Origin of the sequence: Pseudomonas sp. Root329, assembly GCF_001424925.1 — a bacterium.
Taxonomy (GTDB): Bacteria; Pseudomonadota; Gammaproteobacteria; order Pseudomonadales; family Pseudomonadaceae; genus Aquipseudomonas; species Aquipseudomonas arabinosi.
Genome location: NZ_LMCV01000001.1, coordinates 290,025 through 634,462, shown reverse-complemented (window position 1 = coordinate 634,462; position 344,438 = coordinate 290,025). Strand labels below are relative to the sequence as shown.

At 59.9% G+C, this 344,438-nt stretch carries 319 protein-coding genes, 1 other RNA gene, 2 pseudogenes and 1 riboswitch (1 of these 323 only partly in view); of the genes and pseudogenes, 148 read left to right on the top strand and 174 right to left on the bottom strand.

Going from position 1 to position 344,438, the window contains the following annotated elements:
• Positions 1 to 72 precede the first annotated feature (72 nt).
• Together ASC74_RS32515 and ASC74_RS02925 are read left to right on the top strand one after the other, a co-directional pair.
• Positions 73 to 375, top strand: a complete 303-nt coding sequence (locus ASC74_RS32515) for a transposase (RefSeq protein ID WP_056739092.1) — start codon at positions 73 to 75, stop codon at positions 373 to 375.
• A complete protein-coding gene (locus tag ASC74_RS02925; RefSeq protein ID WP_056739091.1) occupies positions 372 to 1,208 on the top strand; it encodes an IS3 family transposase in 837 nt (278 codons plus the stop codon). The genes ASC74_RS32515 and ASC74_RS02925 overlap by 4 nt, the downstream gene beginning before the upstream one ends.
• 230 nt (positions 1,209 to 1,438) lie before the next feature.
• Here ASC74_RS02925 and gbcB read toward each other — a convergent pair whose 3' ends face one another.
• Positions 1,439 to 2,539, bottom strand: coding sequence for a glycine-betaine demethylase subunit GbcB (gene gbcB / locus ASC74_RS02920; RefSeq protein WP_056739089.1), 1,101 nt, complete (start codon positions 2,537 to 2,539; stop codon positions 1,439 to 1,441).
• A gap of 286 nt (positions 2,540 to 2,825) precedes the next feature.
• Here gbcB and gbcA point away from each other — a divergent pair, with 286 nt between their 5' ends.
• On the top strand, positions 2,826 to 4,121 hold the full coding sequence (gbcA, locus tag ASC74_RS02915; RefSeq protein WP_056739087.1) for a glycine-betaine demethylase subunit GbcA: 1,296 nt from the start codon (positions 2,826 to 2,828) through the stop codon (positions 4,119 to 4,121).
• 681 nt (positions 4,122 to 4,802) lie between these two features.
• Here gbcA and ASC74_RS02910 read toward each other — a convergent pair.
• From ASC74_RS02910 to ASC74_RS02875, 8 genes are all read right to left on the bottom strand, one after another.
• Complete coding sequence (locus ASC74_RS02910; protein ID WP_056739085.1) at positions 4,803 to 6,002, bottom strand: retropepsin-like aspartic protease; 1,200 nt, start codon at positions 6,000 to 6,002, stop codon at positions 4,803 to 4,805.
• Positions 6,003 to 6,080: 78 nt separating this feature from the next.
• Positions 6,081 to 6,647: a GNAT family N-acetyltransferase gene (locus ASC74_RS02905; protein ID WP_056739083.1), complete on the bottom strand. Its 567-nt coding sequence runs from the start codon at positions 6,645 to 6,647 to the stop codon at positions 6,081 to 6,083.
• A 153-nt stretch (positions 6,648 to 6,800) separates the two neighbouring features.
• Entirely contained in the window at positions 6,801 to 7,571 is a 771-nt protein-coding gene (etfB, locus tag ASC74_RS02900; protein WP_056739081.1) for an electron transfer flavoprotein subunit beta, read from the bottom strand.
• Between the two features lie 15 nt (positions 7,572 to 7,586).
• Complete coding sequence (etfA, locus tag ASC74_RS02895) at positions 7,587 to 8,807, bottom strand: electron transfer flavoprotein subunit alpha (protein WP_056739079.1); 1,221 nt, start codon at positions 8,805 to 8,807, stop codon at positions 7,587 to 7,589.
• Positions 8,807 to 10,756: a dimethylglycine demethylation protein DgcB gene (dgcB, locus tag ASC74_RS02890; protein WP_056739078.1), complete on the bottom strand. Its 1,950-nt coding sequence runs from the start codon at positions 10,754 to 10,756 to the stop codon at positions 8,807 to 8,809. The genes etfA and dgcB overlap by 1 nt, the downstream gene beginning before the upstream one ends.
• A 171-nt stretch (positions 10,757 to 10,927) precedes the next feature.
• Positions 10,928 to 12,988, bottom strand: coding sequence for a dimethylglycine demethylation protein DgcA (dgcA, locus tag ASC74_RS02885; protein WP_046045305.1), 2,061 nt, complete (start codon positions 12,986 to 12,988; stop codon positions 10,928 to 10,930).
• A gap of 15 nt (positions 12,989 to 13,003) precedes the next feature.
• The gene (locus ASC74_RS02880; RefSeq protein ID WP_056739076.1) at positions 13,004 to 13,534 is read right to left on the bottom strand and encodes a DUF5943 domain-containing protein; all 531 of its coding nucleotides are present in this window, start codon (positions 13,532 to 13,534) and stop codon (positions 13,004 to 13,006) included.
• A 163-nt stretch (positions 13,535 to 13,697) separates the two neighbouring features.
• Entirely contained in the window at positions 13,698 to 14,675 is a 978-nt protein-coding gene (locus ASC74_RS02875; RefSeq protein ID WP_008033250.1) for a dipeptidase, read from the bottom strand.
• 236 nt (positions 14,676 to 14,911) lie between these two features.
• Between ASC74_RS02875 and ASC74_RS02870 the strand changes: the two genes are divergently transcribed.
• The 3 genes and pseudogenes from ASC74_RS02870 (at position 14,912) to ASC74_RS02860 (ending at position 16,003) form a co-directional block, all read left to right on the top strand.
• On the top strand, positions 14,912 to 15,313 hold the full coding sequence (locus ASC74_RS02870) for a lysozyme inhibitor LprI family protein (protein WP_056739074.1): 402 nt from the start codon (positions 14,912 to 14,914) through the stop codon (positions 15,311 to 15,313).
• A 10-nt stretch (positions 15,314 to 15,323) separates the two neighbouring features.
• Positions 15,324 to 15,554, top strand: a pseudogene (locus ASC74_RS02865) (helix-turn-helix domain-containing protein); the annotation flags it as partial.
• 32 nt (positions 15,555 to 15,586) lie between these two features.
• On the top strand, positions 15,587 to 16,003 hold the full coding sequence (locus ASC74_RS02860) for a DUF3010 family protein (protein ID WP_056739070.1): 417 nt from the start codon (positions 15,587 to 15,589) through the stop codon (positions 16,001 to 16,003).
• 124 nt (positions 16,004 to 16,127) lie between these two features.
• Here the strand turns inward: ASC74_RS02860 and ASC74_RS02855 are convergent, their stop codons facing one another.
• The gene (locus ASC74_RS02855; RefSeq protein ID WP_056739068.1) at positions 16,128 to 17,087 is read right to left on the bottom strand and encodes a GlxA family transcriptional regulator; all 960 of its coding nucleotides are present in this window, start codon (positions 17,085 to 17,087) and stop codon (positions 16,128 to 16,130) included.
• 208 nt (positions 17,088 to 17,295) lie between these two features.
• Here ASC74_RS02855 and choX point away from each other — a divergent pair, with 208 nt between their 5' ends.
• The 6 genes from choX (at position 17,296) to ASC74_RS02825 (ending at position 22,706) form a co-directional block, all read left to right on the top strand.
• Entirely contained in the window at positions 17,296 to 18,240 is a 945-nt protein-coding gene (choX, locus tag ASC74_RS02850; RefSeq protein WP_046045301.1) for a choline ABC transporter substrate-binding protein, read from the top strand.
• 88 nt (positions 18,241 to 18,328) lie between these two features.
• Positions 18,329 to 19,216, top strand: a complete 888-nt coding sequence (locus ASC74_RS02845; RefSeq protein WP_017341199.1) for a 3-keto-5-aminohexanoate cleavage protein — start codon at positions 18,329 to 18,331, stop codon at positions 19,214 to 19,216.
• 27 nt (positions 19,217 to 19,243) lie between these two features.
• The gene (locus ASC74_RS02840; RefSeq protein WP_056739066.1) at positions 19,244 to 20,209 is read left to right on the top strand and encodes an L-carnitine dehydrogenase; all 966 of its coding nucleotides are present in this window, start codon (positions 19,244 to 19,246) and stop codon (positions 20,207 to 20,209) included.
• A gap of 192 nt (positions 20,210 to 20,401) precedes the next feature.
• Entirely contained in the window at positions 20,402 to 20,878 is a 477-nt protein-coding gene (locus tag ASC74_RS02835) for a thioesterase family protein (RefSeq protein WP_046045298.1), read from the top strand.
• 14 nt (positions 20,879 to 20,892) lie between these two features.
• Entirely contained in the window at positions 20,893 to 22,056 is a 1,164-nt protein-coding gene (locus ASC74_RS02830) for a gamma-butyrobetaine dioxygenase (RefSeq protein ID WP_056739064.1), read from the top strand.
• Positions 22,057 to 22,442: 386 nt separating this feature from the next.
• Complete coding sequence (locus ASC74_RS02825; protein ID WP_008151923.1) at positions 22,443 to 22,706, top strand: hypothetical protein; 264 nt, start codon at positions 22,443 to 22,445, stop codon at positions 22,704 to 22,706.
• Between the two features lie 105 nt (positions 22,707 to 22,811).
• Here ASC74_RS02825 and ASC74_RS02820 read toward each other — a convergent pair whose 3' ends face one another.
• Both ASC74_RS02820 and ASC74_RS02815 read right to left on the bottom strand, forming a co-directional pair.
• Positions 22,812 to 23,915 carry a GlxA family transcriptional regulator gene (locus tag ASC74_RS02820; protein ID WP_046029844.1) on the bottom strand — a complete coding sequence of 368 codons (1,104 nt, stop codon included), beginning with the start codon at positions 23,913 to 23,915 and terminating at the stop codon, positions 22,812 to 22,814.
• Positions 23,916 to 24,427: 512 nt separating this feature from the next.
• On the bottom strand, positions 24,428 to 25,804 hold the full coding sequence (locus ASC74_RS02815) for an L-serine ammonia-lyase (protein ID WP_056739062.1): 1,377 nt from the start codon (positions 25,802 to 25,804) through the stop codon (positions 24,428 to 24,430).
• A gap of 435 nt (positions 25,805 to 26,239) precedes the next feature.
• Here ASC74_RS02815 and ASC74_RS02810 point away from each other — a divergent pair, with 435 nt between their 5' ends.
• From ASC74_RS02810 to choV, 3 genes are all read left to right on the top strand, one after another.
• The gene (locus ASC74_RS02810) at positions 26,240 to 27,187 is read left to right on the top strand and encodes a choline ABC transporter substrate-binding protein (protein WP_056739060.1); all 948 of its coding nucleotides are present in this window, start codon (positions 26,240 to 26,242) and stop codon (positions 27,185 to 27,187) included.
• Between the two features lie 66 nt (positions 27,188 to 27,253).
• Complete coding sequence (choW, locus tag ASC74_RS02805) at positions 27,254 to 28,099, top strand: choline ABC transporter permease subunit (RefSeq protein ID WP_046045293.1); 846 nt, start codon at positions 27,254 to 27,256, stop codon at positions 28,097 to 28,099.
• The gene (gene choV, locus ASC74_RS02800; RefSeq protein ID WP_056739058.1) at positions 28,096 to 29,274 is read left to right on the top strand and encodes a choline ABC transporter ATP-binding protein; all 1,179 of its coding nucleotides are present in this window, start codon (positions 28,096 to 28,098) and stop codon (positions 29,272 to 29,274) included. Before choW ends, choV begins: the two co-directional genes overlap by 4 nt.
• Positions 29,275 to 29,474: 200 nt before the next feature.
• On the opposite strand, the gene ASC74_RS02795 is transcribed toward choV, so the two are convergent.
• Positions 29,475 to 31,424: a BCCT family transporter gene (locus ASC74_RS02795; RefSeq protein ID WP_236713222.1), complete on the bottom strand. Its 1,950-nt coding sequence runs from the start codon at positions 31,422 to 31,424 to the stop codon at positions 29,475 to 29,477.
• A gap of 379 nt (positions 31,425 to 31,803) precedes the next feature.
• Here ASC74_RS02795 and betI point away from each other — a divergent pair, with 379 nt between their 5' ends.
• From betI to yccS, 9 genes are all read left to right on the top strand, one after another.
• Complete coding sequence (betI, locus tag ASC74_RS02790; protein WP_056739053.1) at positions 31,804 to 32,397, top strand: transcriptional regulator BetI; 594 nt, start codon at positions 31,804 to 31,806, stop codon at positions 32,395 to 32,397.
• Between the two features lie 108 nt (positions 32,398 to 32,505).
• On the top strand, positions 32,506 to 33,978 hold the full coding sequence (gene betB / locus ASC74_RS02785) for a betaine-aldehyde dehydrogenase (RefSeq protein WP_046045290.1): 1,473 nt from the start codon (positions 32,506 to 32,508) through the stop codon (positions 33,976 to 33,978).
• A 155-nt stretch (positions 33,979 to 34,133) separates the two neighbouring features.
• Positions 34,134 to 35,837 (top strand): choline dehydrogenase, encoded by a 1,704-nt coding sequence (betA, locus tag ASC74_RS02780; protein ID WP_056739051.1) that lies wholly within the window; start codon positions 34,134 to 34,136, stop codon positions 35,835 to 35,837.
• A gap of 285 nt (positions 35,838 to 36,122) precedes the next feature.
• Positions 36,123 to 37,565, top strand: coding sequence for a TldD/PmbA family protein (locus tag ASC74_RS02775; RefSeq protein ID WP_056739049.1), 1,443 nt, complete (start codon positions 36,123 to 36,125; stop codon positions 37,563 to 37,565).
• Positions 37,565 to 38,902 carry a TldD/PmbA family protein gene (locus ASC74_RS02770; protein ID WP_056739047.1) on the top strand — a complete coding sequence of 446 codons (1,338 nt, stop codon included), beginning with the start codon at positions 37,565 to 37,567 and terminating at the stop codon, positions 38,900 to 38,902. Before ASC74_RS02775 ends, ASC74_RS02770 begins: the two co-directional genes overlap by 1 nt.
• 189 nt (positions 38,903 to 39,091) lie before the next feature.
• Entirely contained in the window at positions 39,092 to 40,519 is a 1,428-nt protein-coding gene (gene mdtD / locus ASC74_RS02765) for a multidrug transporter subunit MdtD (protein ID WP_056739045.1), read from the top strand.
• Positions 40,520 to 40,749: 230 nt separating this feature from the next.
• Positions 40,750 to 42,087 carry an ATP-dependent RNA helicase DbpA gene (gene dbpA / locus ASC74_RS02760; RefSeq protein WP_236713221.1) on the top strand — a complete coding sequence of 446 codons (1,338 nt, stop codon included), beginning with the start codon at positions 40,750 to 40,752 and terminating at the stop codon, positions 42,085 to 42,087.
• A gap of 158 nt (positions 42,088 to 42,245) precedes the next feature.
• The gene (locus ASC74_RS02755; RefSeq protein ID WP_056739043.1) at positions 42,246 to 43,424 is read left to right on the top strand and encodes an NAD(P)/FAD-dependent oxidoreductase; all 1,179 of its coding nucleotides are present in this window, start codon (positions 42,246 to 42,248) and stop codon (positions 43,422 to 43,424) included.
• Positions 43,425 to 43,692: 268 nt separating this feature from the next.
• Entirely contained in the window at positions 43,693 to 45,876 is a 2,184-nt protein-coding gene (yccS, locus tag ASC74_RS02750) for a YccS family putative transporter (protein WP_056739042.1), read from the top strand.
• Positions 45,877 to 46,019: 143 nt separating this feature from the next.
• On the opposite strand, the gene ASC74_RS02745 is transcribed toward yccS, so the two are convergent.
• Positions 46,020 to 46,757, bottom strand: coding sequence for a substrate-binding periplasmic protein (locus ASC74_RS02745; RefSeq protein WP_056739040.1), 738 nt, complete (start codon positions 46,755 to 46,757; stop codon positions 46,020 to 46,022).
• Between the two features lie 257 nt (positions 46,758 to 47,014).
• Between ASC74_RS02745 and ASC74_RS02740 the strand changes: the two genes are divergently transcribed.
• On the top strand, positions 47,015 to 47,467 hold the full coding sequence (locus ASC74_RS02740; RefSeq protein WP_046045281.1) for a GNAT family N-acetyltransferase: 453 nt from the start codon (positions 47,015 to 47,017) through the stop codon (positions 47,465 to 47,467).
• Positions 47,468 to 47,575: 108 nt separating this feature from the next.
• Here ASC74_RS02740 and ASC74_RS02735 read toward each other — a convergent pair whose 3' ends face one another.
• From ASC74_RS02735 to ASC74_RS02725, 3 genes are read right to left on the bottom strand one after another with little or no spacing between them, the layout of a single operon-like run.
• Positions 47,576 to 47,872: a winged helix-turn-helix domain-containing protein gene (locus tag ASC74_RS02735; RefSeq protein WP_008151963.1), complete on the bottom strand. Its 297-nt coding sequence runs from the start codon at positions 47,870 to 47,872 to the stop codon at positions 47,576 to 47,578.
• A gap of 31 nt (positions 47,873 to 47,903) precedes the next feature.
• The gene (locus ASC74_RS02730) at positions 47,904 to 48,395 is read right to left on the bottom strand and encodes a M48 metallopeptidase family protein (protein ID WP_033060381.1); all 492 of its coding nucleotides are present in this window, start codon (positions 48,393 to 48,395) and stop codon (positions 47,904 to 47,906) included.
• 45 nt (positions 48,396 to 48,440) lie between these two features.
• Positions 48,441 to 50,564, bottom strand: coding sequence for a putative bifunctional diguanylate cyclase/phosphodiesterase (locus ASC74_RS02725; RefSeq protein WP_056739038.1), 2,124 nt, complete (start codon positions 50,562 to 50,564; stop codon positions 48,441 to 48,443).
• A gap of 323 nt (positions 50,565 to 50,887) precedes the next feature.
• On the opposite strand from ASC74_RS02725, the gene ASC74_RS02720 reads away from it, so the two are divergent.
• On the top strand, positions 50,888 to 51,556 hold the full coding sequence (locus ASC74_RS02720; RefSeq protein ID WP_056739033.1) for a polysaccharide lyase family 7 protein: 669 nt from the start codon (positions 50,888 to 50,890) through the stop codon (positions 51,554 to 51,556).
• Positions 51,557 to 52,056: 500 nt separating this feature from the next.
• Positions 52,057 to 52,350 (top strand): hypothetical protein, encoded by a 294-nt coding sequence (locus ASC74_RS02715; RefSeq protein WP_056739031.1) that lies wholly within the window; start codon positions 52,057 to 52,059, stop codon positions 52,348 to 52,350.
• A 166-nt stretch (positions 52,351 to 52,516) separates the two neighbouring features.
• Here the strand turns inward: ASC74_RS02715 and fba are convergent, their stop codons facing one another.
• From fba to tkt, 6 genes are all read right to left on the bottom strand, one after another.
• Positions 52,517 to 53,581: a class II fructose-bisphosphate aldolase gene (fba, locus tag ASC74_RS02710; RefSeq protein WP_046045276.1), complete on the bottom strand. Its 1,065-nt coding sequence runs from the start codon at positions 53,579 to 53,581 to the stop codon at positions 52,517 to 52,519.
• A 280-nt stretch (positions 53,582 to 53,861) separates the two neighbouring features.
• Entirely contained in the window at positions 53,862 to 54,194 is a 333-nt protein-coding gene (locus ASC74_RS02705; RefSeq protein WP_008151977.1) for an MliC family protein, read from the bottom strand.
• A gap of 56 nt (positions 54,195 to 54,250) precedes the next feature.
• Positions 54,251 to 54,472: a hypothetical protein gene (locus tag ASC74_RS02700; RefSeq protein WP_046045274.1), complete on the bottom strand. Its 222-nt coding sequence runs from the start codon at positions 54,470 to 54,472 to the stop codon at positions 54,251 to 54,253.
• A 34-nt stretch (positions 54,473 to 54,506) separates the two neighbouring features.
• Entirely contained in the window at positions 54,507 to 55,670 is a 1,164-nt protein-coding gene (locus ASC74_RS02695; protein WP_033060390.1) for a phosphoglycerate kinase, read from the bottom strand.
• A gap of 12 nt (positions 55,671 to 55,682) precedes the next feature.
• Positions 55,683 to 56,735, bottom strand: a complete 1,053-nt coding sequence (gene epd, locus ASC74_RS02690) for an erythrose-4-phosphate dehydrogenase (RefSeq protein WP_056739030.1) — start codon at positions 56,733 to 56,735, stop codon at positions 55,683 to 55,685.
• 165 nt (positions 56,736 to 56,900) lie between these two features.
• Positions 56,901 to 58,898, bottom strand: a complete 1,998-nt coding sequence (tkt, locus tag ASC74_RS02685) for a transketolase (protein WP_056739027.1) — start codon at positions 58,896 to 58,898, stop codon at positions 56,901 to 56,903.
• A 273-nt stretch (positions 58,899 to 59,171) separates the two neighbouring features.
• On the opposite strand from tkt, the gene ASC74_RS02680 reads away from it, so the two are divergent.
• From ASC74_RS02680 to ASC74_RS02665, 4 genes are all read left to right on the top strand, one after another.
• On the top strand, positions 59,172 to 60,167 hold the full coding sequence (locus ASC74_RS02680) for an ArsR/SmtB family transcription factor (protein WP_056739026.1): 996 nt from the start codon (positions 59,172 to 59,174) through the stop codon (positions 60,165 to 60,167).
• Positions 60,168 to 60,185: 18 nt separating this feature from the next.
• Entirely contained in the window at positions 60,186 to 61,376 is a 1,191-nt protein-coding gene (metK, locus tag ASC74_RS02675; protein ID WP_056739024.1) for a methionine adenosyltransferase, read from the top strand.
• Positions 61,377 to 61,535: 159 nt separating this feature from the next.
• On the top strand, positions 61,536 to 63,215 hold the full coding sequence (gene ligB, locus ASC74_RS02670) for an NAD-dependent DNA ligase LigB (protein ID WP_056739022.1): 1,680 nt from the start codon (positions 61,536 to 61,538) through the stop codon (positions 63,213 to 63,215).
• A 99-nt stretch (positions 63,216 to 63,314) separates the two neighbouring features.
• Complete coding sequence (locus tag ASC74_RS02665; RefSeq protein ID WP_008151994.1) at positions 63,315 to 63,710, top strand: DUF1090 domain-containing protein; 396 nt, start codon at positions 63,315 to 63,317, stop codon at positions 63,708 to 63,710.
• A 3-nt stretch (positions 63,711 to 63,713) separates the two neighbouring features.
• Here ASC74_RS02665 and ASC74_RS02660 read toward each other — a convergent pair whose 3' ends face one another.
• On the bottom strand, positions 63,714 to 64,163 hold the full coding sequence (locus tag ASC74_RS02660) for a c-type cytochrome (protein ID WP_056739021.1): 450 nt from the start codon (positions 64,161 to 64,163) through the stop codon (positions 63,714 to 63,716).
• Between the two features lie 128 nt (positions 64,164 to 64,291).
• Between ASC74_RS02660 and mltA the strand changes: the two genes are divergently transcribed.
• The gene (gene mltA / locus ASC74_RS02655) at positions 64,292 to 65,464 is read left to right on the top strand and encodes a murein transglycosylase A (protein WP_056739019.1); all 1,173 of its coding nucleotides are present in this window, start codon (positions 64,292 to 64,294) and stop codon (positions 65,462 to 65,464) included.
• A gap of 97 nt (positions 65,465 to 65,561) precedes the next feature.
• On the opposite strand, the gene ASC74_RS02650 is transcribed toward mltA, so the two are convergent.
• Positions 65,562 to 65,945 (bottom strand): MAPEG family protein, encoded by a 384-nt coding sequence (locus ASC74_RS02650; RefSeq protein ID WP_056739017.1) that lies wholly within the window; start codon positions 65,943 to 65,945, stop codon positions 65,562 to 65,564.
• 40 nt (positions 65,946 to 65,985) lie between these two features.
• On the bottom strand, positions 65,986 to 66,819 hold the full coding sequence (locus ASC74_RS02645) for an EamA family transporter (protein WP_056739015.1): 834 nt from the start codon (positions 66,817 to 66,819) through the stop codon (positions 65,986 to 65,988).
• Between the two features lie 236 nt (positions 66,820 to 67,055).
• Here ASC74_RS02645 and ASC74_RS02640 point away from each other — a divergent pair, with 236 nt between their 5' ends.
• Entirely contained in the window at positions 67,056 to 68,225 is a 1,170-nt protein-coding gene (locus ASC74_RS02640; protein WP_056739013.1) for an MFS transporter, read from the top strand.
• Between the two features lie 179 nt (positions 68,226 to 68,404).
• A complete protein-coding gene (locus tag ASC74_RS02635; protein WP_056739011.1) occupies positions 68,405 to 69,670 on the top strand; it encodes a cation:proton antiporter in 1,266 nt (421 codons plus the stop codon).
• Here ASC74_RS02635 and ASC74_RS02630 read toward each other — a convergent pair whose 3' ends face one another.
• The gene (locus ASC74_RS02630) at positions 69,671 to 70,558 is read right to left on the bottom strand and encodes a formate/nitrite transporter family protein (protein ID WP_046045262.1); all 888 of its coding nucleotides are present in this window, start codon (positions 70,556 to 70,558) and stop codon (positions 69,671 to 69,673) included.
• A gap of 205 nt (positions 70,559 to 70,763) precedes the next feature.
• Positions 70,764 to 71,168: an acyl-CoA thioesterase gene (locus tag ASC74_RS02625; RefSeq protein WP_033060418.1), complete on the bottom strand. Its 405-nt coding sequence runs from the start codon at positions 71,166 to 71,168 to the stop codon at positions 70,764 to 70,766.
• Positions 71,169 to 71,366: 198 nt separating this feature from the next.
• Positions 71,367 to 71,469, top strand: a riboswitch (S-adenosyl-L-homocysteine riboswitch).
• Positions 71,470 to 71,492: 23 nt separating this feature from the next.
• On the opposite strand from ASC74_RS02625, the gene ahcY reads away from it, so the two are divergent.
• From ahcY to ASC74_RS02605, 4 genes are all read left to right on the top strand, one after another.
• The gene (gene ahcY, locus ASC74_RS02620; protein ID WP_056739009.1) at positions 71,493 to 72,902 is read left to right on the top strand and encodes an adenosylhomocysteinase; all 1,410 of its coding nucleotides are present in this window, start codon (positions 71,493 to 71,495) and stop codon (positions 72,900 to 72,902) included.
• Positions 72,903 to 73,062: 160 nt separating this feature from the next.
• Positions 73,063 to 73,908 (top strand): methylenetetrahydrofolate reductase [NAD(P)H], encoded by an 846-nt coding sequence (gene metF / locus ASC74_RS02615; RefSeq protein WP_056739007.1) that lies wholly within the window; start codon positions 73,063 to 73,065, stop codon positions 73,906 to 73,908.
• 197 nt (positions 73,909 to 74,105) lie between these two features.
• Positions 74,106 to 74,921 carry a substrate-binding periplasmic protein gene (locus tag ASC74_RS02610; protein ID WP_056739005.1) on the top strand — a complete coding sequence of 272 codons (816 nt, stop codon included), beginning with the start codon at positions 74,106 to 74,108 and terminating at the stop codon, positions 74,919 to 74,921.
• A gap of 223 nt (positions 74,922 to 75,144) precedes the next feature.
• A complete protein-coding gene (locus ASC74_RS02605) occupies positions 75,145 to 77,028 on the top strand; it encodes a DEAD/DEAH box helicase (protein ID WP_056739003.1) in 1,884 nt (627 codons plus the stop codon).
• A gap of 162 nt (positions 77,029 to 77,190) precedes the next feature.
• On the opposite strand, the gene ASC74_RS02600 is transcribed toward ASC74_RS02605, so the two are convergent.
• From ASC74_RS02600 to ASC74_RS02590, 3 genes are all read right to left on the bottom strand, one after another.
• Positions 77,191 to 77,784 (bottom strand): YceI family protein, encoded by a 594-nt coding sequence (locus ASC74_RS02600; protein ID WP_033060424.1) that lies wholly within the window; start codon positions 77,782 to 77,784, stop codon positions 77,191 to 77,193.
• 32 nt (positions 77,785 to 77,816) lie between these two features.
• Positions 77,817 to 78,368, bottom strand: coding sequence for a cytochrome b (locus ASC74_RS02595; RefSeq protein WP_056739001.1), 552 nt, complete (start codon positions 78,366 to 78,368; stop codon positions 77,817 to 77,819).
• A gap of 262 nt (positions 78,369 to 78,630) precedes the next feature.
• Entirely contained in the window at positions 78,631 to 80,376 is a 1,746-nt protein-coding gene (locus ASC74_RS02590) for a flavin monoamine oxidase family protein (RefSeq protein WP_056738999.1), read from the bottom strand.
• A 221-nt stretch (positions 80,377 to 80,597) separates the two neighbouring features.
• On the opposite strand from ASC74_RS02590, the gene ASC74_RS02585 reads away from it, so the two are divergent.
• Positions 80,598 to 82,004, top strand: a complete 1,407-nt coding sequence (locus tag ASC74_RS02585) for an adenosylmethionine--8-amino-7-oxononanoate transaminase (RefSeq protein ID WP_046045254.1) — start codon at positions 80,598 to 80,600, stop codon at positions 82,002 to 82,004.
• A 146-nt stretch (positions 82,005 to 82,150) separates the two neighbouring features.
• Entirely contained in the window at positions 82,151 to 82,870 is a 720-nt protein-coding gene (locus tag ASC74_RS02580) for a 16S rRNA (uracil(1498)-N(3))-methyltransferase (RefSeq protein ID WP_056738997.1), read from the top strand.
• 119 nt (positions 82,871 to 82,989) lie between these two features.
• Here ASC74_RS02580 and ASC74_RS02575 read toward each other — a convergent pair whose 3' ends face one another.
• Genes ASC74_RS02575 through ASC74_RS02565 form a run of 3 tightly spaced genes read right to left on the bottom strand, consistent with a single transcriptional unit; the run spans position 82,990 to position 85,530 of the window.
• Entirely contained in the window at positions 82,990 to 83,892 is a 903-nt protein-coding gene (locus tag ASC74_RS02575) for a transporter substrate-binding domain-containing protein (RefSeq protein ID WP_046045252.1), read from the bottom strand.
• Positions 83,893 to 83,919: 27 nt separating this feature from the next.
• Positions 83,920 to 84,270, bottom strand: coding sequence for a RidA family protein (locus ASC74_RS02570; RefSeq protein WP_056738995.1), 351 nt, complete (start codon positions 84,268 to 84,270; stop codon positions 83,920 to 83,922).
• Between the two features lie 18 nt (positions 84,271 to 84,288).
• On the bottom strand, positions 84,289 to 85,530 hold the full coding sequence (locus ASC74_RS02565) for a D-amino acid dehydrogenase (protein WP_056738994.1): 1,242 nt from the start codon (positions 85,528 to 85,530) through the stop codon (positions 84,289 to 84,291).
• A gap of 107 nt (positions 85,531 to 85,637) precedes the next feature.
• Between ASC74_RS02565 and ASC74_RS02560 the strand changes: the two genes are divergently transcribed.
• Positions 85,638 to 86,546, top strand: coding sequence for a LysR family transcriptional regulator (locus tag ASC74_RS02560; RefSeq protein WP_056738992.1), 909 nt, complete (start codon positions 85,638 to 85,640; stop codon positions 86,544 to 86,546).
• 5 nt (positions 86,547 to 86,551) lie between these two features.
• On the opposite strand, the gene trhA is transcribed toward ASC74_RS02560, so the two are convergent.
• Positions 86,552 to 87,169 (bottom strand): PAQR family membrane homeostasis protein TrhA, encoded by a 618-nt coding sequence (gene trhA, locus ASC74_RS02555; RefSeq protein ID WP_046045249.1) that lies wholly within the window; start codon positions 87,167 to 87,169, stop codon positions 86,552 to 86,554.
• A 231-nt stretch (positions 87,170 to 87,400) separates the two neighbouring features.
• On the opposite strand from trhA, the gene ASC74_RS02550 reads away from it, so the two are divergent.
• Positions 87,401 to 88,315 carry a LysR family transcriptional regulator gene (locus tag ASC74_RS02550; protein ID WP_056738990.1) on the top strand — a complete coding sequence of 305 codons (915 nt, stop codon included), beginning with the start codon at positions 87,401 to 87,403 and terminating at the stop codon, positions 88,313 to 88,315.
• A 91-nt stretch (positions 88,316 to 88,406) separates the two neighbouring features.
• Here ASC74_RS02550 and madM read toward each other — a convergent pair whose 3' ends face one another.
• The 9 genes from madM to mdcA form a co-directional block, all read right to left on the bottom strand.
• Entirely contained in the window at positions 88,407 to 89,171 is a 765-nt protein-coding gene (madM, locus tag ASC74_RS02545; RefSeq protein WP_056738988.1) for a malonate transporter subunit MadM, read from the bottom strand.
• Position 89,172: 1 nt separating this feature from the next.
• Entirely contained in the window at positions 89,173 to 89,589 is a 417-nt protein-coding gene (gene madL, locus ASC74_RS02540) for a malonate transporter subunit MadL (protein ID WP_056738986.1), read from the bottom strand.
• A 65-nt stretch (positions 89,590 to 89,654) separates the two neighbouring features.
• On the bottom strand, positions 89,655 to 90,566 hold the full coding sequence (gene mdcH / locus ASC74_RS02535; protein ID WP_056738984.1) for a malonate decarboxylase subunit epsilon: 912 nt from the start codon (positions 90,564 to 90,566) through the stop codon (positions 89,655 to 89,657).
• On the bottom strand, positions 90,563 to 91,183 hold the full coding sequence (locus ASC74_RS02530) for a malonate decarboxylase holo-ACP synthase (protein ID WP_056738983.1): 621 nt from the start codon (positions 91,181 to 91,183) through the stop codon (positions 90,563 to 90,565). Before ASC74_RS02530 ends, mdcH begins: the two co-directional genes overlap by 4 nt.
• Entirely contained in the window at positions 91,177 to 91,980 is an 804-nt protein-coding gene (mdcE, locus tag ASC74_RS02525; RefSeq protein WP_056738981.1) for a biotin-independent malonate decarboxylase subunit gamma, read from the bottom strand. The genes ASC74_RS02530 and mdcE overlap by 7 nt, the downstream gene beginning before the upstream one ends.
• Positions 91,977 to 92,831: a biotin-independent malonate decarboxylase subunit beta gene (locus ASC74_RS02520; protein ID WP_056738979.1), complete on the bottom strand. Its 855-nt coding sequence runs from the start codon at positions 92,829 to 92,831 to the stop codon at positions 91,977 to 91,979. Before ASC74_RS02520 ends, mdcE begins: the two co-directional genes overlap by 4 nt.
• A complete protein-coding gene (locus tag ASC74_RS02515) occupies positions 92,824 to 93,123 on the bottom strand; it encodes a malonate decarboxylase subunit delta (RefSeq protein WP_008026217.1) in 300 nt (99 codons plus the stop codon). Before ASC74_RS02515 ends, ASC74_RS02520 begins: the two co-directional genes overlap by 8 nt.
• A complete protein-coding gene (locus ASC74_RS02510; RefSeq protein ID WP_056738977.1) occupies positions 93,123 to 93,998 on the bottom strand; it encodes a triphosphoribosyl-dephospho-CoA synthase in 876 nt (291 codons plus the stop codon). The genes ASC74_RS02515 and ASC74_RS02510 overlap by 1 nt, the downstream gene beginning before the upstream one ends.
• Entirely contained in the window at positions 93,998 to 95,668 is a 1,671-nt protein-coding gene (gene mdcA / locus ASC74_RS02505) for a malonate decarboxylase subunit alpha (RefSeq protein ID WP_056738976.1), read from the bottom strand. The genes ASC74_RS02510 and mdcA overlap by 1 nt, the downstream gene beginning before the upstream one ends.
• 780 nt (positions 95,669 to 96,448) lie before the next feature.
• On the opposite strand from mdcA, the gene ASC74_RS02500 reads away from it, so the two are divergent.
• Positions 96,449 to 96,823: a DUF6124 family protein gene (locus ASC74_RS02500; protein WP_056738974.1), complete on the top strand. Its 375-nt coding sequence runs from the start codon at positions 96,449 to 96,451 to the stop codon at positions 96,821 to 96,823.
• A gap of 114 nt (positions 96,824 to 96,937) precedes the next feature.
• Here the strand turns inward: ASC74_RS02500 and ASC74_RS02495 are convergent, their stop codons facing one another.
• The 6 genes from ASC74_RS02495 to pilG form a co-directional block, all read right to left on the bottom strand.
• Positions 96,938 to 97,393: a chemotaxis protein CheW gene (locus tag ASC74_RS02495; protein WP_056738972.1), complete on the bottom strand. Its 456-nt coding sequence runs from the start codon at positions 97,391 to 97,393 to the stop codon at positions 96,938 to 96,940.
• Positions 97,386 to 103,292, bottom strand: a complete 5,907-nt coding sequence (locus tag ASC74_RS02490; RefSeq protein WP_056738970.1) for an Hpt domain-containing protein — start codon at positions 103,290 to 103,292, stop codon at positions 97,386 to 97,388. The genes ASC74_RS02495 and ASC74_RS02490 overlap by 8 nt, the downstream gene beginning before the upstream one ends.
• A gap of 52 nt (positions 103,293 to 103,344) precedes the next feature.
• Positions 103,345 to 105,402, bottom strand: a complete 2,058-nt coding sequence (locus ASC74_RS02485; RefSeq protein WP_056738968.1) for a methyl-accepting chemotaxis protein — start codon at positions 105,400 to 105,402, stop codon at positions 103,345 to 103,347.
• Between the two features lie 155 nt (positions 105,403 to 105,557).
• Positions 105,558 to 106,091, bottom strand: coding sequence for a chemotaxis protein CheW (locus ASC74_RS02480; RefSeq protein ID WP_056738966.1), 534 nt, complete (start codon positions 106,089 to 106,091; stop codon positions 105,558 to 105,560).
• Positions 106,092 to 106,101: 10 nt separating this feature from the next.
• Positions 106,102 to 106,467, bottom strand: coding sequence for a twitching motility response regulator PilH (pilH, locus tag ASC74_RS02475; RefSeq protein ID WP_008068134.1), 366 nt, complete (start codon positions 106,465 to 106,467; stop codon positions 106,102 to 106,104).
• A 57-nt stretch (positions 106,468 to 106,524) separates the two neighbouring features.
• Positions 106,525 to 106,929 carry a twitching motility response regulator PilG gene (gene pilG, locus ASC74_RS02470; protein ID WP_008152601.1) on the bottom strand — a complete coding sequence of 135 codons (405 nt, stop codon included), beginning with the start codon at positions 106,927 to 106,929 and terminating at the stop codon, positions 106,525 to 106,527.
• 235 nt (positions 106,930 to 107,164) lie between these two features.
• Here pilG and gshB point away from each other — a divergent pair, with 235 nt between their 5' ends.
• From gshB to ASC74_RS02435, 7 genes are all read left to right on the top strand, one after another.
• A complete protein-coding gene (gene gshB, locus ASC74_RS02465; protein ID WP_056738965.1) occupies positions 107,165 to 108,118 on the top strand; it encodes a glutathione synthase in 954 nt (317 codons plus the stop codon).
• Between the two features lie 77 nt (positions 108,119 to 108,195).
• Complete coding sequence (locus ASC74_RS02460) at positions 108,196 to 109,092, top strand: energy transducer TonB (RefSeq protein WP_056738963.1); 897 nt, start codon at positions 108,196 to 108,198, stop codon at positions 109,090 to 109,092.
• Positions 109,093 to 109,272: 180 nt separating this feature from the next.
• Positions 109,273 to 109,845 (top strand): YqgE/AlgH family protein, encoded by a 573-nt coding sequence (locus ASC74_RS02455; protein WP_046045231.1) that lies wholly within the window; start codon positions 109,273 to 109,275, stop codon positions 109,843 to 109,845.
• Entirely contained in the window at positions 109,845 to 110,282 is a 438-nt protein-coding gene (gene ruvX, locus ASC74_RS02450; RefSeq protein WP_005792259.1) for a Holliday junction resolvase RuvX, read from the top strand. The genes ASC74_RS02455 and ruvX overlap by 1 nt, the downstream gene beginning before the upstream one ends.
• Before the next feature lie 84 nt (positions 110,283 to 110,366).
• Positions 110,367 to 110,870, top strand: a complete 504-nt coding sequence (pyrR, locus tag ASC74_RS02445; protein WP_008152613.1) for a bifunctional pyr operon transcriptional regulator/uracil phosphoribosyltransferase PyrR — start codon at positions 110,367 to 110,369, stop codon at positions 110,868 to 110,870.
• Positions 110,871 to 110,897: 27 nt separating this feature from the next.
• On the top strand, positions 110,898 to 111,902 hold the full coding sequence (locus tag ASC74_RS02440; protein WP_007897943.1) for an aspartate carbamoyltransferase catalytic subunit: 1,005 nt from the start codon (positions 110,898 to 110,900) through the stop codon (positions 111,900 to 111,902).
• Complete coding sequence (locus ASC74_RS02435; protein WP_056738961.1) at positions 111,899 to 113,170, top strand: dihydroorotase; 1,272 nt, start codon at positions 111,899 to 111,901, stop codon at positions 113,168 to 113,170. The genes ASC74_RS02440 and ASC74_RS02435 overlap by 4 nt, the downstream gene beginning before the upstream one ends.
• Positions 113,171 to 113,267: 97 nt before the next feature.
• Here ASC74_RS02435 and ASC74_RS02430 read toward each other — a convergent pair whose 3' ends face one another.
• On the bottom strand, positions 113,268 to 113,699 hold the full coding sequence (locus tag ASC74_RS02430; protein WP_056738959.1) for an NINE protein: 432 nt from the start codon (positions 113,697 to 113,699) through the stop codon (positions 113,268 to 113,270).
• A 250-nt stretch (positions 113,700 to 113,949) separates the two neighbouring features.
• Between ASC74_RS02430 and ASC74_RS02425 the strand changes: the two genes are divergently transcribed.
• Positions 113,950 to 114,570: a C40 family peptidase gene (locus tag ASC74_RS02425; RefSeq protein ID WP_056738956.1), complete on the top strand. Its 621-nt coding sequence runs from the start codon at positions 113,950 to 113,952 to the stop codon at positions 114,568 to 114,570.
• 103 nt (positions 114,571 to 114,673) lie between these two features.
• On the opposite strand, the gene ASC74_RS02420 is transcribed toward ASC74_RS02425, so the two are convergent.
• On the bottom strand, positions 114,674 to 115,708 hold the full coding sequence (locus ASC74_RS02420; protein ID WP_056738953.1) for a type IV pilus twitching motility protein PilT: 1,035 nt from the start codon (positions 115,706 to 115,708) through the stop codon (positions 114,674 to 114,676).
• 55 nt (positions 115,709 to 115,763) lie between these two features.
• On the opposite strand from ASC74_RS02420, the gene ASC74_RS02415 reads away from it, so the two are divergent.
• The 10 genes from ASC74_RS02415 (at position 115,764) to ASC74_RS02370 (ending at position 122,757) form a co-directional block, all read left to right on the top strand.
• The gene (locus ASC74_RS02415; RefSeq protein WP_056738952.1) at positions 115,764 to 116,450 is read left to right on the top strand and encodes a YggS family pyridoxal phosphate-dependent enzyme; all 687 of its coding nucleotides are present in this window, start codon (positions 115,764 to 115,766) and stop codon (positions 116,448 to 116,450) included.
• A 35-nt stretch (positions 116,451 to 116,485) separates the two neighbouring features.
• A complete protein-coding gene (gene proC / locus ASC74_RS02410) occupies positions 116,486 to 117,304 on the top strand; it encodes a pyrroline-5-carboxylate reductase (protein ID WP_056738949.1) in 819 nt (272 codons plus the stop codon).
• Positions 117,305 to 117,314: 10 nt separating this feature from the next.
• Entirely contained in the window at positions 117,315 to 117,905 is a 591-nt protein-coding gene (locus tag ASC74_RS02405) for a YggT family protein (protein ID WP_017341276.1), read from the top strand.
• A 4-nt stretch (positions 117,906 to 117,909) separates the two neighbouring features.
• Positions 117,910 to 118,206 carry a DUF167 domain-containing protein gene (locus tag ASC74_RS02400; RefSeq protein WP_008007416.1) on the top strand — a complete coding sequence of 99 codons (297 nt, stop codon included), beginning with the start codon at positions 117,910 to 117,912 and terminating at the stop codon, positions 118,204 to 118,206.
• 181 nt (positions 118,207 to 118,387) lie between these two features.
• Positions 118,388 to 119,527: a homoserine O-succinyltransferase MetX gene (metX, locus tag ASC74_RS02395; RefSeq protein ID WP_056738948.1), complete on the top strand. Its 1,140-nt coding sequence runs from the start codon at positions 118,388 to 118,390 to the stop codon at positions 119,525 to 119,527.
• Between the two features lie 7 nt (positions 119,528 to 119,534).
• Complete coding sequence (metW, locus tag ASC74_RS02390; protein ID WP_008152632.1) at positions 119,535 to 120,155, top strand: methionine biosynthesis protein MetW; 621 nt, start codon at positions 119,535 to 119,537, stop codon at positions 120,153 to 120,155.
• A gap of 26 nt (positions 120,156 to 120,181) precedes the next feature.
• Positions 120,182 to 120,616 carry a DUF4426 domain-containing protein gene (locus ASC74_RS02385; RefSeq protein ID WP_046045223.1) on the top strand — a complete coding sequence of 145 codons (435 nt, stop codon included), beginning with the start codon at positions 120,182 to 120,184 and terminating at the stop codon, positions 120,614 to 120,616.
• Positions 120,613 to 121,209, top strand: coding sequence for an RdgB/HAM1 family non-canonical purine NTP pyrophosphatase (gene rdgB, locus ASC74_RS02380; protein ID WP_056738946.1), 597 nt, complete (start codon positions 120,613 to 120,615; stop codon positions 121,207 to 121,209). Before ASC74_RS02385 ends, rdgB begins: the two co-directional genes overlap by 4 nt.
• Positions 121,206 to 122,411: a radical SAM family heme chaperone HemW gene (gene hemW / locus ASC74_RS02375; protein WP_056738944.1), complete on the top strand. Its 1,206-nt coding sequence runs from the start codon at positions 121,206 to 121,208 to the stop codon at positions 122,409 to 122,411. Before rdgB ends, hemW begins: the two co-directional genes overlap by 4 nt.
• A 22-nt stretch (positions 122,412 to 122,433) precedes the next feature.
• Positions 122,434 to 122,757 carry a DUF3392 domain-containing protein gene (locus ASC74_RS02370; protein ID WP_046045220.1) on the top strand — a complete coding sequence of 108 codons (324 nt, stop codon included), beginning with the start codon at positions 122,434 to 122,436 and terminating at the stop codon, positions 122,755 to 122,757.
• A 131-nt stretch (positions 122,758 to 122,888) separates the two neighbouring features.
• Here ASC74_RS02370 and trmB read toward each other — a convergent pair whose 3' ends face one another.
• The 4 genes from trmB to ASC74_RS02350 all read right to left on the bottom strand — a co-directional run bounded on the left by trmB (position 122,889) and on the right by ASC74_RS02350 (position 125,141).
• Positions 122,889 to 123,614, bottom strand: coding sequence for a tRNA (guanosine(46)-N7)-methyltransferase TrmB (trmB, locus tag ASC74_RS02365; protein WP_046045219.1), 726 nt, complete (start codon positions 123,612 to 123,614; stop codon positions 122,889 to 122,891).
• Positions 123,615 to 123,623: 9 nt separating this feature from the next.
• The gene (locus ASC74_RS02360; protein WP_008068101.1) at positions 123,624 to 124,418 is read right to left on the bottom strand and encodes a thiazole synthase; all 795 of its coding nucleotides are present in this window, start codon (positions 124,416 to 124,418) and stop codon (positions 123,624 to 123,626) included.
• Positions 124,419 to 124,478: 60 nt separating this feature from the next.
• Positions 124,479 to 124,679 (bottom strand): sulfur carrier protein ThiS, encoded by a 201-nt coding sequence (thiS, locus tag ASC74_RS02355; RefSeq protein WP_007897898.1) that lies wholly within the window; start codon positions 124,677 to 124,679, stop codon positions 124,479 to 124,481.
• A gap of 90 nt (positions 124,680 to 124,769) precedes the next feature.
• Entirely contained in the window at positions 124,770 to 125,141 is a 372-nt protein-coding gene (locus tag ASC74_RS02350) for a DUF423 domain-containing protein (protein ID WP_056738942.1), read from the bottom strand.
• A 74-nt stretch (positions 125,142 to 125,215) separates the two neighbouring features.
• Between ASC74_RS02350 and mtgA the strand changes: the two genes are divergently transcribed.
• Positions 125,216 to 125,938 (top strand): monofunctional biosynthetic peptidoglycan transglycosylase, encoded by a 723-nt coding sequence (mtgA, locus tag ASC74_RS02345; RefSeq protein ID WP_056738940.1) that lies wholly within the window; start codon positions 125,216 to 125,218, stop codon positions 125,936 to 125,938.
• A gap of 210 nt (positions 125,939 to 126,148) precedes the next feature.
• Here the strand turns inward: mtgA and rpoH are convergent, their stop codons facing one another.
• The 4 genes from rpoH to ftsY form a co-directional block, all read right to left on the bottom strand.
• Positions 126,149 to 127,003 carry an RNA polymerase sigma factor RpoH gene (gene rpoH, locus ASC74_RS02340; RefSeq protein WP_007897890.1) on the bottom strand — a complete coding sequence of 285 codons (855 nt, stop codon included), beginning with the start codon at positions 127,001 to 127,003 and terminating at the stop codon, positions 126,149 to 126,151.
• A 113-nt stretch (positions 127,004 to 127,116) separates the two neighbouring features.
• Positions 127,117 to 128,139 (bottom strand): permease-like cell division protein FtsX, encoded by a 1,023-nt coding sequence (ftsX, locus tag ASC74_RS02335; RefSeq protein WP_008152652.1) that lies wholly within the window; start codon positions 128,137 to 128,139, stop codon positions 127,117 to 127,119.
• A complete protein-coding gene (gene ftsE, locus ASC74_RS02330; RefSeq protein ID WP_056738938.1) occupies positions 128,136 to 128,807 on the bottom strand; it encodes a cell division ATP-binding protein FtsE in 672 nt (223 codons plus the stop codon). The genes ftsX and ftsE overlap by 4 nt, the downstream gene beginning before the upstream one ends.
• Positions 128,804 to 130,327 (bottom strand): signal recognition particle-docking protein FtsY, encoded by a 1,524-nt coding sequence (gene ftsY, locus ASC74_RS02325; protein WP_056738936.1) that lies wholly within the window; start codon positions 130,325 to 130,327, stop codon positions 128,804 to 128,806. The genes ftsE and ftsY overlap by 4 nt, the downstream gene beginning before the upstream one ends.
• Positions 130,328 to 130,671: 344 nt before the next feature.
• Here ftsY and ASC74_RS02320 point away from each other — a divergent pair, with 344 nt between their 5' ends.
• The 5 genes from ASC74_RS02320 (at position 130,672) to ASC74_RS02300 (ending at position 136,027) form a co-directional block, all read left to right on the top strand.
• Positions 130,672 to 132,027, top strand: a complete 1,356-nt coding sequence (locus tag ASC74_RS02320) for a M16 family metallopeptidase (protein ID WP_046045214.1) — start codon at positions 130,672 to 130,674, stop codon at positions 132,025 to 132,027.
• Complete coding sequence (locus ASC74_RS02315; RefSeq protein WP_056738935.1) at positions 132,020 to 133,510, top strand: M16 family metallopeptidase; 1,491 nt, start codon at positions 132,020 to 132,022, stop codon at positions 133,508 to 133,510. The genes ASC74_RS02320 and ASC74_RS02315 overlap by 8 nt, the downstream gene beginning before the upstream one ends.
• Positions 133,510 to 134,121 carry a 16S rRNA (guanine(966)-N(2))-methyltransferase RsmD gene (rsmD, locus tag ASC74_RS02310; protein WP_056738933.1) on the top strand — a complete coding sequence of 204 codons (612 nt, stop codon included), beginning with the start codon at positions 133,510 to 133,512 and terminating at the stop codon, positions 134,119 to 134,121. Before ASC74_RS02315 ends, rsmD begins: the two co-directional genes overlap by 1 nt.
• A gap of 63 nt (positions 134,122 to 134,184) precedes the next feature.
• Positions 134,185 to 135,183, top strand: coding sequence for a hydrolase (locus ASC74_RS02305; protein ID WP_056738931.1), 999 nt, complete (start codon positions 134,185 to 134,187; stop codon positions 135,181 to 135,183).
• 4 nt (positions 135,184 to 135,187) lie between these two features.
• Positions 135,188 to 136,027 carry an AraC family transcriptional regulator gene (locus ASC74_RS02300; RefSeq protein WP_056738929.1) on the top strand — a complete coding sequence of 280 codons (840 nt, stop codon included), beginning with the start codon at positions 135,188 to 135,190 and terminating at the stop codon, positions 136,025 to 136,027.
• Between the two features lie 135 nt (positions 136,028 to 136,162).
• On the opposite strand, the gene ASC74_RS02295 is transcribed toward ASC74_RS02300, so the two are convergent.
• Together ASC74_RS02295 and ASC74_RS02290 are read right to left on the bottom strand one after the other, a co-directional pair.
• A complete protein-coding gene (locus ASC74_RS02295; protein WP_056738927.1) occupies positions 136,163 to 137,017 on the bottom strand; it encodes a sulfurtransferase in 855 nt (284 codons plus the stop codon).
• A 33-nt stretch (positions 137,018 to 137,050) separates the two neighbouring features.
• Positions 137,051 to 137,722: a TetR/AcrR family transcriptional regulator gene (locus tag ASC74_RS02290; RefSeq protein ID WP_056738925.1), complete on the bottom strand. Its 672-nt coding sequence runs from the start codon at positions 137,720 to 137,722 to the stop codon at positions 137,051 to 137,053.
• Between the two features lie 146 nt (positions 137,723 to 137,868).
• Between ASC74_RS02290 and ASC74_RS02285 the strand changes: the two genes are divergently transcribed.
• The 5 genes from ASC74_RS02285 (at position 137,869) to ASC74_RS02265 (ending at position 142,553) form a co-directional block, all read left to right on the top strand.
• Positions 137,869 to 139,299 (top strand): coniferyl aldehyde dehydrogenase, encoded by a 1,431-nt coding sequence (locus ASC74_RS02285; protein ID WP_056738923.1) that lies wholly within the window; start codon positions 137,869 to 137,871, stop codon positions 139,297 to 139,299.
• A 28-nt stretch (positions 139,300 to 139,327) separates the two neighbouring features.
• Positions 139,328 to 139,873 carry a hypothetical protein gene (locus tag ASC74_RS02280; RefSeq protein ID WP_056738921.1) on the top strand — a complete coding sequence of 182 codons (546 nt, stop codon included), beginning with the start codon at positions 139,328 to 139,330 and terminating at the stop codon, positions 139,871 to 139,873.
• 135 nt (positions 139,874 to 140,008) lie between these two features.
• Entirely contained in the window at positions 140,009 to 141,604 is a 1,596-nt protein-coding gene (locus ASC74_RS02275) for a GMC family oxidoreductase (RefSeq protein WP_056738919.1), read from the top strand.
• Positions 141,605 to 141,719: 115 nt separating this feature from the next.
• Positions 141,720 to 142,199, top strand: a complete 480-nt coding sequence (gene coaD / locus ASC74_RS02270; RefSeq protein WP_008150570.1) for a pantetheine-phosphate adenylyltransferase — start codon at positions 141,720 to 141,722, stop codon at positions 142,197 to 142,199.
• 102 nt (positions 142,200 to 142,301) lie between these two features.
• Entirely contained in the window at positions 142,302 to 142,553 is a 252-nt protein-coding gene (locus ASC74_RS02265; RefSeq protein ID WP_056738918.1) for a YfhL family 4Fe-4S dicluster ferredoxin, read from the top strand.
• Positions 142,554 to 142,683: 130 nt separating this feature from the next.
• Here ASC74_RS02265 and ASC74_RS02260 read toward each other — a convergent pair whose 3' ends face one another.
• From ASC74_RS02260 to ASC74_RS02250, 3 genes are read right to left on the bottom strand one after another with little or no spacing between them, the layout of a single operon-like run.
• A complete protein-coding gene (locus ASC74_RS02260; protein ID WP_056738916.1) occupies positions 142,684 to 143,007 on the bottom strand; it encodes a hypothetical protein in 324 nt (107 codons plus the stop codon).
• 53 nt (positions 143,008 to 143,060) lie between these two features.
• Complete coding sequence (gene mutM / locus ASC74_RS02255) at positions 143,061 to 143,873, bottom strand: bifunctional DNA-formamidopyrimidine glycosylase/DNA-(apurinic or apyrimidinic site) lyase (protein WP_008150567.1); 813 nt, start codon at positions 143,871 to 143,873, stop codon at positions 143,061 to 143,063.
• Positions 143,874 to 143,901: 28 nt separating this feature from the next.
• Positions 143,902 to 144,717, bottom strand: a complete 816-nt coding sequence (locus ASC74_RS02250; protein WP_162247426.1) for an HDOD domain-containing protein — start codon at positions 144,715 to 144,717, stop codon at positions 143,902 to 143,904.
• 234 nt (positions 144,718 to 144,951) lie between these two features.
• Here ASC74_RS02250 and ASC74_RS02245 point away from each other — a divergent pair, with 234 nt between their 5' ends.
• The 5 genes from ASC74_RS02245 to ilvD all read left to right on the top strand — a co-directional run bounded on the left by ASC74_RS02245 (position 144,952) and on the right by ilvD (position 151,924).
• Positions 144,952 to 146,148 carry a class I SAM-dependent rRNA methyltransferase gene (locus tag ASC74_RS02245; protein WP_046045202.1) on the top strand — a complete coding sequence of 399 codons (1,197 nt, stop codon included), beginning with the start codon at positions 144,952 to 144,954 and terminating at the stop codon, positions 146,146 to 146,148.
• 424 nt (positions 146,149 to 146,572) lie between these two features.
• Entirely contained in the window at positions 146,573 to 147,652 is a 1,080-nt protein-coding gene (locus tag ASC74_RS02240; protein WP_056738912.1) for a SagB family peptide dehydrogenase, read from the top strand.
• Positions 147,649 to 148,626 (top strand): diiron oxygenase, encoded by a 978-nt coding sequence (locus tag ASC74_RS02235; RefSeq protein WP_056738910.1) that lies wholly within the window; start codon positions 147,649 to 147,651, stop codon positions 148,624 to 148,626. Before ASC74_RS02240 ends, ASC74_RS02235 begins: the two co-directional genes overlap by 4 nt.
• On the top strand, positions 148,619 to 149,824 hold the full coding sequence (locus tag ASC74_RS02230; protein WP_056738906.1) for a multidrug effflux MFS transporter: 1,206 nt from the start codon (positions 148,619 to 148,621) through the stop codon (positions 149,822 to 149,824). The genes ASC74_RS02235 and ASC74_RS02230 overlap by 8 nt, the downstream gene beginning before the upstream one ends.
• A 258-nt stretch (positions 149,825 to 150,082) precedes the next feature.
• Positions 150,083 to 151,924, top strand: a complete 1,842-nt coding sequence (gene ilvD / locus ASC74_RS02225; RefSeq protein ID WP_008150549.1) for a dihydroxy-acid dehydratase — start codon at positions 150,083 to 150,085, stop codon at positions 151,922 to 151,924.
• Positions 151,925 to 151,996: 72 nt separating this feature from the next.
• Here ilvD and ASC74_RS02220 read toward each other — a convergent pair whose 3' ends face one another.
• Both ASC74_RS02220 and ASC74_RS02215 read right to left on the bottom strand, forming a co-directional pair.
• Entirely contained in the window at positions 151,997 to 153,211 is a 1,215-nt protein-coding gene (locus ASC74_RS02220) for an SGNH/GDSL hydrolase family protein (RefSeq protein WP_056738904.1), read from the bottom strand.
• A 178-nt stretch (positions 153,212 to 153,389) separates the two neighbouring features.
• Positions 153,390 to 154,445, bottom strand: a complete 1,056-nt coding sequence (locus ASC74_RS02215; RefSeq protein ID WP_056738902.1) for a hypothetical protein — start codon at positions 154,443 to 154,445, stop codon at positions 153,390 to 153,392.
• 255 nt (positions 154,446 to 154,700) lie between these two features.
• On the opposite strand from ASC74_RS02215, the gene ASC74_RS02210 reads away from it, so the two are divergent.
• Complete coding sequence (locus ASC74_RS02210) at positions 154,701 to 156,092, top strand: L-cystine transporter (RefSeq protein WP_046045195.1); 1,392 nt, start codon at positions 154,701 to 154,703, stop codon at positions 156,090 to 156,092.
• 99 nt (positions 156,093 to 156,191) lie between these two features.
• On the opposite strand, the gene ASC74_RS02205 is transcribed toward ASC74_RS02210, so the two are convergent.
• Positions 156,192 to 156,704, bottom strand: coding sequence for a dihydrofolate reductase (locus ASC74_RS02205; protein ID WP_056738900.1), 513 nt, complete (start codon positions 156,702 to 156,704; stop codon positions 156,192 to 156,194).
• 85 nt (positions 156,705 to 156,789) lie between these two features.
• Between ASC74_RS02205 and ASC74_RS02200 the strand changes: the two genes are divergently transcribed.
• The gene (locus ASC74_RS02200; protein ID WP_056738898.1) at positions 156,790 to 158,169 is read left to right on the top strand and encodes a DUF2868 domain-containing protein; all 1,380 of its coding nucleotides are present in this window, start codon (positions 156,790 to 156,792) and stop codon (positions 158,167 to 158,169) included.
• Positions 158,162 to 159,538 carry a GTPase/DUF3482 domain-containing protein gene (locus tag ASC74_RS02195; RefSeq protein WP_056738896.1) on the top strand — a complete coding sequence of 459 codons (1,377 nt, stop codon included), beginning with the start codon at positions 158,162 to 158,164 and terminating at the stop codon, positions 159,536 to 159,538. Before ASC74_RS02200 ends, ASC74_RS02195 begins: the two co-directional genes overlap by 8 nt.
• 114 nt (positions 159,539 to 159,652) lie before the next feature.
• Here the strand turns inward: ASC74_RS02195 and ASC74_RS02190 are convergent, their stop codons facing one another.
• The 9 genes from ASC74_RS02190 to ASC74_RS02150 form a co-directional block, all read right to left on the bottom strand.
• Entirely contained in the window at positions 159,653 to 160,096 is a 444-nt protein-coding gene (locus tag ASC74_RS02190) for a hypothetical protein (protein ID WP_056738894.1), read from the bottom strand.
• A complete protein-coding gene (locus tag ASC74_RS02185; RefSeq protein WP_056738892.1) occupies positions 160,087 to 160,620 on the bottom strand; it encodes a hypothetical protein in 534 nt (177 codons plus the stop codon). Before ASC74_RS02185 ends, ASC74_RS02190 begins: the two co-directional genes overlap by 10 nt.
• A gap of 95 nt (positions 160,621 to 160,715) precedes the next feature.
• The gene (locus ASC74_RS02180) at positions 160,716 to 161,315 is read right to left on the bottom strand and encodes a phosphonate degradation HD-domain oxygenase (protein WP_056738890.1); all 600 of its coding nucleotides are present in this window, start codon (positions 161,313 to 161,315) and stop codon (positions 160,716 to 160,718) included.
• Positions 161,315 to 162,448, bottom strand: a complete 1,134-nt coding sequence (locus ASC74_RS02175; protein WP_056738888.1) for a TIGR03364 family FAD-dependent oxidoreductase — start codon at positions 162,446 to 162,448, stop codon at positions 161,315 to 161,317. The genes ASC74_RS02180 and ASC74_RS02175 overlap by 1 nt, the downstream gene beginning before the upstream one ends.
• Positions 162,449 to 162,580: 132 nt before the next feature.
• The gene (locus tag ASC74_RS02170; protein WP_056738886.1) at positions 162,581 to 163,606 is read right to left on the bottom strand and encodes a putative 2-aminoethylphosphonate ABC transporter substrate-binding protein; all 1,026 of its coding nucleotides are present in this window, start codon (positions 163,604 to 163,606) and stop codon (positions 162,581 to 162,583) included.
• A gap of 40 nt (positions 163,607 to 163,646) precedes the next feature.
• Positions 163,647 to 165,371 (bottom strand): putative 2-aminoethylphosphonate ABC transporter permease subunit, encoded by a 1,725-nt coding sequence (locus ASC74_RS02165; protein ID WP_056738884.1) that lies wholly within the window; start codon positions 165,369 to 165,371, stop codon positions 163,647 to 163,649.
• Complete coding sequence (locus tag ASC74_RS02160) at positions 165,371 to 166,447, bottom strand: putative 2-aminoethylphosphonate ABC transporter ATP-binding protein (protein ID WP_056738882.1); 1,077 nt, start codon at positions 166,445 to 166,447, stop codon at positions 165,371 to 165,373. The genes ASC74_RS02165 and ASC74_RS02160 overlap by 1 nt, the downstream gene beginning before the upstream one ends.
• Positions 166,448 to 166,676: 229 nt before the next feature.
• On the bottom strand, positions 166,677 to 167,540 hold the full coding sequence (locus ASC74_RS02155; protein WP_056738879.1) for a LysR family transcriptional regulator: 864 nt from the start codon (positions 167,538 to 167,540) through the stop codon (positions 166,677 to 166,679).
• Positions 167,541 to 167,556: 16 nt separating this feature from the next.
• Positions 167,557 to 169,848: a heavy metal translocating P-type ATPase gene (locus ASC74_RS02150; RefSeq protein ID WP_056738878.1), complete on the bottom strand. Its 2,292-nt coding sequence runs from the start codon at positions 169,846 to 169,848 to the stop codon at positions 167,557 to 167,559.
• Positions 169,849 to 169,933: 85 nt separating this feature from the next.
• On the opposite strand from ASC74_RS02150, the gene cadR reads away from it, so the two are divergent.
• The gene (gene cadR / locus ASC74_RS02145; protein WP_056738877.1) at positions 169,934 to 170,383 is read left to right on the top strand and encodes a Cd(II)/Pb(II)-responsive transcriptional regulator; all 450 of its coding nucleotides are present in this window, start codon (positions 169,934 to 169,936) and stop codon (positions 170,381 to 170,383) included.
• A gap of 125 nt (positions 170,384 to 170,508) precedes the next feature.
• Here cadR and ASC74_RS02140 read toward each other — a convergent pair whose 3' ends face one another.
• The 3 genes from ASC74_RS02140 to ASC74_RS02130 all read right to left on the bottom strand — a co-directional run bounded on the left by ASC74_RS02140 (position 170,509) and on the right by ASC74_RS02130 (position 173,199).
• Positions 170,509 to 171,480: a thymidylate synthase gene (locus tag ASC74_RS02140; protein ID WP_033060541.1), complete on the bottom strand. Its 972-nt coding sequence runs from the start codon at positions 171,478 to 171,480 to the stop codon at positions 170,509 to 170,511.
• Between the two features lie 48 nt (positions 171,481 to 171,528).
• Positions 171,529 to 172,335, bottom strand: a complete 807-nt coding sequence (lgt, locus tag ASC74_RS02135) for a prolipoprotein diacylglyceryl transferase (RefSeq protein ID WP_056738876.1) — start codon at positions 172,333 to 172,335, stop codon at positions 171,529 to 171,531.
• An 81-nt stretch (positions 172,336 to 172,416) separates the two neighbouring features.
• Positions 172,417 to 173,199 carry a sulfite exporter TauE/SafE family protein gene (locus ASC74_RS02130; protein WP_033060544.1) on the bottom strand — a complete coding sequence of 261 codons (783 nt, stop codon included), beginning with the start codon at positions 173,197 to 173,199 and terminating at the stop codon, positions 172,417 to 172,419.
• A 120-nt stretch (positions 173,200 to 173,319) separates the two neighbouring features.
• On the opposite strand from ASC74_RS02130, the gene ASC74_RS02125 reads away from it, so the two are divergent.
• Entirely contained in the window at positions 173,320 to 174,066 is a 747-nt protein-coding gene (locus tag ASC74_RS02125; RefSeq protein WP_056738875.1) for an NRDE family protein, read from the top strand.
• 123 nt (positions 174,067 to 174,189) lie between these two features.
• Here ASC74_RS02125 and ptsP read toward each other — a convergent pair whose 3' ends face one another.
• Positions 174,190 to 176,469, bottom strand: coding sequence for a phosphoenolpyruvate--protein phosphotransferase (gene ptsP, locus ASC74_RS02120; RefSeq protein WP_056738869.1), 2,280 nt, complete (start codon positions 176,467 to 176,469; stop codon positions 174,190 to 174,192).
• 22 nt (positions 176,470 to 176,491) lie between these two features.
• Positions 176,492 to 176,971 carry an RNA pyrophosphohydrolase gene (locus ASC74_RS02115; protein ID WP_008150514.1) on the bottom strand — a complete coding sequence of 160 codons (480 nt, stop codon included), beginning with the start codon at positions 176,969 to 176,971 and terminating at the stop codon, positions 176,492 to 176,494.
• Between the two features lie 143 nt (positions 176,972 to 177,114).
• Here ASC74_RS02115 and ASC74_RS02110 point away from each other — a divergent pair, with 143 nt between their 5' ends.
• A complete protein-coding gene (locus ASC74_RS02110; RefSeq protein ID WP_056738867.1) occupies positions 177,115 to 177,771 on the top strand; it encodes an HAD family hydrolase in 657 nt (218 codons plus the stop codon).
• A 122-nt stretch (positions 177,772 to 177,893) separates the two neighbouring features.
• Here the strand turns inward: ASC74_RS02110 and ASC74_RS02105 are convergent, their stop codons facing one another.
• A complete protein-coding gene (locus ASC74_RS02105) occupies positions 177,894 to 178,319 on the bottom strand; it encodes a DUF2269 domain-containing protein (RefSeq protein WP_056738865.1) in 426 nt (141 codons plus the stop codon).
• A 39-nt stretch (positions 178,320 to 178,358) separates the two neighbouring features.
• Entirely contained in the window at positions 178,359 to 179,873 is a 1,515-nt protein-coding gene (gene ilvA / locus ASC74_RS02100; RefSeq protein WP_056738863.1) for a threonine ammonia-lyase, biosynthetic, read from the bottom strand.
• Between the two features lie 147 nt (positions 179,874 to 180,020).
• Between ilvA and rpiA the strand changes: the two genes are divergently transcribed.
• A complete protein-coding gene (rpiA, locus tag ASC74_RS02095; protein WP_008150505.1) occupies positions 180,021 to 180,695 on the top strand; it encodes a ribose-5-phosphate isomerase RpiA in 675 nt (224 codons plus the stop codon).
• Positions 180,696 to 180,818: 123 nt separating this feature from the next.
• Here the strand turns inward: rpiA and ASC74_RS02090 are convergent, their stop codons facing one another.
• From ASC74_RS02090 to ASC74_RS02075, 4 genes are all read right to left on the bottom strand, one after another.
• Positions 180,819 to 181,736 (bottom strand): SdiA-regulated domain-containing protein, encoded by a 918-nt coding sequence (locus ASC74_RS02090; RefSeq protein WP_056738861.1) that lies wholly within the window; start codon positions 181,734 to 181,736, stop codon positions 180,819 to 180,821.
• Between the two features lie 7 nt (positions 181,737 to 181,743).
• Positions 181,744 to 182,673, bottom strand: coding sequence for an SdiA-regulated domain-containing protein (locus tag ASC74_RS02085; RefSeq protein WP_056738859.1), 930 nt, complete (start codon positions 182,671 to 182,673; stop codon positions 181,744 to 181,746).
• 287 nt (positions 182,674 to 182,960) lie between these two features.
• Positions 182,961 to 183,626, bottom strand: a complete 666-nt coding sequence (locus ASC74_RS02080) for a fumarylacetoacetate hydrolase family protein (protein WP_056738857.1) — start codon at positions 183,624 to 183,626, stop codon at positions 182,961 to 182,963.
• 37 nt (positions 183,627 to 183,663) lie between these two features.
• On the bottom strand, positions 183,664 to 185,058 hold the full coding sequence (locus ASC74_RS02075) for an FAD-binding oxidoreductase (RefSeq protein WP_056738855.1): 1,395 nt from the start codon (positions 185,056 to 185,058) through the stop codon (positions 183,664 to 183,666).
• A 204-nt stretch (positions 185,059 to 185,262) separates the two neighbouring features.
• Here ASC74_RS02075 and serA point away from each other — a divergent pair, with 204 nt between their 5' ends.
• On the top strand, positions 185,263 to 186,492 hold the full coding sequence (gene serA / locus ASC74_RS02070) for a phosphoglycerate dehydrogenase (protein WP_056738853.1): 1,230 nt from the start codon (positions 185,263 to 185,265) through the stop codon (positions 186,490 to 186,492).
• Positions 186,493 to 186,566: 74 nt separating this feature from the next.
• Here the strand turns inward: serA and ASC74_RS02065 are convergent, their stop codons facing one another.
• On the bottom strand, positions 186,567 to 186,992 hold the full coding sequence (locus ASC74_RS02065) for a DUF4399 domain-containing protein (protein ID WP_056738851.1): 426 nt from the start codon (positions 186,990 to 186,992) through the stop codon (positions 186,567 to 186,569).
• Positions 186,993 to 187,127: 135 nt separating this feature from the next.
• On the opposite strand from ASC74_RS02065, the gene ASC74_RS02060 reads away from it, so the two are divergent.
• Positions 187,128 to 187,712: a transporter substrate-binding domain-containing protein gene (locus ASC74_RS02060; RefSeq protein ID WP_056738849.1), complete on the top strand. Its 585-nt coding sequence runs from the start codon at positions 187,128 to 187,130 to the stop codon at positions 187,710 to 187,712.
• Between the two features lie 124 nt (positions 187,713 to 187,836).
• Here the strand turns inward: ASC74_RS02060 and ASC74_RS02055 are convergent, their stop codons facing one another.
• Positions 187,837 to 188,322: a DUF523 domain-containing protein gene (locus ASC74_RS02055; RefSeq protein ID WP_056738847.1), complete on the bottom strand. Its 486-nt coding sequence runs from the start codon at positions 188,320 to 188,322 to the stop codon at positions 187,837 to 187,839.
• A gap of 2 nt (positions 188,323 to 188,324) precedes the next feature.
• A complete protein-coding gene (locus ASC74_RS02050; RefSeq protein ID WP_056738845.1) occupies positions 188,325 to 188,957 on the bottom strand; it encodes a 2OG-Fe(II) oxygenase in 633 nt (210 codons plus the stop codon).
• Between the two features lie 108 nt (positions 188,958 to 189,065).
• Here ASC74_RS02050 and ASC74_RS02045 point away from each other — a divergent pair, with 108 nt between their 5' ends.
• Positions 189,066 to 189,818, top strand: coding sequence for a DUF2059 domain-containing protein (locus tag ASC74_RS02045; protein ID WP_056738844.1), 753 nt, complete (start codon positions 189,066 to 189,068; stop codon positions 189,816 to 189,818).
• 119 nt (positions 189,819 to 189,937) lie between these two features.
• Here the strand turns inward: ASC74_RS02045 and ASC74_RS02040 are convergent, their stop codons facing one another.
• A complete protein-coding gene (locus tag ASC74_RS02040) occupies positions 189,938 to 190,885 on the bottom strand; it encodes an alpha/beta hydrolase (protein ID WP_056738842.1) in 948 nt (315 codons plus the stop codon).
• A 97-nt stretch (positions 190,886 to 190,982) separates the two neighbouring features.
• On the opposite strand from ASC74_RS02040, the gene ASC74_RS02035 reads away from it, so the two are divergent.
• Together ASC74_RS02035 and ASC74_RS02030 are read left to right on the top strand one after the other, a co-directional pair.
• Positions 190,983 to 191,564, top strand: a complete 582-nt coding sequence (locus ASC74_RS02035; RefSeq protein WP_056738840.1) for a DUF6436 domain-containing protein — start codon at positions 190,983 to 190,985, stop codon at positions 191,562 to 191,564.
• A 108-nt stretch (positions 191,565 to 191,672) separates the two neighbouring features.
• Positions 191,673 to 194,084, top strand: a complete 2,412-nt coding sequence (locus ASC74_RS02030) for a penicillin acylase family protein (RefSeq protein WP_056738838.1) — start codon at positions 191,673 to 191,675, stop codon at positions 194,082 to 194,084.
• A 135-nt stretch (positions 194,085 to 194,219) separates the two neighbouring features.
• On the opposite strand, the gene ASC74_RS02025 is transcribed toward ASC74_RS02030, so the two are convergent.
• Entirely contained in the window at positions 194,220 to 195,185 is a 966-nt protein-coding gene (locus ASC74_RS02025) for a GlxA family transcriptional regulator (protein ID WP_056739111.1), read from the bottom strand.
• A gap of 215 nt (positions 195,186 to 195,400) precedes the next feature.
• Between ASC74_RS02025 and ASC74_RS02020 the strand changes: the two genes are divergently transcribed.
• On the top strand, positions 195,401 to 196,042 hold the full coding sequence (locus ASC74_RS02020; protein WP_046045159.1) for an HD domain-containing protein: 642 nt from the start codon (positions 195,401 to 195,403) through the stop codon (positions 196,040 to 196,042).
• A 140-nt stretch (positions 196,043 to 196,182) separates the two neighbouring features.
• Here ASC74_RS02020 and ASC74_RS02015 read toward each other — a convergent pair whose 3' ends face one another.
• From ASC74_RS02015 to ASC74_RS01980, 8 genes are all read right to left on the bottom strand, one after another.
• Entirely contained in the window at positions 196,183 to 197,073 is an 891-nt protein-coding gene (locus tag ASC74_RS02015) for an ABC transporter permease subunit (protein WP_046045158.1), read from the bottom strand.
• Positions 197,070 to 197,951, bottom strand: coding sequence for an ABC transporter permease subunit (locus ASC74_RS02010; protein ID WP_177338826.1), 882 nt, complete (start codon positions 197,949 to 197,951; stop codon positions 197,070 to 197,072). The genes ASC74_RS02015 and ASC74_RS02010 overlap by 4 nt, the downstream gene beginning before the upstream one ends.
• Positions 197,952 to 197,986: 35 nt before the next feature.
• Complete coding sequence (locus tag ASC74_RS02005) at positions 197,987 to 199,129, bottom strand: ABC transporter ATP-binding protein (RefSeq protein ID WP_046045156.1); 1,143 nt, start codon at positions 199,127 to 199,129, stop codon at positions 197,987 to 197,989.
• A gap of 73 nt (positions 199,130 to 199,202) precedes the next feature.
• Complete coding sequence (locus ASC74_RS02000; RefSeq protein ID WP_056738834.1) at positions 199,203 to 200,300, bottom strand: polyamine ABC transporter substrate-binding protein; 1,098 nt, start codon at positions 200,298 to 200,300, stop codon at positions 199,203 to 199,205.
• A 237-nt stretch (positions 200,301 to 200,537) separates the two neighbouring features.
• Positions 200,538 to 201,635: a polyamine ABC transporter substrate-binding protein gene (locus ASC74_RS01995; protein WP_046045154.1), complete on the bottom strand. Its 1,098-nt coding sequence runs from the start codon at positions 201,633 to 201,635 to the stop codon at positions 200,538 to 200,540.
• A 182-nt stretch (positions 201,636 to 201,817) separates the two neighbouring features.
• Positions 201,818 to 203,182: an aspartate aminotransferase family protein gene (locus ASC74_RS01990; protein ID WP_056738832.1), complete on the bottom strand. Its 1,365-nt coding sequence runs from the start codon at positions 203,180 to 203,182 to the stop codon at positions 201,818 to 201,820.
• Positions 203,183 to 203,240: 58 nt separating this feature from the next.
• A complete protein-coding gene (locus ASC74_RS01985; protein ID WP_056738830.1) occupies positions 203,241 to 204,599 on the bottom strand; it encodes a glutamine synthetase family protein in 1,359 nt (452 codons plus the stop codon).
• Between the two features lie 37 nt (positions 204,600 to 204,636).
• Positions 204,637 to 205,413, bottom strand: a complete 777-nt coding sequence (locus ASC74_RS01980; protein ID WP_046045151.1) for a gamma-glutamyl-gamma-aminobutyrate hydrolase family protein — start codon at positions 205,411 to 205,413, stop codon at positions 204,637 to 204,639.
• A gap of 278 nt (positions 205,414 to 205,691) precedes the next feature.
• On the opposite strand from ASC74_RS01980, the gene ASC74_RS01975 reads away from it, so the two are divergent.
• Positions 205,692 to 207,068, top strand: a complete 1,377-nt coding sequence (locus ASC74_RS01975) for a glutamine synthetase family protein (protein ID WP_008150449.1) — start codon at positions 205,692 to 205,694, stop codon at positions 207,066 to 207,068.
• Positions 207,069 to 207,309: 241 nt separating this feature from the next.
• Complete coding sequence (locus tag ASC74_RS01970; protein ID WP_056738828.1) at positions 207,310 to 207,948, top strand: TetR/AcrR family transcriptional regulator; 639 nt, start codon at positions 207,310 to 207,312, stop codon at positions 207,946 to 207,948.
• Between the two features lie 202 nt (positions 207,949 to 208,150).
• On the opposite strand, the gene ASC74_RS01965 is transcribed toward ASC74_RS01970, so the two are convergent.
• The 10 genes from ASC74_RS01965 to ASC74_RS01920 all read right to left on the bottom strand — a co-directional run bounded on the left by ASC74_RS01965 (position 208,151) and on the right by ASC74_RS01920 (position 218,990).
• Positions 208,151 to 208,366 (bottom strand): TOBE domain-containing protein, encoded by a 216-nt coding sequence (locus tag ASC74_RS01965; RefSeq protein WP_003229256.1) that lies wholly within the window; start codon positions 208,364 to 208,366, stop codon positions 208,151 to 208,153.
• A 33-nt stretch (positions 208,367 to 208,399) separates the two neighbouring features.
• Positions 208,400 to 209,206 (bottom strand): aliphatic sulfonates ABC transporter ATP-binding protein, encoded by an 807-nt coding sequence (gene ssuB, locus ASC74_RS01960; RefSeq protein ID WP_056738825.1) that lies wholly within the window; start codon positions 209,204 to 209,206, stop codon positions 208,400 to 208,402.
• A complete protein-coding gene (gene ssuC, locus ASC74_RS01955) occupies positions 209,203 to 209,985 on the bottom strand; it encodes an aliphatic sulfonate ABC transporter permease SsuC (RefSeq protein ID WP_056738824.1) in 783 nt (260 codons plus the stop codon). Before ssuC ends, ssuB begins: the two co-directional genes overlap by 4 nt.
• A gap of 8 nt (positions 209,986 to 209,993) precedes the next feature.
• Complete coding sequence (ssuD, locus tag ASC74_RS01950) at positions 209,994 to 211,142, bottom strand: FMNH2-dependent alkanesulfonate monooxygenase (protein ID WP_008026018.1); 1,149 nt, start codon at positions 211,140 to 211,142, stop codon at positions 209,994 to 209,996.
• A 25-nt stretch (positions 211,143 to 211,167) separates the two neighbouring features.
• Positions 211,168 to 212,133 carry a sulfonate ABC transporter substrate-binding protein gene (locus ASC74_RS01945; RefSeq protein ID WP_056738821.1) on the bottom strand — a complete coding sequence of 322 codons (966 nt, stop codon included), beginning with the start codon at positions 212,131 to 212,133 and terminating at the stop codon, positions 211,168 to 211,170.
• 89 nt (positions 212,134 to 212,222) lie between these two features.
• A complete protein-coding gene (gene ssuE, locus ASC74_RS01940) occupies positions 212,223 to 212,816 on the bottom strand; it encodes an NADPH-dependent FMN reductase (protein WP_008150435.1) in 594 nt (197 codons plus the stop codon).
• 237 nt (positions 212,817 to 213,053) lie between these two features.
• Complete coding sequence (gene ltrA / locus ASC74_RS01935) at positions 213,054 to 214,370, bottom strand: group II intron reverse transcriptase/maturase (RefSeq protein WP_201784082.1); 1,317 nt, start codon at positions 214,368 to 214,370, stop codon at positions 213,054 to 213,056.
• Positions 214,371 to 214,981: 611 nt separating this feature from the next.
• On the bottom strand, positions 214,982 to 215,620 hold the full coding sequence (locus tag ASC74_RS01930; protein WP_046053759.1) for a peroxiredoxin: 639 nt from the start codon (positions 215,618 to 215,620) through the stop codon (positions 214,982 to 214,984).
• A gap of 293 nt (positions 215,621 to 215,913) precedes the next feature.
• Complete coding sequence (locus tag ASC74_RS01925; protein ID WP_056738819.1) at positions 215,914 to 217,296, bottom strand: OprD family porin; 1,383 nt, start codon at positions 217,294 to 217,296, stop codon at positions 215,914 to 215,916.
• Positions 217,297 to 217,649: 353 nt separating this feature from the next.
• Entirely contained in the window at positions 217,650 to 218,990 is a 1,341-nt protein-coding gene (locus ASC74_RS01920; protein WP_056738817.1) for an OprD family outer membrane porin, read from the bottom strand.
• Between the two features lie 349 nt (positions 218,991 to 219,339).
• On the opposite strand from ASC74_RS01920, the gene tauA reads away from it, so the two are divergent.
• Positions 219,340 to 220,329 (top strand): taurine ABC transporter substrate-binding protein, encoded by a 990-nt coding sequence (gene tauA / locus ASC74_RS01915; RefSeq protein WP_056738816.1) that lies wholly within the window; start codon positions 219,340 to 219,342, stop codon positions 220,327 to 220,329.
• 115 nt (positions 220,330 to 220,444) lie between these two features.
• Here the strand turns inward: tauA and argA are convergent, their stop codons facing one another.
• Entirely contained in the window at positions 220,445 to 221,743 is a 1,299-nt protein-coding gene (gene argA, locus ASC74_RS01910) for an amino-acid N-acetyltransferase (RefSeq protein WP_046045140.1), read from the bottom strand.
• Positions 221,744 to 222,010: 267 nt separating this feature from the next.
• Positions 222,011 to 223,174, bottom strand: a complete 1,164-nt coding sequence (argE, locus tag ASC74_RS01905) for an acetylornithine deacetylase (RefSeq protein WP_056738814.1) — start codon at positions 223,172 to 223,174, stop codon at positions 222,011 to 222,013.
• A gap of 157 nt (positions 223,175 to 223,331) precedes the next feature.
• Here argE and ASC74_RS01900 point away from each other — a divergent pair, with 157 nt between their 5' ends.
• Positions 223,332 to 224,699 (top strand): CYTH domain-containing protein, encoded by a 1,368-nt coding sequence (locus tag ASC74_RS01900; RefSeq protein ID WP_056738811.1) that lies wholly within the window; start codon positions 223,332 to 223,334, stop codon positions 224,697 to 224,699.
• Positions 224,700 to 224,825: 126 nt separating this feature from the next.
• Here ASC74_RS01900 and ASC74_RS01895 read toward each other — a convergent pair whose 3' ends face one another.
• On the bottom strand, positions 224,826 to 225,290 hold the full coding sequence (locus ASC74_RS01895; protein ID WP_046045137.1) for an Lrp/AsnC family transcriptional regulator: 465 nt from the start codon (positions 225,288 to 225,290) through the stop codon (positions 224,826 to 224,828).
• A 126-nt stretch (positions 225,291 to 225,416) separates the two neighbouring features.
• On the opposite strand from ASC74_RS01895, the gene ASC74_RS01890 reads away from it, so the two are divergent.
• The 3 genes from ASC74_RS01890 to ASC74_RS01880 all read left to right on the top strand — a co-directional run bounded on the left by ASC74_RS01890 (position 225,417) and on the right by ASC74_RS01880 (position 228,021).
• A complete protein-coding gene (locus ASC74_RS01890) occupies positions 225,417 to 225,755 on the top strand; it encodes a hypothetical protein (RefSeq protein WP_056738809.1) in 339 nt (112 codons plus the stop codon).
• A gap of 90 nt (positions 225,756 to 225,845) precedes the next feature.
• Positions 225,846 to 227,630 carry a GspE/PulE family protein gene (locus tag ASC74_RS01885; protein WP_056738807.1) on the top strand — a complete coding sequence of 595 codons (1,785 nt, stop codon included), beginning with the start codon at positions 225,846 to 225,848 and terminating at the stop codon, positions 227,628 to 227,630.
• A 73-nt stretch (positions 227,631 to 227,703) separates the two neighbouring features.
• Positions 227,704 to 228,021, top strand: a complete 318-nt coding sequence (locus tag ASC74_RS01880) for a DUF2388 domain-containing protein (protein ID WP_010466645.1) — start codon at positions 227,704 to 227,706, stop codon at positions 228,019 to 228,021.
• 176 nt (positions 228,022 to 228,197) lie between these two features.
• Here the strand turns inward: ASC74_RS01880 and gcvP are convergent, their stop codons facing one another.
• A complete protein-coding gene (gene gcvP, locus ASC74_RS01875; protein WP_056738805.1) occupies positions 228,198 to 231,071 on the bottom strand; it encodes an aminomethyl-transferring glycine dehydrogenase in 2,874 nt (957 codons plus the stop codon).
• Between the two features lie 154 nt (positions 231,072 to 231,225).
• Between gcvP and ASC74_RS01870 the strand changes: the two genes are divergently transcribed.
• Complete coding sequence (locus ASC74_RS01870; RefSeq protein ID WP_056738803.1) at positions 231,226 to 232,365, top strand: DegT/DnrJ/EryC1/StrS family aminotransferase; 1,140 nt, start codon at positions 231,226 to 231,228, stop codon at positions 232,363 to 232,365.
• A 114-nt stretch (positions 232,366 to 232,479) separates the two neighbouring features.
• Here ASC74_RS01870 and gcvH read toward each other — a convergent pair whose 3' ends face one another.
• From gcvH to ASC74_RS01830, 8 genes are all read right to left on the bottom strand, one after another.
• Positions 232,480 to 232,863 carry a glycine cleavage system protein GcvH gene (gene gcvH / locus ASC74_RS01865; protein WP_033060614.1) on the bottom strand — a complete coding sequence of 128 codons (384 nt, stop codon included), beginning with the start codon at positions 232,861 to 232,863 and terminating at the stop codon, positions 232,480 to 232,482.
• Between the two features lie 50 nt (positions 232,864 to 232,913).
• Complete coding sequence (gene gcvT, locus ASC74_RS01860) at positions 232,914 to 233,996, bottom strand: glycine cleavage system aminomethyltransferase GcvT (RefSeq protein WP_056738801.1); 1,083 nt, start codon at positions 233,994 to 233,996, stop codon at positions 232,914 to 232,916.
• A 156-nt stretch (positions 233,997 to 234,152) separates the two neighbouring features.
• The gene (locus ASC74_RS01855; RefSeq protein WP_056738798.1) at positions 234,153 to 235,769 is read right to left on the bottom strand and encodes an ABC transporter permease; all 1,617 of its coding nucleotides are present in this window, start codon (positions 235,767 to 235,769) and stop codon (positions 234,153 to 234,155) included.
• Between the two features lie 143 nt (positions 235,770 to 235,912).
• Positions 235,913 to 236,917, bottom strand: a complete 1,005-nt coding sequence (locus tag ASC74_RS01850; RefSeq protein WP_046053772.1) for an extracellular solute-binding protein — start codon at positions 236,915 to 236,917, stop codon at positions 235,913 to 235,915.
• Between the two features lie 221 nt (positions 236,918 to 237,138).
• Positions 237,139 to 238,356 (bottom strand): 2-octaprenyl-3-methyl-6-methoxy-1,4-benzoquinol hydroxylase, encoded by a 1,218-nt coding sequence (locus ASC74_RS01845; protein WP_177338825.1) that lies wholly within the window; start codon positions 238,354 to 238,356, stop codon positions 237,139 to 237,141.
• Between the two features lie 66 nt (positions 238,357 to 238,422).
• Positions 238,423 to 239,610, bottom strand: a complete 1,188-nt coding sequence (ubiH, locus tag ASC74_RS01840) for a 2-octaprenyl-6-methoxyphenyl hydroxylase (protein WP_056738794.1) — start codon at positions 239,608 to 239,610, stop codon at positions 238,423 to 238,425.
• Entirely contained in the window at positions 239,607 to 240,941 is a 1,335-nt protein-coding gene (pepP, locus tag ASC74_RS01835; protein WP_056738792.1) for a Xaa-Pro aminopeptidase, read from the bottom strand. The genes ubiH and pepP overlap by 4 nt, the downstream gene beginning before the upstream one ends.
• A 27-nt stretch (positions 240,942 to 240,968) precedes the next feature.
• A complete protein-coding gene (locus ASC74_RS01830; RefSeq protein WP_056738790.1) occupies positions 240,969 to 241,529 on the bottom strand; it encodes a YecA/YgfB family protein in 561 nt (186 codons plus the stop codon).
• A gap of 141 nt (positions 241,530 to 241,670) precedes the next feature.
• Between ASC74_RS01830 and ASC74_RS01825 the strand changes: the two genes are divergently transcribed.
• The 4 genes from ASC74_RS01825 to ASC74_RS01815 all read left to right on the top strand — a co-directional run bounded on the left by ASC74_RS01825 (position 241,671) and on the right by ASC74_RS01815 (position 243,095).
• Positions 241,671 to 241,880 (top strand): TIGR02449 family protein, encoded by a 210-nt coding sequence (locus ASC74_RS01825; protein WP_007942437.1) that lies wholly within the window; start codon positions 241,671 to 241,673, stop codon positions 241,878 to 241,880.
• Positions 241,877 to 242,194: a cell division protein ZapA gene (locus ASC74_RS01820; RefSeq protein WP_007942435.1), complete on the top strand. Its 318-nt coding sequence runs from the start codon at positions 241,877 to 241,879 to the stop codon at positions 242,192 to 242,194. Before ASC74_RS01825 ends, ASC74_RS01820 begins: the two co-directional genes overlap by 4 nt.
• Positions 242,195 to 242,224: 30 nt before the next feature.
• A non-coding RNA gene (gene ssrS / locus ASC74_RS30700) (6S RNA) lies at positions 242,225 to 242,403 on the top strand.
• Between the two features lie 86 nt (positions 242,404 to 242,489).
• Positions 242,490 to 243,095 (top strand): 5-formyltetrahydrofolate cyclo-ligase, encoded by a 606-nt coding sequence (locus tag ASC74_RS01815; RefSeq protein ID WP_046045124.1) that lies wholly within the window; start codon positions 242,490 to 242,492, stop codon positions 243,093 to 243,095.
• A 34-nt stretch (positions 243,096 to 243,129) separates the two neighbouring features.
• Here the strand turns inward: ASC74_RS01815 and ASC74_RS31795 are convergent, their stop codons facing one another.
• Positions 243,130 to 243,282: a hypothetical protein gene (locus tag ASC74_RS31795; RefSeq protein WP_008024268.1), complete on the bottom strand. Its 153-nt coding sequence runs from the start codon at positions 243,280 to 243,282 to the stop codon at positions 243,130 to 243,132.
• Between the two features lie 201 nt (positions 243,283 to 243,483).
• Between ASC74_RS31795 and ASC74_RS01810 the strand changes: the two genes are divergently transcribed.
• Entirely contained in the window at positions 243,484 to 243,936 is a 453-nt protein-coding gene (locus ASC74_RS01810) for an EVE domain-containing protein (protein WP_056738788.1), read from the top strand.
• A 143-nt stretch (positions 243,937 to 244,079) separates the two neighbouring features.
• On the opposite strand, the gene ASC74_RS01805 is transcribed toward ASC74_RS01810, so the two are convergent.
• On the bottom strand, positions 244,080 to 244,487 hold the full coding sequence (locus ASC74_RS01805) for a flagellar basal body-associated protein FliL (protein WP_033053388.1): 408 nt from the start codon (positions 244,485 to 244,487) through the stop codon (positions 244,080 to 244,082).
• 150 nt (positions 244,488 to 244,637) lie between these two features.
• Between ASC74_RS01805 and ASC74_RS01800 the strand changes: the two genes are divergently transcribed.
• Together ASC74_RS01800 and glpT are read left to right on the top strand one after the other, a co-directional pair.
• On the top strand, positions 244,638 to 245,615 hold the full coding sequence (locus ASC74_RS01800; protein WP_007899393.1) for an NADPH:quinone oxidoreductase family protein: 978 nt from the start codon (positions 244,638 to 244,640) through the stop codon (positions 245,613 to 245,615).
• 220 nt (positions 245,616 to 245,835) lie between these two features.
• Positions 245,836 to 247,185 (top strand): glycerol-3-phosphate transporter, encoded by a 1,350-nt coding sequence (gene glpT, locus ASC74_RS01795; RefSeq protein ID WP_056738787.1) that lies wholly within the window; start codon positions 245,836 to 245,838, stop codon positions 247,183 to 247,185.
• Here the strand turns inward: glpT and ASC74_RS01790 are convergent.
• The 6 genes from ASC74_RS01790 to ASC74_RS01765 form a co-directional block, all read right to left on the bottom strand.
• Positions 247,161 to 247,829, bottom strand: a complete 669-nt coding sequence (locus tag ASC74_RS01790; protein WP_046045120.1) for a gamma-glutamylcyclotransferase — start codon at positions 247,827 to 247,829, stop codon at positions 247,161 to 247,163. The genes glpT and ASC74_RS01790 overlap by 25 nt on opposite strands.
• A gap of 208 nt (positions 247,830 to 248,037) precedes the next feature.
• Positions 248,038 to 249,006 (bottom strand): CDP-6-deoxy-delta-3,4-glucoseen reductase, encoded by a 969-nt coding sequence (locus ASC74_RS01785; RefSeq protein ID WP_056738785.1) that lies wholly within the window; start codon positions 249,004 to 249,006, stop codon positions 248,038 to 248,040.
• Positions 249,006 to 250,472 carry a 4-hydroxy-3-polyprenylbenzoate decarboxylase gene (gene ubiD, locus ASC74_RS01780; protein ID WP_056738783.1) on the bottom strand — a complete coding sequence of 489 codons (1,467 nt, stop codon included), beginning with the start codon at positions 250,470 to 250,472 and terminating at the stop codon, positions 249,006 to 249,008. Before ubiD ends, ASC74_RS01785 begins: the two co-directional genes overlap by 1 nt.
• A 142-nt stretch (positions 250,473 to 250,614) precedes the next feature.
• Positions 250,615 to 251,874, bottom strand: a complete 1,260-nt coding sequence (gene rho, locus ASC74_RS01775; RefSeq protein ID WP_007942421.1) for a transcription termination factor Rho — start codon at positions 251,872 to 251,874, stop codon at positions 250,615 to 250,617.
• Between the two features lie 248 nt (positions 251,875 to 252,122).
• Entirely contained in the window at positions 252,123 to 252,452 is a 330-nt protein-coding gene (gene trxA / locus ASC74_RS01770; protein ID WP_008150340.1) for a thioredoxin TrxA, read from the bottom strand.
• Between the two features lie 120 nt (positions 252,453 to 252,572).
• Positions 252,573 to 253,280: a FadR/GntR family transcriptional regulator gene (locus tag ASC74_RS01765; RefSeq protein WP_056738781.1), complete on the bottom strand. Its 708-nt coding sequence runs from the start codon at positions 253,278 to 253,280 to the stop codon at positions 252,573 to 252,575.
• A gap of 256 nt (positions 253,281 to 253,536) precedes the next feature.
• Here ASC74_RS01765 and ASC74_RS01760 point away from each other — a divergent pair, with 256 nt between their 5' ends.
• From ASC74_RS01760 to ppx, 5 genes are all read left to right on the top strand, one after another.
• Positions 253,537 to 254,322, top strand: a complete 786-nt coding sequence (locus ASC74_RS01760; protein WP_056738779.1) for a transporter substrate-binding domain-containing protein — start codon at positions 253,537 to 253,539, stop codon at positions 254,320 to 254,322.
• Between the two features lie 21 nt (positions 254,323 to 254,343).
• Positions 254,344 to 255,012 carry an amino acid ABC transporter permease gene (locus ASC74_RS01755; protein ID WP_056738777.1) on the top strand — a complete coding sequence of 223 codons (669 nt, stop codon included), beginning with the start codon at positions 254,344 to 254,346 and terminating at the stop codon, positions 255,010 to 255,012.
• A complete protein-coding gene (locus ASC74_RS01750) occupies positions 255,009 to 255,659 on the top strand; it encodes an amino acid ABC transporter permease (RefSeq protein ID WP_033060645.1) in 651 nt (216 codons plus the stop codon). The genes ASC74_RS01755 and ASC74_RS01750 overlap by 4 nt, the downstream gene beginning before the upstream one ends.
• A complete protein-coding gene (locus ASC74_RS01745) occupies positions 255,646 to 256,383 on the top strand; it encodes an amino acid ABC transporter ATP-binding protein (RefSeq protein WP_056738775.1) in 738 nt (245 codons plus the stop codon). Before ASC74_RS01750 ends, ASC74_RS01745 begins: the two co-directional genes overlap by 14 nt.
• Positions 256,384 to 256,616: 233 nt before the next feature.
• Entirely contained in the window at positions 256,617 to 258,119 is a 1,503-nt protein-coding gene (ppx, locus tag ASC74_RS01740) for an exopolyphosphatase (protein WP_056738773.1), read from the top strand.
• A 183-nt stretch (positions 258,120 to 258,302) separates the two neighbouring features.
• Here the strand turns inward: ppx and ppk1 are convergent, their stop codons facing one another.
• Complete coding sequence (gene ppk1, locus ASC74_RS01735; RefSeq protein ID WP_056738771.1) at positions 258,303 to 260,525, bottom strand: polyphosphate kinase 1; 2,223 nt, start codon at positions 260,523 to 260,525, stop codon at positions 258,303 to 258,305.
• Positions 260,526 to 260,543: 18 nt separating this feature from the next.
• A complete protein-coding gene (hemB, locus tag ASC74_RS01730) occupies positions 260,544 to 261,557 on the bottom strand; it encodes a porphobilinogen synthase (RefSeq protein ID WP_008150323.1) in 1,014 nt (337 codons plus the stop codon).
• 208 nt (positions 261,558 to 261,765) lie between these two features.
• On the opposite strand from hemB, the gene ASC74_RS01725 reads away from it, so the two are divergent.
• The gene (locus ASC74_RS01725) at positions 261,766 to 262,389 is read left to right on the top strand and encodes a DedA family protein (RefSeq protein WP_056738769.1); all 624 of its coding nucleotides are present in this window, start codon (positions 261,766 to 261,768) and stop codon (positions 262,387 to 262,389) included.
• On the opposite strand, the gene ASC74_RS01720 is transcribed toward ASC74_RS01725, so the two are convergent.
• Complete coding sequence (locus ASC74_RS01720) at positions 262,370 to 263,605, bottom strand: sterol desaturase family protein (RefSeq protein WP_056738767.1); 1,236 nt, start codon at positions 263,603 to 263,605, stop codon at positions 262,370 to 262,372. The two genes, ASC74_RS01725 and ASC74_RS01720, sit on opposite strands and share 20 nt — an antisense overlap.
• A 115-nt stretch (positions 263,606 to 263,720) precedes the next feature.
• Between ASC74_RS01720 and elbB the strand changes: the two genes are divergently transcribed.
• Entirely contained in the window at positions 263,721 to 264,389 is a 669-nt protein-coding gene (gene elbB / locus ASC74_RS01715) for an isoprenoid biosynthesis glyoxalase ElbB (protein WP_033060653.1), read from the top strand.
• A 132-nt stretch (positions 264,390 to 264,521) separates the two neighbouring features.
• Here the strand turns inward: elbB and ASC74_RS01710 are convergent, their stop codons facing one another.
• The 5 genes from ASC74_RS01710 to ASC74_RS01690 all read right to left on the bottom strand — a co-directional run bounded on the left by ASC74_RS01710 (position 264,522) and on the right by ASC74_RS01690 (position 270,411).
• On the bottom strand, positions 264,522 to 264,977 hold the full coding sequence (locus tag ASC74_RS01710) for a YaiI/YqxD family protein (protein WP_033060654.1): 456 nt from the start codon (positions 264,975 to 264,977) through the stop codon (positions 264,522 to 264,524).
• Between the two features lie 27 nt (positions 264,978 to 265,004).
• The gene (locus ASC74_RS01705; RefSeq protein ID WP_056738765.1) at positions 265,005 to 266,903 is read right to left on the bottom strand and encodes a cytochrome c/FTR1 family iron permease; all 1,899 of its coding nucleotides are present in this window, start codon (positions 266,901 to 266,903) and stop codon (positions 265,005 to 265,007) included.
• A 150-nt stretch (positions 266,904 to 267,053) separates the two neighbouring features.
• Complete coding sequence (locus ASC74_RS01700; protein WP_033060657.1) at positions 267,054 to 267,686, bottom strand: LysE family transporter; 633 nt, start codon at positions 267,684 to 267,686, stop codon at positions 267,054 to 267,056.
• A gap of 233 nt (positions 267,687 to 267,919) precedes the next feature.
• Positions 267,920 to 268,501 (bottom strand): mechanosensitive ion channel family protein, encoded by a 582-nt coding sequence (locus ASC74_RS01695; protein ID WP_056738763.1) that lies wholly within the window; start codon positions 268,499 to 268,501, stop codon positions 267,920 to 267,922.
• Positions 268,501 to 270,411 (bottom strand): ATP-binding cassette domain-containing protein, encoded by a 1,911-nt coding sequence (locus ASC74_RS01690; RefSeq protein WP_056738760.1) that lies wholly within the window; start codon positions 270,409 to 270,411, stop codon positions 268,501 to 268,503. The genes ASC74_RS01695 and ASC74_RS01690 overlap by 1 nt, the downstream gene beginning before the upstream one ends.
• A gap of 50 nt (positions 270,412 to 270,461) precedes the next feature.
• On the opposite strand from ASC74_RS01690, the gene ASC74_RS01685 reads away from it, so the two are divergent.
• Entirely contained in the window at positions 270,462 to 270,926 is a 465-nt protein-coding gene (locus ASC74_RS01685; protein WP_056738757.1) for a TIGR02444 family protein, read from the top strand.
• Here ASC74_RS01685 and ASC74_RS31910 read toward each other — a convergent pair.
• Entirely contained in the window at positions 270,923 to 272,035 is a 1,113-nt protein-coding gene (locus ASC74_RS31910; RefSeq protein WP_082555746.1) for an AlgP family protein, read from the bottom strand. The two genes, ASC74_RS01685 and ASC74_RS31910, sit on opposite strands and share 4 nt — an antisense overlap.
• A gap of 192 nt (positions 272,036 to 272,227) precedes the next feature.
• Here ASC74_RS31910 and ASC74_RS01670 point away from each other — a divergent pair, with 192 nt between their 5' ends.
• A complete protein-coding gene (locus ASC74_RS01670) occupies positions 272,228 to 272,893 on the top strand; it encodes an FKBP-type peptidyl-prolyl cis-trans isomerase (RefSeq protein WP_056738753.1) in 666 nt (221 codons plus the stop codon).
• A 63-nt stretch (positions 272,894 to 272,956) separates the two neighbouring features.
• On the opposite strand, the gene ASC74_RS01665 is transcribed toward ASC74_RS01670, so the two are convergent.
• The 8 genes and pseudogenes from ASC74_RS01665 to ASC74_RS32510 all read right to left on the bottom strand — a co-directional run.
• On the bottom strand, positions 272,957 to 273,415 hold the full coding sequence (locus ASC74_RS01665) for an Rsd/AlgQ family anti-sigma factor (protein ID WP_046045098.1): 459 nt from the start codon (positions 273,413 to 273,415) through the stop codon (positions 272,957 to 272,959).
• Between the two features lie 179 nt (positions 273,416 to 273,594).
• Complete coding sequence (locus ASC74_RS01660; protein ID WP_056738750.1) at positions 273,595 to 274,146, bottom strand: disulfide bond formation protein B; 552 nt, start codon at positions 274,144 to 274,146, stop codon at positions 273,595 to 273,597.
• 229 nt (positions 274,147 to 274,375) lie between these two features.
• On the bottom strand, positions 274,376 to 275,614 hold the full coding sequence (locus ASC74_RS01655; RefSeq protein WP_056738748.1) for a heme biosynthesis protein HemY: 1,239 nt from the start codon (positions 275,612 to 275,614) through the stop codon (positions 274,376 to 274,378).
• A complete protein-coding gene (locus ASC74_RS01650) occupies positions 275,611 to 276,765 on the bottom strand; it encodes a uroporphyrinogen-III C-methyltransferase (protein WP_056738745.1) in 1,155 nt (384 codons plus the stop codon). Before ASC74_RS01650 ends, ASC74_RS01655 begins: the two co-directional genes overlap by 4 nt.
• 16 nt (positions 276,766 to 276,781) lie before the next feature.
• Positions 276,782 to 277,549, bottom strand: coding sequence for a uroporphyrinogen-III synthase (locus ASC74_RS01645; protein ID WP_056738743.1), 768 nt, complete (start codon positions 277,547 to 277,549; stop codon positions 276,782 to 276,784).
• Positions 277,546 to 278,487 carry a hydroxymethylbilane synthase gene (gene hemC / locus ASC74_RS01640; protein ID WP_056738742.1) on the bottom strand — a complete coding sequence of 314 codons (942 nt, stop codon included), beginning with the start codon at positions 278,485 to 278,487 and terminating at the stop codon, positions 277,546 to 277,548. Before hemC ends, ASC74_RS01645 begins: the two co-directional genes overlap by 4 nt.
• A 137-nt stretch (positions 278,488 to 278,624) precedes the next feature.
• Positions 278,625 to 279,371 (bottom strand): LytR/AlgR family response regulator transcription factor, encoded by a 747-nt coding sequence (locus ASC74_RS01635; RefSeq protein WP_008150278.1) that lies wholly within the window; start codon positions 279,369 to 279,371, stop codon positions 278,625 to 278,627.
• A pseudogene (locus tag ASC74_RS32510) lies at positions 279,368 to 279,687 on the bottom strand (sensor histidine kinase); the annotation flags it as partial. The gene ASC74_RS01635 and the pseudogene ASC74_RS32510, both read right to left, overlap by 4 nt.
• 143 nt (positions 279,688 to 279,830) lie before the next feature.
• On the opposite strand from ASC74_RS32510, the gene argH reads away from it, so the two are divergent.
• Complete coding sequence (argH, locus tag ASC74_RS01630; RefSeq protein WP_046045092.1) at positions 279,831 to 281,225, top strand: argininosuccinate lyase; 1,395 nt, start codon at positions 279,831 to 279,833, stop codon at positions 281,223 to 281,225.
• Between the two features lie 102 nt (positions 281,226 to 281,327).
• Here the strand turns inward: argH and ASC74_RS01625 are convergent, their stop codons facing one another.
• Complete coding sequence (locus ASC74_RS01625) at positions 281,328 to 281,987, bottom strand: glutathione S-transferase family protein (protein ID WP_056738740.1); 660 nt, start codon at positions 281,985 to 281,987, stop codon at positions 281,328 to 281,330.
• Positions 281,988 to 282,111: 124 nt separating this feature from the next.
• Between ASC74_RS01625 and ASC74_RS01620 the strand changes: the two genes are divergently transcribed.
• The 3 genes from ASC74_RS01620 (at position 282,112) to ASC74_RS01610 (ending at position 285,910) form a co-directional block, all read left to right on the top strand.
• Entirely contained in the window at positions 282,112 to 282,408 is a 297-nt protein-coding gene (locus tag ASC74_RS01620) for a hypothetical protein (RefSeq protein ID WP_056738738.1), read from the top strand.
• Positions 282,409 to 282,623: 215 nt separating this feature from the next.
• The gene (locus tag ASC74_RS01615; RefSeq protein WP_008150272.1) at positions 282,624 to 282,869 is read left to right on the top strand and encodes a TIGR02647 family protein; all 246 of its coding nucleotides are present in this window, start codon (positions 282,624 to 282,626) and stop codon (positions 282,867 to 282,869) included.
• 194 nt (positions 282,870 to 283,063) lie between these two features.
• A complete protein-coding gene (locus tag ASC74_RS01610) occupies positions 283,064 to 285,910 on the top strand; it encodes a class I adenylate cyclase (protein ID WP_056738736.1) in 2,847 nt (948 codons plus the stop codon).
• A gap of 5 nt (positions 285,911 to 285,915) precedes the next feature.
• On the opposite strand, the gene rnk is transcribed toward ASC74_RS01610, so the two are convergent.
• From rnk to cyaY, 3 genes are all read right to left on the bottom strand, one after another.
• A complete protein-coding gene (gene rnk / locus ASC74_RS01605) occupies positions 285,916 to 286,326 on the bottom strand; it encodes a nucleoside diphosphate kinase regulator (RefSeq protein WP_046045088.1) in 411 nt (136 codons plus the stop codon).
• 126 nt (positions 286,327 to 286,452) lie between these two features.
• Positions 286,453 to 286,677, bottom strand: coding sequence for a DUF1289 domain-containing protein (locus ASC74_RS30690; protein WP_082555745.1), 225 nt, complete (start codon positions 286,675 to 286,677; stop codon positions 286,453 to 286,455).
• 4 nt (positions 286,678 to 286,681) lie between these two features.
• Entirely contained in the window at positions 286,682 to 287,014 is a 333-nt protein-coding gene (gene cyaY / locus ASC74_RS01600; RefSeq protein WP_046045086.1) for an iron donor protein CyaY, read from the bottom strand.
• Between the two features lie 344 nt (positions 287,015 to 287,358).
• Between cyaY and lptM the strand changes: the two genes are divergently transcribed.
• From lptM to ASC74_RS01570, 6 genes are read left to right on the top strand one after another with little or no spacing between them, the layout of a single operon-like run.
• Complete coding sequence (lptM, locus tag ASC74_RS01595; RefSeq protein WP_056738734.1) at positions 287,359 to 287,541, top strand: LPS translocon maturation chaperone LptM; 183 nt, start codon at positions 287,359 to 287,361, stop codon at positions 287,539 to 287,541.
• Between the two features lie 9 nt (positions 287,542 to 287,550).
• Complete coding sequence (gene lysA, locus ASC74_RS01590; protein ID WP_046045084.1) at positions 287,551 to 288,798, top strand: diaminopimelate decarboxylase; 1,248 nt, start codon at positions 287,551 to 287,553, stop codon at positions 288,796 to 288,798.
• Positions 288,799 to 288,802: 4 nt separating this feature from the next.
• Positions 288,803 to 289,633 carry a diaminopimelate epimerase gene (dapF, locus tag ASC74_RS01585; RefSeq protein ID WP_056738732.1) on the top strand — a complete coding sequence of 277 codons (831 nt, stop codon included), beginning with the start codon at positions 288,803 to 288,805 and terminating at the stop codon, positions 289,631 to 289,633.
• Between the two features lie 13 nt (positions 289,634 to 289,646).
• Positions 289,647 to 290,372, top strand: a complete 726-nt coding sequence (locus ASC74_RS01580) for a DUF484 family protein (RefSeq protein ID WP_046045082.1) — start codon at positions 289,647 to 289,649, stop codon at positions 290,370 to 290,372.
• Positions 290,373 to 290,374: 2 nt separating this feature from the next.
• Positions 290,375 to 291,274 (top strand): tyrosine recombinase XerC, encoded by a 900-nt coding sequence (gene xerC / locus ASC74_RS01575; protein WP_008150257.1) that lies wholly within the window; start codon positions 290,375 to 290,377, stop codon positions 291,272 to 291,274.
• Complete coding sequence (locus ASC74_RS01570; RefSeq protein WP_056738731.1) at positions 291,271 to 291,975, top strand: HAD family hydrolase; 705 nt, start codon at positions 291,271 to 291,273, stop codon at positions 291,973 to 291,975. The genes xerC and ASC74_RS01570 overlap by 4 nt, the downstream gene beginning before the upstream one ends.
• Positions 291,976 to 292,190: 215 nt before the next feature.
• Here the strand turns inward: ASC74_RS01570 and sutA are convergent, their stop codons facing one another.
• From sutA to glnK, 4 genes are all read right to left on the bottom strand, one after another.
• Positions 292,191 to 292,514, bottom strand: coding sequence for a transcriptional regulator SutA (gene sutA / locus ASC74_RS01565; RefSeq protein WP_046045079.1), 324 nt, complete (start codon positions 292,512 to 292,514; stop codon positions 292,191 to 292,193).
• A gap of 102 nt (positions 292,515 to 292,616) precedes the next feature.
• Entirely contained in the window at positions 292,617 to 293,042 is a 426-nt protein-coding gene (locus ASC74_RS01560; RefSeq protein WP_056738729.1) for a secondary thiamine-phosphate synthase enzyme YjbQ, read from the bottom strand.
• A 216-nt stretch (positions 293,043 to 293,258) separates the two neighbouring features.
• Positions 293,259 to 294,596 (bottom strand): ammonium transporter, encoded by a 1,338-nt coding sequence (locus ASC74_RS01555; RefSeq protein WP_056738728.1) that lies wholly within the window; start codon positions 294,594 to 294,596, stop codon positions 293,259 to 293,261.
• Positions 294,597 to 294,631: 35 nt separating this feature from the next.
• A complete protein-coding gene (gene glnK, locus ASC74_RS01550; RefSeq protein ID WP_002555808.1) occupies positions 294,632 to 294,970 on the bottom strand; it encodes a P-II family nitrogen regulator in 339 nt (112 codons plus the stop codon).
• A 418-nt stretch (positions 294,971 to 295,388) separates the two neighbouring features.
• Here glnK and ASC74_RS01545 point away from each other — a divergent pair, with 418 nt between their 5' ends.
• On the top strand, positions 295,389 to 295,649 hold the full coding sequence (locus ASC74_RS01545) for an accessory factor UbiK family protein (RefSeq protein WP_008007559.1): 261 nt from the start codon (positions 295,389 to 295,391) through the stop codon (positions 295,647 to 295,649).
• A gap of 431 nt (positions 295,650 to 296,080) precedes the next feature.
• Entirely contained in the window at positions 296,081 to 296,608 is a 528-nt protein-coding gene (locus ASC74_RS30685; RefSeq protein ID WP_082555744.1) for a BRO-N domain-containing protein, read from the top strand.
• 52 nt (positions 296,609 to 296,660) lie between these two features.
• Here ASC74_RS30685 and ASC74_RS01535 read toward each other — a convergent pair whose 3' ends face one another.
• Complete coding sequence (locus ASC74_RS01535) at positions 296,661 to 296,966, bottom strand: HigA family addiction module antitoxin (RefSeq protein ID WP_046045076.1); 306 nt, start codon at positions 296,964 to 296,966, stop codon at positions 296,661 to 296,663.
• An 8-nt stretch (positions 296,967 to 296,974) separates the two neighbouring features.
• Positions 296,975 to 297,253, bottom strand: coding sequence for a type II toxin-antitoxin system RelE/ParE family toxin (locus ASC74_RS30680; protein WP_080932510.1), 279 nt, complete (start codon positions 297,251 to 297,253; stop codon positions 296,975 to 296,977).
• Positions 297,254 to 297,502: 249 nt separating this feature from the next.
• Between ASC74_RS30680 and ASC74_RS01530 the strand changes: the two genes are divergently transcribed.
• Positions 297,503 to 297,697, top strand: coding sequence for a hypothetical protein (locus ASC74_RS01530; protein WP_046045075.1), 195 nt, complete (start codon positions 297,503 to 297,505; stop codon positions 297,695 to 297,697).
• A 150-nt stretch (positions 297,698 to 297,847) separates the two neighbouring features.
• Positions 297,848 to 299,341 (top strand): YifB family Mg chelatase-like AAA ATPase, encoded by a 1,494-nt coding sequence (locus ASC74_RS01525; RefSeq protein WP_046045074.1) that lies wholly within the window; start codon positions 297,848 to 297,850, stop codon positions 299,339 to 299,341.
• Positions 299,342 to 299,346: 5 nt separating this feature from the next.
• Here ASC74_RS01525 and ASC74_RS01520 read toward each other — a convergent pair whose 3' ends face one another.
• Positions 299,347 to 300,561: an aldose 1-epimerase family protein gene (locus ASC74_RS01520; RefSeq protein ID WP_056738724.1), complete on the bottom strand. Its 1,215-nt coding sequence runs from the start codon at positions 300,559 to 300,561 to the stop codon at positions 299,347 to 299,349.
• A gap of 266 nt (positions 300,562 to 300,827) precedes the next feature.
• Here ASC74_RS01520 and ASC74_RS01515 point away from each other — a divergent pair, with 266 nt between their 5' ends.
• The 11 genes from ASC74_RS01515 to ASC74_RS01465 are packed head-to-tail and all read left to right on the top strand — an operon-like array spanning position 300,828 to position 317,250.
• A complete protein-coding gene (locus ASC74_RS01515) occupies positions 300,828 to 302,213 on the top strand; it encodes an SrfA family protein (protein ID WP_056738722.1) in 1,386 nt (461 codons plus the stop codon).
• Between the two features lie 17 nt (positions 302,214 to 302,230).
• Positions 302,231 to 305,296: a virulence factor SrfB gene (locus ASC74_RS01510; protein ID WP_056738720.1), complete on the top strand. Its 3,066-nt coding sequence runs from the start codon at positions 302,231 to 302,233 to the stop codon at positions 305,294 to 305,296.
• Positions 305,293 to 308,004: a putative virulence factor gene (locus tag ASC74_RS01505; RefSeq protein WP_056738718.1), complete on the top strand. Its 2,712-nt coding sequence runs from the start codon at positions 305,293 to 305,295 to the stop codon at positions 308,002 to 308,004. Before ASC74_RS01510 ends, ASC74_RS01505 begins: the two co-directional genes overlap by 4 nt.
• A 3-nt stretch (positions 308,005 to 308,007) precedes the next feature.
• Positions 308,008 to 309,039, top strand: coding sequence for a hypothetical protein (locus ASC74_RS01500; protein ID WP_056738717.1), 1,032 nt, complete (start codon positions 308,008 to 308,010; stop codon positions 309,037 to 309,039).
• Positions 309,039 to 311,030 (top strand): vWA domain-containing protein, encoded by a 1,992-nt coding sequence (locus ASC74_RS01495; protein ID WP_082555743.1) that lies wholly within the window; start codon positions 309,039 to 309,041, stop codon positions 311,028 to 311,030. The genes ASC74_RS01500 and ASC74_RS01495 overlap by 1 nt, the downstream gene beginning before the upstream one ends.
• A 10-nt stretch (positions 311,031 to 311,040) precedes the next feature.
• A complete protein-coding gene (locus tag ASC74_RS01490) occupies positions 311,041 to 311,742 on the top strand; it encodes an ABC transporter ATP-binding protein (protein WP_056738715.1) in 702 nt (233 codons plus the stop codon).
• A complete protein-coding gene (locus ASC74_RS01485; RefSeq protein ID WP_056738713.1) occupies positions 311,726 to 312,949 on the top strand; it encodes an ABC transporter permease in 1,224 nt (407 codons plus the stop codon). The genes ASC74_RS01490 and ASC74_RS01485 overlap by 17 nt, the downstream gene beginning before the upstream one ends.
• Positions 312,939 to 314,483, top strand: a complete 1,545-nt coding sequence (locus ASC74_RS01480; RefSeq protein ID WP_056738711.1) for an SUMF1/EgtB/PvdO family nonheme iron enzyme — start codon at positions 312,939 to 312,941, stop codon at positions 314,481 to 314,483. Before ASC74_RS01485 ends, ASC74_RS01480 begins: the two co-directional genes overlap by 11 nt.
• A 34-nt stretch (positions 314,484 to 314,517) precedes the next feature.
• A complete protein-coding gene (locus ASC74_RS01475; protein ID WP_056738709.1) occupies positions 314,518 to 315,252 on the top strand; it encodes a hypothetical protein in 735 nt (244 codons plus the stop codon).
• 4 nt (positions 315,253 to 315,256) lie between these two features.
• Complete coding sequence (locus tag ASC74_RS01470) at positions 315,257 to 315,760, top strand: hypothetical protein (RefSeq protein WP_056738707.1); 504 nt, start codon at positions 315,257 to 315,259, stop codon at positions 315,758 to 315,760.
• 56 nt (positions 315,761 to 315,816) lie between these two features.
• On the top strand, positions 315,817 to 317,250 hold the full coding sequence (locus tag ASC74_RS01465) for a vWA domain-containing protein (protein WP_056738706.1): 1,434 nt from the start codon (positions 315,817 to 315,819) through the stop codon (positions 317,248 to 317,250).
• Between the two features lie 159 nt (positions 317,251 to 317,409).
• Here the strand turns inward: ASC74_RS01465 and ASC74_RS01460 are convergent, their stop codons facing one another.
• Together ASC74_RS01460 and ASC74_RS01455 are read right to left on the bottom strand one after the other, a co-directional pair.
• Entirely contained in the window at positions 317,410 to 319,386 is a 1,977-nt protein-coding gene (locus tag ASC74_RS01460) for a methyl-accepting chemotaxis protein (RefSeq protein WP_056738704.1), read from the bottom strand.
• A 180-nt stretch (positions 319,387 to 319,566) separates the two neighbouring features.
• Positions 319,567 to 320,487 (bottom strand): LysR substrate-binding domain-containing protein, encoded by a 921-nt coding sequence (locus tag ASC74_RS01455; protein ID WP_056738702.1) that lies wholly within the window; start codon positions 320,485 to 320,487, stop codon positions 319,567 to 319,569.
• Positions 320,488 to 320,664: 177 nt separating this feature from the next.
• On the opposite strand from ASC74_RS01455, the gene ASC74_RS01450 reads away from it, so the two are divergent.
• Complete coding sequence (locus tag ASC74_RS01450; RefSeq protein WP_056738700.1) at positions 320,665 to 322,062, top strand: NorM family multidrug efflux MATE transporter; 1,398 nt, start codon at positions 320,665 to 320,667, stop codon at positions 322,060 to 322,062.
• A 122-nt stretch (positions 322,063 to 322,184) separates the two neighbouring features.
• On the opposite strand, the gene ASC74_RS01445 is transcribed toward ASC74_RS01450, so the two are convergent.
• Positions 322,185 to 323,858, bottom strand: a complete 1,674-nt coding sequence (locus ASC74_RS01445) for a putative bifunctional diguanylate cyclase/phosphodiesterase (RefSeq protein ID WP_056738698.1) — start codon at positions 323,856 to 323,858, stop codon at positions 322,185 to 322,187.
• A 262-nt stretch (positions 323,859 to 324,120) separates the two neighbouring features.
• Here ASC74_RS01445 and rep point away from each other — a divergent pair, with 262 nt between their 5' ends.
• Both rep and ASC74_RS01435 read left to right on the top strand, forming a co-directional pair.
• A complete protein-coding gene (gene rep / locus ASC74_RS01440; RefSeq protein WP_056738697.1) occupies positions 324,121 to 326,130 on the top strand; it encodes a DNA helicase Rep in 2,010 nt (669 codons plus the stop codon).
• Between the two features lie 56 nt (positions 326,131 to 326,186).
• Complete coding sequence (locus ASC74_RS01435; protein ID WP_020799401.1) at positions 326,187 to 326,759, top strand: xanthine phosphoribosyltransferase; 573 nt, start codon at positions 326,187 to 326,189, stop codon at positions 326,757 to 326,759.
• Positions 326,760 to 326,886: 127 nt separating this feature from the next.
• Here the strand turns inward: ASC74_RS01435 and ASC74_RS01430 are convergent, their stop codons facing one another.
• From ASC74_RS01430 to dadA, 6 genes are all read right to left on the bottom strand, one after another.
• Positions 326,887 to 328,809 (bottom strand): acetyl-CoA hydrolase/transferase C-terminal domain-containing protein, encoded by a 1,923-nt coding sequence (locus ASC74_RS01430; RefSeq protein WP_056738694.1) that lies wholly within the window; start codon positions 328,807 to 328,809, stop codon positions 326,887 to 326,889.
• Positions 328,810 to 328,943: 134 nt separating this feature from the next.
• Entirely contained in the window at positions 328,944 to 329,360 is a 417-nt protein-coding gene (locus tag ASC74_RS01425) for a c-type cytochrome (protein WP_033053381.1), read from the bottom strand.
• A 181-nt stretch (positions 329,361 to 329,541) separates the two neighbouring features.
• Positions 329,542 to 330,090, bottom strand: coding sequence for a cupin domain-containing protein (locus tag ASC74_RS01420; protein ID WP_008150195.1), 549 nt, complete (start codon positions 330,088 to 330,090; stop codon positions 329,542 to 329,544).
• 127 nt (positions 330,091 to 330,217) lie between these two features.
• Positions 330,218 to 331,291, bottom strand: coding sequence for an alanine racemase (gene alr, locus ASC74_RS01415; protein ID WP_056738693.1), 1,074 nt, complete (start codon positions 331,289 to 331,291; stop codon positions 330,218 to 330,220).
• A 96-nt stretch (positions 331,292 to 331,387) separates the two neighbouring features.
• Positions 331,388 to 331,741, bottom strand: a complete 354-nt coding sequence (locus ASC74_RS01410) for a RidA family protein (RefSeq protein ID WP_008150191.1) — start codon at positions 331,739 to 331,741, stop codon at positions 331,388 to 331,390.
• Positions 331,713 to 333,017, bottom strand: coding sequence for a D-amino acid dehydrogenase (gene dadA / locus ASC74_RS01405; protein ID WP_046053837.1), 1,305 nt, complete (start codon positions 333,015 to 333,017; stop codon positions 331,713 to 331,715). The genes ASC74_RS01410 and dadA overlap by 29 nt, the downstream gene beginning before the upstream one ends.
• Before the next feature lie 157 nt (positions 333,018 to 333,174).
• On the opposite strand from dadA, the gene ASC74_RS01400 reads away from it, so the two are divergent.
• Positions 333,175 to 333,663, top strand: coding sequence for an Lrp/AsnC ligand binding domain-containing protein (locus tag ASC74_RS01400; RefSeq protein WP_003177284.1), 489 nt, complete (start codon positions 333,175 to 333,177; stop codon positions 333,661 to 333,663).
• 148 nt (positions 333,664 to 333,811) lie between these two features.
• Here ASC74_RS01400 and ASC74_RS01395 read toward each other — a convergent pair whose 3' ends face one another.
• Positions 333,812 to 334,165 carry a YkgJ family cysteine cluster protein gene (locus ASC74_RS01395; RefSeq protein ID WP_007894729.1) on the bottom strand — a complete coding sequence of 118 codons (354 nt, stop codon included), beginning with the start codon at positions 334,163 to 334,165 and terminating at the stop codon, positions 333,812 to 333,814.
• 147 nt (positions 334,166 to 334,312) lie between these two features.
• Here ASC74_RS01395 and ASC74_RS01390 point away from each other — a divergent pair, with 147 nt between their 5' ends.
• The gene (locus ASC74_RS01390) at positions 334,313 to 335,626 is read left to right on the top strand and encodes an NAD(P)/FAD-dependent oxidoreductase (protein ID WP_056738691.1); all 1,314 of its coding nucleotides are present in this window, start codon (positions 334,313 to 334,315) and stop codon (positions 335,624 to 335,626) included.
• Between the two features lie 159 nt (positions 335,627 to 335,785).
• On the opposite strand, the gene ASC74_RS01385 is transcribed toward ASC74_RS01390, so the two are convergent.
• Positions 335,786 to 336,031 carry a DUF1127 domain-containing protein gene (locus ASC74_RS01385; protein WP_056738689.1) on the bottom strand — a complete coding sequence of 82 codons (246 nt, stop codon included), beginning with the start codon at positions 336,029 to 336,031 and terminating at the stop codon, positions 335,786 to 335,788.
• Between the two features lie 179 nt (positions 336,032 to 336,210).
• On the opposite strand from ASC74_RS01385, the gene ASC74_RS01380 reads away from it, so the two are divergent.
• Together ASC74_RS01380 and ASC74_RS01375 are read left to right on the top strand one after the other, a co-directional pair.
• On the top strand, positions 336,211 to 337,632 hold the full coding sequence (locus ASC74_RS01380; protein WP_056738687.1) for an aminotransferase-like domain-containing protein: 1,422 nt from the start codon (positions 336,211 to 336,213) through the stop codon (positions 337,630 to 337,632).
• Positions 337,633 to 337,688: 56 nt separating this feature from the next.
• A complete protein-coding gene (locus ASC74_RS01375) occupies positions 337,689 to 339,269 on the top strand; it encodes a phospholipase D family protein (protein WP_056738685.1) in 1,581 nt (526 codons plus the stop codon).
• Between the two features lie 30 nt (positions 339,270 to 339,299).
• On the opposite strand, the gene ASC74_RS01370 is transcribed toward ASC74_RS01375, so the two are convergent.
• Together ASC74_RS01370 and ASC74_RS01365 are read right to left on the bottom strand one after the other, a co-directional pair.
• Entirely contained in the window at positions 339,300 to 340,442 is a 1,143-nt protein-coding gene (locus ASC74_RS01370) for an MFS transporter (RefSeq protein WP_056738683.1), read from the bottom strand.
• Positions 340,443 to 340,603: 161 nt separating this feature from the next.
• On the bottom strand, positions 340,604 to 342,097 hold the full coding sequence (locus tag ASC74_RS01365; RefSeq protein WP_008150178.1) for an aldehyde dehydrogenase: 1,494 nt from the start codon (positions 342,095 to 342,097) through the stop codon (positions 340,604 to 340,606).
• Between the two features lie 227 nt (positions 342,098 to 342,324).
• Here ASC74_RS01365 and ASC74_RS01360 point away from each other — a divergent pair, with 227 nt between their 5' ends.
• Complete coding sequence (locus tag ASC74_RS01360; protein WP_046045049.1) at positions 342,325 to 342,687, top strand: cupin domain-containing protein; 363 nt, start codon at positions 342,325 to 342,327, stop codon at positions 342,685 to 342,687.
• A 208-nt stretch (positions 342,688 to 342,895) separates the two neighbouring features.
• On the opposite strand, the gene rpmG is transcribed toward ASC74_RS01360, so the two are convergent.
• Both rpmG and rpmB read right to left on the bottom strand, forming a co-directional pair.
• The gene (gene rpmG, locus ASC74_RS01355) at positions 342,896 to 343,051 is read right to left on the bottom strand and encodes a 50S ribosomal protein L33 (protein WP_007894709.1); all 156 of its coding nucleotides are present in this window, start codon (positions 343,049 to 343,051) and stop codon (positions 342,896 to 342,898) included.
• A gap of 11 nt (positions 343,052 to 343,062) precedes the next feature.
• On the bottom strand, positions 343,063 to 343,296 hold the full coding sequence (rpmB, locus tag ASC74_RS01350; RefSeq protein WP_007894701.1) for a 50S ribosomal protein L28: 234 nt from the start codon (positions 343,294 to 343,296) through the stop codon (positions 343,063 to 343,065).
• A 446-nt stretch (positions 343,297 to 343,742) separates the two neighbouring features.
• On the opposite strand from rpmB, the gene ASC74_RS01345 reads away from it, so the two are divergent.
• Positions 343,743 to 344,438 carry the beginning of an ABC transporter substrate-binding protein gene (locus tag ASC74_RS01345; RefSeq protein ID WP_056738681.1) on the top strand. Its footprint extends 891 nt past the window's final position, so only the first 696 of its 1,587 coding nucleotides appear in the window; its start codon is at positions 343,743 to 343,745; the stop codon falls past the right edge of the window.

Here is a 344,438-nt window from a genome sequence, read left to right as displayed (position 1 = left end):
CTGAACTGGCCTAATGATTTTGGACACTTCAATCGGGCGCTATGATGGCGCCCAAATCTGAGGTGTCTGGATATGCGTAAATCTTATTCGAGTGAGTTCAAACTCAAGGCTGCCAGTATGGTGCTGGACGAGGGGCAGTCAGTTCCCGACGTCTGTGCCAGTCTGGATATTGGCCCTACCGCCTTGCGCCGTTGGGTCGATCAGGTTCGCAAAGAGCGCTTAGGTTCAACCCCGGAGGGGGCCAAGGCAATCACCGCCGATCAGCGAGAGATTCAGCAGCTCAAAGCGTTGCTCAGGCAAAAAGACCTGGACATTGAAATCTTAAAAAAGGCCAGTGCTCTCCTGCTTTTGGACTCCAAAGATCATTCTCGTTGATCAATGAGCTGGACGAGCAGTACGGCGTTAACAATTGCTGTCGGGCGTTTGGAGTCAACCGCAGCAGCTTTTACGCCTGGCGTCAGCGCCAAGGCAAGGTGAAGCCTGAGCGGGAGAAACTTAAAGCCGTGCTGGTCGAGCATCACAAGGAATCCAGAGCGTCTGCGGGGTCTCGCACCCTTTCCAAGGAGCTGCAAGCAAAGGGGCATCGTGTCGGGCGGCATATGGCTCGCAGTTTGATGCGCGAAGCCGGTGTTGCCAGTCATCAGCGGCAGCGGCACAAGTACAAATCTTCCGGCGTGGAAGCGTTGGTGGCGCCGCATGTGCTCAAGCGCAAGTTTGATGTCACGGCGATCAACCAGGTGTGGTGTGGCGATGTGACGTACATCAAGGTGGGCAAGCGCTGGATGTATTTCGCGGCGGTGCTGGATTTGTTTGCTCGCCGGATCGTGGGGTGGTCGTTTTCAATGATTTCCGATGCCACGCTGACCTGCGAAGCGTTGCGAATGGCGGTTCAATTGCGAGGTCGTCCAAAAGAGGTGCTGTTTCACTCTGATCAAGGTTGCCAATACACCAGCCACAAATTCAGGAATGAGATGCGTAAGCACGGACTCCTGCAAAGCATGAGTCGTAAAGGTGAGTGCTGGGACAACGCCCCGATGGAGCGTTTCTTTGGGAGCCTGAAATCAGAGTGGGTACCAGAAAACGGCTACAGCTCGGAGCATGAAGCACGCGTGGATGTGCAGCGTTATGTGATGCGTTACAACAACGTCAGACTCCATAGCTACAACGACTACCGGTCGCCGGTAGCCATGGAGAAATTGGCTGCGTGAACCTTAACTGGTGTCCAGAATTACTTGACCAGTTCANGTCAGACTCCATAGCTACAACGACTACCGGTCGCCGGTAGCCATGGAGAAATTGGCTGCGTGAACCTTAACTGGTGTCCAGAATTACTTGACCAGTTCAGCCTGCTCGCGAAAGCGCCGGATCAGTCAACATCAATGTTGAATGTCAGTACGTCTTCGCGAGCAGGCTCGCTCCCACAAGGGATTGGCGTTGCTTAAAACTCGATGCGCACATCCCCCTTCGGCACGCTGCAGCACGAAAGAATGAACCCTTCGGCTTCGTCTTCCTCGGTGATCCCGCCGTTGTGGTCCATCTCGACCTCCCCGCCCAGCTTCATCACCTTGCACGTCCCGCAGATCCCCATCCCACACGCCTTCGGAATCAACAGACCCAACTTGGCAGCGGCGGCGTGAACGGTTTCACCCGGCGCCACACGAATGCTTTTCCCGGACGCGGTGAATTCCACCTGGTGCAGGTCCGCCACGTCGATGTCCGGCGCGTCGGCGGCGATTTCGGCTTGTTCCACCGCATCAGCACGGGCTTCCGCTGGTGTAGCACCGAAGGATTCCTCGTGATAACGCGACATGTCGAAGCCGACCGCTTCCAACATGCGCTTGACCGCGTTCATATACGGCGTCGGGCCACAGCAGAAGACTTCGCGCTCCATGAAGTCCGGCGCCATCAGCTCCAGCATCTTGTGGTTCAGGTAACCGCGATAACCCGCCCACGGCTCGCCCAGACCATGCTTCTCGCAGATCAGGTGCAGGCTGAAGTTATCGATCCGCGACGCCATGTGTTCCAGTTCGCGGTGGTAAATGATGTCTTTGGGCGAACGGGCGCTGTGGATAAACACCATGTCGACGTTGCCGTTGGTGTCATAGAACCAGCGAGCCATCGACATGACCGGCGTGATGCCCACGCCGCCGCTGAGGTAAAGCACCTTCGGCGCGGTGAAGTCCATGGCGTTGAACAGCCCGACCGGCCCGTGCACCGCCAGCTCCTGGCCTTCGTGCAGGGTGTCGTGCAGCCAGTTGGAGACTTTGCCTCCCGGCACGCGCTTGATCGTCACCGAAAAGCTGTAAGGCACCGATGGCGAGCTGGAAATGGTGTAGGAGCGCATGATCGGCACCCCTTCGATTTCCAGCTCCAGGGTGACAAACTGCCCCGGCTTAAAGAAGAACAGGATCGGCTGGTCAGCCATAAAGCAGAAGGTGCGCACATCCCAGGTTTCCTGGATGACTTTGACGCAACGGACGATGTGTCGACCATTGGCCCAGGTCTGGGTGGTTACCGGATTCAGGAAGCTGTTGGACATGCTGTTCTCCACCGCCGATGGTCGGCCTTATGTTGGCGATTCTGCGTAACGTGCGAACCACCCATTTACCTATCTGCGACATTCACATACTTATCGCGACCAGCCCACATCTGCCGGGGGTTGCGCGTCGGGAACAGATTGGGCCATGTCGCCCATGGATAAGGTTCTGCCCAGCGCCGGCCCCACACTCGCTCCACACAAAGACGATTTCTTTACACCCTTGCGTAGCAAACCGTATCAGCCACTATTTCGCCGGCCACACAGAATGGCCTTGAGGATCAAATCGATGGACGTCACCGCAAAAATCAGCCTGGGCGATCCGCTGGAACCCGCACGCAAGGCCACCGCGCAAATGCTGCAAGAGCGCGAACGCACTTTCTCGCTGCCGCAGCCGTTTTACTCTGACGAGCGGCTGTTTGATATCGACATGCAGGAAATCTTTCAGAAAGAGTGGTTGATCGCCGGCATGACCTGCGAAATCCCGACCAAGGGCAACTACCTGACCCTGCAAGTCGGCAAGAACCCGATCATCGTGATTCGCGGCGCCGACGGCGTGGTCCATGCGTTCCACAACGTCTGCCGTCACCGCGGTTCGCGGCTGTGCACCAGTGAAAAAGGCAAAGTCGCCAAACTGGTCTGCCACTACCACCAGTGGACGTACGAACTGGACGGTCGCCTGCTGTTCGCCGGTACCGAAATGGGCGCCGACTTCGATATGAAGCAATACGGCCTCAAACCGGTGAACGTGAAGACCGCTGGCGGCTACATCTTCATCAGCCTGTCGGAAAATCCGCCAGCCATTGATGACTTCCTGTCGACGCTTAACCATTACATGGAACCGTACGACATGGAGAACACCAAGGTGGCGATCCAGACCACCTTGTTCGAAAAAGCCAACTGGAAACTGGTGCTGGAAAACAACCGCGAGTGCTACCACTGCAACGCGTCGCACCCGGAACTGCTGAAAACCCTGCTGGAATGGGACGACGTCACCGACCCGCGTGCCGACCAGGCCTTCAAGGACCACGTCGCCGACTCCGCCGCTGCCTGGGAAGCCGAGAAGATCCCTTACGCCCACGCCAGCTTCGGCCTGCGTAACCGCATCGTGCGCATGCCGCTGCTCAAGGGCACCGTGTCGATGACCCTGGACGGCAAACAGGGCTGCGCCAAACTCATGGGCCGGATCAAAAACCCCGAGCTGGGCTCGATGCGCATCCTGCACCTGCCGCACTCCTGGAACCACTGCATGGGCGACCACATCATCGTGTTCACCGTGTGGCCGATCAGCGCGCAGGAAACCATGGTCACCACCAAGTGGATCGTCCACAAGGACGCCGTCGAAGGCGTGGACTACGACGTGGAACGCATGCGCCAGGTCTGGGACGCGACCAACGACCAGGACCGTCGTCTGGCCGAAGAGAACCAGCGCGGCATCAACTCCACCGCTTACCAGCCAGGCCCTTACTCCAAGACCTATGAGTTTGGCGTGGTGAACTTCGTGGACTGGTACAGCGAGCGTTTGCTGAACAATCTGGGCGCGGAACCTGCGCCTTACCTCAAAGGGGTTCCGGTTCAAGGCTGACCGATCCCGCTGAAAAAAAAACCGCGAACATGTTTCGCGGTTTTTTATTGTTCAAATTTCGATCAATCGCTTTAGAGCTGCCGCTGGCATGGGGCTGCAGCGGTTCGCGAACAAGTTATCCACACCTCCACCCACAGCAAATGGGGACAACTCGGTTTACGGCGCAAAATTTCTCCACAGAAACTGAAGAAAATCCGTGACTTATCCAGAAGCAGGGTTTTGAGCAGCGATTGGTTGTTTTTTGATCGGAAGCTTGTAAGGCACGTTATACGTGGCTTGCAGAGGATGGCGAACACCTTATCCACAGAAGCGCCAACAGACTTTGGGGGCAACTTGGGCGGATCTGTGGAAAACCGTTGGAAGCCGCGATAAATCGGGGTTTGCGCGAGGTTTCTCGGTCTAAAACGACGATTTGATCGTTTTTTGATCACTCGCCTAATAAGCCCGGTTTATATGGTCTGTAGAGGACAGCGAACATCTTATCCACAGATGCGCTAACAGAGATTGGGGGCAAGTATTGGCTCGCTTCCAAAGTTATCCTCTGGAAAAAGCCCGAAAAAACCGCAAGTTAGGCTGGTTGTTTTTTGTACGAAGGGTTGTAGGGCTTGATTTGTATGGGGTGTAGCGATGGGCGAACACGTTATCCACAGAAGCGCTAACAGGGATTGTGGGTAACCTCGATCAGGTCCTGTTGAAACACGACCGGCCCGAGTCGATATCCAGATTCAACTCATAGTCATTGAATGCACCCCACCCAAGCAAAAGCGAAGGCACGTACTGACCCAGTAACAACGACGGAGGAATCGTAAAGTCCGGGTAGTAGTTGTAAGTGACCAGTTGGATATGTCCCGCCAGGCTCAATTCACCCTTGAAGGTTTGGGAACGCGGCTTATCGGTGACATGAATGGGTGAGTTGCCCGGCGAGGAGGACGTCAGGTAATCAACATTGCCGGTGTCAATAATCGCCGGCGTCGCCCGACGATCCAGGCGTGCGGCAATGGTCAGTCGTTGATTGATGTCGATGCGCGCATAGGTGATTGGCGAATCACATCGCGCGGGAGGTTCGGCGTTAAGCTCCAGGGTCTTTTGGGTGACCTTCAAACGCCCCAACTTACCGAGCAAATCAAGCCCCAACAGGTTTTCCCGGTCGCTGACAAACACCAGGACGTTTCTGAACTCGCTTGAGCCTATCTTTAAAGACTCAAAGATCCCGAGTCTGGCAGACAGGTCACGTTCACCATAAAACGTGCTGTAGCCATAGTGAGAGTCGCTTAATAACCTGACTCCCATCAGCTTCGCAGTGTCGAGGTTGACCCGGGTTTGCGGTGCGCCGGTGTCCAGAATGAAGCGCGACAAGACACCATTGGCCGCTTTGACATCGAGGTAGGGCAGCACCTCGTCAGTCACGTGACCGTCACTGGCGTAAGGATGAATCGCCAGCACCTCGTGCCGCTTCGCTCTTGTCACCGAGAAATCGCCGACCGCCCGCAAGGTCGCGAGGGATTCGCTGCCGAACATGGAAAACATTGCGTTGAGTTCAGGATCATTCGCGATTGCTTGAGCGTGACGACGCTTGATCGCCAGATAGTATTCGGGAATCTGGTTTGCGGTTTTGGCCTCGAACATTCGGGCGAGAACGGACACTGAACAATTCAGGTTTTTTTCAGCATCCAACACCTTGGCGCATTGCTGTTTCAGCTGCACCAAGGACGCTTTTTGTCCCTGTTCGGACTCTAACCATGTGTAGAAATCCGCAGCTGCCGGCAGGGTATCAGCCATCGAACTTGTTGCTGCACAGATAAAAAATGCAAACAGCACCAGAGACGACTTTGAATTCACGCCGCCGATCAGACATGTCTCACGCCGACTGACCGCCCTCATGTTCAACCCATTCTTGAAACGAGTTTTATGAACTAGCGCTGCGGCACCCCTGAGCAGCTCATAGAGAAATGTAGCTCATCAGGGCCGATACATCAGATAGGCCTCACCCGTGACCCGAATCATCGGATGGGGAGTGATTTGGCAGGTATCGACGATACGAAAGCCATGTCGCTCGTAAAACCGACGGGCGCCGGTGTTCACGGCGTAGTCGATCAGGCTCAAGCCATTGAGCCCCAGCTGGTTGGCACGGTCGTAAGCGTAGGCGAGGAATTGTTTGCCCAGGCCCTGGTTTCGCCAGCCTTCATGGAGCGCCAGGCTGGATATATAGAGGGTGTCGGGGATTTCCATCTTGGCGTACGGCGCCAGCACCGGATCGGTTACTGGAGGCGCCAGCGGATCGTGACGCATCACGTAGCTGTGCATCATGCCAATGACGTTTCCATCAACCTCGGCGATGAGGCAGTTCTGATAAGAAAAATCTACGTCGTCACGGGCGTAACGACTGGCGCCCACGTCCAGTAAATCCTGACCGGGCTGCGCCAGATGGCTCCAGATGTAATCCGCAGCACCTTCTGATGAAATCTGAAACAAACGAGCAATCTCCCGCGCATCCGCGCGCAGGGCCGAACGAAATTCAACGGTCATTGTTTTTCCTTGTGGGAGCGGGCTTGCTCCGGGCGGCGATCCGACGAAGGCGGACTCACATTCAACATTGATGTCGACTGAGCCACCGCTTTCGTCGGATCGCCGCCCGGAGCAAGCCCGCTCCCACATTTTTAGATCTGCGCTGGTGATCCGCTAGCGGACTACGCCTTCTTCGATCAGTAACTTGAGAATCGCCTCAGCCCCCGCCTCGGCGCTCAACCCTTTTAGCACCTGCCCGCCACCGCCACTGGCCTTGGCAGTCGCAGCTTTCATCCGGTCCGCGCCGCTCTTGGCCTTGATCACCTTCAAGCGTTTAGGCCGTGGCTTGGCCGGTTGCAGCGTGGCGACTGCCAGCAGTTCATCGTCGATCACTTCGACTTCATCCGCCTGCAACACGCCGCGTCGGGCCGGGCCGTAAGCGCTCTGCCGAGGCTTCGGCGCGGCGTTATCCACAGTCGCGAGAAACGGCAGCCGTACTTTCAGGCGACGGCGTTGACCACGCGGCAAAGCTTGCAGCACCAGTGCTGAATTACCATCGATGGATTCAACTTGAGCCAGCCCGACGACCAGCGGCCAGCCCAGGCTTTCGGCCAGCAAGAACGGCAACATGCCAGAGCCTTCGCCGGTTTCCGCCTGGCTACCGGTCAGCACGACCTGAGCGCCGGCGTCACGCAAATACGCGGTCAATGCCGGCAGTGCATCGGCGCCTTCCGGCTGCTCAAGCACGTGCAGCTGTTCCAGGCCCATGCCCAGATACGCACGTAGCGCAGGTTCTGCGACGTCGCCGGCATGCAGCACTTGCAGGTTATCCCCAGCCAGTTGCAGGCCCAGCTCGACCGCCCGCGCATCCTGCTCCGCGCGACGTGGCCGGCCGGAGGTCGGGTGGGCGCCGATGGACACCAGGCTGATGATTTTCGTGCTCATAACCCTTTCCTTTCCTTAAGCCGCATCGCGCTTGGCTTCATTGCGGTAAGCCTCTACCGCATCGATCAAGGCTTGAAGAATCTCTGCACTCTCGCCGATCACCGACAGGTCGGCCCGTTTGATCATGTCGCAGCCAGGGTCGAGGTTGATTGCCACTACCTTGTCGCAGGCACCGATGCCTTGCAGGTGCTGGATCGCCCCGGAAATCCCCACCGCCACGTAAACCCGTGCGGTGACCCAGGTGCCGGACGCACCAACCTGACGGTCGCGGGCCATAAAGCCATCGTCCACCGCCACGCGGGACGCGCCTTCGGTAGCGCCCAGCGCTTCGGCGGTCCTGTGGAAAAGTCCCCAGTCCTTGACCCCGTTGCCGCCGGAGAAGATGAACTCGGCTTCGGCCATCGGAATCGCCGCCGGATCGACCGCCACCGCGCCCAAATCCTCGATGCGCGAGAGACTGCGCGCCACCGCTGTGGATAACTCCACCGGCAAGGCTTCGTGACGGGTTTCGCTGACCGGTTCGGCGCATTCGACGGCAGCCAGGATCAAGCGCGCGACCGGCCGTGCAAGGTCCTGCAAACCGGCACCGGCGCGACCGATGCATTCCTGATCCTTGACCTGCCAGACCCGCGTGGCCGGGCGTTCGCCCAGTGCTGCGGCAAAGCGTCGACCCAGTTCACCACCGCCGCTGCGGCTGTCCGGCAGCAGCCAGTGACGCGGGCTGAACTGGTTATCCACAGCCCGCAGGCCCTGGACCCGTTGTTCCGGTGCATAACCGCTGAATTCGTCACCTTCCAGCACCAGCAAACGATCGACGCCCGCGGTGGCGAAGGCGCTTTCTTTGTGTTCGCCGAAGACCACGGCCAACACCGCGCCGTCCTTGCCGGCCAATTGGTGAGCCAGACCCAGCAAGTCGCGGTCGTGGCTGCTCAAGCGGCCGCCGACCATGTCTGGCACCACGCTGATGTAAAACGCAGGTGCAGGCACTTGATGCAGTGGCAACTGGACTTCAACCGCAGCCGAGCGTTTGCTCGCCCCGCCCTGTTGAGCGCCGCTGCGGTCAATCCGTTTGATGCCGTTGGGACCGATAAAACCGATGCCATGGGGATTCTTGCGAATGACGCCGTTAGGCCCCATCCAGCTGTGTTGCGCCGGTTGCATGGCCGCGTGCAGCGGGTGCAAACGGTTACGGGCGATCCATTCGGCGCGTGGGTCGCGGCGGATAATGTCGCTCATCAGTGGGCCTCCGCAGGTTCACGTTGGGCCGGTTTGGTCGGCTTGCTCGGGGCAGCGTCTTCGAGCAACGCGTCCGCCACCAGTTCGGCGATGTCCTTGATCAGCGGCCGCGGTTCGACCACGCCTTCGAGCATCGCGGTGCACTGTGGACAACCCACGGCCACCAGTTCGGCGCCGGTTTCGCGGATGTCTTCCATGCGCATGTCAGGGATCCGTTGCTTGCCCGGGATGTCGGTGATCGGCGCACCGCCGCCACCGCCGCAGCAGCGCGAGCGGAAACCGGAGCGTTGCATTTCCTTGATCTCGATACCCAGGGCGCGCAGCACTTCACGCGGCGCCTCGTATTCGCCGTTGTAGCGGCCGAGGTAGCACGGATCGTGATACGTCACGCTGCTGCCTTTGTGCTGGCCGAGGTTCAGGGCGCCAGCGCCGATGATTTCCGCCATGTAGGTGCTGTGGTGCTGCACGAGGTAGTTGCCGTCGAAGGGGCCGTACTCGTTTTTCAGCACGTGGAAGCTGTGCGGGTCGCAGGTGACGATGCGGTTGAAGCTGTACTTGGCCAGGGTCTGGATGTTGCGTTTGGCCAACAACTGGAAGGTGGCTTCGTCGCCCAGACGTCGGGCCACGTCACCGCTGTCACGCTCTTCGAGGCCCAGTACCGCGAAGTCGACCTTGGCCGCTTTCAGCACTTTGACGAAGGCGCGCAGGGTGCGCTGGTTGCGCATGTCGAAGGCACCGTCGCCGACCCAGAACAGCACGTCGACGGATTTCTTCTCGCTCATCAGATTGAGGTTCAAGTCCGCCGCCCAGTTCATCCGCCCACCCGGGGCGAAGCCGCCAGGGTTGTCGGTGGCGATCAGGTTTTCCAGGACTTCGGCGCCCTTGTTCGGGGTCGCGCCTTTTTCCAGGGTCAGGTGACGGCGCATGTCGACGATGGCGTCGACGTGCTCGATCATCATCGGGCACTCCTCGACGCAAGCGCGGCAAGTGGTGCAAGACCACAAGGTTTCAGCGTCCACCAGACCGTTGACGATTGGTTGATGCGGGTTACCGGCGTGCTCGCCGATCGCCTTGCCCGGATACGGGCTGCCGGCGAACTTGGCGTCGGTGCCACCGGCCAGGCCGACGACCATGTCTTGAATCAGTTTTTTCGGGTTCAACGGCTGGCCGGCGGCGAACGCCGGGCACGCAGCTTCGCATTTACCGCACTGCACGCAGGCGTCGAAGCCGAGCAGTTGGTTCCAGGTGAAATCCTTGGGTTTTTCCACGCCCAGTGGCGCGGTCGGGTCGTTCAGGTCCAGCGGTTTCAAACCGGTGGAACGGCCGCCATTAAAACGCTCGGCGCGACGGTGCCAGGCCAGGTGCAAAGCACCGGCGAAGGCGTGCTTCATCGGCCCGCCCCAGGTCATGCCGAAGAACAATTCCGATACGCCCCACAGCACACCGACGCCGAGGATCGCAGCCACCACCCAACCGCCGAAGTTTTCCGGGAGGATGCCGGCCACCGGCAGGGTCAACAGGAAGAAGCTTGCAGAGAACGCCAACAGGCTTTTCGGCAGACGCATCCATGGCCCTTTGGAAAGGCGAGCCGGTGGGTTGCGACGACGCAGGAACATGAAAATCGCACCGACGAACATCACCGCCGAGGCAACCAACAGGGCAACACCGAGAATGCGATTATGCAGGCCGAAACCGTGAACCAGGATCGCCAGCACAATCGACGCCACCGCACCGCCAGCCGTGGCGACGTGAGTGTTGGCGATGTACTTGTCCCGCGCGACCACATGGTGCAAATCGACCATGTAACGCTTGGGCATGGCGAACAGGCCGCCGATCAGGTCGACTTTCGAAGCCCGGCCTCGGCGCCACATAGCCACCCGTCGCAACACGCCGAGGACGGCAAGGCCCAGGGCAGCAAACAACAGGATTGGAAGAAGGGTGTTCAACATGGTGAAGCTCCCAAAGACCGCAGGGTCTTGCAGGCCAAACTACCTGGATGCCTTGCCCGATTCCTGTGGGAGCGGGCTTGCTCGCGAAAGCGGTGGGTCAGTCGACATCAATGTTGAATGTCAGTCCGCCTTCGCGAGCAAGCCCGCTCCCACAGGGTTATCCACAAGCTCTTAGAAATCCTTGCACAACCGCAACGCGTCGTAGATCGCCGCGTGGGTGTTGCGCTGCGCCACGCAGTCGCCGATGCGGAACAGCAAGTAGCCGTCGCCTGCCTGGCTCAACGAAGGTTGCGGCTTGATCGCGAACAGGGCTTCGATGTCCATCTGGCCTTTGTTGCGCGACGCTTCCTTCAGCGCGTAATAGATTTCTTCGTCCGGACGCACGCCGTTTTCGACGACGACCTGGTCCACCACCCGCTCCTCTTTGGCGCCGGTGTATTCGTTTTCCAGCACCGCCACCAGCTTGTCGCCTTCGCGGTAGACCTTCTCCAGCATCATGTCCCCGGTCATGATCACTTCTTTCGGGTACATGCTGCGGTAGTACGTCGGGAACGAGGTGCCGCCAATCGCAACGCCCGGTTTGATGTCGTCGGTGACGATCTCGACCTGGCTGCCCTTGTCGGCGAGGAAGTCGGCGGTCGACATCCCGGTGAACTCGCAAATGGTGTCGTAAACCAGCACGTTCTTGCCCGGTGCGACCTTGCCATCGAGGATGTCCCAGCTGCTGACGACCAGGCCTTCAGCCGCGCCCCAGTGCTCGTTCTGCTCCAGGAATGGATGACCGCCGACGGCGAGCACCACCACGTCCGGACGCAGGTCGAGAATGGTTGCCGCATCGGCCGCCACGCCCAGGCGCAGGTCAACTTTCAAACGAGCCAGTTCCAGCTGGAACCAGCGAGTGATACCGGCGATCTGGTCCCGTTGCGGAGCTTTCGACGCGGTAGTGATCTGCCCGCCGATGAATTCTTTTTTCTCGAACAGGGTCACGTCGTGGCCACGTTCGGCCGACACGCGAGCCGCTTCCATCCCGGCAGGACCGGCACCGACCACCACGACTTTGCGCTTCACACCGGTCGATTTCTCGATGATGTGCGGCACGCCCATGTATTCACGGGAGGTCGCGGCGTTCTGGATGCACAACACGTCCAGACCCTGGTACTGACGGTCGATGCAGTAGTTGGCGCCGACGCATTGTTTGATCTGGTCAACCTGACCCATTTTGATCTTGGCGATCAGGTGCGGGTCGGCGATGTGGGCGCGGGTCATGCCGACCATGTCGACGTAGCCGCCTTCCAGAATACGGGTCGCCTGGTTCGGGTCCTTGATGTTCTGCGCGTGCAAAACCGGGGCCTTCACCACTTCCTTGATACCGGCCGCCAAGTGCAGGAACGGCTCCGGTGGATAACTCATGTTCGGGATAACGTTGGCCAGGGTGTTGTGGGTGTCGCAACCCGACCCCACCACGCCAATGAAGTCGATCATGCCGGTGTCGTCGTAGTACTTGGCGATCTGCTTCATGTCCTCGTGGGACAAGCCGTCCGGGTGGAATTCATCACCGCACAGACGGATGCCGACGCAGAAATCCGGGCCGACTTCAGCCCGCACAGCCTTGATCACTTCCAGGCCGAAACGCATGCGGTTTTCGAAGCTGCCGCCCCATTCGTCGGTACGTTTGTTGACGCGCGGGCTCCAGAACTGGTCGATCATGTGCTGGTGCACGGCGGACAGCTCGACGCCGTCCAGGCCACCGGCCTTGGCCCGCGCGGCGGCGCTGGCGTAGTTGCCGATCACCCGCCAGATTTCTTCCGGCTCGATGGTTTTGCAGGTTGCACGGTGCACCGGCTCACGGATGCCCGAAGGCGACAGCAGGGTTGGCCAATGCTCGCCGTCCCAGCGGGAACGACGACCCATGTGAGTAATCTGGATCATGATCTTGGCGCCATGCTTGTGCATGGCATCGGCCAGGTTCTGGAAGTGCGGAATGATCCGGTCATCGGCCAGGTTGACCGACTTCCACCAGCCTTGCGGGCTGTCGATGGCCACACTGGAGGAACCGCCGCAAATCGCCAGGCCGATCCCGCCCTTGGCTTTCTCTTCGTAATACTTGACGTACCGGTCGGTGGTCATGCCGCCGTCGGTGGCATAGACCTCGGCGTGCGCGGTGCTGAGCACGCGGTTGCGGATGGTCAGTTTGCCGATCTGGATCGGCTGGAACATTGCTTCGAAAGCCATGGCGGGTTCCTCGACTTACAACGGCTTGACGGTGAACAGGCCGTCGTCGTGGCCTTCTTCGGAGCCACCGTAAACCTGTTCGGCAACGGTGCGGATCTTGCTGCCACGGGCTTGCAGAATCTGGTCCATGGCACCGGCAAACCAGCCAGTGAACATGTAGTCGACCTTGCGCCCGACCTTGCCGTACACGTAGACGAACGCCGAGTGTTCGAGCTTGACGCTGGCGGTGCCTTTGTCGAGGTCGATGTCCTGGACCTTGAACAGGCCCCAGCCGCGCTGCGACAGGCGCTTCATGTAGTGCTCAAACACCGCGACGCCTTCCAGGCCGTGGCATTCGGCTTCTTTTTCACACCAGTGCCAGGCGGATTTGTAGCCGGCCTTGTAGAGGATTTCGGCGTAGGCGTCGGCGCCCAGCACTTCCTCGATGCCCATGTGGTTGTTGACGAAGAAATGACGCGGCACATACAGCATCGGCAGGGCGTCGGAGGTCCAGACACCGGTTTCGCTGTCGACTTCGATTGGCAATTGCGGGGCGATCTTGGCCATGGAAACTTAACTCCAGAAAAATTCGTTGTGTGTTTTGCGTAGCAGCTGCCGAGGTACGAGGCTGCGTTGCGTGTCCGTAGGACCGCCCTCGGGGGCCGCTTCGCAGCCCGACGCAGCCTCGTACCTCGGCAGCTGCTACAAGGGATCGTTGTTCAAAGTGGGCTTATTCGCCCCAAACGTCTTTGAGGACGTTGACCCAGTTCTCGCCCATGATCTTGCGGACCACGCGCTCGGAATGGCCGCGCTTGAGCAGGGTTTCGGTCAGGTTCGGGAACTCGCCGACGGTGCGGATGCCCAGCGGGTTGATGATCTTGCCGAAGCTGGTCAGGCGGCGGGCGTAGCCCTTGTCATGGGTCAGGTATTCAAAGAAGTCCTGGCCATGGCCCTGGGTGAAGTCGGTGCCGATACCGATGGCGTCTTCGCCGACGATGTTCATGGTGTATTCGATGGCTTCGGCGTAATCGTCGATGGTCGAATCGATGCCCTTGGCCAGGAATGGCGCAAACATGGTCACGCCGACGAAACCGCCGTGATCGGCGATGAACTTCAGTTCTTCATCGGATTTGTTGCGCGGGTGAATCTTCAGACCCGACGGCAGGCAATGGGAGTAGCAGACCGGCTTCTTGGATTCGAGGATGACTTCTTCGGAGGTTTTCGAACCTACGTGGGACAGGTCGCACATGACGCCGACGCGGTTCATCTCGGCGACGATTTCGCGACCGAAACCCGACAGGCCGCCATCACGCTCGTAGCAACCGGTGCCGACCAGGTTCTGGGTGTTGTAGCACATCTGCACGATACCGACGCCCAGCTGCTTGAACACCTCGACGTAGCCGATCTGGTCTTCAAAGGCGTGAGCATTCTGGAAGCCGAACAGGATGCCGGTCTTGCCCTGCTCCTTGGCCTTGCGGATATCGGCGGTGGTGCGCACTGGAATCACCAGGTCGCTGTTTTCGCGGATCAGCTTCTGGCTGGCGGCGATATTGTTGACGGTGGCCTGGAAGCCCTCCCACACCGACACGGTGCAGTTGGCCGCGGTCAGACCGCCCTTGCGCATGTCTTCGAACAGCTCACGGTTCCACTTGGCAATAATCAGACCGTCGATAACGATGCTGTCGGCGTGCAATTCGGCTGGGCTCATCAGGCTGTCCCCTATTAGCGATTCATGCGCCGAATCGTGTGCCGGCGCTTTGGGGCCAGCATATGCCTGAGGGAGGGTGCAGCCGGGTGCAAAAACGACAGGGGGTTTGCCGAAAGCGTCAATCCGCGACAAAGGGTCGTCGCCGGACGTCATGAGCCACCTGTTCAAGGGCCTGCGCATGGGCCAGAATTCGCGCCATTACTGGATGCTTTACTGAAATAAGGGGCGGCGGCGCAATGAAATCGATCTTCCTGGCTTTGGCACTGATAGCGACCGGCGTACACGCGGCTGAAGAGGCCGACGATAACCCCTGCGACAAAGTCGAAAACGAAGTCCAGACCCTGGAATGCTCGACCTTTAGCAAAAACACCGCCGAACAGCTGCTAAAAGACAACTATCAGGGCCTGACCGAGCGCATGCAGACGCTCTACGGCAAGAACCCGGCGCAACTGACCGACATCACCGCCAAGCTCAAAGCCGCACAACAGCAGTGGCTGAAGACCCGGGATGCGGATTGCGCGGTTGAGGCGTTTCCGGCGACGACCGGTAGCAAGGCGTTCACGATTGCGCAGAATGATTGTGTCGCGCGGATGAGTGATGAGCGGTCGGAGTTTTTGGAGTCGATTGGGCAGGAGTAGAAACATACACATGGAGAATCATTTGATCCCACACGAAGTAGTCAGCCGCATCGTTGACGGTGCTCTACCCATCAGGGCCTGGCGCGAACATCTGAACCTTACACAGGATGAAGTGGCCAAACGCATGGGCATCTCCCAACCGGCCTTCGCCCAGCAGGAGACTGTTGCCAAGCCCCGCAAGGCGACTCGCGAAAAAATCGCCGCAGCTTTTGGCATCAAGCCCAATCAACTCGAGCTGTAAGCTGCACTCCACCAACAAAGAAAGGGATTTACATGAAAATCTGCGGCATCGAAATCAAAGGCAGCGAAGCGATCATCGCCGTGGCCTCCCTCGACGATCAGGTCCTGAGCCATGTCGCCCTGGCCACCAAGAAAATCGCCCTCGACGATGACGACGAAGCCGCCAACGTCAAAGTCTTCGCCGCTCAAGTCGCCTCGTTTGTGCGCGAGAACTCCATCGATCGGATCGCGATCAAGAAGCGCAGCAAGAAAGGCGAGTTCGCCGGTGGGCCGACCACGTTCAAGATCGAGGGTGTTTTCCAGTTGCTGGAAAATTGCGAGGTCACGCTGCTGTCGCCACAGACGATTAATGCGCAGAACAAGAAGTTTGACTTTGAGCTGCCGGGGACGCTGAACAAGTATCAGCATGAAGCGTTTAAAACGGCCTGCTCGGCGCTGATGAAGAAGTAAGGCCAAAGCAAAACGAAATGTGGGAGCGGGCTTGCTCGCGAAGACGGTCAGTCATTCAACATTGATGTTGGCTGACACACCGCTTTCGCGAGCAAGCCCGCTCCCACATTTGATTTGCTTTCGCTCAAACCAGCTCCCGACCATCCCCCATCCGCCGCCGATCTTCCCGCGGACACCGCTCAAACTTCGCCCGATAGCTGCGAGTGAAATACGACGGCGATTCAAACCCGCACGCAATGCTCACTTCCAACACGCTCATATCCGTCTGCCGCAACAACTGCCGGGCTTTCTCCAGCCGCAAGCGCAGATAGAAATTGCTTGGCGTGTCGTTCAAGTGCAGGCGAAACAGGCGCTCCAACTGCCGCCGCGTCACCTTGATCGATTCGGCTAACTCAAGCGTGCTCAGCGGCGGTTCGCTGTGCTGCTCCATCTCCCCAATCACCTGCACCAGTTTCTTGTTGCTGATGCCATAACGCGTGGCGACTTCCATGCGCTGGTGGTCTTTGCGCGGGCGGATGCGGCCGAGCACGAATTGTTCGCTGACCTGGATCGCCAGTTCCGGGCCGTGGGCCTGGCTGATGAGGTCGAGCATCAGGTCGATGGAAGCGGTGCCGCCGGCGGAGGTAATGCGCCGACGGTCGATCTCGAACAGCTCCTGGGTGACGCTGAGCTGTGGATAGGACTCCTTGAACGCGTCGATGGCTTCCCAGTGCAGGGTCAAGCGGTGGCCGTCGAGCAGGCCGGCCTCGGCGAGGATGAAGCTGCCGGTGTCGATGGCACCGAGGGTCACGCCTTCGTTGTCCAGGCGGCGCAGCCAGTGTTCCAGCGCCGGGGTGGCGAATTTCAGCGGTTCGAAGCCGGCGACCACCAATAGCGTTGCGCCTTTCTTCAGCGGTTCCAGCGCCGCATCGGCGTTGACCGACATGCCGTTGCTGGCCAATACCGCCCCGCCGTCCGCGCTGAGCACATGCCAGCGGTAGAGCTCGCCACGAAAGCGATTGGCGACCCGCAGCGGCTCGATGGCCGAGATGAAACCGATGGCCGAGAAACCCGGCATCAACATGAAGTAGAAATCCTGGGACATGGAGCGCACTCGATGGCAGGTAGCGAGAGGACGGGAAGCGTGTGGACGTTGATACGCCACTTGCCGGCGGCATTCAAGAGCGCAGGTCGCTGCAGTGCAAGAGCTGGTCGCCGCAGTGCGCTTTAGCGGGCCTTAAGCTGCGTAACTTGGCATCACCGGCGCACAAAGATGACCGGACCCACAATAACGAACTGCCGAGGAACCTGAGATGAAACGACTGATCAGCAGCTGTGTTCTTGCACTCAGCGGTACCGCTTTCCTGAGCGCCAGCGTCATGGCGGCCGAACCTGCTTCATGCCAGAACGTGCGCATGGGCGTTGTGAACTGGACCGACGTGATCGCCACCAGTGCCATGACCCAAGTCCTGCTTGATGGCCTCGGCTACAACACCAAACAAACCAGCGCTTCCCAGCAAATCATCTTCGCCGGGATCCGCGACCAGCGCCTGGACTTGTTCCTGGGCTACTGGAACCCGCTGATGACCCAGACCATCACGCCGTTCGTTTCGGCCAATCAGGTCAAGGTGCTTGAGGCGCCAAGCCTGAAAGATGCCCGCGCCACCCTCGCCGTACCGACTTACCTCGCCGACAAAGGCCTGAAAACCTTCGCCGACATCGCCAAGTTCGAGAAAGAATTGGGCGGCAAGATATACGGCATCGAGCCTGGCTCGGGCGCCAACACCCAGATCAAGGCGATGATTGCCAAGAACCAGTTTGGCCTCGGCAAGTTCCAGTTGGTCGAGTCCAGTGAGGCCGGCATGCTCGCGGCGGTGGATCGTGCCGTGCGACGCAAAGAGGCCGTGGTGTTCTTCGGCTGGGCGCCGCATCCGATGAACGTCAACGTGAAGATGACGTACCTCACCGGCAGCGACGACGCTCTGGGCCCGAACGAAGGCATGGCCACGGTCTGGACCGTCACCGCGCCGAAATACGCCGACCAATGCCCGAACATCGGTCGTTTGCTGAGCAACCTGACCTACACCGCCGAAGACGAGAGCCGGATGATGCAGCCGCTGCTGGATCACAAGGACGCTTTCGAGTCGGCCAAGCAATGGCTGAAAGATCACCCGCAAGACAAGCAACGCTGGCTCGAAGGCGTGACCACCTTCGATGGCAAACCGGCGGCTGAAAACCTGCAACTGACCACCAAATAAACCCGATTGAACCACCGACTCGCAGCCCGACCGGGCTGCGAATCGACTAATCACGCCCGCCATTCCCATAAAGAACAGGAACCGCCTCATGAACCACGACGTCATCATCACCTGCGCACTCACCGGTGCTGGCGACACGACCAGCAAAAGCCCACACGTGCCGGTCACCCCGAAACAAATCGCCGCGGCCGCCGTGGAAGCGGCCAAGGCCGGCGCCACTGTCGTTCACTGCCACGTTCGTAACCCCGAAACCGGCAAATTCAGCCGTGATGTCGCGCTGTATCGCGAAGTGATGGAGCGCATCCGCGAGGCGGACGTCGACATCATCGTCAACCTCACCGCCGGCATGGGCGGCGACCTGGAAATCGGCGCGGGCGAGAACCCGATGGAGTTCGGCCCGAACACTGACCTGGTCGGCCCGCTGACCCGTCTGGCTCACGTTGAAGAACTGCTGCCGGAAATCTGCACCCTCGATTGCGGCACCCTGAACTTCGGCGACGGCGACACCATTTACGTGTCCACCCCGGCCCAGCTACGCGCTGGCGCCAAACGCATTCAAGAGCTGGGCGTGAAGGCCGAGCTGGAAATCTTCGACACCGGTCACCTGTGGTTCGCCAAGCAGTTGATCAAGGAAGGCTTGCTCGACGACCCGCTGTTCCAACTCTGCCTGGGCATCCCGTGGGGCGCGCCGGCCGACACCACCACCATGAAAGCCATGGTCGACAACCTGCCTGCCAATGCGGTCTGGGCCGGTTTCGGCATCGGTCGCATGCAAATGCCGATGGCCGCGCAGGCTGTGCTGCTCGGCGGCAACGTGCGGGTCGGTCTGGAAGACAACATCTGGCTGGACAAGGGCGTACTGGCGACCAACGGCCAACTGGTCGAACGCGCCTCGGAAATCCTCAGCCGTCTCGGCGCCCGTGTTCTGACCCCGGCTGAAGGCCGGGCAAAAATGGGCCTGACCAAGCGCGGTTAATCGACCTTTTCAAATTCTGGAATTGCCATGACTTTTATCACTGAAATCAAAACCTTCGCAGCCCTGGGCAGCGGTGTCATCGGCAGCGGTTGGGTGTCCCGCGCCCTCGCCCACGGCCTCGACGTGGTGGCCTGGGACCCGGCGCCCGGTGCCGAAGCCGCGCTGCGCAAACGCGTCGCCAATGCCTGGGGCGCTTTGGAGAAACAGGGCCTGGCGCCGGGCGCATCGCAGGATCGGCTGCGCTTTGTCGCCACCATTGAAGAATGCGTTCGCGACGCGGACTTCATTCAGGAAAGCGCCCCTGAGCGTCTGGACCTGAAACTGGAACTGCACAGCAAAATCAGCGCGGCGGCCAAGCCCAATGCCTTGATCGGTTCCAGTACTTCCGGCCTGTTGCCGAGCGAGTTCTACGAGAGTTCGACGCACCCGGAACGTTGCGTCGTCGGGCACCCGTTCAACCCGGTTTATCTGCTGCCGTTGGTGGAAGTGGTTGGCGGAAAAAACACCGCCCCGGAAGCCGTTCAAGCAGCAATGAAAGTCTATGAATCCTTGGGCATGCGTCCGCTGCATGTGCGCAAGGAAGTACCCGGTTTTATCGCCGACCGCTTGCTCGAAGCGCTGTGGCGTGAGGCGCTGCACCTGGTCAACGACGGTGTGGCGACCACCGGTGAAATCGACGATGCGATTCGCTTTGGCGCGGGTCTGCGCTGGTCGTTCATGGGCACATTCTTGACCTACACCCTGGCGGGTGGCGATGCGGGCATGCGGCACTTCATGGCGCAATTCGGGCCGGCGTTGCAGTTGCCGTGGACGTATCTGCCGGCACCGGAGCTGACCGACAAGTTGATTGATGATGTGGTGGATGGCACCAGCGATCAGCTGGGCACGCACAGCATTTCGGCGCTGGAGCGCTATCGTGATGATTGCTTGCTGGCGGTGCTGGAGGCGGTGAAGACCACCAAGGCCAAACATGGCATGACGTTCAGCGAGTAACCCCATGCTGGGTCAGCAGGTCTGGCCCCTTCGCGAGCAAGTCGAATCGTCGCACCGCCGCTCCCACAGGGGATTTGCTGGGTGACATAGATTGTATTCACACCTCAAATCAACTGTGGGAGCGGCGGTGCGACGATTCGACTTGCTCGCGAAGACGGCAGTCCAGTCACCACTTATGTTGGAACCTACACCATGCCCACCCTCACCACCTACCAAACCAAAATCATCCCCGACTGGGTCGACTACAACGGCCACCTGCGCGATGCCTTCTACCTGCTCATCTTCAGCTACGCCACCGACGCGCTGATGGATCGTCTGGGCATGGACAGCAACAACCGCGAAGCCAGCGGCAACTCGCTGTTTACCCTCGAACTGCACCTCAATTACCTGCACGAAGTGAAGCTCGACGCCGACGTCGAAGTACACACCCAAATCATCGGTCACGACAGCAAACGCCTGCACCTCTATCACAGCCTGCATTGGGTAGGCGATGACAAGGAGCTGGCAGGCAACGAGCAAATGCTGCTGCACGTCGACCTCGCCGGGCCGCGCTCCGCACCCTTCAGCGAAGACACCTTGAGCAAGCTGCAAGCCATTGTCGCCGAGCAAACCGACCTTCCCGCCCCCGACTACATTGGCCGAGTGATCGCGTTACCCCCTAAAAAATAACAAGGAGATCGCCATTGAACACCGCCGCCGCTTTTGCCGACTTCCGTACCTACCCGTTGATCAGCGCGTTGACCGCCGTACACACCCTGGCGGACCGAATTCAAGTGAAGTGGGCCGATGACCGTGTCAGCCCTTTTCATCATCAGTGGCTGCGGGACAACTGCCCGTGCCCGCTATGCGTCTACACCGTCACCCGCGAGCAAGTGCTGGAAATCGTCGACGTCGCCGACAACCTGATGCCCTCGGACGTCAGCATTGATGCCGAAGGCTGCCTGCGTGTCGATTGGCAGGACGGCCATCTCAGCCGCTTCGATCCTGGCTGGTTACGGGCTCACGCCTACGATGACGAGTCCCGCGCCGAACGCCGGGCTGCCAAGCCAAAAAGCCAGCTCTGGAACAGCAACCTGAAGCTGCCGGTATTCGACTACCAGGCGTTGATGGACGACAACGACGCCCTGCTGCAATGGCTGCTGGCCGTGCGCGATGTCGGCCTGACTCAGGTCCGCGGTGTGCCCACCGAGCTGGGCTCGTTGAAGCTGATTGCCCAGCGGATTTCCTTCATCCGCGAGAGCAATTTTGGCGTGCTGTTCAACGTGCAATCCAAGGCCGATGCCGACAGCAATGCCTACACCGCTTTCAACCTGCCGCTGCACAGCGACCTGCCGACCCGGGAGTTACAACCGGGGCTGCAATTTCTGCATTGCCTGGTGAATGACGCCGAGGGTGGCGAGAGTATTTTCGTCGACGGTTTTGCCATTGCCGAAGCCTTGCGCGATGAAGATCCCGAGGCGTTCAAAAGCCTTTGCGAAATACCTGTGGAGTTCCGCAACAAAGACCGCCACAGCGACTACCGCCGTCTCGCGCCGATCATCGCGCTGGATGCCTTTGGGCAGGTTTCGGAAATCCGCATGGCGAACTTTCTGCGCGGTCCGTTCGATGCATCGGTCGAGCAGATGCCCGCTCTCTATCACGCCTACCGCCGCTTCATTGCGATGACCCGGGAAACGCGATTCCGCGTGATGACGCGGCTAAACCCCGGTGAAATGTGGTGTTTCGACAACCGCCGCACCCTCCACGCCCGCAACGCTTTCGACCCCGCCACCGGCGCCCGGCATTTTCAGGGTTGCTATGTCGACCGTGATGAATTGTTGTCGCGCATCCTTGTGTTGCAACGCTAAAACCGCGTAATCGTTCTTCGCGAGCAAGTCGAATCGTCGCACCGCCGCTCCCACAGAGGATCACATATCCCTGTGGGAGCGGGCTTGCTCGCGAAGGCGTCAGCCCAGACACCACCTCTATCCCTGATTCACAGGCAAAAAAAACCCCGATCAAGCCGTGACAGGATCGGGGCAGAGGTGGGTACTGTTGAGGAGCCGTTGCGCGAGGGTGACCAAACCTTCGTGAAGCCAGCTGATCCCAGTGTGCCCACTCTCCTTCTGCGCAAGTTAGCCGAAAACGACCTGTTCATAGGTATTGCGGCCATTGCGACAAATCGTCCTTGCCGCCACTCCGTACCCCTACGAGAATCGATCCACGACACCGTTCCCTGAAGAAGGATTGCGTCATGATGTACGCCGATTTGATTGACCAGGAAGACCTGTTGGGCCAGCTCAAGGCGTTAGGATTTGCGGTGCCCCCTGGTGCAACCGCTGAGCAGGCCTGCGAATGCGCGGTACGAGGTTTGAACAACGAACGGGCAACGGAACTGCGGACCATGGTCAAGCAGATGTACACCAGCAGCGCGACCATCCTGCCGGCTGTGCGCCAGGCCATCGACAAGCAATTGCTGCCCGCGCTGGCGGAGTATCAGCAGAGCCGTAGCGCCTGATAAACCGCCTTCGCGAGCAAGCCCGCTCCCACATTTGACCGTATTCCCCCTGAGAGACTCGGTCGAATGTGGGAGCGGGCTTGCTCGCGAAGGGAGCGCCTCGGTCTAGAGCCTTACGCTGGCAAACGTCGACTCGTTACGCGCCTGACTCAACGCCGACAACGGCCCGGACAACGGCGACAGCACCAGTGCTTGCGGCAGCGGCATCATCGCCACCTGTTGCGTGGTGTTGGAGCCTACGCGCTCGTCACGCGGTGGAATGCCGAAGTATTCGCGGTAGCACTTGGAGAAGTGCGGCGTAGACACGAAGCCACACACCGATGCCACTTCGATGATCGACATCGGCGTTTGCTTGAGCAGCTGCCGGGCGCGGATCAAGCGCAGTTTCAGGTAATAACGCGACGGCGAGCAGTGCAGGTATTTCTGGAACAGCCGCTCCAGCTGGCGACGCGACACGGCGACATACACCGCCAGTTCGTCGAGGTCGATCGGCTCTTCCAGGTTGGCCTCCATCAGCGCGACGATTTCCTGCAACTTCGGCTGGTTGGTGCCGAGCATGTGCTTGAGCGGCACACGCTGGTGATCCTGCTCGTTGCGAATACGTTCGTAGACAAACATCTCCGAAATCGCGGCCGACAGTTCACGGCCATGATCGCGGCTGATCAGGTGCAGCATCATGTCCAGCGGCGCGGTGCCACCGGAGCTGGTGAAACGGTTACGGTCGAGGGTGAACAGACGGGTACTCATGGCCACACGCGGGAAAGCTTCCTGCATCGAGGCCAGGCATTCCCAGTGCACGCTGCAATCGAAACCATCCAGCAGGCCGGCGCACGCCAGGGCCCAGCTGCCGGTGCAGACCGCACCGAGACGGCGCGACTGACGCGCCTGGCTTTGCAGCCACGAAACGTGTTCCCGGGTAACAGTGCGCTGGATGCCGATACCGCCACAGACAATGATGGTGTCCAGGGCGGGTGCTTTGTGCATGGAGCAGTCGGGAGTGATCTGCAGGCCATCACTGGCCCAGACCTGACCGCCATCGACTGTGATCGTGGTCCAGCGATACAGCTCACGACCGGACAACTGGTTGGCCATGCGCAGGGGTTCTACTGCGGAGGCCAGAGAAATAAGCGTGAAATTGTCCAGCAGCAAAAAGCCGATGGATTGAGGCGCACGGTTCTGGGGTTGGGCCCCGGAGTTGAACGTCGTCATCGCGGTATCTCCTCACACAAAGCGGGTGATGGCCTCAGGCGGAGGCTCTTGTTATTGCCATCGTTCTCGCGTGGGAGACGGGCTTTGTAATGACAGAGCAAATGCCATGCCTAAAGTTGAATGGCCGTTCAATAACTCCTGAAAACGACGTCGTGATGTGTCTAAATATGACTCGCAGAGACAGGAGGTTATAAGTGCCATTATCGGCGGGAGGCGCTCTGCCCCGTTGGGCGTGAGCAAATCGGTAGCACTTGTGGGAACAGGGCTACAGCGACCTGGTGAAGAGTGTCACCGCAAGCACAGGTGACAGGCGGTAATGGCCAACCTGGATCCGTGATCCAGGTGAAGCCGCTTGTCTGTAAGCGACGCGCCAAAACGTGGCGCGTTTTGAATCGAGTGTTCACTTTGCGCGCAGTTTTGACTGGTCTGACGCCTTCGCGAGCAAGCCCGCTCCCACAGTTGACCGCACTCCCTGTGGGAGCGAGCCTGCTCGCGAAGGGGGCGCTACGGTCTCAGCACTCAACCGCGCTAACCGCCAACCCACCGCGCGATGTCTCTTTATATTTGTCATGCATATCCGCGCCGGTATCACGCATCGTGCGGATCACCCGATCCAGCGAGATAAAGTGCTGACCGTCGCCACGCAGCGCCATCTGCGCCGCGTTGATCGCCTTCACCGCGGCAATCGCATTGCGCTCGATGCACGGCACTTGCACCAACCCGCCCACCGGGTCGCAGGTCAGGCCGAGGTTGTGCTCCAGACCGATTTCCGCCGCGTTACACAGCTGTTCCGGTGTCGCCCCCAGAATCTCCGCCAGCCCGGCCGCCGCCATGGCGCAAGCCGAACCGACTTCGCCCTGGCAACCGACTTCGGCACCGGAAATCGAAGCGTTCTTCTTGCACAGAATCCCTACCGCCGCCGCACTGAGGAAATAGTCGACCACGTTGGCGTCGGTCACCACTTCGCTGAACTTCATAAAGTAGTGCAACACCGCCGGAATGATCCCCGCCGCGCCATTGGTCGGTGCCGTGACCATGCGCCCGCCAGCGGCGTTTTCTTCGTTGACCGCCAGGGCGAACAGGTTGACCCACTCCATGGCGCTCAAGGTCGAGCCGATCACATTGGGCTTGTTCAGTTCTTGAAGGCTGCGGTGCAGTTTGGCCGCGCGACGACGCACATTCAGGCCGCCGGGCAAGATGCCTTCGTGCTTGAGGCCTTGCTCGACGCAATCCTGCATGGCGCGCCAAAGTGTCATCAGGCCGGCGCGGATGTCCTCTTCGCTGCGCCAGACCTTCTCGTTGGCCATCATCAACTCTGCAACGCGCAGGTTGTGCTGCTTGCAGAGGCTAAGCAGTTCGGCGGCGCTGGAGAAATCGTACGGCAGCACGGTGCGGTCCAGATCGACCACGCCGCTGGAAGCCTGCGCCTCATCAACGACAAAACCGCCGCCGATGGAATAGTAGGTGTCGCGATGCAGCTCGCCGTCATCACCTTCGACGATCAGCGTCATGGCGTTGGGGTGGAACGGCAGGTTCTCGTCGATCAGGCGCATGTCCCGGGCCCAGATGAACGGGACCGACAAGCGACCGTCGAGCAACAGCGTGTGGGTTTCGCGCAGGGTTTCGATACGGATGCCGATTTGCGACGGATCGATCGCGTCCGGCCACTCGCCCATCAGGCCCATGATCACGGCGTTGTCGCTGCCGTGACCGATGCCGGTGGCCGATAACGAACCATAAAGCTGAACTTCGACGCGCCGTACTTGTTCCAAAAGACCCCGCTCACGCAAACCTTGCACGAACAACGCCGCGGCGCGCATAGGCCCCACGGTGTGCGAACTGGAAGGGCCGATGCCGATTTTGAACAGGTCGAAAACACTGATAGCCATTACTGCCGAACTCCTGGATGTGCCAACTCCAGACGCAAAAGCGCCCAGTGACGGAGCTGCTACGCTCAAGCTGCAATCCGCCGAGATGGCCGCATCATCAGGCTTTTGTCATGTCGTTCGACGTCTCACACCGACGCACTCATGCTCACCAACGCCGCGGGGCGGCGACGCAATGTTTTCGCCGTTTTTTTGCGGATCAGAGGGGGAAAGAGGGCTGAAAAAAGCTGTAAACGACGTCACCGACACTGGATGCGACCATCCCTGTACTGGATACGACGCACCCTGTAGGCGTCAGATTTTCACTGGTACATGATCGTATCGACTCGATTGCAAGGCGCCGTGGTAGAGATGTCTCCAAAACGCCATCCAACCGCAACCTATAAGTGCGGTGGTCCAGTCGGAACACTGCCAAAAAAAACACCAAGGAGTCCATCCATGAAAGGTTCCCCGTCGTTGTTGTTGGCCGCCATGCTGAGTCTGCCGTTTCTGGCTCAAGCCGCAGAACCGGCTCAATGCAGCACCGTAAACTTCTCCGATGTCGGCTGGACCGACATCACCGCAACGACCGCCACCACCAGCGTCGTCCTCAACGCCCTCGGCTACAAGACCAAAACCACGATGATTTCCGTACCGGTGACCTACAAGTCCCTGGCCGACGGCAAGAACATGGACATATTCCTGGGCAACTGGATGCCGACCATGGAAAACGACATCAAGGCTTATCGCGATGCCGGCACCGTGGACGTCGTGCGCACCAACCTCACAGGCGCCAAGTACACCCTCGCCGTACCTCAAGCGCTGTATGACAAAGGTCTTCACGACTTCTCTGATATTCCGAAATTCAAGAAAGAACTCGACGGCAAGATCTACGGCATCGAACCGGGTAACGATGGCAACCGTCTGATTCAGAGTATGATCGACAAGAACGCCTTCGGCTTGAAAGACGCCGGATTCAAGATCGTCGAGTCCAGCGAAGCGGGCATGCTGTCGCAAGTCGACCGCGCCCAGAAACGCGACACCGCCGTGGTGTTCCTGGGCTGGGCGCCGCACCCGATGAACAAACGCTTCAAGATCCAATATCTCACGGGTGGTGACGATTTCTTCGGCCCAGACTTCGGTGCCGCCACCGTGGCGACCAACACCCGCAAGGGTTATGTCCAGGAATGCGGCAACGTCGGTCAGCTGCTGAAAAACCTGGAGTTCACCGTCGACATGGAAAGCTCGCTGATGGGCAACATCCTGGACGACAAAATGAAGCCTGACGCGGCCGCCAAGGCCTGGCTGAAAAAGAATCCACAGGTCCTCGATACCTGGCTCGCTGGCGTGACCACCATTGACGGTAAACCAGGCCTGGAGGCCGTGAAAGCCAAGCTCGCGCAGTAATCGCTTACGCCGGGCGAGTTCGCTCGCCCGGGCTGTTTATTTCCTTGCATGCGGACGTTCACTACCATGCTGATTGATCAGAAAATACCTTTAGGCCAGTACATCGCGGGCTTCGTTGAATGGTTGACGCAACACGGCGCCAGCACCTTCGACGCAATCGCCGTGTCACTGGAAACGATGATCCACGGTGTGACTTTTGCGCTGACCTGGTTCAACCCGCTGGCATTGATCGGCCTCATCGCGCTACTGGCACACTTCATTCAACGAAAATGGGGCCTGACCGTTTTTGTCATCGCCTCCTTCCTGCTGATCCTCAATCTGGGGTACTGGCAGGAAACCATGGAAACCCTCGCACAGGTGCTGTTTGCCACCTTCGTCTGCGTGATCATCGGCGTGCCGTTGGGCATCGTCGCCGCGCATAAACCGATGTTCTACACACTGATGCGTCCGGTGCTCGATCTGATGCAGACCGTACCGACCTTCGTGTACCTCATTCCTACCCTGACCCTCTTCGGTCTGGGTGTGGTCCCGGGTCTGATCTCTACGGTGGTGTTCGCGATTGCCGCGCCTATCCGCCTGACTTACCTGGGTATTCGCGATGTCCCGGAAGAATTGATGGACGCTGGCAAGGCCTTTGGCTGCTCGCGACGTCAGTTGCTCTCGCGAATCGAACTGCCCCACGCCATGCCAAGCATCGCGGCCGGTATCACCCAGTGCATCATGCTGTCGTTGTCGATGGTGGTGATCGCGGCACTGGTGGGCGCCGATGGCCTGGGCAAACCCGTGGTCAACGCACTGAACACTGCTGATATCGCCCTGGGCTTCGAAGCAGGCCTGGCGATCGTACTGCTGGCGATCATGCTCGACCGTATCTGCAAACAACCCGAAGCCAAAGTAGGGGGTGACGCATGAGCATTATTCGCTTCGAAAACGTCGACGTAATCTTCTCCAAGGATCCACGCGAGGCACTCAAGCTGCTGGATCAAGGCATGACCCGTAACGAGATCCTGAAAAAGACCGGGCAGATCGTTGGGGTCGAAAAGGCCAGCCTGGACGTCGAAAAAGGTGAAATCTGCGTACTGATGGGCCTGTCCGGCTCCGGCAAGTCCAGCCTGCTGCGCTGCATCAACGGCCTCAACACCGTCAGCCGCGGCAAACTGTTCGTCGAGCACGAAGGCAAGCAGATCGACATCGCTTCCTGCACCCCGGCGGAACTGAAAATGATGCGCACCAAGCGCATTGCGATGGTGTTCCAGAAGTTCGCCCTGATGCCTTGGTTGACGGTGCGCGAGAACATCAGTTTCGGTCTGGAAATGCAGGGTCGCCCTGAGAAAGAACGCCGCAAACTGGTGGATGACAAACTTGAGCTGGTGGGCCTGACCCAATGGCGCAACAAGAAACCCAACGAGCTGTCCGGTGGTATGCAACAACGCGTGGGCCTGGCCCGCGCGCTGGCGATGGACGCCGACATTCTGCTGATGGACGAACCGTTCTCGGCCCTTGATCCGCTGATCCGCCAAGGCCTGCAAGACGAACTGCTGGAACTGCAAAGCAAGCTGAACAAAACCATCGTGTTCGTGAGCCACGACCTCGATGAAGCCCTGAAGCTCGGCAGCCGTATCGCAATCATGAAAGACGGCCGCATTGTTCAGTACAGCGTGCCGGAAGAGATCGTGTTGAATCCTGCGGACGATTACGTGCGGACCTTCGTCGCCCACACCAATCCGCTGAACGTACTGTGCGGTCGCAGCCTGATGCGCACCCTGGACAACTGCAAACGCATCAACGGTTCGGTGTGCCTGGATCCGGGCGGCGATTCCTGGCTGGACCTGGCCGAAGGCAACACCATCAAAGGCGCACGCCAGAACGGCGCGAGCCTGGACCTGCAGAACTGGATTCCAGGGCAAGCGGTTGAAGGCTTGGGTCGTCGGCCAACACTGGTGGATTCGAACATCGGCATGCGCGATGCGCTGCAGATTCGATATCAGACGGGTAACAAGCTGGTGCTGCACGACAACAACAAGGTTGTCGGGATCCTCGGTGACAGTGAGCTGTATCACGCACTGCTCGGCAAGAACCTGGGGTAAGGCAACAGACACAAAAACGCCGCGAGAGGATCGCGGCGTTTTTGTTTATAGCGATATCGGGTCAAGCAGCTTTACGGCTGATGGCCTCTTCGCGAGCAAGCCCGCTCCCACAGGGGTATGCATTCCAATGTGGGAGCGAGCCTGCTCGCGAATGAAGGCGGCGCGGTGGTTCAGACTGAAACACCAAGCCTGTTCAACACTCAGCTATAGACACGGCCAAGGAGCTGCCGATGGCTTTCAAACTGATCGAGCACGTCACGGGTGATCTGATCCGAAGTGAAGCCCATCAAGTCGTAGTCCTGGCTGCCGTTGTGCAAGTACACCTCGGCGCGGTAGTAACGTGCACGCGGTTCATCAGCACTTTCAGCCGACACCATGTCGCTCGCCGCTGCCAGATAGCCGTCCAGGCTTACTTCGTAGACAAAAGGGTTGCCCTCTTCCATCTCGATCCGCAGGCCCATGCAACGCTTGGCCTTGCCCAGCAACGTTTGCACGTCCAGACCCTTGCCACGCAATTGCACCACAGCCTCTTCCAGCGCCGGGCTGACTTGCTTGTCCATGAAGCGTTGAACAATCGACTGGTTCGGCTGCAAGTCCAGCTGCGTCAAACGCTCGCTGAAACCACGACGACCACGCGCTGCGAGCTCCGCTTGCTCCTGTTCGATCTGCACGTCCTGGCGCATCGCCTTGTGCAGGCCAAACATGAAGAACACCAGCACCACCGAGAACGGCAGGCCGGCCAGCACCACCATGGTTTGCATGGCTTCGAAGTTACCGGCGAACAGCAGGCCGATGGTCACCAGGGTGATCACTGCCGACCAGAAGATCCGCAGCCAGTGCGGGGCATCTTCGTCGACGTTGCCGCCCTTGCAGGAAAGGTTGGCCATCATCACCGCGCCGGAATCCGCCGGGGTCAGGAACAGCACGAAACCGACAAAGATCGACACGCCGATCACGATTTTCGACGCCGGGTAGTGCTCAAGCAGTTGGTAGATCGCCATCGACGGCTGTTCCAGCGCCGTCTTCCCGAGCTCCACCGCCCCATGGTTCATCACCAGGTCGAGGGCCGAGTTACCGAAGATCGACAGCCACGCCAGGGTGAAGCCCAGCGGAATCAGCAGCACGCCGGCCACCAGTTCACGCACCGTGCGACCGCGGGAAATACGCGCGATGAACATACCCACGAATGGGGCCCAGGAAATCCACCAGGCCCAGTAGAACAGGGTCCACAGGCCCAACCAGCGGTCAGACTTCTCACTGTCGCCTTCGTACACATAGAGGTCGAAGGTCTTCAGCACCACGCCGTTCAGGTAGTCGCCGACGTTTTGCACGAAACCGTTGAGCAGGTGCAGGGTCGGGCCGAACAGCAGCACGAAAATCAGCAGGCCGCTGAACAGCACGATGTTCAGGTTGGACAGACGGCGAATGCCGTTTTCCACGCCGGACACGGCAGCGATGGTCGCCACGGTGCTCATCACGATGATCACGATCAGCAGGTTGGTGTTGCTGTGTTCCATGCCGAACAGGTTTTCCAGCCCCGACGACACTTGCAGCGAACCAATCCCCAGGTTCGTCACCAGACCCAGCAGGGTCACGAACATGCCGAAGCCGTCTACCGCATGACCGGCGGCGCCTTTGACCCAACGCTCGCCGACCAGCGGATACAGCGCCGAACGCAACGCCAGCGGCTGGTTATGACGGTAAGCAAAGTAAGCAACGGCCAGGCCGACCAATGCGTAGATTGCCCAGCCATGCAGGCCCCAGTGCAGGAACGTCAGCTGAACGGCCTGACGGGCGGCCATGTTGCTGGCAGCCACGCCTTCCGGCGGGTTGAAGTAGTGGTCCAGCGGCTCCGAAGCACCGAAGTACAGCAGCGAAATGCCGATACCCGACGAGAACAGCATCCCCGCCCAGGCGCCGTAGCTGAAGTCCGGGGTGTCGTCCTTGCTGCCCAGCTTGAGCTTGCCGTAGGACGAAAACGCCAGGCCGACCACGAACACCAGGTAAGCGGCAATCACCACCATGTAGTACCAGCCGAAGCTGCGGGACAACCAGGCCTGGGCAATACCGAGCAATCTGCCGGCCTCTTGCGGGGCGATGATCAGAATGGCGGTCAACAACAGGATCAACGCGGTAGAGGTGTAGAACACCCAACCGTTGACCGTCACCTTCTCGGGTGGGGTCTTTATTAGAGAGGCAGAACTCATGGCACAGATGCTCCAGGCAGTGCGAGAGAAGAACACAAGGCAACGCGTTACCCGACCAATCGCTTAGTTGGCAGCCGACCAGCGGGTGATATAAAGACAGCCCGAAAAAAGCCCGAAACCCGGGAGCGCCAATGCGCGTGGGTTTCGAGCGTTTTCGGATGTCGTTTTTCCGCCAACTACATGTAGGAAAAACCTGTAGGCAGCGACGAATTGTCGCAGATCTTATTCTTTGTTGATTGAACGTTCAATCAAAACAAAATAGACTGGCCTTCAATCCGATAGACGTTTCACGTCCGCCGGAAGGCCTAAGGAGATGTGCAAGATGCCCAAGGTCGGTATGCAACCCATCCGCCGCCAGCAGTTGATCGAAGCCACGTTGCAGGCGGTAGATCAGGTCGGCATGGGGGACGCCAGCATTGCGCTGATCGCCCGTTTGGCCGGTGTCTCGAATGGCATCATCAGTCACTACTTTCAGGACAAGAACGGCCTGATCGCCGCCACGGCGCAGTATCTGATGAGTGTCCTCAGCGAGAACGTCACCGCGCGCCGTCAGGCGCTGGAGGACAGCAGCCCGCGGGCGCACCTCCAGGTGATTATCGAAGGCAACTTCGACGCCAGCCAGGTCAATGGCCCGGCAATGAAAACCTGGTTGGCCTTCTGGGCCACCAGCATGCACCACCCGTCTTTGCACAGGTTGCAGCGGATCAACGATCACCGTCTGTATTCCAACCTGTGCTGCCAGTTCCGCCGTGTATTGCCGCTTGATCAAGCGCGCAGTGCAGCCCGCGGCCTGGCAGCCCTCATTGACGGTTTGTGGTTGCGCGGCGCGCTGTCGGGAGATGCTTTCGACACCGAGCAGGCGCACCAGATCGCTTACGAATACATGGATTTACAACTGGCCAAGCAGGTGAGTTAGAGCACACAGAACCGCTCAGCACCTGAACCGCCACTGACCAGCGTTGCCCAAGCTATAAGGCACGCCCAGTGGTTACCGCCAACCAACTTATGCTCTTGCGAGGACTATATGGCCCGTTTCGAACTGCAAAAACTCTACATCGATGGCGGCTACAGTGACGCCAGCAGCGACGCCACTTTCGAAGCCATCAACCCGGCTAACGGTGAAGTCCTCGCAACCGTACAACGTGCGACGAAGGAAGACGTTGAGCGCGCTGTCGTCAGCGCCGAAAAGGGCCAGAAAATCTGGGCCGCGATGACCGCCATGGAGCGTTCGCGCATCCTGCGTCGTGCTGTCGACATCCTGCGCGAGCGCAACGATGAACTGGCTGCCCTGGAAACCCTGGACACCGGCAAGTCGTTCTCCGAAACCAAGTACGTCGACATCGTCACCGGCGCTGACGTGCTGGAGTACTACGCAGGCCTGGTTCCGGCCATCGAAGGCGAGCAGATCCCGCTGCGCACCACTTCGTTCGTCTACACCCGTCGCGAGCCGCTGGGCGTCGTGGCCGGTATCGGCGCGTGGAACTACCCGATCCAGATCGCCCTGTGGAAATCCGCACCAGCCCTGGCGGCCGGTAACGCGATGATCTTCAAGCCAAGCGAAGTCACTTCCCTGACCACGCTGAAACTGGCCGAGATCTACACCGAAGCTGGCGTTCCGGCTGGCGTGTTCAACGTGCTGACCGGCAGCGGCCGTGAAGTCGGTACCTGGTTGACCGAGCACCCACGCATCGAAAAAATCTCCTTCACCGGCGGCACCGACACCGGCAAGAAGGTCATGGCCAGCGCTTCCGCTTCGTCGCTGAAAGACGTGACCATGGAACTGGGCGGCAAATCCCCGCTGATCATCTTCGACGACGCCGACCTCGATCGCGCCGCCGACACCGCGATGATGGCCAACTTCTACAGCTCCGGTCAGGTCTGCACCAACGGCACTCGTGTGTTCGTGCCAAGCCACCTGAAAGCCGCTTTCGAAGCCAAGATCGTTGAGCGCGTTGCGCGCATCCGCGTCGGCAACCCGGAAGACGAGAACACCAACTTCGGTCCTCTGGTCAGCTTCGCCCACATGGAAAGCGTGCTGGGTTACATCGCCAAAGGTAAGGAAGAAGGCGCTCGCGTGCTGTGCGGCGGCAGCCGTCTGACCGAAGGCGAATTCGCCAAAGGCGCGTTCGTGGCACCGACCGTGTTCACCGACTGCACCGACGAGATGACCATCGTTCGCGAAGAAATCTTCGGCCCGGTGATGAGCATCCTGACCTACGAAACCGAAGAAGAAGTGATCCGTCGCGCCAACGACACCGAGTTCGGTTTGGCGGCTGGTGTTGTCACCAAAGACCTGAACCGCGCTCACCGCGTGATTCATCAACTGGAAGCCGGTATCTGCTGGATCAACGCCTGGGGCGAATCCGACGCCAAGATGCCGGTTGGCGGCTACAAGCAGTCGGGCGTGGGTCGTGAGAACGGCATCAGCTCGCTGAACAACTTCACACGCATCAAATCGGTACAGGTCGAACTGGGCGATTACGCCTCGGTTTTCTAAGCCCCGGCTGAAAACCCTGTAGCAGCTGCCGAGGTACGAGGCTGCGTTGCGTGTCCGCAGGACCGCCCTCAGAGGGCCGCTGCGCGGCCCAACGCAGCCTCGTGCCTCGACAGCTGCTACAGGCGACCTGACCAACTTCAAAGAGGGTGCATTCAATGTCCCAAGAATTCGATTACATCATCATCGGTGCCGGCTCGGCCGGTAACACCCTGGCGACCCGTCTGACTGAAGACGAAGGCGTCACCGTCCTGCTGCTCGAAGCAGGCGGCCCGGACTACCGTATGGATTTCCGCACGCAAATGCCGGCTGCTTTGGCATTCCCGCTGCAAGGTCGTCGCTACAACTGGGCCTACGAAACCGATCCAGAGCCACACATGGACGGTCGCCGGATGGAATGCGGTCGCGGCAAGGGCCTGGGTGGTTCTTCGCTGATCAACGGCATGTGCTACATCCGCGGCAACGCGATGGACTACGACAACTGGGCCAAACTGCCAGGTCTTGAAGACTGGGACTACCTGAACTGCCTGCCGTATTTCCGCAAGGCTGAAACCCGCGACATCGGCCCGAACGACTACCACGGTGGCGACGGTCCGGTCAGCGTGACCACGCCGAAAGCCGGCAATAACCCGCTGTTCCACGCGATGGTTGAAGCAGGCGTGCAAGCCGGTTACCCGCGTACCGAAGACCTGAACGGTTACCAGCAGGAAGGTTTCGGTCCGATGGACCGTACCGTGACGCCGAACGGCCGTCGCGCCAGCACCGCTCGCGGTTACCTGGACATCGCCAAGAAGCGCTCGACCCTGACCATCGTCACCCACGCCCTGACCGACAAGATCCTGTTCGAAGGCAAGCGTGCGGTCGGCGTGCGTTACCTGATCGGCGCCGCTGAAGAGCGCGTTGAAGCCCGCGCCCGCAAAGAAGTGCTGCTGTGCTCCGGCGCCATCGCTTCGCCGCAGATCCTGCAACGTTCCGGCGTCGGTCCGGCCGAGCTGCTGAAAAAACTCGACATTCCGGTGGTCCACGACCTGCCAGGTGTGGGTGAAAACCTGCAGGATCACCTCGAGTTGTACCTGCAATACGCGTGCACCCAACCGGTCTCGCTGTACCCCTCGCTGCTGCTGCACAACCAGCCGGCCATCGGTGCCGAGTGGCTGTTCAAAGGCACCGGCATCGGCGCCAGCAACCAGTTCGAAGCCGGCGGTTTCATCCGCACCCGTCCGGAATTCGATTGGCCGAACATCCAGTACCACTTCCTGCCGGTCGCGATTAACTACAACGGCAGCAACGGTGTGAAAGAGCACGGTTTCCAAGCGCACATGGGTTCCATGCGTTCGCCGAGCCGCGGTCGCATCCAGGCCAAGTCCAAGGATCCGCGCGAATACCCGAGCATCCTGTTCAACTACATGGCCACCGAGCAGGACTGGCAGGAATTCCGCGACGGCATCCGCCTGACCCGTGAAATCATGCAACAGCCGGCACTGGACGCTTTCCGTGGCCGCGAAATCAGCCCGGGCATTGACGTGCAAAGCGATGAGCAGCTCGACACGTTCATCCGCGAACACGCCGAAACCGCGTTCCACCCGTCCTGCTCGTGCAAGATGGGCACCGACGAAATGGCGGTGGTTGACGCTGAAGGTCGTGTGCACGGCATGCAGAGCCTGCGTGTGGTCGATGCCTCGATCATGCCGATCATCACCACCGGCAACCTGAACGCGCCGACGATCATGATCGCCGAGAAAATCGCCGACAAGATCCGTGGTCGCAAGCCATTGCCGCGTAGCAAGGCTGCCTACTTCGTGGCCGGCGATGCGCCGGTGCGTGGCAAGCCGTTGCGGGATGTGAGCCTGACCGCGCAGTAAGACAGTTACACCGCGGTGCGCCCTTCGCGAGCAAGCCCGCTCCCACAGGGGATCTTCAGTGAACACAGATTCTGTGAACACCAAAGACCAAATGTGGGAGCGGGCTTGCTCGCGAAGGGGCCCGACTAAACAACAAACATACTCCTGACACTCCCCGGTAATCCCTTCCTACACCGCTCCGCGCTTGATCCTACCCCCCACGCAGGCCTAATCTAGCGCCACGCAAACGTTTCACCCCCCTCGCAACATCGATACACCGCCACTCCATACCAAGGAGGTTCCCGAATGTTCGATTTCCATCCCCAGCTCAAGCAGCGCTTCGCTGCCTTGCGCACGGGCGCTGAATTCTTTTCGCTGCGTTATGTGCGCGAGTCCGGCCAGTACCTGTCGGTGCGCAAGAATGTCGCCGAACCTCCGAGCCTGAGCCGTGACGAAGGCGCGATGCTGACCGTTCGGGTCAACGGCGTCGAAGCCTACGCCGCGACCAACGACCTGTCTCAGTCCGGCCTGCAAGCCGCGTTGGAGCGAGCCGAGCAGCAAGCCCGCCGACTCAAGCCCCACGCCCTGCTCGACCTGCGCGAGCAAGCCGTCTCCAGCGACCGCGCCGACTACTTTTCGCCGAACCTGGACCAGCCCTTCCCATCCCTGAGCGATTGCTACCAACTGCTCGGCGCCGAATCCGCGTCCGTCCCCAAGGACGAGCGACTGGTGAACTGGCAGGTGAGCATCGGCATCACTAACGTCGAGCAGATCTACCTCAACAGCGCCGGCGCCGAACTGCGCCAGGCCCAGCGTTTCGTCTACCCGAGCGTGGACGTCACCGCCTACGACGGCAATGACAGCCAGACCCGCACCCTGGGCCGCGAAAATTTCGGCCAACAAGGCGGCTTTGATGTGATCAGCCGTTGCGGCCTGGTCGGTGCTGGCCCGAAAATCGCCGATCAGGCGCTGCAATTGCTGCTGGCGCCGAACACCCCGAAAGGCCCGCGTGACCTGCTGTTGATGCCGGACCAGATGATGCTGCAGATCCACGAATCCATCGGCCATCCGCTGGAACTGGACCGCATCCTCGGTGATGAGCGCAATTACGCCGGCACCAGTTTCGTCAAGGCAGAAGACTTCGGCAGCCTGCAATACGGCTCCAAACTGCTCAACGTGACCTTCGACCCGGACATTCCCGAGCAGCTAGCCAGCTATGGCCATGACGACGACGGTACTGCCGCGAGCAAACAATTCCTGATTAAAGAAGGCTTGCTGCTGCGCCCATTGGGCGGTGCGCTATCGCAATTCCGTGCCGGCATGGATGGCGTCGCCAACAGCCGCGCCTGCAGCTGGAACCGTCCGCCGATCGATCGCATGGCCAACCTGAACATCGAGGCCGGCGATCAACCGCTGGAGCAGATGATCGGCAACATCGAGCACGGCATCTTGATGAGCACCAACCGCTCGTGGTCCATCGACGATGCCCGCAACAAGTTCCAGTTCGGCTGTGAGTGGGGCCAACTGATCGAAAACGGCGAACTCAAAGGCGTGGTCAAGAACCCGAACTACCGGGCAATTTCCGCGCAGTTCTGGAAAAGCCTCAGCGCCGTTGGCGATGCCAACTCCGTCAAGGTCCTGGGCACACCGAACTGCGGCAAGGGCGAACCTAATCAGGTGATCCGTGTCGGCCATGCGTCGCCGGCCTGTGTGTTCAGCAACGTTGATGTGTTTGGGGGAGATGCCTGATGAGTACTTCAAAAAGTCAGGCCGATGCGTTCAAGGCCTTGGTCAATTGGCTGCGCGACGCGATTCGCGAGCCGGAGCAATTCACTCTAAGTTACGCCGCCGAATCCTCGGCCTTCGTGCGCTTCAACCACGCCAAGGTTCGTCAGGCCGGACAGGTACAGCAGGCGAGCGTTGGTTTCAAACTGATCAACGAGGGGCGCCACGCCGACCTGAACCTCACGCTGTCGGGTGATGCCGCAGTCGATGTGCAGCGTCTGGCCGAAGGTCTGCAACAGTTGCGCGAAACCTTGCCGCTGCTGCCGCAGGATCCGTACCTGCTGCTCAACCACAACGGTTGGCAGAGCAAGAATGTTCAAGATCACCCGCTGCCGGACACCGAGCAGGTGGTCGCTGAAATCACCCAGGCCGCCGAAGGGCTGGACCTGGTCGGTTTCTACGCCGCCGGCCCGATCAGTCGTGGTTTCGCCAGCTCTTCGGGTGCGTTCGGCTGGCATCAGGCCAACAGCTTCAACTTTGATTTCAGTCTGGTCCATGAAAACGGCCAAGCGGTGAAAGCCAGTTACGCCGGGCACGACTGGAACAGCGAAGGGTTTGCCAAGCGCTTTGCGCAGGCACGCGAGCAGTTGGCGTTTCTCGGCAGACCGCAACACACCCTGGCGCCGGGTCAGTACCGCGCCTATCTGGCGCCGGCAGCCCTGGGAGAAATCATGGACATGCTGGGCTGGGGCGGTTTCTCGGCGCAGTCGATTGCCAGCAAAAACAGTCCGCTGCAGAAGCTTTACGCGGGCGACAGTGCGCTCAGCCCGTTGGTGTCGGTCGATGAAAAGGTCAGCGGTTCGTTGAGCCCGGCATTCTCCGGCGAAGGTTATCCGCGCAGCGATCTGGGGCTGATCGTCAACGGCAAGGCTGGCGCGCAGATGGTCAGTTCACGCAGTGCGGCCGAGTACGGCCTGACTGCCAACGGCGCCAGCGGTGGTGAAATGCCGAGCGCAGTGGACATGGCGGCCGGTACGTTGCCTGATGCAGAGATTCTCAAGCAACTGGGCACGGGCTTGTACATCAGCAACCTGTGGTACCTGAACTACTCCGATCAGCCGGCGGCACGCCTGACCGGCATGACGCGGTTTGCGACCTTCTGGGTCGAGAACGGCGAGATTCAGGCGCCGGTGAGTACGATGCGGTTTGATGACAGTGCGTACAGTTTGCTGGGTTCGCAGCTGGAAGCGTTGACCCAGGAGCGGGAGCTGATGTTGTCGGCCAGCACCTACAGCCAGCGGGCCACCGCTTCGGCATTGTTGCCGGGGGCGCTGGTCAGCAAACTCACGTTAACGCTGTAAACACTTTGTAGCAGCTGGCGAAGCCTGCGTTCGAGGACGCAGTCCTCGCCAAACCGGCAACCGAGTTACTTCTGTAGGAGCGCGTACGCTGAACTCGCGAGGACTTCGTCCTCGAACGCAGGCTTCGCCAGCTGCTACAGGATTTCATCGACTTGCGGACTGCTTCATCTCACACCCACAAGAGGTCCCATGCCCAACCGCCCGCCTCTCGACGCTGTCACCGCCCGCTGGGTGCCGTGGGTCGTCGCCATCGCGTTCTTCATGCAATCCCTCGACGGGACCATCCTCAACACCGCCCTGCCCGCCATGGCCCGTGACTTGGCCGAAGACCCGTTGCGCATGCAGGGCGTGATCATCGCCTACATGCTCACCGTCGCCTTGCTGATCCCTGCCTCGGGCTGGATCGCCGACCGTTTCGGTACCAAGAAAATCTTCTTCAGCGCGATCCTGCTGTTCAGCCTCGGCTCGTTGCTCTGCGCACTGTCGAGCACCCTGAGCCTGTTGATTGGCGCACGGGTGATTCAGGGCCTGGGCGGTGCGCTGATGTTGCCGGTCGGACGGTTGGTGGTGCTGCGCGCCTACCCTCGCTCGGATCTGGTGCGAATCATGGGCTTCATCACCATTCCCGGATTGCTCGGTCCGTTGATCGGCCCGACCATGGGCGGCTGGATGGTGGAATACCTGACCTGGCACTGGATCTTCCTGATCAACCTGCCGGTGGGCGCCGTCGGTTGTTACGCGGTGTGGAGATTTATCCCCGACCTGCGCGGCACCGAACGCACCCGCTTCGATAGCCTGGGGTTTTTACTGTTCGGCGCGGCGATGGTGCTGATCACCATCGCCATGGAAGGCCTCGGCGAACTGCACCTGCCGCACTTGCGCGTGATGCTGCTGCTGTTCGCCGGCATGGCCTGTCTGGCGGCGTACTGGTTGCGGGCCGGGCACATCGAAAATCCTCTGTTCGCACCATCGTTGTTCAAGACCCGGACGTTTGCCGTGGGCATCCTCGGCAACCTGTTCGCCCGACTGGGCAGCGGCGCCCTGCCATTCCTCGTGCCGTTGCTGTTGCAAGTGGCGCTGGGTTATTCGCCGTCCCAGGCCGGGATGAGCATGCTGCCGCTGGCGGCGGCAGCGATGGTCGCCAAGTCGGTGGCGCGACCGCTGATCGAACGTTTGGGCTATCGCATCGTGCTGACCGGCAATACCTTGGCGCTGGGGTTGATGTTGGCGAGCATGGGCCTGGTCAGCGAGCAAACGCCGTACTGGCTGCTGTTGGTGATGCTATCGATTCTGGGGGCGATCAACTCCTTGCAGTTCACCGCAATGAACACCGTAACCCTGATCGACCTCGACGATGCCAGCGCCAGCAGCGGCAACAGCTTGCTGTCGGTGGTCGCGCAATTGTCCCTGAGCCTTGGCGTTGCCTGTGCCGGCGCCTTGCTTGGCGGCTTCACGGCGGAGATCGGCAATGACGGCGTGGACACGGTTTTGGGCGCGTTCCAGCTGACCTTTGTAACGGTCGGAATCATGGCGATGCTGGCCGCAACGATCTTTTCTCAGCTTTCACCAAAGGATGGCCGACGGATGGTCAGCCGCGAGCACGATATAGAGCACTGATTTGTAGCAGCTGCCGAGGCACGAGGCTGCGTTGCGTGTCCGCAGGACCGCCCCCGGGGGCCGCTTCGCAGCCCAACGCAGCCTCGTGCCTCGACAGCTGCTACGACTATTCGTCCAGAATTTGCAGGTAGAGAGAGCGAGGCTGGTACACTGCGCGACATTTTGTTTTGCAGGCCAGTCCCGTGACCACCATCGCCACCGCTTTTAATACTTTGCCGCTGTCCGCCGCCATGCTGGCTAACCTCGACTCTTTGGGTTATGCCGAGATGACGCCGATCCAGGCGCAAAGCTTGCCGGTGATCCTCAAGGGGATGGACCTGATCGCCCAGGCCAAGACCGGCAGCGGCAAGACCGCCGCCTTCGGTATCGGCCTGCTGAACCCGATCAATCCGCGCTTCTTCGGTTGCCAGGCGCTGGTCATTTGCCCGACGCGTGAGCTGGCCGACCAGGTCGCCAAGGAACTCCGTCGTCTGGCCCGCGCCGAAGACAACATCAAGATTCTGACCTTGTGTGGCGGCGTGTCCTTCGGCCCGCAGATCGGCTCTCTGGAGCATGGCGCGCACATCATCGTCGGCACCCCGGGCCGCCTTCAGCAGCACCTGCGCAAGGGTTCGCTGATTCTCCATGGCCTGAACACGCTGATCCTCGACGAAGCCGACCGCATGCTCGACATGGGTTTCTACGATTCCATCGAAGAAATCATTGCCCAGTGCCCGGAGCGTCGCCAGACCCTGCTGTTCTCCGCCACGTACCCGACGGGCATCAAGCAGTTGGCTGCGAAGTTCATGCGCAACCCTCAGATCGTGAAGGCCGAGGCGTTCCACGACGACACGCAGATCGAGCAGCGCTTCTACGAGATTTCCCCGGAAGAGCGCATGGACGCCGTGGTCAAAGTCCTCGCGCATCATCGTCCGGCCTCCTGTGTCGCCTTCTGCTTCACCAAGCAGCAGGTTCAGGAAACCGTCGACCACCTGTCCTCCAAAGGCATCTCCGCCGTCGGCCTGCATGGCGATCTGGAACAGCGTGACCGTGATCAGGTACTGGCCATGTTCGCCAACCGCAGCACCTCGGTGCTGGTTGCTACCGACGTCGCCGCGCGTGGTCTGGACATCGATGCGCTGGACATGGTGATCAACGTCGAACTGGCCCGTGATTCGGAAATCCACATCCACCGTGTTGGCCGTACCGGTCGCGCCGGTGAGAAAGGGATTGCAATCAGCCTGGTCGCACCGTCCGAAGCGCACCGCGCCCAAGCCATCGAGCTACTGCAGAAGTCGCCGTTGAGCTGGGATCAGCTGGACAACCTCAAATCCCAGGGCGGCGCACCGCTGCTGCCGGTGATGAGTACGCTGGTCATCGGCGCTGGCCGTAAAGACAAGGTGCGTCCGGGCGACATTCTGGGCGCACTGACGGGCGATGCCGGTATTCCGGGCGCTCAGGTTGGCAAGATCGCGATTTTCGATTTCCAGGCTTATGTGGCTGTGGAACGCGGAATCGCCAAGCAAGCCTTGCAGCGCCTGAACGACGGCAAGATCAAAGGCCGTTCGTTGCGCGTGCGTATCCTGTAAGAGATCTTCTGGCTGACAGAGATCAAATGGGGAGCGGGCTTGCTCGCGAAGGCGGACTGACAGACAACATCCATGTTGAATGTGCTGGCCCCTTCGCGAGCAAGCCCGCTCCCACATTGGTTTGTCGGTGAATTTGAAATTTGTATGAGGACACCGTTTTGCGCTCTACCGAAGTCGTGATCATTGGCGCTGGCGCCGCAGGTTTGATGTGTGCGCTGACCGCCGCCGGGCGCGGGCGCAAGGTGATGTTGCTCGACCATGCGAACAAGGCCGGCAAGAAAATCCTGATGTCGGGCGGTGGCCGCTGTAATTTCACCAACATGTACACCGAACCGAGCAATTTCCTCTCGCAGAACGAACACTTCTGTAAATCCGCCCTGGCCCGCTACACCCAGTGGGATTTCATCGGCATGGTCGCCAAACACGGCGTGCCATACCACGAGAAAAAACTCGGCCAGTTGTTCTGCGATAACAAATCCAGCGACATCCTTGAAATGCTGCTCAACGAGTGCGATCAGGTCGGCGTCAGCCTGCACCTCGACACCTCGATCCAGCACATCGAGAAAATGGAGAGCGGCTACCTGCTGCAAACCACCCTCGATCAGATCACCTGCGAATCCCTGGTCATCGCCACTGGCGGCTTGTCGATCCCGACGCTGGGTGCGACCGGTTTCGGTTATCAGGTGGCCAAGCAGTTCGGCCACGACTTGCTGCCGACCCGCGCCGGGCTGGTGCCGTTCACCATCACCGATCAGCTCAAGGAGCTTTGTACCGAACTGTCCGGTACGTCGGTGGATTGCCTGGTGAGCTGCAACGACCAGAGTTTCCGCGAGAACATCCTGTTTACCCACCGAGGCCTCAGTGGTCCGGCGATTTTGCAGATTTCATCGTTCTGGGAATCCGGCGACACGGTTGAGATCAATCTGATGCCGGACCATGACGTACCGACCTGGCTGCAACAGCAGCAAGCCGAACGCCCGAACAGCGAGCTGAAAACCCTGCTGGGGGAAATCTTCACCAAGAAGATGGCCAACCTGCTGGCGGATAACTGGTTCGTCTCCAAACCGATGAAGCAGTACACCCACGCAGAAATTGCCGACATCGCCGAAAAACTGGCGAGCTGGAACGTGGTTCCGGCCGGCACTGAAGGCTATCGCACCGCTGAAGTGACATTGGGCGGCGTCGATACCAACGAGGTGTCGTCCAAGACCATGGAATCACTGAAAAGCCCCGGCCTGTATTTCATTGGTGAAGTGCTCGACGTGACCGGGCATCTGGGCGGTTTCAACTTCCAGTGGGCCTGGGCCTCCGGCTACGCCGCCGCGCAATACGTCTGACCAACACAAATCAAAATGTGGGAGCGGGCTTGCTCGCGAAGGCGGCTTTACAGTCAACATCAATGTTGAATGTGCCGGCCTCTTCGCGAGCAAGCCCGCTCCCACAGGTTTTTTGGCTGGCCACAAAGATGTGATCAGCACAGCCCCACATGGGTTACGTGTTGATCTTTAAGGAACAGATTTTGCTGTCAGATGTGATCGGCGCCATTGCGTCGGCGTCATTACTGGCTCAATTTAGCGTCATTGCCTCGGAAGGCCCTCGCACTTCATGTCATCGACCCCCTTTAGTCAGTCTCTGCGTCGCCTCTGGGCGCTGGATAAATTCAGCTACAGCGTGCGGGTATTCATCGCCCTGACCGGCAGCATGGTGCTGTGTTGGTACAAGGATGAAATGGGGCTGCTGATCCCGCTGTTCCTCGGGATCATCGCCAGCGCCCTGGCCGAGACCGACGACAGTTGGCAAGGCCGCCTTAACGCACTGGCCGTGACGCTGGTGTGCTTCAGCGTCGCCGCCCTTTCCGTCGAGTTGCTCTTCCCCTATCCCGTCGTCTTTGTCATCGCCCTGGCCCTGGCCAGTTTCGGCCTGACCATGCTCGGCGCCTTGGGTGAACGCTATGGCGCGATTGCCTCGGCGACGTTGATTCTGTCGGTCTACACCATGATCGGCGTGGACCAGCGCGGCGGTGCAGTCACCGATTTCTGGCACGAGCCGGTGCTGCTGGTGGCCGGTGCGGCCTGGTACGGTTTGCTCTCGGTGCTGTGGCAGGCGATGTTTTCCAATCAGCCGGTGCAGCAAAGCCTGGCGCGGTTGTTCCGAGAGCTGGGTTACTACCTGAAGCTGAAATCGTCGCTGTTCGAGCCGATCCGGCAGATGGACGTGGAAGCGCGTCGACTGGAACTGGCGCAGCAAAACGGTCGTGTCGTGGCGGCGCTGAACGCCGCCAAGGAAATCATCCTGCACCGGGTCGGCAATGGTCGACCGGGCTCGAAACTCAGCCGTTACCTGAAGCTGTACTTCCTCGCTCAGGACATCCACGAGCGCGCCAGTTCCTCGCACTACCCTTACAACGCCCTGGCAGATGCCTTCTTTCACAGCGATGTGATGTTCCGCTGCCAGCGCTTGCTGCGCCAGCAAGGCAAGGCCTGCCGGGCGCTGGCCGAGTCGATCCAGATGCGCCAGCCGTTCATCTATGACGCGAGCTTCGCCGAAGCCCTGAGCGACCTGCACGCCTCCCTCGAGCACCTGCGCATTCAGAGCAACCCGGCGTGGCGCGGACTGTTGCGTTCGTTGCGGGCACTGGCGGCCAACCTCGGCACGCTCGATCGTTTGCTCAGCGATGCCAGCAACCCCGATGCCTTGGCCGATGCCACCGACAGCAGCCTGCTCGACCGTTCGCCCCGTAGCCTCAAAGATGTGTGGATTCGGTTACGCACGCAGCTGACACCGACGTCATTACTGTTCCGTCACGCACTGCGTTTGCCCCTCGCCTTGAGCATCGGCTACGGGATGGTGCATTTGATCCACCCGTCTCAGGGTTACTGGATCATCCTCACCACACTGTTTGTCTGCCAGCCGAACTACGGCGCCACCCGGCGCAAACTCGGCCAGCGGATCATCGGCACCGCCATCGGCCTGACCGTGGCCTGGGCGCTGTTCGATCTGTTTCCGAATCCCTTGGTCCAGTCATGCTTTGCGATCGCTGCCGGGGTGGTGTTCTTTATCAACCGCACCACCCGCTACACCTTGGCGACGGCCGCGATCACCTTGATGGTGCTCTTCTGCTTCAACCAGGTCGGGGATGGTTACGGGCTGTTCCTGCCGCGGCTGTTCGATACCTTGCTCGGCAGCCTGATCGCCGGGCTGGCGGTGTTCCTGTTCCTGCCGGACTGGCAGGGCCGACGCCTGAACAAAGTGCTGGCCAACACCCTCACGTGCAACAGCATTTACCTGCGCCAGATCATGCAGCAATACGCCGCCGGCAAAAGCGACGACCTGGCGTATCGCCTGGCCCGACGCAATGCGCACAACGCCGACGCGGCACTGTCGACGACGCTCGCCAACATGCTGATGGAACCGGGGCATTTCCGTAAGGAAGCGGATGTCGGGTTCCGCTTCCTGGTGCTGTCGCACACCTTGCTCAGTTATTTGTCCGGACTGGGCGCACACCGGGAAACCCAGCTACCGCCCGACGTGCGCGAGCATTTGATCGACGGCGCCGGCGTGAAACTGGCTGCCAGCATCGATGAAATTGCCCAAGGCTTGTCGAGCAAACTGCCGATTGCGATTCAAAGCGATGAGGAAGAAGCATTGGCCAATACGCTTGAACAGATGCCGGACGAAATCGATGAAGGCCAACGGCTGGTGCAGACACAGTTGGCGTTGATCTGCCGTCAGCTTGGGCCATTGCGGACGTTGGCAGCGCATTTGATCAAAGATACGAGCGAGGATTGAGATCTGCGGTGGCTGGGCGGGCCTCTTCGCGAGCAAGCCCGCTCCCACATTAGATCTCTGTCGTACACAAAATTTGTACCCACTGCAGATCTACTGTGGGAGCGGGCTTGCTCGCGAAGGGGCCATCAGCCACACCACAAAACTCACAGTCCGTGCTGTTCCATCAACCGCTGATAACTCCCATCCACTTTCATTGCCGCGATCTCGCGGTCGAAACCGGCGACGATCTGTTCATGCCTGGGGTTCTTCAGGCTGACCAGGATGTGCAGGCTGTTCTCGCTCAATGCCTTGGGCAAAAACTCCACGGCATTGCGCACCTTGGATGATTCCCGAGCCAGGTAGTAACGCGCGACGTATTCGTCTTCCAGCGTCAACTTGACCCGGTCGGCGATGACCATGCGCACCGCCATGGAGAAGCTGTGCACCGGGACTTTCTGCAGTGACACGTCGTCATCGAACTCCGGCGAATAGGCGTAACCGCGCACCACCGCTATCGGGTAGGTATGCAGTTGTTGCAGGTTGTTGTATTCGATCGGTGTGTCTTTGCGCTTGAGAAAGCGCACCCGATTGAGCAGGTATTCGCCGGAAAACTGGCCAAGCTTCGTACGATCGTCGGTGTACCAGGCGTTGACCAACACGTCGTATCGACCCTCGCCAACCCCCAGCAAGGCGCGCGCCCAAGGCACTTGTTCAAAGTCACTGGCATAACCGGCCCGGGCCAGTGCTGTGCTGACGATGTCCGTGGCCAGCCCACCGTTGACCAGCGTGGAGTCGGTAAAGGGCGGCCAGGCATCGGCTACCAATCGCAGCTTTTCCGCTGTCGCGCTTTGAGTCAGCAACAGCAATCCAATCAAAGCAAAGGCTCGATGCAATCGCGGCATGCTAGAAAATCCTTAGCGGGCGGGACGCCCGACGTGTTTTCAGCCAAAACTCCAAGGCCCCCGTACTGCCAAACCCAGGTACTGACATTAGCTCATCGAAGCCACTGCACAGCGCTTCATCCCAGATTACACAAACAAGACAAGACCGCGCGAAATGAATGATGGCATTTTGGCCTTTGTCACAGATTTCTCTGCCATAAAGACATCTTTCGCCTGGGCGCTTAGTATCGGAGTGACGATGTTCAAGGAGTGTGAAGATGACAATCGATTGGGTCTGCAAACACCACAGCGATCTGGGCAAAGAACAGCTGTACGCCATTCTGCAGTTACGTGCAGAGGTGTTTGTCGTTGAGCAGAAATGCGTCTATCAGGACGTCGACGGCCAGGATCTGGAAGGTGACACCTGCCATTTAATGGCGTGGGACGGGGATCGGCTGGTGGCGTACCTGCGGTTGCTCGACCCGGAGTTACAGGGTGGCGACGTGGTCATCGGGCGGGTGATCATTGCCCCTCAAGCGCGCGGTACAGGGCTTGGGCATGAGTTGATGGCACAGGCGTTGAAACAGGCTGAAAAGCGCTGGCCTGAAGTACCGATCTATCTCTCGGCCCAGGCGCATTTGCAGGGGTATTACGGGCGGTACGGGTTTGTGGTGGCGGGCGAGGAATTTCTCGAGGATGACATTCCGCATATCGGGATGCGCCGTCCCTGAGGGCCCCTTCGCGAGCAAGCCCGCTCCCACATTTGATCCGCGGCGTATACAAATCCAATGTGGGAGCGGGCTTGCTCGCGAAGGCGTCAGCTGCCGCACCACAGGCGTTCAGGGATACTCAAGCACCGCTTTGATCTGCCGAAGATTGCGCTCGATCCACCCCCGGTCAATCGCCCCCCACTCGCGAATCCGATAGCGCCCGGCATGATTGCGCGCACCTTCTTCCTGCTGGAACTCGCAAACAATGTCCAGATCCGCCAACGCTGCGATGGTGTCCTGAGCCGTGCGCCGGGGCATGCCGGTCACTTCGGTCAGCGCCGGGACGCTACTGGCCAACCCGCTATCAATCAGGTACGCCACGTACAACCGACGATAGAAGCTGCTCTTGGTCTTGCTTACATCCATCTAAACACTCCCGGTTGCGATATTTTGATCTCTATTGCATATCCCGCCACGTCAGGTACACCCGCACATCGAACTCCACCTGGTGATACCCCGGCAACATGTGTTCGCAAAGCTTGTAGAACGCCTTGTTGTGATCCGACTCTTTGAAATGCGCCAGTTCATGCACCACGATCATTTTCAGAAACTCGGCTGGCGCCTCCTTGAACAATGAAGCAACACGAATTTCTTTCTTGGCCTTGAGCTTACCGCCCTGCACCCGGGATATCGCGGTGTGCAATCCGAGGGCGCGGTGGGTCAGGTCGAGGCGGTTGTCGAACAACACCTTATCGATGGCCGGGGCGTTACGCAGGTATTCCTGCTTGAGGTCCAGCGTATAGGTGTACAACGCCTTGTCGCTCTGCACCCGGTGTTTTTCCGGGTAACGCTGGCTCAGGTAGTCGCCCAGCCGACCGTCGGCGATCAGCTGGCGCACTTGGTCCTGCAGTGCTGCAGGATAGGCCTGGAGGTATTTCAACGCGGTCATTGGGGCGGCAACACGATTCACGAAAAGGTCGCCAGTGTAGCGAATTCAGCCGGTCAGCGTGTTCCAGTCAAACGGCTGCACAAAGTCGCCGACGTCCTCGGCCATCATCGGCCGTGCGACCAGAAACCCTTGCACGTACTCGCAACCATTGGCTTGCAGCCACCGATATTGCGCAACGGTTTCCACCCCCTCGGCAATCACCAGCATCCCGTACTCCTTGCACAGCTCGATCACATTGCGCACTAGCGCCGCATCGCGTGAGGACTCCAGTAGCCGGGCAATCAAATGCCGGTCGAACTTGAGCGTGTCCAACTCCAGATCCCGCAGATGAGACAGCGAACACGGCCCGCAACCAAAGTCATCCAGGGCCACTCGCACCCCCAGATTACGCAGCAGGCGCAGCTGTTTACGGGTTTCCTCGGGGTTTTGCATCAAGGCCTCTTCTGTGACCTCGACTTCCAGATGGCGCGCCTGCAAACCATGGCGCTCCAGCACCTGGCGCAACTCAGTGACCAGATTGGGCATGCCGAACTGCGTGCTGCTCAAACTGACGCCCAGCACCAAATCGTCGGCAAACACGGTTTCCCAGGCTTTTCGCTGGCTCGCCCCTTGTTGATAGATCCAGCTGCCCAGGTGACTGATCAACCGCGCCTCTTCCAGCAATGGCAAAAACAGCCCCGGTGGTACATCGCCGACGCTCGGGTGCTGCCAGCGGATCAGCGCTTCGAACCCGCGAATCTGCCCGCTGGCAATGGCCACCTGAGGTTGATACACCAAATTGAAATCACGGTTCTCGATCGCCGCGCGCACACTTTCTTCGAGCATCAACCGCGAGCGCGCCCGGCCGTTCATTTCGTGATCGTAGAAGCGATATTGCTGACGGCCGGCGCGCTTGGCTTCGTACATGGCGATGTCAGATGCGCGCAACAAACCGTCAAGATTGGAACCGCAATCCGGGTACGTCGCGATGCCGATGCTGGCGCCCAACGCGATATCCAGACCATCGATCTGCTGACAGATCGACACCCGCTCAATCAGCTTCTCGGCGATTTTTGCCGCTTGCTCGGGGAACTCCAGATCCAGCAACGCGGTGAACTCATCACCGCCCATGCGCGCCAGAATGTCGAAGGGCCGCAAACAGGCCTTCAACTGCTCGGACACCCAACGCAGCACCCGGTCGCCGGCATCGTGACCGAGGGAATCGTTGACCCGTTTGAAGCCATCGAGGTCCAGATACAGCAGCACCCAGGCGCTATCGGAGCGGTCGCCACGCAGCAGCAGGTTTTCCGCCGTCTGGTAAAAGCCGCGACGATTGAGCAGCCCGGTCAATGGGTCAGTGACGGCCTGAAACTCCAGTTGCTGATGCAGATGGCGCACCACCGACATGTCCAGCACCGTCACCACCATCGCATGTTGTTCGCTGGGCAACGGTGCGCAGGACAGCGCCACGGGCACCTGTTGACCGGGCGCCGTACGCAGCAATGCATCGTGCAGGCGCAGGGTTTCGCCGCGTTTGTAACCGGCTAACAGCTCGGAGTCAGCCCAGATCGGGATGTGCGGATTTTGCAGGAAATCCAGGAATTCTTTGCCTTGCAGGTCTTGCACCGTGGCATTGAGCAGCCGCGACATCGCCGGATTGGCAAAGCGGATCAGACCGTCCTCACCGACCACCAGGATGCCTTCGGCGGCATTGTCGAGCACCGAGGCATTAAACGCGCGCGCGACCTCCAGATCGTGGCTCAGGCGCTGTAACGCACGGCGATTGCGCTGATGCTCGAGCAGCGCCTGGACTTTGGGCTTGAGAATTTGCGGGTCGAACGGTTTGAACAGGTAATCCACCGCACCACTGGCATAGCCCTTGATCACGGCGTCCTGAGACTGTTCGTTGGCGGTAAGGAAAATGATCGGCGTGAGGCGGGTTCGCTGGCTTCCGCGCATCAGGCGTGCCACTTCAAAACCGTCCATGCCCGGCATCTGCACATCCAGCAGCACCAGGTCGACATCGTGTTCGAGTAACAGACTGAGCGCCTCGAAGCCCGAGGCGGCGGTCATGACCTGCCAGTCCTGGCGCTGCAACAACGCGCGCATGCTGATCAGGTTTTCAGGGTAATCATCAACGATTAAAAGAATTGAGTTGCCTTCAGCTGGCGTGGGTTGCGCGCATTCCATGCTGCTTCTCTTATGCGGGACGTCAGGCCGGTTTCTCGTGAAAACCGGACAAATACTAAGCCTTCACTCTAGACCGGGTTCCGCAAAAGCAGAAGCTATCAGTACGCCATCATTTAACCAAAGCGTCCATTTGCCGACTAACGGTCAGCGCCACAGCCCCCTAAAACCGGGAAAGATGGCCTTTTAACAGGATTTTGACGTCACCCGTTTGTCATTTACGCATTAACAAATTGAACTTCTGCGATTATAAGGATTGCCCCCAAGGCGCGTGCCAGAGCTTCTGGAACGTGCGTGCAGCAAAAAATCCGTGGAAGCTTTTGTCTATGATCGATCTCGCAACCTGGAACCTCAGCGTTCCCGTCGGCAATCCGCCGTACACCGTTGAAACGTCAAAACTGGTGGATGGCTTCAAGGATCAATACTTCCACTCCGACACCGGCACCTTGTTTTTCTGGGCCCCGGTCACCGGCTCCAAAACTGAAAACGCAAAGTATGCCCGCACCGAACTTCGCGAAACCTACAGCAATGGCACCCTGAAAAACTGGCTCTACCCGGACGCCGACAATACCCTGCGAGCCACCTTGGCGGTGAACCAGGTACCGAGCTCGGGCAAGATCGTCATCGGCCAGATCCACGCCTATGAAAGCCAGAAACCCATGGTGAAACTCGAGTATCAGTACTCGACCAGCACGCAGTCGGGCAACATCGTCGCCAAGGTTCGTATGCACCCTGATGACGATAGCGCGCGGATAATCACCATTGCTACCGGGGTGAAACTGGATCGGGAGTTTTCCTACCTCATCCACCTGAGCCCGCGCGGCGCGCTGGGCATCAGTGCGGCGGGCTACCAGTGGGACACCGACATCAGCAAGACCTGGAGCGTCAAACCGCTGTACTTCAAGGCCGGGGTGTATGTGCAGGACCACACCGGGTACACCAGCGAAGGCGGGAAAGTGACGTTCAGCAAGCTGGATATTGATCACGATAAATAACGTTCCGCGTCCCAACCCTCCCAAGAACAACTCGATCTCTGTAGCAGCTGCCGAGCCTGCGAGGCTGCGTCCGAGGACGAAGTCCTCGCAAGCCCGCAGAACCCGGTCTAACCGAATAAATGCGTTGTCTGATTTACGACTGCTACGCAGCCGAACGCAGCCTCGCAAGCTCGACAGCTGCTACAAACCCCAGCATCCGAAAACCTCGTAGGACCACTCCGACCGCGGCGAGGGAGCTTGCTCCCGCTGGACAGCGAAGCAGCCCCAAACCCTCCCCCCCAATTTCCTCAGACACACCGCAGTGCCCGGTTCTATTGCCGCTACGCCACCGAACGAGACCAAACAGTCTCGCCAGTTGACCGGGACGGCGCCCTACAGCCCGGTTGCGGTCACCCGAATCGCTGCCTAAAGTTGACCTGTCGCTGACATCGTTGGCGACAGGGTTTCGCAGCCCTTACGGTACGAGTAACTCTCCTTTTAGGTACAAGGAAGATTTACTTATGACAATGAACAATCCGCCCCGCCGCTTCACCCCCATGTCCCAATTCGCCACCGACTACCCCGTCCTGCTCATTGACAGCGACGCCCCGCTACGCGAACTCCACAACTGCGTCAGCGAACGCCTCAACGCCGTCCTCAAATATCTGAACCTCACGGCCTGCACCAGCCTGCCGGACTATGCCGAGAACGACATCAACACCGTCACCAACATCGCCCGGATCATGATTCAGGATGTGAGCGATGTGTTTCGGGTGATTGAGCAACGTGGGTTTGACGAGAAATCGAACCGCTAAAATAAGATGGATGTCACCCATATCGGACTTTTCTGCCTCGATCCTTAAAAATGTCCGTTATAGGTGACATTGATTCGCCGAGCATTAGCTGCGCCGCGTAAAAATCTCCGACCATAAAAAACCCGCCTCTCGGCGGGTTTTTTAATGCGATTCAAACACCAAAGGCTTAGTTAACCTTAGCGTTCAACTCACCCTTCAAATAACGCTGATACATCGCTTCCAACGAGATCGGCTTGATCTTCGAAGCATTACCCGCCGTACCAAACGCTTCATAACGTGCGATACACACATCACGCATCGCAGTCACGGTCGCGCCAAAGAATTTACGCGGATCAAACTCGCTCGGGTTGGTGGCCATCAGGCGACGCATCGCACCGGTGGACGCCAGGCGCAGGTCGGTGTCGATGTTGACCTTGCGCACGCCGTGCTTGATGCCTTCGACGATTTCTTCAACCGGTACGCCGTAGGTTTCTTTGATGTCGCCGCCGTACTGGTTGATGATCGCCAGCCAGTCTTGCGGAACCGAAGACGAACCGTGCATCACCAGGTGGGTGTTCGGGATGCGTTTGTGGATTTCTTTGATGCGGTCGATGGCCAGCACGTCGCCGGTAGGCGGCTTGGTGAACTTGTACGCGCCGTGGCTGGTGCCGATGGCGATGGCCAGGGCGTCGACCTGAGTGCGTTTGACGAAGTCAGCGGCTTCTTCCGGGTCGGTCAGCATTTGGCTGTGATCCAGAACGCCTTCGGCGCCGATACCGTCTTCTTCACCGGCCATGCCGGTTTCCAGCGAACCCAGGCAGCCCAGCTCGCCTTCTACCGATACGCCGCAGGCGTGAGCCAGGGCTACAGTTTGTTGGGTGACGCGGATGTTGTAGTCGTAGTCGGTCGGGGTCTTGCCGTCTTCGCCCAGGGAACCGTCCATCATCACCGAGCTGAAGCCCAGTTGGATGGAGCGCTGGCAGACGTCAGGGCTGGTGCCGTGGTCCTGGTGCATGCACACCGGGATGTGCGGGAATTCTTCGATTGCCGCCAGGATCAGGTGACGCAGGAACGGTGCGCCGGCGTATTTGCGAGCACCGGCCGAAGCCTGGACGATCACCGGGGAGTCAGTCTTGTCAGCGGCTTCCATGATGGCGCGCATCTGCTCAAGGTTGTTGACGTTGAAGGCTGGAACGCCGTAGCCGAACTCGGCTGCGTGGTCCAGCATCTGGCGCATGCTGATAAGTGCCATTGTGTGTGTATCTCCCGGTTGAGGGTCGTTAATCGTGCCAGCCTGCCGTAGCGGCGGCGGCTATTCAAGTTATTGCAGATCGGGGGTCAGCCCGGCCTGCCAATTCGGTGTTGCCTCAATCTGATGTACCTACACAGATCCACTGTGGGAGCGGGCTTGCTCGCGAATGCGGTTCAACATTCAGCACTGATGCAAGCTGACCCACCGCTTTCGCGAGCAAGCCCGCTCCCACATTTGGATCTGCTTCCACATTGGATCTGTGGTGTATCAATTTCGTGTCTTACTGCGCTTTACAACCGCGGCCGATCAAATCATTGGTGGCGACCCAGTACACCAGGCCTTCCTCACCTTTTATGTGAAACGCCAGCATGTCGTTGCTGTACAGCGAACCTTCGGCGCCCGGCTCATGCTTCAAGCGGTAGACCTGATCGGCACCGCCCAGGCGAACGTCGACTTCCTTGCGGCTTTCGTCGGTGTAGCGCCAGAGCACTTTGGCCTGACTGTCGCAGGTCCAGGTGGTCCAGCTGTCCGTCGATTCGGCAGGCTTGAACAGGTTCAAATTAGCGCAACCTGCCAGCAGAGCCAGCGCCGTAACGGCGATAAAACCTTTCATCCATGTTCCTCGACTGACGGCGCACGCCGCCAGCCCTGAGTAAAGTGTCAGACCTTTCAAGGGCAACCATGTTCCTTGGCCGGGGTCTGTGTCTCGTATTTGTCCAGGCCATCAGGCCCGGAACGCTTGTTGATCACCGGATTGGTTTCGGCCTGCCAGTCGGCCTGGTAGCAGCCTTTGTCCTGTTCAGGCGTCTCGGGTACCTTCGGAGCTTTCGGGTTACTCCCGCAAGCTGCCAGCGACCCCGCGATAATCAACAGCGCTAATGTTTTGACCATCTGAACACTCCTTTGCCTGGTCAAATGGGCGGCCTCAGGCCTTGGCCCGGCTTTCCAGGACTTCAACGGCCGGCAGCACCTTGCCTTCGACGAACTCGAGGAACGCGCCGCCACCGGTAGAAATGTAGGAGATCTGATCGGCAACGCCATATTTATCGATGGCGGCCAGGGTGTCGCCGCCGCCCGCGATGGAGAATGCCGAGCTTTCGGCGATGGCCTGGGCCAGCACTTTGGTGCCGTTACCGAACTGGTCGAATTCGAACACGCCCACCGGGCCGTTCCACAGGATGGTCTTGGACGACTTCAGCAGCTCGGCGAAATTCGCCGCGGTCTGTGGGCCGATGTCCAGAATCATGTCGTCTGCGGCCACATCAGCGATCAGCTTGACGGTAGCGGTGGCGCTTTCAGCGAATTCCTTGGCAACCACGACATCGACCGGCAGCGGCACGCTGACCTTGGCGGCGATGGCGCGAGCGGTGTCCAGCAGGTCCGGCTCGTACAGGGACTTGCCGACCGGGTGACCGGCAGCCGCCAGGAAGGTGTTGGCAATGCCGCCGCCGACGATCAGCTGGTTGCAGATCTGGCTCAGGCTGTTCAGCACGTCGAGTTTGGTCGAGACCTTGGAGCCGGCAACAATGGCAGCCATTGGCTGAGCCGGGGCGCCCAGGGCTTTGCCCAGTGCGTCCAGTTCGGCGGCCAGCAACGGGCCAGCGGCCGCGACTTTGGCGAACTTGGCCACGCCATGGGTCGAACCCTCGGCGCGGTGAGCGGTGCCGAAGGCGTCCATCACGAACACGTCGCACAGGGCGGCGTATTGCTGGGCCAGTTCGTCAGCGTTCTTTTTCTCGCCTTTGTTGAAGCGCACGTTTTCGAACAGCACGATGTCACCGGCCTTCACGTCAACGCCGCCCAGGTAATCGGCCACCAGCGGCACTTCACGCCCCAGAGCCTTGCTCAGGTAGTCAGCGACTGGCTTGAGGCTGTTCTCAGCCGAGAACTCGCCTTCGGTCGGACGGCCAAGGTGCGAGCAGACCATCACGGCCGCGCCTTTTTCCAGGGCCAGCTTGATGGTCGGCAGCGAGGCCAGGATTCGCGCATCGCTGGTGACAACACCGTCCTTGACTGGGACGTTGAGGTCTTCGCGGATCAGTACGCGCTTACCTTGCAGATCGAGGTCGGTCATCTTCAACACGGTCATGGGTCGCATTTCCTACTGTTTTGGAGAGGCAGCTGTTTGCAGATAGTGTTCTGCAACGTCCAGCATTCGATTGGCAAAACCCCATTCGTTGTCGAACCAGGCCAGGATGTTCACCAGCCGTGGGCCGGAAACTCGGGTCTGACTGGCATCGACGATGGCCGAATGTGGGTCATGGTTGAAATCACAACTGGCGTGAGGCAACTCGGTGTAGGCCAGAAGGCCTTTGAGCGGGCCAGCAGTGGCGGCCTCGCGCAAAATCCGGTTGACCTCGGTGGCGTCGGTATCGCTCACGGTCTGCATCGTAATGTCGAGGCAAGACACGTTAACCGTCGGCACCCGCACGGCTTTGGCCTGAATTCTCCCGGCAAGTTCCGGTAACAGGCGTTCGATGCCACGCGCCAGACCAGTGGACACCGGAATCACTGACTGAAACGCCGAACGGGTGCGGCGCAAGTCTTCGTGATGATAGGCGTCGATCACCGGCTGATCGTTCATCGCCGAGTGAATGGTGGTGATCGACACGTATTCCAGACCAATGGCCTGATCCAGCAGGCGCAACAGCGGCACGCCGCAGTTGGTGGTGCAGGACGCGTTGGACACCAGCAACTCATCACCGGTCAGGCAATCCTGGTTCACGCCGTAGACGATGGTGGCGTCGACATCCGCCTCGCTGGCCATCGGCTGGGAAAACAACACACGCGGCGCGCCGGCATCCAAGAAACGCTGGCCGTCTTCACGAGTGTGGTAAGCGCCGGAGCACTCCAGCACCAGATCGACGCCCAACGACGCCCAATCGATGCCTTCGGGGGTGGCACTGCGCAGGACCTTCACGCAGTCGCCATTAATATGCAGACAATCGCCGTCGACCTTCACTTCCCCGGGAAAACGCCCGTGAGTGGAGTCGAAGCGTGTCAGGTATTCGATGCTGGCCATGTCAGCCAGATCGTTGATCGCAACAATTTCAAACCCGGCCTTATCGCCTCGCTCAAACAACGCACGCAAGACGCAACGACCAATCCGGCCGTAGCCGTTGAGTGCAACTTTGTAAGGACGCGGTTGAGGCATGGGGTTCTCGATTACCGTGGTGAAACCGTTAGTGCAGTGTTGGTCGGACCGACGCCTTCGCGAGCAAGTCGAATCGTCGCACCGCCGCTCCCACAGGAGAATGCATTCCAATGTGGGAGCGGGCTTGCTCGCGAAAGCGGCAGTCCAGACAAAGCAACTTCTGGATCAGTCTTCCAGCAGCTCTTCAGCCTGACCCAGGATGTTTTCCAGGGTGAAGCCGAACTCTTCGAACAAGGCAGGCGCAGGCGCCGACTCGCCGTAGGTGGTCATGCCGATCACGCGGCCTTCCAGGCCCACGTACTTGTACCAATAGTCCGCATGAGCAGCTTCGATCGCGATACGGGCGCTGACTTGCAACGGCAGAACCGCTTGCTTGTAGCCGGCATCCTGAGCATCGAACACGCTGGTGCAAGGCATCGAAACTACACGCACCTTGCGACCCTGTTCGGTCAGCTTGTCGTAGGCCTGAACCGCCAGACCGACTTCGGAACCGGTAGAGATCAGGATCAGCTCAGGCTCGCCGTCGCAATCCTTCAACACGTAACCGCCACGGGCGATGTCGGCGATCTGGAACGCATTGCGGGTTTGGTGCTGCAGGTTCTGACGCGAGAAGATCAGCGCCGAAGGGCCGTCCTTGCGTTCCAGGGCCATTTTCCAGCACACCGCCGATTCAACGGCATCGGCTGGGCGCCAGGTGTCGAGGTTCGGCGTGCTGCGCAAGCTGGTCAGTTGCTCGATCGGCTGGTGAGTCGGACCGTCTTCGCCCAGACCGATGGAGTCGTGGGTGTAGACGAACACGACACGCTGCTTCATCAGCGAGGCCATGCGCACTGCGTTGCGGGCGTATTCCATGAACATCAGGAAGGTCGCGCCGTAAGGCACCAGACCGCCGTGCAGGGTCACGCCGTTCATGATCGCGCTCATGCCGAACTCGCGAACGCCGTAGTACATGTAGTTGCCGCTGGCGTCTTCAGCCGTAACACCTTTGCAACCTTTCCACAGGGTCAGGTTGGAACCGGCCAGGTCAGCGGAGCCGCCCAGCAGTTCAGGCAGCAGCGGGCCGTAGGCATTCAATGCGTTCTGGCTGGCTTTACGGCTGGCGATGGTTTCGCCTTTGGCGGCGACTTCAGCAATGTAAGCCGAGGCTTTTTCAGCGAAGTCTTCCGGCAGTTCGCCGCTCAGACGACGAATCAGCTCGTTGGCCAACTCAGGGAAGGCAGCAGAGTAAGCCGCGAAACGCTGATCCCATTCGGCTTCGGCCGCGCGACCGGTTTCCTTGGCGTCCCATTCGGCATAGATGTCGGCCGGGATTTCGAACGGACCGTGGTTCCATTTCAGCGCAGCACGGGTCAGAGCGATTTCCGCGTCACCCAGTGGGGCGCCGTGGCAGTCTTCCTTGCCTTGCTTGTTCGGCGAACCGAAACCGATGGTGGTCTTGCAGCAGATCAGGGTTGGCCGATCGCTTTTGCGCGCAGTTTCGATCGCGATCTTGATCTCTTCAGGATCGTGACCGTCGACGTTGCGGATCACCAGCCAGTTATAGGCTTCGAAACGCTTAGGCGTGTCGTCGGTGAACCAGCCTTCGACTTCGCCGTCGATGGAGATGCCGTTGTCGTCGTAGAAGGCGATCAGTTTGCTCAGGCCCAAAGTACCGGCCAGGGAGCCGACTTCGTGGGAAATGCCTTCCATCATGCAGCCATCACCCAAGAACACGTAGGTGTGGTGGTCGACAACATTGTGGCCCGGACGGTTGAACTGCGCCGCCAGGACTTTTTCTGCGAGGGCAAAACCAACGGCGTTGGCCAGGCCTTGGCCCAATGGACCGGTGGTGGTTTCAACGCCCGGGGTGTAGCCGAATTCCGGGTGACCCGGAGTGCGGCTGTGCAGCTGGCGGAAGTTCTTCAGGTCATCGATCGACAGATCGTAGCCGGTCAGGTGCAGCAGCGAGTAGATCAACATCGAGCCGTGACCGTTGGACAGCACGAAGCGGTCACGGTCGGCGAACGATGGATTGCTCGGGTTGTGCTTCAGGTAGTCACGCCAAAGTACTTCGGCGATATCCGCCATACCCATAGGGGCACCGGGATGGCCGCTGTTGGCTTTTTGCACGGCATCCATGCTGAGGGCACGAATGGCGTTGGCACGCTCACGACGGCTGGGCATCGCTGTTCTCCTGCGGATATTGAATCGAGAGTGAATAAAACGAAACGGAAAAAAGGCGAGCATTTTCCCTCACCCACCCGCCTCGGGGCAATGACAGATAGTCATCTGAAGGCGTTTTTCCGGTGGATAAAGTCGCATTCGCCTGGTGAAACCTTTCCGCTGACGATTTGTAGAGTGACCCTTTCCCCGAGAAGTGCCATCTATCGAGCAATATCAAAACTTTTTGATATTGCTCTTGCGGTGTTTTCTGACCGTCACTAGACTGCTGGCCTTATGAATTTACGTGTGCCTTCCATTCGACATGACGATTGCGATGAGCTGGCGGCCCTGTGCAAGGCCGGCGGTGATCCTCTGCGGCTGAATGTATTGCGCGCGCTGGCCAACGATTCGTTTGGCGTACTGGAGCTGGCGCAGATCTTTGGCATCGGCCAGTCCGGCATGAGTCATCACCTCAAGGTATTGGCCCAGGCGGACCTGGTGGCGACGCGCCGTGAAGGCAACGCGATTTTCTACCGTCGCGCCCTGCCCCACACCGACCTGCTGGGTGGCAAGCTGCATGCCGCGCTACTGGAAGAAGTGGACAACCTGACCCTGCCTGCCGAGGTGCAGTCGCGGATCGCTCAGGTCCATGGGCAACGAGCGGCGGCCAGCCAGGACTTTTTCTCACGGGTCGCGGAGAAGTTTCGCGCCCAGCAAGACTTGATCGCCGGCCTGCCGCAATACCGCGAAAGCGTGGTGGCATTGCTCGACAAGCTGAGTTTCAGCGAAGGCGCCACGGCCATCGAAGTCGGCCCCGGCGACGGCGCTTTTCTGCCGGAACTGGCGCGCCGCTTCACCCAGGTCACGGCGCTGGACAATAGCCCGGCGATGCTCGAACTGGCGCGTCAGGTTTGCGAACGTGAAACGCTGGCTAACGTCAGCCTGCAATTGGCCGATGCATTGAACGGTGTCCGCCTCAAGGCTGACTGCGTTGTACTGAACATGGTGCTGCACCATTTCGCCGCGCCGGCCGAAGCACTCAAGCACATGGCCGACTTGCTGCAACCGGGCGGTAGCCTGCTCGTGACAGAGTTATGTAGCCACAACCAGAGTTGGGCCAGGGAGGCCTGCGGTGATCTCTGGTTGGGGTTTGAACAGGACGATTTGGCCCGTTGGGCCACCGCTGCGGGACTCGTTCCCGGGGAAAGCCTCTATGTAGGCTTACGTAATGGTTTCCAGATCCAGGTCCGCCATTTTCAGCGACCGGCTGGCGACACTCACCATCGGTAAATTCAGGAAAAAATCGAGATGAGCGAATACTCCCTCTTCACCTCCGAGTCCGTGTCCGAAGGGCATCCGGACAAAATCGCCGACCAGATTTCCGATGCGGTGCTGGACGCCATCATTGCTGAAGACAAATTCGCCCGTGTAGCGGTCGAGACCCTGGTAAAAACCGGCGTGGCAATCATCGCAGGTGAAGTCACCACGTCGGCCTGGGTCGACCTGGAAGAGATCGTGCGTAACGTCATTCTGGACATCGGCTACAACAGCTCCGATGTCGGCTTCGACGGCGCCACTTGCGGCGTGATGAACATCATTGGCAAGCAGTCCCCTGACATCAACCAGGGTGTCGACCGTGCCAAGCCTGAAGATCAGGGTGCCGGCGACCAGGGCCTGATGTTCGGCTACGCCAGCAACGAAACCGACGTGCTGATGCCCGCACCGATCACCTTCTCGCACCAGCTGGTTCAGCGCCAGGCCGAAGCCCGTAAATCCGGCCTGCTGCCTTGGCTGCGCCCGGACGCCAAGTCGCAAGTGACTTGCCGTTACGAAGGCGGCAAGGTTGTCGGTATCGACGCCGTTGTACTGTCGACCCAGCACAACCCTGACGTGTCCTACAAAGACCTGCGCGAAGGCGTGATGGAGCTGATCGTCAAGCACGTACTGCCTGCCGAGCTGCTGTCCAAAGACACCCAGTTCCACATCAACCCGACTGGCCAGTTCATCATCGGTGGCCCGGTTGGCGACTGTGGCCTGACCGGTCGCAAGATCATCGTCGACAGCTACGGCGGCATGGCCCGTCACGGCGGCGGCGCGTTCTCCGGTAAAGATCCATCGAAGGTTGACCGTTCGGCGGCCTACGCGGGTCGCTACGTGGCGAAGAACATCGTGGCAGCCGGCCTGGCCGAGCGTTGCGAGATTCAGGTTTCCTACGCGATTGGTGTTGCTCAGCCGACTTCGATCTCGTTGAACACCTTCGGCACCGGCAAGATCAGCGACGACAAAATCGTCAAACTGGTTCGCGAAGTGTTCGACCTGCGTCCATACGCAATCACCACCATGCTTGACCTGCTGCACCCGATGTACCAGGAAACCGCTGCGTACGGCCACTTCGGTCGCACCCCGACTACCAAGACTGTGGGCGAAGACACTTTTACCACCTTCACCTGGGAAAAGACCGACCGCGCCGATTCCTTGCGCGCTGCTGCCGGCCTGTAAGACTTCCCCGGCGGTACCAAAAGCCCCGCACGGTTCGCCGTGCGGGGCTTTTTATTGTCCGTTTTCCAGAGGCTGACACACGCTGAAAAACAGCCGGACCTCTCATCCTGACAATCCGTCCTAGCCTTCAAGCATTCCACTTGAGCAAGGACGCTCACGATGCCGCTCGACCTGCGCGTGTTTTTCAGTTTTCTACTGATGATTTTCTGCCTGACCACCCACGCTACCAATTGCCCCGACTGGCCACCCGCACGCGCCCTGGACGAAATCACGTCACTGCAGAAACAAATCGACCTCTGGGACGACAGCTATCACCGGGGCGGCCGTTCATTGGTCGCCGATGAACTCTACGATCAGTCTCGTGCGCGATTGACCGAATGGCGCACTTGTTTCGACCTGGCCCCATCCGCGGAACCGTTGCGTACCGCGGGCGGCACGATGCCTCATCCCATCGCCCACACGGGTCTGGAAAAACTCCACGATGGTCGCGCCGTCGAAGCCTGGCTAAAAGGACGGAGCGATGTCTGGATTCAGCCCAAGATCGACGGCGTGGCGGTGACGCTGATCTACCGCAAAGGCCTGCTGACTCAGGCAATCAGCCGCGGTGACGGAACAAATGGCCAGGACTGGACGGCTTCGGCGCGCCAGATCGCCGCCATCCCCCAACAATTGCCAGAGCCGCTGGACCTGCTGCTGCAAGGTGAACTCTATTGGCGCCTGACCGACCACGTACAGGCCCGTGCGGGCAGCCTCAATGCACGCGCCACAGTGGCCGGCTTGATGGCTCGCAAAAAGTTAAGCACTGAGCAAGCCGCCGGGATCGGCCTGTTTGTCTGGGACTGGCCCCAAGGCCCGGCCAGTTTGCCCGCCCGCGTCGCAGCCCTGGATGAGTTGGGCTTTCCGAGCACCGCAGCTTACAGTCACTCGATCACGGTATTTGCCGACGCTGAACGCTGGCGCGATCACTGGTATCGCTCGCCCATGCCCTTCACCAGCGATGGCATCGTCCTGCGCCAGGATCAGCGTCCACCCGCCGAGCGCTGGCAGGCTAAACCGCCTTATTGGAGCGTCGCCTGGAAATACCCTTTTGCCCAGGCCCTGGCCGAGGTGCGCAAAGTCCATTTCAAGATTGGACGGACCGGACGAATCACCCCGGTACTGGAACTGACGCCGGTAATGCTCGATGACCGGCAGATCAAGCGAGTCAGTGTGAGCTCACTGCAACGCTGGGAAGCACTTGATATCCGGCCCGGAGATCAGGTCGCCATCAGCCTGGCAGGCCTGACCATTCCCAGGCTTGACGGCGTCATGCTGCGCAGTACCGAACGCGCTGAATTGAGCGTACCGCTGGCGGAGGACTTTCATCATTTGAGTTGCTGGCAGCCGACACCGGGGTGCGAAAGCCAATTCCTCGCCCGACTGACCTGGCTCAGCGGCAAGCAGGGACTGGCCCTGCCCCATGTCGGTCCCGGCACTTGGGAGAAACTTTTCGAAACAGGCCGCCTGAATGGCCTGCTGGATTGGTTGACCCTCGATGCTCAAGAGCTTGCTAACATTGACGGCTTCGGCGAACGCAGCAGCGCTCGTCTTTTGAACAGTTTCAACAGTGCCCGACAACGCCCTTTCGCTCGCTGGCTCAAAGCCCTGGGTTTACCGCCGACCGGCCAGGCGCGGCTCGCCGATTCATGGCAGGAACTGGCACAACGAAATATCGAACAATGGCAGGCAGAAGCCGGCATCGGCCCGGGACGCGCAGCGCAATTGAGCGCATTTTTCCGCGACCCGCAGGTCCTGGCCTTGAGTGAAACATTACGTGTTGCGGGGATTGACGGTTTTTAGCGGCCGGCGATGCTCGGGAACCCGGGAACCCAATGGTGCCGCCGGGCTCAAACACCCCATCGCCACATCGACCCGATCGCTTTTTCACATGGAGCTTTTATGAAACTTCTTTCACCGCTCGCCCTGTTGACCCTTTGCAGCGTGCTGGCCGCTCCACTGATGGCCGCCGAAGAAGCTCCAGGGCTGACCGGCTGCGCCGCAAAGAAGCAGGGCATCATCAATCAGATTGAACTGGCCAAGTCTCACGGTAACGCCGATCAGCAGGCAGGCCTTGAAACGGCACTGAGCGAAGTCACGGCTCATTGCACCGATGCCTCCCTGAAGAAAGAACGGGAAAACAAGGTGCTCGACGCCAAGCACGAAGTCAGCAAGCGTCAGGCTGATCTGGACAAGGCCATGAAGAAAGGCGACGCCGAGAAGATCAACAAGCGCAAAGACAAACTCGCCGAGTCCCGCAAGGAATTGCAGGACGCACTTGATGAGCTGGATAAGTAAGGATCAGTGATCCCGAAACTCTTTATGGCAGGCACTGCAGGCATCTTCGACCTTCTGCACCGCCGGCCCAAGGTTACTGGCCTTGTAAGGCTGAACCTTGCTGGCAATCACCAAGTCACCGGTGGCGGCTTCAAGGGTGCGAGCCATGTCCTGAAAGTGTTCCTGTTTCTGCCAGACATCGCTCTTGGCGCTGGTGTGATCTTCTTCGCGCACCTGCGGGAAATGTTTCCAGGGTTCACGGGACAACGCATCGAGCTTCACGGCACCGTCAGCGAATTTCGGACCGTCAAACGGGATGCGGCCACGCAACATGCCGCCCAGGTCTTCGCCGGTCTTGAGCATTTGCTTGAAGATCGCCTTGCGCTGGCCCAGCGGCGAGTTGGGATCGACACCACCGCAGGCAGACAACGTCAGGCAGGCCAGCAATACAACAGAAAGTCTTTTAAGAGTCATGGTGGCTTCAAGTCACGGGAAACGGCGGCCAGTATCCTCGCGTCATCGGCAAAGACCAATAGCCCTATTATCAATACGGGTTGTTTGAGCGCATGGAGCACTCAGGCAACCGACAAAGGAATTACTCCATGAACAGCCGTTTCAAGGCATGGCGTCACAACCTCGCCTGGACCCTTCCGATGGTGGCCGTGCTTGCGGGCTGCACCGGTGGCGACAACAACCAACCGAAAACCCACGCCCTGGCCACCTACTCCAGCGCCACGTGGGAAGCACTTCCGACGGTGTCCGACAACGACCTGGTCGCCGGCTTCGGTTCGTGGCGCAGCGCCTGCACCCGGCTCAAAGCCGACCCGGTGTGGGGCTCGACGTGTGCGGCTGCCGCCAACGTGCCGCAAACCGCCAGCGACATTCGTGGCTTCCTCAAGCAGAACCTCGACGTTTACGGCCTGCGCGCCGCCAATGACAATCCCAGCGGCTTGATCACCGGCTATTACGAGCCGGTCTACCCCGGCAGCCTGACCCAGACCGAAGTGGCGAACATCCCGGTGTACGGTGTGCCCGAGGACATGATCATCGTCTCTCTGGACAGCATTTATCCGGAACTCAAAGGCAAACGCCTGCGCGGACGACTCGAAGGTCGCGTGCTCAAGCCTTACGACGATGCGGCCACGATTGAAACCAAAGGGGTCAAGGCACCGGTTGTTGCCTGGCTGACCGACCCGATGAACCTGCAATTTCTGCAAATCCAGGGCTCGGGTCGTATCCAGCTCGATGATGGCCGCCAGTTGCGCATCGCGTATGCCGACCAGAACGGTCACCCGTATCGACCGATCGGCCGCTGGCTGGTGGACCAGGGCGAGCTGAAAAAAGAAGAAGTGACCATGGGCGCCATCAGCCATTGGGCCAAGGCCAATCCGACGCGCATTCCGGAACTGCTGGGCAGCAACCCCAGCTACGTATTCTTCACCCGCAACCCGGACAGCAACGAAGGACCTCGCGGCTCGCTGAACGTACCGCTGACCGCCGGCTACAGCGCGGCGGTGGATCGCAAAGTGATTCCGCTGGGCAGTCTGTTGTGGTTATCGACCACTAAACCGGACGGTACCGCACTGGTACGCCCGGTTGCCGCTCAGGACACCGGCGGCGCAATTGCCGGTGAAGTCCGTGCAGACCTGTTCTGGGGCACCGGCGAGGCGGCCGGGCAATTGGCTGGCGACATGAAACAACAAGGGCAGATCTGGATGCTCTGGCCTAAAGGCGCAGCCCTGCCTCAAGTGCCGCAGGTGACCGACAAGCTTTAAAGTCAAAAGATCGCTGGCGTCGCCTGCTCCTACAGAATCGTATTCACACCCGATCAAAGTAGGAGCTGCCGAAGGCTGCGATCTTTCGAGCTTGCTCTTAAACCGACACCACAAAGAAACTGACGATCAACCCCATCCCCACCAACCACATCAGCGACCGCAAAATCGCCCAGTCCGCCAAGTAGCAAATGATGTACAGCAGCCGACTGGTGATGAACAACACCGCCAGCACATTGATCGTCACCAGTTCGGCATTGCCGGCCAGGTGCGCAACGATCACCGCCGCCGCGAACGCGGGAATCACTTCAAGACTGTTCAAATGTGCCGTATACGCGCGTCGGCCCAAACCATTCAGTGACTCGAGAAAGTCACGGGGGTCATAGTTGTCTTTCAGTCTGAACCCGCCACAGGCCCTGGCGATGCCCGTGCAGATATAGGGCAGGAAAATCGCGATCAAAATGCACCACAGAGCAACCGTCATATCGCAATCCCTTCTTCAAGTTTCAAGAGTCGAGCTCCAGTCAAAACTTCATCACCAGCATGCCGATCAGTACCAACCCACAGGCTAAGAGCCGTGGCCTGCCGAAAGGTTCTTTCAGGTAACGCATGCCGAACAGCACCACCAGAATTACGCTGATTTCGCGCAATGCCGCCGCTTCGGCAATCGAGCCCAGCTGCATGGCCCACAGCACCAGAGCGTAGCTGAACAACACGCAAAACCCGACCGCCAACCCCAGTCGCCACTGTTCACGCCAGAACAACATGAAGGCCGGTCGCTTACGCACCAGCGCCAGTAACGGGAACGGCCAGGCGCTGAGCAACGTGACCCACACCAGGTAATCCAGCGGATGCGACCAGCGCCGCAACGCCTGGCCATCGATGAAGGTGTAGCAGCCGATGCACAGGCCGATCAACGCCACCACCGGCAGCATCGACCACGGCAATCGCGCTCCGCCGCCGCCCTGCCAGAGCAGGCAAAGCATGCCGAACGGGATCAGCAGAATCCCGAAGATCTGCTGGTTCGTCAGCACTTCCCCGGCAAAAATCAGCGTCAGTGCCAGCACTACCAGCGGCGACAAGCCACGCATCAGCGGATAGACCAGCCCGAGATCACCAACCCGATAGGCCTGGATCAGCAAATAGCGATAGAGCAATTCAAACGCCGCCGACGCCAGAATCCACGGCCAGATGTCCAGGGGTGGCAACGCCACGAACGGCAGCATCAGCGCGACAAACAGCATTGCAACGCTGTCCATGCAGGCCACCACCAGCAGCCGTTCCGCACTGAATTTGATCAGGGTATTCCACGCCGCGTGCAACAGCGCCGCTACTAACACCAGTGATGTTGCAAGCACGGCACACTCCTTTTGTTGACCGCCCCCCTCCCATGCTCCTTTCTACATGAAGCAGGGGGGAGATAATTGATTCGCCATATATCAGCAGCTGTTTATACTGCAAGCGACCACGCCGCACTCAGTTGCGCACAGACTAATTCCAATAAATTTTTGCCACCGCCCGCTCTCGTCGAGAACGGGCGTCGGCATGCGTATGCCTGATCAGAGCGTCAAGACTACCGACAGAGACCATGCGCATGCCACTCGCCTTGCTTGCCCTCGCTGTTGCCGCGTTCGGCATCGGCACCACTGAGTTCGTCATCATGGGCTTGCTGCCCGATGTCGCCCGCGACCTCGCCGTGAGCATTCCCCACGCGGGTCTGCTGATCACCGGCTACGCCTTGGGCGTGGTGTTCGGTGCGCCGATCCTCGCGGTCGGCACCGCCAACATGCCGCGTAAAGCCACGCTGCTGGGCATGACCCTGATGTTCATCCTCGGCAACATTCTTTGTGCATTGGCGCCGAACTACGCCACGCTGATGGCCGCGCGGGTGGTCACCGCGCTCTGCCATGGTGCGTTCTTCGGCATCGGTTCGGTGGTCGCCGCCGGTTTGGTGGCACCGAACAAACGCGCCCAGGCAATTGCGATGATGTTCACCGGCCTGACGCTAGCCAATGTGCTGGGCGTGCCATTGGGCACCGCGCTCGGGCAATACGCCGGCTGGCGCTCGACGTTCTGGGCGGTGTCGGTAATCGGCGTGATTGCTGCGATTGCGCAGTGGGTCTGGTTGCCGAAGGACATCGCCATGGACAAGGCCAACCTCGCCAGCGAGTTCAAAGTACTGGGCAAGGTCAACGTGTTGCTGGCGCTGGGCATGAGCGTGCTGGCTTCGACCAGCCTGTTCAGCGTCTTCACTTACATTGCCCCCATCCTGCAAGACATAACCGGCGTCAGCCCGCATGGCGTGACCATCATGCTGCTGCTATTCGGGGTCGGATTGACCGCGGGCAGCATCCTCGGCGGTCGCTTGGCTGACAGTCGATTGCTGCCGTCGCTGGTGGGCATGGCGTTGGCCGTGCTGGTTGTGCTGGCCGCCTTCACACAGACCAGTCACTCGGTGATCCCGGCAGCGATCACGCTGGTGTTGTGGGGCATCTTCGCGTTTGCCCTGTGCCCGATTTTGCAACTGCTGATCATCGATCAGGCCCATGAAGCGCCGAATCTGGGCTCAACGTTGAACCAGAGCGCGTTCAACCTCGGCAACGCGGCAGGTGCGTGGATTGGCGGATTGGTGGTCGCCAGTGGAGCGGATCTGGCGGACTTGCCGTGGACCGGCGCGCTGGTCAGTGGCTTGACGGTGCTGACGGCGCTTTTCTACATCTATCTGCAACGTCGCGGGGCTGCTGCGGTCAATGTGCCCGGCTGATTAACTGCATCGCCCATGACAATGCTTTCGCGAGCAAGCCCGCTCCCACAGTGGATCTCCAGTGAACACAGATATTGTGAGCTACCGAAATCCAATGTGGGAGCGGGCTTGCTCGCGAAGAAGCTGACGCGGTGCACCTGCCCAAACCTTTTCCTCCAACTCCCATCCAAGGACCCCGGATGCTTGAACTTGTCGCTGCATTTATCTGCCTCACCACGCTCCTCACCTACGTGAATTTCCGCTTCATCGGCCTGCCCCCGACCATCGGCGTCATGGTCACCGCGCTGATGTTTTCCCTGCTGCTGCAAGGCTTGAGTTTCATCGGCTACCCCGGTCTCGAAGATCGTGTGCAACAGCTGATCGGCCAGATCGACTTCGGCGATCTGCTGATGAACTGGATGCTGTCCTTCCTGCTGTTTGCCGGCGCCCTGCACGTCAACCTGAATGACCTGCGCAGCCATCGCTGGCCCATCGGTTTGTTGGCAACCTTCGGCGTGTTGATCGCCACCGCCGTGATCGGCAGCCTCGCCTATTACATTTTTGCCCTGTTCGGCTGGCACGTGAGTTTCCTTTATTGCCTGCTGTTCGGCGCGCTGATCTCCCCCACCGACCCGATCGCGGTCCTCGGCGTACTGCGGACCGCCAACGCCTCCAAGCCACTGAAAACCACCATCGTCGGCGAGTCGCTGTTCAACGATGGCACCGCCGTGGTGGTGTTCACCGTGTTGCTGGGCATCGCGCAACTCGGCGAAACCCCGACCGTCGGCGCCACGGCCATGCTGTTCGTCCACGAGGCGATTGGCGGCGTGCTGTTTGGTGGGCTGATCGGTTACCTGGTGTACCTGATGATCAAGAGCATCGAGCAGCATCAGATCGAGGTGATGTTGACCCTGGCGCTGGTGATCGGCGGCTCGGCCATGGCGTCGGAACTGCACGTCTCCGCTCCGATCGCGATGGTGGTCGCGGGCCTGATCATCGGCAACCTGGGCCGCAATCTGGCGATGAACGACATGACTCGCAAGTACCTGGACGGTTTCTGGGAATTGCTCGATGACATGCTCAACGCCCTGCTATTCGCACTGATCGGCATGGAGTTGTTGCTGCTGCCGTTCAACTGGTTGCACGTACTGGCGGCGAGTTTGCTGGCGCTGGCGATTCTGCTTTCGCGCCTGCTGACGGTGGCGCCGGCCATTGTGTTGTTGCGGCGCTGGCGCACAGTGCCGCGCGGGACGATCCGGATTCTGACCTGGGGTGGTTTGCGCGGGGGTGTTTCGGTGGCACTGGCCCTGGCCTTGCCGCTGGGTCCGGAGCGTGACTTGCTGCTGAGCATCACCTACATCGTGGTGCTGTCGTCGATCCTGTTGCAGGGTTTGAGCATTGGCAAACTGGTCAAGCACGTGACCAAGGATGAGCCTGCGCCAGCGGCACAGGCCGAACATCACTGACTACTTTTTGGTCTTCTGCGGGTCGGGCTCAGGGCCTTGATCCGTAGACTTCTTCGGCGGCCCGCTCTCGCTGCGAATCTGTGCATGGCTGATCAGCGCGAAGATGAAGCTGCCGCCGATGATGTTCCCCGCCAGCGTCGGCCCGGCGAACACCAGCCAGAAATCCTTCCACGGCAACTCACCGGCAAACACCAGATACGAGACCTCGGCCGAACCGACCACGATATGGGTGAAATCCCCCAGCGCCATGAGGTAGGTGATGAGGATGATGATCCACATCTTCGCGCTCTCCATGGACGGAATCATCCAGACCATGGTGGCGATCATCCAGCCCGACACAATGCCTTTGGCGAACATCTGGCTGGCGTCGTTCTCCATGATCTTGCGCCCGATATCGAGGAAGGCCAGGTCGGTCTTGCTGTCGAAAATCGGCAGATTCAGCATCACATACGCCACCAGCAACGTGCCGCAGAGGTTGCCCACCAGCACCACCGACCACAGGCGTAGCAACCGACCGAAATTGCTCAGTGTGGGTTTGGTCATGATCGGCAGCACCGCCGTCAGGGTGTTCTCGGTGAACAACTGCTGACGGGCGAGGATCACCGCGAGAAAGCCTGCGCAGTAACCGAAACTGGCGATCACCTTAAAGCCTTCGCCGTCCGGCAGACGGGAATTGAGCAGCCCCATGGCCATCAGCGACAGGCCCATGGTCAGGCCGGCGGCCAGCGCCGACCACCACAAGGCGGCGACACTGCGCTCGAGTTCCTGATCGCCCTGGGTGCGGATGATTTCGTGCAGCACCGCCGCCCGCGGTGGCTGGCTCTTTTCGACGTCGTGCTGCTCTTCAGGCGAGAGGTTCGGGGTCTTGCCGTCTTTTTGCGCGTCCATAAAGCTCCGGAACCAGTGGCGTGTCATGTAGGTACGACACGCAGGGTTCGGCGCTGTTCAGTGGTCAGCCAAATCATCGTTGACCGGTAGACCGCCTTCGCGAGCAAGCCCGCTCCCACAGTGGATCTCAGTCGTTAACAGCGTTTGTGTTCGCTGAAGATCAAATGTGGGAGCGGGCTTGCTCGCGAAGGGCGCACCGCCGATCTCACTCGCTGGCGACATCATCCTTGAACTGGTCTTTGACGTACGTGATCTCGGTCCGGCCGTGCGGCGCAGGCAAGCCGTCTTCGCCCAGATTGACGAAGACAATCTTCTCCACCGTCAGGATGCTTTTGCGAGTGATCTTGTTACGCACTTCGCACTTCAGGGTGATGGAGGTGCGACCGAACTCGGTGGCGGTGATGCCCAGTTCGATGATGTCGCCCTGGCGCGAGGCGCTGACGAAGTTGATCTCGGAAATGTACTTGGTGACCACTCGCTGATTGCCCAATTGGACGATGGCGTAAATCGCCGCTTCTTCGTCGAGCCAGCGCAACAGGCTGCCGCCGAACAGCGTGCCGTTGGGGTTGAGGTCTTCGGGTTTTACCCATTTGCGGGTGTGGAAATTCATATTCACTCCTGAGCGTCTTGCCGAATGATGGTAGGCATCATGGCAGAGCCCGACCTAGAGCTCTATCAAGCATCGGCTATGGCCTCGATTACCGTTCAGACATTGACCAACAGAAACGCTTTGGAAGTATCGCTCACACGGCTATAATCGCCACCGTTTCAAAACGGTAACGTTCCATTGATACCGTTTTCCCGCCACCTGTCCGAGGGGCGCTGCAGCAGGTTCGACCTGTCAGGCTCGGATGGGGCGTTGCTTGACCGTTATCGGTCAGACACTAAACGCACAACGGCGCCCATTCGCATACATTACGAATGGAGGCTCATCATGAGCGCTGTTATCACGCCTGCAGATTTTAACGATTACAAAGTTGCCGACATGTCCCTGGCTGCCTGGGGCCGTCGCGAAACCATCATCGCCGAATCCGAAATGCCAGCCCTGATGGGTCTGCGCCGCAAATACGCCGGTGAGCAGCCGCTCAAAGGCGCGAAGATCCTCGGCTGCATCCACATGACCATTCAGACTGCCGTGCTGATCGAAACCCTGGTTGCCCTGGGTGCCGAAGTACGCTGGTCGTCCTGCAACATTTTCTCGACTCAAGACCAGGCCGCTGCCGCTATCGCCGCTGCCGGTATCCCGGTTTTCGCCTGGAAAGGCGAAACTGAAGAAGAGTACGAGTGGTGCCTGGAGCAAACCATCCTCAAAGATGGCACGCCTTGGGATGCCAACATGATCCTCGACGACGGCGGCGACCTGACCGAGCTGCTGCACAAGAAATACCCGGCGATCCTGGACCGCGTCCACGGCGTCACCGAAGAAACCACCACTGGCGTTCACCGCCTGCTGGACATGCTGGCCAAGGGCGAGCTGAAAATCCCGGCCATCAACGTCAATGACTCGGTAACCAAGAGCAAGAACGACAACAAGTACGGCTGCCGTCACAGCCTGAACGATGCGATCAAGCGTGGTACCGACCACCTGTTGTCCGGCAAGCAAGCGCTGGTCATCGGTTACGGTGACGTGGGCAAGGGTTCGGCCCAGTCCCTGCGTCAGGAAGGCATGATCGTTAAAGTCTCCGAAGTCGACCCGATCTGCGCCATGCAAGCCTGCATGGACGGTTACGAGCTGGTTTCGCCGTTCATCGACGGTATCAACAACGGCACTGAAGCAAGCATCGACAAAGCGCTGCTGGGCAAGATCGACCTGATCGTGACCACCACCGGTAACGTCAACGTTTGCGACGCGAACATGCTCAAAGCCCTGAAGAAGCGCGCTGTTGTCTGCAACATCGGCCACTTCGACAACGAAATCGACACCGCTTTCATGCGCAAGAACTGGGCATGGGAAGAAGTGAAGCCACAGGTTCACAAGATCCACCGTACCGGCCCTGGCGCATTCGACGCTCAGAACGACGACTACCTGATCCTGCTGGCCGAAGGCCGTCTGGTTAACCTGGGTAACGCAACCGGCCACCCGAGCCGCATCATGGACGGTTCGTTCGCCAACCAGGTTCTGGCTCAGATCTTCCTGTTCGGCCAGAAGTACGCCGACCTGTCGCCAGCCCAGAAAGCCGAGCGCCTGACCGTTGAAGTACTGCCGAAGAAACTCGACGAAGAAGTGGCCCTGGAAATGGTTCGCGGTTTCGGCGGCGTTGTGACTCAACTGACCAAGACCCAGGCCGACTACATCGGCGTGACCGTTGAAGGTCCGTTCAAGCCGCACGCTTACCGCTACTGATTGGACCTGCTGCCTGCTCTCCCTTGTGGGAGCGGGCTTGCTCGCGAAGGCGGTTTATCATTCAACATTAATGTCGTCTGACCCACCGCATTCGCGAGCAAGCCCGCTCCCACATTGGGACGTGCAAGCCTCCGGCTTACGTGCTTCCAAGGATATGACCATGTCCCAAGAACGTCGCTACAGCTTCGAGTTCTTCCCTACGAAGACCGACGCTGGGCATGAAAAACTGATCGCTACTGCCCGTCATCTGGCGACCTACAACCCTGACTTCTTCTCCTGCACCTACGGCGCTGGTGGTTCGACCCGTGATCGCACCCTCAACACCGTGTTGCAGCTCGAAAGCGAAGTCAAAGTCCCTGCCGCACCGCATTTGTCCTGCGTTGGCGACAGCAAGGACGACTTGCGTGGCCTGCTGACCCAATACAAGGCGGCCGGCATCACCCGTATCGTTGCCCTGCGCGGTGACCTGCCTTCCGGCATGGGCATGGCCAGTGGTGAAATGCGCCACGCCAATGACCTGGTTGAATTCATTCGTGAAGAGACTGGCGATCATTTCCACATCGAAGTCGCTGCCTACCCGGAAATGCACCCGCAAGCGCGCAATTTCGAAGACGATCTGACCAACTTCGTGCGCAAGGCCAACGCTGGCGCCAACAGTGCGATCACCCAGTACTTCTTCAACGCCGACAGCTACTTCTACTTCGTCGAGCGTGTACGGGCGATGGGCGTGAACATCCCGATCGTTCCGGGGATCATGCCGATCACCAACTACAGCAAGCTGGCGCGCTTCTCCGATGCCTGCGGTGCGGAAATCCCGCGCTGGATCCGCAAGCAGCTGGAAGCCTACGGCGACGACACCCAAAGCATTCAAAGCTTTGGTGAGCAAGTCATCACCGAGATGTGCGAACGCCTGCTGCAGGGTGGCGCTCCAGGGCTGCACTTCTACACGCTGAACCAGGCCGAACCGAGCCTGGCGGTGTGGAACAATCTGAAGTTGCCGCGCTAAAAGCAAGACCAAAAGATCGCAACCTCGTTTCACTCGACAGCTCCTACAGGGCACGCAATCCCCTGTAGGCGCTGTCGAGTGAAACGAGGCTGCGATCTTTTGCTTTTAACGCCCTTTTATTGTGCAGCAACACTCTGAGTTAGAGCTTCTGGATCCCGTTTCTGGCTCTTTCCGGTTTCTCGTCGTAATCTCAAGCCATGCCTTTGATCGCGCAGTTACTGACCGTGTTTCTTTTTACTTGCCTGAGCTTCGCCGCTCAGGGCGAGAAGCTGCGCATTGTCACCGAACCCTGGGCGCCGTACGTGTATGAGGAAAACGGCAAATCCCTGGGACTGGACTACGAAACCACCGCCATCGTCTTCAAACGCCTGGGCATCGAAGTGGATTGGCAGTTCCTGCCGTGGAAACGCTGCCTGTCGATGCTCGAAACGGGCCAGGCAGACGGCGCGCTGGACATCTTCCACAGCGATGAGCGCGACGCCACCCTGCTCTACCCCGGCGAGCCGCTGTCAGAAGTGGAATTCGTGATGTTCTACGCCAATGAACGGCCCCACCCTTTCCGCACCCTGGCCGACCTGAAAGGGCTGACCATCGGCACTTCCCCAGGCTATCTGTACAGCCAGGACTTTCGCGAGTCGACCCTGTTCACTCGCGAGCCAGCGCCGACCCATGAAGCCAACTTCGGCAAACTGGTACGCGGACGGATCGACCTGCTGATCACTGATCGCAGGGTCGGTCAGCACCTGCTCGACGAATTGGGCATCCGCGACAAGATTACCGAGAACCCGACCGTCATCAGCCACCAGAGCCAGTTCCTGGCAGTACGCCGCAACGCCGGCATGGACTTGTTGGTGCAGCGCTTCGGCGCCGAACTCAAACGCTTCAAGCGCGAGCCTGCGTACGCTGAATTGAGCGCCCGTTATGGCGCCGATCCGGCTGCCGAGGTAAAAACCACCAGAACCACCGCCGCCAATGGAAAAACCGTTGAGCAGCAGGAAAGCGGCGCGCAGTGATTGCTCTGTTATACTCCGGCCTTCCCGCCAGGCTCACGCCCGGACGCTCGGACTTGTTCAAGGCATCTCGACCCCGCTACAGCGCAGCTTTTCAGCCCGCGCGAGCACTCCAGATGAGCCTTCTTGGCCCAGCAGGACCGGACGGGATTGCGTTCCTCTTAAACGCCATTCGCGCCAGGCAAGACTCCCATTGGGCCAAGCCCTAACTAAAACAGGATTACTCATGTCCTTTGCTTCCCTCGGTCTCTCCGAGGCTTTAGTCCGCGCCATCGAGGCAGCGGGCTATACCGAGCCTACTCCGGTGCAACAGCGGGCCATTCCCGCCGTGTTGCAAGGTCGCGACCTGATGGTCGCGGCTCAGACAGGTACTGGCAAAACCGGCGGCTTCGCCCTTCCGATTCTGGAGCGGTTGTTCCCCAACGGTCACCCGGACAAATCCCAGCGTCACGGCCCGCGCCAACCGCGCGTACTGGTCCTGACCCCTACCCGCGAACTCGCGGCTCAAGTACACGAGAGCTTCAAGGTCTATGCCCGTGACCTGAAGTTCGTCAGCGCCTGCATCTTCGGCGGCGTCGGCATGAACCCACAGGTTCAGGCCATGTCCCGCGGTGTTGACGTGCTGGTGGCCTGCCCTGGCCGCCTGCTCGACCTCGCCGGTCAAGGCAGCGTCGATTTGTCCCACGTGGAAATCCTCGTGCTGGACGAAGCCGACCGCATGCTCGACATGGGCTTCGTCCATGACGTGAAAAAGGTCCTCGCCCGTCTGCCGAGCAAACGCCAGAACCTGCTGTTCTCGGCGACTTTCTCCAAAGACATCACCGACCTCGCCGGCAAGCTGCTGCACAACCCGGAACGCATCGAAGTCACGCCGCCGAACACCACGGTCGAGCGTATCGAACAGCGCGTATTCCGTCTGCCAGCCAACCACAAGCGTTCGCTGCTGGCCCACCTGATCACCGCTGGCGCCTGGGAACAGGTGCTGGTGTTCACCCGCACCAAGCACGGCGCCAACCGTCTGGCCGAGTACCTGGACAAACACGGCCTCAGCGCCGTTGCGATCCACGGTAACAAGAGCCAGAACGCTCGCACCAAAGCCCTGGCCGACTTCAAGGCTGGTGAAGTGCGCATCCTGGTCGCCACCGACATCGCCGCTCGCGGCCTGGACATCGATCAGTTGCCACACGTGGTCAACTTCGAACTGCCAAACGTCGACGAAGACTACGTTCACCGTATCGGCCGTACTGGCCGTGCCGGTCGTTCGGGCGAAGCGATCTCGCTGGTTGCTCCGGACGAAGAAAAGCTGCTGAAAAGCATCGAGCGCATGACCAAGCAGAAGATTGCCGACGGCAACCTGATGGGCTTCGATTCCAGCGCTGTAGAAGCCGAGAAACCTGAAGTTCGCGAGCGTCCGGATGTGCGTAACCCGCGCAACCCACGTGGCCCGCGCGGCGACGGTCCGAACGGCACCGGCGGTGGCGGCGGTCGTAAAGACAAAGGCAAGGACAAGGGCGGCAAGGAAAAACCTGCAGCCACTGGCCGTGGTGATCGTCCGGCGCGTGAACACAAGCCACGTGAAGGCACTCCGGCTCGCGAGCAACAGCGTCCAGCGCCACGCGCTGCTGCTGCAGACCGAGCTCCGGACGAGTTCCTGGACGACGATATCGATAACTTCGGTAACCGCGTCGACTACGTTCCCCAAGCCAAACCGGCTCAGGGCCGTGGCCGCCGTCCGGGTGCTCCGGCACAAGGCACGACAGCTGGCGCAGGTGCTCCGCGCACCGGCGGCGCCAAGCCTCAGGGTCGTCAAAGCGGCCCACGCAGCAGCGATGGCGCCACCACCGGCACTCCGCCGGCCAAGCGCAGCGGCCCACGCAACGGTGCTCCACGTGACGGCCAGGCCCGTCGCGAAGAGTCCCGCAACCGCCGCCCGGCCCGCACCGACGACCAGCCGCGTTCGGAACCGGCCGTGCAAAACCCGCGCGGCCCGGCACCGAAGATCATTCACAAGGAGTCGAAAACCGATCGTTTCCCGACTCCTGAGCAACTTGATCAACTGCCAGGCCGTCCGCGCGGCGAGAAACCAGCGTTGCTGACCCGCAATCGCTGATTTAACGCAGTAACAAAAAATGCCCCTGATCTCACGATCCGGGGCATTTTTGTTTGTGCTGCGAACTGCTTCTGTAGGAGCTGGCGAAGGCTCGGGCCGCGTTCGGACGATCTTTATAAGATCAAAAGATCGCAGCCTGCGGCAGCTCCTACTGTCTCAGCATTACTTCGCTTTCACACCTTCAAACGTCACGTACAACTCGACCGCGTCGGACTGTGGGCCCAGGTCTTTCTGCTTGCCGAAATCGGAGCGCTTGAGGTTGGTGGTGCCTTCGAAGCCAGCACGGTAGCCGCCCCACGGATCCTTGCCTTCACCCAGGAAAGTGGCCTTGACCACGATCGGCTTGGTCACGCCCGCGATAGTCAAGTTACCGCTCACGTCAGCAGTGTCTTTGCCAGCGGCGTTTTTGCCGGTGGATTTGACGCTGGTGGAAACAAACGTGGCTTTAGCGAATTTGCTCGCGTTCAGGAAATCGCCGCTGGCGATGTGCTTGTCACGTTCGGCGTTGTTGGTGAACACGCTGGCGGTGTTCACATTGAACTCGATCTTGCTGTCTTCTGGCTTGGCAGCGTCGAAGCTGAACTTGCCGTCGATATCCTTGAAGGTACCGGTGATGAAGCTGTAGCCCAGGTGGCTGATCTTGAAGTCAACGAAGGCGTGCTGGCCTTCCTTGTCGACGACGTAGTCAGCCGCCATCACGTTGGCGGACAGCAGAGCAGAACCGATTGCCAGAGCGGCGAGAGTCTTTTTCAACATGCTTTCTATTCCTTGGGAGTCGAGGTTGAACGTCAGGCTTTGCGCCCCAGCATTCGAGAGAGGGTCGCATCACGATCGATAAAGTGGTGCTTCAGTGCTGCCAACGCATGGAGACCGGAAAAAATTACCAGCACCCACGCCAGGTACAGATGAATCACACCGGCGGTGTCTGCCTGATCCGGTAGTCCGGAAATCAATGCAGGGACTTCAAACAGGCCAAACACCGGAATCCCGACACCTTCTGCGGTGGAAATCAGGTAACCGGCAATCATCACAGCGAACAGACTGAGATACAGGAACGAATGGCCGAACTTGGCGCCAAGGCGCGTCATGCGGCTATAGCTTTCAAGTGCGGGTGGCGGCGGGCTGATAAAACGCCACAGGACCCGTAGGACCATGACGGCTAACAACACCAGGCCAATGCTCTTGTGCAAGTCGGGCGCGTCTTTGCGCCAGGTGCTGTAGTAGTCGAGACCGACCATCCACAAGCCCAACGCAAACAGACCGAAGACCGCCAGCGCCACGCCCCAGTGCATGAAGATGCTGACCCAACCGTAGCGCGAAGAAGAATTACGTAGCTGCATTGCCCAAATCCTGTGAGAACTGCGAACAAGACTATCGAGTTATCTATCGAGTTAAAGCGGAAAATTTCGCTTTGAAATATCGAGAAATACGATCAAGAGTCTGAAATAGGTGAGTTAAGGAAAGATTAAAGACCCATGTGTAATAAAAAATGACGTCCAACTAAAGAACACCTGCACCATAAGGTTTATTCGATTCTTGATTTTGGTTTTCTTCGGGCATAAAAAAACGCGGCATTTCTGCCGCGTTTTTTAGTCCCAAAGCTTACTGCGCTTTGGTATCCGTTGCCGGAGTCGCAGCAGGTTTGGCCGCTGGCTTCTTGGCCGGTTCAACTTTCTTCGCCGGGGCCTTTTTGGCCGCAGGTTTTTTCGCCGCAGCTTTGGCCGGGGCTTTTTTGGCGGGTTCGGCTTTCACCGGTTCCGCTGGTTTCGGTGCTTCGACCGGCGCTGGCGCTGGGGCCGGCGCAGGTGTTGGAGCCGGTGCCGGAGCAACCGGAGCCACTGGCTCTGGCGCTTTGACCGGTGCCGGTTTGTCGTCAGAACCAATGAACAGGTTGGTGAAGAAATTGCCTTTCTTCGCTGCCACCGCGCCGGCCGTCGCAGCGGTCGCTGCCGGAACAACTTTCGCGGGTTCAAACGACTTGCCGGCCGCCAGGTCTTCTACCTGACTGGCTGCCCGCTGACCGGTGCGCAATGCACCTTCCAGCGTGCCTGGGTACAAAGTGTCAGTGTGTTCGCCAGCAAAGGTTACACGCTGAATCGGACGCTCCCACAGACGCCAGTACTTGCTGATCTGGCCAGGACCGAACGCCAGGTAAGCGCCGCCCATCGATGGGTCGGTGCTGTAGCGGCGGATCTCATAGCCGGTGAACGAACCGCGCGCCTGTGGATAAAAAGCGTGCAGGCGAATCAACACCTGATCGGCCATCTGCTTGTCGCCGAAAGCCTGCATCACCCGGGCGTTGTCGCCGGAAATGTTGATCACCACGTTGGCGCCGCCCTTCAGCGCCGGCTCAACCCACAACATGCCCAGACCGGCGTTGCTGTAGATCTCGCCGGTCATGCGCGCCTTGCTTTCCCACACTGGCGTCTTGAACTTCAGCATGATCTGGTCGCGCCAGCCGTAGTTGGTGCCCTTGATCGCGCCCATGTGCTGGGCATCCAGCGACGGGGTCATCTGGATCTTGTTCAGTGCGCGCAATGGAACGGCCACGACGACGTAGTCAGCCTGATAGCCGACGCTGCCGACTTTGACGGTTACGCCATCCTTGTCCTGGGTGATCGTCGAGACCGGGGAGCTGGTCTTGATGGTTTTCAGTTGTTTGACAAAAGCCTGGGCCAGCACCGGACTGCCACCCACCAAGCGCGAGGCGCGCAAGTCACGGTCAGCAACGCCACGGTAAACGCGGCTTTGCTGTGCGAAGTACAACAGCGACAGGCGCGATGGTTCGTCATAACGGGTACGAATCTCCTGATTCACCAATTGACGAGCCGTGGCCGGCAGATTCAGACGGTCGAGCCAGTTGGCCACGTTGATCTGGTCCAGAGCGAACAGCGTGCTGTTGGCCGCCGGGTTCTGCGGGTCTTCGATCGAGCGCGCCAGATCGTCCAGGGTCTTTTCGTAGCGCTTGAGCGCATCGCTGGTAGCCGGTTGCTTGGTGGCCAGATCGGCAGCAGTGAAATACTCACCGTCAATCAGGTAGCCCGGGGTCCGCACGAACTCTGGGGCCGGCGTGGTGCTCAGCTTGAAGGTCGATACGTACTTGTTCAGAACCGGTTGGGTCTTGTCGTTGCCGATCCACTCACTGGTGGCCATGCCGGAGCGACCGCCCATGCTCGATTTGGCTTCCAGCAGGGTGACCTGCCAGCCCTTGTTTTGCAGTTCGTAAGCCGCGGTGAGACCAGACAGCCCTCCGCCGATCACGATCGCCGTTTTATCCTTGGCCAGCGCAGACACGCTGAACAGCCCCAACATCACCAGCGCACAGGCGCGCAGCCAACCAGCAGACATTCAGAGAACTCCGAAATACACGAGGAAAAAGCGGTTTTACGAGCCAGACGGCCCAAAGAACCGCGAAGAATACGTCAGCCATCAAAAGGCCGCCAGCGACGTCTATCCACCTATACAAAGTAGCTCAATCCACACAATGGGTTGTCCCCACGTCGCGCATTGCATAGGCTTGCGCGATTGTTTGCCCGCGCACGTCGCGAGCCGCCTCGAGGAGACTGAAAATGGGCCTGAATAATCAGTGGATGCAACGCGATCTCGCGGTGTTGTGGCATCCCTGCACCCAGATGAAAGACCACGAACAGCTGCCGCTGATCCCGATCAAACGCGGTGAAGGCGTTTGGCTGGAAGACTTCGAAGGCAAACGCTACCTCGACGCCGTCAGCTCCTGGTGGGTCAACGTGTTTGGCCACGCCAACCCGCGGATCAACCAGCGCATCAAGGACCAGGTTGATCAGCTGGAGCACGTAATCCTCGCCGGATTCAGCCATCAGCCAGTGATCGAATTGTCCGAGCGCCTGGTGAAAATGACGCCGGAAGGCCTGACCCGATGTTTCTACGCCGATAACGGTTCGTCCTGCATCGAAGTCGCGCTGAAAATGAGCTTTCACTATTGGCTCAACCGCGGCCAGCCGAACAAGAAGCGCTTCGTCACCCTGACCAACAGCTACCACGGCGAAACCATGGCGGCGATGTCGGTGGGCGACGTGCCGCTGTTCACCGAAACCTACAAGGCCCTGCTGCTGGACACCATCAAGGTGCCGAGCCCCGATTGCTACCTGCGTCCGGAAGGCATGAGCTGGGAGGAACATTCGCGCAACATGTTCGCCGCCATGGAACAGACCCTGGCCGAGAATCACGACACCGTCGCCGCAGTGATCGTCGAGCCGTTGATTCAGGGCGCCGGCGGCATGCGCATGTACCACCCGGTTTATCTGAAACTGCTGCGCGAAGCCTGCGACCGCTATGGCGTGCACCTGATCCACGACGAAATCGCCGTCGGCTTCGGCCGCACCGGGACGATGTTCGCCTGCGAACAGGCCGGCATCCGTCCGGACTTCCTCTGCCTGTCCAAGGCCCTGACCGGCGGTTACCTGCCGCTGGCGGCCTGCGTCACCACCGAAGATGTCTACAGCGCGTTCTACGACGACTACCCGACCCTGCGCGCCTTCCTGCACTCCCACAGCTACACCGGCAATCCCCTGGCGTGCGCGGCAGCCTTGGCGACGCTGGATATCTTCGAAGAAGACAACGTCATCGAGAACAACAAGGCCCTGTCTCAGCGCATGGCCAGCGCCACCGCGCACCTGGCCGATCACCCGAACGTTTCGGAAGTGCGCCAGACCGGCATGGTGCTGGCCATCGAGATGGTCAAGGACAAGGCCACCAAGGAAGCGTATCCGTGGCAGGAACGTCGCGGCTTGAAAGTGTTCCAGCATGCGTTGGAGCGTGGTGCTTTACTTCGTCCGTTGGGCAGCGTGGTGTACTTCCTGCCGCCGTACGTGATCACGCCTGAACAGATCGACTTTCTGGCCGAAGTGGCCAGCGAAGGCATCGACATTGCCACCCGTGACAGCGTCAGTGTTTCGGTGCCGAAAGACTTCCACCCGGGCTTCCGCGATCCGGGCTAAGTTATTTGGGATTCTGTGGTGTCCGGGCCGCCGCCTTCGCGAGCAAGCCCGCTCCCACAGTTGACCGCATTCCAATGTGGGAGCGGGCTTGCTCGCGAATGAAGTCGACACCGATTCAGATGATTAACACTTTCCAGAGACCCAAGATGAGACTGTCCCGCTTCTTTATCGACGCCCCCTTGAGCACCGGCGAACACGAGTTGCCCGAGGCCCAGGCCCATTACATCAGCCGCGTGCTGCGCATGGCCGAGGGTGATGCGCTGCAACTGTTCGACGGTTCGGGGCATGAGTTTCGCGCCACGCTGGTGGAGGTCGGCAAGAAGCGCGTCGTGGTGCAGATCGATGAAAGCTTCGCCGGGCAGGTCGAGTCGCCATTGTCGATCCATCTCGGCCAGGGCTTGTCCCGTGGCGAGCGGATGGATTGGGCGATTCAGAAAGCCACCGAACTGGGCGTCACTGAAATCACCCCGATCTTCAGCGACCGCTGTGAAGTCCGGCTGAAGGATGAACGCGCCGACAAACGCCTGATGCACTGGCGCCAGGTGGCAATCAGCGCTTGCGAGCAGTGCGGGCGTTCACGGGTGCCGGTGATTCATCCGCCGCTGCTGCTGGCCGATTGGCTGAAGCAGACGGAGGCCGAATTGAAATTGGTACTGCATCCGGTGGCCGAACCATTGGTGAGCCATGCGAAACCGGCGACGCTGGCGTTTTTGATCGGCCCGGAAGGCGGGTTGTCCGATGCTGAAGTCGATCAGGCTAAATCGGCGGGGTTCCATGCTGCCCGCCTCGGTCCTCGGGTGTTGCGCACCGAGACCGCGCCGGTGGTGGCGTTGGCTGTGGCCCAGCAGCTTTGGGGTGACTTCTAGGGCCTCTTCGCGAGCAAGCCCGCTCCCACACTTGATCTCTGAACGACACAGATCAAATGTGGGAGCGGGCTTGCTCGCGAAGGCCGGCGACGCGGTCTACAAGACATAAAAAACAGAAACTATTGCACCGGATCACTCACCGGTTTGGCGATGATTGCTTTCAGCTCGCTGGTCATCGGGAATTCCAGGTTCAGGCCTTTGGGCGGAATCGGTTGCTGGAACCAGCGCTGGTAGATGCCATTGATCTCACCCGAACTGTACAGATCGGCGAGTGTCGAGTTCACCAACGCAAGAAACTGCGGATCATCCTTGCGCACCATGCAGCTGTAGATTTCCCGCGACTGCTCCTCACCCACCACAACCCAGTTATGCGGATCGCGAGCCTTGGCACGCTCACCGTAAAGCAGCGCGTCATCCATATAGAACGCCGCCGCCCGACCTGACTGCAGCATCTGGAAGGCTTCGCCGTGGTCCTTGGCGCTGATCACGAACATATCGATCTTGTGATCGATGTTGTAGCTCTTCAGAAACCGCTCGTTGGTGGTGCCGGCGGTGGTCACGACGTTCTTGCCGCGCAGGTCGGCGAAGCTTTTGATGCCGCTGTCCTTCGCCGTGAGCAACTGCCCCTTCACATAGATAAACCCGTAGGAAAACGCCACTTGCTGCATGCGCTCGGCGGTCACGCCGGTGGAGCCGCACTCAAGGTCGACCGTGCCGTTCTGCACCAACGGAATGCGCGTTTGCGAGGTCACCAGGTTGTACTTCACCTGCAGATCCGGAAGCTCGAGTTTTTGCTTGATGCGCTCGACAATCTTGCTCGCCAGGTCCACCGAATAGCCCATCGGCTGCCCCGTGTGATCACCCACGTAGGAGAACGGCACCGACGCGTCGCGATAGCCCAGCGTGATGCTCTTGGCATTGGCAACCTTGTTCAGCGTGCCGGTCAGCGGCGCTTCGTTGGCCTGGACCTGGCTGGCGAGCAGCAGGCCGAGGGTGCAGCCGATCAACGTGATTTTTTGCATTGTTATTCTCCGTTGTGGGTAGAGCGATTAGCGGCGGGCGGCGATCACGGTGATTTCCACCAGAACCTCTGGACGGGCCAGTTGCGCTTGCAAGGTGGTGCGGGTCGGCGCGTTGCCCGGTGACAGCCACTGCGACCAGACCTCGTTCATGGCGGCAAAGTCGCGGCCAATGTCGTTCAGGTAAATGGTCGCGTTGAGCAGATGATCCTTGTCGCTGCCAGCTTCGGCCAACAACGCATCGATTTTCGCCAGCACCTCAGCGGTTTGGCTGGTGACGTCGGTGCTGTCACCCGGAACCTGTCCCGAGAGAAACACCAGATCGCCAAAGGTCACCGCGCCAGAGAGTCGGCTGTTGCTGTTGATACGGTTGATGCTCATCGGTTTTTCCTTTTCAAGTCAGGCGACGCGGGGGGCGAGGCCGTGCATTTCGATTGAAGGTGTGCGCCGGGCGATCAACTCGCTGAGCACTCGGGCGCTGCCACAGGCCAGGGTAAAACCCAGGGCGCCATGACCGAGGTTGAGCCAGAGATTGCGGTACGCCGTGGCGCCGATCAACGGCACGCCGCTGGGGGTGGCCGGGCGCATGCCGGCCCATTCGATGGCGGCGTCGTAATCACCGGCATTGGGCAAGGTTTCCTGTGCCTGGCGCTTGATCAGCGCCAGGCGTTTGGGGTCGACCGCCGGGTCGAAACCGACAATGTCGACCATCGCCGCCACGCGCAGTTGTTCACCGATGCGGGCGTAAACGATCTTGCGGTTGTAATCGGTGATGCTCAGCTCCGGCGCACGATGTTCGGCGCGGATCGGCAAGGTCAGGCTGTAGCCCTTGAGCGGATACAGCGGCAGGTTCATGCCCGGCAGCGCCAGCGCCGGACTGCGATGACCGGCGGCAATCACCAGCTGCTCGACCGGCAGCACTTGCGAACCCATTTCGACGGCCTGCACCGCGCCGTCCGCGTGGCGAATGCCGGTGACCTTGCGCCCGAGCAAAAACTCGCAACGCCCCGACGCCTGGAGTCGAGCCTGCAGTTGCTGGCAGAAAGCATGGCAATCGGCGACCTCTTCGTCAGGCGTATAAATCGCGCCCACAAACGGCGCCTCGGCCAGTGCAGGCTCCAACTGTGCGCATTCGGCCCTCGACAGCACATGCTGCTGTCGCGGATCGGCGAGGCCATGGCGAGCGTGTTCGAAACTCGCGGTTTCACGAAACGTCACCAGTTTGCCGTTGCGCCGCCAGTCGAAACCGTCGAGACGGTCTTCGTCGCGCCAGCCTTGCAGCGTGGACTGACTCAGCAACGCCAGACGCAGCAGGTGCGCGCCGTTGCGCTGATTCACCGAACGACGGCAGGCCGCCAGGAAGGACGCCATCCAGCGCCATTGCGCCGGGTCCAGGCGCGGACGCAGTTTCAACGGCGAGTCACCGCGCAGCATCCAGCCAAGCGCCTGCAATGGGACGCCGGCATCGGCCAGCGGCGCGACGTAACGGTAGGACAACTGGCCGCCGTTGGCGAAACTGGTCTCGCTGCCCAGCGAATCCCGGGCCTCGATCAGCGTCACGTCGATGCCGTCGCGAACCAGTGCGTAAGCTGTCGTCAGCCCGATGACGCCACCACCGATGATGCAAACCCGCTGAGCCATGTCTGTCCTTAACCGTTGTTGAAACAGGCTTCAGGTTAGGACCAGGTGACAGGCGTTGAACAATGCTTAAAGATGCCTGACCCATAAACAAAGGTTATGGACTTGCCATGCGACTGCGACACATCGAGATTTTCCAGGCCATTCGCCAGACCGGTTCGGTCAGTGGCGCCGCGCAGTTGCTGCACGTATCGCAGCCGGCGGTGAGCAAAGTGCTGCAACACGCCGAACAGCAACTGGGCTTTCCGTTGTTCCTGCGGGTGCGCGGTAAATTGCAGGCTACGCCCGAAGCGCTGGAGCTTGAGCGCGAGGTCGACAAGGTCACCGAAAGCCTGCAAGGCGTGCGACGTCTGGCCCAGAGCCTGCGGCGCGAGCCGGGTCACAGCGTACGGATCGGTGCGATCCCGGCGCTGGCCCTGTCGCTGCTGCCGCCGGCCATCAATGAGTGGACGCAACGTTACCCGGACATCGTCTGCGAACTGTCCAGCGCCCACAGCCGTGAGCTGATGCAGAATTTGTTGATGCGCGAAGTGGATGTCGCGCTGACCTTGCAACCGCCAGATCATCCAGGCTTGAAGGCGCAAGCCCTGGCCTGCGGGGTTTTGGTGGCGCTGGCGCCGTTGGGCTATTGGACCGACGACGCCTTGAGCCAACCGTTGCCATTGATCGAACTGGCCGGTGCGCCGCTGATCGGCCTGTCCAGCGCCGACCCGCTGGCGGCCAGACTCGACAGCTACCTTGAAGCGGTCGATCCGCCGCCACGGGTTCGCATCGCCGTACAGACCTATTCGCTGGCGCGGGCGATGGTTGAGTCCGGTGCCGGGCTGGCAGTGATCGATCCGTTTACCGCGCTCGGCGCATCCCCCGCCACCACGGCGATTCGACCTCTGGCGCCAGCACTACCGATCACGTTGTATGCGGTCACCCGCGCCGACGAACCACCGCCCCACACCCTGAGCGACTTGTTGCAGGTGTTCAGCCGACGGGCGCAGGCACAACTGGATCGCTTGATCTCATAGCAGCCTTAAAGGACATAAAACAAAATCGCCACGAAGTGCAGCAAACTCCCGGCGATCACGAACAGATGCCAGATCCCGTGGGCATGGCGCAGACGATGATCGAGGGCAAAAAAGATAATGCCCACGGTGTACAACACCCCGCCCGACGCCAACCAAGTAAAACCGACAGGGCCCAACGCCGCCAGTAACGGTTTGACCGCCACCAGTACGATCCAGCCCATCACCGCGTAGATCACGATCGACAGAATCCGCGCCTCCGAGCGCGGTTTGATCTCTTGCAGGATGCCGATCAACGCCAATCCCCAGACAATTCCGAACAACGTCCAGCCCCACGGCCCGCGTAGCGTCACGAGACAGAATGGCGTGTAGCTGCCGGCAATCAGCAGGTAGATCGAAAAGTGATCGACCTTCTGCATGATCGCTTTCTTGCGCCCACGCACGCTGTGGTAAACGGTCGACGCGCTGTAAAGCACCAGCAAGGTAAACCCGTAAATTGCCACGCTGACGATCTTCCAGGGGCTGCCATCCATGCCGGCGATCACCAGCATCCACACCACCCCGACCACCGCTGCCACCGCCCCGACCAGATGCGTCCAGGCGTTCAATCTTTCCCCGTGATACATGTGTTTCTCACCTCAAGATTCGTTGCAACCTCGCGTAAGGCTCACGCCTGAAGGTTAAAAGCGCAATGTTTCCGTATAGCGCAATCCCGTGTAGGAGCTGCCGAAGGCTGCGATCTTTTGATCTTGAAGGGCTGAAGGTCAAAAGATCGCAGCCTTCGGCAGCTCCTACAAAGGCCTGCGGGCCCCGGAGGAATTGGGCACAATCAGGCCATTCGAATAAGAGTCTGCATCATGCTGATCGATGAAGAGTTGACCCTGAAAAAACTCGAGGTGTTCCTGGCCTTCATGCGCACCGGCAACCTGGCCCGGGCTGCCGCCGAATTGCAGACCAGCAACGTCAGCGTGCACCGGGCGATCCACTCCCTGGAAAGCGCCCTGCGCTGCCCGCTGTTCAAGCACGAGGGCCGCAATCTCACGCCGTTGGAAAGCGCTTATGTGCTGGAAGAACGGGCGCAGAAGCTGATTCAGGACGTGGTCGAAACCGTGCGCCTGACCCGCGAAGCCGCCGGGTTCTCCGCCGAGCGCTTCAAGCTCGGTTCACTGTATTCGCTGACGGTGAAGACCGTGCCGCAGCTGATCATGGGCCTGAAGATCCGCCGCAGCGAACTCAATATCGACCTGATCCTCGGCTCGAACTTCGACCTGCTGTACAAGCTCAAGAACATGGAAGTCGACGCGATCCTGGTGTCGCTGGACGAGAGCGTCAACGACCCGGACTGCGAGCAGATTCAGCTGTTTTCCGACGACATCTTTCTCGCCACACCGGCTGATTCAAGGTTTGCCCAACGGACCGAAGTCGACCTTGCCGAAGTGCGCGATGAGACCTTCATTACACTGACCCAGGGCTTTGCCACGCACCAGGACGGTAATCGGGTGTTCAAGCAGGCGGGGTTCGAACCGAAGGTGGCGATGCAGGTCAACGACATCTTCACCCTGCTGAGCATGGTCAGCTCGGGCGTGGGTTATGCGTTGCTGCCGGGGCGGATTGCAGCGGTGTATGAGAACAGGGTGAAGCTGATTCCGTTGCAGGAAAAGTATCGGTTGCAGCAGCACATCGGGGTGGTGTTTTTGAAGGCCAAGGAGCGGGATCCGAATCTGTTGGCGTTGCTGGCTGAGTGTCGGATGTATGCGAATCGCCAGGTTTGAGACCAAGCCCGCTCCCACAGGGAAATGCATTCCAATGTGGGAGCGGGCTTGCTCGCGAAGGGGGCGGTAAATTCAACAAAGAACCAAAGCCCTACCCCACAATCCCGCGAACAATGAAGTACAGCAGCGAAGGCCCCAGCAAGCACCCAAGCCCGGTGTGGAACGTCGCCGTCAACGCGCCATAAGGCACCAACCGCCGATCCGTCGCCGCCAACCCGGCCGTCACACCGCTCACAGTCCCGGCCAACCCACCAAACACCATCGCCGAGCGCGGGTTATCCAGCCCCATCCAGCGTGCCGCCATCGGTGTGCCGACCATCACAAAAATCGCCTTGATCAACCCGGTGGCAATCGACAACGCCACCACATCCGAACTGGCACCAATCGCCGCCCCGGTCACCGGCCCGACGATGTAGGTCACCGCACCCGCGCCGATGGTGGTCATGCTGATCGCATCGCGATAACCGAACACCCAGGCCATGCTCGCCCCGACAATGAATGGCAGGATCGTGCCCAGCAGCAGCGCAATCACACCGATCAAACCCGCCTTTTTCGCTTCGGTAGCCTGCACTTCGAACGCCGTGGCGACGATCGCAAAGTCCCGCAGCATCGCGCCGCCCATCAGACCGATGCCGGAAAACAGCGTCAGGTCCGCCAAGCCTTTTTGCCCGCCAGTCATGGTGCCGCCGACCCAGGCCAGAACAAGCCCGATGACGATGGCAATCGCCGAACCGTGAATCCGTCCGAACGTCAGGCGCTTGGACAACACCACCGACACCCACATGATCACACCAACGAACGCGAACGCGGTGACCAGACTGTTAGTGGCCAGACCCTTCTCAATGAGTTCCCACATATCAGCGACCTCCTACTGGAGTGCCGACCGGCGTTATTTCCGCCGGTTCATCGGGCAACGGTTCGCCTTTGTGAGTCCGGCTGATCAGGGCAATGGTGCAGCCGCAGATCACCACCGAACCGATTGCCGCCAGCACCGCAACCGGGCCACCGTGCAGGGCGGTGACGACGTTCTGTTGCGCGGCCATCGCGACCACCACGGGAATGTACATGGCGCCCCAGAAACCGACGCCCATCTCGCAATCCTTGGTCATGCCGCCGCGTTTTTGCATCCATAACCGCGCACAGATCAACAGGATCATCGCGATCCCGACGCCGCCGACGTTTGATTTCACACCCAGCAACATGCCGAGCATGTCGCCTACGATTACCCCTGCCAGCGTACAAATCGCCAACAGCGCCACACCGTAAATAATCATTGTTGTTGTCCTCAAAGTGCATCGTCGAATGTTGTTTTTGTTGTTCGAAGGCCTGAGTCGGTGTTCTAGGGTTGGCGGCTTCCCTCCTCACGCAACAGCGCCTGCAAGGTATCGAGCCGCGCACCGTCGAAGGCAATCACAGTGCCCTGCTCGAACACCCGGCGCGCCAGCCCGGTCAGCACCGCACCGGGCGGCAGTTCGATCTGTAGACGTACGCCGCGCTCGTAAGCGCTTTGTACCGTGCCGCGCCAATCCACCACGCGGCACATGTTGAACGCCAGGTCGTCGCGCAAGGCTTCCGTGTTGATAACGGGCCGGGCGCGACTGCCGCTCAGGTAGCCCAGTGTCGGTGTTTTCAGCTGCACCTTGGCGAAGGCTTCGGCCAGGGTTTTCGCCGGTGTTTCCAGCAACGGGCAGTGGGACGGGACGCTGACGGCCAGACGTTTGGCCAGACCTGCACCGCGACCTTTCGCCAACTCGGCGACCGCTTTCATCGCGCCATCGCTGCCGGCAATGACCACCTGGTTATCGGCGTTGATGTTGGCCAGGTAAACCGGCGTGTCGTCGCTGTGAACCTGCGCCAGCAACTCTTCCACCGTGGCCAGATCCAGACCGATGATCGCGGTCATGCCGAAGCCTTGTGGATAAGCCTGCTGCATCAGCTCACCGCGCAGGCTGACCAGATGCAACGCATCGCTGAAACTCAAGGCGCCGGCGACCACCGCTGCCGGGTAGGCGCCGATGGACAATCCCGCCACGTAATCCGCCGTCATTAACAACTGGCGTGAAGCCGCGACGCCGGCGATCAGCAGGCAGAGCTGAACCGCTCTTGTCGACTTCAGCGCTTCGGCAGAATCCAGAAGAAAAGCGTCTTCCCCGAGGACTTCACTTGCCTCGATCACCGTTTCCACAGGCAAACGATGCAGCATGCCCGGCTGCTGCGCGCCCTGGCCGGGGAACACCAGCAAACTGCTCACGCTGCTTGCTCCTGCGGGTTCCAGGGATTGATTACCAGACAGGCTTCACTGGCGTTTTTTAGCAGCACCCGTTGCGAGGGACCGGCCCATTCACGCAGGGCGACAGCGCCGAAAGGTGTCTGCAATTGCATGTCCACCTTGCAGAAAGACGCATCAAACACCCTCAGCATTTCCTGTGCCTGAGAACGATCCAACGGCTGCGGTGTACGCAGGATCAAGTCGAGGTCGCTGCCCTCGTGCAATGCCTGAAAACCGCTGGCCAATTCAAACCCGGCGCTGCCGCTGACACCCCACACCCACTCACAGGAATCGAGCATCGGCCGCAGTTGATTGAGGGCGCGCACTGCCGGCAAGTCCCGATCAATCGAGACATGGCAAAGCGCTTCCGGCCGGACTTGACGCTGGATCGCATCGACCGACATCACCGTCGCATACCGCTGCTCACGCAAACGCCCACGCACCCCGACCGCGATGTGATCCGCCGCGCTCAACGCACGCCGAACCACCACCGGTTGACCCGCACTGATCGACTCGATCACCCACGAAGGTGCATCCGCAGGCAACTGCTCCGGGGTCATCCCCCAGAGCAGGTCGTGGGCCAGAAGCGTGTTCACCACTGCGCTCTCAGCAATTGGCGAACCTGGCTCGACGCTGCACGGTTGCTCGCGCCCAAGCGGCTGCTCAGGTCGCGGCCACTGGTGGCGACATCGCCAATTGCCTGGGTCAGGCATTCAGCCACCCGTATCAGATCCGCCGCCGTCGGCTGCTCGATCTGTTCCACCGACAAGGTTTCCCAGAGCAAACCAAGGCTCGCGTAGCTGTCGATGTCGTACGCCATCGGCGGCACGCTGGCGGCCAGTGCTTCGAGTTCTTCGACGCTGCGCAACGTCACCCGCGCCGCCGAAGCCTTGCCCATCGCGTGAACCATCACGCCGGGATCGCGCAGGGCGATCAGCCGATTGGCCTGATACCCATGAGCGAGAAACGCCCCGGACATCGCCTTGCCCACCAGCAAACCGATCACGGCATGGCCGGCCAGTCGGGCGCGGGCATAACTGTCTGCCGCACCGGCCAAGGCCTGATGAATGCCGAGCGCTTCTTCCCGCCGACCGTAGGCCTGGCTCGGCACATCGACGATGGCGATCAAGGCGCGCTTGTGCGGTTTATCCAGATCGGCTGCGATGACTTCATCCACGGCTTTGGCCAGTCCCCAACCTTCCAGCAAACCGACCTCGCCATTGCGGGCGCGGACGAAACGGTTGTCGGGATCAGCCACCACCGCGATAAAGCGAACGGGCTGGTCACCCAAGACACCGTCGGCAACCTTCAATGAAGCGGGCAAACCGTCCACCGGTTTCGCGCCCGCACTCAAGGCGTTGAACCAGTTCAAACCTCTCAGGGAATACGAACTCATGAGCGCTCTCCTTGATACAGATCGCGAACCGTATACGGCTCGATTTGCGGCTCGGCGTCCAGACGGGCCAGCCGTTGCAGGAACAGCTCGGCCTGACGGCTGCGTTGTTGTTCCGGCAACCCTTGCTTAAGCAATTCACTGACCTGCTGCTGAACCTGCGCCACGTCGTCAGCGACAAAACGATCCACCAATCCGCTGGCGAAGCGTTGCTCGCCACCAGTCAGGCTCCAGATGAAGGGACGATCACGGGAGTCGTATTCTTCAAGCCCGGCTTCCTGTTCGATCACTTGCGGACCGTTGAGGCCAAGCCGTGCTTCCTGAGTCACCAGCAAATAGCTGCACAACCCGGCCGCAATCGACATCCCACCAAAGCAGCCAACGCTGCCGGCCACCACACCAACCACTGGCTGGTATTGGCGCAGATCGACAATCGCCGCATGAATATCGGCAATCGCCGCCAGCCCAAGGTTGGCTTCCTGCAAACGCACGCCGCCGGTTTCCAGCAGCAACACGGCACGCGTGGGAATGCCATTGCGGTTGTCTTCGGCGGCGAGTTCCAGCGCACCGGCAATCTTCGCCCCGCCGACCTCACCGAGACTGCCACCCTGAAATGCACCTTCGATCGCGGCGATCACCACCGGCAAACCGCCGATGCTGCCCTTGGCGATCACCACGCCGTCATCGGCTTGCGGCACCACGCCCTGGCGCGACAGCCATGGCGACATGACGCGCTGAAACGGGTCGAGCAATTCGCGGAAGGTGCCAGCGTCGAGCAAGGCCTTGGCACGTTGCCGGGCACCGAGTTCGACGAAGCTGCGTCTTTGTAGGGAGGGCTGGAGGAGATCAGTCATGGCCGATCTCCTCAAAGCCTTGTTCCAGACGCAAGCGCACCACGCCCGGCGTCGCGCCGAAATCGTGGATATCGATCGCCATCGCCGGCGGTGTCTGACCGTCGAACATCCGCGCAAACAGATGCTGCCAGCGTTGTTCGGCGCCGTTGACCGAGGTCTGAACTTTGATTGTCAGCTTGCCGGCCTGGCCTGGTTCGATCAGCACTTCCAGATCGCCCGAGCCGACACAGCCCACCAGCGTCCGGCCGCGTGGCGGCTGCCCGGCGGGGAATTCAAAAGATAAGGTTTCCATCAGAAAGCTCCCTGGATGAGGCCGTCGCCAGACTCGATGCGGTCGATGAACAGGCAGGCTGCGAGCAAGTCGGCAGCACCGCCGGGCGAGGCATTCAACGCGATGAGTTGTTGGTCCAGCTCATGCAAACGGCGGCGGCCGGCGAGGCTGGCACTGCCGCCCGCGTCGAGCACGGCTTGGGCGCCGAGTTGCATGGTCTGCAGGCCTTGTTCGCCTGCGCGGTAGAGCACGCAGGTGTCGGCCAGATTCGTCATGATCGCCAGCAAGGCATCGAGCCGGGCGTTCTGTTCGCCGTGGCCTAGGGCGCGGCTGCGTTTGAGTTGTGGCAGCGCCCGTTGAATCACCGCCGGGAAGCCGAGCTGCGCTTCTTCACGGGCACCGCGTGCGCCGTAACGCTGGGCGACTTGCGCACCGTGGCTCAGAGGACGCGGCGCGTAACGGTCGTCGAGCAAGGCCAGACGTGCGGCATGCAACGTCACGGCGCTTGCCTTGGTATTCGTGGATTCCAGCGCGGCAGCAGCGACCAACAGGCCCAAGGCCCAGATGGCGCCGCGATGGGTATTCACGCCGCCCGTGGTGGCGAGCATCACTTCCTCGCCTTCACGACCGATCAGGCCAATGGCTTCACGCAGCGGCAAACCGACTTCGCCGAACTCGATGGCCGCTTCCGCCATTTCCTTGAACGCAGGCCACAGGGACAGCGCCGAAGCGTGCATCAGCCCAAGGTGCAAATCGGTGTGCGCGCCATTGCCACGGCGATCGACCAGCGCCGGTTTCGGCGACAGGTCAGCTTCGTCGATCAGCACATCGACGGCCAGGTCCGCCAACTGCTCAGCCAGGGACAGGGTTTTTGGTTGCAGGTTAAATGCGTGCATTACCAGCTCCTGAACTTGGCGGGCGGGTTGTAGAGACCACCGGACCACTCGACCAGATCGGCCACGCTTTTGGCGGCGAGCAATTCGCGGGTGGCGTCGGTGCGGCGGATGCCGAGGTCTTCGGGCAAGGCGATCAGGCCTTCGCGGCGCATGCGCGCGGTGTCTTTCGGGTTGTGGCGCAGACCGATAACGGTGACTCCGGCCACGGCCGCGATCATCGCCTGACGCTCTTCCAGCGAACGCGCCTTGTAGAGATAGGCGATGCCTTCTTCGGTCAGCAGGTGGGTGACGTCGTCGCCGTAGATCATGATCGGTGCCAGCGGCATGCCGCTTTTCTTCGCCACTTCCACGGCGTCGAGGGTTTCGACGAAGGTCGGTTTGCCGCCCTCTTGGAAGGTTTCGACCATTTGCACCACGAGTTTTTTGCCCCGTTCCAGCAGCGCTTCGGGCGCATCGTCATGGCGCATATCGAGCCAGGCTGGGGTGCCGTGACGACGGCCGCGCGGGTCATGGCCCATGTTCGGCGCACCGCCGAAACCGGCGAGTCTTCCGCGCGTCACGGTGGAGGAATGGCCGTCGCCGTCGACTTGCAGGGTGGCGCCGATGAACAGGTCCACCGCGTATTGCCCGGCCAGTTGGCAGAACATCCGGTTGGAACGCAGAGAGCCATCGCGTCCGGTAAAGAACACGTCGGGACGGGCGGCGATGTAGTTTTCCATGCCCAATTCGGTGCCGAAGCAATGCACGCTTTCGACCCAGCCGCTTTCGATGGCCGGGATCAAGGTTGGGTGCGGATTGAGCGTCCAGTTGCGGCAGATCTTGCCCTTCAGGCCGAGGGATTCGCCGTAGGTCGGCAGGATCAATTCGATGGCCGCGGTGTTGAAACCGATACCGTGGTTCAGGGACTGGACGTTGTGTTTTTCGTAGATTCCGCGGATCGCCATCATCGCCATCAACACGTGCACAGGCTTGATGTGGCGCGGATCGCGGGTGAACAGCGGTTCGATGTAGAACGGCTTGTCGGCCACCACCACGAAATCCACCCAGGACGCGGGAATGTCCACGCGAGGCAGGTCAGTGACATCGTCCACCAACTGATTGACCTGAACGATGACGATGCCGTCGCTGAAGGCGGCCGGTTCGATCAATGCCGGGGTGTCCTCGGTGCTTGGGCCGGTGTAGATGTTGCCGGCGCGGTCGGCCATGAAACCGGCCGAGAGCACGACGTTGGGAATCAAGTCGACCACCAGTCGCGCATAGAGCTCGATGTAGGTGTGAATTGCACCGATTTCCAGCAGGCCGTCTTCCAGCAACTGGCTGATACGCAGGCTTTGGGTGCCGGCGAAAGAGAAGTCGAGCTTGCGGGCGATGCCGCGTTCAAACAGGTCCAGATGCTCGGAGCGTCCGACGCTGGGCATGATCATGTGCAGATCATGCAACTTCGCGGGATCAGCCTTGGCCAGGGAGCGGGAGAGGAAATCCGCCTGCTTCTGGTTATTGCCCTCCAGCACCACACGGTCGCCGGGCAGAATCAACGCCTCCAGCGCCGCAACGATTTTGTCGGTGGGCAAGACCACACCGTCGGCGAGACCCCGTACCAGCTCGAGACGCCGCTGCTTTTCGCTGCGCCGCCGCGTCCATCGCGAGTCGGGGGATATTGTTGTTGTCATGACCACTCCACGGGTTCGCTGTCGTGGGAGTCACCTTAGGAGTGTTGGGTGGGGGCATCAATCAAGCAGAGTGGTGGATCGTTACGGCTAGGGTAATGATTTGAAATGTTGGGTGGCTGTTAGATCCACCCCTCACCCTAACCCTCTCCCCAGAGGGTAGAGGGGACTGACCGAGGTGTCTTACGCTATACATCGACCTGAAAAACCGAGTCGAACTCAGGTTACGAAAACCATGAAGATCTGCTCCCTTTCCCCCTCTCCCCCGTGGGGAGAGGGCTGGAGTGAGGGGTGGATTTCGAACACACCTAGTTTTTGTGTTGAAACATCTGTCCTCAGAACGCTCCACAGCAATCATCGACAAGTCCCAAAAAAGGACCGATCAGTCCCTTTTTGGGACTCTTCAACCTTCGCGAGCCGAATGGGGATTTGTGTTTAAAAGTTTCTCCGCAGGAACGGAGTGAGGCTACGCAGTCTGGCGTCGCTGCCTACAGCAATGCCGGAACCCGCTGACTGGTGCGTTTTTGCGTTGATCTTTATCGTTTGTGTGTCGCTGCCAATTCAGCGATCGGGTCTGGAAAACCCGAAGAACAGGATCAATGCACATGACATACTGCGGCGCTTTTTTTGCTCCGTAGTTCCAAGTTATGGCGGCTGTGCGTGGGAGACCTTCGGGTCTGCCGGGTTTGATCCTTACTCGGTTTTTCCAGTCCGCGTACAGCTGCCACCCTTTTCGTCTGGAAAACGAAAAATGGCAGCTCCATCACTACAAGGATCTTTGCCATGTTCAAACCAACTCCCAACCCGCCGGAAACCGACACCGGTTCCGAAGCATCCCTCGAAGCCGAAAAACTCAAGGAAGCCGCCGACCGCGTCTTTTCCTACTACTTCCCACCCCATGAAAAACCGGGCAAGCGCCGCAAACATCACCTCTTCAGCGTTTCCCCCGATATCGACACCGAAGCCCTCCTGACCAATGCCTCGGAAGACCTGCTGTCCATCAGCGCCATTGCTGCCGATCTGGCGGACGATGTGGAAGGCTCACGCCGTTCTGTAGCCTTGGCGCTCAGTCGCATGGCGGATGGGGTGCAGTTGTTGGTGGAGCGGGCGCTGGATCATCATGAGTCGTTACAGATGAAGGCTCGGGCCGGGGTTTAGCAGTGAGGTATTTGGTGAATTGACGGCCGCCATCGCGAGCAAGCCCGCTCCCACAGGGGATTTGTGTACGCCGCAAATCCAATGTGGGAGCGGGCTTGCTCGCGAAGGGGCCCGTCAGACCAACCCGGCATCCACAAGTAACTTCTCTAGCGCCAACAAATTCGGCACTTTGGCCACTTGCTCCCCGACCTGCACCGCCGCCTGTTCCAGCGGACACAACGGCACATCCACATAGCTCAACTGGCTATCAAGCTTGTAAGACCGCGGAATCCCCTGCACCAGCAACGCGATGAATTTCAAATCAGGCCGCCCACCAAGGGCATTGAGAATCACAATCCGCGCCCGCTCACCGATGACGATTTTCTGCCCACACGCCGACTCAAAACTCAGCAACGGAATCTGCCGGTTCCGCCACATGACCCGCCCGAGGTACCACGGCGGAGTGTCGAGGTCGAAGGCGCTGGGTTGGTAATCAATAAGCTCCGCAACTGCGACATTGGGCAGGATCAGGTTGCGGTCAGCCAAGGGCAACAGCAGCCCGGTGAGGTTGCTGGTGCGGTGCTCAAGCATGGGTTTTGCTCCACAGGGTGATGCTTTCGAGCAGCACCGATTCCTGATATGGCTTGCCGAGGTAGTCGTTGACGCCGATGGCCATGGCGCGGTCGCGGTGTTTCTGGCCGGTGCGGGAGGTGATCATGATGATCGGCAGGTGCTGCAGACGTTCGTCGGCGCGTACCTGGGTCGCGACTTCGAAGCCGTCCATGCGCGGCATTTCGATGTCCAGCAGCATCAGGTCAGGCATGTGTTCTTCGAGCAACAGCATGGCATCGACACCGTCCTTGGCGGTCAGCACGTTCATCCCGTGACGTTCCAGCAGACGGCTGGTGACTTTGCGCACCGTCACCGAATCGTCGACCACCAACACCAACAGTGGCTTGTGCGGCTCGACTTCCGCCTCCTGAGTCACTGGCTGTTGCGGCACTCGGGCCTGCATGGCACGGATCGGCGCCAGCAAATCGAGAATCAGCACCACTCGCCCATCGCCGAGAATCGTCGCCCCGGACAAACCCTGCACCGCCGCGAATTGCGGGCCGAGGCTTTTGACCACGATCTCGCGAGTGCCGGCCATGGAGTCGACTTGCACCGCGATGTACCGCTCGTTGCACTGCACCAGCAACACCGGCAGCGGCAGGCTCTGGCCCAGCAGTTTCGGGCGGTGACTGGTTTTCAGCAGTTCGCCGAGGTAGCACAGCTCATAGTGTTGCCCGGCGTATTTGTAAGTCGGCGGATCGAGCCGGTAATGCCCTTCAAGTTCGTTGGGCAGCACGCGAACGATGCCGTCGATGGTGTTCAGCGGGATCGCGTACTGATCATCAAAACACTGCACCATCAGCGCCCGGTTGACCGACACGGTGAACGGCAGGCGAATGCGGAAGTGCACGCCCTGCCCGGCCACAGAGTCGATGCTCATGCTGCCGCCAAGCTGCCGGACCTCTTCATGCACCACGTCCATGCCGACGCCGCGCCCGGAAATCTGGGTGATTTTCTCGGCGGTGGAGAACCCCGGTTGCAGGATGAATTGCAGCACGTCGCGGTCGCTGATGTCGCTGTCCGGCGCCAGCAACCCACGCTTGATCGCCTTGCTCCGCACCGCGTCCAGCGGCACGCCGGCACCGTCGTCGCGGATGTCGAAAATGATGTCGCCGCCCTCTCGCGACAGGTCGAGAGTGATTCGACCCTGAGCCGGTTTACCCGCCGCGATACGCACCTCGGCGGATTCCAGGCCATGATCCACGGCGTTGCGCAGCATGTGTTCCAACGGCGCGGCCATGCGCTCGAGGACGTTGCGGTCCATCTCGCCTTCGGCATTGCCGACGATGAATTCGACGTCCTTGCCCAACTCGCCGGAGACCTGACGGACGATCCGCTTCAAGCGCGGCAGCATCCGTTCGAACGGCACCATGCGCGTGCGCATCAGGCCTTCCTGCAATTCGGTGTTGATGCGGCCCTGCTGCTGCAGCAGGTTTTCCGCGTCCTGATTGCGTCGGTCGAGGGTTTCCTTGAGGTCGAGCAAGTCGGAGGCGGATTCGAACAGCGCGCGCGACAGTTGCTGCAACTGCGAGTGGCGGTCCATTTCCAGCGGATCGAATTCTTCGTAGCCCAGGCGTTCGGCTTCGACTTGCTGACGACTGAGAATCCGCCCCTGGGTTTCCGTATCGAGCCGGCGCAATTGGTCGCGCATGCGCTCGATGGTGGTTTCCATCTCGCTCAGGGTCACGCGCGCATCGTTGACCTGTTGTTCGATCCGGCCACGGAAGATCGACGTTTCGCCAGCCAGGTTGACCAGATCGTCGAGCAGCTCTGCCGAGACCTTGACCATGTCCGCGCCGGCATCGGGTTGTGGTGCGGGCGTCTCGACTTTCGGCGTTGCGCACGCCACGGCCGGTGCCGGTGTTTCGGGCACTGCCGGATGACTGAAGTTCTTGATCGCGTCGATCAGTTGATCGGCGGGCGGTAAAGGCTGTCCGGCACGGGTCGCGTCGAGCATCTGAGCCAGTCGGTCGTGACTGCTTTGCAACAAGCCGAACAACGCGGCGGTGGGTTGCAGCACGCCAGCCGACAGGCCTTCGTAGAGGAATTCCAGCTCATGGGCGAGGTCGCCAATCGGCGCGATTTCCACCATCCGCGCGCCACCCTTGAGGGTGTGCAGGTCACGCAGCAGGGTTTCCACTTCCTGACGATTCGACGGCTCGGCCTGCCAGCGCACCAGCGCCGCGCCGGAGTTTTCGATGATGTCGAAACCTTCCTCGAGGAAGATCTCCAGCAGCTCCGGATCATGCCCCGGCGAATCCTCGGTTCGTGCCGGTTCGACCGTTTCAACAGCGCTGGCGTTGCCCTGGCGAAACTCGCGAATGGACTCGATCAGCTCACCCGGATCGCCCAATGGCCGCTGGTTCTGCAACTGATCAAGCAGCTGCGCGAGCCGGTCATGACTGTGTTGCAGCAGGTGCGCCAAGGCTTCGCTGTAGGCGTAACGGCGGTCCACCAGCCCTTCGTAAAGGCTTTCCAGTTCATGGGCCAGATCGCCGACCGGCTCGACCTCGGCCATCCGCGCACCACCCTTGAGGGTGTGCAAATCTCGCTGCAACGACAACAGCGGTGCAGCGTTGTCCGGGTCACTCAGCCAGCGCTGCAGGGCCTGGCCGGCGCTCTCGAGGATATCCACCGCCTCTTCGAGGAAGATCGAAACGAGCTCATCGTCCAGCCCAACCTGGGTCGCGGTCTGCTCCAGTTCGGCCGTGGCGCTGCCCAGTTCCCGAATGCTCAACGTGCGGCTGCCATCGCTGCGAATCAGCCCCATGGCCGACGGATCCAGGCTCTCATCGAGCAACCCGCGCAAGGCCCGAATCCGCTCGGGTTGCGGGCTGACTTCCTGGCCGGCGGCCAGTTCGTCGAGCATGTTGATCAGCGCTTCATGGGCACTTTGCGCCTCGCGGAAAAACGCCTCGCTGACTGCCAGGCTGCTTTCTTCCACCGCGCCGTAGAGGTCGAGCAACGCTTCGCAAAGCTCATCCACCGGATGCAGGTCAGCCAGGTGGGCGCCTTCGCCCAAGGTGGTCAATTCATCCAACAGCGCGCTGAGCTCCTGACGCTCGCCGGGATGTTGCTGCCAGCGCTGCAACAGGCTTTCGGCGTCGAGCAGGATGTCCATGCCTTTCGCGAGGAAGTTATTGATCAGTTGCGGATCACGCTTGATGCGCAACCCGCTATTGGGTGCACTCAGGAGGGTTTCCAGACGCTGGGCCAGCAATGCCTGGGTTCGTTCGATCAAGGAGCGGGCGCCGGGAATCTCCGTCAGTGGCTCAGTCTTGAGCTGTCGTAGCCCGAGACGGAACAGTCCTTCGGCTTCCAGCAACAGTTCGACTTCGTCCAGGTCGAGGGCGATCAGGTGCGCCTTGTACTCCCGGGTCAGATGATCCAGTGGCTTCGCCAGCTCGGCGATCGGCAATACGCCAGCCATGGAGGCGCTGCCCTTGAGGGTGTGCAACGCCCGCTGCAGCTCGTCGCTGGCCTGCAATGGCACGTGCTCGGCGGCTTGATCGAGGAAGCGGTTGAGGCTGCCCAAATGGGTTTCGGCTTCGTTGCGGAAGATCTCAAGCAGCAGCGGATCGAGGGCGGCGACGTCTTGTGCGTCCTCGTCGGGTATCGGCTCATTGCCCTTGGCCAAGGCGTGCGCGCGTGCGGCCAATTGGTCGACATCGTTGCGCTGACGCTGGGCATGGTTGGCAAACTCGGTCACCAGTTCCGGTAGCAGATTCAGCGCATCGCCCAGCAGTTGTTGCACCGCCGGCCCCGGCGGAACGCTGTGTTCCAGTACGCGGTTGAGCAGGTTTTCCACCGCCCAGGCCAGTTCGCCCAGGACCAAAGCGCGGACCATCCGGCCACTGCCTTTCAACGTATGGAAGGCCCGGCGCAGTTCGCTCAGGGCAGACTTACTCTCGGGATCGGCCGACCAGCGCGGCAGGTACTCGCGGAGGATTTCCAGGACTTCATCGGTTTCTTCGAGGAACACTTCCCGCAGCTCATCGTCCACCGGTTCTTCACCGGTGGGCGGCGGCAACAGGCTTCCCGGGATAGTCAGGGCAGGCGGATTGACGGAAGACACAGGGCTGGCCAATACATCGGCCAGTGACTGGACGGTCTCAGGGTCATCCAGTTCCTGCAGATCCTGCATGACCTGCGCTTCAGTCGGGCTGAGCACATCTTCAAGCACCGGCACCTGTTGCTCGATGGGGAAAAAGCCGAGTGAGGCCAGGCTTTTTTCCGCGACGTCGAGCAACTTTTCGCCCGGCGCTTCGGGGTCGTCGCTGAGGCGCTCCAGGTAATACTCGATGCTGGTGATGACGTCGGCCAGGCTGTCCAGTTCCTGCCAGCCGGGGTGATCCGGATCGAGCAGCAAGTGCTCGCGGATGAAGTGGTTGCAGGTTTCGATCAGGCTCGCCGCACGGCTCAACGGAATCATCGCCAGCGCACCGCGCACCTGGGTCAGCAACGCTGGCAATGGCTGCAAGTGCTGGCGATCCCAGTCGGCGTCGATGTAGTCGACGATCATGTCCTTGGCCTGTTGCAGGCAGATGCGTGCTTCCTTGATCACGATCTGATGGATCTGGGTCAGGTCGGTGGTCGGCAGGCGGCTGTCTTCCTGGCTTTCCGGCTCGACGGTGCCGACCATGCCGGCGAGGGTCGCTTCGACGTAGAGCAAGGCACCGGCGACGTCCATCAGGATCGCGTCGTTGGGCTCACGCTGGCCCTGGGCGAGGCTGAGCACCACCGCCAGTTGGTCGATGATGACCTTGCGTGGCTGGCCGAAACCGAGCACCGCCAGGGTGTCGGCTATTTGCCGCAGGGGCGCCAGCAGGCTTTCGAGGTCCGAGGTGTGCTGGCGGTCGCTGCGCACGAACAGGTCCAGGCGTTCCTTGACCCGCACCAGCTCTTCACACAAAGCGGCCAACACCGAGCGCATGGCATCGCGGTCGGGACCGGCCAGCCGTGCTCGTTCTTCGTCGACCATCGCGCTGTCAGGTAGCGCGTCGTCCAGTCCGTAGCGATCTTTCATGGTCAGCATCTGCCCGGTGGGATGTTCGGCCTTGGCAATGTAGAACAGCAAACTCTTGAGTAACTCTAGCGGCGCCGGCTGATTGATTCCGGGCATGCCCTGTTCGAGCAGGCGCTTCAGTTCTTTGTCGGCCTCCTTGAACAGACTGCGCAACGCCGGACTGTTGGCGATCGAACCGCCGCGCATGCCTTCGACCAGCGCCGAGGCGACTTGCCACAACGGGCTCAAGGGCGCGTTGCCGCACAGCCCTTCGAGGCGCGCAAAAACCTTGGTCAGGTAACCGAGATTGGTTTCGCCGTCCTGCTCACGCAGCAATCCGACCAGGGCCATCTGCAACATCTGCCGCAACTTGCGCAGCACATTCGGTAAATCCGCCGGCTCCAGCAGCGCCAGCGACTCTTCGTCCAGTGGCGGCAGGTCCGGCAATTGCGGGCTGAACAGGCTGGTTTCCGACAACAGGCTTTCGCCACGGGCGCTGCGCAGATCGTTGATCAGTGGCAACACCACCAGCGGCAGGTCGCGGCGCGCACCTTGCACCCGGTCGAGGTAAATCGGCAGCTGCCCAAGGGCTTGCAACAACAGGTGGAGCGTCTCATCGCGATGACTGACGCGGTTCTGTTGCAAAGCCGTGGTCAGATGTTCCATCTCTTCGGCGAGCAGCGCCGCGCCGTAGAACTCGACCATCTGCAAACTGCCGTGAACCTGATGGATGCACGCCAGGCATTCACTGAGCGCGTGCATCGCCTGCGGGTCATCAAGCAACGTTTCAATCGCCTGGTGAGCCACTTTCAGCGTTTCGGCAATCTCGCCTTTGACCCACTCGAGGGCCACATAGTCGTGCCGATCACCCATAACCACTCCAAATCACTGCTCTACTCAAAAAAAGCATTCGCCCGCAGGCGTTTCACACTTTATCCGCAACCTCAGCCTTGGCGGCCGGCAAGGTGAAACCGGACACCGAACGCCGCAGCTGGCTGGCCATTTTCGCCAGGTTGCCAATGCTCTCGGCGGTGGCGGTGGAGCCAGACGAGGTCTGCGTGGTGATCTGCTGGATCACGTTCATCGTCAGGGAAATCTGACCGGCCGAAGACGTCTGCTGCTGCGCTGCGTTGGAAATACTCTGGATCAACGCGGCGAGGGTCTTCGACACGCCTTCGATTTCTTCCAGGGCCACTCCGGCATCCTGCGCCAGACGCGCGCCACGCACCACTTCGGTGGTGGTCTGTTCCATGGAAATCACCGCTTCGTTGGTGTCGGTCTGAATCGCCCGGACCAGGGTTTCGATCTGCCGGGTGGCGGCGGACGAGCGCTCGGCCAACCGCTGGACTTCATCGGCGACCACCGCAAAACCGCGCCCGGCATCACCGGCCATGGAGGCCTGGATCGCCGCGTTGAGCGCAAGGATGTTGGTCTGGTCGGCAATGTCATCGATCAGGCTGACAATGTCGCCGATCTCTTGAGAAGACTCGCCGAGGCGCTTGATGCGCTTGGCGGTGTCCTGAATCTGCTCGCGAATATTGTCCATGCCGTGGATGGTGTTGTGCACCACCTCGTTGCCCTTGTTGGCGATTTCCACCGAACGCTCGGCCACCGCCGAGGACTCAGCGGCGTTGGCCGAGACCTGATCGATGGACTGGGCCATGTCGTTGATCGCGGTGGAGGCTTCGGCAATCTGCTGCGCCTGATGCTCGGAAGCCTGGGCCAGGTGCATGGCGGTGGCCTGGGTTTCCTGCACGGCAGCAGCGACCTGGCCAGCGGTGAGGTTGATGGTCGCCACCAGATCGCGCAGTTGGTCCACGGAATAGTTGATCGAGTCGGCGATGGTCCCGGTGAAGTCTTCGGTCACCGAGGCGGTCACGGTCAGGTCGCCGTCCGCCAGGTCTTCGATCTCGTCGAGCAGGCGCATGATCGCGTTCTGGTTACGCTCGTTCTTCTCGGCCGTTTCACGCAGCTGACGATTGGTTTCCCGAACCATCACCAGACCGATGAGGATGATCGACATCAGCGCCAACAGGCCCAGCACGTAGCCGCCAATGGTGTCGGTGTTGCGCCCGCCGGCCAGGTTTTCGAAACCGCCGGCCAGGTGCGAGGCTTCCTCGAGCAGGGTCTGCGACAGGGTGAAAATATTGGTCGCCGATTCGCGGACCTTGAACAGCTCCGGCGAGGTTTCGAGGATTTCATCCACCGAACCCGAGACGAACTCGAACAGCTCGGAAATCTCGATCAACCGCGCGCGCGCATCGCGGTCTTCAACCTGGCTGACTTTCAGTGACGGATTGCCCTGGAGCATGCCGTTGAGCACCTGGCCGAATCGTGCCGCATCGCGACCGAAGGCGTCGGCGGCCTGCTGCGAATTTTCATCACCGGACAGCACGGTGTTCACCGCACCGAGAATCCGCTCAGCCAATAGCGACTGGCGCTGCGCCATGGCCACCTGCGCGGCCGGGGCACCGCGCTGGAGGAGCGTTTCGACGACTTTTTCGTACTCGACCTGCAACTGCGGCACGGTTTCGGCCAGCGTCGCGGCGACTTGATGCAGCGACAGCACGGTCTGTTCGCTGGAGAGGATCGCGTCGGTGTTTTTCAGCAGACGTTCCCAGTCCAGTTGCACGGCGCGCATTTCCGGGCGCACGGTGGACGGCGCCGGCGGCAGGCCGGTGGAGGGATCGCCTTTCTTCAGATAGCTCCAGCGTTGGGCAAAGTCGTTGCGCGCATCGCTCAGCAGTTTGAACGCCGCCGCCTTGCCGGCAGCGGCTTCGGTGGCGTTCTTGGCAATGCGCTGGGACAGCACGCGCAGCTCACCGGCGTGGCCGATGTACTGTTTGTCGTACGTAGCCTGGGTGTTGAGGTACGCGAAGTTGGCGAACAGCAGCATGATGAAGACGATCAGCGCGATGAACAGCACGATGATCTGTGACCGGCTGCGCGACCCTTCTGGCTTGCCTGTTTTTGCTTTTATCATCGGTCCTCGCCTGTTAACCAACCTTTAGAACCGCCGAAGATCCCTTGTGGGAGCGGGCTTGCTCGCGAAGGCGGTGTATCAATCGACATCTATGCTGAATGATCAACCGCCTTCGCGAGCAAGCCCGCTCCCACATTTAATAGGTGTCGAGCCAACTACAGCGCGACGTGCATAAAGCTTTGTGACTGCACCAACGCAAACGGGCTGAACACCTGCCAGGTCTGCTCGCGCTGAAACCGGCCTTTGATGAACGGTGCAATCGGGCCGTTCAAGGTATCTACCGGTTCCAGGCTGTCCTGGGCAAAGTGCTGCAAGCCGAAAACCTCATCGACCATCAACCCGGTAAACACCTCGTTATGCTCCACCACCAAGACCCGGCGCTGCTTGCGCACGGCTGAAAGCTCATGCCCGAAGAAGCCGCACAAGTCGATGATCGGCAACAGACGCCCGCGCAGGTTGGCCACGCCCTTGACCCAGGGTCTGACCCCCGGCAGTTGGGTGAACCGAGGCTCGTGCAACACTTCGCTGACCTCGCCCATCGGCGCGACGTACCAGTGCTCGCCCAGACGGAAGCCGATGCCGCTCCAACTGTCCTGCCGGGTTGGCTGGGACGGCAAGTCCGCCGCCAGCAGACGACAACGCTGGTCGATCTGCAGCAGCAGTTCGAAAGCCGTCAGCGACTCGGTCATGGCCGGACGATCAACCGGCCAGCACGTTGTTCAGGGTCTTGATCAGGGTTTCTTCGTCGACCGGTTTGGTCAGGTAATCCTTGGCGCCCTGGCGCGTGCCCCAGACCTTGTCGGTCTCCTGATCCTTGGTGGTGATGATGATCACCGGGATGTGCCCGGTTTCCGGGTCTTTGGTCAGCTGACGGGTCGCCTGGAAACCATTGAGGCCAGGCATGACGATATCCATCAGAACGGCGTCAGGTTTTTCCTGACGGGCCAGGGCCACGCCGTCGGCGCCGTTTTCGGCTTTCAACACTTCATGACCGTGCTTTTCCAGCATGCCGGTCAGTTTGTACATTTCGGTCGGCGAATCATCGACGATCAGAATACGTGCCATGGTCTTCCCCATTCTTGTCGACGCCGGGCCCGCTGGCCGAGCGTCACTGTGCGTGTCCTACTGCGGCAAAACGGCGGCGAAGCCCGGTACATGGGCCTGGATCGCGTTCAGCAGTTCTTCCTTGCTGAAAGGCTTGGTCAAAAACTGGTCGGAGCCGACGATGCGCCCCTTGGCCTTGTCGAACAGCCCATCCTTGGACGACAGCATAATCACTGGCGTGGACTTGAATGCACTGTTGTTCTTGATTAAAGCGCAGGTCTGATAACCATCCAGACGCGGCATCATGATGTCGACAAAGATGATGCCGGGGTGATTGTCGGCAATCTTGGCCAGAGCATCGAAACCATCGATGGCGGTGATCACTTCACACCCCACGTTCTTCAACAACGTTTCGGCGGTGCGGCGAATCGTTTTCGAATCGTCGATCACCATGACCTTCAAGGCGCTGGAATGCTGTTCCATAAATGCTCTGCCGTCGCCTTTGCGAATCAAATTGTCCGTTTTCGGGTTACCAGCGGCTCGAAACCCTTGATGTTCAAGGGTCAGCGCGACTTGGCAGCCTTTTTAGCACAGTCTCCAAAACCAATCTATCGGCCAACCCTGGCAGTGGTTTTTCCTTGACCGGGAACACACTCAGCGCCACTCTGACGCCACTTTTGCAGGTCACTGCGACCCACCCAATTTCGAGGAAAAACCCATGAGCGTTCGCGTCGGGATTGTCATGGACCCTATCGCCAGCATCTCCTATAAAAAGGATAGCTCGCTGGCCATGCTGCTGGCCGCACAGAAACGCGGCTGGGAACTGTTCTATATGGAACAGGGCGATTTGTACCAGGCCGAAGGCGAAGCGCGGGCGCGGATGCGGCCGTTGAAAGTCTTCGCCAACCCGGAAAAATGGTTCGAACTCGAAGCCGAGACCGACGCGCTGCTGAGCGATCTGGACGTGATCCTGATGCGTAAGGATCCGCCGTTCGACATGGAATTCGTCTACTCCACCTACCTGCTGGAGCAAGCCGAACGCGCTGGCGTGCTGGTGGTCAACAAGCCGCAAAGCCTGCGCGACTGCAACGAAAAGCTGTTCGCCACGCTGTTCCCGCAGTGCACGCCGCCGACCATCGTCAGCCGTCGCCCGGACGTACTGCGTGAATTCGCCGATCACCACGGCGACGTGATCCTCAAGCCGCTGGACGGCATGGGCGGTTCGTCGATCTTCCGTCACACCGCTGGCCACCCGAACCTGTCGGTGATCCTCGAAACCCTGACCCTGCATGGCAAACAGCAGATCATGATTCAGGGTTACCTGCCGGCGATCATCGATGGCGACAAGCGCATCCTGATGATCGACGGCGAGCCGGTGGATTACTGCCTGGCACGAATTCCTGCCGCTGGTGAAACCCGTGGCAACCTCGCCGCCGGTGGCCGTGGCGAAGCCCGACCGCTGACCGAGAAAGATCGCTGGATCGCCGCACAAGTCGGCCCGACCCTGCGCGAAAAAGGCCTGTTGTTCGTCGGTCTGGACGTGATCGGCGAGCATCTGACGGAAATCAACGTCACCAGCCCGACCTGCATTCGCGAGATTGATAACGCGTTCGGCACCGACATCGGCGGCCTGCTGATGGATGCCATCGATCAGAAGCTCAAGGCCCGTTGATATAGAACAGCCAAGAAACGACCAACATTGCGTTATCATCCGCGGCCTGTGAAAAACGCGATGTTGGTTTTTTTGTCATGACGCTCCCGTCCGATCTGCCCGCTGAACTCGCCCATCGTGGCGTGCGCCCGGCTGATCGCCTCGGTTTTACCCTGTTTCTCGCGGCGCTGATTCACCTGGCCTTGCTGTTGGGCGTCGGCTTTACGATGGTCGAACCCAAGCAAATCAGCAAAACCCTGGAAATCACCCTCGCCACCTTTAAAAGCGAAAAGAAGCCAGAGAAAGCCGATTTTCTTGCTCAAGAGAATCAGGAAGGCAGCGGCACCCTGGATAAAAAGGCAATTCCCAAGACCACCGAGGTCGCGCCTTTCCAGGACAACAAGGTGCAGAAAGTCACGCCACCGCCGGCGGCCAAGCCTCAAGTGGAGGCCGCACCGAAGGCAGCCGTGACGACCGTCGCGCCCAAGCCGAAAAAGGCCGCGGCCAAAACCGAAGAACCTAAGCCCGTCACCAAACCCGCCGTCGCCGCGCCGACGTTCGACAGTGAACAGCTGTCCACCGACATCGCCAGCCTGGAAGCGGAACTGGCCAACGAACAACAGTTGTATGCCAAGCGCCCGCGAATCCACCGCCTGAGCGCCGCGTCGACCATGCGCGACAAGGGCGCCTGGTATAAGGACGAGTGGCGCAAGAAGGTCGAGCGCATCGGCAACCTGAATTACCCCGACGAAGCGCGACGCAAGCAGATCTACGGCAATTTGCGCCTGATGGTTTCGATCAACCGTGACGGTTCGCTCTTTGAAGTGCTGGTGCTGGAGTCGTCCGGGCAACCGCTGCTGGATCAGGCGGCACAGCGCATCGTGCGGCTGGCGGCGCCGTTTTCACCGTTTACCGGGGATTTGTCGGATATCGATCGTCTGGAAATCATCCGGACCTGGAAGTTTGCCCGCGGGGACAAGCTCTCCAGCAATTGACACCCCACAAATCCCTGTGGGAGCGGGCTTGCTCGCGAATGCGGTCAATCATTCAACATTGATGTCGACTGACACGACGCCTTCGCGAGCAAGCCCGCTCCCACATTTGATCTGTGTTGGCTGCCAAATTGCGCCATCCTCAGCTTGTCAGTTCGCCCCTCCAACGCCACACTAGCGCTCATGAAGAACGTCAGCCCCAGCTACCTCAAGCATCAATTCCTGATCGCCATGCCTCACATGGTCGACCCGAACTTTGCGCACACCTTGACCTACATCGTCGAGCACACGGCCAATGGTGCCATGGGGCTGGTGGTCAATCGTCCGCAAGACCTCAATCTGGCCGATATCCTCGAACAACTGCGCCCTGACATCGAACCGCCGGTGCTCTGCCAGCATGTGCCGATCTTCATCGGCGGCCCGGTGCAGACCGATCGTGGTTTTGTCCTGCACCCCTCGGGGCAGAGTTATCAGGCCACCGTTGAGCTTGATGAGAAACTGGCCCTGTCGACCTCACAGGACGTGCTGTTCGCCATCGCCGACGGCGTCGGTCCGGCGAAAAGCCTGATCGCCCTCGGATACGCTGGCTGGGAAGCCGGGCAACTGGAAGCCGAACTGGCCCAGAACGCCTGGCTGACCTGCCCGTTCGATGCCGATATTTTGTTCAACACCAGCAGCGAACTGCGACTGGAAGCAGCGGCCAAGCACCTGGGCGTCAACCTCAGCCTGCTGACCAGCCAGGCGGGACACGCCTGATGGCCCTGCGCCTGATTTTGGGTTTCGACTACGGCACCAAACAGATCGGCGTTGCGGTCGGCCAGGTGATTACCGGCCAGGCCCGCGAGCTGTGCACTTTGAAGGCACAAAACGGTATTCCCGACTGGAATCAGGTCGAAGCCCTGATTAAAGAGTGGAAACCCGATGCCGTGGTGGTGGGCCTGCCCTTGAACATGGACGGCACGCCGAGCGACATGTGCCTGCGCGCCGAGAAATTCGCCCGCCGCCTCAACGGCCGCTACAACCTGCCCTTCTATACCCACGATGAACGCCTGACCACCTTCGAAGCCAAGGGTGAACGGCGTGATCGTGGCGGACAAAAGGGCAGCTACCGTGACAACCCGGTGGACGCCATCGCCGCCGCCCTGCTGCTGCAAGGCTGGCTCGACGAAAACACCGCACTGTTCGAATCCTGAAGAGCCGCAACACGCGTCTCTACTTAGCGACAACCCGAGCCACCTCTCCAGCAGAACCCGGCTCGGGCCCAAGAAGGAGCAACCATGAGCCTGCCCAATCCCGCCGAACTGATCAGCCAGATGGCGACCCGTCTCAAGGCGCACCTGGAACACCGTGGCATCAGCGAGCCGCGCTACATCGGTATTCGTACCGGTGGTGTCTGGGTCGCCCAGGCGCTGCTCGATGAACTGGGCAGCGACTCGCCCCTCGGCACCCTGGACGTCTCCTTCTACCGCGACGACTTCAGCCAGAACGGCCTGCACCCACAAGTGCGCCCGTCCGCCCTGCCGTTCGAGATCGAAGGCCAGCACCTGGTGCTGATCGACGACGTGCTGATGAGCGGCCGGACTATCCGCGCCGCCCTCAATGAGCTGTTCGACTACGGCCGCCCGGCCAGCGTGACATTGGTGTGCCTGCTGGACCTGGACGCCGGCGAGCTGCCGATCCGCCCGAATGTAGTCGGCGCGACCCTGTCGCTGGCGGCCCACGAACGGGTGAAACTGTCCGGCCCGGAACTCAAGCTCGAACTGCAAGACCTCGCCCTTTAATTCGCCCTATTGAGAGTCCCCCTCGCGATGACGCCTCTAGAAACCAAGCGCCCGCTGCAGCTCAATGATCAGGGCCAGCTGCGCCACTTCCTCTCGCTCGACGGTTTGCGCCGCGAGCTGCTGACGGAAATCCTCGACACCGCCGACTCGTTCCTCGAAGTCGGCGCCCGGGCGGTGAAGAAAGTCCCGTTGCTGCGCGGCAAGACCGTGTGCAACGTGTTCTTCGAGAACTCCACCCGCACCCGCACCACCTTCGAACTGGCCGCCCAGCGGCTGTCGGCGGACGTGATCACGCTGAACGTGTCCACGTCGTCGGCGAGCAAGGGCGAAACCCTGCTCGACACCCTGCGCAACCTGGAAGCCATGGCCGCCGACATGTTCGTCGTGCGCCACGGTGACTCCGGCGCGGCGCACTTCATCGCCGAACATGTCTGCCCGCAAGTGGCGATCATCAACGGCGGCGACGGCCGTCACGCCCACCCGACCCAGGGCATGCTCGACATGCTCACCATCCGTCGGCACAAGGGCGGCTTCGAAAACCTTTCGGTGGCCATCGTCGGCGACATCCTGCACTCGCGGGTGGCGCGCTCGAACATGCTGGCGCTGAAAACCCTCGGCTGCCCGGACATCCGCGTGATCGCGCCGAAAACCCTGCTGCCGATCGGCATCGAGCAATACGGCGTGAAGGTTTACACCGACATGACCGAAGGCCTGAAAGACGTCGACGTGGTGATCATGCTGCGCCTGCAGCGTGAACGCATGACTGGCGGCCTGCTGCCGAGCGAAGGTGAGTTCTACCGCCTGTTCGGCCTGACCACCGCGCGCCTGGCCGGCGCCAAACCGGATTGCATCGTCATGCACCCGGGGCCGATCAACCGCGGCGTGGAAATCGAGTCGGCGGTTGCCGACGGTCCGCACTCGGTCATCCTCAATCAAGTCACCTACGGCATCGCGATTCGTATGGCCGTGCTGTCCATGGCCATGAGCGGGCAGACTGCCCAGCGCCAATTCGAGCAGGAGAACGCCCAGTGAAGCTCAGCATTCTCGGCGCCCGCGTCATCGATCCGGCCAGTGGCCTGGATCAAGTTACCGATATCCATATTGAAGCCTGCAAGATCATTGCCCTTGGCGCCGCCCCGGCCGGTTTTGTCGCCGTCGACACCCTCGACGCCAAAGGTCTGGTCGCCGCCCCTGGGCTGGTTGACCTGAACGTCGCCCTGCGCGAGCCGGGCTACAGCCGCAAAGGATCAATCGTCAGCGAAACCCGCGCCGCCGCGGCCGGTGGCGTCACCAGCCTGTGCTGCCCACCGAAAACCAAACCGGTGCTGGACACCTCGGCCGTGGCCGAATTGATCCTCGACCGCGCCCGCGAGGCCGGCAACACCAAGGTGTTCCCGATCGGCGCCCTGAGCAAAGGCCTGGACGGCGAACAGCTGGCCGAACTGGTTGCCTTGCGCGATGCCGGTTGCGTGGCCTTCGGCAACGGCCTGGACAGCTTCCGCAACACCCGCACGCTGTGCCGGGCGCTGGAATACGCCGCAACATTCGACCTGACGGTGATTTTCAACTCTCAGGACCATGACCTGGCCGAAGGTGGCCTGGCCCACGAAGGCCCGACCGCCAGTTTCCTCGGTTTGCCGGGCATTCCCGAAACTGCCGAAACTGTGGCTCTCGCGCGGGATCTGCTGCTGGTCGAACAAAGTGGCGTGCGCGCGCACTTCAGCCAGCTCACCAGCGCCCGTGGCGTGGCCCTGATCGCTCAGGCCCAGGCTCGCGGCCTGCCGGTGACGGCCGATGTCGCCCTGTATCAACTGATCCTGACCGACGAAGCGCTGATCGGCTTCAGCAGCCTCTATCACGTCCAGCCGCCGCTGCGCACCCGCGCCGACCGCGATGGCCTGCGTGAAGCGGTGAAATCGGGTGTGGTCTCGGCCATCTCCAGCCATCACCAACCCCACGAGCGGGACGCCAAACTGGCGCCGTTCGGGGCCACAGAGCCAGGCATCAGCAGCGTTGAACTGCTGCTGCCGTTGGCGATGACGCTGGTGGAAGACGGTTTGCTGGATCTGCCGACGCTGTTGGCGCGCTTGAGCACCGGACCTGCCGAGGCCTTGCGCCTGCCGGCGGGCAAACTGGCGGTAGGTGGACCGGCGGACATCGTGCTGTTCGATCCGGCGGCGTCGACCGTGGCCGGCGAAACCTGGCTGTCCAAAGGCGAAAACTGCCCGTTCATTGGCCACAGCCTGCCGGGCGTGGTGCGTTACACCTTGGTGGATGGACGCATTAGCCACCAGGCGTAAGACCGCGTCGCCTGCATTCGCGAGCAGGCTCGCTCCCACAAGGACCGCATCAACCCTGTGGGAGCGAGCCGGCTCCGGGCGGCGATCCGACGAAGACTTACTGGAAGGCGCCTCGGTTCTGGGCATTGCGAATCGACACCTGGTCATTCAGCGTCCAGAAGTCATACAGCACCCCCAGAAAGAACAACCCACCCGTCAACAGATACAGCAATCCGCTGATCCACTTCCCCTGATACATCCGGTGTAAGCCGAACACCCCAAGAAACGTCAACAGAATCCACGCGACGTTGTACTCGATAGGCCCCGCGGTGAACCGCAGGTCCGCTTCACGATCCATGGCCGGGATCAGAAACACGTCGATCAGCCAACCGATACCCAACAAACCGAAGGTGAAGAACCAGATCGTCCCCGTCACCGGCTTGCCGTAATAGAAGCGGTGAGCGCCGGTAAAACCGAAAACCCACAGCAGGTAACCGATCACTTTGCTGTGCGTGTCTTGATGCGGAACGGGCTGTTGATAGGTGTTCATGAAGGACCTCTATTCACACGATAGATAAATATTCTTTAAATCTTTGTGACTTTTTTACAGGTTGCCGACGCATGGCAAATGCTACCTTGTGTCCCGTCAAAGCCTTGTACCACAAGCGTTGTGTCCGACAATCGCGTCTATTTTCCGCTTATTTGGTTCCGTTGACCCCAAGGTTGAATCGACCAACGGCCTCGGAAGGGCCAAAAAAGCTGTTATAAAGTTGCGCGCTAACTTATATGAGCCTTGCCTAATGCGTCCATTTTTCAAGACATGGCTAACCATTTGCCTTTTGATGCCACTGGCCGCCCACGCCACCAATCGTGAGCAACGTCTTCCTAACGTTAATGGTTACACCCAAAAATCCCATGTTTCTGCTCCTTCGAGCAAAAACAAACAGACCGTAAAACACGCTCCCCTGCTGAGCAGCAGCAAAAGCGGCCTGGTTCCGCCGATGGCGACCAAGGAAAGCAGCAACGTGCTGAGCCGCGCCGTAAACGTCCTGGGTACTCCGTACCGTTGGGGCGGCAGCAGCCCAAGTAAAGGGTTCGACTGCAGTGGACTGGTGAAATACGCGTTCAACGACGCCACGTTTGACCTGCCGCGCACGTCCAACGCCATGGCCAGCGGTCATGGGGAGAAAGTCGATCGCAAGGATCTGAAGCCTGGCGACCTGATTTTCTTCAACATCAAGAGCCGTCGGGTCAATCACGTTGCCATCTACCTGGGCAACGACCGCTTCATCCACGCACCACGTCGTGGCAAGTCGGTGACCATCGATACGCTGAAGAAACCCTACTGGGAAAGCCACTACGTGGTTGCCAAGCGGGTTATGCCGAAAGAGAAGAACGCCATTCAGGTTGTTCAGCGCTGATTTGAAGCAAGATCAAAAGATCGCAGCCTGCGGCAGCTCCTACACGGGACTATGCATTTCCCTGTAGGAGCTGCCGCAGGCTGCGATCTTTTGCTTTTAAGCCTCAAAAACCATCCGGCGTGCGCGCTTTCTCCCGCGCATGCTCGCGGCTGATCAAGCCCTTGCTCACCAGCTCCTTCAAGCACATATCCAGCGTCTGCATCCCCAGGTTTCCCCCGGTCTGAATCGATGAGTACATCTGCGCCACCTTGTCTTCGCGGATCAGATTACGGATCGCTGACGTGCCGAGCATGATTTCGTGGGCCGCGATCCGCCCGCCGCCGATCTTCTTGACCAATGTCTGCGATACCACCGCCAGCAACGACTCGGACAGCATCGAACGAACCATCGACTTTTCGTCCCCCGGAAACACGTCCACCACCCGGTCAATGGTTTTCGCCGCCGAGGTCGTGTGCAGCGTGCCAAACACCAGGTGACCGGTTTCGGCGGCGGTCAACGCCAGGCGAATGGTCTCGAGATCCCGCATCTCCCCCACCAGAATCACGTCCGGGTCCTCCCGCAGGGCCGAGCGTAGAGCCGTGGCGAAACTGCGTGTATCACGATGGACTTCACGCTGATTGATCAAGCATTTGCGTGACTCGTGGACGAACTCGATGGGGTCTTCGATGGTGAGGATGTGCTGATGACGATGGGTGTTCAGGTGATCGATCATCGCTGCCAGGGTGGTGGATTTGCCGGAACCGGTCGGACCGGTCACCAGCACCAGCCCTCGCGGCGCTTCGGTAATTTTGCGAAACACTTCCCCCATACCGAGATCTTCCATGCTCAGGACCTTGGACGGAATGGTCCGGAACACCGCGCCAGCACCGCGATTGTGGTTGAACGCGTTAACCCGAAAACGCGCCACGCCGGGCACGTCAAAGGAGAAGTCGGTCTCCAGGTGCTTCTCGAAGTCCACCCGCTGCGTGTCGTTCATGATGTCGTAGATCAGCGCCTGCACCTGCTTGTGGTCCAGGGCCGGCAGGTTGATGCGCCGCACATCGCCGTCGACCCGAATCATCGGTGGCAGGCCGGCAGACAGATGCAAGTCGGACGCGCCCTGTTTCGCGCTGAAAGCCAGCAGCTCAGTGATATCCATAGCGTTCCTCAATTCCAGTAGAATGCCGCGAACCTTCAGCCGCCGGCGCCTCTTGATGTCCACGATAGCAGACAACATCGCTCAGGTTAGTTCACGCATCCACGCTGCCGTCCTTGCCGCAAAACGCGACGAAGACAGCGTCCAGCTGCTGGCTGTGAGCAAGACCAAGCCCGCCGAAGCCCTGCGCGAAGCGTATGCCGCCGGGCTGCGCGACTTTGGCGAGAACTACCTGCAGGAAGCCCTGAGCAAACAGCTCGAATTGGCCGACCTGCCCTTGATCTGGCACTTCATCGGCCCCATTCAATCGAACAAGACTCGCGCTATCGCCGAGCACTTCGCCTGGGTGCATTCCGTGGATCGTTTGAAAATCGCACAACGCCTGTCCGAACAACGTCCTGCCGATTTGCCGCCACTGAACATCTGCATCCAGGTCAACGTCAGCGGTGAAGCCAGCAAGTCCGGCTGCACCCCGGCTGATCTTCCGGCCCTGGCCAATGCCATCAGCGAACTGCCGCGCATCAAGCTGCGCGGGTTGATGGCGATCCCCGAGCCGACCGAAGATCGCGCCGCCCAGGATGCCGCTTTTGCTGCCGTACAAAGCCTGCAAGCCAGCCTGAACCTGCCGCTCGACACACTTTCCATGGGCATGAGCCACGACCTCGAGTCCGCCATCGCCCAAGGCGCCACTTGGGTCCGTATCGGTACGGCCCTGTTTGGCGCCCGCGACTACGGCCAGCCTTGAAAAATGGCTGACTCCTCTCTTTATAAGGACCTGACATGAGCAAGACTCGTATTGCCTTTATCGGTGCCGGCAACATGGCGGCCAGCCTGATCGGCGGCCTGCGCGCCAAAGGTCTGGATGCCGCGCAGATCCGCGCCAGTGATCCGGGCGCTGAAACCCGCGCTCGCGTGAACGCTGAACACGGTATCGAGGTGTTCGCCGACAACGCCGACGCCATCCAGGGCGCCGAAGTCGTCGTACTGGCGGTCAAACCCCAAGCGATGAAAGCCGTCTGCGAAGCGCTTCGCCCAAGCCTCAAGCCGAATCAACTGGTGGTCTCGATTGCGGCCGGCATCACCTGCGCCAGCATGAACAACTGGCTTGGCGCCCAACCGATCGTGCGTTGCATGCCCAACACCCCGGCGCTGCTGCGTCAGGGCGTGAGCGGCTTGTTCGCCACGGCTGAAGTGAACACCGAGCAACGCAAACAGGCGCAAGAACTGCTGTCCGCCGTCGGCATTGCCCTGTGGCTGGATGAAGAGCAACAGCTGGACGCGGTCACCGCCGTTTCCGGCTCGGGCCCTGCATACTTCTTCCTGCTGATCGAAGCCATGACCGCCGCGGGCGTGAAGCTCGGCCTGCCAGCAGACATCGCCGCACAACTGACCCTGCAAACCGCTTTGGGCGCCGCTCACATGGCCGTCGCCAGTGACGTCGACGCTGCGGAACTGCGTCGCCGCGTGACCTCGCCTGCGGGCACGACGGAAGCGGCGATCAAGTCGTTCCAGGCCGGCGGCTTCGAAGCCCTGGTAGAAAAAGCACTCGGCGCCGCTGCGCACCGCTCGGCCGAGATGGCCGAACAATTGGGTCAATAAGGAGCCTTACATGATTGGATTGAACACTGCAGCGGTCTACGTGCTGCAAACACTCGGCAGCCTGTACCTGCTGATCGTGCTGCTGCGCTTCGTACTGCAACTGGTACGCGCGAACTTCTACAACCCGCTCTGCCAGTTCGCCGTGAAGGCCACTCAGCCGCTGCTCAAGCCATTGCGCCGGATCATCCCGAGCATGTTCGGCCTGGACATGTCCTCGCTGGTGCTGGCAATCCTCGTGCAACTGGCGTTGATGGCCCTGACCCTGCTGCTGACTTACGGCACCACCGGTAACCCGCTGCAATTGCTGATCTGGTCGCTGATTGGCGTGACCGCGCTGTTCCTGAAGATTTTCTTCTTTGCCCTGATCATCAGCGTGATCCTGTCCTGGGTCGCACCGGGCAGCCATAACCCTGGCGCCGAGCTGGTGAACCAGATTTGCGAGCCAGCCCTGGCGCCGTTCCGCAAGATTCTGCCAAACCTTGGCGGCCTGGATATCTCGCCGATCCTGGCGTTCATGGTGCTCAAGCTGATCGACATGCTGGTGATCAACAACCTCGCCGCCATGACGATGATGCCGGAAATCCTGCGTCTGCTGATCTGACCCGGTGAGCTACTTTCGCTGGGACGGTGACGACCTGATTCTGGAATGTCACCTGCAACCGGCGGCCCGCAGCGATGATTTCTGCGGGCTGCATGGGGATCGATTGAAGATTCGCCTGACGGCACCGCCGGTTGAAGGCAAGGCCAACGCGTATTTGATGGCGTTTCTGGCCAAGGCGTTTGGGGTGTCCAAGAGTCAGGTGAGCTTGATCAGCGGCGAGTTGAACCGACAGAAGCGGGTGCGGATTTGTTCGCCGAAGAAGTTGCCGGATTTGCCGGACCTGCTGCGCCCGGCAGGCTGACCGCGTCATCGTTCTTCGCGAGCAAGCCCGCTCCCACATTGGAATGCGTTCCCCTGTGGGAGCGGGCTTGCTCGCGAATGGCGCACCTCGGTCTAACTGAATGAAATCAGGCCCGGCCTTTGCTTGCTGCTAAAGGCAGCGGTCTTTAGACTTACGCCTCATTTCAACGAGAGCAGGGTCGATGCCAGCTGCCTTTCCCCCCGATTCTGTTGGTCTGGTGACGCCGCAAGTGGCGCACTTCAGTGAACCCCTGGCCTTGGCCTGCGGCCGTTCGCTCCCAGCTTATGACCTGATCTACGAAACCTACGGCACGCTGAACGCCGCGGCGAGCAACGCCGTGCTGATCTGCCACGCCTTGTCGGGTCACCATCACGCTGCCGGCTTCCACAGCCCCGACGATCGTAAACCCGGTTGGTGGGACAGCTGCATCGGGCCTGGCAAGCCGATCGACACCAACAAATTCTTCGTGGTCAGCCTGAACAACCTCGGCGGTTGCAACGGCTCCACCGGCCCGAGCAGCATCAATCCGGAAACCGGCAAGCCGTTCGGTGCCGACTTCCCTGTGCTGACCGTGGAAGACTGGGTTCACAGCCAGGCGCGCCTGGCCGACCTGCTCGGCATCAACCAATGGGCCGCCGTGATTGGCGGCAGTCTCGGTGGCATGCAGGCCATGCAGTGGAGCATCACCTACCCGGATCGCATTCGCCACTGCCTGGCCATCGCCTCGGCCCCCAAGCTGTCGGCGCAGAACATTGCCTTCAACGAAGTGGCGCGCCAGGCGATCCTCACCGACCCCGAGTTCCACGGCGGTTCGTTCCAGGAAGCGGGCGTGATCCCCAAGCGTGGCTTGATGCTGGCGCGGATGGTCGGGCACATCACGTACCTGTCCGATGACTCCATGGGCGAGAAATTCGGCCGGGGCCTGAAGAGCGAAAAGCTCAACTACGACTTCCACAGCGTCGAGTTCCAGGTCGAAAGCTACCTGCGTTATCAGGGTGAAGAGTTCTCCGGGCGTTTCGACGCCAACACGTACCTGCTGATGACCAAGGCGCTGGACTACTTCGATCCGGCAGCGAACTTTGACGATGACCTGGCGAAAACCTTCGCCAACGCCCAGGCGAAGTTCTGCGTGATGTCCTTCACCACCGACTGGCGCTTCTCCCCCGCCCGCTCGCGGGAACTGGTGGACGCGCTGATGGCGGCCAAGAAAGACGTCTGCTACCTCGAGATCGACGCTCCGCAAGGCCACGACGCCTTCCTGATTCCGATCCCGCGCTACTTGCAGGCATTCAGCAATTACATGAACCGCATTACGTTGTGAGAAAGCCATGAGAGCTGATCTGGAAATCATCCAGGAATGGATCCCCGCCGGCAGCCGCGTGCTCGACCTCGGTTGCGGCGATGGCGAATTGCTGACCTGGCTGCGCGATAACAAGCAAGTGACCGGCTATGGCCTGGAAAACGACCCGGACAACATCGCCGAGTGCGTGGCCAAGGGCATCAACGTGATTGAGCAGGACCTGGACAAGGGCCTGGGCAACTTCGCCAGCAACAGCTTCGACGTCGTGGTCATGACCCAGGCGCTGCAAGCCGTGCACTACCCGGACAAGATCCTCGACGAAATGCTGCGCGTCGGTCGCCAGTGCATCATCACCTTCCCCAACTTCGGTCACTGGCGCTGCCGCTGGTACCTGGCGAGCAAGGGCCGGATGCCGGTGTCCGATTTTCTGCCGTACACCTGGTACAACACGCCGAACATCCACTTTTGCACCTTCGAAGACTTTGAAGCGTTGTGTCGCGAACGTGAAGCCAGGGTCATTGATCGGCTTGCCGTGGATCAACAGCATCGGCACGGGTGGGCCAGTAAGCTATGGCCTAATCTGTTAGGTGAGATCGGTATTTACCGTGTCAGCAGCCCCGGGCTGCAGGATCACAAGGTCGCTGTCTGAACCACGCCATTCCAAGGAGAACGAACATGGGTCGTCTAGCGCTGTTTTTACTCACTGCCTGCCTGAGCGTCACCGCCATGGCCGCCGACGTCATCAAAGGCGAGCGCAAGGAAACCTTTGGCGATGTAACGGTGCACTACAACACCTTCAACTCCACCTTCCTGACACCCGACATCGCCAAAGCGGCCGGGCTGACGCGGAGCAAGAACCAGGGTGTGATAAACGTCTCCGTGCTCAAGGATGGCAAACCACTGACCGCTGACGTCAGCGGATCGGTGAAAGACCTGACCAGCCAGACCGTGCCGTTGAAGTTCAAACAGATCACTGAACAAGGCGCGATCTACTACATCGCCCAGTTCCCGGTCGATCAACAGGAAGTCCGGACCTTCGACATCAAGGTGCAGAACGGCGATAAAATCAACACCATCAATTTCAACCAAGAGCTCTTCCCCGGCGAATGATCAACTTCACGCAACTCGTACTGGCCAGCCACAACGCCGGCAAACTCAAAGAACTTCAGGCCATGCTCGGCGAATCGGTGCAACTGCGCTCGATCGGCGAGTTCAGCAGCGTCGAACCTGAAGAAACCGGCCTGTCGTTCGTCGAAAACGCCATCCTCAAGGCCCGTAATGCCGCGCGCATCTCCGGCTTGCCGGCGCTGGCCGACGATTCGGGGTTGGCAGTGGATTTCCTCGGCGGTGCGCCGGGTATCTACTCGGCTCGTTATGCCGACGGTCAGGGCGATGCGGCGAACAACGCCAAACTGCTCGACGTATTGAAGGACGTGCCGGAAGCCGAGCGCGGTGCGCAGTTCGTCTGTGTGCTGGCGCTGGTGCGTCACGCCGATGATCCGCTGCCGATCCTCTGCGAAGGCCTGTGGCACGGTCGTATCCTGCCTGCGGCCAGCGGCGAACACGGTTTTGGTTACGATCCGCTGTTCTGGGTGCCGGAGCGCGATTGCTCCAGCGCCGAGTTGAGCCCGAGCGACAAGAACCTCATCAGCCACCGCGCCCGTGCAATGGATCTGCTGCGCCAGCGTCTGGGCCTGAAATGATCCATGACTCATCCGCATCGCCGCTGATCTTCGGCGGCGATGCCCAATCGCCTCGGGCCGCCCTGCCTGTGCTGCCGCCCCTGGCGTTGTACATCCACATCCCGTGGTGTGTGCGCAAATGCCCTTATTGCGACTTCAACTCCCACACCGCCAGCCCGGTGCTGCCGGAAGAAGAGTATGTGGACGCGCTGCTGGCCGACCTCGATCAGGACCTGCATGCGGTTTACGGCCGTGAGCTGAGTTCGATCTTCTTTGGTGGCGGCACGCCGAGCCTGTTCAGCGCTGAAGCCCTGGGCCGTTTGCTCAAAGGCGTCGAGCAACGCATTCCGTTTGCCAGCGACATCGAAATTACCCTGGAAGCGAATCCCGGGACGTTCGAACAAGAGAAGTTCGTTGCCTACCGCGCGCTGGGCATCAATCGCCTGTCGATCGGTATCCAGAGCTTTCAGGAAGAGAAACTCAAGGCACTGGGGCGGATTCACAACGGTGACGAAGCGGTACGTGCCGCCGGCATGGCCCGTCAGGCCGGGTTTGATAACTTCAACCTGGACTTGATGCACGGCTTGCCCGATCAGTCGCTGGAAGATGCCCTGAACGACCTGCGTACAGCCATCGCCCTGAAGCCGACTCATTTGTCCTGGTATCAGCTGACGCTGGAGCCGAACACGGTGTTCTGGAACCAGCCGCCGACGCTGCCCGAAGACGACACGTTGTGGGACATTCAGGAAGCGGGTCAGGCGCTGCTCGCCGAACACGGTTACGCGCAATACGAAGTCTCGGCTTACGCGCAACCGGGTCGCCCGGCGCGGCATAACCTGAATTACTGGAGTTTCGGCGACTTCATCGGCATCGGCGCCGGGGCTCACGGCAAGCTCAGCCACCCGGACGGGCGCATCGTTCGTACCTGGAAGACCCGGTTGCCGAAGGACTACCTCAACCCGGCCAAAAGCTTTAAGGCTGGCGAGAAAGCGTTGACCAATGATGAGATGCCGTTCGAGTTCCTGATGAACGCGCTGCGCCTGACCGAAGGCGTGGAATCGCGACTATATCCGGAACGCACCGGGATGACCCTGGAAAGCCTCGCCGAACACCGCCGCGAAGCCGAACAAAGTGGCTTGTTGCAGGTCGAACCGTCACGTCTGGCGGCCACCGAGCGCGGACAACTGTTTCTCAATGATTTGCTGCAGACATTTCTGAGCTGATTTCAGCCTTAAGGGAAAACGAATGGATTTGATACTCGACCTGCTCGCCACCGCGTCCCGCTGGAGCCGTAGCAACCTGTCTGAAATCGCTCTGGCACTGGTGGGCTGCCTGCTGGTGTTGTTTGGCGCCGATATCAAAGGCTGGGTCGACCAACGTTTGGGCAGCATCGCCGGTGCCTTGCGCGTCCCGCTGATGGCCCTGCTGTGCATGATCGGCAGCGGCGTCGCGCTGATTTACGCCACGCCGTGGATCATCAAAGGCCTGAGCCAGTTCAACAACTACAGCCTGGCGCCGGTGTTGTTGGTGGTGCTGGTACTGATCGGCGTAGTCGCCGACCGCCGCTGAATTCAGCTACAACCGAAAACAACTGTGGGAGCGGGCTTGCTCGCGAAGAGGGAGTGTCAGTCGACATTAATATCGACTGATACACCGCCTTCGCGAGCAAGCCCGCTCCCACAGTTAGTATTGCGTAGGGTTTAGGACTGTTTCTCGAACTTCAGGTCCCACACGCCATGCCCAAGACGTTCGCCACGGCGTTCGAACTTGGTGATCGGGCGTTCGGTCGGGCGCGGGACGCATTTGCCGTCTTCGGCCAGGTTGCGATAACCCGGCGCAACGTTCATCACTTCCAGCATGTACTCGGCGTACGGTTCCCAGTCGGTGGCCATGTGCAGCACACCACCGACCTTCAACTTGCTGCGCACCAGCTCAGCGAACGACGCCTGAACGATACGACGCTTGTGGTGGCGGCTCTTGTGCCATGGGTCCGGGAAAAACAGCATCAGGCGATCGAGGCTGTTGTCGGCCACACAGAGGTTGAGCACTTCGATCGCATCGCAATCGTAGACCCGCAGGTTGGTCAGGCCCTGAGTCAGCACGCCATTGAGCAGCGCGCCAACACCCGGACGGTGCACTTCCACGCCGATGAAATCCTGCTCCGGCGAGGCCGCGGCCATTTCCAGCAGCGAATGGCCCATGCCGAAACCGATTTCCAGCGAGCGCGGTGCCGAACGACCGAACACCTGATCGAAGTCCACCGGCGCATCGGCCAGAGGCAACACGAACAGCGGCGTGCCTTGCTCCAGACCTTTTTGCTGGCCTTCGGTCATGCGCCCGGCGCGCATCACGAAACTCTTGATGCGGCGGTGTTGGCGCTCTTCGCCTTCTTCCGGCTGGATAGGCGTTTCGTTTGATTCAGTCATCAATGGCTCTTACTTGATCAGACCATCCAGCGGCGAGGAGGCGCTGGCATAGAGTTTTTTCGGCATGCGGCCGGCGAGGTAGGCCAAGCGACCTGCAACGATGGCGTGTTTCATGGCTTCAGCCATCATGATCGGCTGCTGGGCGTGGGCGATGGCCGAGTTCATCAGCACCGCTTCGCAACCCAGTTCCATAGCGATGGTGGCGTCGGAAGCGGTGCCGACACCGGCATCCACCAGTACAGGAATCTTGGCTTCTTCGAGGATGATCTGCAGGTTGTACGGGTTGCAGATCCCCAGGCCCGTGCCGATCAGACCGGCCAGCGGCATCACCGCGATAACACCGATTTCCGCCAATTGACGGGCAATGATCGGGTCATCGCTGGTGTAAACCATCACGTCGAAACCTTCCTTGACCAGCACTTCGGCGGCCTTGAGGGTTTCGATCACGTTGGGGAACAGGGTTTTCTGGTCGGCCAGCACTTCCAGCTTCACCAGGTTGTGGCCGCCGAGCAGCTCACGGGCCAGGCGGCAGGTGCGCACAGCCTCGGTAGCGTCGAAGCAACCAGCAGTGTTAGGCAGGAAGGTGTAGCGGTCCGGCGACAGGACTTCGAGCAGGTTCGGTTCGCCCGGGTTCTGGCCGAGGTTGGTGCGGCGCACGGCGAAGGTGACGATCTCGGCACCCGAGGCTTCGATGGCCAGGCGGGTTTCTTCCATGTCGCGGTACTTGCCGGTACCTACCAGCAAACGCGACTGGTAAGTACGACCGGCCAGGACGAAGGGCTTGTCGCTACGAACGATGCTCATGGGAAATCCTCTGTAGGGGTGAGGTTCTTGCAGAATTCTGTGCCCTTAAGGGCCGGACGACTAGCCGCCGCCGATGGCGTGAACGACTTCGACCGAATCGCCGTCGTTCAGCGTGGTTTCAGCGTGCTGGCTGCGCGGGACGATATCCAGATTGAGTTCGACCGCCACCCGGCGTCCGGTCAGTTCCAGACGGGTCAGCAGGGCCGCAACGGTTTCACCGTCGGGCAGTTCAAGGGATTCGCCGTTCAACTGAATGCGCATACCGAATGCCGCCATCATTTTTAGGGGCTGGCATTCTAGCCCGATCAGTCTTGGCGACCCAAGCCATTCGTCATGAAATGGACCACCCGGTCAGCTCAACCGCCAGGCGGCAAGCCCCAGGCACAACCAGCCGACCAGAAATGCCAGGCCGCCGAAGGGGGTGATGATCCCTAGCTTGCTGACGCCGGTCATGGTCAACAGGTACAGACTGCCGGAAAACAGCAGGATGCCGACGACAAACGATGCTCCCGCCCAGGTGATCAGGCGCCCGGGAATCTGCGTGGCCAGCAACGCAACGCCCACCAATGCCAATGTGTGCACCAACTGATAGGTCACGCCGGTGTGGAAAATCGCCAGGTACTCGGGCGTCAGACGGCTTTTCAAGCCATGGGCGGCGAACGCGCCAAGGGCAACGCCGGTGAAGCCGAAGAAAGCGGCCAGCATCAGAAAGCCACGCAGCATGAAGAACTCCAGTCAGACTCGATCCACAGGGTCTGTATAATGGCCCGCTCAACGGGTTCGGCCAAGCCATCTCTATGCTGCGTATATTTTTGCGACGATTCACGAAGGCCCTGCTCTGGTTCGCGGGTGGCAGCGTATTGCTGGTGCTGATCTTTCGCGTGGTACCACCACCGGGAACCGCGCTGATGGCCGAGCGCAAGGTCGAATCCTGGTTCGACGGCGAGCCCATCGACCTGCAACGCACCTGGAAACCCTGGGATGAAATCTCCGATGACCTGAAAGTCGCGGTGATTGCCGGCGAAGATCAGAAATTCCCGGAGCATTGGGGCTTTGACTTTGGCGCGATCCAGGCCGCACTGGCCCACAACGAACTCGGCGGAACGATTCGCGGCGCCAGCACCTTGAGCCAGCAGGTCTCGAAGAATCTGTTTCTGTGGTCCGGCCGCAGCTGGTTGCGCAAAGGCCTGGAAGCCTGGTTTACCGGGCTGATCGAAGTGTTCTGGCCCAAGCAGCGAATTCTTGAGGTGTACCTCAACAGTGTCGAGTGGGATGACGGTGTGTTTGGCGCTGAAGCAGCCGCCAGGCATCACTTTGGCGTCGGCGCTCGTTCGCTGTCCCGGCAGCAGGCCAGTTTGCTGGCGGCGGTGTTGCCTAACCCGCGAGTGTGGAGCGCCGGCCATCCAACTAACTACGTCGCACGGCGAGCGGGATGGATTCGACAGCAGATGAGCCAGCTCGGCGGTGATAGCTACCTTGTAGGAATCAATGATTCACGCCGCGCACCTTGGGCTCAGTAACCGATCACTCATTTCTGAGCGCTAAAGATCCCCTGTGGGAGCGGGCTTGCTCGCGAATGCGTCGTGCCAGTCAACATCAATGCTCAATGAACAACCGCATTCGCGAGCAAGCCCGCTCCCACATTGGTTTTGCGGTGGGGCAGGAATATCGGACACAAACAAAAACGCCCCGCTCAATGATCGGGGCGTTTTTTTATGCCTGAGCTGCGGTTAGGCGGCGATCGACAACTTGAGCTTGTTCATCGCGCTCTTCTCGAGCTGACGAATACGCTCGGCCGACACGTTGTACTTCTGCGCCAGGTCGTGCAGCGTGGCTTTTTCTTCTGCCAGCCAGCGCTGGTAGAGGATGTCACGGCTACGGTCGTCCAGCACTTCAAGCGCTTCGTGCAGGTTGTGGTTCGAGTTGTCGCTCCAGTCGGCATCTTCCAGTTGACGGGCCGGGTCGTACCGGTGGTCTTCCAGATAGTTGGCCGGCGATTGGAAAGCACTGTCGTCGTCCGCTTCCGCGGCCGGGTCGAAGGCCATGTCATGGCCGGTCAGGCGACTTTCCATCTCACGCACTTCCCGAGGCTCTACACCGAGACTTTCCGCCACACGGTGGACTTCCTCGTTGTTCAGCCACGCCAGACGTTTCTTCTGGCTGCGCAGGTTGAAGAACAGCTTGCGCTGGGCCTTGGTGGTCGCGACTTTCACAATGCGCCAGTTGCGCAGGATGAACTCGTGGATTTCCGCCTTGATCCAGTGCACAGCGAACGAAACCAGGCGCACACCCATTTCCGGGTTGAAGCGCTTCACCGCCTTCATCAGGCCGACGTTGCCTTCCTGGATCAGGTCAGCCTGAGCCAGACCGTAGCCGGAATAGCTACGGGCGATATGTACAACAAAACGCAGGTGGGCGAGCACCATCTGCCGAGCCGCCCCCAAATCCTGCTCATAATAGAGACTCTCGGCCAGTTCACGCTCCTGCTCCGGCGTCAGCAATGGAATGCTGTTCACGGTGTGCACATAGGCCTCCAGGTTCGCACCCGGGACCAGAGCATATGCAGGTTGCAAAGAATTGGTCATACGAAAAAACCTCCGACTTACATAACTCGTGCAGTTCAGCACTGCGAAAATTGACCGGAAACCGAAAGACAAGTTCCCATAAACGCTGAAAGGTCAATACGAGCAAAATGATATTACTTTGGCGCAAGCTCCCGCAGGTGGCGTGCGACTGCAATCCATGCACCGATATACCCCAACAGCACCGCGCCAAGCAAGAGAGACAGACCGTCGGCAACTGGCACTCCGGCCAGCGCAAAATCACTGCCGTACAAACCGGCCAGCCCAACCACCGCGTCGTTCAGCCAATCAAGGCCGAACGCCAATACACCCCAGGAAAGAATCCCCGCACCGAAGCCATAAAGCGCCCCCATATACAGAAAGGGCCTGCGCACATAGCTGTCAGTGCCGCCGACGAGTTTAATCACTTCTATCTCTGTGCGGCGGTTTTCAATATGAAGACGAATGGTATTGCCTATCACCAAAAGTAATGCAGAAACCAGAAGCACGGTCAGACCGAAGACAAAACGGTCACCCAGTTTGAGGATGGCTGCCAGACGCTCGACCCAGACTAGATCAAGTTGCGCCTGTTGTACCTTCGGCAGCTCGGAAAGTTTTTGTCGTAATGCTTCAAGCGCGGGCTTGTCGACTTCGTTCGGGGTGACCAGAACCACGCCCGGCAGCGGGTTTTCCGGCAGTTCCTTGAGCGCCTCGCCCAGCCCTGATTGCTGCTGGAACTCTTCCAGCGCCTGATCGCGGCCGACATATTCAGCATCAGCTACGCCAGGCATGCCTTTGATCTGCTCGCGCAACGACTCGCCTTCAGCGGGGCTGGCCTCGATTTGCAGGTACAGGGAAATCTGCGCCGCACGCTGCCACGAACCGCCGAGACGCTCGACATTACTTAGCAAAAGTGACAGGCCCATGGGCAAACTCAGGGCAACCGCCATCACCATGCAGGTGAAGAAACTACCGATTGGCTGCTTGCCCAAACGACGCAAGCTATCGAGCAGGCTGGCGCGATGGCTCTCGACCCAGGCACGGAACAGTGTCGCGAAATCCGGGCCGTCATCATCGTCGCGTTTTTTCTTTTGCGGTTGCTGATCGGCGGCCTTCGGGGCCACGCGCTCGGAAACCTTGGGGCTGCGTGTCGCACTCATACGCCGGCCTCCCCGTCACCGATCAATCGGCCGCGTTGCAGGGTCAGCATGCGGTGGCGCATGCGGGCGATCAGTGCCAAGTCGTGACTGGCAATCAGCACGCTGGTGCCCAGACGGTTGATGTCTTCGAACACGCCCATGATTTCCGCCGCCAGACGCGGATCGAGGTTACCGGTCGGTTCGTCCGCCAGCAGCAAGGCCGGGCGGTGAACGATGGCGCGGGCGATGCCGACGCGCTGTTGCTGACCAGTAGACAGGTCGCCAGGGTACAAATCGGTTTTGTCCGACAGCGCCACGCGCTCCAGCGCCGAATCCACGCGCTTGGTGATCTCGGCCTTGGACAGCCCAAGGATCTGCAAGGGCAGCGCGATATTGTTGAACACCGTGCGATCGAACAGTAATTGGTGGTTCTGGAACACCACACCGATCTGCCGCCGCAAGTACGGGATCTGCGCGTTGCTGATGGTGCTCAGGTCTTGCCCGGCCAGCAGCAATTTGCCGGTGGTCGGACGCTCCATCGCCAGCAGCAGGCGCAACAAGGTGCTTTTACCGGCGCCAGAGTGGCCGGTCACAAACAAAAACTCGCCCCGACGGACTCGAAAGCTCAGCTCATGCAAGCCGACGTGACCGTTCGGGTAGCGCTTACCGACCTGTTCGAAACGAATCATGAACGCTCCCGCTCGGCAAACAATGCCTGGACAAAGGGTTCTGCTTCAAAAGTACGCAAATCATCAATGCCTTCACCGACGCCGATGTAGCGAATCGGCAAGCCAAACTGCTTGGCCAGGGCAAAAATCACCCCACCTTTGGCGGTGCCATCGAGCTTGGTCAGCGCCAGGCCGGTCAGTTCGACGGTCTGGTTGAATTGTTTGGCCTGGCTGATCGCGTTCTGTCCTGTACCGGCATCAAGCACCAACAGCACCTCGTGAGGCGCGTCGGCGTCGAGCTTGCTGATCACCCGGCGAACCTTCTTCAGCTCTTCCATCAAGTTGTCTTTGGTGTGCAGACGACCGGCGGTGTCGGCGATCAGCACGTCAATGCCACGGGCCTTGGCGGCTTGCACGGCGTCGAAGATAACCGAAGCCGAGTCAGCGCCGGTGTGCTGGGCGATGACCGGGATCTTGTTGCGCTCGCCCCAGACCTGCAATTGCTCGACGGCGGCGGCGCGGAAGGTATCGCCGGCCGCGAGCATGACTTTCTTGCCTTCGAGCTGCAGCTTCTTCGCCAGTTTGCCGATGGTGGTGGTCTTGCCCGCGCCGTTGACGCCGACGACCAGAATCACGAACGGCTTGTTCTGCGAAGTGATTTTCAGCGGTTGCTCGACGGGTTTGAGCATCGCCGCCAGTTCCGCTTGAAGGGACTTGTACAGCGCGTCGGCATCGGCCAGTTCTTTACGGGCGACCTTCTGGGTCAGATGCTGAATGATCACCGAAGTCGCCTCGACGCCCACATCGGCGGTCAGCAGGCGGGTTTCGATGTCTTCGAGCAGCTCGTCATCGATGATCTTCTTGCCCAGGAACAGGCTGGCCATGCCTTCGCCGATGCTGGCGCTGGTTTTGGACAGGCCTTGCTTGAGGCGGGCGAAGAACCCGGCTTTGGTTTCTTCGGTACGCACAGGCTCGGCAGGCGCTTCGACGGGAACGACAGGTGCGGCGGCAACAGGAGCGACGGGAGCGACGACCGGTGCCGGCGCTTGAACAACCGGAGCAACCGGAGCAACGAATGCGGGCACCACAGGTTCCGGAACAACCGGTTCAGGCTCGGCCACCACCACTGGCGCAACAACCGGCTCAACCACTGGCGCTTGAACGGGCTCAGGTGCAAAGGCAGTCGGTGCTGGAATGGGTGGTGTAACGTGCGGCGCCAGTTCATCTTCAACCAATGCCACCGGCTCTTCCGCCACTGGCAACGTCAGCCATGGCTCGGCAACGGGCGTGAGCGGCACCTGGGTCACGACTTCGGCGACAACATCAGGCTCAGGCTCGATGGCCGTTTGCAGCACCGGCTCAGCGATCGGCAGGACAACCGGCGCGGGCTCTGCTTCTATTACCGGCGCAGGCGTGGGCTCAGGAAGTGGCTGTGGCTGTTCGACGACGGGTTCCTGCGGCTTTTTGCGCAGCCATCCGAACAGGCTTTTCTTCTCACCAGCCGCAGCTGGGGCTTTCTTGTCGTCGTTGGAACCAAACATGGAGGACGGCTATCTCACGGTAGCGACGCGCCAAAGGGCGCCTCGGCAAATAAATATTCGATGCAGAACAGACTGCGATTGACCCAGCTTGTTCACGCGCAACATTTTGTCGAGGTGCAAACAGCACCTCAAAGGTCGACTAATACGAAGGACTGGAACGGCATCGTCGGCGAAAACGCAGAGTTTAGCTGACAAACTCAAAGCTTCCGCCGTAAACCCAAACAACCTGCTGACCGATCAAAGGCCTGATAGGCGTGGCCGCCAGTAAAACGGATCAGTATCCTAGCACCTCCTCGCCCGCCTAGGCTAAGACCAAGCGGGCAGCCCCAAAGGTTTAAAAACGAATGAATGCTCTAGCCCGCCGCGCTGCAGGCCTGCTGCTCAGCACAGTTTGTCTGCCCCTCTCGGCCCTGGCTGCCGATCCACAACCCACCCACGAATTCACCCTCGATAACGGTCTGAAGGTCGTCGTGCGCGAAGACCATCGTGCACCGGTGGTGGTTTCCCAAGTCTGGTACAAGGTCGGCTCAAGCTACGAGACCCCGGGTCAGACCGGTTTGTCCCACGCCCTGGAACACATGATGTTCAAGGGCAGCGAGAAAGTCGGCCCTGGCGAAGCGTCGCTGATCCTGCGCGACCTCGGCGCCGAAGAGAACGCTTTCACCAGCGACGACTTCACGGCGTACTACCAGGTGCTGGCCCGCGACCGTCTGGGCGTGGCCTTCGAGCTGGAAGCCGACCGCATGGCCAGCCTGCGCCTGCCGGCCGACGAGTTCGCCCGCGAGATCGAAGTCATTAAAGAAGAACGTCGCCTGCGCACCGACGACAAGCCGATGTCCAAGGCCTACGAACGCTTCAAGGCCATGGCCTACCCGGCCAGCGGTTACCACACGCCGACCATCGGCTGGATGGCCGACCTGGACCGCATGAAAGTCGAAGAGCTGCGCCACTGGTACCAATCCTGGTACGTGCCGAACAACGCCACGTTGGTGGTGGTGGGCGACGTGACCCCGGACGAGGTCAAAACCCTGGCCCAGCGCTACTTCGGCCCGATCGCCAAACGTGACGTGCCACCGGCGAAAATCCCGCTGGAACTGGCCGAGCCCGGCGAACGGCAGATCACCCTGCATGTGCAGACTCAACTGCCAAGCCTGATGCTGGGCTTCAACGTGCCAAGCATCGCCACTGCTGAAGACAAACGCTCGGTCAACGCCTTGCGCCTGATCTCCGCCCTGCTCGACGGCGGCTACAGCGGACGCATTCCGACGCAACTGGAGCGTGGCGAAGAGCTGGTCTCCGGCGGTTCGTCGAGTTACGACGCCTATACCCGTGGCGACAGCCTGTTCACCTTGTCGGCAACGCCCAACACCCAGAAAAACAAAACCATGGCTCAGGCTGAAGCTGGCCTGTGGAAGCTGCTCGAACAGCTGAAAACCACCGCGCCGTCCGCTGAAGAACTGGAACGCGTCCGCGCCCAGGTCATTGCCGGCCTGGTTTTCGAGCGTGACTCGATCACCAGCCAGGCTACCGCCATTGGCCAACTGGAAACCGTCGGCCTGTCGTGGAAGCTGATGGACACCGAACTCGCTGACCTGGAAAGCGTGACCCCGGAAGACATCCAGAAGGCCGCCAAGCTGTACTTCACCCGCGAACGTCTCAGCGTCGCCCATGTATTGCCGGAGGAGACGACTCATGAGTGAGCGTAAAAAACCGCGCCTGGTCCTGATGGGCCTGATCGCTGTCGCATTGATCGGGTCTGCCGCGTTTTACTTCTCGAAGACCGACGAATCCAAGGCCAGCGAAGCCCTCGACAAGGCCAAGACCAGCCAGAAGCTGCAATCGCTGGCCGAACTCGACGGCAAAGCGCCAGGCCACCGCACCCTGGACGTGCAGACCTGGAAGACCGCCGAGGGCGCCAAGGTGCTGTTCGTTGAAGCCCGGGAACTGCCGATGTTCGACATGCGCCTGATCTTCGCCGCCGGCAGCAGCCAGGACGGCGACGCACCTGGCCTCTCCGTGCTGACCAACGCCATGCTCAACGAAGGTGTGGCCGGCAAAGATGTCGGCGCCATCGCTCAGGGCTTCGAAGGCCTGGGCGCAGACTTTGGCAACGGCGCATTTAAAGACATGGCATTGGCTTCGTTGCGCAGCCTCAGTGCCGCGGACAAACGCGAACCGGCCCTGAAGTTGTTCTCTGAAGTCGTCGGCAAACCGACCTTCCCTGCCGATTCCTTTGCGCGCATCAAGAACCAGATGCTTGCCGGTTTCGAATACCAGAAGCAGAACCCCGGCAAACTCGCGAGCCTGGAACTGATGAACCGCCTGTACGGCGATCACCCGTACGCGCACTCCAGCGACGGCACGGCGAAAACCGTTCCAGCGATCACACTGGCTCAGCTGAAGGCGTTCCATGAGAAAGCCTACGCGGCTGGCAACGTGGTGATTGCGCTGGTGGGCGACCTGTCTCGTGCCGAGGCGGAGGCGATTGCTGCGCAAGTCTCCAGCGCGCTGCCAAAAGGCCCGGAGCTGGCGAAAATCCCGCAACCGGAGGAACCGAAAGCCAGCATCGGTCACATCGAGTTTCCGTCCAAGCAGACCAACCTGATGCTCGCCCAATTGGGCATCGACCGTGACGACCCGGATTACGCGGCGCTGTCCATGGGCAACCAGATTCTTGGCGGCGGTGGCTTCGGCACGCGGTTGATGAGCGAAGTGCGCGAGAAGCGCGGCCTGACTTATGGCGTGTATTCGGGTTTCACCCCGATGCAGGTTCGCGGCCCGTTCATGATCAACCTGCAAACCCGCGCCGAGATGAGCGAAGGCACGCTGAAACTGGTGCAGGACGTGCTCGCCGACTACCTTAAAACCGGCCCGACCCAGAAAGAACTCGACGACGCCAAGCGTGAACTGGCCGGCAGCTTCCCGCTGTCCACCGCCAGCAACGCCGACATTGTCGGCCAACTCGGCGCCATGGGTTTCTACAACCTGCCGCTGAGTTATCTGGATGACTTTATGCGTGAGTCCCAAAGCCTGACGGTCGAGCAAGTCAAAACCGCACTGAACAAACATTTGAGCACGGACAAAATGGTCATCGTCAGCGCTGGCCCGACCGTGCCGCAAAAGCCGTTACCGGCCCCAACTGATAAACCTGCCGAGCAACCGCTCGGGGTTCCGGAGCATTAATGGCCACTCGTCCTAAAAAACCCGTACACAACGTCCATAACGGCGTGAACCAACTGCGCATCATCGGCGGTGAATGGGGCAGCCGAAAGCTGAGCTTCCCGGATGCCCCGGGCCTGCGTCCGACGCCGGACCGGGTGCGTGAAACCCTGTTCAACTGGCTCGCGCCTTATGTCGCTGGCGCCAAGGTTCTGGACCCGTTCGCCGGCAGCGGCGCGTTGTTCCTCGAAGCCTTGTCCCGTGGCGCGGCCATGGGTCAGGCGCTGGACGCCAGTAACATCGCGGTCGCCAGCATCAAGGAACATCTGGGCACGCTGCGCTGCACCACCGGCCAGATTCAGACCGCCGATGCCCTGCGCTACCTGGAAACCCAGACAGCGACCGCTTACGACCTGGTGTTCCTCGATCCGCCATTCAACCAGAACCTGTTGCCGGGCGTTTGCGCATTACTTGAAGAGCGTCAGTGGCTGGCCGACAAAGCCTGGATCTACACTGAAAGCGAGAATGCGCCATCGAGCCTTGGCTTACCAGGCAACTGGCGCCTGCACCGGGAGCAGAAATCCGGGCGGGTGTATTACGCGCTGTGGCAACGTATGGCAGAGATTGCCGGTTAACCAACCGGCCTGAAAAAGGTGCGCGCCTCAAGCGAGGCTCGCACCGCTGCATCGAGAACCATCGTGCCCCAAACGCCAGAACGCTTCACCCCCGCCTTCGGCCTCGGCAACCCGCACCTGCAAACCTTGTGGGGACCGCTGTGGCGCAAAACCACACACATCGAACGCCAGCGCGAACGCTTGTGGCTTGAGGATGGCGACTTTCTCGATCTCGACTGGCACGGCCCGCACAGCGCCGATGCGCCACTGGTGCTGGTGTTACACGGCCTGACCGGCTCTTCAAATTCGCCTTACGTGGCCGGGGTGCAGAAAGCACTGGGTGCCCAAGGCTGGGCCAGCGTCGCACTGAACTGGCGCGGCTGTTCCGGCGAGCCAAATCTGTTGCCGCGCAGCTACCATTCTGGCGCCAGTGAAGACCTGGCCGAAACCATCAAACACCTGAAGGCCCAACGACCGCTCGCGCCGTTGTATGCGGTCGGCTATTCCATGGGCGGCAATGTATTGCTCAAGCACTTGGGCGAATCCGGCAGCAATAGTGGCGTGGTCGGTGCGGTGGCGGTGTCGGTGCCGTTTCGTCTCGATCAATGCGCCGACCGTATCGGCCAGGGTTTCTCCAAGGTCTATCAGGCGCATTTCATGCGCGAGATGGTGGCCTACATTAAAAACAAGCAGCGCCAGTTCCAGCACGATGGGCGCGAGGAAGGACTGGCGGCATTGGCCGCGCTGGGCTCGTTGGAGAACATGCGCACGTTCTGGGATTTCGATGGCCGGGTCACCGCGCCGCTGAACGGTTTTGCCGATGCCAAGGATTACTATGACCGCGCCTCAAGTCGCTATTTCCTTGGCGAAATTCGTACGCCAACCCTGATCATTCAAGCGGCCGATGACCCGTTTATATTTCCTCATAGCCTGCCGCACGCCGACGAATTGTCCGCCTGCACTCAATTCGAGTTACAGACCAAGGGTGGGCATGTCGGCTTCGTCGATGGTTCGTTCAAGCAACCGGGTTACTACCTGGAACGCCGCATCCCACAGTGGTTGACCGCCGTGGGTCGTCAGTAAGGCCATGGACGTCGATCAGGGCGAGTCGATCCGATTCTGGCAAACAGCGCCGTTGGCCGGCGTCGAGTTATTGTCCGCGCGCTACATCGAACACCGTTTTGCGCCCCATGTGCATGACGGTTACGTGATCGGCATGATCATGGCGGGCGCCCAGCGCTATCGTTATCGCGGTGCCGAACACCTGGCGGGCAGCGGCACGCTGGTGCTGATCAATCCGGACGAACTGCATACCGGCCATAAAGGCACTGAGGATGGCTGGCTGTATCGGGCGTTTTATCCGGACAGCGGTCAGATTCTGTCGCTGTTGGCCGAGCTGGAACTGCCGACCAACGACTTGCCAGCATTTGGCGCCACGCTGTATCGCGATCCGGATCTGGTGAAGGGTTTCTGCCAACTGCATCATCTGCTGGAGAGTCCGTCCACGGCCCTGCAACAACAAACGGTCTGGCGGGAAATGATGCTGTCGCTGCTGCAACGGCACGCAGCCGTGCCGATTGCCGGCAAGCCGGGCAAGGAACACCGCGCGGTGACGCTGGCCAAGGATCTGCTGCAAGCACAATTGGCGACGCCGCCTTCGCTGGAGGAACTGGCAGCGGCAGTCAATCTTTCGCCCTTCCACTTCGCCCGGGTGTTCCGCCGCGCCACGGGCATGCCACCGCACACCTGGCTGATGCAGCAGCGCATCGCTCGGGCGCGGGCGCTGTTACAGAACGGTTGTTTGCCGCTGGAAGTGGCTACGCAGTTGGGGTTTGCTGACCAGAGTCATCTGAGTCGGCAATTCAAGCAGGTTTACGGCGTTGGGCCGGGCGCGTATCGCACAGCGCGGCAGCTACCGGGATATTGATAACGACGGAGATCCAAATGTGGGAGCGGCGGTGCGACGATTCGACTTGCTCGCGAAGGCGGTGGGTCAGTCAACATAAATTCCGACTGAAACACCGCCTTCGCGAGCAAGCCCGCTCCCACATGGATTAAGCGTTTATTCGCCGATGGCGATGCCGTGCGCAGGATCGTTGATCCACTCGCTCCATGAACCGGCATACAACGAGCCCAACGGATAACCCGCCAGACACAACGCAAACAGGTTGTGACAGGCCGTCACGCCAGAACCGCAGTACGCCACCAGATCAGTCGGCGAACGATCCCCGAGCTTCGAGGCAAAACGCTGCTTGAGCTGATCCGCCGGCAGAAAACGCCCGTCGCTGCCCAGGTTGTCGGTGAACGCCGCACATTGCGCGCCGGGGATGTGCCCGGCAATCGGGTCGATCGGTTCTACTTCGCCCTTGAAACGCGGCAAGCCGCGGGCATCGAGCAGGGTCAGCGCAGGCTGGCCGAGACGCTTCTGGAGCTGTTCAGCGCTCAAGACCAGCACGTTGTCCGGCGACCCCGTGAAGGTGCCCCGTTCAATCTGCGGCGCATCAAGACTCAGTGGCAAGCCGGCCGCGTGCCAGGCCTTGAGCCCGCCATCCAGAATGAACACGCCGTCACGTTTGCCCAGCCAGGCCAGCAACCACCAGGCCCGCGCCGCGTACGCACCCGGACCGTCGTCGTACAAAATCACATCGCTGTCGGCGTTGACGCCCCAGGCTTGCAGACGTTCGATCAATTTTTCAGGTTCAGGCAGCGGATGACGCCCGGTCACACCCTTGACCACTGTCCCGCTCAAATCACGCTCAAGATCGGCAAAGCTCGACCCTGCGATATGCCCTTCGGCATAGCTGCGCTGACCGTAATCCGGGTCTTCGAGGGCAAAACGACAATCCAGAATCACCAGCCCCGGCTGCTCCTTTTTCAGGTCCAACGCTTGCGGGCTGATCAGTTGCGCAATGGGCATAACGGGCTCCTGTGATTAAGTCTGTTTTGAATCCTACTGCACTTCTTCCAGCGCTTGGGCCAGCGGCACGTAAAACTCCTCGAACAACGCGTTTACCGCGTCGCGAGATTGATCCGTGACAAAACCGGCCTCAAGCACCAGCACCTGATACACACCACGTTTAATGGCCTGTTCGCTCAGGTGATTGGAATTTTCACGCGTGGTGCACAGAAAACGCACCCAGGACGTCAGGATGATCCAGGCATTGAGCGTCAGGGATTCGATCTGAACCTTGTCCATTTGCAGGATGCCGGCCTCGACGAAGCCCGCGTAGATGTGCGTGCCATGGATCAGACAGCGCTGGGAAAAGCGCCGATAACGGGCGGCCAGCTCCGGATCACTGTCGAGCAGGTGCTCCAGATCGCGGTGCAAAAACCGGTAGCGCCACATGGCGGCCAGCAATTCCTGAAGGTAGAAGCGCTTGTCTTCGACCGTGGCGGCACGACCCTGGGGCGGGCGCAGGAAGCTGTCCACCAGGCTTTCGTACTCACTGAACAACACGGCGATGATCGCCTGCTTGTTGGGGAAGTGGTAGTACAGGTTGCCCGGGGAAATTTCCATATGGGCAGCAATGTGGTTGGTGCTGATGCTGCGCTCACCCTGCTGATTGAACAGCTCCAGGCTGTTCTGCACGATGCGCTCGCTGGTTTTGATCCGAGGGGCCATGGCTTGGGCTTTAATTCAAAGTGCGTTGACCGGCATCTTACGACCTATCCGCGAGGGGATAAAACAAAGCTGCGCCAGGATGTCATTTGACTTTATAGAGCATAGACTCTAAAAAGTCCCTCATTACAATAAATCCGGAGCCGACCATGACTGCTGACATCGTCTACTTGCAGAACCTGCAGCAGCCCCTGGAAGAGCTCCAGACCCTGTTCGACGCCCAACGCGCGGCGTATGCCGCCAACCCGATGCCACCCGCCGCCCAGCGCCAGCAATGGCTGAAAGCCCTGCGCGATCTGTTGAGCAATGAGCGTCAGGCATTGATCGATGCCATCAGCCAGGATTTCAGCCATCGCAGCGCCGATGAAACCCTGCTCGCCGAACTGATGCCCAGCCTGCACGGCATTCACTACGCCAGTCAGCACCTCAAAGGCTGGATGAAGGCGTCGAAGCGCAAGGTCGGGATTGCCTTTCAACCCGCGGCGGCCAAAGTCGTTTATCAACCGTTGGGTGTGGTCGGGGTGATCGTGCCGTGGAACTACCCGCTGTATCTGGCCATCGGGCCATTGGTCGGCGCGCTGTCGGCAGGCAATCGGGTGATGCTCAAGCTCAGCGAATCGACCCCCGCCACCGGTTTGCTGCTCAAGGAACTGCTGGGCCGAATCTTCCCGCAAGACCTGGTCTGCGTGGTACTGGGCGAAGCCGATATCGGCGTAGCGTTCTCCAGATTGCGTTTCGATCACCTGCTGTTCACCGGCGCCACCAGCATCGGCAAACACGTGATGCGTGCGGCGGCCGAGAACCTGACCCCGGTGACCCTCGAACTCGGCGGCAAATCCCCGGCCATTGTGTCCCGCGACGTGCCACTCAAGGACGCTGCCGAACGCATCGCTTTCGGCAAGACGCTCAACGCCGGGCAGACTTGCGTGGCCCCGGACTATGTACTGGTGCCGGAAGATCGCGTAGGCGCTTTCGTCGAAGCCTATCGTCAGGCGGTTCGCGGGTTTTATCCGACCCTGACCGACAACCCGGACTACACCGCGATCATCAATGACCGACAATTGGCGCGCCTCAACGGCTACATCAGCGACGCCACCAGCAAGGGCGCGCTGCTGATTCCGTTGTTCGACAAGGGCCAGGGGCGCCGCATGAGCCACAGCCTGTTGCTCAACGTCAGCAACGACATGATGGTGATGCAGGACGAAATCTTCGGTCCGCTGCTGCCGATCGTTCCCTACAAGGATCTGGATCAGGCCTTTGCCTACATCAATCAACGACCCCGTCCGCTGGCCCTGTATTACTTCGGCTACGACAAGCGTGAGCAACACCGCGTACTTCACGAAACCCATTCCGGCGGCGTGTGCCTGAACGACACCCTGCTGCACGTCGCTCAGGACGACATGCCATTCGGCGGCATCGGTGCCTCGGGCATGGGCCATTACCACGGCCACGAAGGTTTCCTGACCTTCAGTAAAGCCAAAGGTGTGCTGATCAAACAGCGGATCAATGCGGCGAAATTGATCTACCCGCCGTACGGAAAAGCCATTCAGAAGCTGATTCAGAAACTGTTTATCCGCTAACGATCATTCCCTTCGGGTAATAACAATAATGAGCCCAAGTCTGTCCGATACCCCCGCGCTGTCACGGCGCGGCTTGCTTAAGTTCAGCCTGGGAGCCAGCGCGTTTCTCGCCACCGCCGGTTTGGGCGCGAGCCTCAGCGGTTGCTCATCGAGCCTGCCGGCCAGCGGTTTTGCGATTCTGCGCAGCGGTGACTTGCTGTTTCTGCGGGCACTGATTCCGGTGATGCTCGACGGCGCTGTGGCCGTCGAAACAATGCCGACGGCCGTCGGTGAAACCCTGCACTGCCTGGATAACGGTCTGAATCACCTGTCGTCGGAAATGCTCAAGCTGACCCGGCAGTTGTTCGATGTGCTGGGAATGGCCGTGACTCGCGGACCACTTACCGGGATCTGGGGCAGCTGGGAAAACGCCAGTGCCGACGAGATCCGGCACTTTCTCGATCGCTGGGAAAACAGCTCGTTAAGTCTGCTGCGCATGGGCCACAGCTCCTTGCTGCAACTGGTGATGATGGCGTGGTACAGCCGGGCGGAGTCGTGGGCGCATTGCGGGTATCCCGGACCGCCTACGGTTTGAAACCGCAGCGCGCCCTTCGCGAGCAAGCCCGCTCCCACAGGGGACCGCGTATACCCATGTGGGAGCGGGCTTGCTCGCGAAGGCGTCAGCCGCCCCACCACTGCATCCAAAACATAACAACAAGAGACCCTGAAGATGCCCGTACCCGATCCGTTCCGCGAAGGCCTGGCCCGTGGCTGGAAAACCTATAACGGTTCACAACTGACCCAGGACCTGACCCTCGAAGCGGACGTGGCGATTATCGGCAGCGGAGCGGGCGGTGGCACCACCGCCGAAATCCTCAGCGCCGCGGGCTACAAGGTATTGCTGATCGAGGAAGGCCCGCTCAAGACCAGCAGCGACTTCAAGATGCTCGAAGACCAGGCCTACACCAGCCTCTATCAGGAAGGTATCGGCCGCATGAGCAAGGACGGCGCGATCACCATCCTTCAGGGCCGGGCGGTGGGCGGCACCACGCTGATCAATTGGACCTCAAGCTTTCGCACGCCGGACCCGACCCTCGACCACTGGGCCAAGGAACACGGCGTCAAAGGCCACACGACTGCCGAGATGGCGCCGTGGTTCGAGAAAATGGAGCAACGCCTGGGCGTCGCCCCCTGGATGATCCCGCCCAACGCCAACAACGACGTGATCCGCAAAGGCTGCGAGAAACTCGGCTACGCCTGGCATGTGATCCCGCGCAACGTGCGTGGCTGCTGGAACCTGGGCTACTGCGGCATGGGGTGCCCGACCAACGCCAAGCAATCGATGCTGGTCACGACCATCCCGACGACCCTGGAAAAAGGTGGGGAGTTGCTCTATCTGGCTCGCGCCGAAAAGCTCTTGATCGCCGGCGACAAGGTCACGGGCTTGCACTGCGTAGCGATGGACGACCGCTGCGTCGCACCTACCGGACACACGATCACCGTCAAGGCGCGGCATTACGTGCTGGCCGGCGGCGGGATCAATAGCCCGGCGCTGCTGATGCGCTCCGAGGCGCCCGATCCGCACAAACGGCTGGGTAAACGGACTTTTCTACACCTGGTGAACATGTCGGCAGGACTGTTCGACGAAGTGATCAACCCGTTTTATGGCGCGCCACAGTCGATCTATTCCGACCACTTCCAATGGCAAGACGGCACCACCGGGAAAATGTCTTACAAACTCGAAGTGCCGCCGCTGCACCCGGCGCTCGCGACCACTCTGCTCGGAGGCTTCGGCAAGGAAAACGCCCAGCACATGGAAAACCTGCCCCACACCCACGCCATGTTGGCGTTGCTGCGGGACGGCTTTCACCCAGACAGCCCCGGCGGCAGCGTCGAGTTGCGCGGTGACGGCACGCCGGTGCTCGACTATCAGGTTTCACCCTATGCCTGGGACGGATTGCGTCGGGCGTTCCACAGCATGGCCGAGATCCAGTTCGCGGGCGGTGCCAATGCGGTGATGCCGATGCACGCCGACGCTCGCTACGTGAAAACCCTCGCCGAAGCGCGCACGCTGATCGACGGCCTGAACCTTGAGCTGTATCGCACACGCCTGGGCAGCGCCCATGTGATGGGCGGTTGTGCCATGGGTGAAGACCCAAAAAACGCGGTGACCGACAGCCTCGGCCGGCATCACCAGTTAGGCAACCTGTCGATTCATGACGGCTCGCTGTTCCCCACCAGCATTGGCGCAAACCCGCAATTGTCGGTCTACGGGCTGACGGCGCAGCTGGCAACTTCTTTGGCCGAACGTTTGAAAAACCCATGAAAAGGGAGAATATTCCAATCGTCTATAGTGCTTTCTTACCCAAAAGGCGACTTGGCCGACCGGGAAGGCTGCGATACCATCCGACTCCCCAACGGACTCCCGCCAGGACGACGCGATGAACCGAGTGTTGTACCCAGGTACCTTCGACCCTATTACCAAGGGCCATGGCGATCTGGTCGAACGCGCCGCGCGCCTGTTCGATCATGTGATCATCGCCGTCGCCGCCAGCCCGAAGAAAAACCCGTTGTTTCCCCTGGAACAGCGTGTGGCGCTGGCCCGCGAGGTCACTAAACATCTGCCCAACGTTGAAGTCGTCGGCTTCTCGACGTTGCTGGCGCATTTCGCCAAAGAGAAGAACGCCAACGTGTTCCTGCGTGGTTTGCGTGCGGTGTCGGACTTCGAATACGAATTCCAGCTGGCCAACATGAACCGTCAGCTGGCGCCGGATGTGGAAAGTCTGTTTCTTACCCCGTCCGAACGTTACTCGTACATTTCCTCGACGCTGGTCCGTGAAATCGCAGCCCTGGGCGGCGATATCACCAAGTTCGTCCACCCTGCGGTGGCGGACGCCCTGAACGAACGCTTCAAGAAGTAACAACCGCTCAAGCGGCGTCCGCGTGCACTGCGGGCGCCAATGCGGCACAATTGTGCGCATTGGTTTATTGCGCCCGGGCCTTCCGCCCTGGCTGGAGTTAGCATGTCCCTGATCATCACCGACGATTGCATCAACTGCGACGTCTGCGAACCCGAGTGTCCGAACGCCGCCATCTCCCAGGGCGAAGAGATCTACGTGATCGACCCGAACCTGTGCACCCAGTGCGTCGGCCACTACGACGAACCTCAGTGCCAGCAGGTGTGCCCGGTGGATTGCATTCCGCTGGACGAAGCGCATCCGGAGACTGAAGAGCAGTTGATGGAGAAGTACCTGAAGATTACCGGTAAGGCTTGAATCTGAGGTTTTTGTAGCGCTTATTCGGGCCTCTTCGCGAGCAAGCCCGCTCCCACAGTTGATCACGGTCTAATGTGGGAGCGGGCTTGCTCGCGAAGACGTCATCAGCCAAACCGAAGATCGAACTGGCTCACTCCCTCTGCTCAAACCCTTCTCCGACACACCCCAGACACCGCACAAACGCCGCTTTTGCCGGGTCGACCACCAACGCCTGCCCCGCATCGCCGACGCCGCCGCCCAACGCGGTAAATGGCAACGACACCACAAACGCTCCGGCACCGATCACCGTCGCCACGACCAGCAAGGGTCGGGCAATCAGCAAATCGCCGAGCATGGCGTACGCCGGGGGATTCTGGATGGTGTAACGCGGGTCGCCGCTGCCCGTGTTTGCCGCCAGCGCTGGCGCACCGACGCTCAGCAGCAAAACGACGACAACGGTTCGAAACAGGTTCATGGCACGGTCCTTGGGCTAGGCAGTCAGAACACTGACTATAGACCGTAGGCGTATCAGCTCTGGCAACGCGGGCAAAAGACGCTGGCGCGCTGCCCGAGCTTCACTTCCCGCAACTCCGTGCCACAGACCTTGCAGGGCGCACCGCCACGGCCGTACACGAACAGTTCCTGCTGGAAATAACCCGGCTGACCGTCACCGCCGATAAAGTCCCGCAGTGTGGTGCCGCCGCGCTCGATAGCGGCCGCCAGGATGCGTTTGATCTCGATTGCCAGCTTCAGATAACGCCCCCGAGAGATGCTCTTGGCCTCACGACGCGGGTCGATACCGGCGGCGAACAACGCTTCGGTTGCGTAGATATTGCCCACGCCGACCACTACTGCGTTGTCCATGATGAACGGTTTGACCGCCATGGATCGCCCGCGGGACTGCTGGAACAAGCGCTCGCCGTCGAACAGGTCGGTCAACGGCTCCGGCCCCAGGCGAATCAACAACTCGTGGTTGAGCGGATCGAGGCTCCAGAGCATCGCGCCAAACCGTCGCGGGTCGGTGTAACGCAAGGCCAGGCCGGATTCCAGTTCGATGTCCACATGCTCATGCTTGGCCACCGGCGTGCCGATTTCCACCAGACGCAGATTTCCCGACATCCCCAAATGGCTGATCAGCGTGCCGACTTCGGCATTAATCAGCAGGTACTTCGCGCGTCTTTCCACCAGCACGATGCGCTGGCCAGACAGCCGCACATCCAGGTCTTCGGGAATCGGCCAGCGCAAGCGCCGCTCACGCACGATCACCCGGCTGACGCGCTGGCCTTCCAGGTGTGGCGCAATTCCGCGGCGGGTGGTTTCGACTTCAGGCAGTTCCGGCATGGTGCTCTCGAATCAGGCTGTGCAACGCTCAGCGGTGAGCGCCAAGGTCACGAATCGTTTGTTTGAGGGTCTCGAAGTCGTAGTCCGAGAGACCGACATAATCGAGGACCAGCGGCGCGATGCTGCCCCACTCGTGGTCATCACGCTGGTTGCCCAGCACCCGGAAGGACGCACAAATGTGCTCGGCCATTTTCAGGATCGCCAGCAGGTTCTTCAGCTGACTGTTGCGCGACGACTCGTCGCTGAAGATCGCCAACGCATTGTGGTGATTGGCGATGGCGGCGGTCACATGCTCCGGCAGGCGCCAGGATTTGGCGGTGTAATAACCCACCACCGCATGATTGGTATTGAACACCCGATTCTCGGTATCCACCACCCGGCATTCGGCGCTGGCATTGGCGTAGGCCTCTTCCAGAACGGTCATGTAGTTGGGGAAGCGCTGAAGCATCAGCGGCACGCCGCAGTCATGGAACAGGCCCAACGCGTACGCTTCATCGCCGGCCTGGGTGCCAATGCGCTTGGCCAGGGTCAGGCAAGTCATCGCCACGTCCTGGGCGGTGTCCCAGAAACGATTCAAGGTAACGATGGTGTCGTCGTTCATCTCGCCCTTGATCGACTGCGCGTTGATCAGGTTGATGATCGAGCGGCTGCCCAGCAGATTCACCGCACGCTGAATCGAGGCGATCTTGTTGCTCAAGCCGTAGTACGGCGAGTTGACGATTTTCAACAAGGCGCCAGAGAGGCCCGGGTCCTGGGAGATCAGCTTCGCGATCACCTCCAGATCCGGATCGGGCATGTACTGTTCCATCTGCAAATCCACCATGATTTGCGGCTGGGCCGGCACGCTGATGCCTTGCAGGGACTGTTGAATCTGTTCGGAAGTCAGCTCTGGGGACATAAGTACACACTCTGGGACAGGCGGCGATTCTAACCCTTATAAAGTTGGATCCGACACCTTGGCCGGTCCATCGCCTGAAGTTTCATCAAATGCCTGGCCCTTCCTCACCGCATGTCCATCCGCCAAACCGTGGCCGTGCGCAACACGCTATACTCCCGCTCTTTTTTCCGGAGCGACGTCATGTCCCTGCCTAGCCTGCGCCTCAAAGCCAACGCCGACCGTCGCCTGCGAAACGGCCACTTGTGGGTCTACAGCAACGAAATCGATGTAGCCGCCACTCCTTTGCACGGTTTCAAGGCCGGCGACCAGGCGATCCTCGAAGCAGCCGGCGGCAAGCCGCTGGGCATCGTTGCCATGAGCCCGAACAACCTGATCTGCGCCCGCCTCTTGTCGCGCGACATCAAGTTGCCGCTGGACAAGTCGCTGCTGGTGCATCGCCTGAACGTTGCGCTGTCCCTGCGCGATCGCCTGTTCGACAAGCCGTTCTATCGCCTGGTCTACGGCGATTCCGACCTGCTGCCGGGTCTGGTAGTCGACCGTTTCGGCGACATCCTGGTGGTACAGATCGCTTCGGCAACCATGGAAGCCCATAAAGAAGACGTGATCGCAGCGCTGACCCAAGTGATCAAGCCTAGCGGCATTCTGTTCAAGAACGACTCCGCTGCCCGTGATGCCGAAGGCCTCAACCGCTACGTCGAAACCGTGTTCGGCCTGGTGCCGGAGTGGGTTGCCCTGGAAGAAAACGGTGTGAAATTCGAAGCACCCGTCATCCAGGGACAGAAAACCGGCTGGTTCTACGACCACCGCATGAACCGCGCACGCCTGGCACCTTATGCCAAAGGCAAGCGCGTTCTCGACCTGTACAGCTACATCGGCGGCTGGGGCGTGCAAGCGGCTGCGTTCGGCGCCAGTGAAGTGTTCTGCGTCGACGCTTCGGCCTTCGCCCTCGACGGCGTCGAGCGCAACGCCGCGCTGAACGGTTTCGCCGACAAGATGACCTGCATTGAAGGTGACGTGTTCGAAGCCCTGAAAGAGCTGAAAGCCAGCGAAGAGCGTTTCGACGTGATCGTTGCCGATCCTCCGGCATTCATCAAACGCAAGAAAGACATGAAAAACGGTGAAGGCGCCTACCGTCGCCTGAACGAGCAAGCCATGCGCCTGCTCAGCAAGGACGGCATCCTGGTCAGCGCTTCGTGCTCGATGCACCTGCCGGAAGACGATCTGCAGAACATCCTGCTGACCAGCGCCCGTCACCTGGACCGCAACATCCAGATGCTGGAGCGCGGCGGTCAGGGCCCGGATCACCCGGTTCACCCGGCCATCGCCGAAACCCGCTATATCAAGAGCATCACCTGCCGTCTGCTGCCAAACAGCTGATTTCGCCGGTTTAACGGGGAGCCAGCCGGCTCCCCGTTCTGTTTTCTGTTATCGAACTCTCCAACTTCCTACTCCGGCAGTCTTAATGACTTGCAGGAAGTTTCGCTTCGTCTTTTATTTTAACGGACAGAACTTACAAGATTCATCCAACCCTCAGATCGATCCGACAAAATTACTGGAACATTCCTACCCAATTCCCCCTTGATAAGAACTCATTACAAACTATGATTAAGTCGTCACAAAGGAGTGACACTCACTATCAATTACAAGGAGTTCAAAACATGAAAGCAATTACTCTGGAAACCAACAAAATCGCTAACCTGGCTTTTCTGGTTGCGCCAAAAGCCCGCTAAGTAAATGAAACGCTGGGGAGTGCCGGCTACCCAGCGTTTTCTATGGCAAAGACCAGAGTGAGTCGCCAATCATGCAGATAAACCCTTATATATTCATACTTCCTCGTTCACCCGACCAAATAGTCTGGGATTACAAGAACCACAAACAGTTCGAATTGAACCTTGAATATTCAACCCGCCTTGCACACCTTATCGACAACCCTGAAAAGTTTGATGACAACAACATAATAGACACGCAACTCCTGAACGCGGGAATACTCACAACTTCAATACAAGACACCCTGGAATGGGGCTGGGATGAACTGTCGAAGATATTTCATATCGGCACCAAGAACATTCCTTGTGAATACGTCCCCCAAGATATTAATGAATGGTCGAGACACTATCTGGACCATTGCGCCGAAGTACTGGCCACTCCTGCCCCGGAGGTCAGACTCACAGAACGCCCGACAAGCGAGCGGATTGCCCTGCCCCAACCTTTCTGTCTGCCGCAAAGCGCACTTGCAAAGACGTTGATCGACCGAAAGACCTGTCGCTCCTTCACGGGTGAAGGGGTTTCTCTCGACGATGTGGGCACTCTTTTGTATTTGTCCCTTGGCTATCTACGTGAGCGCGACAACGACATCGACGAAACCATCGCGGAAGGTCTTGGCGCCCGGCGCAGCAGTCCATCCGGTGGTGGGCTGAATGCCTGCGAAGGTTTTCTGCATGTTCAGAACGTCAGCGGCCTGAATCCCGGGCTCTACGCCTACCACCCCGACGAACATGCGTTGAGCTTCGTCAATCCGGTGCCTGACTCGCCCTTGGGCCAGTTGTTATGTGGGCAGCATTTCATCAACAACCTGCCCGTCGGCCTGTTCATCACCGCTCGCTTCGACAAACTGTGGTGGAAATATGAACACTCGCGGGCCTACCGAATGGCTTACGTCGAGGCAGGTCATATTTCCCAGACCTTTCAACTGGTGGCCACCGCACTTGGATTAAGCACCTGGCTGACCGGTGCGTTGGCCGACGATCAGGTCGAAACGCTGCTGGGGATCGAAGACAGCGCCGAACAACCGTTGTTTTTTGTGGGTTGCGGCCAGAGTGACGGGCAAGTGATGTGCAAGGAATTAAAAACACTGCTGAGCAGTCGAGGCTCACAACAATGACCGAGCCCCGCACAGACGACCTGTCACTGCCCGACGCCTGGGCACAGCGCTTCACCCTCGGCGACTGGAACACCCGGGCCTCGGTACGAACCAGCGAGCACACCTATCAATTGCCATCAGATCTGGAACGGCAACTGGAAACACGACACTGGTTCCCCCCCGCCTTCCTGCCCTACCTGAATCACCCGGAAATCGATGCAGCCGGCAGTGCGATCATTCATCGTTTATCGGCCAACCATCTGGTGTATTTCCTCGACTACACCACCCGGCTCGAACATCGGATCGTCAACCGCTCCGTGGAAACCATCGTCCACGATGAGCTCGGTGCGTCCATCCCCCGACGAATGAAAACGGCCGCCCTCCAGCTCTATACCGATGAGGGCTATCACGCGCTGTTCTCCAATAGTCTCGCCGAGCAGATAGCCGACCTCTACGGCATGACCCAACGCCCGGTGATGCCGCACCGCATTACCCGACTGAACCCCCTGCTTGACCACGCACCTGACAGGCATAAGGCGCTGGCCTGGTTTCTCGTCGGCTTCGTGTCCGAGACCATCATCGCCAGGGAACTGCTCGAGGTTTGCCGCAACGAGCTGGTGTCCAGCGTCCAGGAAATGCTCAGGGACCACCTCTCCGACGAGGCCCGACACAGTCGTTATTTTTGCGAAGTGTTCCATTATCTGTGGCTGACCCTGAACAGCAGCCAACGCACGTTCGCCGCGAAGCTGCTGGTGGACATCCTCCTGATTTTCTTTGAAGTCGATGAGCGATGGCTGAAGGAAAGCCTGAACAGCGTAGGCCTCAGGGAGAATTGCGTCGCAGAAATCCTCAGTGCCCTGACCGGCCCGCAAGCCTGCCTTCAGCGCGCCCGATCAGGTGCAGGCGCGACGCTACAGGCAATGGAAAAGGCAGGTTTTTTCGACCTGCCTTTTAACCAGCAGCTCTTCGCACAGGCAGGACTTGTCGATGGATGAAGGAAAATCTGCGGTCAGTGTCAAACACCGCCGCTCTGCGATCACCCTATTAATGACCCTGGTGATGCTCGGGGTCTTCCCTCTGGATGTTCTGCTGCCATCGTTCCCGGCGCTGGCCGAACACTTCCGGACCACGCCAGGCGACATCGCGTTTTCCATCAGTCTGTTTGCCATCGGGATCGCACTTTCCCAACTATTGGTCGGGCCGCTCTCGGATGTCATCGGGCGCAAAAGTCTGCTGCTGGTGGGAATGGCGGTCTCGATCGTCGGTGCGACTGGTTGCGTGCTGTCCACCGACTACGCCTGGTTCCTGATGTTCCGGGTGGTGCAGGCCATCGGCTGCGGTTGCTTCGTACTCTCGCAGGCGCTGGTCCAGGACCTGTTCGACGGCAAGGAGCGGGATCAACTGCGGATTCTGATGGTCACCGCCAGCGGGATCTTCATTTCCGTCTCGCCACTGGCTGGCACCCTGTTGCAACAGGCACTGGACTGGCCCGCAAGCTTCATTGTCTTTATTGCCCTCGCCGCCGCCGTGTTCCTTAAGGCCTGCTTCTTTCTTGAAAACCGGCACACCGCCACAACCCCGCGCCGAAGCATTCTTCAGTCCTACCGGCGCGTCTGTCGCGATGCGGGTTTCCTCGGCTATTGGCTGATCGCCGCCATTGCCTTCACCTGCCACTTTTCCTTCATTGTCATCTCGCCCCTGATCTTCATGGAGCAGTTGCAGCTTTCGGCCTACGAGTTTTCCCTGACACTGCTGCTGTATGGCGTGGCTTACATCATCGGCGGCATTGTCGCTCGAGTCCTGGCTGGGCGAATCGCACCCAATACACAGATCATTGTTGGTTTGAGCCTGATCTTCTTTTCGGGGCTGGTAATGCTCTTGCTCTCAAATCTGCTGGGGCTTTCAGCCCTGACCGTGCTGATCCCTATGATCATCTGCACTGCCGGCACGACCATCGTCCGCCCTGTCGCCACCTCGAAGGCGATGGAGGTTTTTCCGGACATGGCCGGCACCTCGGCGTCGGCCGGGAACACACTGATATTCATCTTCGGCGGGGTGATCAGCGCCCTGATCAATCTGAGTGGAGCCCATCTGCAAACGACTCTCGCATTGAGTTTCCTCGCCTTGAGCACCGTCGGCGTTTCCTTCAATGCACTGATCACACGTCGGCAGCTCTCGCTGAATAGCGGGTGATTCCTGCCGGTCGTCATCCCACACGCTCCGTCAGCGCTGGATCCCCCTTTTCCGGCATTCCCTCCTGACGCCAGCCGTGTAGAATCGCGACATTCATCGCCAGTCATCCCCCGGCGGGTTTATGAGCTCAAGCTGAAGCGCGCGGCGATCCCGCAAAGTTATCGGCAACTTCCGGACACACGGCCATTTCTGAGTGTTCCAGACGTCAATAGAAGCTCACTTCCCTTTTGATACCTGATTAGCCGCCCGGAGTGCTTCATGCCTGATTACCGCTCGAAAACATCCACCCATGGCCGCAACATGGCCGGCGCCCGCGCACTGTGGCGCGCAACGGGGATGAAAGATGACGACTTCAAAAAGCCGATCATCGCCATTTCCAACTCCTTCACCCAGTTCGTACCGGGCCACGTCCACCTCAAGGACCTGGGCCAACTGGTCGCCCGCGAAATCGAACGCGCCGGCGGTGTCGCCAAAGAATTCAACACCATCGCCGTGGATGACGGCATCGCCATGGGTCATGACGGCATGCTGTATTCGCTGCCGAGCCGCGAGATCATCGCCGACTCCGTCGAGTACATGGTCAACGCCCACTGCGCCGACGCCATCGTCTGCATCTCCAACTGCGACAAGATCACCCCAGGCATGTTGATGGCTGCCCTGCGCCTGAACATCCCGGTGATCTTCGTTTCCGGCGGCCCGATGGAAGCCGGCAAGACCAAATTGGCCAGCCACGGTCTCGACCTCGTCGACGCCATGGTGATCGCCGCCGACTCCAGCGCTTCTGACGAGAAAGTCGCTGAGTACGAGCGCAGCGCCTGCCCGACCTGCGGTTCGTGCTCCGGCATGTTCACCGCCAACTCGATGAACTGCCTGGTTGAAGCCCTGGGCCTGGCATTGCCGGGCAACGGTTCGACCCTCGCCACCCACAGCGACCGCGAACAGCTGTTCCTGCAGGCCGGCCGCACCATCGTCGAGCTGTGCAAGCGTTACTACGGCGACAACGATGAGTCGGTATTGCCGCGCAACATCGCCAACTTCAAGGCGTTCGAAAACGCCATGACCCTGGACATCGCCATGGGCGGTTCCACCAACACCATCCTGCACTTGCTGGCCGCGGCCCAAGAAGCCGAGATCGATTTCGACCTGCGCGACATCGACCGTCTCTCCCGTCACGTGCCGCAACTGTGCAAAGTTGCGCCGAACATCCAGAAGTACCACATGGAAGACGTGCACCGTGCCGGCGGGATCTTCAGCATCCTCGGCTCGCTGGCCCGTGGCGGTTTGCTGCACACCGACCTGCCGACCGTGCACAGCAAAACCCTGGCTGAGGGCATCGCCAAGTGGGACATCACCCAGACCGACGACGAAGCCGTGCATCACTTCTTCAAGGCCGGTCCGGCGGGCATCCCGACGCAAACCGCGTTCAGCCAGTCGACCCGTTGGGAAACCCTGGACGACGACCGTGAAAACGGCTGCATCCGCAGTGTCGAACACGCTTACTCGAAAGAAGGCGGCTTGGCCGTTCTCTACGGCAACATTGCGCTGGATGGCTGCGTGGTGAAAACCGCCGGCGTCGACGAGTCGATCCACGTCTTCGAAGGCAACGCGAAGATCTTCGAAAGCCAGGACAGCGCCGTACGCGGCATCCTCGCTGACGAAGTGAAGGCCGGCGACATCGTGATCATTCGTTACGAAGGCCCGAAAGGCGGCCCGGGCATGCAGGAAATGCTGTACCCGACGTCGTACCTGAAATCCAAAGGCCTGGGCAAAGCTTGCGCCCTGCTCACCGATGGTCGTTTCTCCGGCGGCACCTCGGGCCTGTCCATCGGCCACGCTTCCCCGGAAGCGGCGGCGGGTGGCGCGATTGGTCTGGTGCAGGATGGCGACAAAGTGCTGATCGACATTCCGAACCGCTCGATCAACCTGTTGATCAGCGACGAAGAAATGGCCGGCCGTCGTGCCGAGCAGGATCAGAAAGGCTGGAAGCCTGTGGAAAAACGTCCACGCAAGGTGACCACCGCACTGAAGGCCTACGCTCTGTTGGCGACCAGCGCCGACAAGGGTGCCGTGCGTAACAAGGCCATGCTCGACGGGCTGTAAGCGTCGATCACCGCTATAAAAATGCCCCGCCAAGTGCGGGGCTTTTTTATGGGCCGATGATGAGATCTCGCTTTACGGCCCCACCAGCCGGGCTTGCAGGTAATCGTAAAGTTCGCCGGCGCTTTTTTTATAACCTTCACCATTCAGGTGAATCAGATCATTTTGAGCCAGATGCGCTGCCTGCCAGCGCTCAATTGAACAGGCGCCGCCCATGTAAGCTTGCCAGTCCCAGAACAAGGCTGCGGCCTTCAGTGCTGCTTGCCTTTGAATTTGAATGATCTGAGCCAGTTTTGCCGGTTGGCGCCCGACGCACGAGTCAGCGGACCGTTGTTTTATCGAGTCTGCTGGCCCGACCAGCAAGATCACGATATCAGGCAAGGTGCGTCGCAACAGGACAAGCTTCTCGTTCAGGTCAGCCTCATAAAGTGTCAGGTCCAGATCGTCGTCAAATGCTTCATTACCCCCATACGCGAGTACCAGCAAGTCAGGGCGCAAGGCTTGCAGAGTGCTTTGCCAGCCGTCTTGCCACCTATCGAGAATCTTAAACATCGCACCATTAACACCCAATGCAGAGTACGTCACTCCACTCTCTGTCAAAGACTCGATGTTCCAGCCTCCCAGTTCTACGGTCTGATTCGAGGCTATCACCAGATCCACCGGCAGATTTACGGGTTGGATAGCCGGGCTGAAACGCCACTGTCCAGATGTTGGCAACAGCTCGACACTGGCAGAGACCCCTCCAGCACTGGCAGTCAGGCGGCTATTGAAGAGCGCACGGTACAGCGCCGATATTCGATATATGCCGTCATTCGATGCTCGTGATTCGATATGCACCCCTGCGCCCGGGCTCATGGGCAGCGACAGATAGCCCCCCAATGGAAACTCGCCACTGTACTGATTGCGACTGGAAACCAGACGCCACTGCCCATCTACCGTCGACAGAACAACCTCATCGTAACGAGTGCCAGGTACAGGCATCGCCGCGATGAAGCCAATGCCGCCGACGCCGTATTGTTTCTGGAACAGTCGGCGCATTTCGCCTGTGAACAAATCGGCAGCCGTGTGAGAGTCGCCCAGTTGCACAATACTGACCGACGTGCTGCGCGAGGCTTTTAGTTTGCCCACCAGTTTACTCAAGTTCAGGGTCGAGGCCCCTTGAGGCACGTCTGGTGAAATGACATGATCATTTCGCGGCATCAACTCAGCCGCCGCACTCGTGCAAAGCCAGCCGTATCCGCTCAGCGTGGTGATCATCCACGCGATAAAGACTCGATGTAATCGTCGCATGCCCCCGTTCCTTCGGTCGTTGCCCGAGCCAACTGCCCAGCACCGTATCACCCAATGATTAACCAATGAATATAGGCAGCTTACAGCCACCGCGCGTCGTTATTCCGGACAAAAAAAAGCCCCGCATTGGCGGGGCCGGTCGCGCCCACACACTGTGCGGGTGCGATTATCGTGGCATTTACTGAATCTCTTCTGGCTTGACGATCACCCAGTTCTTGTCCGCCGTAACCTGCAACCCTTCCTTGGCCTGAGCCGCCGCGTGCTTGGCCATCATGCCGTTAAGCTGGGTCATGTATTTGTCTTTGCGGTTGACCCACAAGTGGATGCCGCCCTTGGCCACGTCAACATCGTGGAACAGCATGTAACCGTCGCTGCTCGGCGTATCGCCGCCCACCAGTACCGGCTTTTTCCACTCGTCGATGTAGGTCAGGATCGCCGCGTGCTTGCCGGCCATCCAGGTCGCTGGGGTCCACAGGTACGGGGTCAGTTCGAGTCCGAGGTTAGCCTTCTCGTCATACTTGCCCGCGGTGATCTGTTTGCGCGCCGTGGTCAGCTCGCCGGTAGTGCGGTCCTTGAGTAGCGTGGTCACGCCGATCACGTTCTGCGGTTTGACGTTGTAGCCGTACTTCGGATCGGCAGCGACCATGCGCACCAGTTCTTCGGAGGCAGCGGTCATCACGTAGACCTCGATGCCGTTCTCCATCAGCTTGTTGTAGAGCTCTGCCTGGCCGGTGAAGACTTTCGGCGGATTGACGTCGAGCTTCTTGACCACGTCGCCTTCGTAATACGTCGCAGGCACCGGTTTTCCGGACGCCATCAACTCATCGACGTAGCCTTTGAGTTCCTGGAGGGTGAAGCCGGAGAACACTTGGGCGACCCATGGATAGCAGACCATGTCGTCGACTTCGCAGAGGCGATAGTAGTAACTGAACAGGCTTTCCTTGTGGTCGGCAGTGTCTTTGAACGGCATCAGTTTCAGGGAGGGGTCGAGTTTCTCGCGGGTGATCAGGCCCTTGTTTTCCATGAACGGCAGCAACGACTCTTCGAGATCGTAGCGGTAACTGGTGTTGTCCATGTCGAACACCGCGTAGTTACCTTTGTTGGCGTTGGCGGCAATCATTGCGTCCAGTGCCTTGGCCTGATCGGCTGGCCAATGCTTCAAATCCGTGGCGAATACCTGGCCGGCAAGGCCCAGGCAGAGTGCAGCGACCAGAAATTTCGGTGCGAGCTTCATCGGCATACTTCCCTTATTAAAAGACCCTGAATCAAAGAGATCGACGCTATCAAATTAATATGACACCTCTCGTCTACCTGCGACCGCTAACGTGCCTATTGCGCCAGCTGCATCTCTGTCAGCGACACTCGCTTATTCCAAAAACGACAGTATTCAGATGTTTTTGATATTAATTCATTAGATATCAAGCTGTTAGGCTTGCCGGTTCGCGGCTGCCCCGGAAGGTAGCCGGCACAAGTCTTTATCGGAGTTCCAATGAATCTGCCGCTGATCCTCAATCTGCTGGTGTTCCTCGCCCTGCTCTTTGGCCTGGCGCAAACCCGTCACACCACGTGGAGCCTGGCGAAAAAAGTCCTGCTCGCGTTGGTGCTGGGCGTGGTCTTCGGTGTGGCTCTGCACACCGTTTACGGTGCCGGCAACCCGGTACTGAAAGCCTCGATCGGCTGGTTCGATCTGGTGGGCAACGGTTACGTGCAGTTGCTGCAAATGATCGTGATCCCGCTGGTGTTCGCCTCGATCCTCAGCGCCGTGGCCCGTTTGCACAACGCCTCGTCGCTGGGCAAGATCAGCTTCCTGACCATCGGCACACTGTTGTTCACCACCGCCATCGCGGCGCTGATCGGTATCGGTTTGACCAACCTGTTTGGCCTGACCGCCGAAGGCCTGGTGGCCGGCACTCAGGAAATGGCGCGTCTGCAAACCATCCAGACCGACTACGCGGGCAAGGTTGCCGACCTGAATGTGCCGCAGCTGTTGCTGTCGTTCATTCCGCAAAACCCGTTCGCCGACCTCGCTCGCGCCAAGCCGACCTCGATCATCAGCGTGGTGATCTTTGCGGCGTTTCTTGGCGTCGCGGCGCTGCAATTGCTGAAAGATGACGTCGAGAAAGGTCAGAAAGTGATCAACGCCATCGACACCCTGCAAGCCTGGGTGATGCGTCTCGTGCGTCTGGTGATGAAGCTGACTCCATACGGCGTATTGGCGCTGATGACCAAAGTGGTCGCCGGCTCCAACCTGCAGGACATCATCAAACTCGGCAGTTTCGTGGTGGTTTCCTACATCGGGCTGGGCCTGATGTTTGTGGTCCATGGCCTGCTGGTCTCGGCCGCCGGGATCAACCCGCTGCGCTTCTTCCGCAAGATCTGGCCGGTGCTGACGTTTGCTTTCACCAGCCGCTCCAGCGCCGCGACCATTCCGCTGAGCATCGAAGCCCAGACCAGCCGTTTGGGCATTCCACAATCCATCGCCAGTTTCGCCGCGTCGTTTGGCGCGACCATTGGCCAGAATGGCTGTGCCGGTCTGTACCCGGCGATGTTGGCGGTGATGGTTGCGCCGACTGTCGGCATCAATCCGCTGGACCCGTTGTGGATCGCGACGTTGGTGGCGATTGTGACGCTGAGTTCGGCCGGTGTGGCCGGCGTGGGCGGTGGCGCGACGTTTGCCGCGTTGATCGTGTTGCCGGCGATGGGCTTGCCGGTGTCATTGGTGGCGTTGCTGATTTCGGTTGAGCCGTTGATTGATATGGGCCGTACGGCGTTGAACGTGAGCGGTTCGATAACGGCGGGGGCGATCACCAGCCAGATCATGCAGCAGACCGATAAAGAACTGCTGGATGCGGATGAGCATTCGGAGTTGGCTCACGCTTAAGTAGCGCCTGATAGTCCGCCTTCGCGAGCAAGCCCGCTCCCACATTGGATTTGTGATCGACACACAACCACTGTGGGAGCGGGCTTGCTCGCGAAGCTTTTAGGCTTTTTCCCACACTTCGAAGTTGTACGCTGGCTTGTCATCCACAGCTGGATTTTCGGTATTCGACACCAGTTTCCACACTTTCAAATCAAACTCCGGAAACCACGCATCCCCTTCCGGGCTCAGCGCCACGCGCGTCAAATACAGCCGATCAGCCTGAGCCATCCCTTGCGCATACAACTGCGCCCCACCAATCAGCATCAGCTCATCAACACCCTGTTCCCGCGCCCACTCTTCAGCGCGAACCACTGCAGCCTCCAGCGACGGATAAACCTCCGCGCCTTCCAACAGCAGATCCGTCTGACGGCTGACCACGATGTTCAACCGGCCCGGCAATGGACGACCGAGGGAATCCCAGGTCTTGCGACCCATGATGATCGGCTTGCCGAGGGTGGTGGCCTTGAAGTATTTGAAGTCCCCCGGCAAGTGCCAGGGCATGCTGTTGTCGACGCCGATCACACGGTTTTCACCGAGGGCTGCAATCAGGCTGAGGGGGAGTGATTTAGTCATGCCGGCGAGGATACCAGAGCCTCCCGTACCCCGATAAGCGCCACAGCGGTTATGCTCACCGTTCAATTGAGCGACGGGATGCCGCGTGACTGAACTGACTCCACTGCAAAACCTCTGGCTGACCGAGACGGTGCGCCTGCGTGAAGAACACGCCGGCCCCCTGGATGATCTGGAAGCCAACCGACTGGCCCGCAGCGCGGGCGGCGATCTGCCGACACGTATTCAACGCCGTGCCCTGTGGCTGGCGGACCGCGATGGGCTGACCAGCGCCCTCAAACATTGGCTGCAAGGTGCGCGGCTGGCACTGTTGGTGCTGGCTGTTCTCGCTGTCGCCAGCGGCGCCGGCCTGGCGTTTGCCGCGCTGGGCGACGGACAAACTCCAGTGAATGTGTTCTGGGCCTTGGGCAGTCTGCTCGGGTTGAACCTGATTCTATTGCTGAGCTGGGCATTGGGCCTGGCCTTCGCCGGCGAACACGGCGCCACCCTCGGCCGCTTGTGGTTATGGCTCAGCGAAAAACTCGCTCGCGATGCCAAAGCCGCGCAACTGGCGCCGGCCCTGCTGCTATTGCTGCAACGACAGAAACTCAATCGCTGGGCGGTCGGCGTACTGGTCAACGGTTTGTGGTTGCTGGCAATGCTCAGCGCGCTGGTGATGCTATTAATGCTGATGGCGACCCGGCGTTACGGCTTCGTCTGGGAAACCACCCTCCTCAGCGGCGACACCTTTGTCGCCATGACCCAGGCCCTCGGCGCCCTGCCGGCCATGCTTGGTTTCAACGTACCGACCGAGGAGATGATCCGCGCCAGCGGCGATGCCGCGCTGAACATCGAAAGCGCCCGTCAGGCCTGGGCTACATGGCTGGTCGGTGTGTTGGTGGTCTACGGTGTTTTGCCGCGACTGTTGCTGGCGCTGTTTTGCCTGTGGCGCTGGAAAACCGGCCAAGCGACATTACATCTGGATTTGAACCTGCCCGGTTATGCCCAACTGCGCGAACGGCTGATGCCGACCAGTGAACGCCTGGGCATCAGCGACGCTGCGCCAGAGCAATTGCATCGTATTGAAAGCGGTGTCAGCGACCTGCCAAGCGATGGCGCGCTGTTGGTCGCCGTCGAGCTGGACGATCAACGCCCCTGGCCGCCGCCACTGCCGAAAACCGTGGGCAACGCCGGGATTCTCGACAGTCGCGAATCGCGCAACAAACTTCTCGAACAGCTGAGCCGTTTCCCCCCGGCCCGATTGGCCATCGCTTGCGATCCGCGACGTTCGCCGGACCGCGGCAGTCTGGCACTGATCGCCGAACTGGCACGCAACGCCAGCGCCACCCGCATCTGGCTGCTGCAAGCACCGCCGGGCGAAGCACTGGATGCCGAAAGGCTGGGCGACTGGCACGTGGCGTTGCAGCAGCTGGACTTGCCGTTCGCCGATTGCGCTCCATTGAATTGGCTGGAGAGCGGTCATGACTAATCCATGGAAAGCGCCCTTGAAGCTCGCGGTAGTCGGCCACACCAACGTTGGTAAAACCTCATTACTGCGCACCCTGACCCGCGATGTCGGTTTCGGTGAGGTGTCTCATCGCCCCAGCACCACTCGACACGTGGAAGGCGCGCGGTTGTCGGTGGATGGCGAGCCGTTGCTCGACCTCTTCGACACGCCGGGCCTGGAAGACGCCATCGCCCTGCTCGACTACCTCGAACGTCTGGAACGACCGGGTGAACGCCTCGACGGCCCCGCGCGTCTGGCGCGTTTCCTTGAGGGCAGCGAAGCCCGGCAGCGTTTCGAACAGGAAGCCAAGGTGCTGCGGCAACTGCTGACCTGCGACGCCGGTCTCTACGTGATCGACGCCCGGGAACCGGTGCTGGCCAAGTACCGCGACGAACTGGAAGTGTTGGCCAGCTGCGGCAAACCTTTGCTGCCGGTGCTGAATTTCGTCAGCAGCGCCAACCACCGCGAGCCGGACTGGCGTGAAGCGTTGGCACGGTTGGGCCTGCACGCACTGGTGCGTTTCGACAGCGTCGCGCCGCCGGAAGATGGCGAACGGCGACTGTATGAAAGCCTCGCGCTGCTGCTGGAAAACGCCCGGCCACAACTGGAACGCCTGATCGCCGATCAGCAAGCGCAACGCCTGGCCCGACAACAGAGTGCGGCGCGGCTGATTGCCGAATTATTGATCGACTGCGCCGCGTGCCGTCGCAGCGTGGTCAGCGAAGCCGAGCAAGAACAGCAGGCCATCAATGAACTGCGCAAAGCGGTTCGACAACGGGAACAACGCTGCGTCGAAGCGCTGCTCAAGCTCTATGCCTTCCGCCCACAGGACGCGGCGGCCAGTGATCTGCCACTGCTCGATGGCCGCTGGGGCGATGACTTGTTCAACCCGGAAACCCTAAAACAACTGGGGGTCCGGGTTGGTGGTGGTATCGCGGCTGGCGCGGCGGCCGGTGCTGGCGTGGATCTGCTGGTCGGTGGCCTGACCCTCGGCGTGGCGGCATTGGCCGGCGCAATTGCCGGCGGCGCCCTGCAAACCGCCCGCAGTTATGGCAGCCGCTTGCTGGGCAAGATCAAAGGCCAGCGAGAGCTGACCGTCGATGACAGCGTGCTGCGGCTATTGGCATTGCGTCAGCGGCAACTGCTGCAAGCGCTCAATGCGCGTGGGCATGCGGCGATGGACAGCATTCAGGTCGCCACACCCCAGGACAAATCCTGGCGCGAAGGCAAACTGCCCGAGGCACTGAACAAGGCTCGCGCGCATCCGCAGTGGTCGTCGCTCAATGCGCATCCGAAGTTGAACCAGGCGGAGCGGCAGGAGCAGGTTGAGGTGTTGGCGCAGCAGCTTTAGTTCTGTGGCGTCGGGACCGGCCCTTTCGCGAGCAGGCTCGCTCCCACATTGGAATGCGTTCCCACTGTGGGAGCGAGCCTGCTCGCGAAGGCCGTTACTCGGTTTCGGTATTGATCACTGCCAACCCAGCTTCAAAAACTGCTTCGCCAATGCCGTAACACGGCTTCGATCCATCCGATTTGAATGCCCGTCATTGTCCACATCCGAACTCAATATCAGCTCGAAAACCCCATCGTTATCGAGATCGCGAGCTGCAGCCTTGTAGGCAATCACCGGCCCGTCATGAAAGTGCAGCCGTACCGTTTCCGGCGTGCCGTCGCCGCTGAGGTTTTCCGAGAAGATTCGCAGGTGTCGTGCCTCGCCCGCTCCAGCGTTGAACCAGGCACATTTCAGATAAGTTTTGCCAAAGACCTTCAGCCGCCGAAGCTCAGCAGCCGTTGCCTCACGCGGTAAATCCTCATCCTCGATAAACCGGTAAAGCACGGTATCGGCTTGCCCCTGGCCGGTGGAGTCCTGAGCGATTACTTTCAAGTAACGCGTGAACGGGCTCACTTCCATTTGAATTTCAGGTAAGTGCCACTCAATAACGACACCAGTTCCCGATCCGTGGCATCAATATCGCCATCGTTATCCGTATCGAAGTGGATCACCCAGTCCAGCGTGCCGTTGTTATCCGTGTCGTAGCTCGCGGCGGTTGAAACCAGGGTTTTGTCGGTCGGCTTGCCGATACCTTCGTGAAAGTGAAAACGCACGGTGTCCGGACTGCCATCCCCAGCGGAGTCCTCGACGAATATCTTCAGATATCGTTTAGTGGAAGCACCGGGATTGAACCAGTTGAGTTTCAGACACGCATTGGCGAAGGTCTTCAGCAATCGCTGATCAGTATTGTTTTCCGCACCGTTGTTAGTGACATCGCCCATTTTGTAATCGACGTTGCCATCAGCGTCGAAATCCAGGGCAAAGGCCTTGTTGAGCAGAATGTCGCCGCCGGGGGTACAGGCTGTCTCATAGAACTGCAGTAACACAGAGTCTGCCCGGCCGTTGCCGATTCGATCCTGAATGGTGACTTTCAAATAGCGCATGAGCATTCCTTGCCAATTAAAGAAGCTCAAACACTAGCGACTCCACCGCGTTGCGCGCCATGGCGCCAATTCGCCGCGAGGAGTAGGGAATTTCGCTAAACATTGCCCGTAGAGTGATCAGTGAACGAAGGGCATTCCCCCTGGACCAGTAGCGCCGCCGCTTTCGCCTTCAGCACTTCAAGATCAATCAGCGGCACGTTCATCTCCTTGGCTTGTTCATCCCACTGACGCATGCGCAAACTGACCCCACATAACGGATCGCGCTCGAACGCCTCAGCCTCGCCAACCGTCATCACCCCACCCTGATACGCCAGCGTCCGGCGGCTGGCTTCGCTCAAGCGCTCGTAGTACCCGGGCTCTTTGAGCGTCAGATAACGCTTGGCCTGAACGTGATATTCCACCAGCCGCGCCATCCGCTCGCTGAAACCTGCGCGGCGCAAATAGTCGGCGCCCAGGCGTTCGTGGCTGACCACTCCGTAGCCGCCCATGTTCTCGGCGCTCTCGGCGCAGATATGGCCGATGTCGTGGAAGAACGCCGCCAGCACCACTTCGTCATCGAAGCCCTCGGCCATGGCCAGTTCGGCGGCCTGCGACATGTGTTCGATCTGCGACACCGGCTCGCCGATGTAATCGCTGTCACCAAAGCGCTCGTACAGACCGAACACCTCGGCGACCACTTGCTCATTGCGGTCCATCAACGCTCTCCCAATAACGTTGCTACGTTACGTTCAGCCATCGCTGGCCCGACGCTCATGCCGACACCCGTGTGCATCAGTGCCACGCTCACACCCGGCATCGGACGCAGGAACGAGAACGGCCCCGGTCCTCGAGAACCATAGACGCCCTGCCAGCGTTCGACCACTTGCACCTTGCAACCCAACGTCTGCTCGGCCAGTTCAATCATCCAGTTGTCCACCTGCTCGGCGTTGAACGGCGACGGGTCGCGGCCGTAATGGTGGGAGTCGCCGATGATTAATTCGCCATAAGGTGTCGGGCTGATCAGCAGGTGAATGCCGTTTTCATGCAGGTGCGGTTCGTCTCGCAGAATCTGCGCCTGCACCGCCGCCGCTTCCGGCAGATCGGCGAAGGCACCGTAGTGCACGCAGCTCAGACCGGTGAGCAACGCGTGTTGCAGGTTGAGGTTGATTTGCGGTCGAGCGCGGAGCATTTGCAGGCGGCAGATTTGCGGGTTGAGTTCGGCGATCGGCTCGGCCAGCAGCGTCTGATAATCATGGCCGGAACAGACGATGATCTGCTCGGCACGGAAGGATCCGGCGGTGCTGTGCAAGCGGCCAGGCTCGATGTCGCGCACGAGTGTGGAGAAGTGAAACGCGACGCCGAGTTCGCGGCGCAGGTAGTCGATCAGCGCTGGAATCGCTTCACGGGAATACAGTTGCTGATCGTCCATCCCATGCAACGCGGCGCGATGATGGCTGAACTGGCCGCCGTACAAGTCGCGCAATGCAGCGCCGCGCAACAGGTCGACGCGGTAACCGTGCTCCACGGCGCGACCGGCGCAGAAGGCTTCCAGCAGGTGTTCTTCGGCTTCGGTGCGGGCAAACAGGTACGAGCCGTTGCGCTTGAGTTGCAGACCGGCGAGTTGCGCCCATTGGCCCCAGATCTCGCGGCTGGCCTTGGCCAGCTCGAGCATTGGGCCCGGTGGTTGGCCAGTGACCAGTGCCTGACCGAAGTTGCGTACCGATGCGCCTAAGGGCGTTTCGCTGCGTTCGAAAACCGTGACCTTGAGACCGCGTTTGGCGGCGGCGTAGGCGTGGGACAGGCCGAGAATGCCGGCGCCTACGATCAGTATGTTGTTGTGTTGTGTCATGGGGTTTTGTCCTGAACTCAGGACCGCTATCGCGAGCAAGCTCGCTCCCACAGGGGAATGCATTCCAAGTGTGGGAGCGAGCTTGCTCCGGGCGGCGTTCCGACGATGAGGCCCTGTCAGCCAATAAAGATCTTACTTGGCAGCCACTTTCTCGGACTTGCCGTCATAGCGCTTGCGCCACTCGGTCAGGATTTCATCGCGATTCTTCGACGCCCAGGCGAAGTCGTTCTTGATCAAACGCTGCTCGTAATCCGCCGGCAGTTCGGTCTGCGGCTTGGCAATACCCGGTTGTGCGAGCACGGCGAAGTTCTCTTTATAAAGCTCCATCGCCGCCGGACTGGCCGAGAAGTCGGCCAGCTTCTTCGCCGCCTCTTCGTGCGGTGTGCCCTTGATCACAGCCGTCGCTTCGATCTCCCAGCCCAGGCCTTCTTTCGGCAGGATGATGTCCAGCGGCGCGCCTTGGCGCTTCAACTGAACGGCCGGGTATTCAAAGGAAATACCGATCGGAAACTCACCCGAAGCCGCCAGTTTGCAAGGCTTGGAACCGGAGTGAACGTACTGGCCGATGTTCTGGTGCAGGTCGTCCATGTACTGCCAGCCCTGCTTCTCGCCGAAGGTTTGCAGCCAGGCGCTGACGTCAAGGAAACCGGTGCCGGACGAGGCCGGGTTGGGCATGACGATCTTGCCTTTGTACTCAGGCTTGGTCAGGTCCTGCCAGCTCACCGGTTTGCTCAAGCCCTGCTTTTCGGCTTCGACGGTGTTGAAGCAAATGGTCGCGGCCCAGACGTCCATACCGACCCAGGCTGGCGGGTTGGCAGCGTCGCGGTAGTTGCCGCCGATTTTGCCCAAGTCCTTCGGCGCGTAGCTTTGCAGCATGCCTTGTTGATCGAGGATCGCCAGGCTTGAAGCCGCCAGGCCCCACACCGCGTCAGCCTGCGGACGGGCTTTTTCGGCCAGCAGTTTGGCGGTGATGATGCCGGTGGAGTCGCGCACCCACTTGATCTCGACGTCCGGATTGGTCTTTTCGAAGGCTTCTTTGTAGGTCTTCAGTTGTTCGGCTTCGAGGGCGGTGTACACCGTCAACTCGGTTTTCGCCGCGAAGGCGTTCAGGCTGAAAGCGGTGAGGACAGCAGCGGCCAGGGCCAGGGGCTTGAACATGATCTTTTCCTGTTTTGAGTTGAGGTTGCGGGATTGGAAATCAGTGACCGGGCGCGGTCTGCCGCCAGGCCTGGGAGCGGCGCAGCAAACCGCGCGAGGCCCAGGCCAGCAGCAGGGACACGCCCGCCGAGGTGAACAGAATCAGGGTCGACATCGCCGCCGCGCCGCCGACGTTGCCGGCGTCGTCCATGTTCAGCACCGCCACCGCCGCGAGGATGGTGTCGGGGCTGTAGAGAAAGATCGCCGCCGAAACGGTGGTCATGGCCGAGACGAACAGGTAACGCACGATGTCCAGCAGCGCCGGCAGGCAGATCGGCACGGTGACGCGCAGGTAATGCCGATACAGCGGCGCCTTGAGCGACAGCGCGGCGGCTTCGAACTCGGCGTCGAGTTGGCGCAGCGCCGTGGTCGCGGTCATTTGCGCGGTGGTCAAATAGTGAGCAATGGTGCAGACCACCAGCAGGGTCATGGTCCCGTAGAGCACATGCAGCGGGTTGCCGGTGAGGTTGAAGAAGAAGACATAACCCAAACCCAGCACCAGACCCGGCACCGCCATCGGTACGAAACTGAGCATGCGCAGTATCAGATTCAGCCCGCGCTGGCCCTTGGTTTTTTCCATCAGGTACGCGCCGGTAAAGATCAGCACGCTGCCGATCAATGCCGTGCACAAGGCCATCTTCACGCTGTTGCCATAGGCCAGCCAGCCACCGCCCGCCGTGTCGTTGAACTGGTAATGATTGAGCGACAGCGACAGGTTATACGGCCAGAATTTCACCAGCGACGAGTACACCGCCATGCCGAACACCAGCAGCAACACCGCGCAGATCAGCAGCACGATGGCCAGGTAGCAACCGTCCCGCAGTTTCGACGGCGCCGGTTGAAAGACCTGCGCCCGGCCGCTCATGGAGTCGCCGTGACGCCGACGCAACCAGGCGTCGACACCAAAACTGAACAGCGCCGGCAACAGCAGGACCATGCCGATCAACGCGCCGCGACCGAATTGTTGCTGGCCGACCACGGCTTTATAGGCTTCCAGCGCCAGCACCTGATAATCGCCACCGACCACCACGGGCACGCCGAAGTCGGTGATGGTCAGGGTGAACACCAGACAGAACGCCGCGAACACAGCCTGACGAGTCGCCGGCCAGGTGATGCTGCGGAAAGCTTTTGCCGGACTGGCGCCCATGCTGGAGGCGGCATCGAAGAGTCGCGCATCCGCCAGGGACAGCGCCGACAGCAGAATCATCAGCGCGTGTGGGAAGGTGTAGATGACCTCACCGAGAACAATGCCCCAGAAGCCGTAGATATTGTCCGAGAGCAAACCGCGCAGCATGCCCTGGTTGCCGAACAGATAAACCAGCGCAATGCCCGGCAACATCGACGGCGCCATCAGCGGCAACAGCGACATGCCGCGCCAGATGCCTTTGCCTGGAATCAATGTGCGTTGCAGCGCGTAGGCAAACAGGTAGGCCAGCGGTACGACAATCGCCGCCACGCTGAGGGAAACTTTCAGGCTATTGCCCAGCAGCCAATGAAAATTCGCACTGGTCACCAATTCACGGGCGGCCACCAGACCGCCGCCCTGCCCGGCTTCCGAACTGAAGCCGCGCCAGAAGATCGCCAGCAACGGCATCAGCACCGCAACGCCGAGCAACGCCAGTAACAGGACCTTGCCGCCGACCACGAACACCCGGTCGCCGATCTCGGCACGGGAGGTCTGCCGAACCTGCTTGTGCGGTATCGGCAGCGCGAGGTTCGCGCTCATCAGGCAAACACCTGCAGGCTGCGTGGCGGCAAGGCGACCATGATCTGCTGGGCGCCGAGGCGTGGCATGGCTTCCGGCGCGAGCTCGGCCAGCAATGCGTGGCCTGGCAGTTGATCGAGTTCGAAGCTCATGCGGCAGCGGTTGCCGAGGAAGGTGATCTCGCGAACCTTGGCCGGGAACAGGTTTTCTTCATGCACGGGCGGGTTGACGTTGATCGCTTCCGGGCGGCAGAACAAACGTCCGGACGCGGTTTTGGCGCTGCCGTCGGCCAGGCGCATGTTCATCCCGCCGACCTGAGCATGGCTGTCGCTGCTGCGCTGGAATGGCAGCCAGTTGCCCTGGCCGACGAACTCCGCCACAAACGGCGTCGCCGGGCGATCGTAGATTTCCTGTGGCGTGGCGTATTGCTCGACCTTGCCGTTGTTCATCACGGCGATGCGGTCGGCCATCAGCATGGCTTCGTCCTGATTGTGGGTGACCATCAGGGTGGTGATGCCGAGGTTGCGCTGCAGTTGGCGCAATTCGGTGCACAGATGCTCGCGAACCCGGGCGTCGAGGGCCGACATCGGTTCGTCCAGCAGCAGCAACGAAGGCGCCGGCGCCAGGGCCCGAGCCAGTGCGACGCGCTGCTGTTGGCCGCCGGACAATTGGCCGGGGTACTTTTTCTCACTGCCGATCAGGCCGACCAGCTCCAGCATCTGACCGACACGTTTGCGCACTTCATCACGACCACTGCCGGCGAGGCCGTAGGCGATGTTTGCTTCGACGGTGAGATTGGGGAACAGCGCGTAGGACTGAAACAGAATGCCGTAGTCCCGAGCCTGGGGCGCCAGGTGGGAAACGTCGCGATCGCCGAGGTACAACTCGCCGCTGTCCTGTTTCTCAAGACCGGCGATGCAGCGCAGCAAAGTGGTTTTGCCACAGCCCGACGGACCGAGCAGACACACCAGCTCACCGGCCGCCACGTCGAGGGAAACGTTATCCAGCGCGGTGAAGGCGCCGAAGTGTTTCTGCACGCCGCGCACTTTCATCGGGGCGCCAGGGTTGGTCAGGGCAGTTGCGATCGAGTGGTTCATGGACAGGCCTCATCAAGCAGATGAAGGCCATCCTAGATTTGTAATGCGTCCGTCATGTGGCAGTGAGGCAAAAACGGCTGATAGTGGTATTCAGGGATTTGGGTTGGGGGTTCAGGTTCTGTGTTGTTTGATCTGGCGCCTTCGCGAGCAAGCCCGCTCCCACATTGGAATGCGTCCCCCTGTGGGAGCGGGCTTGCTCGCGAAGAGGCCGGCACAGTCACCGCAGGACTTAAGCCGGGGCCATTTCCTGCGCCAACCCCAGAAACGCCGCCGGCAGTCGCGCGCCTTTTCGCTCTTTGAGGCAGTACAAATACTCGGGAATCTGCGGCGCATTCTCGATGGTCAACACGCGCAGTTGCGGATCATGCGGCACTTCCTGCCGGGCAATGATGCTGATGCCGATGTTGCGCAACACCGCCTCACGGATCGACTCACGGCTGCCAATCTCCAGCAGCGGACCGAAACTCACCCCGGCGCTGGCCAGCAATTCCTCGGTCAGACGTCGAGTGGTCGAACCCGATTCGCGCATCAATAAGGTATGCCCGGCCAATGCACTCAGAGGAACATGATCGTGAACCGCCAGCGGATGATTGCGATGAACCGCCAGCACCAGCGGATCGCTGCCGAGTACCCGGCGAATCAGCCGCGCATCCTCCAGTAACTGCGAAGACGCAGCAACATCCACCCGGTAATCCTCCAACGCTTCAAGCACCTGCTGGGAATTACCGATTTCCACCGACACTTCCACCTGCGGCAAGCGCTCGCGAAAGGTCTTCACCAGGTCGAGGATGTAATACGGCGCGGTAGCGGCGATGCGCAATGTGCCTTGGACCTGACCGCTGTTACGCAGGAAAAACTCGATGTCGGCTTCCTGCTGCAACAGCGCCTTGACCATCGGCAGCAGCCGCGCACCTTCATCGCTAACGCTGAGGCGGCGGCCGCCACGGTAGAACAACTCAACCGAGTACTGACTTTCCAGATTGCGAATCTGCGTGGTCACCGTGGGTTGGCTCAGGCCGAGTTTTTTCGCCGCCAGGGTAATGCTGCCCAGGCGGGCAACCATGTAAAACGCCTTCAGCTCGGCACTCAGCACACCCTTTCCTCATCGCTTATTTACGCAACAGGCGCAAACCGTTAAACACCACCAACAGGCTCACGCCCATGTCGGCGAACACCGCCATCCACATAGTGGCGATCCCGGCGAAGGTTACCCCAAGAAAGATCGCTTTGATGACCAATGCCAGGGCAATGTTCTGTTTGAGGATGCTTGAGGTTTGCCGTGACAGCCGGATGAAGGTCGGAATCTTGCGCAGATCATCGTCCATCAGGGCGACATCGGCGGTCTCGATGGCGGTATCGGTGCCCGCCGCTGCCATGGCAAAACCGATCTCGGCTCGCGCCAGCGCCGGTGCGTCGTTGATGCCGTCGCCGACCATGCCGACGTTATGGCCCTGTGCATAAAGGGCTTCGATGGCTTGCAGCTTGTCGGTCGGCAGCAGATCGCCCTTGGCCTCGTCGATGCCGACTTGCGCGGCAATCGCCTGAGCGGTGTGGACGTTGTCGCCGGTGAGCATCAGGGTTTTGATGCCCAGGTCGTGCAGTTGCTGGATCGCCTCGCGGCTGGACTCTTTTACGGTGTCGGCCACGGCGAACAGCGCCAAGGGGCCGGAGTTGTCGAGCAGCAGCACCACGGACTTGCCCTGCTTCTCCAGCGCGAACAGCTTTTCCTCCAGTGCAGGCGAGCATAGGTTCAGTTCTTCCACTAAACGATGATTGCCCAAGTGGTAAACCTGACCATTGATTTCTCCGCGCACACCGCGACCGGCCAGCGCCTCAAAGTTATCCACAGTCAGCGGCGCGAGTTGTTTATCCACAGCCGCGTTGGCGATGGCCAAGGACACCGGGTGATCGGAGCGACCGGCCAGCGCCGCTGCAATCGCCGGAGCTGATGCGTCAGCGGTTGGATCAAGCGACAGGTAATCGGTCTGCACCGGTTTGCCGTGCGTAATCGTGCCGGTTTTGTCCAAGGCCAGGTAATCGAGCTTGTAACCGCCCTCCAGATAAACGCCGCCCTTCACCAGAATGCCTTTGCGCGCTGCTGCCGCGAGGCCGCTGACGATGGTCACTGGCGTAGAAATCACCAGCGCACATGGGCAGGCAACCACCAACAACACCAACGCCCGGTAGATCCAGTCGAACCACAGCGCGCCCATAAACAGTGGCGGAATCACCGCCACCGCGAGCGCCAGGATAAACACCGCTGGCGTATAAATTTTCGAGAAGCTGTCGACGAAACGTTGGGTCGGTGCCCGCGCGCCCTGGGCCTGTTCCACGGCGTGGATGATTCGCGCCAGGGTCGAGTTGTTGGCCGCTGCGGTTACCGAGTACTCCAGGGAACCGGTCTGGTTGATGGTGCCGGCGAAGACTTTATCGCCGATGGTCTTCTCCACTGGCAGGCTTTCACCGGTGATCGGCGCCTGATCGATGGTCGAACTGCCCGCCACCACTTCACCGTCCAGACCAATCCGCTCGCCGGGACGCACCCGCACTCGCGCGCCCAGCTCGATGGCTTTGACGTCTTGCTCGACCCAACTGCCGTCGGCCTGCTGCACCGTGGCTTGTTCCGGGGTCATCTGCATCAGGCCGCCGATGGCGTTGCGCGCCCGGTCCAGGGATTTGGCTTCGATCAACTCGGCCACGGTAAACAGGAACATCACCATCGCCGCTTCCGGCCACTGACCGATCAGGATCGCGCCAGTCACCGCGATGCTCATCAGCGCGTTGATGTTCAGGTTGAGGTTTTTAAGTGCGATCCAGCCCTTCTTATAGGTGCCGAGGCCGCCGCTGAGGATCGAAATCAACGCGATGACCGCTACAACCCAGTTCGGCGCGGCGTTGGTGAAGTGGATCACTTCGGCAGCGAGTGCGCCGATACCGGACAGTGCCAAGGGCCACCAGGGCTTTTTCTCGGGGGTCGGCGCTGGCGGTTCAACTCCCTGCTCCAGCGGCTCGGCCTGCATGCCGAGGGACTTGATGGCGTCGATGATCGGCGCGGTGTTCGGCAGATCATGGGTGACGCCCAATACGCGGTTGATCAGGTTGAATTCCAGTTGCTGCACGCCCACGATTTTGCCGAGTTTGTTCTCGATCAGCGTCTGTTCGGTCGGGCAATCCATGGCGTCGATGCGGAAGCTGCTCAGTCGCGCGCCAGCCGTTGGGGTTTCGCTGAGTTTGATCAGCGACGGTGCCGCCACTTTGGACGAACAGCAAGAATCCCCGTGGCCGCCATGCTCATGTTTCTGCACAGGCTGCAGCTTGTGGCTGTGATCGTGATCGTGATCGTGATCGTGATCGTGATCGTGATCAGCCTCGGGTTTGTTCGTGTGAAGGGAATCGCTCATTGGGTCGCGTCCGGAAAGGTGCCTGTTGCCAAGTAAAGACCCTGTAGCCACTATAGGGTCAAGCACCTATTTGGAGATTGCCGTCATGAAGATCGGAGAACTGGCCAAACTCACCGACTGCGCCGTGGAAACCATTCGCTACTACGAGCGCGAGAACCTGCTGCCGGAGCCGGCCCGCAGCGACGGCAACTACCGCGTCTACACCCAGGCCCATGCCGAGCGCCTTACTTTCATCCGCAACTGCCGCACCCTCGACATGACCCTGGAAGAAATCCGCAGCCTGCTGGCCCTGCGCGACAGCCCGCAAGATCAGTGTGAAAGCGTGAATGCGCTGATCGACGAACACATTCATCACGTCAAAGCGCGGATTGATGGGTTGATGGCGTTGCAGACACAACTGCTCGACCTGCGCCAACGTTGCAGCGAAGGGCCGGATATCGATCAGTGCGGGATTTTGCAGCGGCTGGAGGTCAGTGGCGGGGTTGTGGCGACGGAGGTTGAGCATTCCCATGTAGGGAGAAGCCACGGTCACTAAGGCCACCGAAAATCAAATGTGGGAGCGGGCTTGCTCGCGAAGGCGGTCTGACAGTCAACATGGATGTTGAATGTTATGGCCTCTTCGCGAGCAAGCCCGCTCCCACATTGGTTCAGTGTTGAACTTTAAACCGCCATCGGCGCGGTCATTGGGGCGTGGTGCTCGTAGCCTTCCAGCGAGAAATCGCTCGGCTCGATCAACTCCAGCCATTCCGGCTGATAAACACCGGTCTTGGCAAACTCCGGCACACGGTCGCTAATCACCAGTTTCGGCATCGGGAACGGCTCGCGCTTGAGCTGTTCATTCAGCATGTCCAAGTGGTTTTCGTAGACGTGGGCATCACCGATGAAATAGGTGAACCAGCGCGGCGTGTAGCCGGTCAGACGACCGATCAGGCTAAGCAGCGCGGCGCCTTCGGTGAGGTTGAACGGCGTACCCAGGCCCAGGTCGTTCGAACGGATGTAGAGGGTCAGGGAGATTTCCTTCGTCTCCACATTCGGGTGGAACTGGTACAGCAGATGGCACGGTGGCAAAGCCATTTCATCGAGCTGGGCGACGTTCCAGCCGTGGAACAGGATGCGGCGGCTGCCCGGGTCTTTGATGATGGTGTCGACGCACTGGCGGATCTGGTCGATCGCCTTGTACAGCACCACGTAGGCCTGACCGTCCTCTTCGCCTTCAGCAATCTGACGATAACCTTGGCTCAGGGTCTGTTCGATAGCGGCCTGGTTGCTGACCGGGATCTGCTTGTACGCCGGCCATTTACGCCATTGCACGCCGTAGATCTCGCCGAGGTCGTCTTCACCCTGACGGAACGGGTTGGCCAGCCACTGGGCGTTTTCGTTGGCGTTCTGATCCCAGACCTTGCAGCCCAAGGCACGGAACTCGGCGGCGTTGTTCACCCCGCGCAGAAAACCACACATCTCGCCGATAGCCGATTTGAAGGCCATCTTGCGGGTAGTGATCGCCGGGAAACCTTCCTTCAGGTCATAACGCAGCATCGCGCCAGGGAAGCTGATGGTGTTCACGCCAGTGCGGTTGGCCTGTTTGGTGCCGTTCTTGATGACGTGGGCGACCAGTTCGAGATATTGCTTCATGAGTTACCTGTGTCCTTGAACCCGGGACCGTCGCCCCGGGGTTCGAATTTATACGGCCGCCGCTGGAGCCGCCGGTGCACGGTGATACGCCAGCCAGATCAAGTACAGACCGCCGACGATCATCGGCACGCAAAGTACTTGACCCATGGTCAGCCAGTTCCAGGCCAGATAGCCCAGTTGCGCGTCCGGTACGCGGACGAATTCGACGATGAAACGGAAGATGCCATAGAACAGCGCGAACATCCCGGACACCGCCATGGTCGGCCGCGGCTTGCGCGAGAACAACCAGAGAATGGCGAACAGCGCCACGCCTTCGAGGGCGAACTGGTACAGCTGTGACGGGTGACGCGCCAGTTGCGCCGGATCGGTCGGGAAGACCATCGCCCACGGCACATCGGTGGCCTTGCCCCACAATTCGGCGTTGATGAAGTTGCCAATACGTCCGGCGCCCAGACCGATCGGCACCATCGGTGCGACGAAGTCCATCAGCTGGAAGAACGACTTGTTGTTCTTTTTACCGAACCACAACGCGGCCAACATCACGCCGATGAAGCCGCCATGGAACGACATGCCGCCCTTCCACACTTCGAAAATCAGCAGCGGGTTGGCGATGTAGGCGCTCAGGTCGTAAAACAGCACATAACCCAAGCGACCACCGACAATGACGCCCATCGACATCCAGAACACCATGTCGGAGAGTTTCTCCTTGGTCCAGGTCGGGTCGAAGCGGTTCAGCCGGCGCGATGCCAGCAGCCAGGCGCCGCCGATGCCGATCAGGTACATCAAGCCGTACCAGTGGATTTTCAGCGGACCGATGGCCAATGCCACCGGGTCGATCTGCGGGTAAGGCAGCATTGCGACTCCTTGTTAGAGTTGAAACTTTCAAAATTCCCGGGCGACGCTGTCACGCCAGGATTAAGTCAGGATTGCGGTGCGTCAGAGCAGAAAATTCAGGCCCACGCAGAACAGCAAAGCGGCGAACAGTCTTTTCAGCAACTTCGGCGACAGGCTGTGGGCCAGTCGTGCGCCGAGGCGGGCGAAGAACATGCTGGTCAGGGCGATCCCCAGCAGCGCCGGCAAATAAACAAAACCGAGACTATGGGCCGGCAGCAACGGATCGTGCCAGCCCAGAATCATGAAAAATAATGCACTGGACAAGGCAATCGGCAGGCCGCAGGCGGATGAAGTCGCCACCGCTTGCTGCATCGGTACGCTGCGCCAGGTCAGAAATGGCACCGTCAGCGAGCCGCCGCCAATCCCGAAAATCGCCGAGGCCCAGCCAATCACACTGCCGGCCACGGTCAGACCGACTTTACCCGGCACCGTTCGGCTGGCCTTGGGTTTGAAATCCAGTGCCAGTTGCGCGGCGATGACCAGCGCAAAGACGCCAATGATTTTCTGCAAGTTGGGCCCGGAGATCGCTTCAGCCGTCAGCGCGCCGAAACCGGCACCGATGAGAATACCGAGGGTCATCCAGGCAAAAATCGGCCAACGCACGGCACCGCGACGGTGATGTTCGCGAATCGCATTGACCGAGGTAAATATGATTGTCGCCAGGGACGTGCCGACCGCCAGGTGCGTGAGGATCGACGGATCGAACCCTTGCAGCTTGAAACTGTAAACCAGCACCGGAACGATAATGATCCCGCCGCCGACCCCGAACAGCCCGGCCAGCACACCTGCACAGGCGCCGAGCGCCAGATAGAGCAGAAATTCCATGCGCATCCCCAAATGAGAGCGGCATGGTAACGGATGCATGGCCTCAAGCTCCACTGGATGGCGATGGATACCCACACGATGTCTGAGTAGAGTGGGCAGAAAACACACAAGGACTACCTTATGTGCCTGATTGTTTTCGCCTGGCGACCGGGTCACGCCCAGCCGCTGATCGTGGCGGCCAACCGCGACGAATTCTATGCCCGGCCCAGCCTGCCCCTGGCGCAATGGCCCGAAGCACCGCACGTGCATGCCGGTCGTGATCTGGAGGCGGGAGGCACCTGGCTCGGTGTTGGCGCCAATGGACGCTTCGCCGCACTGACCAATATCCGCGATCCGCATCAGCCGCCCGCGCGCAAGTCGCGAGGAGAGCTGGTTGCGCGATTCCTGACCGGCGACCTGTCGATAGATGACTACTTGGCGGACGTTGTCGGACGTTCGCTGGAATATGCCGGATTTAACCTGCTGATCGGTAATGCCAACGAACTGTGGCACTTCAATGCCCGGGAGACTGAGGCGGTGATGCTGCCACCGGGGGTTTATGGATTGTCGAACGCCGGGCTGGATACGCCGTGGCCGAAACTGCTCAAGGCGCGGGCAGCGCTGGAGGAAGTGCTGGACGATCCGCAACCCCAGGCTTTATTGGCGTTGCTGAATGATCCGCTGACGGCGCCATTTGCCGAACTGCCAGATACCGGGGTTGGCTTAGCGACCGAGACGTTGTTATCGAGTGTGTTTATTGCCAGTCCGACTTATGGGACGCGGGCGAGTACGGCGTTGATTGTTCAGGCGGATGGGACACGGTGGATGGTTGAGCGGAGTTTTGGGCCGTATGGCGGGCATTTGGGAGAAGTGGAGATCAGGGTTTAGCGCTGTCAGGACTGACGCCTTCGCGAGCAAGCCCGCTCCCACACTGGATCTGTGTCGATCACAAATCCAATGTGGGAGCGGGCTTGCTCCGGGCGGCGTTCCGACGAAGGGGCCGCTGAACGTTTAGAGGGTTTTCGCCGAAGCCGGATTAATCATCCGCGCCAACCCAAGGTTCTTCAGCGCCAGTTGCAGCGAGCTGTGGATAACTTGCGGGTTGTCGATGGTCATCAGTTCGGCGAGCAATTCCTTGGCCTTGCTCAGGTTGATCTGACGCAACATCCACTTCACTTTCGGCAAGTTGGTGGCGTTCATCGACAGGCTGTCGAAGCCCATCGCCATCAACAGCACCGCCGCCGCCGGATCGCCGGCCATCTCACCGCAGATACTCACTGGCTTGCCTTCGGCATGAGCGTCACGCACCACGCTCTGAAGGGCTTGCAGCACCGCTGGGTGCAGGTAGTCGTAGAGGTCGGCTACTCGCGGGTTGTTTCGATCTACAGCCAGCAGGTACTGGGTCAGGTCGTTGGAGCCGACCGACAGGAAGTCCACTTGCCGCGCCAGTTCCTTGGTCTGATAAACCGCCGCCGGAATTTCGATCATCACGCCGATCGGTGGCATGGGCACGTCGCAGCCTTCGTCGCGGACTTCGCCCCAGGCCCGGTGAATCAGGTGCAGGGCTTCTTCCAGCTCGTGGGTGCCGGAGATCATCGGCAGCAGAATCCGCAGGTTGTTCAAGCCTTCGCTGGCCTTGAGCATGGCGCGGGTCTGCACCAGGAAGATTTCCGGGTGGTCGAGCGTGACGCGAATACCGCGCCAGCCGAGGAACGGGTTGTCTTCCTTGATCGGGAAGTACGACAGCGACTTGTCACCGCCGATGTCCAGGCTACGCATGGTCACCGGTTGCGGGTGGAACGCGGCGAGCTGCTCGCGATAAATCGCCAACTGCTCTTTTTCACTCGGGAAGCGCTGGTTGATCATGAACGGCACTTCGGTGCGGTACAGACCGACACCCTCAGCGCCACGCTTCTGCGCCCGCGCCACGTCCGCCAGCAAACCGGTGTTGACCCACAGCGGCATGCGGTGACCATCGAGGGTCACGCACGGCAAGTCCCGCAGTGCATCCAGCCCGAGGGCCAGTTGCTTCTCTTCCTCGACCACTTCGGCGAACTGCTTGCGCAGCACTTCGCTCGGGTTGGTGTAGACCTCGCCGTGGTAGCCGTCGACGATCATCTGGATGCCGTCGACCTTGGAATACGGCAGGTCGACCAGGCCCATCACCGTCGGGATACCCATGGCTCGCGCCAGGATCGCCACGTGGGAGTTGCCGGAACCGAGTACCGACACCAGACCGACCAGCTTGCCTTCCGGCACCTCGCCGAGCATCGCCGGCGTCAGTTCTTCGCTGATCAGGATGGTGTTGTCGGGGTAGACCAGGGTCTGTTGACGCTCTTCCTGCAGATAAGCCAGCAAGCGTCGACCAAGGTCTTTGACGTCGGAGGCGCGCTCACGCAGGTAGGCGTCGTCCATCAATTCAAAACGGTTGACGTGTTCGGTGACCACCTGACGCAACGCGCCCTGGGCCCACTGACCGGTCTTGATCACGGTGGTGATTTCGCTGCCCAGCGAGGCATCGTCGAGCATCATCAAATAGACATCGAACAGCGCGCGCTCTTCCGGGCGCAACTGGTTCGCCAGCTTGGCCGACAAGGCGCGCATGTCGGCGCGCACGCCTTCGATGGCGGTCTTGAACAACCCAAGTTCGGCGGTGATGTCGGTGATGGTTTTGTCGGGCACCACATCCAGATCGGCCGGCGGCAGCATGACCACCGCAGTACCGACCGCCGCACCCGGCGAACCCGGTACGCCGATGAACTTGGCTTCCTGAATGCCCTTGCCCTGACGGCCCAGGCCCCGGATCGAACCGGTGGCTTCGGCGTGGGCGATAACGCCGGCGAGCTGTGCGCTCATGGTCACGAGGAAGGCTTCTTCACCTTCATCGAACTGGCGACGTTCCTTTTGCTGAATGACCAACACGCCGACGACGCGACGGTGGTGAATGATCGGAGCCCCGAGGAATGAGGCGTAGCGCTCTTCACCGGTCTCGGCGAAGTAGCGGTAGCGCGGGTGATCCGCGGCGTTTTCGAGGTTCAGGGGTTCTTCACGCGTGCCGACCAGGCCGACCAGACCTTCGTTGGGTGCCATGCTGACTTTGCCGATCGAGCGCTTGTTCAAGCCCTCGGTGGCCATCAGCACGAAGCGGTTGGTCTCTGGGTCAAGCAAGTAGACCGAGCAGACCTGGCTGCCCATGGCCTCTTTGACGCGCAACACAATAATCCCCAACGCCGCCTTGAGATCCTTGGCGGAGTTAACTTCCTGGACGATCTTGCGCAGCGTATTGAGCATGGCTCGGGGTCGAACTCCGTCGTCAGTCGCGCGATAAAAGGCGCGGGGCAAGCTCTTTGAGAGCGCGTCGATACACTTCGCGCTTGAATGTCACCACCTGGCCCAACGGATACCAATAACTGACCCAGCGCCAGCCATCGAATTCCGGTTTACCGGTCAAATCCATCCGCACCCGCTGCTCGTTGGAGACCAGGCGCAGGAGAAACCATTTCTGTTTCTGGCCGATGCACAGCGGTTGGCTGTGCGTCCTGACCAGACGTTGCGGCAAACGATAGCGCAACCAGCCCCGGGTGCAGGCGAGAATTTCAACATCTTCGCGCTCAAGCCCCACTTCTTCGTTCAACTCGCGGTACAAGGCGTCTTCCGGCGTCTCCTGGGGGTTGATCCCGCCCTGTGGAAACTGCCAGGCATCTTGATTGATACGGCGAGCCCATAGCACCTGTCCGGCATCATTCGTGAGAATGATCCCGACATTGGGGCGGAAACCATCGGGGTCGATCACGGCAACAACCTCGCAAACGCATGTCGCCGCATTGTTCCACAAAGGTTGTGATAGCAGCAACGAGCCGGTCTACCTTATGTGCACTCTTGTGAAAAGTCCGTATTCTGGACGCCTTTCTACAGACTTTTCAGCGAGTAACTGCAATGCGGCTGGCTTTATTCGACTTGGACAACACGCTCTTGGGCGGTGACAGTGACCACGCCTGGGGTGATTACCTGTGCGAACGCGGCTTCCTCGACGCCGTCGCCTACAAGGCACGCAACGACGAGTTCTATCAGGATTACCTGGCCGGCAAGCTGGATAACGATGCTTACCTGAACTTCTGCCTGGAAGTGCTCGGCCGCACCGAGATGGCCACGCTGGATCAATGGCACCAGGATTACATGCGCGATTGCATTGAGCCGATTGTGTTGCCCAAGGGTCTCGAACTGCTGGCCAAGCACCGCGAGGCGGGTGACAAACTGGTGATCATCACCGCCACCAACCGTTTTGTTACCGGGCCGATTGCCCAGCGTCTGGGCGTCGAAACCCTGATCGCCACGGAATGTGAAATGGTTGATGGCCGCTACACCGGGCGCAGCACCGACGTGCCGTGCTTCCGTGAAGGCAAGGTGACGCGGTTGAATCGTTGGCTGGAAGAAACCGGGTATTCGTTGGAGGGCAGCTATTTCTACAGCGACTCGATGAATGATTTTCCGCTGCTGGAGCGGGTGACGCATCCGGTTGCTGTCGATCCGGACCCTAACTTGCGCGCTGAAGCGGAGAAGCGTGGCTGGCCGGTAATCAGTCTGCGCGACTAACATCGCCTTCGCGAGCAAGCCCGCTCCCACATTTGATCTGCGTCGTACACAAAATCTGTGTTCGCTGAAGATCTAGTGTGGGAGCGGGCTTGCTCGCGAAGGGGCCGACTCGGTCCCAAGCCTTAAACCGGCTTCGCGCCCATCAGCCCCGCAATGGCGATAAAACAGACGAAGCTGAACAGTGCAAGGGCGAAGGTGAACTTGCCGTTGCCTCCCGGAACAGTGCGCAACTTGTTAAGCCGCACCAGCAACCAGAACCAGCCCAACGCCGCGACGGTGTAAAGCACACTGGACGCCAGCAACCACGTCTGCCCCAACGGCCAGCCCACCAGATGCACCATCCACCAGCCGGTAAACGGCATGCTCAGCAGCGCCAATCCCATCACCAGCCAGATAAACACCCGCGGCCGCTGCAACGTGCGCGCATGAGCCGTTGCGTCACCGTTACGGCGCGTGCGCCAGACCCAGATCGCCAGACCCAGTGCGCTGACCAGCAGCAACACCGTCGCCACCATATGAGCGACTTTCAGGGCGGTTAACGTTTCCATTGTTCGATTTCCTTATGGCCTGGCCATCAGCGTAGCCGCTCAGCCGAGAAACAGCTGATAGGCCGGGTTGTCGCTTTCGTCCCAGTACGGGTAGCCGATTTCTTCCAGCGCTGCGGGCACCAGATGACGTTCATCGTGAGGCACTTGCAGCCCCGCGACCACACGACCATCCGCCGCGCCATGGTTGCGGTAGTGGAACATCGAGATGTTCCAGCGCCCGCCGAGCTTGTTGAGGAAGTTGAACAGCGCACCCGGACGCTCCGGGAATTCGAAGCGCAGAATCACTTCATCAACCACATGAGCCGCACGGCCGCCGACCATGTGGCGGATGTGCAACTTGGCCAATTCGTTGTCGGTCAGGTCGAGTACCGGGAAACCTTGTCCCGTCAGGCTGGCCAGCAGCGCACTGCGCGGATCGTTTTCCGGGTGCGTCTGCACGCCAACAAAGATATGCGCCTCGCTGCCAGTGTTGTAGCGGTAGTTGAATTCGGTGATCTGGCGCTTGCCGATGGCTTCACAGAACGCCTTGAAGCTGCCCGGCTTCTCGGGGATGGTCACGGCGATAATCGCTTCGCGCCCCTCGCCCAGTTCGGCGCGCTCGGCGACGTGGCGCAGGCGGTCGAAGTTGACGTTGGCGCCAGAGTCGATGGCCACAAAGGTGTGACCGGTGACGCCGCGTTGCTCGACGTACTTCTTGATCCCGGCCACGCCCAAGGCGCCGGCAGGTTCAGTGATCGAGCGGGTATCGTCGTAGATGTCCTTGATCGCCGCACAGATTTCATCGGTGCTGACGGTGATCACTTCATCGACATAGTCTTTGCAGATATCAAAGGTGTGCTGACCGATCTGCGCCACTGCGACGCCATCGGCGAAGAGGCCCACGGTCGGCAGGATCACGCGCTCGCCAGCGGCCATGGCGGCTTGAAGGCAGTTGGAATCGTCTGGCTCGACGCCGATGATTTTGATTTCAGGCCGCAAGTACTTCACGTACGCCGCGATCCCGGCGATCAACCCGCCACCGCCCACCGGGACGAAGATCGCGTCCAGACGGCCAGGGTGTTGGCGCAGAATCTCCATCGCCACCGTGCCCTGCCCGGCAATGGTGTGGGGATCGTCGTAAGGGTGGATGTAGACGTAGCCTTTTTCGTCGACCAGTTTCAGCGAGTAAGCCAGGGCTTCCGGGAACGAATCCCCGTGCAGCACCACTTTTCCGCCACGGGAACGCACGCCTTCGACTTTGATTTCCGGGGTGGTCTTGGGCATGACGATGGTCGCTTTCACGCCCAACACTTTCGCCGCCAGGGCCAGGCCTTGCGCATGGTTGCCCGCCGAAGCGGTAACCACGCCGCGAGCGCGCTCTTCATCGGAAAGCTGCGTGAGCTTGTTGTAGGCACCGCGAATCTTGAACGAGAACACCGGCTGCAAGTCTTCGCGCTTGAGCCAAATATTGTTGCCCAGCCGCTCGGAGAGCTGGCGGGCAGTCTGCAATGGGGTTTCTACGGCAACGTCATAAACGCGCGAGGTGAGGATCTTTTTGACGTACTGTTCGAGCATCGGAAAGCATCACTGAGCGGGTTGGGCAGGGCCAAGGAGTCTAACCCGGCTTTTGCCTAAGCGACCACACGAATCAAGAGGTTTTAGCCCGGCATGGGGCTATAATGCCGACCTTTCCGTTCTCCCCTTGCCCGCTTCGGAGCCCGCATGACCCAGGATCAACTCAAACAGGCAGTGGCTCAGGCCGCCGTCGACTTCATCCTTCCGAAACTCGACGACAAGAGCATCGTCGGGGTCGGCACCGGCTCCACCGCCAACTGCTTCATCGATGCACTGGCCAAGCACAAAGGCGCGTTCGACGGCGCGGTCGCCAGTTCCGAAGCCACCGCTGCCCGCCTCAAGGGCCACGGCATTCCGGTGTATGAGTTGAATACCGTCAGCGACCTGGAGTTCTACGTCGACGGCGCCGATGAAAGCGACGAGCACCTGAACCTGATCAAGGGCGGCGGCGCAGCCCTGACCCGCGAGAAGATTGTGGCGGCCGTGGCCAAGACCTTCATCTGCATCGCCGATGGCAGCAAACTGGTGCCGGTGCTCGGCGCGTTCCCGCTGCCGGTGGAAGTGATCCCGATGGCCCGCAGCCACGTGGCCCGCGAACTGGTGAAGCTGGGCGGCGACCCGGTCTACCGTGAAGGCGTGCTGACCGACAACGGCAACATCATTCTCGACGTGTTCAACATGCAGATCACCAACCCGGTGGAGCTGGAGACGCAGATCAACGCCATCGTCGGCGTGGTCACCAACGGTTTGTTCGCGGCACGTCCGGCGGATTTGCTGCTGCTGGGCACCAGCGAAGGCGTGAAAACCCTGCGCGCAAAGTAAGCCGTACACAAAACCCTGTGGGAGCGGGCTTGCTCGCGAAAGCGGTGTGTCAGTCGGTACAAATGCCACTGACACACCGCTTTCGCGAGCAAGCCCGCTCCCACTTTGGTTTTGTGGTGTCGGTTAAGGTTGTGGCGGTTTTTTGAAGACGTAGAACAGGTTCGGCTCGCTCACCAGGTACATCGTACCGTCGTCATCCATGGCGATCCCTTCCGCTTGTGGCACCGTCTTTTGCAACCCCTGACGCCCCTTGCTCAGTGACAGGGTGCTCAGCGGTCGCCCGTCCACATCGAGTTCCAGAATCAGCCGCGACTCATCCGACAACGCCAGCAAATGGCCGCTGCGCTCGTCGTATTGCAGGCTGGACAGGTCTCGCACGAACATCCCGGCATCGCGCTTGGGGTTGTTCACTACGTGCACCGCGTAGGATTTTTCCGGGTTGTAATGCGGAAAGCCGTGCACTTCGTAGATCAGCATCGGGTCGCGTTCCTTGGCGACAAACAACCGCTTGCCCACCGAGTCGTAAGCGAGACCTTCGAAGCCCTTGTTGCCGCTCATGTGCACGCCAAGGGTCATCTGCTCGGCATCCGCTGCGTCGAGGAACGTTGTGTCGCTCTCCAGATGAATCTTGATCAGCCGTTGCTGACGCTCGTCAGTGATCACGTAAGTGTCGGCGCTGATGAATTCCACGGCTTCCGGATCGCCAAACCCGACCAGCGCAATGCGTCGAACAATCTGGCCGTCCAGCGACAGTTCGATCAGCTCCGAGTTTTTGTTGGTGACGGTGAACAGGCTTTTGCGCACCGGATCGAAGGTCAGCGCCGAGACATCGTCGTCCAGCCCAACAATGACTCGCGCCTCGACCGCTACCTGGTACTGATCCAGAGCGATGGACTGACCGTTTGTTGGCTGCCATAGCGTGTGCAGATTGAACCAGGCGCGCTCGAACAGGCGCAGGTACTGGCCAGCCGCAACCAGCGCGATCAATGCTATGACCGACAGGATCAAAAGCAGAGGCTTGGGGCGGGCAAGTCGACGCATTCAGGCCTTATTTCTGTTTTTCGAAGCGATAAAACAGGTTCGGCTCGCTCACCATGTACAGCGTACCCGCCTCGTCCATCGTCACGCCTTCGGCGCGAGGAATGGTCTTCTTCAAACCATTGAAGCCGCCCAGCAAGGTCATGAAGCTGACCTGCTCGCCCTTCTCGTCCAGCTCCAGCAGCAAGTGGGAATCGGCAGACAGCACCAGGGTATGGCCAGTGCGCGGGTCGATGGCCAGCGCCGAGAGGTTGCGTATGTCCAGTTCATCACTGGTGAGTTTTTGCTTGTCGCCCTTCAGGATCTGGCTGCCATCGCTTTTCCAGCTAAACAGCGCTGGCGGACGCTCTTCACCCAGCAGGATTTGCTGATGGCGCGAATCCCAGACGATGGCTTCGAAGGCCTTGTTCTGGTCTTTCGAAGGGCCGAGGTCGTATTTCGGGAAGTCGGCGATGTTCAGCTCGCGGGTATCGGCATCGACCTTGACGATGGAGAGCATGTGTTCGCGCTCATCGACAATGGCCAGTAGACCGTTGCCCATCACGGTCACCCCTTCCGGGTTGCTCCAGCCCACCAGCGGCATCTTGCGCAGCACGTCGCCCTGCAGGGTCAGCTCGACGAGGAACGGGTTCTTGCCCATCACCGAGAACAGCGTTTTTGACTGAGGATCGTAAGCCAGGTCCGACGCTTCGTCCTTTTCCATGCCCGGCAGCAGCTTGGCGTCGATCACTGCCCGGTAATCCGGTAGCCAGACACTGGCCTGACGCTCGGCGGGGCTTTCGAAACGCTCGCGCAACCAGAGCACGCCACGGTCATCCCAATGCATGGCAAACGCAACGCCGTACGCGATGGCTGCCACCAGCAAAAGCCAGGAATACCAACGCATGACAAAGCGTGAGCGGCGGGCAGTTTTAAGCTTGGGCAGTGGTTGGGTGACCATCGAGGGATGCGTTCCAGAAATTCAGGCTAAGGGTAATAGCACAATTGGGACCGGCTAAGACGCCGCAAGTCCCGGAATTATCCGGACAAGATGTGAAAAAAACGGGAAATGGCGGGAAAGCCCTACTGCGACCAACCACAAAAACCAATGTGGGAGCGGCGGTGCGACGATTCGACTTGCTCGCGAAAGCGGAGTGTCAGGCAACATTAATGTCGACTGATACGCCCTCTTCGCGAGCAAGTCGAATCGTCGCACCGCCGCTCCCACAGGGTTTTGCAGTGTCTGGACTAGCGGACGCTGCTGGTGAAGCTGCTGGCGCCTGGCAATTCAATCACCAGTTCGTCACCGACATTCAGCGGACCAACACCCACCGGCGTCCCCGTCAGGATCACGTCACCGGCCTGCAGCGAGAAGCAGCCGGCCATGTGCTGGATCATCGGCACGATCGGGTTGAGCATCGCGCTGCTGTTGCCGTCCTGGCGCACTTCGCCGTTGATGGTCAGGCGGATGCCGATGTCGGTCAGGTCAGCGAACGTGCTGCCGGACACGAATGGCGCAATCACCGCCGCACCGTCGAAGGACTTGGCGATTTCCCACGGCAGGCCCTTGGCTTTCAGCTCGGCCTGCTTGTCGCGCAGGGTCAGGTCCAGGGCCGGGGCGAAGCCGGAGATGGCGTCGAGCACTTCTTCAACGCTTGGTTTGGTCGACAAAGATTTGCCGATCAACACCGCGATTTCCGCTTCGTAATGCACCGAGCCACGTTCGGTCGGAATGCTGAAACCACCTTCCAGCGGCACTACGCAACTGCCCGGCTTAATGAACAGCAGCGGTTCTGTAGGCACCGGGTTGTCCAGTTCCTTGGCGTGTTCGGCGTAGTTACGGCCGATGCACACCACTTTCCCCAACGGGAAGTGAATACGCGTACCGTCGACATACTGGTGCTGATAGCTCATTGACCGACTCCTGTTTCGTAGCGCTTAAATTCAAAAGTCAAACAGCGAAAATTTTGCCCGGGTTCATGATGCCGTTCGGATCGAACACCGCTTTGACCGCTTTCATGTACTCGATCTCAACCGGCGAGCGGCTGTAGGTCAAGTAGTCACGCTTGGTCATGCCCACGCCATGTTCGGCGGAAATCGAACCGTTGTACTTCTCGACGGTTTCGAACACCCACTTGTTGACGGTCGCGCACTTGGCGAAGAACTCGTCCTTGCTCAGGTTTTCCGGCTTGAGGATGTTCAAGTGCAGGTTGCCGTCGCCGATGTGGCCGAACCAGACGATTTCGAAATCCGGGTAGTGTTCGCCGACGATCGCGTCGATTTCCTTCAGGAATGCCGGGACTTTCGACACAGTGACCGAAATGTCGTTCTTGTACGGCGTCCAGTGGGAAATGGTCTCGGAGATGTATTCGCGCAGCTTCCAGAGGTTCTGCAGCTGGGTTTCGCTCTGACTCATCACGCCGTCCAGCACCCAGCCCTGCTCGACGCAGTGCTCGAAGGTTTCCAGGGCGTGGTTGGCCACTTCTTCGGTGGTCGCTTCGAATTCCAGCAGCGCGTAGAACGGGCAATCTGTTTCGAATGGCGCGGGTACGTCGCCCCGGCCCATGACCTTGGCCAAGGCTTTATCGGAGAAAAATTCGAAGGCGGTCAGGTCGAGTTTGCTCTGGAACGCGTGCAGCACCGGCATGATCGAGTCGAAGTCGGTAGTACCGAGGACCATCGCGGTGAGGCTTTTCGGGGCACGGTCCAGACGCATGGTCGCTTCGACCACGAAGCCAAGGGTGCCTTCAGCGCCAATAAACAGCTGACGCAGGTCGTAACCGGTGGCGTTCTTGATCAGGTCTTTGTTCAATTCCAGCAAATCGCCCTTGCCGGTGACGACTTTCATGCCGGCCACCCAGTTACGGGTCATGCCGTAGCGAATCACCTTGATCCCGCCAGCATTGGTGCCGATATTGCCGCCAATTTGGCTGGAACCTGCCGAAGCAAAGTCCACCGGGTAGTACAGGCCTTTTTCTTCGGCGACGTTCTGCAAGTGTTCAGTCACCACGCCCGGCTGGCAGACCGCGGTGCGGTCGGTCATGTTCACGTCAAGGATCTGGTTCATGTAGTCGAAGGACACAACGACTTCGCCATTGGCAGCCACGGCAGCGGCGGACAGCCCGGTGCGACCGCCGGACGGTACCAGCGCAATGTTGTGCTCATTGGCCCAACGGACAATGGCCTGGACTTGCTCGGTGGTCTTGGGGAACACGATGGCGGTCGGGGCCGGGGCGAAATGCTTGGTCCAATCCTTACCGTAAGCATTCAGGGAGTCGGCATCGGTCAGCACCTTGCCAGGCTCAACCAGGGTCTTCAGCTCTTCAATCAGGGCAGGATTGGTCATCGACAGAACTCTCGAACAATTCATGGTCATCCTGAGAACGCTTCACGTCGCAGGAATGAGTGTTTAGCGGGGTGCATATGCTAGCATACCGACCCCGCAGGATAGTGCCCAACGGCTATTCTGTGGCGACGGCCTTCTTGCCGTCCGGGTCAGCATCTGTTGACCATTTCCTGCCATTTTTCTCCGGGATACAGGTTTACGCAGATGAGCAAGACTTCTCTCGATAAGAGCAAGATCAAGTTCCTTCTTCTCGAAGGCGTCCACCAATCGGCTGTCGACGTCCTCAAGTCGGCGGGCTACACCAGCATCGAGTACCTCACAGGTTCTCTGCCGGAAGCCCAGCTGAAGGAAAAGATCGCTGATGCGCACTTCATCGGCATTCGCTCGCGCACTCAACTGACCGAAGAGATCTTCGATCACGCGAAGAAACTGGTCGCTGTCGGCTGTTTCTGCATCGGCACCAACCAGGTTGACCTTAATGCTGCCCGCGAACGCGGCATCGCAGTGTTCAACGCTCCGTACTCCAACACTCGCTCCGTTGCCGAGCTGGTGCTGGCCGAAGCGATCCTGTTGCTGCGCGGCATCCCTGAGAAGAACGCTTCCTGCCACCGTGGCGGCTGGATCAAGAGCGCGGCCAACTCCTTCGAAATCCGTGGCAAGAAGCTCGGCATCGTCGGTTACGGCTCGATCGGCACTCAACTGTCGGTCCTGGCTGAAGGCCTGGGCATGCAGGTGTACTTCTACGACACCGTGACCAAGCTGCCATTGGGCAACGCGACTCAGGTCGGTAACCTGACCGAGCTGCTGGGCATGTCCGACATCGTCACCCTGCACGTTCCGGAAACCGCTGCGACCCAGTGGATGATCGGCGAGAAAGAAATCCGTGCGATCAAGAAGGGCGGCATCCTGATCAACGCGGCTCGCGGCACGGTAGTTGAACTGCAAGCGCTGGCGGACGCGATCAAGGACAAGCACCTGATCGGCGCGGCCATCGACGTATTCCCGGTAGAGCCTCGCTCCAACGAAGAAGAGTTCGAAAGCCCGCTGCGTGGCCTGGACAACGTGATCCTGACCCCGCACATCGGCGGTTCCACCGCTGAAGCGCAAGCCAACATCGGTCTGGAAGTGGCTGAAAAACTGGTCAAGTACAGCGACAACGGTACCTCGGTATCGTCGGTGAACTTCCCGGAAGTGGCTCTGCCGGCTCACCCTGGCAAGCACCGTCTGCTGCACATCCACGAGAACATTCCGGGTGTGATGAGCGAGATCAACAAGGTCTTCGCCGAAAACGGCATCAACATTTCCGGTCAGTTCCTGCAGACCAACGAGAAAGTCGGCTACGTCGTGATCGACGTCGACGCCGATTACTCGGAAATTGCCCAAGAGAAGCTGCAGCACATCAACGGCACCATTCGTTGCCGCGTGTTGTTCTGATAGCAACTTGAGTGACAAAAAAGGAGCCCTTGGGGGCTCCTTTTTCATGGGCGCGGTTCTTTATTCCGAGCAGGTTACTTAACGTTGACGGTGATTTTCTCCGACACGATCGGCGGATCGAACGGCATGTGGCCGCTATCGCCCAGTTCCAGCTGCAAGGTGTGTTTACCCGGCGTCAGCTTTACTTCAGCCTGGGTCTGCGCCTTGCCGAAATGCAGGTGATTGGCATCGTTGGGGATCGGCGCACCGGCGGCCGGCAGTTGATCGACATCGATCAGCAAGTGGTGATGGCCGGTGTTCTTGGTGACATCGCCCGCTGGCGCCAGCGCAATGTTCTCGACAGCGAACTTGACGACGACGGTTTGCGGAACCGTGGCTCCATCCGCAGGAGAAACGATGGACACTTCTGCACCTTTGGGAGCCGGGGTAGCAGCCGTTGCCAGCATCGAAGCCCCCATCAACAGGCCAGCCAATGCTGCTCGTGACATAAAGGTTTTCATTCTCTTCTCCAGTTTTTCCGTAAAATCCGTGTGGCCATGACAACTTCACGGCCATTCGTTGTCGAAGGTTCTCGACAACCATAGCAAAGCGAGCCTGAACCAGAGCATCGCGATAATGAATTCAAAGGAGTGACCATGCGTTTTTTGCCTGGCCTGATTTGCCTGCTACCCCTTCTGAGCCCTTTGGCTCATGCCGAAATGATTGACGATGTAAACGACCGTGGCGAATTGCGTATTGCCCTTGAGGCTAATACACCGCCCTTCAATTTCAAGGACGATGGCCAACTTTCGGGCTTCGAAGTCGAGTTGGGTCAACTGCTGGCCAACGAGCTGGATGTGCGGGCCGACTTCGTCGTTACCGATTCCGACGACCTGTTGAACGGTGTCGAAAGCGGTAAATACGACATCGCCATCAACCACATAGCAGTGACCCCGGACCTCAAGGATCGTTTCGACTTCAGCGAACCTTACATTCACACCAACGCGCAATTGATCGCGCAGAAGGAAGAGCCACGTTCGATTCTGCTGGTGCAGTCGCTGACTGAAGAAAAGCCAAAAGACCGCTCGCCGGTTAGCCTGGCGATTCCGTTTCAGAAGGGTAACCCGGCGTTTCATGCCAGCCTGGAGAACGCGCTGCAGCGGATCAAGGCGGATGGGCGATTGGAGGCACTGGAACAGAAGTGGTTGGGGGCGGATGCGGGTGTGGCGCCGAAACCATAAGGCACTGGAGATCTAATGTGGGAGCGGGCTTGCTCGCGAATGCGGTGTATCAGTCGATATCTGTATCAACTGACACACCGCATTCGCGAGCAAGCCCGCTCCCACAGGGGTATTGTGTAAGTCGTTACTTCAGGTTGGTCAGGGCCTCTCCTGCTTGCGGCAACTCCAGCTCACTGAAGACTTGCACGCCATGGCGCTTGAGCAACGCCGCCGTCACTCCCTCGCCACTCACCTTCACACCACTGAACGTCCCGTCATACGTCAACAGATTCCCGCAAGACGGGCTGTTGGCCTTGAGCACGGCAATGCGGATGCCGTGCTTTTGCACCAGTTCCAACGCCTGATAAGCCCCCGAGAGAAACTCGGCGCTGACGTCCTCGCCCTCGGTGGTGATCACTGAGGCGTGGCCATCAAGCACTTCACCACCCTGCCCGCCCGGAATCTCTGCCGCTGCCCGTGGCGTCGGCAAGCCACCGGCAACTTCTGGACACAACGGCACCACCCGACCTTCATCAAGCCACTGCTGAAGCTGATCGAACGGCCCACTGGCCCCGCCGTCGTAACGTACGCGGTGACCCAGCAGACAGCGGCTTACCAGAATTTTTTGCATGATCAGAACGGCTCGTTGCCACGCCGCCGGAACCAGCCGGTCAACGACAGGCGATCCCGGGTCGCGGGCAGGACTTCGTGGGGCACTTCACCCGACAGGAACACCACCAGGCATCCGCCGGTGGGCACCACTTCATGTTCGACGCTTTCATCCAGGTACATGCGCAACTGGCCGCCGTGCTCGGGCAGCCAGTCGTCATTGAGATAGACCACCGCCGACACCATGCGTCGGTCGTCGTCGCGGAAACGGTCGACATGCTTGAGGTAGAACGCGCCGGGTGGGTACAGCGCGAAATGGCTTTCGAAATCTTCAAGGCCCAGGAACAAACCGCGATTCATTGTCTCGCGCAGGCTGTCCATCAAATCCAGATAGCTGTCGCACGCCAACGCCTGGCCGGGCTCGATCCACTGGATATGGTCGCCGCGAATCCCCTCGCGAATCTCGGATGTTGCCCCTCGACCCACGGCAGCCGGGGCCAATTCGCCCTCGGCAGCACGTTTACGGCACTCAGCCGCCAGTTCCCGGGTCAGACCCAGAGGAAGGAAAATATTCTGCTGCGACCACCCGTGCTCAGCCAGGTCGTCGACGATACGTAACAGCAGCGGGTGATCAGAGGGTATTCGCATGCCGCGCATAGTATTCCTGTGCCTGAAAATCCGACAGAGCCGCGCAGCGGGTTGATACGAATTCTCGACAAGGACGAATGCCACACGGAGAATAGTCGCCTGCTGACAGGAGTCCCTATGCGCCGTTTGCTTTTTTCACTGTTGATGTTCTGTGTATTGCCCGCGTGGGCAGACGGCCACGACCAGTTGTACAAGGTCGCCGGTTGGCCAGAACAACGCGCGCATTTCAACGACGCTCTTTCGGCCGCTCAGCAGCGGTACCAGAACAGCCTGCCGCCGGCAGTGTTCCAGGCGCTGGTGAATAACAGCAATCAGCGCTTTGCCCCCCAGGCCGTCGACCAGCGCGCCGAAGCGCAATTACGCAAGACCCTCGCCGACCCGAAACCCGCGCTGACGTTCTTTCAGTCACCCTTGGGCAAGAAAATCGTGGCCGCCGAATTGCTCGCGACCCGTCGCGATCAGTTGGCAAAAAACGCCAAGGGTTTGCCCAAGATCCAGGCCAGCGACAGCCGTATGCTGATCATCGGCCATCTGGCCCAAGCCCTACCCGCTCGCGAGGCTGGCGCGGAAGTCAGCCTGGCGATTGCCGGCGTCGCGGCCGACAGCCTCAGTTCGATGATCCCTGGCCTGCTCGGCGGTGGTCAGGCTCAAGGCATGTTGAACGGTCAGCGGCAGCGCTTGATGGACCAGATCGGCAGCGACCTGAACAACACGCTGCTGTATGTCTATCGCGACCTGTCGGATGAAGAATTGGAAGAGTTCGCGACCTTCGCCGAGTCCACCGAGGGCAAGGCTTATTACCAGGCAGCGTTGGCGGCGATTCGCGCGGGGTTGGCGGTGGGGCAGGATACTTCAAGTCTTCGCCAGTGATATTCGGCGCCTGAAAGGGCCCCTTCGCGAGCAAGCCCGCTCCCACAGGTGACCGAGTACGTCTGAGCAACTCGGTCACTGTGGGAGCGGGCTTGCTCGCGAAGGGGCCGCCACAGACGCTAGAGATTCCTGCCCTTGATCAGCTTCGTCAAAAACCCGAAATACTCCCGCCGCAACGCCAGCGTCTCATTCGCCAGGTGATGCCGCGCCTCAGGCAACATCAGCACCTGCGGCCGATCGAACTTGCCCCGCAATACTTCAAGGTTATGCTCCCAATCCACGGTCATGTCCGCCTGCCCCTGCACAATCAGCGGTCGCCGCATGCTGTACGGTGCGGCTTCGATGCGCTTGATCCAGCGCGCCAGCGCACCGACCCAGGCGGTCGGCAAACGGAGCGGCTGCAACGGGTCCGCTTGCAGGAAGGGCAGAAAATCCGGGTCGTTGGAGTTCTCGCTGAAGCGCCGGGCGATGGCTTTGACGAAAGGCTTGAGCAGGTAATAGCTGAGTTGCGACCAACCCCAGGCCCGCGGCCTTACCAACGGCGACAGCAGAATGACCTGGCCCTGGGCCGGACTGCTGGCGCCCTGATTGAGCACATGATCGATCACGATCGCGCCGCCAGTGCTTTGCCCGCACAGGTGCCACGGCTGCGGTAGATCGAGGGATTGTGCTTCGGTGAACAACCCTTGCAGCGTGTCCTGATACTCGGTGAAATCCTTGATGCTGGCCCGTTCGCCACTGGACAACCCGTGTCCCGGCAGGTCGCAGGCAATCACCGCAAAATTCTGATCCAGCGCCCACTCGATTACATGCCGGTAAAGCCCGGTGTGATCGTAAAAACCATGGAACAAAAACAGCGTCGCCTTCGCCCGCTCGGGCCACCAGACCTGGCTGACCACTTCATAACCATCGACCGCGAAACGCCCAAGGCCACTGCGCACGTTACGCCCCGCAAAATCCAGCCCGTAGAAACGCTGGTAAGCCAGCGCTTCTACCGACAGCGGCTGCCAGTCGGCCAGCGGCCGCAGGCTGGCACGCAGATGATCGGAGTCGAAAGTGGCAGACATGAGCAATTCCAGAACGCGAAACGGACTTTATAGGCCTGCGATATTCATCTGTTGGGGCAAGCATGGCAAGCTAGCGCACCTTCGAGGACTGAAATCCATGCGCTCGCCCTACCGCGCCACACTGCTTGCCAGCCTGCTCGCCCTCGTGTGTGCCGGCGCGCTGTGGGTTGCCTACGACTGGTTTCAAGGCCGCTACCTGCGAGCGTTCAGCGAGCACACCGCGGTGTTCTCCGGCGACCCGCTGCGCCTGCCCGACAATCTCGCCGGCCCCGGAGCCATCCGCCTCGTGCACTTCTGGGACCCGGCCTGCCCGTGCAACGTCGGTAACCAACAACACCTGAGCGAACTGGTAGAGCACTATGCACCGCAAGGCGTGGAGTTTTATGCGGTACAAAAGCCGGGCAGCCACGGGCAGTTACCGAGCACCTTAAGCAACCTGAAAAGCATCGCCGTCCTGCCAGGCTCCGAACAGATCCCCGCCAGCCCGGCCGTGGCGATCTGGGATCGCAGCGGCAAACTGGCGTATTTCGGCCCGTACAGCGAAGGCCTGACCTGCAATTCGAACAACAGCTTTATTGAACCGATTCTGCAAGCGTTGAGCGAAGGCCGCGCGGTGAATGCCACGCACACACTGGCCGTGGGTTGTTACTGCCCGTGGCCTGTCGACGCAGTGAAGTAAGGCTGACAGGAGACGCGAATCCCTCCTAAGTGCGATGGCCATGTCGGCAAGCCGTGTTAAACAGTGGCGCCAGGGAACTGCAGCCACTGATAACAACAAGGAATCACCATGAAACGTAGCCTGACCGTTCTCGCCCTGCTGATTGTTGCGCTCGCCGCAGGTGCAGGTTGGTACGTCTACAGCAAGCAGCCGTCACGCCAGGGCATGGTGGAGCTGCAACACCTGCAAGGTTCGGTCACCGTGCGCTACGACGAGCGCGGCATCCCGCACATCCGCGCCGAGAACGAAACCGACCTGTACCGCGCCCTCGGGTACGTGCACGCCCAGGACCGGCTGTTTCAGATGGAAGTCCTGCGTCGCCTCGCCCGCGGCGAGCTGGCCGAGGTACTGGGCCCGAAACTGCTCGACACCGACAAGCTGATGCGCAGCCTGCGCATTCGCGAACGCGCCGACACCTACCTGGCGAACATGGACAAACAGTCGCCGGCCTTTATCGCCATGCAAGCCTATCTGGATGGCATCAACCAGTATCAGGACAGCCACCCAAAACCTGCGGAGTTTGATGTACTGGGCATCCCCAAGCGCCCATTCACCGCTCTGGACACCATCAGCATCACCGGTTACATGGCCTACAGTTTTGCCGCAGCGTTTCGCACCGAACCGTTGCTGACCTACGTGCGCGATCAGTTGGGCGCCAACTACCTGAACGTCTTCGATCTCGACTGGCAGCCCAAGGGCGTGCTGGCGAAAAACCGCAGCGGTGCCTTGCCGCCCCTCGCCAGTACCGACTGGAAAGACCTCAACGCCCTCGCCCGACTCAGCGAACAGGCACTCGCCGACAACGGCTTACCGCAGTTCGAGGGCAGTAACGCCTGGGCCGTCTCCGGCAGTCGGACCAAAAGTGGTAAACCGCTGTTGGCCGGTGACCCGCATATCCGTTTTTCCGCGCCGTCGGTGTGGTATGAAGCGCAGCTCTCGGCGCCGGGTTTTGAGCTCTACGGCCACTATCAGGCATTGATGCCGTTCGCCTCCCTCGGGATGAACCGCGACTTCGGCTGGAGCATCACCATGTTCCAGAACGACGACCTCGATCTGATCGCCGAAAAGGTCAACCCGGACAATCCCAATCAGGTCTGGTATCGCGGCAAGTGGGTGGACATGGTGACCAGCGAACAGCAGATTGCGGTCAAGGGCCAGGCACCGGTGACACTGGTGTTGCGCCAGTCACCCCACGGACCGATCGTCAACGATGCGCTGGGCAGCGGCGTCGGAAAAACGCCGATCGCCATGTGGTGGGGTTTTCTCGAAAGCCAGAATCCGATCCTTGAGGGCTTCTACCAGCTCAACCGCGCCGACACCCTGGCCAAGGCGCGCAGTGCCTCCGCAAAGGTTCAGGCGCCGGGCCTGAACATCGTCTGGGCCAACGCCAAGGGCGACATCGGCTGGTGGGCAGCGGCACAACTGCCAAAACGTCCGGCGGGTGTGCGTCCGGGGTTCATTCTCGATGGCAGCACCGCCGACGCGGACAAGGAAGGTTTCTACCCGTTCAGCGCCAATCCACAGGAAGAGAACCCGGCACGCGGTTACATCGTCTCGGCCAACTTCCAGCCGGTGTCGCCGACCGGCATGGAGATTCCCGGTTACTACAACCTGGCCGATCGTGGTCAGCAACTCAATCGCCAGCTCAGCGACAAAACCATCAAGTGGGATCTGGACGCCAGCCAGAAGCTGCAACTGGGCACCACCACCGCTTACGGCCCGCGGCTGTTGGCGCCGTTGTTGCCGGTATTGCGTGAGGTGGTGAGCGATCCCGCCGAGCTCAAACTGGTTGAGCAATTGGCCCAGTGGAAAGGCGACTACCCGCTCGATTCCACCAGCGCCACGCTGTTCAACCAGTTCCTGTTCAACCTGGCTGACGCGACGATGCACGATGAACTGGGCAATGACTTCTTCGAGACGTTGCTGTCGACCCGGGTGATCGATTCCGCACTGCCTCGCCTGGCCGCGACGGCCGATTCGCCGTGGTGGGACAACCGCAACACCCTCGGCAAGGAAACCCGCGCCGATACGGTCAAGGTTGCGTGGCAGGCGAGCATTGCTCACCTCAAAACCACCCTCGGCGCCGATTTCGCGCAATGGCAGTGGGGCAAGGCGCACACGCTGACGCATGGCCATCCGCTGGGGCAGCAAAAGCCGCTGGACCGGATCTTCAATGTCGGCCCGTTCGCGGCACCTGGCACTCACGAAGTACCAAACAACCTCTCGGCCAAAATCGGCCCGGCGCCGTGGCCAGTAACTTATGGTCCCTCGACCCGCCGCCTGATCGACTTCGCCGACCCGACCCACAGCCTGACCGTCAACCCGGTCGGCCAGAGCGGCGTGCCGTTCGACAGCCACTATGACGACCAGGCTGAGGCGTATATCGAAGGGATCTACTACCAGGCGCATCTCAACGACGAAGAAGTCACGGCCAACACCCGGAGTACGTTGAAGCTGTTGCCGGCGCGTGCGGCTCAATAGATTTCCGTTGGCCGGGCTGACGCCTTCGCGAGCAAGCCCGCTCCCACATTTAACCGTGTCTGCCTGGACAACTCGGTCAACTGTGGGAGCGGGCTTGCTCGCGAAGAGGTCCTGACAGACGACAAAAATGTCAGGTCAAACCATCGCCGCAAAGTTCAGCCTGAACTGCTGCGGCGTCACCCCCAGCCTGCGGTTGAACACACTGCGCATGTGCTGGGCATCGCGAAACCCGCACTGATAGGCCACGGTCTTCAGCGGCGAGTGGGTGCTTTCAAGCAGCACCCGCGCCGCATCCACCCTGGCCCGTTCGACGAACTCCGCCGGGGTGACTTTCGCCTCTTTGGCAAACACCCGTGAAAAGTTGCGGGCGCTCATGTTGGCGGCGTTGGCCAGGTCGGCAATTGCCAGGTCGCCCGTCAGGTTGGCCAACACGTAGAGCTGCACCAACGCCACGGCCGAAGTGGGCTCGGCGTGTGGCGTGAGGAATGGGCTGAACTGAGACTGCCCGCCCGAGCGCTGAGTGAACACCACCAGTCGCTTTGCCACGCTCAATGCGACTTCCGGCCCGTGATCCCTGGCCAACAAGTACAGCGACAGATCAATCCCCGCCGTGACACCCGCCGAGGTGTAGAGCTCGCCGTCCTCCACGTAAAGGCGATCCGCCTCGACCTGAGTCGAGGGGCACAACTGCGCCAGCGCCGCGGCGTCACCCCAGTGGGTGGTGACCGTTCGCCCTTCCAGCAACCCGGCCCTGGCGAGCATGAACGCGCCGTTGCAGATCGAACCAAAGCGTTGCGCCTGCGCGCAGGCATCGCGCAGCCAGGCATCGAATGCCGCACCGAAATCCATGAACGGCAACTGCGGCCCACCGGCCACCAGCAGCAAGTCATAGGCCTCCAGTGCTTCACTGAAATGCCGATGGGCATTGAGTGACAAACCGTTGGAACACGCCATCACCCCGCGCTCGACGCCGATCACCTCCAGTCGATAGTGATCTGCCGGCTCAAGGAAACGATTGGCTTCGCAAAACACATCCATGGGACCGGTGACGTCCAGAGACTGAACGCCTGCGAACACCACGATGGCAACGGTTTTACTCATGGCAAGATTCGCCTTCCAGGTATTGAAATGAAAGTCGGCGTACATCCCGGATTATCTGGTTCAACCCTAGCCAATCCGCGCCCAACAAGCGAGGTTGGCGCGATATGCATGCTCATTGGCCGGGATCGCAGCCATGGATCGATTGTCCGGTTTCGGAGGGGCGGACAGACTGAACCCATCAGCGCCGCCACGGCGTTCCCCACGAGGACAGCACCATGAGCAGCACCATCGCCGGCATCAAAATCCCCGACAGCGCGTTGGCCAAGGCCACCACAGAATACATTCGTGACGTCGAATCAGACCTGTTGTACCACCACTCGCGCCGGGTGTTTCTGTTCGGTGCCTTGAGCGGTGAACGCAAGCAACTGGCCTACAACCCCGAACTGCTGTACGTCGGCGCGATGTTCCATGACTTGGGTCTGGTGGAAGGTCATCGCACTGACGACGAGCGCTTCGAAGTCGATAGCGCCAACGCCGCCAAAGCATTCCTCAAGCCTTACGGTTTGTCCGACGATGATATCGAGCAAGTGTGGTTGTCGATTGCTCTGCACACCACACCGGGCGTGCCGCAACATTTGCGTCCTAACGTAGCGTTAGTCACTGCCGGCGTTGAAATGGATGTGCTGGGCATCGATTACGCAGCGTTCCCCAGCGCGCAACGCGAAGAAGTGGTGCATGCCCACCCGCGTGGCGAAGGGTTCAAGGAGTGCATCCTGTGTGCGTTCGCCAATGGCTTCAAACACAAGCCGGACACCACTTTCGGCACCGTAAACGCGGATGTGCTGGTCGACAGCGAGCCGGGTTTCAAGCCGATGAACTTCGTCGAGATCATCCGCAAATCCCCTTGGGTCGCATAAACCAATGTGGGAGCGGGCTTGCTCGCGAAAGCGGTGTGTCAGTCAACATGGATGTTGAATGTCAGTCCGTCTTCGCGAGCAAGCCCGCTCCCACAATGGATCTGGGTTGGCCACACTGTTGTGGTCAACCCGGCATTACTTCAAGCCGCTTCTGGCGCCTGGGCGCGACGCACGTCCGGTTGTTTCCAGGAGTCGGCAGCGCCTTCTTCGATCGCCTGCTGAATCGCACGTTTGCGACTTTCTTCGGCGCGACGGCTGAAGAACCAGACCAGGAAGGTCATCAGCGATACCGCCAGCAGAATCAGACTGGCCACAGCGTTGATCTCGGGTTTCACGCCCAGACGTACCGCCGAGAACACTTCCATCGGCAGGGTCGTCGAACCCGGACCGGACACGAAGCTCGCCAACACCAGGTCATCCAGGGACAGGGCAAACGACATCATGCCGCCGGCCCCCAACGATGGCGCGATCATCGGGATGGTGATCAGGAAGAACACCTTCCACGGCCGCGCACCGAGGTCCATGGCCGCTTCTTCGATGGACAAGTCCAGCTCACGCAAGCGCGCCGAGACCACCACCGCCACATACGCCGCACAGAACGTGGTGTGAGCGATCCAGATGGTGATGATGCCGCGTTCCTGCGGCCAACCGATCATCTGCGCCATCGCCACGAACAGCAGCAACAGCGACAAACCGGTGATCACTTCAGGCATCACCAGCGGCGCGGTAACCAGGCCGCCGAACAGCGTGCGACCTTTGAAGCGGGTGATACGGGTCAGGACGAACGCGGCCAATGTACCCAGCGCCACCGCCGCCACCGCCGTGTAGCAGGCGATTTCCAGCGAGCGCACCACCGAGCCCATCAGTTGAGTGTTGTCCATCAAGCCGACGTACCACTTGATCGACCAGCCGCCCCACACCGTCACCAGTTTGGAGGCGTTGAACGAGTAGATCACCAGGATCAGCATCGGCGCGTAGATGAACAGCAAACCCAGCACCAGCATCAAGCTTGAGAAACGGAAGCGCTTCATTCTTTACCCTCCATTTCTTTGGCCTGACTGCGGTTGAACAGGATGATCGGCACAATCAGGATCGCCAGCATCACCACCGCCAGGGCAGACGCCACCGGCCAGTCACGGTTGTTGAAGAACTCTTGCCAGAGCACTTTACCGATCATCAGGGTTTCCGGACCGCCAAGCAGTTCCGGGATCACGAACTCGCCCACCACCGGAATGAACACCAGCATGCAGCCCGCGACGATGCCGTTCTTGGACAGTGGAATGGTGATCTTCCAGAAGCTGTTGAAGGTGCTCGAACCCAGATCAGATGCGGCTTCCAGCAGGCTGTTGTCGTGCTTCACCAGGTTGGCATAGAGCGGCAGGATCATGAACGGCAGGTACGAATAAACAACGCCGATGTACACCGCGAGGTTGGTGTTGAGGATCTGCAGCGGTTCGTCGATCCAGCCCATGCTCATCAGGAAACCATTGAGTAGACCGTTGTTGCTGAGGATGCCCATCCACGCGTAAACGCGGATCAGGATCGCGGTCCAGGTCGGCATCATGATCAGCAGCACGAGTACCGTTTGCAGCTCTTTGCGGGCACTGGCAATGGCGTAGGCCATCGGGTAGCCGATCAGCAAACAGAGGACGGTGCTGATCAGCGCCATCTTCAACGAGCCGAGGTAAGCGGCAATGTACAACTCGTCGCCGGCCAGCATCGCGTAGTTGCTCAGGTTAAGCAGCAACTGCACTTTTTGGTCGAGGTAGCTGTAGATCTCGGTGTACGGCGGAATGGCAACGTCGGCTTCGGCGAAACTGATCTTCAGTACGATGAAGAACGGCAACATGAAGAACATGAACAGCCAGATGAACGGAACCCCGATGACCAACTGGCGGCCACCGGGAATTATTCGACTGAGTCGACGTTTGAATTTGCGCATGTTCATGAGCGAAGTACCACGCCGCTGTCGTCTTCCCAATACACGTACACCTGGTCACCCCAGGTTGGGCGCTGACCGCGGCGCTCGGCGTTGGCGACGAAAGACTGGACGATCTTGCCGCTCGGCAGTTCGACGTAGAACACCGAGTGGCCGCCGAGGTAGGCGATGTCGTGCACCTTGCCGCTGGACCAGTTGTATTCGCAGGTCGGCATGGTCGGCGTCACCAGCAGTTTTTCCGGACGGATCGCGTAGGTCACGGATTTGTCCTGCACCGACGTGCTGATGCCGTGGCCCACGTAAATCTGGCGGTCCAGGTCCTTGCAGGTGATGGTCGCGTGACCTTCAGCGTCGTCGATCACTTCGCCGTCGAAGATGTTGACGTTGCCGATGAACTCGCAGACCAGGCGGCTGGTCGGGGTTTCGTAGATGTCGATCGGGCTGCCGATCTGGGCGATCCAGCCCAGGTGCATGATCGCGATGCGCTCGGCCATGGTCATGGCCTCTTCCTGGTCGTGGGTCACCATGACGCAGGTTACGCCGACCCGCTCGATGATCTCGACAAGCTCAAGCTGCATTTGCGAACGCAGCTTCTTGTCCAGAGCACCCATCGGCTCGTCGAGCAGCAACAGCTTTGGTCGCTTGGCCAACGAACGCGCCAGGGCCACTCGCTGACGCTGACCACCGGACAACTGATGCGGTTTGCGTTTGGCGTACTGGCTCATCTGTACAAGCTTGAGCATGTCGGCCACGCGCGCATCGACTTCAGCGGCGGGGATCTTGTCCTGTTTGAGGCCGAAGGCGATGTTCTGCGCCACGGTCATGTGCGGGAACAAGGCGTAGGACTGGAACATCATGTTGATCGGCCGCTCGTACGGCGGCATGTCGGTGATGTCTACGCCGTCGAGGAAAATGCGCCCCTCCGTGGGCCGTTCGAAGCCTGCGAGCATGCGCAGCAACGTGGATTTGCCCGATCCCGAACCGCCGAGCAGGGCGAAAATCTCGCCTTTCTTGATTTCCAGGGACACATCGTCCACGGCAATCGTCTCGTCGAACTTCTTCGTGACCCGGTCGATTTTGACCAACACCTGTTTAGGTGATTGGTCGCCCTCGAGGGCTTTCTTATAGGCGCCGGAGGCAACTGCCATTTACGAAACTCCCAGAAAAAAAGAGTGCAGTTCGCTCAAGGTGAGCCAACCTTGGATAGTTTGAGCCTTGAAGCTATTTACCCGACTTGACCTTGGTCCAGCTGCGGGTCATCAAACGTTGAATGTTTGGTGGTAACTCGATAGACACGTAAGTCTTGTCGAGGACGGCTTGCGGTGGATAAACCGATTCGTCGGTGCGAATGGACTGTTCCATCAGCTTGTCCGACCCTGGGTTAGGGTTGGCGTAACCCACGTAATCACTGACCTGGGCGATCACCTCAGGCTTCAGCAAATAGTTGATGAAGGCATGGGCGTCCTTGACGTTGGCCGCATCCTTGGGGATCGCCAGCATGTCGAACCAGAGCGCGCCGCCCTCTTTCGGAATCGAGTAGGCGATGTTCATGCCTTTACCGGCTTCAGCCGCGCGGGCCTTGGCCTGGAACATGTCGCCGGAAAAACCGATCGCCACGCAGATATCGCCGTTGGCCAGGTCCGCGATGTATTTGGACGAGTGGAAATAGGTCACGTAAGGCCGCACCGCCAGCAACTTGGCTTCGGCCTTTTTATAGTCTTCGGGGTTGGTGCTGTTGGCGTTCAGGCCCATGTAGTTGAGGACCGTGGGCATCATTTCATCGGCGGAGTCGAGGAACGCTACGCCGCAGCTGTGCAGTTTCTTGATGTTTTCCGGCTCGAACACCACATCCCAGGAATCGATCTTGTCGAGGCCCAGCACAGCCTTGACCTTGTCGACGTTGTAACCGATGCCGTTGGTGCCCCACAGATACGGCACGGCGTACTGGTTACCCGGATCGTTTTGCTCCAGGCGCTTGAGCAGCACCGGGTCGAGGTTGGCATAGTTAGTCAGTTTCGACTTGTCGAGCTTCTGGAAAGCGCCCGCCTTGATCTGCTTGCCAAGGAAGTGGTTGGACGGCACGACCACGTCATAACCGGTACGCCCGGCCAGCAACTTGCCTTCCAGGGTTTCGTTAGAGTCGAAGACGTCATACACCGGTTTGATGCCGGTTTCTTTCTGGAAGTCTGCCAGGGTGGTCTGACCGATGTAGTCCGACCAATTATAAATATGCACAGTACCAGCGGCCTGGACACTAACGGCAAGCGTCAGTCCGGCGCCGACCAGCAGTGCATTGCGCAACAAAGAAAAAAATGGCACGTGGAGGTCCTCTAAAATTAGTTGGGCCCAAGTTGCCCCGCGTTACATGACAGCCATGGCTGCCTGGCAACAAAACCGGCGCGCAACTTACCCTCGAAAAACCGTTCCAGCAAACTTTATGAAGATCCCTGTAGCAGCTGCCGCAGGCTGCGTTCAACTGCGAAGCCGTTGTGCTGTCGAAAAGCGGAGGTCCTTCGGACCTCAACGCAGCCTGCGGCAGCTGCTACAGGGTTTTACTTATTTACCCGATTTGATCTTGGTCCAACTGCGAGTCAGGATCCGCTGGGTCGCGGCCGGCAAGTCGGCAATCGCGTACAACTTGGCCTGCACGTCCGCCGGCGGGTAGATGCCCGGGTCAGCGGTGATGTCTTTATCAACCAACGGGGTGGCGGCCGCGTTACCGTTCGGGAAGCGCACAGCGTTGGTGATTGCAGCCATGACTTCCGGCTTCTGCAGGTAAGTCATGAACTTGTAGGCGCCTTCGACGTTTTCGGCATCTTTAGGGATGGCGACCATGTCGTAGAAGCTGCCTGCACCTTCTTTCGGAATGTTGTAGCTGACTTTGACCTTGTCACCGGCTTCTGCCGCACGTGACTTGGCCTGGTAGACGTCACCCGAGTAACCGACGGCTACGCAGATGTTGCCGTTGGCCAGGTCGGAGATGTACTTGGACGAGTGGAAGTAGGCAATCGAAGGACGGACTTTCAGCAGCAGGGCTTCGGCCTTGTCGATGTCTTCTTTCTTCTGGCTGTCGGTCGGTAGGCCCAGGTAGTGCAACGCCGCCGGAATCATCTCGGTTGGCGAATCCAGCAGGCTGATACCGCACGACTTCAGTTTGGCGGCGTTTTCAGGCTTGAAGATCAGGTCCCAGGAATTGGTCGGTGCGTCGGCACCCAGTGCAGCCTTGACCTTCTCGGCGTTGAAGCCGATACCGATCGAACCCCACATGTACGGGAAGGCGTGTTCGTTGCCGGGGTCACTTACCGAAACCGCTTTGAGCAGGTCAGGGTTCAGGTTTTTCCAGTTAGGCAGCTTGGACTTGTCCAGCTTCTGGTAAACGCCGGCCTTGATCTGCTTGGCCAGGAAGTTGTTCGACGGTACGACGATGTCGTAGCCGGACTTGCCTGCCAGCAACTTCGCTTCCAGGGTTTCGTTGCTATCAAAAACGTCGTACACCACCTTGATCCCGGACTCTTTCTCAAAGTTCGCGATGGTGTCCGGTGCGATGTAATCGGACCAGTTGTACACGTGAAGAACTTTATCGTCCGCCTGAACGGCGCCCGCCATCACGCCCATCAGGGACATGGCGAGGAGGGTCTTGCCAGCTATCTTCATACCTAATGCCTTCATGGGTAATGCTCCAATTTTTCTTTTTAACCACGTGTTCAGCGGCCTTTCCTGGGCATCTGAAACAACCGGTAGTCTGGCAAGATCCAAGGCAGGCTTTCAAGGAAAGCCCCATCCTTTGTTTGCGCTGAGCGAAATGCGAACTTCGCACCCCGCCCAGAGCCTAGCACTTAGCCCTGCAATGCACTCAGGGTCAGGTCCAGACACTTGCGTGCCTTGGTCACCAACTCATCGATTTCAGCCGGTGTAATCACCAGTGGCGGAGCAATGATCATGGTGTCGCCGACGGCGCGCATGATCAGGCCGTTTTCGAAGCAGAACGTGCGGCAAATCATGCCGGCGCCCTTGCCTTCGTAACGCTTGCGAGTGGCCTTGTCCTGCACCAGCTCGATCGCCCCCAGCAGACCCACTCCACGCACTTCCCCCACCAACGGGTGATCGTTCAGTTCCCGTAGACGCTTTTGCAAATAGGGTGCCGTTTCTGCATGAACGTGCTCGATAATTTTTTCTTCGCGCAGGATGCGGATGTTCTCCAGTGCCACCGCAGCGGCCACCGGGTGGCCGGAATAGGTGAAGCCGTGGTTGAAATCGCCACCTTCGTTGAGCACCGCAACCACTTCGTCACGCACGATCAGGCCACCCATAGGGATGTAGCCGGACGTCAGGCCTTTGGCGATGGTCATCATGTCGGGTTTGAGGTCGTAGAAATCGCTACCGAACCACTCCCCGGTACGGCCGAAACCACAGATCACTTCGTCAGCCACGAACAGAATGTCGTACTTGGCGAGGATTTCCTTGATGCGCGGCCAGTAGGTGTCTGGCGGAATGATCACGCCACCGGCACCCTGGATCGGCTCGGCAATAAAGGCACCGACGTTGTCCACGCCGACTTCCAGAATCTTCTCTTCCAGCTGATTGGCCGCCCAGATACCGAATTCTTCCGGTGTCATCTCGCCGCCTTCAGCGAACCAGTACGGCTGCGCGATGTGGACGATGCCCGGAATCGGCAAGTCGCCTTGTTCGTGCATGTACGTCATGCCACCCAGGCTCGCGCCGGCCACGGTGGAACCGTGATAACCGTTCTTGCGGCTGATGATGACTTTCTTCTTCGGCTGGCCCTTGATCGCCCAGTAGTGGCGAACCATACGCAGCATGGTGTCGTTGCCTTCGGAGCCGGAACCGGTGAAGAACACGTGGTTCATGCCTTGTGGCGCGATGTCGGAGATGGCCTTGGCCAGTTCCAGCACCGGCGGGTGAGCCGTCTGGAAGAACAGGTTGTAGTAAGGCAGTTCGCGCATTTGTTTGCTGGCCGCATCGGCCAGTTCATCGCGACCGTAGCCGATGGCTACGCACCACAGGCCGGCCATGCCGTCGAGGATCTTGTTGCCTTCGCTGTCCCAAAGGTAAACGCCCTTGGCGTTGGTGATGATCCGCGGGCCTTTCTCTTTCAGCTGCTTGAAGTCGCTGAACGGGGCCAGGTGGTGATCGTTGCTCAGGGTTTGCCATTCACGGGTTTGCGGGTTGTTGCTGGTCATGCGAATTCTCCTAAGATTTTCAGTGAGAGCGCCGCCAACATCAGCGGCGCCCGGCGTATCAGACGGCGAAGAGCAGGAATTCCCGCTCCCACGAACTGATCACGCGCTTGAAGTTTTCATGCTCGGCCCGCTTGACCGCGACGTAGCCAGTGATGAATTTCTTGCCCAGGTATTTCTCGATAGTCGCGCTGTGTTCCATGCGTTCCAGCGCGTCTTCGATGGTCAGTGGCAGGCGCAGGTTGCGGCGTTCATAGCCACGGCCCACCACCGGCGCACTCGGGTTCAAGCCTTCGACCATGCCGATGTAACCGCAGAGCAGGCTCGCGGCAATCGCCAGGTACGGGTTGGCGTCGGCGCCCGGCAGGCGGTTTTCCACCCGACGGTTTTGCGGCCCGGCATCCGGAACCCGCAGGCCCACGGTGCGGTTCTCTTCGCCCCACTCCACGTTCACCGGTGCCGAGGTGTCCGGCAGGAAGCGGCGGAACGAGTTGACGTTCGGGGCGAACAGCGGCAACAGCTCGGGGATCAGTTTCTGCAAACCACCGATGTGATTCAGGAATAGCTGGCTCATGGTCCCGTCTTCGTTGGAGAAGACGTTCTTGCCGGTCTCGATGTCGATGATGCTCTGGTGCAAGTGCATCGCACTGCCCGGCTCGCCGGTCATGGGCTTGGCCATGAAGGTAGCTGCCACGTCGTGCTTGAGCGCGGCTTCGCGCATGGTCCGTTTGAACACCAGGATCTGGTCGGCCAGGGACAGGGCATCGCCGTGACGGAAGTTGATTTCCATCTGCGCCGTGCCGTCCTCGTGGATCAGCGTGTCGAGGTCCAGTTCCTGCAATTCGCACCAGTCGTAGACGTCTTCGAACAGCGGATCGAATTCGTTTGCCGCTTCAATCGAGAAGGACTGGCGACCGGTTTCCGGGCGACCGGAACGGCCAATCGGCGGTTGCAGCGGGAAGTCCGGGTCTTCGCAGCGCTTGGTCAGGTAGAACTCCATTTCTGGCGCCACGATCGGCTGCCAGCCCTTGTCGGAATAGAGTTTCAGCACCTTTTTGAGCACGTTGCGCGGCGACAGCTCGATCGGGTTGCCTTGCTTGTCGTAGGTGTCGTGGATCACCTGAGCGGTGGGCTCGATGGCCCAGGGCACCAGGAATACCGCGTTCTGGTCGGGGCGGCAGATCATGTCGATGTCGGCCGGGTCGAGCAGTTCGTAATAGATGTCGTCTTCGACATAGTCGCCGGTCACGGTCTGCAACAGAACGCTCTCGGGCAGGCGCATGCCTTTCTCGGCAATGAACTTGTTGGTCGGCGAGATCTTGCCCCGGGTGATCCCGGTCAAGTCGGCGATCATGCATTCGACTTCTGTGATCTTGTGGTCTTTCAACCAATCGGTGAGCTGGTCGAGGTTGTTACTCATAAATGCCTCTTAGGCTTGGTTTCCTGACTCTTATAAGTCAGGCGTTGTTTAACGCATCGGCGTCGCGTTGTAATGCGCGCTTACGGCAGGCATCGCCAAATGCCTGGAAGATCGCAAGGTAATCCGGGTTTGAGCTTACCTGCCATTCGGGATGCCATTGCACTCCCAAAGCAAAACCCTTGCCCTGCGGGACCGAGACTGCCTCGATCAACCCGTCAGGAGCCAAGGCCTCGACGCAAAGGCCCGGCGCCAGACGTTCAACGCCCTGACCATGAATCGAATTGACCTGTATCTCGCTCGCCAGGCCCAGGCCTGCGAGCACACCACCCGGTTGAATGTGCACCGGGTGACTTGGCGCATACTGTCCTTCAAGCGGTAGGCTATCGTCTTCACGGTGATCCATGAATGGACCGGCTTCGTGGACTTTTTGATGCAGGCTACCGCCGAACGCCACATTCATTTCCTGGAAGCCGCGGCAAATACCGAGTACGGGAATGCCGGCCTCGACGGCGGCGCGGATCAACGGGAGAGTGGTGGCATCGCGTGCAGAATCATGAGCAGTGCCCGGCGCGCTGGCTGGGCCGCTATAGTGAAACGGTTCTATATTGGAAGGAGAGCCTGTAAAGAGGATGCCATCCAGACCGTCCAGAATATCGGACGGTGCCAGCAAATCGGCCAGGGACGGAAGAATCACCGGCAGCCCCTTGGCCGCTGAGGCCACGGCGCGGACGTACTTGTCGCCACTGATGTGATACGCATGCAGACCGATCTGCTTAGAGCAGGCGGTGACGCCGATTAACGGCAGGCGAGACATGAAGCACCCCGGTATTATTGGTGTTATGGGTTTGAATCGAGCTTAGCCTTGTTCATTTTTTTACACAACACCCCCGTAAAAAATACAACACGGCCCGCTCAAGACCGCAGGCGCTAAATCGTTCAAAGGCATAAAAACGCCCCAAAGTGCCTCAAAAAAGCCCCAAGGGTGCTTTTTTAGGGCAAAAAAGGCCTCGCTTGACTTCGGCATGCCGTTCGGGTTGACTGGAATCCGAAGAGATCAATGATTGATATTTTTAACAACAAAGGTGTTGCATCATGTCGGTACCCCCGCGTGCCGTTCAGCTTAACGAAGCGAACGCGTTCCTTAAGGAACATCCTGAGGTTCTGTACGTTGACCTTCTGATTGCGGATATGAATGGTGTGGTGCGCGGCAAGCGCATTGAACGCACCAGCCTCCACAAGGTTTACGAGAAAGGCATCAACCTGCCGGCCTCTCTATTTGCTCTGGATATCAATGGCTCGACGGTGGAAAGCACCGGCCTGGGTCTGGACATCGGCGATGCTGACCGAATCTGCTATCCAATCCCTGACACCCTGTGCAACGAGCCTTGGCAGAAGCGCCCTACCGCGCAACTGTTAATGACCATGCACGAACTTGAAGGTGAACCTTTCTTCGCGGATCCCCGTGAAGTACTGCGTCAAGTTGTTGCCAAGTTCGACGAGATGGGTCTGACCATCTGCGCCGCGTTCGAACTGGAGTTCTACCTGATCGACCAGGAGAACGTGAACGGTCGCCCACAACCGCCTCGCTCGCCAATCTCCGGCAAACGCCCGCATTCGACACAGGTTTACCTGATCGACGACCTCGACGAATACGTCGACTGCCTCCAGGACATTCTGGAAGGTGCGAAAGAGCAAGGCATCCCTGCCGACGCGATCGTCAAGGAAAGTGCCCCGGCGCAGTTCGAAGTGAACCTGCACCACGTTGCCGACCCGATCAAGGCCTGCGACTACGCGGTCCTGCTCAAGCGTCTGATCAAAAACATCGCCTACGACCATGAAATGGACACCACGTTCATGGCCAAGCCTTACCCGGGCCAGGCGGGCAACGGTCTGCATGTCCACATCTCGATTCTTGATAAAGATGGCAAAAACATTTTTGCCAGTGAGGATCCCGAGCAGAACGCCGCACTGCGTCACGCGATCGGCGGTGTGCTCGAGACCCTACCGGCGCAGATGGCTTTCCTCTGCCCGAACGTTAACTCCTACCGTCGTTTCGGCGCACAGTTCTACGTGCCGAATGCCCCGTGCTGGGGTCTGGACAACCGTACTGTTGCGGTGCGTGTGCCGACCGGTTCCGCCGACGCGGTCCGTCTGGAACACCGCGTTGCCGGTGCCGATGCCAACCCGTACCTGCTGATGGCTTCGGTCCTGGCGGGCGTGCACCACGGCCTGACCAACAAGATCGAGCCGGGCGCACCCGTGGAAGGCAACTCCTACGAGCAGAACGAGCAAAGCCTGCCGAACAACCTGCGCGATGCGTTGCGTGAGCTGGACGACAGCGAAGTCATGGCCAAGTACATCGATCCGAAATACATCGATATCTTCGTCGCGTGTAAAGAGAGCGAGCTGGAGGAGTTCGAACACTCCATCTCCGACCTTGAGTACAACTGGTACCTGCATACCGTGTAAGCGGTTGCAGTAAAAACAACGCCGCCGGCCTCACAGCTTGCGGCGTTTTTTTATGGGCCAATTCAGTTGGACCGAATCGCCTGCTTCGCGAGCAAGCCCGCTCCCACATTAGATCTCCAGTGAACATAATGTTTGTGTACGGCAAAGATCAAATGTGGGAGCGGGCTTGCTCGCGAAGGCGGCCGGGAAGACAACGCACAACTCGCCTCGTACAATGCCCGCTGCCCCGCAGGAGACACCAATGACCCGACTCGCCACCCCACGCAAACCCCGCGCTCGCAGCCAGGCCCGGATCGATTCAATACTCGATGCCGCCCGCACGCTGCTGGCTGCCGAGGGCGTGGCCAGTCTGTCGATCTATAGCGTCGCCGAACGCGCGGAGATCCCGCCCTCCTCCGTCTACCACTTCTTTGCCAGCGTCCCGGCGCTGCTCGAAGCCCTGACGGCCGACGTCCATGCTGCGTTCCGTGCCTGTCTGCAAGCGCCCATCGACCACGAAGCCCTGAACGGCTGGCGCGATCTGTCGCGACTGGTGGAACAACGCATGCTCGCGATCTACAGCGAAGACGCCGCCGCCCGCCAGCTCATTCTTGCCCAGCACGGGCTGACTGAAGTTACCCAGGCCGACCGTCAGCACGACATCGAACTCGGCGACCTGATGCACAAACTCTTCGATCATCACTTCGAGCTGCCGAGACTGCCGACGGACGTTGATGTGTTTGCCCTGGCCATGGAACTCGGCGACCGCGTCTATGCGCGCTCGGTGCAGCAACATGGGCAGATCACGCCTCGCATGGCTGAAGAAGGGATGCGGGTGTTTGATGCGTATATCGGTTTGTACTTGCCGCCCTATCTGCCCAAGCGCGCTATTACAGCCTGATTTCTTTATTGACCGTGCAGGCCCCTTCGCGAGCAAGCCCGCTCCCACATTAGATCTCCAGTGAATGCAAAACCTGAGTCCGACGCCGATCAAATGTGGGAGCGGGCTTGCTCGCGAAGGCCGCACCGCCGATCTCACTGACTCACACGCATAAAAAACCCCGAAGGGCTCGACCCTCCGGGGTTGTGCGCAATACACGCGCTTACAACTTGGCGATCGACACCTCGGTGGATTTCACAAATGCGATCACTTCGCTGCCGACCACCAGTTCCAGCTCTTTCACCGAGCGAGTGGTGATCACCGAGGTGACGATGCCGGAAGCGGTCTGTACGTCGATTTCGGACAGCACGTCGCCGAGTACGATTTCCTTGATGGAGCCTTTGAACTGGTTACGAACGTTGATGGCTTTGATCGTCATGATGTTGATTCCTGTCGTTGGATAAGGCTTGAGTTATTGAGCCCAACGCAATTGCGTAGGCAATGGTGAAACAGGTTCCGGTGCCGGCGGTTCGCCGGGCAACGCCAGCACGCGATTGAGGACTTCGGTTTCCAGCGCCGCCAGCCGATGAGAGCCGCGAACCCGAGGGCGCGGCAGCTCAACGTGCAGGTCGAGGCCGACTTCGCCCTCTTCGATCAGGATCACCCGGTCGGCAATCGCCACCGCTTCACTGACATCGTGGGTAACCAGCAACACGGTGAAACCGTGCTTCTGCCAGAGCCGTTCGATCAGCTGCTGCATTTCAATTCGGGTCAGTGCGTCCAGCGCACCCAGCGGTTCGTCCAGCAACAGCAAACGCGGTTGATGGATCAGCGCGCGGGCCAGGGCCACACGTTGCTTCTGGCCACCGGACAAGGCGGCCGGCCATTCATTGGCGCGGTCGGCCAGACCGACCGACTCCAACGCTTCCAGCGCTTGCGGACGCCAGTTGCCCTTGAGCCCGAGACCGACGTTGTCGATGACCTTTTTCCATGGCAGCAAACGCGCTTCCTGGAACATCAATCGGGTGTCTTCCCGCGCCGCACTGAGCGGCGCAGAGCCCGCGAGCAATTCACCTCCCGTGGGTTTGTCGAGACCGGCGAGCAAGCGCAGTAAGGTACTTTTGCCGCAACCGCTCCGACCGACCACGGCGACAAACTGACCGGCCGGGATATGCAGATCGATCTCGCGCAGCACTTGCCGCGCGCCGAAGGTTTTTTGCAGCTTGCGCACTGCCAGCGGAATCCCGCGCAGCAGGCGCGGAGGTTGTTGAGCCGTCATGCCGCACCTCCTTTAACAACCTGATAGGCCGGGTGCCAGCGCAACCACACGCGTTCAAGTCCACGGGCCGCGAGGTCGGCGAGTTTGCCGAGCACCGCGTACAAGAGAATCGCCAGTACCACCACGTCGGTCTGCAAGAACTCCCGGGCATTCATTGCCAGGTAGCCAATGCCGGAGCTGGCGGAAATGGTTTCCGCGACGATCAACGTCAGCCACATGAAGCCCAGCGCAAACCGCACGCCGACCAGAATCGAAGGCAGCGCCCCCGGCAGAATCACCTGACGGAACAGGCTGAAACCGGACAAGCCATAACTGCGGGACATTTCCACCAACGCCGGATCGACGTTGCGGATGCCGTGATAGGTGTTGAGGTAGATCGGGAATAACGTGCCCAACGCCACCAGGAAAATCTTCGCCGACTCATCGATGCCGAACCACAGGATCACCAGTGGAATCAGCGCCAGGTGCGGCACGTTGCGGATCATCTGCACCGAACTGTCGAGCAAGCGTTCGCCCCATTTCGACAAGCCGGTGATGAAGCCCAGGGTCAGACCAATGCTGCCGCCGATGGCGAAACCCAGCGCTGCACGCCAGCCGCTGATCGCCAGGTGCGTCCAGATTTCGCCGCTGCGCACCAGGCTGACGCCGGCTTCGATGACCGCCATCGGCGCCGGCAGAATCCGTGTCGACAACCAGCCCGCCGACACCGACAACTGCCACACCGCCAGCAGCAATACCGGTAACGCCCAGGGCGCGAGGCTGTGGATAATTTTCTTCATGGCGCGCCTCAGCTCTGCGACGCGGCTTTGGGGAGGATGTCGTTGGCGACCATCTCACCAAACGGGCTGACGTAACCGGCGCTTTTCGGCAATTCCGGACGTTCGATGTCCAGGTGCGGGAACAGCAATTCGGCGACGCGGTAAGACTCTTCCAGGTGTGGGTAACCGGAGAAGATGAACGTGTCGATGCCCAGGTCCGCGTATTCCTTCACGCGAGCGGCCACGGTCGGACCGTCGCCCACTAATGCTGTACCCGCACCGCCACGCACCAGACCGACGCCGGCCCACAGGTTGGGGCTGACTTCCAGGTTGTCACGGCTGCCGCCATGCAGCGCGGCCATGCGTTGCTGACCCACCGAGTCGAAGCGCGCCAGAGAAGCCTGGGCGCGAGCGATGGTGTCGTCGTCCAGATGAGAGATCAGCCGATCCGCCGCTTGCCAGGCTTCGGCATTGGTTTCACGAACGATCACATGCAATCGAATCCCGAAGCGCACGGTGCGCCCAAGCTTCGCGGCTTTGGCGCGTACTTGTTCGATCTTCTCGGCAACGGCGGCCGGCGGTTCGCCCCAGGTCAGGACCATTTCGACCTGCTCTGCCGCGAGGTCTTGCGCCGCTTCCGAAGAACCACCGAAGTACAGTGGCGGACGCGGTTGCTGGATCGGCGGGTAGAGCAATTTGGCTCCCTTCACGCTGATGTGCTGACCGTCGTAATCGACGGTTTCGCCTTCCAGCACGCGGCGCCAGATGCGGGTGAATTCCACCGAGGCCTGGTAGCGCTCTTCGTGAGTCAGGAACAAACCGTCGCCGGCCAATTCTTCCGGATCACCGCCGGTTACCAGGTTGAACAGCGCACGGCCGCCGGACAGGCGATCCAGCGTCGCGGCCTGACGCGCGGCCACCGTCGGGGAAATGATCCCGGGGCGCAGGGCGACAAGGAATTTCAAACGCTGGGTCACCGGGATCAGCGACGCGGCCACCAGCCACGAGTCTTCGCAAGATCGCCCCGTAGGAATCAGCACCCCGCCGAAGCCCAGACGATCCGCCGCTTGCGCGACTTGTTGCAGATAACCGTGGTCGACGGCGCGAGCGCCTTCGGCGGTGCCAAGGTAATGGCCGTCACCGTGGGTAGGCAGGAACCAGAAGATATTGAGGCTCATGGAGTGGACTCCTTAGGAAATCGAATTACTGCGCTTGGGCAACGGCCGCCGGTGGCGTCCAGATCACGTCTTTGATGCTCAGCGGCTTTGGAATCAGCTTGAGCTGATAGAAGGTGTCAGCAATTTTCTGTTGCGCGGCGACCACTTCAGGTGTGAGGAACAGCGCACCGTAGCCTTGGCGTTTCATCGAGGTCAGGGTGATGTCCGCTGGCAGGCCAATCAGTGGCGAAACTTGTTTGGTCACGTCTTCGGGATTGGCCTTGGACCATTCGCCGACGGCGCGCACTTCTTCCACCAGGGTCTTGATCACCTCAGGATTTTTCTGCGCGTATGGCTTGGTCGCGAGGTAGAACTGATGGTTGTCGACGATGCCTTGGCCATCACGCAGGGTGCGTGCCTGCAGCTGTTGTTCGGCGGCGGCCTGGTACGGGTCCCAAATCACCCAGGCATCGACGCTGCCACGTTCGAACGCGGCGCGGGCATCGGCCGGCGGCAGGAATACGGTCTGGATGTCGGTGTATTTGAGGCCGGCATCTTCCAATGCGCGGACCAGCAGGTAGTGAACGTTGGAGCCTTTGTTCAGGACGACTTTCTTGCCCTTGAGGTCCTGCACCGATTTGATCGCCGAGTCCTTCGGCACCAGGATCGCTTCGCTGTGCGGCGCTGGTGGTTCGTAGGCGACATAGAGCAGATCGGCGCCGGCTGCTTGAGCGAATACCGGTGGAGTTTCACCCGTAACGCCGAAGTCGATGGAGCCGACGTTCAGGCCTTCGAGCAGTTGCGGGCCGCCGGGAAATTCAGTCCATTGCACGTCCACGCCTTGAGCGGCGAGGCGTTTTTCGAGTGTGCCTTTGGCTTTGAGCAGCACCAAAGTGCCGTATTTTTGATAGCCGATTCGCAACGTCTCGGCTTGTGCTTGAGAAATAACGCCGAAGGACACAGCCGCAGCAAACAGAGCGACCAGACCACGACGCAAAATGACAGTGCGCATAGCGCTCTCCTATTTGCTGTTGGGTTTTGGCTGCACCTGCTTGGCCGTTGGCGGCTGAGTAAGGTGAGTACTTCAAATTGGGGTAAGGCTTAAATGCTCCAGCGAGCACTCAACAAACGTTCATTCAACAGGTTCGGATCGATCGGCTTGGGCCGTCGGGCCATGGCGCTGAAAAACAGCTCCAGTGATTCATTCAGTCTTTCTTCCAGCTCCGGTGCCAACTGCGCCTGGACGCTGCCTTCGCCGTAAGCGATCTGGCTGTCTACGGCGAAAATCCCGTGGAGCATTTCCTGGGCTTTCAACGCCGACAACACTGGCTTGAGCGCGTAATCCACCGCCAACATGTGAGCGATGCTGCCGCCAGTGGCCATTGGCAACACCACCTTGTGGGCCAGGGCACGCTCGGGCAGCAGGTCCAACACAGTTTTCAATGCGCCGGAGAACGACGCTTTGTAGACCGGCGTGGCGATCAGCAGGCCATCGGCGTTTTCAATCTGTTGCAGCAGGTCGATCACCTTCGGGCTGTCGAAGCGTGCATGCAGCAAGTCTTCGGCCGGGAAGTCCCGCACCTGGTAACTCACCACTTCCACACCTTGCTCCTGCAACCAGCGTTGGGAGCGCTCCAGCAGCACCCCGGAACGGGAGCGTTGGCTGGGACTTCCACCGAGTGAGACAACCAGCATTCAGACGATTCCTTGAACGGTGTTGGCGATTCGCGGTTTGCGATCTCGCTTTGATGGAATTGACCTTAACAGGTGATTGTTATATCCATAAATCATATTTATTCATTTAGTTATTCTTTATAGTTCTATGTGAAATGACTTTTTCCGGGATCGGCATAGGGGACGGACTTCATAGTCCGTACCCCTGCCACACCACCCGGCATGCGGGTCCGCACCGGGCGGTTCGAGAGATTGAGGTCAGGAGAGACGTGGTAGTCCCAAGCGGTCGAACCATGCAATATCAAGCACTCGGTTCATTTCCATACGGCTGTTACGCCACCAACTGCGCGAGTTTCCCGCAACTCTGCGTGCGCTTTCCTCGCGCGCACCCAGTGCTCGCAGCTCTCTGTAGATCGTCGTTCCACGCTTCCAGTGTTTGAGTTGGATAGCTCGGAGTCGATGTCGTATCCATTCGTCCAGCTCTCGCCAGACTCGCGGGGCTTGCGACAATCCAAAGTAAGCTTTCCAACCCAGCAGATAAGGACGCAGGCCGTTCACGACTTGCTGCATGCTACGACCGCCTGAGCGTCGGGTACATTCGCGTATCCGCTGCTTGAATCGCTGCTGCGCTTTGAATGAGACGGCTCGCTTGGCTTCACCTTGGTAGGGCCAAAAGGCATACCCCAGGAACTTGCGACCGAATGCGCTCGTCACTGCACTCTTGCTCGTGTTGACGCTCAGGTGCAGCTTTTCATACAAACGCGTCAGCAAAGCCATCACCCGTTGCCCCGCCTTTTGACTATGAACATACACATTCGCATCGTCGGCATAGCGCACGAAACAATGGCCTCGGCGTTCAAGCTCGCGATCTACTTCGTCCAGCAGCACATTCGCCAGCAACGGCGACAGCGGGCCGCCTTGCGGCGCCCCGCAACGGCTTTTCTCGATCACGCCATTGATCAGCGTTCCCGCATCCAGATAGGCGCGGATCAGTCGGATTACCGCCCGATCCGCGATCCGTTTACGGAGACGATCCATCAGAATGTCGTGATCGACCCGATCGAAGAATTTCTCCAGATCCACATCCACCACCACTTTTCGACCCAAGGACACGTAGCGCTGAGCCGCCAAAACGGCGTCCTGCGCGCAGCGCCCCGGACGAAAACCGTAGCTGTGTTCACTGAAAGTCGGATCGAGGAGTGGCTGCAAGACTTGCAGCAGCGCTTGTTGGATCAAGCGGTCGGTGACCGTTGGGATACCCAACTCGCGCTCACCGCCGTCAGGTTTGGGAATGACCACACGTCGTACCGGACTGGGCCGGTAGACACCTGAAAGAAGCTGTTCACGAATCGCCGTCCACTGGGTCAGCAAGTGTTCGGCGGTCTGTTCAATGTCCAGACCATCGACGCCCGCTGCCCCCTTGTTGGCCTTGACCCGTTTCCACGCCCGCTTCAGGTTTTCTCTCGCAAAGGCCCATTCCAGCAGCCCTTGCCCTGCGTTATCGGGTTCATCTTGCGGGCGATTGACCTCGTCGCTGATGGGACTTCTCACGGTTTCACCGCTCGCTATCTCCATCCGCCCCGCGTTTGGCAGGCATCTGACTTCCGGTTTCTCGCATCAACATGGCCTATAACGCTTTCTCTCGTTCGGCCCTTCGTCAAAAAAAAAAGAAGACTACTACGGCCTCTGCTGACTTCTCGCTCCGGCTGGCGCCGTCGCCCTTTCAGGCGCGAGGCGAGATCTCCCCAGGTAAGAACGCAATCCTTCCCCGCACAACCGCCGGATCTACGCTGCCGTCCTTTGACCACAAGAGTTTCGCGGTTATTGGCCCGCTCACCCTGGTCGACATCGCCTTATATCCGGTTCTTGTTCATCGGCTCGCGGTTTCGCTCCACGCTTCCTCCCCACACTCGGTCGCCCTCATGCAGTTGCGTTTCACTTCATTCACTGTGGTCAGCTCACGGCGGGACTTTCACCCACAAGATTGCGCCCATGCTGGGCGCACCAAAAAAACAGGCCGTAAAAACGACCTGAAATCCCCTGCTTTGTGGATACGGTTCAATCTGGATTCTGCGGTGCCTGGCCGGCCGTCTTCGCGAGCAAGCCCGCTCCCACATTGGAATGCGGTCAACTGTGGGAGCGGGCTTGCTCGCGAAGGCGGCTTCAGCCGCACCGCAATTGATGGTTTATCTGTTGGGCTGTGGCGTCAGGCGCAGGTACGGCTTCACCGCGCGATAGCCCTTGGGAAAGCGTTTGTTGATTTCGTCTTCGTCCTTGAGCGACGGCACGATCACCACTTCATCACCGTCCTGCCAGTTGGCCGGGGTGGCCACCTTGTAGTTGTCGGTGAGTTGCAGCGAATCGATCACCCGCAGGATTTCATGGAAGTTACGGCCGGTGCTCGCTGGGTAGGTGATGGTCAGTCGTACCTTTTTGTTCGGGTCGATCACGAACAGCGAACGCACGGTCAGGGTGTCGTTGGCATTCGGATGGATCAGGTCGTAGAGGTCCGAGACCTTGCGGTCGGCGTCGGCAAGAATCGGGAAGTTGACGAGGGTGTTCTGGGTTTCGTTGATGTCTTCGATCCACTTGTGGTGCGAGTCCACCGGGTCCACGGACAGAGCAATGGCTTTCACACCACGCTGGGCAAACTCGTCCTTGAGCTTGGCAGTGAAGCCCAACTCGGTGGTGCACACCGGGGTGAAGTCTGCCGGATGGGAAAACAGCACGCCCCAGCTATCGCCCAGCCATTCGTGGAAACGGAGGGTGCCGGCGCTGGAATCCTGTTCAAAGTCGGGGGCGATATCGCCCAGTCTGAGGCTCATGGTGCTGCTCCTGGTGAGTGCTTGTTGAGGTCAACTGTGCCTGCATTTCTTATTCATTAAAAAGAATAAATATCGATTTGTTTAGATCTTAAATGAATATTAAAAATGTGTTCACTGGACCTCGGCGACGATCGGGACGACCATCGCCCACAAGGTTCGAGAAGGCCTTGAGTTGCTGCACAAAGAGGGAAATTTCGAGGAGGGTTTACGGGGGTGAGCCTGACTCGAAAACGCAAAAGCCCCGCCCGGCGAGATGCCGGGCGGGGCTTTTTATTTCAGTTACGCGAGTGCTATTACAACAGCGGGATCGAGTAGCTGACGATCAGACGGTTTTCGTCCTGGTCGCGTTGGCCCGGGATGTCGTTACGCCACATGGCGTTTTTCCATGTGAAGCCCAGGTTTTTCAGTGCGCCTTCCTGGACTACGTACGCCAGGGTCAGGTCGCGTTCCCATTCGGAGCGGCCGGTTGCGTTGACGCTAGTCTGAGCAGCACCCACTTTACCGGTGGTGTCGATGTTATCGCCACGCAGGTAAACGATGCCGGCAGTTGCGCCTGGCAGGCCAAGCTTGGCGAAGTCATACGAGTAGCGAGCTTGCCAGGTACGTTCGCCGGCGCGAGCGAACTTGGCAATCTGCGAGTCGGTAGTGAGGTAAGCCGACGAGCCATCACCCTGGTTCAACCAAGGGAAATCGCTGTTACCGTTGCTGACCTGGTAACCGCCACCGAAGGTGTGACCGGCAACCGAGTACAGGAACAGGCCGCTATACAGGTTGTTGTCGACTTTGCCTTTGGTGATGCCCGTACCGTAATCACCCGTGGTGAAATAGGCGGACTCATGGCCGTTGGCGCCATCGTCACGGCTGTTGAAGTAACGGAAGTCAGACTTCAGTACGCCCGGACCGATCGACCAGTTGTGAACCAGACCCAGGAAGTGCTGCTTGTAGAAATCTTCCAGGTTGCCGTAGTAGTACTGGGCAGTCAGGTCTTTGGTGATCTTGTAGTCGCCACCACCGTAGATGAACTTGTTGCTGTCACGACCGGAAGCGGTGGGAGAGTTCGCACCAGCAATCGACAACTCTTCGTTGTTGCTGGAGTTACGACCCTTGGCGTGCTCGATCTGACCACCGACCAGTGTCAGGTCTTTGATTTCGTTCGAGGTGATCTGGCCACCTTGAAAGGTTTGCGGCAGCAGACGGCCATCGTTGGTCACGATAACTGGCAGTTTTGGCTGCAGAGTGCCCAACTTCAGTTCGGTCTGGGAGATCTTGGCTTTGGCAGTCAGGCCCAGGCTGGAGAAGTTATCAACTGCTTCGCCGTTGGACTTGCTTGGGAAAACAGTGCCGCCGTAAGAAGTCGAAGTGGCGCCGTTAGTGCCGCCGCCCGAATCCAGACGCACACCCAGCAGGCCGATAGCATCGATACCGAAGCCAACGGTGCCTTGGGTGTAGCCGGAGATGAAGCGCAGGTCGAAGCCTTGGCCCCATTCTTCGTTCTTGCTTTGAACGCCGTTGGCCTTGACCTTGGCGGTACCAGCGTCAGAGTCACGGTTATCGTTATTGATGTAGAAGTTACGCAGCCCCAAAGTAGCTTTGCTGTCTTCGATGAAACCGGCGGCGCCTGCTTGCTGCGCCAAAACCCCTACGGCCACAGCCAGGGCCAAGGTGGACTTGTTCATTTGTTTCGCTCCTATCGTTTCTAATTCTTGAGGTCCTGGGTCGAATGCCCTGGATCCTGAAATGCTCGGTTAGTGCCAGACCGTGTGACTACGGCGATGGCCTGACCCTGTGATTTTGGCCCGCATGATAAACACAAAAAGAATTATTTCATCATTTTTCATGCCATTCAGGCATATAGCTACGCGCTATTACTCTGAGTCGGGACACAAGGTATCGGCTCATAAGCCACTCACTTTAGGCGATTGGCTTAAAAGCTAAAAAGAATAAAAAATTACTACATAAGCTCTATTTGGAATATTGAAAAAACACAAAAAAAAACCTCGCCGGCGGGCGAGGCTTTTTCTGATGGCTATTACAAGAAGCTGTAGGTGTAGTTGAAGATCAGACGGGTCTGGTCTTGATCAAAGGTGCTGGTGTTGCCACGGTAGGTACCGTGACGCAGTGTTGTACCAAACCCTTTAAGTGCACCCGTTTGAATCACGTAGTCAATACGCGCGTCGGTCTCGTGCTCACTCAGGTCTTTACCAGTACCGTTGGTAGCCTTGATGTCTTGACCATTCAAGTACGCAATCGAAGCTTTCAAACCCGGCACGCCCAGTGAGGCGAAGTCATAGGAGTACTGACCGAACGTGGTGTTTTCACCGGCACGGATAAAGCTGCCAACCGTGGCGTCGGTAAACGAGTAGAAACTGGCGCCGCCGGCACCTTCTGGACGACCGCCATCGACAAGGCTGCCTTGGTTCAAGAAAACGAAGCCGCCGTCATCGTTGACACGCTGGTGCCCGAGCAGGAACGCGTTGCCACCCAGGGTGTAGGTGAACATGGCGCTCCAGGTCTTGTTATCAACCTCGCCCGGGTTCTTGGCAAAGCCGTTGTTGTTGTTGAAGCGGTAGCCCACATCGCCGTTCTTACCGTCAGAACTGCTATCGAAATAGCGAATGTCGGTCTTGAAGGATTGGTTAGGGGCGATCGGGTAAACGTGCACCAGGCCGAGGAAGTTCTGCTTGTAGTAGTCTTCCAGGTTCGCATAGTAGTACTGCAGCATGAGGTCTTTGGTGACCTTCCAGTCAGCACCAGCGTATTGGAATTTGTTGCTGTCCTGAGTACCGCCAGCCACTGCCAGGCCAGTTCTGTTGGAGGAGGCGCGACCCGACGCGTGCTCCAGTTGACCCAAGTTGAAGGTCACATTGTCAATTTCCTTCGAGGTGATGGTGCCACCGTCAAAGGTCTGTGGCAGCAAACGGCTGTCGTTCGCGATCAGGATCGGCAAGTTAGGTGCCAGAGCGCCACCTAAGTGGGCCTCGGTTTTCGAGAAGCGGGCCTTGACGTTACCATCTAAACGGCTCCACTCATTCGCCGCCGAACCATCGGAATCGCTAGGGAAGAATGAGTTGTCGTTACCGCTAGGGTGATGCCCCTTGCCGCCATCCAGGTGGATACCGACCAGTGCCTGGGCGTCGATACCGAAACCAACAGTACCTTGGGTAAAACCGGACAGGTAATCGAACTTGAGCCCCTCAGCGGTTTCTCGCTGTCTGTTTTTAGCAACGCTCGGACCTTCACGCATATCAGCGTCGTAATACATGGTGCGAGAGCTGACGGAAGCCTTGCTGTCTTCCAGGAAACCGGCGGCGCCTGCCTGCTGCGCCAAAACCCCAACAGCCACGGCCAACGCCAAGGTCGACTTGTTCATTGTTTCGCTCCTATCGTTTCTAATTCTTGTGTTCCTGGCCTCGGCTCGATGCCCGAGATCCTAAGATGCGCGATTAGCGCCAGACCGTGACTCACAAGTCAATCGTAACTTTGTGTGTCTACGACCATAGTCTAATCCCCAGTAAATTCATTCCTTGCCGGGCCATAAGCCCAAAAAGAATCACCCAATTATTTTTCATACCGTTTAGGAATTTAGCTCTGCACTTTCCCATTGAACCGGGACGCGGCACCGGCTCATAAGCTAATTCCTAAAGGGTATTTGTTAGCCTTTTTTTAGATCGATTAGCTTTGATGCAACTCACGATCAATCCCTATCGAAAGGCAGCGCCATGACGACCAAACGCGCACTATCCGGTTCAATTGTTACAGTTTGTGTATCGCTAATAATATCTTTTAGCGCTCACGCGGCGAACCTCACGATCGGTTATCAAACCGGCATCGACCCCAGCAAAGTCCCCCAGGCAGACGGACTGTACGAGAAAACCATAGGCCAGAAAATTGACTGGCGTCGTTTCAATAGCGGCCCGGAAGTGGTTACGGCCATTGCTTCCGGCGATGTGCAGATTGGCAACCTCGGCTCCAGTCCGCTGGCAGCCGCTGCTTCGCGCAATCTGCCAATCGTTGCGTTCATTGTTTCCGCCCAGATCAACGCCGCTGAAGCACTCGTGGTGCGCAACGGCAGCGGCATTGATAAACCGGAAGATCTGATCGGCAAGACCATCGCCACACCCTTCGTTTCAACCTCCCACTACAGTTTGCTGGGTGCGCTGAAGCACTGGGGCCTTGATGCCTCGAAAGTCAAAGTAGTGAATTTGCAACCGGCGGAAATCGCGGCAGCCTGGAAGCGTGGTGACATCGATGGTGCGTTTGTCTGGTCACCCGCGCTGGGGGAAATTCGCAAGACCGGCAAGACCTTGACTGACGCGGCACAGGTTGGCCAATGGGGTGCTCCGACCTTCGAGGTCTGGGTCGCGCGCAAGGATTACGCCGAGAAGCACCCAGAGGTTGTGGCCAAATTCGCCAAGGTCACGCTGGACTCGTTCGCCGACTATGCCGCACATAAAGACAGCTGGACCGCTGACTCGGTACCGGTGCAAAAAATCGCCAAACTGACCGGTGCCAATGCCGTCGATGTGCCGGAGTTGCTGGCCGGTTCCACGTTCCCGGATGCTAAAGCCCAACAGACCACCGCGCTGCTGGACGGCGGCACGGCCAAGGCGATTGGCGAGACGGCGAAGTTCTTGAAGGAGCAAGGGAAGGTTGAAACGGTGCTGCCGGATTATTCGCCGTATGTCAGCGCGAAGTTTGTGCAGGATTAATGATCGTTCCCACGCTCTGCGTGGGAATGCAGCCCGGGACGCTCTGCGTCCCCACAACAGCCGAACGCGGAGCGTCCGTTGAGGCATTCCCACGCAGAGCGTGGGAACGATCAAGTCAGAGGGTTTTTTCGAAGATCTTCGAATTACGCTGATAGTTGTACAGCGACGCCCGCGCCGATGGCAGGCGCTCTACGCTGCTCGGCACAAACCCACGCTCGCGAAACCAGTGAGCAGTCCGGGTCGTCAGTACGAACAAGGTTTTCAGCCCCTGCGCCCGGGCGCGGGTTTCGATGCGCTCCAGCAGTTCATCACCACGACCGCCATGGCGATACTCCGGGTTCACCGCCAGACACGCCAACTCCCCCGCATCCGAATCGGCAATCTGATACAGCGCCGCACACGCGATGATCATGCCTTCGCGTTCGACCACACTGAACTGCTCGATCTCACGCTCCAGCACCTCGCGGGAACGCCGCACCAGAATGCCCTGCTCTTCCAGCGGGCTGATCAAATCCAGCAAACCACCAACGTCTTCGATCGCCGCTTCGCGCACAACCTCGAATTGCTCCTGGGCCACCAGCGTACCGCCACCGTCTCGGGTGAACAGTTCGGTCAGCAGCGCACCGTTTTCGGCGTAGCTGACGATATGACTGCGAGCCACACCGCCGCGGCAGGCCTCAGCGGCCGCATCCAACAGCTCTGCCTGATAGTTGCTGCCCAGGCGCTGCAGATGCGCCGGCACTTGTTGCGGACGCAACTCACGAACCAGGCGACCGTTTTCATCGATCAGACCCAGGTCGGCGCCGAACAGCAGCAGCTTGTCCGCCCCCAGATCGATAGCCGCACGAGTGGCGACGTCTTCGCAGGCGAGGTTGAAAATCTCACCGGTCGGTGAGTAACCCAGTGGCGACAACAGCACGATGGAACGCTCATCCAGCAGGCGATTGATGCCCTTGCGGTCGACCCGACGCACTTCGCCAGTGTGGTGATAATCGACGCCTTCAAGCACGCCGATCGGCCGTGCGGTCACCAGGTTGCCGCTGGCCACCCGCAGACGCGAGCCCTGCATCGGCGATGAAGCCATGTCCATCGACAGTCGCGCTTCGATGGCGATGCGCAACTGGCCAACCGCATCGATCACACACTCCAGTGTTGCGGCATCGGTGATGCGCATCCCGTGGTGGTAATGCGGGGTCAGGCCGCGCGCAGCGAGGCGGGTTTCAATTTGCGGACGGGAACCGTGCACCAGCACCAATCGCACGCCCAGGCTGTGCAACAGCACCATGTCGTGGACGATATTGCCGAAGTTCGGGTGCTCCACGCCGTCGCCGGGCAGCATGACGACGAAGGTGCAATCACGGTGGGCGTTGATGTAAGGCGAAGCGTGACGAAGCCAATTAACGTATTCGGGCATGAACCTGGGCCTGTAATAAATAGCAGCCAAAAAATGGGCGAAACAGAAAAACGCACAGCGGGCTGATGGTTATCGTCGGAACAGGCTTGGCGACACGCGCGCTCTCCTCATAGATACGGGTTGGGACATCGGCAATTTATACCGTTAGTTAGCCAAAACACAGAACCTGTGGGAGCGGGCTTGCTCGCGAAAGCGGTGTAACAGTCGACACTGATGGTGACTGACACTCCGACTTCGCGAGCAAGCCCGCTCCCACATGAACTGCGCTTAACTCACAGGCGTATTGGCCGGTGTCAGGCAGTAATGTTCAATCAGTTGACGTAATAGATGCACCGTAGGCTGCAAACGTGACATTTCGAGGTATTCCCCCGGTTGGTGCGCACAGGCGATGTCGCCAGGGCCGAGCACCAGGGTTTCGCAGCCAAGACGCTGAAGATAAGGCGCTTCGGTGCCGAACGCCACTGCTTCGGCACGATGGCCGGTGAGCTTTTCAGCGACCCGGACCAATTCTGCATCCTCGGCCTGCTCGAACGGCGGCACTTCGGGGAACAGCGGCGCGTAATCGATCTTCACCTGATGCCACTCGGCAATGGGCTTGAGCTTCTGCAGAATCTCCGCACGCAGGGCATTGGGGTCCATGCCCGGCAATGGGCGCAGATCAAACTCCAGCGAACACTGGCCGCAAATGCGGTTGGGGTTATCGCCGCCATGGATACAGCCGAAATTCAGGGTCGGCGTCGGCACGCTGAACTGCGGATTACGGAACTCTCGCTGCCACGCCAACCGCAAACCACGCAGCTCACCGATGGCATCGTGCATGGCTTCGAGGGCGCTGTGGCCGAGGCGCGGATCCGAGGAGTGGCCGCTCTGACCGAGGATGTCGATGCGCTCCATCATGATGCCTTTGTGCATGCGGATCGGTTTCAGCCCGGTCGGCTCGCCGATCACCGCCGCACGACCGAGCGGACGCCCGGCTTCGGCCAAGGCACGAGCGCCGGACATCGAGCTTTCTTCATCACAGGTAGCAAGGATCAACAGCGGTTGCTTGAACGGCTGATCGAGCAGCGGTATGACGGCTTCGATGGCCAGCGCGAAAAAGCCCTTCATGTCGCAACTGCCCAGACCCACCCAGCGACCGTCGACTTCGGTCAGCTTCAGCGGATCGGTCTGCCACAGCGCGCCATCGAACGGCACGGTGTCACTGTGACCGGCCAGCACCAGGCCACCGGGGCCGGAACCGAAACTGGCCAGCAGGTTGAATTTGCCGGGGCTGACCTGCTGGATGTCGCAGGTAAAACCCAGATCGCCGAGCCACGTCGCCAGCAAATCAATCACCGGACGGTTGGTTTGATCGAGGCTGGCCTGCGTACAGCTGACGGACGGCGCAGCGATCAGCGCAGCGAACTGATCTTTCATGGATGGCAAAGGCATCGCTGACTCCCAACTCCCGATTTGAACTCCATCATAGAACCATCCGGCGACAGGAATAAACCGCCGCGGCCCTATCTCAGGTCAGTGCTGTACACTGCACGACCTTGGCAGCCACACATTCCCCCCGGCTGCGCTCCCGATCCTGGATTTTCCGGCCATGCAGAAAGAAACCGAAATCAAACTCCGCGTCAGCCGAGAAACTCTCGCTGCCCTGCGCGAGCACCCGCTCCTGAAAAAACGCAACAAAAGTGGCTGGGAACGCCGTGAGTTGATGAACCAGTACTTCGACACACCTGAGCGCGACCTGGCCCGCGCCAAGGTTGCCCTGCGCCTGCGCCGCGACGGCGAAGAAGTGATTCAGACCCTCAAGACCCGCGGCCAGAGCGTTGCTGGTCTGTCCGTGCGTAACGAATACGACTGGAACCTGCCCAAAGCCAAGCTTGACGTGAAGAAACTCGACGGCGAATGCTGGCCGGAAGAATTGGCCGAGCTGGACAAGAAAACCCTGAAGGCGATTTTCACCACCGATTTCGTCCGCGAACGCGCTGAAATTGCTTGGGGCCGTGGCAAGACCAAAGTGGTCATCGAAGCTGCGCTGGACCTAGGCCACGTGGTGGTCGGCAAGCAGAAAGAAGAAATCTGCGAGCTGGAACTTGAACTGCGCGAAGGCGAGCCGGCCGCTCTGCTGGAACTGGCCGCCGAACTGGCCGCGACCCTGGCCCTGATGCCGTGTGACATCAGCAAGGCCGAGCGCGGTTATCGCTTGTACGACGCCAACAGCTATTCGTTGAGCCTGCCGGCGCCGCAGATCAGCGCTGAAACCCCGCTGGACGACGCTTTCGCCGCGCTGAGTTGGCACTTGCTGAGCAGCAGCCAGCGCCTGGCCGAGCAGTATCGTTTCAACGGCCACTGGCGCCTGTTGCAGGATTGGGTCGAAAACCTGGCTGAATTGCGCGCGCTGCTGAGCAGCCTGGGTCAAGCCGCCCCACGTCAGTCGACGCACGATCTGCGCATCGCGCTGGATGCCTTGCTCGAAGACTGGCGTCCGCTGGTGCAAGCCGGTGTCGACGACGAAGACGTGCGCAAAGCCGCGCCGGAGCAGTTCCTCGAAGAACTGGAAGACCCGCGTTGGGGCCTGTTCTCGCTGAACACTTCGCGCTGGTTGCTGGCCCGCTCCTGGGCTGCCGATCGCAACGTCCGTGGCAATCGCCAGGGCGCTGCGCAATTGGGCAGTTGGTTGCCGCGTTTGTTGGGCGAGGAAGCGACTTCCCTGCAACTGCAGCGTTATCAGCAACAGCCGGAAGACCTGGCCGAGCAACTGCCGCGCATCGAGCGCATCCAGGCTTGGCTGCACCACGCCCGCAGCGTGCTGGACATCCCGGAAATGGATCGCCTGTACGGTGAGCTGAAACAGCTTGCTCAATTGGCGAACGAGCCGATCACCGATGAATCGCTGGATGCGCGCAAACAGCAGGCGATTGCGGTGTATCAGAATCGTGCGTGGAAGATGCTGCTGCGTATGTGATACCGCCTTCGCGAGCAAGCCCGCTCCCACATTTGATCTCGGTCGTACACAAATTCTGTGTCCACTGAAAATCTCATGTGGGAGCGGGCTTGCTCGCGAAGAGGCCAGCACTGTCACCGCAAAACCTCAGACCGGCAAACTCGTCGTGGACTTTATCTCCGACAACGCCACGATCGAGTTCACCTCCTGAATCCCCGGCACCATCGACAGCTTCTCGAAGAAAAACCGCTCATACGCCTCGATGTCCGCCGTCACAATCCGCAGCAAAAAATCCACCGACCCCATCAGCACATAACATTCCAGCACTTCGGGAAAGCCGCGAATCGCCTCGGTGAATTCGGTGAAGTTGGAACGCCCGTGAGCGTTGAGTTTGATTTCAGCGAAGATCTGCGTGTTCAGACCAATTTTCTTCCGGTCGAGCAAGGTCACCTGCCCGCGAATGATCCCCTCCTCCTTCATCCGCTGAATCCGCCGCCAGCATGGCGACTGCGACAACCCCACCTGTTCCGCAATCTGCGCACTGGAAAGTGAAGCGTCCTCTTGCAGCAACGCGAGAATCTTGCGGTCGTAGCCATCCAGCTCGCTGTGCATAAAAAAACCTTTGATTGATAACTTACCGAATCAAGCAATTCAAAAAATCGCCAATAAGCCCAATCATAGATAAGAAATGCCCCGCACCGAATGTAAAAATTCCTCCAGTGATTTTGGAGACCGACCATGCCGCATCTAGAAGCCGTCAACACCCCGCACACCCGCGCCGATGTCTGGAACGTCAGCAACGCCCACTGCCGCGTTCACTATCAAATGCTGGCCGAGGCCGAACCGGATCTGCTGTGCCGGGCGCTCAACCTGTTCGCTTTGCAGTTTCTGACGCCGCAACAGGTCAACGTGCAGCGGATGGACGATCTGCTGTCGATCGACATCGTGATGGACGGCCTGAGCTGGCATCGCGCCCAGGTGATCGCGGAAAAATTACGTAACCTGATCAGCGTCTGTTCGGTTGAGCTGCAAGCGGCTGATTGCGCGTGGAATGAACCGGCTCAGGCGGCGGGCTGAAAAAACTCGACACGGCTTCGTCGGGTAGTGGCCCAACGGTCTACGGCTCCGCGACTATCCTTTGCGAACTGTTGTTCATGAGGAGCCCGCATGTCCGTTCAACTTGCCATTCAGGACCGCTGGCTGGATCTCAATGATTTGCTGCGTGAACTGGTCGCCCAAGGTTTCATCAGTCAGGACTCGGCCGAACACGCGCTCAATGCTCGACGCCGTCACGCTGCCAATGGCCAGATGCACCCGCTGGAATTCATCGCCAGCCAACTCCTGGACGATCTCAGCCGTCCCGGCAAACACCTCGACCTGGAAAGCCTGACGCTTTGGCTGTCGCAGCAGGCCGGCCAGCCTTATCTGCGTATCGACCCGCTGAAAATCAACGTGGCGGCGATTACGCCGCTGATGTCCTACGCCTTCGCCCAGCGCCACAAGATTCTTGCGGTGTCTATCGACCGCGACGCAGTCACCGTGGCCAGCGCCCAGCCCTACGTCACCGGCTGGGAAGCCGACCTGACCCACGTGCTGAAACTGCCGATCAAGCGTGTGGTGGCCAACCCGGTCGACATCCAGCGCTTCAGCGTGGAGTTTTTCCGCCTGGCCAAATCGGTCAGCGGCGCGACCAATGCCGATCAGCAGATGAACACGCTGGGCAACTTCGAGCAGTTGCTCAACCTCGGCGCCAGCGACCAGGAACCGGACGCCAACGACGCGCACATCGTCAACATCGTCGACTGGTTGTTCCAGTACGCGTTCCAGCAGCGCGCCAGCGATATCCACATTGAACCGCGGCGCGAACAAGGCACGGTGCGCTTTCGCATCGATGGCGTGCTGCACAACGTCTATCAATTCCCGCCGCAAGTGACCATGGCGATCGTCAGCCGCCTGAAAAGCCTCGGGCGGATGAACGTCGCGGAAAAGCGCAAACCCCAGGACGGCCGGGTCAAGACCAAAACCCCGGACGGTGGCGAAGTCGAGCTGCGGCTGTCGACATTGCCGACCGCGTTCGGCGAAAAAATGGTCATGCGGATCTTCGACCCGGAGGTGCTGCTCAAGGACTTTGATCAGTTGGGCTTCTCCGCCGATGACTTGCGCCGCTGGCAGGACATGACGACCCAGCCCAACGGCATCATTCTGGTCACCGGCCCGACCGGTTCCGGCAAGACCACCACGCTGTACACCACCCTGAAAAAACTGGCGACGCCGGAGGTCAACCTCTGCACCATCGAAGACCCGATCGAAATGGTCGAGCCGGCGTTCAACCAGATGCAGGTCCAACACAACATCGACCTGACCTTCGCCGCCGGTGTGCGCGCACTGATGCGACAGGATCCGGACATCATCATGATCGGTGAGATCCGCGATCTGGAAACCGCTGAAATGGCGATCCAGGCTGCGCTCACTGGCCACTTGGTGCTGTCGACGCTGCACACCAACGATGCGCCGAGCGCGATCAGCCGCTTGCTGGAGCTGGGCGTGCCGCATTACCTGATCAAAGCCACGGTGCTCGGCGTCATGGCCCAGCGCCTGGTCCGCACCTTGTGCCCGCATTGCAAGGCGCCTCTGACCCTGGGTGAGGAAGACTGGCAAACCTTGACCCGGCCCTGGCAGGCACCGTTGCCGAACAACGCACATCGCGCCATCGGTTGCCTTGAATGCCGCGATACCGGTTACCGCGGCCGCGCCGGGGTCTACGAAATCATGCAGCTGACGGACGGCGTCAAAGCGCTGATCAACCCCGACACCGATTTGCTTGCGGTGCGGCGTCAGGCGTTCAAGGAAGGCATGCGCAGTTTGCGATTGTCAGGAGCGCAAAAAGTCGCAGCGGGTTTGACGACGATTGAGGAGGTGCTGCGAGTAACGCCGCAGAGCGAACAAAAGTAGGCGCGGCCGTCATGGAACTCGATTGGGGGATTGGCAATCAAACGCCGTAGTTAACCCAGTGGAGTCACCCAATATGCGTCTCAAACTTGCTGTCGCTACCATCGCCTTGTTGTCCCTTCCTGTCGGTTCGGCGATGGCCGATAGCTTTTGGCGTAACGTCATCTCATCCGGTGCGACCACCGGTTCGACCTACCTGACCTTCAAGGATCACAAGCTGATCGTTGCCGCCCAGGACGATGCTGGCAGCTTTGTCGCCAGTGACGGCGGCATTCGCGGTCCATACCTGGAGGCCGCGATGCAGAAAGTCCGCGCCGACAACCCTGGCCTGCAGGCCACGGACATGGAACTGGCGAACGCGATCCTGGCGAAGAATGCCGTCGCTTCGGAATAAGATTTACTGCTGAACAAAAATGCCGCTCCCATGAGCGGCATTTTTTTGCCTGACACAAAACCCTGTGGGAGCGGGCTTGCTCGCGAAGGGGCCATAACATTCAACATTGATGTCGACTGTCAGTACGCTTTCGCGAGCAAGCCCGCTCCCACACTCGATTGGTGTTTCCCGGGAGGTCAGCGGTAATCATCCACCGGCACGCAAGCGCAAAACAGATTGCGGTCACCGTAGACATTGTCCACCCGGTTCACCACCGGCCAGTACTTATGCGCCTTGGTATGAGCATCCGGCGTCACTGCCTGCTCGATGCTGTAGGGCCGCTCCCAAACCCCGGTGATATCTGCCAGGGTATGCGGCGAACGTTTCAGTGGGTTGTCATCGGCCGGCCAGTTGCCGTTCTGCACCTCGGTGATTTCCGCGCGGATACTCAGCATCGCCCCGATAAACCGGTCCAGCTCCGCCTTCGATTCACTTTCGGTGGGTTCCACCATCAACGTCCCCGGCACCGGAAATGACATGGTCGGCGCATGGAAGCCATAGTCCATCAGGCGCTTGGCGACGTCCTCCTCGCTGATCCCGGTCAGCGCCTTGAGTGGCCGCAGGTCAAGAATGCATTCGTGAGCCACCCGCTCGTTGCGCCCGGTGTAAAGCACCGGAAACGCCCCAGACAAATGCTGCGCCAGGTAATTCGCGGCGAGGATCGCCACCTCACTGGCATCCGCCAATTGCGGCCCCATCATCGCGATGTACATCCAGCTGATCGGCAGGATGCTCGCACTGCCCCAGGGCGCCGCGCTGACTGCACCGTTTTGCGCCAGCGGCCCGTCGATCGGTACCACCGGGTGATTGGCCACGAATGGCGCCAGATGCGCGCGCACACCAATCGGCCCCATGCCCGGCCCGCCGCCCCCGTGGGGAATGCAGAAAGTCTTGTGCAGGTTCATGTGGGACACGTCGGCGCCAATGTCCGCCGGGCGCGCCAGTCCGACCTGAGCGTTGAGGTTGGCGCCATCCATGTACACCTGGCCGCCGTGGCTGTGGATAACTTCGCAGATTTCGCTGATGCCTTCCTCGTACACGCCGTGGGTCGAAGGATACGTCGCCATCAGGCAGGCGAGTTTGTCTCCGGCCTCTGCGGCTTTGCCTTTGAGGTCATCCAGATCAACGTTGCCCGCCTCGTCGCACTCGACGATCACCACCCGCATGCCGGCCATTTGTGCCGACGCCGGGTTGGTGCCGTGGGCCGAGGACGGGATCAGGCAGATATCCCGCGCGCCCTCATGACGACTCTCGTGATATTTGCGGATCGCCAGCAACCCGGCGTACTCGCCTTGGGCGCCGGAGTTGGGTTGCATACAGATCGCATCGAAACCGGTAATCGCGCAGAGCCAGCGCTCCAGCTCTTCGATCATCAGCGAATAACCGACCGCCTGCTCTTTCGGCACAAACGGGTGCAGGTTGGCGAACTGCGGCCACGTGATCGGAATCATCTCGCTGGTGGCATTGAGTTTCATGGTGCAGGAGCCCAGCGGGATCATCGATTGGTTGAGCGCCAGGTCCTTGTTCTCCAGTTGCTTGAGGTAGCGCAGCATCTCGGTTTCGCTGTGATGGGCGCTGAACACCGGGTGGCGCAGATAAGGCGAGGTACGCAGCAGACCTGCGGGAATACCGGAAGCAAGGGCTTCAGCGTCCAGTTCGTCGACGTTGAGCCCATGATCGGAACCGAGGAACACATCAAACAACTTCGCGACGGTGGATTCGTCAGAGGTTTCGTCGAGGCTCAGCCCCAACTGCCCGCGTCCAAGAATGCGCAGGTTGATCTGCGCCGCCTGGGCACTTTCGATGATTGCCGTCTGAGTACCACCGACCTCCAGCGTCAGCGTGTCGAAAAAGTGTGTGTTGAGGCGGGTGATGCCGTGGCGCTCAAGGCCAGCGGCGAGGATGCTGGTCAGCCGATGGACGCGCTGGGCAATGCGTTTGAGCCCTTCCGGACCGTGGTAGACCGCATAGAAACTGGCAATGTTGGCCAGCAGCACCTGAGCAGTGCAAATGTTCGAGTTGGCTTTCTCCCGGCGAATATGTTGCTCGCGGGTTTGCAGGGCCATGCGCAAAGCGACGTTGCCGCGAGCATCTTTCGACACGCCGATGATCCGCCCGGGAATCGCCCGTTTGTACTCATCGCGACTGGCAAAAAACGCCGCGTGAGGCCCACCGTAACCCATGGGCACGCCGAAACGCTGAGATGAACCGAATACCACGTCGGCGCCCAACTCCCCCGGCGGCGTCAGCAACAGCAGACTCAGCAGGTCGGTGGCGACACACGCCAAGGCTTGCTGAGCATGCAGATGATCGATCAAGGGACGAAGATCGCGGATCTCGCCGTGGGTATCGGGATATTGCAGGAGCGCGCCGAACACCTGGTGCTGTTTCAAGTTATCCACAGTGTCAATGATCAGCTCGAAGCCGAACCCTTCTGCTCGGGTCTGCACCACGGAAATGGTCTGCGGGTGACAGTTTTCGTCGACGAAGAACAGATTGCTTCTGGACTTGGCGACACGCTTGGCCAGTGCCATGGCTTCCGCCGCCGCCGTGGCTTCGTCCAGCAGCGAGGCATTGGCCAGTTCCAGGCCCGTGAGGTCGATGGTCAATTGCTGGAAGTTCAGCAGCGCTTCGAGCCGGCCTTGGGCGATCTCTGGTTGATACGGTGTGTACGCGGTGTACCAACCGGGATTTTCCAGCACGTTGCGCACAATGACGGTGGGCGTGAGGGTGCCGTGGTAGCCCATACCGATCAGGCTGGTCCAGACCTGGTTTTGCTCGGCGTAACCGCGCAGTTTGGCCAGCGCGGCTTCTTCGTCGAGCGCGGGCGGCAGGTCGAGCGGCCTGTTCAGGCGGATTCCCGGCGGCACCGTCTGCTCGATCAACTCGACCCGGCTGCCGAGGCCGAGGCTGTCGAGCATCGCCTGTTGCTCGGCGGCATCGGGCCCGAGGTGGCGGCGAAGGAAGGCATTGGGGTCGCGTAACTGGCTCAAGGACGGCAACTGGGACATGACGGGCTCTCTCTTGACTGGCGCTCAACGTCGATGCAACACGGTCAAACCAGCATAGCAGTCGATACCCGAGCGGATGGCGTGGCGCCGTCGACCAATCCGGATCATCATGCTCGGCGCACGCCTAATATCCGCCGATCGGATTTCTGAACTCATGAATCAACTGCCTTTCCTGCCTTTCTCCAAACCCACCATCGACGAAGCGACGATTGCCGCTGTTGGCGACGTATTGCGCTCGGGCTGGATTACCAGCGGCCCCAAGGTCCAGGCCTTTGAACAACAACTCTCGGAGTTTTTTGGCGGGCGCCCGGTGCTCACTTTCAATTCCGGCACCTGCACCATGGAAATCGCCCTGCGCATTGCCGGGGTCGGACCGGGCGATGAAGTGATCACCACGCCGATTTCCTGGGTGGCCACCGCCAACGTCATTCTGGAAGTCGGCGCCACGCCGGTGTTTGCCGACATCGACCCGATCACCCGCAACATCGACCTGGATCAGCTGGAAGCGGCAATCACCCCGCGCACCAAAGCGATCATTCCGGTGTACCTCGCCGGTTTGCCAGTGGACATGAGCCGGTTGTATGCGATCGCCAAAAAACACGGATTACGGATTGTCGAAGACGCCGCGCAAGCCTTGGGTTCGAGCTGGAACGGCCAGCGCATTGGCTCGACCGGCGATTTCGTGTCCTTCAGTTTCCAGGCGAACAAAAACGTCACCTCGTCAGAGGGCGGTTGCCTGGTATTGAACAATGCCGAGGAAGTTCGACTGGCGCAAAAGTACCGTTTACAGGGCGTCACCCGCAGCGGCTTCGATGGACTGGACGTTGATGTGCTGGGCGGAAAGTTCAACATGACCGACGTTGCAGCGGCCATTGGTCTGGGGCAATTTGCTCACATCGAATCAATCACTGCTCATCGCCGTGAACTGGCCAAGCATTATTTCGCTTGTTTTGGCGAGGATTTCGAAGCGTTGTACGGGGCTCAACTGCCCCCGGCGGATTTCGAGAACAGCAATTGGCATTTGTTTCAGCTGGTGCTGCCTGAGCGCAGGGATGGCCAACCGGCACGGGCTACCTTCATGGAGCAGATGCAGGCATTGGGCGTCGGTATCGGCTATCACTATCCGCCGATTCACCTGCTGAGCCTTTACCGCGAGCGCGGGTTCAAGGAAGGGATGTTTCCGGTGGCCGAACGGGTCGGTCGCCTGATTGTTTCGCTGCCGATGTTTACCGCCATGACTAAAGCGGATGTCGAGCGGTCAGTCGCAGCGGTGAAGTCCGTACTAAATCCATAGAACCTGTGGGAGCGGGCTTGCTCGCGAAGGCGGTGTATCAGTCGAAATGAATGTTGACTGATACACCGCCTTCGCGAGCAAGCTCGCTCCCACATGGATTTCGCAAGACGAAGATTATTCGCCGATGGCGGCCTTGTAGCCTGCCGCGTCGAGCAGCTTGTCCAGATCGCCAGCGTTGCTTGGCTTGAGCTTGAAGATCCAGGCACCGTACGGGTCGGAGTTGAGCAGCTCAGGGTTAGCGCTCAGTTCTTCGTTGATGGCAATCACTTCACCGGCAACCGGGGAGTAGATGTCCGAAGCGGCTTTAACCGACTCCACCACACCGGATTGATCACCGGCAGCGAAGACTGTTCCGACTTCGGTCAGCTCAACGAACACCACGTCGCCCAAGGCTTCCTGAGCGTGATCGCTGATGCCCACAGTGACGGTGCCATCGGCTTCGAGACGGGCCCACTCGTGACTTTCGGCAAAACGCAGGTCGGCAGGAATATCGCTCATGTTCTGTGTCCTCAAGAGAATTGTCAGCGGTCGTTGCCCGCCAGAAAAGGTTAGATCAAGGTTTTGCCATGGCGTACGAAGGTCGGTTTGACCACTCGGACCGGGTACCACTTGCCACGGATTTCCACTTCTGCGCGGTCGGCTGTTGCCATCGGCACGCGCGCCAGTGCTATCGACTTGCTAAGCGTAGGAGAGAAACTACCACTGGTGATCTCCCCTTCGCCAACATTGGCGATGCGGACCACTTGATGAGCGCGCAAAACCCCACGCTCCTCAAGGACCAGACCGACCAGTTTGTGCTGCACGCCAGCCGCCCGCTCGGCTTCAAGAGCGCTGCGACCGATGAACTGGCGAGTGGCCGGTTCCCACGCAATGCTCCAGGCCATGTTGGAGGCCAGTGGTGAAACGTCTTGGTGAATGTCCTGGCCGTAAAGGTTCATACCGGCTTCGACCCGCAGAGTATCGCGCGCACCGAGGCCGATCGGCGAGATGCCCGCGCCCACCAGATCGTTGAAGAATCCTGGCGCTTGATTGGCCGGCAGAACGATTTCCAGGCCATCTTCGCCGGTGTAACCCGTGCGCGCGATGAACCAGTCACCATCGGCCTGGCCTTCGAAGGGCTTGAGCATCTGAATCAGGTTGCCGCGGGACTGGGTCACCAGTTCGGAGATTTTGTGCCGGGCCTGGGGGCCTTGAATAGCCAGCATCGCCAGCTCGGAGCGCTCGTTGAGCCGCACCTTGAAACCATCGAGGTGAGCCTGCATCCAGGCGAGGTCCTGATTACGGGTGGAGGCATTGACCACCAGCCGATAACCTTCGTCGAGACGGTAGACGATCATGTCGTCGACGATGCCGCCGCGCTCGTTGAGCATGGTGCTGTACAAGGCACGGCCAGGGCTGTGCAGACGTTCGACGTCATTGGCCAGCAAATGCTGGAGCCAGGCCTTGGCCTGAGGGCCGCTGACATCGATCACGGTCATGTGGGATACATCGAAAACCCCGCAATCGCGACGCACCTGATGGTGTTCCTCGACCTGCGAGCCGTAATGCAAAGGCATATCCCAACCGCCAAAATCGACCATCTTCGCGCCGAGGGCGAGATGAAGGTCATACAGAGGCGTGCGCTGTCCCATGGGTTTCTCCTTCCGGGCGTGGCGAAGGTGCGGGCCGGTGCTGCACGGGGTGAAAGCCTTGAAATAAAAGGCTTTCAGCCGATTTCAGCTACCTGGTCTGTAGGACGGACCGCACCGAATGCGGCGCATTGTAGCCTCAAGGTGTAGGACTGGCACCTAGGCGTTTCGATGCGCTGAACGTCGAATCAATCCGATGACCGGTAGCAGGCCGACCAAAACCAGAGTCAGGGCCGGCAACGAGGCCCTCGCCCACTCGCCTTCGCTGGTCATTTCGAAGATGCGCACCGCCAGCGTATCCCAGCCAAACGGGCGCATTAGAAGGGTCGCGGGCATTTCCTTGAGCACATCGACGAACACCAGCAACGCAGCGCTCAACGTTCCTGGCAGTAATAACGGCAGATACACTTTGAAAAACAGTCGTGGCCCACTGACGCCAAGGCTACGTGCCGCTTCGGGCAAAGATGGCCGTATTCGCGCCAGACTGCTTTCCAGCGGTCCATAAGCCACCGCGATGAAACGCACCAGATAGGCCAGCAACAACGCCGAGAGGCTGCCCAGCAACAATGGCTTGCCGGCGCCGCCCAACCAACCCGATAACGGGATCACCAGTTCGCGGTCCAGGTAACTGAACGCCAGCATGATCGACACCGCCAGCACCGAACCCGGCAAGGCGTAGCCGAGGTTGGCCAGGCTGATGCCGGAGCGGATCGCTCGGGTCGGGGCCAGACGTCGGGCAAACACCAGCACTAAAGCAACACTGACGGTGATCAGCGCCGCCATGCCGCCCAGGTACAACGTATGGACGATCAGCCCCGCGTAACGCTCATCCAGGTCGAAGCGCCCGCGCTGCCAGAACCACACCGCCAGTTGAAGCACTGGAATGACGAAAGCGCAGGCGAACACCAGACCGCACCAACTCATGGCCGCCAACGCCTTGAAACCGCGCAGGTGATACAGCGCCTTGACCCGAGGTCGTTCGTTACTCGCCCGGTTGGCCCCGCGAGCACGACGCTCGCCGTACAGCACGACCATCACCACCAGCAGCAACAGGCTGGCCAGTTGCGCGGCGGTGGAGAGGCTAAAAAATCCGTACCAGGTTTTGTAGATGGCGGTCGTGAACGTGTCGAAATTGAACACCGACACCGCACCGAAATCCGCCAGGGTTTCCATCAGCGCCAGCGCCACGCCAGCGCCGATGGCCGGGCGCGCCATGGGCAGCGCAACTCGCCAGAACGCTTGCCACGGGGATTGCCCCAGGACGCGCGCCGCTTCCATCAGGCCTTTGCCCTGCGCCAGGAACGCGGTTCGCGCCAACAGGTAAACGTAGGGGTAAAAGACCAGCACCAGGACCAGAATCACGCCGCCGGTGGAGCGCACGCGCGGCAACCTCAAACCCGTGCCGAACCATTCGCGCAACAGGGTTTGCACGGGGCCGGCGAAATCCAACAGGCCGACGAAGACGAATGCCAGTACATAAGCCGGAATCGCAAAAGGCAGCATCAGCGCCCAGTCCAGCCAACGCCGACCGGGGAATTCGCAGAGGCTGGTGAGCCAGGCGAGGCTCACACCCAAGAGCGTCACGCCGATACCGACGCCGAGCACCAGGGTCAGGGTGTTGCCCAGCAGGCGCGGCATCTGGGTGTCCCAGAGGTGGGACCAGATTTGATGATCGATGGTTTGCCATGACAACAGCAAAACGCTGAGGGGCAACAGGACCAGCGCAGCAATGGCGAAGACCAGGGGATACCAGCGGCGTTGGGCGGGGTGGGCCAAGGAAAAGCTCTCTGGGGGAAATCAACGAAATGTACGTTAAACGCAAAAAAGATCGCAGCCTGCGGCAGCTCCTACAGGGTGAATATCATCCCAACGTAGGAGCTGCCGCAGGCTGCGATCTTTTGATCTTTAAAGCGACAGACTCAGTTCCAACCCGCCCGATCCATCATCCGAATCGCTTCAGCCTGACGCTTACCGGCAATTTCCACAGGCAAGGTATCGGCGACAAACTTGCCCCAGCTCGCCACTTCTGCAGACGGCTGAACGGCAGGGTTCGCCGGGAATTCCTGGTTCACGTCAGCGAAGATCTTCTGCGCTTCAGGCGTGGTCATCCATTCCACCAAGGCCTTGGCCGCTTCCGGGTGCGGAGCGTGTTTAGTCAGGCCGATGCCCGACAGGTTCACGTGCACGCCACGGTCGCCCTGGTTCGGCCAGAACAGCTTCACCGCCAGATCAGGCTTCTGCTTGTGCAGGCGACCGTAGTAGTACGTGTTGACGATACCGACGTCGCATTGACCCGCGTTGATGGCTTCCAGCACCGCGATGTCATCCGAGAACACGTCGGTGGACAGGTTACTCACCCAGCCCTTGAGAATCTTCTCGGTTTTGTCGGCGCCATGGACTTCGATCATGGTGGCGGTCAGGGACTGGTTGTAGACCTTTTTCGCTGTGCGCAGGCACAGGCGGCCTTCCCAGTTTTTGTCGGCCAGACCTTCGTAGGTGGTCAACTCACCGGGTTTCACCCGATCGGTGGAGTAAGCGATGGTCCGCGCCCGCAGGCTCAGGCCAGTCCAGGCATGGGCGGATGAGCGGTATTGCAGCGGGATGTTGGCGTCGATCACCTTGGAAGTGAACGGTTGCAGGATGCCCATTTGCTCGGCCTGCCAGAGGTTGCCGGCATCGACGGTCAGCAGCAGGTCCGCGGTGGCGTTTTCGCCCTCGGCCTTGATCCGCTGCATCAGCGGCGCTTCCTTGTCGGTGATGAACTTCACCTGCACGCCGGTTTTCGCGGTGTAGGCATCGAAGACCGGCTTGATCAGCTCGTCGATACGCGAGGAGTAAACCACCACCTCGTCAGCGGCCTGGGCTGCGGTGCTGCCAATCAGGGTCAGGGCGAGTGCGGTCAGTAGACGCTTCGGTACCAGCATGGGAGCGATCTCTCGATTGAAAAATTGAAGCCAAATGATATGGACTCACATTTAGCTTCTCAATCGAACAGTTTGCGGAGGAGTTACCAGATGTTGCACAGGTTGGGATGTGTGGTGGATGTACCGACGTCTTCGCGAGCAAGCCCGCTCCCACAGTTGAAATGCATTCCCATGTGGGAGCGGGCTTGCTCGCGAAGAGGCCATCAGCCGCAATGAAGATGTCAGGCCTTGGCGAGCGCCGGCAAATCCCCGGTCAACCCCAGCGCCTCACGCACGAACAGCGCCTTGGCCTCGGGCATCTGGTCGACCACCTTTAACCCGGCATTGCGCAACCAGCGCACCGGCAATGGATCAGCCTGGAACAGACGCTCGAAACCCTCCATCGCCGCCATCAACGCCAGGTTGTGAGGCATGCGCCGACGTTCGTAACGGCTGAGCACTTTCACATCCGCCAGACGCTCGCCACGCGTCGCCGCTTGCAACAGCACTTCGGCCAGCACGGCGGCATCGAGGAAACCGAGGTTCACGCCCTGCCCGGCCAGCGGGTGAATGGTGTGCGCCGCATCGCCGATCAACGCCAAACCTTCAGCCACATAACGCTTGGCATGACGCTGCCGCAGCGGTACGCACAGACGCGGATCGGCGCTGTGCACTGTGCCGAGTCGACCTTCGAAGGCCCGCTCCAGCTCTTTACAGAAACCTTCGTCGTCCAGCGCCATCAGGCGTTCGGCTTCGCTCGGCGTGGTTGACCAGACGATCGAACACCAATCCTGCTGACCGTCACGTTCCAGCGGCAGAAACGCCAATGGACCGTTATCGGTGAAGCGCTGCCACGCGGTCAGTTGATGAGGTTTGGCGCTGCGCACGCTGGTGACAATCGCGTGGTGCATGTAGTCCCACTCGCGCGTGGCCATGCCGGTCAGACGCCGAACAGCGGAATTAGCGCCATCCGCTGCGATCACCAAAGGTGCACGCAAGGTGCGGCCATCGGCCAGGGTCAGCAGCCAGTCGTCGCCGGAGCGACGCATCTGTTCCAGACGCGCATTGGCCAGCATTCCGAGGTCGCAGTCGTGCAAACGGTCGAGCAAGGCGTCTTGAACCACGCGGTTCTCAACGATATGCCCCAGCACGTCGGCATGCACACTGGCCGCCGAGAAATGAATCTGCCCGGTGCCGCTGCCGTCCCAAACGTGCATGTCGGTGTAAGGGCTGCTGCGCCGATTGGCGATGCCGTCCCAAACGCCCAGACGTTCAAGAATCCGCTGGCTGGCAGTCGATAAGGCGCTCACTCGCGGCTCGAACGAAGCCTGGGCATCGAAGGGTTTGACGCTCAGGGGGCTGCCGTCCAGCAGCAGGACTTCCAGCCCGCTGTCCTGCAACGCCAGCGCCAGGGCGCTGCCGACCATTCCGGCCCCGACAATCAGCAGATCTGCGCGCATTTCCATGCTTTAAGCCTGTCTCGCTTGCGGCTTGAGCCGCCTATAAAGGAATTTTCCGACCGCCACTCAAGCATCGGGACGCGTACCCAAACCCATGGCCTGTCGCGCGAACCAGCGTTTGGCCGGCGGCAACAGATCGAGACCGAGCAGACCGATGTTACGGCCCAGGGAAACCAACGGTTGAGTGCTGCCGAACAAACGGGTGACCTGATCGGAGAAGCCCACGGTCAGGTTCTGATCCAGACGCTGACGCTCGCGGTAAGCCTGCAAGGTCGCAAAGTCTCCGGGAGATGTTTCGCTGGTCAACAACGCATCGGCCAACGCTTGAGCATCACGCAAGGACAGGTTGAAACCTTGCCCTGCAATCGGGTGCAGGCTGTGGGCAGCATTGCCGAGAATCGCCAGATGCGGACGCACCTGCTCTTCGGCCTCGATCAATGTCAGCGGGTACAAATGCCGCGCGCCAACCTGCTTCAAAGTGCCGAGGCGATAACCGAACACGCCTTGCAACTCGCTGAGGAAGCTTTTTTCATCGAGGGCCGCCAGCCGTTGCGCGTCCATGCCCAATCGAGTCCAGACCAGTGCGCAGCGGTTTTCCGGCAACGGCAACAAGGCCATCGGCCCGTCATCGGTGAAACGCTCGAAGGCCATGCCGTTGTGCGCTTCACTCGGTGTGATGTTGGCAATCAACGCGCTCTGGTTGTACGGGCGCTTTTTGATGCCGATCCCCAGTTGTTCACGCAGACCGGAACGGCCGCCATCGGCGAGTACCGCAAGATCGCATTCCAGAGTGGTTTCGTCGTTGAGGGTCAGGCGATAGCCATCGATCAGCGGCTCCATGCGCGTGACTTCCGCCGGGCAACGCCAGCTGATCACGTCCCTGTCCAGCCCCTGCCAGAGGCATTGGCCGAGCCAGGCGTTTTCCACGACATAACCCAGCGCCGGAACGCCCTCTTCCATCGCCGACAATCGCGCGGTGGAGAAGCGTCCACGGTCGGAGACATGAATCTGTTTGATCGGCTCGGCGCGGCGGGAGATTTCCTGCCACACGCCCAACCGTTGATAAATCTGCTTGGCGCCGTAGGACAACGCAGAAGAACGGGCGTCGTAGCTCGGTTGATAAGTATCGCCGGGGGCGAACGGTTCGATCAGCACGATCTTCCAGCCACGAGCCTTGGCTCCGGCCTGCAGTGCCAACGCCAGGCTGGCGCCGACCAAACCACCACCGATGATTGCCAGATTGACTCGACTCATGCCGCTTGTGTCCGCGCGGCGGCCATCAAGGCCTCGATCTCGGCGACCGTTTTCGGTACGCCTTTGGTCAGGATTTCACAGCCGGTTTTGGTGACCACTACGTCGTCCTCGATGCGCACGCCAATGCCGCGCCATTTCTTCGCTACGTTCTGGTTGCCCGGGGCAATGTAGATGCCGGGTTCCACGGTCAGCGCCATGCCGACTTCCAATACACGCCATTCGCCGCCGACCTTGTATTCGCCGACATCATGCACATCCATGCCCAGCCAGTGGCCGGCGCGGTGCATGTAAAACGCTTTATAGGCTTCGCTGGCGATCAACTCGTCGACGTCGCCCTGCAACAAGCCCAACTTCACCAACCCGGCAGTAATCACCCGGACCGTGGCTTCGTGGGCCTGATTCCAGTGTTTGTCCGGGGCGATTTCCGCAAACGCGGCTTCTTGCGACGCCAGTACCAACTCGTAGATCGCCTTCTGTTCCGCTGAATACTTACCGTTGACCGGCCAGGTGCGGGTGATGTCGCTGGCGTAGCAGTCGATCTCGCAACCAGCATCGATCAGCACCAGGTCGCCGTCCTTGAGCACCGCGTCATTCTGCTGGTAATGCAGGATGCAGCTGTTGCGCCCAGCGGCGACGATCGAACCGTACGCGGGCATTTTCGCCCCGCCCTTGCGGAACTCGTAGTCGAGCTCGGCTTCGAGGCTGAACTCATGCAACCCGGCCCGGCCGGCCTGCATCGCGCGGATGTGCGCCTGGGCGGAAATCCGTGCGGCTTCGCGCATCACTTTCACTTCTGCCGCCGATTTATACAGGCGCATGTCATGAAGCAGATGATCCAGGGCAACGAATTCGTTCGGCGGCTGGGCGCCGAGGTGCGCTTTAGAGCGGATCACGTTGATCCAGTCCATCAGGTGCCGGTCGAATTCCGGGTTGCTGCCCATGGCCGAATACACCCGGTCGCGACCTTCGATCAGGCCCGGCAAAATGTCGTCGATGTCGGTGATGGGGAAGGCGTCGTCGGCGCCAAAGTCGCGAATCGCGCCTTCCTGCCCGGCGCGCAGGCCGTCCCACAACTCTCGCTCGGCATTGCGTTCACGGCAGAACAGTATGTATTCGCCATGTAAACGCCCGGGCATCAAAACGATGACCGCCTGAGGCTCGGGAAAACCGCTGAGGTACTGGAAGTCGCTGTCTTGACGGTAGACATGCTCGACGTCGCGGTTGCGGATCGCAACGGCGGCGGCGGGCAGGATGGCGATGCTGTTGGGTTCCATCTGCGCCATCAAGGCCTTGCGGCGACGGCTGTATTCCGATTTCGGGATATGAATCATGGGCAGATGGCTTTCCCTGGCACGCGATTAATGCAACGACGGTTTGGCGGCAGCCGGCGCGTCCGGCTTTTTGTTTTCGGTGAACAGCAGCAGCGGCGCGACGCGCAGGTACTCCATCACTTCCATGTAATCGCTTTCGCCGTCGTCGGACTCTTCCAGGGCGTCTTGCACCTGTGAAATAGCCGCCAGGTCCTGAAGTACTTCGGTGGCCTCGGTGCTCAGCATGCTGCTGTCACGGCAGTTCAGGCCGAAACCGCTGAGGAAGCCCTGGCACCATTGGCCCAGTGCGGCGGCACGGTCGGCCAGTGGCTCGTCATCGGTCGGCAGCAGCAGAACGACGGTCACGTCGTCGCCGGTGAGCTCGCCCTTGACCATCTCCTGCAAGCCGATCAAGGCGTTGCGGACATTATCCTGCGGCTCGCTTTCGAGCAGCTCGGCGGCATCGATCAACCATTCTTCTGCATTGAAGCCGGCACCGGCGCAACTGCGGCCGAGCAGCAGGCCATGCAGTTCGGCAGGCGAGACATTATGACCGCTGGAAGTCAGCAGTTTGGCGAAGGCTTGGTACGGGGAATTCTGAATGGGCATGGGCAGCTAGGCGCCAGACGGCGCTATGTCTAGAATGAAGGCCTTGTATCCTACATCGACAGACTCGCCAAGACTATTAAAGGCTGTCCGCCAGCCAGGGTGCAGACCCTGCCACTCATCAGACACAATTCAGTGGAAACAATGGAAGACACCGACCTGCAAGCGCTGATGGCCAGACTTGAGCTGCTAATTAGCCGAGTCGAGCAACTAAAGAGTCAAAACGGACTCCTATTAGCTCAGGAAAAGACCTGGCGCGAGGAACGCGCTCACCTCATTGAAAAGAACGAAATCGCCCGGCGTAAGGTCGAATCAATGATTTCGCGCCTCAAGGCCCTGGAGCAAGACTCATGAGTTCAAGCAATAGCGTTACCGTGCAGATCCTCGATAAAGAATATTCGATCATCTGCCCCCAGGAAGAGCGCAGCAATCTGGTGAGCGCCGCCCGTTACCTGGACGGCAAAATGCGCGAAATCCGCAGCAGCGGCAAAGTCATCGGTGCCGACCGCATCGCCGTGATGGCCGCCCTGAACATCACTCACGATCTTCTGCACAAGGAAGAACGCCCGGATGTACAGGCCAGCGGCTCGACCCGCGAGCAGGTTCGCGACCTGCTGGATCGCGTCGATCTGGTGCTCGCAACCGATCCGGACGTCACCAAGGGCTGAAACGCGAAACCGCTTGGGGTATACTCGCATCACTCCCTGGGGTGCTTGCCAGTTGGCGATGTCCCTGAGCCGATTTGCTATACCCTGGAGGTTGCACGTTGGGCTGGTGTGCATGTCCGCTAGACGGAAAGCCTTAAAGCCTACTGCATCTTCCACCTTGAACTTTCGGGTTCAAGGGCTAAGTCGACAGCGGTACATCCGGGGAGCCTGATTCCAGTCCGATGCCGGTTTAATTACCGGCATCGGCTTTTTTACGGGTACGCTTTATGTACTTGCCCTTCTGAAGCCCGAATCCATGACCGAACCTGCGCTGCTGCCCCGCCCGCAACTTCGACGCATGCTGCGCAAGGCCCGCCGCGCACTGACTCCCAGTCAGCAACGCCAGGCCGCTCGCGGGCTGTACAAGCAATTGGCCCAGCAACCGCTGTTTCGCCGCGCAAAACATATCTCTCTGTATCTGCCTACCGACGGTGAAATCGATCCGCGGGTTTTGCTGCGTGCCGCTCAACGTCGGGGCAAGGCGACTTATCTGCCGGTGCTCAGCGCCTGGCCACGAACCAAAATGGTGTTCCAGCGAATTCGCCCCGGCGAAAAACTCAAACCCAACCGCTTTCGTATTCTCGAACCCCGGCACAACCTCGCCCGACAACGCAAAGTCTGGGCGCTCGATCTCGTCCTGTTGCCATTGGTGGGATTTGACGATGTCGGTGGACGCCTGGGCATGGGCGGTGGTTTCTATGATCGAAGCCTGGCGTACCTGGCGCGACGTAAAAACTGGCGCAAGCCGACGCTATTGGGGCTGGCCCATGAATGTCAGAAGGTCGAACGATTGGCTCAAGCGAGCTGGGATGTGCCGTTACAGGGAACGGTGACAGACAAGGCGTGGTATTTCGCCGGCTAGACGCCACTGGAATCAGCGGCGTCCGAAGACAGTTTCAGCGTTTGAAGGCCGACGGCTGTTGTTGTTGCGCGATTTCGATCGGAGCGTCGGTCTTGTTGCTCCACAGGCTTTGGGCATAGCCGGTGGTCACGACGCCGAGGCCGAACAAAATAACCAAAATCCATAGTAAATCCGGTTTGCGTTTCATCGATTGCCCCCCAAAGGCACATCAACACGATGACAGCAGCGGTTTCCGTTGTAGGTGTAGGCCGTGCAGCAGCGTCAAGCTTAGAAGGCCGGCATTTTGCGGCAACGTGAACCGACACGCAAACGCTGGCGTCAACCGACCGTCGGTTTGTCATAAAATTCCCCGACAACTTGCCCACTCACCTCGCAAGGAGCAAAAACCATGGCTTATTGGCTGATGAAATCCGAGCCCGACGAGCTCTCGATCAAGGGCCTGGAGGCGCTTGGCACAGCGCGCTGGGACGGGGTTCGCAACTACCAGGCACGTAATTTTCTGCGGGCCATGGCCGTGGGCGACGAGTTTTTCTTCTATCACTCCAGCTGCCCCGAACCGGGGATCGCCGGTATCGGAAAGATCGTCGAAGCCGCGTATCCGGACCCGACGGCGCTGGAGCCGGAGAGTCATTATTACGATCCGAAGGCCACGGCAGAGAAAAACGCCTGGAGCGCGATCGATGTCGCGCATGTCGAGACGTTTCAAAACGTGCTTAAGCTGGATTATCTGAAACAGCAGACCGCGCTGGCCGAGATGCCGCTGGTGCAGAAAGGCTCGCGACTGTCGGTGATGCCGGTGACGGCCGAGCAGTGGGCGGCGGTGATTGCATTACGGGCTTAAGCCTTGCAGTGACTGCATCAATGCTTTCGCGAGCAAGCCCGCTCCCACATTTGATCTCCAGTGGTTGCAAGTTTTGCATCCAACACAGGACTAATGTGGGAGCGGGCTTGCTCGCGAAGAGGTCCGCCCGGACAGCGAAGGACTTATTGAATAATCAGGTTGTTGAACAACAGATCCTCAACCACCGGGCTACCGGTTTCGTCGCTCATGATTTGCTGGGTCTGCTTCAGGGCTTCCTGACGCAGCTTTTCCTTGGCCTCGACGTTGTTCATCGCTTCAGTGGTCTGCTGGGCAAACAGCGCCACCAGTTGATTACGAATCAACGGCTCATTGGCTTTCACCAGTTTGGTCGCCTCATCACCGGTCACTCGCAATGCCACATCGGCCTTGTAGACCTTGAGCTTCGGCGTCCCGTCCAACCCGTAGTTGCCCACGAACGGCGGGCTCAGGGTGATGTAATTGACCTTCGGAGCTGCACCTTCTTTGGCTTCTTCGGCCATCGCTGCCACAGGCAGAGACAGGGCCAGCAACAACATGATCCACGCTTTCACAATTCGCTCCTTATCCGGTTTGCGGCCTAGCATAACGACCCGCCGCTCAAGCACAAGCTTATGGCTGACTATCAGGGCCGGGCATGCTCGTTGACCCATCGACTCACACACCTACACTTATCGGCCATCACTCCCAAAGGAATAGCCCTGATGAAAGCCGTGCTGTGCAAAGCCTTCGGCCCTGCCGAATCGCTGGTGCTGGAAGACGTCGCCAGTCCTGTCGCGAAGAAGAATGAAATCCTGCTGGACGTGCACGCCGCCGGGGTGAATTTCCCGGACACGCTGATCATCGAGGGTAAATATCAGTTCAAACCGCCCTTCCCGTTTTCCCCGGGTGGCGAAGCGGCAGGCGTGGTCAGCGCGGTGGGCGAAAAGGTCAGCCACCTCAAGGTCGGCGACCGGGTCATGGCGCTGACCGGTTGGGGCAGTTTCGCCGAACAAGTCGCGGTGCCGGGCTACAACGTGCTGCCCATCCCGCCATCGATGGACTTCAACACCGCCGCCGCGTTCAGCATGACCTACGGCACTTCGATGCACGCGCTCAAGCAACGGGGCAACCTGCAACCGGGTGAAACCTTGCTGGTACTCGGTGCTTCCGGCGGTGTTGGTCTGGCCGCCGTGGAAATCGGCAAAGCCATGGGCGCCCGCGTGATCGCCGCCGCCAGCAGTGCCGAAAAACTCGCCGTGGCCAAGGCTGCCGGCGCCGATGAGCTGATCAACTACAGCGAAACCAGCCTCAAGGACGAAATCAAGCGCCTGACCGATGGCCAGGGCGCCGATGTGATCTACGACCCGGTGGGCGGCGACCTGTTCGACCAGGCCATCCGAGCCATCGCGTGGAACGGCCGTCTGCTGGTGGTGGGTTTTGCCAGCGGTCGCATCCCTGAATTGCCGGTCAATCTTGCGCTACTCAAAGGTGCAGCGGTGGTCGGCGTGTTCTGGGGCTCGTTCGCCCAGCGCCAGCCTCAAGACAACGCGGCGAACTTCCAGCAATTGTTTGGCTGGTTTGCCGAGGGCAAGTTGAAGCCGTTGGTGTCGCAGGTGTATCCACTGAGCAATGCGGCACAGGCGATCAATGATCTTGGCCAGCGCAAAGCGGTCGGGAAAGTGGTGGTTCAAGTTCGCTGATTGTTTACCTGAACTGCTTGACCCAAACCGGGACGCAGCCCTGCGACCCGGTTCCGCCATTCCCACAACGCCCTACATTTATACCTGAGCGACATGTTCATAAAAGAACATGCAATCTCCAGCATTTCCGCTATTTGGCCGATGCGAACCGGTGCTATTTTCGGTAACGAAACTGTAACATTCGCATCCGCAGTCAAAACAAGAAATCTGGAGCTCTTGAATGTTTGCTTTCTTTCGTCCTGCCGCACATCAGGCTCCATTGCCTGACGAAAAAATTGATGACACGTACAAACGCCTTCGCTGGCAGATCTTCGCCGGGATATTCATTGGGTATGCGGGTTACTACCTGCTGCGCAAGAACTTCACCCTGGCGTTCCCGGACCTGATTGCCCAAGGCTACACAAAGGGTCAACTGGGCGTGGCCATGTCGGCGATTGCAATCGCCTACGGTCTGTCCAAGTTTTTGATGGGCATCGTGTCCGACCGCTCCAACCCGCGTTACTTCCTGCCCTTTGGCCTGGTAGTTTCCGCCGGGGTCATGTTCGTGTTCGGTTTCGCACCTTGGGCAACGTCCAGCGTGACCATGATGTTCATCCTGTTGTTCATCAACGGCTGGGCGCAAGGCATGGGCTGGCCACCGAGCGGGCGGACCATGGTGCATTGGTGGTCGCAGAAAGAACGCGGCCAGGTGGTGTCGGTGTGGAACACCGCACACAACGTGGGCGGCGGTTTGATCGGCCCACTGGCGATTCTCGGCATGGGCTGGTTCAACGACTGGCACAGCAAGTTCTACGTACCCGCCGCCGTAGCGCTTCTGGTCGCCGTGTTTGCCTTCATTGTGATGCGTGATACACCGCAATCGACCGGCCTACCTCCGATCGAGAAATACAAAAACGATTACCCGGACGGTTACGACGCCAGCCACGAAGAGGAATTCAGCGCCAAGGACATCTTCGTCAAATACGTGCTGCGCAACAAAATGCTCTGGTTCATCGCCCTGGCCAACGTCTTCGTCTACCTGCTGCGCTACGGCATCCTCGACTGGGCGCCGACCTACCTCAAAGAGGTCAAGCACTTCGATTTCGACAAGACGTCGTGGGCTTACTTCCTGTACGAGTGGGCCGGTATTCCGGGCACGTTGTTGTGCGGCTGGATGTCGGACAAAATCTTCCGTGGCAACCGTGGCCTGACCGGCATGGTGTTCATGGCGTTGGTGACCGTTGCGACGATCGTGTACTGGCTGAATCCGCCGGGCAACCCGATGATCGACATGATTTCGCTGTTCGCCATCGGCTTCCTGATCTACGGCCCGGTGATGCTGGTCGGCTTGCAGGCGCTGGAGTTGGTGCCGAAGAAAGCCGCCGGTACTGCCGCAGGCTTTACCGGTCTGTTCGGCTATCTGGGTGGTTCAGTCGCGGCCAGTGCTTTGATGGGTTACACCGTGGACTATTTCGGCTGGGATGGCGGTTTCATTCTGTTGGTCGTTGCCTGCCTGCTGGCGATGGCGTTCCTCGCGCCCACGCTGGGCCACAAAAACGTCGCCAGTCAGAGCCGCGAAGCAATCGCCTGATCGGCCTTTGATTTGCAGCGCTTGAGCCGCGCCTCCAGATTCCGGTCTGGCATGGCGTGGCTACGCAGGGCGTGGGCGGTCTGCTCGACATAATCGCGAGTAGTGCCGTAACGCCCGCAAGCGTTTTCGAACACGTGGCTCAGCACGTGATCCGGCAAGTTGCCCGCATAGCTGGGCAGATGCCGCTCCAATACAAACCCCAAAGCCTGAACCTGACTTCCGTCTTCAAGACGGCAGTTGAGCCAGTGTGGGCGATAGGACGGAAATGGCATTTCGCGCTGCCAAAGTGCGTAAAGAGAGGCTTCAAGTTGTTCTTCAGGCAAGCGATAGGCGAAGCCGCTGCAAGAACCACCGCGATCCAGGCCGAATACCAGCCCAGGCACTTCGGGTGTGCCGCGATGTTCGTGGGACCACAAATACAAACCACGATGGTAGCCATGTACACGACCACGCACTCGTTCCACCGCTGCACATTCGGGACGCCAGATCAGCGAACCGTAAGCGAACAGCCACACCGGCCCGCCCTTGTGGCGCGCCATCGTCGACTGCATTGAGCTGAGCAATTGTTCGTGCGTGAGCTGCGGCCCCAGATCGAGCTGCGGAGGGTAAGCCAGATTCAAAAAAGCAGATTCAATGGCGCTCATGGCGATTAGCGTTCAGCTCCCCGCGGGTGAAGAATTACTTAATAGAACGCACCGCTGTAACAATAAGGCACATATGTTTTAAGGCAATTTAAGTGCCATGGCACAGTTCTTAAATATTTGCCTGGATGACATATAACCTACCGGCATTTATATAATTTTATAAATACCGATCGGCTATATAGAGAGTTATAAAGATTAAGAGCGAGGATCAAGATCGCGGCGCGTATGCAAATACATCCGCACGCATCTGATGAGCATCCATCCCGGCTTCGACCAAAGCATCCAGCGTGCCGTAGACCATGGCCGGAGAGCCGCTGGCGTAGACATGCAAGGGTTTCAGATCTGGGAAGTCCTCACACACCGCCTCATGCAGCATCCCGCAGCGCCCCTGCCAGCCGCATTGATCGCTGACGACTTTATGCAGGAATAGATTGGGCAGTTTCAGCCATTCATCCCAATGTTCAATGGCATAAAAATCTTCAGGACGACGCACACCCCAATATAGATGCACCGGATGTTTGAAGCCCGTAGCGCGGCAATGTTCGATCAGGCTATGGATCTGGCCCATGCCGGTGCCTGCGGCAATCAGCACCAGAGGACCGTCCGGCAGTTCCGCCAGATGGGTGTCGCCGAATGGCATTTCGATCCGCACCATCGGGTTGCGTTGCAACTGGTCGATCAGGCTCAGCGCACTGCTTTCGCGCGCCAGCACATGGATTTCCAGATCACGCCCGCCATGCGGTGCCGAGGCCAGGGAGAACGCGGATTTCTCACCGTTCTCGCGCTCGATCATCAAGTACTGCCCGGCGTGATAACGCGGTGGCTTGCCGGCCGGCGCTCGCAGACGCACACGCCAGGTATCGCCGCCGACGTCCCTGCATTCAATGACCTGACACGACAAGCTGCGCACCGGCAATTCTCCCAGCGCGAGCACGCCATCCCACAGCACGATGCAGTCTTCCAGCGGCTCTGCAATGCAAGTGTAGAACTCGCCATGGTCGCGCACACCGCCTTCCTGTTCGACCCGCCCTTCCACCAGCAATGCGGCGCACACATGGCAATTGCCGTTTCGACAGCTTTGCGGGCATTCATAGCCCAGACGCCGCGCGCCATCGAGAATCCGCTCGCCGGGCAGAATCTTTAGCACTGCTCCGGAGGGCTGCAAGGTTACACGCATCAATCTATTCCTAACTGATTCCAGATGGCATCGATCCGCTGGGTAACGGCTTCGTCCTTGACGATCACCCGGCCCCACTCGCGAGTGGTTTCGCCCGGCCATTTATGCGTGGCATCGAGCCCCATCTTCGAACCCAGGCCGGAAACCGGCGAGGCGAAGTCCAGGTAATCGATCGGCGTGTTGTCGATCATCACCGTGTCGCGCTTGGGGTCCATGCGCGTGGTGATGGCCCAGATCACGTCGTTCCAGTCGCGTGCGTTGATGTCGTCATCAGTGACGATAACGAACTTGGTGTACATGAACTGTCGCAAAAACGACCAGACACCCAGCATTACCCGCTTGGCATGGCCGGGATACGACTTCTTCATGGTCACGATGGCCATGCGGTACGAGCAGCCTTCGGGCGGCAGGTAGAAGTCGGTGATCTCCGGGAACTGCTTCTGCAGGATCGGCACGAACACTTCGTTCAGCGCCACGCCGAGAATCGCCGGCTCATCCGGCGGACGGCCGGTGTAGGTGCTGTGGTAGATCGGTTTGATGCGGTGGGTGATGCGCTCGACGGTGAACACCGGGAAGCTGTCGACTTCGTTGTAGTAGCCGGTGTGGTCGCCGTATGGACCTTCGTCGGCCATTTCGCCCGGATGGATAACACCTTCAAGGATGATCTCGGCGGTCGCCGGGACCTGCAAGTCGTTGCCACGGCACTTCACCAGCTCGGTGCGGTTGCCGCGCAACAGGCCGGCGAAAGCGTACTCGGAGAGGCTGTCCGGCACAGGCGTCACCGCGCCGAGAATGGTCGCCGGGTCAGCGCCCAGCGCCACGGACACCGGGAACGGCTGGCCAGGATGCTTCTCGCACCACTCGCGGTAATCCAGCGCGCCGCCACGGTGACTCAGCCAGCGCATGATGACCTTGTTGCGGCCAATCACTTGCTGACGGTAGATACCGAGGTTCTGGCGATCCTTGTTCGGCCCTTTGGTGACGGTCAGGCCCCAGGTGATCAGCGGGCCGACGTCGCCCGGCCAGCAGGTCTGCACCGGCAGCATCGCGAGGTCGACGTCGTCGCCTTCGATGACCACTTCCTGGCACACCGCGTCTTTGACGACTTTCGGTGCCATGGCGATGATCTTGCGGAAGATCGGCAGCTTGGACCAGGCATCTTTCAGGCCTTTCGGCGGCTCGGGTTCCTTGAGGAACGCCAGCAGCTTGCCGATCTCGCGCAATTCGCTGACCGCTTCTGCGCCCATGCCAAGCGCCACGCGCTCAGGGGTGCCGAACAGATTGCCGAGCACCGGGATGTCATAACCCGTGGGCTTTTCGAAAAGCAGGGCCGGACCTTTTGCACGCAGGGTGCGGTCGCAGACCTCGGTCATTTCGAGCACTGGGGACACCGGAACCTGGATGCGCTTGAGTTCGCCGCGCTTTTCCAGACCGCTGATAAAGTCGCGCAAGTCGCGATACTGCATGCGTGAGCCTCGTATTGGCCGTGCCGTTCGGGGGTGGCAGTTTAGCGCCGAACCCCTCTATTCAGAACCACGAACTGCCGGTTCATCAAAAATCAGATAGCAAAAAGCCGGGTTTCCCCGGCTTTTGCTGACTTTCTGCGATTTACTTGCGTTTCATCGACAGGAAGAACTCATCGTTAGTCTTGGTCGTTTTCAGCTTGTCGACCAGGAACTCGATGGCAGCGATTTCGTCCATCGGGTGCAGCAGCTTGCGAAGGATCCACATGCGTTGCAACTCGTCGTCGGCCGTCAGCAACTCTTCGCGGCGGGTGCCGGAACGGTTGATGTTGATGGCCGGGAAGACGCGTTTTTCAGCGATACGACGATCCAGCGGCAGTTCCATGTTGCCCGTGCCTTTGAATTCCTCGTAGATCACTTCGTCCATCTTCGAGCCGGTTTCAACCAGCGCGGTGGCGATGATGGTCAGCGAACCGCCTTCTTCGATGTTCCGCGCGGCGCCGAAGAAACGTTTCGGTTTCTCCAGGGCGTGGGCATCGACACCACCGGTGAGTACTTTGCCGGAGCTCGGGATCACGGTGTTGTAGGCGCGAGCCAGACGGGTGATGGAGTCGAGCAGGATCACCACGTCCTTCTTGTGTTCGACCAGGCGCTTGGCCTTCTCGATCACCATTTCGGCAACCTGCACGTGGCGGGTTGGCGGCTCATCGAACGTCGAGGCAACCACTTCGCCGCGCACGGTGCGCTGCATTTCGGTTACTTCTTCCGGACGTTCGTCGATCAGCAATACGATCAGATGAACTTCAGGATTGTTACGCGCGATGTTGGCTGCGATGTTCTGCAGCATGATGGTTTTACCGGCTTTCGGCGGTGCAACGATCAAACCGCGCTGGCCTTTGCCGATCGGGGCGCACAGGTCGATGACACGACCGGTCAAGTCTTCGGTGGAACCGTTGCCGGCTTCCATCTTCATGCGCACGGTCGGGAACAGCGGGGTCAGGTTCTCGAAGAGAATCTTGTTTTTCGCGTTCTCGGGACGATCGTAGTTGATCGTGTCGACCTTGAGCAGCGCGAAATAACGCTCGCCTTCCTTTGGAGGACGGATCTTGCCAACGATGGTGTCACCGGTGCGCAAGTTGAAGCGACGGATCTGACTCGGCGAGACGTAGATATCGTCTGGGCCGGCGAGATAGGAAGCGTCAGCGGAGCGAAGGAAGCCGAAGCCGTCCTGGAGAATCTCCAGCACGCCATCACCGGAGATTTCCTCGCCGCTTTTAGCGTGCTTTTTGAGCAGGGAGAAAATCACGTCCTGCTTGCGCGAACGGGCCATATTTTCTATGCCCATCTGTTCGGCCAATTCGAGCAGTTCGGTAATCGGCTTTTGCTTGAGTTCAGTCAGATTCATATAGGAATGACGTAATCATTTATGGAGGGGGGGAAATTAAGCTTTTGGCTTAATGAGGCCGCGCCGCAGAGAAGGCGACAGGATCGCGTACTTATTCGAAAAGGAGTGCGTCGGCGACGGCTAGCAGGGGGCAGTGGAGAAACCAGTGCGGGGCCGAATGTACCACCTGAGTTTCGGAGCGTCTAGCCCTCAATAACGAAAAGGCCCCGCAATGTGCGGGGCCTTTTTGATGACACTTTAAACGACGCTTAGATGTTGGCGTCGAGGAAAGCAGCCAGTTGCGACTTCGACAGTGCGCCGACCTTGGTCGCTTCAACGTTGCCGTTCTTGAACAGCATCAGCGTCGGGATACCACGCACGCCGTGCTTGGCCGGGGTTTCCTGGTTTTCGTCGATGTTCAGTTTGGCAACGGTCAGCTTGCCTTTGTAGGTTTCAGCAATTTCGTCCAGAACAGGAGCGATCATTTTGCAAGGGCCGCACCATTCAGCCCAGTAGTCGACCAGTACAGCGCCTTCGGCCTTGAGGACGTCGACGTCGAAGCTAGCGTCGGTGACGTGTTTAATAAGATCGCTGCTCATGGAAGTCTCCAGGTTGTAAGCAAAAAAACGTGGCCCATCATAGCTGCCCTTCCCTCGTTCAGGAAGGTGCAGATGATTGAGTCTCGCTATGGTGCCGCATGAGTTTGGGTATAGCCCAAGTCACGAGGTGGCGGGAGCGACGAAGGCAATTCCTGTGCGCAGTGCTGCATTGCGCACATGCTCCTGCATGGCTTTCTGTGCCGCGCCGGACGCCCGCCGGGCCAGCGCGCGGAGGATTTTGCGGTGTTCCTGCCAGGTTTCCATGGCCCGCTCCGCCCGGATGAACGGTAGTTTCTGGCTCTCTAGAAAAATGTCGGCGCTGGCCGTCAGGATGCTCAGCATCGCCTGATTGCCGCTCGCCAGCAGGATGCGCCGGTGAAACTCGAAATCCAGTCGCGCCGCGGCCTCGAAGTCGCCGGCCTTCAATTCGATGCGCATGGCGGCGACGTTATCTTCCAGTGCATCGAGCTCGTGAGTACTCAGGGTCACCGCCGCCAAACCGGCGGCAAAGCCTTCCAGGGCATAGCGCAACTGGAAGATGTCCAGCGGCGAGGCCTGGGCCGCGAACGGCCAACTCAGCCCCGCATCACCTCGCGGCAAATCAACCGGTGACTGCACGAACACGCCTTTGCCCGGCTGGATGCTGATCACCCCCAACGCACTCAATGACGACAACGCTTCGCGCAGCGACGCCCGACTGACCCCCAATTGCACCGCCAAATCCCGTTGCGAGGGCAAGGCATCCCCAGGCCCGAAGCCCTGTTCGGTGATCAGTTTACGGATGGCTTGCAGCGCCACTTCAGGTACGGCGCGAGAGATCGAGTTCATGGTTTTCCAGACGAACCAGGCCAATGAGCGGTTAGTTGTAAAGCTATTCGCGACGTCCGGCAAGTCGTGCCCCATGGGGGTTCGGAGGTTTTCATGGATGCGCTATCGGGGTGCGAAACGCGGCTCAACTGTTCAGACCAGTAAGACCGAGCGACACCAGCAAAACCGTGGCCTTGCGCCCCCAAAACCCGATGTTGGCACGGCCCATGCTCTGTCGATCCGCAGAATTCACTTCTCGCCGATTCGGAGATTTGCCATGACCCAGCGTTACAGCGCCCTCCTCGCCGCCCTGTTTGCCAGCCTGATGCTGAGCCAGGCGCCCGCCCACGCCGACGGTCTGGAGGATGTGGTCAAGCGCGGCATCCTCAAGGTGGCCGTGCCTCAGGACTTCCCGCCCTTCGGCTCGGTCGGCCCGGACATGAAACCGCGCGGCCTCGATATCGACACCGCCAAGCTGCTGGCCGACCAACTCAAGGTCAAACTCGAGCTGACGCCGGTCAACAGCACCAACCGCATTCCGTTCCTGACCACCGGCAAGGTCGATCTGGTGATCTCCAGCCTCGGCAAGAACCCCGAGCGCGAGAAAGTCATCGACTTCTCCCGTGCCTACGCGCCGTTCTACCTCGCCGTATTCGGTCCGCCAGACGCCAGCATCAAAGGCCTGGACGACCTCAAGGGCAAAACCATCAGCGTCACCCGTGGCGCCATCGAAGACATCGAACTGACCAAAGTCGCGCCCGAAGGCGTCACCATCAAGCGCTTCGAAGACAACAACTCGACCATCGCCGCTTACCTCGCCGGGCAAGTCGACCTGATCGCCAGCGGCAACGTGGTGATGGTGACCATCAGCGAGCGCAACCCGAAACGCATTCCGGCGCTGAAAGTGAAGCTCAAGGATTCGCCGGTCTACGTCGGCGTGAACAAAAACGAGCCGGCGTTGCTGGACAAGGTCAACCAGATCCTCGCCACCGCCAGGACTGACGGCGCGCTGGAGAAGAACTCCCGGACCTGGCTCAAAGAGCCACTGCCGGCCGATCTCTGATCGTCGTTGCGGAGACTGAACATGGCTTATCAGTTCGATTTCATACCGGTGGTGCAAAACACCGACCTGCTGCTGCGCGGTGCGCTGTTCACCCTTGAACTGACGGCCATCGGCGCGGTGCTCGGGGTCGGTCTGGGCATCGTCGGGGCGCTGGTGCGAGCGTGGAACATCCGTCCGTTCGCCGGCATTTTTGCGGTCTATGTCGAGTTGATCCGCAACACGCCGTTTCTGGTGCAGTTGTTTTTCATCTTCTTCGGTCTGCCGTCACTGGGTGTGCAGATTTCGGAATGGCAGGCGGCGGTGCTGGCGATGGTGATCAACCTCGGCGCCTATTCCACCGAGATCATCCGCGCCGGCATTCAAGCAATCCCTCGAGGACAGCTGGAAGCCGCCGCCGCGTTGGCGATGACCCGTTTCGAAGCCTTTCGCCACGTGGTGCTGCTGCCGGCGCTGGGCAAGGTTTGGCCGGCATTGAGCAGCCAGATCATCATCGTGATGCTGGGTTCGGCAGTCTGCTCGCAGATCGCCACCGAAGAGCTGAGCTTCGCCGCCAATTTCATTCAGTCACGCAACTTCCGCGCCTTTGAAACCTACGCCCTGACCACGCTGGTCTACCTGTGCATGGCGCTAATGATCCGCCAATTGCTGAACTGGATTGGTCGCCGCTACATAGCCCGGAGCAGCCAATGAGCGATTTCACCTTCTGGGACGTCGTACGCAATCTGCTCACTGGCTTGCAATGGACCCTGGCGCTGTCGCTGGTGGCGTTTATCGGTGGCGGACTGATCGGCTTGCTGATCATGGTCATGCGCATCTCGAAAAAATCCCTGCCGCGCAGCTTCGCCCGCACCTACATCGAATTGTTCCAGGGCACGCCGCTGTTGATGCAGCTGTTTCTGGTGTTCTTCGGCGTAGCGTTGGCCGGGGTGGAAATTTCGCCGTGGATGGCCGCGGCGATTGCCCTGACGCTGTTCACCAGCGCTTACCTGGCGGAGATCTGGCGTGGTTGCGTCGAATCGATCCCCAACGGCCAGTGGGAAGCCTCGTCGAGCCTGGCGCTGAACCCGCTGGAGCAACTGCGTTACGTGATCCTGCCGCAAGCGCTGCGGATCGCCGTGGCACCGACCGTGGGTTTCTCGGTGCAAGTGGTCAAAGGCACCGCCGTCACCTCGATCATCGGCTTCACCGAACTGACCAAGACCGGCGGCATGCTCGCCAACGCGACCTTCGAACCGTTCATGGTCTACGGCCTCGTGGCCCTCGGTTACTTCCTGCTCTGCTACCCCTTGTCCCTCAGTGCCCGCTACCTGGAAAGGAGACTGCATGCCTCTGCTTAGAATCTCGGCCCTGCATAAATATTACGGCGACCACCATGTGCTCAAAGGCATCGACCTCAGCGTCGAGGAAGGCCAGGTGGTGGCGATCATCGGCCGCAGCGGCTCGGGCAAATCCACCTTGTTGCGCACCCTTAATGGCCTGGAATCGATCAACGACGGCGTGATTGAAGTCGACGGCGAATACCTCGACGCCGCCCGTGCCGATCTGCGCAGCTTGCGACAGAAAGTCGGGATGGTGTTTCAGCAGTTCAACCTGTTCCCGCACCTGACGGTCGGCGAGAACGTGATGCTCGCGCCGCAAGTGGTGCAGAAAGTGCCGAAAGCCAAAGCGGCCGAACTGGCGCGGGAGATGTTGGAGCGGGTCGGGCTGGGGGAAAAGTTCGACGCCTTCCCGGATCGGTTGTCTGGAGGGCAGCAACAGCGGGTGGCGATTGCCCGGGCGCTGGCGATGTCGCCGAAGGTCTTGCTGTGCGATGAGATTACCTCGGCGCTGGACCCGGAACTGGTCAATGAAGTGCTGAGCGTGGTCCGGCAACTGGCCAAGGAAGGGATGACGTTGATTATGGTCACCCATGAAATGCGTTTTGCCCGGGAGGTTGGGGATAAGTTGGTGTTCATGCATCAGGGCAAGGTGCATGAGGTGGGGGATCCGAAGATGCTGTTCGCCAATCCGCAGACGGCGGAGCTGGCGAATTTTATCGGGACGGTTGAAGCGGCGGGCTGAAGAGGTTTAAGCGCCTGTAAGTCCGCCTTCGCGAGCAAGCCCGCTCCCACAGTTGACCGCGTTCTGCTGAGGGACTCGGTTAAATGTGGGAGCGGGCTTGCTCGCGAAGAGGCCATCAGCCTCGGCGTAGGTACCCCGCGCGGAAAGATCGCAGCCTTCGGCAGCTCCTACGCGTTGGCGTCAGCGTTTGATCGTGGCACGATGTCGAGGTTATCGACCGAGACCCCCTGACCATGCCGCAATCCCAAGCCAAGAATCTGTCCCTGATCGCCGCAATCGACCTGGGCTCCAACAGCTTTCACATGGTCGTGGCCAAGGCCCAGAACGGCGAAATCCGTATTCTCGAACGACTCGGGGAGAAGGTTCAGCTGGCGGCCGGCATCGACGATGAGCGTCAGCTCAGTGAAGAATCCATGCAACGCGGGCTCGATTGCCTGAAGCGTTTCGCCCAACTGATCAGCGGTATGCCGACCGGCGCCGTGCGGATCGTCGGCACCAACGCCTTGCGTGAAGCCCGTAACCGTGGCGAATTTATCCGCCGCGCTGAAGAAATTCTCGGCCACCCGGTGGAAGTCATCTCCGGCCGTGAAGAAGCGCGCCTGATCTACCTCGGCGTTTCCCATACCCTCGCCGACACCCCGGGCAAACGCCTGGTGGCCGACATCGGCGGCGGCAGTACCGAATTCATCATCGGCCAGCGCTTCGAACCGCTGCTGCGCGAAAGCCTGCAAATGGGCTGCGTCAGCTACACCCAGCGTTATTTCAAGGACGGCAAGATCACCCCGGCCCGCTACGCCCAGGCGTACACGGCGGCGCGGCTGGAGATCATGAGCATCGAACACGCCCTGCATCGCCTGACCTGGGATGAAGCCATCGGCTCCTCGGGCACCATCCGCGCCATCGGCCTGGCGCTGAAGGCCGGCGGTCATGGCACGGGCGAAGTCAACGCCCAAGGCCTGGCCTGGCTCAAGCGCAAGCTGATCAAACTTGGCGACATCGAGAAGATCGACTTCGAAGGCATCAAGCCTGACCGCCGGGCGATCTTCCCTGCCGGCCTGGCGATTCTCGAAGCGATCTTCGACGCACTCGAACTGCAACGCATGGACCACTGTGAAGGCGCCCTGCGCGAAGGCGTGCTCTATGACCTGTTGGGCCGTCATCATCACGAAGACGTCCGTGAGCGCACCCTCAGCTCGTTGATGGAGCGTTATCACGTCGATCTGGAACAAGCGGCGCGGGTAGAGCGCAAGGCGTTGCATGCCTTCGATCAAGTCGCCGAAGATTGGGATCTGGATGACGGTGTCTGGCGCGAACTGCTGGGCTGGGCGGCCAAGGTCCATGAAGTGGGCCTGGACATCGCCCACTATCACTACCACAAGCATGGCGCCTACCTGATCGAGCACTCGGACCTGGCCGGGTTCTCCCGCGAAGACCAACTGATGCTCGCGCTACTGGTGCGTGGCCACCGACGCAATATCCCCCGGGACAAGTTTGCCGACTTCGGCGATGAAGGCATCAAGCTGATTCGCCTGTGCGTGCTGCTGCGCTTTGCGATTCTGTTCCATCACATCCGCGGCACCCAGGAAATGCCTCAGGTTGTGCTGCAGGCCAATGGCGACAGCCTGGATGTGTTGTTCCCGGAAAACTGGCTGGACGAAAACCAGCTGACCCAGGCCGACTTCGGCCTGGAGGCGGAATGGCTGACCCGGGTGGGCTTCGTACTTAACGTTCGCTGAAATTGAAAAAGGCCTTCTTCGGAAGGCCTTTTTTATGTCCACGATTCGGCAGACGACGCAATCCCCTTGTGGGAGCGGGCTTGCTCGCGAAGGCGGCCGAACATTCAACATCAATGTTGACTGTTCGGCCGCCTTCGCGAGCAAGTCGGATCGCCGCACCGCCGCTCCCACAGGTTTTGCGCGTTAGCGAACTGCGAGAATCGGGCTACCCAAACGCTCCAGCAAAGTCGCCTGGGCGCTACGCGGGTTCTGGTTGCCGGTCGGCGTGTTGCGGATGTAACGGCCGTCCGCCTGCAGGCTCCAGCTGTGGGTGTTATCGGTGAGATAAAGTTCCAGCTCTTTCTTGACCCGCAAGATCAGCTTCTTGCCCTCGACCGGGAAGCAAGTCTCGACGCGCTTGTCGAGGTTGCGCTCCATCCAGTCGGCGCTGGACAGGAACATCTGCTCTTCGCCGCCATTGAGGAAGTAGAAGACCCGGGTGTGCTCCAGAAAGCGCCCGATGATCGAGCGCACGTGGATGTTGTGCGAAACCCCGGCAATGCCCGGACGCAGGCAGCACATGCCGCGCACCACCAGATCAATACGCACCCCGGACTGACTGGCCTTGTACAGCGCGCGGATGATTTTCGGATCGGTCAGCGAGTTGAACTTGGCGATGATGTGCGCCGGTTTGCCGTCGAGGGCGAACTGGGTTTCGCGGGCAATCATGTCGAGCATGCCCTTCTTCAACGTGAACGGCGCGTGCAGCAGCTTCTTCATGCGCAAGGTTTTACCCATGCCGATCAGCTGGCTGAACAGTTTGCCGACGTCTTCGCACAAGGCATCGTCGGACGTCAGCAGGCTGTAGTCGGTGTACAGACGGGCGTTGGCCGCGTGGTAGTTGCCGGTACCCAAGTGGGCATAACGGACAATCTCGCCGGCCTCGCGACGCAAGATCAGCATCATCTTGGCGTGGGTCTTGAAGCCGACCACGCCGTAGATCACCACCGCACCGGCCGCTTGCAGACGGCTGGCCAGTTGCAGGTTGGACTCTTCGTCGAACCGCGCACGCAGCTCGATCACCGCAGTGACTTCCTTGCCATTACGCGCCGCATCGACCAGCGCATCGACGATTTCCGAGTTGGCACCTGAGCGGTACAGGGTCTGACGGACCGCCAATACATGCGGGTCCTTGGCAGCCTGGCGCAGCAGGTCGACCACCGGAGTGAAGGACTCGAACGGGTGCAGCAACAGGATGTCCTGCTTGCTGATCACGCTGAAGATGTTCTCGCTGTTTTGCAGCAGTTTCGGGATCTGCGGGGTGAACGGCGTGTATTGCAGCGCCCGCTGACTGTCCAGACCGGTGATGCTGAACAAGCGGGTCAGGTTGACCGGACCGTTGACCTGATACAGCTCGGTCTCGTGCAGGTTGAACTGCTTGAGCAAGTAGTCGGACAGGTGTTTCGGGCACGTGTCGGCGACTTCCAGACGCACCGCGTCACCGTAGCGACGGGAGAACAACTCGCCGCGCAGGGCGCGGGCCAGGTCTTCTACATCTTCGGTGTCGACAGCGAGGTCGGCGTTTCGGGTCAGACGGAACTGGTAGCAGCCCTTGACCTTCATGCCCTGGAACAGGTCATCGGCGTGCGCGTGGATCATCGACGACAGGAACACGTAGTTGTCGCCAGAGCCGCCCACTTCTTCCGGCAACTTGATGACCCGCGGCAGCAGACGTGGCGCCGGGATGATCGCCAGACCGGAATCGCGGCCAAAGGCATCGATACCTTCGAGCTCGACGATGAAGTTCAGGCTCTTGTTCACCAGCAACGGGAACGGGTGCGTCGGGTCGAGGCCGATCGGGGTAATGATCGGCGCGATTTCGTCGCGGAAATAGCGGCGCACCCAGGTTTTGATCTTGGTGGTCCAGTGACGCCGGCGGATGAAGCGGACCTGATGCTTTTCCAGTTCCGGCAACAGGATGTCGTTGAGGATCGCGTACTGGCGGTCGACGTGACCGTGCACCAGTTCGCTGATGCGGGCCAGGGCCTGGTGCGGTTGCAGGCCATCGGCGCCGGCCTGTTCACGGGCGAAGGTGATCTGCTTCTTCAGGCCGGCTACACGAATCTCGAAGAACTCGTCCAGGTTGCTGGAGAAGATCAGCAGAAACTTCAGCCGCTCCAGCAACGGGTAGGACTCATCCAGCGCCTGCTCCAGCACGCGGATGTTGAACTGCAGTTGCGAGAGCTCGCGATGGATGTACAGGCTGCTGTCATCCAGGCCGGGAATGGCAATCGCCGGCGCCGCTATTGCGGGCTCGGCCACCACCGCGGGAGGAGCAGGCTCCAGTTCCGGCGGGGTTTCGGCGATTTGCTCCACCACAGGTTGAGCATCTTTTACGGCAACTTCAGTGAGTACTTCGGTATTCATCGAATGTTCCTGGGAGGGCTATTTTTGCTCTCGTAACAGTTGAGCAGCACGGACGGCAAAGTAAGTCAGGATGCCATCAGCGCCTGCACGTTTAAAAGCGGTCAGGGATTCGAGGATAACCCCTTCGCTCAACCAGCCATTCTGGATCGCCGCCATGTGCATGGCGTATTCACCGCTGACCTGATAAACAAAGGTCGGCACTTTAAATTCTTCTTTGACCCGGTAGAGGATGTCCAGATACGGCATGCCTGGCTTGACCATGACCATGTCCGCGCCTTCTGACAAGTCCGCCGCCACTTCGTGCAGGGCTTCGTTGCTGTTGGCCGGGTCCATCTGATAGGAAGCCTTGTTGGCCTTGCCCAGGTTCAGCGCCGAACCGACCGCATCGCGGAACGGGCCGTAATAGGCGCTGGCGTACTTCGCCGAGTAGGCCATGATCCGCACGTTGACGTGATCGGCCAGTTCCAGCGCTTCGCGGATCGCCTGGATGCGACCGTCCATCATGTCTGACGGGGCCACCACCTGAGCGCCGGCTTCGGCGTGGGACAGCGCCTGCTTGACCAGTGCGTCGACGGTGATGTCGTTCTGCACGTAGCCTTCTTCGTCGAGGATACCGTCCTGACCGTGGGTAGTGAACGGGTCCAGGGCGACGTCAGTGATCACACCCAGTTCAGGGAATTGCGCACGCAACGCACGGGTGGCGCGCTGGGCAATCCCGTTCGGGTTCCAGGCTTCAGCGGCGTCCAGAGACTTGAGCTCCGGCGGCGTCACCGGGAACAACGCCAAGGCCGGAATCCCCAACTCGACCCACTTGGCCGCTTCTTCAAGCAACAGATCGATGGTCAGGCGCTCGACGCCTGGCATCGACGCCACCGCTTCGCGACGGTTTTCACCGTCCAGCACGAACACCGGCAGGATCAGATCGTCGACGGTCAGAACGTTTTCACGGACCAGTCGACGCGAAAAATCATCACGGCGATTGCGACGCAGGCGGGTTGCTGGAAACAGACGGTTGGCGGGGGTAAAGCTCACGGCAGACTCCTGAGCCCGCGCTGGCGGGCGAGCGTGACAGTTATAAGCGGCCATTATGACGAAGGTATTACAGTTGTGTGCACCCCTGTGACAGGTAGTCGCATTCCATTGTCCTTGTAGGAAATGTTCACGTCGAGACACATTTGGACACTTTCATGAATGTTCCCGAAGGGTTAGGCTGCGCGTTCATTTCGCCAGCATCCAGACAATGCTCCAACAATTTCTTCAGGAATTCGGCTACTTCGCCCTCTTTCTCGGCACGTTTTTCGAAGGCGAAACCATTCTGGTGCTCGCAGGCTTCCTCGCGTTCCGCGGATACATGGACCTCAAAGTGGTCATGATCGTGGCGTTCCTCGGCAGTTATGCCGGCGATCAGCTGTGGTATTTCCTGGGGCGCAAGCACGGCCGCAAGTTGCTGGCACGCAAACCGCGTTGGCAGATGATGGGCGATCGGGCGCTGGAACATATCCGCAAGCACCCGGACATCTGGGTGCTGAGCTTCCGGTTTGTCTATGGCCTGCGCACGGTGATGCCGGTGGCGATCGGCCTGTCGGGCTATCCGCCAGGACGTTATCTGCTGCTCAACGGGATTGGTGCCGCGATCTGGGCCGCCGCGCTGGCTGCCGCCGCCTATCACTTCGGCGCGGTGCTCGAAGGCCTGCTCGGCAGCGTCAAGAAGTACGAGCTGTGGGTGCTCGGCGCCCTGCTGATACTGGGCTTTTGCCTATGGTTGCGCCGTCGCCTCAAGAACGCCCGTCTGGCGAAGAAGATCTACGCCGACGAGCAGGCTGAACGGGCCAAATCTGTCGAGACTAAGACGCCAGTCGAGTGAAACGGTTTCTGCAACAGTAGAGACCGATACCACTGAGCAGGCTGTAACTCAGCAGGCCGACCCAGCCTGCCGCGCTGGCCGGCCATAGCCCAACGACCGGTGCCAGCCACACCAACGGCACATTCGACGCCAGGCGCAGCAGCTCCAGCTTCAGCGCCCACGGGCGATTCTCCAGGGCCACGCCCAACGTAAACAAACCCAGCGCCACGGCACTCCAGCCGAGTACCAGCGCGGCGGTTGGCAAACTCTGCTCCAGGTTCATCAAGTAGCTGCCTAGCGCGATGTAGACGCAAAACTGCAACACGACGTAAAGCTGCTGACGCCCATCCAGCCGCACCTCGAATTTACGGAACTGACTCAGGTCTGGTTTGTTCATCGGGTACTTGGCCGCCACGTCCGCCGGCCGCCAACCAGTGCGCATGAACCAGATGCGCAGCTTGTCCCATTTACTTTGTGCACGCCGTGCGTCATCCCACAGCTGCGCGTAGAACTGCACGTTCGCCCACAAAGGATTCCAGCTCGCCAGCGGCGTGGTCACGCCGAAAATCACCGGTTCGTTGTCGTCTTCTTCCTGGAACGAGCCGAATAGACGGTCCCAAATAATGAACACCCCGCCGTAGTTGCGATCCATGTAGAGAGCGTTCTGTGCATGGTGAGCCCGATGATTGGACGGCGTGACGAAGAACCACTCGAACCAGCCGAGCTTGGGAATGTGTTTGGTATGCACCCAGAATTGGTACAGCAAGTTCAGCGAGGCGACGCTGATGAACACCAGCAGCGGCACGCCGAGCACGGCCATCGGCAGATAGAAAATCCAGCTCAACAGGAAGCCGGTACTGGTCTGGCGCAGCGCCGTAGACAGGTTGTAATCCTCGCTCTGGTGATGCACCGAATGCGCCGCCCAGAGGATGTTGCGTTCGTGGCCCATGCGATGCAGCCAGTAGTAGCAGAAGTCGTAGAGGACAAAGGCGAAAACCCAGACCCAAACGCTGCCAGCCGAGAGTTCGAACAGCGCCAGGTGCTTGAGGGCAAACGCATACGTCACCAGGCCGACGCCTTTGGTCAACAGCCCGGTGGTGGTCGACAGCACGCCGGTGCTCATGCTGTTGATCGCGTCAGCCACGCGATAATTGCTCACTCCGCGCCAACGGTCGGCTAGCAGTTCGACGGCAATCAGCACAAAGAAAAACGGCACCGCATACAGAATGAAGTCCATGACGCGCCCTGATCGGAATCTTGAGGACAGATCCTAGGTGTAGCCGCGAATTAACCCTATGGCAACGAGTGACAAATTAGTGGACATTTAACGCCATGAATCTGGAGAAAAGCCCATGAGCAAAAAAATTGCAGTGATCCTATCCGGCTGTGGCGTGTACGACGGCGCCGAGATCCACGAAAGCGTGATCACCCTGCTGCGTCTGGACCAGCGGGGTGCTCAGGTGCAGTGTTTCGCACCGAACATCGCGCAGCTGCACGTGATCAATCACCTGACCGGCGAAGAAATGCCCGAGTCGCGCAACGTACTGGTGGAGTCGGCGCGGATCGCTCGAGGCAACATCAAGGATATCCGCGAAGCGGACGTGGAAGACTTCGATGCGCTGATTGTTCCGGGTGGTTTCGGGGCGGCCAAGAACCTGTCGAACTTCGCCGTCGAAGGCGCCGGCTGCACCGTGCAACCGGAAGTCCTGGCGTTGGCTGAAGCCTTTGCCGAGGCCGGCAAACCAGTCGGGCTGATCTGCATCTCGCCGGCGCTCGCAGCGAAGATCTATGGACCGGGCGTGACCTGCACCATCGGCAACGACGCCGATACTGCCGCCGCCATGAACAAGATGGGCGCTACACACGCCGACTGCGCGGTAACTGACATCGTTGAAGACAAAGCACGCAAACTGGTCAGCACCCCGGCTTACATGCTGGCGCAATCGATCAGCGAAGCGGCGTCAGGCATCAACAAACTGGTCGACCGCGTTCTGGAACTGACCCACGAAAACGACGCCTGACACAGTTCAAATGTGGGAGCGGGCTTGCTCGCGAAGGCGGAGTGTCAGTCGACATCAATGTTGAATGTCAGGGCCTCTTCGCGAGCAAGTCGAATCGTCGCACCGCCGCTCCCACATTGATCCGAGCTCGGCTCAGGCTTTGCGGGAAAGCCGCGTGAGGATCCGGTCCAGCGCATTGGCAAACGCCTGCTTCTCGCGCTCGCCAAACGGCGCTGGCCCGCCGCTCATCTGCCCCTGTTCACGCAAATCGGTGAACAGGTTACGCACCGCCAACCGATCGCCCATGTTCTGCGCATCGAACTCTTTGCCCCGTGGATCCAGCGCCGCAACGCCCTTTTTCACCAGTCGGTCGGCCAGCGGCACATCGCTGCAGATCACCAATTCGCCGGGGACCGCGTATTCCACCAGGTAGTCGTCGGCGGCATCCGGACCACTTGGCACCACGATCAACTTCACCAGGGCCAAACCCGGTTTGATCTGCGGCTGTCCGGCCACCAGCACCACTTCGAACTGGCGCTTGAGGGCGAACTTCACCACCAGATCCTTGGCCGCCCGGGGGCAGGCGTCGGCATCGATCCAGACACGCATGTTTTTACCTCTTGAGGATCACTCGGATCAGGAAACCGGCACCCGCCGCTTCTCAGCCAGCCGACTACGGCTATACAGCACGATGATCGCGATAATCGCCACCGCCTGCGCACTCAGCGAATACGCATCAGCGTGGATCCCCAGCCAGTCGAAGTCAAAGAACGGCACCGGCCGGGTGCCGAAAATCCCGGCTTCCTGCAACGCCTTCACGCCATGCCCGGCAAACACCACGGACAACGCGCACAACAGACCGGCGTTGATACTGAAGAACAGCGACAGCGGCAGCTTCGCCGAGCCACGCAGAATCACCCAAGCCAGACCCACCAACAACACCAACGCCGTCGCGCCACCAGCCAACACCGCGTTATGGCCCGCCGGACCTGCCTGCAGCCACAAGGTCTCGTAGAACAAAATCACTTCAAACAGCTCGCGATACACCGAGAAGAACGCCAGCGTCGCAAACCCGAAGCGCCCACCGTCGCCCACCAGGTTGCTCTTGATGTAATCCTGCCAGGCCGCCGCGTGACGACGGTCGTGCATCCACACGCCGAGCCAGAGCACCATGACGGCGGCAAACAACGCCGTCGCACCTTCCAGCAATTCGCGCTGCGAACCGCTGACATCGATCACGTACGCCGCCAGCGCCCAAGTCCCGAGACCGGCCAGCAGCGCCAGCCCCCAGCCGACGTTGACGCTGCGCACCGCCGATTGCTGGCCAGTATTGCGCAGGAACGCGAGAATCGCCGCGAGCACCAAAATCGCTTCCAGACCTTCGCGCAACAGAATCAACAAACCGGAGATGTAGCTCAGGGACCAACTCAAGCCATCGCTGCCCAGCAGACCGGCAGACGTCTTCAACTTGGTCTTGGCCGCATCCAGTCGTTCCTGAACCTGGGCCACCGGCAAACCGTCCTGCAACGACTGACGGTAAGCCATCAGCGATTTTTCAGTGTCTTTACGCACGTTGGCATCGACGTTATCCAGAGAACTTTCGACCAGTTCGAAACCCTCCAGATAAGCCGCCACCGACAGGTCATAAGCCTGATCGTGATCACCGGCACGGTAAGCGGCGATGCTCTTGTCCAGCGTTGCGGCGGTGTAGTCGAGCAACTGTGCCGGGCCACGCTTGACCTGCAGCGGTTGCGCTCGCTGCGCACGGAAGGTCGCCGCCGCTTGCGGCCCCTCGGCAACCTGCACTTCTGCGGGAGTCTGACGGGCCAGGTCGGCGATGTTGTAGGTCTTTTCAGATTTTGCAGCAGCCGGATCGGCGCTGAAGCTGGCGATGTAGGTCGCCAGGTCCCACCGCTGACGATCGTCCAGCTGATCGGCGAAGGCCGGCATGTCGGTGCCTTCGACACCGAGGCCCAAGGTGCTGTAGATCGCGTAGAGGCTCAGGTGATCCAACCGCGCCGCATCACGCAGATTGGACGGTGGCGGTATCAGACCAACACCCGCCGGGCCATCCCCGGCACCCGCGTCGCCGTGGCACACCGAACAATGCTGAGCGTACAACGGCGCACCACGGGTCGGATCCGGCGTAATGATCGGCGCCTGGCTGACTTCATAGGTCACCGCCAGTTTGGCGCCGAGTTGCCGTGCCTGACGGCCGACGTCCGCGCCGTCCTGACGCGCAGTGATCGCGTTGCGCAGCGTGCTGACGCCCTGATCCAGCCCGGCTTTTTCCGATTTGGCCGGCATCGCGGCGATCAAGCCTTGCAGCGCCTTGATGGAGTCCAGCTGCTGTTGGTATTCGGACTCATTAATGACCTTGCCCGCTTGCACCGTTCCCGGGTAATCCGCACCGATGTAATCGAGCAAATGCAGCGCTTGTGGCGCGCCTTCCACGGTGTCGGCCAGCAGGTTGAAACTGCACAGGGCGAACAACGGCAACATCAGCCAGGCCAGGAAACGGGACGGGGCAGTCATGAATGAATCTCAATTGGTAATACGAAGTAACACATTGTTCACTTCCAATGACTTTCACTCAAGCTTTGTTCGCATGCGCTGCTGGTTCTGTGCGGTTCCGGACATGAAAAAGGCGACCTCGAGGGTCGCCTTTTTTGCACCTGAGTGTGTTTAAACCACGGCTTTACGCAATGTCGCCATGAACGCCGCTGCACCGATGAACAGCCCGGCAAATGTGCGGTTCATGCGTCTCTGCTGCTTGGGCGTGCGCAACATCCGCAACACCTTCGATGCAAGCCCGGTGTAACCGGCCATGACGATCAGGTCGACGCAGATCATGGTCACACCGAGGATCAGGTACTGCGCCACCAGCGGTGCATGCGGATCAATGAATTGCGGCAGCACCGCGAGCATGAACACCAACGCCTTGGGGTTGCTGACGTTCACCAGGAAACCCCGGAACACCAGCGCCATCGGCTTGCCGATTTGCCGGACAGCCGCGTCGTCGCTCATGTCATTGGGCAGCGCGCGCCATTGCTTGACCGCCAGGTAAACCAGATAGGCCACGCCAAACCATTTGATCGCGTAGAAAGCGGAGGCCGACGCCGCGAGGATTGCACCGACACCCGCGGCGACAATCGCAATCTGTAGCGCCAGGCCCAGTTGCAGGCCCAGGGCATTCCAATAACCGCGCCAGAAACCGTATCGCAGACCGCTGGACATCGACGCAATGGCGCCGGCACCGGGAGACAGACTGATCACCCAGCAGGCGGCAAAAAACGCCAGCCATGTTTGAAGCACCATCGCACACCTCGACTCAGACTCGTGACAGACGTCTAAGCTAATGCGGCTTTGGGCCGATGACTACCGATTTTTTGCAGGACAGGGCGACGACCGACCAGCGTTTACAGCTGGAGGGCCCTTTCGCGAGCAGGCTCGCTCCCACATGGAATTTGTGAGCGCCACGGATCTACTGTGGGAGCGAGCCTGCTCCGGGCGGCGTTCCGACGAAAGCGATATGTCAGGCAACAGAAGGCTTATTTTTCGAAACCGTTGGAAGGGAATACATCGCTGCCGCGCCAGCGTCGAACCGAGCGCTGGAAGAACAGGCTGTTGGGCACTTGCACCATGGCGCTGCCGGTACCGAGTTCTTCAGCTTCGATCAGCGTGGTATAGAGCAGATTGATCGCAACGACCCGGCCTTTGACGCCGGGCTTGTCGGTGGTGTCCACCAACTCGACCACGTCGCCGAGGCGGAACGGGCCGACGGTGAAGATCAGGATTGCGCACAACAGATTCGAGAGCACGCTCCACATGGCGAAGAACGCCACGGCCGCTACCGCGACAAACCCGGACAACGCGGTCCAGAGCACCGTCGCCGACACCCCGAGGCGTTCCAGCACGAAGATCAGCGCGCTGCCCATGATCAGCCAGCGCAGACCACCGCGCAGCGGCATCAGCAGCTGTGGTGGAAACGGGTAGCGCTCACCCAGGCGAGTCAGGCATTTAGCGACGAAGCGTTGAGCGAAGTAACCCGCCAACAGGATCAGCAGGATTTGCACGACGAACCAAATTGGCTCGCCCCACACAGCCGGCAGCGGCAGCGTGAAGGCTTCCATCAGGACAGCGCCTCCAGCTCCGCCTGCATGCTTTCAAGCAGTTCCAGCGCTTCCATCCAGGCTTCTTCCAGCTCAGCTTCACGGACCTTCAGCTTGGTCTGTTCGGCCAGCAGATCACGCAAATCGTTCTTGCGCGCCGGCTCGTAAATGTCGCTGTCGCCGAGGCTGGTATCGATCTTCGCCAGTTTCTCGTGCAGCTTGCCCAGCTCGGCTTCGAGCTTGTCAGCCTCGCGCTTGTGCGGTGCCAGTTGCTGACGCAACGCGGCCGCCGCCTGGCGCTGGGCCTTCTTGTCGGTCTTGTCCGGATTGACCGGCGTATTGTTGACCGGGGCGTTGCGCTGGCGGTAGTCCACCAGCCAACGGGTGTAGTCTTCCAGGTCGCCGTCGAATTCCTCGACCTTGCCGTCCGCCACCAGATAAAAATTATCGGTGGTGCTTTTGAGCAAATGACGATCGTGGGAGACCACCAGTACCGCGCCGCTGAATTCCTGAAGGGCCATGGTCAGCGCCAGGCGCATTTCCAGGTCCAGGTGGTTGGTCGGTTCGTCGAGCAGCAACAGGTTCGGCCGGCCCCAGGCGATCAACGCCAGCGCCAGGCGGGCCTTTTCGCCACCGGAGAAGTTCAGCACCGGCTCATCGATCCGCGCACCGCGGAAGTCGAAACCACCGAGGAAGTCGCGCAGGGTCTGCTCGCGCTCGGTCGGCGCCAGGCGCTGCATGTGCAGCAACGGGCTGGCCTTGGAGTCGAGCGAGTCCAGTTGATGCTGGGCGAAGTAGCCGACGACGGTGTTCTCGCCACGGGTCAGGCGGCCGGACAACGGCTCGAGTTCACCGGCAAGGTTTTTGATCAGGGTCGATTTGCCGGCACCGTTCGGGCCCAGCAAACCGATCCGCGCACCGGGGGTCAGTTGCAGCTTGACCTTCTCCAGCACGGCCCGCTCGCCGTAACCCAGTCGGGCGTCGGAGAGGTCAATCAACGGGCTGGAGATTTTTACTGATTCGCGGAAAACGAAATCGAATGGCGAATCGACGTGGGCGGCGGACAGCTCTTCCATCCGCTCCAGCGCCTTGATCCGGCTCTGGGCCTGACGGGCCTTGGTGGCCTGGGCCTTGAAGCGGGCAATGTAGCTTTCCATGTGCGCACGTTGCGCCTGCTGCTTCTCGTAGGCCTGCTGTTGCTGGGCCAGACGTTCGGCACGGGCGCGTTCGAAGGCGCTGTAGCCACCGCGATACAGGGTGATCTTGCGCTGATCGACGTGGGCCACGTGATCGACCACGGCATCGAGGAAGTCCCGGTCGTGGGAAATCAGCATCAAGGTGCCGGGGTAGCTTTTGAGCCATTCTTCGAGCCAGATGATGGCGTCGAGGTCCAAGTGGTTGGTCGGTTCGTCGAGCAACAACAAGTCCGAGGGGCACATCAAAGCCTGCGCCAGGTTCAGACGCATCCGCCAACCACCAGAGAAATCTCCTACCTGGCGATCCATCTGTTCATTGGTGAACCCAAGGCCGGCCAGCAGCTTTCGGGCCCGGGCGTCGGCGGTGTAACCGTCGGCGCTGTCGAGTTCCGAGTGCAGGCGGGCCTGAGCGGTACCGTCATGGGCCGCTTCGGCTGCGGCGAGGTCGCGTTGCACCTCGCGCAGGCGCAGGTCGCCATCGAGCACATAGTCGACCGCCACGCGATCGAGGGTGTCGATCTCCTGGCGCATGTGGGCGATGCGCCAGTCCGCCGGCAAGAAGCAATCACCCGAGTCCGGGTGCAGGTCACCCAGAAGCAAGGCGAACAGGCTCGATTTGCCGGCGCCGTTGGCACCGATGAGGCCGGCTTTGTGGCCGGCGTGCAGGGTCAGCTCAGCGTCTTCTAGCAGACGTTGAGGGCCACGCTGTAAAGTCAGGTTCTGAAGTCGAATCATAATGGCGGCGGAGTCTACCAGCTTCGCTCGCAACTGGCGCGAGTAGCACTATGTCCTCTGACCTGTGGAGCTTTTCCCTTAGTACTTACGCCCGTCCCGGCGTTGAACCCGCCTGCCTGAAATTGCAGTCGTCGGGTATCAATGTGTGCTTGCTGCTCTGCGGGCTGTGGCTGGCAGAACGTGGCGTCGCCTGTAACGAACACCGATTGCAGCAACTGCGTAGCGTGGCCGAGCCGTGGGACGCAGACGTGGTGCGCCCGCTGCGAGCCTTGCGGGTGAATTGGAAAGTCGTTGCCGCCGACGATGGCGAACTGAATGCGTTGCGCGAGCAAGTGAAGGCACTCGAACTGGAAGCCGAGCGACATCTGTTGGTGCGACTGGAACGATCGGCACTGAGTTGGCCGCAGGGTGAGGCGACCGATCTATCGGCCTGGCTGGAAGGTGTAACGGCAGGCGCCGTCCACCTGGACCGCGACGCGCTGCATCAGCTGCGCGTCGCGGTAAGCAGCACTTAAGAAGCGCTGGTTGGGGTGGTTGCTGCGATCGATGCGGCGGCCGGCGTTGGCGCTGGCGTGGCTGTCGAGGTGGCTGCTGCTAAAGCAGACGTTGCTGCCGGAGCCGGGTTGGCTGGCCTGGCAACTGGCGCGGCGGCCGGCTTGGCGGCAACCGGTTTTTTCACTGCTGGTTTTGCAGCTGGCTTGGCGGCTGGTTTTGCAGCCGGTTTGGCAGCGGCAGGTTTGGCTGCTGGTTTCGCTGCGGCAGGTTTTGCAGCAGCAGTTTTGGCAGCCGGTTTGGCTGCAGCTTTTGCCGCTGGTTTTGCAGCTGGCTTGGCAGCAGTTTTAGTCGCGACTGATTTCGCGGCAGGCTTGGCAGCAGGTTTCGCAGCGGCAGTTCTAGCCGTTGGTTTTGCGGCCGGTTTGGCAGCTGGTTTAGCCGCTGCAGTTTTCGCCACCGCCGGTTTAGCAGCAGCGGTTCTTGCAGCCGGTTTAGCGGCAGCTGTTTTGGCAGCGGCTGGCTTGGCGGCAGGTTTGGCGGCGGCTGTTTTTGCAGCCGGTTTTGCAGCGCTAGCAGCGACTGGTTTTTTTGCCGCAGGTTTAGCGGCAGGTTTTGCTGCGGCTTTCACCGGTGCTTTGGCAGCCGGTTTGGTGGCAGACTTGACCGGTGCTTTTGCAGCAGCCGGTTTGGCAGCGGCTTTCTTGGCAGGAGCCGCAGCAGGCTTGGCCGAACGCAGGGACAACGCCTTGCCGACAGCCTCTTGTACACGACCGACGCCCTGGGCCAGTTTCAGGCTTTCTTGAGCATCGCGCTTGAGTTGCAGAATGTAGCTGCGAGTTTCGGATTGACGATCCTTGAGGGCATCGAGCAAGTCCTCAAGCTCCTTCACTGCGCCCTTGGCTTTGGCTTGTGCCTTGGCCTTGCCGGCCGCCGCAGCGTCCTGCAATTTGGTACGGGACTTGTGCAGTTTTTCTTGCGCTTTTCCGCGTTGCTTTTCCAGTTTGGCGAGCAGTTTTTCAGCATCAGCCAAGGCTTGGGAACAAGCGTTTTCCAGATGCTCGAGCAAGCTGCCCGAGAGTTGTTGGAGTAAGTGCAACGGAGTATTTACAGGCTTCTTGGTGGCCGACATGGTTTACCTCCTGGCTGACGTGGGTGCGGCTCATACTAGACCTCTGCTGCTACCGCCGCTAGGGCATGTTGACAGTATCCAAAGCGCGACGTTGCAACGGATTGAAATTCTTCTGCGCCTGCGTAAAACCAGTTCACCGTCGAGCGCATTCACACTGGCATAATCCCCCGCATCTCAGGTCGGAGAGTGCCCATGTCGCGCTACCTTTTTTTATCACTGTGCGTGTTTTTTTCCGTGGCCCAGGCCGCCGAAAAATCCAAAGAAAATGACACTCATGATCTCTCTTACAGCCTGGGCGCAAGCCTCGGCGAACGCCTGCGCCTGGAGGTTCCCGATCTGCAACTTCAGGCGCTGATCGAAGGCTTGCAACAAGCCTATCAAGGCAAACCCCTGGCGCTGAAAGATGAGCAGATCGAACAAATTCTTGCCGAGCACGAAGCCCAGGTCGCCTTGCAGCCGAGCACGCCGCAAAGTGAAATCGCCCTCGAAAAAGAGCAGGCTTTTCTCGCCAAGGAAAAAGCCAGACCGGGCGTTCGTGAACTGGCCGATGGAATATTGCTAACGGAGTTGGCGCCAGGCACGGGTGCCAAAGCTGGCCCCAACGGCAAAGTCCAGGTGCTGTATATCGGTCGCCTTCCCGACGGCACGGTGTTCGATCAGAATAGTCAGCCGCAGTGGTTCAGTCTCGACAGCGTGATCAGCGGATGGCGCAGTGCGTTGCAGCAAATGCCGGTCGGTGCGAAATGGCGCCTGGTGATTCCATCGGCCGAAGCCTATGGCGCCGAGGGTGCCGGCGACCTGATTGCGCCGTTCACACCGCTGGTATTCGAAGTTGAATTGCGCGGTGCCACCAGCTGAATACCGGAAACGAAAAACGGCGCGCATAGCGCACCGTTTTTGGAGGTCTTGCAGGAAGGAGGTTCAAGCCTGAACCGAATCCTCTTCCTTGTGAGCGGTGTGCAGCACTTCGATCAGGCAGTCTTCCAGTTCGAAGCGTTCGTGCAACAGGCCACCCAGCTCTTTGAATTTCTCTGCCACGCATTGACCTGCATCACACAGGTCATTGAACGCTAGCAGCTTCTCGGTGATGACATCGATACGAGGGTAGATGGTCTCGGCCAACTCGAGCCCGCGAGTATCACCAAACGCTTTGGCTTCGCCGGTCAGCTGTTCGTAGATCTCGAAGTGCCCGGCAGACACGTAATCGACCAGCACGCCGCAGAATTCCTGCAACGGCTTGCGGTTCTCACCCAACGCCTCAGGCTTGGCGCCGAGAGCATCATAGGCCCGAACCAGTTCGTGACGCTCCTGCAACCAGCGATCGATCAGCAGATGCACTCCACCCCAACGTTCCTGAGCATTCTGACAACTTTCGAGCATGGTGATCTCTCTTCCCTTGTGGGTCATGCTGCCCTACACCCGTCGCCACACTTGAAGGTCAAGTATCGGCCAGGCAGAGCGTCATTCGAGCAACATAATTCCAATGACACGTGCGGGCCAGATTATGCCCGCGCGACAATGGCTTCAAGGTACGCAGGAGATAAAGTTCATACAAGTGTTTAATCACCCGCCAGCGCCCGGTGCGACGAACCGCCGCTGAGCGGTCGCAGACAGGCTTTCCAGACAACGCGCAGCAGCTGATAAATTCCCAGAATTGTCATTGCCATGAAGAACAGCAGACTCCATTCAGGAATACTCAGGTCGAACAGTGTCCAGGAAATCTCCGCGCACTCGGCCTCCCCTTTAAACATCTGCGTGGCCTGACACAACCAAGGCATATCCTCGTACTGAACTGCCAGATTGGGCGAGCACGTCAACAGCTGATGCATGGGATCGCTCTGCAGCAATACCTGCCGCCACGCCGTGACCGTACCCGCCAGACTGCAAAACAGCCCGAGCATCCAATACAGGAAAGACCCGAAGCGGCCCGGCCCATGCACCGAAGCCGCCAGACAGATGCCTGTGAGCAACGCGAGGCAAAAGCGCTGCAACAGGCACAACCCGCAAGGCTTGAGGCCGACCGCATATTCCAGGTAATAGGACACGCCCAGGGCCAGGGCACCTGCAATGAAAGCCATGAAAAACAAGGAGCGTGAGCAGGCCAAAGACATGGCATTTCCGTAACAGTAGAGACAGGCGGTTACGGTAGAGGAAAGCGCTGCAGCCTTTCAAGGCAGGTCAGCGGGGACACTTCAACAGAAGTGTAGGGAAATCCCGACAGGAACGAGAGGATTAGGTGTAGTCCTCTGTAGGACTCAGCCATTGACGGACTACAAAGGTAAAATTCCGGCAGTTTGCAGGCAACGGGATCGCTCCTTCGAGCGACCCGTCGTCCACTCTTCAAGCGTGAACAGGAACCGGCAACGGTGCCGCCAGCAAGCGCTCGTCCAACAAGCCCAAGCCCTCCTGGAACAGCTGATTGCTGCGTTCTGTGTCGCCCAGCTGCGCCAGCAGCCGCGCCAGTTCCGCGCAGGCTTCCGGGTTGCGCTGCACTCGCAGGCTGCTCTCCAGATAGTCCCGGGCCTTGCCCCAAAGGCTGCTTTGCAGACACAAGCGCCCCAAGGTCAGCAACAGACTTGGGTCGGCCGGATGTTCCTTGAGCCAACTCTCGGCGGTGTGCAGTTGACGTGCCGGATCGCTACCGCGAACGAGTCCGTAGAGGCGCGCCAGATGACTGTCGTAGTTGCGCTTGAGCGCCGTTCGCAGGATCTCTTCGGCCTCGATCTGAGCACCCAGCTGCCGAAGTTGCTCGGCATAAGCGAGCACCAGTTGCGGCTCTTGACGCTGCGCTGAGGTCAGCTGCTGCCAGGCGCGATTAAGCGATTGCAAGCCGACCGTCCCGTCTTCTTCCTGATGCGCCGCCAGGGACAGGTTCTCACCCCAGGCCCGGCGTTCCAGTTCGGCCAGTTCGGCCGACGGCAGGACCTTGTCCTTGCGCAGCTCCGGCAGCAGACGAATCACCGCCGACCAGTCGCCCCGCTGTTGGTGCAAGCGCTGCAACTGGCGCAGGGTCTGGACGTTATGAGGATGACGCTCGTGCATGGCTTGCAGGGTCACCAGGGCGCCTTCGGTATCGCCGCGGTCAGTCTGTAATTGAGCGTGGCTGAGGGCAATCGCCAGCTCTGCCTGGGGTTGTCGCTCAAGAGCGCGCTCCAGCAGGTTGTCGCTTTCCTCGTAATGACCTTGTTCGTTCGCGGCCCGGGCAGCGCCGAGGTAGTAAAGCAACGGCTGGCGCTCGGCTTCCGCAGCCCGATGCAGATGGCGCTGCGCACTGGCCCAGCGACCTTCGGCCAGATCCAGCTGACCGTGTTCAATCGCCACCTGCACCCGGCGACTGCGATTGCGCCGCGACCAGGGATTGACCACGCCGCTGGAGGTCGTCACCAATTCGATCAACGCCTTGATGCCACAGAACACCAGCCACAGCACGGCGACCAACGCCAGGGTTGCCCACAGGCTCGACTCATAGCGAAAGCTTTTGTAGGCGATCAGCACGTAACCGGAATGCTCGGCAATCGCCAGACCGAGCGCGGCAGCCGCAGCGATCACCAGGAACACGATCACATAGAGGCGTTTCATGGCGTCATCTCCTGAGCGGTGTCCGCAGCAGGTTTGGCCATCGGTTTGATCGAGTCCTCGGCGTTGACATTACGCCGCTCCAGATACCCCTGAACCGCACTCAGCGTGCCGGTCAGGTCTGGCGTGACGACGGTGACCGGTTGCTTGCTCAACTCGCCAACCTGCTCAAGCATCACTTTGCTCTGAGGGTTGTCCGGGTTGAAGTTGCCCTTGAGCACGTCCCGCGCCTCGGCAAGCGCCTGGGTATAAACCGCGGACTGGCCATTGAGCGCGGCCCATTGCGCCTGCTCCAGTGCCAGGCTCAGGGCCAGGCGCACCTGGCTCAGGCTCTGCCCGGTCAGCAACGGACGCACATTCTTGTCGGCATTGAAGTCAATGCGGATGTAGCGCGAGACCTGATCCCACCATTGCGCCCAGCGACTGGCGCCGTCGCCATCGGCGGTGAGACCCAACAGGGATTCGCCACGGTCCTTGTACTCAGGTGCCAGCTCGGTGAGGCTGATCACCTGATCGCGTAGCGCTCCCAGTCGCAGGAACAGACCGGTGCGATCCGGCTGTTGGGTGCTACGCAATGCCACCAGCGTTTTGGCCACTTGCTCGCGAGCGGCAAAAGAGCCCGGGTCGTTCTGTTCGCGCAGAATTTCATCGGCGCCCTGCACCAAAGCCTGGGCACTGCTGATGTCCTGCAACGCGGAAAGACGCAGGCTGGCCAGACGCAGCAGGTGCTCGGCCTCGGCCAGACGCCAATCCTTGCGACTGGCGCCGAGAACCGTTTCCAGACGTTGATTCAAACGTTGCTGATCGCCTTGAAGTTGAGTAACCAAACGACTGCGCGCGTCGAGCTCGGCAGCGGCAGGCATTTGTTCCAGGCGAGCAGTCAGGCGTTGCTCATTGAGCTTCAGGTCCTGCGCCTGATCGTTCAATGCCTGGACTTGACTCAACTGCAGTTGAGTATTGGCTTGCAGGTGACGCACCTGCCAGACTCCCCAACCGCCGACCGCGACACCGGCTGCGCCCAGCAACAGCGCGACGATTGCCAGCCCATTGCCTCGGCGCTGCACTGCTGCAGGTGGCCCGGTTTCAACCGGTGCTTCAACCGGTGCATCGAGCACTGGCTTGACGTCATCTTTAGGCAAGGCTGTTTCGCTCACGTATCCATCCTTTGCATTAGAGAACGGGTCCGGGATGCTCCCGTAACGCCGTCAGCAAGGCCGCGGCACTGGCGCCACGACAATCCACAACTGTTTGGGCCCCGGCGGCACGTGCCAGCTCGGCGACCCTGGGGCTTGGAACAAACAACGGCAACCGCGCCAATTGCGGCCAGGCATCGCCGGCCAATTGATGCAGGTGCTCAAAACCCTGTCCACTGCTGACCACCAGCCCGTTCAAGCGTTCCGCTTCGATCCGGTCAGGCAGCGCTGCCGGCGGGTAGTGCGGCAGGTCGCGGCGGTACAACTCCAGATACTCGACACTAGCACCAAGCTCGCGCAAACGCTCAGCCAGCAACTCGCGCCCGCCCTCCCCGCGCATGATCAGCACACGTGGACCGGGCCGCGCGATTGCCTCGCGCAACTGAGGAAGTTCAAGCAAGGCTTCGCTGTCATCGCCATCCACCGGAAAGCGGATGTCCAACCCGCGATCCTCGAGGATCTGCGCGGTGGCTGCGCCCACACTGAACCACTTCAAACGAGGGGGTTGCGGCCGATACCGGTCGAGCAGATCCACAGCAATTCTGGCGGCAGGCTTGCTGACCACGATCACCGCGCAATAGCGATCCAGTCCCTGAATCACCTCGCGCATTGTGTCAGAGACAGAAATCGGCTCGATCTCCAAAAGCGGCAAACTGCTGCTGAAAATCCCCTTTTCAGCCAAAAGACTGCTCAGCGCCGCCGACTCATCCGCGGGACGCGTCAGCAGCAGGCGCCAGCCCGTCACTCGTGACCTGCCTCGCCGTAGACTGCTTTCAGAATGTCGTTGGCGCCTTGACTCAGCAGGTCTTCAGCCACTTGCACGCCCAGGGCTTCGGCGTCGCTGCGTGGCGCACGAGCCTCGGCGCTGAGCAGCAGACCGCCGTTCGGATCACCGACAAGACCACGCAACCAGATCTGCTCGCCTTCAAGCACGGCATAGCAGGCGATCGGCACTTGGCAGCCACCATTCAGATGTTTGTTGAGAGCACGTTCGGCGGTCACGCGGATCGCAGTGTCCTGGTGATGCAGCGGTGCCAACAGCGCGTGAATTTCGCTGTCGACGCTGCGGCATTCGATACCCACCGCGCCTTGGCCACCGGCCGGCAGACTGTCGTCGACGCTGATGGCCGAGGTGATGCGATCTTCAAAGCCGAGACGAATCAGGCCGGCGGCGGCGAGGATAATGGCGTCGTATTCGCCGGCATCGAGCTTGGCCAGGCGCGTGTTGACGTTGCCGCGCAGGAAGCGAATTTCCAGGTCCGGACGACGGGTCAGCAACTGGGCCTGACGGCGCAGGCTGGAGGTGCCGACGATGCTGCCTTGCGGCAATTCGTCCAGGCTGGCGTAGGTATTGGAAACGAAGGCATCACGCGGGTCTTCTCGCTCGCAGATGCAAAACAGGCCGAGGCCTTCAGGAAAGTCCATCGGCACGTCTTTCATCGAGTGCACGGCGATGTCGGCTTCGTTTTCCAGCAGCGCGGTTTCCAGTTCTTTGACGAACAGGCCCTTGCCGCCGATTTTCGACAGTGGCGAGTCGAGCAATTTGTCACCGCGACTGACCATGGGCACCAACGTCACGAGCAGACCTGGATGGGCCTCTTCCAGACGGGCTTTGACGTATTCGGCCTGCCACAGGGCGAGTGCACTTTTACGGGTGGCGATGCGGATTTCGCGAGAGGACATGGATCAATCCGTACTGAATAGATACGGCGGATAATAACAGCTCAGCCAAATCCACTTTGACTTGTATCAGAAAACGCGTGGCCTCCCTGGCCTCAGACGTCCAGCAATCGGGATGAAACCCGCCCGTAAATGGCGGATTAAAGCTGTTGCATCATCTTGCGCACGCCGGCCACATGCCGTCGGCTGACGATCAGGGCGTCGCCGTTCAAGCCTTTGAGGAACAGCTGAAAATGCCCCAGAGGCGTGCGTTGCAGGCGTTCGATGCGCTCGCGAGCGACCAGCGCGTTGCGGTGGATTCGCACGAAGCGGTCGCCAAATTCATCTTCAAGGGCCTTGAGCGGCTCATCCAGCAGCACTTCGCCACCTTCGTGGCGCAAGGTCACGTATTTGTGATCCGCAATGAAGTAGACCACCTGACCCAACGGGATCAGTTCGATACCTTTACGGGTACGGGCGCTGATGTGGCTGCGCGGGCCGCTGCCACTTTCGGCGGCGGGACGGGTCAAGGCAGCGAGCTGGACACGATTGGGTCGCTCGGCTTTTTTCAATGCGTCATGTAAATGTTCAGTTCGCACAGGCTTCACCAGATAGCCCACGGCGCTGGCCTGCAGGGCTTCCACGGCAAATTCATCGGGCCCGGTGCAAAACACCACGGCGGGCGGGGTTTCGCGTTCGCACAATCGTGCAGCCACTTGCAGGCCATCGAGGCCTGGCATGCCGATATCGAGCAGCACGATATCCGGTTTGTGGCTGTCGATCAGTGCCAACGCCTCATCGCCGTTCGTGGCGCTAGGCTCCAGGACACTGTATCCCTCGAGTTCGCCAACCATTCGGCTCAGGCGCTCGCGGGCAAGGGGTTCGTCATCAACGATCAGGACATTCATATTGCGCTGGATTCCTGCGTGAGTCTCGCACAAGGATAGCGTAGACAGGTGAAGTGACGTCCGTCACCGCGATCCACGCTAAGACTAGCGCGAGGGCCAAAAAGTGCCGCCCGACCGACGGCTAAATTTTCATCTGTCGTGCGTTTGGCGGCCCACGCCCGCGTTGGCGAGGCATCGCCGTAGGGTTTGTTGATACACAATATGAACACCCCCTCTTCTTATAGTCAGCTGCAGCGTCTGGAAGTGCGCTGATCCTACTGTCCAACTGTAGACGGTTGCCGGCACGATATTGCTCAATTGAAAAATATCGTTGCGCAAATCCCCTCGGCATTGACTCGAGTATGGACCGCCGCCTGAGAAAAAAACGTATCGACCAGTGTCAGCGACAGGATTGGCAACCCTGTTATTATCCGCGACAGCTTTCTACGCCATCTTTCTTCAGCCGACACGAGCGAATTCATGAGCACTGACAAGACCAATCAGTCCTGGGGCGGCCGCTTCAGTGAACCCGTCGACGCCTTCGTCGCCCGCTTCACCGCCTCCGTCACTTTCGACCAGCGCCTGTATCGCCACGACATCATGGGCTCGATCGCTCACGCCACGATGCTGGCCAAGGTCGGTGTGCTGACCGATGCCGAGCGCGACAGCATCACCGATGGCCTGAAGACCATCCAGGGTGAAATCGAGGCCGGCCAGTTCGACTGGCGCATCGACCTCGAAGACGTGCACATGAACATCGAGGCGCGTCTGACCGACCGCATCGGCGTCACCGGTAAAAAGCTGCACACCGGCCGCAGCCGTAACGACCAGGTCGCCACCGACATCCGCCTGTGGCTGCGTGACGAGATCGACCTGATCCTGAGCGAAATCACCCGCCTGCAACAAGGCTTGCTGGAGCAGGCCGAGCGCGAAGCCGGCAGCATCATGCCGGGCTTCACTCACCTGCAAACCGCGCAGCCGGTGACCTTCGGGCATCACATGCTGGCCTGGTTCGAAATGCTCAGCCGCGACTACGAGCGCCTGGTCGACTGCCGCAAGCGTACCAACCGCATGCCGCTGGGCAGCGCCGCACTGGCCGGCACCACCTACCCGATCGACCGCGAATTCACCGCCCAACTGTTGGGCTTCGACGCCGTGGGCGGCAACTCACTGGACAACGTGTCCGATCGCGACTTCGCCATCGAGTTCTGCTCGGCCGCGAGCATCGCGATGATGCACCTGTCGCGCTTCTCCGAAGAGCTGGTGCTGTGGACCAGCGCGCAGTTCCAGTTCATCGATCTGCCGGACCGTTTCTGCACCGGCAGCTCGATCATGCCGCAAAAGAAAAACCCGGACGTTCCAGAGCTGGTGCGTGGCAAGACCGGCCGCGTATTCGGCGCACTGATGGGCCTGCTGACCCTGATGAAAGGCCAACCACTGGCCTACAACAAGGACAACCAGGAAGATAAAGAGCCGCTGTTCGACGCCGCCGACACATTGCGCGACTCGCTGCGGGCCTTTGCCGACATGATCCCGGCGATCAAACCCAAGCACGCGATGATGCGTGAAGCAGCCCTGCGCGGTTTCTCCACCGCCACCGACCTGGCCGACTACCTGGTTCGCCGCGGTCTGCCGTTCCGTGACTGTCACGAAATCGTTGGCCATGCCGTGAAGTACGGCGTGGAAAGCGGTAAAGACCTGGCGGAAATGAGCCTGGAAGAGCTGCGCAAGTTCAGCGACCAGATCGATCAGGACGTGTTTGCCGTGCTGACCCTGGAAGGCTCGGTGAATGCCCGTGACCATATCGGCGGGACTGCACCGGCACAGGTCAAGAAGGCTGTGGCTCGCGGCCAGGCATTGCTCGCCAGCCGTTAAACCGCCAAGAGCTTCGCGAGCAAGCCCGCTCCCACATTTGGAATGCGTTCCCCTGTGGGAGCGAGCCTGCTCGCGAAAGCGGTCTTGAAGACGCTGTAAAACCTACTTCTTGCCGGCAACCATCGCCAAAAATGCTGGCATTGCCGCATCCTTGTCCACCGCAATCCGCTGCACATTCGGATTTTGCCCCAGACGCTCCAGCAGCGCCTTGGCCGCCGGCATCTCAGCCAGCAAATCCAGGTCAAACAGCTTCTGCGCCACCGCACAGGCCAGCGGCACGCTGTAGAGGAAATACAAATCCGCAATGCTCAGGCTGTCACCTGCCACATAAGGGGCGAACTTGCCGTGCCTGCCCAGTGAGGCAAACCCCAGCAGCAACTCGGCTTTGGTCTTGTCCTTGATCGCATCCGGCACCGTCATGCCGAAAAATGCTTCGCCGTAGCAGGCTCGCCCCGGCAATTCGATGTACAGCTCGATTTCCTTGGCCAGCGCCAGGACCTGCGACCGCTCAAAGGGATCGCTCGGCAACAGCGGCGTGCCCTTCTGGCTTTGTTCGAGGTACTCGAGAATCACACTGGTTTCGTTGATGAAACCCTGTTCGACACCCAGCACCGGTATCTTCCCACGCGGGCTGATGGCTAATGCCTCGGCGCTCGGCCCCGGGTAAAACAGTACCTCTTCAAACGGCAGTCCCTTCTCGAGCAGCGCCAGCTTGACCATGTTGTAGTAGTTGCTGACGGAGAATCCATAAAGCTTGAGCATCACATAGCCTCCAGGCCGTGCGGGGTTGGCAGGTGCCTTTTATAGAACGCCGCGACGTTTCTTGCCAGCAGCATCACAGCGCTGAATGCAGGTAAACTGGCCGCCTTAACTTGAGGAGCCTGCCATGAGCGAGCCAACCCCCGGCATCAACAACGACGACATCGACGAAGAAGAGTTCACCGAAAACACCCTGGTCGAAGCCATCGAAAACCAGATCGAAAGCGACAATCCGCCGGCCGCCAAGGCCACCTTCAACAAGCTGACATTGGTGGGTTACGAGCGAGAAGAAATCCTCAATCTGATGGCCCACGTTCTGGCGGTGGAAATCGACGCGATCCTCGAAGAAGACCGCGCGTTCAACACCGAATGGTACGAAGCTGCGTTGCGTGCATTGCCAGAGTTGCCGCCGGAAAAGAAATAAAATCAAAGATCGCACCTGTCGAAGGTTGCGATCTTTTTCATTTCAGACAACCGTTTCTCAGACCCTGACTACACTGTATCCACCCCGCTGCCGCACCACCCACCGGGGAATGCTTCCCAAGGTGAAAAAACCCTGTTGCGAGCACTGGACATGCCGCCCGAGTGGGATCACCTTAGGGACGCTGTCGTCCAATTCCTAGAAAGTCTGGAGTCCTTATGTCGCTTACCCCTGAGTTGGTTGCCGAACTGGAAATCCTCGCACTCTTCAACCTGGACAGTTCCCAGGAAGGTTTGAAAATTCATCAGACCGCTGCCCCGAAAGCCATTGCCGCCGCCCAACGCCTGTTCGACAAAGAACTGATCACTCAGCCCGATGGCGGTTATCTGACCAGCCTGGGTCGTGATGCAGCGCAAAATGTGCAAACCGTTCTGACCATTCTCAACGTCCGGGAAACTGCCTGAGCATTACCGTAGCGCCCACGGAAACCCCTGCTACGGGATTTCCGCGGGCTCACTCTGTTACCTGCCGTCACCCCGCGATAAAAATCTGACGCCAGAAAAAACAAAATCAGCCTAAAAGTCCTGGAGCCGAGGCGCTAAACTGCCCTCATCCGCAGACACCCACGTCTGAGCCCCGCGAGCCGGTTTGAGCTGACATGACCCGCACCCATGAAATCCGCCCCGATCTGGACGAGGGAATCGACCGCAAGGTGCTCAGCCAGTTGCGCGCACGGTTTCTGAAGCTCAACGAAGGCCGTATGGCCCGCGCCATGGAAGGGTTGTCGACCCGCCAGCAAGCGGTGCTGACCCTGTTGCCGCTGTTTTTCCACGTCAATCATCCGCTGTTGCCGGGGTACGTTTCGGGCAGCACGCCGGCCGGGCTGTCGAATTACGAACCCGACGCCAACACCCTCGCCGAAGTCCAACGCCTGACCCGCTCGTTTTCCTATAAGCCCCGCCACGGCAGCAATCCGCCGCGACCGATTCACGGCCTGTTCTTGATGGGCAGCCTCGGCACCCTCGCCCAGGCCGACCAGAGCGACATGGACGTGTGGGTCTGTCATGGGCCGGACTTGAGCGAAAGCGAGCTCACCGAGCTGCGCAAAAAATGCCAGCTCCTCGAAGTCTGGGCCGCCAGCCAGGGCGCCGAGGCGCATTTCTTCCTGATCGACCCGACCCGTTTCGTACGCGGCGAACGTGATACGCAATTGAGTTCGGAAGACTGCGGCACCACCCAGCACTATCTGCTGCTGGACGAGTTTTATCGCACCGCGATCTGGCTGGCCGGACGCACGCCCATCTGGTGGCTGGTGCCGGTCTATGAAGAAGCGAGCTACGACCGTTACACCCACACGCTGATGTCCAAGCGCTTCATCCGTGCCGACGAAACCCTGGACCTGGGGCATCTGGCCTATATCCCGCCTGGCGAATACATCGGCGCCGGACTCTGGCAGTTGTTCAAGGGCATCGAGTCGCCGTACAAATCGGTCCTCAAACTGCTGCTGACCGAGGTCTATGCCAGCGAACACCCCAAGGTTCATTGCCTGAGCCTGCGCTTCAAGCAAGCGGTGTTTGCCAATCGGCTCGACCTTGATGAGCTGGACCCGTACGTCGTGGTCTACCGACGCATCGAGGAATACCTGACCGCCCGTGGCGAGCCGGAACGCCTGGAGCTGGTACGCCGGGCGTTGTATCTGAAGGTCAATCGCAAACTCACCGGCAGCAACAGTCGCACTCAGAGCTGGCAGCGTTCGTTGCTCAAACGCCTGGCCCACGAATGGCAGTGGGATCATCGTCAACTGGCCCTGCTCGATAGCCGCAGCCAATGGAAAGTCCGTCAGGTCGGCTCTGAACGCAGGGCCTTGGTCAACGAGCTCAATTACAGCTATCGCTTCCTGACCCAGTTCGCCCGCAACGAACAGACCGTCAGCCTGATCAACAAGCGCGACCTCAACGTGCTGGGTCGACGGCTGTACGCGGCCTTCGAGCGCAAGGCCGACAAGGTCGAGTTCATCAACCCTGGCATCGCCCCGGACTTGGCCGAAGACACCCTCACGCTGGTGCATGCGCCGAACAAAAAAGAATCGGGTCAAACTCAGTGGGGTTTGTACAACGGCAGCCTGACGGCCCTCGAATGGGAGCATTTCGCACCGATCAAGCGCAGCCGCCAATTGCTGGAACTGCTGACCTGGTGTCACCGCAACGGCGTGATCGACAGCAGCACTCGCCTGGCCTTGCACCCCGGCAGCAGCGACCTGAGCGAGTTCGAGCTGTTCAACCTGCTCGGCAGCCTGCAACAGAGCATCGTCCTGCCGCTGACGACTGTCGCCGAAGAACCGTTGTTGCGCGCCAGTGAGCCGAGCGAAGTGCTGATTCTGGTGAACGTCGGCGTCGATCCACTCAAGCACCACCGCGACCTGAACATCCTGATGACCACCGAGCGCACCGATTCCCTCAGTTACGCCGGCGTCCGGGAAAACCTGGTGCTGACCCTGGATCAGGTCACGCTTAATAGCTGGAACGAAGTGCTGGTCAACCGCTTCGACGGCCCTCACGCGCTGCTCGACTGCGTGCGCGATTACCTCAACAACCTGCCCGGCGGGCTACAACAACCCACGTTGCGGGTTCGGTGCTTCTGCCACAACCGCGCACAGTTTATTGCCCGGCGGGTCGAAGAGATCCTCGACACCGCGCAGAACCTGCTGTTGAGCAAACTCAATCATCGCTACCTGATTCAGGTCCAGCAGCACTACCACGTGCTGGAGCTGGTGCCCGGCCAGGTCAATCATGTCGCCCTCGCCACGCTGCCGGCGCTGGTCGATTACCTGGGCGAAGAGCTGGCAAGCTACAGCCCGCTGCACCTGGACCCGATGGCACTGGAAGACCACGACCTGGCGCTGGTCCTGCCGATGGGCCAGCCCGATTGCATTCAGGTGTTCTACCGGATCAACGAATACCACGCCGACCTGTACGTGCTGGATGAATTCAATGCCCTGTGGCAGCAGCGCTTGCCCTACCACGACGAGCAAAGCCTGCTGGTGCCGCTGCAACGTTTCCTGCAATCGATCCAGTACCGGCGCGACGCCTTGCTGCCGATGGACGTCGCCCAGCCGCTGAGCCTGGACACCTTGTATTACCAACTGCTGCCATCCGGCCCTGTACGGGCGCGTCGGGTCGAAGCTCGACCAGCGCCGCAAACCCCGGTCAACAAACCGTTCTACGATGTGCAGGCAATTGTCGGCAAAGCCGCACCGGGACAGGTGCAGGTCACGTTGTACTGCAATCAGCGGGAGTTTTCAGAGCTGGAACATGGCGACCGATTGTTTAGCGTGGTCGCCCGGGAAATCGTCGAGCAGCGCCGTGAAACCGAACGCTATCGCTGCTACATCACCGACCTGGACCTGTCGGGCCTGCTCGGTGATGGTCAGGGTTCAAGCATTTTGTATTTGCGCTACAAGGCTGACCTGGAGCGCGCATTGAACGAGGCGCTCGAGCAGGTCTGAGGGGTTTATTCCGGAAAGTGACCGCCCTCGGCCGGCTGCGATTCGACTTCCAGCAGGGTCAGTTTGAGCGTCTTGCCGCCCGGAGCCGGCCAGTCGATGTGCTGACCAACCTTGAGACCGAGCAGCGCGCTGCCCACTGGCGCCAGAATGGAAATCTTGCCTTCGTCGGCATTGGCGTCTTTGGGGTAAACCAGCGTCAGGTGATAGTCCTTGCCGCTGCCTTCTTCGCGGCAATGCACACGGGAATTCATGGTCACGACATCGGCGGGTACTTCATCGTGACCGACCAGGGTATCGGCGCGGTCCAGTTCGGTTTGCAGCGCGATAACGCCCGGCAGCGTGTCATCCAGGCTGTCGATCAGGCGCTCCAGACGTTGCACGTCCAGACGGGTAAGGGTGATTGAAGGTGCGGTCATGATTTGGGCAGACTCCTTTCTTCTGCACAGAAAAAGCAAAACCCCGCCAGAAAAAGGCGGGGTTTTCACGAGCCTCGATGGGTTGAGGCGTTTCTCGACACTATCACAGCTTAATAAATATACAAGTCAGGCCCCGCCGACCTGTTTGCGCTGTGCAGCCTGGGCGCAGATAACCCGCCGCCGATCGTCATCGGCCGAGCGCCATTCGCGGATGTCTTCGACATGGCGAAAACACCCAAGGCAGACCTTCTGCTCATCCAGCCGACACACACCGCTGCACGGCGAAGCCACCGCCGGGCTGACATTGCTGTAGAGCGGTTTGGGCGGACGAACGGGCGCAGGCTGGGTCACGATTTCACAGACCTTCGAAATCGAGCTCGGCGTCAGCTTGCTGCTTGACGATGCGCTCAAGCATTTCGCCCAGCTGTTCTTCGCTCTTGTCGCACATCCAGCGCTCGCTCTCTTCGTCGTAATCGAAGTGGAAACCACCGGAAACGGCCGCCAGCCACAGCTGCCGCAGCGGCTCCTGACGACTGAAGATCAACTGGCTGCCGTTTTCGAACTTGACGGTGAGCACACCGGCCGAGCTCTCCAGATCGATATCCAGGTCACACTCGTCAAAAATATCTTCCAGCGTCTGCTGGGTGGCATCGACCAGGTCGTGGAAACGGGCTTCAGTCAAACTCATTGCGGGAACCTCAAAAAGTGTCTACTCACGCTCAAGCGCCGCAAGATACGGGCGAGCCCCGGTGATTGCAAAGGATAACGATCAAGCGTCGATTTCGATACGTTCAGCGCTGTACCTGTGGGAGCGGGCTTGCTCGCAAAGGGGCCAGCACATCCAACATGTTTGTTGACGGAACCACCGCATTCGTCGGAACGCCGCCCGGAGCAAGCCCGCTCCCACAATGGATTGCACATAACTTACCGGCATCGTGCGAAGCCCCGCCGGACGGGAGCCCCGTCGCATAGGCAAGCTGCCGGGTGGCCGGTATACTCCGGCGCAATTAATGCATTTTCAAGGATTTCGCCATGAAGCGCCTGATCTCTTCCCTTGCTGCGCTCGCTTCGCTCGTCGCTTTTGTCAGCTTATTATCGGCCTGTGGTCAAAAAGGCCCGCTGTACCTGCCTGACGATAGCCAGGATCCTGCCGAGCAGGCCAAGTCGTCACAGCAAACTCCGTCGAAAGCACACAAGCACGACGTCTACCAATAAGGGAACGCCATGGACGCTTTTAACTACCGTGACGGCGAGCTGTTCGCGGAAGGTGTTGCCCTGTCCGCCATCGCCGAACGCTTTGGCACACCGACCTATGTCTACTCCCGTGCGCACATCGAAGCCCAGTACCTGGCTTACGCCGATGCGCTGGCCGGCATGCCGCACCTGGTCTGCTTTGCGGTCAAGGCCAACTCCAACCTGGGTGTTCTGAATGTCCTGGCGCGTTTGGGCGCCGGTTTCGACATCGTTTCCCGTGGCGAGCTGGAACGCGTACTGGCCGCTGGCGGCAGCGCCGACAAAATCGTTTTCTCCGGTGTCGGCAAGACCCGTGACGACATGCGTCGTGCCCTGGAAGTCGGCGTGCATTGCTTCAACGTCGAATCCACCGATGAGCTGGAACGCCTGCAAGTGGTCGCTGCCGAGCTGGGCGTTCGCGCGCCGATCTCGCTGCGCGTGAACCCGGATGTCGACGCTGGCACCCACCCGTACATTTCCACCGGTCTTAAAGAGAACAAGTTCGGCATCGCCATCGCTGACGCCGAAGACGTGTACATCCGCGCCGCCCAACTGCCAAACCTGGAAGTGGTCGGTGTCGACTGCCACATCGGTTCGCAACTGACCACCCTGCCACCCTTCATCGACGCCCTCGACCGCCTGCTGGGCTTGGTCGACCGCCTCGGCGATTGCGGCATTTACCTGCGCCACATCGATCTCGGTGGTGGTTTGGGCGTGCGTTATCGCGATGAAGAGCCGCCATTGGCTGCCGACTACATCAAAGCCGTGCGCGAGCGTCTCGACGGTCGTGACCTGGCGCTGGTGTTCGAGCCGGGCCGCTTCATCGTCGCCAACGCCGGCGTGCTGCTGACCCAGGTCGAGTACCTCAAGCACACCGAACACAAAGACTTCGCCATCGTCGATGCGGCCATGAATGACCTGATCCGCCCGGCGCTGTACCAGGCCTGGATGGACGTCACCGCCGTGCGCCCGCGCACTACCGCGGCTCGTGCCTACGACATCGTCGGGCCGATCTGCGAGACCGGCGACTTCCTGGCCAAGGATCGTGAGTTGGCCCTGGAAGAAGGCGACCTGCTGGCCGTGCATTCGGCCGGCGCCTACGGGTTTGTCATGAGTTCCAACTACAACACCCGCGGCCGTGCCGCTGAAGTGTTGGTGGACGGTGATCAGGCATTTGAAGTGCGTCGCCGTGAGACGGTAGCCGAGTTGTTTGCTGGCGAAAGCCTGCTGCCGGAGTAAACCCATGCTGCTGCGTTTTACCAAGATGCACGGCCTGGGCAATGACTTCATGGTCCTTGACCTGGTCAGCCAGCATGCGCACATCCTGCCCAAACACGCCAAGCAATGGGGCGATCGGCATACGGGTATCGGTTTCGACCAGTTGCTGATCGTCGAAGCGCCCAGCAACCCGGACGTGGATTTCCGCTACCGGATCTTCAACGCCGACGGCTCCGAAGTGGAACAGTGCGGCAACGGTGCTCGCTGTTTCGCTCGCTTCGTGCTCGACAAGCGCCTGACCGCGAAGCGGCAGATCCGCGTCGAGACCAAAAGCGGCATCATCGAACTGGATATCCGCAGCGACGGGCAGATCGGTGTCAACATGGGCGCACCGCGCCTGGTGCCGGCCGAGATTCCATTCGAAGCGCCGGAGCAGGCCACAAGCTATCAGGTTGACGTCGACGGCACCCTGGTCGACCTGGCCGCCGTGTCCATGGGCAACCCCCATGCCGTGCTACGGGTCAGCGACATCAACAATGCACCAGTACGTGAACTGGGGCCGAAAATCGAAAACCATCCGCGCTTCCCGGCGCGGGTCAATGTCGGTTTTCTCCAGGTCATCGACCGGAGCCGCGCGCAGTTGCGCGTCTGGGAACGCGGGACCGGGGAAACCCAGGCTTGCGGAACAGGCGCCTGCGCTGCCGCAGTGGCCGCGATCTGCCAGGGGTGGATGGATTCGCCGCTTTTGATCGACCTGCCCGGCGGGCGTTTGTCCATTGAATGGGCAGGCCCTGGCCAACCGGTCATGATGACCGGCCCGGCAGTACGCGTTTATGAAGGACAAGTGCGTCTTTGAGAGAGTCGAATCCATGAAAGATAAGCCCCAGGTTCCCGCCCTACAGCCCGACGAATCCCCTTCCGAAAGCCTTGAGGCGGCGGCGATTGCCGCGTACCTGGAGGCTCATCCGGATTTCTTCGTCGAGCATGAAGAACTGCTCGCAACCTTGCGCATTCCGCACCAGCGCGGCGACACCATTTCGCTGGTCGAACGCCAGATGAGCATCCTGCGCGACCGCAATATCGAGTTGCGTCATCGCCTGTCGCACTTGATGGACGTGGCTCGCGACAACGACCGCCTCTTCGACAAGACCCGCCGCCTGATTCTCGCGCTGATGGACGCCACCAGCCTGGAAGACGTGGTGATCAGTGTCGAAGACAGTCTGCGCCAGGACTTCCAGGTGCCCTTCGTCAGCCTGATTCTGCTGGGTGACAACCCGATGCCGGTCGGCCGTTGGGTCACGCATGCCGACGCGCAAACAGCCATCGGCGGCTTGCTCTCGGAAGACAAAAGCGTCAGCGGCAGCCTGCGTGAACACGAACTGGACTTCCTGTTTGGCGAAGAACAGCGCAAGCAGATCGGTTCCACCGCCGTCGTCGCCATCAGCTACCAAGGCATCCACGGCGTCCTGGCCATCGCCAGCCGTGACCCGCAGCACTACAAGAGCTCGGTGGGCACGCTGTTCCTCAGCTACATCGCCGAAGTCATGGGCCGCGTGCTGCCACGGGTCAACACCTCCCTGCGCTCGGTACGCTGATGATGGAACGGCAACTGGACGCTTACTGCGAACACCTGCGCAGTGAGCGGCAGGTGTCGCCCCACACGCTGTACGCCTACCGCCGTGACCTCGACAAAGTGCTGGGCTGGTGCGTCAAACAGAACATCAGCAGTTGGGCGGCCCTGGACATCCAGCGTCTGCGCAGCCTGATCGCTCGCCTGCATTCACAGGGCCAATCTTCGCGCAGCCTGGCGCGGCTGCTGTCGGCGGTGCGCGGGCTCTATCACTATCTGAACCGCGAAGGCCTCTGCGACCACGACCCGGCCAACGGCCTGGCGCCGCCCAAGGGCGAACGACGGCTGCCAAAAACCCTCGACACCGACCGTGCGCTGCAACTGCTTGAGGGCGCGGTGGAGGATGATTTCCTGGCGCGTCGGGATCAAGCAATCCTGGAGCTGTTCTATTCCTCGGGTTTGCGGTTGTCGGAACTGACCGGACTCAATCTGGATCAGCTGGATCTGGCTGACGGTATGGTTCAAGTGCTCGGCAAGGGCAGCAAGACCCGACTGCTGCCGGTCGGCAAAAAAGCTCGAGAAGCACTGGAGCTGTGGCTGCCGCTGCGGGCCATGACCAACCCTGCGGACGACGCGGTGTTTGTCAGCCAGCAAGGCCGGCGCCTCGGCCCACGGGCGATTCAGGTGCGGGTTAAAGCCGCTGGCGAGCGCGAACTGGGGCAGAACCTGCATCCGCACATGCTGCGACACTCTTTCGCCAGCCATTTGCTGGAGTCGTCCCAGGATTTGCGGGCGGTTCAGGAGTTACTCGGCCACTCGGACATCAAAACCACCCAGATCTACACCCACCTGGACTTCCAGCACCTGGCGACGGTTTACGACAGCGCCCATCCACGGGCCAAACGCATCAAAGGCGATGAGTCATGAGAATTCAATTGATCACCTTCGACCTCGACGACACCCTGTGGGATACCGCCCCGGTGATCGTCAGCGCCGAAGCCGTATTGCGTGAATGGCTGACCGAGCATGCACCAAATCTGGGCGCCGTGCCGGTGGAGCATTTGTGGGCGATTCGCGAACGGATCCTGAGCAGCGAACCGGGCCTCAAGCACCGCATCAGCGCCCTGCGCCGCCGAGTCTTGTTCCATGCTCTGGAAGAGGCCGGGTACGACCATGATCAGGCCTCAGACCTGGCCGATCAGAGTTTTGAAGTGTTTCTGCATGCGCGGCATCAGCTGGAAATCTTCCCGGAGGTGCAACCGACCCTGGAGACGCTGGCCAATCACTACGCCCTCGGCGTGGTCACCAATGGCAACGCCGATGTGCGTCGGTTAGGGCTGGCGGATTACTTCAAGTTTGCCTTGTGCGCCGAAGACATCGGCATCGGCAAGCCGGATGCGCGACTGTTTCATGAGGCGTTGCAGCGTGGTGGTGCGACGGCCGAGACGGCCGTGCATATCGGCGATCATCCGGGTGACGACATTGCCGGCGCCCAGCAGGCGGGATTGCGGGCGATCTGGTTTAACCCGGCGGGCAAGGTTTGGGAAGCCGAGAAGGCACCGGATGCCGAAATTCGCAGCCTGAGCGAGTTGCCGGCGTTGTTGGCCCTCTGGAACGCCCAACACTGATCCTGAGATCACACACATCCACTGTGGGAGCGGCGGTGCGACGATTCGACTTGCTCGCGAAAGCGGCGTGTCAGTCGACATCAATGCTGACTGACACGGCCCCTTCGCGAGCAAGCCCGCTCCCACATTGAATCGCGTCACGCCCTAGACCTTTTACTTCACCCATGAAAAAGCCCGCAGCGACGGCGGGCTTTTTCAGCAAGCAAGTAGCAGGCTCAGATAGGCCGGCTGCCGTACTTGTTATCAGGCTTCTTGGGCGGATCGGCGACCACATTGGCCTCCACTTCCTGCACCTTGCCGCCCTTGGCCAGGAACTCTTCCATGGCCCGCGCCAGAGCATCACGCTCCTTGTTTTTCGCTTCGACGCTCGGCAGCTCATCGACCGATACCGCTGCCTTGGCTTTGCCTTTGGCGGTCGGAACGGGCGCTTCACCGCCATCGTCGTCAGCAACGTCTTCCGCTGCTGTTTCCAGACCTTCTTCGGTTTCGTCGTCGTCGCCTACTTCGAGGTCGTCGTTTTCCAGATCATCGTCGCTCATGTTCTACCTCATGACTTGCGAAAAGCAGATTAGTTATAGCCCAGCTTCGCCGTCTGTCGAAGGCCGCCGGAAAAAATTCTACAACCGCTGGCAACCAGCGGTTTATGCCTCTTCACCGTGCACGGTGGCGAGGACTTTACGGGCACCGCCAAAATCACGGTGCTCGCCCAGATAAACGCCTTGCCAGGTCCCCAGCGCCAGTCGGCCTGCCGAAATCGGCAAACTGAGCTGACAGCCAAGCACGCTGGCCTTGAAGTGCGCCGGGAGGTCGTCCAGGCCTTCGTCGTTATGCTCATAGCCGTCTGTTCCTTGTGGGATCAGACGATTGAAAAATCGTTCGAAGTCGCGACATACCGCCGGATCGGCGTTCTCGTTGATGGTCAACGACGCCGAGGTATGCTGCAGCCACAAATGCAACAGACCGACCCGACATGCCTTGAGTTCAGGCAGGCCGGCGAGTAACTCGTCCGTTACCAGATGAAAGCCCCGGGGCCTCGCCCGCAGGGTAATCAGAGTCTGTTGCCACATACAGTTCTCCGCACGTTCGGGGCGCATTCTAGCGCGCTCTGGGAAAAAACAAAGGCCCTAATATTCCTTCTATCATGTAAGCCATTGGCCGCAGAAAAACGCCCGTCGTAAACGCCACTAAACGTGTACGAAAAAACCTTTCAGCAGTTCCTTCACTGACAAACTCCAGACAAAAAAATGCCCGGCAAGCCGGGCAAGTTTTTTTTGTGCGCGTACTTACAAGTTGTAGCCGCGTTCGTTGTGGAGTGCCAGATCGATGCCGACGGCCTCTTCTTCTTCCGTGATACGCAGACCCATGACAGCGTCCAGCACCTTGAGGATGATGAAGGTGACGATCGCGGTGTAGATCACCGTGAAGCCCACGCCTTTGCACTGAATCCAGACTTGTGCGGCGATGTCGGTCACGGTGCCGAAGCCACCCAGCGACGGTGCAGCGAAGACACCGGTCAGGATCGCGCCGAGGATACCGCCGATACCGTGCACACCGAAGGCGTCCAGGGAGTCGTCATAGCCAAGTTTGCGTTTCAGAGTGGTGGCGCAGAAGAAGCACACCACGCCGGCTGCCAGACCGATGACCAGAGCGCCCATCGGGCCCACGGTGCCAGCGGCTGGGGTGATTGCAACCAGACCGGCCACAACACCCGAAGCGATACCCAGAGCACTTGGTTTGCCGTGAGTGATCCACTCGGCGAACATCCAGCCCAGTGCAGCGGCGGCGGTTGCGATCTGGGTCACCAGCATCGCCATACCGGCCGTGCCGTTGGCCGCAGCGGCGGAACCGGCGTTGAAGCCGAACCAGCCTACCCACAGCATCGCGGCGCCCATCAGGGTGTAACCGAGGTTGTGCGGCGCCATCGGGGTGGTCGGGAAACCTTTGCGCTTGCCCAGTACCAGGCAGGCAATCAGACCGGCCACACCGGCGTTGATGTGCACCACGGTGCCGCCAGCGAAGTCCAGCACGCCCCAGTCCCACAACAGGCCGCCGTTACCGGACCAGACCATGTGCGCGATCGGTGCATACACCAGGGTGAACCAGACGCCCATGAAGATCAGCATGGCGGAGAACTTCATCCGCTCGGCGAAGGCACCGACGATCAGCGCAGGGGTGATGATGGCGAACGTCATCTGGAAGGTGACGAACACCGCTTCAGGGAACAGCGCCGCAGGGCCGGTCAGGCTCGCTGGCGTGACACCGGCGAGGAACGCCTTGCCCATGCCACCGAAGAACGAGTTGAAGTTGATGACGCCCTGTTCCATGCCCGTGGTGTCGAACGCGATGCTGTAGCCATAAATGACCCACAGGATGCTGATCAGACCGGTAATGGCGAAGCACTGCATCATCACGGAAAGAATGTTTTTGGAGCGAACCATGCCGCCGTAGAACAGCGCGAGGCCGGGAATGGTCATGAACAGCACGAGGGCTGTCGAGGTCATCATCCAAGCAGTGTCGCCGGAATTAAGGACTGGGGCCGCCACTTCGTCTGCCGCCATAGCCAGGCTGGGCATTACGAGGGACAACAGGGCTCCTAGCCCTGCGAATTTACGCAGAGTCATATTGTTTTCTCCTGGGGCGTTGGGTTTGTGGCGGCTTAGATTGCGTCGGTATCGGTTTCGCCGGTACGGATGCGAATCGCCTGTTCCAGATTGACCACGAAGATCTTGCCGTCCCCGATCTTGCCGGTGTTGGCAGCCTTGGTTATCGCCTCGATAACCCGGTCAAGATCCTTGTCGTCAATGGCGACATCGATCTTCACCTTTGGCAGGAAATCGACCACGTATTCCGCGCCGCGATACAGCTCGGTGTGACCCTTCTGCCGACCGAAGCCTTTGACTTCAGTAACGGTAATGCCCTGCACGCCGATCTCGGACAGCGACTCGCGTACGTCGTCCAGTTTGAACGGCTTGATGATGGCAGTGACTAGCTTCATGAAAACTCTCTCCCGAATTGGTGGACTTGCCCCAGGAAAACAAACCCGACTCAAGTCTAAGCGCAGTGCCTGGCTTTGTAACGCATCGTCGGCCTTACCTGCCCGTCCGACGCCTGCTAACCACTCCGCACGAAACACTTCCCCCGTTCCGCTTGGCGCACTGCATTCGTCACAGCGACTGCATCAGTGCATGGGTCACTACCGACTAAGCAGAAAGCTTGCCATCTCGCCAAAACCCACTGATTTCAAGCCTTTGGCCGCTGCTGCAAGCGGCTTCGCGCAAATGGCCCGACGGATACGCACAACAACAGTGCGCAGCCGCCCGTCACCATGCGCGAAAAGCGTGCACCCCTGACGGCGAGATTGACTATAGACACTGCGTGATACACTGCCCGCCATTGTTGACAGGACATTTCCCATGCTCGCGCCCAAAGACTTCCTCGATGCCCTGAGCGGCACCGCCTCCCGCCTCTTCAGCGGCGACACCCCACTGCCGAAAAGCGAAATCGAAAGCCAGTTCAAGGCTCTGTTGCAGAGCGGCTTCAGCAAGCTGGATCTTGTGAGCCGGGAAGAGTTTGATAGCCAGATGGTCGTGCTGGCACGTACCCGGGCACGGCTGGAAAGTCTTGAGGCGAAGGTTGCGGAGCTTGAAGCGAAGCTAAATCCACCCACCGAATAACGCCGCAGATCCCACGGTGAAACCCAATCCACTGTGGGAGCGAGCCTGCTCGCGATAAGGTCGGAACGACCTTCAGATTCAACTGTAGGAGCTGCCGAAGGCTGCGATCTTTTGATCTTTAAGCGCTCAAAAATCCAAGCACCTTCCTACAACAAAACCACCGCCGTCCGATTGCGCCGCACAGCCCCGGTTCCTAAGCTCACCCTCTGCTGAATATTTCAGCACTGGGTTTGGCGACCTGGAAGGCTTAAGGAGCACGACGACCATCCGATGGCGGGCTAATTTCCGCCATATCGAGTCATGGCGGCTGTGCGTGGGAGATCTTCGGATCTGCCGGGTTCCTTTTGCTCCGGTTCGCCAACCCGCGTATAGCTGCCACCCATTCGTTTGGCGACGATTGCCGGCAGCCCCTTTAGCAAAAGGAGCTTTCGATGATTCGCAATGACTCTCACCTGATCCCCCACGTCTTCACCCGCCACAAACTCCACCTTCACGCCCTCCTGCTTGAAAACCAGGCTTGGTTCAGCGCCCGCGACCTCGGCCGATTGCTCAGGCTTTTCCTCGACGAACGAGCCGTCCGAAAACTCGACCCCGACCAACGCCAAACCGCCCAAATGCTCATCCACGGAGACATCGAAAACACCCTGCTGATCAGCGAATCCGGCGTCTACGCGTTGCTGGTCTACCACTACTGCCCCGAATACCGAGGTCTGCGCGAATGGCTGACCCACGACGTGGTCCCAGCCCTGAGAGACGCACAGCAACCCACCTCAACAGAGCGCCCGATTCTGAGCCTGCTGAATTGGCCGGAGATGTCGTTGAGTTTGCTGCACTGGAATAACCAACCGTGGATTCGGTTACAGGATGTTCCGCACATGCTTCCAGAGGGTGAACGGCCACAGCGCGCAGTCAATGCACCGTGGTGGAAGCGTGCTTCCCGAATACTCCTGGCAATCTGAACGACAAAAAAACCCCACGTTTGTAACATGGGGTTTGTTCAGGAGCAGAGGATCAGGCGCAGTGCGAAAGACGCTCAACCTGATCCCGGATCGCAGCCCCTCGTTCAATCTCGGCTTTGCGCAAATCGTAAGTCGATTGCAAGTTCAACCAAAATTCAGGGGTCGTATCCAGACAAATAGAAAGCCTGAGAGCCATATCAGCACTGACGCCCCGACGCTGAAGCACAATGTCGTTCACCGTGGGGGTCGAAACGCGCAATGCTCTGGCCAGAGCAGCAGCCGTAAGGCTCAGAGGCTCCAGGTATTCCTCTTTGAGGATCTCGCCAGGGTGCACCGGGCGCATACCATTCTTAGTCATTACTCACCTCAGTGATAATCGACGATTTCGACATTCTCTGGTCCGTTAGGACCCCAAACAAAGCAAATTCGCCATTGAGCGTTGATGCGGATGCTGTGCTGACCTCTTCGATCCCCCTCCAATGCCTCCAGACGATTGCCCGGTGGTGATCGAAGGTCAATCAGTACGGCAGCAGCATCAAGCATCGTCAGCTTTCGTTCCACGACACTCAGAATGGCTGACCACATACGGGTCTTACCGTTGCGAAACAGGTACTCAGTCTCAGAACACTTAAAGCTAACGATCATAATTTAAAGCTTAACGTTATGCATTAATCTTGAGTGTAGAAGCTGAACTCATGAATTCCAACCCACCGCTTCCAGTTTGGGCCCTCCTTTCAAAACTTTAGGAAATAGACTACCTACGTCCTTCAGAAGGCCTTTGAATTCAAGCCGAATCCTACAAAAATAAGTGCCAATTCTTATTGCGCCCCAACCACACTCACCTCTTAAGCTGACAGACCTAAAAAGCAGTCTTCAAATCCAAAAGAGGTCGCTATGAAACCAAGAAAACGAAAAGCCAAACTGCTCCTGGTCGCTGAACATCATGCTGAGGCTCTCCGGTTAGCCGGGAACGTATCGGCGAATCAACGCCGCTTTTTCGATGTCGCCGCTGCTCACGGCAAAGAACTTGAGCCGAGTGGCTGGCTTGCAGGCACGAGCCTGACTAAGCTCCCCAAAGAAACCGTCTGACTCGCGTTTCCTTTCGCCTCCGAATTAGCTCATCAGCACTCGCAACATCCTGCGAAAGTTTGGCGCCTCCATCGCCACGCGAAATCACCACCTCCCGACTACCCTTCAAAAACCGCAGGAAGCGGTGCTACTTCAGCTCAAGGAACGACCATGTCCCTTTCCATCGTCCACAGCCGCGCCCAGATTGGCGTGGATGCACCCGCCGTTACCGTCGAAGTCCATTTGGCCAACGGGTTGCCATCGCTGACCATGGTCGGTTTGCCCGAAGCGGCGGTGAAGGAAAGCAAGGACCGGGTACGCAGCGCGATCATCAATTCAGGCCTGCAATTTCCGGCGCGGCGCATCACGCTGAATCTCGCGCCTGCGGACTTACCTAAGGATGGCGGACGGTTTGATCTGGCGATTGCCCTGGGGATTCTGTCCGCCAGCGTGCAGGTGCCGACGTTGACGCTGGATGACATTGAATGCCTCGGAGAATTGGCACTGTCAGGCGCGGTACGTGCGGTGAGAGGCGTGTTGCCAGCTGCGCTAGCAGCACGCAAGGCCGGGCGTTCGCTGATGGTGCCGCGGGCGAATGCCGAGGAGGCGTGCCTGGCGTCGGGGTTGAAGGTGTTTGCCGTGGATCACCTGCTGGAAGCCGTTGCGCACTTCAACGGACATACGCCGGTCGAGCCCTACGTTTCCAACGGGTTGCTCTACGCCAGCAAGCCCTATCCGGACTTGAATGAAGTGCAGGGACAACTTTCGGCCAAACGCGCATTGCTGATTGCGGCGGCGGGCGCTCATAACCTTTTGTTCAGCGGACCACCCGGGACCGGGAAAACGCTGTTGGCGAGTCGTTTGCCGGGGCTGCTTCCTCCTTTGGCCGAAAACGAGGCGCTGGAAGTCGCAGCCATTCAATCCGTCACCAGTTGCGTGCCCTTGAGCCACTGGCCGCAAAGACCATTCCGCCAGCCCCATCACTCGGCCTCCGGCCCGGCGTTGGTGGGCGGTGGTTCAAAGCCGCAACCCGGTGAAATCACCCTCGCCCACCATGGCGTTCTGTTCCTTGATGAACTCCCGGAATTCGATCGCAAGGTGTTGGAAGTCTTAAGGGAGCCCCTGGAATCCGGTCACATCGTGATTTCCCGCGCCAAGGATCGCGTGAGATTTCCGGCTCGCTTTCAATTAGTGGCCGCGATGAACCCGTGCCCCTGTGGATATCTTGGCGAACCCAGCGGCAAATGCAGTTGTACACCGGACATGGTCCAACGCTACCGCAACAAGCTGTCGGGACCGCTGCTGGATCGGATCGACCTGCACCTGACCGTCGCGCGGGAAGCCACGGCGTTGAATCCTGCGCTCAAACCCGGTGATGACACTGCCACTGCTGCGGTGCTGGTTGCCAACGCCCGGGAGCGGCAACATAAACGCCAAGGCTGCGCCAACGCATTCCTTGATTTGCCGGGACTGCGCCGTCACTGCAAGTTATCCACAACAGACGAAGCCTGGCTGGAAACCGCCTGCGAGCGTTTGACCCTGTCACTCAGGTCAGCCCATCGACTGCTCAAGGTCGCACGCACGCTGGCAGACCTTGAACAGGTCGATGGCATCACCCGTGAACATCTGGCGGAAGCGCTGCAGTATCGGCCGAGCGCCAATTGATCGGTTTACTCCTTGGTGAGATCCACCAACGGCGCCTGCCGAACCTCAGTTTCCCGCCCACCTTGAATATCACTCACCGTCTTCAACGCCTTATCCACAGCCCCTTTATCAGCGAGCAAGCTGTACCTGATCTGAAACTCCTTCTGTTCTTTAGCTCCAATCGTCGGCACCAGATTCAGTGGCCGCTGATACCGGCGGTTGTAAGAAAAACTCGTTCCTGGCTCAAGACCCGTGACATAGCCCTGCCCTTGTGTGTCCGTGTTTTTCCACAAGGAAAACACCGGCAACTGCTGAGTATTGAAACCCACCGAAACCCCAAGGCTCCCCGCCTTGTTATGCAGCACGGTCAACGTGTCACCCTTGGCATCGCCATAAGGCACGACGTTGTAAACCGTCTCGTCATAGTCCTTGGTCGGCGCGCGATAGGTTTGCCAGTCCGGCAGATCCACTTTTGCCTTGTCATTGAACGGCGAGACCTGTTTCACCGGTGCAACAAAGCGTGCGCCCTGCTCCAGGAATGGGGTGCTGAAGTTGCTGTGGTACAGCGCTTGGTATTCCTTCGGATAATCGCCGTTGTTGGTCAAGGTGTCGTTGAGGGCAAACGTTACGCTGCCGGGCTCGGTGACCAGTTCGGTCGCGACGGAGAAGTCGACTTTCTTGAACGCCTGCTCTTTCAGTTCGCCACGCAGGCTGATGGCGTAAGGCGCTTTTTCATCGATGTGCAACGTGACTTTGCTGGCCGGGATGTTGGCGGCACGGCCATGGAGGGTCAGCAGTTCACCGTTATCCATGCCTGGGTGGCCGACCCACTCGTAGCCGCAGCGGGCGACCAGTTCGTTAAAGCCCTCGAGCCAGCCCAGCCCGCCTCGACCGTTGAGTTCGATGAAGGACGGATTGACTACGTCCTTGACCGGCGAATCCCAGCCCATACGCACATTACCGACCGACGCCTGCAGGACGTTCATCCCGCGGGTCGGCACCACCGAGAGTTTCATCGTGCCGTTATCGATGTCGACGATGCTGACACCCTCCTGCCGACCGCCGTGCAAGGTGCGCAGGGTCACGGAGAAGGGTTTGCCGGTTTTTACCCCCAGTTGTTGGCTGGTGATCTGCCAGTTTTGGGAAGCTTTGTCGCTGTCGAGCAGAACGTAATCCCAGGCCATGGCATGGGAAGCAGCGGACAGCGCGCCAAAGGCAACGATGAGTTTGAGCGGATTCATGGGTAAGCCTTTCTTGGAGTTGTGTATTTTTTATAGCGCTGATGAAACGATTCAGCAAGCTTAAAAAGCGTACACCCGAGCCATCCCAAGCGAATTTAAATTGACCCCATGCAACCTCCGCACGCTTACGCTAGTCTCATACGGTTTTGGACCTCCGGCTGATTGACGGCGACATCATTATGACATTAAGGTCGCCCGCTAATTGCAGGAGCAAGAACAGGCATCTTTGTCTGTCATTTTTGCGCAACAGAACATATGGAGTTTGAATGCGCGGGGCACTATTACGCAGCGGTAAGAGCGGGTCATTCACTGCCCTGGGCGAAACAGGTCAACCGGTCTACCGGGCAGCCCTGCAATTGCGCGAAGCCATTCGCCGCAAGAACCCCGAAATGGTCGATCATCTGGCCATCCCTCAAAGCGATGAACTCGGTAACCAGATCGACTGGTACAGCGGCCTCGACGGCGATGTGATCCCGTGGAGCAGCGCGACCGAAGAAGAACGCGCCCCTGCCCGCCGTCAACTTGAAGCGCTGAAGACCGCACTCGAGGAATTGAGCCAGCGTTTCCTGGGCACTGAATCCGGCGAACAGCAGCAAGGCGACAAAGCCGTGTTCGGCAAGCTGCTCAAGCGTGTGATTCATTTCCCCGACGAAAACTTCGTGTACCTGGTGCAAGGCAAACCGGTGCTGACCTTTTGGGGTTTCGAGCATGCCGGTACCGGCAATCGCGATCCCCTGCACTGCCTCTATCAGGTTCCGCCCGCGTTTACGCTGCCCCCTGTGGTCGAAGCCGCGCCTGTAGTTGCGCCCGTCGTGCCAGTGGTTGCTCGTCCGTGGTGGCGTCGCTGGTGGTGGCTGTTGCTGCTGCCGTTCCTGCTGCTGCTTTTGTGGCTGTTGCTGGGTCTGCGTGGTTGCGTTCCGATTCCGTTGGTGGCGGTCGATCTGTTGCCTGAGGGCATCGTGCCGGTGGAAAAACAACTGGAAGAGCCGAAACTGACTGGCAATGTCACGACGTTGAATGGCGTTCCGGTGACGGGCACCGTTGTAGGCTCTACCACGGGAACCGGCACCGCTGTGACCGGAGCGAATGGCGTGGAAGCGCCGACCGTCGAGGGCAACGAGGCTGATGCAGCGCCCGCCGACGTGACCCAAGACCCCGCCAAAGACCCGGCAGCAGACCCGACAGCCGAATCACCAACCGCGCCACCCGAAAACAAAACCACGCCACCGGATATCACATCGCCCGAGGCAGAAAAACCCGCCGCCACCGCAAAACCCGGCCCTCCCCTGAGCATTCCGCCAGACGCCGCCGACGGTGCCGCCAAGTTCCTCGACGGTCAGTTCCGCGCCGGTGCCGGTATTCAGGATCGCCGGACCGGCAAACCCCTGCGTCTGGAGTACCAGCTCAAGGACGGTAAGGGCGAAGTCACCGTACACCAGGCCGACGGCACCCAATGCAGCGGGCCGGTGAGCGCTACTATGAAGGGTGGCAGCCTGGCCATCGACAGTCAGGGTCAGGCCGTGTGCGCCGACGGCAGCACTTACGACATGCCCAAGGTCAACTGCCGCAAAGGGGCGACCACGGTCGCAGACTGCACCGGCGGTTACGGAAAAGAACAATTCCCCATGTCCATGCGGCACGTGGCCGAATAAAAACGGAATAACCCGACATGTTGCCTGAAGTCACCCAATTCGAAGACACCGTCACGCTGGTCAGCGACACCGGCATCCAGTTCATGGATTTCGCCCTGCGCCTGGATCCTCGCAAGGAACCGGCGGGCGAATTCGCGCCGATGATCAGCGGGCTGATCTGCCGCCTGTCGTACAACGAAGAGAAAGACTTCTTTTTCTACGAACCTGAACCGGAAAAGGTCGAGAAAGCCAAACCTGCGTTCAGCGTCGACATGAAAAGCAGCCTCGAGCTGCTTGACGGTATCTGGCTGCCGACCCCGTTTTTCCGCTTCATGCCGCCGCACCGCTTCGATGAAGGTCCGACCAACTGGTCGCGCATGCGCCTGGTCAAACTGGCGACACCCGACATCGACGGCAACACCCACCGACTGACGATGGCCTTCGACAGCCGCGTCATGCCCAAGCGTGACGGCACCGCTTACCTGGCGCCAAACGAAGAAGACATCAGCTCCGGCGTGTCCTTCAAACTGGCGACGAAGGCCAGCGAAACCCGCTGGTTCCTCGCGCAGCCGTGGGTCAACGAGTGGCTGCTGGAAGTGTTCAACGAGGGCAATGCCCACCGCTCGCGCGCAGAGCTGGACACCGACATCCGCGCCAACTATCACCTGGCGCACTACCTCAACTTGCTCAGCCTGTTGAGCAAGCCGTCCGCCGCCCAGCAATCGACGGCCCGGGCAAAAGTAGAAATCCCTGAGCTGAAAGTAGTCGCCAACGACAGCAATGGCCTGGTCAAACCGATTCCGGTGGACCTGGTGCTGGACGTCGGCAACTCGCGCACCTGCGGCATCCTGATCGAGAACCACGGTCAGGCCGGTTCCGGGTTGAAACAGAACTACGTGCTGGAACTGCGCGACCTGATCACCCCCGAACACACTTACAACCTGCCGTTCGAAAGCCGTGTGGAATTCGCCCAGGCGTACTTCGGCAAGGACCACTGCTCGGTCAAGAGCGGCCGGCACGATGCGTTCCAATGGGCGACGATTGCCCGCGTCGGCAATGAGGCCAGCCGTCTGGCCAGCCGTCGTCGCGGCACCGAAGGGTCCACTGGCCTGTCCAGCCCGAAACGCTATCTGTGGGACGAAAACGCCTACGGCCACGGCTGGCGCTTCAACTGCTCGTACATCAAGACCGACAGCGAGCCGTACGCCACCGCCGCGCCGTTTTCGCACCTGATCAATGAAACCGGCGAAGCGCTTTACAGTCTCGAAGAAGATGATCGTCTGCCGGTGTTCATGCCGCGTTATTCGCGCAGCTCGCTGATGACTTTCATGCTCGCTGAAGTACTGGCCCAGGCGCTGTCGCAAATCAACAGCCCGGCCCAGCGTTCACGCCAGGGTCACACCCGCGTGCCGCGCCAGCTCAACAGCATCACCCTGACCGTGCCGCCGGGCATGCCGCAGGCCGAGCGCAGCATTCTCAACGAACGCATGCTGCAAGCCATCGGCCTGGTGTGGAAAAGCCTCGGCTGGCACGCCGGCGAGGAAGACCCGCATCAGGATCAGGCCGTCAGCCCGCGTACGCCGATCCCGAGCATCCGCGTGGAATGGGACGAAGCGTCCTGCGGCCAGTTGGTCTACCTGTACACCGAGGTCAACGAGAATTTCGCCGGTCACCCGGAAGAGTTTTTCGACACCATCGCCCGGCCAGACAAGACCGACCGCGAACGCATCACCCTAGCGACCATCGACATCGGCGGTGGTACCACGGACCTGGTGATCACTGACTATCGCCTCGATCGTGCCGGCAACACCGGCAGCGGCAGCAACGTGCACATCGTGCCCGAGCAGCGTTTTCGCGATGGCTTCAAAGTGGCTGGCGATGACATCCTGCTGGACGTGATTCAGGACTTCATCCTGCCGAGCTTCGAAAAAGCCTTGCAGAACGCCGGTGTGAAAGCCCCGGATTCGCTGATGTCACGCCTGTGTGGCGATGAATCGGTCAGCGCCCAGGACATGATCCTGCGCCAGCAACTGAACCTGCAGGTGTTCGCACCGCTAGGTCTGGCGCTGCTCAAGGCGTACGAGCATTACGATCCGCAAGTGCCGCAAGAAGTCACCCCGCAAAGCTACCGCCAATTGCTCGGTGACAACGCGATCAGCCAGACCGTGCTCGACTACGTCAACGCCGCCGTGCGCCGCGATGTCGGCGGTCAGAGCGGTTTCGACCTGTATGACGCGCCGATCAGTTTCGACCTGCAGAAGCTTCACGCCGCGTTCCTCAACGACCAGATCAACATCACCAAGATTCTCGGTGCGCTGTGTGAAGTGGTCGCGCATTACCCGTGCGACGTTCTGCTGCTGACCGGCCGCCCTTCGCGCTTGCCCGGCATCCAGGCGTTCATTCGCAAGGTGCTGCCGCTGCCACCGGGGCGCATTCTGGCGCTGCAAAACTACCGCACTGGCGGCTGGTACCCGTTCCACAAGAACGGCCGGATCGACGACCCGAAAAGCACCGCGTCGGTGGGCGCCATGCTCTGCCTGTTGTGCGCCAACCACAGCGTGCCGAACTTCTACTTCCGTGCTTCGGCGCTCAAGCCGTATTCGACCGTCAAGCACATCGGCGTCATCGACCTGAACAACGTGATCAAGGATGCCGACGTGCTGTACCGCGACATCCAGTCCGAAGACTACAAAATCAAGCTGCCGGAAATCGGCGTTGGCGATGCCGCCGACACGCCACAGCTGGAAATGCGCGGCGATCTGCGCCTCGGTTTCCGTCAGTTGGCCGCCGACCGCTGGGCCGCCTCGCCGCTTTATACCTTGCGGTTCACCAAGGCCGGTCGGGAGAAGTTTTCCCGGGCGATCGGTGAAAACGGCAGCGCGCCGCTGCTCAAGGTGCGGTTCGAGGTCAAACCGGCGGACAAGTACACACGCAAGCAGGATCTGGTCAGCGACCGCCTCTCGGTTCGCGACATCGAATCCAACAGTAACAACGTCAACTTCAACCCGCGCAGCGACCTCGAGCTGGAACTCAACACCATGCTCGACGCCGGCCTGAGCGAGACCAAGTACTGGCTCGACAGTGGAAGTGTGAAACGCAAATGAATGATCTGACCCCCGATCAAACTCAGCTCTCTGCCAGTTGGGCCGCTGTTTATAAAGGTGCCGGTCAGGCGCTGGACTGGATTGGCCAGACGCGCGGCAACGCGCCGCGCCTGGACAGCGAAGCCGACAACCTGAACATCCGCCTGCACCGTGCCCGCAACCTGGCTCAAAGCCTCGGTCGCGTGGCCTGCACGCCGATGACCATCGGCTTTTTCGGCTTGTCCCAGGCCGGCAAGTCCTACCTGATTTCAGCCCTCGCGGCCGGTCAGAACGGCAAACTGGAAACCGATTTCGGTGGCCAGCGCCTGGACTTCATCAAGCACATCAACCCGGTAGGTGGCGGCAAGGAAGCCACCGGTCTGGTGACGCGCTTCAGCCGTCGGGCGACGGAGAGTCAGGACAATGACTTTCCGGTAGAGCTCACGCTGTTCAAGGAAATCGAGCTGGCGAAGATTCTCGCCAACTCCTGGTTCAAGGATTTCGACCTTGAACGCATTTCCTACGAGATCGACGAAGAACGCATCCTGCGCGTGCTCAAACCGTTCGAAGGTCGGGAAACCGGGCCGCTGCAACCGGGCGTCAACGCCGACGATCTGGTGTCGCTGTGGGATTACCTGCGGGACAACTTCCGCAATTCGGTGAAGAAACTCGAACACCTGTATTGGCCCACGGCGTTGCAACTGGCGCCACGGCTGAATTTCCAGGAACGTGCCGAGCTGTTTTCAATCCTGTGGGGTGAGCAAAGCGAGCTGACACGCGTGTATCAGCAGCTGGCCGGCGCGCTGCACAAGCTGGGCCTGCCCGAGACCGTGTTCGCCCCACTGCATGCCTTGGTGAGTTTCGAAAACGACACCTACAGCCAGCGCGACAGCATCATGAACGTCGACATCCTCGAGCGCTTCGGCAGCCCGCTGGACTTGCCGATCGACGTGCGGCCCCAGGTCGACGGACGCCTGCAAAACAGTCAGGGCATTCCGGTTGCGCAACTGGCGGCACTGACTGCCGAGATGACCTTCGGCCTGATCGAAGCCCCGGCGGACGACATCGTCAATCAAGTCGACTTGCTGGACTTCCCCGGTTATCGCGGGCGCAAGAAACTGCACGAGATCGCCGATTCCAACGACCCGCAATCCGCCACCAAGGACAACTCCGTTTCGCAGCTGATCCTGCGTGGCAAGGTCGCCTACCTGTTCGAACGCTACACCGATAACCAGGAAATGAACGCGCTGGTGGTCTGCACCGGTTCGACCAAGCAGAGCGACGTCAACGACGTAGGCCCGGTGCTGACCCGCTGGATCGAAAAGACCCAAGGCGCCGACTCGGCCGCTCGCAGCAAGCGCGACACCGGTCTGATCTGGGCGCTGACCATGCTCGACCTGCGCATCACCAACTCCCTGAGTCTGACGCCTGATCAGTACGATGAGAGCTGGAACGGCATGGTCAAGCTGACCATGCTGGAGCGCTTCGGCAGCCTGAGCTGGATGAGCGACTGGGCCGGCACGCCGTTCCAAAATACCTTCCTGGTGCGCAAACCACGCATGGACGCGGCGTTCATCGAGCAAGACGCGACCGGTGCGGAAACCGGCCTCAATGCCAGCTACCAGGAGCGAGTCGACGCCCTGGGTACAAGCTTTGCCGGCAACGACCTGGTGTGCAAACACATCCACGATCCTGCCAACGCCTGGAAAGAAATGCTGCGCAACGATGACGGTGGCATCAGCCACTTCAGCGGCAGTTTCAAAGGCGTGGCCAATATCGAATTCAAATTGCAGCGCATCCGCGAGCAATTGAGCGAATGCCTCGAAGGCCTGACCACTCATGGTCTGAGTACCTGGTACCACGCCGACGGCGACGGTGCCGCTGCCGCCAAGAAAGCCCAGGCGCAGATGATTCTGACCGGCCTGGGCCGTCGCCCGGCAGTGCTCGGCGAGCTGATCGATCAACTCGACATGCCGAGCGAAGAGGTCCGCGACCTGTACCTCAGTGGCGTGTACGAAACGGATGACGAGCCGACCGCGAACGATGAACCGGTCGCCCCGACACCGAGCCAGAGCCTGTATGGCAACGACGCCGGTTTCGATTTCGATTTTGGTGACGACACGAGCCCTGACACGCCGGTCAGCAGCAACACCGGCACCCCGGCGCCCGAACTGCAAAGCAACGAGCACCGTTTCGCCAAAGCGGCGTTCAAGGCCTGGATCGCGCACCTGCGTGAACTGACCACCCGCCAAAGCCTGCTCAACCTGCTCGGCCTGGAAAAGGCCTTGCTGGAAGCGGTGGTCGACGAACTGATCACCGCCGGCTATCGCCAGGACTTGCCGGGGCAACTGAGCCACGCGGTGCTCAAGCGCGCACAAAGCGGCGCGCGACGCGATCAACTGGTCGAGCGCCAGGTCCTGGAAGTGCAACGGGTGCTGCGCGATTTCGTGTCCTGGTTCGGTTACCTGCAGAAGCCGGTAAGCGAGCGTCCGAACAGTCGCGCCGGAGCCAAGGCCCCTCTGTTCTCGTACTACACCGACATCAATCCCGGACAAGTGCCCGTGCTGCCGGCGCAACCGGCGAATCAGGCACAGCGGTATCTCGGCGACTGGCTCTCGGGCCTGGCCTACATCACGCAGGACAACGCCGGCCATGGTGCCGGGCGCGAAATCACCCCTGAACAGAACGAACGGCTGGGCCAAGTGCTCACAGCCTTCACAGCGAGATAAGCAATGCCAATTCGTGTCGACCTGCTCGCGTTAGAGCCCAATGTGCCTGGCCAGGCCCGCCTCACTGTGAAGAAATGGCAGGGTAGCGAGGAACAGCTGGAGTTTTCCATTCAGCGTAACCAGGACGGTTTTTACCTCCAGGACCACAAGGCCTGGAGCAACAATCCATTCTGGTTCAAGGTCTCGCGTTTCAACGTCACGGCCAGCGGCGAAGGCCTGGAAGCTCAGGTCGGCCCGGACGTGGTCGACCCGCTGCTGGAAGGCGGCGCCAACTCGCAATTCCAGATTGAACTACGCGAACAGAGCCAAGGGCATGCAGACAAAGGCGTGGTTCGGCCCGGCGTTGGTGTGCTGCCGTCCACGGCCGGCGGCCAGACGCGCTCGACGTATGGTGGCGCCGAACTGACGGCGCCGAGTGCACCGGCACCGGAAATCCCGGAAATCCCGGAGCTGCCTGAACTGGTCCTGTCCACCGCCGAGCCAGAAGTAGAATTGGAGTCGGTGCTCACCGAGCCCGACTACACGCCGCCTCCCGCACCGGTGAAGAAAAGCAACAAAGGCCTGATCGGCCTGTTGATTGTCGTGTTGTTGCTGCTGGCAGCGGGCGGCGGATTCTGGTTCTACAAACGCACTCCGGCGCCTGCCCCGGTGGCCACAGCGCCTGCCGGCGCACCGGCCGGCGCTGACGCACAAGCCTGCACCCTCGACAGCATGAACAGCCTGCCCGAATTGACCTTCGTCCAGACCTGCATCAAGGCTGCGCCCGACAGTGCCAAGTTGCTGGAGATCATCAACCAGGCCAAGGCCGGCAAACACTGCGGTGTCGCCCAGCGCTTGTACGCCAACCGTGCCCAGGCCGGTGACGCGCTGATCGCCAACGCTTATGCCCGCGAGTACGACCCTAAATACCTGAAGGCCAGCGAATGCTTCCCGGTCGCGGACAACGCCACCGCCGCCTATTGGTACGAAACGATCCTCACCCAGGACCCGAACAACGCCGAAGCCAAGCAGCGTTTCGAGGAGTTGCAGAAGTGATGCGCTCTCCCCTGAGTCGATTCCTGTTGAGCGGCGCCGCCCTGTTGGCGCTGTGCATTAGCCCGTTGTCCCAGGCCGATGACAAACCGCTGATCCAGGCCGGTAAAAAGACCCTGTTCCAACGCGTGCTGACCACGCCGGGCTGCAAGATCAGCCCGACAGCGGGCGGTGTAGCAGGCGATGCGCAACCGGTCTTCAGCCGTTTCTATGTGTACGAACGCGCTCAAGCGGCAAACGCCGAATGGCTGAAAGTCGGCCCCGACAGCTACGGCAAAACCATTGGCTGGCTGCCTGCCAGCTGCACCACCGACTGGAAGATGCAGCTGACACTTGCCTTCACCAACCCGGCCAACCGCGACCGGTTGCTGTTCTTCAAGGACCGCGCCACCGTCGAAGGCATCCTCGATGCGCCGGACCCGGTCAGCAAAGTCGCGCCGCTGCGGGCCACGCTGAAAAAGGGCAAACAAGCACCGGGCGTACTGGCTGAAGAACCTGAATACTTCGTCGACCTGCAAAAGCAGTTCTACCTGCTGCCGGTGCTCAGTGGCGAAGAAGTCATGACCGAAAGCGGTTTCCGCACGCGCCTGCTCAACGTCGCGTCGGTCAGTAAACCGGATGACAAGAATGCCAAGGGCGGTGCTGCGAACAGCGCTGCCGGCGGCAAGGCAGCCGAGGACAAAACCGCCAACCAACTGAAAGAATTCAGTGCTGCGGTGGTGTTTGTCATCGACTCGACGATATCGATGGACCCTTACATCGACCGCACCCGCGAGGCGATCCGCAAGGTTTATCAGCGGATCGAAGCGCAGAACCTCGGCAAGCAGGTCAAGTTCGGTCTCGTGGCTTTCCGCTCCAACACCCAGGCGGTGCCGGGGCTGGAATACACCACCAAGATGTACGCCGACCCTACCAAGGTGAAAGACAGCGCCGACTTTTTCGCCAAGATCGCCGACCTCAAACAGGCCACCGTGTCGAGCAGCAGCTTTGATGAGGACGCCTTTGCCGGCGTCATGGACAGCATCGACAAGGTCGACTGGAGCCAGTTCGGCGCGCGCTACGTGGTGCTGATCACCGACGCGGGCGCCATCGAAGGCGACGACAAGCTGTCGAAGACCGGCTTGAGCGCCGCGCAGGTGCGTATGGAAGCCGCCAACCCGGGCGTGGCAATTTACACCCTGCACTTGAAAACCCCGGCCGGAGCCAAGGACCACGCCAAGGCCGAGGCGCAGTACCAGAACCTGTCGACCTACCCGGGCACCAACACCTCGCTGTACTACCCGGTGAACGCTGGCGATATTCATGAATTCGGGCGCAAGGTCGACGCACTGGCCGCCGCGATCACCTCTCAGGTGAAAGCCGCCTACATGGGCGAAGACGCCATCGGCAGCGCGGCGAACGCCAAGCAGGACCCGGCCGAGAAAAAAATGCTCGAAGACGCGGCGCTGATCGGCCACGCCATGCAACTCGCCTACCTCGGCGAGAAAACCAACAGCAAGGCCCCGCCGGTGTTCAAGGCGTGGATCACCGACCGTGACCTGATCAAGCAGAACATCCCGACCACCGATGTTCGGGTGCTGCTGACCAAGTCACAGCTCAGCGACTTGAGCGACGTGATGAAGCAGATTCTCGATGCCGCCAACGAAGGCCTGATTTCGCCGACGGAAATGTTCGATCGCCTGCGTTCGGTCGCCGCGACTATGGGCGCCGACCCGAATCAGCTCAAGCAGAACAGCAAAGCCAAACTGGCGGACATGGGTGTGCTCGGCGAGTACCTCGAAGACCTGCCGTATCAGAGCGAAGTATTGAACCTGGACGAAGAAACCTGGAAGAGCTGGGATGGCCTGGCGCAGGAGAAATTCATCCGCACGCTCAATACCAAGCTACGGCACTACCAGCGTTACAACGCTGACGTCGACCGCTGGGTTGCTTTAGCCAAGGACAGCGATGCGCGGGACAACGTGTACCCCGTGCCACTCGAAATGATGCCTTAACGAGACGCTGATGCTCGATATCAAGAACTTGCTGGTGCGCCGTGGTGACGGCGCGTTGGCCCATCACGTGCGCCTGCCGCATTTGCAGGTCGGTGCCGGAGAAATCCTCGCCATCACTGGCGAGAGCGGCAGCGGCAAAAGCACCTTGCTCGAAGCCATCGGCCTGTTGCTCGCGCCGGTGGAACTCGAGCGCTTTCGGCTGGGCGCAACCCACGATCAGGACATCGCCCAACTGCTTGCCAGCGATGACCAGCCAGCCTTGGCGGCGGTGCGCTCCCGGCATTTGGGCTTCATTTTGCAGAGTGGCGGGTTGCTGCCGTTTCTGAGCGTGCGCGACAACATCAGCCTGCCGCGCCGTTTGCTCGGGATGTCGGTGAAGAGCGAGCACATCGACCACGCCGTTGACGTGTTGCGCCTGCAAGGATTGCTGGATAAACAACCTCAGGCCTTGTCGATCGGCGAACGCCAGCGCGTTGCCTGTGTGCGCGCCATTGCCCATGAACCGCTGCTGCTGTTGGCCGACGAGCCGACCGCCGCGCTCGACCCTCACAGCGCCCGGCGTTTGTTCGAGTTGCTGCTGAGCCTGGTGTCGAACATGGGCCTGAGTGCGCTCGTCGTGTCCCATGACTGGGCCCTGCTGAAGGATTTCGGCTTGCCGCGCCTCGGCGCTATCAGCCGCCAGGGAGAGACACTGTTTGAACCGATGGACTGATCGCTTGCGCCTGCTGGGCTCACTGGCGCTGCAAGACCTGTGGCACGACCGCAAGGTCTCGCTGTGCATCGCCGCCTCCCTGGTGGCGGTGATCGCGCCGTTGCTGCTGCTGTTCGGGCTCAAGCACGGGGTGGTCAGCCAGTTGCAGGACGAACTGCTGCGCGACCCGCGCAACCTTGAAGTGAAGATGCTCAGCAACGGCAACTACGACAGTGCCTGGATCGAGCGTTTGCGCCTGCGTCCCGAAACCGGTTTTGCCCTCGGCCAGACGCGCTCGCTGAATACCCAGGCGGATCTGCTGATCGGCATGCAACGGTTTGTCGAAGGTGCAGAAATCATCGCCACGGAACCTGGCGACCCACAACTGGATCTGCCGTCGCTCAACCCGGTCAGCAATCAAGTGATCCTCAGCGCCAGCGCCGCGCAACGCTTGCAGGCCAAGGCCGGCGACAGTGTGCAACTGCGGGCGTTGCGCCGTCTGGAAGGTGTCAATGAACGCGGCGAGATGACGCTGACGGTGCTGGCGGTGCTCGACGGCGCCCGCTTCGGCCGCGCGGCCGGGTTTGTCGCCCCGCCGCTGTTGCTGGATCTGGAGCGCTTTCGCGACGGTTATCAGGTCAGTGGGTTCGGCGTTGACACCGGCAAGCCTCTGGGCAATCTGCAACCGCTGTATGCCCGCGCCCGCGTGTATGCACGCGACATCGATCAAGTCGCACCGCTGGAGCACTGGCTCAACGAACAACACATCGAAACGTCGAGCCGGCTGGCCGATATCGATAACGTCAAAGCCATCAACCATGTGCTGGGGCTGATCTTCGGCGTGATCGCCGTGGCGGCGCTGATCGGCTGCGTGGCGTCGATGGTCGGCGCGTTCCTGGCCAACATCGACCGCAAACGCAAAAGCCTCGCGGTCCTGCGTCTGTTAGGTTTCAAGCGCCGGGCCGTCGGCGGTTTCGTGGTCCTGCAAGCGCTGTTACTGAGCCTGGCCGGCTACGTTGGCGGGCTGGGGTTTTATGCCGTCGGCAGCCATTTGTTCGACTACTTGCTCGGCAGCAGTCAGGCCACCGGCACCTTCGTTTGCCACATCACTGTCTGGCATGGCCTCGCCGCCCTGCTCCTGACCTTTCTGGTCGCTGCACTGGTGGCCGTGATCGGCGCCCTGCGAGCGATCAACATCCAACCTGCGGAGAGTCTGCGTGAGCTATAAACGTTTTGGCTTGCTGTTGTCCCTGAGCCTCGGCTATGTGCTCGACGCCTCGGCGGCGGGCTGGGAAGAGAAGTTTTACAACCCGATGCCGGACGCCGCCGACGTGGTGCTGCCGATGCCCTGCGAAGGCTCCATGGTATTTCGCAAGGTGTTCATTCCGGTGGCCGGCCCGCTCGACGATTACCCGATCAACATCGGTCAGGACGGCGCGGAATACGGCTACGTCGAACAGACCCGACCGACGTTCATCGCCGGCAGTTTCACGGGTGCGAAGAACGACAAATCCCGCTACTACCTGATGGCCAAGTACGAAATGAGTCAGTTGCAATACGCTGCGCTGACCGAAGCAACCTGCCCCACCGCCGCCACCAAACTGCGCATACCGCAAACGGCGGTGAGTTGGGTGCAAGCCATCGAAGCCGCCGACAAGTACAACCTGTGGCTGCGCAAAAACGCCGCCGACAAGTTGCCCAAGGAGGACGGCGCACAGGGCTTCCTGCGCCTGCCGACTGAAGTCGAGTGGGAATTCGCCGCACGCGGCGGGCTGGAAGTCGGTGCTGCAGAGTTTCGCGACACGCACTACCCGATGCCGGACGGCATCAATGCCTACGAGTGGTTCGCCGGGGCGCAATCGTCCAACGGCAAAGTGCAGTTGTCCGGTCTGCAGAAGCCCAATCCGCTGGGTCTGCATGACATGCTCGGCAACGTCGACGAAATGATGTTCGAGCCGTTTCGCCTGAACAAACTCGACCGCCAGCACGGCCAGGCCGGCGGCTACGTCGTGCGTGGCGGCAACTACTTGACCGCTCAGGCCGACCTGCGAACTGCGTTGCGCAAGGAAGAGCCGTATTACAACGCTGACGGTCAGGTGAAAAACAAAACCACCGGCCTGCGCCTGGTCATGGTCTCACCGACCCTCACCTCTCGCGAACGGGTCGCCAGCATCGAAAGCAGCTGGAAGAAACTCGGCACCGGCAGCAAGGAAACCGAATCCGCCGACAAAGGCACCGTGCAATCCCTGAACAGCCTGGCCTCGGGCGTCGAAGACAAAGCGCTCAAGGAAAAGCTTCAGGCCTTGGAAAACCAACTGCGCGCCAGCAACCAGCAGCAGGAAGAAACCCGCGACCAGGCGATTCGCGCCAGCCTCAATCTGGGCGCATTCTTGTGCACCAAGATGCTAGACGACGGCCAGTACTTGGACTTCCTGCAAAAGAACTACAAGCTTAACTGCGAAAGCGCGGACAAAGACGCCAGTTGCGACATGCGCAAAGGCAAGCTCGACGAGCAGAAGGATCGCCTGCACAAACTCAGCCGTTACTACGCCAGCAGCCTGGTGGAATCGGCGACCTTGTACGGCCAGCCATTGCTTGAAACGCAGGTCCCGGTAATGGAAGAAATCATCACCCGCAACAAACAGCTGCAAGACCTCAAACCTTACTTGCGCACCCACTGGGCCAATCAGAAGGCGTTCCTGCAAAAGCAGAAAATCGACACTGAAGCCTGGCTGAACAGCTGCAAAACCGTTACTCAATAACAACATGTCAACACCGTCACCGAGGAGTTTCACCATGTCGCGCAGCCTTTGGACTCGCTTCAAGCTACAGATCGCTTTCGTTGTCGCCGGCAGCCTGCTGCTGACCGGTTGCGCCAACACCGGTAGCTCCATGCTCGGCGACAGCGACGGGACCGACCCGCGCCTGACCCAAGGTCAAGACGCAGAGTTCTTCAGCAAGTCCGGCTATCAGGCCTGCGCCATGGGCGCAGGTGTCGGCATCCTCGCTTGCGCACTGTCCAACAGCAACAACAAAGCCGTGTGCGCCGTCGCCGCCGGTATTACCGCGTGCGGCGTGGCCATGGGTGCGAACTACTACCTGGATCAGCGTCGCAGCGAATACGCCGACACCTCCACCCGCTTGGCTAAAATGAACAGCGACGTCGAACAAGACACCCAGAACGTGATCGCCCGTACCGCGACCGCTCAGCAAGTGATCAATGATGATCAGGCAAAAATCGCCCGGATCAAAAAGGACATCGCCAACAAGAAAGTCGACAAGTTCCAGGCCCAGGAGCAAATCGCCGAGATCGATTCGAACATCGCGCGCCTGCGTAAAGACCTCGGCAACATGCGCATCAAAGTCACCGAGTACACCAAAGTGGCAGACGCCGAGCGTGCACAAGGCGCCGCCGGCGCCGAGATCAAGCAGGTGGACAGGAACATTATGAAAATGAACCAGAAAGTCGCTGCCCTGCAGAAGGAAGTCGACGGTCTGTACAGCCAACGCTCCGCAATCACCTTGGGCTAAGCACATGACGCTACGACAACTGGCGGTCCTCTCCGCCGTCCTGGCCTTGAGCGGTTGCGCGACCAAGCCGGGCGAATGCGATGCGACCAATCGCGACAGCAGCATGCTGACCAAAATGAACTGCGACTACTCCGGTGGTTACAGCGATCAGGTCAAGCAGAAGGAACTGGCCCTGAGCGAGTCCCGTCAGCAAAACGCAATGTTCCGTCAGGTGTACGAGAACATTCAGGCCCAGCAGCTCAGCACCAAAACCGACCTGGCCAGCCAGCAGAAAGCCCAGGCGGCGTTGAATCAGTCGTTGAGCCAGTTGCTAAGCTCGCTCAAGGCTCGGCGTGGCAACGAAAGCGGTGTGCAGAAGCAGATTGCCGGTCTCGAGCAGCAGCTCAAGGCTTCAAAAGCGCCAACGGCCAAGTCAACGCCAGCGACGCTGGCGGCCAAGCAGGAAGAGCTGAAGGCATTGCAGAAGAAGGTCAATCAGCTGCAATTCAGCCTCGGCTACGAAGAGTAACTTTTCACCCCGCAGGCCTCCCGATGGAGGCCTGCACTTTTTCAGGAATCGTCGTCATGCAGCGGGTCATCAGGGATGCGCAAGCCACACCGGAGGGGATGAGTGCGCTGCAAGCCAAAGTCGCCCTCATCCAGAAACACTTTCCGCCGACCGTCGCCAGCCTGTTTGCCATCCCGCGGATGGGCAGCGGCGACGTACTGGAATGGTGGACCGAACTGGGTGGCCAACCCACACCCTACGCCGACCTCAACGAGGACGCGCAACGACGTTTGCTGGAAACCTATGAAGTGCGTCAGACGTCCCTCGGACAGCTGGCGGACGAACTGCAAAAACGCGGTCAACCGACGGAAGCGCAAGACCTGCGCAGCCTGCTCGGCACGCCGGAGCTGAACAAACTCTACAGCCTCAACGGTGAGCCTTTGGTGGTGCGCTGGAACCTGCGTCCGCCCAAACCGATCATGCCGCCGGTGGTTCCAGTGGTGCCGGTTGTTCCGCCGTCGCGCCGTGGCTGGTGGATCGCGGCGGCCTTGCTTGCGCTGCTGTTGCTGCTTCTGGCGCTGTGGCTCTGGTGGTTCCTGCACCGTGAATCGGTTGTCGTGGTTCCGCCGGTAGCGCCAGTGGTGACGCCCGTCGAGAAACCGGTTGAGCCTGTTCCCGAGCCAGTTCCCGAGCCTGCTGTGGAACCGGAACCTGTTCCAGAACCAGAACCGGTGCCCGAACCAAAACCAGTGCCGCCACCCAAGCCCGTCCCACCACCAAAACCGGTCGTGGCCGCGCCACCACCGCCACCGCCGCCACCTCCAGCCCCGACGCTGGACAACTACGCGTGCCGTAAAAAAGCGCCTGATGCCGTGCCCCCGCAATTTGTGGTGGTACTCGACACCTCGGGTTCGATGGATTTGAACATCAAGTCGGTGAAATCCGATGAGGACTGGTTCTTCGGCAATGAGATGAACAAGTACCTGGACCCGAACCGCACCATGCAGATCTTCGCCAAGCCCAGCCGCATGGACGTCGCCAAGGACTCGCTGGCCGGCATGATCAATGGGCTGGACCCGAAGATCGACACGCGCCTGATCACCTTCGCCGGTTGCGAAAGAACACCGGACCAGGGCGTGTTCAAGTTTGGCGACCGCCCGCGGCTGATCAACGGGATTCGCGGTCTGGTTCCCAACGATGGCACACCACTGGCCGACAGCCTGGCCTACGCCGCCAGCAAGGTCGACGGGCGCAATAACGATGCAGTGATCGTGATGTTCGTCGACGGCGAGGACGGTTGCGATAAAGACGCCTGCGCGGTGTCCCGCCGAATCGCCAGGGAACAACCGCGCCTGCGGGTCAACGTGGTGAAAATCGGCGCCGGTGGCCCGTCGCGCTGCATCGCCGAAAACACCGGTGGCCGGGTTTACAACAGCACCAATGCGGCTGAATTGGCCAAACAGTTGAAACTGGCGAGCAAGGAAGTTTCCAGCAATGCCAAGTGCGACTGACTTGGGGACAGATCCTGTATTGAGGTGACCCCATTCGCGAGCAAGTCGAATCGTCGCACCGCCGCTCCCACATTAGATCGGTGGCGAACACAAAATTTGTGATCACTGGAGATCTAATGTGGGAGCGGGCTTGCTCGCGAAAGCTATTTCAAAGGCGCCTCAACGAAACCGGTCAACCTCATGCCGCAAGTCCGCCGCGAGCTTCTCCAGCTCTTTGGCCGTCACCGCAAGGTTCGACACCACCTCACGCTGCTCACTGTTCGCCAGGGCAATGCTTTGCAGGTTGCTGCTCAGCAAGGTGGCGGTACTGCTCTGCTCTTGAGTCGCGGTGGTGATTGCCGCGAATTGCTGACCGGCAGAACGGCTTTGCTCATCGATCCGTGCCAGGGCACTGGCGACATTGGCGTTGCGCGCCAGGCCTTCCTGCATCAATACGTTGCCCTGCTCCATGGTGCTGATGGCGTTGCCGGTTTCCTGCTGGATGCTTTGAATCATTCCGGAAATTTCATCTGTCGCCTGGCGGGTACGCGAAGCCAGGTTGCGAACCTCATCGGCTACCACGGCAAAACCACGCCCCTGCTCACCGGCACGAGCGGCTTCGATGGCGGCGTTGAGCGCCAGCAGGTTGGTTTGATCGGCAATCGAGGTAATCACACCGACAATGCCACCGATTTCCTGGGAGCGCTGACCCAAGGTATTGATCACCGTCGCCGTGCTGTTCAGCGCGCCAGCGATTTGCTCCAGAGACGAGGACGCTTCGTCCATCGACGTTCGACCGATCTGGGTTTGCTGTGCGTTTTCCTGGGCCAGACGCTGGGTGTTGCCCATGTTGTCGGCGATGTTCAGGGATGTTGCGCTGAACTCTTCCACGGCGCCGGCCATGCTGGTGATTTCGCCCGACTGCTGCTCCATCCCTTCATAGGCGCCACCGGACAGACCGGACAGGGCCTGGGCGCGGCTGTTGACCTCTTGCGAGGCCTTGCGGATGTGCTCGACCATGGTCGACAGCGCTTGGCTCATCTGGTTGAACGCGCGAGCCAGCTGACCGATCTCGTCGTTGCTCGATACGTTCAGACGCACGCTCAAATCACCGGCGCCCAAAGCTTCGGCCTGACGCACCAGATCACCCAGCGGCGCCAGTTTGCTGCGCAGCAACCAGACCGCCGCCGCCACAGCGATCAACATTGCCAGCAGACTGCCAATCGCCAATTGAATGCCGACACTCCAGGTCACGGCACGGATTTCGGTTTTCGGCATGCTCGCCACGACCGACCATGGGCCGCCTTCAAACGGTACGGCAATGCTGTAGAAATCTTCGGACTTGTCGCTCCAGAACTCGCCCTTGCCCGGCGTTTTCGCCAAGCCAACGATGGTCGGAGTCGCCTGATCCAGCGCTTGTACGCCCGCGATCGGCACCAGCCATTTGCTCTGTTCATCCAGCAGCGCCAGGGAACCGGTCTGGCCGATACGGAAGCGCTTGAGGTTGGCGAACTGCGCGTTCTGCGCGTCGGTGTAATCAAATCCTACGAACAGCACGGCAATCACCTTACCGCCGCTGTCACGTACGGGGGTGTACTGAGTCATGTAGGAGCGTTCGAACAACAAGGCGCGACCGACGTAGGCCTGCCCCGCCATCAAGCGAGCATAGGCCGGGTTCGCGTGATCGAGCAGCGTGCCGATGGCCCGGCTGCCGTCCTGTTTGCTCAGGGACGTGCTGACCCGGATGAAGTCTTCGCCGCTGCGCACAAACACCGTCGCAACGCCGGCGGTCATTTGCTTGAACTCGTCCACTTCCTTGAAATTGTTGTTCAGCACTTCGCTGCCCAGGTGCAGGCCCGGCGTCTGCGCGCCCGCTACCGCCACCGGTTCATCCGGGTGCACGCTCAAACCGGCGCTGAAGCGCTTCTCGAACAAGCCGCTCAGGCGCTGTGTGCTTTCACGCAACGTGCCGTGAAAGGTACTCAACTGATCGGCCAGCAACCGGGCTTCACTGGCCAGGTGCTCTTCGCGGGTGGCGAGGTTGGCGCTGTCCAGCGAGCGCAGGGCGAACACGGTACTGCCGCTGATGACAATCGCCAGTATCACGGCAAGCGCAAGACCAAGCTGTGAGGCGATCCGGGCACGAGGTTGAGACATGACAGCTCCTGGCCGAGCGACCGGATCATCCTGATCACGACGCACGCTCAGCAAAATTTCTAATGGGAATTACGTCGAACCTGCACGAAGGTTCCACCTGCATTTTCGGCGGAAAATCTGAATACTTGAGTAATTAACCGGGATATGGCTCAAGGCCGCCATTGCGGCGGCTCTATCGATTCAGCCCAAGTGTTGAACGTCGGGCAATTCCATTGCGCGGGCTTCGCTTTGCAGGAAGTCGCTGAGCCTGCGCAAACGTTCACCGCCGGGGCGGGTTTTCGGCCAGACCAGGTAATATTTCTCACCGCTGGCGACGGCCGTCGGCCACGGCAGACTCAGACGTCCCTGAGCCACATCTTCCGCCACCATCAGCAGATCGCCCATGGACACGCCATAACCTCGGGCGGCGGCGATCATGCCCAGCTCCAGCGTGTCGAACACCTGCCCGCCCTTGAGCGACACCTGATCCGCCAGCCCCATGCGTTCCAGCCAACTGCGCCAGTCGCGCCGATCCGGTGTCGGGTGCAGCAGTTCGGCATTGGCCAGCCGTGCGACATCCCACGGTTGATCCTGCAGAAGATTCGGTGCACCGACTGGAATCAGTTCTTCCGGGAACAGGAAACTCGCCTCCCAGTCCGGCGGAAAATGCCCGTTGCTGAGGATGACGGCGCAGTCGAACGGTTCATGGTTGAAGTCCACCGAGTCGACGTCCATCCAGGCGCTGGTCAATTGCACCTCGTTGCCCGGTTGCAGGTGCCGAAAGCGGCTGAGCCGTGCCAGCAGCCAGCGCATGGTCAGGGTCGACGGCGCTTTCATGCGCAGGATGTCATCTTCGGCACGCAAGGTATTGCAGGCCCGCTCCAGGGCGGTGAAGCCTTCGCGAATGCCGGGCAGGATCAACCGCGCCGACTCGGTCAATTGCAGATTGCGTCCGCTGCGGTGAAACAGCCGACAGGCAAAATGCTCTTCGAGTGTACGAATGTGCCGGCTGACCGCGCTTTGGGTGATCGATAATTCTTCGGCCGCACGGGTAAACGAACTGTGCCGCGCCGCCGCTTCGAATGCGCGCAGGGCATACAAGGGAGGAAGACGACGGGACATTCGGAAAGCTCCTATAGCGGGATTCGGTCACCCTAGCAGAAACTCTCCAGCATGAGTTTGAATCATGCAACCCATCCTTTTTATCCCTTTGTGCAAACCCCGTAGAGCGCCGAGAATCGACGCTTTCCTGTCCCTCTTTAACTTTCCTTTTCTCTTTAAGAGCGGAGCGTGATAACCATGCAGCATTCAGCACGTACCGAACTCTGGGCCATCCTGCGGCTGGCGGGGCCGTTGATTGCCTCGCAGTTGGCGCACATGCTGATGGTCCTCACCGACACCTTGATGATGGCGCGCCTGAGTCCAGAGGCGCTGGCCGGGGGTGGGCTGGGCGCAGCGACTTACTCGTTCGTGTCGATTTTCTGCATTGGCGTGATCGCAGCGGTCGGCACCCTCGTGGCTATTCGTCAGGGTGCCGGCGACATCGTCGGCGCCACCAGGCTGACCCAGGCCGGGTTATGGCTGGCGTGGTTGATGGCGTTGGTGGCCGGGCTGCTGCTGTGGAACCTCAAACCGGTGTTGCTGCTGTTCGGCCAGACCGAAACCAACGTCCACGCGGCCGGGCAGTTCCTGCTGATCCTGCCGTTCGCCCTGCCCGGCTACCTGAGCTTCATGGCCCTGCGCGGCTTCACCAGTGCCATCGGCCGGGCGACGCCGGTGATGGTCATCAGCCTCGGCGGCACCGTGGCCAACTTCCTGCTCAATTACGCATTGATTACCGGCATGTTCGGCCTGCCAAAACTGGGGTTGATGGGCATCGGGCTGGTTACCGCTGTTGTCGCTAACTGCATGGCGCTGGCGCTGGCCTGGCACATCCGTCGGCATCCGGCCTACGACGCTTATCCCTTGCGTCAGGACCTGTCGCGGCCGAACCGTCAGTACCTCAAGGAGCTATGGCGCCTGGGCCTGCCGATTGGTGGCACCTACGCGGTGGAAGTCGGACTGTTTGCGTTCGCCGCGCTGTGCATGGGCACCATGGGCAGTACGCAAATGGGCGCACACCAGATTGCCCTGCAAATCGTCTCGGTGGCGTTCATGGTTCCGGCGGGGATTTCCTATGCGATCACCATGCGCATCGGGCAGCACTACGGCGCCGGGCAGCTGCTGAATGCACGGCTGGCCGGACGGGTCGGCATCGCTTTTGGCGCAGCGGCGATGCTTGCCTTCGCCATGGTCTTCTGGTTGCTGCCGAATCAGTTGATCGGTTTGTTCCTGGACCACAACGACCCGGCGTTTCGTGACGTGATCAACCTGGCCGTGAGCCTGTTGGCGGTCGCCGCATGGTTCGAGCTGTTCGACGGCACGCAAACCATCGCCATGGGCTGCATTCGCGGGCTCAAGGATGCCAAGACCACGTTCCTGGTGGGGTTGGGATGTTATTGGCTGATTGGCGCGCCTGCCGCCTGGTGGATGGCCTTCCATTTGAATTGGGGGCCGACGGGTGTCTGGTGGGGATTGGCGCTGGGGCTGGCGTGTGCCGCGGTGAGTTTGACGTGGGCGTTTGAGTGGAAGATGAAAAAGATGATTCGTCTGGAGCCGTCGTCAGGGGCAAGTTTCCAAATCGCTCAGCCAGATTGAGATCAATGTGGGAGCGGGCTTGCTCGCGAAGGCGGTCTGTCAGTCAACACTGATGTTGACTGACACGGCCTCTTCGCGAGCAAGTCGAATCGTCGCACCGCCGCTCCCACATTGGTTCGGCGTTAAACCACGACTTCCAATGCGGGCTGCTGATTGCTGCCGAAGGTCAGGTACTCAACCAGCTCCGCCAGCGGCAACGGCTTGCTGATCAAATACCCCTGCACCTGATCGCAGCCAAACCCGCGCAACAGATCCAGTTGCTCCGGCGTTTCTACGCCTTCGGCGACCACTTCAAGATTGAGGTTGTGCGCCAGATTGATCATCGCGTGCACCAGTTTTCGATTCTCTTCGCGCTGTTCCATGCCGCCGACAAAGCTCTTATCAATCTTCAGCAAGGTAATCGGCAGGCTGTTGAGGTGCACAAACGAAGAGAAACCGGTGCCGAAGTCATCCAGGGAGAAGCGCACACCCAGACGCCCCAACGCATCCATGGTCTGTTTCACCAGATCGCTGCGGCGCATCACCGCGGTTTCAGTCAGTTCGAACTCCAGCCATTGCGCCTCGACGCCACGCTCGGCAATCAACCGACTCAGTGTCGAGAGCAACTGGCTGTCCTGAAACTGCCGGAACGACAGGTTGATCGCCATGTGCAACGCCGGCAAACCCCGTTCGCGCAACGCTTGCATGTCGCGCAAGGCACGGGAAATCACCCAGTAACCCAGCGGTACAATCAAGCCGCTCTGCTCGGCCAGCGGCACGAATTCGCTCGGTGGCAGCAAGCCGCGCTCGCCATGACGCCAGCGTACCAAGGCTTCGAGGCCGACGATCTGCCCGTCCTCAAGGTTCAGGCGTGGCTGGTAATGCAGTTCCAGTTCATCCCGACGCAACGCCCGGCGCAGCTCGCTTTCGAGGTCGGCCATGCTGCGGGCATTGCGATTGATGCGTTCGTTGAAGATGTGGAAGGTACAGCCCTGCGTGCTCTTGGCTTGTTGCATGGCGATGTGTGCGTGCCACATCAGCGGGTCGGCGCCCGCCTGAGCCCGGGCGTGGGCGATGCCCAGGCTGGAACCGATCAACAGGCTTTCGCCGTCGACCCAGTAAGGCTCGGCCAGCGCTTCGGTGATCCGTTCGGCCATCCATTCGGCGCGCTGAGGCGCGCGGCGGGTGTCAATCAGCAGGGCGAACTCATCACTGCCCAGTCGAGCCAGTTGATCACCGGCCTCAAGCTGGCTTTTCAGCCGCGCGACCACTTGCAGGATCAACCGGTCACCCGCCTGGTGGCCGAGGGCATCGTTGGCGTGACGGAAGTTATCGAGGTCGAGGTGACCGAGGGCCAGACCGCGGCCGTCGTTTTCCGCCAGGCGTGCCGCCAGCAAAGTCTGGAAACCCTGGCGATTGGCGATGCCGGTCAGCGGGTCTTGCTCGGCCAGGCGCTGCAGGGTGTTTTCCAGCACGCTCCGCTCGCGCACATGCCGCAGGCACCGGCGCAACATGCCGGGATCGAGGTGATCGCGTACCAGCCAGTCACTCACACCATCAGGCGGTGACAGCGGCTCATGTTCGAGCAGCAACACCGTCGGCAGGTTGCAACGGCCAGGTAGAGGCTGAAGCGCTGGAATCGTCAACAACACCGCGCTGCGGTTGTCATCGAACAGACTGCTGACCGACTCCCAGCTCGGCGCGCTGATCAGCACGGTCGAGCTCCCCATCGGAGCCAGACACTCGCGCAACAACGCTGCCCACGCTGGCTCTTCGGCCAGTAGCAGTAAACGCAAGGGTTCGACAGGCGTAGACAAGCTAGCTCCCTAGACTCTGCAAAGATGTAGGCGGCGGCATTATGCAGCGCCGATAACCAATGACCAAATGACACCGGTTAACAAACGCGGCTTTGTATCCGGAATTACGAACATTAGACGCAAACTCACCGCGCATCCTGCGTGAAAGTATCAAAACCGGCAAATATAGATAGCGTGCTGCGTCACAAGTCGGAGAGAGCAGCACAATTCGCTGAGCCTGTTAAAATGCCGGCCCATTTCGCAAACGACTCCCTGATTTCGTATGTCCCGACTCAATCCCCGGCAGCAAGAAGCCGTGAACTACGTCGGCGGCCCTCTATTGGTGCTCGCCGGTGCAGGCTCCGGCAAGACCAGTGTGATCACGCGCAAAATTGCGCATCTGATCCAGAACTGCGGCATTCGCGCCCAGTACATCGTTGCGATGACCTTTACCAACAAGGCCGCGCGCGAGATGAAGGAACGGGTCGGCACCCTGCTCAAGGGCGGCGAAGGCCGCGGCCTGACCGTCTGCACCTTCCACAATCTGGGCCTGAACATCATCCGCAAGGAACACGTGCGTCTCGGCTACAAGCCAGGTTTCTCGATCTTCGACGAGACCGATGTCAAAGCCTTGATGACCGACATCATGCAGAAGGAATACTCGGGCGACGACGGCGTCGACGAGATCAAGAACATGATCGGCTCGTGGAAAAACGACCTGATCCTGCCGCCCGAAGCCCTGGAAAACGCGCGCAACCCCAAGGAACAGACCGCCGCCATCGTCTACACCCACTATCAGCGCACGCTCAAGGCGTTCAACGCGGTGGACTTCGACGACCTGATCCTGCTGCCGGTGAAGCTGTTCCAGGAACACGCCGACATCCTCGAAAAATGGCAGAACAAAGTCCGCTACCTGCTGGTGGACGAATACCAGGACACCAACGCCAGCCAGTATTTGCTGGTGAAGCTGCTGATCGGCATACGCAACCAGTTCACCGTGGTGGGCGATGACGACCAGTCGATCTACGCCTGGCGCGGTGCCCGGCCGGAAAACCTGATGCTGCTCAAGGACGATTACCCGTCCCTGAAAGTGGTGATGCTGGAGCAAAACTATCGCTCCACCAGCCGCATCCTGCGTTGCGCCAACGTGCTGATCTCGAACAACCCGCACGAATTCGAAAAGCAGCTGTGGAGTGAGATGGGCCACGGCGACGAGATCCGCGTGATCCGTTGCCGCAACGAAGACGCCGAAGCCGAACGCGTGGCCGTGGAACTGCTGACCCTGCACTTGCGCACGGATCGGCCCTACAGCGATTTCGCGATCCTGTATCGCGGTAACTACCAGGCCAAGCTGATCGAGCTGAAGCTGCAACACCACCAGATTCCGTATCGCCTGTCCGGCGGCAACAGCTTTTTCGGACGTCAGGAAGTGAAAGACCTTATGGCCTACTTCCGCCTGATCGTGAACCCGGACGACGACAACGCCTTCCTGCGGGTGATCAACGTCCCACGCAGGGAGATCGGTTCGACCACGCTGGAAAAGCTCGGCAACTACGCCACCGAACGCAAAATCTCGATGTACGCCGCCACCGACGAAATCGGTCTGGGCGAGCATCTGGATACGCGCTTCACCGATCGACTGTCGCGCTTCAAGCGCTTCATGGACAAGGTCCGCGAGCAGTGCGCCGGCGAAGACCCGATCTCGGCGCTGCGCAGCATGGTCATGGACATCGACTACGAGAACTGGCTGCGCACCAACAGCTCCAGCGACAAGGCCGCCGATTACCGCATGGGCAACGTCTGGTTCCTGATCGAGGCGTTGAAGAACACCCTCGAAAAAGACGAAGAAGGCGAGATGACCGTCGAAGACGCCATCGGCAAACTCGTCCTGCGCGACATGCTGGAGCGTCAGCAGGAAGAGGAAGACGGTGCCGAAGGTGTGCAGATGATGACCCTGCACGCCTCCAAGGGCCTGGAATTCCCTTACGTGTTCATCATGGGCATGGAAGAGGAAATCCTCCCGCACCGCTCCAGTATCGAAGCCGACACTATCGAAGAAGAACGTCGGCTGGCCTACGTCGGAATTACCCGGGCGCGTCAGACCCTGGCCTTCACCTTCGCCGCCAAGCGTAAGCAATACGGCGAGATCATCGATTGCGCGCCGAGCCGCTTCCTCGATGAGCTGCCGCCGGACGACTTGGCCTGGGAAGGCACCGACGACACACCCGTTGAAGTCAAAGCCGTTCGCGGCAATACGGCATTGGCGGATATACGCGCGATGTTAAAGCGCTAGAATCGACTACTTTTTAACCAGCCTTAGACGCATAGCCGTCCTTAGAGGAACGCTTCATGGAAGCACTGCACAAGAAAATTCGCGAAGAAGGCATCGTGCTTTCCGACCAGGTCCTGAAAGTCGACGCCTTTCTGAACCACCAGATCGACCCGGCCCTGATGAAGCTGATCGGCGACGAATTCGCCACGCTGTTCAAGGATTCGGGCATCACCAAGATCGTCACCATCGAAGCCTCGGGCATTGCCCCGGCGATCATGACCGGTCTGAACCTCGGCGTGCCGGTGATTTTTGCGCGCAAGCATCAGTCCCTGACCCTGACCGAAAACCTGCTGTCGGCGACCGTTTACTCGTTCACCAAGCAGACCGAAAGCACCGTGGCGATTTCCCCGCGTCACCTGACCAGCAGCGACCGCGTGCTGATCATCGATGACTTTTTGGCCAACGGTAAGGCGTCGCAAGCGCTGATCTCGATCATCAAACAAGCCGGCGCCACCGTCGCCGGTTTGGGTATCGTGATCGAGAAGTCGTTCCAGGGCGGCCGTGCGGAACTGGATGCTCAGGGTTATCGCGTTGAATCCCTGGCTCGCGTGCAGTCGCTGGCTGGCGGCGTCGTAACCTTCATCGAATAACGCCCCACTGCACATCCCCTGTGGGAGCGGGCTTGCTCGCGAAAGCGGCGTGTCAGTCGACATCATTGGTGACTGACACGGCCCCTTCGCGAGCAAGCCCGCTCCCACAGTTGATTTCGGCTGGCTGTTACTGTGCGGTGGCTTTGAGGCCGGTGAGCAGCAACCGCTGAAACAAATCCTCTTTCAGCCCTTCCGGGTTGGTCAGCTGCATTCGCTCCAGATGCTCGGGAAACGATGAAGGTTCTGGCGCATCCAGCGCAGCCTTGCCCAGTTCCAGAATCTCCGTGAGCTTGAACTTGCTCTTCAACCAGTTCAGCGCCCGCAGCAGATCCTTCTCCTCGGTGGTGAAATCACAGCCCAACGGATACTCCGGAAACAACTGCGGATGCCGCGCCTGGATGGCCTGCAAGCGCTGCGGACTGTTGTCGGCGAACCGTGGATCAATATGGAAACTCTTCGGTAACTTGCCGACGGCCTGAGCCTGTTCGATCAACCCCGGCTGGAAACGTGAGTCGCTGATGTTCAGCAACGCCTCGATCACCGCCGCATCGGTCTTGCCGCGCAGATCGGCGATACCGTACTCGGTGACCACGATGTCTCGCAGATGTCGCGGGATCGTGCAATGGCCGTACTCCCAGACGATGTTCGAACTGACCTCACCGCCCGACTCGCGCCAGCTGCGCAGGAGCAGCACCGAACGCGCCCCTTCCAGCGCATGTCCTTGCGCAACGAAGTTGTATTGCCCGCCGACACCGCTAAGTACTCGCCCGTCTTCGAGCTGATCCGATACGGCTGCGCCAAGCAGGGTCATCGTGAAGGCGGTGTTGATGAAGCGTGCATCAAGGCGCTGCAAGCGTTTGAGTTCTTCCTGTCCGTAGAGCTCGTTGATGTAGCTGATGCGCGTCATGTTGAACTCAAGCCGCTTGCTGTGCGGCAGCTCGCGCAGGCGCTCATAGAAACTGCGCGGCCCAAGAAAGAAACCGCCATGCACCGAGATGCCGTCAGTCTGCGCGGCTTCGTCCAGCGTGCCGGCATTCGCCTGTTGCTGGGTCGGCACATCGGGGTAGACCTTGCGCCGCACGATCCCGGCATCGGCCAGCACCAGCAAGCCGTTGACGAACATTTCGCTGCAACCGTAAAGGCCCTTGGCGAAAGGTTCGACGCCGCCTTCGCGGTCGATGAGTTGCGCCCACTGGCTGAGATTCACGTCCGTCAGCAACGCCTTGTAACCGTCATTGTCGGCCTGCCGCGCCAGCAGCGCAGCGGTCAGCGCGTCGCCCACGGCACCGATGCCAATCTGCAAGGTGCCGCCGTCGCGCACCAGCGTGCTGGCGTGCAGCCCGATGAAGTGATCCTGGAAACCCACCGGCATGTTCGGTGTGGAGAACAGCGTGGTGCTGTCCTTCTCGTCGATCAGCAGGTCAAACGTGTCAATACCGATCTCGGCATCGCCGGGCATGTACGGCAAATCGTTGTGCACCTGGCCCACCAGCAGGATCGTCTCCCCCGCCTCCCGGCGTTTGGCGATCATCGGGAACAGGTCGAGGGTGATGTCCGGGTTGCAGCTCAGGCTCAGGCGGTCGGGATGTTCGCTGTGGCTCGCCACCAATTGCGCCACCAGGTTCAACCCGGCGGCGTTGATGTCTCGAGCGGCGTGGCTGTAATTGCTGCTGACGTAATCCTGCTGGGCCTGTGCGCTGTGGAGCAGGCTGCCGGGCTGCATGAAAAACTGCTGAACATGGATGTTGGACGGCAGGCTGTCGCGATGCAGGTCGGCCAGGAAATCCAGTTCCGGATAGTCGCCGAAAACCCGCTCGATGAAGGGTTCGAGAAAGCGCTTTTGCAAACCGTCGCCCAAGGGAGGACGGCCCAGGCACAGGGCGGTGTAGATCGTCAGCTGCCGTTCGGGCAACTGCACGATGCGTTGAAACAGCGCGTTGACGAAATGGTTGGGTTTGCCCAGACCGAGGGGCAGGCCCATGTGGATATGCGCCGGCAACCGTGCCAGGACCTCATCGACCGCTTGCTCGATAGAACACAGCTGCACCATCTGATCCTCCCTTACATTCCGTGAATTGGGGTTGGACCGAGCTTGCCGGGTCTTGGCTGCAATGAACAGTCTCGGGCGCAAATCGCAGGCACAAAAAAACCGCTCGAAAGCGGCTTTTTGATGAAGATGAAGGCTTATTTCAGGCCGGACATCTTCTGGATCGCGCCTTTGAGTTCGGCGTCTGCGCAATCGGCGCAGGTGCCTTTTGGAGGCATTGCATTGAGGCCGGAGATTGCTTTCGCCAGCAAACCGTCAACACCGCCTTCCTTCTTGGCGCGCTCGCCCCAGGCTGCGGCATCACCAATTTTCGGCGCGCCCAACAGGCCGGTGCCGTGGCAAGCGTTGCAATGTTTGGCAATCACTTCGTCAGGAGTTTTGGCACCACCACCGCCGCCAGCAGAAGCAGCGACTTCCATCCCCTTGCACTCTTTACCCTGAACGCAAACCTGGCCGACTGGCTCAAGGCGTTTAGCAATATCGTCGTTGGTCGCAGCTTGTGCGCTGACTGCCCAAAGGGCCAATACGGTTGCTGGTACGGCCAGCATTTTCATAATTAGATTCACGCGTTCACCCTCAATGGTGGCTAGTCACGCCCACGGCCACGGTTCGCAGGCGGGCGCAAGTATAACGGTAAGCCCGCCACACTGAAACAACCCTAAAGTCGAAGGGGTCTTATGCGTGGCGGAAAAACAACTCGGGCACCTGCGCAATGCTCGCGGGGCGCCTCTTTTCTTAGAAATTCGCTGGAGTCGCTGCGCTGATTAGTCGCGCTGGCGCATCGAACGGATTACGGAAACGGTGCGGTTTAGTACTCTCAAAGTAGTAGCTGTCGCCGGCTTCGAGCACAAAAGTTTCAAGCCCCACCACCAGTTCAAGTCGACCTTCGAGCAAAATCCCGGTTTCTTCGCCCTCATGGGTGAGCATCTCGTCACCGGTGTCGGCGCCTGGCGGGTAGATTTCGTTGAGGAACGCGATGGCCCGGCTCGGATGAGCCCTGCCGACCAGTTTCATGGTCACTGCGCCATCGGAAATATCGATCAGCTCGTTGGCTTTGTAGACGATCTGAGTCGGTTTTTCCTGCAGGATCTCTTCGGAAAAGAACTCGACCATGGACATGGGAATCCCGCCCAGTACTTTCCTCAGCGAACTGATCGAGGGGCTGACGCTGTTCTTCTCGATCATCGAAATGGTGCTGTTGGTGACGCCCGCGCGTTTGGCGAGTTCACGCTGGGAAAGACCTTTGAGCTTACGGATGGATTGCAGTCGTTCACCGACGTCCAATGCTGGAGCCTCCAGGGATTCAGGTTGTAAGGATATTGAGCGTTATCATGGCGACAGCGTTCAGTATTTACAACACTTGGACCTGAATCCTGTTCGGTGAAGCGACTTTCGGTTAGGCCGCTTTGACCTAAGCCCCGGAATAGAGCATCGGCACCCGGCGCAGGTTGCAGAAGATCTGGTAAGGAATCGTGCCCGCGGCCGCCGCCACGTCGCTGGCGAGAATGTTTTTGCCCCACAATTCAACGGTCGAACCGAGGCCGGCTTGCGGCACATCGGTCAGGTCGATGCAGAGCATGTCCATCGACACCCGGCCAATCAACTGGCTGCGCTGCCCGGCAACCATCACGGGCGTACCGGTCGGCGCCTGACGTGGGTAGCCGTCGGCGTAACCCATGGCCACCACGCCCACGCGCATCGGTTTCTGAGTGATGAATGTGGCGCCGTAACCGATCGGCTCGCCGGCCGGCAGTTCACGCACGCAAATCACTTTCGATTCGAGGGTCATCACCGGTTGCAGACGGGACGCCACGGCGTTGGCCTCTTCAAACGGAGTCGCGCCGTAGAGCATGATGCCCGGGCGAACCCAATCACTTGGAATCTGCGGCCAACCGAGCACTGCCGGCGAGTTGCGCAGGCTGACCTCGGCCGACAAGCCCTGACGCGCCGCTTCAAACACGGCAACTTGCTCGGCACTGGCCTGACTGTGCAGCTCATCGGCCCGGGCGAAGTGGCTCATCAGTACAATCTTCGCCACCTTGCCGCTGGCCAGCAGCCGTTGATAGCCCGCCTGATAATCCTTTGGATGCAATCCCACCCGATGCATGCCCGAATCGAGCTTGAGCCAGACCGTGATCGGCTTGCTCAGCGCCGCTTTCTCGATCGCTTCGAGCTGCCACAGCGAATGCACCACGCACCAGAAGTCATGCTCGACGATCAGCGACAGCTCATCGGCTTCGAAAAAGCCTTCCAGCAACAGCACCGGCGCACGAATGCCTGCGGCTCGCAGCTCCAACGCTTCTTCGATGCAAGCCACGGCAAACCCGTCCGCCTCGGCTTCCAGCGCCTGGGCGCAACGCACCGCGCCATGACCGTAGGCATCGGCCTTGATCACCGCGAGGGCCTTGGCCCCCGTGACTTCACGGGCGATTTGGTAGTTGTGACGCAGGGCTTGAAGGTCGATCAGGGCACGGGCTGGACGCATGGCGGCAGACTTCTAGGCGGTCATGGGAAGAAAAACCGGCGCTGGCTGACGGCGTGAACCGCCAGTAGCACCGGGAGAGGGATTTTTCAGACAGGTTTATGGCAGAGCGGCGACAACCGACAGCTCAACCAGGATTTCCGGTTCGCACAACTTCGATTCAACGGTGGCACGGGCCGGTGCGACGCCTTTTGGCAGCCACTTGTCCCAGACCGCGTTCATGCCTTCAAAGTGTGCATCAATGTCTTTCAAGTAAATCGTCACCGACAGCAAACGGCTCTTGTCGGTCCCGGCCAGATCCAGCAAACGCTCGATGTTGGCAAGCGTTTCACGGGTCTGCTGTTCAATCCCGGCGTTCATATCGTCGCCGACCTGCCCTGCCAGATACACGGTACCGCTGTGGACTACGATCTGGCTCATGCGCTCATTGGTGAGCTGGCGCTGGATTGACATGTTTTGCAGACTCCTGAAGTTTTTTTCCATAACGGGAAATATCGAGGCCTTCGGCGCTGATTTGCGGCGTTTTCTTCGCCATCAGATCGGCCAGCAAGCGACCGGAACCGCACGCCATGGTCCAACCAAGCGTGCCGTGACCCGTGTTCAAAAACAGATTACTGAACGGCGTAGCACCCACGATCGGCGTGCCGTCCGGAGTGGTCGGACGCAGACCGGTCCAGAAACTCGCCTGGGCCAGATCGCCGCCCTGAGGATAGAGGTCGTTGACGATCATCTCCAGGGTTTCGCGCCGACGCGGGTTCAGCGACAGGTCAAAACCGGCTATTTCAGCCATGCCACCGACGCGAATGCGGTTGTCGAAACGGGTGATCGCGACCTTGTAGGTCTCGTCGAGAATAGTCGAAGTCGGGGCCATCGCCGGATTGGTGATCGGCACAGTCAAGGAATAACCCTTGAGCGGATACACCGGCGCCTTGATGCCCAGCGGCTTGAGCAGTTGCGGCGAGTAGCTGCCCAGGGCCAGCACGTAGCGATCAGCGGTTTCCAGCTTGCCGTCGATCCAGACACCATTGATGCGGTCGCCGGCGTAGTCGAGGCGTTGAATGTCTTGGTCGAAGCGGAATTCCACACCCAGTTTGGTCGCCATTTCGACCAGGCGGGTGGTGAACATCTGGCAGTCGCCAGTCTGGTCGTTCGGCAGGCGCAGGGCACCGGCGAGGATGTTGGTGACGCTGGCCAGCGCTGGCTCAACGCGGGCAATGCCGGCGCGGTCGAGCAGTTCGAACGGCACGCCGGACTCTTTCAGCACGGCGATGTCTTTCCAGGCGCCGTCGAGTTGAGCCTGGGTGCGGAACAATTGCGTAGTACCGAGGCTACGGCCTTCGTAGGCAATGCCGGTTTCGGCGCGCAATTCGTCGAGGCAGTCACGGCTGTACTCGGACAGGCGGACCATGCGCTCTTTGTTCACCGCATAACGACTGGCGGTGCAGTTACGCAGCATCTGCGCCATCCACAGGTATTGGTCGATGTCGGCGGTGGCCTTGATCGCCAGCGGTGCGTGGCGCTGCAACAGCCACTTGATGGCCTTGAGCGGCACGCCCGGCGCGGCCCATGGTGAGGCATAACCCGGCGAAACCTGCCCGGCGTTGGCGAAACTGGTCTCCATGGCAGCAGCCGGCTGACGGTCCACGACCACCACTTCAAACCCGGCACGCGCCAGATAGTAAGCACTGGTGGTACCGATGACGCCGCTACCCAAGACCATAACGCGCATTTTCATATCCCTCATCGCGGCTTGCCGCTGACGTTCGTAGTTGTCGAGCATTGATGTGCGCAGTGTAAAAAAGATTAGGCAGTGCTTTTCACTATATAAGTGCCTATATTTGGCGAGAATTCTCGGCAAAAACGCTTTTCACGGAGGCGCATCCCCTATGCGTACCAACACTCAGACCAAACGTGAGCTGGACAAGATCGACCGCAACATCCTGCGGATCCTGCAAGCGGACGGGCGTATCTCCTTCACCGAGCTGGGGGAAAAGGTCGGGCTCTCGACCACGCCGTGTACCGAGCGGGTCCGGCGGCTGGAGCGCGAAGGGATCATCATGGGCTACAACGCCCGGCTGAATCCGCAGCACCTCAAGGGCAGTCTTCTGGTGTTCGTCGAGATCAGTCTCGACTATAAATCCGGCGATACTTTCGAAGAGTTCCGACGCGCGGTGCTGAAACTGCCCCACGTGCTGGAGTGCCATTTGGTGTCAGGTGATTTCGACTATCTGGTGAAGGCGCGGATTTCCGAGATGGCCTCGTACCGCAAACTGCTGGGCGACATCCTGCTCAAGCTGCCGCATGTACGCGAATCCAAGAGCTACATCGTGATGGAAGAGGTGAAAGAGAGCTTGAGCCTGCCGATTCCGGATTGAGGGGCTGCCTTGAGGAAATGGCTGTCAGGGCGATAGCTTTCGCGAGCAAGCCCGCTCCCACATTAGATATTCAGTGGGCATGGATTTGTGTACGACCGAGATCACATGTGGGAGCGGGCTTGCTCGCGAAGGCCGCGCCTCGGTCCTCCTAGACCAACACCTGCCGAGTACTGGCCATGTACTCATGAATCTGCTTCTCGACCCGTGGATGAATCAGCTCCACCGGTCGCCGTCCATTCGGGCACGGCAAGGTCTTGGTGGTGCCGAACAGCCGGCAGATCAGCGGCCGCTCGTCATACACGGTGCAGCCGTTCGGCCCGAGGTGCACACAGTTGAGCTCATCCATCGCAGCGTCCTGCTCGGCCCGGGTCTTGCGCGGCAGGCGGGACATTTCTTCCGGTGAGGTGGTCACCGGCCCACAGCAGTCATGGCAGCCGGGCACGCACTCGAACGAGGGAATCTGCTGCCGTAGCGTGCGAATTTTCTGACTGTTGCAGCTCATCGAAGCGGTGACCAAAAGCGGAATAGAGCGGGATTCTGACGCAAAAGCCCCGATCCAGACAGCACCAACCGACCAGTGTTGCCCGTGTCCGAAGGTCCGGCTTATGCTCCGTCAAATTTTCTAAACACAAGAATCAGGAACACGCACATGAATGCCCGTGCTCAGCAACCGGCCCCGAACCACCAGCACCCTGCTTCTTACTACGCCGCCAGCAGCCTGCCGCAGCCCGATCATCCGGTGCTCACAGCTGACCTGGTGGCTGACGTGTGCGTGGTCGGTGGTGGATTCTCCGGGTTGAACACGGCGCTCGAACTGGCCGAACGCGGCTTCAGTGTGATCCTGCTCGAAGCCCACAAAATCGGTTGGGGCGCCAGCGGACGCAATGGCGGGCAGTTGATTCGAGGCGTCGGCCATGGCCTCGATCAGTTCGCTAACGTGGTCGGTGCGGACGGCGTGCGTCAGATGAAACTCATGGGCCTGGAAGCAGTGGAAATCGTCCGACAGCGCGTCGAGCGTTTTCAGATCCCTTGCGACCTGACCTGGGGCTATTGCGACCTGGCGAACAAGCCCCGGGACCTCGAAGGTTTTACCGAAGACGCCGAAGAGCTGCGCAGTCTCGGTTACCGTTACGAAACCCGTCTGCTGCAAGCCAGTGAAATGCATTCCGTTGTGGGTTCCGACCGCTACGTCGGCGGTTTGATCGACATGGGCTCGGGGCATCTGCACCCGCTGAACCTGGCACTGGGCGAAGCGGCGGCCGCGCAGCAGTTGGGGGTGAAGCTGTTCGAACAATCGGCAGTCACCCGCATCGATTATGGCCCCGAGGTCAAGGTCCATACCGCCCAGGGCTCGGTTCGCGCCAAGACGCTGGTGCTGGGCTGCAACGCCTACCTCAATGAACTCAATCCCGAACTCGGCGGCAAGGTGCTGCCCGCCGGCAGCTACATCATCGCCACCGAGCCCTTGAGCGAAGAACTGGCTCACTCGCTGCTGCCGCAGAACATGGCGGTGTGTGATCAACGGGTGGCACTGGATTACTACCGGCTCTCGGCGGACCGCCGCTTGCTGTTTGGTGGCGCCTGCCATTATTCAGGTCGCGACCCGAAGGACATCGCCGCGTACATGCGGCCGAAGATGCTGGAGGTTTTCCCGCAACTGGCCGGGGTGAAGATCGACTATCAATGGGGCGGGATGATCGGCATTGGCGCTAATCGCCTGCCGCAGATCGGGCGGTTAAAGGATCAGCCGAATGTGTATTACGCCCAGGCTTATTCCGGTCATGGTGTGAATGCCACGCACCTCGCGGGGAAGTTGTTGGCTGAAGCTATCAGTGGTCAGCAGGGTGGCGGGTTTGATCTGTTTGCCAAGGTGCCGCATATCACGTTCCCTGGCGGTAAGCATTTGCGCTCGCCATTACTGGCGCTCGGGATGTTGTGGCATCGGCTTAAAGAGTTGGTCTGAGAGATCAGTGGCGTTCTTTCGGACGCCTTCGCGAGCAAGTCGAATCGTCGCACCGCCGCTCCCACATTAGATTCTCAGTGAACACAGATTTTGTGTTCGGCAACGATCAAATGTGGGAGCGGGCTTGCTCGCGAATCGGTTCAAAGAACACCACAAGGCTCAGATCCGCCAGAAAGGTTTAAGCCCCTCCTCCCGCGCCTGCTCCCGACTCAACCCGACATCCCTGAGCTGCTCAGTCGTGAGCTCCAGCAATGCCTTGCGCGTGTGCAGACGATGCCAGAGCAGACCCCAACGACTCAGGCCGGACGGTGCGTTGCGCATGACCGCCTCACGTGCGCCGTTGATTTGCCCTGCCGCCAGTTCCTGACTGTGTAACGTCAGCCGCACATCGCTCAAGCCGTTCATTTTGATTGCTCCTGTTTACTTGGGTAGCCAGAGCTTTCATGATGCGCGGGAGGCGAAAAGCATTACAGATTCAACGAGACTGTATTAACTCCATACAGATTTTGCGTTTCAGCGTCTGAATCCTATATTTCCACCCCATCTGTACTGGTTAACCGAATCACCCACACCGAGACTGCGCCATGACCCTTTACATCAACCTCGCCGAACTACTCGGCACACGGATCGAACAGGGCTTCTATCGCCCCGGTGACCGGCTGCCGTCGGTGCGGGCGTTGAGTGTTGAACACGGCGTCAGCCTGAGCACGGTGCAGCAGGCCTATCGCGTGCTGGAAGACAGCGGCCTGGCGACACCCAAACCCAAGTCGGGTTACTTCGTACCGGTGGGTCGCGAACTGCCGGAGCTTCCGGCCATTGGACGCCCGGCCCAGCGTCCGGTGGATATTTCCCAGTGGGATCAAGTGCTGGAACTGATCCGCGCAGTGCCACGCAAGGATGTGGTGCAACTGGGTCGCGGCATGCCGGACATCACCACGCCGACCATGAAACCGCTGCTGCGCAGCCTGGCGCGAATCAGCCGTCGGCAGGACATGCCCGGTCTGTATTACGACAACATCTACGGCACCCTCGAACTGCGCGAACAGATTGCCCGTCTGCTGCTGGATTCCGGTTGCCAATTGACGGCCCACGACCTGGTGATCACTACCGGTTGCCACGAAGCGCTGTCCACCAGCATCCGCGCCATCTGCGACCCGGGCGACATCGTAGCCGTGGACTCGCCAAGCTTTCACGGCGCCATGCAGACCCTCAAGGGCCTGGGCATGAAAGCCCTGGAAATCCCCACCGACCCGCTCACCGGGATCAGCCTCGATGCCCTCGAACTGGCCTTGGAACAATGGCCGATCAAGGCCATACAGTTGACCCCCAACTGCAACAACCCGCTGGGCTACATCATGCCGGAGTCACGCAAACGCGCGTTGTTGACACTTGCACAGCGTTTCGATGTGGCGATCATCGAGGATGATGTGTATGGCGAACTGGCTTACACCTACCCGCGCCCACGCACGATCAAATCCTTCGACGAAGACGGCCGCGTCCTGCTCTGCAGCTCGTTTTCCAAGACCTTGGCGCCGGGACTGCGCATTGGTTGGGTGGCGCCGGGGCGTTATCTGGAACGTGTGCTGCACATGAAATACATCAGCACCGGCTCCACCGCGCCGCAACCGCAAATTGCCATTGCAGAATTCCTCAAGGGCGGACACTTCGAACCGCATTTGCGGCGGATGCGCACCCAATACCAACGCAATCGCGACGTGATGATCGATTGGGTCAGCCGCTATTTTCCGGCCGGTACCCGAGCCAGTCGCCCCCAGGGCAGCTTCATGCTCTGGGTCGAGCTGCCGGAGGGTTTCGACACCCTGAAACTGAATCGTGCGCTGCATGATCAAGGCGTACAGATTGCCGTCGGCAGTATCTTTTCCGCCTCGGGCAAGTACCGCAATTGCCTGCGGATGAACTACGCTGCCAAAACAACCCCACAGATCGAAGAAGCAGTGCGCAAGGTCGGTGCGACAGCAATCAAACTGCTGGCGCAAATCGACTGACCTTTCTTCGGGACGCGGCGTCCATATGCTAACCGCCACCACCCGGAATACGCTCCGTGAGAATCAGACAGCCATTGCTTGCTCTTCTGTTACTCGCCTCGCTCCTTGGTGGCTGCACAACACTCAATGTCCCTCGCGAACCGAGTCAGGCCCTGCCGGCGACCGATTCGGCGTTCGGCCGTTCGATCCAGGCCCAGGCCGCCCCCCATCAAGGCCAATCGGGCTTTCGCTTGCTCTCCGATAGCGCCGAGGCCTTCACCGCCCGCGCCGAGCTGATTCGCAACGCCCAAAGCAGCCTCGATCTGCAGTACTACATCGTCCATGACGGCATCAGCACACGAATATTGGTGAGCGAGCTGCTCAACGCCGCCGACCGCGGCGTGCGGGTGCGGATTCTGCTCGACGACACCACCAGCGATGGCCTGGACCGAATCATCGCGACCCTTGCCGCACATCCGAAGATTCAGATCCGCGTGTTCAACCCGCTGCACCTGGGCCGCAGCACCGTCGTTACGCGAACGATGGGTCGGCTGTTCGACCTGTCGCAGCAACATCGCCGCATGCACAACAAACTATGGGTGTCGGACAACTGCGTGGCGATCGTTGGCGGGCGCAACCTGGGGGACGAGTATTTCGATGCCGAGCCCAACCTGAATTTCACCGACATCGACATGCTCAGTGTCGGCCCGGTTGCAGAGCAGTTGGGGCACAGCTTCGACGAGTACTGGAACAGTGCCCTGAGCAAACCGATCGAACAATTTCTCTCGACCAAACCAACAGCCAAGGATTTGAGAAACACCCGAACTCGACTGGACGAATCCCTGGAGGAAACGCGTAAACAGAACCACGCGCTTTATCAGCAGTTGATGGCCTACACCACTCACCCGCGTTTGGATGTCTGGCGCCGGGAGCTGATCTGGGCCTGGAACCAGGCGTTGTGGGACGCACCGAGCAAGGTCTTGTCCAAGGGTGAGCCGGAACCGTACTTGCAGCTGACCACCCAGTTGGCGCCCGAGCTCAATGGGGTCAGCAAGGAGCTGATTTTGGTCTCGCCCTACTTCGTACCCACCCAACCGGGTCAGGTGTATCTGACCGGTCGCGCCGATGCCGGCGTGTCGGTGAGATTGCTGACCAATTCACTGGAAGCCACCGACGTACCGGCCACGCACGGTGGTTACGCACCTTATCGCAAAGCCTTGCTGGAGCATGGTGTGCAATTGTTCGAATTGCGTCGTCAGCCCGGTGACAACGGTGGCAGCGGCAGCGGACCGAGCCCGTTTCACAGCGGGAGCAGCTCCTCCCATAGTTCCGACTCCAGCCTGCACAGCAAGGCGATGATTTTCGACCGACAGAAAGCCTTCATCGGCTCGTTCAATTTCGACCCGCGCTCGGTACTGTGGAACACCGAAGTCGGGGTACTGGTGGACAACCCGCAGCTCGCTGGACGGGTGCGCGAACTGGCACTGGAGGGTATGGCGCCGGCCCTCAGCTATCAGGTCCGGCTGGAAAAGGGTCAGATCGTCTGGGTCACCGAAGATGACGGCAAGCAGCACACATTGACCACAGAACCGGGGGGTTGGTGGCGGCGTTTCAATTCATGGCTCAGCAGCATGGTCGGCCTGGAACGGATGCTTTAAAAACAGTGCAGTCAGATAGATTGCCAAGATCTATGCCGGCTGCACCGCGCCAAACGCGCCTTGGCGCCTCAGCAGAATCACCAACCCCAGCGCACCGGCCGCCATCAGCAATGGCAACGCATGCCCGCTGATCCACTGACTGCCGGCACCAGCCGCCAGCGGCCCGACCAGGCAACCGATCCCCCACAGCTGCGCGATATGCGCATTGGCGCGCACCAGTGCATCGTCGCGATAACGCTCGCCGATCAGGATCAGTGACAAGGTGAACAAGCCGCCGGCACTGGCACCGAACAACACCCACAACGGCCAGATCAGCAACGTGTCGATCAACAACGGGATGGCCAGGCTCGATATCAGCAGAACCACCGCACACCCGGTGAACAACGTACGTCGCGACAAGCGATCAGCCAGTGCGCCAATCGGTAATTGCAGCAAGGCATCACCCACCACCACCGTGCTGACCATCGCCAGCGCAATGTCCGTCGTAAAGCCCTGACGCAGGCAATAAACCGGCAACAACGTCAGGATCATCGCTTCGAACGCTGCGAACAGCGACACCGCCCAGGCAATCGCCGGCAGGCCACGGCAGAAACCCAGCAAGTCGCTGAAGGTCACGCTGCTGGCTTCACTGGCCGGTGCGCCGCTGCGGCCCAGCAACAGGAACGGTGCCGCCGTCAGCAAACCGACGCCGACCCAGAACCCGTAATCGTGTTCGGTGCCCACAACGCCAAGCAGCAACGGCCCGGCCAGCTGACTCAGCGCATAGCTGCTGCCATACAGCGCCACCAATCGACCGCGCCACTCTTCAACCACAAGCTGGTTGATCCAGCTTTCGCCAAGGATGAAGACCAGGGTCAGGATCACCCCGATCATCAGCCGCAATACCAACCAAATCGGATAGCTCGGCAACAGCGCCAGCAAACCGATGGACAAAGCCCCGGCCCACAGGCACAAACGCATCAGATTGGCCGTGCCCAGACGCGCGGCCAGATGGCTGGAGATCTTTGCCCCCAGCAATACGCCAATCGCGGGCATCGCTGCCATCACACCGATGGCGAACGAGCCGTAACCCCAGCCTTCCAGGCGAAACGACACCAACGGCATGCTGACGCCCAGCGCCAGGCCGACACTCAAGACAGACGCCAACACGGCGAAATAAGTCGCCCAACGCATTTCCCACGCTCCTGTGGATTGTTATTTTTTACAGACAACACAAAACAAATGTGGGAGCGGGCTTGCTCGCGAAGAGGCCATCACATCCAACATCATCGTTGGCTGTTACGGCGCCTTCGCGAGCAAGCCCGCTCCCACACGGGATCTTCGTTGTGTGGTGCTTACAACTTGATCCAGGTCGCCTTCAGCTCGGTGTACTTGTCGAACGCGTGCAGCGACTTGTCGCGACCGTTGCCGGACTGCTTGAAGCCACCGAACGGCGCCGTCATGTCGCCGCCGTCATACTGATTGACCCACACGCTACCCGCGCGCAGTGCCTTAGCAGTCAGGTGGGCCTTGGAAATATCCTTGGTCCATACCGCTGCAGCCAAGCCGTAAGGGGTGTCGTTGGCAATCGCAATGGCTTCTTCGGCGGTATCGAAAGTGATCACCGACAGCACTGGGCCGAAGATTTCTTCCTGAGCGATTTTCATCGCGTTGCTGACGCCGTCGAAAATCGTCGGTTCAACGTAGGTGCCACCGGTTTCCTGAAGAATGCGCTTGCCGCCCGCCACCAGTTTGGCGCCGTCGGTGTGACCGGATTCGATATAGGACAGCACGGTGTTCATCTGCTGGGTATCCACCAGCGCGCCGACGTTGGTTGCCGGATCCAGCGGGTTGCCCGGCTTCCAGGTTTTGAGGGCCTCGATCACCAGCGGCAGGAATTTATCCTTGATCGAACGCTCCACCAGCAGGCGCGAGCCAGCGGTGCAGACTTCGCCCTGGTTGAACGCGATGGCGCCGGCAGCCGATTCAGCGGCAGCTTGCAGGTCCGGCGCATCGGCGAACACGATGTTCGGGCTCTTGCCGCCGGCTTCGAGCCAGACGCGTTTCATGTTCGATTCGCCGGAGTAGATCAGCAGTTGCTTGGCGATTTTGGTCGAACCGGTGAACACCAGGGTGTCCACATCATTGTGCAGTGCCAGGGCCTTGCCGACGGTATGACCGTAACCTGGCAGGACGTTCAACACGCCTTTCGGGATACCGGCCTCAACAGCCAGCGCGGCGATACGAATAGCCGTCAGCGGCGATTTTTCGGACGGTTTGAGGATCACCGAGTTACCGGTGGACAGCGCCGGACCGAGTTTCCAGCACGCCATCATTAGCGGGAAGTTCCACGGCACGATCGCACCGACGACGCCGACCGGTTCGCGGGTCACCAGACCCAGCTGGTCATGGGGAGTCGCGGCCACTTCGTCGTAGATCTTGTCGATGGCTTCACCGCTCCAGCTCAGGGCTTGCGCCGCGCCTGGAACGTCGATGTACAGGGAATCGCTGATCGGCTTGCCCATGTCCAGGGTTTCGAGCAGGGCCAACTCTTCGGCGTGCTGTTTCAGCAAGCCGGCGAAACGGATCATGGTGGCTTTGCGTTTGGTCGGCGCCAGGCGCGACCAGACGCCGGAATTGAAGGTGGCGCGGGCGTTTTCAACAGCGCGCTGGGCGTCGGCGGCGTCACAGCTGGCAATCTTGCCCAGCAGACGGCCATCGACCGGGCTGATGCACTCGAAGGTCTCGGCGGAGACAGCATCGGTGTATTCGCCATTGATGTAGGCGCGGCCTTCGATCTTCAGATCGCGAGCCCGTTGTTCCCAATCGGCACGAGTCAGGGTGGTCATACGAGTGTCCTCCTCTTATTGAATACGAACGCTCCACGGTCTTCGCGGGCGCTGTCAGGAATTCTGCCCGGCCAGCCTGCTTTTTCGGCCCAAGGCAACTGCCACCCTAAACCAGTGGCCGGGGTTGTTTCAATATATTTGACACAAGGTCGGCAAACGGCCTTGCGGTGTTCATTTTAATAAACATAGACTTTGGGCTTTTCAGGCAATCACGGGAAATTACAACAATGAATATCCAGGATGTCGTCGACTTCAGCCAGGCCACGACCGCGCCCGAGCGCTATCGACCAGACCCGACGAAAGTCCTCAAGGGCGATCCCGAGCAAGCGGTGTACAACCACTACAACAGTCCGTGCGGCCAGCTGAACGCCGGCGTATGGGAAGGCGACGTCGGGCAATGGACGGTGAACTTCACCGAACATGAATACTGCGAAATCGTTCAAGGGGTTTCGGTACTACGCGACAACGACGGCAACAGCAAAACCCTGCGCGCAGGTGACCGCTTCGTGATTCCTGCGGGATTCAGGGGCACCTGGGAAGTGCTGGAGCCTTGCCGCAAGATCTATGTGGCGTTTGAACAGAAGGCCTGAGGATTTGGGTTGCCTGGGCCGACGCCTTCGCGAGCAAGCCCGCTCCCACACTGGATTGTCCAGGGCACAAATTTTGTGTTCACTGAAGATCAAATGTGGGAGCGGGCTTGCTCGCGAAGGGGCCCTGACAGGCAACGCATAACCATCAGGCAACAAAAAAGGCCCGTATCTCGCGATACGGGCCTTTTTCGTAAGAGGGAAAAATCAATTACTTGATTTTGCCTTCTTTGTAGATCACGTGCTTGCGAACAACCGGATCAAATTTCTTGATCTCGATTTTGTCCGGAGTAGTGCGCTTGTTCTTGTCGGTAGTGTAGAAGTGACCAGTACCGGCGCTCGAAATCAAACGAATCAATTCACGCATGATTAGCTCCCTTAGATCTTGCCAGCTTTGCGGATTTCGGCCAGCACGACAGTGATGCCACGCTTGTCGATGATACGCATGCCTTTGGCAGATACGCGCAGACGCACGAAACGTTTCTCTTCTTCAACCCAGAAGCGGTGATGCTGCAGGTTCGGCAGGAAACGACGACGGGTTTTGTTGTTTGCGTGGGAAATGTTATTCCCAGTCACCGGACCCTTACCGGTAACTTGACATACTCTCGACATGCCTCAGCCCTCTAAAACCACATGCCCAACCCGGCATGGGTTGGCCGCTTAATCTCTCAGTCATTTGGCGCCAGGCGCCGCGTTTCTTTAGAGGTCTTACCGGCTACACCTACAGTGAAGGAACCGGGCCCCTAGAAAAGAGCGCTGCTTTATACCAGAAAGACTGGAGAGCAACAACATTCCGTGTGCACAGACTTAATAAAAACCCCGTTTTTCTGGCTCCGAGCGCCTTGGATAAAGGCTATCGTCGATGAAGACCGCTCGTCGCAGAGAATCGGCCAACAGGCCAATCCAGGGTTTTGCTCAACCGGTACTCACCGAAAACAATCGCCTATAGTCCCCTTAAAATGAAAAAGGGGATAGTCATTTACAAAAGAGCCCACTAGGGTAAGCCTTTTCCAGACTGCACTTGCAGATGGGCCTTCGATCTGTAAAGGAATCCGACCATGCGCCTCGCTGCCCTACCGCTGTTGCTCGCCCCGCTTCTGCTGAGCCCATTGGCCCATGCCGCCGCTCTGAGCGTCTGCACAGAGGCAAGCCCGGAAGGGTTCGACGTGGTGCAGTACAACTCGCTGACCACCACCAACGCCTCGGCCGACGTGCTGATGAACCGTCTGGTGGACTTCGATACCGCCAGCGGCAAAGTGGTCGCCAGCCTTGCCGACAGCTGGGAAGTCACGCCCGACGGCCTGACCTATGTCTTCAAATTGCACCCGCAGGTGAAATTCCACCGCACCGAATACTTCAGTCCGACGCGTGACCTGACCGCCGAAGACGTGAAGTTCAGCTTCGACCGCATGCTCGACCCCGCAAACCCTTGGCACAAAGTCGCCCAAAGCGGCTTCCCGCACGCCCAGTCGATGCAGTTGCCAGCATTGATCAAGAAGATCGACGCACTCGACCCGCTGACCATACGGTTCACGCTTGACCATCCGGACTCGACCTTCCTCGCGACCCTGAGCATGGGTTTCGCCTCGATCTACTCCGCCGAATATGCCGACAAACTGATGAAGGCCGGCACCCCGGAGAAGCTCAATAGCCAGCCAATCGGCAGCGGGCCGTTCATCTTCACGCGCTTCCAGAAAGATGCCTCGATTCGCTACAAGGCCAACCCGGATTACTTCCGCGGCAAGCCTTCAGTG

What these genes read in the sequence shown, in the direction of transcription:
- ASC74_RS32515 (WP_056739092.1), top strand. Translation starts at nt 73, where the DNA reads ATGCGTAAATCTTATTCGAGTGAGTTCAAACTCAAGGCTGCCAGTATG.
- gbcB (WP_056739089.1), bottom strand. Translation starts at nt 2,539, where the DNA reads ATGTCCAACAGCTTCCTGAATCCGGTAACCACCCAGACCTGGGCCAAT.
- gbcA (WP_056739087.1), top strand. Translation starts at nt 2,826, where the DNA reads ATGGACGTCACCGCAAAAATCAGCCTGGGCGATCCGCTGGAACCCGCA.
- ASC74_RS02910 (WP_056739085.1), bottom strand. Translation starts at nt 6,002, where the DNA reads ATGAGGGCGGTCAGTCGGCGTGAGACATGTCTGATCGGCGGCGTGAAT.
- ASC74_RS02905 (WP_056739083.1), bottom strand. Translation starts at nt 6,647, where the DNA reads ATGACCGTTGAATTTCGTTCGGCCCTGCGCGCGGATGCGCGGGAGATT.
- etfB (WP_056739081.1), bottom strand. Translation starts at nt 7,571, where the DNA reads ATGAGCACGAAAATCATCAGCCTGGTGTCCATCGGCGCCCACCCGACC.
- etfA (WP_056739079.1), bottom strand. Translation starts at nt 8,807, where the DNA reads ATGAGCGACATTATCCGCCGCGACCCACGCGCCGAATGGATCGCCCGT.
- dgcB (WP_056739078.1), bottom strand. Translation starts at nt 10,756, where the DNA reads ATGTTGAACACCCTTCTTCCAATCCTGTTGTTTGCTGCCCTGGGCCTT.
- dgcA (WP_046045305.1), bottom strand. Translation starts at nt 12,988, where the DNA reads ATGGCTTTCGAAGCAATGTTCCAGCCGATCCAGATCGGCAAACTGACC.
- ASC74_RS02880 (WP_056739076.1), bottom strand. Translation starts at nt 13,534, where the DNA reads ATGGCCAAGATCGCCCCGCAATTGCCAATCGAAGTCGACAGCGAAACC.
- ASC74_RS02875 (WP_008033250.1), bottom strand. Translation starts at nt 14,675, where the DNA reads ATGAGCCCAGCCGAATTGCACGCCGACAGCATCGTTATCGACGGTCTG.
- ASC74_RS02870 (WP_056739074.1), top strand. Translation starts at nt 14,912, where the DNA reads ATGAAATCGATCTTCCTGGCTTTGGCACTGATAGCGACCGGCGTACAC.
- ASC74_RS02860 (WP_056739070.1), top strand. Translation starts at nt 15,587, where the DNA reads ATGAAAATCTGCGGCATCGAAATCAAAGGCAGCGAAGCGATCATCGCC.
- ASC74_RS02855 (WP_056739068.1), bottom strand. Translation starts at nt 17,087, where the DNA reads ATGTCCCAGGATTTCTACTTCATGTTGATGCCGGGTTTCTCGGCCATC.
- choX (WP_046045301.1), top strand. Translation starts at nt 17,296, where the DNA reads ATGAAACGACTGATCAGCAGCTGTGTTCTTGCACTCAGCGGTACCGCT.
- ASC74_RS02845 (WP_017341199.1), top strand. Translation starts at nt 18,329, where the DNA reads ATGAACCACGACGTCATCATCACCTGCGCACTCACCGGTGCTGGCGAC.
- ASC74_RS02840 (WP_056739066.1), top strand. Translation starts at nt 19,244, where the DNA reads ATGACTTTTATCACTGAAATCAAAACCTTCGCAGCCCTGGGCAGCGGT.
- ASC74_RS02835 (WP_046045298.1), top strand. Translation starts at nt 20,402, where the DNA reads ATGCCCACCCTCACCACCTACCAAACCAAAATCATCCCCGACTGGGTC.
- ASC74_RS02825 (WP_008151923.1), top strand. Translation starts at nt 22,443, where the DNA reads ATGATGTACGCCGATTTGATTGACCAGGAAGACCTGTTGGGCCAGCTC.
- ASC74_RS02820 (WP_046029844.1), bottom strand. Translation starts at nt 23,915, where the DNA reads ATGACGACGTTCAACTCCGGGGCCCAACCCCAGAACCGTGCGCCTCAA.
- ASC74_RS02815 (WP_056739062.1), bottom strand. Translation starts at nt 25,804, where the DNA reads ATGGCTATCAGTGTTTTCGACCTGTTCAAAATCGGCATCGGCCCTTCC.
- ASC74_RS02810 (WP_056739060.1), top strand. Translation starts at nt 26,240, where the DNA reads ATGAAAGGTTCCCCGTCGTTGTTGTTGGCCGCCATGCTGAGTCTGCCG.
- choW (WP_046045293.1), top strand. Translation starts at nt 27,254, where the DNA reads ATGCTGATTGATCAGAAAATACCTTTAGGCCAGTACATCGCGGGCTTC.
- choV (WP_056739058.1), top strand. Translation starts at nt 28,096, where the DNA reads ATGAGCATTATTCGCTTCGAAAACGTCGACGTAATCTTCTCCAAGGAT.
- betI (WP_056739053.1), top strand. Translation starts at nt 31,804, where the DNA reads ATGCCCAAGGTCGGTATGCAACCCATCCGCCGCCAGCAGTTGATCGAA.
- betB (WP_046045290.1), top strand. Translation starts at nt 32,506, where the DNA reads ATGGCCCGTTTCGAACTGCAAAAACTCTACATCGATGGCGGCTACAGT.
- betA (WP_056739051.1), top strand. Translation starts at nt 34,134, where the DNA reads ATGTCCCAAGAATTCGATTACATCATCATCGGTGCCGGCTCGGCCGGT.
- ASC74_RS02775 (WP_056739049.1), top strand. Translation starts at nt 36,123, where the DNA reads ATGTTCGATTTCCATCCCCAGCTCAAGCAGCGCTTCGCTGCCTTGCGC.
- ASC74_RS02770 (WP_056739047.1), top strand. Translation starts at nt 37,565, where the DNA reads ATGAGTACTTCAAAAAGTCAGGCCGATGCGTTCAAGGCCTTGGTCAAT.
- mdtD (WP_056739045.1), top strand. Translation starts at nt 39,092, where the DNA reads ATGCCCAACCGCCCGCCTCTCGACGCTGTCACCGCCCGCTGGGTGCCG.
- dbpA (WP_236713221.1), top strand. Translation starts at nt 40,750, where the DNA reads ATGCTGGCTAACCTCGACTCTTTGGGTTATGCCGAGATGACGCCGATC.
- yccS (WP_056739042.1), top strand. Translation starts at nt 43,693, where the DNA reads ATGTCATCGACCCCCTTTAGTCAGTCTCTGCGTCGCCTCTGGGCGCTG.
- ASC74_RS02745 (WP_056739040.1), bottom strand. Translation starts at nt 46,757, where the DNA reads ATGCCGCGATTGCATCGAGCCTTTGCTTTGATTGGATTGCTGTTGCTG.
- ASC74_RS02740 (WP_046045281.1), top strand. Translation starts at nt 47,015, where the DNA reads ATGACAATCGATTGGGTCTGCAAACACCACAGCGATCTGGGCAAAGAA.
- ASC74_RS02735 (WP_008151963.1), bottom strand. Translation starts at nt 47,872, where the DNA reads ATGGATGTAAGCAAGACCAAGAGCAGCTTCTATCGTCGGTTGTACGTG.
- ASC74_RS02730 (WP_033060381.1), bottom strand. Translation starts at nt 48,395, where the DNA reads ATGACCGCGTTGAAATACCTCCAGGCCTATCCTGCAGCACTGCAGGAC.
- ASC74_RS02725 (WP_056739038.1), bottom strand. Translation starts at nt 50,564, where the DNA reads ATGGAATGCGCGCAACCCACGCCAGCTGAAGGCAACTCAATTCTTTTA.
- ASC74_RS02720 (WP_056739033.1), top strand. Translation starts at nt 50,888, where the DNA reads ATGATCGATCTCGCAACCTGGAACCTCAGCGTTCCCGTCGGCAATCCG.
- ASC74_RS02715 (WP_056739031.1), top strand. Translation starts at nt 52,057, where the DNA reads ATGACAATGAACAATCCGCCCCGCCGCTTCACCCCCATGTCCCAATTC.
- fba (WP_046045276.1), bottom strand. Translation starts at nt 53,581, where the DNA reads ATGGCACTTATCAGCATGCGCCAGATGCTGGACCACGCAGCCGAGTTC.
- ASC74_RS02705 (WP_008151977.1), bottom strand. Translation starts at nt 54,194, where the DNA reads ATGAAAGGTTTTATCGCCGTTACGGCGCTGGCTCTGCTGGCAGGTTGC.
- ASC74_RS02700 (WP_046045274.1), bottom strand. Translation starts at nt 54,472, where the DNA reads ATGGTCAAAACATTAGCGCTGTTGATTATCGCGGGGTCGCTGGCAGCT.
- ASC74_RS02695 (WP_033060390.1), bottom strand. Translation starts at nt 55,670, where the DNA reads ATGACCGTGTTGAAGATGACCGACCTCGATCTGCAAGGTAAGCGCGTA.
- epd (WP_056739030.1), bottom strand. Translation starts at nt 56,735, where the DNA reads ATGCCTCAACCGCGTCCTTACAAAGTTGCACTCAACGGCTACGGCCGG.
- tkt (WP_056739027.1), bottom strand. Translation starts at nt 58,898, where the DNA reads ATGCCCAGCCGTCGTGAGCGTGCCAACGCCATTCGTGCCCTCAGCATG.
- ASC74_RS02680 (WP_056739026.1), top strand. Translation starts at nt 59,172, where the DNA reads ATGAATTTACGTGTGCCTTCCATTCGACATGACGATTGCGATGAGCTG.
- metK (WP_056739024.1), top strand. Translation starts at nt 60,186, where the DNA reads ATGAGCGAATACTCCCTCTTCACCTCCGAGTCCGTGTCCGAAGGGCAT.
- ligB (WP_056739022.1), top strand. Translation starts at nt 61,536, where the DNA reads ATGCCGCTCGACCTGCGCGTGTTTTTCAGTTTTCTACTGATGATTTTC.
- ASC74_RS02665 (WP_008151994.1), top strand. Translation starts at nt 63,315, where the DNA reads ATGAAACTTCTTTCACCGCTCGCCCTGTTGACCCTTTGCAGCGTGCTG.
- ASC74_RS02660 (WP_056739021.1), bottom strand. Translation starts at nt 64,163, where the DNA reads ATGACTCTTAAAAGACTTTCTGTTGTATTGCTGGCCTGCCTGACGTTG.
- mltA (WP_056739019.1), top strand. Translation starts at nt 64,292, where the DNA reads ATGAACAGCCGTTTCAAGGCATGGCGTCACAACCTCGCCTGGACCCTT.
- ASC74_RS02650 (WP_056739017.1), bottom strand. Translation starts at nt 65,945, where the DNA reads ATGACGGTTGCTCTGTGGTGCATTTTGATCGCGATTTTCCTGCCCTAT.
- ASC74_RS02640 (WP_056739013.1), top strand. Translation starts at nt 67,056, where the DNA reads ATGCCACTCGCCTTGCTTGCCCTCGCTGTTGCCGCGTTCGGCATCGGC.
- ASC74_RS02635 (WP_056739011.1), top strand. Translation starts at nt 68,405, where the DNA reads ATGCTTGAACTTGTCGCTGCATTTATCTGCCTCACCACGCTCCTCACC.
- ASC74_RS02630 (WP_046045262.1), bottom strand. Translation starts at nt 70,558, where the DNA reads ATGGACGCGCAAAAAGACGGCAAGACCCCGAACCTCTCGCCTGAAGAG.
- ASC74_RS02625 (WP_033060418.1), bottom strand. Translation starts at nt 71,168, where the DNA reads ATGAATTTCCACACCCGCAAATGGGTAAAACCCGAAGACCTCAACCCC.
- ahcY (WP_056739009.1), top strand. Translation starts at nt 71,493, where the DNA reads ATGAGCGCTGTTATCACGCCTGCAGATTTTAACGATTACAAAGTTGCC.
- metF (WP_056739007.1), top strand. Translation starts at nt 73,063, where the DNA reads ATGTCCCAAGAACGTCGCTACAGCTTCGAGTTCTTCCCTACGAAGACC.
- ASC74_RS02610 (WP_056739005.1), top strand. Translation starts at nt 74,106, where the DNA reads ATGCCTTTGATCGCGCAGTTACTGACCGTGTTTCTTTTTACTTGCCTG.
- ASC74_RS02605 (WP_056739003.1), top strand. Translation starts at nt 75,145, where the DNA reads ATGTCCTTTGCTTCCCTCGGTCTCTCCGAGGCTTTAGTCCGCGCCATC.
- ASC74_RS02600 (WP_033060424.1), bottom strand. Translation starts at nt 77,784, where the DNA reads ATGTTGAAAAAGACTCTCGCCGCTCTGGCAATCGGTTCTGCTCTGCTG.
- ASC74_RS02595 (WP_056739001.1), bottom strand. Translation starts at nt 78,368, where the DNA reads ATGCAGCTACGTAATTCTTCTTCGCGCTACGGTTGGGTCAGCATCTTC.
- ASC74_RS02590 (WP_056738999.1), bottom strand. Translation starts at nt 80,376, where the DNA reads ATGTCTGCTGGTTGGCTGCGCGCCTGTGCGCTGGTGATGTTGGGGCTG.
- ASC74_RS02585 (WP_046045254.1), top strand. Translation starts at nt 80,598, where the DNA reads ATGGGCCTGAATAATCAGTGGATGCAACGCGATCTCGCGGTGTTGTGG.
- ASC74_RS02580 (WP_056738997.1), top strand. Translation starts at nt 82,151, where the DNA reads ATGAGACTGTCCCGCTTCTTTATCGACGCCCCCTTGAGCACCGGCGAA.
- ASC74_RS02575 (WP_046045252.1), bottom strand. Translation starts at nt 83,892, where the DNA reads ATGCAAAAAATCACGTTGATCGGCTGCACCCTCGGCCTGCTGCTCGCC.
- ASC74_RS02570 (WP_056738995.1), bottom strand. Translation starts at nt 84,270, where the DNA reads ATGAGCATCAACCGTATCAACAGCAACAGCCGACTCTCTGGCGCGGTG.
- ASC74_RS02565 (WP_056738994.1), bottom strand. Translation starts at nt 85,530, where the DNA reads ATGGCTCAGCGGGTTTGCATCATCGGTGGTGGCGTCATCGGGCTGACG.
- ASC74_RS02560 (WP_056738992.1), top strand. Translation starts at nt 85,638, where the DNA reads ATGCGACTGCGACACATCGAGATTTTCCAGGCCATTCGCCAGACCGGT.
- trhA (WP_046045249.1), bottom strand. Translation starts at nt 87,169, where the DNA reads ATGTATCACGGGGAAAGATTGAACGCCTGGACGCATCTGGTCGGGGCG.
- ASC74_RS02550 (WP_056738990.1), top strand. Translation starts at nt 87,401, where the DNA reads ATGCTGATCGATGAAGAGTTGACCCTGAAAAAACTCGAGGTGTTCCTG.
- madM (WP_056738988.1), bottom strand. Translation starts at nt 89,171, where the DNA reads ATGTGGGAACTCATTGAGAAGGGTCTGGCCACTAACAGTCTGGTCACC.
- madL (WP_056738986.1), bottom strand. Translation starts at nt 89,589, where the DNA reads ATGATTATTTACGGTGTGGCGCTGTTGGCGATTTGTACGCTGGCAGGG.
- mdcE (WP_056738981.1), bottom strand. Translation starts at nt 91,980, where the DNA reads ATGAGTTCGTATTCCCTGAGAGGTTTGAACTGGTTCAACGCCTTGAGT.
- ASC74_RS02520 (WP_056738979.1), bottom strand. Translation starts at nt 92,831, where the DNA reads ATGACTGATCTCCTCCAGCCCTCCCTACAAAGACGCAGCTTCGTCGAA.
- ASC74_RS02515 (WP_008026217.1), bottom strand. Translation starts at nt 93,123, where the DNA reads ATGGAAACCTTATCTTTTGAATTCCCCGCCGGGCAGCCGCCACGCGGC.
- ASC74_RS02510 (WP_056738977.1), bottom strand. Translation starts at nt 93,998, where the DNA reads ATGCACGCATTTAACCTGCAACCAAAAACCCTGTCCCTGGCTGAGCAG.
- mdcA (WP_056738976.1), bottom strand. Translation starts at nt 95,668, where the DNA reads ATGACAACAACAATATCCCCCGACTCGCGATGGACGCGGCGGCGCAGC.
- ASC74_RS02500 (WP_056738974.1), top strand. Translation starts at nt 96,449, where the DNA reads ATGTTCAAACCAACTCCCAACCCGCCGGAAACCGACACCGGTTCCGAA.
- ASC74_RS02495 (WP_056738972.1), bottom strand. Translation starts at nt 97,393, where the DNA reads ATGCTTGAGCACCGCACCAGCAACCTCACCGGGCTGCTGTTGCCCTTG.
- ASC74_RS02490 (WP_056738970.1), bottom strand. Translation starts at nt 103,292, where the DNA reads ATGGGTGATCGGCACGACTATGTGGCCCTCGAGTGGGTCAAAGGCGAG.
- ASC74_RS02485 (WP_056738968.1), bottom strand. Translation starts at nt 105,402, where the DNA reads ATGATAAAAGCAAAAACAGGCAAGCCAGAAGGGTCGCGCAGCCGGTCA.
- ASC74_RS02480 (WP_056738966.1), bottom strand. Translation starts at nt 106,091, where the DNA reads ATGACCGAGTCGCTGACGGCTTTCGAACTGCTGCTGCAGATCGACCAG.
- pilH (WP_008068134.1), bottom strand. Translation starts at nt 106,467, where the DNA reads ATGGCACGTATTCTGATCGTCGATGATTCGCCGACCGAAATGTACAAA.
- pilG (WP_008152601.1), bottom strand. Translation starts at nt 106,929, where the DNA reads ATGGAACAGCATTCCAGCGCCTTGAAGGTCATGGTGATCGACGATTCG.
- gshB (WP_056738965.1), top strand. Translation starts at nt 107,165, where the DNA reads ATGAGCGTTCGCGTCGGGATTGTCATGGACCCTATCGCCAGCATCTCC.
- ASC74_RS02460 (WP_056738963.1), top strand. Translation starts at nt 108,196, where the DNA reads ATGACGCTCCCGTCCGATCTGCCCGCTGAACTCGCCCATCGTGGCGTG.
- ASC74_RS02455 (WP_046045231.1), top strand. Translation starts at nt 109,273, where the DNA reads ATGAAGAACGTCAGCCCCAGCTACCTCAAGCATCAATTCCTGATCGCC.
- ruvX (WP_005792259.1), top strand. Translation starts at nt 109,845, where the DNA reads ATGGCCCTGCGCCTGATTTTGGGTTTCGACTACGGCACCAAACAGATC.
- pyrR (WP_008152613.1), top strand. Translation starts at nt 110,367, where the DNA reads ATGAGCCTGCCCAATCCCGCCGAACTGATCAGCCAGATGGCGACCCGT.
- ASC74_RS02440 (WP_007897943.1), top strand. Translation starts at nt 110,898, where the DNA reads ATGACGCCTCTAGAAACCAAGCGCCCGCTGCAGCTCAATGATCAGGGC.
- ASC74_RS02430 (WP_056738959.1), bottom strand. Translation starts at nt 113,699, where the DNA reads ATGAACACCTATCAACAGCCCGTTCCGCATCAAGACACGCACAGCAAA.
- ASC74_RS02425 (WP_056738956.1), top strand. Translation starts at nt 113,950, where the DNA reads ATGCGTCCATTTTTCAAGACATGGCTAACCATTTGCCTTTTGATGCCA.
- ASC74_RS02420 (WP_056738953.1), bottom strand. Translation starts at nt 115,708, where the DNA reads ATGGATATCACTGAGCTGCTGGCTTTCAGCGCGAAACAGGGCGCGTCC.
- ASC74_RS02415 (WP_056738952.1), top strand. Translation starts at nt 115,764, where the DNA reads ATGTCCACGATAGCAGACAACATCGCTCAGGTTAGTTCACGCATCCAC.
- proC (WP_056738949.1), top strand. Translation starts at nt 116,486, where the DNA reads ATGAGCAAGACTCGTATTGCCTTTATCGGTGCCGGCAACATGGCGGCC.
- ASC74_RS02405 (WP_017341276.1), top strand. Translation starts at nt 117,315, where the DNA reads ATGATTGGATTGAACACTGCAGCGGTCTACGTGCTGCAAACACTCGGC.
- metX (WP_056738948.1), top strand. Translation starts at nt 118,388, where the DNA reads ATGCCAGCTGCCTTTCCCCCCGATTCTGTTGGTCTGGTGACGCCGCAA.
- metW (WP_008152632.1), top strand. Translation starts at nt 119,535, where the DNA reads ATGAGAGCTGATCTGGAAATCATCCAGGAATGGATCCCCGCCGGCAGC.
- ASC74_RS02385 (WP_046045223.1), top strand. Translation starts at nt 120,182, where the DNA reads ATGGGTCGTCTAGCGCTGTTTTTACTCACTGCCTGCCTGAGCGTCACC.
- rdgB (WP_056738946.1), top strand. Translation starts at nt 120,613, where the DNA reads ATGATCAACTTCACGCAACTCGTACTGGCCAGCCACAACGCCGGCAAA.
- hemW (WP_056738944.1), top strand. Translation starts at nt 121,206, where the DNA reads ATGATCCATGACTCATCCGCATCGCCGCTGATCTTCGGCGGCGATGCC.
- ASC74_RS02370 (WP_046045220.1), top strand. Translation starts at nt 122,434, where the DNA reads ATGGATTTGATACTCGACCTGCTCGCCACCGCGTCCCGCTGGAGCCGT.
- trmB (WP_046045219.1), bottom strand. Translation starts at nt 123,614, where the DNA reads ATGACTGAATCAAACGAAACGCCTATCCAGCCGGAAGAAGGCGAAGAG.
- ASC74_RS02360 (WP_008068101.1), bottom strand. Translation starts at nt 124,418, where the DNA reads ATGAGCATCGTTCGTAGCGACAAGCCCTTCGTCCTGGCCGGTCGTACT.
- thiS (WP_007897898.1), bottom strand. Translation starts at nt 124,679, where the DNA reads ATGCGCATTCAGTTGAACGGCGAATCCCTTGAACTGCCCGACGGTGAA.
- ASC74_RS02350 (WP_056738942.1), bottom strand. Translation starts at nt 125,141, where the DNA reads ATGCTGCGTGGCTTTCTGATGCTGGCCGCTTTCTTCGGCTTCACCGGC.
- mtgA (WP_056738940.1), top strand. Translation starts at nt 125,216, where the DNA reads ATGCTGCGTATATTTTTGCGACGATTCACGAAGGCCCTGCTCTGGTTC.
- rpoH (WP_007897890.1), bottom strand. Translation starts at nt 127,003, where the DNA reads ATGACCAATTCTTTGCAACCTGCATATGCTCTGGTCCCGGGTGCGAAC.
- ftsX (WP_008152652.1), bottom strand. Translation starts at nt 128,139, where the DNA reads ATGAGTGCGACACGCAGCCCCAAGGTTTCCGAGCGCGTGGCCCCGAAG.
- ftsE (WP_056738938.1), bottom strand. Translation starts at nt 128,807, where the DNA reads ATGATTCGTTTCGAACAGGTCGGTAAGCGCTACCCGAACGGTCACGTC.
- ftsY (WP_056738936.1), bottom strand. Translation starts at nt 130,327, where the DNA reads ATGTTTGGTTCCAACGACGACAAGAAAGCCCCAGCTGCGGCTGGTGAG.
- ASC74_RS02320 (WP_046045214.1), top strand. Translation starts at nt 130,672, where the DNA reads ATGAATGCTCTAGCCCGCCGCGCTGCAGGCCTGCTGCTCAGCACAGTT.
- ASC74_RS02315 (WP_056738935.1), top strand. Translation starts at nt 132,020, where the DNA reads ATGAGTGAGCGTAAAAAACCGCGCCTGGTCCTGATGGGCCTGATCGCT.
- rsmD (WP_056738933.1), top strand. Translation starts at nt 133,510, where the DNA reads ATGGCCACTCGTCCTAAAAAACCCGTACACAACGTCCATAACGGCGTG.
- ASC74_RS02300 (WP_056738929.1), top strand. Translation starts at nt 135,188, where the DNA reads ATGGACGTCGATCAGGGCGAGTCGATCCGATTCTGGCAAACAGCGCCG.
- ASC74_RS02295 (WP_056738927.1), bottom strand. Translation starts at nt 137,017, where the DNA reads ATGCCCATTGCGCAACTGATCAGCCCGCAAGCGTTGGACCTGAAAAAG.
- ASC74_RS02290 (WP_056738925.1), bottom strand. Translation starts at nt 137,722, where the DNA reads ATGGCCCCTCGGATCAAAACCAGCGAGCGCATCGTGCAGAACAGCCTG.
- ASC74_RS02285 (WP_056738923.1), top strand. Translation starts at nt 137,869, where the DNA reads ATGACTGCTGACATCGTCTACTTGCAGAACCTGCAGCAGCCCCTGGAA.
- ASC74_RS02280 (WP_056738921.1), top strand. Translation starts at nt 139,328, where the DNA reads ATGAGCCCAAGTCTGTCCGATACCCCCGCGCTGTCACGGCGCGGCTTG.
- ASC74_RS02275 (WP_056738919.1), top strand. Translation starts at nt 140,009, where the DNA reads ATGCCCGTACCCGATCCGTTCCGCGAAGGCCTGGCCCGTGGCTGGAAA.
- coaD (WP_008150570.1), top strand. Translation starts at nt 141,720, where the DNA reads ATGAACCGAGTGTTGTACCCAGGTACCTTCGACCCTATTACCAAGGGC.
- ASC74_RS02265 (WP_056738918.1), top strand. Translation starts at nt 142,302, where the DNA reads ATGTCCCTGATCATCACCGACGATTGCATCAACTGCGACGTCTGCGAA.
- ASC74_RS02260 (WP_056738916.1), bottom strand. Translation starts at nt 143,007, where the DNA reads ATGAACCTGTTTCGAACCGTTGTCGTCGTTTTGCTGCTGAGCGTCGGT.
- mutM (WP_008150567.1), bottom strand. Translation starts at nt 143,873, where the DNA reads ATGCCGGAACTGCCTGAAGTCGAAACCACCCGCCGCGGAATTGCGCCA.
- ASC74_RS02245 (WP_046045202.1), top strand. Translation starts at nt 144,952, where the DNA reads ATGTCCCTGCCTAGCCTGCGCCTCAAAGCCAACGCCGACCGTCGCCTG.
- ASC74_RS02240 (WP_056738912.1), top strand. Translation starts at nt 146,573, where the DNA reads ATGCAGATAAACCCTTATATATTCATACTTCCTCGTTCACCCGACCAA.
- ASC74_RS02235 (WP_056738910.1), top strand. Translation starts at nt 147,649, where the DNA reads ATGACCGAGCCCCGCACAGACGACCTGTCACTGCCCGACGCCTGGGCA.
- ASC74_RS02230 (WP_056738906.1), top strand. Translation starts at nt 148,619, where the DNA reads ATGGATGAAGGAAAATCTGCGGTCAGTGTCAAACACCGCCGCTCTGCG.
- ilvD (WP_008150549.1), top strand. Translation starts at nt 150,083, where the DNA reads ATGCCTGATTACCGCTCGAAAACATCCACCCATGGCCGCAACATGGCC.
- ASC74_RS02220 (WP_056738904.1), bottom strand. Translation starts at nt 153,211, where the DNA reads ATGCGACGATTACATCGAGTCTTTATCGCGTGGATGATCACCACGCTG.
- ASC74_RS02215 (WP_056738902.1), bottom strand. Translation starts at nt 154,445, where the DNA reads ATGAAGCTCGCACCGAAATTTCTGGTCGCTGCACTCTGCCTGGGCCTT.
- ASC74_RS02210 (WP_046045195.1), top strand. Translation starts at nt 154,701, where the DNA reads ATGAATCTGCCGCTGATCCTCAATCTGCTGGTGTTCCTCGCCCTGCTC.
- ASC74_RS02205 (WP_056738900.1), bottom strand. Translation starts at nt 156,704, where the DNA reads ATGACTAAATCACTCCCCCTCAGCCTGATTGCAGCCCTCGGTGAAAAC.
- ASC74_RS02195 (WP_056738896.1), top strand. Translation starts at nt 158,162, where the DNA reads ATGACTAATCCATGGAAAGCGCCCTTGAAGCTCGCGGTAGTCGGCCAC.
- ASC74_RS02190 (WP_056738894.1), bottom strand. Translation starts at nt 160,096, where the DNA reads ATGGAAGTGAGCCCGTTCACGCGTTACTTGAAAGTAATCGCTCAGGAC.
- ASC74_RS02185 (WP_056738892.1), bottom strand. Translation starts at nt 160,620, where the DNA reads ATGCGCTATTTGAAAGTCACCATTCAGGATCGAATCGGCAACGGCCGG.
- ASC74_RS02180 (WP_056738890.1), bottom strand. Translation starts at nt 161,315, where the DNA reads ATGGACCGCAATGAGCAAGTGGTCGCCGAGGTGTTCGGTCTGTACGAG.
- ASC74_RS02175 (WP_056738888.1), bottom strand. Translation starts at nt 162,448, where the DNA reads ATGACACAACACAACAACATACTGATCGTAGGCGCCGGCATTCTCGGC.
- ASC74_RS02170 (WP_056738886.1), bottom strand. Translation starts at nt 163,606, where the DNA reads ATGTTCAAGCCCCTGGCCCTGGCCGCTGCTGTCCTCACCGCTTTCAGC.
- ASC74_RS02165 (WP_056738884.1), bottom strand. Translation starts at nt 165,371, where the DNA reads ATGAGCGCGAACCTCGCGCTGCCGATACCGCACAAGCAGGTTCGGCAG.
- ASC74_RS02160 (WP_056738882.1), bottom strand. Translation starts at nt 166,447, where the DNA reads ATGAACCACTCGATCGCAACTGCCCTGACCAACCCTGGCGCCCCGATG.
- ASC74_RS02150 (WP_056738878.1), bottom strand. Translation starts at nt 169,848, where the DNA reads ATGAGCGATTCCCTTCACACGAACAAACCCGAGGCTGATCACGATCAC.
- cadR (WP_056738877.1), top strand. Translation starts at nt 169,934, where the DNA reads ATGAAGATCGGAGAACTGGCCAAACTCACCGACTGCGCCGTGGAAACC.
- ASC74_RS02140 (WP_033060541.1), bottom strand. Translation starts at nt 171,480, where the DNA reads ATGAAGCAATATCTCGAACTGGTCGCCCACGTCATCAAGAACGGCACC.
- lgt (WP_056738876.1), bottom strand. Translation starts at nt 172,335, where the DNA reads ATGCTGCCTTACCCGCAGATCGACCCGGTGGCATTGGCCATCGGTCCG.
- ASC74_RS02130 (WP_033060544.1), bottom strand. Translation starts at nt 173,199, where the DNA reads ATGGAATTTCTGCTCTATCTGGCGCTCGGCGCCTGTGCAGGTGTGCTG.
- ASC74_RS02125 (WP_056738875.1), top strand. Translation starts at nt 173,320, where the DNA reads ATGTGCCTGATTGTTTTCGCCTGGCGACCGGGTCACGCCCAGCCGCTG.
- ptsP (WP_056738869.1), bottom strand. Translation starts at nt 176,469, where the DNA reads ATGCTCAATACGCTGCGCAAGATCGTCCAGGAAGTTAACTCCGCCAAG.
- ASC74_RS02110 (WP_056738867.1), top strand. Translation starts at nt 177,115, where the DNA reads ATGCGGCTGGCTTTATTCGACTTGGACAACACGCTCTTGGGCGGTGAC.
- ASC74_RS02105 (WP_056738865.1), bottom strand. Translation starts at nt 178,319, where the DNA reads ATGGAAACGTTAACCGCCCTGAAAGTCGCTCATATGGTGGCGACGGTG.
- ilvA (WP_056738863.1), bottom strand. Translation starts at nt 179,873, where the DNA reads ATGCTCGAACAGTACGTCAAAAAGATCCTCACCTCGCGCGTTTATGAC.
- rpiA (WP_008150505.1), top strand. Translation starts at nt 180,021, where the DNA reads ATGACCCAGGATCAACTCAAACAGGCAGTGGCTCAGGCCGCCGTCGAC.
- ASC74_RS02090 (WP_056738861.1), bottom strand. Translation starts at nt 181,736, where the DNA reads ATGCGTCGACTTGCCCGCCCCAAGCCTCTGCTTTTGATCCTGTCGGTC.
- ASC74_RS02085 (WP_056738859.1), bottom strand. Translation starts at nt 182,673, where the DNA reads ATGGTCACCCAACCACTGCCCAAGCTTAAAACTGCCCGCCGCTCACGC.
- ASC74_RS02080 (WP_056738857.1), bottom strand. Translation starts at nt 183,626, where the DNA reads ATGAGCTATCAGCACCAGTATGTCGACGGTACGCGTATTCACTTCCCG.
- ASC74_RS02075 (WP_056738855.1), bottom strand. Translation starts at nt 185,058, where the DNA reads ATGACCAATCCTGCCCTGATTGAAGAGCTGAAGACCCTGGTTGAGCCT.
- serA (WP_056738853.1), top strand. Translation starts at nt 185,263, where the DNA reads ATGAGCAAGACTTCTCTCGATAAGAGCAAGATCAAGTTCCTTCTTCTC.
- ASC74_RS02065 (WP_056738851.1), bottom strand. Translation starts at nt 186,992, where the DNA reads ATGAAAACCTTTATGTCACGAGCAGCATTGGCTGGCCTGTTGATGGGG.
- ASC74_RS02060 (WP_056738849.1), top strand. Translation starts at nt 187,128, where the DNA reads ATGCGTTTTTTGCCTGGCCTGATTTGCCTGCTACCCCTTCTGAGCCCT.
- ASC74_RS02055 (WP_056738847.1), bottom strand. Translation starts at nt 188,322, where the DNA reads ATGCAAAAAATTCTGGTAAGCCGCTGTCTGCTGGGTCACCGCGTACGT.
- ASC74_RS02050 (WP_056738845.1), bottom strand. Translation starts at nt 188,957, where the DNA reads ATGCGCGGCATGCGAATACCCTCTGATCACCCGCTGCTGTTACGTATC.
- ASC74_RS02045 (WP_056738844.1), top strand. Translation starts at nt 189,066, where the DNA reads ATGCGCCGTTTGCTTTTTTCACTGTTGATGTTCTGTGTATTGCCCGCG.
- ASC74_RS02040 (WP_056738842.1), bottom strand. Translation starts at nt 190,885, where the DNA reads ATGTCTGCCACTTTCGACTCCGATCATCTGCGTGCCAGCCTGCGGCCG.
- ASC74_RS02035 (WP_056738840.1), top strand. Translation starts at nt 190,983, where the DNA reads ATGCGCTCGCCCTACCGCGCCACACTGCTTGCCAGCCTGCTCGCCCTC.
- ASC74_RS02030 (WP_056738838.1), top strand. Translation starts at nt 191,673, where the DNA reads ATGAAACGTAGCCTGACCGTTCTCGCCCTGCTGATTGTTGCGCTCGCC.
- ASC74_RS02025 (WP_056739111.1), bottom strand. Translation starts at nt 195,185, where the DNA reads ATGAGTAAAACCGTTGCCATCGTGGTGTTCGCAGGCGTTCAGTCTCTG.
- ASC74_RS02020 (WP_046045159.1), top strand. Translation starts at nt 195,401, where the DNA reads ATGAGCAGCACCATCGCCGGCATCAAAATCCCCGACAGCGCGTTGGCC.
- ASC74_RS02015 (WP_046045158.1), bottom strand. Translation starts at nt 197,073, where the DNA reads ATGAAGCGCTTCCGTTTCTCAAGCTTGATGCTGGTGCTGGGTTTGCTG.
- ASC74_RS02005 (WP_046045156.1), bottom strand. Translation starts at nt 199,129, where the DNA reads ATGGCAGTTGCCTCCGGCGCCTATAAGAAAGCCCTCGAGGGCGACCAA.
- ASC74_RS01995 (WP_046045154.1), bottom strand. Translation starts at nt 201,635, where the DNA reads ATGAAGATAGCTGGCAAGACCCTCCTCGCCATGTCCCTGATGGGCGTG.
- ASC74_RS01990 (WP_056738832.1), bottom strand. Translation starts at nt 203,182, where the DNA reads ATGACCAGCAACAACCCGCAAACCCGTGAATGGCAAACCCTGAGCAAC.
- ASC74_RS01985 (WP_056738830.1), bottom strand. Translation starts at nt 204,599, where the DNA reads ATGAGTAACAACCTCGACCAGCTCACCGATTGGTTGAAAGACCACAAG.
- ASC74_RS01980 (WP_046045151.1), bottom strand. Translation starts at nt 205,413, where the DNA reads ATGTCTCGCCTGCCGTTAATCGGCGTCACCGCCTGCTCTAAGCAGATC.
- ASC74_RS01975 (WP_008150449.1), top strand. Translation starts at nt 205,692, where the DNA reads ATGTCGGTACCCCCGCGTGCCGTTCAGCTTAACGAAGCGAACGCGTTC.
- ASC74_RS01970 (WP_056738828.1), top strand. Translation starts at nt 207,310, where the DNA reads ATGACCCGACTCGCCACCCCACGCAAACCCCGCGCTCGCAGCCAGGCC.
- ASC74_RS01965 (WP_003229256.1), bottom strand. Translation starts at nt 208,366, where the DNA reads ATGACGATCAAAGCCATCAACGTTCGTAACCAGTTCAAAGGCTCCATC.
- ssuB (WP_056738825.1), bottom strand. Translation starts at nt 209,206, where the DNA reads ATGACGGCTCAACAACCTCCGCGCCTGCTGCGCGGGATTCCGCTGGCA.
- ssuC (WP_056738824.1), bottom strand. Translation starts at nt 209,985, where the DNA reads ATGAAGAAAATTATCCACAGCCTCGCGCCCTGGGCGTTACCGGTATTG.
- ssuD (WP_008026018.1), bottom strand. Translation starts at nt 211,142, where the DNA reads ATGAGCCTCAATATCTTCTGGTTCCTGCCTACCCACGGTGACGGCCAT.
- ASC74_RS01945 (WP_056738821.1), bottom strand. Translation starts at nt 212,133, where the DNA reads ATGCGCACTGTCATTTTGCGTCGTGGTCTGGTCGCTCTGTTTGCTGCG.
- ssuE (WP_008150435.1), bottom strand. Translation starts at nt 212,816, where the DNA reads ATGCTGGTTGTCTCACTCGGTGGAAGTCCCAGCCAACGCTCCCGTTCC.
- ltrA (WP_201784082.1), bottom strand. Translation starts at nt 214,370, where the DNA reads ATGGAGATAGCGAGCGGTGAAACCGTGAGAAGTCCCATCAGCGACGAG.
- ASC74_RS01930 (WP_046053759.1), bottom strand. Translation starts at nt 215,620, where the DNA reads ATGAGCCTCAGACTGGGCGATATCGCCCCCGACTTTGAACAGGATTCC.
- ASC74_RS01925 (WP_056738819.1), bottom strand. Translation starts at nt 217,296, where the DNA reads ATGAACAAGTCCACCTTGGCCCTGGCTGTGGCCGTAGGGGTTTTGGCG.
- ASC74_RS01920 (WP_056738817.1), bottom strand. Translation starts at nt 218,990, where the DNA reads ATGAACAAGTCGACCTTGGCGTTGGCCGTGGCTGTTGGGGTTTTGGCG.
- tauA (WP_056738816.1), top strand. Translation starts at nt 219,340, where the DNA reads ATGACGACCAAACGCGCACTATCCGGTTCAATTGTTACAGTTTGTGTA.
- argA (WP_046045140.1), bottom strand. Translation starts at nt 221,743, where the DNA reads ATGCCCGAATACGTTAATTGGCTTCGTCACGCTTCGCCTTACATCAAC.
- argE (WP_056738814.1), bottom strand. Translation starts at nt 223,174, where the DNA reads ATGCCTTTGCCATCCATGAAAGATCAGTTCGCTGCGCTGATCGCTGCG.
- ASC74_RS01900 (WP_056738811.1), top strand. Translation starts at nt 223,332, where the DNA reads ATGCAGAAAGAAACCGAAATCAAACTCCGCGTCAGCCGAGAAACTCTC.
- ASC74_RS01895 (WP_046045137.1), bottom strand. Translation starts at nt 225,290, where the DNA reads ATGCACAGCGAGCTGGATGGCTACGACCGCAAGATTCTCGCGTTGCTG.
- ASC74_RS01890 (WP_056738809.1), top strand. Translation starts at nt 225,417, where the DNA reads ATGCCGCATCTAGAAGCCGTCAACACCCCGCACACCCGCGCCGATGTC.
- ASC74_RS01885 (WP_056738807.1), top strand. Translation starts at nt 225,846, where the DNA reads ATGTCCGTTCAACTTGCCATTCAGGACCGCTGGCTGGATCTCAATGAT.
- ASC74_RS01880 (WP_010466645.1), top strand. Translation starts at nt 227,704, where the DNA reads ATGCGTCTCAAACTTGCTGTCGCTACCATCGCCTTGTTGTCCCTTCCT.
- gcvP (WP_056738805.1), bottom strand. Translation starts at nt 231,071, where the DNA reads ATGTCCCAGTTGCCGTCCTTGAGCCAGTTACGCGACCCCAATGCCTTC.
- ASC74_RS01870 (WP_056738803.1), top strand. Translation starts at nt 231,226, where the DNA reads ATGAATCAACTGCCTTTCCTGCCTTTCTCCAAACCCACCATCGACGAA.
- gcvH (WP_033060614.1), bottom strand. Translation starts at nt 232,863, where the DNA reads ATGAGCGATATTCCTGCCGACCTGCGTTTTGCCGAAAGTCACGAGTGG.
- gcvT (WP_056738801.1), bottom strand. Translation starts at nt 233,996, where the DNA reads ATGGGACAGCGCACGCCTCTGTATGACCTTCATCTCGCCCTCGGCGCG.
- ASC74_RS01850 (WP_046053772.1), bottom strand. Translation starts at nt 236,917, where the DNA reads ATGCTGGTACCGAAGCGTCTACTGACCGCACTCGCCCTGACCCTGATT.
- ASC74_RS01845 (WP_177338825.1), bottom strand. Translation starts at nt 238,356, where the DNA reads ATGCGCGCAGATCTGCTGATTGTCGGGGCCGGAATGGTCGGCAGCGCC.
- ubiH (WP_056738794.1), bottom strand. Translation starts at nt 239,610, where the DNA reads ATGAGTCGAGTCAATCTGGCAATCATCGGTGGTGGTTTGGTCGGCGCC.
- pepP (WP_056738792.1), bottom strand. Translation starts at nt 240,941, where the DNA reads ATGATTCATATCCCGAAATCGGAATACAGCCGTCGCCGCAAGGCCTTG.
- ASC74_RS01830 (WP_056738790.1), bottom strand. Translation starts at nt 241,529, where the DNA reads ATGCCCATTCAGAATTCCCCGTACCAAGCCTTCGCCAAACTGCTGACT.
- ASC74_RS01825 (WP_007942437.1), top strand. Translation starts at nt 241,671, where the DNA reads ATGGAAGACACCGACCTGCAAGCGCTGATGGCCAGACTTGAGCTGCTA.
- ASC74_RS01820 (WP_007942435.1), top strand. Translation starts at nt 241,877, where the DNA reads ATGAGTTCAAGCAATAGCGTTACCGTGCAGATCCTCGATAAAGAATAT.
- ASC74_RS01815 (WP_046045124.1), top strand. Translation starts at nt 242,490, where the DNA reads ATGACCGAACCTGCGCTGCTGCCCCGCCCGCAACTTCGACGCATGCTG.
- ASC74_RS31795 (WP_008024268.1), bottom strand. Translation starts at nt 243,282, where the DNA reads ATGAAACGCAAACCGGATTTACTATGGATTTTGGTTATTTTGTTCGGC.
- ASC74_RS01810 (WP_056738788.1), top strand. Translation starts at nt 243,484, where the DNA reads ATGGCTTATTGGCTGATGAAATCCGAGCCCGACGAGCTCTCGATCAAG.
- ASC74_RS01800 (WP_007899393.1), top strand. Translation starts at nt 244,638, where the DNA reads ATGAAAGCCGTGCTGTGCAAAGCCTTCGGCCCTGCCGAATCGCTGGTG.
- glpT (WP_056738787.1), top strand. Translation starts at nt 245,836, where the DNA reads ATGTTTGCTTTCTTTCGTCCTGCCGCACATCAGGCTCCATTGCCTGAC.
- ASC74_RS01790 (WP_046045120.1), bottom strand. Translation starts at nt 247,829, where the DNA reads ATGAGCGCCATTGAATCTGCTTTTTTGAATCTGGCTTACCCTCCGCAG.
- ASC74_RS01785 (WP_056738785.1), bottom strand. Translation starts at nt 249,006, where the DNA reads ATGCGTGTAACCTTGCAGCCCTCCGGAGCAGTGCTAAAGATTCTGCCC.
- ubiD (WP_056738783.1), bottom strand. Translation starts at nt 250,472, where the DNA reads ATGCAGTATCGCGACTTGCGCGACTTTATCAGCGGTCTGGAAAAGCGC.
- rho (WP_007942421.1), bottom strand. Translation starts at nt 251,874, where the DNA reads ATGAATCTGACTGAACTCAAGCAAAAGCCGATTACCGAACTGCTCGAA.
- trxA (WP_008150340.1), bottom strand. Translation starts at nt 252,452, where the DNA reads ATGAGCAGCGATCTTATTAAACACGTCACCGACGCTAGCTTCGACGTC.
- ASC74_RS01765 (WP_056738781.1), bottom strand. Translation starts at nt 253,280, where the DNA reads ATGAACTCGATCTCTCGCGCCGTACCTGAAGTGGCGCTGCAAGCCATC.
- ASC74_RS01760 (WP_056738779.1), top strand. Translation starts at nt 253,537, where the DNA reads ATGACCCAGCGTTACAGCGCCCTCCTCGCCGCCCTGTTTGCCAGCCTG.
- ASC74_RS01755 (WP_056738777.1), top strand. Translation starts at nt 254,344, where the DNA reads ATGGCTTATCAGTTCGATTTCATACCGGTGGTGCAAAACACCGACCTG.
- ASC74_RS01750 (WP_033060645.1), top strand. Translation starts at nt 255,009, where the DNA reads ATGAGCGATTTCACCTTCTGGGACGTCGTACGCAATCTGCTCACTGGC.
- ASC74_RS01745 (WP_056738775.1), top strand. Translation starts at nt 255,646, where the DNA reads ATGCCTCTGCTTAGAATCTCGGCCCTGCATAAATATTACGGCGACCAC.
- ppx (WP_056738773.1), top strand. Translation starts at nt 256,617, where the DNA reads ATGCCGCAATCCCAAGCCAAGAATCTGTCCCTGATCGCCGCAATCGAC.
- ppk1 (WP_056738771.1), bottom strand. Translation starts at nt 260,525, where the DNA reads ATGAATACCGAAGTACTCACTGAAGTTGCCGTAAAAGATGCTCAACCT.
- ASC74_RS01725 (WP_056738769.1), top strand. Translation starts at nt 261,766, where the DNA reads ATGCTCCAACAATTTCTTCAGGAATTCGGCTACTTCGCCCTCTTTCTC.
- ASC74_RS01720 (WP_056738767.1), bottom strand. Translation starts at nt 263,605, where the DNA reads ATGGACTTCATTCTGTATGCGGTGCCGTTTTTCTTTGTGCTGATTGCC.
- elbB (WP_033060653.1), top strand. Translation starts at nt 263,721, where the DNA reads ATGAGCAAAAAAATTGCAGTGATCCTATCCGGCTGTGGCGTGTACGAC.
- ASC74_RS01710 (WP_033060654.1), bottom strand. Translation starts at nt 264,977, where the DNA reads ATGCGTGTCTGGATCGATGCCGACGCCTGCCCCCGGGCGGCCAAGGAT.
- ASC74_RS01705 (WP_056738765.1), bottom strand. Translation starts at nt 266,903, where the DNA reads ATGACTGCCCCGTCCCGTTTCCTGGCCTGGCTGATGTTGCCGTTGTTC.
- ASC74_RS01700 (WP_033060657.1), bottom strand. Translation starts at nt 267,686, where the DNA reads ATGGTGCTTCAAACATGGCTGGCGTTTTTTGCCGCCTGCTGGGTGATC.
- ASC74_RS01695 (WP_056738763.1), bottom strand. Translation starts at nt 268,501, where the DNA reads ATGGAAGCCTTCACGCTGCCGCTGCCGGCTGTGTGGGGCGAGCCAATT.
- ASC74_RS01690 (WP_056738760.1), bottom strand. Translation starts at nt 270,411, where the DNA reads ATGATTCGACTTCAGAACCTGACTTTACAGCGTGGCCCTCAACGTCTG.
- ASC74_RS01685 (WP_056738757.1), top strand. Translation starts at nt 270,462, where the DNA reads ATGTCCTCTGACCTGTGGAGCTTTTCCCTTAGTACTTACGCCCGTCCC.
- ASC74_RS31910 (WP_082555746.1), bottom strand. Translation starts at nt 272,035, where the DNA reads ATGTCGGCCACCAAGAAGCCTGTAAATACTCCGTTGCACTTACTCCAA.
- ASC74_RS01670 (WP_056738753.1), top strand. Translation starts at nt 272,228, where the DNA reads ATGTCGCGCTACCTTTTTTTATCACTGTGCGTGTTTTTTTCCGTGGCC.
- ASC74_RS01665 (WP_046045098.1), bottom strand. Translation starts at nt 273,415, where the DNA reads ATGCTCGAAAGTTGTCAGAATGCTCAGGAACGTTGGGGTGGAGTGCAT.
- ASC74_RS01660 (WP_056738750.1), bottom strand. Translation starts at nt 274,146, where the DNA reads ATGTCTTTGGCCTGCTCACGCTCCTTGTTTTTCATGGCTTTCATTGCA.
- ASC74_RS01655 (WP_056738748.1), bottom strand. Translation starts at nt 275,614, where the DNA reads ATGAAACGCCTCTATGTGATCGTGTTCCTGGTGATCGCTGCGGCTGCC.
- hemC (WP_056738742.1), bottom strand. Translation starts at nt 278,487, where the DNA reads ATGTCCTCTCGCGAAATCCGCATCGCCACCCGTAAAAGTGCACTCGCC.
- ASC74_RS01635 (WP_008150278.1), bottom strand. Translation starts at nt 279,371, where the DNA reads ATGAATGTCCTGATCGTTGATGACGAACCCCTTGCCCGCGAGCGCCTG.
- argH (WP_046045092.1), top strand. Translation starts at nt 279,831, where the DNA reads ATGAGCACTGACAAGACCAATCAGTCCTGGGGCGGCCGCTTCAGTGAA.
- ASC74_RS01625 (WP_056738740.1), bottom strand. Translation starts at nt 281,987, where the DNA reads ATGCTCAAGCTTTATGGATTCTCCGTCAGCAACTACTACAACATGGTC.
- ASC74_RS01620 (WP_056738738.1), top strand. Translation starts at nt 282,112, where the DNA reads ATGAGCGAGCCAACCCCCGGCATCAACAACGACGACATCGACGAAGAA.
- ASC74_RS01615 (WP_008150272.1), top strand. Translation starts at nt 282,624, where the DNA reads ATGTCGCTTACCCCTGAGTTGGTTGCCGAACTGGAAATCCTCGCACTC.
- ASC74_RS01610 (WP_056738736.1), top strand. Translation starts at nt 283,064, where the DNA reads ATGACCCGCACCCATGAAATCCGCCCCGATCTGGACGAGGGAATCGAC.
- rnk (WP_046045088.1), bottom strand. Translation starts at nt 286,326, where the DNA reads ATGACCGCACCTTCAATCACCCTTACCCGTCTGGACGTGCAACGTCTG.
- cyaY (WP_046045086.1), bottom strand. Translation starts at nt 287,014, where the DNA reads ATGAGTTTGACTGAAGCCCGTTTCCACGACCTGGTCGATGCCACCCAG.
- lptM (WP_056738734.1), top strand. Translation starts at nt 287,359, where the DNA reads ATGAAGCGCCTGATCTCTTCCCTTGCTGCGCTCGCTTCGCTCGTCGCT.
- lysA (WP_046045084.1), top strand. Translation starts at nt 287,551, where the DNA reads ATGGACGCTTTTAACTACCGTGACGGCGAGCTGTTCGCGGAAGGTGTT.
- dapF (WP_056738732.1), top strand. Translation starts at nt 288,803, where the DNA reads ATGCTGCTGCGTTTTACCAAGATGCACGGCCTGGGCAATGACTTCATG.
- ASC74_RS01580 (WP_046045082.1), top strand. Translation starts at nt 289,647, where the DNA reads ATGAAAGATAAGCCCCAGGTTCCCGCCCTACAGCCCGACGAATCCCCT.
- xerC (WP_008150257.1), top strand. Translation starts at nt 290,375, where the DNA reads ATGGAACGGCAACTGGACGCTTACTGCGAACACCTGCGCAGTGAGCGG.
- ASC74_RS01570 (WP_056738731.1), top strand. Translation starts at nt 291,271, where the DNA reads ATGAGAATTCAATTGATCACCTTCGACCTCGACGACACCCTGTGGGAT.
- sutA (WP_046045079.1), bottom strand. Translation starts at nt 292,514, where the DNA reads ATGAGCGACGATGATCTGGAAAACGACGACCTCGAAGTAGGCGACGAC.
- ASC74_RS01560 (WP_056738729.1), bottom strand. Translation starts at nt 293,042, where the DNA reads ATGTGGCAACAGACTCTGATTACCCTGCGGGCGAGGCCCCGGGGCTTT.
- ASC74_RS01555 (WP_056738728.1), bottom strand. Translation starts at nt 294,596, where the DNA reads ATGACTCTGCGTAAATTCGCAGGGCTAGGAGCCCTGTTGTCCCTCGTA.
- glnK (WP_002555808.1), bottom strand. Translation starts at nt 294,970, where the DNA reads ATGAAGCTAGTCACTGCCATCATCAAGCCGTTCAAACTGGACGACGTA.
- ASC74_RS01545 (WP_008007559.1), top strand. Translation starts at nt 295,389, where the DNA reads ATGCTCGCGCCCAAAGACTTCCTCGATGCCCTGAGCGGCACCGCCTCC.
- ASC74_RS30685 (WP_082555744.1), top strand. Translation starts at nt 296,081, where the DNA reads ATGATTCGCAATGACTCTCACCTGATCCCCCACGTCTTCACCCGCCAC.
- ASC74_RS01535 (WP_046045076.1), bottom strand. Translation starts at nt 296,966, where the DNA reads ATGACTAAGAATGGTATGCGCCCGGTGCACCCTGGCGAGATCCTCAAA.
- ASC74_RS30680 (WP_080932510.1), bottom strand. Translation starts at nt 297,253, where the DNA reads ATGATCGTTAGCTTTAAGTGTTCTGAGACTGAGTACCTGTTTCGCAAC.
- ASC74_RS01530 (WP_046045075.1), top strand. Translation starts at nt 297,503, where the DNA reads ATGAAACCAAGAAAACGAAAAGCCAAACTGCTCCTGGTCGCTGAACAT.
- ASC74_RS01525 (WP_046045074.1), top strand. Translation starts at nt 297,848, where the DNA reads ATGTCCCTTTCCATCGTCCACAGCCGCGCCCAGATTGGCGTGGATGCA.
- ASC74_RS01520 (WP_056738724.1), bottom strand. Translation starts at nt 300,561, where the DNA reads ATGAATCCGCTCAAACTCATCGTTGCCTTTGGCGCGCTGTCCGCTGCT.
- ASC74_RS01515 (WP_056738722.1), top strand. Translation starts at nt 300,828, where the DNA reads ATGCGCGGGGCACTATTACGCAGCGGTAAGAGCGGGTCATTCACTGCC.
- ASC74_RS01510 (WP_056738720.1), top strand. Translation starts at nt 302,231, where the DNA reads ATGTTGCCTGAAGTCACCCAATTCGAAGACACCGTCACGCTGGTCAGC.
- ASC74_RS01505 (WP_056738718.1), top strand. Translation starts at nt 305,293, where the DNA reads ATGAATGATCTGACCCCCGATCAAACTCAGCTCTCTGCCAGTTGGGCC.
- ASC74_RS01500 (WP_056738717.1), top strand. Translation starts at nt 308,008, where the DNA reads ATGCCAATTCGTGTCGACCTGCTCGCGTTAGAGCCCAATGTGCCTGGC.
- ASC74_RS01495 (WP_082555743.1), top strand. Translation starts at nt 309,039, where the DNA reads ATGCGCTCTCCCCTGAGTCGATTCCTGTTGAGCGGCGCCGCCCTGTTG.
- ASC74_RS01490 (WP_056738715.1), top strand. Translation starts at nt 311,041, where the DNA reads ATGCTCGATATCAAGAACTTGCTGGTGCGCCGTGGTGACGGCGCGTTG.
- ASC74_RS01475 (WP_056738709.1), top strand. Translation starts at nt 314,518, where the DNA reads ATGTCGCGCAGCCTTTGGACTCGCTTCAAGCTACAGATCGCTTTCGTT.
- ASC74_RS01470 (WP_056738707.1), top strand. Translation starts at nt 315,257, where the DNA reads ATGACGCTACGACAACTGGCGGTCCTCTCCGCCGTCCTGGCCTTGAGC.
- ASC74_RS01465 (WP_056738706.1), top strand. Translation starts at nt 315,817, where the DNA reads ATGCAGCGGGTCATCAGGGATGCGCAAGCCACACCGGAGGGGATGAGT.
- ASC74_RS01460 (WP_056738704.1), bottom strand. Translation starts at nt 319,386, where the DNA reads ATGTCTCAACCTCGTGCCCGGATCGCCTCACAGCTTGGTCTTGCGCTT.
- ASC74_RS01455 (WP_056738702.1), bottom strand. Translation starts at nt 320,487, where the DNA reads ATGTCCCGTCGTCTTCCTCCCTTGTATGCCCTGCGCGCATTCGAAGCG.
- ASC74_RS01450 (WP_056738700.1), top strand. Translation starts at nt 320,665, where the DNA reads ATGCAGCATTCAGCACGTACCGAACTCTGGGCCATCCTGCGGCTGGCG.
- rep (WP_056738697.1), top strand. Translation starts at nt 324,121, where the DNA reads ATGTCCCGACTCAATCCCCGGCAGCAAGAAGCCGTGAACTACGTCGGC.
- ASC74_RS01435 (WP_020799401.1), top strand. Translation starts at nt 326,187, where the DNA reads ATGGAAGCACTGCACAAGAAAATTCGCGAAGAAGGCATCGTGCTTTCC.
- ASC74_RS01430 (WP_056738694.1), bottom strand. Translation starts at nt 328,809, where the DNA reads ATGGTGCAGCTGTGTTCTATCGAGCAAGCGGTCGATGAGGTCCTGGCA.
- ASC74_RS01425 (WP_033053381.1), bottom strand. Translation starts at nt 329,360, where the DNA reads ATGAAAATGCTGGCCGTACCAGCAACCGTATTGGCCCTTTGGGCAGTC.
- alr (WP_056738693.1), bottom strand. Translation starts at nt 331,291, where the DNA reads ATGCGTCCAGCCCGTGCCCTGATCGACCTTCAAGCCCTGCGTCACAAC.
- ASC74_RS01410 (WP_008150191.1), bottom strand. Translation starts at nt 331,741, where the DNA reads ATGTCAATCCAGCGCCAGCTCACCAATGAGCGCATGAGCCAGATCGTA.
- dadA (WP_046053837.1), bottom strand. Translation starts at nt 333,017, where the DNA reads ATGCGCGTTATGGTCTTGGGTAGCGGCGTCATCGGTACCACCAGTGCT.
- ASC74_RS01400 (WP_003177284.1), top strand. Translation starts at nt 333,175, where the DNA reads ATGCGTACCAACACTCAGACCAAACGTGAGCTGGACAAGATCGACCGC.
- ASC74_RS01395 (WP_007894729.1), bottom strand. Translation starts at nt 334,165, where the DNA reads ATGAGCTGCAACAGTCAGAAAATTCGCACGCTACGGCAGCAGATTCCC.
- ASC74_RS01390 (WP_056738691.1), top strand. Translation starts at nt 334,313, where the DNA reads ATGAATGCCCGTGCTCAGCAACCGGCCCCGAACCACCAGCACCCTGCT.
- ASC74_RS01385 (WP_056738689.1), bottom strand. Translation starts at nt 336,031, where the DNA reads ATGAACGGCTTGAGCGATGTGCGGCTGACGTTACACAGTCAGGAACTG.
- ASC74_RS01380 (WP_056738687.1), top strand. Translation starts at nt 336,211, where the DNA reads ATGACCCTTTACATCAACCTCGCCGAACTACTCGGCACACGGATCGAA.
- ASC74_RS01370 (WP_056738683.1), bottom strand. Translation starts at nt 340,442, where the DNA reads ATGCGTTGGGCGACTTATTTCGCCGTGTTGGCGTCTGTCTTGAGTGTC.
- ASC74_RS01365 (WP_008150178.1), bottom strand. Translation starts at nt 342,097, where the DNA reads ATGACCACCCTGACTCGTGCCGATTGGGAACAACGGGCTCGCGATCTG.
- ASC74_RS01360 (WP_046045049.1), top strand. Translation starts at nt 342,325, where the DNA reads ATGAATATCCAGGATGTCGTCGACTTCAGCCAGGCCACGACCGCGCCC.
- rpmG (WP_007894709.1), bottom strand. Translation starts at nt 343,051, where the DNA reads ATGCGTGAATTGATTCGTTTGATTTCGAGCGCCGGTACTGGTCACTTC.
- rpmB (WP_007894701.1), bottom strand. Translation starts at nt 343,296, where the DNA reads ATGTCGAGAGTATGTCAAGTTACCGGTAAGGGTCCGGTGACTGGGAAT.